General features: G+C 69.4%; 443 protein-coding genes, 1 tRNA gene, 5 pseudogenes and 1 riboswitch (1 of these 450 cut by a window edge). Of the genes and pseudogenes, 219 read left to right on the top strand and 230 right to left on the bottom strand.

The genetic code is table 11. The annotated features are described in order from the left end of the window. The 5 genes from ACFV9C_RS10345 to ACFV9C_RS10365 all read right to left on the bottom strand — a co-directional run. Positions 1-558, bottom strand: the 5' end (the start) of a protein-coding gene (locus ACFV9C_RS10345; RefSeq protein ID WP_380192397.1) for an urease subunit alpha. The gene continues 1140 nt to the left of window position 1, outside the view; the window shows 558 of its 1698 coding nt (coding positions 1-558); it begins with the start codon at positions 556-558; its stop codon lies off the left edge, out of view. Further along, positions 551-931, bottom strand: a complete 381-nt coding sequence (ureB, locus tag ACFV9C_RS10350) for an urease subunit beta (RefSeq protein WP_380192399.1) — start codon at positions 929-931, stop codon at positions 551-553. The genes ACFV9C_RS10345 and ureB overlap by 8 nt, the downstream gene beginning before the upstream one ends. Before the next feature lie 155 nt (positions 932-1086). After that, a complete protein-coding gene (locus tag ACFV9C_RS10355) occupies positions 1087-1389 on the bottom strand; it encodes an urease subunit gamma (RefSeq protein ID WP_380192401.1) in 303 nt (100 codons plus the stop codon). Further along, positions 1386-3023, bottom strand: coding sequence for a purine-cytosine permease family protein (locus ACFV9C_RS10360; protein WP_380192403.1), 1638 nt, complete (start codon positions 3021-3023; stop codon positions 1386-1388). Before ACFV9C_RS10360 ends, ACFV9C_RS10355 begins: the two co-directional genes overlap by 4 nt. Positions 3024-3125: 102 nt before the next feature. Beyond that, on the bottom strand, positions 3126-3509 hold the full coding sequence (locus tag ACFV9C_RS10365; RefSeq protein ID WP_380192404.1) for a MarR family winged helix-turn-helix transcriptional regulator: 384 nt from the start codon (positions 3507-3509) through the stop codon (positions 3126-3128). 100 nt (positions 3510-3609) lie between these two features. Here ACFV9C_RS10365 and ACFV9C_RS10370 point away from each other — a divergent pair, with 100 nt between their 5' ends. Next, a complete protein-coding gene (locus ACFV9C_RS10370) occupies positions 3610-4671 on the top strand; it encodes a substrate-binding domain-containing protein (protein WP_380192406.1) in 1062 nt (353 codons plus the stop codon). 57 nt (positions 4672-4728) lie between these two features. Here ACFV9C_RS10370 and ACFV9C_RS10375 read toward each other — a convergent pair whose 3' ends face one another. From ACFV9C_RS10375 to ACFV9C_RS10390, 4 genes are read right to left on the bottom strand one after another with little or no spacing between them, the layout of a single operon-like run. Then, on the bottom strand, positions 4729-6828 hold the full coding sequence (locus ACFV9C_RS10375; protein WP_380192408.1) for a glycoside hydrolase family 2 protein: 2100 nt from the start codon (positions 6826-6828) through the stop codon (positions 4729-4731). Between the two features lie 39 nt (positions 6829-6867). Then, positions 6868-7239 carry a hypothetical protein gene (locus tag ACFV9C_RS10380; protein WP_380192410.1) on the bottom strand — a complete coding sequence of 124 codons (372 nt, stop codon included), beginning with the start codon at positions 7237-7239 and terminating at the stop codon, positions 6868-6870. Then, entirely contained in the window at positions 7236-7772 is a 537-nt protein-coding gene (locus tag ACFV9C_RS10385; RefSeq protein WP_380192411.1) for an Asp23/Gls24 family envelope stress response protein, read from the bottom strand. Before ACFV9C_RS10385 ends, ACFV9C_RS10380 begins: the two co-directional genes overlap by 4 nt. Then, positions 7763-8317, bottom strand: a complete 555-nt coding sequence (locus ACFV9C_RS10390) for an RNA polymerase sigma factor (protein WP_380192413.1) — start codon at positions 8315-8317, stop codon at positions 7763-7765. Before ACFV9C_RS10390 ends, ACFV9C_RS10385 begins: the two co-directional genes overlap by 10 nt. A gap of 174 nt (positions 8318-8491) precedes the next feature. Between ACFV9C_RS10390 and ACFV9C_RS10395 the strand changes: the two genes are divergently transcribed. The 6 genes from ACFV9C_RS10395 to ACFV9C_RS10420 all read left to right on the top strand — a co-directional run bounded on the left by ACFV9C_RS10395 (position 8492) and on the right by ACFV9C_RS10420 (position 12589). Further along, positions 8492-8998, top strand: coding sequence for an Asp23/Gls24 family envelope stress response protein (locus ACFV9C_RS10395; RefSeq protein WP_380192414.1), 507 nt, complete (start codon positions 8492-8494; stop codon positions 8996-8998). A 53-nt stretch (positions 8999-9051) separates the two neighbouring features. Next, positions 9052-9234, top strand: coding sequence for a hypothetical protein (locus tag ACFV9C_RS10400; RefSeq protein ID WP_209695774.1), 183 nt, complete (start codon positions 9052-9054; stop codon positions 9232-9234). Beyond that, on the top strand, positions 9221-10132 hold the full coding sequence (locus ACFV9C_RS10405) for an Asp23/Gls24 family envelope stress response protein (protein ID WP_380192416.1): 912 nt from the start codon (positions 9221-9223) through the stop codon (positions 10130-10132). The genes ACFV9C_RS10400 and ACFV9C_RS10405 overlap by 14 nt, the downstream gene beginning before the upstream one ends. Position 10133: 1 nt before the next feature. Then, complete coding sequence (locus ACFV9C_RS10410) at positions 10134-10718, top strand: hypothetical protein (RefSeq protein WP_380192418.1); 585 nt, start codon at positions 10134-10136, stop codon at positions 10716-10718. Between the two features lie 87 nt (positions 10719-10805). Further along, complete coding sequence (locus ACFV9C_RS10415) at positions 10806-11306, top strand: CBS domain-containing protein (RefSeq protein ID WP_380192420.1); 501 nt, start codon at positions 10806-10808, stop codon at positions 11304-11306. Next, positions 11303-12589 (top strand): SLC13 family permease, encoded by a 1287-nt coding sequence (locus ACFV9C_RS10420; RefSeq protein ID WP_380192421.1) that lies wholly within the window; start codon positions 11303-11305, stop codon positions 12587-12589. Before ACFV9C_RS10415 ends, ACFV9C_RS10420 begins: the two co-directional genes overlap by 4 nt. Here the strand turns inward: ACFV9C_RS10420 and ACFV9C_RS10425 are convergent. Continuing rightward, the gene (locus ACFV9C_RS10425; protein ID WP_380192422.1) at positions 12577-13095 is read right to left on the bottom strand and encodes an SPFH domain-containing protein; all 519 of its coding nucleotides are present in this window, start codon (positions 13093-13095) and stop codon (positions 12577-12579) included. The genes ACFV9C_RS10420 and ACFV9C_RS10425 overlap by 13 nt on opposite strands. 190 nt (positions 13096-13285) lie before the next feature. On the opposite strand from ACFV9C_RS10425, the gene ACFV9C_RS10430 reads away from it, so the two are divergent. After that, complete coding sequence (locus ACFV9C_RS10430) at positions 13286-14227, top strand: histidine kinase (protein ID WP_380192424.1); 942 nt, start codon at positions 13286-13288, stop codon at positions 14225-14227. Further along, positions 14224-14868: a response regulator gene (locus ACFV9C_RS10435; protein WP_380192426.1), complete on the top strand. Its 645-nt coding sequence runs from the start codon at positions 14224-14226 to the stop codon at positions 14866-14868. Before ACFV9C_RS10430 ends, ACFV9C_RS10435 begins: the two co-directional genes overlap by 4 nt. On the opposite strand, the gene ACFV9C_RS10440 is transcribed toward ACFV9C_RS10435, so the two are convergent. Continuing rightward, the gene (locus ACFV9C_RS10440) at positions 14855-15850 is read right to left on the bottom strand and encodes a YbhN family protein (protein WP_380192429.1); all 996 of its coding nucleotides are present in this window, start codon (positions 15848-15850) and stop codon (positions 14855-14857) included. The two genes, ACFV9C_RS10435 and ACFV9C_RS10440, sit on opposite strands and share 14 nt — an antisense overlap. Before the next feature lie 95 nt (positions 15851-15945). Here ACFV9C_RS10440 and ACFV9C_RS10445 point away from each other — a divergent pair, with 95 nt between their 5' ends. Together ACFV9C_RS10445 and ACFV9C_RS10450 are read left to right on the top strand one after the other, a co-directional pair. Continuing rightward, on the top strand, positions 15946-16437 hold the full coding sequence (locus ACFV9C_RS10445; protein ID WP_380192431.1) for a DUF2231 domain-containing protein: 492 nt from the start codon (positions 15946-15948) through the stop codon (positions 16435-16437). Positions 16438-16487: 50 nt separating this feature from the next. After that, positions 16488-17225 carry a site-2 protease family protein gene (locus ACFV9C_RS10450; RefSeq protein ID WP_380192433.1) on the top strand — a complete coding sequence of 246 codons (738 nt, stop codon included), beginning with the start codon at positions 16488-16490 and terminating at the stop codon, positions 17223-17225. Here ACFV9C_RS10450 and ACFV9C_RS10455 read toward each other — a convergent pair. Both ACFV9C_RS10455 and pta read right to left on the bottom strand, forming a co-directional pair. Beyond that, positions 17195-18385, bottom strand: coding sequence for an acetate/propionate family kinase (locus ACFV9C_RS10455; RefSeq protein ID WP_380192435.1), 1191 nt, complete (start codon positions 18383-18385; stop codon positions 17195-17197). The genes ACFV9C_RS10450 and ACFV9C_RS10455 overlap by 31 nt on opposite strands. Continuing rightward, complete coding sequence (gene pta / locus ACFV9C_RS10460; protein WP_380192436.1) at positions 18382-20463, bottom strand: phosphate acetyltransferase; 2082 nt, start codon at positions 20461-20463, stop codon at positions 18382-18384. The genes ACFV9C_RS10455 and pta overlap by 4 nt, the downstream gene beginning before the upstream one ends. Before the next feature lie 136 nt (positions 20464-20599). On the opposite strand from pta, the gene ACFV9C_RS10465 reads away from it, so the two are divergent. The 3 genes from ACFV9C_RS10465 to ACFV9C_RS10475 are packed head-to-tail and all read left to right on the top strand — an operon-like array spanning position 20600 to position 23100. Continuing rightward, entirely contained in the window at positions 20600-20980 is a 381-nt protein-coding gene (locus ACFV9C_RS10465; protein ID WP_380192437.1) for a cupin domain-containing protein, read from the top strand. After that, the gene (locus ACFV9C_RS10470; RefSeq protein WP_380192438.1) at positions 20977-21396 is read left to right on the top strand and encodes a hypothetical protein; all 420 of its coding nucleotides are present in this window, start codon (positions 20977-20979) and stop codon (positions 21394-21396) included. The genes ACFV9C_RS10465 and ACFV9C_RS10470 overlap by 4 nt, the downstream gene beginning before the upstream one ends. Positions 21397-21417: 21 nt before the next feature. After that, on the top strand, positions 21418-23100 hold the full coding sequence (locus ACFV9C_RS10475; RefSeq protein WP_380192440.1) for a hypothetical protein: 1683 nt from the start codon (positions 21418-21420) through the stop codon (positions 23098-23100). Positions 23101-23106: 6 nt separating this feature from the next. Here the strand turns inward: ACFV9C_RS10475 and ACFV9C_RS10480 are convergent, their stop codons facing one another. From ACFV9C_RS10480 to ACFV9C_RS10500, 5 genes are all read right to left on the bottom strand, one after another. Further along, positions 23107-23466, bottom strand: coding sequence for a hypothetical protein (locus tag ACFV9C_RS10480; protein ID WP_380192441.1), 360 nt, complete (start codon positions 23464-23466; stop codon positions 23107-23109). Then, positions 23466-23855: a VOC family protein gene (locus tag ACFV9C_RS10485; protein ID WP_380192442.1), complete on the bottom strand. Its 390-nt coding sequence runs from the start codon at positions 23853-23855 to the stop codon at positions 23466-23468. The genes ACFV9C_RS10480 and ACFV9C_RS10485 overlap by 1 nt, the downstream gene beginning before the upstream one ends. 64 nt (positions 23856-23919) lie before the next feature. Then, a complete protein-coding gene (locus ACFV9C_RS10490; RefSeq protein WP_380192443.1) occupies positions 23920-24654 on the bottom strand; it encodes a helix-turn-helix transcriptional regulator in 735 nt (244 codons plus the stop codon). A gap of 116 nt (positions 24655-24770) precedes the next feature. Then, positions 24771-25202 (bottom strand): VOC family protein, encoded by a 432-nt coding sequence (locus tag ACFV9C_RS10495; RefSeq protein WP_380192444.1) that lies wholly within the window; start codon positions 25200-25202, stop codon positions 24771-24773. Between the two features lie 70 nt (positions 25203-25272). Beyond that, positions 25273-25893 carry a VOC family protein gene (locus tag ACFV9C_RS10500; protein WP_380192446.1) on the bottom strand — a complete coding sequence of 207 codons (621 nt, stop codon included), beginning with the start codon at positions 25891-25893 and terminating at the stop codon, positions 25273-25275. 116 nt (positions 25894-26009) lie between these two features. Between ACFV9C_RS10500 and ACFV9C_RS10505 the strand changes: the two genes are divergently transcribed. Then, positions 26010-27725: a cation:proton antiporter gene (locus tag ACFV9C_RS10505; protein ID WP_380192447.1), complete on the top strand. Its 1716-nt coding sequence runs from the start codon at positions 26010-26012 to the stop codon at positions 27723-27725. Here ACFV9C_RS10505 and ACFV9C_RS10510 read toward each other — a convergent pair whose 3' ends face one another. Beyond that, positions 27726-29105, bottom strand: a complete 1380-nt coding sequence (locus ACFV9C_RS10510) for a sulfatase (protein WP_380192450.1) — start codon at positions 29103-29105, stop codon at positions 27726-27728. A gap of 25 nt (positions 29106-29130) precedes the next feature. Between ACFV9C_RS10510 and ACFV9C_RS10515 the strand changes: the two genes are divergently transcribed. After that, positions 29131-30720, top strand: a complete 1590-nt coding sequence (locus ACFV9C_RS10515) for an alpha-L-arabinofuranosidase C-terminal domain-containing protein (protein ID WP_380192452.1) — start codon at positions 29131-29133, stop codon at positions 30718-30720. Positions 30721-30729: 9 nt separating this feature from the next. Further along, positions 30730-31116 (top strand): hypothetical protein, encoded by a 387-nt coding sequence (locus ACFV9C_RS10520; RefSeq protein WP_380192454.1) that lies wholly within the window; start codon positions 30730-30732, stop codon positions 31114-31116. Between the two features lie 3 nt (positions 31117-31119). On the opposite strand, the gene ACFV9C_RS10525 is transcribed toward ACFV9C_RS10520, so the two are convergent. Then, positions 31120-31692 (bottom strand): dihydrofolate reductase family protein, encoded by a 573-nt coding sequence (locus ACFV9C_RS10525; protein WP_380192456.1) that lies wholly within the window; start codon positions 31690-31692, stop codon positions 31120-31122. 84 nt (positions 31693-31776) lie between these two features. Continuing rightward, on the bottom strand, positions 31777-32496 hold the full coding sequence (locus tag ACFV9C_RS10530) for a class I SAM-dependent methyltransferase (RefSeq protein WP_380192458.1): 720 nt from the start codon (positions 32494-32496) through the stop codon (positions 31777-31779). 75 nt (positions 32497-32571) lie between these two features. Between ACFV9C_RS10530 and ACFV9C_RS10535 the strand changes: the two genes are divergently transcribed. Then, positions 32572-33123, top strand: a complete 552-nt coding sequence (locus tag ACFV9C_RS10535; protein WP_380192459.1) for an HD domain-containing protein — start codon at positions 32572-32574, stop codon at positions 33121-33123. A gap of 30 nt (positions 33124-33153) precedes the next feature. On the opposite strand, the gene ACFV9C_RS10540 is transcribed toward ACFV9C_RS10535, so the two are convergent. Then, positions 33154-33792, bottom strand: a complete 639-nt coding sequence (locus tag ACFV9C_RS10540; RefSeq protein WP_380192461.1) for a VOC family protein — start codon at positions 33790-33792, stop codon at positions 33154-33156. Between the two features lie 88 nt (positions 33793-33880). Here ACFV9C_RS10540 and ACFV9C_RS10545 point away from each other — a divergent pair, with 88 nt between their 5' ends. Genes ACFV9C_RS10545 through ACFV9C_RS10555 form a run of 3 tightly spaced genes read left to right on the top strand, consistent with a single transcriptional unit; the run spans position 33881 to position 36712 of the window. Beyond that, complete coding sequence (locus ACFV9C_RS10545) at positions 33881-35128, top strand: alkaline phosphatase (RefSeq protein ID WP_380192463.1); 1248 nt, start codon at positions 33881-33883, stop codon at positions 35126-35128. 55 nt (positions 35129-35183) lie between these two features. Continuing rightward, positions 35184-36014 (top strand): transglycosylase SLT domain-containing protein, encoded by an 831-nt coding sequence (locus ACFV9C_RS10550; protein ID WP_380192465.1) that lies wholly within the window; start codon positions 35184-35186, stop codon positions 36012-36014. Positions 36015-36025: 11 nt separating this feature from the next. Continuing rightward, entirely contained in the window at positions 36026-36712 is a 687-nt protein-coding gene (locus tag ACFV9C_RS10555; protein WP_380192467.1) for a DUF1684 domain-containing protein, read from the top strand. 93 nt (positions 36713-36805) lie between these two features. Here ACFV9C_RS10555 and ACFV9C_RS10560 read toward each other — a convergent pair whose 3' ends face one another. From ACFV9C_RS10560 to ACFV9C_RS10570, 3 genes are all read right to left on the bottom strand, one after another. Next, a complete protein-coding gene (locus tag ACFV9C_RS10560) occupies positions 36806-38959 on the bottom strand; it encodes a DEAD/DEAH box helicase (RefSeq protein ID WP_380192469.1) in 2154 nt (717 codons plus the stop codon). A 241-nt stretch (positions 38960-39200) separates the two neighbouring features. Next, a complete protein-coding gene (locus ACFV9C_RS10565; RefSeq protein WP_380192471.1) occupies positions 39201-39674 on the bottom strand; it encodes a vitamin K epoxide reductase family protein in 474 nt (157 codons plus the stop codon). A gap of 2 nt (positions 39675-39676) precedes the next feature. Then, positions 39677-40594: a DUF929 family protein gene (locus ACFV9C_RS10570; protein ID WP_380192473.1), complete on the bottom strand. Its 918-nt coding sequence runs from the start codon at positions 40592-40594 to the stop codon at positions 39677-39679. 123 nt (positions 40595-40717) lie between these two features. On the opposite strand from ACFV9C_RS10570, the gene ACFV9C_RS10575 reads away from it, so the two are divergent. Next, positions 40718-41338 (top strand): SAM-dependent methyltransferase, encoded by a 621-nt coding sequence (locus ACFV9C_RS10575; protein WP_380192475.1) that lies wholly within the window; start codon positions 40718-40720, stop codon positions 41336-41338. Here ACFV9C_RS10575 and ACFV9C_RS10580 read toward each other — a convergent pair. Both ACFV9C_RS10580 and ACFV9C_RS10585 read right to left on the bottom strand, forming a co-directional pair. Further along, positions 41313-42437, bottom strand: coding sequence for an MFS transporter (locus ACFV9C_RS10580; RefSeq protein ID WP_380193538.1), 1125 nt, complete (start codon positions 42435-42437; stop codon positions 41313-41315). The genes ACFV9C_RS10575 and ACFV9C_RS10580 overlap by 26 nt on opposite strands. Positions 42438-42442: 5 nt before the next feature. Further along, positions 42443-42994 (bottom strand): Chromate resistance protein ChrB, encoded by a 552-nt coding sequence (locus tag ACFV9C_RS10585; protein ID WP_380192477.1) that lies wholly within the window; start codon positions 42992-42994, stop codon positions 42443-42445. Between the two features lie 102 nt (positions 42995-43096). On the opposite strand from ACFV9C_RS10585, the gene ACFV9C_RS10590 reads away from it, so the two are divergent. Then, positions 43097-43963 (top strand): diiron oxygenase, encoded by an 867-nt coding sequence (locus ACFV9C_RS10590; RefSeq protein WP_380192480.1) that lies wholly within the window; start codon positions 43097-43099, stop codon positions 43961-43963. Further along, a complete protein-coding gene (locus ACFV9C_RS10595; protein ID WP_380192481.1) occupies positions 43960-45198 on the top strand; it encodes an FAD-dependent oxidoreductase in 1239 nt (412 codons plus the stop codon). The genes ACFV9C_RS10590 and ACFV9C_RS10595 overlap by 4 nt, the downstream gene beginning before the upstream one ends. Here ACFV9C_RS10595 and sigJ read toward each other — a convergent pair. Continuing rightward, positions 45161-46057 carry an RNA polymerase sigma factor SigJ gene (sigJ, locus tag ACFV9C_RS10600; protein ID WP_380192483.1) on the bottom strand — a complete coding sequence of 299 codons (897 nt, stop codon included), beginning with the start codon at positions 46055-46057 and terminating at the stop codon, positions 45161-45163. The two genes, ACFV9C_RS10595 and sigJ, sit on opposite strands and share 38 nt — an antisense overlap. 72 nt (positions 46058-46129) lie before the next feature. Here sigJ and ACFV9C_RS10605 point away from each other — a divergent pair, with 72 nt between their 5' ends. Then, positions 46130-46567, top strand: a complete 438-nt coding sequence (locus ACFV9C_RS10605; protein ID WP_380192485.1) for a YybH family protein — start codon at positions 46130-46132, stop codon at positions 46565-46567. Here ACFV9C_RS10605 and ACFV9C_RS10610 read toward each other — a convergent pair. After that, on the bottom strand, positions 46557-47183 hold the full coding sequence (locus ACFV9C_RS10610; protein WP_380192486.1) for a class I SAM-dependent methyltransferase: 627 nt from the start codon (positions 47181-47183) through the stop codon (positions 46557-46559). The two genes, ACFV9C_RS10605 and ACFV9C_RS10610, sit on opposite strands and share 11 nt — an antisense overlap. An 86-nt stretch (positions 47184-47269) precedes the next feature. Here ACFV9C_RS10610 and ACFV9C_RS10615 point away from each other — a divergent pair, with 86 nt between their 5' ends. The 4 genes from ACFV9C_RS10615 to ACFV9C_RS10630 are packed head-to-tail and all read left to right on the top strand — an operon-like array spanning position 47270 to position 49653. Further along, positions 47270-47671: a VOC family protein gene (locus ACFV9C_RS10615; protein WP_380192488.1), complete on the top strand. Its 402-nt coding sequence runs from the start codon at positions 47270-47272 to the stop codon at positions 47669-47671. 13 nt (positions 47672-47684) lie between these two features. After that, positions 47685-48029, top strand: coding sequence for a YciI family protein (locus tag ACFV9C_RS10620; protein WP_380192489.1), 345 nt, complete (start codon positions 47685-47687; stop codon positions 48027-48029). Then, positions 48026-49219, top strand: coding sequence for an RNA polymerase sigma factor (locus tag ACFV9C_RS10625; RefSeq protein ID WP_380192491.1), 1194 nt, complete (start codon positions 48026-48028; stop codon positions 49217-49219). Before ACFV9C_RS10620 ends, ACFV9C_RS10625 begins: the two co-directional genes overlap by 4 nt. After that, entirely contained in the window at positions 49216-49653 is a 438-nt protein-coding gene (locus ACFV9C_RS10630; RefSeq protein ID WP_380192493.1) for an SRPBCC family protein, read from the top strand. Before ACFV9C_RS10625 ends, ACFV9C_RS10630 begins: the two co-directional genes overlap by 4 nt. On the opposite strand, the gene lexA is transcribed toward ACFV9C_RS10630, so the two are convergent. Further along, positions 49650-50303 (bottom strand): transcriptional repressor LexA, encoded by a 654-nt coding sequence (gene lexA / locus ACFV9C_RS10635; RefSeq protein WP_380192495.1) that lies wholly within the window; start codon positions 50301-50303, stop codon positions 49650-49652. The two genes, ACFV9C_RS10630 and lexA, sit on opposite strands and share 4 nt — an antisense overlap. An 83-nt stretch (positions 50304-50386) precedes the next feature. On the opposite strand from lexA, the gene ACFV9C_RS10640 reads away from it, so the two are divergent. Further along, positions 50387-51184, top strand: a complete 798-nt coding sequence (locus ACFV9C_RS10640) for a TIGR02569 family protein (RefSeq protein WP_380192496.1) — start codon at positions 50387-50389, stop codon at positions 51182-51184. On the opposite strand, the gene ACFV9C_RS10645 is transcribed toward ACFV9C_RS10640, so the two are convergent. Next, the gene (locus ACFV9C_RS10645) at positions 51142-52317 is read right to left on the bottom strand and encodes a Cmx/CmrA family chloramphenicol efflux MFS transporter (RefSeq protein ID WP_380192498.1); all 1176 of its coding nucleotides are present in this window, start codon (positions 52315-52317) and stop codon (positions 51142-51144) included. The genes ACFV9C_RS10640 and ACFV9C_RS10645 overlap by 43 nt on opposite strands. A gap of 67 nt (positions 52318-52384) precedes the next feature. After that, positions 52385-52960 carry a TetR/AcrR family transcriptional regulator gene (locus tag ACFV9C_RS10650; protein WP_380192500.1) on the bottom strand — a complete coding sequence of 192 codons (576 nt, stop codon included), beginning with the start codon at positions 52958-52960 and terminating at the stop codon, positions 52385-52387. Positions 52961-53117: 157 nt separating this feature from the next. Between ACFV9C_RS10650 and ACFV9C_RS10655 the strand changes: the two genes are divergently transcribed. Continuing rightward, entirely contained in the window at positions 53118-55118 is a 2001-nt protein-coding gene (locus ACFV9C_RS10655; protein WP_380192502.1) for a glycoside hydrolase domain-containing protein, read from the top strand. Here ACFV9C_RS10655 and ACFV9C_RS10660 read toward each other — a convergent pair. Then, positions 55111-56013 carry a LysR family transcriptional regulator gene (locus ACFV9C_RS10660; protein ID WP_380192504.1) on the bottom strand — a complete coding sequence of 301 codons (903 nt, stop codon included), beginning with the start codon at positions 56011-56013 and terminating at the stop codon, positions 55111-55113. The two genes, ACFV9C_RS10655 and ACFV9C_RS10660, sit on opposite strands and share 8 nt — an antisense overlap. Positions 56014-56065: 52 nt before the next feature. On the opposite strand from ACFV9C_RS10660, the gene ACFV9C_RS10665 reads away from it, so the two are divergent. From ACFV9C_RS10665 to ctaD, 3 genes are read left to right on the top strand one after another with little or no spacing between them, the layout of a single operon-like run. Further along, the gene (locus ACFV9C_RS10665; protein WP_380192506.1) at positions 56066-56866 is read left to right on the top strand and encodes an alpha/beta fold hydrolase; all 801 of its coding nucleotides are present in this window, start codon (positions 56066-56068) and stop codon (positions 56864-56866) included. Continuing rightward, positions 56863-57669 carry an LLM class flavin-dependent oxidoreductase gene (locus ACFV9C_RS10670; RefSeq protein ID WP_380192507.1) on the top strand — a complete coding sequence of 269 codons (807 nt, stop codon included), beginning with the start codon at positions 56863-56865 and terminating at the stop codon, positions 57667-57669. The genes ACFV9C_RS10665 and ACFV9C_RS10670 overlap by 4 nt, the downstream gene beginning before the upstream one ends. Positions 57670-57699: 30 nt before the next feature. Next, positions 57700-59382: a cytochrome c oxidase subunit I gene (gene ctaD, locus ACFV9C_RS10675; protein ID WP_380192509.1), complete on the top strand. Its 1683-nt coding sequence runs from the start codon at positions 57700-57702 to the stop codon at positions 59380-59382. On the opposite strand, the gene ACFV9C_RS10680 is transcribed toward ctaD, so the two are convergent. Next, entirely contained in the window at positions 59379-60248 is an 870-nt protein-coding gene (locus ACFV9C_RS10680; RefSeq protein WP_380192511.1) for a helix-turn-helix domain-containing protein, read from the bottom strand. The genes ctaD and ACFV9C_RS10680 overlap by 4 nt on opposite strands. A gap of 209 nt (positions 60249-60457) precedes the next feature. On the opposite strand from ACFV9C_RS10680, the gene ACFV9C_RS10685 reads away from it, so the two are divergent. Together ACFV9C_RS10685 and ACFV9C_RS10690 are read left to right on the top strand one after the other, a co-directional pair. Continuing rightward, positions 60458-60679, top strand: coding sequence for a hypothetical protein (locus ACFV9C_RS10685; protein ID WP_380192512.1), 222 nt, complete (start codon positions 60458-60460; stop codon positions 60677-60679). Further along, on the top strand, positions 60676-60957 hold the full coding sequence (locus ACFV9C_RS10690; protein WP_380192514.1) for a hypothetical protein: 282 nt from the start codon (positions 60676-60678) through the stop codon (positions 60955-60957). The genes ACFV9C_RS10685 and ACFV9C_RS10690 overlap by 4 nt, the downstream gene beginning before the upstream one ends. A gap of 13 nt (positions 60958-60970) precedes the next feature. Here the strand turns inward: ACFV9C_RS10690 and ACFV9C_RS10695 are convergent, their stop codons facing one another. Then, on the bottom strand, positions 60971-61645 hold the full coding sequence (locus ACFV9C_RS10695; protein ID WP_380192516.1) for a class I SAM-dependent methyltransferase: 675 nt from the start codon (positions 61643-61645) through the stop codon (positions 60971-60973). Then, entirely contained in the window at positions 61638-63200 is a 1563-nt protein-coding gene (locus ACFV9C_RS10700) for an ATP-dependent DNA ligase (protein WP_380192518.1), read from the bottom strand. Before ACFV9C_RS10700 ends, ACFV9C_RS10695 begins: the two co-directional genes overlap by 8 nt. Positions 63201-63306: 106 nt before the next feature. Here ACFV9C_RS10700 and ACFV9C_RS10705 point away from each other — a divergent pair, with 106 nt between their 5' ends. Together ACFV9C_RS10705 and ACFV9C_RS10710 are read left to right on the top strand one after the other, a co-directional pair. Further along, a complete protein-coding gene (locus ACFV9C_RS10705; protein WP_380192520.1) occupies positions 63307-64215 on the top strand; it encodes a hypothetical protein in 909 nt (302 codons plus the stop codon). Between the two features lie 2 nt (positions 64216-64217). Beyond that, positions 64218-65132: a hypothetical protein gene (locus ACFV9C_RS10710; protein ID WP_380192522.1), complete on the top strand. Its 915-nt coding sequence runs from the start codon at positions 64218-64220 to the stop codon at positions 65130-65132. A 3-nt stretch (positions 65133-65135) separates the two neighbouring features. Here ACFV9C_RS10710 and ACFV9C_RS10715 read toward each other — a convergent pair whose 3' ends face one another. Beyond that, on the bottom strand, positions 65136-66092 hold the full coding sequence (locus tag ACFV9C_RS10715; RefSeq protein WP_380192524.1) for a Dyp-type peroxidase: 957 nt from the start codon (positions 66090-66092) through the stop codon (positions 65136-65138). 46 nt (positions 66093-66138) lie between these two features. Here ACFV9C_RS10715 and ACFV9C_RS10720 point away from each other — a divergent pair, with 46 nt between their 5' ends. Together ACFV9C_RS10720 and ACFV9C_RS10725 are read left to right on the top strand one after the other, a co-directional pair. Next, the gene (locus ACFV9C_RS10720; RefSeq protein ID WP_380192526.1) at positions 66139-67251 is read left to right on the top strand and encodes a CPBP family intramembrane glutamic endopeptidase; all 1113 of its coding nucleotides are present in this window, start codon (positions 66139-66141) and stop codon (positions 67249-67251) included. A 44-nt stretch (positions 67252-67295) separates the two neighbouring features. Beyond that, positions 67296-68012 carry an HAD family hydrolase gene (locus ACFV9C_RS10725; RefSeq protein WP_380192528.1) on the top strand — a complete coding sequence of 239 codons (717 nt, stop codon included), beginning with the start codon at positions 67296-67298 and terminating at the stop codon, positions 68010-68012. 64 nt (positions 68013-68076) lie between these two features. Here ACFV9C_RS10725 and ACFV9C_RS10730 read toward each other — a convergent pair whose 3' ends face one another. From ACFV9C_RS10730 to ACFV9C_RS10755, 6 genes are all read right to left on the bottom strand, one after another. Further along, entirely contained in the window at positions 68077-69036 is a 960-nt protein-coding gene (locus ACFV9C_RS10730) for an RNA polymerase sigma factor RpoD/SigA (RefSeq protein WP_380192529.1), read from the bottom strand. Between the two features lie 181 nt (positions 69037-69217). After that, the gene (locus ACFV9C_RS10735; RefSeq protein ID WP_380192530.1) at positions 69218-71299 is read right to left on the bottom strand and encodes a S9 family peptidase; all 2082 of its coding nucleotides are present in this window, start codon (positions 71297-71299) and stop codon (positions 69218-69220) included. A 56-nt stretch (positions 71300-71355) separates the two neighbouring features. After that, positions 71356-72495, bottom strand: coding sequence for an ABC transporter substrate-binding protein (locus ACFV9C_RS10740; protein ID WP_380192532.1), 1140 nt, complete (start codon positions 72493-72495; stop codon positions 71356-71358). Between the two features lie 62 nt (positions 72496-72557). After that, positions 72558-73361 (bottom strand): exodeoxyribonuclease III, encoded by an 804-nt coding sequence (gene xth / locus ACFV9C_RS10745; RefSeq protein WP_380192534.1) that lies wholly within the window; start codon positions 73359-73361, stop codon positions 72558-72560. Between the two features lie 10 nt (positions 73362-73371). Further along, positions 73372-73836 carry a hypothetical protein gene (locus tag ACFV9C_RS10750; RefSeq protein ID WP_380192535.1) on the bottom strand — a complete coding sequence of 155 codons (465 nt, stop codon included), beginning with the start codon at positions 73834-73836 and terminating at the stop codon, positions 73372-73374. Between the two features lies 1 nt (position 73837). Then, on the bottom strand, positions 73838-74425 hold the full coding sequence (locus ACFV9C_RS10755; protein ID WP_380192537.1) for a TetR/AcrR family transcriptional regulator: 588 nt from the start codon (positions 74423-74425) through the stop codon (positions 73838-73840). 75 nt (positions 74426-74500) lie between these two features. Between ACFV9C_RS10755 and ACFV9C_RS10760 the strand changes: the two genes are divergently transcribed. Genes ACFV9C_RS10760 through ddaH form a run of 6 tightly spaced genes read left to right on the top strand, consistent with a single transcriptional unit; the run spans position 74501 to position 79201 of the window. Then, positions 74501-75394, top strand: coding sequence for an SDR family oxidoreductase (locus ACFV9C_RS10760; protein WP_380192539.1), 894 nt, complete (start codon positions 74501-74503; stop codon positions 75392-75394). Next, on the top strand, positions 75391-76527 hold the full coding sequence (locus ACFV9C_RS10765; protein WP_380192540.1) for a saccharopine dehydrogenase family protein: 1137 nt from the start codon (positions 75391-75393) through the stop codon (positions 76525-76527). Before ACFV9C_RS10760 ends, ACFV9C_RS10765 begins: the two co-directional genes overlap by 4 nt. Continuing rightward, positions 76499-77341 (top strand): alpha/beta fold hydrolase, encoded by an 843-nt coding sequence (locus ACFV9C_RS10770; RefSeq protein ID WP_380192542.1) that lies wholly within the window; start codon positions 76499-76501, stop codon positions 77339-77341. The genes ACFV9C_RS10765 and ACFV9C_RS10770 overlap by 29 nt, the downstream gene beginning before the upstream one ends. Next, positions 77338-77724, top strand: coding sequence for a YccF domain-containing protein (locus ACFV9C_RS10775; protein WP_380192543.1), 387 nt, complete (start codon positions 77338-77340; stop codon positions 77722-77724). Before ACFV9C_RS10770 ends, ACFV9C_RS10775 begins: the two co-directional genes overlap by 4 nt. After that, positions 77721-78443 carry an MBL fold metallo-hydrolase gene (locus ACFV9C_RS10780; protein WP_380192545.1) on the top strand — a complete coding sequence of 241 codons (723 nt, stop codon included), beginning with the start codon at positions 77721-77723 and terminating at the stop codon, positions 78441-78443. Before ACFV9C_RS10775 ends, ACFV9C_RS10780 begins: the two co-directional genes overlap by 4 nt. Beyond that, the gene (ddaH, locus tag ACFV9C_RS10785) at positions 78440-79201 is read left to right on the top strand and encodes a dimethylargininase (RefSeq protein WP_380192547.1); all 762 of its coding nucleotides are present in this window, start codon (positions 78440-78442) and stop codon (positions 79199-79201) included. The genes ACFV9C_RS10780 and ddaH overlap by 4 nt, the downstream gene beginning before the upstream one ends. Here ddaH and ACFV9C_RS10790 read toward each other — a convergent pair. Beyond that, positions 79170-80102 carry a hypothetical protein gene (locus ACFV9C_RS10790; protein ID WP_380192548.1) on the bottom strand — a complete coding sequence of 311 codons (933 nt, stop codon included), beginning with the start codon at positions 80100-80102 and terminating at the stop codon, positions 79170-79172. The genes ddaH and ACFV9C_RS10790 overlap by 32 nt on opposite strands. After that, positions 80095-81450: a DNA polymerase IV gene (locus ACFV9C_RS10795; RefSeq protein WP_380192550.1), complete on the bottom strand. Its 1356-nt coding sequence runs from the start codon at positions 81448-81450 to the stop codon at positions 80095-80097. The genes ACFV9C_RS10790 and ACFV9C_RS10795 overlap by 8 nt, the downstream gene beginning before the upstream one ends. A gap of 37 nt (positions 81451-81487) precedes the next feature. Between ACFV9C_RS10795 and ACFV9C_RS10800 the strand changes: the two genes are divergently transcribed. The 8 genes from ACFV9C_RS10800 (at position 81488) to ACFV9C_RS10835 (ending at position 89348) form a co-directional block, all read left to right on the top strand. Continuing rightward, positions 81488-82249 (top strand): MBL fold metallo-hydrolase, encoded by a 762-nt coding sequence (locus ACFV9C_RS10800; RefSeq protein ID WP_380192551.1) that lies wholly within the window; start codon positions 81488-81490, stop codon positions 82247-82249. A gap of 76 nt (positions 82250-82325) precedes the next feature. Further along, positions 82326-83804: a glutamate--cysteine ligase gene (locus tag ACFV9C_RS10805; protein ID WP_380192553.1), complete on the top strand. Its 1479-nt coding sequence runs from the start codon at positions 82326-82328 to the stop codon at positions 83802-83804. Between the two features lie 361 nt (positions 83805-84165). Next, positions 84166-84579: a universal stress protein gene (locus ACFV9C_RS10810; protein WP_325041924.1), complete on the top strand. Its 414-nt coding sequence runs from the start codon at positions 84166-84168 to the stop codon at positions 84577-84579. Between the two features lies 1 nt (position 84580). Then, positions 84581-85201, top strand: a complete 621-nt coding sequence (locus ACFV9C_RS10815; RefSeq protein ID WP_380192555.1) for an HhH-GPD-type base excision DNA repair protein — start codon at positions 84581-84583, stop codon at positions 85199-85201. A gap of 194 nt (positions 85202-85395) precedes the next feature. Next, positions 85396-86712 carry an RNA polymerase sigma factor gene (locus ACFV9C_RS10820; RefSeq protein WP_380192556.1) on the top strand — a complete coding sequence of 439 codons (1317 nt, stop codon included), beginning with the start codon at positions 85396-85398 and terminating at the stop codon, positions 86710-86712. Positions 86713-86716: 4 nt separating this feature from the next. Beyond that, positions 86717-86983: a DUF6412 domain-containing protein gene (locus ACFV9C_RS10825; RefSeq protein ID WP_380192558.1), complete on the top strand. Its 267-nt coding sequence runs from the start codon at positions 86717-86719 to the stop codon at positions 86981-86983. A 45-nt stretch (positions 86984-87028) separates the two neighbouring features. Then, a complete protein-coding gene (locus ACFV9C_RS10830) occupies positions 87029-87706 on the top strand; it encodes a YidC/Oxa1 family membrane protein insertase (protein ID WP_380192559.1) in 678 nt (225 codons plus the stop codon). A gap of 85 nt (positions 87707-87791) precedes the next feature. Next, the gene (locus tag ACFV9C_RS10835) at positions 87792-89348 is read left to right on the top strand and encodes an ROK family transcriptional regulator (RefSeq protein WP_380192560.1); all 1557 of its coding nucleotides are present in this window, start codon (positions 87792-87794) and stop codon (positions 89346-89348) included. Here the strand turns inward: ACFV9C_RS10835 and ACFV9C_RS10840 are convergent. Next, complete coding sequence (locus ACFV9C_RS10840) at positions 89321-90616, bottom strand: RNA-guided endonuclease InsQ/TnpB family protein (protein WP_380192561.1); 1296 nt, start codon at positions 90614-90616, stop codon at positions 89321-89323. The genes ACFV9C_RS10835 and ACFV9C_RS10840 overlap by 28 nt on opposite strands. A gap of 152 nt (positions 90617-90768) precedes the next feature. Here ACFV9C_RS10840 and ACFV9C_RS10845 point away from each other — a divergent pair, with 152 nt between their 5' ends. Together ACFV9C_RS10845 and ACFV9C_RS10850 are read left to right on the top strand one after the other, a co-directional pair. Next, a complete protein-coding gene (locus ACFV9C_RS10845; RefSeq protein ID WP_380192563.1) occupies positions 90769-91560 on the top strand; it encodes a sugar phosphate isomerase/epimerase family protein in 792 nt (263 codons plus the stop codon). Position 91561: 1 nt separating this feature from the next. Beyond that, positions 91562-92617, top strand: coding sequence for a Gfo/Idh/MocA family protein (locus ACFV9C_RS10850; RefSeq protein ID WP_380192564.1), 1056 nt, complete (start codon positions 91562-91564; stop codon positions 92615-92617). 48 nt (positions 92618-92665) lie between these two features. On the opposite strand, the gene ACFV9C_RS10855 is transcribed toward ACFV9C_RS10850, so the two are convergent. Continuing rightward, positions 92666-93475, bottom strand: coding sequence for a phosphotransferase (locus ACFV9C_RS10855; protein WP_380192565.1), 810 nt, complete (start codon positions 93473-93475; stop codon positions 92666-92668). 111 nt (positions 93476-93586) lie between these two features. On the opposite strand from ACFV9C_RS10855, the gene ACFV9C_RS10860 reads away from it, so the two are divergent. After that, positions 93587-94213 (top strand): class I SAM-dependent methyltransferase, encoded by a 627-nt coding sequence (locus ACFV9C_RS10860; protein WP_380192566.1) that lies wholly within the window; start codon positions 93587-93589, stop codon positions 94211-94213. Positions 94214-94264: 51 nt separating this feature from the next. Beyond that, positions 94265-95176 (top strand): polyphosphate kinase 2, encoded by a 912-nt coding sequence (gene ppk2 / locus ACFV9C_RS10865; RefSeq protein ID WP_380192567.1) that lies wholly within the window; start codon positions 94265-94267, stop codon positions 95174-95176. On the opposite strand, the gene ACFV9C_RS10870 is transcribed toward ppk2, so the two are convergent. The 4 genes from ACFV9C_RS10870 to ACFV9C_RS10885 form a co-directional block, all read right to left on the bottom strand. After that, positions 95173-96672, bottom strand: coding sequence for a sensor histidine kinase (locus tag ACFV9C_RS10870; protein ID WP_380192569.1), 1500 nt, complete (start codon positions 96670-96672; stop codon positions 95173-95175). The genes ppk2 and ACFV9C_RS10870 overlap by 4 nt on opposite strands. Then, positions 96672-97373: a response regulator transcription factor gene (locus tag ACFV9C_RS10875; RefSeq protein WP_380192571.1), complete on the bottom strand. Its 702-nt coding sequence runs from the start codon at positions 97371-97373 to the stop codon at positions 96672-96674. The genes ACFV9C_RS10870 and ACFV9C_RS10875 overlap by 1 nt, the downstream gene beginning before the upstream one ends. An 89-nt stretch (positions 97374-97462) precedes the next feature. After that, positions 97463-97993, bottom strand: a complete 531-nt coding sequence (locus tag ACFV9C_RS10880; RefSeq protein ID WP_380192573.1) for a hypothetical protein — start codon at positions 97991-97993, stop codon at positions 97463-97465. A 61-nt stretch (positions 97994-98054) separates the two neighbouring features. Beyond that, positions 98055-98540 (bottom strand): DUF456 domain-containing protein, encoded by a 486-nt coding sequence (locus ACFV9C_RS10885; RefSeq protein ID WP_380192575.1) that lies wholly within the window; start codon positions 98538-98540, stop codon positions 98055-98057. A gap of 42 nt (positions 98541-98582) precedes the next feature. On the opposite strand from ACFV9C_RS10885, the gene ACFV9C_RS10890 reads away from it, so the two are divergent. Then, positions 98583-100556, top strand: a complete 1974-nt coding sequence (locus tag ACFV9C_RS10890; protein ID WP_380192577.1) for a glycogen debranching N-terminal domain-containing protein — start codon at positions 98583-98585, stop codon at positions 100554-100556. On the opposite strand, the gene ACFV9C_RS10895 is transcribed toward ACFV9C_RS10890, so the two are convergent. Next, a complete protein-coding gene (locus ACFV9C_RS10895; protein WP_380192579.1) occupies positions 100553-101371 on the bottom strand; it encodes an NAD-dependent epimerase/dehydratase family protein in 819 nt (272 codons plus the stop codon). The two genes, ACFV9C_RS10890 and ACFV9C_RS10895, sit on opposite strands and share 4 nt — an antisense overlap. 57 nt (positions 101372-101428) lie before the next feature. Here ACFV9C_RS10895 and ACFV9C_RS10900 point away from each other — a divergent pair, with 57 nt between their 5' ends. After that, on the top strand, positions 101429-101869 hold the full coding sequence (locus tag ACFV9C_RS10900) for a MerR family transcriptional regulator (RefSeq protein ID WP_380192580.1): 441 nt from the start codon (positions 101429-101431) through the stop codon (positions 101867-101869). Here ACFV9C_RS10900 and ACFV9C_RS10905 read toward each other — a convergent pair. Then, positions 101830-102453: a LysE family translocator gene (locus ACFV9C_RS10905; protein WP_380192582.1), complete on the bottom strand. Its 624-nt coding sequence runs from the start codon at positions 102451-102453 to the stop codon at positions 101830-101832. The genes ACFV9C_RS10900 and ACFV9C_RS10905 overlap by 40 nt on opposite strands. Before the next feature lie 78 nt (positions 102454-102531). Here ACFV9C_RS10905 and ACFV9C_RS10910 point away from each other — a divergent pair, with 78 nt between their 5' ends. Then, positions 102532-104007, top strand: coding sequence for a PLP-dependent aminotransferase family protein (locus tag ACFV9C_RS10910; RefSeq protein WP_380192584.1), 1476 nt, complete (start codon positions 102532-102534; stop codon positions 104005-104007). Between the two features lie 95 nt (positions 104008-104102). Here ACFV9C_RS10910 and ACFV9C_RS10915 read toward each other — a convergent pair whose 3' ends face one another. Continuing rightward, the gene (locus tag ACFV9C_RS10915; protein ID WP_141860924.1) at positions 104103-104333 is read right to left on the bottom strand and encodes a hypothetical protein; all 231 of its coding nucleotides are present in this window, start codon (positions 104331-104333) and stop codon (positions 104103-104105) included. Positions 104334-104715: 382 nt separating this feature from the next. Between ACFV9C_RS10915 and ACFV9C_RS10920 the strand changes: the two genes are divergently transcribed. Continuing rightward, positions 104716-106800 carry a type IIA DNA topoisomerase subunit B gene (locus ACFV9C_RS10920; RefSeq protein ID WP_380192586.1) on the top strand — a complete coding sequence of 695 codons (2085 nt, stop codon included), beginning with the start codon at positions 104716-104718 and terminating at the stop codon, positions 106798-106800. Here the strand turns inward: ACFV9C_RS10920 and ACFV9C_RS10925 are convergent. Continuing rightward, positions 106767-107516 (bottom strand): alpha/beta fold hydrolase, encoded by a 750-nt coding sequence (locus ACFV9C_RS10925; protein ID WP_380192588.1) that lies wholly within the window; start codon positions 107514-107516, stop codon positions 106767-106769. The genes ACFV9C_RS10920 and ACFV9C_RS10925 overlap by 34 nt on opposite strands. On the opposite strand from ACFV9C_RS10925, the gene ACFV9C_RS10930 reads away from it, so the two are divergent. After that, positions 107509-107979, top strand: coding sequence for a winged helix-turn-helix transcriptional regulator (locus tag ACFV9C_RS10930; protein ID WP_380192590.1), 471 nt, complete (start codon positions 107509-107511; stop codon positions 107977-107979). The two genes, ACFV9C_RS10925 and ACFV9C_RS10930, sit on opposite strands and share 8 nt — an antisense overlap. Before the next feature lie 10 nt (positions 107980-107989). Further along, positions 107990-108634, top strand: a complete 645-nt coding sequence (locus ACFV9C_RS10935; protein ID WP_380192592.1) for an HAD family hydrolase — start codon at positions 107990-107992, stop codon at positions 108632-108634. Between the two features lie 4 nt (positions 108635-108638). Here ACFV9C_RS10935 and ACFV9C_RS10940 read toward each other — a convergent pair whose 3' ends face one another. After that, positions 108639-110558, bottom strand: coding sequence for a hypothetical protein (locus tag ACFV9C_RS10940; protein ID WP_380192593.1), 1920 nt, complete (start codon positions 110556-110558; stop codon positions 108639-108641). Positions 110559-110783: 225 nt separating this feature from the next. On the opposite strand from ACFV9C_RS10940, the gene ACFV9C_RS10945 reads away from it, so the two are divergent. The 6 genes from ACFV9C_RS10945 (at position 110784) to ACFV9C_RS10970 (ending at position 119595) form a co-directional block, all read left to right on the top strand. After that, positions 110784-111926 carry a LacI family DNA-binding transcriptional regulator gene (locus ACFV9C_RS10945; RefSeq protein WP_380192595.1) on the top strand — a complete coding sequence of 381 codons (1143 nt, stop codon included), beginning with the start codon at positions 110784-110786 and terminating at the stop codon, positions 111924-111926. A gap of 119 nt (positions 111927-112045) precedes the next feature. Further along, positions 112046-115141, top strand: a complete 3096-nt coding sequence (locus tag ACFV9C_RS10950) for an endo-1,4-beta-xylanase (protein WP_380192597.1) — start codon at positions 112046-112048, stop codon at positions 115139-115141. An 18-nt stretch (positions 115142-115159) separates the two neighbouring features. Then, positions 115160-116635, top strand: coding sequence for an extracellular solute-binding protein (locus tag ACFV9C_RS10955; protein WP_380192599.1), 1476 nt, complete (start codon positions 115160-115162; stop codon positions 116633-116635). Continuing rightward, positions 116635-117546: a carbohydrate ABC transporter permease gene (locus tag ACFV9C_RS10960; protein WP_380192601.1), complete on the top strand. Its 912-nt coding sequence runs from the start codon at positions 116635-116637 to the stop codon at positions 117544-117546. The genes ACFV9C_RS10955 and ACFV9C_RS10960 overlap by 1 nt, the downstream gene beginning before the upstream one ends. Further along, a complete protein-coding gene (locus tag ACFV9C_RS10965; RefSeq protein ID WP_380192603.1) occupies positions 117543-118370 on the top strand; it encodes a carbohydrate ABC transporter permease in 828 nt (275 codons plus the stop codon). Before ACFV9C_RS10960 ends, ACFV9C_RS10965 begins: the two co-directional genes overlap by 4 nt. A gap of 10 nt (positions 118371-118380) precedes the next feature. Next, positions 118381-119595 (top strand): Gfo/Idh/MocA family protein, encoded by a 1215-nt coding sequence (locus tag ACFV9C_RS10970; protein WP_380192605.1) that lies wholly within the window; start codon positions 118381-118383, stop codon positions 119593-119595. On the opposite strand, the gene ACFV9C_RS10975 is transcribed toward ACFV9C_RS10970, so the two are convergent. From ACFV9C_RS10975 to ACFV9C_RS11005, 7 genes are all read right to left on the bottom strand, one after another. Continuing rightward, positions 119596-120993 carry an amidase gene (locus ACFV9C_RS10975; protein WP_380192607.1) on the bottom strand — a complete coding sequence of 466 codons (1398 nt, stop codon included), beginning with the start codon at positions 120991-120993 and terminating at the stop codon, positions 119596-119598. A 92-nt stretch (positions 120994-121085) separates the two neighbouring features. Then, positions 121086-122231, bottom strand: coding sequence for a hypothetical protein (locus ACFV9C_RS10980; RefSeq protein ID WP_380192609.1), 1146 nt, complete (start codon positions 122229-122231; stop codon positions 121086-121088). A gap of 173 nt (positions 122232-122404) precedes the next feature. Beyond that, the gene (locus ACFV9C_RS10985) at positions 122405-122902 is read right to left on the bottom strand and encodes a beta-class carbonic anhydrase (RefSeq protein ID WP_380192610.1); all 498 of its coding nucleotides are present in this window, start codon (positions 122900-122902) and stop codon (positions 122405-122407) included. Continuing rightward, positions 122899-123828 (bottom strand): sucrase ferredoxin, encoded by a 930-nt coding sequence (locus ACFV9C_RS10990; RefSeq protein ID WP_380192611.1) that lies wholly within the window; start codon positions 123826-123828, stop codon positions 122899-122901. Before ACFV9C_RS10990 ends, ACFV9C_RS10985 begins: the two co-directional genes overlap by 4 nt. A gap of 4 nt (positions 123829-123832) precedes the next feature. Next, on the bottom strand, positions 123833-125494 hold the full coding sequence (locus tag ACFV9C_RS10995) for an MFS transporter (protein ID WP_380192612.1): 1662 nt from the start codon (positions 125492-125494) through the stop codon (positions 123833-123835). Further along, on the bottom strand, positions 125491-126198 hold the full coding sequence (locus ACFV9C_RS11000; RefSeq protein ID WP_380192613.1) for an LppX_LprAFG lipoprotein: 708 nt from the start codon (positions 126196-126198) through the stop codon (positions 125491-125493). The genes ACFV9C_RS10995 and ACFV9C_RS11000 overlap by 4 nt, the downstream gene beginning before the upstream one ends. A gap of 5 nt (positions 126199-126203) precedes the next feature. Beyond that, positions 126204-128651 carry a DNA topoisomerase (ATP-hydrolyzing) subunit A gene (locus ACFV9C_RS11005; protein WP_380192614.1) on the bottom strand — a complete coding sequence of 816 codons (2448 nt, stop codon included), beginning with the start codon at positions 128649-128651 and terminating at the stop codon, positions 126204-126206. 185 nt (positions 128652-128836) lie between these two features. Here ACFV9C_RS11005 and ACFV9C_RS11010 point away from each other — a divergent pair, with 185 nt between their 5' ends. The 3 genes from ACFV9C_RS11010 to ACFV9C_RS11020 are packed head-to-tail and all read left to right on the top strand — an operon-like array spanning position 128837 to position 131015. After that, positions 128837-129283, top strand: coding sequence for a MarR family winged helix-turn-helix transcriptional regulator (locus tag ACFV9C_RS11010; RefSeq protein ID WP_380192615.1), 447 nt, complete (start codon positions 128837-128839; stop codon positions 129281-129283). Continuing rightward, on the top strand, positions 129280-130698 hold the full coding sequence (locus tag ACFV9C_RS11015) for an MFS transporter (RefSeq protein ID WP_380192616.1): 1419 nt from the start codon (positions 129280-129282) through the stop codon (positions 130696-130698). Before ACFV9C_RS11010 ends, ACFV9C_RS11015 begins: the two co-directional genes overlap by 4 nt. A gap of 23 nt (positions 130699-130721) precedes the next feature. Beyond that, entirely contained in the window at positions 130722-131015 is a 294-nt protein-coding gene (locus ACFV9C_RS11020; RefSeq protein ID WP_380192617.1) for a DUF1330 domain-containing protein, read from the top strand. 6 nt (positions 131016-131021) lie between these two features. Here the strand turns inward: ACFV9C_RS11020 and ACFV9C_RS11025 are convergent, their stop codons facing one another. Further along, on the bottom strand, positions 131022-132968 hold the full coding sequence (locus ACFV9C_RS11025) for an FtsX-like permease family protein (RefSeq protein ID WP_380192618.1): 1947 nt from the start codon (positions 132966-132968) through the stop codon (positions 131022-131024). Continuing rightward, the gene (locus tag ACFV9C_RS11030; protein ID WP_380192619.1) at positions 132965-133732 is read right to left on the bottom strand and encodes an ABC transporter ATP-binding protein; all 768 of its coding nucleotides are present in this window, start codon (positions 133730-133732) and stop codon (positions 132965-132967) included. Before ACFV9C_RS11030 ends, ACFV9C_RS11025 begins: the two co-directional genes overlap by 4 nt. 109 nt (positions 133733-133841) lie before the next feature. Between ACFV9C_RS11030 and ACFV9C_RS11035 the strand changes: the two genes are divergently transcribed. Genes ACFV9C_RS11035 through ACFV9C_RS11045 form a run of 3 tightly spaced genes read left to right on the top strand, consistent with a single transcriptional unit; the run spans position 133842 to position 136152 of the window. Continuing rightward, positions 133842-135113, top strand: a complete 1272-nt coding sequence (locus ACFV9C_RS11035; RefSeq protein WP_380192621.1) for a sensor histidine kinase — start codon at positions 133842-133844, stop codon at positions 135111-135113. Beyond that, entirely contained in the window at positions 135095-135748 is a 654-nt protein-coding gene (locus ACFV9C_RS11040) for a LuxR C-terminal-related transcriptional regulator (protein ID WP_380192622.1), read from the top strand. Before ACFV9C_RS11035 ends, ACFV9C_RS11040 begins: the two co-directional genes overlap by 19 nt. Positions 135749-135750: 2 nt before the next feature. Then, complete coding sequence (locus ACFV9C_RS11045) at positions 135751-136152, top strand: CoA-binding protein (RefSeq protein WP_380192624.1); 402 nt, start codon at positions 135751-135753, stop codon at positions 136150-136152. Positions 136153-136155: 3 nt separating this feature from the next. Here ACFV9C_RS11045 and ACFV9C_RS11050 read toward each other — a convergent pair whose 3' ends face one another. Genes ACFV9C_RS11050 through ACFV9C_RS11065 form a run of 4 tightly spaced genes read right to left on the bottom strand, consistent with a single transcriptional unit; the run spans position 136156 to position 139926 of the window. Next, positions 136156-136404, bottom strand: a complete 249-nt coding sequence (locus ACFV9C_RS11050; RefSeq protein ID WP_380192626.1) for a DUF2630 family protein — start codon at positions 136402-136404, stop codon at positions 136156-136158. Then, the gene (locus tag ACFV9C_RS11055; RefSeq protein ID WP_380192628.1) at positions 136401-137168 is read right to left on the bottom strand and encodes an ABC transporter permease; all 768 of its coding nucleotides are present in this window, start codon (positions 137166-137168) and stop codon (positions 136401-136403) included. Before ACFV9C_RS11055 ends, ACFV9C_RS11050 begins: the two co-directional genes overlap by 4 nt. Further along, entirely contained in the window at positions 137169-138869 is a 1701-nt protein-coding gene (locus tag ACFV9C_RS11060) for an AMP-binding protein (RefSeq protein ID WP_380192630.1), read from the bottom strand. 10 nt (positions 138870-138879) lie between these two features. Further along, complete coding sequence (locus ACFV9C_RS11065) at positions 138880-139926, bottom strand: SLC13 family permease (protein ID WP_380192632.1); 1047 nt, start codon at positions 139924-139926, stop codon at positions 138880-138882. A 40-nt stretch (positions 139927-139966) separates the two neighbouring features. On the opposite strand from ACFV9C_RS11065, the gene ACFV9C_RS11070 reads away from it, so the two are divergent. After that, complete coding sequence (locus tag ACFV9C_RS11070; protein WP_380192634.1) at positions 139967-142672, top strand: GNAT family N-acetyltransferase; 2706 nt, start codon at positions 139967-139969, stop codon at positions 142670-142672. On the opposite strand, the gene ACFV9C_RS11075 is transcribed toward ACFV9C_RS11070, so the two are convergent. After that, positions 142665-143177 carry a DUF2087 domain-containing protein gene (locus tag ACFV9C_RS11075; protein ID WP_380192636.1) on the bottom strand — a complete coding sequence of 171 codons (513 nt, stop codon included), beginning with the start codon at positions 143175-143177 and terminating at the stop codon, positions 142665-142667. The two genes, ACFV9C_RS11070 and ACFV9C_RS11075, sit on opposite strands and share 8 nt — an antisense overlap. A 46-nt stretch (positions 143178-143223) precedes the next feature. Here ACFV9C_RS11075 and ACFV9C_RS11080 point away from each other — a divergent pair, with 46 nt between their 5' ends. The 4 genes from ACFV9C_RS11080 (at position 143224) to ACFV9C_RS11095 (ending at position 147796) form a co-directional block, all read left to right on the top strand. After that, positions 143224-144270 (top strand): P1 family peptidase, encoded by a 1047-nt coding sequence (locus ACFV9C_RS11080; RefSeq protein ID WP_380192637.1) that lies wholly within the window; start codon positions 143224-143226, stop codon positions 144268-144270. 96 nt (positions 144271-144366) lie between these two features. Next, complete coding sequence (locus ACFV9C_RS11085) at positions 144367-146001, top strand: ATP-binding cassette domain-containing protein (RefSeq protein WP_380192638.1); 1635 nt, start codon at positions 144367-144369, stop codon at positions 145999-146001. 57 nt (positions 146002-146058) lie between these two features. Continuing rightward, positions 146059-146670: a DUF5998 family protein gene (locus tag ACFV9C_RS11090; RefSeq protein ID WP_380192640.1), complete on the top strand. Its 612-nt coding sequence runs from the start codon at positions 146059-146061 to the stop codon at positions 146668-146670. Positions 146671-146674: 4 nt separating this feature from the next. Continuing rightward, on the top strand, positions 146675-147796 hold the full coding sequence (locus ACFV9C_RS11095) for an alkaline phosphatase family protein (RefSeq protein ID WP_380192642.1): 1122 nt from the start codon (positions 146675-146677) through the stop codon (positions 147794-147796). On the opposite strand, the gene ACFV9C_RS11100 is transcribed toward ACFV9C_RS11095, so the two are convergent. Continuing rightward, positions 147793-149436: a S8 family serine peptidase gene (locus ACFV9C_RS11100; RefSeq protein ID WP_380192644.1), complete on the bottom strand. Its 1644-nt coding sequence runs from the start codon at positions 149434-149436 to the stop codon at positions 147793-147795. The two genes, ACFV9C_RS11095 and ACFV9C_RS11100, sit on opposite strands and share 4 nt — an antisense overlap. A 97-nt stretch (positions 149437-149533) precedes the next feature. Here ACFV9C_RS11100 and ACFV9C_RS11105 point away from each other — a divergent pair, with 97 nt between their 5' ends. From ACFV9C_RS11105 to ACFV9C_RS11120, 4 genes are all read left to right on the top strand, one after another. Continuing rightward, the gene (locus ACFV9C_RS11105; RefSeq protein WP_380192645.1) at positions 149534-150187 is read left to right on the top strand and encodes a thymidine kinase; all 654 of its coding nucleotides are present in this window, start codon (positions 149534-149536) and stop codon (positions 150185-150187) included. Next, positions 150184-151512, top strand: a complete 1329-nt coding sequence (locus ACFV9C_RS11110) for a rhodanese-like domain-containing protein (RefSeq protein ID WP_380192647.1) — start codon at positions 150184-150186, stop codon at positions 151510-151512. Before ACFV9C_RS11105 ends, ACFV9C_RS11110 begins: the two co-directional genes overlap by 4 nt. Positions 151513-151704: 192 nt before the next feature. Continuing rightward, positions 151705-152082, top strand: a complete 378-nt coding sequence (locus ACFV9C_RS11115) for a hypothetical protein (protein ID WP_380192649.1) — start codon at positions 151705-151707, stop codon at positions 152080-152082. Positions 152083-152528: 446 nt separating this feature from the next. Beyond that, a complete protein-coding gene (locus ACFV9C_RS11120) occupies positions 152529-153584 on the top strand; it encodes a DUF4185 domain-containing protein (protein ID WP_380192651.1) in 1056 nt (351 codons plus the stop codon). Here ACFV9C_RS11120 and ACFV9C_RS11125 read toward each other — a convergent pair. After that, positions 153581-154057 (bottom strand): GNAT family N-acetyltransferase, encoded by a 477-nt coding sequence (locus tag ACFV9C_RS11125; protein ID WP_380192653.1) that lies wholly within the window; start codon positions 154055-154057, stop codon positions 153581-153583. The genes ACFV9C_RS11120 and ACFV9C_RS11125 overlap by 4 nt on opposite strands. 41 nt (positions 154058-154098) lie before the next feature. Continuing rightward, positions 154099-154464 carry a VOC family protein gene (locus tag ACFV9C_RS11130; protein ID WP_380192655.1) on the bottom strand — a complete coding sequence of 122 codons (366 nt, stop codon included), beginning with the start codon at positions 154462-154464 and terminating at the stop codon, positions 154099-154101. A 185-nt stretch (positions 154465-154649) separates the two neighbouring features. Here ACFV9C_RS11130 and ACFV9C_RS11135 point away from each other — a divergent pair, with 185 nt between their 5' ends. The 7 genes from ACFV9C_RS11135 to ACFV9C_RS11165 are packed head-to-tail and all read left to right on the top strand — an operon-like array spanning position 154650 to position 161860. Continuing rightward, the gene (locus ACFV9C_RS11135) at positions 154650-156041 is read left to right on the top strand and encodes an ABC transporter substrate-binding protein (RefSeq protein ID WP_380192657.1); all 1392 of its coding nucleotides are present in this window, start codon (positions 154650-154652) and stop codon (positions 156039-156041) included. 4 nt (positions 156042-156045) lie between these two features. After that, positions 156046-156972: a carbohydrate ABC transporter permease gene (locus ACFV9C_RS11140; RefSeq protein WP_380192658.1), complete on the top strand. Its 927-nt coding sequence runs from the start codon at positions 156046-156048 to the stop codon at positions 156970-156972. Further along, on the top strand, positions 156969-157859 hold the full coding sequence (locus ACFV9C_RS11145; RefSeq protein WP_380192660.1) for a carbohydrate ABC transporter permease: 891 nt from the start codon (positions 156969-156971) through the stop codon (positions 157857-157859). The genes ACFV9C_RS11140 and ACFV9C_RS11145 overlap by 4 nt, the downstream gene beginning before the upstream one ends. After that, positions 157856-158731, top strand: coding sequence for an NAD-dependent epimerase/dehydratase family protein (locus ACFV9C_RS11150; protein WP_380192662.1), 876 nt, complete (start codon positions 157856-157858; stop codon positions 158729-158731). The genes ACFV9C_RS11145 and ACFV9C_RS11150 overlap by 4 nt, the downstream gene beginning before the upstream one ends. Beyond that, a complete protein-coding gene (locus ACFV9C_RS11155) occupies positions 158732-159997 on the top strand; it encodes an enolase C-terminal domain-like protein (RefSeq protein ID WP_380192664.1) in 1266 nt (421 codons plus the stop codon). Positions 159998-160046: 49 nt separating this feature from the next. Next, a complete protein-coding gene (locus ACFV9C_RS11160) occupies positions 160047-161306 on the top strand; it encodes an ROK family transcriptional regulator (RefSeq protein ID WP_380192665.1) in 1260 nt (419 codons plus the stop codon). Then, positions 161303-161860: a GNAT family N-acetyltransferase gene (locus tag ACFV9C_RS11165; RefSeq protein ID WP_380192667.1), complete on the top strand. Its 558-nt coding sequence runs from the start codon at positions 161303-161305 to the stop codon at positions 161858-161860. Before ACFV9C_RS11160 ends, ACFV9C_RS11165 begins: the two co-directional genes overlap by 4 nt. A 104-nt stretch (positions 161861-161964) precedes the next feature. Here ACFV9C_RS11165 and ACFV9C_RS11170 read toward each other — a convergent pair whose 3' ends face one another. The 4 genes and pseudogenes from ACFV9C_RS11170 to ACFV9C_RS11185 form a co-directional block, all read right to left on the bottom strand. Continuing rightward, the gene (locus ACFV9C_RS11170; protein WP_380192669.1) at positions 161965-163056 is read right to left on the bottom strand and encodes a Gfo/Idh/MocA family protein; all 1092 of its coding nucleotides are present in this window, start codon (positions 163054-163056) and stop codon (positions 161965-161967) included. Positions 163057-163063: 7 nt separating this feature from the next. Then, positions 163064-166861, bottom strand: coding sequence for a discoidin domain-containing protein (locus ACFV9C_RS11175; protein WP_380192670.1), 3798 nt, complete (start codon positions 166859-166861; stop codon positions 163064-163066). 65 nt (positions 166862-166926) lie between these two features. Further along, positions 166927-167577, bottom strand: a complete 651-nt coding sequence (locus ACFV9C_RS11180; RefSeq protein WP_380192672.1) for an MFS transporter — start codon at positions 167575-167577, stop codon at positions 166927-166929. Between the two features lie 172 nt (positions 167578-167749). Further along, positions 167750-168295, bottom strand: a pseudogene (locus ACFV9C_RS11185) (MFS transporter); the annotation flags it as partial. Positions 168296-168387: 92 nt separating this feature from the next. Here ACFV9C_RS11185 and ACFV9C_RS11190 point away from each other — a divergent pair. Next, positions 168388-168936 carry a TetR/AcrR family transcriptional regulator gene (locus tag ACFV9C_RS11190; RefSeq protein ID WP_380192673.1) on the top strand — a complete coding sequence of 183 codons (549 nt, stop codon included), beginning with the start codon at positions 168388-168390 and terminating at the stop codon, positions 168934-168936. Here the strand turns inward: ACFV9C_RS11190 and ACFV9C_RS11195 are convergent. Then, complete coding sequence (locus tag ACFV9C_RS11195; RefSeq protein WP_380192674.1) at positions 168926-169990, bottom strand: tyrosine-type recombinase/integrase; 1065 nt, start codon at positions 169988-169990, stop codon at positions 168926-168928. The two genes, ACFV9C_RS11190 and ACFV9C_RS11195, sit on opposite strands and share 11 nt — an antisense overlap. 126 nt (positions 169991-170116) lie before the next feature. Here ACFV9C_RS11195 and ACFV9C_RS11200 point away from each other — a divergent pair, with 126 nt between their 5' ends. Then, positions 170117-171241 (top strand): hypothetical protein, encoded by a 1125-nt coding sequence (locus ACFV9C_RS11200; RefSeq protein WP_380192676.1) that lies wholly within the window; start codon positions 170117-170119, stop codon positions 171239-171241. A 140-nt stretch (positions 171242-171381) separates the two neighbouring features. On the opposite strand, the gene ACFV9C_RS11205 is transcribed toward ACFV9C_RS11200, so the two are convergent. Then, a complete protein-coding gene (locus ACFV9C_RS11205) occupies positions 171382-172179 on the bottom strand; it encodes an NAD(P)H-binding protein (protein WP_380192678.1) in 798 nt (265 codons plus the stop codon). A gap of 56 nt (positions 172180-172235) precedes the next feature. Here ACFV9C_RS11205 and ACFV9C_RS11210 point away from each other — a divergent pair, with 56 nt between their 5' ends. Continuing rightward, entirely contained in the window at positions 172236-172706 is a 471-nt protein-coding gene (locus tag ACFV9C_RS11210; protein ID WP_380192679.1) for a winged helix-turn-helix transcriptional regulator, read from the top strand. 347 nt (positions 172707-173053) lie between these two features. Beyond that, entirely contained in the window at positions 173054-173176 is a 123-nt protein-coding gene (locus ACFV9C_RS11215) for a hypothetical protein (RefSeq protein WP_380192680.1), read from the top strand. A 33-nt stretch (positions 173177-173209) separates the two neighbouring features. Here ACFV9C_RS11215 and ACFV9C_RS11220 read toward each other — a convergent pair whose 3' ends face one another. The 3 genes from ACFV9C_RS11220 to pepN all read right to left on the bottom strand — a co-directional run bounded on the left by ACFV9C_RS11220 (position 173210) and on the right by pepN (position 178585). Further along, positions 173210-173617 carry a hypothetical protein gene (locus tag ACFV9C_RS11220; protein ID WP_380192682.1) on the bottom strand — a complete coding sequence of 136 codons (408 nt, stop codon included), beginning with the start codon at positions 173615-173617 and terminating at the stop codon, positions 173210-173212. A gap of 466 nt (positions 173618-174083) precedes the next feature. Continuing rightward, positions 174084-175940: a septation protein SepH gene (gene sepH, locus ACFV9C_RS11225; protein ID WP_380192683.1), complete on the bottom strand. Its 1857-nt coding sequence runs from the start codon at positions 175938-175940 to the stop codon at positions 174084-174086. A gap of 188 nt (positions 175941-176128) precedes the next feature. Continuing rightward, positions 176129-178585 (bottom strand): aminopeptidase N, encoded by a 2457-nt coding sequence (gene pepN, locus ACFV9C_RS11230; RefSeq protein WP_380192684.1) that lies wholly within the window; start codon positions 178583-178585, stop codon positions 176129-176131. Between the two features lie 35 nt (positions 178586-178620). Here pepN and ACFV9C_RS11235 point away from each other — a divergent pair, with 35 nt between their 5' ends. From ACFV9C_RS11235 to ACFV9C_RS11245, 3 genes are all read left to right on the top strand, one after another. Then, positions 178621-179565, top strand: a complete 945-nt coding sequence (locus ACFV9C_RS11235; protein ID WP_380192686.1) for an aldo/keto reductase — start codon at positions 178621-178623, stop codon at positions 179563-179565. After that, a complete protein-coding gene (locus ACFV9C_RS11240) occupies positions 179562-180323 on the top strand; it encodes a YaaA family protein (protein WP_380192688.1) in 762 nt (253 codons plus the stop codon). The genes ACFV9C_RS11235 and ACFV9C_RS11240 overlap by 4 nt, the downstream gene beginning before the upstream one ends. Positions 180324-180431: 108 nt before the next feature. Then, on the top strand, positions 180432-181061 hold the full coding sequence (locus tag ACFV9C_RS11245) for an HNH endonuclease family protein (RefSeq protein ID WP_380192689.1): 630 nt from the start codon (positions 180432-180434) through the stop codon (positions 181059-181061). Here the strand turns inward: ACFV9C_RS11245 and ACFV9C_RS11250 are convergent. Beyond that, entirely contained in the window at positions 181058-182005 is a 948-nt protein-coding gene (locus tag ACFV9C_RS11250; protein WP_380192691.1) for a transcriptional regulator TrmB, read from the bottom strand. The two genes, ACFV9C_RS11245 and ACFV9C_RS11250, sit on opposite strands and share 4 nt — an antisense overlap. A gap of 155 nt (positions 182006-182160) precedes the next feature. Then, a complete protein-coding gene (locus ACFV9C_RS11255; protein WP_380193540.1) occupies positions 182161-183114 on the bottom strand; it encodes a DUF389 domain-containing protein in 954 nt (317 codons plus the stop codon). Positions 183115-183211: 97 nt separating this feature from the next. Between ACFV9C_RS11255 and ACFV9C_RS11260 the strand changes: the two genes are divergently transcribed. Continuing rightward, positions 183212-184609 carry an APC family permease gene (locus tag ACFV9C_RS11260; protein ID WP_380192692.1) on the top strand — a complete coding sequence of 466 codons (1398 nt, stop codon included), beginning with the start codon at positions 183212-183214 and terminating at the stop codon, positions 184607-184609. Here the strand turns inward: ACFV9C_RS11260 and ACFV9C_RS11265 are convergent. Next, the gene (locus ACFV9C_RS11265; protein ID WP_380192693.1) at positions 184551-185744 is read right to left on the bottom strand and encodes a Cmx/CmrA family chloramphenicol efflux MFS transporter; all 1194 of its coding nucleotides are present in this window, start codon (positions 185742-185744) and stop codon (positions 184551-184553) included. The genes ACFV9C_RS11260 and ACFV9C_RS11265 overlap by 59 nt on opposite strands. Before the next feature lie 109 nt (positions 185745-185853). Between ACFV9C_RS11265 and ACFV9C_RS11270 the strand changes: the two genes are divergently transcribed. After that, complete coding sequence (locus ACFV9C_RS11270) at positions 185854-186462, top strand: rhomboid family intramembrane serine protease (RefSeq protein WP_380192694.1); 609 nt, start codon at positions 185854-185856, stop codon at positions 186460-186462. Here ACFV9C_RS11270 and ACFV9C_RS11275 read toward each other — a convergent pair. Then, a complete protein-coding gene (locus ACFV9C_RS11275) occupies positions 186455-187375 on the bottom strand; it encodes a threonine/serine dehydratase (protein ID WP_380192695.1) in 921 nt (306 codons plus the stop codon). The genes ACFV9C_RS11270 and ACFV9C_RS11275 overlap by 8 nt on opposite strands. A 51-nt stretch (positions 187376-187426) precedes the next feature. On the opposite strand from ACFV9C_RS11275, the gene ACFV9C_RS11280 reads away from it, so the two are divergent. Further along, positions 187427-189307, top strand: coding sequence for a propionyl-CoA synthetase (locus tag ACFV9C_RS11280; RefSeq protein WP_380192697.1), 1881 nt, complete (start codon positions 187427-187429; stop codon positions 189305-189307). On the opposite strand, the gene ACFV9C_RS11285 is transcribed toward ACFV9C_RS11280, so the two are convergent. Continuing rightward, complete coding sequence (locus ACFV9C_RS11285) at positions 189272-190057, bottom strand: alpha/beta fold hydrolase (RefSeq protein WP_380192698.1); 786 nt, start codon at positions 190055-190057, stop codon at positions 189272-189274. The genes ACFV9C_RS11280 and ACFV9C_RS11285 overlap by 36 nt on opposite strands. A 17-nt stretch (positions 190058-190074) precedes the next feature. Between ACFV9C_RS11285 and ACFV9C_RS11290 the strand changes: the two genes are divergently transcribed. Both ACFV9C_RS11290 and ACFV9C_RS11295 read left to right on the top strand, forming a co-directional pair. Then, on the top strand, positions 190075-190725 hold the full coding sequence (locus tag ACFV9C_RS11290) for an SDR family oxidoreductase (protein WP_380192699.1): 651 nt from the start codon (positions 190075-190077) through the stop codon (positions 190723-190725). Between the two features lie 32 nt (positions 190726-190757). Continuing rightward, positions 190758-191186, top strand: a complete 429-nt coding sequence (locus ACFV9C_RS11295) for an OsmC family protein (RefSeq protein ID WP_380192700.1) — start codon at positions 190758-190760, stop codon at positions 191184-191186. On the opposite strand, the gene ACFV9C_RS11300 is transcribed toward ACFV9C_RS11295, so the two are convergent. Further along, on the bottom strand, positions 191176-191949 hold the full coding sequence (locus tag ACFV9C_RS11300) for an alpha/beta fold hydrolase (RefSeq protein ID WP_380192702.1): 774 nt from the start codon (positions 191947-191949) through the stop codon (positions 191176-191178). The two genes, ACFV9C_RS11295 and ACFV9C_RS11300, sit on opposite strands and share 11 nt — an antisense overlap. A 51-nt stretch (positions 191950-192000) precedes the next feature. Here ACFV9C_RS11300 and ACFV9C_RS11305 point away from each other — a divergent pair, with 51 nt between their 5' ends. Then, complete coding sequence (locus tag ACFV9C_RS11305) at positions 192001-192441, top strand: MarR family transcriptional regulator (RefSeq protein ID WP_380192704.1); 441 nt, start codon at positions 192001-192003, stop codon at positions 192439-192441. Here ACFV9C_RS11305 and ACFV9C_RS11310 read toward each other — a convergent pair. The 3 genes from ACFV9C_RS11310 to ACFV9C_RS11320 are packed head-to-tail and all read right to left on the bottom strand — an operon-like array spanning position 192428 to position 194523. Beyond that, positions 192428-193207: an SDR family oxidoreductase gene (locus ACFV9C_RS11310; protein WP_380192706.1), complete on the bottom strand. Its 780-nt coding sequence runs from the start codon at positions 193205-193207 to the stop codon at positions 192428-192430. The two genes, ACFV9C_RS11305 and ACFV9C_RS11310, sit on opposite strands and share 14 nt — an antisense overlap. After that, positions 193204-194043: a hypothetical protein gene (locus tag ACFV9C_RS11315; RefSeq protein ID WP_380192708.1), complete on the bottom strand. Its 840-nt coding sequence runs from the start codon at positions 194041-194043 to the stop codon at positions 193204-193206. The genes ACFV9C_RS11310 and ACFV9C_RS11315 overlap by 4 nt, the downstream gene beginning before the upstream one ends. A gap of 18 nt (positions 194044-194061) precedes the next feature. After that, positions 194062-194523, bottom strand: a complete 462-nt coding sequence (locus ACFV9C_RS11320; protein WP_380192709.1) for an Lrp/AsnC family transcriptional regulator — start codon at positions 194521-194523, stop codon at positions 194062-194064. A gap of 94 nt (positions 194524-194617) precedes the next feature. Here ACFV9C_RS11320 and ACFV9C_RS11325 point away from each other — a divergent pair, with 94 nt between their 5' ends. The 3 genes from ACFV9C_RS11325 to ACFV9C_RS11335 are packed head-to-tail and all read left to right on the top strand — an operon-like array spanning position 194618 to position 196669. After that, complete coding sequence (locus ACFV9C_RS11325; RefSeq protein ID WP_380192710.1) at positions 194618-195433, top strand: LLM class flavin-dependent oxidoreductase; 816 nt, start codon at positions 194618-194620, stop codon at positions 195431-195433. Continuing rightward, on the top strand, positions 195423-195848 hold the full coding sequence (locus tag ACFV9C_RS11330) for a nucleoside deaminase (protein WP_380192712.1): 426 nt from the start codon (positions 195423-195425) through the stop codon (positions 195846-195848). The genes ACFV9C_RS11325 and ACFV9C_RS11330 overlap by 11 nt, the downstream gene beginning before the upstream one ends. Further along, positions 195848-196669: a hypothetical protein gene (locus ACFV9C_RS11335; RefSeq protein ID WP_380192713.1), complete on the top strand. Its 822-nt coding sequence runs from the start codon at positions 195848-195850 to the stop codon at positions 196667-196669. The genes ACFV9C_RS11330 and ACFV9C_RS11335 overlap by 1 nt, the downstream gene beginning before the upstream one ends. Before the next feature lie 31 nt (positions 196670-196700). Here ACFV9C_RS11335 and ACFV9C_RS11340 read toward each other — a convergent pair whose 3' ends face one another. Further along, entirely contained in the window at positions 196701-197216 is a 516-nt protein-coding gene (locus ACFV9C_RS11340; protein WP_380192714.1) for a hypothetical protein, read from the bottom strand. 18 nt (positions 197217-197234) lie between these two features. Here ACFV9C_RS11340 and ACFV9C_RS11345 point away from each other — a divergent pair, with 18 nt between their 5' ends. After that, positions 197235-197564, top strand: coding sequence for a hypothetical protein (locus ACFV9C_RS11345; protein ID WP_380192715.1), 330 nt, complete (start codon positions 197235-197237; stop codon positions 197562-197564). A gap of 84 nt (positions 197565-197648) precedes the next feature. Here the strand turns inward: ACFV9C_RS11345 and ACFV9C_RS11350 are convergent, their stop codons facing one another. Next, entirely contained in the window at positions 197649-198608 is a 960-nt protein-coding gene (locus ACFV9C_RS11350) for a helix-turn-helix transcriptional regulator (RefSeq protein ID WP_380192717.1), read from the bottom strand. Between the two features lie 64 nt (positions 198609-198672). Here ACFV9C_RS11350 and ACFV9C_RS11355 point away from each other — a divergent pair, with 64 nt between their 5' ends. The 3 genes from ACFV9C_RS11355 (at position 198673) to ACFV9C_RS11365 (ending at position 200696) form a co-directional block, all read left to right on the top strand. Next, positions 198673-199620, top strand: a complete 948-nt coding sequence (locus tag ACFV9C_RS11355; protein ID WP_380192719.1) for a helix-turn-helix transcriptional regulator — start codon at positions 198673-198675, stop codon at positions 199618-199620. A gap of 177 nt (positions 199621-199797) precedes the next feature. Further along, entirely contained in the window at positions 199798-200088 is a 291-nt protein-coding gene (locus tag ACFV9C_RS11360) for a DUF1905 domain-containing protein (RefSeq protein WP_380192720.1), read from the top strand. 59 nt (positions 200089-200147) lie between these two features. Then, entirely contained in the window at positions 200148-200696 is a 549-nt protein-coding gene (locus ACFV9C_RS11365; RefSeq protein ID WP_380192722.1) for an isochorismatase family protein, read from the top strand. Positions 200697-200723: 27 nt separating this feature from the next. Here the strand turns inward: ACFV9C_RS11365 and ACFV9C_RS11370 are convergent, their stop codons facing one another. Further along, entirely contained in the window at positions 200724-201620 is an 897-nt protein-coding gene (locus ACFV9C_RS11370; RefSeq protein WP_380192723.1) for an NmrA family NAD(P)-binding protein, read from the bottom strand. Between the two features lie 83 nt (positions 201621-201703). Here ACFV9C_RS11370 and ACFV9C_RS11375 point away from each other — a divergent pair, with 83 nt between their 5' ends. Continuing rightward, a complete protein-coding gene (locus ACFV9C_RS11375; RefSeq protein WP_380192726.1) occupies positions 201704-202408 on the top strand; it encodes a TetR/AcrR family transcriptional regulator in 705 nt (234 codons plus the stop codon). Here ACFV9C_RS11375 and ACFV9C_RS11380 read toward each other — a convergent pair. The 3 genes and pseudogenes from ACFV9C_RS11380 to ACFV9C_RS11390 all read right to left on the bottom strand — a co-directional run. Further along, complete coding sequence (locus tag ACFV9C_RS11380) at positions 202365-203066, bottom strand: HAD family hydrolase (protein WP_380192728.1); 702 nt, start codon at positions 203064-203066, stop codon at positions 202365-202367. The two genes, ACFV9C_RS11375 and ACFV9C_RS11380, sit on opposite strands and share 44 nt — an antisense overlap. A gap of 50 nt (positions 203067-203116) precedes the next feature. Then, positions 203117-203998, bottom strand: coding sequence for an aldo/keto reductase (locus ACFV9C_RS11385; RefSeq protein ID WP_380192730.1), 882 nt, complete (start codon positions 203996-203998; stop codon positions 203117-203119). A 128-nt stretch (positions 203999-204126) separates the two neighbouring features. Continuing rightward, positions 204127-204378, bottom strand: a pseudogene (locus ACFV9C_RS11390) (NUDIX domain-containing protein); the annotation flags it as partial. Between ACFV9C_RS11390 and ACFV9C_RS11395 the strand changes: the two are divergent. From ACFV9C_RS11395 to ACFV9C_RS11410, 4 genes are all read left to right on the top strand, one after another. Then, positions 204344-204508, top strand: a complete 165-nt coding sequence (locus ACFV9C_RS11395; RefSeq protein WP_380192732.1) for a hypothetical protein — start codon at positions 204344-204346, stop codon at positions 204506-204508. The pseudogene ACFV9C_RS11390 and the gene ACFV9C_RS11395 overlap by 35 nt on opposite strands. A 154-nt stretch (positions 204509-204662) precedes the next feature. Further along, positions 204663-205058: a tautomerase family protein gene (locus tag ACFV9C_RS11400; protein ID WP_380192733.1), complete on the top strand. Its 396-nt coding sequence runs from the start codon at positions 204663-204665 to the stop codon at positions 205056-205058. A gap of 2 nt (positions 205059-205060) precedes the next feature. After that, on the top strand, positions 205061-205537 hold the full coding sequence (locus ACFV9C_RS11405; RefSeq protein ID WP_380192735.1) for an NUDIX domain-containing protein: 477 nt from the start codon (positions 205061-205063) through the stop codon (positions 205535-205537). Continuing rightward, complete coding sequence (locus ACFV9C_RS11410; RefSeq protein ID WP_380192736.1) at positions 205537-206289, top strand: DUF3626 domain-containing protein; 753 nt, start codon at positions 205537-205539, stop codon at positions 206287-206289. Before ACFV9C_RS11405 ends, ACFV9C_RS11410 begins: the two co-directional genes overlap by 1 nt. A 164-nt stretch (positions 206290-206453) precedes the next feature. On the opposite strand, the gene ACFV9C_RS11415 is transcribed toward ACFV9C_RS11410, so the two are convergent. From ACFV9C_RS11415 to ACFV9C_RS11465, 11 genes and pseudogenes are all read right to left on the bottom strand, one after another. Further along, positions 206454-206777 (bottom strand): ArsR/SmtB family transcription factor, encoded by a 324-nt coding sequence (locus ACFV9C_RS11415; protein ID WP_380192738.1) that lies wholly within the window; start codon positions 206775-206777, stop codon positions 206454-206456. Then, entirely contained in the window at positions 206770-207198 is a 429-nt protein-coding gene (locus ACFV9C_RS11420; RefSeq protein ID WP_380192740.1) for an SRPBCC family protein, read from the bottom strand. The genes ACFV9C_RS11415 and ACFV9C_RS11420 overlap by 8 nt, the downstream gene beginning before the upstream one ends. 63 nt (positions 207199-207261) lie before the next feature. Continuing rightward, on the bottom strand, positions 207262-208485 hold the full coding sequence (locus ACFV9C_RS11425; RefSeq protein WP_380192742.1) for an RNA polymerase sigma factor: 1224 nt from the start codon (positions 208483-208485) through the stop codon (positions 207262-207264). Then, positions 208482-208808, bottom strand: coding sequence for a YciI family protein (locus tag ACFV9C_RS11430; RefSeq protein ID WP_380192743.1), 327 nt, complete (start codon positions 208806-208808; stop codon positions 208482-208484). Before ACFV9C_RS11430 ends, ACFV9C_RS11425 begins: the two co-directional genes overlap by 4 nt. A gap of 138 nt (positions 208809-208946) precedes the next feature. After that, entirely contained in the window at positions 208947-209522 is a 576-nt protein-coding gene (locus tag ACFV9C_RS11435; protein WP_380192745.1) for a hypothetical protein, read from the bottom strand. A gap of 113 nt (positions 209523-209635) precedes the next feature. Then, positions 209636-210796, bottom strand: a complete 1161-nt coding sequence (locus ACFV9C_RS11440) for a serine hydrolase domain-containing protein (protein ID WP_380192746.1) — start codon at positions 210794-210796, stop codon at positions 209636-209638. 101 nt (positions 210797-210897) lie between these two features. Next, on the bottom strand, positions 210898-211857 hold the full coding sequence (locus ACFV9C_RS11445; RefSeq protein ID WP_380192748.1) for a serine hydrolase domain-containing protein: 960 nt from the start codon (positions 211855-211857) through the stop codon (positions 210898-210900). An 8-nt stretch (positions 211858-211865) separates the two neighbouring features. After that, the gene (locus ACFV9C_RS11450) at positions 211866-213587 is read right to left on the bottom strand and encodes an ABC transporter ATP-binding protein (RefSeq protein ID WP_380192750.1); all 1722 of its coding nucleotides are present in this window, start codon (positions 213585-213587) and stop codon (positions 211866-211868) included. After that, positions 213580-215331: an ABC transporter ATP-binding protein gene (locus tag ACFV9C_RS11455; protein ID WP_380192752.1), complete on the bottom strand. Its 1752-nt coding sequence runs from the start codon at positions 215329-215331 to the stop codon at positions 213580-213582. Before ACFV9C_RS11455 ends, ACFV9C_RS11450 begins: the two co-directional genes overlap by 8 nt. A 43-nt stretch (positions 215332-215374) precedes the next feature. Further along, positions 215375-216008 (bottom strand): annotated as a pseudogene (locus tag ACFV9C_RS11460) (response regulator). Next, a complete protein-coding gene (locus ACFV9C_RS11465; RefSeq protein WP_380192754.1) occupies positions 216005-217102 on the bottom strand; it encodes a sensor histidine kinase in 1098 nt (365 codons plus the stop codon). The pseudogene ACFV9C_RS11460 and the gene ACFV9C_RS11465 overlap by 4 nt, the downstream one beginning before the upstream one ends. A gap of 109 nt (positions 217103-217211) precedes the next feature. Between ACFV9C_RS11465 and ACFV9C_RS11470 the strand changes: the two genes are divergently transcribed. Both ACFV9C_RS11470 and ACFV9C_RS11475 read left to right on the top strand, forming a co-directional pair. Next, the gene (locus tag ACFV9C_RS11470; protein WP_380192755.1) at positions 217212-218267 is read left to right on the top strand and encodes a DUF418 domain-containing protein; all 1056 of its coding nucleotides are present in this window, start codon (positions 217212-217214) and stop codon (positions 218265-218267) included. Next, the gene (locus tag ACFV9C_RS11475) at positions 218203-218619 is read left to right on the top strand and encodes a VOC family protein (RefSeq protein WP_380192756.1); all 417 of its coding nucleotides are present in this window, start codon (positions 218203-218205) and stop codon (positions 218617-218619) included. The genes ACFV9C_RS11470 and ACFV9C_RS11475 overlap by 65 nt, the downstream gene beginning before the upstream one ends. On the opposite strand, the gene ACFV9C_RS11480 is transcribed toward ACFV9C_RS11475, so the two are convergent. Both ACFV9C_RS11480 and ACFV9C_RS11485 read right to left on the bottom strand, forming a co-directional pair. Further along, on the bottom strand, positions 218616-219167 hold the full coding sequence (locus tag ACFV9C_RS11480) for a dihydrofolate reductase family protein (protein WP_380192758.1): 552 nt from the start codon (positions 219165-219167) through the stop codon (positions 218616-218618). The two genes, ACFV9C_RS11475 and ACFV9C_RS11480, sit on opposite strands and share 4 nt — an antisense overlap. Positions 219168-219170: 3 nt before the next feature. Then, positions 219171-219830: a hypothetical protein gene (locus ACFV9C_RS11485; RefSeq protein ID WP_380192760.1), complete on the bottom strand. Its 660-nt coding sequence runs from the start codon at positions 219828-219830 to the stop codon at positions 219171-219173. A 74-nt stretch (positions 219831-219904) separates the two neighbouring features. Here ACFV9C_RS11485 and ACFV9C_RS11490 point away from each other — a divergent pair, with 74 nt between their 5' ends. Next, positions 219905-220804 carry a LysR family transcriptional regulator gene (locus tag ACFV9C_RS11490; RefSeq protein WP_380192762.1) on the top strand — a complete coding sequence of 300 codons (900 nt, stop codon included), beginning with the start codon at positions 219905-219907 and terminating at the stop codon, positions 220802-220804. Here ACFV9C_RS11490 and ACFV9C_RS11495 read toward each other — a convergent pair. Continuing rightward, the gene (locus ACFV9C_RS11495) at positions 220801-221601 is read right to left on the bottom strand and encodes a hypothetical protein (RefSeq protein ID WP_380192764.1); all 801 of its coding nucleotides are present in this window, start codon (positions 221599-221601) and stop codon (positions 220801-220803) included. The genes ACFV9C_RS11490 and ACFV9C_RS11495 overlap by 4 nt on opposite strands. 65 nt (positions 221602-221666) lie before the next feature. Between ACFV9C_RS11495 and ACFV9C_RS11500 the strand changes: the two genes are divergently transcribed. After that, positions 221667-222332 (top strand): PadR family transcriptional regulator, encoded by a 666-nt coding sequence (locus ACFV9C_RS11500; RefSeq protein WP_380192765.1) that lies wholly within the window; start codon positions 221667-221669, stop codon positions 222330-222332. A 72-nt stretch (positions 222333-222404) separates the two neighbouring features. Here the strand turns inward: ACFV9C_RS11500 and ACFV9C_RS11505 are convergent, their stop codons facing one another. Continuing rightward, a complete protein-coding gene (locus ACFV9C_RS11505; RefSeq protein WP_380192767.1) occupies positions 222405-225845 on the bottom strand; it encodes an ATP-binding cassette domain-containing protein in 3441 nt (1146 codons plus the stop codon). A gap of 312 nt (positions 225846-226157) precedes the next feature. Between ACFV9C_RS11505 and ACFV9C_RS11510 the strand changes: the two genes are divergently transcribed. From ACFV9C_RS11510 to ACFV9C_RS11530, 5 genes are all read left to right on the top strand, one after another. Next, the gene (locus ACFV9C_RS11510; protein ID WP_380192769.1) at positions 226158-227114 is read left to right on the top strand and encodes a plastocyanin/azurin family copper-binding protein; all 957 of its coding nucleotides are present in this window, start codon (positions 226158-226160) and stop codon (positions 227112-227114) included. A gap of 93 nt (positions 227115-227207) precedes the next feature. After that, positions 227208-227984, top strand: coding sequence for a class I SAM-dependent methyltransferase (locus tag ACFV9C_RS11515; RefSeq protein ID WP_380192770.1), 777 nt, complete (start codon positions 227208-227210; stop codon positions 227982-227984). A gap of 79 nt (positions 227985-228063) precedes the next feature. After that, a complete protein-coding gene (locus ACFV9C_RS11520) occupies positions 228064-228492 on the top strand; it encodes a class I SAM-dependent methyltransferase (RefSeq protein WP_380192772.1) in 429 nt (142 codons plus the stop codon). 459 nt (positions 228493-228951) lie between these two features. Continuing rightward, entirely contained in the window at positions 228952-229743 is a 792-nt protein-coding gene (locus ACFV9C_RS11525; protein WP_380192774.1) for a phosphotransferase family protein, read from the top strand. A gap of 181 nt (positions 229744-229924) precedes the next feature. Beyond that, positions 229925-230374: a hypothetical protein gene (locus ACFV9C_RS11530; protein WP_380192776.1), complete on the top strand. Its 450-nt coding sequence runs from the start codon at positions 229925-229927 to the stop codon at positions 230372-230374. A 198-nt stretch (positions 230375-230572) separates the two neighbouring features. Here the strand turns inward: ACFV9C_RS11530 and ACFV9C_RS11535 are convergent, their stop codons facing one another. Continuing rightward, positions 230573-231367: a class I SAM-dependent methyltransferase gene (locus ACFV9C_RS11535; RefSeq protein ID WP_380192777.1), complete on the bottom strand. Its 795-nt coding sequence runs from the start codon at positions 231365-231367 to the stop codon at positions 230573-230575. Between the two features lie 141 nt (positions 231368-231508). Between ACFV9C_RS11535 and ACFV9C_RS11540 the strand changes: the two genes are divergently transcribed. The 4 genes and pseudogenes from ACFV9C_RS11540 to ACFV9C_RS11555 all read left to right on the top strand — a co-directional run bounded on the left by ACFV9C_RS11540 (position 231509) and on the right by ACFV9C_RS11555 (position 234314). Next, positions 231509-232486, top strand: a complete 978-nt coding sequence (locus ACFV9C_RS11540; RefSeq protein ID WP_380192778.1) for a DNA methyltransferase — start codon at positions 231509-231511, stop codon at positions 232484-232486. 76 nt (positions 232487-232562) lie between these two features. Next, positions 232563-233103, top strand: a pseudogene (locus ACFV9C_RS11545) (class I SAM-dependent methyltransferase). Between the two features lie 46 nt (positions 233104-233149). After that, the gene (locus ACFV9C_RS11550; protein ID WP_380192779.1) at positions 233150-233566 is read left to right on the top strand and encodes a GNAT family N-acetyltransferase; all 417 of its coding nucleotides are present in this window, start codon (positions 233150-233152) and stop codon (positions 233564-233566) included. Beyond that, positions 233559-234314: a class I SAM-dependent DNA methyltransferase gene (locus ACFV9C_RS11555; RefSeq protein ID WP_380192781.1), complete on the top strand. Its 756-nt coding sequence runs from the start codon at positions 233559-233561 to the stop codon at positions 234312-234314. The genes ACFV9C_RS11550 and ACFV9C_RS11555 overlap by 8 nt, the downstream gene beginning before the upstream one ends. A 437-nt stretch (positions 234315-234751) precedes the next feature. On the opposite strand, the gene ACFV9C_RS11560 is transcribed toward ACFV9C_RS11555, so the two are convergent. The 5 genes from ACFV9C_RS11560 to ACFV9C_RS11580 form a co-directional block, all read right to left on the bottom strand. Next, positions 234752-235675 carry an LD-carboxypeptidase gene (locus tag ACFV9C_RS11560; protein ID WP_380192782.1) on the bottom strand — a complete coding sequence of 308 codons (924 nt, stop codon included), beginning with the start codon at positions 235673-235675 and terminating at the stop codon, positions 234752-234754. 35 nt (positions 235676-235710) lie between these two features. Next, the gene (locus tag ACFV9C_RS11565) at positions 235711-236202 is read right to left on the bottom strand and encodes a GNAT family N-acetyltransferase (protein WP_380192783.1); all 492 of its coding nucleotides are present in this window, start codon (positions 236200-236202) and stop codon (positions 235711-235713) included. After that, on the bottom strand, positions 236199-236780 hold the full coding sequence (locus ACFV9C_RS11570) for a dihydrofolate reductase family protein (RefSeq protein ID WP_380192784.1): 582 nt from the start codon (positions 236778-236780) through the stop codon (positions 236199-236201). Before ACFV9C_RS11570 ends, ACFV9C_RS11565 begins: the two co-directional genes overlap by 4 nt. A gap of 67 nt (positions 236781-236847) precedes the next feature. Then, positions 236848-237687, bottom strand: a complete 840-nt coding sequence (locus tag ACFV9C_RS11575) for a helix-turn-helix domain-containing protein (RefSeq protein ID WP_380192786.1) — start codon at positions 237685-237687, stop codon at positions 236848-236850. A 21-nt stretch (positions 237688-237708) separates the two neighbouring features. After that, complete coding sequence (locus ACFV9C_RS11580; protein WP_380192788.1) at positions 237709-238203, bottom strand: DinB family protein; 495 nt, start codon at positions 238201-238203, stop codon at positions 237709-237711. A gap of 54 nt (positions 238204-238257) precedes the next feature. On the opposite strand from ACFV9C_RS11580, the gene ACFV9C_RS11585 reads away from it, so the two are divergent. Next, positions 238258-238662, top strand: coding sequence for an NUDIX domain-containing protein (locus tag ACFV9C_RS11585; RefSeq protein ID WP_380192790.1), 405 nt, complete (start codon positions 238258-238260; stop codon positions 238660-238662). 69 nt (positions 238663-238731) lie between these two features. Here the strand turns inward: ACFV9C_RS11585 and ACFV9C_RS11590 are convergent, their stop codons facing one another. Further along, positions 238732-238980 carry a hypothetical protein gene (locus ACFV9C_RS11590; RefSeq protein ID WP_380192792.1) on the bottom strand — a complete coding sequence of 83 codons (249 nt, stop codon included), beginning with the start codon at positions 238978-238980 and terminating at the stop codon, positions 238732-238734. A gap of 200 nt (positions 238981-239180) precedes the next feature. Between ACFV9C_RS11590 and ACFV9C_RS11595 the strand changes: the two genes are divergently transcribed. Next, entirely contained in the window at positions 239181-240641 is a 1461-nt protein-coding gene (locus tag ACFV9C_RS11595) for a methionine--tRNA ligase (protein ID WP_380192793.1), read from the top strand. 4 nt (positions 240642-240645) lie between these two features. Here the strand turns inward: ACFV9C_RS11595 and ACFV9C_RS11600 are convergent, their stop codons facing one another. Then, the gene (locus ACFV9C_RS11600) at positions 240646-241350 is read right to left on the bottom strand and encodes a class I SAM-dependent methyltransferase (RefSeq protein ID WP_380192795.1); all 705 of its coding nucleotides are present in this window, start codon (positions 241348-241350) and stop codon (positions 240646-240648) included. 79 nt (positions 241351-241429) lie between these two features. Between ACFV9C_RS11600 and ACFV9C_RS11605 the strand changes: the two genes are divergently transcribed. Genes ACFV9C_RS11605 through ACFV9C_RS11615 form a run of 3 tightly spaced genes read left to right on the top strand, consistent with a single transcriptional unit; the run spans position 241430 to position 244126 of the window. Continuing rightward, entirely contained in the window at positions 241430-242350 is a 921-nt protein-coding gene (locus ACFV9C_RS11605; RefSeq protein ID WP_380192797.1) for an aminoglycoside phosphotransferase family protein, read from the top strand. A gap of 1 nt (position 242351) precedes the next feature. Further along, positions 242352-243470 (top strand): phosphotransferase family protein, encoded by a 1119-nt coding sequence (locus ACFV9C_RS11610; protein WP_380192798.1) that lies wholly within the window; start codon positions 242352-242354, stop codon positions 243468-243470. A gap of 11 nt (positions 243471-243481) precedes the next feature. Beyond that, entirely contained in the window at positions 243482-244126 is a 645-nt protein-coding gene (locus ACFV9C_RS11615) for a GNAT family N-acetyltransferase (RefSeq protein ID WP_380192800.1), read from the top strand. A 4-nt stretch (positions 244127-244130) separates the two neighbouring features. Here the strand turns inward: ACFV9C_RS11615 and ACFV9C_RS11620 are convergent, their stop codons facing one another. The 7 genes from ACFV9C_RS11620 to ACFV9C_RS11650 all read right to left on the bottom strand — a co-directional run bounded on the left by ACFV9C_RS11620 (position 244131) and on the right by ACFV9C_RS11650 (position 249983). Next, positions 244131-245159 carry a Clp protease N-terminal domain-containing protein gene (locus tag ACFV9C_RS11620; protein WP_380192801.1) on the bottom strand — a complete coding sequence of 343 codons (1029 nt, stop codon included), beginning with the start codon at positions 245157-245159 and terminating at the stop codon, positions 244131-244133. 73 nt (positions 245160-245232) lie between these two features. Next, positions 245233-245793 carry a TetR/AcrR family transcriptional regulator gene (locus tag ACFV9C_RS11625; RefSeq protein WP_380192802.1) on the bottom strand — a complete coding sequence of 187 codons (561 nt, stop codon included), beginning with the start codon at positions 245791-245793 and terminating at the stop codon, positions 245233-245235. Between the two features lie 83 nt (positions 245794-245876). Then, positions 245877-247310 (bottom strand): hypothetical protein, encoded by a 1434-nt coding sequence (locus ACFV9C_RS11630; protein ID WP_380192804.1) that lies wholly within the window; start codon positions 247308-247310, stop codon positions 245877-245879. 45 nt (positions 247311-247355) lie between these two features. Beyond that, positions 247356-248426, bottom strand: a complete 1071-nt coding sequence (locus ACFV9C_RS11635) for an HAD family hydrolase (protein ID WP_380192806.1) — start codon at positions 248424-248426, stop codon at positions 247356-247358. Beyond that, complete coding sequence (locus ACFV9C_RS11640) at positions 248419-248550, bottom strand: hypothetical protein (RefSeq protein WP_380192809.1); 132 nt, start codon at positions 248548-248550, stop codon at positions 248419-248421. The genes ACFV9C_RS11635 and ACFV9C_RS11640 overlap by 8 nt, the downstream gene beginning before the upstream one ends. Before the next feature lie 2 nt (positions 248551-248552). After that, complete coding sequence (locus ACFV9C_RS11645) at positions 248553-248897, bottom strand: VOC family protein (RefSeq protein WP_380192811.1); 345 nt, start codon at positions 248895-248897, stop codon at positions 248553-248555. Positions 248898-248996: 99 nt separating this feature from the next. Then, a complete protein-coding gene (locus ACFV9C_RS11650; RefSeq protein WP_380192813.1) occupies positions 248997-249983 on the bottom strand; it encodes a GlxA family transcriptional regulator in 987 nt (328 codons plus the stop codon). A 70-nt stretch (positions 249984-250053) separates the two neighbouring features. Between ACFV9C_RS11650 and ACFV9C_RS11655 the strand changes: the two genes are divergently transcribed. Further along, positions 250054-250329 (top strand): hypothetical protein, encoded by a 276-nt coding sequence (locus ACFV9C_RS11655; protein ID WP_380192814.1) that lies wholly within the window; start codon positions 250054-250056, stop codon positions 250327-250329. On the opposite strand, the gene ACFV9C_RS11660 is transcribed toward ACFV9C_RS11655, so the two are convergent. The 4 genes from ACFV9C_RS11660 to ACFV9C_RS11675 are packed head-to-tail and all read right to left on the bottom strand — an operon-like array spanning position 250295 to position 255154. After that, positions 250295-252646, bottom strand: a complete 2352-nt coding sequence (locus tag ACFV9C_RS11660) for an ATP-binding cassette domain-containing protein (protein WP_380192815.1) — start codon at positions 252644-252646, stop codon at positions 250295-250297. The genes ACFV9C_RS11655 and ACFV9C_RS11660 overlap by 35 nt on opposite strands. Before the next feature lie 24 nt (positions 252647-252670). Next, positions 252671-253081, bottom strand: a complete 411-nt coding sequence (locus ACFV9C_RS11665) for a VOC family protein (RefSeq protein WP_380192816.1) — start codon at positions 253079-253081, stop codon at positions 252671-252673. A gap of 9 nt (positions 253082-253090) precedes the next feature. Beyond that, on the bottom strand, positions 253091-253534 hold the full coding sequence (locus ACFV9C_RS11670; protein WP_344195373.1) for a helix-turn-helix transcriptional regulator: 444 nt from the start codon (positions 253532-253534) through the stop codon (positions 253091-253093). A 45-nt stretch (positions 253535-253579) separates the two neighbouring features. Next, on the bottom strand, positions 253580-255154 hold the full coding sequence (locus ACFV9C_RS11675; RefSeq protein WP_380192819.1) for a hypothetical protein: 1575 nt from the start codon (positions 255152-255154) through the stop codon (positions 253580-253582). Positions 255155-255285: 131 nt separating this feature from the next. Between ACFV9C_RS11675 and ACFV9C_RS11680 the strand changes: the two genes are divergently transcribed. From ACFV9C_RS11680 to ACFV9C_RS11705, 6 genes are all read left to right on the top strand, one after another. Beyond that, complete coding sequence (locus ACFV9C_RS11680) at positions 255286-255981, top strand: VOC family protein (protein ID WP_380192820.1); 696 nt, start codon at positions 255286-255288, stop codon at positions 255979-255981. Next, positions 255978-256415, top strand: a complete 438-nt coding sequence (locus tag ACFV9C_RS11685; protein ID WP_380192822.1) for a GNAT family N-acetyltransferase — start codon at positions 255978-255980, stop codon at positions 256413-256415. The genes ACFV9C_RS11680 and ACFV9C_RS11685 overlap by 4 nt, the downstream gene beginning before the upstream one ends. A gap of 9 nt (positions 256416-256424) precedes the next feature. Beyond that, positions 256425-257294 carry an AraC family transcriptional regulator N-terminal domain-containing protein gene (locus ACFV9C_RS11690; protein ID WP_380192823.1) on the top strand — a complete coding sequence of 290 codons (870 nt, stop codon included), beginning with the start codon at positions 256425-256427 and terminating at the stop codon, positions 257292-257294. A 70-nt stretch (positions 257295-257364) separates the two neighbouring features. Beyond that, the gene (locus ACFV9C_RS11695) at positions 257365-258126 is read left to right on the top strand and encodes an SDR family NAD(P)-dependent oxidoreductase (RefSeq protein WP_380192825.1); all 762 of its coding nucleotides are present in this window, start codon (positions 257365-257367) and stop codon (positions 258124-258126) included. 39 nt (positions 258127-258165) lie between these two features. Continuing rightward, positions 258166-259164 (top strand): LacI family DNA-binding transcriptional regulator, encoded by a 999-nt coding sequence (locus tag ACFV9C_RS11700; RefSeq protein WP_380192827.1) that lies wholly within the window; start codon positions 258166-258168, stop codon positions 259162-259164. 9 nt (positions 259165-259173) lie between these two features. Further along, positions 259174-259734 carry a GNAT family N-acetyltransferase gene (locus ACFV9C_RS11705; protein WP_380192828.1) on the top strand — a complete coding sequence of 187 codons (561 nt, stop codon included), beginning with the start codon at positions 259174-259176 and terminating at the stop codon, positions 259732-259734. Here the strand turns inward: ACFV9C_RS11705 and ACFV9C_RS11710 are convergent. Both ACFV9C_RS11710 and ACFV9C_RS11715 read right to left on the bottom strand, forming a co-directional pair. Continuing rightward, a complete protein-coding gene (locus tag ACFV9C_RS11710; RefSeq protein ID WP_380192830.1) occupies positions 259692-260645 on the bottom strand; it encodes a small ribosomal subunit Rsm22 family protein in 954 nt (317 codons plus the stop codon). The two genes, ACFV9C_RS11705 and ACFV9C_RS11710, sit on opposite strands and share 43 nt — an antisense overlap. Before the next feature lie 130 nt (positions 260646-260775). After that, entirely contained in the window at positions 260776-261342 is a 567-nt protein-coding gene (locus tag ACFV9C_RS11715; RefSeq protein ID WP_380192832.1) for a VOC family protein, read from the bottom strand. Positions 261343-261391: 49 nt separating this feature from the next. On the opposite strand from ACFV9C_RS11715, the gene pyrH reads away from it, so the two are divergent. Both pyrH and ACFV9C_RS11725 read left to right on the top strand, forming a co-directional pair. Next, a complete protein-coding gene (gene pyrH, locus ACFV9C_RS11720; protein ID WP_380192833.1) occupies positions 261392-262099 on the top strand; it encodes a UMP kinase in 708 nt (235 codons plus the stop codon). A 158-nt stretch (positions 262100-262257) separates the two neighbouring features. Further along, positions 262258-264207 carry a GTP-binding protein gene (locus ACFV9C_RS11725; RefSeq protein ID WP_380192835.1) on the top strand — a complete coding sequence of 650 codons (1950 nt, stop codon included), beginning with the start codon at positions 262258-262260 and terminating at the stop codon, positions 264205-264207. Here ACFV9C_RS11725 and ACFV9C_RS11730 read toward each other — a convergent pair. The 3 genes from ACFV9C_RS11730 to ACFV9C_RS11740 are packed head-to-tail and all read right to left on the bottom strand — an operon-like array spanning position 264181 to position 266852. Then, positions 264181-264972 (bottom strand): putative protein N(5)-glutamine methyltransferase, encoded by a 792-nt coding sequence (locus ACFV9C_RS11730; protein ID WP_380192837.1) that lies wholly within the window; start codon positions 264970-264972, stop codon positions 264181-264183. The genes ACFV9C_RS11725 and ACFV9C_RS11730 overlap by 27 nt on opposite strands. A gap of 12 nt (positions 264973-264984) precedes the next feature. Continuing rightward, the gene (locus ACFV9C_RS11735; protein WP_380193542.1) at positions 264985-266043 is read right to left on the bottom strand and encodes an SDR family NAD(P)-dependent oxidoreductase; all 1059 of its coding nucleotides are present in this window, start codon (positions 266041-266043) and stop codon (positions 264985-264987) included. Then, entirely contained in the window at positions 265965-266852 is an 888-nt protein-coding gene (locus ACFV9C_RS11740; RefSeq protein ID WP_380192838.1) for a LysR family transcriptional regulator, read from the bottom strand. Before ACFV9C_RS11740 ends, ACFV9C_RS11735 begins: the two co-directional genes overlap by 79 nt. Positions 266853-266946: 94 nt before the next feature. Between ACFV9C_RS11740 and ACFV9C_RS11745 the strand changes: the two genes are divergently transcribed. The 8 genes from ACFV9C_RS11745 to ACFV9C_RS11780 all read left to right on the top strand — a co-directional run bounded on the left by ACFV9C_RS11745 (position 266947) and on the right by ACFV9C_RS11780 (position 274001). Continuing rightward, complete coding sequence (locus tag ACFV9C_RS11745; RefSeq protein ID WP_380192840.1) at positions 266947-268044, top strand: hydroxyacid dehydrogenase; 1098 nt, start codon at positions 266947-266949, stop codon at positions 268042-268044. Further along, the gene (locus ACFV9C_RS11750; protein WP_380192841.1) at positions 268041-269183 is read left to right on the top strand and encodes a mandelate racemase/muconate lactonizing enzyme family protein; all 1143 of its coding nucleotides are present in this window, start codon (positions 268041-268043) and stop codon (positions 269181-269183) included. The genes ACFV9C_RS11745 and ACFV9C_RS11750 overlap by 4 nt, the downstream gene beginning before the upstream one ends. A gap of 109 nt (positions 269184-269292) precedes the next feature. Further along, the gene (locus ACFV9C_RS11755) at positions 269293-270603 is read left to right on the top strand and encodes an ABC transporter substrate-binding protein (protein ID WP_380192843.1); all 1311 of its coding nucleotides are present in this window, start codon (positions 269293-269295) and stop codon (positions 270601-270603) included. 5 nt (positions 270604-270608) lie between these two features. After that, on the top strand, positions 270609-271547 hold the full coding sequence (locus ACFV9C_RS11760) for a carbohydrate ABC transporter permease (protein ID WP_380192845.1): 939 nt from the start codon (positions 270609-270611) through the stop codon (positions 271545-271547). Continuing rightward, positions 271537-272361, top strand: a complete 825-nt coding sequence (locus tag ACFV9C_RS11765) for a carbohydrate ABC transporter permease (protein ID WP_380192847.1) — start codon at positions 271537-271539, stop codon at positions 272359-272361. Before ACFV9C_RS11760 ends, ACFV9C_RS11765 begins: the two co-directional genes overlap by 11 nt. Beyond that, positions 272361-273143 (top strand): sugar phosphate isomerase/epimerase family protein, encoded by a 783-nt coding sequence (locus ACFV9C_RS11770; protein ID WP_380192848.1) that lies wholly within the window; start codon positions 272361-272363, stop codon positions 273141-273143. The genes ACFV9C_RS11765 and ACFV9C_RS11770 overlap by 1 nt, the downstream gene beginning before the upstream one ends. A 32-nt stretch (positions 273144-273175) precedes the next feature. Continuing rightward, positions 273176-273631, top strand: a complete 456-nt coding sequence (locus ACFV9C_RS11775; protein WP_380192849.1) for a carboxymuconolactone decarboxylase family protein — start codon at positions 273176-273178, stop codon at positions 273629-273631. Between the two features lie 16 nt (positions 273632-273647). Beyond that, a complete protein-coding gene (locus ACFV9C_RS11780) occupies positions 273648-274001 on the top strand; it encodes a YciI family protein (protein WP_380192851.1) in 354 nt (117 codons plus the stop codon). A gap of 515 nt (positions 274002-274516) precedes the next feature. On the opposite strand, the gene ACFV9C_RS11785 is transcribed toward ACFV9C_RS11780, so the two are convergent. The 5 genes from ACFV9C_RS11785 to ACFV9C_RS11805 form a co-directional block, all read right to left on the bottom strand. Beyond that, complete coding sequence (locus tag ACFV9C_RS11785; protein WP_380192853.1) at positions 274517-275371, bottom strand: carbohydrate ABC transporter permease; 855 nt, start codon at positions 275369-275371, stop codon at positions 274517-274519. Beyond that, the gene (locus ACFV9C_RS11790; protein WP_380192854.1) at positions 275368-276303 is read right to left on the bottom strand and encodes a carbohydrate ABC transporter permease; all 936 of its coding nucleotides are present in this window, start codon (positions 276301-276303) and stop codon (positions 275368-275370) included. The genes ACFV9C_RS11785 and ACFV9C_RS11790 overlap by 4 nt, the downstream gene beginning before the upstream one ends. 14 nt (positions 276304-276317) lie before the next feature. Then, positions 276318-277610, bottom strand: coding sequence for an extracellular solute-binding protein (locus ACFV9C_RS11795; RefSeq protein WP_380192855.1), 1293 nt, complete (start codon positions 277608-277610; stop codon positions 276318-276320). A 90-nt stretch (positions 277611-277700) separates the two neighbouring features. Further along, positions 277701-278750 carry a LacI family DNA-binding transcriptional regulator gene (locus ACFV9C_RS11800; RefSeq protein WP_380192856.1) on the bottom strand — a complete coding sequence of 350 codons (1050 nt, stop codon included), beginning with the start codon at positions 278748-278750 and terminating at the stop codon, positions 277701-277703. A gap of 147 nt (positions 278751-278897) precedes the next feature. Further along, positions 278898-279605 (bottom strand): SDR family NAD(P)-dependent oxidoreductase, encoded by a 708-nt coding sequence (locus tag ACFV9C_RS11805; protein WP_380192857.1) that lies wholly within the window; start codon positions 279603-279605, stop codon positions 278898-278900. Between the two features lie 54 nt (positions 279606-279659). Here ACFV9C_RS11805 and ACFV9C_RS11810 point away from each other — a divergent pair, with 54 nt between their 5' ends. Together ACFV9C_RS11810 and ACFV9C_RS11815 are read left to right on the top strand one after the other, a co-directional pair. Then, positions 279660-280205 carry a MarR family winged helix-turn-helix transcriptional regulator gene (locus ACFV9C_RS11810; RefSeq protein ID WP_380192859.1) on the top strand — a complete coding sequence of 182 codons (546 nt, stop codon included), beginning with the start codon at positions 279660-279662 and terminating at the stop codon, positions 280203-280205. 73 nt (positions 280206-280278) lie between these two features. Then, a complete protein-coding gene (locus ACFV9C_RS11815) occupies positions 280279-282564 on the top strand; it encodes an ATP-binding cassette domain-containing protein (RefSeq protein WP_380192861.1) in 2286 nt (761 codons plus the stop codon). Here the strand turns inward: ACFV9C_RS11815 and ACFV9C_RS11820 are convergent. The 7 genes from ACFV9C_RS11820 to ACFV9C_RS11850 all read right to left on the bottom strand — a co-directional run bounded on the left by ACFV9C_RS11820 (position 282529) and on the right by ACFV9C_RS11850 (position 289477). Then, complete coding sequence (locus ACFV9C_RS11820) at positions 282529-283524, bottom strand: winged helix DNA-binding domain-containing protein (RefSeq protein WP_380192863.1); 996 nt, start codon at positions 283522-283524, stop codon at positions 282529-282531. The genes ACFV9C_RS11815 and ACFV9C_RS11820 overlap by 36 nt on opposite strands. An 84-nt stretch (positions 283525-283608) precedes the next feature. Next, positions 283609-284394, bottom strand: a complete 786-nt coding sequence (locus ACFV9C_RS11825) for an SGNH/GDSL hydrolase family protein (RefSeq protein ID WP_380192865.1) — start codon at positions 284392-284394, stop codon at positions 283609-283611. 118 nt (positions 284395-284512) lie between these two features. Further along, positions 284513-285550: a mandelate racemase/muconate lactonizing enzyme family protein gene (locus ACFV9C_RS11830; protein ID WP_380192866.1), complete on the bottom strand. Its 1038-nt coding sequence runs from the start codon at positions 285548-285550 to the stop codon at positions 284513-284515. Then, a complete protein-coding gene (locus ACFV9C_RS11835) occupies positions 285547-286314 on the bottom strand; it encodes an energy-coupling factor ABC transporter ATP-binding protein (RefSeq protein ID WP_380192868.1) in 768 nt (255 codons plus the stop codon). The genes ACFV9C_RS11830 and ACFV9C_RS11835 overlap by 4 nt, the downstream gene beginning before the upstream one ends. Next, positions 286311-287069, bottom strand: coding sequence for a cobalt ECF transporter T component CbiQ (gene cbiQ / locus ACFV9C_RS11840; protein WP_380192870.1), 759 nt, complete (start codon positions 287067-287069; stop codon positions 286311-286313). The genes ACFV9C_RS11835 and cbiQ overlap by 4 nt, the downstream gene beginning before the upstream one ends. Then, entirely contained in the window at positions 287066-288085 is a 1020-nt protein-coding gene (locus tag ACFV9C_RS11845; RefSeq protein WP_380192871.1) for an energy-coupling factor ABC transporter permease, read from the bottom strand. Before ACFV9C_RS11845 ends, cbiQ begins: the two co-directional genes overlap by 4 nt. Before the next feature lie 36 nt (positions 288086-288121). Further along, complete coding sequence (locus tag ACFV9C_RS11850) at positions 288122-289477, bottom strand: dihydrolipoyl dehydrogenase family protein (protein WP_380192873.1); 1356 nt, start codon at positions 289475-289477, stop codon at positions 288122-288124. Between the two features lie 109 nt (positions 289478-289586). On the opposite strand from ACFV9C_RS11850, the gene ACFV9C_RS11855 reads away from it, so the two are divergent. From ACFV9C_RS11855 to tsaA, 3 genes are read left to right on the top strand one after another with little or no spacing between them, the layout of a single operon-like run. Beyond that, a complete protein-coding gene (locus tag ACFV9C_RS11855) occupies positions 289587-291095 on the top strand; it encodes a PstS family phosphate ABC transporter substrate-binding protein (protein ID WP_380192875.1) in 1509 nt (502 codons plus the stop codon). A 15-nt stretch (positions 291096-291110) separates the two neighbouring features. Next, positions 291111-291842 carry a metallophosphoesterase gene (locus ACFV9C_RS11860; protein ID WP_380192876.1) on the top strand — a complete coding sequence of 244 codons (732 nt, stop codon included), beginning with the start codon at positions 291111-291113 and terminating at the stop codon, positions 291840-291842. Then, on the top strand, positions 291842-292249 hold the full coding sequence (gene tsaA, locus ACFV9C_RS11865) for a tRNA (N6-threonylcarbamoyladenosine(37)-N6)-methyltransferase TrmO (protein WP_380192878.1): 408 nt from the start codon (positions 291842-291844) through the stop codon (positions 292247-292249). Before ACFV9C_RS11860 ends, tsaA begins: the two co-directional genes overlap by 1 nt. Here tsaA and ACFV9C_RS11870 read toward each other — a convergent pair. Both ACFV9C_RS11870 and lpdA read right to left on the bottom strand, forming a co-directional pair. After that, positions 292246-292791 (bottom strand): dihydrofolate reductase family protein, encoded by a 546-nt coding sequence (locus ACFV9C_RS11870; RefSeq protein ID WP_380192880.1) that lies wholly within the window; start codon positions 292789-292791, stop codon positions 292246-292248. The genes tsaA and ACFV9C_RS11870 overlap by 4 nt on opposite strands. 58 nt (positions 292792-292849) lie before the next feature. After that, complete coding sequence (gene lpdA, locus ACFV9C_RS11875) at positions 292850-294247, bottom strand: dihydrolipoyl dehydrogenase (protein WP_380192882.1); 1398 nt, start codon at positions 294245-294247, stop codon at positions 292850-292852. 84 nt (positions 294248-294331) lie between these two features. Between lpdA and ACFV9C_RS11880 the strand changes: the two genes are divergently transcribed. Both ACFV9C_RS11880 and ACFV9C_RS11885 read left to right on the top strand, forming a co-directional pair. Continuing rightward, positions 294332-296467: a peptidoglycan DD-metalloendopeptidase family protein gene (locus ACFV9C_RS11880; RefSeq protein ID WP_380192884.1), complete on the top strand. Its 2136-nt coding sequence runs from the start codon at positions 294332-294334 to the stop codon at positions 296465-296467. A gap of 9 nt (positions 296468-296476) precedes the next feature. Beyond that, positions 296477-296935 (top strand): PGPGW domain-containing protein, encoded by a 459-nt coding sequence (locus ACFV9C_RS11885; RefSeq protein ID WP_380192886.1) that lies wholly within the window; start codon positions 296477-296479, stop codon positions 296933-296935. On the opposite strand, the gene ACFV9C_RS11890 is transcribed toward ACFV9C_RS11885, so the two are convergent. Then, on the bottom strand, positions 296903-298084 hold the full coding sequence (locus ACFV9C_RS11890) for an FAD-dependent monooxygenase (protein WP_380192887.1): 1182 nt from the start codon (positions 298082-298084) through the stop codon (positions 296903-296905). The genes ACFV9C_RS11885 and ACFV9C_RS11890 overlap by 33 nt on opposite strands. An 88-nt stretch (positions 298085-298172) precedes the next feature. On the opposite strand from ACFV9C_RS11890, the gene ACFV9C_RS11895 reads away from it, so the two are divergent. Then, positions 298173-298904: a TetR/AcrR family transcriptional regulator gene (locus ACFV9C_RS11895; protein ID WP_380192889.1), complete on the top strand. Its 732-nt coding sequence runs from the start codon at positions 298173-298175 to the stop codon at positions 298902-298904. Here the strand turns inward: ACFV9C_RS11895 and ACFV9C_RS11900 are convergent. Next, positions 298809-299738, bottom strand: a complete 930-nt coding sequence (locus ACFV9C_RS11900) for an AraC family transcriptional regulator (protein WP_380192891.1) — start codon at positions 299736-299738, stop codon at positions 298809-298811. The two genes, ACFV9C_RS11895 and ACFV9C_RS11900, sit on opposite strands and share 96 nt — an antisense overlap. 123 nt (positions 299739-299861) lie before the next feature. On the opposite strand from ACFV9C_RS11900, the gene ACFV9C_RS11905 reads away from it, so the two are divergent. The 5 genes from ACFV9C_RS11905 (at position 299862) to ACFV9C_RS11925 (ending at position 308574) form a co-directional block, all read left to right on the top strand. After that, complete coding sequence (locus ACFV9C_RS11905; RefSeq protein WP_380192892.1) at positions 299862-302615, top strand: family 78 glycoside hydrolase catalytic domain; 2754 nt, start codon at positions 299862-299864, stop codon at positions 302613-302615. 54 nt (positions 302616-302669) lie between these two features. Next, positions 302670-303995: an ABC transporter substrate-binding protein gene (locus ACFV9C_RS11910; protein WP_380192893.1), complete on the top strand. Its 1326-nt coding sequence runs from the start codon at positions 302670-302672 to the stop codon at positions 303993-303995. 5 nt (positions 303996-304000) lie between these two features. Further along, a complete protein-coding gene (locus tag ACFV9C_RS11915; protein WP_380192894.1) occupies positions 304001-304927 on the top strand; it encodes a carbohydrate ABC transporter permease in 927 nt (308 codons plus the stop codon). Continuing rightward, entirely contained in the window at positions 304924-305775 is an 852-nt protein-coding gene (locus tag ACFV9C_RS11920) for a carbohydrate ABC transporter permease (RefSeq protein ID WP_380192896.1), read from the top strand. The genes ACFV9C_RS11915 and ACFV9C_RS11920 overlap by 4 nt, the downstream gene beginning before the upstream one ends. An 87-nt stretch (positions 305776-305862) precedes the next feature. Further along, positions 305863-308574, top strand: coding sequence for a hypothetical protein (locus tag ACFV9C_RS11925; RefSeq protein ID WP_380192898.1), 2712 nt, complete (start codon positions 305863-305865; stop codon positions 308572-308574). 22 nt (positions 308575-308596) lie between these two features. Here ACFV9C_RS11925 and ACFV9C_RS11930 read toward each other — a convergent pair whose 3' ends face one another. Beyond that, on the bottom strand, positions 308597-309220 hold the full coding sequence (locus tag ACFV9C_RS11930) for a methyltransferase domain-containing protein (RefSeq protein WP_380192900.1): 624 nt from the start codon (positions 309218-309220) through the stop codon (positions 308597-308599). Further along, entirely contained in the window at positions 309217-310350 is a 1134-nt protein-coding gene (locus ACFV9C_RS11935) for an aminotransferase class V-fold PLP-dependent enzyme (protein ID WP_380192901.1), read from the bottom strand. Before ACFV9C_RS11935 ends, ACFV9C_RS11930 begins: the two co-directional genes overlap by 4 nt. Positions 310351-310376: 26 nt before the next feature. On the opposite strand from ACFV9C_RS11935, the gene ACFV9C_RS11940 reads away from it, so the two are divergent. Both ACFV9C_RS11940 and ACFV9C_RS11945 read left to right on the top strand, forming a co-directional pair. Beyond that, a complete protein-coding gene (locus tag ACFV9C_RS11940) occupies positions 310377-311129 on the top strand; it encodes a glycerophosphodiester phosphodiesterase (protein ID WP_380192903.1) in 753 nt (250 codons plus the stop codon). Between the two features lie 54 nt (positions 311130-311183). Then, positions 311184-312557 (top strand): MFS transporter, encoded by a 1374-nt coding sequence (locus ACFV9C_RS11945; protein ID WP_380192904.1) that lies wholly within the window; start codon positions 311184-311186, stop codon positions 312555-312557. Between the two features lie 197 nt (positions 312558-312754). On the opposite strand, the gene ACFV9C_RS11950 is transcribed toward ACFV9C_RS11945, so the two are convergent. The 7 genes from ACFV9C_RS11950 to ACFV9C_RS11980 all read right to left on the bottom strand — a co-directional run bounded on the left by ACFV9C_RS11950 (position 312755) and on the right by ACFV9C_RS11980 (position 320252). Continuing rightward, complete coding sequence (locus ACFV9C_RS11950; protein ID WP_380192905.1) at positions 312755-314152, bottom strand: polysaccharide lyase 6 family protein; 1398 nt, start codon at positions 314150-314152, stop codon at positions 312755-312757. Between the two features lie 9 nt (positions 314153-314161). Further along, positions 314162-315010, bottom strand: coding sequence for an AraC family transcriptional regulator (locus tag ACFV9C_RS11955; protein ID WP_380192906.1), 849 nt, complete (start codon positions 315008-315010; stop codon positions 314162-314164). After that, complete coding sequence (locus ACFV9C_RS11960; protein WP_380192908.1) at positions 315007-316434, bottom strand: polysaccharide lyase 6 family protein; 1428 nt, start codon at positions 316432-316434, stop codon at positions 315007-315009. Before ACFV9C_RS11960 ends, ACFV9C_RS11955 begins: the two co-directional genes overlap by 4 nt. 3 nt (positions 316435-316437) lie before the next feature. Beyond that, the gene (locus ACFV9C_RS11965; RefSeq protein ID WP_380192910.1) at positions 316438-317304 is read right to left on the bottom strand and encodes a carbohydrate ABC transporter permease; all 867 of its coding nucleotides are present in this window, start codon (positions 317302-317304) and stop codon (positions 316438-316440) included. Then, the gene (locus ACFV9C_RS11970) at positions 317301-318236 is read right to left on the bottom strand and encodes a carbohydrate ABC transporter permease (RefSeq protein WP_380192911.1); all 936 of its coding nucleotides are present in this window, start codon (positions 318234-318236) and stop codon (positions 317301-317303) included. The genes ACFV9C_RS11965 and ACFV9C_RS11970 overlap by 4 nt, the downstream gene beginning before the upstream one ends. Then, positions 318233-319558 (bottom strand): sugar ABC transporter substrate-binding protein, encoded by a 1326-nt coding sequence (locus ACFV9C_RS11975; RefSeq protein ID WP_380192912.1) that lies wholly within the window; start codon positions 319556-319558, stop codon positions 318233-318235. Before ACFV9C_RS11975 ends, ACFV9C_RS11970 begins: the two co-directional genes overlap by 4 nt. A 115-nt stretch (positions 319559-319673) precedes the next feature. Then, positions 319674-320252: a TetR/AcrR family transcriptional regulator gene (locus ACFV9C_RS11980; protein ID WP_380192913.1), complete on the bottom strand. Its 579-nt coding sequence runs from the start codon at positions 320250-320252 to the stop codon at positions 319674-319676. 48 nt (positions 320253-320300) lie between these two features. Here ACFV9C_RS11980 and ACFV9C_RS11985 point away from each other — a divergent pair, with 48 nt between their 5' ends. Beyond that, the gene (locus ACFV9C_RS11985) at positions 320301-321092 is read left to right on the top strand and encodes a class I SAM-dependent methyltransferase (RefSeq protein WP_380192914.1); all 792 of its coding nucleotides are present in this window, start codon (positions 320301-320303) and stop codon (positions 321090-321092) included. Between the two features lie 112 nt (positions 321093-321204). Here the strand turns inward: ACFV9C_RS11985 and ACFV9C_RS11990 are convergent, their stop codons facing one another. From ACFV9C_RS11990 to ACFV9C_RS12005, 4 genes are read right to left on the bottom strand one after another with little or no spacing between them, the layout of a single operon-like run. After that, positions 321205-321768, bottom strand: coding sequence for a hypothetical protein (locus tag ACFV9C_RS11990; protein ID WP_380192915.1), 564 nt, complete (start codon positions 321766-321768; stop codon positions 321205-321207). Positions 321769-321781: 13 nt separating this feature from the next. After that, entirely contained in the window at positions 321782-323011 is a 1230-nt protein-coding gene (locus ACFV9C_RS11995; RefSeq protein WP_380192917.1) for an ABC transporter permease, read from the bottom strand. Then, a complete protein-coding gene (locus tag ACFV9C_RS12000; protein WP_380192919.1) occupies positions 323011-323715 on the bottom strand; it encodes an ABC transporter ATP-binding protein in 705 nt (234 codons plus the stop codon). Before ACFV9C_RS12000 ends, ACFV9C_RS11995 begins: the two co-directional genes overlap by 1 nt. Beyond that, positions 323693-325033, bottom strand: a complete 1341-nt coding sequence (locus ACFV9C_RS12005) for an efflux RND transporter periplasmic adaptor subunit (RefSeq protein WP_380192920.1) — start codon at positions 325031-325033, stop codon at positions 323693-323695. The genes ACFV9C_RS12000 and ACFV9C_RS12005 overlap by 23 nt, the downstream gene beginning before the upstream one ends. A gap of 265 nt (positions 325034-325298) precedes the next feature. Between ACFV9C_RS12005 and ACFV9C_RS12010 the strand changes: the two genes are divergently transcribed. From ACFV9C_RS12010 to ACFV9C_RS12020, 3 genes are all read left to right on the top strand, one after another. Then, positions 325299-325670: an RNA polymerase-binding protein RbpA gene (locus ACFV9C_RS12010; RefSeq protein ID WP_130448290.1), complete on the top strand. Its 372-nt coding sequence runs from the start codon at positions 325299-325301 to the stop codon at positions 325668-325670. 94 nt (positions 325671-325764) lie between these two features. Continuing rightward, complete coding sequence (locus ACFV9C_RS12015; RefSeq protein WP_380192922.1) at positions 325765-326334, top strand: WHG domain-containing protein; 570 nt, start codon at positions 325765-325767, stop codon at positions 326332-326334. Between the two features lies 1 nt (position 326335). Continuing rightward, positions 326336-327493: a GDSL-type esterase/lipase family protein gene (locus ACFV9C_RS12020; RefSeq protein ID WP_380192923.1), complete on the top strand. Its 1158-nt coding sequence runs from the start codon at positions 326336-326338 to the stop codon at positions 327491-327493. On the opposite strand, the gene ACFV9C_RS12025 is transcribed toward ACFV9C_RS12020, so the two are convergent. From ACFV9C_RS12025 to ACFV9C_RS12035, 3 genes are read right to left on the bottom strand one after another with little or no spacing between them, the layout of a single operon-like run. Then, complete coding sequence (locus ACFV9C_RS12025) at positions 327462-329678, bottom strand: FUSC family protein (protein WP_380192925.1); 2217 nt, start codon at positions 329676-329678, stop codon at positions 327462-327464. The two genes, ACFV9C_RS12020 and ACFV9C_RS12025, sit on opposite strands and share 32 nt — an antisense overlap. A gap of 25 nt (positions 329679-329703) precedes the next feature. Next, positions 329704-330798: an epoxide hydrolase family protein gene (locus ACFV9C_RS12030; protein WP_380192927.1), complete on the bottom strand. Its 1095-nt coding sequence runs from the start codon at positions 330796-330798 to the stop codon at positions 329704-329706. A 43-nt stretch (positions 330799-330841) separates the two neighbouring features. Next, positions 330842-331747 carry an MBL fold metallo-hydrolase gene (locus ACFV9C_RS12035; RefSeq protein WP_380192928.1) on the bottom strand — a complete coding sequence of 302 codons (906 nt, stop codon included), beginning with the start codon at positions 331745-331747 and terminating at the stop codon, positions 330842-330844. 82 nt (positions 331748-331829) lie between these two features. Here ACFV9C_RS12035 and ACFV9C_RS12040 point away from each other — a divergent pair, with 82 nt between their 5' ends. Then, positions 331830-332675 carry a LysR substrate-binding domain-containing protein gene (locus ACFV9C_RS12040; RefSeq protein ID WP_380192930.1) on the top strand — a complete coding sequence of 282 codons (846 nt, stop codon included), beginning with the start codon at positions 331830-331832 and terminating at the stop codon, positions 332673-332675. Here the strand turns inward: ACFV9C_RS12040 and ACFV9C_RS12045 are convergent. The 9 genes from ACFV9C_RS12045 to ACFV9C_RS12085 all read right to left on the bottom strand — a co-directional run bounded on the left by ACFV9C_RS12045 (position 332672) and on the right by ACFV9C_RS12085 (position 342599). Next, the gene (locus tag ACFV9C_RS12045; protein WP_380192932.1) at positions 332672-333154 is read right to left on the bottom strand and encodes an FxsA family protein; all 483 of its coding nucleotides are present in this window, start codon (positions 333152-333154) and stop codon (positions 332672-332674) included. The two genes, ACFV9C_RS12040 and ACFV9C_RS12045, sit on opposite strands and share 4 nt — an antisense overlap. A 48-nt stretch (positions 333155-333202) precedes the next feature. Further along, complete coding sequence (lnt, locus tag ACFV9C_RS12050; RefSeq protein ID WP_380192933.1) at positions 333203-334765, bottom strand: apolipoprotein N-acyltransferase; 1563 nt, start codon at positions 334763-334765, stop codon at positions 333203-333205. Between the two features lie 569 nt (positions 334766-335334). Further along, on the bottom strand, positions 335335-335724 hold the full coding sequence (locus tag ACFV9C_RS12055; protein WP_380192934.1) for a hotdog domain-containing protein: 390 nt from the start codon (positions 335722-335724) through the stop codon (positions 335335-335337). Next, positions 335725-336462, bottom strand: a complete 738-nt coding sequence (locus ACFV9C_RS12060) for an OAM dimerization domain-containing protein (protein ID WP_380192936.1) — start codon at positions 336460-336462, stop codon at positions 335725-335727. After that, the gene (locus tag ACFV9C_RS12065) at positions 336459-336962 is read right to left on the bottom strand and encodes an RloB family protein (RefSeq protein WP_380192938.1); all 504 of its coding nucleotides are present in this window, start codon (positions 336960-336962) and stop codon (positions 336459-336461) included. The genes ACFV9C_RS12060 and ACFV9C_RS12065 overlap by 4 nt, the downstream gene beginning before the upstream one ends. 55 nt (positions 336963-337017) lie before the next feature. Next, positions 337018-338259: an ATP/GTP-binding protein gene (locus tag ACFV9C_RS12070; RefSeq protein WP_380192940.1), complete on the bottom strand. Its 1242-nt coding sequence runs from the start codon at positions 338257-338259 to the stop codon at positions 337018-337020. A 162-nt stretch (positions 338260-338421) separates the two neighbouring features. Next, positions 338422-339990: a lysine 5,6-aminomutase subunit alpha gene (locus ACFV9C_RS12075; RefSeq protein WP_380192941.1), complete on the bottom strand. Its 1569-nt coding sequence runs from the start codon at positions 339988-339990 to the stop codon at positions 338422-338424. Then, entirely contained in the window at positions 339978-341561 is a 1584-nt protein-coding gene (locus ACFV9C_RS12080) for an amidohydrolase (protein WP_380192943.1), read from the bottom strand. Before ACFV9C_RS12080 ends, ACFV9C_RS12075 begins: the two co-directional genes overlap by 13 nt. 3 nt (positions 341562-341564) lie before the next feature. Continuing rightward, positions 341565-342599 (bottom strand): L-erythro-3,5-diaminohexanoate dehydrogenase, encoded by a 1035-nt coding sequence (locus tag ACFV9C_RS12085; protein ID WP_380192944.1) that lies wholly within the window; start codon positions 342597-342599, stop codon positions 341565-341567. A gap of 152 nt (positions 342600-342751) precedes the next feature. On the opposite strand from ACFV9C_RS12085, the gene ACFV9C_RS12090 reads away from it, so the two are divergent. From ACFV9C_RS12090 to ACFV9C_RS12110, 5 genes are all read left to right on the top strand, one after another. Next, a complete protein-coding gene (locus ACFV9C_RS12090; protein ID WP_380192945.1) occupies positions 342752-344218 on the top strand; it encodes a KamA family radical SAM protein in 1467 nt (488 codons plus the stop codon). 94 nt (positions 344219-344312) lie between these two features. Further along, complete coding sequence (locus ACFV9C_RS12095; protein WP_380192947.1) at positions 344313-345293, top strand: hypothetical protein; 981 nt, start codon at positions 344313-344315, stop codon at positions 345291-345293. Between the two features lie 7 nt (positions 345294-345300). Then, positions 345301-345915 carry a hypothetical protein gene (locus ACFV9C_RS12100; protein WP_380192949.1) on the top strand — a complete coding sequence of 205 codons (615 nt, stop codon included), beginning with the start codon at positions 345301-345303 and terminating at the stop codon, positions 345913-345915. 126 nt (positions 345916-346041) lie between these two features. Continuing rightward, complete coding sequence (locus ACFV9C_RS12105) at positions 346042-346227, top strand: alcohol dehydrogenase catalytic domain-containing protein (protein ID WP_380192951.1); 186 nt, start codon at positions 346042-346044, stop codon at positions 346225-346227. Between the two features lie 6 nt (positions 346228-346233). Further along, positions 346234-346878: a zinc-binding alcohol dehydrogenase family protein gene (locus ACFV9C_RS12110; protein ID WP_380192952.1), complete on the top strand. Its 645-nt coding sequence runs from the start codon at positions 346234-346236 to the stop codon at positions 346876-346878. Here ACFV9C_RS12110 and ACFV9C_RS12115 read toward each other — a convergent pair. Then, complete coding sequence (locus tag ACFV9C_RS12115; protein ID WP_380192954.1) at positions 346867-347529, bottom strand: HAD family hydrolase; 663 nt, start codon at positions 347527-347529, stop codon at positions 346867-346869. The two genes, ACFV9C_RS12110 and ACFV9C_RS12115, sit on opposite strands and share 12 nt — an antisense overlap. After that, positions 347526-347966: an Lrp/AsnC family transcriptional regulator gene (locus ACFV9C_RS12120; RefSeq protein ID WP_141860629.1), complete on the bottom strand. Its 441-nt coding sequence runs from the start codon at positions 347964-347966 to the stop codon at positions 347526-347528. Before ACFV9C_RS12120 ends, ACFV9C_RS12115 begins: the two co-directional genes overlap by 4 nt. Before the next feature lie 71 nt (positions 347967-348037). Between ACFV9C_RS12120 and ACFV9C_RS12125 the strand changes: the two genes are divergently transcribed. Beyond that, positions 348038-348958: a 5'-3' exonuclease H3TH domain-containing protein gene (locus ACFV9C_RS12125; RefSeq protein WP_380193543.1), complete on the top strand. Its 921-nt coding sequence runs from the start codon at positions 348038-348040 to the stop codon at positions 348956-348958. Further along, complete coding sequence (locus ACFV9C_RS12130; protein WP_380192957.1) at positions 348955-350166, top strand: M20 family metallopeptidase; 1212 nt, start codon at positions 348955-348957, stop codon at positions 350164-350166. Before ACFV9C_RS12125 ends, ACFV9C_RS12130 begins: the two co-directional genes overlap by 4 nt. Here the strand turns inward: ACFV9C_RS12130 and ACFV9C_RS12135 are convergent. The 4 genes from ACFV9C_RS12135 to ACFV9C_RS12150 form a co-directional block, all read right to left on the bottom strand. After that, a complete protein-coding gene (locus tag ACFV9C_RS12135; RefSeq protein ID WP_380192959.1) occupies positions 350148-350681 on the bottom strand; it encodes a dihydrofolate reductase family protein in 534 nt (177 codons plus the stop codon). The genes ACFV9C_RS12130 and ACFV9C_RS12135 overlap by 19 nt on opposite strands. A gap of 45 nt (positions 350682-350726) precedes the next feature. Next, positions 350727-351749: a sigma-70 family RNA polymerase sigma factor gene (locus ACFV9C_RS12140; protein ID WP_380192961.1), complete on the bottom strand. Its 1023-nt coding sequence runs from the start codon at positions 351747-351749 to the stop codon at positions 350727-350729. Between the two features lie 92 nt (positions 351750-351841). After that, on the bottom strand, positions 351842-352585 hold the full coding sequence (locus ACFV9C_RS12145; protein WP_380192963.1) for an alpha/beta hydrolase: 744 nt from the start codon (positions 352583-352585) through the stop codon (positions 351842-351844). Positions 352586-352670: 85 nt separating this feature from the next. Continuing rightward, complete coding sequence (locus ACFV9C_RS12150; protein ID WP_380192965.1) at positions 352671-353687, bottom strand: sigma-70 family RNA polymerase sigma factor; 1017 nt, start codon at positions 353685-353687, stop codon at positions 352671-352673. 146 nt (positions 353688-353833) lie between these two features. Between ACFV9C_RS12150 and ACFV9C_RS12155 the strand changes: the two genes are divergently transcribed. The 3 genes and pseudogenes from ACFV9C_RS12155 to ACFV9C_RS12165 all read left to right on the top strand — a co-directional run bounded on the left by ACFV9C_RS12155 (position 353834) and on the right by ACFV9C_RS12165 (position 355419). Continuing rightward, entirely contained in the window at positions 353834-354433 is a 600-nt protein-coding gene (locus tag ACFV9C_RS12155) for a dihydrofolate reductase family protein (protein WP_380192966.1), read from the top strand. Between the two features lie 215 nt (positions 354434-354648). Then, a pseudogene (locus tag ACFV9C_RS12160) lies at positions 354649-355029 on the top strand (nitroreductase/quinone reductase family protein); the annotation flags it as partial. 99 nt (positions 355030-355128) lie between these two features. Continuing rightward, positions 355129-355419, top strand: a complete 291-nt coding sequence (locus tag ACFV9C_RS12165) for an EthD family reductase (RefSeq protein ID WP_380193545.1) — start codon at positions 355129-355131, stop codon at positions 355417-355419. 73 nt (positions 355420-355492) lie between these two features. Here the strand turns inward: ACFV9C_RS12165 and ACFV9C_RS12170 are convergent, their stop codons facing one another. From ACFV9C_RS12170 to ACFV9C_RS12180, 3 genes are read right to left on the bottom strand one after another with little or no spacing between them, the layout of a single operon-like run. Continuing rightward, a complete protein-coding gene (locus tag ACFV9C_RS12170; protein ID WP_380192968.1) occupies positions 355493-357604 on the bottom strand; it encodes an ABC transporter ATP-binding protein in 2112 nt (703 codons plus the stop codon). Next, a complete protein-coding gene (locus ACFV9C_RS12175) occupies positions 357601-359334 on the bottom strand; it encodes an ABC transporter ATP-binding protein (RefSeq protein ID WP_380192970.1) in 1734 nt (577 codons plus the stop codon). The genes ACFV9C_RS12170 and ACFV9C_RS12175 overlap by 4 nt, the downstream gene beginning before the upstream one ends. Continuing rightward, positions 359334-360002 (bottom strand): TetR family transcriptional regulator, encoded by a 669-nt coding sequence (locus ACFV9C_RS12180; RefSeq protein ID WP_380192972.1) that lies wholly within the window; start codon positions 360000-360002, stop codon positions 359334-359336. Before ACFV9C_RS12180 ends, ACFV9C_RS12175 begins: the two co-directional genes overlap by 1 nt. Before the next feature lie 167 nt (positions 360003-360169). Here ACFV9C_RS12180 and ACFV9C_RS12185 point away from each other — a divergent pair, with 167 nt between their 5' ends. The 3 genes from ACFV9C_RS12185 (at position 360170) to ACFV9C_RS12195 (ending at position 366702) form a co-directional block, all read left to right on the top strand. Further along, a complete protein-coding gene (locus ACFV9C_RS12185; RefSeq protein ID WP_380193546.1) occupies positions 360170-362053 on the top strand; it encodes an ABC transporter ATP-binding protein in 1884 nt (627 codons plus the stop codon). 678 nt (positions 362054-362731) lie between these two features. Then, a complete protein-coding gene (locus tag ACFV9C_RS12190) occupies positions 362732-365563 on the top strand; it encodes an SNF2-related protein (protein WP_380192974.1) in 2832 nt (943 codons plus the stop codon). Beyond that, on the top strand, positions 365560-366702 hold the full coding sequence (locus tag ACFV9C_RS12195) for an SWIM zinc finger family protein (protein ID WP_380192976.1): 1143 nt from the start codon (positions 365560-365562) through the stop codon (positions 366700-366702). The genes ACFV9C_RS12190 and ACFV9C_RS12195 overlap by 4 nt, the downstream gene beginning before the upstream one ends. A gap of 1 nt (position 366703) precedes the next feature. On the opposite strand, the gene ACFV9C_RS12200 is transcribed toward ACFV9C_RS12195, so the two are convergent. After that, entirely contained in the window at positions 366704-367411 is a 708-nt protein-coding gene (locus tag ACFV9C_RS12200; RefSeq protein WP_380192978.1) for a DUF4232 domain-containing protein, read from the bottom strand. A 170-nt stretch (positions 367412-367581) separates the two neighbouring features. Between ACFV9C_RS12200 and ACFV9C_RS12205 the strand changes: the two genes are divergently transcribed. The 7 genes from ACFV9C_RS12205 (at position 367582) to ACFV9C_RS12235 (ending at position 375383) form a co-directional block, all read left to right on the top strand. Further along, a complete protein-coding gene (locus ACFV9C_RS12205) occupies positions 367582-368076 on the top strand; it encodes a GNAT family N-acetyltransferase (RefSeq protein WP_380192980.1) in 495 nt (164 codons plus the stop codon). Between the two features lie 111 nt (positions 368077-368187). Next, positions 368188-369861, top strand: a complete 1674-nt coding sequence (locus ACFV9C_RS12210; RefSeq protein WP_380192982.1) for an ABC transporter substrate-binding protein — start codon at positions 368188-368190, stop codon at positions 369859-369861. Then, complete coding sequence (locus ACFV9C_RS12215) at positions 369858-370811, top strand: ABC transporter permease (RefSeq protein ID WP_380192984.1); 954 nt, start codon at positions 369858-369860, stop codon at positions 370809-370811. Before ACFV9C_RS12210 ends, ACFV9C_RS12215 begins: the two co-directional genes overlap by 4 nt. Then, positions 370811-371689 carry an ABC transporter permease gene (locus tag ACFV9C_RS12220; protein ID WP_380192985.1) on the top strand — a complete coding sequence of 293 codons (879 nt, stop codon included), beginning with the start codon at positions 370811-370813 and terminating at the stop codon, positions 371687-371689. Before ACFV9C_RS12215 ends, ACFV9C_RS12220 begins: the two co-directional genes overlap by 1 nt. Continuing rightward, positions 371686-372657: an ABC transporter ATP-binding protein gene (locus tag ACFV9C_RS12225; protein WP_380192987.1), complete on the top strand. Its 972-nt coding sequence runs from the start codon at positions 371686-371688 to the stop codon at positions 372655-372657. The genes ACFV9C_RS12220 and ACFV9C_RS12225 overlap by 4 nt, the downstream gene beginning before the upstream one ends. Beyond that, on the top strand, positions 372658-373635 hold the full coding sequence (locus tag ACFV9C_RS12230) for an ABC transporter ATP-binding protein (protein ID WP_380192988.1): 978 nt from the start codon (positions 372658-372660) through the stop codon (positions 373633-373635). It begins immediately after the preceding gene. Next, positions 373632-375383, top strand: coding sequence for a gamma-glutamyltransferase family protein (locus tag ACFV9C_RS12235; protein ID WP_380192990.1), 1752 nt, complete (start codon positions 373632-373634; stop codon positions 375381-375383). The genes ACFV9C_RS12230 and ACFV9C_RS12235 overlap by 4 nt, the downstream gene beginning before the upstream one ends. Positions 375384-375503: 120 nt before the next feature. Here ACFV9C_RS12235 and ACFV9C_RS12240 read toward each other — a convergent pair whose 3' ends face one another. Then, the gene (locus tag ACFV9C_RS12240; protein WP_380192991.1) at positions 375504-376178 is read right to left on the bottom strand and encodes a GntR family transcriptional regulator; all 675 of its coding nucleotides are present in this window, start codon (positions 376176-376178) and stop codon (positions 375504-375506) included. A gap of 91 nt (positions 376179-376269) precedes the next feature. Here ACFV9C_RS12240 and ACFV9C_RS12245 point away from each other — a divergent pair, with 91 nt between their 5' ends. Beyond that, a complete protein-coding gene (locus ACFV9C_RS12245; RefSeq protein WP_380192993.1) occupies positions 376270-377130 on the top strand; it encodes a GNAT family N-acetyltransferase in 861 nt (286 codons plus the stop codon). Positions 377131-377267: 137 nt separating this feature from the next. Here ACFV9C_RS12245 and ACFV9C_RS12250 read toward each other — a convergent pair whose 3' ends face one another. Further along, positions 377268-379034: a M1 family metallopeptidase gene (locus tag ACFV9C_RS12250; RefSeq protein WP_380192995.1), complete on the bottom strand. Its 1767-nt coding sequence runs from the start codon at positions 379032-379034 to the stop codon at positions 377268-377270. 140 nt (positions 379035-379174) lie between these two features. Between ACFV9C_RS12250 and ACFV9C_RS12255 the strand changes: the two genes are divergently transcribed. Beyond that, the gene (locus ACFV9C_RS12255; protein ID WP_380192996.1) at positions 379175-380743 is read left to right on the top strand and encodes an adenylate/guanylate cyclase domain-containing protein; all 1569 of its coding nucleotides are present in this window, start codon (positions 379175-379177) and stop codon (positions 380741-380743) included. Here ACFV9C_RS12255 and ACFV9C_RS12260 read toward each other — a convergent pair. The 3 genes from ACFV9C_RS12260 to ACFV9C_RS12270 are packed head-to-tail and all read right to left on the bottom strand — an operon-like array spanning position 380694 to position 382960. Continuing rightward, a complete protein-coding gene (locus tag ACFV9C_RS12260; RefSeq protein ID WP_380192998.1) occupies positions 380694-381437 on the bottom strand; it encodes a MerR family transcriptional regulator in 744 nt (247 codons plus the stop codon). The two genes, ACFV9C_RS12255 and ACFV9C_RS12260, sit on opposite strands and share 50 nt — an antisense overlap. Continuing rightward, complete coding sequence (locus tag ACFV9C_RS12265) at positions 381427-382161, bottom strand: SDR family oxidoreductase (RefSeq protein WP_380193000.1); 735 nt, start codon at positions 382159-382161, stop codon at positions 381427-381429. Before ACFV9C_RS12265 ends, ACFV9C_RS12260 begins: the two co-directional genes overlap by 11 nt. A gap of 13 nt (positions 382162-382174) precedes the next feature. Then, positions 382175-382960, bottom strand: a complete 786-nt coding sequence (locus ACFV9C_RS12270; protein ID WP_380193001.1) for a GNAT family N-acetyltransferase — start codon at positions 382958-382960, stop codon at positions 382175-382177. A 90-nt stretch (positions 382961-383050) separates the two neighbouring features. Between ACFV9C_RS12270 and ACFV9C_RS12275 the strand changes: the two genes are divergently transcribed. Next, on the top strand, positions 383051-383824 hold the full coding sequence (locus tag ACFV9C_RS12275; protein WP_380193003.1) for an ArsR/SmtB family transcription factor: 774 nt from the start codon (positions 383051-383053) through the stop codon (positions 383822-383824). 26 nt (positions 383825-383850) lie between these two features. Here ACFV9C_RS12275 and ACFV9C_RS12280 read toward each other — a convergent pair whose 3' ends face one another. The 3 genes from ACFV9C_RS12280 to ACFV9C_RS12290 all read right to left on the bottom strand — a co-directional run bounded on the left by ACFV9C_RS12280 (position 383851) and on the right by ACFV9C_RS12290 (position 387874). Further along, entirely contained in the window at positions 383851-385977 is a 2127-nt protein-coding gene (locus ACFV9C_RS12280; RefSeq protein WP_380193005.1) for a RecQ family ATP-dependent DNA helicase, read from the bottom strand. A 96-nt stretch (positions 385978-386073) separates the two neighbouring features. Then, positions 386074-386553 carry a redox-sensitive transcriptional activator SoxR gene (gene soxR / locus ACFV9C_RS12285; RefSeq protein ID WP_380193006.1) on the bottom strand — a complete coding sequence of 160 codons (480 nt, stop codon included), beginning with the start codon at positions 386551-386553 and terminating at the stop codon, positions 386074-386076. A gap of 46 nt (positions 386554-386599) precedes the next feature. Continuing rightward, positions 386600-387874, bottom strand: a complete 1275-nt coding sequence (locus ACFV9C_RS12290) for an MFS transporter (RefSeq protein WP_380193008.1) — start codon at positions 387872-387874, stop codon at positions 386600-386602. Between the two features lie 70 nt (positions 387875-387944). On the opposite strand from ACFV9C_RS12290, the gene ACFV9C_RS12295 reads away from it, so the two are divergent. Then, positions 387945-388922: a GlxA family transcriptional regulator gene (locus ACFV9C_RS12295; protein WP_380193010.1), complete on the top strand. Its 978-nt coding sequence runs from the start codon at positions 387945-387947 to the stop codon at positions 388920-388922. On the opposite strand, the gene ACFV9C_RS12300 is transcribed toward ACFV9C_RS12295, so the two are convergent. After that, positions 388919-390046 carry a M24 family metallopeptidase gene (locus ACFV9C_RS12300; RefSeq protein WP_380193011.1) on the bottom strand — a complete coding sequence of 376 codons (1128 nt, stop codon included), beginning with the start codon at positions 390044-390046 and terminating at the stop codon, positions 388919-388921. The two genes, ACFV9C_RS12295 and ACFV9C_RS12300, sit on opposite strands and share 4 nt — an antisense overlap. Before the next feature lie 78 nt (positions 390047-390124). Between ACFV9C_RS12300 and ACFV9C_RS12305 the strand changes: the two genes are divergently transcribed. Genes ACFV9C_RS12305 through ACFV9C_RS12315 form a run of 3 tightly spaced genes read left to right on the top strand, consistent with a single transcriptional unit; the run spans position 390125 to position 393412 of the window. Then, complete coding sequence (locus ACFV9C_RS12305; protein WP_380193013.1) at positions 390125-390901, top strand: alpha/beta fold hydrolase; 777 nt, start codon at positions 390125-390127, stop codon at positions 390899-390901. Between the two features lie 40 nt (positions 390902-390941). Beyond that, a complete protein-coding gene (locus ACFV9C_RS12310) occupies positions 390942-391820 on the top strand; it encodes an SDR family NAD(P)-dependent oxidoreductase (protein WP_380193015.1) in 879 nt (292 codons plus the stop codon). Continuing rightward, positions 391817-393412 carry an AMP-binding protein gene (locus ACFV9C_RS12315; RefSeq protein ID WP_380193017.1) on the top strand — a complete coding sequence of 532 codons (1596 nt, stop codon included), beginning with the start codon at positions 391817-391819 and terminating at the stop codon, positions 393410-393412. Before ACFV9C_RS12310 ends, ACFV9C_RS12315 begins: the two co-directional genes overlap by 4 nt. On the opposite strand, the gene ACFV9C_RS12320 is transcribed toward ACFV9C_RS12315, so the two are convergent. Then, a complete protein-coding gene (locus tag ACFV9C_RS12320) occupies positions 393399-394181 on the bottom strand; it encodes an LLM class flavin-dependent oxidoreductase (protein WP_380193019.1) in 783 nt (260 codons plus the stop codon). The two genes, ACFV9C_RS12315 and ACFV9C_RS12320, sit on opposite strands and share 14 nt — an antisense overlap. A 61-nt stretch (positions 394182-394242) precedes the next feature. On the opposite strand from ACFV9C_RS12320, the gene ACFV9C_RS12325 reads away from it, so the two are divergent. Next, on the top strand, positions 394243-394647 hold the full coding sequence (locus ACFV9C_RS12325; RefSeq protein ID WP_380193021.1) for a universal stress protein: 405 nt from the start codon (positions 394243-394245) through the stop codon (positions 394645-394647). A 273-nt stretch (positions 394648-394920) separates the two neighbouring features. Continuing rightward, positions 394921-398826, top strand: a complete 3906-nt coding sequence (gene hrpA, locus ACFV9C_RS12330) for an ATP-dependent RNA helicase HrpA (protein ID WP_380193022.1) — start codon at positions 394921-394923, stop codon at positions 398824-398826. Here hrpA and ACFV9C_RS12335 read toward each other — a convergent pair. Beyond that, positions 398812-399753 carry a helix-turn-helix transcriptional regulator gene (locus ACFV9C_RS12335; RefSeq protein ID WP_380193024.1) on the bottom strand — a complete coding sequence of 314 codons (942 nt, stop codon included), beginning with the start codon at positions 399751-399753 and terminating at the stop codon, positions 398812-398814. The two genes, hrpA and ACFV9C_RS12335, sit on opposite strands and share 15 nt — an antisense overlap. 59 nt (positions 399754-399812) lie before the next feature. Between ACFV9C_RS12335 and ACFV9C_RS12340 the strand changes: the two genes are divergently transcribed. After that, the gene (locus ACFV9C_RS12340) at positions 399813-400673 is read left to right on the top strand and encodes a DinB family protein (protein ID WP_380193026.1); all 861 of its coding nucleotides are present in this window, start codon (positions 399813-399815) and stop codon (positions 400671-400673) included. Here the strand turns inward: ACFV9C_RS12340 and ACFV9C_RS12345 are convergent. Continuing rightward, positions 400639-401445 (bottom strand): helix-turn-helix domain-containing protein, encoded by an 807-nt coding sequence (locus ACFV9C_RS12345; RefSeq protein WP_380193028.1) that lies wholly within the window; start codon positions 401443-401445, stop codon positions 400639-400641. The genes ACFV9C_RS12340 and ACFV9C_RS12345 overlap by 35 nt on opposite strands. A 69-nt stretch (positions 401446-401514) precedes the next feature. On the opposite strand from ACFV9C_RS12345, the gene ACFV9C_RS12350 reads away from it, so the two are divergent. Continuing rightward, positions 401515-402240, top strand: a complete 726-nt coding sequence (locus ACFV9C_RS12350) for a phytanoyl-CoA dioxygenase family protein (protein WP_380193030.1) — start codon at positions 401515-401517, stop codon at positions 402238-402240. A gap of 47 nt (positions 402241-402287) precedes the next feature. Here ACFV9C_RS12350 and ACFV9C_RS12355 read toward each other — a convergent pair whose 3' ends face one another. Next, positions 402288-402704, bottom strand: a complete 417-nt coding sequence (locus ACFV9C_RS12355; protein ID WP_380193031.1) for a VOC family protein — start codon at positions 402702-402704, stop codon at positions 402288-402290. Positions 402705-402874: 170 nt separating this feature from the next. Further along, positions 402875-403549, bottom strand: coding sequence for a CGNR zinc finger domain-containing protein (locus ACFV9C_RS12360; RefSeq protein WP_380193033.1), 675 nt, complete (start codon positions 403547-403549; stop codon positions 402875-402877). A 48-nt stretch (positions 403550-403597) separates the two neighbouring features. Between ACFV9C_RS12360 and ACFV9C_RS12365 the strand changes: the two genes are divergently transcribed. Next, positions 403598-404824 (top strand): MFS transporter, encoded by a 1227-nt coding sequence (locus ACFV9C_RS12365; RefSeq protein WP_380193034.1) that lies wholly within the window; start codon positions 403598-403600, stop codon positions 404822-404824. Next, positions 404821-406266, top strand: coding sequence for a beta-N-acetylhexosaminidase (locus ACFV9C_RS12370; RefSeq protein ID WP_380193036.1), 1446 nt, complete (start codon positions 404821-404823; stop codon positions 406264-406266). The genes ACFV9C_RS12365 and ACFV9C_RS12370 overlap by 4 nt, the downstream gene beginning before the upstream one ends. Here the strand turns inward: ACFV9C_RS12370 and ACFV9C_RS12375 are convergent. Further along, entirely contained in the window at positions 406263-406538 is a 276-nt protein-coding gene (locus ACFV9C_RS12375; protein WP_380193037.1) for a protealysin inhibitor emfourin, read from the bottom strand. The two genes, ACFV9C_RS12370 and ACFV9C_RS12375, sit on opposite strands and share 4 nt — an antisense overlap. Before the next feature lie 422 nt (positions 406539-406960). Between ACFV9C_RS12375 and ACFV9C_RS12380 the strand changes: the two genes are divergently transcribed. Next, positions 406961-407170 carry a cold-shock protein gene (locus ACFV9C_RS12380; RefSeq protein WP_130385526.1) on the top strand — a complete coding sequence of 70 codons (210 nt, stop codon included), beginning with the start codon at positions 406961-406963 and terminating at the stop codon, positions 407168-407170. A gap of 57 nt (positions 407171-407227) precedes the next feature. Here ACFV9C_RS12380 and ACFV9C_RS12385 read toward each other — a convergent pair whose 3' ends face one another. After that, entirely contained in the window at positions 407228-408088 is an 861-nt protein-coding gene (locus tag ACFV9C_RS12385; RefSeq protein ID WP_380193039.1) for an LLM class flavin-dependent oxidoreductase, read from the bottom strand. 64 nt (positions 408089-408152) lie between these two features. Here ACFV9C_RS12385 and ACFV9C_RS12390 point away from each other — a divergent pair, with 64 nt between their 5' ends. Next, positions 408153-408749: a Uma2 family endonuclease gene (locus ACFV9C_RS12390; protein WP_380193041.1), complete on the top strand. Its 597-nt coding sequence runs from the start codon at positions 408153-408155 to the stop codon at positions 408747-408749. A 1-nt stretch (position 408750) separates the two neighbouring features. Here ACFV9C_RS12390 and ACFV9C_RS12395 read toward each other — a convergent pair whose 3' ends face one another. The 7 genes from ACFV9C_RS12395 to whiA form a co-directional block, all read right to left on the bottom strand. Further along, positions 408751-409728, bottom strand: coding sequence for an SMP-30/gluconolactonase/LRE family protein (locus ACFV9C_RS12395; RefSeq protein WP_380193043.1), 978 nt, complete (start codon positions 409726-409728; stop codon positions 408751-408753). Positions 409729-409811: 83 nt separating this feature from the next. Beyond that, the gene (locus ACFV9C_RS12400) at positions 409812-410171 is read right to left on the bottom strand and encodes an RNA polymerase-binding protein RbpA (protein WP_209695430.1); all 360 of its coding nucleotides are present in this window, start codon (positions 410169-410171) and stop codon (positions 409812-409814) included. A 15-nt stretch (positions 410172-410186) separates the two neighbouring features. Further along, a complete protein-coding gene (secG, locus tag ACFV9C_RS12405; protein ID WP_209695429.1) occupies positions 410187-410420 on the bottom strand; it encodes a preprotein translocase subunit SecG in 234 nt (77 codons plus the stop codon). Continuing rightward, complete coding sequence (gene tpiA / locus ACFV9C_RS12410) at positions 410417-411223, bottom strand: triose-phosphate isomerase (RefSeq protein WP_380193046.1); 807 nt, start codon at positions 411221-411223, stop codon at positions 410417-410419. Before tpiA ends, secG begins: the two co-directional genes overlap by 4 nt. A gap of 5 nt (positions 411224-411228) precedes the next feature. Further along, positions 411229-412422 carry a phosphoglycerate kinase gene (locus ACFV9C_RS12415; RefSeq protein WP_380193048.1) on the bottom strand — a complete coding sequence of 398 codons (1194 nt, stop codon included), beginning with the start codon at positions 412420-412422 and terminating at the stop codon, positions 411229-411231. An 89-nt stretch (positions 412423-412511) separates the two neighbouring features. Continuing rightward, positions 412512-413516 carry a type I glyceraldehyde-3-phosphate dehydrogenase gene (gene gap / locus ACFV9C_RS12420; RefSeq protein WP_380193050.1) on the bottom strand — a complete coding sequence of 335 codons (1005 nt, stop codon included), beginning with the start codon at positions 413514-413516 and terminating at the stop codon, positions 412512-412514. Between the two features lie 207 nt (positions 413517-413723). Next, positions 413724-414707: a DNA-binding protein WhiA gene (gene whiA / locus ACFV9C_RS12425; protein WP_167211148.1), complete on the bottom strand. Its 984-nt coding sequence runs from the start codon at positions 414705-414707 to the stop codon at positions 413724-413726. Positions 414708-414833: 126 nt separating this feature from the next. On the opposite strand from whiA, the gene ACFV9C_RS12430 reads away from it, so the two are divergent. Together ACFV9C_RS12430 and ACFV9C_RS12435 are read left to right on the top strand one after the other, a co-directional pair. Beyond that, the gene (locus ACFV9C_RS12430; protein ID WP_380193052.1) at positions 414834-415340 is read left to right on the top strand and encodes a SigE family RNA polymerase sigma factor; all 507 of its coding nucleotides are present in this window, start codon (positions 414834-414836) and stop codon (positions 415338-415340) included. Then, positions 415337-416089 carry a hypothetical protein gene (locus ACFV9C_RS12435; protein WP_380193054.1) on the top strand — a complete coding sequence of 251 codons (753 nt, stop codon included), beginning with the start codon at positions 415337-415339 and terminating at the stop codon, positions 416087-416089. The genes ACFV9C_RS12430 and ACFV9C_RS12435 overlap by 4 nt, the downstream gene beginning before the upstream one ends. On the opposite strand, the gene yvcK is transcribed toward ACFV9C_RS12435, so the two are convergent. The 3 genes from yvcK to uvrC are packed head-to-tail and all read right to left on the bottom strand — an operon-like array spanning position 416082 to position 419908. Further along, positions 416082-417014, bottom strand: a complete 933-nt coding sequence (gene yvcK, locus ACFV9C_RS12440) for a uridine diphosphate-N-acetylglucosamine-binding protein YvcK (protein ID WP_380193055.1) — start codon at positions 417012-417014, stop codon at positions 416082-416084. The genes ACFV9C_RS12435 and yvcK overlap by 8 nt on opposite strands. Next, positions 417011-417877: an RNase adapter RapZ gene (rapZ, locus tag ACFV9C_RS12445; protein ID WP_380193057.1), complete on the bottom strand. Its 867-nt coding sequence runs from the start codon at positions 417875-417877 to the stop codon at positions 417011-417013. Before rapZ ends, yvcK begins: the two co-directional genes overlap by 4 nt. 6 nt (positions 417878-417883) lie before the next feature. Then, positions 417884-419908 (bottom strand): excinuclease ABC subunit UvrC, encoded by a 2025-nt coding sequence (uvrC, locus tag ACFV9C_RS12450; protein WP_380193060.1) that lies wholly within the window; start codon positions 419906-419908, stop codon positions 417884-417886. Between the two features lie 82 nt (positions 419909-419990). Between uvrC and ACFV9C_RS12455 the strand changes: the two genes are divergently transcribed. Both ACFV9C_RS12455 and ACFV9C_RS12460 read left to right on the top strand, forming a co-directional pair. Continuing rightward, on the top strand, positions 419991-420446 hold the full coding sequence (locus tag ACFV9C_RS12455) for a DUF6194 family protein (RefSeq protein ID WP_380193062.1): 456 nt from the start codon (positions 419991-419993) through the stop codon (positions 420444-420446). Positions 420447-420595: 149 nt separating this feature from the next. Next, positions 420596-421810 (top strand): S8 family peptidase, encoded by a 1215-nt coding sequence (locus ACFV9C_RS12460; RefSeq protein ID WP_380193064.1) that lies wholly within the window; start codon positions 420596-420598, stop codon positions 421808-421810. 59 nt (positions 421811-421869) lie between these two features. Here the strand turns inward: ACFV9C_RS12460 and ACFV9C_RS12465 are convergent, their stop codons facing one another. Then, positions 421870-422418 carry a Rieske (2Fe-2S) protein gene (locus tag ACFV9C_RS12465; protein WP_380193065.1) on the bottom strand — a complete coding sequence of 183 codons (549 nt, stop codon included), beginning with the start codon at positions 422416-422418 and terminating at the stop codon, positions 421870-421872. 194 nt (positions 422419-422612) lie between these two features. Here ACFV9C_RS12465 and ACFV9C_RS12470 point away from each other — a divergent pair, with 194 nt between their 5' ends. Further along, entirely contained in the window at positions 422613-423509 is an 897-nt protein-coding gene (locus tag ACFV9C_RS12470; protein WP_380193067.1) for a hypothetical protein, read from the top strand. Between the two features lie 94 nt (positions 423510-423603). Here the strand turns inward: ACFV9C_RS12470 and uvrA are convergent, their stop codons facing one another. Continuing rightward, entirely contained in the window at positions 423604-426627 is a 3024-nt protein-coding gene (gene uvrA / locus ACFV9C_RS12475) for an excinuclease ABC subunit UvrA (RefSeq protein ID WP_380193069.1), read from the bottom strand. Between the two features lie 203 nt (positions 426628-426830). On the opposite strand from uvrA, the gene ACFV9C_RS12480 reads away from it, so the two are divergent. Next, positions 426831-427490 carry an MBL fold metallo-hydrolase gene (locus tag ACFV9C_RS12480; protein ID WP_380193070.1) on the top strand — a complete coding sequence of 220 codons (660 nt, stop codon included), beginning with the start codon at positions 426831-426833 and terminating at the stop codon, positions 427488-427490. Positions 427491-427639: 149 nt separating this feature from the next. Then, the gene (locus ACFV9C_RS12485; RefSeq protein WP_380193071.1) at positions 427640-428173 is read left to right on the top strand and encodes a GNAT family N-acetyltransferase; all 534 of its coding nucleotides are present in this window, start codon (positions 427640-427642) and stop codon (positions 428171-428173) included. On the opposite strand, the gene ACFV9C_RS12490 is transcribed toward ACFV9C_RS12485, so the two are convergent. After that, positions 428163-429092: a S1C family serine protease gene (locus tag ACFV9C_RS12490; RefSeq protein ID WP_380193074.1), complete on the bottom strand. Its 930-nt coding sequence runs from the start codon at positions 429090-429092 to the stop codon at positions 428163-428165. The two genes, ACFV9C_RS12485 and ACFV9C_RS12490, sit on opposite strands and share 11 nt — an antisense overlap. Positions 429093-429202: 110 nt before the next feature. Here ACFV9C_RS12490 and ACFV9C_RS12495 point away from each other — a divergent pair, with 110 nt between their 5' ends. After that, the gene (locus ACFV9C_RS12495) at positions 429203-429751 is read left to right on the top strand and encodes a TetR/AcrR family transcriptional regulator (protein WP_380193076.1); all 549 of its coding nucleotides are present in this window, start codon (positions 429203-429205) and stop codon (positions 429749-429751) included. A gap of 75 nt (positions 429752-429826) precedes the next feature. Beyond that, complete coding sequence (locus ACFV9C_RS12500; RefSeq protein ID WP_380193077.1) at positions 429827-432001, top strand: MMPL family transporter; 2175 nt, start codon at positions 429827-429829, stop codon at positions 431999-432001. On the opposite strand, the gene ACFV9C_RS12505 is transcribed toward ACFV9C_RS12500, so the two are convergent. The 13 genes from ACFV9C_RS12505 to dop form a co-directional block, all read right to left on the bottom strand. Beyond that, the gene (locus ACFV9C_RS12505) at positions 431909-432829 is read right to left on the bottom strand and encodes a group I intron-associated PD-(D/E)XK endonuclease (protein WP_380193078.1); all 921 of its coding nucleotides are present in this window, start codon (positions 432827-432829) and stop codon (positions 431909-431911) included. The genes ACFV9C_RS12500 and ACFV9C_RS12505 overlap by 93 nt on opposite strands. Positions 432830-432856: 27 nt before the next feature. Then, positions 432857-432931 (bottom strand) — tRNA-Pro (locus tag ACFV9C_RS12510). Between the two features lie 70 nt (positions 432932-433001). After that, on the bottom strand, positions 433002-434369 hold the full coding sequence (gene der / locus ACFV9C_RS12515) for a ribosome biogenesis GTPase Der (RefSeq protein WP_380193079.1): 1368 nt from the start codon (positions 434367-434369) through the stop codon (positions 433002-433004). Continuing rightward, a complete protein-coding gene (locus tag ACFV9C_RS12520; RefSeq protein WP_380193081.1) occupies positions 434362-435090 on the bottom strand; it encodes a lysophospholipid acyltransferase family protein in 729 nt (242 codons plus the stop codon). The genes der and ACFV9C_RS12520 overlap by 8 nt, the downstream gene beginning before the upstream one ends. A gap of 31 nt (positions 435091-435121) precedes the next feature. After that, positions 435122-435796 carry a (d)CMP kinase gene (gene cmk / locus ACFV9C_RS12525; RefSeq protein WP_380193083.1) on the bottom strand — a complete coding sequence of 225 codons (675 nt, stop codon included), beginning with the start codon at positions 435794-435796 and terminating at the stop codon, positions 435122-435124. A gap of 31 nt (positions 435797-435827) precedes the next feature. Continuing rightward, complete coding sequence (locus tag ACFV9C_RS12530) at positions 435828-436892, bottom strand: prephenate dehydrogenase (protein ID WP_380193085.1); 1065 nt, start codon at positions 436890-436892, stop codon at positions 435828-435830. Continuing rightward, positions 436889-437257 carry a chorismate mutase gene (gene aroH, locus ACFV9C_RS12535; protein WP_130385491.1) on the bottom strand — a complete coding sequence of 123 codons (369 nt, stop codon included), beginning with the start codon at positions 437255-437257 and terminating at the stop codon, positions 436889-436891. Before aroH ends, ACFV9C_RS12530 begins: the two co-directional genes overlap by 4 nt. 31 nt (positions 437258-437288) lie before the next feature. Further along, a complete protein-coding gene (locus ACFV9C_RS12540) occupies positions 437289-438149 on the bottom strand; it encodes a bifunctional 5,10-methylenetetrahydrofolate dehydrogenase/5,10-methenyltetrahydrofolate cyclohydrolase (RefSeq protein WP_380193087.1) in 861 nt (286 codons plus the stop codon). Between the two features lie 19 nt (positions 438150-438168). After that, a riboswitch (ZMP/ZTP riboswitch) is annotated at positions 438169-438254 on the bottom strand. Between the two features lie 4 nt (positions 438255-438258). Continuing rightward, entirely contained in the window at positions 438259-438870 is a 612-nt protein-coding gene (locus ACFV9C_RS12545; RefSeq protein ID WP_380193089.1) for an NUDIX hydrolase, read from the bottom strand. Beyond that, positions 438867-439763 (bottom strand): proteasome subunit alpha, encoded by an 897-nt coding sequence (gene prcA, locus ACFV9C_RS12550; RefSeq protein ID WP_380193091.1) that lies wholly within the window; start codon positions 439761-439763, stop codon positions 438867-438869. The genes ACFV9C_RS12545 and prcA overlap by 4 nt, the downstream gene beginning before the upstream one ends. A 25-nt stretch (positions 439764-439788) precedes the next feature. After that, a complete protein-coding gene (gene prcB / locus ACFV9C_RS12555) occupies positions 439789-440631 on the bottom strand; it encodes a proteasome subunit beta (protein ID WP_380193093.1) in 843 nt (280 codons plus the stop codon). An 8-nt stretch (positions 440632-440639) separates the two neighbouring features. Next, the gene (locus ACFV9C_RS12560) at positions 440640-440849 is read right to left on the bottom strand and encodes a ubiquitin-like protein Pup (protein WP_132145168.1); all 210 of its coding nucleotides are present in this window, start codon (positions 440847-440849) and stop codon (positions 440640-440642) included. Positions 440850-440906: 57 nt separating this feature from the next. Continuing rightward, positions 440907-442427: a depupylase/deamidase Dop gene (dop, locus tag ACFV9C_RS12565; RefSeq protein ID WP_380193095.1), complete on the bottom strand. Its 1521-nt coding sequence runs from the start codon at positions 442425-442427 to the stop codon at positions 440907-440909. A gap of 72 nt (positions 442428-442499) precedes the next feature. Here dop and ACFV9C_RS12570 point away from each other — a divergent pair, with 72 nt between their 5' ends. From ACFV9C_RS12570 to ACFV9C_RS12580, 3 genes are all read left to right on the top strand, one after another. Next, the gene (locus ACFV9C_RS12570; protein WP_380193097.1) at positions 442500-443738 is read left to right on the top strand and encodes a phosphotransferase; all 1239 of its coding nucleotides are present in this window, start codon (positions 442500-442502) and stop codon (positions 443736-443738) included. Between the two features lie 72 nt (positions 443739-443810). Then, a complete protein-coding gene (locus tag ACFV9C_RS12575; protein ID WP_380193099.1) occupies positions 443811-444395 on the top strand; it encodes an RNA polymerase sigma factor in 585 nt (194 codons plus the stop codon). Beyond that, entirely contained in the window at positions 444392-445267 is an 876-nt protein-coding gene (locus tag ACFV9C_RS12580; RefSeq protein WP_380193101.1) for a hypothetical protein, read from the top strand. The genes ACFV9C_RS12575 and ACFV9C_RS12580 overlap by 4 nt, the downstream gene beginning before the upstream one ends. Here the strand turns inward: ACFV9C_RS12580 and ACFV9C_RS12585 are convergent. Beyond that, the gene (locus ACFV9C_RS12585; RefSeq protein WP_380193102.1) at positions 445264-445611 is read right to left on the bottom strand and encodes a hypothetical protein; all 348 of its coding nucleotides are present in this window, start codon (positions 445609-445611) and stop codon (positions 445264-445266) included. The two genes, ACFV9C_RS12580 and ACFV9C_RS12585, sit on opposite strands and share 4 nt — an antisense overlap. Between the last annotated feature and the right edge of the window lie 81 nt (positions 445612-445692).

Raw genomic sequence — 445692 nt, forward strand, 5'->3', positions numbered from 1 at the left:
CGCGCGATGCATCTTCTCGAGGTGCCAGGCGCCGGGGGTGACCGTGGTGGCCTTCGACCCTTCGCTCGGGCCGGTACCGCCGCCGACGATCGTGGTGATCCCGGTGGCGAGCGCCTCGTGCAGCTGCGACGGGGAGAGCAGGTGGACGTGCGAGTCGATCGCGCCCGCGGTGAGGATCCGGCCCTCGCCGGCGATCACGTCCGTGGACGGGCCGATCCGGAGGTCCGGGTGTACGCCGTCCGCGATGTCCGGGTTCCCGGCCCGCCCGAGCGCGACGATCCGCCCGTCCCGGATGCCGACGTCGGCCCGGACGATGCCCCACCAGTCGACCACCAGCACGTTGGTGATCACGGTGTCCGGCGCCCCGTCCGCGCGGGTCGCCGTACCCTGCGCCATCGACTCCCGGATCGACTTCCCGCCGCCGAACACCACCTCTTCACCGCCGACGGTGAGGTCCCGCTCCACCTCGATCCACAGGTCGGTGTCCCCGAGCCGCACCTGGTCGCCGACGGTCGGCCCGTACAACGCGGCGTACGCCGCCCGCGAGATCTCAACCATGGCGCACCGGACCGAGCTCGGCGTCCGCCGCCGTCTTCACCTGGATCCCGGGCACCCGGCGGTTGCCGCGGAGTGCGACCAGTGCGACCTCTCGCGACGCGCCCGGCTCGAACCGCTGCGACGTACCCGACGGGATGTCCAGCCGAAACCCCCGCGCAGCCTCCCGATCGAACTCCAACGCCGAGTTCGCCTCCGGCAGGTGCAGATGAGACCCAACCTGAATCGGCCGATCACCCGCATTGACCACCACCAATCGCAACCGCTCGTCGTCCGACCGGTCCGCGTTCAGCACGATCGTCCCCGGCCGGGTACGTACGGCGCCTGGTGCAATCGGCTCCGGCCCGTCGAACGGCGCACGTGATACATCAGCCATGGAATGTGTCCTCCGGGCGGTGTTGTTGCGCCTCGTCGGCCAGGGGATGCGGCCGCGGATCGGACCTGACGAGTCGGGGGGCAGCGGGGACGCCGCCCCCGCTGTCGGCCCGGTGGTCCAGCCGCTTGGTGCTTCGAGCGCGCATGGATCTGTCCTCAGATGATCGGGTTGTGGATGGTTACGAGTTTGCGGCCGTCGGGGAAGGTTGCTTCTACCTGGACGTCGTGCAGAAGGTCGGCGACGCCTGGCATCACCTGGTCGCGGGTGAGGACCGTGCGGCCCGTCTCCATCAGGTCCGCGACCTGGGAGCCTTCGCGGGCGCGTTCGATGACCCAGGTGCTGAGGAGTGCGACAGCCTCGGGGTGGTTGAGCAGCACCCCCCGGGCCAGCCGGTCGCGGGCGACCATGCCGGCCACAGAGAGCAGCAGCTTCTCGACGTCGGCGGGGGTGAAGTTCATGACTGCAACGGTAGGACGTGGTCGGCGATCTTGTCGGTGCTGAGGCACAGTGAGCAGATCGCGGCGGCGTGGGTTTCGCAGGCGGTCATGTCGGGGCGTTCGTAGTCCTGCCGGCACACGTGACACGTCAGCACCTCGCCGGACGGGTTGCCGTGGTCGTCGTACATCGGGAGATCCAGGCCGTCGTCGGTACGGCGGAGGTAGTACTTCCCGCGCGTGACCACCGCCAGTACGGGCGGCAGGACGAGGGCCAGGCCGATCGCGACGAGCGGGGAGTACGGCTTGATCCCGGAGCCGAGGCCGCCGAAGAACACCACGATCGAGACGCCCGCGGCCAGCCCCATCGACACGAAGCCGACCGGGTTCACCGCGTACAGCATCCCGCGGCGGAACTCCGGTGCCTTGGGCGACAACCCCAGCAGGTACTTGTTGAACACGATGTCCGAGGCGACCACCACGATCCAGGCCATCCCGCAGTTCGCGTAGAACCCGAGGATCGTGTTCAGGAAGTCGAACATGTTCGCCTCCATCAGTACCAGCGCGATCACCAGGTTGAATCCGAGGAACACCAGCCGGCCGGGGTAGTGCCTGGTCAGCCGGGTGTACGAGTTCGTCCAGGCCAGCGAACCGGAGTACGCGTTGGTGACGTTGATCTTCACCTGGGAGATGACCACGAGTACGACGGCCAGCGTCATCGCGAGCCATCCCGGCAGGAACCCGCGGTAGATCTCCAGGAACTGGTGCACCGGCTGGTTCGCGATCGCCGTACCGCTGTCGACCTGAGCGATGATGTAGACCGCGAGGAACAGCCCGATCACCTGCTTCAGAGCGCCGAAGATGACCCATCCGGGACCGGCGAGCAGCACCGCGGTCCACCACCGTCGTGAGTTCGAAGGGGTCTTCGGCGGCATGAACCGCAGGTAGTCGATCTGCTCGGCGATCTGAGCGATCAGCGACAGGCACACCCCGGCCGCCAGCAGCATTGACCCGAAGTCGGCGTGCGGACCGTAGGCGAAGAACGTCGACACCGACGACGGGTGCGAGATCAGCAGGTAGCAGAACGGCAGCACCATCAGGATCAGCCACAGCGGCGTCGTCCACACCTGCAGCGTGGACAGCACCTTCATCCCGTAGATCACGAGCGGGAAGATCACCAGCGTGGACACGGCGTACCCGAGCCACAGTGGTACGTGCAGCCCGAGGTAGAGGCCCTGCGCCATGATCGAGCCTTCGAGCGCGAAGAAGATGAACGTGAACGACGCGAAGATCACGTTGGTGACGACGGACCCGTAGTACCCGAAGCCGCTGCCGCGGGTGATCAGGTCGAGGTCGATGTTGTACCGCGCGGCGTAGTACGCGAGCGGCAGGCCGGTCGCGAAGATCACCACCGCGAAGATCGCGATGCCCCAGAGCGCGTTCGTGGTCCCGTACGAGATCCCGATGTTCGCGCCGATCGCGAAGTCGGCGAGGTACGCGATCCCGCCGAGGGCGGAGACGGCGACGACGCCGGTCGACCATTTCCGGTAGCTGCGCGGCGCGAACCGGAGCGTGTAGTCCTCCAGCGTCTCGCGGGTCGCGGTGGTGGGTGTCGGTGAGGCGGTGGTGCGGTCGTCGAGCGAGGGTTCAACAGTCATGGCGGAACTCCTGCGGCACCTTCGGGCGAGCGGTGCTCCGGCGGGCCGGCGACGCTGCCGACGGGGGATGCACCCGAATGGAAGGAACCTAGGAACGCCGTGTTACCGCTGTGTTGCCGTGCTGCTACGTTCGCGTATTTCCATCTGGAAGTACTTCGCCAGCTCCGCCTCGAGCTCCTGCTGTACGCCGCTCAGCCGCTCGGCGACGGTACCGCCGACGGGGGAGAGCGCCGCGACGATCCGCCGCTTGTCGTCCGGGTGGATGCGGCGCAGCACCAGACCGCGCTCGACCAGCTTGTCCACGTGCCGCGTCAGACTCGCGGCCGGCAGTACGGCGGACTCGGCCAGCACCGACATCGGCTGGCCGGGCTCCTCGCGCAGCGCGGCCATGATCCGCCACTGCTCGATCGTCAGCCCGAACTCGTCGAGCAGCGGCTGCAGCCCGAGCTCGAGCTGTCGCTCGATCCGCTTCAGCACGAGCAGCATGCCGGCCTCCTCCCGGTTCAGGTGCTGGGAATATAGCCGGTTCACTCGAACTTCCGCCTCCGGTTCGGTCAGACTGAGCGGCGACCCGAAGGAGGTGGACGTGCGGAGTGCCGACGTACTGCCGATCGCCTTCGTCGTGCCGCGGCAGGGTCCGACCGGGATCTACGGCCCGTCCTGCCTGGCCTGCGGGGAGCTCGCCGTGGAGCAGTTGAACGCTGCGAACGGGATCGCCGGCCGGCGCGTCGAGCTCGTCCAGGTGGATGCGGGGCGGTCGCCCGAGGTCGTCGCGGAGGAGGTCGGGCGGCTGGTCGACGCGGGGCGGGTGGAGGCGGTGGCCGGATGGCACATCTCCGCCGTACGGGTCGCGCTGAACCGGCGGATCGGCGGGCGGGTCGTGTACGCGTTCGCCGCGATGCACGAGGGCGCCGATGACACGCCCGGAGTGTTCATGCTCGGCGAGCGGCCGGTGAACCAGTTGCTCCCGGCAACACATTGGTTGCGCGAGCAGCTCGGTGCGCGACGCTGGGTTGTCGTCGGCAACGACTATGTGTATCCGCGGGTGACCGGATCCGTGGCGCGGGAAGCCTTGCAGGGAACGGGTTCCGAGATCGTGCACTCGGCGTACGTCCCGCTCGGTACGTCGGACTTCCGGGACGTGATCGACGGTGTGCGCGCGACCGCGGCCGACGGCGTGATCATGTTGCTGATGGGCCAGGACGCGGTGCATTTCAACCGGCAGTTCGCGGCCGGCGGGTTGAGCGAGCGGATGATCCGGTTGAGTACCGCGATCGAAGAGAACACGCTGCTCGGTGGTGGACCGGGCGCGAACCACGGGGTGTACGCGGCAGCGGCGTACTTCGACGGGCTGCCGACGGTGGAGAGCAGTGAGTTCGCCCGGCGGTACTACGACCGCTTCGGGCCGTACGCTCCGGCGCTGAACGCGGTCGGCGAGTCCTGCTACGAGGCGATCCGGTTCCTCGCGCGGCTCGGGGAGATCAGCGGCACGGTCGCGGTGTCGGCGGGGTTGCCGACCGGGCACTTCTACGACAGCCCGCGCGGGCTGCTCCGGCTCGACGGGAACCTGGTCGACCAGGACGTGTACCTGGCGGTCGCGGACGGTCTCGAGTTCCGGATCCAGGAGCAGATCGCCCATCTCGCCTAACCCCTGTGGACCGCCCTTATGGCTAGGTAGCGCGGGCTTCCGCGCTCGGCGGGTGGCTCAGACCGCGGTCATCATGACGGATGCGGTACCGAGCTTCGGGTGCGTCGCGGTAAGGGTGATGCGGCCAGGGCCGCTCGGCCGCACCCAGATCGCGACCGCGCCGCCGTTGGACTCCAGTGGGAAGGTCTTGTCGCCGATGAGCCGCGCAGGTCCGTCGAGGTCGAAGGTGACGATGCCGGTGGTGGGGATCAGGTTGCCGTAGGCATCTGTTGCCTGGAGCACCACTCTGGTGCCGTCGGCGGTGAGTTCGGTGTCGTCGGCAACCAGTTCCAGATGGTCGGCGTCGGCTGAGAAGCTCCGGCTCATGACTGGACCGTCGTCGACGTAGCCGTCGATCCGCAGCTCGCGTCCGGCTGGTCGCGGCACGAACGACGGCGGGTAAGGCAGTCCGCCGAAGCGCTCGGTGTCGGGGCGGACCGTCGCGACCAGCTGCCCGTCGGCGAACACCTCGAGCTTGTCGCAGTTCGAGCAGATCATCAGCTCGTCCGGCGCGGAACCGTCCCAGTAGAACGCCGGCGCGATCACCGCCCGCCGCGCCGGCGACACCTGCGACTGGTAGATCGCGGCTCCCGGCTTCGGGATCCGGAACGTGTCGGCCACACCGTTGCACTTCAGTCGATGGTCGACCCAACCGTTCTCGGAGTGGTAGTCGAACGCCTGCCACGCGACGACGCCGAGGTACCGGTCGTCGACAGCCGCCTGCTGATGCACCTGGGCGTGCAGGAACGCCTGCCGGGCCTGCACCTCCTGCGGATCGGTCCGCCGATAGAAGTGCGGCCCGGCGAGCGAACCGATCGCCTCGGTGACCAGGTACGGGATGTCCGGCAGCGGTTCGAGCAGGGTCGCGCCGGTCTCGTCGTGGGCGTAGTCGTTGTACGCGAACACGTCCTGGTGGAAGTCGTCGGACGAGTACTCCGAGGCGACCATCGCGCCGCTCGTCGCGCGGTCCGGGTCGAGCGCCTTGGCGGCCTTCTGGGTACGCCGGTACAGGTCCGGGTAGTTCGCCGACTCGTTCACCCGGACGCCCCACACGACCACGGACGGGCGGTTGCGGTCGCGGCGGATCATCCGCTCGACGTCGGCGACCACCAGGTCCTGCCAGGCGGCGTCACCGACGTACTGCCAGCCGGGGATCTCCTCGAAGACGAGCAGCCCTAGCTCGTCGCAGGCGTCCAGGAACGCCGGCGACTGCGGGTAGTGCGCGCAGCGGACCATCGTGCAGTTCAGCTCGTTGCGGAGGATCTCGGCGTCGCGGCGCTGCCCGCGATCGGGCATCGCCATGCCGGTCCACGGGAAGATCTGGTGCCGGTTCAATCCGAACAGGTCGATGCGCTCGCCGTTGAGGTAGAACCCGTCGACCTCGAAGCGTGCCTCGCGGAACCCGATCCGGACGGTCCGTTCGCTGTCGTTGCCGAGCCGGGCGACCACGTCGTACAGGACGGGGGAGTCGGGCGACCAGAGCTGTACGTCGAGGTCGCGGAGCGTCAGGCGGGCGCCGGATCCGGCGGCGATCACGCGGCCGTCCGGTGCCCGGAGCTCGACGTCCACCTGCGCGGGTCCGCCGTCGATCGTGCACGTCACTTCGAGGCGCCGGGCGGCGAGGTCGAGTACGTCCAGCGGGCGCGCGTACAGGTCCGAGATGAACGTGTCGTGTTCGAAGCGGACGGCGACGGATCGCGAGAGGCCGCCCGGCTGGTAGTAGTCGACGGCGCCGTGCCCGTCGGGGTGCCCGTTCGGCGGGATGGGCAGCCAGCGGGTGTCGAGCACGACGGCGATCAGGTTGGGCCCCGGCCTCGGCGTCACCTCGTAGGTGTGCGCGAGGTACCCGCCCTTCTGCGATCCCACGAGCTCGCCGTTCATGTACACCGAGGCCGCGTGCAGTGCCCCGTCCACGTCGAGGAACACCCGCCGCGCATCGGCCGGTACGTCGATCCATCGCCGGTAGCACCACCGGCCCTCCCACCAGTCCGGGTCCCAGTCGCGCCACGACAGTGGTACGACGGTGTGCGGCAACGTCACCGTCTCGAACCCGCTGTCGTCGTACGCCGGCGTCACCGCGGCCTCGTCGGTCAGTCGCCCGAACCGCCACTCGTCCATACCCACGACCCTAAGCGGGCCCGGAGATCACCGCGCGGGTCAGCGGTTCGGCTCGAGATCGATTTCGACAATGCGGACCCGGACCTGTGGGGCCCGTCCGGTGACGGACTCGACTGCCGTGCTGATCGCCGCATGGACCGCGGCGCCCACCTCGGCGGCGCGATGGGTGGCGGCCGTCACGATCCGCGCGCCGATCTCGACCCGGCCGTCGGCGCGCAGCTCGACGTCGATCCCGGCGATGTCGGGAACCGGCCGCCCGGTCGCCCGTTCCCACGCCTGGGCCGCGAGCTGCTTCAACAACCCGACCAGCCCCGGCTGCAAGCGCACCACCCCCGCCACCGCGCGAGCCGCACCGGCCGCCACCTCGGCCAGCTCGACCCGCTCCACCTCGGCTGCGTCATCCGGCGTCACAGCGGATCCGTCCACACGTCGACCACCTCGAAGTCGAAGCTCTCGACGGCGTACCCGATCTGCGCGTGCAACGCGGTCGCAGCTCGCTCGCGAGCCTGTTCGAGCGCGGCAACCTGCCCACCGCCGAACTTCAGCGCGACCGTCATCGACGCCCGCACCGTGTCGTGGCCGACCAGCTCGATCCGGCACTGCCGGGCGCGGATCCCGGGCACCGCGTCGACGGCGTACCGCAGTACGGCGGCCAGCGCCGGCACGGACAGCTCCACCTCCGCGGACCCGAGCGGAATGGTCCGGCCGAGATTCACGTCCGCGCGGACCGCGGTCATGATCCGGTCCAGCAGCCCGGTCGGTAGGTCGACCGGGTCGTCGATCAGGGCCTCGGTCGCCGCGGCCAGCTGCTCCAGGCTCGCGCGCGCGGTCCGGCAGTGCGGGCACTCGGCCAGGTGCGCGCTCGGCGTACCGCTGTCGAGTTCCTCCCACACGTCCTCGACCGTTCGGCCGCAGGCCAGCGGGTGGAGATCGGTCACCTCCATGGCTTCATCACCTCCGCGAGCTCGGCGCGGGCTCTGGCTATCCGTCCGCGGACGGCGGTCGGCGTCGTACCGACCAGTTCGGCGATCTCCTGGTACGAACGGCCGTGCACCTCGCGCAGCAACCAGCACGCCCGTTGCTGCGGCGGCAGCTGCCGGAGTGCGTGTGAGAGCGCGTCCATCGCGGCGGTCGTGCCCGCCGTACGCGCGGGGTCGTCGTCGGTCGCCGGGTGCTGGTCGTCGAGATCCACCGTCGGGCGGCGGCGCTGGAGGACGGTCAGGCACTTGTTCGTCGCGGTCCGGTAGAGCCAGCCGCCGAAGGCCGCGTCGTGCTGGATCTCCGGGAGCCGCCGCCACGCGGTGACGAAGGTCTCCTGCGTGATGTCCTCCGCCTCGCCGCTGGCGCCGTCCAGCATCCGCAGGCAGAGCGTGTAGATCCGCCGCTGGTACCGCCGGACCAGCAGCTCGAACGATCTCGCGTCCCGATCGCGGGCGCGCGCGACCAGCGTCGCCTCGTCCAGCTCGATCAGGGCCGGACCGCCCGTCATCGCGGCTCCAGGTGGTTCATGTTGTGAGGACGACACCGGTGGCACACCTGTCACGGTAACCTCCCGGAGCGACGGCGTGAGACATGTCACGCTGGTGCGGCGCGTGACGATCCGGTGCGTGCCGGTGTCCAACCGTCGTACGGGCACCACACCTGACCAGAAAGGCACCGTCCGATGACCGAGACCGCGACTGCCGCCAAGACCACCGCCAGGACCTCCGCACGAGGGACCGCCGACCCGGCGGCCACGGACATCGTTGCCGGCGGCACCGGTACCGACGCCGCCGGGAAGACCGTGATCGCGGACATCGTGGTGTCGAAGATCGCCGGCATCGCGACCCGCGAGATCGAGGGCGTGCACGCGCTCGGCGGCGGCGCGGCCCGCGCGGTCGGGATGCTCCGCGAGCGGATCCCCGGCTCCCGGACCAACCTGTCCCAGGGCGTGTCGGTCGAGGTCGGCGAGAAGCAGGCCGCCGTGGACATCGAGCTGGTCGCGGAGTACGGCGTGAGCATCGCCGACCTGGCCGGCGCGATCCGGCAGAACGTGATCTCGGCGGTCGAGCGGATGACCGGGCTCGAGGTCACCGAGGTGAACATCGCGGTCAGCGACGTCCACCTCGAAGGCGACGACGAGGACGACGACGACACCGCCGAAGCCCCGGCCGAACGCCGGGTCCAGTAACCCGTCCCTGAACCGCCGGGTCCCAGGCACCGGCCCATTCCTGAGGAGAGCACGTGAGCACGTCGACCATCGGTCTGTTCGCCGGTCTGCTGATCGCCATCGCCGCCGCGGCCGGCGGGTTCCCCGGCTTCCTGCTCGCGCTCGTCCTGGGCGCGGTCGGGCTCGTCGTCGGCCGGTTCCTGTCCGACGGGACGAAGGGCATCGACGACCTGATCTCGCGCCGTGGTCGTGGCTGAGGCCACGGTCGCGCCCGGAGCTGAGCCGTCCTCGGTCGCGTACGGGGGTGATCGAGGGCGGCTCGTCATCGCCCAGCGGGCGGTCGAACGGATCGCGGAGATCACCGCGCGGAGGCACGGCGCGGTGGTCCGCCGGGACAGCGTCCTCGGCCGCGGCCTCCCGAAGGCACGGGCGATCGTCGCGGGCCGCCGTACCCGTATCGAGCTCCAGGTCGCGGCCGCCTGGGGCCGCCCGCTGGAGGAGGTCGCCGCCGAGCTCCGCCAGGCCGTCACCGAAGACGTCGAACGCTTCACCGGCCTCGGCGTGGACCGCGTAGACGTAGACATCACCACCGTCGAACCCCGCACGTCACACCAGGCGGAGGCGACCCATCGGCCGGTGGTGCCGGCGGCTAAGGCGCCAGCGGCGGGGCCTGCGGCTTGGGGGGTTGGGGTTGTGGGGGCGTTGGTTCTGGTGGGGGTGGGGGGTGTTGGGGTTGCGGAGATGTTGCGGGCTACGGGGTTGTTGCGGGGGCGGGTGATTCCGGACGGGTGGTTCGGGCGGGCGGTGGTTGTGGAGCCGGGTGGGTGGCTGCGGTCGGTGGGGATTGCGGTGATTGTGGTTGGTTTGGTCTTGCTGGTGGTGGCTTTGAAGCCGCGGCGGCGGACGCATTTGGCGGTGGGGGAGATCGTGTGGATCCGGCCGGCCGCTGCGGCGCGGTTGGCGGCGGACAGTGCGGGGAAAGTGGATTCGGTGACGGCCGCGTCGGTGGTCGCCAAACGGCGGCGGTTGCAGGCGACCGTGACGACGTTCGGCGATCCGTCGAGGGTGCACGACGAGGTGGGTACGGCGATCGCCGACCGCCTGAGCACCGTCACACCCAAGCCCCGCGTCCGCGTCGACCTCAGGGAGGACTGACGTGCGCCGCGGAGTAATCACCCTGGACCGGACCGTCGGCGTGCTGGTCGCCCTCGGCCTGATCGCAGCCGGCACCCTCGCGCTCCTCTGGTGGCACGCCGGTACGACGCACCAGCTCACCCTGCCGAACCGGACAGCGGCCGGTTGGTGGCCCTGGGCAACAGGTGTTGCGGGTGTGGTCGCCGCCGGCGTCGGCCTGTGGTGGCTGACCGCCCACCTGCCCCGCCGGGTCAACGGCCGCTTCCACCTGACCGCCGAACGGCGGGCCGACGGCGAAGCCGGTGGGACTCGCACCGGGCGCCTGTCCGCGGATGCGCACGCGGCGGTTGCGGCGGCCGCGGTGGATCTCTGCAGCCTCCCGGAGATTCGCGATGCCTCCGGGCGGGTGGTTGCTGACCGGGGCGAGTTGGTTGCCGAGTTGCAGTGCACGATCGAGCCGAGTGCGGACCTGGAGAAAGTACAGGCCGCGGTCACCAACGCCGCCGCGGAGCTGGACGCCGTACTCGGCCTTCCTCGGCTGCGACACCGGGTGCGGCTCCGCGTTGCTCGCAGCGACAAGACGGCTCCTCCACCCCGCGTGATCTGACCCCAGAAGTTGGGGTGTGGACCCCATGGTTCGGTCCACCGCCCGCAACAAGACTTGACTCCTGAGTACGTCGTCAGGGGAGGTCTGGTGAGTGTTGCGATTGGGCAAGGGGCGCCGATGCGGGCCGTGGACATAGTGGTGCGGCTGCCGACGGTCACGGTGGCTGATCCGGTGGTCAAAGCTGTGCAGTTGATGGCGGTAGGGCGCCTGCCCGGGCTCGTGGTGGTCGACCACGCCGGCCGGCCGGTCGCCGTACTGCCGGGATCACAGGTACTGCGGTTGTGCATCCCGGCGGCGTACCAGGACGACCCGATGCTGTCCCGCACCGTCGACGAGTCGTCGGCGGACGGCTTCTGGCGTGAGCTCGGCGGCCTGACTGTCGGCGACTGCCTGCCGCGCCCGGTCGCGCGGCCGTTGACGCTGACCGAGGACGCGACGCTGCTGGAGATCGCCGCGTTGATGGCTCGCGGCCGCAGCCCGCTGATCGCGGTGGTCGGCGCGGACCGGGTGCTGACCGGCGTGATCACGCTGGACCGCCTGCTGACGAGTCTGGCGGTCGCCGGGCTCGAGGACCAGCCGCCGGGGTGAGCGTGAGGCCACTCGTCGCGTTGGTGATCTTCGGCCTGGCGTTCTTCTTCATCGCGACCGAGAAGGCCGACAAGGTCAAGGTGGTGCTGATCGGCGCCGCCGCGATGCTGGTCCTCGGGCTCGCGCCGGGCACCGAGGTGTTCTTCTCCGAGCACGCCGGGATCGACTGGAACGTGATCTTCCTGCTGCTCGGCATGATGGTCGTGATCGGGATCGTCAAGCAGACCGGGGTGTTCGACTACCTCGGCATCTGGGCCGCGAAACGGTCCCGCGGCCGGCCGTACCGGCTGATGGTGCTGCTGATGCTGATCACCGCGGTCGCCTCGCCGTTCCTCGACAACGTGACCACGATCATGCTGGTCGCGCCGGTCACGATCGTGGTCTGCGAACGGCTCCGGATCCCGCCGCAGCCGTACCTGATCGCCGAGGTGCTGGCGTCGAACATCGGCGGCGCCGCGACCCTGATCGGGGATCCGCCGAACATCATCATCGGCAGCCGCGCCGGGCTGTCGTTCAACGACTTCCTGGTGCACATGACGCCGATCGTGGTGATCGTGTTCGTGCTGTTCGTGATCCTCTCGCGGTTCCTGTTCCGCAAGGACTTCCGGTTCAACCCGGAGCAGGTCGCGGCCGTGCTCGCGCTGCAGGAGCGGCGCGCGATCCGCGACCCGTGGCTGCTGGTGAAGTGCCTGATCGTGCTCGGCCTGATGGTGGCCGCGTTCTCGCTGCATTCGGTCCTGCACCTGGAGCCGTCGCTGGTCGCGCTGATCGGCGCCGGCGTGATGGTGCTGGTCTCGAAGGCGGACGTCGGCGAAGTACTGCGGGAGGTCGAGTGGGCGACGCTGGTGTTCTTCATGGGCCTGTTCGTGATGGTGTCCGGGCTCACCCACACCGGTGTGATCGAGGCGATCGGGGACTGGGCGGTGGCCGCGATCGGCGACCGGTACTTGCTGGCGGCAACCGCTCTGCTGTTCGGCTCCGGCATACTCGGCGCGTTCTTCGACAACATCCCGTACGTCGCGACGATGACGCCGGTGGTGGAGGGTGTCGTCGAGCAGGAGCCGCGGACCGGGAAGGCGCTGTGGTGGGCGTTCGCGCTCGGCGCCGACTTCGGCGGCAACGGTACGGCGGTGGCCGCGAGCGCCAATGTGGTTGCCCTCGGCATCGCGTCGCGCAGCGGGCACCACATCACGTTCTGGCGGTTCACCCGGTACGGCGTCGTGGTGACCGCGCTGAGCATCGGACTCGCCTGGGTGTACGTGTGGCTGCGCTACTTCGTCTGACCGCCGACCGAGCGGAGCGCGTACGGCGTGAGCGCGATCTCGACCGCGCCGACGTCCACCGCGGAGACCCGCATCCCCGGTACGTCGACGGCAAGCTCGAGGTACGACCGAAGCTCGGCGAGGGCTGCTACGTCGCAGCGGGCGATGGTCCGGGTCAGTGCCCGCTCGATCTCGTCGAGCGCGAGGTCGAGCGGGTGCAGCGTGTGCTCGACGGCTGCAGCGGGGTCGACGATCTCGATCCCGACCTCGGCGGCGATCCGGACCTCGACGCCTTCGCGGCTGCGGGCCAAGAGCGTGAGCGGATGCCGGGTGGATGCCTTCGGCAACCAGACGTAGCTTTCCAGCAACGGCAGCCGGAGCGCGATCCCGGCGGTGACAACCCGGTCGACGCGGCCGGAGCGCAGTACGACGAGAACGCGGTCGCGGGGGACCGCGTGTGGTTCGAGCGCGGCGACCACCGCGAGGACGAGGAGCGCGACGAGGATCGACGTCGGCGTGAACAGCATGCTGCCTCCCGGAGCCGTGTGGACGCGGCGAGACGCTCCGCCAACGACCCCCTCGGCACGTCGGGCGCGCCTCGCCGCGCTTCCAGTCTGCGGGGCGGATCGCTGCGGCGGTATGAGTGCTGGCACCCACTTTTGGCCGTCTTCATGGACGTGGCCGACGCGCGTAGTGGAAGGTGGAGAGGTGAACGGAATGCCTTTGTACTGGCGGGTCTGCCTGATCAACGGGCTGGTGTTCGTGGTCGGGACGGCCGCGCTCGCGCTGGCTCCGGTCACGGTGTCCGCGACCGTGCTGGTGTCGGAGGCGGTGGTTCTGGTGCTCGGCCTGATCGGCATCGTCGTCCTGAACTCGATCCTGCTCCGGACCAGTCTCGCGCCGCTCGACCGGCTGGCGCGGCTGATGGACTCGGTCGATCTGCAACGGCCCGGACGGCGGTTGCCGGAGTCGCGGAACAGCGCGGTCGAGCATCTCGTCCACGGGTTCAACGCGATGCTCGAACGGCTCGAGCTGGAGCGCGGCCGGAGCAACGCGATGGCGCTCGAGGCGCAGGAGGCGGAACGGCACCGGATCGCGCGCGAGTTGCACGACGAGATCGGGCAGGGGCTGACCGCCGTACTGCTCGGGCTGAAGCAGTTGTCGTCGGGCCTGCCGCCGGCCGTTCAGCAGGAACTGACGGAAGTGCAGGAGACCGCGCGGGCGACCCTCGACGAGGTACGCAGCGTGGCTCGGCGGCTGCGGCCCGGCGTACTGGAGGATCTCGGGCTGCAGAGTGCGCTGGCCGCGCTCGCGACCGAGTACTCCGCGCACGGGATGCGAGTACGGCGGGTCACGTCGCCCGGGCTGCCCGAGCTCGGGGCGGAGCGTGAGCTGGTGATCTATCGGGTCGCGCAGGAGGCGCTCACGAACGCGGCCCGGCACTCGCAGGCGGTGGGCGTACAGCTGTCGCTGCAGCGGCAGGGCGAGGTGGTGATCTTGCAGGTCGACGACGACGGGACGGGGATGCGTGGAGCCGAGGACGGGACCGGGATCCGGGGGATGCGGGAGCGGGCGATCCTGATCGGGGCCGAGCTGACGGTCGGCCCGGGGAAGTCGGGTACGTCGGTACGCCTGGCTGTCCCGTTGGAGCGGCGATGATCCGGATCCTGCTCGCGGACGACCACGCGCTGGTACGGCGCGGCGTACGGCTGATCCTGGACAGCGAGCCGGACCTGCAGGTGGTGGCCGAGGCGGGAGACGGGGCGGAGGCGTTGCGGGCGTTCCGGGACACGCCGGTCGATCTCGCCGTACTGGATGTCGCGATGCCGCGGATGACCGGGCTGCAGGCGGCGCGGGAGCTGTCCCGGCGGCGGGATCCACCGAAGATGCTGATGCTGTCGATGTACGACAACGAGCAGTACTTCTTCGCCGCGCTGAAGGCCGGGGCGAGCGGCTACGTGCTGAAGTCGGTCGCTGACCGCGATCTGGTCGACGCGTGCCGGGCGGCGGGCCGGGGCGAGTCGTTCCTGTACCCGGGCGTGATGAGCACGCTGGTCCGTGACTACGTGGACCGTGTCCGGCGCGGCGAGCGGGTGCCCGGGCAGGTGCTGACCGCGCGCGAGGACGAGGTGGTGAAGCTGATCGCCGAGGGGTACCCGTCCAAGGAGATTGCCAGATTGTTGACCATCAGTCAGAAGACGGTCGAACGGCACCGGGCCAACATCCTGCAGAAGCTCGGCATGCGCGACCGGACCGAGCTGACCCGCTATGCGATCCGCGCCGGGCTCATCGAGCCTTGACGCGCAGGCTCAGGTAGCACAGGCCGGCCAGCGGGACCGGCGCCCAGAACTGGAGCAACCGCCAGGACAGTACGGCGAGGACCGCGGTCTGGCCGGGTACGTCGAAGCCGAGCAGGCTGGAGATCGCGATGCCCTCGACGACCGCGATGCCGCCGGGCGTGAGCGGTACGACGGCCGCCAGGTTCGCGGCGCAGTACGCGAGCAGGACCGGCACCGGGCTGATCGGCGACCCGAACGCGGCGAGGAACGTCCACAGCACGGCGGCGTCCAGGAGCCAGTTCAGGGTGGCCCACAGCAGGAACGCCTTCCGGACCTCGGGGTCGGCGAGCAGGTCGCGGAGCCGGAGCGCGACGGACTCGATCCACGGGCCGATGCGCTGCGGCAGGCGGTGGACGGTGGCGCGGAGGAGACGGGCGGCGAGCCGTTCGACCCTGGACCGCTCGCGGACCGCGAGCAGCCCGCAGGCGAGGACGACGAGCCCGACCAGGAACAACGTCAGGTACGCCGGAGTCGCGTCGCGGAGGATGACCGCGGGAATTGTCGCCAGCCAGGCGATCAGGACGAGCGCGAGCGGCGAGCCGATGGCCTCCGCGGTCACCGTCGCCGTCACGTCAGCCGGTTTCGCGCCGCCGCTGACCAGCAGCCGGAACCGGACCGCGGTCGCGGTGGCTGCCCCGCCGGGGACGACGTGGCTCACGCCGTACCCGGTGAGGTCCGAGCGCAGGATCCACGAGAACCGGACGGCGCTGCCGTTCAGCAACGCACGGCTGAAGAGCGAGTAGCAGACGAGCGAGGCGGCTTCGAGGGCGATCGCGGTGATCAGCCAGCCCGGGTTCAGCCGGGAGACCCGGTCGAGCGACTCGCGGGCGACCGAGAGCTTCGGGAGTACGACGTACTCCACGATGGCGACGAGCACGACGAGCGAGACCGCGGACCAGACCCGGTGGTACCAGGCCGGTCGCGCCCTGGTCGCAGTGGCCATCGGTCGCTCCCTCCCGGTCTCCAGTGTGCACGGTCGCTGTGTACCGGCTGAGGGCTCCAAGAATTCACCAAGATCCGGCTGCCAGCGTGACCCGCATGAAGACTGTCAACGGTCTCCCCGCCCACGTCCTCCTCGTCCACGCGATCGTCGTACTGCTCCCGCTCGCGGCCCTACTGCTCGCGCTCACCGCACTCTGGCCGGCCGCCCGCCGGCGCCTCGCCGGTCCGAACCTGGTCCTTTCCCTGATCGTCGTCGTCCTGGTTCCCATCACGACGAACGCCGGTGAGTGGCTCGAACGCCACCTGACGCCGAGCCCGCTCATCCAGAAGCACACGGAGCTCGGCGACACCGCCATCTACGCGGCCATCGGCGTCGCAGTCCTCGCCCTGCTCGTTTGGTGGCGTCAGCGGGAGGACACCGGTCGGTCGCCGGTCAAGCGCGTGTTCCTGGCGCCCGCGTCGGGCGTCGTCACGGCGACCCTCACGGTGGTCGCCGTCCTTGTCGCCGGCGCTGCTGTCTACGACGTCGTCCGCATCGGCGACTCGGGCGCCAAGGCCAGCTGGAGCGACTGGGCCGCCCAGCCCTGACCCGCCGTTTCGGGGGCTACCTACACTGGCTGCGGGGGAGGGAGCCGCAGATGAAGGAAACGCTCCGCTTCGGCCGGATCGCCGGCATTCCGATCGGCGCGCACTGGTCGATCCTGGGGATGGTGCTGGTCCTCACCGGGAGCCTCGCCTGGACGACCCTGCCGTACCTCGTGCCCGACCAAAGTACGGCGGCGTACTGGATCACCGGTGTCCTGGTCGCCGTGGTCTTCGTGCTGTCGCTGCTCGTCCACGAGCTGGCGCACGCGCTGACCGCGCTGCGGTTCCGGGTGCCGGTGCAGCGGATCACGCTCTGGATGCTGGGCGGTGTGAGCGTTCTCGACGGCGACCCGGAGACGCCGCGCGGCGCGTTCCTGATCGCCGCCGCCGGCCCCGCGGCCAGCCTCGGCCTGGGGGGACTGGGCCTCGGCGGGGGATTGTTGCTCCGGGCAAGGGAGCACGGTCTGCTCGAGATGTCCGTGCTGTGGCTCGCGGTGATGAACCTCGCGTTGTGCGTCTTCAACCTGCTGCCCGGCGTACCACTGGACGGCGGCCGGGTGCTGCGTGCGGTCCTGTGGCACCGGTACGGCGACCCTCGCAAGGCGACGGCGATCGCATCGGTGGCGGGCCAGGCCGTCGGCGTACTGGTGGCGCTGGCCGGGGTCGCGGAGCTGATCACCAAGGACCCCGGCGGAGTGTGGTTGCTTGCCGTCGGCTACGTCATCGCGCTGGCCGCGACCACCGAAGGACGACAGGCGCGTCAGCGGCCGGTGAGCACACCCACGGACTGACGGGCGATCTCCCACTCCTCGTTCGTCGGGATGACCAGCACCTTGACCGGGCTGTCGTCGGCACTGACGAGGTTGTCCCTCGGCTCGGCGTTACGGACCGGATCCAGCTCGATGCCGAGCGGCTCCAGTCCCGCCAGCGCGGCTGCCCGCGCCTCGGCGGAGTGCTGGCCGACGCCGGCGGTGAACACGATCGCGTCGACGGTCCCGAGTACGGCGTAGTAGGCGCCGACGTACTTCTTCAGCCGGTAGCAGTAGACGTCGAACGCGAGCCGCGCCCGTTCGTCGCCGTCCGCGCGCCGCTTGAGCACCTCCCGGAAGTCGTTCACGCCGGCCAGGCCCTTGAGCCCGGACTCGGAGTTCAGCATCCGGTCGGTCTCCTCGGCGGACTGCCCGGCGACCCGCGCGAGGTGCCCGTGGACGGCCGGGTCGAGGTCGCCGGAGCGGGTGCCCATCACCAGCCCCTCCAACGGCGTCAGCCCCATCGACGTGTCGACGGACTCCCCGCCGCGGATCGCGGCCGCGGAGCAGCCGTTGCCGAGGTGCAGGACGATCACGTTCAGCTCGCCCGGTTCGCGGCCGAGCAGCCGCGCCGCCTGCTCCGACACAAACGCGTGCGACGTCCCGTGGAACCCGTAGCGCCGGATGCCGTACTCGGCCGGCCACGACGACGGTACGGCGTACGTGTAGGCGTACGGCGGCAACGTCTGGTGGAAGGCGGTGTCGAAGACCGCGACGTGCGGCAGGTCCGGGAACAGCCGCCGGGCGACCTCGATCCCTTCCAGGTTCGCCGGGTTGTGCAACGGCGCGAGCGGCACCAGGTCCGTGACCGCCGCGATCAGCTCGTCGTCCACCAGCGCGGGCGCCGCGAACCGGTCGCCGCCGTGCACCACGCGATGCCCGACCGCCACGATGTCGACCTCCGAGAGGGACGGCCCGTGCTTGTCGAACGCCCGTACGGCGGCCTCCAAGGCGGCCTCGTGGTCCGCGACCGGCTGGTCGTCGTCGACGTCGCCGGACGGGCCGTGGTGCACGTGGTGGCTCTGCTCCTCGCCGATCCGCTCCACGAGACCGGTCGCGGCCGCCGTACCCGACGTGGCGTCGACCAGGCTGTACTTCAGCGAGGACGAGCCGGCGTTGATCACCAGGACATAGTCGGTCATCGCGTGCCGCCCTGCTGTGCCTGGATCGCGGTGATCGCGACCGTGTTGACGATGTCCCGGACCGTGGCGCCGCGGGACAGGTCGTTGACCGGTTTGCGGAGCCCCTGCAGCACCGGGCCGACCGCGACCGCGTTGGCCGAGCGTTGCACGGCCTTGTAGGTGTTGTTGCCGGTGTTGAGATCCGGGAACACGAACACGGTGGCCTTCCCGGCGACGGGGGAGTCGGGGAGTTTGGTCCGGGCGACGGCGGCGTCGATCGCCGCGTCGTACTGGATCGGGCCCTCGACCGGCAGTTCGGGGGCGCGTTCGCGGACGATGGTCGTTGCCTTGGACACCTTTTCGACGTCGGTGCCGGCGCCGGACGTGCCGGTCGAGTACGACAGCATCGCGATCCGCGGCTCGACCCCGAACGCCGCGGCGGTCGCGGCCGAGGAGATCGCGATGTCGGCGAGCTGCTCCGCGGTCGGGTCCGGGTTCACCGCGCAGTCGCCGTACACCAGGACCTGGTTCTCCAGGCACATGAAGAACACCGACGAGACCACGGAGACGTCCGGCACGGTCTTCACCACCTCGAGCGCCGGGCGGATCGTGTGGGCGGTGGTGTGGACGGCGCCGGACACCATCCCGTCCGCGAGGCCGAGCTGGACCATCATCGTGCCGAAGTACGAGACGTCCCGGACCAGCTCCCGCGCCCGGTCGAGGTCGACGCCGCGGTGCTTGCGCAGCCGGTGGTACTCGGCGGCGAACCGTTCGGTCAGGTCGCTGTCCTCGGGATGGACGACGTTCGCCGCGCCGACGTCGACGCCGAGGGTCGCGGCCTGCTGGCTGATCACGGTCGGGTCGCCGAGCAGCGTCAGGTCCGCGACTCCACGCCGGAGCAGTATGTCGGCCGCGCGGAGGATCCGCTCCTCGCCGCCCTCCGGGAGGACGATGTGGCGGCGATCGGAGACGGCGCGGTCGACGAGGCGGTGCTCGAACATCAGCGGAGTGACCGCGCTGCTGCGGGCCAGGGCGAGCTGGTCGAGGAGCGCGGGGCCGTCGACGTACTGGTCGAACAGCGCGAGCGCGGTGTCGATCTTGCGCGGGGCGTCCTTGGTGAGGCGGCCGCGGACGGCGGTGAGTTTGCTGGAGGTGGCTTGGGTGCCGAGGCCGGTCTCGATGATCGGCAGCGTCACGCCGAGACCCTCGATCAGGCGCTGGACCTGGGCGGGGAGTTCGAAGCCGCCGTTCAGGACGATGGCGGCGATCTGCGGGAAGGTGCGGGACGCGTGCGCCATGACGACGCCGAGCACGACCTCGGGGCGGTCGCCGGCGGTGACCACGGCGGCGCCTTCGAAGAGGCGGTCGAGGACGTTCGGCATCGTCATACCGGCGATCATCAGGCCGGTGACCTCGCGGGTGAGCAGCTGCGGGTCGCCGCTCAGCAGCCGCCCGTCGATCGGCGGAAGCAGGTCCGCAACCGAGGGCTGATTGAGCAACGGCTCCTCAGGAACGGCGAACGCCGGCGCGCCCACTCCCTCCAGAGCCGCAACCAACTCGGTTCCTGCGCCACCGTCCACCCGGTTGACGATGACCGCGAACAACGAGCCGTGGTTGGCGGACAGTTCGGCGACGGCCATGTCGGCGATGGCGCGAACGTCGTGCGGCGTACGGTCGAAGCCGTTCAGCACGAGCAGCACCGGCGCGCCGAGGTTCGCCGCGATCTTCGCGTTGAACGAGAACTCGGTCGGCGTACCCACGTCCGTGTAGTCGCTCCCGACGATCACCACCGCGTCGGCCCGCTCCGCCACCGCGTGGTACCGCTGCACGATCGTGTCCAGCGCCGCATCCGGGTCCGCGTGGACGGCGTCGTACGTGACCCCGACCCCGTCGTCGTACGACTGCTCGACTGCATCCTGCGAGATCAGCAGATCGAGTACGTAGTCCCGCCCACCGTGCGTCGCGGTGTCCGCGCGCACGATCGGCCGGAACACGGCCACCCGCCCCACCCGCCGCGACAACTGATGCAGCACCCCCAGAGCCACCGTCGACTTCCCGGCAGTCCCCTCCACCGAAGCAACGTAGACACTGCTACCCATACCCCGAACCCTACGAAACGACCGGCCGCGCCACTGCGTGCAGGTGGTCGACGGGGCCGGCTCGCGGTCCGAGCGTCACGATTGTTCCTCCGGGAGTTACGCCGTACGGATGTCGGCACGAGCAGAGGAGGACATCATGCCCAGCGCGAATCTCGCCACCACCCCGGTGGCGGTCGACATCCCGGAGTTGTCCGGCAAGTACGCACCGGTGGGTGACTACACGGTGGCGTTCGAGACTTATCCGCGGGACGTGGACCCGGCGCCGTTCTTCGCCGGACTGCCCGACGACCGGTGCCAGTGCCCGCACTGGGGCTTCGTGACCGCGGGCGAGGTCACGTTCCGGTGGGCCGATCACAGCGAGACGTACCGGACCGGTGACGCGTACTACGCCGGTCCGGGGCATCTCCCGCTGGTGACGGCCGGGACGAGTGTCGTCGAGTTCAGCCCGACCGAGGAGCTGGAGAAGACGATGGCGGTGGTCGGGGCCAACCTCGAGCGGGCGGGAGCGGGCGCATGACCGGTGTCGCGGTCCGGGCCGAGGTGGACGCCGCCGTGGCGCGGCTGGTCGAGTGGCTCGAGACCGGGTCCGTGCCCGACGGGCTGCTCGCGGCGGACTGCTTCGCCGACCTGAGCCTGCCGCACTGGCGGCGGCAGTTCGGGTCCGGCGCGGCGACGATCGCGGCCCGGCGCGAGCTGCACCCGTACGCCGGAACCGTGCGGGTCGAGCGGGTGGACCGGACCGCCGCCGGGTTCGTGATCGCGTTCGAGGAACGCTGGCGCGATGGCGGGCAGGACTGGTACTGCCGTGAGCAGATCGCCGCGGACGTCGGCCCGGCAGGGGAGATCTCCGAGCTGCGGGTGTACTGCACCGGCGACTGGGACGAGGCGCTGCAGGCCTTGCACACGGCCGAGGTACGCCTGCTCCGACCGTGAGCGAGCAGTACCGTGATCGGTGTGACGAGCAGCCGGCGTGACACCGAGCTGGCGGAGCGGACCCGGGCGGTTCTCGACGCCGCGGGCGGCCACGTCTTCGGCACCGAGCCGGGGCGGCTCGCGGCCGAGCTGTACGACGTACTCGCCCGGACGACCGCTCCGGCCGACCGGGCTCGGGTGGCCGCGGCGCTGGCCCGGTGCTGGGCGTACGGCGGGCACGCGGACCGGGCGGCGTCGTTCGCGCAGGAGGCGCTGGCCAACGCCGAGCAAACCGCCGATCCGGAGCTCGTCGCGGACTGTCTCGACGCCGTACTCGCGGCCCATTGGGGCCCCGACGAACTCGCGCTCCGGGAAGCGACGGCGGCGCGGCTCGACGAGGTCTCGGCGCACGTACTCGATCCGGACGCCCGCCTCCGCGGCCACCTGTGGAGCCTGCAGGTCGGGTGGGAAACCCTGCGGATCCAGGCGATCCGGCGGCAGCTCCGGGCGCTCGAGCAGCTGGCGGCCGAGTCGCCGAGGGCCAGGTTCTTCGCCACGTCCAGGCAGTGGATGTACGACCACGTCCGCGGTCTGCCCGGCGACGAGCTGATCGCGGCCGCCGAGGACGCCGCGGCGCGGGCAGGGCTGGCCGACGCACGGATGGTGACGGGTGTGATGCGCGGCTACACCGGACTCCACACCGGCGACGAGTCGGCTGCCGTGGAGGTCGCCGAGCAGATGGAGGACTTCGCGCACCGCGAGGGTGTCACCGAGGTCGCCATCGAGGCGGCGTCGATCTGGGCGGTGCTGAACCGCCCCGATCGCGCCCGGCCGCTGCTCGGACAGCTCGACGCACTGGAGGCGCTGCCGCGCGACGTGAACTACCTCCTCAACCTGTACTGCGTGCTCGAGGCGGCTCTCGTGGTGGGCGACGACAAGCTCATCGGTACGGCGGCCGGCCTGCTGACGCCGTACGAGAACCGGGCTGTGGTCAACGCCGGCGCTGTCTACTTCCACGGCCTGACCGACGATGTACTCGCCCGGGCCGCAACTGTCAGCGGCGACACCGACCGGGCCGGGCAGCTGAGCGCCCGAGCCCTCGCGTCCTACAGCAGACTGGGCGCCACCTGGTGGCACGCCCGCCTCGACACGCTCGGCCTACGGGTTGTGAGCCCCCGGCCGTCCGCCGTGCACTTCCATCCCGCTCAGGACGGTGTGTGGCTGATCGGCGCTGACGCGCGTCCGGTGCGTGCTCTCCGCGGGTTCGACTACCTTCGCCGGCTGCTGTCCAACCCGGGTGAGTCGGTCGCCGCGATCGATCTCGTCACCGACGGCGCGACCGTCATCCAGCACGACACCGGGCCACAGCTCGATCGGCAGGCTGCGGCGGCGTACCGGCAACGGCTGGCCGACCTCGGTGCCGAACTGGACGAGGCAACCAGCTGGTCCGACCTGGCTCGCGTCGAGTCGCTCACGGCCGAACGCGAAGCCCTCATCGCCGAACTGCGCTCGGCCACCGGACTGGGCGGCCGGGAACGGGCCACCGGCTCCACCAGCGAACGCGCCCGGGTAGCGGCCACCAAAGCGATCACCACAGCGATCGCCCGCATCGAGGCAATCGACCCCGAACTGGCGTCGCACCTCCGTGACGCCGTCAGCACCGGCACCGGGTGCAGCTACCGGCCTCGCCCCGACGACCACCGCGCCTGGGTCCTCCACCGGTAGTTTCCGCTACTTGAGGGTGCTGCGGGCGAAGGTGACCGCCTCGCCGATGAGGGACTCCCACACCTCGCGGTCGGCGGTCGGGATGGTGACCCATTCGCGCATCGGGGTGCGGTTGGCGGTGAACGGGACGCCGGTGCCGGCGGCGATCAGGGCGGTGACGCGGGCGGCGGGGAGTTTGAGGATCAGGCCGGTGCCGTTGCGTTCCAGGCAGGTGACGAAGCGGCCGGCCAGGCGGATGCAGGGGTGGCCCATGATCGTGCCCTGCCCGATCGCGGGGTCGTAGAGCAGGTCGTCGGTGAGCTCGTCGTACAGGGCCTGCGCCCCGCCGGTGCCGGCCGGCGGGGACGCGGGGCTGGTGGGTGACATTACTCAGGCCGTGGTGTGAAGACGGCGAACTGGTTGCCGGCCGGGTCGCGCAGGTAGGCGAAGTCCGGCGTACCGCCGCCGATGCCGACCCGCTTGTTGACCACGGTGCCGCCGAGCTGCTCGGCGTCCGCGCAGGTCGCCTCGATGTCGGCGACCAGGATGTAGAACACGGCGTGGTTCGGCAGCTCGCCCTTGGTCGCGAACAGTCCGCCCATCGGCTGCTGTGCGCCGGAGGCGCTGATGTTGCGGTAGTCGAGGCCGCCGGACGTCAGGCTGCCGGACGACTCGAACGACCAGTCGAACAGGCTGCCGTAGAACTTCTCCGCCGCGTCCGGGTTGTCGGTCGCGACCTCGAACCAGGCGAGCGTGCCGGGTGCGGGAGTACTCATGGAACTTCTCCTTCAACTCGAGTGGACTGCGTGAGAACCACGTTTCCAGCGGTTCGCGACAGCCCTATGTCGGAGTTGGAAAAAGATCCTCCGGACGCAGCGCGGCGGCCGGCAGCTTGGTCTCGTACCCGGCCACGTGCAGCTCGTCCGGGGCCGGCCGGCGCTGCGGCAGCGTCGCGGTCCGCTCGGCCTTGGTGATCCGGTCCATGCGGAACACCCGGTCCTCCTGCCGCAGGTGGCACCAGGCGGTCAGGTACGACCCGTTCGGCCCGACGACCACGTGCTGCGGCTCGATCTCGCGGACCGTCTCGACACCCCCGACGTCGGTGTACTGGACCCGCAGCACCTGGTTGTCGCGGACCGCCCGCCAGATCTGCTCCGCGATCTCGCCGTCCGGGTCAGGCGTGGGCTGCACCAGCAACCGCACCTTCGCGGTCGCGGTGCGCGCCTCGTCCAGGTCCCGCTGCGGCATCGCGGCGACGATCTTCTGCAGCGCGGTCCGGGAGTCCCGCGCGAACAGGATGTGGTCGCTCCGGCTCAGCGCGACCGCGACCGCCATCGCCTCCCGCGGCGTGAAGTTCAGCGGCGGGAGGCTCATCGCGCGGTCCACGGAGTACCCGCCGGTGCGGCCCTGCTTGGTCGCCAGCGGCACGCCGGCCTGCCCGAGCGCGCTCAGGTCACGCTCGATGGTGCGCACGCTGACCTCGAAACGTGCCGCCAGCTGCCGCGCCGTACGCCCACGGGGTCCGGCGGCACGCAGCTCCTCCGCGAGGGCGTACAGCCGATCGATCCGGTTCATGCACCGCACGCTAGGCGGTGCCATGGACAATTAGGTGGTGTCTGGCAATTCCCCGCCTACTGCGGGGCACCCGGCACGGCATCTCCTCGCTACGGCGCGGAATTACCAGCCACCACCTAGTCCTCGGCGAGCGCGATGATGACGCCCTGCGGCCCGCGCAGGTAGCAGAAGTACTTCGACGGCAGGTACTCCTCGATCGTCCCGACCAGCTCGCCGCCGTGCGCCGTCAGCCGCTCGACGGTGTCGCGGACGTCGTCCACCGCGAACATCAGGTTCCGGATCCCGAGCGTGTTCGGCGGCGCCGACGGCTCCGCGGTGGTCGCCAGCGGCTTCTGGTACGTCGTGAGCTCGAGCTGACCGTGTCCGTCCGGCGTCCGCAGGAACGAGATGTCCGCGACCACCCCGGGCAGCCCGGACACGCCCTCCACCCACGGCCCGGAGACCGTCGTCTCGCCGACGAGCTCCATACCGAGCTCGAGGAAGAACGCCTTCGCCGCCGCGAGGTCCTCGACCACGACCCCGATGTGGTCCATCCGCTTGATTGCCATCTTCGTGATTCTCCTCCGGTAGGTGGTGCTTGCCCGGAGGACGGAGCCGCGACGGCGTCCTCTACATGCTCTACTGCGGAAGTTCGGAACCGGTGCGCTCGGCCAGCATGTAGGCGGCGTACCAGGCCGGCCAGTTCTCGTCGGCCTGGCCGGTGCGGGCCTCGTGCTCCCCGTGGGCGGCGGCCGCGTGCCGGAGCGCTTCCTCGAGGTCCGCGACGGAGCCGTACGTCGCCTCGCTGACCCGGCCGGGGAGCCGTGTCGTGACCTCCTGGAGCAGCCAGGTGTTGCCGTCGGGGTCGCTGAACGTCGCGAACGAGCCGTAGCTCGACCGGTCGCCCGCCGGACCGGCCACGCGGCCGTCGGCGGCGGGCTCGAACTGTGCGCCCGGCGCGCTCGGGTGGAACACGTCGCCGACCTTGGCGCCGGCCGCGAGCAGCTCGGACCGGGCGGCTTCGATGTCGTCGACGACCAGGTACAGGCCTTGCGCCGTACCTGGCTCCGCGGTGCTGATGTTGCTGCCGAACTGGACCGAGGCGGGGGAGCCCGGCGGGGTGAACTGGACGCCCCGGAACCCGTTGTCGAACGCGAAGTCCGCGTCGAGGCGCCAGCCGAGGCCGGTGTAGAACTCCTTCGAGCGGTCGGCGTCGGCGACCGGGATGACGACGGCTTCGAACTTCAGGTCGGTGCTCATGACTTCCTCCAGGGGAGCTGTGTGTTTCGCTGACTCCCAATCTGCCGCCGCGGGCCGCCCGTGACACCAGTGTGAATCCCTGGTTCCCACCCTGGCCCGCCGTAGACTCCGGTCGCGTGGACCACCAGATCGTTCTGATTGCCGGTGCGGGGCTCGCGATCATGATCGCGGCCTCGGTGTTCGCGCGGCGGACCGGCGTCGCGGCGCCGTTGCTGCTGGTCGCGCTCGGGATCGGCGCCAGCTACCTGCCGAGTACGCCGGCCATCCACATCGAGCCGGAGATCATCCTCGCGGGCGTCCTCCCGCCGCTGCTCTACACGTCGGCGGTCAAGCTCCCGGTGATCGACGTACGGCGGAACTTCGGGCTGATCTCCTGGCTGTCGGTCGTGATGGTGATCGTGTCGGCGCTGGTGATCGGGGCGCTCGTGCACGCGGCGTTCCCGAGCATCTCGTTCGCGCTGGCGGTCGCGCTCGGAGCCGTCGTCAGCCCGACGGACGCGGTCGCGGCGACCGCGATCGGGCACCGGGTCGGGCTGCCACCACGGCTGATGACCGTGCTCGAAGGCGAAAGCCTGGTGAACGACGCGTCCGCGCTGGTGGTGCTTCGTACGGCGGTCGCGGCGCTGGCCGTCACCACGCATTTCAGCCTCGGTCACACCGTGCTCGACTTTGTGTGGGCGGTGGTCGGCGCGATCCTGATCGGCGGAGCGGTCGGGTTGGTGACAGTCCTGCTGCGGCAGCGGCTGGACGATCCGGTGCTGAACACGACGATCTCGTTCGCGGTGCCGTTCCTCGCGTATTTCCCGGCCGAGGAGGCGCACGCGTCCGGCGTACTGGCCGTGGTCATCGCCGGGTTGCTGACCGGCGCGCTCGGGAACCGGCGGTTCAGCGCGCGCGACCGGCAGACCCAGTCGACGACCTGGACGACGATCAGCTTCATCCTGGAGAGCGGCGTCTTCCTGGCGATGGGGTACGAGCTGCCGGAACTGGTGAACGACGCTCGCGCGGAGACCACGCTGGGTGAGATCACGGTGCTGGTGCTGCTCGTGGTCGGGCTGCTGATCGCGCTGCGGTTCCTGGGGCTCGCGTGGCCGGCGGTGCAGAGCCGCTTCGGGCCGGGCGACCGGCACGAGCAGGCACATGCGCAGCTGGACCAGTTCGAGGAACGACTGGACTCGATGGAGCCGTCGAGCCAGCGTGAGGAGAACCGGGTCGCGTGGGCCCGCAAACGGCTGGCCCGCGGCCGCGCCGACGCCGACTTCGAGGAGCGGGAGCCGATCACGGGGCGCGGCCTTCTGGTGCTCGCCTGGGCCGGTATGCGCGGCGTCGTCACGGTCGCCGCCGCACAGACGATCCCCGCCGGTACGCCGCACCGCGCCACCGTCGTACTCGCGGCCTTCATCGTCGCGCTGATCACGCTGGTGCTGTTCGGGATCTCCCTCCCGGCGGTGATCGCGAAGCTGCGCTTCCGCCCGGAGAGCGCCGAGGACAAACGCGACTCGGTCCAGGAACTCATGCGCCAGATCGGCGAATCCGCCATCGACGCCGTCGGCCCGCTGGCGGAGCAGACCGTCGAGGGCGAACCACTCGACCCAGAGGTCGCCAGCGCCCTCAAGGACCGCATCCTGCCCCGCCTCGTCGCCGGCACCCGCCAACTCCGCGAGACCAAGCCCGACACCCGCGAACAAACGGAAGTCATCCAACGCCGCTACCTGGACGCCATGCGCGAGGCCCTGTCCACCGAACGCAGCGTCGGCGCCTACAGCTCAGAAACCTACCGCCAGGTCCAATCCTTCCTGGACACCCTCGAACAACGCTTCACAACGGCCTGACTACCAGTCCGCGAGGCGGGGTTGGGGGCGGTTTTCGGTGGAGACGAGGGTGTCCAGGAGGAACTCCTGTAGGGCGGTGCGGGTGGTGTGGTGGGTGGGGTCGTTCCAGAGGTTTTGTTGTTCGTTGGGGTCGGTGGTGAGGTTGTAGAGCTCGCCGGTTCGGGGGCGGGTTCGGCTGGGGTGTTGGACGATCAGCTTCCAGTGGTCGCGGCGGAGCATCGTCAGGTGTACGGGGTCGGCGTACGGGTGGCCGCTGTTGCGGTACTCGCACAGGGCCCAGTCTCGACCTGACGGCTGGAGGAGGTCCTCGCCTTCGCCGTGGGGGGTGAGGCCGGCGGCGGTGAGGATGGTGGCGGAGAGGTCGATCCACTGGACGAGGTCGGTACGGCGGGTGCCGGCGGGGAGGGTTGACGGCCAGCGGAGGATGAGTGGGACGCGGACGGCCTGTTCGTACAGCATCGGGCCCTTGAGCATCAGTTCGTGGTCGCCGAGCATCTCGCCGTGGTCGCTGGTGAACACCACCAGTGTGTCGTCGGACAGTCCCTCCGCGTCCAGCGCGTCGAGGATCCGCCCGACCTCGTCGTCGACCAGCGTCACCATCGCGTAGTACGCCGCCTTGACCTCCTGCAGCTCCTCCTGGCTGTACGTCGTGAACCCGCGCGCGTGGCCGGCGTACGACTCGTGCGACGCCTCCGTCTGGATCGGGGGCTTGCCGGACAGGTCGTCCGGGATCGGGCGACTGAGCTCGCGCGAGCGGTACCGGCGTACGTACTCCTCCGGCGCGCCGAAGCCGTGGTGCGGGTCGAAGAAGTTCGCCACGAAGAAGAACGGCTTGGACCGCTCGCGGGACCGGGTGAGGAAGTCGATGGTCTGCTCGCCGATCCAGCGGCTGTAGTGGATCTCCGCGGGCAGCGAGTCGTAGTCCAGCTCGGCCCCGACGAGGTCCGGTCGGACCGTGTACAGCCACCGGTGGTACTCGTTCTCGGACGACCCCGGGTACGGATCGTGCGCCCAGCGGAACACCCGGAACCCGTCGTCGTGCCGCACCTCGGTCCGCCCGCCGAAGCACGCGTTCAGATGGAACTTGCCGACCAGGCCGCAGTCGTACCCGGCGTCCGCGAGGTCCTTGCTGAACAGCCGCTCGTGATCCGGCAGCCCGACGCCGTTCGCCCAGAGCCCGTGCTGGTGCACGTACCGGCCGGTCATCAGGCTGGCCCGCGACGGCGCGCACACCGGGCTCTGCACGTAGCAGTTCTCGAACAACGCGCCCTGACCTGCCAGCCGGTCCAGGTTGGGCGTGTCGATCTCATCGTTGCCTGAGGCACCCAATGCGGAGAAACGCTGCTGGTCGGTGCAGATGAGCAGAACGTTCGGCGGCATGGGTGGCAGTCTATAGTTGGGTGCCGTGACTTTCGCCGCCACGATCGACATCCACAGCGACCGGCAGCATCCCATCGACCCGATGATCTACGGGCATTTCCTGGAGTCCGCGTTCTTCGGCAACATCGACGGCGGAGTGTTCGACGAGGGCTCCCCACTGTCGTACGGCGGTGACGACGTCCGCAGCGGTCTCCGCAAGGACGTGATCGAGCTCTGCCGGGAGCTGGGCCTCCCGATCGTGCGCTGGCCCGGCGGCAACTTCACGTCGGCGTACCACTGGGAGGACGGCATCGGCCCGCGCGCCGGCCGCCCGCGGCGGCTCGAGCTGGCGTGGGGCTCGGAGGAGGACAACCGCTTCGGCACCGACGAGTTCCTCGCCTGGTGCGCCGAGGTCGGGACCGTGCCGTACCTCGCGCACAGCTGCCGCGACGTCGACGAGGCGGTCCGCTGGGTCGAGTACACGAACTACGCCGGCGACACGGAGTACACCCGCCGCCGCGGCCGTCCGCCGTACGGCGTGCAGTATTGGGGCCTCGGGAACGAGGTGTACGGCGACTGGCAGCTGGGCCACCGCCCCGCCGCCGCGTACGCCGCCGACGCCGCGGAGCACGCTCGCTTCATGCGCGCGGTCGACCCGGCGCTGAAGTTCGTCGCGGTCGGTCAGCCCGACGCCGACTGGACCGAGACCGTACTGCGGGCCGTCGGCAACCAGATCGACTACCTGTCGTTCCATCTGTACGGCGCGACCACGCAGCTGATCGACGGCGCCGCCGAGTACGACGCGATCGTTGCCCAGTCGCTGTACTTCGAGCAGCAGATCGCCCAGTACTCCGACCTGGTCGGCGCCCTCGCCGCCCGCACCGGGGTGGACCGCCCGCTCGGGCTCGCCATGGACGAGTGGAACATCCGGCACGTCGAGCCCGCGAGCTGGCCGGAGCCGCAACCCTCCGACGACGGCGGTACGGTCGCCCGTGACGTGGACGGTCTGTCCACGCATCCCGCGCAGCGGGTGAACCGGTGGAGCCCGCGCACCCTCGCGGATGCGCTGTTCTACGCGGGCGTCTTCCACGCCCTGCACCGCGCGGGTGCCCGCGAGGTTCCGGTGACGATGGCGAACACGGTCAATCTGCTGAACGCGAACGGCGTGATCGTTGCCCGGCCCAACGGTTCGGTCCGAGCGGCGACGTACCACGTGTGGGACCTGTACCAGAACCACCTCGGCCCGATCGCGCTCGCCGCCGACGTACGGTCGCCCGGGCGGCTGACCGACGTACGGCAAGGGGACGAACGGGACCACCGGGGCGAGTTCCGGAGCATGCCGGCGACGGTGCCGGACCTGGACGTGTCGGCGACGACGGACGGCGAGACGATCCGGATCGCGGTGATCAACCGGCATCGCGAGGACACAATCCGCGCCGGTCTCAGCCTCGACGGTCGTCGGGAGGCGTTGCCGGCGAGATGTGCGGTCAAGCGGCTGAGCGCGGACGACGTACTCGCGGTCAACACCCTCGGCGCACCGGACACCGTGGCGCTGCGCGACCTTGGCACGGCGGACTTCGACGGAAGCTACGAGTTCCCGCCGCACAGCATCACCGTGCTCTCCTTCGAGCGTTAGTCTCGTCGGATGGACAGCAAGCCACGGGTGTTGGTACTCGGGCTGGATCCGTACCGGGTGCCCGGGCCGTGGGACCCGGAGCCGGTCGCGACCGGGATCCAGGCCGGAATGGCGGACTTCGCCGCGCACGGCGTCGCCGCGGAGACGTGCCTCGTCGGCCTGGACGGCAGCGACGACATCGAGGCGGTGGTGACGGCCGCACTGACCGCGCAGCCGTGGGAGTGCGTGGTCGTAGGCGGCGGCATCCGGAGAGCCGACGAAGAGTCCGGGTTGTTCGAGACGGTCATCAACCTGGTCCGCCGGCACGCCCCCGACGCCGCGATCGCGTTCAACAGCACGCCCGACGACACCTACCACGCAGCCGCCCGCTGGCTCACCCCACCGCGCGACGCCTGACGGTCAGTGCTGTACGTCGTACGTGAGGCGCTGGATGCCGTTCGAGTAGGACTGGCTGGAGGTCTGCGTGAGGTTGATCTTGTCGCGGTCGGCGTCGCTGAAGAGGCGCTTGCCGGCGCCGAGCAGGACGGGGAAGACGAGCAGGTTGTACTGGTCGATGAGGCCGGCGTCGGACAGGCCCCGGTTCAGGGTCGCGCTGCCGTTGACGATGATCGGGCCGCCCTCGGTCTCCTTGAGCGCGGCGACGTCGTCGAGCGAGCGGAGGATGTGGATCTCGTTCCAGTTCGTCACGAGGTCGCTGTCCTGGAGCGTGGTCGAGACGACGTATTTCGGCATCGCCAGGTAGCCGGGGAACTCGGCCACCGTCGGCCAGATCGGGGCGAACGACTCGTAGCTCACCCGGCCGAGCAGCAGCGCGGTGGCCTCCTCCTGCTCCTCGCCCTTCAGCTGGTACGCCGCCTCGTCGTACGGGATGTCCTTGAAGGTCCAGCCGGTGTTCCGGTACCCGGTCTCGCCGCCCGGGGCCTCCACGACGCCGTCGAGCGAGATGAACGCGGTGGTGATCAGCTTACGCATGTCGTGATGCTCCTTCGTAGGTTGCTTGTGCCTGTGCGTCGACCGGGCCGCCGCCGAATAGACAGACCGTAAATGTGACCTGGGTCACTCCGCCTCGATGATCCACACCGCCGAGCCGAACAGCACGCCGTCGCCGGTCGCCTGCGCGGCGAGCGTCTCCCGCAAGGTGGTCCGCCCGCGCTCGGCAGCAGCGGGGTCGAGCTCGTCCAGAAGGTTCTGCGGCTCACGGAGCTGAAGGACGTTGTCGTACGCCGCCTGTACCTGAGACCCGTAGAAGATCGGCTCCCGTACGTCCGTGAACGTCGGCTCGGCGAACCCCGCCGCCACGAGTAGATCCCGCGTCCGCTCGCGGTCGCCGAGCGAGAACGGCGAATCGTCCCGGAACGCCCCGCCGAGCGCCTCCGGAATCACCCGCGCCCACTCGTTGTCGACGCGCGGCTGCCACACCATCAGCACGATCCGCCGGCACGCCCGCCGCAGATTCGCGAACGCCCCAGCCGGCTCCGCGAAGAACATCACCCCGAACCGGCTGATCCCCACGTCATAGCTCTCGAATTCGTACGTCGACGCATCCGCGTGCAGATAGCTGACGTTCTCCTCGGACGTACGCCGCCGCGCCTCATCCAGCATCCGCTCGGACACGTCCACACCCAGCACCACCCCGGGCGCCGCATCCCTCGCGGCGTCCCGCGTGGTCTGTCCGCCACCACATCCCACGTCCAGCACCCGATCACCCGGCCGAATCCCACAGGCCGTCCGGAAGCGCGGCTGGTAGAACCGCATCTCCGCGTCGTAGTCGAACATCGCCCCAGCCTAGAGGGGCGTCGACAGCGACCGGCAGTCGCCGGGTGTTCATCCGGACTGCCTACGCTGCGGCGTATGGCGGTCGCGACGGTGGACGAGTTGATGGCGCTGCTCGGGAAGTGTGCGGGCGTGTGGGACACGCCGGACCGGAGTGGGGACCCGGTCGACATCCTCGACCACGATCGGCAGTGCGCCGAGCTGCTGCGGCAGGACTTCCCGGCGGACGAGGAGTTGCAGGTCGCGGGGCTGGTGCACGATGTGGGGCATCTGCTGCGGCCAGGTGACGACGCCGGGCACGGACGGAACGGCGCGGCGGCGGTGCGTGGGCTGCTGGGGGAGAGGGTGGCGCGGCTGGTCGAGCTGCACGTGGTCGCCAAGCGGTACCTGGTGGCGACGGATGCCGTGCACGCGGAGCGGTTGTCGGCGTCGAGTCGCCGTACGTTGGTGGCGCAGGGCGGGGCGATGACGGCGGACGAGGTACGGGCGTTCGAGCGCGATCCCGACTTCGCGGCCGCGGTCGCACTGCGGCGCGCGGACGACGCGGGAAAGGTCGTGGGCCTACAGGTCGCACCCCTCGAGTCGTGGCGCCAGCTCCTGACTCGCGTCGCCGCCCACGCAAACACCTAACCGCTCCCAGTGCGTGCCGGCCGGGTGTGGTCAGAGGAAGTGCAGGTGGTTGCCGTCGGGGTCTGTGGTTGTGGGGCGTGGTGCGGTGGTGGTCAGGCCGAGGTGAGCGATCGGGGTGGTTGCTGAGGGCAAGAGTTTGACGGCGTCCTGGCCCAGGCTGAACGTGTCGTCGGCGATCTGTTCCATCCCGAGGTGGGTGCCGTAGAACTCGGTGGCGGCGTCGACGTCCGGGGCCGCGAGACCGACGTACGACAGTGCCCGCACCGGACCTGACGTGATCGGTGCTACCCGGAACTCCTCGGACCGCTGCAGCAGCTCGACGCGTACGCCGTTCGGGTCGGACAGGAACGCCAGCCGCCCCTGCCCGCTGCCGGCGACCCGTGGTGACGAGAGTTCGTCGTACCCGAGTGCGATCAACCGTGCGTAGTCCCCGTCGAGGTCGTCGGTCATGAATCCGACATGGTTCAGCCCGTACGTCGCGTCCGGGTCCGCCTGCTCGTGGTGCAGCAGCTCGACCAGCCCGGTCGCGACCTGGAGGTGCACCCGGCTCACTCGCGACCCGCTCATGAACAACCGGTCCACGACCTCCGCGCCGAGCCCGCCGTAGAACGCCAGGCTCGCGTCGAGATCCTGCACCCGCCCACCGACATGGTTCAGCTCGTAGATCATCACGCAATCCTAGCAAGCGCTTTCCGCCAGCGGCGCGTTCGACTCGGCCCAGGCCGAGAAGCACAACCCGCAGCGCGGGCCGAAGAACGTGATCTTCTTCCTCGGCGACGGCATGGGGACCCAGGAGATCACGGCGGCGCGGTACTACCAGGGCGTCCAGAACAAGCTGAACGTCGACCGCGCGAAGTACACCGGTTTCGACACGACCTGGTCGGTGAAGCCGGGCGCCAAGGCGCCGTACCTGCCGGACTACGACCCGGACTCGGCCTCCACCGGCTCCAGTTGGGCGACCGGCAAGAAGACCATCGACGAGCGGATCTCGCAGGGTCCGAGCAGCGCCGACAACGTCCCCGGTACGAACTACCAGACCGTACTCGAGCTGGCCCAGCAGCGCGGCCTGAAGGTCGGCAACGTCTCCACCGCGGAGATCACCGACGCCACCCCGGCGGTGCTCGCCTCGCACATGTCGCTGCGCGGCTGCCAGGGTCCGGCCGACATGGCCAACTGCCCGAAGGAGACCAAGGCGGCCGGAGGTCTCGGCTCGATCGCGGAGCAGGAGGTCGACCACAAGGTCGACGTGCTGCTGGGCGGTGGCCGCGGACGGTTCGAGCAGCAGATCACCGGCGGCCCGTACGCGGGCAAGACCGTGGTCGACCAGGCCAAGCAGAACGGCATCCAGTACGTCACCGACGCCGCCGGGCTGAAGTCGGTCAAGGCCGGCAAGCCGGTGCTGGGCCTGTTCAACAAGAGCAACATGTCGCTGGAGTGGACCGGCCCGGCCGCGTCCCTCGGCAAGGGCAACACCCCGGCCGCCTGCCAGGAGAACCAGCGCCCGGCGAACGAGCCGAGCCTGGCCGACCTGACGTCGAAGGCGATCAGCCTGCTGGAGAACAAGAAGGGCTTCTTCCTGCAGGTCGAGGGCGCCTCGATCGACAAGCAGGACCACGCCACCAACGCCTGCGGCCAGCTCGGTGAGACGGTAAACTTCGACAAGGCGGTCGGTGTCGCGCTGGACTACCAGAAGACCCACCCGGACACGCTGATCGTCGTCACCGCGGACCACTCGCACACCAGCCAGATCGTCGGCGAGGACGCGAGCGGCACCGGCCTGCCGACCGGCTACTCGACCAACGTGACCACCAAGGACGGCCAGACCCTGACCCTGACCTACGGCACCGCCGGCTTCGGCGGCGACGGCAAGGCCCCGGTCGCGTCCGGCCCGAGCCAGCAGCACACCGGCGCGGGCATCCCGGTCTGGGCCAACGGCCCGGGTGCCGAAGCGGTCCTCGGCACCAACGACCACACCCACCTGTTCAGCGTCCTCCAGGGCAAGTAACAGTCGCTTGAAGCAACCGCGTGGCCTCCGGTTCCCAGCGAACCGGAGGCCACCGGTGTGTGCTGGACCGCCCCGCGTCGGGCAGCTTCGGGCGGTACAGCCCGAGCACACCGACCGTACGCCGGGACTCGCGAGCGGTACGTCGAGCACGCTGCGTACTCCGAGCGCGGTCGGCGTCCCGTCCCACTCCAACCCGCGGTCCCCGGCAGCGGACGGTAGGTTTGGCGGGGTGCAGGTGTCGAAGCGGTGGGGCTGGGCGGCGATCGGGGTGCTTCTCGTCGGCGTCTGGGCGGCGTGCTCGGACAGGACGACCGGGGACAAACCCGTCCCGACGGTGAAGACGACCACCACGGCGAAGCCCGCGAAACCGAGCGCGACGGCGGCGAAGGCCTGGTACGACGACTACGACCCGGCCCACTTCGCAACCGACGTACGGCGGTCCGCGAAGCAGGCGGGAGTGAATCCGCAGCTGCTGATGGCGATCCTGTATGCCGAGTCGTACAAGCCGCACGACCCGAAGTTCGAGCGGCAATGGGCGGAGGTCGACTCGAACCCGGCGTTCGGGATCGCGAACATGCACAAGGCCGCATTCGACGAGACGAAACGCGGCCGGGATTTCGCGAAGCGGAAGTGGGAAGAGCTGCCGGACAACCCGGCGCTGGCGATCGAGGCCGCGGCCTGGCACCTGCACGACCTGGCGAAACGGCTGCCGGCGAAGCGCGCCGACCTGTACACCAAGGACGAGTTGCTTGCCCTCGGCTACAACGCCGGCGGCGGCAACATGCGCATCTTCGCCCGCGGCCGGAAGGCCGGCCCGCAGGCGCAGTCGTACCTCGACAAGATCCACAAGTACTGGCCCCAGTCCGCCGAGGCCCTCAAGAGCTGACAGGAGATCCGATGGATCCGGAGAACGAGCTGACAGGTGATGCTGGTACCCGAGCCGATCGCGTCGTACCTGCTGGCGCGCGGTTCGGGGCGGCGGCGCTTGCGGTGGGGGACTGGCGCCGGCGGGTGTTCGAGCTGTACGCCGCCGTTCGCGCCGAACCCGACCCAGCCAAGGCCCACGCCCACTGGCAAACCACCCGCAACAACCTCCTGACCCACCACCCAGCATCCCCGGTCCCGGGCCAAGACCGCGCCATGTATCGCGGAGCGCCGGTCGCCTCGTACAACCCCCAGTTCCGCTACGAGACCACCATCGACACCGACGTGAAGCCCGACAGCTGGGAGTTCCAGTCGGCCACCGACGGCGTGATCCCGTTCTCCCTCGTGGGCACCTTGCATCTCCCGATCGGGAACCTCGACGTCTGGTGGCTCGAGTCCTACGGCGGCGGCCTCTTCATCCCCGTGAAGGACAGGAATCAGCAGACGTACGGCGGCGGCCGCTACCTGATCGACACCGTCAAGGGCGCCGACCTCGGCAGCGACCTGTCCACCGGCCGCTTTGTCGTCGACCTGAACTTCGCCTACAACCCGTCCTGCGCCTACAGCCCCGACTGGACCTGCCCCCTCGCCCCGCCCACCAACACCCTCGACACCGACCTACCGGTAGGCGAGCTGACCTCAACCCCCGCCGAGTCGTAGCGTTTGGCTGGCGTCCGCCACCGCGAGTCGTGGATCGAGGTCGCCGATACGCCGTGTCGCCCACCGAATCCCACGACTCGAGGAAGAGGTTCATCAGGTGGCGGTCGCGAGGGCTTGGGTTAGGAGGGCTGTCAGGGCTTCTAGCTGGAAGTCGGCGGAGGAGCTGACCTCTTCGTCGGAGCCGTCGAGGGCCATGGCGGCCAGGCCGGCCTTGGCGTCGATCAGGTCGGCGACCCGGGTGTCGATGGTCTGCGCGGCGATGATCCGCCACGCGGTGACCGGCTCGTCCTGGCCGATCCGGTGCACCCGGTCGATCGCCTGGGTCTGCTCGGCGTTCGTCCAGGAGAGCTCGGCGAGGACGACGTTCGAGGAGACCTGCAGGTTCAGGCCGACGCCCGCGGTGAGCAGTGAGCAGACCGCGATCGACACGTCGGGATCGTTGACGAAGGCATCGATGTTCTTCTGCCGCGTCCGGGACGTCTGGTCGCCGCGGATCGAGGAGTACTTGATGCCGCGCTCGGCGAACAGCTCCTCGGCGGTGTCCATCACCTCGATGTGCCGGGCGAAGAAGACCACCTTGCCGACGTTCTGCGCCAGCTGCGCGGCGTAGTCGGCGGCCAGGCCGGCCTTCGCCTGGCCGATCCGGCGGAACAGGCTGAACACGTTGTCGCCGGTCTTCTTCGCGGCCATCTCGGTCCGCTCCCAGCCGGCCACCTGGCGGACCAGGTCGTGGTCGATGCCGTCCACGACGGCACCCGAACGCCGGGTCTCCAGCGCGGTCCGGTACCGCTCGACCAGCCGGTCGGCGAGCTCCCGCTCGGCGGCCCGGATCGATCGCCCGAGGGCGCCGTCCAGCTCGACCGGCAGGTCCGCGATCCGGCGGGCCGGGATGTCCGCGGCGACGTCCACCTTGCGGCGCCGGACGATGCCCATGTCGATCACGCTGGCCCGGGCGGCCGCCGCGAACCCGGGGTCGGCCGGGGTCAGGTCGGTGGCGTCGAGCTTCTCCATCAGCTCGGCCCGTGGCGCCTTCTCGTCGACCCAGCCGAGGAACTCCCAGATCGCGGTGAAGTCCTCGATCGAGTTGATCAGCGGCGTACCGGTGAGCGCCATCAGCAGCGGCCGGGTGGTCCGGGAGCGGATCCGGTTGGACAGTTCGAGCACGTTCCGGGAGCGCTGCGACTTCTTGTTCTTGATGAAGTGCGCCTCGTCCACGACCATGCCGCGGAACCCGAGGTCGCCGAGCCAGCCGACGTGCCGGTCGAGGACCTCGTAGTTCACCACCACGATGTCCGCGAACCCGTCGATCGAGTCACCGTCGCCGTGGATCACCGTTGGGACCTTGCGCGGGGTCCAGAGGCCGGCCTCGCGGGCCCAGTTGGTCTTGACGACGTTCGGTACGACGGCCAGCAGCGGGTACGCGTTTGCGGCCTGTGCGGCGAGCAGCGCCTGGGCGGTCTTGCCGAGGCCGGGCTCGTCGGCGAGCAGGAACGTCCGGTGGCCCTCCGCGGCGGCGGCGATCAGCCGGGCCTGGTGCGGCATCAGCTCTAGGCCGCGGAGCCGGAGGGCGTCGATCCCGCCGGCCAGCCGCAGCGAGGTCGGGTCCGGCAGCGTCATGGTGGCCGAGGCGGCCGCGTGCTCGAACGAGCGCAGCAGCGGGCCGATCAGCTCCCAGCCGCCGAGCCGGCTCGGGCCGGCGGGGCGGTTCGGGGCCGCGGAGAAGTCCGGGGCGAGGAACGGGTTGGCGAGCTGCCGGGACACCACGGCCTGCGGCACCACCCGCCGGGCCTGGGTCTCCGGGACGGCCGCCGGCTCGGCCGGCTCGGGCTCCTCGGGAGCCTCCAGGCCGGCCTCCTCGATCATCTGCCGCTTGAGCGCGGCCGCCGCCTCCGAGATCACCGCGTCCTCGGCGAGCAGCACGAGCAGCGACGGCTCCAGCGCGGCGGTCTTGGCCAGGATCGTCGCGATCCCGTCGAGCCGCCGGAGCTGCTCGGTCCGGTACGCCTCGGTGGCCGCGGCGTCGCCGTTCACCCGGGCCCGCTCCTCGCGGACCAGCAGTGCGACGACCTGGAACTTCGTCCGGGTCGACGGCTTGATCGCGGCGCGGGTGACCGCGTTCTCGACCTCGCGGACAGCCTGCGCGAGAACCTGGATCAGACCGTCGGACTCACCGTCGCGGACGCGACGCCGGCGACGGGGTGCGGAACGGGTAGCGCCGGGCTGGCGCTGACCTCGTCGGGCCAACATTTCCTCCTGTGTCGTGCCACGACCGGGCCGTGGCGGAACGCCGGACCGCGCGGGGACCGACCCGCCGACGAGACGCCACCCGGTGTCGTCCAGAGGGTCGCCCAGAGAGTGCCCAGGAACACGGCTTTCAGAATTCACCGCTCCTGTGTGCGCGATCGAGACACCATGCTACCTGCCCCGCGTCGAATGTTGCAGACCGGCACCGGGTATTGGCCGACCGGAAGTCTGCCGTGGGCGCTGGTCAGGACGCGGGTGGCACCAGCGCGAGGCGGACGATGACCAGGCCGAACAACACCAAGGTGAGGGCGTGGACGACGGTGCACCACAGGCAGATCGCGTTGATCTGGAAGAGCTCGGCCCAGATCAGGTAGCAGACGAAGACCACGCCGGTGAGTACGCCGACCAGCCGCAGCCGGCCGGGCCACGGGGACGGCGTACGCCACATCGGGGGGACCGACAGTGCGGTCATGCCGACGAAGAACAGCAGGCCGAGGAGCGCGACCGGGATGCCGAAGACCTTGGAGTACTGGCTGCTGGTGACCTTCGCGCAGTTGACCACGCCGGTGTCCGGGCAGGCGAGCGTCGTACCGGCGGTGAAGTGCTCGTAGGTCAGGTACGCCGCCACTGCCAGCCCCGCGATCGAGACGGCCAGCGTGGCCCATGGGATCACGCCCAGCGAAGTGCGCGACGAGGACCGCGCTGTGGTGCCGGTCATGGTCAGCCCTTCGCCGCGCCGAGCTTGCCGGCGGCCGCGGTGACTGCCGCGCTCGTGCACACGTTCGACGGCTGGTTGTTCGTGATCTTGCAGATCGCCGCCGTGTAGACGTTGGCCGATCCGATGACGGCCTTGGTGATCGGGCTGGACGGGTCCTTCAGCGCGTCGACGATCTGCGCCTGGGTCTTGCCGGCCAGCACGTCGGGGGAGTACGTCGCGCCGGAGCCGATGAACTTGTTGCCGATGTCGATGAACGGGATCGACCCGGCGCTGTCCTTCGCGACGTACGGCACGTTGTCGTACTTCTGCAGCGTCGCCTGGTCCTCGGCCGTCGGGGTGTCGAGCGGCTTGTAGCTGTTGCCCTCGACCTCGTTGGTCGTCGTCTCGACGCCGGTGAAGGACAGGTACTGGCTCGTGTACGTCGAGCCGTGGAACGACAGCGACGGCGTGTTCGGGTGCACGTCCGCGGAGGCGGAGTGGGTCGTACCGAGGTCCTTGAAGGTGCCGAAGCGGGACAGCGCGACGACGACCGGCCAGCGCTCGGCGGCGCAGAACGGGCAGTACTCGGCGCCGATGTAGAGCACCTTCGGCTTGCCGTTCGCGGTCAGTGCCGGCTGGTTGTTGATCGCCGACGGCGCCGTCGTCACGCCGGAGCTGCCGACGGTGGAGAACGTGGAGTCCGGGATCGAGCCGAGCGCGGTGACCAGCGCCGGGTCGAGCGCGCCGCTAGGCGCCTGCGCGGTCTTCTTGCCGCCGCCGACCAGCCGGATCGTGATCAGCCCGCCCACGATCACCACGACCAGAACGACCGCACCCACCGCGAGCAGAAGCCGCCGGCGCTGCTCGGCCCGCCGTTGGGCGGCCTGCTGCGCGGCGATCCGCTCACGGGCCGCAGCCTTCTGTTCGACACGCCTTGCCATGACTCTCCTCTGATCGCGCACGGGCTCCGGAAGAACAACTATCCATCGGGCCCGGAAGTTCCTGCCTGTCGGTCACTGTGAGGTTACAGATCATCGGACCCGCGGGGGTCGTAGGGTGCGCACGTGGACTGGCGGGTATGGCATCAGCGGTACGACGACCCGGGATCCGAACTCGCGCAGCGGTTGCTGACCGTGCAGGCGCAGGTGCGGGCGGCGCTGGATCGGGCACCGGACGGGCCGATCCCGGTGATCAGCCTGTGTGCGGGACAGGGTCGCGACCTGCTCGGCGTGCTGCGGGATCACCCGCGGGCCGCCGACGTCCGTGGGCGGTTGGTCGAGCTGGATCCGGAGCTGGCCGCCACCGCGCGGGAGCAGGCGCCGGAGCGGGTCGAGGTGGTCACCGGTGACGCCTCGCTGACGGATCACTACGGCGGGTTCGTGCCGGCCGAACTGGTGCTGCTCACCGGCATCTTCGGCAACATCACGAACGGCGACATCCGGCGCACGATCGCGGGCAGCCGGATGTTCTGCCGGACCGGCGCGACGGTGATCTGGACCCGGCACCGCGGCGACCCGGACCTGGTGCCGTCGATCTGCGACTGGTTCGAGACCGGCGGCTTCGAGCGGGTGTGGGTGTCGGACAAGGAGGCCGGCTTCGGCGTCGGCGTGCACCGTTTCACCGGCATACCTGAACCTCTGGTGAAGGGTGAGAGCCTGTTCAGCTTCGTGCCGGGCGGAGTATGAGCAGCCCGAGCGCGAGCAGGACCGCGAGTACGACGTACCCGGCGTCCAGTACCGCGATCGACGCGACGGCGGCGACGAGCAGCGGGCCGCCGGCGTCGCCGAGCTCCCGGCCGAGCTCGGCCGTGCCCATCGTCTGACCCATCCGCTCCGGTGGCGTGCCGGCCGCGAGTGCCGCGAACCCGAGCGGCGTGATCACACCCGTCCCGGCGCCGATCAGCGCGGCCGCGATCAGCAGGAACACCACGCCCGGCAGTGCGGCGCAGACGAAGCCCGCGGCCGCCAGACCGAGGCCGATCGCGATGCCCGCGCGGGTGGTCAGCTTGCCCGCGTCGAGCGCCCGACCGGATCGCGGCTGGACCACGGCGGCCGTTGCCGCGAGCAAGGAAACGGCCGCTCCGGTGGCGATCGTCCCGAGCCCGTCCGACGCGCCCGTGACCGGCAGGAACCCGACGCCGACCGACAACGCCGCCGTCGCCGCGGCCAGCGCCGCGGTCGGCCGCAGGAACGCCGGGTCGGTGATCCGGCGCGCCAGGTCCAGCACGGTCTGCCGGGTCCGCGGCAACGGCGGGACGACCGGTACGACGACCAGCGCCCAGACGGCGACGGCCACCGCGAGGACCGTCATCACCCCGAACAGCAGGCGGAATCCGCCGAGCCACACGATTCCGCCGCCGAGCAACGGTCCGGCCGTGTACCCGAGGCTCTTGTAGAAGCCGTAGCTGCCGAACGCCCGCCCGTGTTTCGCCGACGGATTGAGCCGGGCGACGAGCGCGGACGCGGCGGGGGAGAAGGCCGACGCCGCAGCGCCCTGGCCGAGCCGGGCGACCCACAGCCAGCCGGGCCGGTCCGCGACCACATAGGTGCCGGAGGCAACCGCGAAGCCGATCAGGCCGAACAGCAGGACGGGCCGGGCGCCGATGCGGTCCGAGATTGTGCCGAAGACGGGTTTCAGCAGCACCTCAGCGCCGTCGTACAGCGCGAGCAGGATGCCGAGTGTCATCAGTGACTTGACCGCGTCGGACGACAGACCGCCGAGGTTCGCCGCGATCGCGTGGGCGCCGAACGCGGTGGTGAAGCCGGCGGCGTAGAGCGGCCACATCTTCTTCACCGGGCATCACCCGGGAGCTGGTGCAGGACGCGGAACACGAGCTCGGCGTACTCCTCGCAGCAGGCGACGCAGTCCTTGAGCCGGGCGGTGGCCTCGGCGGCTTCCGGCGTACCGAAGACGTCGCGGCTGGTGAGATCGCGGTGCCAGCGGCGCAGGCGATCGAGGCTCTGCTCCTCCTCCTCGAGCTCGGCCAGCGTGAACTTCTCGATCCGGATCTCCTTGGCGATCTCGTCCTCGAACTTCCGGCAGTCGGCCAGGAACTCGGTCCAATCCGCCCGCCGGGCCTCGTCGTAGAGCCCGCGCAGCCGGGCGCCGTCGGCCGCGTCCTTCCCGGCCGCCTCGAGTACCGTCACCTCGCCCTCGGCGCGGGCGACCAGTTCGGTGGTCCGCTGGATGGCGGCCTCGAAGACCGGCAGCTCCGGGACCGCCCAGACGCCCTGCCCGAGGGACAGCGCCCCGGCCTTCCGCAGCTCGCGCCACACCGCCACGCGGTGCCGCGAGGGCTCCGCCGGGATCCGTACCAGCAAGACCAGCCATCGATCCGTCACAGTCGACACTGTAGCGGGCGTTACATCGAAGCGCATCTCGACAGAAGCGTGAACCATCAGTTATGTTACATAGACGATGTCATATCGCCCCGGAGGTGTGCGATGGACCAGACCGCTGAACGGTTGCTGGGGTCGGCGAGCCGGCTGTCCCGCGATCCCGAGACGGAGATCGACTGGGACGCCCCGGTCGGCGATGGGTACGGGATGTCGCCGGAATGGAGCACGCTGTACGGCACGCCGTACTGGGACGAGCTGACCGAGGCGCAGCAGCGCGAGCTGACCCGGCACGAGTCCGCGTCGACGGCGACGACCGGGATCTGGTTCGAGATGATCCTGCAGCAGCTGATCCTGCGCGACATCTACGACAAGCCCGCGCGGAGTCCGGAGTTCCAGTGGGCGCTGACCGAGATCGCGGACGAGTGCCGGCACTCGATCATGTTCGCGAAGGCGTCCGGCCGGCTGGTGGACCCGGCGTACCGGCCGCGGTTGCTGGCGCGTGAGCTCGGGCGGATGTTCAAGACCGTCGCGACCGGCGAGTCGGCGTACGCCGCGATTCTGGTCGCCGAGGAGGTCCTGGACGTGATGCAGCGGGACTGGATGCGGGACAACCGGGTCGAGCCGCTGGTACGGACCGTGAACCACATCCACGTGGTCGAGGAGTCGCGGCACATGGTGTTCGCGCGCGAGGAGACCCGCGAGCGGCTGGCGAACGCGGGCCGTGGGCGGCGGTGGGTGAGTGCGCTGGTGATCGCGATCGCGGCCGACATGATCGTGTCGAGCATGGTCGGGCGCGAGGTGTACGTGAACGCCGGGCTGGACGCGGACCGGGCCGTCCGCGAGGCGCGGCAGAACGAGCATCACCGGTCACTGCTGCGGACCAGCTGCGCGAACCTGATGGACTTCCTCGGCTCGGTCGGCCTGCTGACGCCGGCCGCGTCCCGGGTGTATCGGCGGACCGGGCTGCTGTGAGCTACGCGATCTCGGGGGATTGCTGCTCGGATGCGAGCTGCGTCGCGGTCTGCCCGATGAACAGCATCCATCCGTCGCCGGGCGAGCCCGGGTTCGGGACCGGTGCGAGTTTGTTCGTCGATCCGCGGACGTGCATCGACTGTGGTGCGTGTGCGGACATCTGCCCGGTCGACGCCGCGAAGCCGGCCGACGAGTCGGCGGCGGCGGACGTCGAGCGGAACGCGGCGTACTTCGCCGATCGGGAGCCGCTGGAGGCGACGGATCTGGACACCTGGGAGCCGGTCTCGTACCAGGTGTGGGGCGGTGGTCCGCGCCGGGTGCTGGTCGTCGGCGCCGGGCCGGCGGGGATGTACGCGACGCGCGAGTTGTTGCTGCGGACAACGGCTGACATCACGGTGGTGGATCGCAGTGAGCACCTCGGTGGGCTGGTTCGGTTCGGGGTCGCGCCGGATCATCCGCAGACGAAGCAGATCATCGACAACTTCGAACGGCTGGTCCGGCATCCGCGTGTCCACTGGCGCCCAGGAACGGACGCGGCCGCGCTGCCGAGCGACGGTTTCGACGCGGTCGTGCATGCGGTTGGGTCTCGGAGTAGCCGGCGGCTCGGGATTGACGGTGAGGACGCGGCCTGTACGGCGGAGGACTTTGTTGCCTGGTACAACGGGCGGCCAGGCACGGCACCGCCGCCCGCTCTGGTAGGGCCGCGGGCGGTTGTCGTCGGCAACGGGAACGTCGCGATCGACATCGCCCGGGTGCTGCTGAGTGACCGCACGATGGACGTGCCGCCGGAGGTACGGCGTACGCTCGCGGCGAGTGGGATCAAGGAGGTCGTGCTGCTCGGCCGCCGCGGTCCGGACGAAGCGGCGTACACCGAACCGGCCCTGCGGGAGCTGCTCGCGGTTGCGGGGGACCGGGTCGAGCTGCGGTACCACGCCCGGCCGGCCGCCTGGACGTCCGCCGGGCTGACCCTGGACACCGGCGAGGTCATTGCTGCGGGCAACCTGTTCACCGCGATCGGGTTCGAGGGCCGGCCGGTCGACGGTCTGCCGTTCGACACCGGCCGGGGGATCGTGCCGAACGTCCGCGGCGCCGTCGTCGGCCGGCCGGGGCACTACGTGGCGGGCTGGATCAAACGCGGCGCGCGCGGCGGGATCGGCGTCAACAAGGCGTGTGCGCAGGAGACCGTGATGACGCTGGTCAGTGCATCCAGGGGCGCAGTTTCTCCGGGTTCCTGACCGTCCAGATGTTCGTGATGAGGTCGCCCGCGAAGTCGAACGCGAGCACGGTCTCGACCTTGCCCTCGAACTCGATGACGAGGCCCGGCTGACCGTTGACCATCCGCTCGAGGATCGTCCGGCCGTGCCGGAACACCGGCAGCTGGGTGAAGCGCTGCGCGACCTGCGGACCGCCGTGGATCGGATCGAGGAACGCGGTCACCAGCCCGCCGCCGTCCGCGACCGCGGTGGCGTCCGGATCGAGCAGCTTCACGATCGCCTGGATGTCGGTGGCCTCCCAGGCCGCCTTGAACGCCCGGACCAGCTCCGCCCTCCGCGCCGACGGCGGAGTCGGGGACTGGGACTCGCGGATCCGCCGGCGCGCCGACGAGGCGAGCTGCCGGCAGGCCGCGGGGGTCCGGCCGACGATCTCGGCGACCTCCGGGAACGGGTACCGGAACACGTCGTGCAGGATGAACGACACCCGCTCGGCGGGCGTCATCGCGTCCAGCACGACCAGGAACGCCATGTTCACCGACTCGTCCAGCGTGATCCGGTCCGCGGGATCGGCGGGGCCGTCGACGTCGTCAGGCAGCGGCTCCGGGATCCACTCGCCGACGTACCGCTCGCGACGGGCCCGCGCGGAGCGCAGCTGGTCCAGGCAGATCCGGCTCGCGACCCTGGTCAGCCAGGCGGCCGGGTTCTCGATCACGTGCCGCTCGTCCAGGGTCATCGCGTACCACCGGGCGTAGGTCTCCTGCACCACGTCCTCCGCGTCGGCCAGCGACCCGAGCAGGCGGTACGCCAGGTTGATCAGCTGCCGCCGCTCGCTCATGATCACGTCCAGGCCGGGCTCGGCCATGTCGGTCCTCTCGCTCATACCCGGTACGACGAAACGGCTCGCGCAAGTGTGAGGTCTGACATTACGCGGACCTGTCCCGTCGTACCGGGTATGACGAACAACGCGAAGTCAGAGCTGGAGATCCGGGAGCGGATCGAGACGTTGCTGGACGGGATCCGGACCGGGGACCTGGGCGCGCTGAAGACGATCTTCGCGCCGAACGTGGTCTCGTTCGACGTCGAGGCGCCGCTGCGGCACCTCGGCGCGGAGAAGAAGCTGCAGAACTGGGAGAAGGTGTTCACGGTCTACCGGACCCCGCTCGGGTACGAGGTCCGCGACCTGACCGTGCTGGTCGACGGCGACCTCGCGGTGACGTACGCCGTGAACCGGATCAGCGGCACGCTCGTGAACGGCGCCGAGGCCGGCATGTGGGTGCGCTGGACCGCGGCGTGGCGGCGGACCGACGGCGAGTGGCAGATCGTCCACGACCAGGCGTCGGTGCCGATGTACTTCCCGGAGGGGCGGGCCGCTACCGACCTCACCCCGTGAGCCGGGCGCGGCCCAGGATGTGCGGCCCGGCCGGGGTCACCCGGTCGGGCGGGAACTGGAAGCGGTCCAGTTCCTCGATGGCGAAACCGGCGGCCGTGATCGCGGCCGCCGTGTCGCGGTGGGTGTGGCAGCCGCCGACCAGCAGCGGCCACAGGGTGGCGTCCGCGATCCGCTGGACGGTGGCGAGGCGGCCGGGTTCGGCGGCGACGTGTTCGTAGAACCTGAGCTCGCCGCCGGGACGCAGTACCCGCCGGGCCTCGGCGAGGGCGGCCTGCTGGTCGGGGACCGAGCACAGGACGAGCGACACCACGACCACGTCGGCCGACGCGTCCGGAGCCGGCAGGTGGTCCGCCGTACCCTCGACGACCTCGACCGGGACCGGCGCAGTCGACGCCTGGTGCAGGGCATGGGCGCGGAGGAAGGGCTCGGGTTCCACGGCGAGGACGTGGGTGACCTCGGGCGGGTAGTGCGCGAAGTTGCCGCCGTCGCCGGCGCCGACCTCGATCACCCGGCCCGTCGTACCCGCGAGCAGCCGCCGGCGGTGATCGGCCGCGCCGGCCTGGTCGAGCGTGGGCCGGACCCGCGCGTACATCCGGGCGAAGAACGGTCGATTCATGGGCCCACCCTGTCAGAGTGTCGGATCCCGGCGTACGCCGATCGTCTGCTGGATGAGAGTTGTTCGTTCAGCAGAGGAGAAGTGCAGTGGCTACCCCGATCAGCACCGTGAAGATCATCGACGTCGTCGTGTCCGACCTCGGCGCCGCGATCGAGTTCTACGCCCGGCTCGGGCTCACGTTCGAGCGCGACCAGTACATGCCGGACGACCACGCCGGCTGCGACCTGCCGAACGGGTTGCACCTGATGCTCGACACCGACGAGGCGCGCGGCAAGATCACCGCGCACTGGACGCCGCCGGCGTCGAGCCGCGCGTTCCTCACCTTCGAGTACGGCACGCCGGCCGAGGTGGACTCGACGTACGCCGAACTCGTCGCCGCCGGGGTGACCAGCCTGCAGGCGCCGTACGACGCGCCGTGGGGGATGCGTTACGCGACCGTCGCCGATCCGTCCGGGAACGGTGTCGACCTCTACGCCACACTGGCCTGAAGGAGGTGTGCGGGTGAAGTACGTGCTGATGTTCATCGAGACCGAGCAGTTCGCGAAGGACTTCGAGGCGCTGGCGCCGGCCGAGAAGGAGGAGGCGTACCGGCGGGTGTACCAGTGGTTCGACGACCACGCGGACAAGATCACCAGCCGGGGCAGCAAGCTCCAGGGCCGGGAGACCGCGACGACGGTGCGGCTCGACGGCGCGACGCTGACCACCGATGGTCCGTTCATCGAGGGCAAAGAGGTGGTGTCCGGGTTCACCGAGATCGATGTCGAGGACCTGGACGAGGCCCTCCGGATGGTGAAGACATGGCCGGCCTGCCCGGTGATCGAAATCCGTCCGGTCGCGGAAATGTGACCAGTGAGGACGAGCTGGCCCGCGTGGTGCGTGATCATGCGGGTCGGCTGGCGGGTGGGCTGGTGTCGTTGCTGGGCGACTTCGCCGCGGCCGAGGACCTGGTCCAGGACGCGGTCGAGGTCGCGCTCCGGCGCTGGCCGGTCGAAGGGATCCCGGAGCGGCCGGACGCCTGGTTGTTCACGGTGGCGAAGCGCCGAGGTCTCGACGTACTGCGGCGGCAGGAGAACTACCGGGCCAAGCTCGCGCTGCTGCGGGAACCGGAGCAGCCGCCGCCGGACGACCGGCTCCGGCTGATCTTCATCTGCTGCCACCCGGCCCTCGCCCGCGAGGCGCAGGTCGCGCTCACGCTCCGGGTCGTGTGCGGGCTCACGACGGCGCAGATCGCGGCGGCGTTCCTCGCGTCGGAGTCGGCCGTGTCGCAGCGGATCACCCGGGCGAAGCGCAAGATCACCGACGCGGGCATCCCGTACCGGATCCCGCGCGACGACGAGCTGCCCGAGCGGCTGACCGAAGTACTGACGGTCATCTACCTGCTCTTCAACGAGGGCTACCTGTCCAGTACGGCGGAACGCGCGCACTCGCGCGACCTCGTCGACGACGCGGAATGGCTGACCGCACTGCTCCACGGCCTGCTCCCGAACGAGCCGGAGGTCGCCGGCCTGCTCGCCCTGATCCGCCTGCACCGTGCCCGTACGGCGGCCCGCTTCACCCCGAACCTGGTCCTGCTCGCGGACCAGGACCGCTCGCTCTGGGACCACACCGCGATCACCGAAGCGACGGCCCTGCTCACGCGCACCGCCCGCCGCCACCGCGCCCCCGGCCCGTACCAGCTGCAGGCCGCGATCGCCGCCTGCCACAGCGAGGCCGCGAGCTGGGACGACACGGACTGGCCGCAGATCCTCGTCCTCTACGACATGCTTCTGACCCTGCAACCGAGCCCGGTCACGTGCCTGCACCGGACGATCGCCCTCTCGTACGTGCAGGACTCGGCCACCGCCCTCAAAGAGCTCGACGCACTGGCCGCGGACCTCGACACCTACCCGCTCTTCCACGCCACGCGCGCCCAGTTCCTCCGCGACCTGGACCGCCCCGCCGAGGCGCACGCCGCCGACGAACGCGCCGCCCGACTCACCACGAACCCGGCCCAGCTGGACCTGCTCCATGAACGCCTGGAAGGAGAACCGAGATGACAACGATCGTGACGAAGGTCGAGGTCGAGCGGACCGCGGACGAGGTGTTCGCGTACGTCACCGACCCGAACCACTTCCCCGAATGGCAGGCCGGCGTCACCGGCGGCCACCTGGAGGGCGGCGAGCCGGTCGTCGGCGCGAAGTGCCTGACCACCCGCAAGATCGGCGGCCGTGAACGCGACGTGACGTCTCGGCTGACCGTCTTCGACCCGCCGCGCTCGTGGGCGGTCCGCGGCGAGGACGGCCCGATCCGCGCGACCGTCAACGTCACCGTCGAGCCGATCGCCGGCCGCGACGCCAGCACGCTGACGATCGACCTCGACTTCGAGGGTCACGGCATCGGCAAGGTCCTGGTCCCGCTGATCGTCGTACCGCAGTCCCGCAAGGAGATGCCGGCCAACCTCGCCCGGCTGAAGACCAATCTGGAGAGCTAAACGCTGCGCAGGACCGACACGACGACGCCGAGCACGGTGGCGTTGTCGCCGTCGATCACCTCGTACGCCGGGTTCCGTGGCTCGAGGTACACGTGGCCGTTGCGGCGGCGGTACACCTTGACGGTCGCCTCCTCGTCGATCATCGCGGCGACGATCTGGCCGGAGTGCGCCTCGGCCTGCTGGCGGACCACGACGATGTCGCCGTCGCAGATCGCCGCGTCGATCATCGACTCGCCGCGCACCCGCAGCCCGAACACGGTGCCGCGGCCGGTCAGCCCGCGGGGGAGTTGCAGTACGTCGTCCACGTGCTCGACGGCCGAGATCGGCGTACCGGCGGCGATGTCACCGACGACCGGGACCGGGACGTTCTGATCGCTCACCGACTGGGTAGCGGTCTCCTGCAGGAACATCCGCACGTCGATCGGCCGGGACACCGACGGGCTGCGGCGCAGGAAGCCCTTGTCCTCCAGTGCGGCCAGGTGCTTCGACACCGACGACGACGACTTCAGCCCGACCGCGTCGCCGAGCTGCCGGCTGCTCGGCGGGTACCCGTACCGCGTCACCCAGTCCCGGATCACCACCAGGATCCGCTGCTGCCGTTCCGGGAGCGCGCCGGTGTCGAGGTCGCCGAACAGGTCGAGATCAGTCACCGCGAAATCCTAGAGGCCATCCGCCCGCCGATCGGCCACCGACCCGCGCAGCCGCTCAGTAGTGGGGATGAAAGAGTGGCGGGATGGAGGGTCCTGAGGAGCGGGTGCTGGCGGCGTTCGGGGTGTCGGAACCGGCGGTGCGCCTGCAAGGTGGGCAGGGGGAGACCTGGCGGTCCGGCGACGTCGTGCTGAAGCGCGCGGACGGCGAGAGCGCCTGGCGGGGCGACGTACTGAGTGTCCTGCCGGAGTCGGACGCGTTCCGCGTTCCGCGGCCGGTGAAGGCCCAGGACGGGGAGTGGGTCGCATTCGGATGGGAGGCGAACGAGTTGCTGGTCGGGGCGACCGATGTGCGGCGGCAGGACGAGGTGCTTGTCGCGGCGGCCGCGTTTCACGAGGCGGTGGCTGAGGTTCCCCGGCCCGGCTTCATCGACACTCGGAGCGACCCGTGGTGCGACGGCGATCGGGTCGCCTGGCGGGAGCAGGAGGTGCAGGGGAGTTCGGCGTACGGCGAGCTGGTCGGGCCGCTGGTCGACGCCTGGCGGCCGGTGGAGCTGCCGTCGCAGGTGGTGCACGGCGACCTGCCCGGGAACGTGATGTTCGCCGACGGGTTGCCACCGGCGATCATCGACTGGCCGGTGTACTGGCGACCGACCGCGTGGGCGTCCGCCGTCGCGGTCGCGGACGCCCTCTGCTGGTACGGCGCGGAGCCGGCCCTCGCCGCGCGCTGGGCGCACCTGCCGCACTGGGGGCAGATGCTGATCCGGGCGCTGATCTACCGGATGACCACCGACGACCTGGCCGGCGGCGCCGCGACCTGGACCGCGGCCCGGCGCGACGGCTACACGCCGGTCATCGAGCTGGCCCTCGCGTACGCCGGTTGAGCCGTCCGGACGGCGAGCGGAATGGTGCCGACGGCAAGTACTCCGAGCCCGGCGCCGATCCAGCCGACCGACGGATAGCCGGCGCCCGCGTCGAGCGCGAGCCCGCCGAGCCACGGGCCGACCGTGATCCCGACGTTGAACGCCGAGATGTTGAACGCGGCCGCCAGCGTCGGCGCGGACCCGGCGACGCCGAACACCCGCGAGTTCACCGCCGGGTTGGTGGCGAACCCGAACGAGCCGACCGCGACGATCGCGAGGACGGCGATCCACGGCGTCCCGGCGGCCAGCGCCAGGACCACCGCCGCGAGGACGACTCCGGTCAGGCTGATCGCGAGCGTGCCGAACGGGCGCCGGTCCGCGGTGCGTCCGCTGATCGTGATTCCGGCCAGCGCGCCGACGCCGTACAGCGCGAGAATCACGGGCACCCAGGCGTCCGACAGCCGGGTCGTCTCGGTGAGCAGTGGCGCGAGGTAGCTGAAGATGACGAGGATCGCGCCGGTCGACAGCGCGGTCGTGCCGTACGCGAGCCAGAGTTGCGGATTCACCATGCTGCGCAACTCGTCGCGCAACTGCGGGACGTGCTCCGACCGCCCGCGCGGGATCGTCGCGAGAACGCCCGCGATCGCGAGCACCGACAGTACGGCGACCGCCCAGAACGCCGCGCGCCAGCCGAGGTGCTGGCCGAGCAGCGTGCCGGCGGGCAGCCCGACGATGGTCGCGACCGTGAGACCGCCGGCGAGAATGCTCATCGCCTTCGCGCGGGCCTGCGGACCGGCGAGCTCGATCGCGGTCACCGAGGCGACCGCCCAGAACCCGGCGTACACGAACGCACCCGCGACCCGGGTGGCCAGCAGCACGCCGTACGACGAGGTGAGCGCGCCGGCCACGTGGGTGAGGGCGAAGACCGCGAGGAACGCGAGCATCGCGACGCGGCGCGACCAGCGGAGCGTGGCGACGGCGAGGATCGGTGCGCCGACCAGCATGCCGACCGCGAACGCGGAGATCAGCAGGCCCGCGGCCGGGATGGACACGTGCAGATCGGTGGCGAGCTCGGGGAGCAGTCCGGCGAGCATCAGCTCGGAGGTTCCCTGGGCGAAGATCGCCAGACCGAGCAGGTAGACGGCTCGGGGCATGATGTCCTCTCATATTGGATCAATCGGTTCAAAACCTGGCCAGGCCGGACCGATGGAGCAGCGGGAATCAGAAGGTGCGCAGTGTCGCCTCGACGACCGTGCGTTGGCTCTCCGGGGACGCGCCGCGCCGGGCGGCGACCCGCAGGCCACCGAGGACCGTGAAGACGTACGCCGCCAGACCGGCCGGGTCCTGCTCCGCGTCGAGGTCGCCGGCCGCTTGTGCCGCCTGGATCGCGGTGGTCAGCGCGGCGAGCTTGGTCTCGTGGTCACGATCCAGGAGCTCGACGATCTCGGGCTCCTTCGGGCCGAGTTCGACGATCGTGTTGATCACGAAGCAGCCGGCCGGGTCGTCCGGCTGCGGCTCGACCGCCGTCCACAGGATCCTCCGGACGCGCTCGCGGATCGGCAGCGACTCGTCCTGGATGACCTCGAGTTGCGCGGCGCTGAAGTCCTCGACGTACCGCCGGAGGGCGCGGTCGAACAGGTCGCGCTTGCTGGTGAACGTGTTGTAGATGCTGCTCCGGCCGAGGCCGGTCGCCGCGCAGAGGTCCTGCGTGGAGGTCGCCTCGTAGCCGGAGGTCCAGAAGACGCGCATCGCGGCGTCGACGGCACGATCCTCGTCGAAGGTCCTCGGTCTGGCCATGACGCCGACTCTAACACATTCTGGACCAAACGATCCAAAACGCCACCCGATAGCATCCTCGCATCGAGGCGAGTGCCGGAAGCTCTTCGACAGGACAGCGGCGCTCGCCTTCACTTGGGGGCACCACCCGACGATGAGACTGGGGAACATTGTGAGGTTGTTCAGACCCGGGGGGCTCACACTCGCCCTCGCGCTGGTGGCGGGCGTCACCGTCGCCGGCCAGGCGGCGGCCGCCGACACGAAGACCGTGTCCTATCGCGGCTACCAGGTGACCGTCCCGTCCAGCTGGCCGGTGGTCGACCTGGCCGCCGACCCGACCGCATGTGTCCGGCTGGACAAACCGGCCGTGTACCTGGGCCGCAGTACGGCGCAGACCACGTGCCCGGCCCACCTGGTTGGTCGCAGCTCCGGCCTGATCCTGGAGCCACTCACCACGGTGCAGCCGTCGAGCGACGGGATGCTCCGCCGCGCGATCACCGACGCCGGCGTACTCGCGACGGCGTACTACGCGCCGGGCACCGAGCAGGCGGCGAACGGCGTCCTCGGGACCGGCAAGGTGGTGACGAAGACCCCGTCGGCGCGGGTGGCGCAGCCGGCCGCGGTCACCCCGTCAGTCGTTGCCACCGGCAACTTCGCCGGGTACGGGTTCGACACCTGCGCGGCGCCGGCGCAGTCCGCGATGGACGCGTGGCGCCCGACGTACCAAGGCGTCGGGATCTACATCAGCGGCGGGTTGCGGGCGTGCGCGCAGCCGAACCTGACCGCCGACTGGGTGGCGGCGAACGCGAGCAAGGGCTGGCAGTTCCTGCTGATCGACGTCGGCCTGCAGGCGCCGTGCACGACGTACAACAGCCGGATGTCCTCGGTCGCGTCGACCGCGCTGACCCAGGGCCGGAACGCCGCGATCAACGCGGTCGCGGCGGCCCAGGCGCTCGGATTCGCACAGCGGAGCGCGATCTACAGCGACATCGAGGCATACACGACGACCGCTGCCTGCAAGGCGGCCGTGCTCTCGTACCTGAGCGGCTGGACGCAGGAGCTGAACGCGCGTGGGTACCAGGGCGGCGCGTACGTCGGTGCCGCGTCGGGTGGCGCGGACCTGAACAGCGCGTACACGAGTACGGCGTACACGCGGCCGGACAACATATGGTTCGCGCACTGGGGTTCCGCGGTCGGGACGAGCCGTTTCATCAACTCGGCGTACTGGGCGAACCACCAGCGGGTGCATCAGTACGCCGGTGACGTCAGCGAGACCAACGGTGGCGTGCAGATGTCGATCGACAAGAACTACCTGAACCTGACTGCTCCGCCGGCGCCGGTGAGCAGCTTCAGTGTGGCCGGTGGCGTCGCGGCCGCGGCGCTGCGGTGGACGAAGCCGACGAACACGACGGTGATGCTGCGGAACGCGGTCGGCTCGACTCCGCCGCCGCTGACCACCTCGGGTACGGCGGTGTACAACGGCGCGGCGAGCAGCTACACGCAGAGCGGCCTGTCGAACTCAGCCAGCTACGCGTACCGGGTATGGACGAAGGACGCGACGGGCAAGGTCGGCCCGGGTGTCGATGTACGGCTCGTCGGGTCCAAGGCGACGTTCGGGATGAGTGCGGCGTCGATCATGTACACCGGCGCGGTCACGCTGACGGCGGGCGTGTCGCGGCTGGACGGCGGCAAGCTGCCCGGCGTACCGCTGGTGCTCTATTCCAAGGCGAAGACCGCCACCAAGTGGTCGACGGTCGGGTCGTACACGACCGACGCCAACGGGATCGTCAAGGTGTCGCAGAAGCCGTCGGTGTCGACGTACTACATGTGGGGCTACAACGGCGGCGCGGGAGTGCTGGGCACGCGCAGCACGACAGCGTTGCTCCAGGTCCACCCGGCGCTCTCGGCGTACCTGACGCCGCCCGCGATCCGGCTGGGTGCGTCGACGGTGATGTACGGGTACCTGAACCCGCCGCATGCCGGTACGACGGCGTACCTGCAGCGACGTTCCGGTACGACGTGGGTGGCGGTGACGACCGGGAAGCTGGCGACCAACGGCAAGTACGGGTTCAGCATCAAGCCGACGGCGCGTGGCACGTTCACGTACCGCGTGGTCTGGCTGGCGGACGCCGACCACCAGGGCACGCAGACCGCGTCGAAGGTCCTGACGGTCAGCTGACGTCGGCGGCAGCCTTGACGGCAAGGTCGATCGCGTGCGCGGCAAGCGGTGAGTGCGTGCGGCCGGCCTGCCACAGCAGGAAGATCTCCCGCGGCGGGAGACCTGGCGTGAGTTCGTGCAGCGCCAGGCTCTCGTCGTGCCGGAGTACGGCGAGGCGCGGCATCAGTGCCGCGCCCAGTCCGGCCCGGACCATCGCCAGCAGGGCCTCGTTCCCCTCGGTGCGGAACACGAACTGCGGGCGGATGCCGTGGGTGCGCAGGAAGTCCTCGACGACGGCCTGGTGACAGATCGCCGGGTGGGCGACCAGTGGCAGCTCGTCGAGCGATTCGAGTGGGACAGGCGCGGCCGGGAAGTCGTCCGGGCGGGTGACGAGCAGGTACGGGTCGTCAAGGAGCTTGATGCCGTCGATGCCGTCGCCTGGGCGGGCGTCGAAGAACATCAGGTCGAGCCCGGTGAGGTCCGGGCTGTCGGTCTCCTCCTCGAACAGCCTGAGGTCGCAGCCCGGGTGGGCGTCACGGAGCTCACCGATGATCCGGGGGAGCAGGGTGTTCGAGACGGTCTGGAACGTGCCGATGTCGATCCTGCTGTCACCGGCCCGGAACCGCTCGATCCCGTCGTGCATCGCGTCGGCCCGGCGCAGCAGGTCCCGGCCGTGCTGCAGGACGACCGTTCCCAGGGGCGTGATCCGGACCGGCTTCGGACCGCCCGGGCGGTCGAACAGCGCGCCGCCGGCCAGCTTCTCGAGGATCGCGATCTGCTGGCTCACGCTCGACTGGGTGTACCCGAGCCGGCGCGCCGCGCGGCCGAACGAACCCTCGTCGGCGACCGCGGCCAGCGTCGCCAGATGCCGCAACTCGTACATGCCGATGATTCTATCGCCGATGGCGATCGACATGATCAGAATCAATCGCTTTTCACGATCATCAGTCGCTTCTACGGTCGATGCCATGACTACTTACGACGTGAACGGCATCGAGTTGTGTGCCGAGACGTACGGCGACCCGGCGGATCCCGCGGTCCTGCTGATCCACGGTGCCGGGGCCTCGATGATCTGGTGGGACGCGGACCTGTGCGCGGCGCTCGCCGCGCGCGGACGATTCGTGATCCGCTACGACCAGCGCGACACCGGCCGGTCGACCACCTTCGGAGTCGGAGCGCCGGGCTACGCGATGAGCGACCTGGCCGCCGACGCCGTCGGCCTGCTCGATGCCCTCGGCATCGAACGGGCCCACGTGGTCGCGCAGTCGATGTCCGGCGGTACGGCGCTGATCCTGGGCGTCGACCACCCGTCGCGGGTCTCGTCCTTGACGCTGGTGTCGTCGAGCACCGGGGCCGAAGGCCTCCCGTCGTCGACGGTGCAGTACCCGGCCGAGCCGGACTTCGCGGATCCGGCGGCCGTCGAGGAATACGTCGTACGGGCGATGGAAGCGGAGGCGGCCGGGCACTTCGACGAGACTGCCGCCCGGGCGCTGGTGCGGGAGGACGTGGCGCGGGCACGGAACTACCGGGCCTCGATGACCAACCACTTCGCGATGCGGTTCGACGGACCGGTAGGCGGCGGGTTCGGTGACCTGACAATGCCCGTCCTCGTGCTGCACGGCGACGCGGATCCGCTCCTTCCGCTCCCGCACGGCGAGGCGATCCGCGACGCGGTACCCGGCGCGCGGCTCGTCGTCCTGCACGGGATGGGCCATGGGCTGTCGGCGCCGTACTGGAAGACCTTTGTGGACGAGGTGGTGACGCAATGAAGTACGCCGCCTGGCTACCGCTGTTCGACGAGATGTCGGATCCGCTCGAGGTCGCACGGCTCGCGGCGGCGGCCGAGGAGGCCGGGTGGGACGGGTTCTTCGTCTGGGACCAGCTCTGGTGGCGGCCGCCGGTTCGGGAGGTGTCGGATCCGTGGATCACGCTGAGCGCGGTCGCGACCGCCACCGAACGGCTGCGGATCGGGCCGATGGTGACGCCGGTCGCCCGCCGGCGCCCGGTGAAGCTGTTGCGTGAGACAACGACCTTGGACCGGCTGTCGGGCGGCCGGCTGATTCTCGGTGCCGGGCTGGGCAGTGACCGGTTCGCGCAGGAGTACTCGAAGACCGGTGAGGAGCTGGACGGCCGGGTCCGGGCCGAGCGGATGGACGAGACGCTGGCGATCCTGACCGCGGGCTGGACGGGGGAGCCGGTCAACCATCACGGCCAGCACTACCTGGTCGACGACGTACAGTTCCTGCCGCGTCCGGTGAGCGGCCGGGTGCCCGTGTGGCTAGCGGGGTTCCCGGGCAACAGCCGACCGATCCGGCGTGCGGCGCGGTACGACGGGTTCTTTCCGGTCAACCTCACCTCACCGGAGCAGCTCGCCGCGCCGGTCGCCGTACTGCGTGAACTCCGCGGAACGCTGGACGACTACGACATCGCGGTCGCGCTGGAGCCGTCCGTCGATCCGCGTCCGTACGCCGAGGCCGGGGCGACGTGGTGCCTGACCGATCTCGTGGACCTGCGACTGGCCGACGTACGGGCGGTGATCGCTGCTGGACCAGGTAGGTCGATAGGTGTCTAATCGAAGGGATGCGTTAGTTCGGGAGGTGGCATGGCCAGCGTCAGCGGGCATGCCGGGGTCACCGAGCGCGCCGGATCGACTGCGGCCGGGGTTGGGCGGCGGCCACTGGGGCTGGCGATCGGCCGGGTGCTCTCGACCACCGACCACAAGGTGATCGGCGAGCTGTACCTCGTCACGTCGTTCGCCTTCTTCCTGGTCGGCGGCGTGATGGCGCTGGTGATCCGCGCCGAGCTGGCCGAGCCGGGGCTGCAGTTCGTCAACGAGGAGACCTACAACCAGCTGTTCACGATGCACGGTACGATCATGCTGCTGCTGTTCGCGACGCCGCTGTTCGTTGGCTTCGCCAACGTGATCATGCCGGTGCAGATCGGGTCGCCGGACGTCGCGTTCCCGCGGCTGAACATGTTCAGCTACTGGTTGTTCCTGTTCGGCGGGCTGATCGCGGTCAGCGGTTTCGCCACGCCGGGTGGCGCGGCCGACTTCGGCTGGACGGCGTACTCGCCGCTCTCGAACGCGATCCGCTCGCCGGGTGTCGGTGGCGACCTGTGGATCATGGGGCTGTGGATGGCCGGCCTCGGGACGATCCTCGGCGGCGTCAACTTCGTCACGACGATCGTCACGATGCGCGCGCCCGGGATGACCATGTTCCGGATGCCGATCTTCTGCTGGAACGTCCTGGTGACGTCGATCCTGGTGCTGATCGCGTTCCCGATCTTCGCGGCGGCGCTGCTGGTGCTGGAGGCGGACCGGACGCTCGGCGCGCACGTGTTCGACGCGGCCAACGGCGGGCCGATCCTGTGGCAGCACCTGTTCTGGTTCTTCGGGCATCCCGAGGTGTACATCATCGCGCTGCCGTTCTTCGGCATCGTCACCGAAGTACTGCCGGTCTTCAGCCGGAAGCCGGTCTTCGGGTACTACGGACTCGTCGCGGCGACGCTGACGATCGGGGCGTTGTCGATCGCGGTGTGGGCGCATCACATGTTCACGACCGGGGCGGTGGCGCTGCCGTTCTTCTCGTTCATGACGTTCCTGATCGCCGTACCGACCGGGGTGAAGTTCTTCAACTGGATCGGCACCATGTGGGGCGGATCGATCTCCCTCGAGACGCCGATGCTGTGGGCGATCGGGTTCCTGGTCACGTTCCTGTTCGGCGGCCTGACCGGGATCATCCTGGCGTCGCCGGCGCTGGACTACCAGCTGCAGGACTCGTACTTCGTGGTCGCGCACTTCCACTACGTCGTGTTCGGCACGGTGGTGTTCGCGATGTTCTCCGGGTTCTACTTCTGGTGGCCGAAGATGACCGGGCGAATGCTGGACGAGAGGCTCGGGAAGCTGCACTTCTGGTTGCTGTTCATCGGCTTCCACACGACGTTCCTGGTGCAGCACTGGCTGGGCGTCGAGGGGATGCCACGTCGGTACGCCGACTACCGGCCGAGTGACGGGTTCACGACGTTGAACCAGGTGTCGAGTGTGGGGGCGTTCATCCTGGGCGCGTCGATGCTGCCGTTCTTCTACAACGTCTACAAGTCCCGTCGCAGCCCTCGGGTGGGCGTGGACGATCCATGGGGCTGGGGCCGGTCGCTCGAGTGGGCGACCAGTTGCCCACCGCCGCGGCACAACTTCCACGCGCTGCCGCGGATCCGTTCGGAGTCGCCCGCCTTCGACCTCCATCACCCCGAACTGGCACTCCACGTCCATCGGGAAGTGCTCTAGTCCAAGCGATCCAGCAGCCGGACGAGGGCCTGGTCGGTCTGCTGTGGTGGGGGACTGGTGGAGGCGAGCAGCTCCAGCGCCTGGGTGTAGGCCTCGACGTCGTCGCGCTTGTCCAGGTAGAGCGCGCTGGTCAGGTGCTCGACGTACACGATGTCGGGGAGATCACGCTGCGGGAAGCGGAGCAGGGTGAACGCGCCGGCGGTGGCGGGGTGGCCGGCGTTCTCCAACGGGACGATCTGGACGGTGACGTTCGGCCGGGTGACCGCCTCGCGGAGCGCGACGAGCTGGCTGCGCAGTACGTCGACGCCGCCCATCGGGCGGCGCAGGACGGACTCCTCGATCACCGCCCACAACCGCAGCGGCGGCTCGCGGTCGAGCACCCGCTGCCGGCGGGTCCGGAGCGCGACGATCCGCTCGATCTCGGCGTCGCTCCGGCTGCCGCTCGGGTCGAGCCGCGCGACGGCCCGCGCGTACTCCTCGGTCTGCAGCAGGCCCGGGACGTACTGGATCTCGTAGGTCCGGATCAGCTCGGCGGTCGCTTCCAGCCCCAGATACGCGTCGAACCAGTCCGGCGTGACGTCGCCGTACCGCTGCCACCACCCCGGATCGTTCGCCTCCCGCGCCAGCTCCAGCAGCCGGTCCCGCTCCCGTGCGTCGTTCACGCCGTACAACGTCAGCAGGTCCGAGACGTCCCGCTCCTTGAATCCGACCTTCCCCAGCTCCAGCCGGCTGATCTTCGACTCCGAGGCCCGGATCGCCCAGCCCGCATCGGTGCGCGTGACCCCGGCCCGCTCGCGCAACTCCCGCAGATGTGCGCCGAGCAACATCCGCAGCGCAGTTGGCCCCACCACACTCCGCCCCGCCATACCTCCACTCTACATCATTTTCGAACACCTGTTCCCATCGATTCGAGCCCTCCCGAGCGGTACGGTTCGCCAAGCTGGGCGGGTAAAGTGGAGTTCTTCGGAGCGATGGCATTCCAGTTGGCGTGTCGGGAACCCCCGCAGCCCGTTTGAGGCGATGCCAGATGCCCGTCCGACCCTTCGTCCCGAGCGGCCCGTCAGGGCGCTCCGTCGTGGATCACGACCTCGCGCAACTCTTCGCCGCGGTTGTCTCGGCCCGGGTGGCCGATCGTCAGGCCCGCGGCCGGCTGCGGTGGGACGGCCCGTTCCGGAGCGACGCCTATCGCCTCGCCTCGTCGCTGCGTGCCTATGCCAGCGCGCTCGAGTCCTATCGGCTGCCGGTGCCACCGGTGATTCGCGACGAGCTTCGGCTGCGCAGTGGGTTGCCGTTGTGAGCGGCGAACAGCAGGTCCGGAGCCTGGCCGCCCAGGCGGACTGGACCCTGCGCGGCTTCTCGCTGCCGGGGCACGTTCTCGTGCTGACGGCGGCAGGCTGGCGCCGGGGCTGGCTGATCGCTCGCGAGAACAGTTCCAGCGGCTGGATCGGCCTCGTTCAGTACGAGGTCGACGGCGCCGAGATCACCGAGTACCTGTCCGCGGACCACATCGCGTCGCCGGACCTCTGGCTCTCGGCCGATCCGGCATCGGAGCGCTCTGTCGGCACCGAAGGCTGACCGACCCTCGCCGTCAGTCGCGGAGGTACTCGGCGCGCCAGCGGAGGATGGTGGGGTCGCTGCGGCTGGGGGCCTGGTCCAGCTGGATGAGGTGAAGGTCAGGGGCGGTGAAGGATCGGATCGTGGCGCGGGTGAGGGGCCAGGGCGGACCTTGGAGGGTGGCGTCGGGCTGGTCGTCGGGGCGGGCGGCGGCGATGACGAGGAGGGTGCCGCCGGGGGCTACCAGGTCGGTGACGTGGGCGATGGCGTCGGACTGGAGCGGGATGGGGAGAGCCTGGACGGTGTAGATCTCCACCACCAGGTCGAACGCGTGGTGCCAGTCCGCGGGCGGGTTCAGGAGGTCGGCGACGACGTAGTGCGCCCTGGAGGCCGGGTGGTTGCGGTGCGCGGTCTCGATCGCGCTGGGGGAGATGTCGAACGCGGTCGTGTCGTACCCGCGGTCCACGATCAGCTCGGCGTCCCAGCCGGTGCCGGCGCCGACGACCACCGCGGTCTTGCCGGTGCCGTCGGGCCCGGACTCGGCGATCCAGTCCGCGAGCAGCTGATGCGCCGTACCGCGGTCCCACGGGACGACCGCCTCGCCGTCGGCCGCGGCGGCGTACAGGTTCTCGAACCAGCCGGTCGGGTCGTCCCGGTCGAGCGCCTCGCGGGCGATCCGCCGGGTCACGACGTCGGGGTCCTCAGTCATCCATGCGCTCCTCGATCTCGACTACAGGTTCAGGTCCGGTGTGGATCGACCGTACTGTCTGCACGGTGTCGACCTGGTCCGGCCGCTTGTCCTCGCGGTAACGGATCACCCGGGCGAACCGCAGCGCCATCCCGGCCGGGTACCGCGGTGACGTCTGCACCCCGTCGAACGCGATCTCGACCACCACTTCAGGCTTGATGTACACGACCCAGTCGTCCTGTCGTACGGCGAGCTCCTGGAACCGCTCCGTCTGCCACCGGAGCAGCTCGTCGGTCAGCCCCTTGAAGGTCTTCCCGAGCATCACGAACTCACCGGTCGTCTCGTCCCGCGCCGCGAGGTGCAGGTTCGACAGCCAGCCCTTCCGCCGCCCGTGGCCCCACTCCGCCGCGAGCACCAGCAGGTCGAGGGTGAACGTCTGCTTGACCTTCACCCATCCGGACCCGCGCCGACCGGCCTCGTACGGAACGGTCAACGACTTCACCACGACACCCTCGTGCCCCCGCCGTACGGCGTCCTCGAAGAACGCCTGGCCCGCCTCCGCGTCGGACGTCACGAGCCGCGGGATCCGGCGGTCCTCGGCCAGCAGCTTCGAGAGCCACTGGTGCCGGGTCGCTCCGTCGAGCCCGAGCAGGTCCTGGCCGTCGAGATGCAGGATGTCGAAGAAGTACGGCGTCAAGGGCACCGCCTCCGGCCCCGTCGCCGCGCGCGTGGCCGTCCGCGACCCGGTCACCTGGAACGGCTCCGGCCGCCCGTCCGCCCGCAGCGCGATCAGCTCACCGTCGAGCACGACCTGCTGCGCGTCCAACGCGAGCACGGCCGTCACCACCTCGGGCACCCGCCCGGTGATGTCGTCCAGGGTCCGCGTGTAGACCACGACGCGGTCGCCGTCCCGGTGCGCCTGGATCCGGATGCCGTCGAGCTTCCACTCCAGCGCCGCCGGCGTACCGGTCTTCTCCAACGCCTCCGCGACCGTGGTCGCCGACTGCGCGAGCATCGGCTGCACCCCGCGCCCGACCTCGAGCCCGAACCGCGCCAGCCCCGCCTCGCCCTCGGTCAGTACGGCGACCGCGACCGGAGCGGTCGCTCCGCGCAGCATCGCCGCGGCCCGGATCCTGTCCAGCGGAATCCCGGTCGCCCGCGCGACCGCGTCCGCCATCACGCCGTCCAGCGCGCCCTGCCGCAGCTCACCGCCGACCAGCAGCCGGAGGAACCGCTGCTCGTCCTCGGTCGCACGCTCGAACAAGGCGTCCACCGCGGCCCGGCGGCGCGCCTGCACGCCCGCGCCCGACATCTCGGCCAGCTCCGCGAACGCCGCGTCCACCTCGGTCACGGTCAACGACGGCTCCGCGGCCGGTGCCGGAGCCTCCGTCAACGTCCGCCAGCCCACCCCGGTACGCCGCTGCCGCAGCTCGCCGGACAGGTACGTCACGACGACCTCGATCTCGGCCGGTTCGGTGGCCTCGGACAACAATCCGGCGATGAACCCGGCCTTCTGCAGCCGCGACCGGGTCCCGGCCAGCGCCGCCGAGGTCTCGACCAGCTTGATCAGCAACATGTCCCAAGTGTCCCTCGACCCACCGACAGTCGGGGAGCCGCAACTTTCCGCCAGTGGCGTGCATCGAGCTGAGGAACGCGCTAGCCGCCCGAGGGGGATCATCACGATGCACCGACGTACCGCCGCAGCCGCGCTGCTGACAGCCGGCCTGCTGGCTCCGCTACCCGCCAACGCACAACCGACGAACACCACGCAGGCCACAGCCGCGTGCGAAATGAGTCTGGGCTCCGTGAACGCCGCCGGCGATCACACCGGCCAGGGCATCACGGCCGGCTCCCCACCGACCGCGTCGACGAAGCAGATCGAGGCCGCGAAACGCTTCGGGCCCGGCCTGACCCGGCTGCACAGCACCTGGGTGATCGAGCCCGAGGTCCCGGATGACTTGGCCCACTACGGAGAGGTCGTGCTCGGCTCGACCTTGTACTCGGCCATCTACCGCACCGGCGCGGTTCCGTCCGACAAGGTCACGTTCAGCCGGGTCGGTGGCGGCTGGGACAAGTTCACGTACTTCGAGGAGTCGACCTACGACGAAGGCGCGGCCGCGAACTTCGCGCACACGCACTTCTACGGCCTGCGCAACGACGGCACGCTGTTCCGCTGGCGCGACGGATGGAAGGCTGACGGCTCGTATCCGGGCTTCAGCGCTGTCAAGACGATGACGCTGATCAGCCAGACCCGGACGTACGACACCTTCCTCGCGAACACCCGAGGCGGCGCGCTCTACACGATCCGCATCCCGGTGTCGTCGCCGATGAAGCCGATCGTGAAGCAGGTGCGCACCCGTACGTGGCAGGGCTTCGAGAGCCTCGTCGCGGAACGCTGCGGGCAGTACGGCGTACTCCTGCTCGGCATCGACAAGGACACCAAGGCCGGCTACCTGTACGCCGTCGGCCACGCGAACGGCACGTCGACGGTGATCAACAGCCTCGGCAAGGTGCCCACCACGTTCGGCGACCAGACCTACTTCCGCTGGACCGCCGTGCCGTGGGCCAACCCACCGCTGAACGGGGAATGACCATGCGACGTGCAACCGCACTGGCCGCGGGCCTCGCGCTGACGCTGCCGCTGCTGACCGGCATGGGTACGGCGTCCGCGGCGCCGACCGCCAATGCCTGCTACATCCAGTCCGGCGGGATCACCTCCGACAACAACACCGTCGACCGGTACGTCAACGCGACGAAGCCGATCTCCGTGAAGCCGGTGGACGTGATGGCGCAGAACCCGTTCGGCGGCCGGGCCATCTCACTCAGCAGCCAGTGGACCTGGGACGACGACTTCGGCGACCAGACCTCGCTGGACGGGCACGTCGTCAGCGGCGGCGTGATGTACCAGGCACACCAGTGGGTGCAGAAGGGGACCGGCGGCAAGGTCGCCAGCAGCAGCCTGACCCGGATCGGGAGCGGCTGGGGCGTCTTCAAGACCCTGACGCACTCCTGGTCCCTGGACGACCCCAACTCGCGGATGTACGCGCTGCGCAACGACGGCGTGCTCTTCCGCTGGAACCTGAACCCGGTGAACGGCGGCCCCGAGCACTGGGAGGCCGCCGGTTCCTCCCCAGGCTTCTCGGCGGTCAAGGCGATCACCTTGCTCAGCCGTACGGCGACGTACGACACGCTGCTCGCCACAACCCGGGGCGGCGCGCTCTACACGATCCACATCCCGCTGAGCAATCCGCTGAAGCCGGTCGTGAAGCAGGTCCGGTCGCGAACCTGGCAGGGCTTCGAGACGCTGGAGACCGCCCGCTGCGGCAACTACGGCACCTTGCTGCTCGGCATCGACAAGGACGCGAAGGCGGGCTATCTGTACGCCGTTGGGCACGCCAACGGTACGGCCACCGTGATCAACGCGCTCGGCAAGGTGCCGGCGACGTTCGGGGACAAGCTCGACTTCAGCTGGGGCAGTGTGGTCGACGCGCCGCTGTTCGGCGAGTAGCACTCACGGCGCCGGCGGAAGTTCGTCCAGGAACTCCGCCGGCGGCGTGAAGTACAGGCTGCCGGTGACCGCGGTGGAGAAGTCCAGCAGCCGGTCGTGGTTGCCCTCCGGTACGCCGATGAACATCCGCCGGAGCATCAGCTCGGTGACCGCCGGGGTCTTCGCGTAGCCGATGAAGTACGTGCCGAACTCCTGCGCGCCGACAGCACCGAACGGCATGTTGTCGCGCAGGATCTGCAGCTCGTTGCCGTCCTCGTCCTCGACCACGTTCAGCACGATGTGCGCGTTGCCGGGCTTCTTGGCGTCGTCCATCTCGATGTCGTCGAGCTTGCTGCGGCCGACCGCGAGTTCCTGCTGCTCGACGGTGAGCGAGTTCCACGCCTTCAGGTCGTGCAGGTACTTCTGCACGATCACGTAGCTGCCGCCGCGGAAGTCCGGGTCCTCGTCGCCGACCAGGACGGCGTCCCGGGCCTCGGCGCCGGTCGGGTTCTCGGTGCCGTCGACGAACCCGAGCAGGTCGCGCATCTCGAAGTACTTGAAGCCGTGCACCTCGTCGACGACAGTCGCGGCGCCGTCGAGCGCGTTCATGATCTGCGCGGCGAGCTCGAAGCACTGGTCCTGGTGGGCGGCCCGGATGTGGAACAGCAGGTCGCCGGGTGTCGACGGCGCGTGGTGCGTCCGGCCCTTGAGCTCGACGAACGGGTGCAGCTCGGCCGGGCGGGGGCCGCTGAACAGCCGGTCCCAGGCGTCCGACCCGATGCCGGTCACGCAGGAAAGCTTGCCCGCCGGGACGCGGAAGCCGACGGAGCGCACCAGACCGCTGAGGCGCTCGAGCAGGTCCCGGGCGCGGTCCTCGCCGCCCGGCTGGATCTCCACCACGAGGAAGATGGCCGAGCCGCTCAGTGGCATCAGCACGGACTGCGGCAGCGCGTCCGTCTCCCGATCCGGTTCCGTACCCACCGTGCTCTCCCTCCGTCCAGTTGGCCCGATCTTCTAGAGTCCAGTCATGGACCCGCAACAGCCCGGGCCGTCTCCGCAACCGGGCCCATACTCCCAGCCGGGGCACCAGCCACCTCCGCCGGGGCCGTACCTGCAGCCCTACGCGCAGCCCTACTCCCAGCCGTACGGTCATACGGGCGCGCCGTACCCGTACCGTGAGCCGCGCGTGGTCCCGGCGCTTCCCGGTACGCCGTACCACCGGCTGGCGCGGACGCCGAAGCACACCTGGTGGCGCCCGATCCTCGGCACGGTGCTGCTCACCGCGACGGCGTTCATCGTCATGTTGTCCCTGGCGGTCGCCTGGCTGCTCGTGCACGAGTTCGTGGCCGGACCGTTCCCGGCGCCGAAGGGCGCCGACATCTTCCCGAGCGACACCGAGAACCTGGCGCTCTCGCTCGTACTGCTGGCCGTCCTGACGCCGCTCGTCGGCCTGGCCGCGTGGATGGTGCAGCGGCGGCCGTTCTGGAGCGTCGCCTCGGTGCTGAACCGGATCCGCTGGCGCTGGCTGCTCTGGTGCTGCGTGCCGGCGCTCGGGTACGTCGTGCTGTCGTACCTGATGGGCCTGCTCGTCGACGCGGTGTTCCCGCCGCAGGACGCGATCGGCGACGAGGGCGGGTCGTGGATCGGCTTCGGGGCGTTCGTCGTACCGGCGCTGCTGATCCTGGTGCTGGTGCCGTTCCAGTCGGCGGCGGAGGAGTTCGTGTTCCGCGGCTGGGTGATCCAGGCGATCGGGGCGTACGGGCCGGACAGCGTGGAGGGCCGGGCGTCGTGGCTGCGGCGGGTCTTCCGGTCGCCGTGGCCCGGGATCGTGGTCGGTGGGGCCGCGTTCGTGTCGGCGCACGGGTACACCGGGTGGGCGATGGCGGATGTGTTCCTGTTCGCGGTGACGGTCGGCTGGTTGACGGTCCGGACCGGGGGACTGGAGTCGGGGATCGCGCTGCACGCGACGAACAACCTGGTCGCGTTCTTGTTGCCGTTGGCAATGGGTCACGGCAGTGAGTGGAACCAGCAGGGCGGCGCGCCGTGGACGCTGCTCGTGTCCGACGCGATCTGCCTCGGGGCGTATGCCTTCGCGGTCACCTGGCTGGCGCGGCGGCGCGAGGTCAACAGGTTCAGCTGAAAAGGACGCGAGAACTGTCGGTGCGCTCTGGCAGGCTTTGCCAGGTGACGAACGTGAAGATCGAGGCCGTGCTGTTCGACTGGGGCGGCACGCTGGCAACCTGGCACGACATCTCCCTGCACGACACCTGGCGGGCGGTGGCCACCGTGCTCGACGAGGCGAACGCCGACGAGCTGGCGGCCAAGCTGGTCGCGGCCGAGGGCTCCGTGTGGCGGCGGTCCCGGGACGAGCATCGCAGCGCCACGTTCGACGAGGTGTGCGCGCTGGCCGAGATCGCGATGACCCCGGACGGCCTCGCGGAGTACGAGCGCCAGTGGGACCCGCACACTGTCCTCGAGCCGGACGCGGTCGAGACGCTGCACGCGCTCCGGGCCGGCGGGCTCAAGCTCGGCGTACTGTCGAACACGATCTGGCCGCGCCGGCGGCACGAGCAGATCTTCGCGCGGGACGGCGTACTCGAGCTGTTCGACGGGGCCGTCTACACCAGCGAGATCGCGCACACCAAGCCGCACCCGGAGGCGTTCCTGGCGGCGATGGCGGCGGTCGGGGTGTCCGATCCGTCCCGGTGCCTGTTCGTCGGCGACCGGCTGTTCGACGACGTCTGGGGCGCGCAGAACGCCGGCATGCGCGCCGCGCACCTGCCGCACAGCGCGATCCCGCGCGAGCAGATCGGCCACACGGAGGGGACGCCGGACGCCACCGTCCAGCGCCTGTCCGAGCTGCCGACGTTGATCGACTCCTGGAACTCGGCGGCCGCCTGACAACCGAAAGGACCCCCGGGCCAGATCGTGGCCCAGGGGTCCTGAGGGGTTTCGGGGTGAGGTACTACGCGGCGAGGGTCGGGTCTGCCATCAGGCGCAGGCGGCCCAGCGCCTCACGCTCGATCTGGCGCACCCGCTCCGCCGAGATGCCGTGCACCGCGCCGATGTCGGCCAGCTTCGCCTGGCGGCCGTCGTGCAGGCCGTACCGGCGCCGGATCACGTCCGCCGACCGCGGGTCGAGCTGGTCGACCAGGCTGAACAGGCCCGAACGGTCCGACGCGTCGGCGACCAACTGGTCCGGACCCGGCGCGGTCTCGGCCGCGATCAGGTCGCCCAGCGAGGTCTCACCCTCGTCGTCGACCGGGCTGTTCAGGCTGATGTGGTCCCGGCCGATGCGGATCAGTTCGGTGACCCGCTCCACCTCCAGACCCAGCTCCGCCGCGATCTCGTCGATCTCCGGCTCCCGCCCGAGCTTGCGCTCCAGCGTGCGCCGTGCCGACCCGATCTGGTTCAGCTGCTCCACCACGTGCACCGGCAGCCGGACCACCCGGGCCTGCTGCGCGATACCGCGGGTGATCGCCTGCCGCACCCACCAGGTCGCGTACGTCGAGAACTTGAAACCCTTCCGGTAGTCGAACTTCTCCACCGCCCGGATCAGCCCCGTGTTGCCCTCCTGGACCAGGTCCAGCAGCGGCATCTGGGACCGCCCGTAGCGGCGCGCGATCGACACCACGAGCCGGAGGTTCGCGGTCACGAACCGCTGCTGAGCGCGCCGGCCCTCGTCGGCCAGCCACTCCAGCTCTTCCTCCGTCGCATATTTGGGCGCTCCGCCCTTCTTCCGTCCAACCCGCCCCTCGGCCAGCAGTTGCTCCGCCAGGAGTCCTGCCTCGACCGTCTCAGCGAGCTCGACCTCTTCCTCAGCCGTCAGCAAAGGCGTGCGCGCGATCTCCTCAAGGTAGAGGCCAACGCTGTCCTTGCCGTCGATACCGTCGTCCGTGCTGCGGACACGAGCCATGCGAGCCACCGAAACTCCCTTCGTCGTTACATGGAGAGCAACGCTCGAGTAGGGTTCAAGATTCCGGTACCAGTGTGTAAACACCCTGAAGGTTCCCTGAGAGTTCCTGGCAGCAATTCCTCATTGCGCGCACCGCCGCCCCTTGATGTGTTGCACAACACACATCAAGGGGCGGTAAATTCCCGCTTTTTCAGCTCAGGCCGAGGGTGTCGAGTTCCCAGGCCAGCGAGAACGCGACCTCGCGCCAGGCGTCGTACCGCCCGCTGCGGCCGCCGTGCCCCGCCTCCATCTCGGTCTTCAGCAGGACCGCGGATTCACCGGTCGCGGTCGCCCGGAGTTTCGCCACCCACTTCGCCGGCTCGACGTACAACACCCGGGTGTCGTTCAGGCTGGTGATCGCCAGGATGGCCGGATAGTGCTGCGCGGTGACGTTTTCGTACGGCGAGTAGGACTTCATGTACGCGTACACCTCGGGGTCCGCGAGCGGATTGCCCCATTCCTCCCACTCGATCACGGTGAGCGGCAGCGACGGGTCCAGAATCGTGGTCAGCGCGTCCACGAACGGGACCTCGGCGACGATTCCGGCAAACGCTTCCGGGGCCAGGTTCGCGACCGCGCCCATCAGCAGGCCGCCGGCGCTGCCGCCCTGCGCGACGAGCCGTTCCGGCCTGGTCCAGCCGGCCCGCACCAGGTGCTCGGCGGCTGCGACGAAGTCGGTGAACGTGTTCCGCTTGGTGAGCATCTTGCCGTTGTCGTACCAGTGCCGGCCGAGCTCGCCGCCGCCGCGGACGTGCGCGATCGCGAACACCACGCCGCGGTCCAGCAGCGACAGCCGCGGGATCGAGAACCAGGGGTCCATCGAGCTCTCGTACGAGCCGTACCCGTACAGCACGACCGGCGCGTTCCCGTCCTTCGCGACGTCCTTGCGCGCGACCATCGAGATCGGCACCTCGGTCCCGTCCGGCGCGGTCGCCCACTCGCGGTACTGCGTGTACTCGCTCAGGTCGACGCCGCCGAGCACGGGCTGCTGCTTCAGCAGTCGCCGTTCGCCGGTCGCCACGTCCACGTCGTACGTCGAGCCGGGCGTCACGAGCGACGTGTAGCCGAACCGGTACCGGGTGTCCTGCCACTCGTCGTTCCGTCCGGGCGACACGGTGTAGATCGGCTCGTCGAACTCCAGCGCCTCCGGGGCGCCGAAGGTGCCGCCGGTACGACGCATGATCGCGAGCTCGGTGAGCGCGTTCCGGCGGCGGTACAGGATGACGTGGTCGGCGAACGCGTCGGCGCCGAGCAGCCGGCTGGTCTCGTCGCCCTCGATCAACGTCGTCCAGTCGGCGGGGGAGTCCAGCGGCGCGGAGGCCAGCGAGAAGTTCGCGGCCTCGGCGTTGTGCGTGATCAGCAGCTGGTCGCCAGCGTGCTCCACGTCGTACTCGACGCCCTCGCGGCGCGGCGCCACGACGACCGGTTGCCCGGCCGGGTTTTGCGCGTCGAGCAGCCAGACCTCGCTGGTCAGCTTGCTGCCGAGCGCGATCAGGATCGCCCGCTCGTTGCGGGTCAGGTCGACGCCGATCCAGAACCGCTCGTCCGGCTCCTCCATCACGAGGACGTCGTCCGTCGTACCGAGGGTGTGCCGCCAGACCTGGAACGGGCGCCAGGCGTCGTCGACCTTGGTGTAGAACAGCGTGGAGTTGTCCGCGGACCACGCGGAGCCGTAGTGCACGTCGGGCAGCTCGTCCGGGAGCAGCTCACCGGTGCTCAGGTCCTTGATCCGTAGCGTGAACCGCTCGTCGCCCTTGACGTCCACGGAGTACGCGAGCAGCCGGCCGTCGGGGGAGACGTCGACGGTGCCGAGCGAGAAGAACTCCGAGTCGCCCGCGACCTCGTTGCCGTCCAGCATCACCTCTTCGCCGGCGATCGCCCCGTCGGTCGCGGGCGGCTGGTCGCCGTCGGCCCGCACCCGGCAGTGCAGCGCGTACTGCTGTCCCTCGATCGTGCGCGAGTAGTACCAGTACCCGCCGCGGCGGGCGGGCACGCTCAGGTCGGTCTGCAGCGTGCGGTCCGAGATCTCCTTGAAGATTGCCTCACGCAACGATTCCTGGTGCGCCGTACGCGCCTCGGTGTAGGCGTTCTCGGCCCGCAGGTACGCCAGTACCTCGTCGTCTTCCTTGTCCCGCAACCACTCGTACTCGTCGACGAACGTGTCACCGTGGTGCGTCCGTTCCACCGGCTTCCGCGCCGCAGTCGGCGGCGTCACAGGAGAGTTCTCAGCCATGCGGCGAGACTACCCGCGCCACCAGACGACCGGTGAACCGCCGCGAACAACCCACTTCAGATGGTGGGCGGTCGGGCCGCCGTGCTCTCACCGCCGGCGTGCAGGATCCGGAAGGTATCGGGTTCCGCCGGATCTCGATCGGCGACCTGGATCGGCGTACCGGCCCATTGCCAAACACTGATGCCTGGCGTGCGGGAGAACTGGATCCGCCCACGAGTGCCCTCGACGGCAACGTGCGGCCAGAAGCCGGCAATGCGCGCCCGGCCCGCGCCCTGAGAACGCAGTACGTCGGCGAGTACGGCGACCGTGTCGTAGCCCTCGAAGGCGACGAAGGAGGGCGCTCCGCCGAGCCGTTCGCGGAGCGCGGTCCCGACTCGTGCACCGAGCGGCCCGAGGCGCTCGGGCAGGTAGCGCAGGAACGGGATCGCGGCGCCGTGATCGCCGAGCAACGCCGCCCATTCGGTGAACTCCGGTTGCCCTGCCGGAGCACCCAGCATGACCTCGGCGAGGCGCTGGTCGCGGCGAACCGCCTTGACGATCGGCACGGCCGGCTCCGGATGGCCGACCAGCAGAAGGAGGGCCGTCGCCCCCTGAGCGGCGAGCTCGTCGCACAGCTCTGCGGGGGTGAGCGCGCTCATGTCGAGTTCGATGACAGCGCCGCCACGTCGCGCGAGGCTGTCCCGCAGGACGCGGGTCCCGGACGCCCAGTAGACGGTCGGCTGGGTAGCTACCGCGATTCGGCGGTGGCCCGCGCGGAGGAGGAAGTCGGCGTAGAGCTGCCACCCGCGGGACTGCGGTGGGGCGAGGCGCGCGACCCAGTCCGTTGGTTGTTCGGTGAGCGCGTCGAGAACCGCCGACGAGCAGAGAAACGGCAGCCTGAGGGCGTCGGCCCTGGCGGCAGCGGTGCGCGCCACGACACTGTGATATTCCCCGGCCAAGGCCGCCACGCCCAGGCCGGCCAATTCGTCCACGGCCGCCGCGGCCTTCTGTGGATCAGCGGCGGTGTCGCGGACGACCAGCTCGAGTGGTCGTCCGGCGATCCCGCCGGCGTCATTGACTTCGCGGGCGGCCAGCTCGAGCCCAGCGAGCAGATGCCGCCCTGCCTCGACCCAGCCGGGCCGGGTGAGCGGAACCAGAGCGCCGATTCGCACTGATGATCCGTCGGTCCGCTCGCTCGCAGCCGGTGGCGTGTTCATGCGTTGGCGTCCTCTCCCTCGTCAGACCTCGAACGCTCACACTAGGTGGGCCAGGGGGTCGGTCACACGGCGTACGTCGCGACGACCGGGGCGTGGTCGCTCCAGCGTTCGGCGTACGTCGGGGCGCGGTGGACGACGCAGTTCTTCGCGGTGGCGGCGAATTCGGGGGAGGCGATCTGGTAGTCGATCCGCCAGCCGGCGTCGTTGTCGAAGGCCTTGCCGCGCCAGGACCACCACGAGTACGGGCCGGGGCCGTCGCCGCCGAACCTGCGGCCGAGGTCGACCCAGCCGGCGTCGAACAGGCGGTCCAGCCAGGCGCGTTCCTCGGGCAGGAAGCCACTCTTCTTCCGGTTCGCCTTCCAGGCCTTCAGGTCTTCCTCGCGGTGCGCGATGTTCAGGTCGCCGCACATCACCACGTGCCGGCCGTCGGCGCGCAGCTCGGCCAGCCGTGCGGTGATCGCGTCCAGGAACGCGTACTTCTCCTCCTGCCGCGGCGGCGTCTCGAACTCGCCGGTGAATACGTACGTACTGACCGCCGTCAGCATCGACCCGTCGTCGAGCACCACGTCCGCCTCGACCCACCGGCCGGTGCCGTCGAACCGTTCCGGCCCGATCTCGCCGCGCTCGCCCTTGACCGGCCGCCGGGTCGCCACCGCGACACCGGCGCGGCCCTTGTGCCTGTCGATCGCCGGCTCGGCGTGCGCGATGTTCCAGTCGCCGCCGAGCAGGTCGCGCAGTACGTCGTCCGGCGCGCGGACTTCCTGCATCAGCAACAGGTCCGGGTCGACGTCCTGCAACCACGGCCCCATCCCGCGCCGGAAGGCGGCCCTGATCCCGTTCACGTTCACCGTGGCAACCGTCAGCACGGCTGGCACCTTACCCTGCGTGATGACCGGGCTTGACCACCATCAGGACCAGCACGACCAGCCAGAGCAGCGCGAAGATACCGGACGTCATCGACAGCAGCTTCGCCTTGGGCAGTACGCCGGCTCGCTCCTCCCGCGTACCGCCGGCGACGGCCAGCACAGCCGACTGGGCCGGCACCACGAGGTATGCGAGCACCAGCGCGGCGGCCAGCGTCAGAACGATCGAGATGATCAGCCACGCCTCGCCCATCACGTGCATGCTGCCCGCGAGCGCGAATCCGAACAGCGGGACCGCGAGGCTCGCCCACGCGTACACCTGGGTGATCCGGTGCAGCACCTGCAGGCCGCCCGCGTCCGGCGTCTCGGCGGTCAGCATCTTCTTCACCAGCGGCGGGAACATGCTGGCCGCGATCGTGATCGGGCCGACGGTGAGGATCGCGGCGAGAATGTGGACGATCAGGAAGAACTTGTTCATCTCACTCTTCTGTCGTAGAGAGAATGGCGTCCAGCGATCGCTCGCACAGGTGCTCGAGAGCCTCCGGCGCGACGGTCGGGTCGTCGATCCAGACCAGCAGGGTCTGTTCGACGTAACCCTGCCAGCCGTGGCAGGCGAGCTCGACGACGGGGGTGACCTCGATGCCACGCTCGGCGACCGCGCCGATCACCCACTGGCTGAACACCCGCCGCAGCTCGGAGTGCAGTGCCCGGATCTCGGGGTCGCCGGCCGCGGACATCAGCAGCGTCGCGCGGTACAGCTGCGGCGCCTCGAGGACGGCGCGGACGAACGCGCGGATGCCGGCGCGGAGCTGCTCGTCCGGCGGCAGCGACGGGTCCGGGGCGGTCCGCAGCATGACCTCGGCGGCCGCCTCCTCGATGACGGCGTACTGGAACTTCTTCTTCGAGCCGAAGTAGTGGAACAGCAGCGCGGGGGAGACGCCGGCCTCGGCGGCGACCAGCTCGACGGTGAGTTCCCGGTGCGGGTCCGCCAGCAGCACCCGGCGGGCGGCCTCGAGGATCTGCGTACGCCGCTGGTCCGGGCGCAGGCGGGAAGTGGTCCGGCTCATAGCGGACAGTCTATTGAGTAAATGGTCAACAAGCACTTACTGTTGAGTATCCACTCAACAAGCTGGAGGTTCCCGATGCGTCCGTTGGCCGGTCAAGTCGTGCTCGTCACCGGAGCCTCCCGGGGGATCGGCGCCGCGGTCGCCCGGAAGCTGGCGCAGGACGGCGCCAAGCTCGCCCTCGTCGGCCTGGAGCCGGACGAGCTGAAGAAGGTCGCCGAGGACTGCGGCGCGGACGCCGGCTGGTGGGAGGCCGACGTCACCGACGTCGACTCGCTGCAGGCCGCCGTCGAGGGGATCGCGGAGCGGTACGGGCGGATCGACGTCGTGATGGCGAACGCCGGGATCGCCGCCCCGGGCTTCACCCGGAGCATGGACCCGAAGGCCTGGGAACGCGTCATCGACGTGGACCTGCTCGGCGTCTGGCGGACCGTGCACCTGACACTGCCGTACCTGCTGGAGAGCAAGGGCTACCTGCTGCTGGTGTCGTCGCTGGCGGCGATCGTGCACATCCCGGGGCTGGCGTCGTACAACGTGGCGAAGGCCGGCGTCGAGGCGATGGGCGACACGCTGCGGCCGGAGCTGAAGCACCTCGGGGTCCGCGTCGGGGTCGCGCACATGACGTTCGTCGACACCGACATGGTCCGCGGCGTCGACACGCACCCGGTGTTCGGCAAGGTGCGGACCGGGATCCCGATGGTGAGCAGGACGTACCCGCTGGACTTCGCGGTCGGCAAGTTCGTGGAGGGGATCACGAAGCGTTCGCGGACTGTGCATGTGCCGGGCTGGATCGGCGCGCTGAAGGTCGTCCGCTGGGCGCTGCCGCACCTCATCGAGGCGGGTTCGCGGTTCAGCGTGCCGAAGGCGGACGCCGCCGCGCTCGCCGACGTCCAGAACCGCGGCGCCGAGGCGTCGTCGAGGCCGACCGGCGCGGGCGGACTGGCCGACGCGGAGAAGGCTGCGGGACGATGAGCCGCGTCTACGACGCCGTACTGCTGGGCGCGTCGGGGTTCACCGGGGCGCTGACCGCGGAGTACCTGGCGAAGAACGCGCCCGAGGGTTTCCGCTGGGCCGTTGCCGGACGCAACAAGTCGAAGCTCGAGCGGTTCGGCCGCGACATCGTGTACGCCGACGTCACCGACCCGCGTTCGCTGCGGGAGCTGGCGGAGTCGACGAAGGTGGTCGCGACGACTGTCGGGCCATATGTGCAGTACGGCGAGGCGCTGGTCGCGGCGTGCGCCGAGGCGGGGACGGGGTACCTCGACCTGACCGGTGAGCCGGAGTTCCTGGACCGGATGTACGTGCGGTACCACGGCCGCGCGACCGAGACCGGTGCGCGGATCGTGCACGCGTGCGGGTTCGACTCGATCCCGTACGACCTCGGGGTGCAGTTCACCGTGGAGCAGTTGCCGGAGAACGTGCCGATCCAGGTCGACGGGCTGCTGCGGGCCGGCGGACGGCCGTCGGGCGGGACGTTCCACACCGCGATCACGGCGTTCTCGCGGCCGAAGCAGAACCTGGAGGCGCATCGGGCCCGGCGGGTCGCCGAGCCGCGGCCACAGGGGCGGAAGGCGCGGGCCGTGGCGGGGACGATCCACCGTGAGCAAGGGTTCTGGGCGGTTCCGTTGCCGACGATCGATCCGCAGATCGTGGGGTTCTCGGCGCGGCTGCTGGAGCGCTACGGGCCGGACTTCCGGTACTCGCACTACGCCGCTGTGAAACGGCTGCCGACTGTTGCCGCGGGCATCGGTGGTGTGGGACTGCTGGTCGCCGGCGCGCAGGTGCCGCCGGTGCGGAACGCGTTGCTGAAGCGGCTTCAGCCCGGCGACGGGCCGAGCGCGGAGACGCGGGCTCGCTCGTGGTTCAACGTCCGCTTCGTCGGACGCGGCGGCGGCAAGCAGGTCGTCACCGAGGTCGCCGGCCGCGACCCCGGGTACGACGAGACCGCGAAGATGCTCGGCGAAAGCACCCTGTGTCTCGCGCTCGACGACCTCCCGGAGACTGCCGGTCAAACCACCACAGCAGCGGCGATGGGACCGGCGCTGCGCAACCGTCTGGTGAAAGCGGGGCTGACCTTTGCCACCCTCGAAGTCGACAGCTACTAGCGCCGACGGCACCCGGATCGCCGTCAACACCTATCCCAATCCCGGCGCTCCGGTTCTCGTCTGTGTGCACGGCTATCCGGACAACGCCGCGCTGTGGGACCAGGTCGCGGAGGACCTCGCGGAGGACTTCGAGGTCGTCACGTACGACGTCCGCGGCGCCGGCGAATCCGACCACCCGACCACCACGTCCGCGTACACCCTGGACCGCCTCCAAGAGGACTTCGAGGCAGTGCTGAACGGCCGCACGGCACACGTCCTGGCCCACGACTGGGGCTCCATCCAAACCTGGCACTCCGTCACCGACCCGCGGCTCAAAGACCAGATCACTTCCTTCACCAGCATTTCAGGGCCATCACTCGATCACGCCGGGTACTTCATCCGCCGGGCCAACAGAGCAGCACTAAAACAACTGCTCCACTCCTGGTACGTCTTCTACTTCCACCTCCCCTACCTCCCCGAGCTCGCCTGGCGAAGGGGCTGGGCCCAACGCGCCTTCAACCGCCTCGAACCACAACCGCCCGACGACAACCGTGAACTCAGCGACTACGTCAACGGCATGAAGCTGTACCGCGCCAACGTCCTCCCACGCCTCCGACGACCGGCAGAACGGCGTACCGACGTACCCGTCCTCGCCGTCTCGCCCGACGCGGACCCGTTCGTCACGACCCCGCTGCAGACCGACATCGCGCGCTGGGCCCCGAACCTGACCGTGAAGGTGGTCAGGGGCGGCCACTGGATGCCCCGGAACGAACCCGGGCTTGTGGCCGAACTCGTCCGGGAACACACCCGTCAGGTGGCACGCTGGGAGGCATGAAGACGCTTCTCAACCTGATCTGGCTGGTGCTGGCCGGGTTCTGGCTGGCGGTCGGGTACGCGCTCGCCGGGATCATCTGCTGCGTGCTGATCGTCACGATCCCGTTCGGCATCGCCGCGTTCCGGATCGCCGGGTACACGCTGTGGCCGTTCGGCCGGACCGTCGTCGACAAGCCCACCGCCGGCGCGGGCGCGCTGCTCGGCAACCTGATCTGGATCGTCTTCGCCGGCTGGTGGCTGGCGCTCGGCCACCTCACCACCGGGATCGCGCTCTGCCTGACGATCATCGGCATCCCGCTCGGCGTCGCGAACTTCAAGCTGATCCCGGTCTCGCTGCTGCCGCTCGGCAAGGAGATCGTGCCGTCGAACCAGCCGTTCGCGTGAGGTCGCTGACCGTCCTCGGGTCGTGCGGGGCGTGGCCCGAGGCGGGTCGCGCGTGCGCCGGATTCCTGCTGGAGTACGACGGGTTCCGCGTCGTGCTCGATCTCGGGTACGCCGCTCTGCCACGTCTCCTGGAGCACTGCCCTCACGGCGCAGTGGATGCCGTCGTGGTCACCCACCAGCATCCGGACCACTGCGTCGACGTGAGCGCCCTCGCCCGCGTTCGGCATTACGAGGCGCCCGGCGCGGACCCGGTCGCGTTGCACTGCGCTCCGGGTGTGCTCGACCTACTGCGGGCGCTCGAGCCGAACCTGGATCCGGCCGACGTGTTCGACGTACACGACCTGGCGTCGACGACGCGGATCGGGCCGTTCGACGCATTGACGGTGGAACTCCCGCACTACACGACGAATCTCGGGGTGCGGCTGTCGGCGCCTGGAGTTTCGGTTGCCTATACAGGCGACAGCGGACCGTCGCCCGAACTGCGAAAGCTCGCCGAGGGGACCGACCTGTTCATCTCGGACGCCACGCTCCAGGGTGAGGCTTCGGACGAGTATCTGATGACGGCGGCGGAAGCGGCGTACGGCGCTCGGGGTGCGCGGCGGTTGCTGCTGACGCACTTCTGGCCCGGGTCGGATCGGGCGGTGTCGGTGCGCGAGGCTGCCGCCGTGTTCGTGGGGGAAGTGATCGCGGCGGACGAAGGCCTCAAACTGGTGCTGTGACCCTGCAGAGAGCGCTGATCCGCCGCCCCAGCCCACGCCTGGCCGAAGGTCTCGTCACGCACATCCAGCGACAGCCGGTCGACGTCGCGCTGGCGATGCGGCAGTGGGAGTTGTACGTCGACGCGCTCCACGCCGCGGGCTGGACCACAATCGAAGTACCACCGATCGACGACTGCCCCGACAGCGTCTTCATCGAGGACACGATGGTCGTGTACGGCGACGTAGCCGTTATCGCCCGAGCCGGCGCGGAAGAACGTCGCCCCGAAGCACCAGCCGCCGCCCAAACAGTCGCCACCCACGGCTACCGCACCATCCCGATCACCGCCCCCGGCACCCTCGACGGCGGCGACGTCCTGAAGATCGGAACAACCATCTACGTAGGCGAAGGCGGCCGCACCAACGCGGCTGCGATCGACCAGCTCCGCGCAGCCCTCCCAACCGCAGACGTACGTGCTGTTCCGGTGCGGAAGGTGCTGCATCTGAAGTCTGCGGTGACGGCTTTGCCTGATGGGACTGTGATCGGGTACGAGCCGCTCGTGGACGACCCGGGGGTGTTCGACAGCTTCCGGGCCGTGCCTGAGGAGGCGGGGGCGCACGTCGTACTGCTGGATGACGACCGCCTGTTGATGGCCGCGTCCGCGCCCAAGTCCGCCGAGCTGTTCGCAGCCCTTGGCTACTCGCCGATCGTTGTCGACATCAGCGAGTTCGAGAAGCTGGAGGGGTGCGTCACCTGCTTGTCGGTGCGTCTGCGCGGCTGAGCAACTGCCGCGCCGCCCCGGCCAACTGCACGTCCCGCTTCTTCCCACGCGCCTCCGCAACCTCGCACGCCTCCGTCAACGCCGCCCGATAGACAGCAGTGTCCGGATGCCCGGGTACGGCGTCGCGCACCACTTGGATCAGCGCCTCCACCGCGTCCGAGATGTCCCCGCACGCCAGCAACGCCTTCCCCAACGCGGCCCGATCGCGCAACAGCTGCGGATCCGCCGCGCTGAGCCGATGGATGTCGGCGGCAACGATGTCGGCCAGCAGCAACGCCTCCGACCGCGGCCCGCCCACCATCAGCCGCGCGCCCGTCACCGCTTCCGTCGCCGCCCGCGTCAGCTCGTGATGCGGTCCGAACGCCGCGACCAGCTGCGGCGTGATCAGCTCGAACCACGCGATCGCCCGCCCGTAGTTCGCCGTCGCCAGCAACCCCTGCGCGACCCGCAGCCGCACCCGTAGCGTCGCCGGGTCGTCCGCGGCCAGCACGTTCTCCCGCTCGACCAGCGCCGCCTGATAGTGCGGCAGCGCGTGCCCGGGCTCGCTCTCCGCCCAGCATGCCTCGGCCAGCCGGTACTCCGGGCTCGCGTCCAGCTCGGGATGCGCGGCCGACACCGCCTCCCGCCGTACGACGGCCTGCACCGGCTCGTCCACCACCCGGCGGGCGACGTACGACCGGCCGCCGGTCGGGATGATCCGGTACCGCCCGGCCTTCGACACCGGCACCCACAGCACCGTGTTGTAGAGGGTCCGCACCGAGGATCCGCAGTTCTCGCAGACGTCGTGGTGGCCGTAGAAGCGGCCGCCCTTCGGTCCTGTCAGTTCGGCGGCACGCCAGGCCTCCGACGCCGCCGTACACGGGGCGCAGAACGGGTACACACCCCGCCGCTCGTCAGTCACCTGACCCATTGTGGTCGGTTTCGGGTTCGCCGTCTGCATCCGCATCCGTGTGCTGCACTTTGGTGAGCGCCGGATCGTCCACCGAGAACGTCCGCACCGGCCCCGCCGGGGTCTCCGCGGTCTCGAACCGGACGGTCACCCGCCCGCGCCCCGAACCCCACACCCACCCCCGCCCGTGGCCGGGATGCTCGACGTCCTGCCCGGGGAAGAACCCGCGCTGGTCGCGCGCCCGGGACGGCAGCTCGACGACCTCGATCGGGTTCGCCGCGTGCTCGTCCTCGGTGAACAGGTCGTCCTGGATCCAGTCGGCGAGTGACGACACGCCTACACCGAGCAATCGGATTCCGCCGCCGATCTCGCTCTCCTCGAGCAGCCGCCGGGCCACTCGCGCGATCACCCGGGCGTCGTCGGTCGGCCCGGCCAGGGTCGAGGACCGGGTGTGGGTGGTGAAGTCGTGCATCCGCGTCTTGACCGTCACGGTCCGGCCGGACAGCTGCGCCTTCCCGAGCCGCTCGGCGACCCGGTGTGCCATCCGGTCGCTGATCGCGGTGAGCAGCGCGCGGTCGATGAGGTCGGTCTCGAACGTGTCCTCGACGCTGACCGACTTCGTCTCCCGGTCGCTCACCACCGGGCGGTCGTCGGCGGCGACCGCGAGCCGGTGCAGGCTGCTGCCGTGCGCCGAACCGACCTGGCGGATCAGCTCGTCCTCGTCGAGCTGCTGCAGGTCGGCGACGGTCCGGACGCCGGCCATGCTGAGCCGCTGCGCGGTGGCCGGCCCGACGCCCGGGATCACGGTCACCTGCATCGGCGCCAGGAACTCCGCCTCGGTCCCGGCCGGCACCACGACCACGCCGTCGGGCTTGTCGAGGTCGCTGGCGATCTTCGCGATCAGCTTCGACGTCCCCGCGCCGACCGACGCGGTCAGCCCGCCGCTCGCCTTCCGGATCGCGGCCTTGAGGTCGTCGGCGATCGCCCGTACGTCGTCCACGGTCAGCCCGGAGAGCCCGCTCGCGGACAGGTCGACGAACGCCTCGTCCACCGACAGCGGCTCGACCAGCGGCGACAGCGCCCGCATCTCCGCCATCACCGCCCGGCTGGTCTCCCGGTACACCTCGAACCGCGGACCCAGGTACGCCGCGTGCGGACAGCGCGAGCGTGCTTCGGCCGTCGACATCGCGGACCGTACGCCGTACCGCCGCGCCTCGTACGACGCGGTCGACACCACTCCGCGCAGGCCGATCCCGCCGACGACCACGGGCTTGCCCCGCAGCGACGGCTTGTCCCGCTGCTCGACGGCCGCGAAGAACGCGTCCAGGTCGACGTGCAGCACCGACGGATCATTACGCACTGGGCAATTGTCGCCGGTGTCACCGACAATTCCCGGCATGAGCTTCCCCGACCGCTGGGACGACGGCACCGACCCGTCGACTCCCGCGCACCAGGTGCACTGGTACGACGACCGTACGGCGATCGTCCGCCAGTCCCTCCGCACCAGCTTCGAAGGCCCGTTCCTCTACCTGCTGCTGGGTGACACGCGCGCCCTGCTCCTCGACACCGGCACCGGCGACGTGCCGCTGCGCCCGCTGGTCGAGTCGCTCGCGGGGGAGCGGGAGCTGGTCGTCGTCCACACGCACGGTCACGGCGACCACGTCGGCGGCGACCCGGAGTTCCCGGAGGCGGTCGGCCGGGCGGCCGAGGACGTCGCCCGGTACTTCGGATTCGCCGACTGGCCGCACGGCGTACGGCAGCTCGACCTCGGCGGGCGGGTGCTCGACGTACTCGCGATCCCCGGGCATCACGCGTCGCACCTCGCGCTGTACGACCGGGAGACGCGGCTGCTGTTCAGCGGCGACTCGCTGTACCCGGGCAGGCTGTACGTCTTCGACTGGCCGGCGTACCGCGACAGTGTCGCGCGGCTCGGCGAGTTCGTTGCCGCAGGCAATCCTGTGGAATGGGTAATGGGTGCGCACATCGAGCTGACGACGGAGCCCGGCAAGGACTACGAGATGGGCGCCGACAAGCACCCGGACGAGCACGTCCTGCAGCTGCGTCCCGCCGTACTCACCGAGCTGGTCGACGTACTCGCCGAGGCAGGCGAGGACCCGGTCCGGATCGAGCGCGACGACTTCATCGTGTTCCCGGTCTGACCACGACGCGATTGAACAGCGCGCTCCCGGGCACCTTCAGGCACACTGAGCGAAGGAGCCACCAGGGGAGGCGCTGATGGGTGAGGAAGTCGACCGGGTCGAGTTCAGCCGGGCGGACCGGACCGCGTTCCGGGAGCAGGTGCACCGCAACCTGGACGCCTTCGCGCGGATGCTGCGCGAGAACCGGTTCGCCCCGGAACGTCCGATGACCGGGATCGAGATCGAGCTGAACCTGGTCGACGAGCACTGCGACCCGGCGATGAAGAACGCCGAGGTGCTGAGCGCGATCGAGGACGACGCGTTCCAGACCGAGCTCGGCCAGTTCAACATCGAGATCAACGTGCCGCCCGGGCAGATCGACGGGCTCGGGCTGGACACGATGGAGTCGAACATCCGGGACAGCCTGAACGCCGCCGAGGACAAGGCCGCCCGGACCGGCTCGTCGATGGTGGTGGTCGGGATCCTGCCGACACTGCTCACCGAGCACATCCACCGCGAGGCGCTCAGCACCAACCCACGGTACGCGCTGCTCAACGACCAGATCTTCGCCGCCCGCGGCGAGGACGTGCAGATCTCCATCGACGGCGTCGAACGCCTGCAGGTGACCGCCGACAGCATCGTCCCGGAGGCCGCCTGTACGTCGACGCAGTTCCACCTGCAGGTCACGCCCGACGCGTTCCCGCGGTACTGGAACGCCGCCCAGGCGATCTCCGGCGTACAGCTCGCGGTCGGGGCGAACTCGCCGTTCCTGTTCGGCAAGGAACTGCTCCGGGAGACCCGGATCGCGTTGTTCGAGCAGGCCGCCGACACCCGCACGCACGAGCTGAAGACCCAGGGCGTGCGGCCGCGGGTGTGGTTCGGTGAACGGTGGATCACCTCGATCTTCGACCTCTTCGAGGAGAACTCGCGGTACTACCCGGCGCTGCTGCCGGTGACCTCCGACGAGGATCCGATCGCCGTGCTGGACCGCGGCGACACGCCAGCTCTTTCGGAGTTGCGGCTGCACAACGGGACGATCTATCGCTGGAACCGCCCGGTGTACGACGTTGTCCGGGAGAAGCCGCACCTGCGGGTCGAGAACCGGGTGCTGCCGGCCGGCCCGACGGTGGTCGACACGATTGCCAACGGCGCCTTCTACTTCGGGCTGGTCCGGGCGCTGGCCGACGACGAACGGCCGATCTGGTCGCAGATGTCGTTCAGCGCCGCCGAGGAGAACTTCCACAACGCGGCCCGCAACGGCATCGACGCCGAGGTCTTCTGGCCCGGTGTCGGTACGGCGCGGGCGACCGAGCTGGTGCTCAGACGCCTGCTGCCGTTGGCGGTTCGCGGTCTCGATGCCTGGGGCGTCGACGTGGCGGTGCGCGACCGGCTGCTCGGGATCATCGAGCAGCGTTGCCTCACGAACCGTAACGGTGCGTCCTGGCAGGCGGACGTCTTCCATCGCCTGTATACACAGGGCTCGCACGGTCGCCGGGACGCATTGCGCGGGATGCTACGCCGGTACCGCGACCACATGCACGACAACACGCCCGTCCATGAATGGCCGATCGACTGAACCGGTTAGGAACCTCCGACAACGTGGGACAAGGCCGGCGGAACCCCGGTCCTCCTGGCGGAACCGGGCCCGCTCTTGCCCTGGGCAACGGCGTACCGGGGTGTCTCCGGGGTGCCTCCTGAGGCAGAACTGCGACGAGTTCGATAACGACCCGGACTACAGGGGTGGCGCTTTTGGTGACAGCCCTGCAAAGGTGTGGCCACCGGAAGGTTAGGCAGGCCCGCGGCGGGTAGTAGTCGGGCACCGGCAGCCCTCCGTCACCGGTGCGACACAACAGGTGCAAATGCAGCGGATGCCGACCGGGGTCGGGAGCAGTATCGTTCGAGACGGGTCGACACACACCCGGAGGTGAGGCAGGGCGATGACGACCATCGTCGTGGGTTATGTGCCGAAGGCGGAAGGCCGTGCGGCCCTTCGGCGGGCAGCGGAGGAAGCGACGCTGCGAGACGCCAAGCTGGTGGTGGTGAACTCGCATCGGGGCGGGCGCAGCTACGACAGCGACGAAGCCGCGGCGAGCGACGCGGCGCTGACGGAGGTACGGGAGCAGTTGGACTCGACCGGTGTGCCGTACGAGGTGCGGCAACTGGTGCGTGGCCTGGACCCGGCGGAGGACCTGGTGGCCGTCGCCGAGCAGGTGCACGCGGAGTTCATCGTGATCGGGCTGCGGCGCCGGTCACCGGTCGGCAAGCTCATCCTCGGCAGCAACGCGCAGCGGGTGCTGCTGGACGCGCCGTGTCCGGTGCTGGCCGTGAAGGCCGACGAAGGGGAGGACTGAGGTGACTTCGACACGCAGCAGAAAGCTGTGCCTGGCCCAGCAACCCGACGCCGACGAGATGTTGAGCAGAGATCCGTTCGCCCTGCTGGTGGGCATGCTGCTCGACCAGCAGATTCCGATGGAACGGGCGTTCGCCGGCCCGGTCGCGATCGCGCACCGGATGCTCGGTCCGTTCGATCCGTCCACGGTCGCGCACTACGACCCGGACGCGTTCGTCGAGGTGGTGGCCGGCCCGCCCGCCGTGCACCGCTTCCCGACCGCGATGGCGGCCCGGATCCAGACTCTGGCCAAGCACCTCGACGACCACTACTCCGGGAACGCCTCCGGCCTGTGGTCCGACGTGAAGTCCGGTGACGACCTGCTCGCCAGGCTGTCCGCCCTGCCGGGCTTCGGCGCGCAGAAGGCGAAGATCTTCGTCGCGCTGCTCGGCAAGCAGCTCAAGGTCCGGCCGCGCGGCTGGCGCGAGGCGTCCGAGCCGTACGGCGAGGACGGCGCGTACAAGTCCGTCGCCGACGTCATCGACGTGGCGTCGCTGGTGAAGGTCCGGCAGTTCAAGCAGGAGCAGCAACTGGTCCGGCGGCCGATCGTCGCGCGACCGCTCCGGCAGACACGTAACGGGTGAGCAAAGATCGGCGCTCCCGACCCCCCGGAAAGCACGCTTCCGGGGGGTCGTGCGACGCGTGGGCTTGGTTCGCAGATTACAATGGACTGTTGCCGCCGCCTGACCAGCGAGCAGCCGCGAACCGCCGTACCCAAAGACTCCGCAACACAACGTCGTACCGTCGTACAAACCCTGCGTCAGACGAGAGGTAATTCGTGTCGTCCAGCTCGTCCGAGAACCTTCCCGCCGAGCCGGCCCGGGCCGTGGCCGCCACCGCCCGCAGCACGGCTCCGAGGACCAGCGCCCGAGTGACCGATCCCGCTGCCAAGAAGGTAGCCGCGAAGAAGGCGGCGGTGAAGACCGCCAGTACCAAGGAGGACGGTATCCCCGCGAAGAAGGTCGCCGCCAAGAAGGCTCCGGCGAAGAAGGCAGTGTCCGAGGCGGGTGTGGCGATCGACCCGAAGACCGGGAAGCCGCGCGCTCTCGACGAGGTGGACGAGTCCGACTTCCAGCCTGAAGCGGTCAAGGGGCTGGAGAAGGAACTCACCGAGGACCAGGGCTTCATCGTCTCCGAGGCCGACGAGACCGACGAGCCCGAGCAGCAGGTGATGGTCGCCGGTGCCACCGCGGACCCGGTCAAGGACTACCTGAAGCAGATCGGCAAGGTCCCGCTGCTGAACGCCGAGCAGGAGGTCGAGCTCGCGAAGCGGATCGAGGCCGGCCTGTTCGCCGAGGAGCAGATCGCGGACGAGGCCGCCAAGCTCAAGGAGAAGGTCCGCGACGAGTACGAGTGGATCTCCGAGGACGGCCGGCGCGCCAAGAACCACCTGCTCGAGGCCAACCTGCGCCTGGTGGTGTCGTTGGCCAAGCGCTACACCGGCCGCGGCATGCTGTTCCTGGACCTGATCCAGGAGGGCAACCTCGGTCTGATCCGCGCGGTCGAGAAGTTCGACTACACCAAGGGCTACAAGTTCTCGACGTATGCCACCTGGTGGATCCGGCAGGCGATCACCCGGGCGATGGCCGACCAGGCCCGCACCATCCGGATCCCGGTGCACATGGTCGAGGTCATCAACAAGCTGGCCCGCGTCCAGCGGCAGATGCTGCAGGACCTCGGCCGGGAGCCCACTCCGGAGGAGCTCGCCAAGGAGCTCGACATGACCCCGGAGAAGGTCATCGAGGTGCAGAAGTACGGCCGCGAGCCGATCTCGCTGCACACCCCGCTCGGTGAGGACGGCGACTCCGAGTTCGGCGACCTGATCGAGGACTCCGAGGCGATCGTGCCGGCCGAGGCCGTCTCGTTCACGCTGCTCCAGGAGCAGCTGCACGCGGTCCTCGACACGCTGTCCGAGCGGGAGGCCGGCGTCGTCTCGATGCGCTTCGGTCTCACCGACGGCCAGCCGAAGACCCTCGACGAGATCGGCAAGGTGTACGGCGTGACCCGCGAGCGGATCCGCCAGATCGAGTCCAAGACCATGTCGAAGCTCCGGCACCCGTCGCGGTCGCAGGTGCTCCGGGACTACCTGGACTGATGCCATGACGCAGTGGATCGCCGGCTTGCTCGCGCTGGTGATCCCTGCGCTCAGCACACCCTCGTTGGCCGTCGCCGTCTTTACGGCGGCGGCCGTGCTGTTTCTGGCGGTCCAGGTCACCATGGCCCGCACCGCGGCGCAGCGCCCGCTCGCCTCGCCGCTCCCGGCGCGGGTGAGCGCCACCCGGGCCAATGCCCGCCGTACCGCGTACCTCTCCCTCCGGGATCCCGACCTCGCCGGCCGGCCCCGACCACGAGCACCAGGGCAGTAGCGCTCCACCTCGCTACCTGTTCCTACACACTCGTGGAGTTCTGCTGTGCCTTCTTTCCTGGAGGCACCGGTCGCCGGTGCCTATCACTTGCTCACGTCCCTCGTCTCCGCCCTCCAGCCGCTGACCGGTGCGTACGCCGCCGTGATCGCGATCGTGCTGTGCACCGTCCTCGTCCGGCTCTGTCTGGTCCCGCTCAGCGTGCGGGCGCATCGCGGGATGCAGGCGCGGTCCGCGCTGATGCCGCAGTACAAACAGCTCACCGAGAAGCACCGGGGCGATCCCGAGCGGCTGCAGCGTGAGCTGACGAAGTTGCAGGCCGAGTCCGGTACGTCGGTGTTCGCCGGGTTCCTGCCCTTGCTCGCGCAGATGCCGTTCTTCTGGTTGATGTACACGCTGTTCTCTCGTGCGGTGGTGGCGGGGGAGTCGAATCAGTTGATCAGCGGGAGTCTGTTCGGTGCGCCGCTCGGGGCGCATTGGACGATCTTCACCGGGACTCCGGCGTATTTGGTGATCGCTGTGTTGCTCGCTGTAGTGGCGTTCTTCTCGGCGCGGTTGCAGTTGCGGCAGTTGGACGACTCCGCCTCGACGATGTCGCGGCGGGTGGCGCTGTTGCTGCCGTTCGGGACGTTGGTGACGGTCGCGTTCGTGCCGTTGGCGGCCGGGTTGTACGTGCTGACGACGACCACGTGGACGGTCGTGGAGCGGTTCGTGCTGAACCGGTAGTTGCTTGCGGCAACGACCATTGCCGTCGGTCCGGCCATTCTGCTACCGTCTTTATTAAAGCCGGTTCCTTAATGGGTTGGGGTCGATGGAGACTGCACGCGGAGCCGCGCAGGCGGAGCGAGCCGCGAACCAGGTCGCCTGCCTGCGCTTCCTCGCCGACGCCGACGAGGCGCGCACGGTCGGCGTCCTCAGCGAGGCCACCGGCCTGTCCCGCCCGACGGTTCACGCCGTCCTCGACGACCTTGTCGACGCCGGCCTGGTCGAGCCCACCACCCCCGCCACAGCCGGGCCTGGCCGCCCCGCCCGAGCCTTCCGCTTCGCCCGCGAAGCCGGCCTGGTAGCCGCCGTGGACCTGGGCCCCCGAGGCGCCCGAGCCATCATCTGCGACCTCTCCGGCCACCGAGTCGCCTACGCTGAACTCCCCACCACCACCCCCGCCGACCTCTCCCTCATCCCACGCGCACTACAGGCCGCAGCATCTTCCACCGAAGCAGCCGGGGCTGTGCGCCCCGGCTCGGGACCGGCGAACGCCGCTCCCGCCCGCGCAGATGGTGAACGGGGAGCGCCAAGCGTCGCACCGGACAGTGCAGGCGCGGAGCACAGCGCCCCGGACGGCACCGCGACCACCACCGCGCGCTCCGCGCTGGGTGGTGTGGGGGTTGGTGGTGCGGGTTCCGCGGTGGGTGGTGTGGGGGTTGGTGGTGCGGGTTCCGCGGTGGGTGGTGTGGGGGTTGGTGGTGCGGGTTCCGCGCTGGGTGGTGTGGGGGTTGGTGGTGCGGGTTCCGCGCTGGGTGGTGTGGGGGTTGGTGGTGCGGGCTCCGCGGTGGGTGGTGTGGGGGGCGGCGCTGAGCGTCTCGTGCGGGGGGATGCTTCGGCCTCGGCCGCGGTTGACCTTGGGCGGTTGCGGGCGGTGGGGGTTGGGTTGCCGGGGGTTGTGGAGGGAGATGGGCGGTTGCGGGCGAGCCTCGCGATGCCTGGGTTGGTGGGATTGCCGGTGGGGGAGTTGCTGGAGAAGGAGTTGGGGGTGCCGGTTGTTGTCGACAACGACATCAAGTTGGCAGCTCTGGCCGAGCAGCGAGGTGGGGCCGGCCTTGGATACTCCGACGTCGTCTACCTGCAGATCGGACACCGGCTCTCGGTGTCGATCGTGCTGAACGGCGTCATCCGCCAAGGACGGCACCGCCTCGCCGGTGAGCTCGGCGCCCAACGCGGCATGCGCTGGACCCGCAACGCCCAACGCGGACAACTCGTCTGGTCGGCCCGCCCGACCGGCGCCGAAGTACTCACAGCTGCGGCAGCGGGCGACCCCGGTGCCCAAGCCGAGCTGGAGGACTTCTGCACTCAGATCGCCTCGCGGATCGCGACCGTACTGCTGGTCGTCGACCCGGAGGTGGTCGTCGTCCGCGGTGGACCCGCGGCGGACAGCAGCGCGCTGCTCCGCCCGCTCGCCGCCGCGGTCGAGAACGAACTGGTCTTCCCCGAGCGCCCACCCTTCGTCGCCGCCGCCCTGGGGCGCGAGGCGGTCGTACTCGGGGCGGTCGGCAACGCGTTCGACCGGTTCAGCCCTGCCATCTACGGCATCCAGGACTTCCCAAGCCCCTGGAGCAACATCATTCATGAAGTGGAGAGGACTACCCATTGACTGCTCCCTCCTGACGGCGGGATTCCTGGCTCAGGCCGCCCCGGCAGGCGCGCTGCCAGAGGTCTTGCGCCGTCAGCACCAGCCGGGTACAGACCAGCCCGGATGAGCATCACCCGCGCGGAGTTCTTGTCTCTCGGAGACACCGTGCCGCACGACCTACACGTATAGATCCGTTCGGAAAGGGGAAGTGCGTGCTTGGCTCTCGCACCGCACGCCGCGCAGTCCATGGTGGTATGCGCGGGATTCACAAGACGCACATCGCGCCCGTGCTTTCGGCTCATTTCGAGCAGAGCTTGCTTCGTTGCGCCGATTGCTGCATCGGCGGCTTTCCGGGCCATGGACGATTTGGCGAGAAACTTCGGTCGAAAGTCCTCGACTGCGATCACGTCGTGCTCGCGGACAACCGCCTTGGCCCATTTCCTCGCGGCGTCCTGTCGCTGTCTCGCGACCTTCTTCTGCAGTTTCGCGGCCTGATGTCTTGCGGCGCGGTACCTTCGCGATGTGCCCTGTCCTTTGACAGGTTTCCTGCGAGCCATCGCCCGCTGGTGTGTGGCGAGCTGCTTCGCGGCGGCCTTGCCGTGCTGGGCATGCGGCAAGTCGAAGGTGTCGCAGGTAGTGGTCGCGGTTTCCTTGACGCCCCAGTCCACACCGATGACACGACCGGTCGCGGGCAGCGGTTCTCGTCGCGCGCTGACGACGAACGTCGCGTACCAATGCCCCAAGCTGTCGCGAAGGACGCGAACCGAGGACGGCGGCGATGGCAGGTCGCGAGACCACACGACGGTAAGGACGATTCCACCCGCGAGCTGCAGGCGCCCGTCTTTCAAGCGGAAGCCGCTCCTCGTGTAGTTGAGGGTCGGCAGCGCTACCCTCTTCTTCTTCGGGCGAGGCATGCCAGCACGTTGCCGCACCGGCAGCCCGTCCTTGATGTCTTTCAACGCCTTCGTTCTGGATTTGGCGAAGTCCCGGATCGTTTGCTGCTGCGGCACGCTGGCGCCCGCGCGCAGCCACGGTGCGCGAGCACGAGCCTCGGTAAGCATCCGGTCCAGCTGTGCTGGTCCGCAGGTCAGCTTGTGGCCCGGAGCAGCCCGGTTGTGCCTGTGGATCTGCCGGGATTTCGCGACGCATTCGTTCCAGACCCACCGGCAACGATCCCACTCGCGAAGCAGCGCACCGGCGGCCGTAGACGACACACGCAACCGGTACTTGTACCTCGCGCGCGCAATGTCCTCGGTCTCGCAGGTATGGCCTGGGGGCGATGCCGTCATGGCAGCAACCTAAACACGGAGAACCGACACTTTCTGAACCGTCATTGTTCGCGTGGTTTCTCCACCCTCAAGTTCCGCACCTACATCGGAGATGAAAAGTGAAGCTCGGAGTCAGTTCGTACTGTTTTCGCCAGCTCATGACGAGCGGCGAGATGGACCTGATCGGTGTCCTGGACTGGGTCGCGGCCTCGTCGGCCGGGCACATCGAGGTGGCCGCGATGGACGGCGAGTACTACCTGGAGCACCAGGACGTCGTCCGCGACACCGCGAAGCACGCCGAGGAGATCGGCGTACCGATCGTGAACTACCTGGTCAGCGGCGACCTGCGGACCGCGGACACGGCCGAGGTCGACCGGCTGCGCCGGCAGCTGGACGTGGCGCACGCGTTCGGCGCGCGGATCTTCCGGCACGACGTCGCGCCGTGGGCGTGGCGGGAGCAGGACCCGGGCGAGTTCGAGACGACGTTCGCGCAGGTCGTCGAGGGCTGCCGGGCGGTCGCCGACCACGCGGCCGGGCTCGGCATCGTGTCGACGATCGAGAACCACGGCTTCTTCATGAACGGCAGCGAGCGGCTGGCCCGCCTGGTGCACACCGTGGACCGCCCGAACTTCCGGGTCACGCTCGACCTCGGCAACGGCCTGTGCGTCGGCGAGGTCCCGGGCAAGACGGCCGCCGGGCTGATCGACGTCGCGGCGTCGATCGGCGTGAAGGACTTCCACATCCGCCGCTCGGCGGGTGACGGCTGGCTGAAGACGCTGGCCGGCGACTACCTGCTCGGCACGGTCACGGGCCACGGCGACGTGGATGTCGCTTCGCTGCTCGCACTGGCCGCGACCAAGCCCGACGTACCGGTGAGCCTGGAGTTCGAGGGCATGGAGGCGCCGCTGCCTGCCATCGAGCGTTCGCTCGCCAACATCCTCCGACTGACGGAAGGCAATGCCTGATATGACGACGCGGATTGCGGTGATCGGGCTCGGCTCGATCGCAGTCGAGCACTTGAGCGCGTACCAGAAGAACCCCCAGGCCGACCTCGTCGCGGTGTGCGACGTGGACCTCGAACGGGCGAAGGCGCGCGGCGAACAGTTCGGGGTCGAGCGGGTGACCGGCGACCCGGAGGAGATCTTCTCGGACCCGAACGTCGACGCGGTGAGCGTCTGCGTACCGAACACGCTGCACGCCCCGATCGCCGAGGCGGCGCTCCGGGCCGGCAAGAACGTTCTGGTCGAGAAGCCGATGACCGTGACGGTGCCCGAGGCTGAGGCGCTGGTGAAGGCGGTCGAGGAGACGGGTAAGGCGCTGCAGATCGGATACGTACGGCGGTACGCGCCGAACGCGCTGGTCACGAAGCGGTTCCTCGAGGCCGGCGAGTTCGGCACCATCTACGCGGCCCGTGCGACGCTGCTGCGGACGGCCGGCAACCCGGGCGGCTGGTTCGGCGACGTCGAACTGTCCGGCGGCGGCCCGCTGATCGACCTCGGCGTCCACATCATCGACCTGTGCTGGTACCTGATGGGGATGCCGAAGCCGGTGTCCGCGTCCGGTGCGACGTTCGCCCCGCTGGGTGCGCGCGACAACATCCAGAACCTAACCCGGTACAAGGCGGCGTCGGCGGCGCGGCCGAACACGGTCGAGGACTACGCGACCGCGCAGATCCGGTTCGAGGGCGGGGCGGTCCTGGACGTGGACACGTCGTACTCGCTGCACGCACGCAACGAGCTGAGTGTCCGGATCCACGGCGACAAGGGCGGCGCGGAGATCGAGCCGGAGCTGCTGATGGTCACCGAGCGGCACGACACGCTGCTGCACGTGCAGCCGCAGATCGACTCGCTCGGGTTCGACTTCAAGGTCGGGTTCGCGAACCAGATCGACCACTTCCTGCACATCTGCCGCGGCGAGATCCCGGCCGACGCGACCGCGGCACAGGGCCTGGAGATGGCCAAGATGCTGTCCGCGATCTACGAGTCGGCGAAGGCCGGCGCCGAGGTCAAGATCGCCCACTGACGCAGGGCTGCCCGAGGCTTGTTGCCTCGGGCAACCTCAGGGTGGCGGTCAGCTGAGCAGTGCGGACGTGAGGGAGTCGGCGTTCTCCTCGAGCCAGGTCTGGCGTCGCCGGATCGTGTCGCCGACTCCCTCGCTCCACATCCGCTGCCAGCCGCCGCCGAGCGTCTCGGCGCGGTACTTCATCGTGTGCCAGGCCCGCTCGTTCCGCGCGATCGACAACGGGAGCACCCGCTTGCGGTCGGCGTCCGGCAACCCGTACGCGTCGGCGAGCAGCCGGCCGCGTCGCGGCCGATCGAGACCGCGGAACTCCGGGTCCAGGTCGGCGTCGGCACCGAGCGGCGCCCACCACAGCATCAGGTTGACGAAGTCCGACACCCGGCTCACCGGCCGCGCCAGGTCGAAGTCGATCAGCGCGTACGCACGGCCCTCGCGGAACACGACGTTCTCCGGCGTCACGTCCTGATGCCCGACCAGCTCCGGCGGATCGTCGAGCGCGGGCAGTCCCGGCGGCTCGATCGGCGCCGGCAGATTCTCGGGTACGCCGTACCCCTCGACCGCGTCGTGGTACGCCCGGAGCAGCCGCGCGACCGACAGCATCCGCTCCTCGTCGGCAATCCACGCCGGCCGCGGACGACCGGCCACCTCGCCCTCGATGTACGACAGCGCGTGCCGGCCCTTCGAGTCGACACCGAGGAACCGAGGCGCGCCGTCGAACCCCGCCTTCTCCAGGTGGAGCAGGAGTTCGCGGACCATGTCGGGCCGCTCACCCGGCGGCCGCCGCACGGTGTCACCGACTCGCACCAGCCCCTCGGTCACGTCGCCGCCGACCAGCGGGATCTCCTCGCCGTCCTCGATCACCAAAACCTCATTCCGATGGGGGGATTCGATCTTAGGCGCGGGAGCAACCGGCTTTTGCCGGTGCGGCAAGATTGTTTGCCGGGATGCCGGGTGGTGGCGGACGATCGCGGTATGACGACCGAACAGTTGCCCGATGAGTTCTGGAACGCCTTCTACTCCGAGCACGAGCAGATCTGGAGCGGGAAGCCGAACGTCGCGTTCGCGGAGGAGGTGGCCGGGCTGGCGCCGGGGCGGGCGCTCGATCTCGGCTGTGGTGAAGGGGCCGACGCGATCTGGCTCGCGGAGCGGGGGTGGACGGTGACGGCCGTCGACGTCTCGACGGTCGCGCTGGGGCGGGCGGCCGAGCATGCGAAGGCGGCGCGGGTCGGCGAGCGGATCGACTGGCAGCAGCACGAGCTGGGCAGTTCGTTCCCGGACGGGGAGTTCGATCTGGTGTCGGTGCAGTTCCTGCACTCCAAGACCGACCTGCCACGCGACGGCATTCTGCGGCGCGCGGCGGCCGCTGTGGCGCCTGGCGGCGTACTGCTGATCGAAGGGCACCTCGGGTTCCCGCCCGGCGAGCACAACCCGCATCCGGAGATCCACTTCCCGGAACCTGCCGAGGTGATCGAGAGCCTCGCGCTGCCCGAGAGTGAGTGGGAGACGCTGGTCAGTCGCGCGCACGACCGCGCGCAGGTGATGCGGGACGGCGTACCGATCAATCGGCGCGACTGCACGGTAAAGCTGCGCCGTCGCTGAGACGTCCTCGCTGTTCATCTGGAGGTCACCATTGCAGCGGATTCTGGGGTCATGAACACGCCTGATCTGGTGCAAGAGCTCGGCTTCCGCGTGCTGGACGAGGAGGACGACGACCCGGTGCTGCTGCGCGCCGACGGTACCCCGGTGGACACGTGGCGGGAGGGATACCCGTACGCCGAGCGGCTGCCGCGGGAGATCTACGACCGCGACAAGCGGCTGCTGCAGATCGAGCTGCTCAAGCTGCAGTACTGGGTGAAGCGGTCGAAGCAGCGGCTGGTGATCGTGTTCGAGGGGCGCGACGCGGCCGGCAAGGGCGGGACGATCAAGCGGTTCATGGAACACCTGAACCCGCGCGGGGCGAGCATCGTCGCGCTCGAGAAGCCGACGGAGCGCGAGCAGACGCAGTGGTACTTCCAGCGGTACGTCGCACATCTGCCGGCGGCGGGGGAGATGACGCTGTTCGACCGGTCCTGGTACAACCGCGCGTGCGTCGAGCATGTGATGGGGTACTGCGACCAGGAGCAGTACGAGGAGTTCATGCGGCAGGCGCCGGAGTTCGAGCGGATGCTGGTGCGGTCGGGGATCAAGCTGGTGAAGCTGTGGTTCTCGGTGTCGCAGGCGGAACAGCAGACGCGCTTCACGATCCGGCAGATCGATCCGGTGCGGCAGTGGAAGCTGTCGCCGACGGACCTCGCGTCGCTGGACAAGTGGGAGGCGTACACGGAGGCGAAGGAGGCGATGTTCCATTACACGGACACGGAACACGCCCCGTGGACCGTTGTGAAGAGCAACGACAAGAAGCGCGCCCGCTTGGAGGCGATGCGCCACGTCCTGTCGCTGTACGACTACACAGACAAGGACGAGGAGCTGGTAGGCCACCCAGACCCGAAGATCCTGGGCCCGGCCGCCCAGGTGCTGGAACACGGCGAGTCGGCCACGCGCGCTTTCCCACAGTTGGCTTAGCGGGTGAGGGGGAGGTGGACGGTGAAGGTGGCGCCGTGGGGGGTGGTGTTGGTGGTGGTTACTCGGCCTTTGTGGGCGGCTACCAGGGCGGCGACTATGGAGAGGCCGAGGCCGGAGCCGCCGGTGGTGCGGGTTCGGGCGGTGTCGGCTCGGTAGAAGCGTTCGAAGACGCGGGCCTTCTGTTCGTCGGACAGGCCGGGGCCGGTGTCGCTGACTTCGAGGACGGCTTCGGTGCCGCGGGTGCCGACCGACACCGTGATGGGGGCGTCGACGGGGGTGTAGTTGAGGGCGTTGCTCACCAGGTTCCCGAGGACCTGGCGAAGGCGGGCCTCGTCGCCTTCGACGACAGGAGCCTCCGAGTCGGGGAGGATCGTCAGTGACAGCGGCCGGTCCGGCTGGATTGCCTGCGCGTTGTGCAGAGCGTCGGCAGCGATCGGCAGCAGATCGACCGACTCCAGCCGCAACGGACGCTGCTGATCGAGCCGCGCCAGCAGCAGCAGGTCGTCGACGAGCAGCCCCATCCGTTTCGCCTCGTCCTCGATCCGCCGCATGGTGTCCGAGTCCGTCGTATCGCCGCGCTGCCGCGAAAGCTCCGCAAACCCGCGGATCGACGTCAACGGCGTACGCAGCTCGTGCGACGCATCCGCCACGAACCGCCGCATCCGGTCCTCGGACTGCCGCGCCGCCTCCTCCGACTGCCGTGCGGCATCCTCGGAACGCCGCGCCGCCGCCTCCGACGAGGTCCGTTGCGCGAAGGCGGTCTCGATCTGCCCGAGCATCTGGTTCAGCGCCAGCGACAGCCGCCCGACCTCGGTCCGCGGATCCCGCTGCGGTACCCGCCGGCTCAGGTCCCCGCCGGCGATCGCGACGGCGGTGTTCTCCACGTCCTCCAGCCCGCGCAGACTCCGCCGTACGACGAACGTCCCGACGCCGGCGAGCAGTACGAGCAGGATGACCCCGGCCGCGGCCTGGATACCGATCAGGCGCTGGATGGTGTGGTCCATTTCCTTCAGGCTCTGCGCGACCATCACCGAACCGGAGCCCTGGTCGGTCTCCACGGCGAGCACTCGCCAGGTGACGCCGCCGGACTGCGCGTCGACGTCGAACGACTTGCCGTTGAGCGCGCGGACCTGGTTCAGGTTCAGGGTCGGCAGCTTCGGCAGCGGCTCGGTCTCGTCGGGCCGGTACCCGACCGGGCCGAGGTCGCTGATGCCTTCGGAGTTGCTGAACTGGACGACGAACTGGCTCGGCAGCTGCCGTCGCACCGGACCGCCGGCGCCGGGCGGCAGCGGGCGGCGGTCGGACGGGGCGTGCGCGAGCGAGGTCGCGGTCTGCTGCAGCTGCTCGTCGACGCGGTCGATCAGGTAGCCGCGCATGATGGTCGTCGACAGTACGCCGGACGCGGCCAGCGCGAGCACGACCAGCGCCAGCAGTACGACGACGATGGTGACGCGCAGCGGGTACCGGTCGGTGAACCGCCGGTGACTCTGTTGCATCAGTTGGGGCCTCGCGGGGTGCGCAGTACGTAGCCGACCCCGCGGACGGTGTGGAGCAGCTTCTGGTCGCCGGTGTCGACCTTACGGCGCAGGTACGACATGTACGACTCGACCACGCCCGCGTCGCCGGCGAAGTCATAGTTCCACACCGCGGACAGGATCTGCCCCTTCGACATCACCCGTTCGGCGTTCTCCAGCAGGCACCGCAGCAGCTTGAACTCGGTCAGCGACAGCTGCACGGCCTTGCCGGCCTTGAACACCTCGTAGCTGTCCTCGTTGAGCTCGAGGTCGGCGTACCGCAGGACGGCGGCCTCGGTCGCGGTCTCCTCGCGGTGACCGGAGCGCCGGAGCAGCGCCCGGACGCGGGCGACCAGCTCGTCGAGGCTGAACGGCTTGGTGACGTAGTCGTCGCCGCCGGTCTGCAGCCCCAGCACCTTGTCCTCGACCGCGTCCCGGGCGGTGAGGAACAGCACCGGCACGTGCCGGTCCTCACCGCGCAGGCGGCGTACCACCTCGAAGCCGTCCAGCCCGGGCATCATCACGTCGAGTACGACGAGGTCGGGCTCCACGTCCCGCGCCTTGCGCAGCGCCTCGGCGCCGTGGGTCGCCGTCGTCACGTCGTACCCGGCGAAACGCAGACTCGCGGACAGCAGCTCGACGATGTTCGGTTCGTCGTCGACCACCAACAGATGCGGACTCATAGTGACAGTGTGCCGTCGGCAACCGTGCGAACCCTGGAAGATTCCTGGCAATCGCCTGTGAGTCGCCGGGACGGCAACTGTCAGCTCGATCAGCGTGGGCCGTGCTTGAAGCCCCAGCTCTGTCCGGCGGCCTGGCGGACCGTACCGTCGTTGACCCGGACCGCGGTGGCGTTGCCGTTCGTGACGACGGCCTGCACGTTCACCGTGTTGCCGGTCTTCACGTCGCCGATGCCGTTGCGGGCCGCGTTCACCATGGTGTTGGAGGTGAGCGTATACGTCCGGCTGTATCCGTCGGCGCTCTTGACCGTGAGCGAGTCGTTGCTGACGGCCGTCACCTGACCGCGCTGTACGGCGACGGTCTCGTAGCTACCGCCGTCCTTCTGTACGACGAACTCGCCGTGCAACGCCCCGCCGAGCCCGAACTCACCGCGGAACCCGCCGCGCCCCGGACCGCCGCCCGGCTTCTGGTTCTGGTTCGGCTGCGAGGGAGAGACAGACGGTGAGGCGGACGGTGTCGGGTCCGCGTTGTTCGCCGCCCAGGCGACCCCGCCGGCGGCGGTGGTCACGACAACCGCGGCAGCCGTGCCGATCAGCCGCCACCGCTTCTGTGAGAGCTTCATCCCCCCAGCATGCCGCCGCCAACTAAGAACGAGCTGGCAATCGGCTAAGAACCGGACCGCGTCACACGACGAAGAGCACCGCGACCAGCCAGACGGCGGCGGCTAGTGACGTGCCGAGCAGTTCGATGAGGATCGACACGCCGGTCTCGCGGAGGGCGTGTTTGGTGGAGGTCCACGCCGCGCCGTGCGCGCGCAGCCGTTGCGCCTCGGACAGGTACACGCCGAGCGGGAACCCGATGAACATCCCGACCAGCGGGATCACGAAGAACCCGACGATGCCGAGCAGTACGCCGAAGATCATCGACCGCCGCGGTACGCCGGCCTCCCGGAGCCGGCGCTCCGGTACGACGTACTTCACCACCTGGCTGGCACCGATCAGGACCACGCAGATCGCGAACACCACCCACCCGGTGGCGCTCCGCTCGACGATCGCCCAGACCAGGATCGCCGCCAGGCTGAGCAGGGCGCCGGGCAGGACCGGCAGGACGATGCCCGCGATCCCGACGAAGATCGCGATCCCGGCGAGGACCGTCACGGCAGTCTGCATACCCCAACTCTCTCGCACTTCTGGACCTTTTAAGGTGGGGACATGTCCTCCCAGCTCCACGAACTCGTCACCGCTCTGGCTGCTCCGTGGGTGGTGTTGTCGCCGCGATCGGGTCAGCTCACCGGCTCCGGTGCGGAGGGGGTGTACGCCCGGGACCGCCGGATCCTGTCCCGGTTGAGCGTCACGGTCGACGGCCGGGAGCCGATCCCGGTGCACGTCGACGAGCGGGACGCCGCGACGCACCAGTACGTCGCGATGCTCGAAGGACTCGGCGACACCCGGCACGACCCGACCGTCATGCTGTACCGCACCCGCACGGTCGAATCCGCCGGCCTGACCGAACGGATCACGCTCGTGAACCGGTCCCGTGCGGCGATCGACTGCCGCCTGGATGTTGCCCTCGGCACCGACCTGGCCGGCACCGCCGCGGTCCGCAGCGGCGCCGCGGCGAACCTGCCCGAGCTCGCGCCGCTCCCCGACGGTCCGGGCCGGATCCGCTGGGAGAACGACGACACCCGCGTCGTCGTCACCGCCGACCCCGGCGTCTCGGCCACGCCGCACGTCGAGCCGGGGGAGGAGTTCACGCTGACCCTGCACGTCGCCGCGGACTTCCCGCCGTCGACGACCGGCTTCTCGATCGAGCCGCCGGCCGAGCGTACGCCGTACGACGTCACGCTGCTGTGCGACGACAAACGGGTCGAGCGCTGGCTGGACCGTTCCCTCCAGGATGTGACCGCACTGCAGCTCGCCGACGGCGACGACCGCTACCTCGGCGCCGGCCCGCCCTGGTACCTGACCCTGTTCGGCCGCGACTCGCTGATCTCGGCCGGCATGCTGATCCCCGTCGACCCGGCCCTCGCCGCCGGAACCCTGCGCGCGCTGGCCGCCCGGCAAGGCACGAAGGTCGACGCCGACACCGCCGAGCAGCCGGGCAAGATCCCGCACGAGCTCCGCGCCGAGGTGGCCGACCACGGCGGCGGCCTGGTCCTCCCGCCGGTGTACTACGGCACGCACGACGCGACCCAGCTGTGGATCACCACGCTCCACAAGGCCTGGCGCTGGGGCATGCCGGCCGCCGAGGTTCGCGACCTGCTGCCGAACCTGCAGCGCGCGCTGACCTGGATGAAGGAGTACGCCGACCCCGACGGCGACGGCTTCCTCGAGTACGTCGACGAGTCCGGCCACGGCCTCGCGAACCAGGGCTGGAAGGACTCCGCCGACGCCGTGCAGTGGCCTGACGGGACCCTCGCGACGGCGCCGATCGCGCTGTGCGAGGTGCAGGGGTACGCGTACGCGGCGGCGGTCCGCGGCGCGGAGCTGCTGGAGGCGTTCGGCGAGTCCGGCGACGAGTGGCGCAGCTGGGCGGCCGCGTTGCAGGAGCGGTTCCGGGCCGCGTTCTGGGTCGACGGCTACCCGGCGATCGCGCTCGACGGCGCGAAGAACCCGGTCGCCGGCCGCGCGTCGAACATGGGCCACCTGCTCGGCACCGGCCTGCTCGCCGCGGACGAGGAGCGGATCGTCGCCGCCGAACTCGCCGGTGCCGAGCTGAACAGCGGCTTCGGCCTCCGAACGTTGTCCACGGCAATGACCCGCTTCAACCCGCTCGGCTACCACACCGGCAGCGTCTGGCCGCACGACACCGCGATGACGATCCAGGGCCTTTTCGCGGCCGGCTTCCCCGAGGTCGCGTCGTCGTACGCCGACGGCCTGCTCCGCGCCGCGGAGGCCTTCGACTACCGCTTGCCGGAGCTGTACGGCGGCCGCGGAACCGACGAGGAGAGTACGCCGACGCCGTACCCGCTCTCGTGCCGCCCGCAGGCCTGGGCCGCCGCGTCCGCGGTCGCCGTCCTGGTCGCAGCACTCGGCATCGAACCCGACATACCGGGCGGCACCCTCGTCATAAACCCGGCGGCCATCGCGCCGTGGGAACGCCTTGAACTCAAGGGTTTGCGCGTCGGCGACGACATACTGACCGTACGCCTCGACGGCGACAACGCCGAGGTGATCGCGAGCTAGGCGTCGCGCCAGGAGTGCCGCGGCTGGTAGCCGAGGACGTCCCGCGCGCGGTCGATGGCGAGCAGCGTGCCGTACTCGGGGATGCTGCGTGTCAGCGGGACATCCGGGAACACTTCCGCGAGGAGGTCGGCGGTCGGGCGGTTCATGACGGTGTCGGCGGCCGCGATGATCAAGCTCGGGTGGCCGGCGACAGCGTCGTCGGATGCGGTCAGCGCGAGTCGGCAGGCGGTGGCGACGTCGCGCTCGTCGACGTACGCCCAGAGGTTGTCCTTGCGCAGCCACGGGTCAGCCCACACCGACGGGAATCGCTGGTAGTCGGTGGGTGCCATGATGTTCGAGAGCCGCAGCGCGACAGTCGGAACCCCCGACCATTGCGCGACGGTCTCGCTGACCACCTTGGACAGCGCGTACGTCGTGGTAGGCAACGGGTAGTGCGCCTCGTCGACCGGGACGTACCGCGGCGGCTCGTCGAACGGCAGCCCGAGCGTCGTCTCGCTCGACGCCCACACCACCCGCTGTACGCCGAGTCGCGCCGCGGCATGGAACACGGTGAAGTTCATCGTGACGTTCGCCGTGAACGTGGTCGCCGGCGGCGCGAGCCCGGGCGCCGGGATGTTCGCGAGGTGCACGACCGCGTCCGGATCCTGCAACGCCTCGAGCGCCTGCCCGTAGTCGGTGAGATCGGCCTGCACCGTGCCGTCCTCGCGATCACGGACCACCACGTCGGTCGTCACCACGTCGTACCCGTGCTCCCGCAACTCCCGGACCACCGCACGTCCCGCCTGCCCGCTCGCTCCCGTCACAGAGATCCTCACACCGCTCGACGCTACGACTTCTAGCGTGCTCAAGGTCAAGCTCTCTACCCTGGCGTCATGGCGGACACCATGAGCATCGGACAGGTCGCCCAGCTGACAGGCCTTAGCGTGCACACTTTGCGCTTCTACGAGCGCGAAGGCCTGCTGACCTCCGCAGTACGCCGAGGCGCCGGCGGGCACCGGCTGTACGACGAGTCAAACCTAGAGTGGCTCGAAGTTTGCAGCAAGCTCCGCGAGTCAGGCATGCCGCTGACCGTGATCCGCCAGTACGCCGACCTGGTCCGCCAGGGCGACGGGAATCTCCCCGAGCGCCTGAGCCTGCTGCGCGACCACCAGAAGGACGTGCGCGCGCAGATCGCGGCGCTGATCGACTGCCTGGAGCTGATCAGCTTCAAGGTCCGGCTGTACGAGGCGTACCTGACTGAAGGGCTGACCGGCGATCCGCTGGTCAGCTCGGGTCAGACCGTGAGTACGGCGGCCACGGCGAGCGCGAGGTAGACGCCGGCGACGAGGCGGTTGCGCCAGCGGGTCGAGGTACGGGCGGAGCGAAAACGGCGGCCGATGGCGTCGGCGCCGAGGGCGTAGCAGAGGTCCAGGGTGATGCCGATCAGCAGCGTGCCGGCGCCGAGCAGCAACATCTCGGTGCGGAGCTGGTCGGGGCCGGCGCCGCGGGTGGTGAACTGGGGGAGGAACGCGAGGAAGAACAGCGCGGCCTTCGGGTTCAGCAGGTTGACGACGACGCCGTCGCGGAAGATCCGCCCGAGCGGTGCCGCCTGGATGCCGGCCGTGTGCTCGGCGGCAGGCGCCAGCAGCAGCCGGATCCCGAGGTACGCCAGGTAGCACGCGCCGGCGACCGTGATGACCGTGAACAAGGTGGGAGAGGCCTGCACCAACGTCGCCAGCCCGAGCGCGGTGACGACGATGTAGACGAGCGTCCCGGTCTCGACCGCCAGTGCCGACACGATGCCCGCGCGGCGGCCCTGCGTGAGACTGCGGAGCGAGATGTACATGTTGTTCGGTCCCGGCATCCCCACCAGTACGACCGTCGCGCCGGCGAAACCAGCGACCTGTCCGATCCCCACTTGACCTCCTGTTGGACTGCTTCCACGTACTAGCCTGGCGGCGCAGGAAGCAGTCCACCCGAGCCAATAAGAGGAGAAGTGGACCGTTCTGGAGATGCGGGCGCGCTGGCCGACCTGATCGGCCACCGGCTGACCGGCCGCACCGGCGGCCTGTACCGGCGACTCGCCGACGAGCTCGCCGCGCTGATCGGCTCCGCGGAGCTCCCGGTCGGTGCCCGCCTCCCCGCCGAACGCCGGCTCGCCGAGGCGCTCGCGATCAGCCGCTCGACGGTCGTCGCGGCGTACGACGAACTCCGTGCCCGCGGCCTGGTGGAGAGCCGCCGCGGCAGCGGTACGACGGTCGCCCGAGCGGCCGGCCGCGGTCGTTCACGAGCGGACAAGCGGATGCCGTCCGGGTACGGCGAGTCGCTGTTCCACCGCATCACGGTCGGCCCCGGCGAGGTGATCTCGCTGACGTACGCCGTGGACCCCGGGCTGCCCGAGCTGTCCGCGGAGCTGGTCGACCTGGCGTCGGCCGATCTGCCGGAGCTGCTCGGCCACGTCGGGTACCACCCGCGCGGCCTGCCGGTACTGCGGGAGCGGATCGCCGAGCACTTCACCGGGTCGGGCCTGCCGACGTCCGCGGACGAGATCGTCGTGACGACGGGCGCGCACCAGGCGATCGCGCTGGTCACGCAGATGTACCTGCGCAACGGCGCGGCGGTCGTGATCGAGCAGCCGAGCTGGCCGGGGTGCTTCGACCTGTTCGGCGCGGCCGGCGGGCGGGTGGTCGGCGTACCGCTGGACGACGCGGGGATCCGGCCGGAGCTGCTCGACGCGGCGTTCGCGGAGCACCAGCCGGCGATGCTGTTCGTGATGCCGACGTTCCACAACCCGACCGGGCGGTTGATGTCCGCGGCGCGCCGGCGGCAGGTGGCGGAGCTGGCCGCGCGGCACGGGGTCGTCGTGGTCGAGGACAACGCGTACTCGGCGTGGGACCCGTCCGGTCCGGAGATCCCGCCACCGCTGGCGGCGTACGCGCCGGAGAACGCGGAGGTGCTCACGATCGGGTCGGTGTCGAAGGCCGTGTGGGGCGGTCTGCGGATCGGCTGGATCCGGGCGTCGCGTCCGCTGGCCGAGCGGCTGGCGCGGCACAAGGCGCTGGCCGATCTCGGCAGCCCGGTGATCGACCAGGCGCTGACGGCGCGGTTGCTGCCACGGCTCGGTGAGCTGACGGCTGCGCGGGCGCGGGTGGCCACGGTACGGAAGAAGCTGATGGGGGAGTTGCTCACCGAACGACTGCCCGAGTGGGAGTGGTCTGTACCGGTCGGTGGTTCCGCGTTGTGGATCCGGTTGCCGGACACGGATGCCCGCGTGTTCGCGCAGGTGGCGTTGCGGCACGGTGTCGAGGTGGTGGCCGGGCAGGCGATGGATCCGACCGGCGAGCACAACGACTACCTACGGGTGCCGTTCGCCTACTCGGAGCAAGTTCTCGACGACGCCGTCGCCCGGCTGGCGCGGGCGTGGCACGAGTTGCGCCGGCACGGCCCGGGACCCGGCGTACCGGTGGTGTGAACAGAAAGGATGGCGATCACCCTCGCGGGTGGACCGCCATCGAAGCCTTCATGACTTTGGCGCCGTCGTTGGCGCGTTTGGAAACTGCTTCGTGGTTACCGCTCGTCGTCCACCGTGATCGTCGGAGTTGCTTCGAGCCGACCGGTCTCGTCGTGGATCGTGATCGCGATGTCGCGCAGTTTCTCCGAGTGCTCCCGGCCGTGGTGGGCGCAGAAGAGCAGTTCCCCACCGCTGGTCAGGGTGACTCGGACGTAGGCCTGCGCACCGCAGCGGTCACAACGATCCGCGGCCGACAGGGCCGAACTCGGGGCGAGTGCTGTAGTCATTGAGGCCTCATCTCATCTAGTTCCGTACTCACCAGATAGCAACATCCTGACATGCGGATCGCTTCCCGGTGGGGACAACGTGTCCGTATGTGAGACGAACCACCTGTTCCCCTATGACGTTTGCTGACAAGGAATCGTTTCGTGGTACGGCGGAATTCTGGTGAGTTACGGAGGCGGGGTGCTTCTTCTCTCACTGTGCGCCATGGAACCGTCACCGTCTGCTCGGAATCGGAGTGTCGTACGCCACGTCGAATCGAGGCCGGATCGATATCTGCCGCGACATCTATCTCCGCTACCCGGTGGCATGTCCTGCCTGCACGGTTTTGGGGGTGCCGCCGCATAGTCTGTCTCCTGTAAGTGCGTGAACCAGTGAAGGAGCCCTGTGGCCGCCCCGACGCCTCGCAGTACCGAGATCGACCCGACGTACAACGCCCGCAACCTGCTCGTCCTCGAAGGACTCGAGGCGGTCCGGAAGCGGCCCGGGATGTACATCGGGTCGACTGACAGCCGCGGCCTGATGCACTGCCTGTGGGAGATCATCGACAACGCCGTCGACGAGGCCCTGGCCGGGCACGGCGAGCGGATCGACGTCGTGCTGTACCAGGACGGTTCGGTCGAGGTGATCGACCGGGCCAGGGGCATCCCGGTCGACATCGAGCCGAAGACCAAGATGACCGGCGTCGAGGTCGTGTTCACCAAGCTGCATGCCGGCGGCAAGTTCGGCGGCGGGTCGTACAACGCCTCCGGCGGCCTGCACGGCGTCGGCGCGTCGGTGGTGAACGCGCTCTCCGCGCGGCTGGACGTCGAGGTGGACCGCGGCGGCACGGTCTGGACGACGTCGTTCCGGCGTGGTGTAGCCGGCGAGTTCGACGGCGAGGGCGCCGCGGCCGGGTTCACGCCGTCGAAGGGCCTGCGCAAGGCGGGGCGGGCTCGGAAGGGCGTGACCGGTACGCGGATCCGGTACTGGGCGGACCGGCAGATCTTCACCAAGGACGCGACCTTCAACTACGACGAGCTGGTCACCCGGGCGCGGCAGACGTCGTTCCTGGTGCCCGGGCTCGAGCTGGTGATCCGCGACGAGCGCGGCGCCGACGTCACCGAGGAGACCTTCAAGCACGACGGCGGGATCAGCGAGTTCTGCGAGTTCCTGGCCACCGACCAGAAGGTCACCGAGGTGATCCGGCTGGCCGGGACCGGCCACTTCACCGAGACCGTGCCGATGCTGGACGAGGCCGGCCACATGACCCCGACCGACGTCGAGCGGGACCTCGAGGTCGACATCGCGGTGCGCTGGGGCGACGGCTACGAGACCGAGCTGCGGTCGTTCGTGAACATCGTCGCGACGCCGAAGGGCGGCACACACGTCGCCGGGTTCGAGCGCGCGCTGTCGAAGAGCTTCACGAACGCGCTCGACGGCACCCGGCTGTTGAAGAGCGGCGAGGAGATCATCAAGGACGACGTGCTCGAGGGCCTGACCTCGGTCGTCACGGTGCGGCTGGCCGAGCCGCAGTTCGACGGGCAGACCAAGGAGGTGCTCGGTACGCCGGCCGCGTCGCGGATCGTCGCGAAGGTCGTGCAGACCGAGCTCGAGTCGTTCCTGACCTCGACCAAGCGCGAGTTCAAGGCACAGGCGCGGGCCGTGCTGGAGAAGGTCGTCGCCGCGTCCCGGACCAGGGTCGCCGCCCGCCAGCACCGTGAGCTGCAGCGACGCAAGACCGCGCTGGAGTCGTCGGCGCTGCCGGCCAAGCTCGCGGACTGCCGCAGCAACGACGTCGACCGGTCCGAGCTGTTCATCGTCGAGGGTGATTCGGCGCTCGGTACGGCGAAGCTCGCGCGCAGCTCGGAGTTCCAGGCGCTGCTGCCGATCCGCGGCAAGATCCTGAACGTGCAGAAGGCGTCCGTCGGCGACATGCTGAAGAACGTCGAGTGCGCGTCGATCATCCAGGTCGTCGGCGCCGGCTCCGGGCGGACCTTCGACCTCGAGCAGGCGCGGTACGGCAAGATCATCTTCATGGCCGACGCCGACTCCGACGGCGCCCACATCCGCACGCTGCTCGCGACGCTGTTCTTCCGCTACATGCGCCCGATGGTGGAGGCCGGCCGCGTCTACACCGCCGTACCGCCACTGCACCGCTTCGAGCTGACGAACCCGAAGAAGGGGCAGGACAAGTACCTGTACACCTACAGCGACGCGGAGTACCAGCGAAAGTCCGCCGAGCTGATGAAGAAGGGCGTCCGCTGGAAGGAGCCCCCGCAGCGCTACAAGGGTCTCGGTGAGATGGACGCGGACCAGCTGGCGGAGACCACCATGGATCCCCGCCACCGCACCCTCCGCCGCATCACCGTGGACGACGTGGAGGCCGCCTCCCAGGTCTTCGATCTCCTGATGGGCAACGACGTGGCGCCCCGCAAGGAGTTCCTGGTCCAGGGCGCCTACGAGCTGGACGAGAACCGCATCGACGTCTGACCGGAGGACGGGGTCGACCCGGCCGCCTCGAGCAGCAGCCCGGTGAGCTCGGCGGGCATGGTGATCATGCAGTCGTGGCCGGTCGGCAGCTCCCGCACCCGCTCGCCTGCCGGGACGGGACGCCGGGTGATGCCCGCGGGCCTGGCCTCGACGCAGTGGATGTGTGTACGCGGGATCGTGCGCGCGGCCGGGTTGCCCAACGACACAGGCTCCTGAAGGCACCGCACCGGGTGGTCCGACAGCGTCGAGCGCAACCACGCGACGTCGTCGGGATCGGTCACCCCGAACAAGCCGAGCGGCGGCGGCTGCTCCGGCATCGGCGGAACCCGCCAGCCGTCCACGGCGACGTCGATGAGCTGCTTGGTGACCGGCAGGACATCGACCGCGGATTCGCCGTCTTCGGGGACCATCGCGTCGAGGAACACCAGCTGCGCGATCCGCTCCGGGACCCGGTCCGCAACCCCCGAGATCACCATCCCGGCATAGCTGTGCCCGACGAGGACGACGTCGTCCAGACGCTCGCCCTCGATCAGGCCGGCGACGTCGTCGAGGTGGGTTCCGAGCCCGACCTCGGGGCTGAGCAGGTGTGACTTGTCGCCGTACCCGGTCAGCGACGGCGCGAGCACCCGGTGCCCGGCCGACTCCAGCAGCGGGGCCACCCGGTTCCAGCTCTGCCCGTTGTGCCAGGCGCCGTGTACCAGCAGAAATGTGGTCATCGTCGTGCACTTCCTCCTCGTGCCTCGGTACCCTTTGGTAACCGAAGCCATCCTTGTTCAGACGACGCACACCGGGCAATACGGCACATTTTGGTGCCCCGGTTCTCAGGAGGTAACCATGCAGGACCCCTGCCAGGCCCGCGAAGTCCTGGGGATCGTCGGCGACAAGTGGGCGCTGCTGATCGTGCGCAACCTCAAGGACGGGCCACGCCGCTTCACCGAGCTCAAGCGGGCGATCGACGGCATCAGCCAACGCATGCTGACCGTGACGCTGCGCGATCTCGAACGCGACGGCATCCTCACGCGCACGGTCCGCAACGTCATGCCGCCGCATGTCAGTTACGAGCTGACCACCATGGGCCGGACCCTGCGTGAGGCCACCGCACCGCTGCTCGAGTGGAGCCTCACGCACCTGTCCCACATCGACGCCGCCCGCGCCGCGTACGACAACCGGCCTGTGTGAGGGTAGGGGCATGGGTTCCCGGCTGGCTTGTTTCGATCTGGACAACACGTTGATCGATCGGGACGGGGCGTTTCTCCAGTGGGCTCGGTGGTGGGTGGAGCGGGGTGGGCTGCCGGGCGAGGCGGTTGAGTGGTTGGTTGCTCATGACAACGGTGGGTTCCGGGGGCGGGCGGAGCTCTTCGGGCTGGCGCGGGAGCGGTTCGGGATTGCGGCGCCGGTGGACGAGTTGGTCGCGTCGTACAACGAGGAGCATCCACTGTTCACGTGGGTGGAGCCCGAGGTGCTGGACGGGATCGCCGCGCTGCGTTCGGCCGGGTGGCGGGTTGCGGTGGTGACGAACGGCGAGACGGTGCAGCAGGACCTGAAGCTCGAATACACGCGGCTCGGCGCCGCGGTGGACTACGCGTGCGTGTCCGGGACGGTCGGCGTACGCAAGCCCGACCGGCGTATCTTCGAACTCGCTGCGCAACGTACCGGGGCATCACTGGACGGCGGGTGGATGGTCGGCGACCATCCGGCGTACGACGTGGCCGGCGGAATCGCAGCAGGCCTCCGAACGATCCGTGTCGGCCACTACAACGCGGTCGACACCCCACTCCCGGACCACCACGTCGACACCGTCACCGACGCCTTCGACCTGATCCTGGCCAGTTGATTCATCACGTACTGGGGCGACCTGGTACGACGGTGCCGGGCGGGACTTCGTGGCCGTTGACGGTGATCGTCGTCCGTTCTGTCGTGAGCGTGATCTCGACCTGGTGGCCGCGGTGGGTGTAGTTCGTCAGCTCGACGGTGCCTGCTGAGATGGAGCTTGGTTGGATGATGAGGGAGCCGTCGGGCTGCGGGCGGATGCCCAGCAGGCCGTGCAGGATTGCTTCGGATCCGGTGAGGCCGGCGATGATGTTGATGCGGCGGCCGGAGGCGGGGGCGGCGGGTTTGTCGCAGTAGTGGTCCTGGGGGAAGTACGGGTAGTGCTCGCCCATCCAGAACAGACGCCGGAGTACGTCCCAGGCCCGGTCGTGCTCGCCGCGTTGCCACAGGGTGAGGGCGAGTTGGGGTGCCTCGCCGGTGTACGCGCCGGCGCCGGACCAGTCGATGTCGGCGGTCTCGTAGTGCAGGTGGTCCTCGGCGCTGACGCTGCTTACGCCGTACTCGCCTAAGAACGCTCCTGGTCTCAGGTGGGTGAGCAGGGCGGCTGCTACGTCGGGCGGGCACGCGTTGAGGGCGTCGAAGGCTTGGATGGAGTACGTGAGCTCGGTGTGGCCGTCCGGATAGCGGCTGCGGAACCAGCCGGCTTCTGGGTCCCAGAGTTGGGTGATGACCTCGTCGCGGATCTCTTGTGCGTCTGCCCTCAGGGTGGATGGGAGGGCGGCGCCGGTGAGGTCGGAGAGTTCGGCGAGGGTGTCGAGCGTCCAAGCTCGCTCTGCGTTCGGGCTTGCGACGACGTGCTCCCAGCCGGAGCTGCGCATTTCCAGGAGGTTGCTCTGGTCGCCGTAGTCGCGGAGTGCGCCGACTGGCTGGAAGTGCTTGTCTTGGGCGGCTATCGCGTCGTACAGGCGGCGGACGAGGGTCGGGTCGAGTTGCTGGTGCGCGGAGGCGGCGCGGGCGAGGGCCACCAGGGACCAGCCGCTGTACGCGTAGGCGACTCCTAGGCCGGTGCCGTCGGGGGCGATCGCGTAGCTGTCGGTCAGATCGGCGTCGAGGAACGACTCGATGATGTCGACGATGCTGTCGCCGAGCATGAGGCTGAGCAGGTTCGGCGCGTAGCCGCCGGTGTCCCAGGCGTACGCACACAAGGCACCTCCGTCGAGGCCGGAGGTTGCGATGAACGGTTGGGTGACGAAGCCGGGGTTGTCCCAGATGCACACGAGTCCGCTGGCGAGCGATCTTCTGTAGTACTGCGCGAGGCCGGGTATGTCGGAGGTCAGTACTGGAAGCCTTTCCAGTACGTCGTCTGCACGGCGCGACCCCGAATGCCCCACGGTGAGCACGAATGTTGCTTGACCGTGTGGCTGCAGCGTTTCCCTCGAACTGCTGTGTTGGAAGGGCAGGGTGCTGGCCTTGGCTGTGGTGGTTGGGGTTGGGGTTGGGGGGACCCAGCCCCAGGTGTTGAGGGGGACGTGGTGTGGCGCTGTCGGGGATGGGGTCGGGTGGATGGTGAGGGTGTGGGCGTTGGGGCTGCGGTTGGTGAAGTCGAGGGTGAGGGTGTAGCCGGGGGTGGGGTGGTTGGGGGTGAGGGTGGATCGGACGGTGAACGAGGTCAAATGGCCGTCGCTGTAGTGGTGGTAGCTGCCTCGGCGGACGACTCGGTCGGGGTACCACGTGCCGCCGGCGGGTAGAAGGCCTCGGTTGCCGGCGCCGGGGCGGGCGGCGTCGAGAATGGGGTGGCCGTCGACCTCGAAGGTGAAGGTCAGGTGGCTGTCGGGGGCTGCCAGCGGGGGAGCGAACCAGCCGCCGACCCCGCAGACGGTGTTCGGGAGCGGAGTGACGGTGGTGCTGCCGCTGTGCACCCAGATCTGGTCGGGTGGCGCGGCGCGGCGGAGGTCGAAGGCGAAGTCGTCGAGGGCATAAGGCGGCATGGGCGGCCTTCCTGAGGCGGCGGTCACCAGGATGGGCGTGATCCCGGTCTGCGTAGGACCGGTCCAACACGGTGAGCCGATCGTGGCACGGGATCGCCGTACCGCGCAATGGCCTGCTGGGAAACCGTTTGCGCGCCAGGTGTTGACGCCGTACCGGGCCGCTGTTACGTTCCGGTGCACACCCCGTTGGACCAGTCCAACGGATCGAGAGAGAAGGACCTCCGGATGGCGAAGCTGACGATTCGCGACATCGCCGCGCTGTCCGGTGTGTCCAAGTCGACCGTCTCGCTGGTGCTGAACAACAGCCCCAAGGTCGACCCGGCGACCCGGCGGCACGTGCTCGCGGTGATGCGCCGGAACCGGTACGTCCCGAGCTTCGCGGCGACCGCGCTGGCGAAGGGGAGTACCCGGCTGATCGGCATGGTCGTGCCGGGGCTGTCCTGGCACATGGTTGCCTCGATCAACATCGGGGTGGCCGCGGTGACCGAGCGCAGCGGGTTCGACATCATCCTCTACACGGCGACCAACGACCGCGACTACGGGTCGCTGATCGACCGGATCCTCACGTCGAGCATGGTGTCCGGTCTGCTCGTGGTCAGTCACGAGCAACCGCTGGAGCCGCTCGTCCAGCTGCACTCCGAAGGGCTGCCGGTCGTGCTGGTGAACACGATCGACGCCGACGTCGCGCTGCCGTCGGTGACCGCGGACAACTACGACGGCGCACTGACCGCGATGGACCACCTGCTCCAACTGGGGCACGAGCGCATCGCCTGTGTGCAGGGCCGGATGACCTACCGCTGCTGCCAGGACCGCTACCGCGCTTACCTGGACGCGCTCCGGTCGGCCGGCCTGCAGCCTGATCCCGAGCTCACGAAGCCCGGGGACTTCCTGCCCGAGCAGATCCGCGCGCGGTCGCGGGAGCTGTTCGCGCTGCCGGCCGGTCAGCGGCCGACGGCGGTGTTCGCGCACTCGGACGTGACGGCGTACGCGGTGATGACCGCGGCCGCCGAGGCCGGGCTGCGGGTGCCGGAGGACGTGTCCGTGATCGGCTTCGACGACATCGAGTCGGCGGCCCAGATCCGTCCGCCGCTGACCACCATCCAGCAACCGTTCGTCGACATGGGCAAGCGCGCGGCCGAGATGCTGCTCGCCGCGATCGGCCCGGCCGACCCTGACGCCATGCCCGATGCCATGCCCGACGTCACACCCGGTGAGGTGCCGGCTCACGAAGCACCGGCCGCGGAGCTGCCGCGGCTGGTGATGCCGACCAGCCTGATCGTCCGGGCGAGTTGCGGGCCGGCGCCCGTGACCCGGTCCCCGCGCGGAGGTACCTCCAGCAGCAAGGCGCAGACGACTTCCAAGGCCTGATCCCCGCAGGGATCGAGGTCCCGCCCGACCGCCCACGCACCGCAGTACCCCACTCAGGACCCCGGCGTCCGCGCCGGCGGGTCCGCGCTGCCGTGCGCCCTCTGGAAGGAATCCCTCCAGTGATCAGAAAACTGGCCACCGGGGTGACCGTGGCCCTCCTGGCAGCGATCGCGGTGCAGCCCACCGCGCGTGCCGACGTCACCCCGGCCGAGGTGCTCCCGCCCGATGCCGTCGCCAACTTCACCGAGTTCAAGAGCCTGCCGTCCGACGCGACTCAGCAGGTGTCGATTGTCAACAATCCGAACTTCGACAAAGCGCTGCAGATCGCCGTCCCGAACGCCCCGCAGAGCCAGGGCCTCGACGGCGAGTACGAGATCACGCTCGGCGTACCGGCGGCGGCGACCGTCACCGAAGGCGACGCGATGGTCGCCACCGTCTGGGCGCGCGCGATCTCCGCCGGCACCGGCAACGCGCATCTCGTGTTCGAGACCGACGGGTCGCCGTACAAGAAGTCGCTCAACGCCGCCTTGCGCTACGGGAGCGAGTGGCAGAAGTTCCAGTTCCCGTTCCGCGCGGCCACGACGTACACGGCCGGGACCTCGACCGGCGCGCACCTGAACCTCTGGCTCGGGTACGGCGTGCAGACGTTCCAGATCGCCGGCGTCTCCGTGCAGGACTGGGGCCCGGGTACGCCGGTCGGCTACCCGCAGGTCACGTACGACGGCCGCGACCCGAACGCGGCCTGGCGGACGGCGGCGAACGCGCGGATCGACCAGTACCGCAAGGGAAGCCTGAACGTCTCGGTCGTCGACCCGGCGGGCAATCCCGTCACCGGAGCGACCGTGTCCGCGGTGCAGCAGACGAGCGCGTTCAAGTTCGGCGCCGCGTCGGACGGCGCGCATCTGATCGGCGATCCGTCCGGCGGGATCAGCGGGAACGACCTCACGCAGTACCAGACGAAGTACGCGACGCTCTTCAACCAAGGGGCCCTGGGCAACAATCTGAAGTGGAACCACTGGGAGAACCCGGTGGAGCGGGACACGATCACGATGCCCGCGCTGCAGTGGCTGCGCGAGCACGGGGAACGGATCCGCGGGCACAACCTGGTGTGGCCGTCGTGGGGATACCTGCCGCCGGACGTGACCGCGCTGCAGAACGATCCGGCCGCGCTGCGGACGAGGGTCGACAATCACATTGTCGACGAAGCGTCCACGCTGGCCGGGATCGTCGACGAGTGGGACGTCGTCAACGAGCCGTACTCCGAGCACAACCTGCAGGACGTCCTGGGCCCGGACGAGCTGGCGTCCTGGTTCCGGCTCGCGCACCAGGCCGACCCGAACGCGCAACTCGCGCTGAACGACTACGGCCTGGTCGAGAACAACGGCTGGGAGAACCGGCATCGCGACAAGGTCTACGCGATGGTGCAGTCGCTGAAGGCGGCCGGCGCGCCGATCGACGTGGTGGGGTTCGAGAGCCACTTCAACGGTGTCCAGCTGACGTCGCCGGACGACCTGATGTCGATCGTCGACAGTTTCGCCGGGCTCGGCGTGAAGGTGGCGGTGACCGAGTTCGACGTCGACACCGACGATCAGCAGCTGCAGGCGGACTACACCCGCGACTTCATGACCGCGATGTTCTCGAACCCGAACGTCGACCAGATCAGCAACTTCGGCATCTGGACCAAGAACATCTACAACCCGCGGGTGGCGCTGTTCAACGACGACTGGTCGGCGAAGCCGAATGCGCAGATTGTCGACAATCTGATCAACCACCAGTGGCACACGAGCGTCAGCGGGCCGACGACCGCGGCCGGCACGTTCGGGACCCGCGGCTTCCTCGGCGACTACCTGGTGACCGTCACCGTCAACGGGATCTCAAAGCAGGTGAAGGTCGCGATGCCGACGACGGCCGGCGCGTCCGTCCAGGTGATCGCGGACGGGATCTCGACCACCGTCCGCACGACGCAGCCGAACCCGATCGGCGACGGCGACTTCGAGAGCGGCACCCGCGGCTGGACCCCGCTGGGCACCGGCCCGGCCACGGCCGCCAACGCACACAGCGGCCGCACGGCGCTCGCGCTGAGCCCAGGCTCCGGCGTCACCCAGAACCTCACCGGCCTCACGCCCGGCACCAGCTACCTGCTGTCCGGCTGGGGAAGACTCAACGGCGGCGGCACCCAGTGCTACGTCGGCGTCCGCGGTGGAGCGACAGCCGGTACGCCGACCTTCCAGTACGTGCTGTCGTACGCCGACGAACGCGCGTACACGCAGAAGCTGGCCGCCTTCACTCCACCACCTGGTACGACGTGGATGCAGGCGTTCGCGTGGGAGAACCCGAACCCGGTGTCGACGCAGTGCACGCTGGACGACCTGGCGATCACGCCGACCGACGGTACGCCGCCACCAGCACAGGGGCCGCCGGCAACCACGCCGTACCTGCCGACGCCGTCGGTCCTCGGGAACGGGTCGCTCGAGAACCTGTCGAACACGACCGGCTGGTACTGCCTCGGGACGTGCACCTTGAAGAACGCTTCCACGACGCCGCACGCAGGCATCGGCGATCTGTCGGTCACGGGCCGGGCGGAGACGTGGACAGGCCCGGCGCAGGGCGTGTCGGTGGTCAACGGCAGGCTCTACGACTCGTCCGCGTGGGTCAGGACGGCGAGTGGATCCGACACCGCGCTCGTGAGTCTGAAGCTGACCACGTCGACCGGTTCGACCACACTGAGGCTCGGAACGGCGCCAGTCGACAACACAGGTTGGACGCAGCTCTCCGCGTCCAACGTGCAGGTCGCGTGGACCGGGACGCTGACCAAGGCCGAGTGGTGGATCAGTACGTCGACGGGCACCGGCGACCTGCTCGTGGACGACGCGTCGTTCGCGCCGATGGCGAAGTCGGCGCCGTTGTCGACCGGGCCGGCGGAGACCGCGTTCAACCCGGTCCAGCCGACCGCGGCGTGCGTCGTACACAACTCCTTCAACAACACCTACACGGCGTACTTCGGCTACTCCAACGCGAACAACTACTACATCTCGGTCCCGGTCGGTGCTGACAACGCGTTCAGCCCGGGGCCGTCGGACCGCGGCCAGACCGTCTCGTTCCTGCCGTACCAGCGTCCGCGGCGCGTCGCCGTGACGTGGGACGGCAGCCCGCTCACCTGGCGGCTCGGCGCCCTGACCCAGACCGCGTCGTCGGCCACGCCGGCCTGCAGCTAAGTCACTGGAGGAACACTCATGTCATCACGCATCTCACGACGCACACTGCTCGGTGGGGCGTTCGGGCTGGCCGGTGCGGGCGCGCTTGCGGCCTGCTCGTCCGGCAACACTGTCAACGGGGCCAACGGCGCCAAGGCGGCAACCACCATCACCTACTGGGACTGGTACGCCAGCCAGGCCGGTTGGGTCGACAACGAGATCAAGCTGTTCCAGGAAGCACACCCTGGGATCGCGGTCAAGAAGACCACGCAGGTCAGCGACAAGTACGCCGACCTGGTGTCGCTGGCGTACCGCAGCAGCAACGCCCCGGACATCCTGATGATCCCGAAGAGCCCGCAGCTCAGCCAGCAGATCTCGCAGGACTGGCTGCTGCCGCTGGACAAGTGGGCAACAACATCCTGGCAGGGCCGGTTCCCGGAGAACAGCTTCGTCGAAGGCGTCGACGTCTACAGCGGCAAGGTCTACACGGCGCCGTTCGCGGCGCCTGCTCCGTCGCTGCAGCTGTACATCCACCATGGCGTGTTCAAGGACGCCGGGCTGACCAACGCCGACGGCAGTGTGAAGCTGCCGAAGACCTGGGACGACGTCAGCGCCGCGGCGGACGCGATCGCGTCGAAGAGCGGCGGCAAGGTTGCGCCGTTCGGCTTCGGCAACTCGACGAACACGACCCTGGCCTGGTGGCTGGATCTGTTTGTCCGCGGCGCCGGCTCACCGGGCGGCGCAGCCGTCGGCGGCATCGACGGGATGGACTACCGGGTCGGCAAGTGGACCTTCGGCAGCGACCGGAACTACCTGGACGTCATCAACCTGCTGCTGGAGTGGAAGAACAAGAACTGGTTCTACCCGAACTCGATGAGCATCTCGGACGAACAGGCGCGGGCGTTCTTTGAGCGCGGCAGGTTCGGCATGACGGTCGGCGGCGTGTGGAACCAGCCGGAATGGACGCAGCACAAGTTCACGGATTACAGCCTGGTGACACTGCCGACGCCGTCCGCGGGTGATCCGAAGGCGTTGTTCTACGGCCCACCCGGCGGCAAGTTCGTCGCGGTGAACGCGAAGACGCCGCACGCGGACGAGGCGTGGGCGTGGTTCGACTGGCTGTACAGCGTGGACGCCGGCGAACGTTGGGTCGAGCAGGGCCAGGGCCTGTCCGTGTACGCGAAGAACAACGACCCGAAGGCGGTGAAGTTCGCACCGTTCGCGCAGTACGTCGCCATGTCCGGTGCCGCCGTGGTGGGACCGCAGCCGGCGATCCGGAACCCGAAGGTCAGCGCCGTCCAGCTGCCCGCGGTGAAGCCGGACATCAACGACGTACTGGCGGGTGTCTACACCGGGCAGCTCAAGGACCCGCAGGGCGCGTTGAACGAGCTGACCGACAAGATGAACCAGGCGCTGGGCGACGCGATCTCCAAGGCGCCCGGGGTCAGCGCGAAGGACTTCACGTTCCCGGACTGGGATCTGAGCAAGCCTTACACCACCAAGCCGGGCGCCTGATGCGGCGCCGCACCTACCTGTGGTCGTACGTGTACCTGGCACCGATGATGGTGCTGCTGCTGGTCTTCATCGTGTACCCGATCGTCGCGTCGCTCGGGTACACCTTCTACAAGTGGGACGGCATCGGCGACCCGTCGAACTTCGTCGGCCTGGACAACTTCCGGCAGATCCTCCACGACAGCATCTTCTGGCGTTCGCTCGGACACACCTTCGTGTACGCCGCGTTCGTCGTACCGATCCAGCTCGTCCTGGCGCTGGCGTTGGCGCTCGTACTGAACAACAAGCGGCTGCGGTTGGCATCGTTCTACCGGACGCTGTTCTTCCTGCCGGTGGTGACGTCGGCGGCGGTGATCGGTGTGGTGATCCAGCTGCTGGTGTCGAACTTCGGCGACTCGATCAACACGCTGCTGCTGAAGCTGCACCTGATCCACCAGCACATCGACTGGCTGGGGGATCCGCACTTCGCGCTCGCGATCATCATCCTGGTGGGGATCTGGCACACGTTCGGCTACAACCTCGTGTACTTCCTGGCCGGCCTGCAGACGATCCCGGACGAGTTGTACGAGGCGGCCCGGCTGGACGGCGCCGGGCGGTTCGCGATGTTCCGGTACGTCACGATCCCGATGCTGCGCGCGGTCGGCGTGGTGATCGTGATCCTCGCGGTGATCGGCACGTTCCAGATCTTCGACCTGGTGCAGGTGCTCACCAGCGGCGGGCCGTTCTTCGCCACGGAGGTCGTGAACACGTACATCTACCACCTGGCGTTCGGCGGCAGCAACGCGAACGCCGTACAGCCGGATATCGGTCTCGCGTCGGCGGCGTCGTTCGTCTACGGCCTGCTGCTGATCGTGTTCTCGGTGGTCCAAGTCGTCGTACTGCGATCCCTCTCCAGAAGGCGAGGTACGGCATGAGGCGGCGGGGCGTGACCGTGATGACGCACGTGGCGCTGCTGGTCAGCGGGCTGGCGTGGCTGTATCCGCTGTTCTGGGCGCTCGGGAGTTCGCTGAAGAGCGACGACGACTTCTTCTCCGACGGGCTGAACCCGATGCCGTCGCACTTCCTGTGGTCGAACTACCTGACCGCCTGGCAGGAGGCGTCGTTCAGCCGATACTTCATGAACACAATACTGATCACTCTCGGGACCGTGGTGATCACTTTAGTAGTCACCGCGTGCGCGGGATACGTGCTTGCCCGCACCCGGTTCCCGGGGCGTGGGTTCTGCCTCGGGCTGGTGTCCGCCACGCTGTTCCTGCCGCACGGGTACACGATCATCCCGGTGTTCGACCTGATGCAACGGCTGCACCTGCTGAACAGCCTGTGGTCGGTGATCATCGTGCAGGCGTCCGGGGGAGTGGTCTTCGGGACGTTCCTGTTCATGGGCTACTTCATGGCCGTCGACAAGGAACTCGAGGACGCGGCGCAGGTGGACGGCGCGAACTTCCACCAGACGTTCGTCCGGATCATGCTGCCGCTGTCCGGGCCGATGCTCGCGACGGTCGGCCTGTTCACCGCGATCACCGCCTGGAACAGCTTCTTCGTCCCGCTGGTGTTCACGCTCGGCCGGCCCGAGCTGCGCACGCTGGCGATCGGGATGTACGCGTTCATCGGCGAGAACTCGACCGAGTGGACGCTGCTCTGCGCGGGCACCGTGATCACGCTCGCGCCGATCATCCTGCTCTTCGTGCTCTTGCAGCGGTTCTTCGTCAACGGCCTGGCCGGCGCGGTCAAGCAATAGGGGGATCTTCATGCGTACTGCGATCGTGGGCACCGGTCACCGGGCCCAGCTGTTCACCGAGGGCCTCGCCAAACGGGACGCGTACGACGTGGTCGCGCTGTGCGACCCGAACTCGGTCCGGATGGCGTTCCACAACCGCATGCTGCTCGCCGCGGGCCGTCGTACGGCGCACCAATGGCCGCCGGCCCGCTTCGAGGAGATGCTGAAGGTCGAGCGGATCGAGCTCGTCGTGGTGACGAGCGTCGATGCCACGCACGATCACTACATCAACGCAGGCTTGCGGGCCGGGGCGCGGGTGATCTGCGAGAAGCCGATGACGACCGATGCCGTGAAGGCACAGAGCATCCTGGACACGGTCGCGGAGACGGGCGGCTCGCTGTCGGTGGCGTACAACTACCGCTTCAATCCGGTGCATCGCAAGGTCCGTGAGTTGCTGGCGGACGGCGCGATCGGGCGGGTGCACTCGGTGCACTTCGAGTGGATGCTCGACGTGTCGCACGGGGCGGACTACTTCCGGCGCTGGCACCGGGACAAGGCGAACTCGGGCGGGTTGATGGTGCACAAGGCCAGTCATCACTTCGACCTGGTGAACTGGTGGCTCGGCGCGGAACCTGCCCTTGTCTACGCCCGCGGACAGCTGGCGTTCTACGGACCGGACCGCGAGCACGGGTACGCACGGGAATACCAGCGTGCGCACGGATCCGCGGCCGCAGCGGACGACCCGTTCGCGCTGGAGCTGGCCGCGAACGCGACGATGCGCGAGCTGTACCTCGACGCCGAGGCGGAGGACGGGTACTACCGGGACCGGAACGTGTTCGCGCCCGGGGTGTCGATCGAGGACGACATGGCTGTGCTGGTCACCTACGACACCGGCGCAACGATGACGTACCACCTGACGGCGTACGCGCCGTACGAGGGCTATCGGGTGATGTTCAACGGATCGGCCGGGCGACTGGAACTGTATGTCGAAGAGTCGACATTTACCGGCATCACCTTGCGGCCGTTCTGGGCGCCGCCGGTCGACCATACCGTCGACCACGAGCACGAGGGGCACGGCGGCGCGGATCCGCGGGTGCTCGCCGCGTTGCTGGACGACGAGCCGACCGACGGGGCGTCGATCGCGGACGCGCGGCAGGCGGCGCTGGCGCTGGTGACCGGACTGGCAGCCAATCGGTCGTTCGAGACCGGGCTGCCGGTCCGGACCGCCGACATCTTGCGCTGGTGATCAGAGCTTGAGCAGTTCGGCCAGCCTGAGCGGGGTGCGGTCCTCGTACATCGGGCCGATGAGCTGGACTCCGACCGGCAGGCCCTCGGGAGAGCGTCCGACCGGGATGGCCGTCGCGGGCAGGCCGGGCATGGTGGCCACGCCTGCCCAGACGAGCTGGTCAAAGTACGGGTACTCGACGCCGTCGATGTCGAGACGCCGTTCCAGCGGGTTGGGGGTGTGGTCGTGCGGGAACGCCGGCGTCAGCGTGATCGGGCACACCACCGCGTCGAACTCGGCGAAGAACTGCCGCCAGCCGTGGCGGTGGAGTTCGCGGCGGGCGTTCGCCTGCAGCCAGTCGCGGTGGCTGAACTCCATCGCCCGCAGGCGGGTCGCATGGAGACTCTGGTCGTCCGCGTCCAGTCCCGCTCGGAGCTGCTCGATCGATTCGGTGGGGAAGCGCGCCACCGCGCCCGAGATCAGCAACTGCGTGTAGAGCTTGCCGGATTCGGCAAGATCCGGAAGCAGCGGACTGTGCCGTTCGACGCGGGCACCGCCGGCGACGAGTGCGTCCGCGACCCGGTTCACGGCGGCCCGTACGGCGGCTCCGGTAGGGATCAGCGGATGGTCCTCGACGACCAGGACGCGGAACTCCTCGACGCGGTCGTGGCGCGCGGGTGGCAGCTGGTGCGTCAGGCCGAGCTTCAGCGGGTCGGGTCCTGCCATGACGTCGAGCAGGAGGGCCAGGTCGCGGGCGGCCCGGGCCATCGGGCCGACCACCGCGAGGTCGGAGTCGATCGGCAACGCCGGCCCGGGCGGCGGCGCCATGCCGCGGTTGGCCGCGAGCCCGAGCGTCGGCTTGTGCGCGTACACGCCGCAGAAGTGCGCGGGCGTACGCAGCGAGCCGGCGAGGTCGGAGCCGATCGACAGCGCACCGAACCCCGACGCCAGGGCGGCCGCCGATCCGCCGGACGACCCGCCCGACGTACGGCTGTGGTCCCACGGGTTGTTGGTGGTGCCGTAGATCTCGTTGAACGTCTGGATGTCCTGCAACCCCAAGGGGACGTTGGTCTTGCCAAGGATCACGGCGCCGGCAGCCTTCAGCCGTGACACCTGTACGGCGTCCTCGGCCGGCAGGTAATCCCGGTACTGCGGCACCCCCCAGGTCGTGGGCAGCCCGACGACGTCGTACGACTCCTTCACCGTCACCGGTACACCGAGCAGCGGCCGGTCCTCGCCGCGGGCGAGCGCCTGGTCGGCGCGGCGCGCGGCCTCCCGTGCGCGGTCGAAGTCCGGCACACAGATCGCGTTGATCGCCTGGTCGTCGCGCTCGATCCGGGCGATCGCCTGGTCGGTCAGTTCTCCGGAGGTGACTTCACCGGCGCGCAGTGCGGCAACGAGTTCTTCGGCGGTATCCACGGATCGGAAGCTATCCAGGTGCAGGGGAGGGCACCTAACCGATTAATCCTCAAGTCATGGTCAGAATACTGATCAGGTGATCAGAATTCTGATCACAGAGCGGCTTTGAGGATCGCGTGCGCACCCGCGACGATCGCGTCCCGGTTGGCCTCGTACGTCGGGTCCGTGATCTCGGTCTTGTTCGCCAGATCGAAGCTCAGCACCGGGACGTGCATGTGACCGGCCGGCATCGACGGGTCCAGCAGGTCGCGCTGCAGAGTGTTGCGGTAGGCAACTTCATTCGACAGGTACCCGCCGCCCGTGCCCTCGGACGCGATCGATCCGGCCGTGGGACCGTCGGGCCGCCGTACGGGCGTGGTCTGACCGGCCGGGATCTCCAGGACGGACGTGTTCACGCGGGTCCGGAACGGCCCGACGTCGGCCTGCGCCATCCGCGCCAGCGGCAGGCTGGAGGTGATCCACTCCGGACCGGCCGGCATGCTGGGGGAGACCACCGGGGCGCTGATCGTCCCGCCGCCCCACACGTTGTTGTTGTCGCCGATCGAGCTGACCGAACGCCGCCGCCCGTTGAACACCTCGAGATCGAAGATCCCGGCCCGCCCCTGGCTCGCGGTCATCACCAGGTCGGCATGCTGTGGACCTGGCCGGTAGTGCGGCGCGAGCGTGTTCTCGACCATGTTCTGGTCGAAGTCCGCGTAGCGCACCGGGAACACCACGGTCTGGATCTCGTACGTCGTGCCGTTGACCTTCCAGCGCTGTCCGTCGAGCGTGAGGGCGTTCGCCCCGGACGGGTTGCCGATCCGGATGTCGGCGTCCAGCGTGAACGGGTCGAACCCGGTGACCAGGATCTTCCGTACGCCAGGCGTGAAGCGGGTGCTGGTGATCCCGCGGGAGGCGTACTCGAAGGAGCGCAGCAGCTCGGCGCGTTCCGCCGTACCGATCCCGAAGTCGGGCCGCCACTGGCGAAGGGTGAGCGCCATCGAGATCCGCGCCCAGTACAGCCCGCGGTCGTCGGTCGCCGGGAGAGCGTCGGCTCCATCCGGCGCATGCTGCGCCCGGTACGTCGCCGCCCGCCACAACGCCTCGCCCTGCGTCCGCACCAACGCGGAGGCCGCCTGCCGGTTCGGCACCCGGCACAGCAACTGCCCGAACGCCGCCACCTGCCGATCGAACCCCGACCGCCGCAGAATCTCCGCGGGTACCGGACCGAGCCGCTGCTCCTCGACGCTCCCGACCACCGAGCGATCCAGACACCCGGTAACCGGCCCACCCCGGAACACCGCCGCCGCATCTGGCACCGCCTGCGCGACAGGCACACCGGACAACACGGCCGTCAACGCCAACGCACCGGCAACCAACGAACGATGAAATGAGCTGGGGCGGAGTCTCATAAGAGGCTGTCTATCAGAATTCAGTCGATCTGGGTGAGTTTGCCGGTGTCGACGTCGTACATGAAGCCGCCGACGAGGATGTCTTCGCCGATCAGGGGGTGTTCGCGGACGGCGGCGACGTCGCGGCGGAGGGCTTCCTGCTGGTCGGGGATGACGGAGATGGGGAGGTAGCCGGCGGGTTTGCCGGCGGCCTGTTCGACCTTGGCGCGGAGGGCGTCCTCGGACATCGCGGCCATCGCGCAGCGGGTGTGCGGGACGATCATGATCCGGCGGACGCCGAGGAGCTGGACGCCGAGGACCAGGCCGGTCATCGTCATCTCGGTGACGCGGCCGCCGGCGGAGCGGAGCACCTTGGCGTCGCCGGCCTTCAGGCCGAGCATCTCCAGCGGCGGGATCCGGGAGTCCATGCAGGTGACCAGGCCGATGCCGGCGTGGGCGATGCCGTCGAACCCGCCGTAGTGGAAGTCGGCGGCGTACTCCGCGTTGGCCGCGAGCAGGTCGTCGAAGCCGCCGCTCATCGGACTGCTCCGGGGACTGGGGTACCGGCTTGCAGGATCGACATGGCGAACGGTTCCTTTCCGCAGGAGTCCGGGCGAGGTGGATCGGCCGGTGCACTGCTGACCGGCACGATCCACGATCGGCCGTCGGCGTGCTGGACAGTCACAGTGCCGGCAGCCTCGCCGGCCACCTGCAACGCATCGAGCGCGAGCTCGCCGATGAGCTCACGGACGGCGACTTCGGCCACCTGACCGCGCTTGGTCCAGGTGGACCGGCCGCGCAGCCCGGTGAGCACTGTCTCACCGCGGTCGGCGGCGTCGAGGACCTCCACCGCCGCGTCCACGGTGAGGTGCCCGTGCATGGTCCCGGCCGGCAGGTACGTCGCGGTCGGCGCGAACCGGTGACCGCCGAGATGGTTGGCCTCCCACACGCGACCAGGCAACCGTTCGGCGAGTCCGGACACGAGCGGGCGCCCGAGCAGCGCGCAGCACTCGTCGCGCTTGCCGTTCGTACACACGAGCACGATCGGATCGTCGACCGTCGTCAGGCCGGGCAGCGACGCGGCCACCGCCGTACGGTCGCCGCGGGCCACCGCGTCGAGGTCGAGCGTGTTCAGGTCGGCGGGATCCGCGACCCGGCTGCCGAGCAGCCAGGTACGGCCGGGCCTGGTGGACGCGACGAAGACCTGGTGCGACCGCTCGACGGCGTCCGCGTGCCGGCCGGGGGAGCGGATCAACCCGAACCGTACGTCGGCCTTCTTGCACCGGTCGTCGAACGATCCGCCGAACGCCGGGTCCAGGTGACTCTGCGTCGGCGCCTTCGCACCCCACGGGCCCGGTTGCTCGACGACGACCCAGCCGGCCGCGACAACCGCCGTACCGGCCAATGGCTCCTGGAGCACCCGACAGAACGTCGAGCACAGGCCGGAGACTGGTGCGGGGCTCACAGCATCACACGGTACGCGACTCGCGCGCACCACGGCGCCCGAGGACCACTATGCCGACACCCGCGGCCAGGAACGCGCACACCGCGGCCCCGGCGAAGATCGCGTGAACTTGTGAAACGGCGGCGTCCAGGAGCGCGTCGACGTACGGACGGCAGTTGGCGGGTGACGACGGGCACAGCTCGTTCGGCGATTTGATGCCGTCGGCAATCGTGTAGTACCGGCGCAGGCCGATCGCGGTGAGCGCGGAGACGCCGACCAGCATCCCGACCATTCGCGCGACGACCACGAGCGCGCTGACCAGCCCGTGGCTGTCACCCGGCGTCGCGCCCAGCATCGCGGTGTTGACCGGCGACAACGCGAGTCCGAACCCGAACCCGCACACGAGCAGTACGACGGTCGCGGGCCAGTGGTCGAGCGCCGTACGGCTCCAGAACGCCATCACCGTGAACATCGCCCCGGACACGCCCAGCCCGGCGCCGGTGATGAGCCCGAGCCCGTACCGCCGGGTCAGCCACCCGCCGACGACCGCACCGACCGGCAGCGCGATCAGGAACCGCAGCAGCACCAGCGCCGCCGCCAACTGACCGCCGCCCTGCGTCGCGCGCGCAAACACCGGTACGTCGACCAGCGCCGCGATCAGCGCGCACCCGATCAGGAAACTGACCACCAACGAGCCCCACGCCGCCCGCGCACCGAGCAGACCACGCGGAACGATCGCCGCCGACGTCCGCCGCTGCCAGAACGCGAACGCCACCGCGAAGACCGCGGCCGCGACCAGCAACCACGGCCCGGCCGGCGACATCAACTGCTTCTCCGGATCGGCTGTCGCGAAGGCAAGCACGACTCCCGCCAACGCCAGCGCCAGCAGCAGGGCTCCGACGAGGTCGACCTGCGACAGCACATTCCAGCGGGCGCGCCGCAGCATCAACGCCAGCCAAACCAACGCCAGCAGCAACGTGACGGCACCGATCGGCGTCAGCAACCGCGACGTACCGGTGAAAGGCACGAACGGCAGCCCGAGCGTGACTCCCGTCGCAAGCGCCCGCGGTGCCGTCAACGTGAGCCCGAGCGCGACGCACGCGAGCACGCCGACGACGGCCGACGGGGGAGGCCACCGCCGCCCGCGGAGCAGCAGCGCGAGCACGACCGCGACGGCGAGGTTCAGCCAGAAGATGTACCGCCAGTCGGCCACCGCGAGTACGGCGGCACCCAGCAGCGGCCCGAGAACGGACCCCAGCTCCTGCACCGCGCCAACAACGCCCAACGGCAGCCCGCGCCGCTCAGTAGGCCACAGATCCGCGACCAACGCCAACGTGGCAGGCACCAACCCGCCACCGCCGACACCTTGGAGAAACCGACCGGTTACCACCAGCGGCAGGTCATACGCACCCGCCGTCACCAACGACCCGACCGCGAACAGCAGCAGGGCTCCGACGAGCACCGGAGTACGCCCGACAACGTCCGCGATCCGGCCGATCAACGGAAGCACGGCGATGTAGCCGAGCAGGAACCCCGAGATGATCGGCGCCGCCCGCTGCAGCTGATCAGCCGACAGCCCGACCCCGGTCATCATGTCCGGCAGTGCGAGGACGACGACGTACGTGTCCGCCGCGGCGAACGCGACCGCGACGGACGCCAGCGTCAGCTGGGTGCGGGGCCGCGTCACGGCTTGGTGATCTCGACCTTCTCGCCGTACTTGTCCAAGGTGACGTCGTAGCTGCTGGTCGCGCCGGCGTAGAACGGCCCGGTGATGGTCGCGGAGACCAGTTGCTGCGAGGACTTGTCGATCTTGAACGAGCTCGGGAAGTCCTGGTCCGCGGGCGCCTTCGGGAAGATGCCCTGCAGCGACTTGCCCTGGACGGATCCGGTGACCTCGGTCAGCACCTTCGCGCCGTCCCGCGTCTGGCCCTTCACCTTCGGGTCCTTCAGCGTCGGCAGCACCGAGGTGAGGCCCTTGGCCGGATCGAGCAGGACGGCCGGGTCGGGGGCGCCGAGACCGGCCAGCTGGCTCGGAGACAGCTCGACGAAAGTCGGCGCGAACGACACCTTCGCGTACACCTTGCTGCCGACCGCGACCACCTCGGCGTCGAGGCTCGTGCCGTTCGTCTTGACGGTCAGCTTGCCCTTGAACGCCGGCGCGTGCGTGGCGACGCCGTCGCCGCTGGCCAGCGCCTGCGCGTCGGCCGGCAGGTCACGCCCGGTCAGCACGATGTGCACGCTGGCCGCGTCGTCGATCTGCTTCTTCGCGCCGGTCAGCAGCGCGACCGCGTCGTCCCCGCCGCCGCTGCTTCCGCCGCCGGTGTCCTTCTTCCCGCTGCAGCCCGTCAGTGCGAGGGCGACGACGGCGCACAGCGCGAGCACTCTCTTCACGGACGTCAGCCTGCCAGATCGGAAGCGCACGCGGCGATCGGCTGCGCCACCGGGATGCCGGAGCCGTCGCGCCGCGGGTCGACGGGCGGGAGCTCGACCGGCGCGCCGCTGTTCGCGCTGGCCTTCACCGGCGCGACCCCGACGTACCCGAGCAGCAGGCCGTCCTCGCCCTTGAGCAGCCGCTGGCAGCGGACACCGCCGGTCCCGCGCCCCTTGCCCGGGTACTCGCTGAACGGCGTGACCTTCACCGCGCCGACCTCGGTACCGGGCAGCGCCGACGACGAGCCAGCGATCGTGACGACCTGCGCGTCCCGGGCGGTGTCCACGGCGCCGAAGAAGACCACCTTCGCCTTGGCGGCCAGCCGGACGCCGGCCATACCGCCCGCGGTCCGGCCCTGCGGGCGTACGGCGGACGCCGGGAAGTGCAGGAGCTGCGCGTCGGACGTGATGAAGCACAGCTCCTCGTCGCCGGTGGCCAGCTCGACCGCGCCGATCACCTCGTCGCCGTCCTTCAGGCTGACGATCTCCCACGCGTCCCGGTTGCTCAGGTGATCCGGTACGACGCGCTTCACCACGCCGCTCGACGTACCGAGCGCGACACCGACCGACTCGGGGTCCATCGTGGTCAGCGCGAGCGCCTTCTCACCCGGGTCCAGCGACACGAACTCGGCGACCGGCGCGCCACCCTGCAGGTTCGGCGCGTTCGCGGTGGTCGGTACGGCGGGCAGGTCGAGCGACTCGAGCCGGATCAGCCGGCCCAGGCTCGTGATCAGGCCGTACTGCCCGCGGGCGGTGCTCCTGATCACCGACACGATCGCGTCGTGCTTGGCCCGCGACTCGGTCGGGCCGAACGGCTCGACGCCGTCGATCCGCGCCAGCAGCCCGGTCGAGCTCATCAGGATCCAGCACGGGTCGTCGCTGACCTCGAGCGGCACGGCGGCCGTCTTGGTCGCGCCGGACGACTCCAGCAGCACCGTGCGGCGCGGCGTACCGTACGTCTTCGCGACCTCGGCGAGCTCGTCGGAGACCGTCCTGCGGAGCAGCGCCGGGTCGTCGATGATCGCGGTCAGCGCCTCGATCTCGCGCTCCAGCTCGCCCTTCTCGGACTCCAGCTCGAGCTTCGAGAACTTCGTCAGCCGGCGCAGCGGCATGTCCAGGATGTAGTTCGCCTGGACCTCGGACAGCTCGTAGATCTCGATCAGCCGGGACCGCGCCGCGGCCGAGTCGTCGCTGCTCCGGATCACCTGGATGACCTCGTCGATGTCCAGGATCGCGATCAGCAGGCCGTCGACGATGTGCAGCCGGTCCTGCGCCTTCTTCCGGCGGAACTCGCTGCGCCGGCGGACCACGGCGTACCGGTGGTCGAGGTAGACCTCGAGGAGGGGCTTCAGGCCGAGCGTCCGCGGCTGGCCCTCGACCAGGCAGACGTTGTTGACGTGGAACGCGTCCTCGAGCGGGGTCAGCTTGTAGAGCTGCTCGAGCAAGGCCTCCGGGACGAACCCGTTCTTCACCTCGATGACGAGTTGGGTGCCGTGCGTGCGGTCGGTCAGGTCCTTGACGTCCGCGATGCCCTGGAGCTTCTTGTTCTGCACCAGGGTCTTGATCTTCTCGATCACCTTCTCCGGGCCGACCGAGTACGGCAGTTCGGTGACCACGATGCCCTTGCGGCGCGGGGTGACGTTCTCGATCCGGGCGGTGGCGCGCATCTTGAAGCTGCCGCGGCCGGTCGCGTACGCGTCCTTGATGCCGTCCAGGCCGACGATCTTGCCGCCGGTCGGCAGGTCCGGGCCCGGGACGAACCGCATCAGGTCGTCGAGGTCGGCGTCCGGCTTCTTGACCAGGTGCCGCAGCGCCTGGATCACCTCGACCAGGTTGTGCGGGGCCATGTTGGTGGCCATCCCGACCGCGATGCCGGCGGCGCCGTTGACCAGCAGGTTCGGGAACGCGGCCGGCAGGACGGCGGGCTCCTCCTCCTGGCCGTCGTAGTTCGCCTTGAAGTCGACGACGTTCTCGTCCAGCCCGTTCGTCATCGCCATCGCCGACGGCGCCATCCGGCACTCGGTGTAACGCATCGCCGCCGGACCGTCGTCCAGAGATCCGAAGTTGCCGTGGCCGTCGATCAGGGGGACCCGCATGGACCAGGGCTGGGCGGTCCGGACCAGGGCGTCGTAGATCGCGCCGTCACCGTGCGGGTGGTACTTACCCATCACTTCACCGACGACGCGGGCCGACTTCACGTGGCCGCGGTCCGGGCGGATGTTGTTCTCCGCCATCGAGAACAGGATCCGCCGCTGGACCGGTTTCAGTCCGTCCCGGGCGTCCGGCAGCGCCCGGGAGTAGATCACCGAGTAGGCGTACTCCAGGTAGCTGGTGCGCATCTCGTCGGAGACGTCGACATCGAGGATGTGCTCCTCGAAGTCCTCGGGTTCGGCGGTGCTGGTACGGCGTGCCATACGGGTCTACGAACTCCTCGATCAAGTGGTACCGGCGCCGCGACGGGGTTGGCGCCGTACCTATTCTCGCTGCTGAACCATTGTTTCCCGGCCCACGACACAGCCGGGACCAGAGCGGACACTACCTCGCACCGCCGACAAGTCAGCTCCATAAACTGTGAATATAAATGTGTTATGTTTCTGGCATGACCACTCCTGGCGCGTCCGCCGCCATCGGGGCAGCCCTCTACGGCCTGGCCACCAGGGCCACGAGACGCCTGCCGCGGGACATGAGCCTGACCTCCGCCGCCACTCTGGCCACCCTGGACCGGACCGGCCCACGACGCATCACCGATCTGGCCGCGGTCGAGGGCGTCACCCAGCCCGCGATGACCGCGCTGGTCCGGGTGATGGAGGAGTCCGGCCTGGTCGAGCGGCGGGGCGACGCGTCCGACAGGCGGATCACGCTCGTGTGCCTGACCGAGTCCGGAGCCTCCTACGTCCGGACGCGGCGCGCGGCGGGCGTCCAGGCGTTCGAGCGTTTGATCGGCGAGCTCACCGGCGACGAGGTCAATGCGCTGGTAGCGGCGCTTCCGGCGCTGGATCACCTGGCAGAGCTCGAAAGCCAGGACCGCGAAGGACCGAAGCAGTGACGGCCGGCGAAGTGAAGGCGGTCCCGGTGGCGCGTTCCGAGGCGCGACTGCTGGTCCCCGCATTGATGTTCATCGCTCTGGTCGTGGCCGCGGTCGCCAGCCTCGGGACGCCGCTCATCACCAGCGTGGCGACGTCGTTCCACGTCTCGCTCGGCAGCGCGCAGTGGACGCTGACTGTCGCGCTGCTCAGCGGTGCCGTCGCCACGCCGGTCCTGGGCCGGCTCGGCGCCGGGCCGCACCGGCGGGCCACGATCCTCGCCACGCTGGCGGTGGTCGTCGCCGGGAGTGCGCTGACCGTGCTGCCGCTGCCGTTCGCGTGGCTGCTGGCCGGCAGGGCGGCCCAGGGCGTCGGGCTCGGGCTGACGGCGCTGATGATTGGCGTTGCCAGGGACCACCTCCCCGAGCAGCGCGGCGCGGCCGTGATCGCCCTGATCTCGGTGGTCTCGATCATCGGGGCCGGCGTCGGCTACCCGTTGGCCGCACTGCTCGCCGAGTTCGGTGGAGTGCGGGCCGCCTACGGCCTCGGTCTGGTCGTCACCGCCGCCGCCCTCCTGACCGCGTGGCGGTCGGTGCCCGCAGCCCCCGAAGGCCGCTCCGCCCACGTGGACGTGGCAGGCGCGATCGTTCTGGCCGCTGCGCTGGTCCTGGTGCTGTTCCTCGCCGGCGAGCGGACTCTGTGGAGCCGGCACTTCTCCGTGGCGGCGGGCCTCGCCGTCCTCGCGGTGGTGCTGCTCTGCGTCTGGGCCGTCATCGAGCTGCGCAGTACGACGCCCCTGGTCGATGTGCGGGCGGTGCGGCATCCGGCCGTCGCCGGGGCGAACGTCGCCATGTTCGTCGCCGGGATCGGCATGTACCTCCTGCTCACGCTCATCACCCGGTACGCGCAGACGCCGCACGGCGCGGGGTACGGCTTCGGGCTGACGACCTTCGTCGCCGGGCTGGTCCTCATCCCGTTCTCGGTGCTGGGGTTCGTCGCCGGCAAGCTCACGCCGCGGGTCCGGGCACGGATCGCGGACCCGCTGCTCCTGGCCGGCAGCGCCGTCGTGGTCGGCGGCGGGTTCGTCCTGTTCGCGGTGGCCCGGTCGAACCTTGCCGAACTGTTCGTGGCGATGGGCGTGCTCGGCTTCGGCGCCGGCGGCTTCTCGGCCGCGATGCCCGGCGTCATCCTGGCCGTCACACACAAGAGCGAGACGTCGAGCGCGATGAGCTTCAACTACGTCGTCCGCAGCGTCGGGTACTCCCTGGGCAGCGCCATCGGTGGCCTGATCCTCGCCGCTGGCACCCGCCCCGGCCGGCTCTTCCCCGACGGCAGCGCATACACCACCGCGGCGCTGGTCGGCATCGGCGCGATGGCGATCGCGACGCTGACCAGCCTTGCTCTGGCCCGCCGGCGCCCGTCAGAGACCAACCTTTAAGTCATTCCACCATTGGAGGTTCCATGCCCAAGGGCTACTGGGTCAGCGTCTACCGCACCATTTCGGACCCTGAGAAGCTGGATGCTTACAACCAGCTGGCCGGTCCGGCCGTTCAGGCCGCGGGCGGGCGGACCTTCGTCCGTGGCGGCCGGGTCGCCGCGTACGACGGCGGGATCGCCGAGCGCACCGTCCTGGTCGAGTTCGACAGCTTCGAGCAGGCCGTCGCGGCGCGCGAGAGTACGGCGTACCAGGAGGCGCTGGCCGCCCTCGCCGACGGCGTCGAGCGTGAGTTCCGCATCGTCGAGGGCATCGACTGACCGGGGTCAGTCGGCCTGGTGGACGACCAGGTCCCGGCCTACCGAGCGTAAGAGGTAGGCGGCCGGGGCCAACGCGGAACCTACGGCCAGGACCAGGCAGAGGGCGGCAATCGGAGCAAGGATGTTCCACGGGATGGTCATGGGTACGTCGGTGAGCCCGGACGTCATCGCGTGGCGGATCAGGATCCCGACCGTGAGGGTGGTCGCGCCGCCGAGGGTGAGCGCTACCGCGCCGACCAGGGAGGACTCCCAGAGGACCATGCGTTGGAGTTGCCGGTCGGTGGCACCTAGGAGGCGGGACGTGACGAACTCGTTCCGCCGTTGCAGGCTGCTCATCAGCAGCGTGTTGGCGATCGCGATCGCGCTGTAGAGCGCCGCCGGGCCGAGGAGCATGACCAGGCCGAGCTGGTTGCCCTTGCGGAGGCCCTCCGACTGGGACGCCTCCCAGTCGGACGCCAGCTGCGCGTTCGGGATGCGGCGTACCAGTTCATCGGGCGAGACGCCGTCCGCGGGGATGACGAAGGTGCGCTCGACCTTCGCAGCGGGCGCGTGTGCGCGGGCGACGTCCAGCGGGATCATGAACGACGGGTTGACGCCGAACGCGTCCTTCACGATCGCGACCACCCGCAGCTTGGCCGGCGTACGGTCGAGGAACACGACCGGGATCTCGTCGCCGACCCGGTAGTGCTCGAACCTGGCCATCTCCTTGCTGACGGCAACCGTCTGCCCGGTCAGGTCGCGGAGGTCCCCATCGAGTACGCCGAGATCCCGGGTCTGCGCGGCCACCGCCGGATCGATCCCCTCGATGCCTTCCAGCTGCGCGTACTCCTCCGCGATCCGTACCATCTCGGTCGGTAAGGCAGCATCCACCGCCTTGACTCCCGGATCCGCGACAGGTGCGGACCCGGTGACCACAACCGGCGCCCGGACGGTGTCACGGATCGCGGCCACGGAGCTGTCGGCCGCAAAGCTCAGGCTGAGCACCATCGAGCCGGCAATGGCGGAGATCGCGAGGATCGGCGCGGCGAGCGAAGCGCTGCGGCGTGGCGCCGCGACCACGTTGCTCCGGGCCAACCGGCCCGACACGTGGGTCCAGGCGACCAGCGGCGCCGCCCACAGCCGCCCGATCACGGGGACGACGAGCGGCGCGAGCAGGGTCAGCGCGAGCACCATCACCATCGGCGTGAACATCGCCAGCGGTACGGCGCCGTCGCCGGACGACGGCCGGATCAGCGACAGCATCACGATCGCCCCGGCCAGGAACAGCAGCCCGAACCCGATCCGCACCGGCCCGATCCGCGGTGGCTCCAGCGAGGCCTCCCGCAGTGCGTCGATCGGCGCCACCTTCCCCGCCCGGCGAGCGGCCGAGCGAGCGCCGAGCAGCGCCACCAGCATCCCCGCGCCGACCGCGATCGCCAGCGGTACCCACGGCGACGCCGGCTCGAGCTTCACCGGTGCGAGTTCGGTGTACGACGCCTTGCGCAGCAGCAAAGGTGTCGCCAGCTGGGCACCGATCGCCCCGGTCACCGAGGCGGCGAACGCGACCACCAGCGCCTCACCGATGATCATCCGCCGAAGCTGCCGCGGCGTCGCCCCGATCAGCCGCAGCAGCCCGAGTTCCCGGCGCCGCGACGCCACCGCGAACGCGAACGTGCTGGCGATCACGAACACCGTGATGAACCCGCAGATCGCCCCGACCATGCTCAGCACCGTCTGCAACCCGGACACGTCAGCGTTCGCGAGCGCGACCCGCACGTGCTGTGGCGGCGTGTCCCGCCCGCCCAGCGTCGTCACAGCGATCGTCGCGGACGCGGGCAGGTGGTACGCGATGGTGGCGGCCGTCGTCGTCGCGGCCAGCCCGAGCATGAACACCCCGACCGCGAGCGCGACGAACGATCCGGCGTACAAGGACCGATGCCGTCCGACGGTCTGCCGGCTGAGCTGGAACATCATCGCTCCAGCTCGCTCATCGCGGCCGCGATCCGGGCCGGCGTCGCGCGATCGAGATGGCCGGCAAGGAGACCGTCGTTCAGGAACAGCACCCGCTCGGCGTACGCCGCCGCGACCGGGTCGTGGGTGACCATCACCACGGTCTGCCCCGCACGGTCGGTTGCCTCCCGCAACAGCCCGAGGACCTGCCGGCTCGTGCCGCTGTCGAGCGCGCCGGTCGGCTCGTCGGCGAAGAACACCGACGGCTGGGTGATCAGTGCCCGCGCGATCGCCACCCGCTGCTGCTGCCCGCCGGACAGCTCGGCCGGTCTCCGCTTGGCCTTCCCGTCGAGGCCGACCTGGTCGAGCACCCGCAGTACGTCGTTGCGCGCCGGGCGGCGACCGGTGAGCCGTAGAGGGAGCGCGACGTTGTCGTACACGCTCAACGACGGCAGCAGGTTGTACGCCTGGAACACGAACCCCATCTCGGACCGCCGCAGCTTGGTCAGCTGTACTTCGTTGAGTCCCTGCAGCGGGACACCGTTCAGCACGACGTTCCCGGTGGTCGGCTGGTCGAGCCCGGCGGCGCACTGCAGCAGGGTCGACTTCCCGGAGCCGGACGGACCCATCACGGCGGTGAACGAGCCGCGCGCGAAGTGATACGTGACACCTCGCAGCGCGTCGACCGCGCCGGCCTTGGAACGGTACGTCTTGGTGATGCCGTCCAGCAGCAGGGCGGGCGGCGCGATCGGTGCGACGGAGGGGTACGTCGGCGCGGTAGCGGTCATGCTGCCAAGCCAACCGCCGTACGGCGCCGAGCACGCTGGCCTGCGGGCGAGACCTGGAGTAGCGCATGCGCTACCGCTGTACCGGCCGCCGTCCACCTAGGGTTGGTCTGTGCAGAAGACGGTGTGGGGAGCGCTCGCGTCGCCGCGCTACCTGATCTCGTCGTGGCCGTGGCGGTCGTACGCGTACCTGTTGAGCTCTGTGCCGATGGGCGTGCTGTCGATCGGCGTCCTGGTCGGCATCGCCGGCCTCAGTGCGCTCCTCAGCCCGATCCTGGTCGGGGTGCTGATGCTGGCGGCGTTCCCGCTGCTCGGAGCGGCGATCGGGTACGTCGAACGCCGCCGGGCCGGGCTGATGCTCGTCGACGGGATCCCGAGCCCGCACGCCGTACTGCCCTCGGGGGTGTCGCTGAAGGCGCGCCTGAGGTACCGGCGCCGGGAGCAGGCGTCGATGCGCGCGCTCGGGTACGGCTTCGTACTCGGCGTGTTCGTGTGGCCGCTGAGCGCGGTGATCGGCGGCCTCTCCGCGGTCGTCCTCGGGATCACCATCGCGACCCCGTTCCTCGCGGGCGACGGCGAGGACGTGCAGATGTGGTCGTGGAAGCTCGACACGTTCTGGGAAGGACTCCTGTTCACGGTCCTATTCGGGCCGGTGTTCTACGCCGTCAGCTCGTACCTGCTGGGCCTGCTCGCCGGCGCGGAGGCGTCGCTGGCGAAGGCGATGCTCGGGCCGCGGCAGGAGGAGCTGCAGCGGAACCTCGCCGAACTGCGGCGGTCCCGGCTGGACCTGGTGGACGCGTTCGAGACCGAGCGCGCGCGGATCGAGCGGCACCTGCACGACGGCGTACAGCAGCGGCTGGTCGGGCTGACGATGACGCTCGGGCTGGCCGAACTGGACCTGCCCGAGGGGGAGGGGCGGCGGCTGGTGGTGAAGGCGCACGCCGAGGCGGAGGCGGCGCTGGCGGATCTGCGGGCCGCGGTCCGGGGGATCCATCCGCGGGTGCTGGTCGATCACGGTCTGCAGGCGGCCGCCCGCGAGGTGGCCGACCGGATGCCGCTGCCGGTGACGCTGAACATCACGCTCCCGGACCGGCTGCCGGCGCCGATCGAGGCCGCGGCGTACTTCGTGATCAGCGAGGCACTCGCGAACGTCGCCAAGCACGCCCAGGCGACCACCTGCGAGGTGTCGGGCTGGGTGGACCGCGGGCGGCTCGTGATCACCGTGCAGGACGACGGGGTCGGCGGCGCGCAACTCGGCGCCGGGACCGGGCTGACGGGCCTGGTGACCAGACTCGACGCGCTGGGCGGCACACTCGACGTCGACAGCCCACCCGGTGGGCCGACCCGACTGAGGATGGAGTGCCCGTGCCGACTCGGCGACTGACGATCGTGCTGGCGGAGGATTCGCTGCTGTTGCGGGAGGGGCTGGCAAGCATTCTCGATCGCGCCGGGCACGACGTCCGGGACACCGTCGGCGACGCGGACACCCTGCTCGCGGTGGTCCGGAAGGATCCGCCGGACGTGGTCATCACCGACGTACGGATGCCGCCCGGGCACAGCGACGAGGGGCTGCGCGCGGCCGCGGCGATCCGGGCCGAGCTGCCCGCGATCGGGATCCTGGTGCTGTCGCAGTACGTCGCCGACGCGTACCTGTCGTCGTTGCTGGAGACAACGAGCGGCGGGATCGGGTACCTGCTGAAGGACCGGGTCGGGCACGTCGCGGAGTTCCTGGAGTCGCTGGACCGGGTCGCCGGCGGAGGTACCGTGGTGGACCCGGAGGTGGTGCGCCAACTGCTCGCCCGGCGGCGGAACGACGGGCCGCTGGCGGCGCTCACTCCGCGGGAGCTGGAGGTGCTCGCGTTGATGGCCGAGGGCCGGGTGAACGCGTCGATCGCGGAGCAGTTGGTGGTCAGCGAGGCCGCGGTCCGCAAGCACGTCGGCAACATCTTCGCGAAACTGCAGCTGGAGGACGGGCTGGACCGGCGCGTCTCCGCGGTACTGACTTATCTGAGGGGCTGACGATGGACGAGGCGATCCGCAAGATCCTGGCCGAGTGCGACACCTGGGCCGTGGTCGGCCTGTCGAACAACACGAGTCGCGCGGCGTACGGCGTGGCCCGCTTCCTGCAGGACCACGGGAAGCGGATCGTCCCGGTGCACCCGTCCGCGGAGACGGTCCACGGCGAGCAGGGGTACGCGACGCTGGCCGAGATCCCGTTCCCGGTCGACTGCGTGGACGTCTTCGTCCGCTCCGAACTGGCCGGCGACATCGCCGACCAGGCGGTGGAAGTCAACGCGAAGGCGGTCTGGTTCCAGCTCGACGTGGTGGACCACGCCGCGTACGCGCGGACGACGGCGGCAGGGCTCACGATGGTGATGGACCACTGCCCGGCGATCGAATGGCGCCGCCTCGGTCCTAGTTGAGCCCTAGTTGAGGTAGCCCTCGACGGTGTCGGTGGAGCGGGCCTGGGCGTCGTCGGGGTTGTCGCCGAACTCGCGCTTGGCGCGGCGCTGGCGGAGCAGGTCCCAGCACTGGTCGAGCTCGACCTCGAGGGCCTTGAGGCGGGACTGCTCGTCGGTGTTGTCGATCTGGCCGGCGGCGTGCTTGGTACGGAGCTCGTGCTCCTCGGCCACCAACTCGTCGATGCGGCTGAAGATGCCCTTGTCGTCACTCATGGGGTAACCGTACGCCCGTCCGGAAGCTGCGCGCGGGAGAGCAACTCGGTCAGCGCCAGGATCGCGATCGCCTCCGCCGTGACCAGTCCGATCAGTACGACGAGCTGCAGCGCGGCGGCCTCGACGGGCGACGCCCCGCCGAGCAGCATGCCGACGTACGCGCCGGGAAGTGCAACCAGCCCGACCGTCCGGGTCTGGTCGAGCGCCGGGAGGAGGGCGTCACCCGCGACTGGGCCGACGACGAGCTTGAACGCGTCCGGCTGCAGGAGCCCGATCGACAGCCCGGCCTCGAACTCGCCGTACCGGGTGCTGTACTCGCTCAGCACGCGCCGCCCGGCCAGCGTGGTCGCGGTCATGGTCCCGCCGACGATGATGCCGCCCATCGGCAGGATGCTCGCCGGATTGCGCGGCACCACGCCCGGCAGGATGAGCAGCAGCAGTACGGCGAACGCGCCCGAGCCGATCGCCGCCGCGCAGTACATCCACTGCCGCGGGATCACCGCGGTGCTGCGCAACCGCCGCGTACTCGTCACGGTCGCGACCCCGAACATCAGCAGCACGAACGCGATCGCCCCGAGCGTGTGCTGCAGCGCGACCCCGATCACCAGGCCGATCGCCGCCAGCTGCAGGACGGCGCGCAGCGCGGCCGTGACGATGCCCTTGTCGTGGCGCAGCCCGGCGTACCGGGACGCGACGACGCCGATCGCGATCAGTAACGGCAGGACGACGAGCGCCGACCAGCCCAGGCCGGTGTGGAAGGACACTTACTTGAAGTCGGCCTCGTCGTAGGTCTGCCCGGCGTTCCCGCTCTCGACCTTGGCGGCCTCGTCGGCGCGGAGCTCGACGCGGCGGATCTTGCCGGAGATCGTCTTGGGCAGGTCCGCGAACTCGAGCCGCCGGATCCGCTTGTACGGCGCCAGGTGCTCGCGGCAGAAGGCCAGGATCTCCCCGGCCAGCTCCCGCGACGGCTCGTGCCCGGCCGCGAGGACGACGTACGCCTTGGGTACGGCGAGCCGCACCGGGTCCGGCGACGGTACGACGGCGGCCTCCGCGACGGCCGGGTGCTCGATCAGCACCGACTCCAGCTCGAACGGCGAGATCCGGTAGTCGCTGGCCTTGAACACGTCGTCCGAGCGCCCGACGTACGTGATGTACCCGTCCGCGTCCCGGCTCGCGACGTCGCCGGTGTGGTAGTACCCGTTCCGCATCACCTCGGCGGTCAGCTCATCGGCGTCGCGGTACCCGCGCATCAGCGGGACCGGCGCGGGCGCCAGCTCGATGCAGATCTCGCCGTCCGCGCCGATCTCGTCGGTGGACGGGTCGATCAGCGCGATCGTGTACCCGGGCAGCGGGCGGCCCATCGAGCCGAGCTTCACCGGCTGGCCCGGCGGGTTCCCGATCTGCGCGGTCGTCTCGGTCTGCCCGTACCCGTCCCGGATCGTGATGTCCCAGGCGTTCCGGACCTGCTCGATCACCTCGGGGTTCAGCGGCTCGCCGGCCGAGATGCACTCGCGGATCTTCACGTCGACTGCTGACAGGTCGGCCTGGATCAGCATCCGCCAGACCGTTGGCGGCGCACAGAACGTGGTCACGCCGTACGTCGCCAGCACGTCGAGCATCCTGGACGCGTCGAAGCGCGTGTAGTTGTAGAGGAACACGGTCGCGCCCGCGTTCCACGGGGCGAACACGTTGCTCCACGAGTGCTTCGCCCAGCCGGGGGAGGAGACGTTCAGGTGGACGTCGCCGGGCTGCAGGCCGATCCAGTACATCGTCGACAGGTGCCCGAGCGGGTAGCTGACCTGCGTGTGCTCGACCAGCTTCGGCTGGCTCGTCGTACCGGAGGTGAAGTACAGCAGCAGCGAGTCGTCGGCGGCGGTGTCGACGTCGGGGACCGGGCCGTCGTAGTTCTCGGAGTCGGGGTAGTGCATCCAGCCGTCGGCCGGTTCGCCAACCGCGACGCGGATGCAGTGGTCCGCGATCCCGGCGTACCGGGACGCGTCGGCGCCGCTGGTGACGACGGCCCGCACATTGCCGCGGGAGATCCGGTCCGCCAGGTCGGCGTCGGTCAGCAGTGTGGTCGCGGGGATCATCACCGCGCCGGCCCGGATGCAGCCGAGCATGGTCTCCCACAGCTCGACCTGGTTGCCGAGGACGATCAGCACCCGGTCGCCCGGCGTCAGCCCCGCCGCGGTCAGCCAGCCGGCCACCTTGCGGGACCGCTCGGCCATCTCGGCGTACGTCCGCGAGGTGACCTCGCCGTCCTCCTCGACGATCGTCAGCGCGGCGACCTCCGGCTGCTCGACCGCGAGCGCGTCGAACCAGTCCCGCGCCCAGTTGAACCGCTCGAACCGCGGCCAGCCGAACTCCCGGTACGCCGTCTCGTAGTCGTCCCGATGCGCCACCAGGAAGTCCCGCGCCGCCCGGAACTCCCGGGTCACCTCCGAAGTGCTCTGCTCCGTCGCCATGCAGCGCACATTACCTATTCAGCGCGAGTACGGCGCCTGCCACAACGAGTGGCGTGAGAATCAGCCCGCGCCACAGGAACGACCACCACGAGATGGAGACGCCGGCCGCGTCGCACCGGGCCCTCCACAGCAGTGTGGCGAGCGAGCCCCAGAGGGTCAGCAGGCAGCCGCAGTTCACGCCGATCAGGAGCGCCATCATGCGGTACGGGCTGTCCGACGCGACCGGTTCCATCGCCAGGTACGCCGGGAGGTTGTCGAAGAGGTTCGCGCCGACCGCGGCCGTCGCACTCAGCCGCAGCTCGGACGTGGTCCCGGCTACGCGCCGTAGTACGTCCTCGAGGCCGTGCGAGCTGAGGAAACCGACGACGGTGAACAGCACCACGACCGTCACGACCAGCTTGACCGGGAGCAGGGACCACCTCAGCGCGCTCCGGCGACGTACGGCGAACAGGCCGGCCAGGATGAGCGCCCCGATGGTGGCCGGGTAAGCCACCTGCACCCCTGAGACGAAGGCCGGTCCGAGCAGCACGCACACCGCGGTGGCGCCCCAGAACAGCACCTTGTCCTCGACGTGTGGAGTCGCCGGTACGTCGTACTTCCGTGGCAGGTCGCGGTGGAACAGCGCCGCGAGTACCAGCACCGTGATCACGATCGAGGCGATCGCCGGGCGCCAGCTGACCGACAGGTAGCTCACGTTCAGCTCGCGGAACGGGTGCACCGCCAGCAGGTTCGTGAGGTTGGACACGGGCAGTAGCAGCGACGCCGTACCGGCCAGCCAGACCGTCGTGAACGCGAACAGCTTCGGCGGGATGTTCAGCTGGCGGGCCATCGAGAGCACCACGGGCGTCAGCAGGACCGCGCAGGTGTCCAGGGACAGCACGATCGTGAGGCCGGTGGCGAGCGCGACGACGAGCAGCCAGAGCCGCCACACCCGGCCGCGGGCCAGGTGTGCCGCCTCCCGCGCCGCGACGTCGAACACCTTCGCCTGGTCGGCGAGCTCGGCGATCACGGTCACGGCGATCAGGAACACCAGGACCGGCGCGATCCGCTCGACCAATTCCGCTCCTGGAGTGTGCCGGTTTGAGTACGCTGTCTGAGTGCCGGACCAGTATGACCACGAGCTCCCGGACGGCTATCCGGCGGAGTACGAGGCCGACGTCGTTCTGCGGGACGGCGCGACCGCGCACCTGCGGCCGATCACGCCGGCCGACGACGAGTTGCTGGTCGCGTTCTACGCCCGGGTGTCCGAGCAGTCGAAGTACTACCGCTTCTTCGCGCCGTACCCGGAACTGTCCGACCGGGACGTGGCGCGCTTCACACAGGTCGACTACCACCAGCGGCTCGCACTGATCGTCACGGTCGGTGACGAGATGATCGGCGTCGGGCGGTACGAGGGGACCGGTCGCAGTACGGCGGAGGTCGCGTTCCTGATCGAGGACGCGCACCAGGGCCGCGGGCTCGGGCAGCTGCTGCTCGAACACCTGGCGCAGGCCGCGCGGGAGAACGGCATCCACCGGTTCGTCGCCGAGGTGCTGCCGGACAACCGGAAGATGATCACGGTCTTCACCGAGGCCGGGTACAAGGTGGCCCGGGAGTTCGAGGACGGCGTGATCATGGTCGAGTTCGACATCGCGCCGACCGACACGTCGTTCGGCGTGATGCAGGCGCGGGAGCAGCGCTCCGAGGCGCTGTCGATCGCGCGGCTGCTGACGCCTTCGTCGGTCGCTGTGATCGGGGCGAGCCGGCGGGAGGGGACGATCGGCAACGCGCTGCTGCGGAACCTCCGCGACGGCGGGTTCCCCGGCCGGCTGTACGCCGTGAACACCGACACCAAGGCTGTTCCCGGTACCGAGATCGAGGGCGTCCCGGCGTACCCGACGATCCGGGAGGTCGAGGACACGGTCGATCTCGCGGTGGTCGCGGTGAAGGCCGAAATGGTCGCGGACGTGGTGCTGGACTGCGCCGCGAAGGGTGTCCGCGGGCTGGTCGTGGTGTCGAGCGGGTTCGCCGAGATCGGCGACGAAGGACGCCAGCGGCAGCGGTACCTGGTCGGGCTGGCCCGCTCGTACGGGATGCGGGTGATCGGGCCGAACGCGCTAGGGCTGATCAACACCGCCACCGGCGTCTCGCTGAACGCCACGCTGTCGCCGTTGATGCCGAGCAAGGGACGGGTCGCGTTCTTCTGCCAGTCGGGCGCGCTCGGCGTACCGATCCTGGCCGACATGGTCCGACGTGGCCTCGGCCTGTCGAGCTTCGTGTCCGCGGGCAACCGGGCCGATGTCTCGGGCAACGACCTGATGCAGTACTGGTACTCCGACGAGGCGACCGAGGTCGTGCTGCTGTACCTCGAGTCGCTCGGCAACCCGCGCAAATTCAGCCGGGTCTCCCGACGGCTGGCCGGCCGCAAGCCGGTGGTCGCGCTCAAATCCGGGCGTGCCACCCAGGGCGTGCCTGTCGGGCAGATGATCCGCCGCAGCCAGTTGCCGCCAGCAACCATCGAGGCGATGTTCCGGCAGAGCGGGCTGATCGGCGTGGACACCACCGGCGAACTGTTCGACGTCGCCCAGCTGCTCGCGCACCAGCCGCTGCCGAAGGGCCGCCGGGTCGCGATCGTGTCGAACTCGGACGCACTGACCTTGCTCGCGCTGGACACGATGGCGAGCTGTGGGCTGGAGGTGGCGGGGGAGCCGCGGAACCTCCGCGCCGACGCGACTCCGTCGGACTTCGGTTTGGCGTTGTCCGAAGTCTTCTCCGACGACAAGGTGCACTCGGTGGTGGTGATCTACACGCCGCCGGTGCAGTCCAGCGGCGGCGAGCTCGCCCAGGTACTCGCGGCCGCGGCCGCCGACTCGGACAAGCCCGTCGTGTCGACGTTCCTCGCGTCCCGGAGCGTGCCCGAGGAACTGCGGGTGCCGGACGAGGACGGCGGAGCGGCGCGCGGCTCGATCCCGTCGTTCCTGAACCCGCAGTACGCCGTGGGCGCGCTGGCGAAGGCGACGCAGTACGCCGAGTGGCGCCGCCGGTCGGACAGCCGGATCCCGGACCTGCCGGACGTCGACACCGCCGGCGGCGAGGACTTCGTCGCGGAGTACCTGCGGCGGTATCCGTCCGGCCGTGACCTCGACGAGGCGGACCGGCAGCGGCTGCTGAGCTTCTACGGGATCACAGTGCTGCCGGCGTTTCCGGTGCTGAGCGGCGACGAGGCGGTGGCGCGGGCCGCGGACCTCGGGTTCGAGGTGATCCTGAAGGCGACCGCGGAGCAGTGGCGGATGCGGCCGGACCTGGCCGACATCTGGCGGCACATCCACGACGAGGACGACATGCGCGCGGCCTGGGCCGAGATGACCCGCACGTTCGGGGTGGCGGCGGATCCCGGGCGGGCGCAGTTCGTCGTACAGAAGATGGCGCCGCCCGGGGTGCCGGTGGTGATCTCGACGATCGAGGACGTGTCGTTCGGGCCGGTGGTGACGTTCGGGCTGTCCGGGGTCGCGACGGACCTGCTCGGCGACCGCTCGTACCGGATGCCGCCGCTGACCACGCGCGACGCCGCGGAGATGGTCCGCGAGGTGAAGGCGGCGCCCCTGCTCTACGGCTACCGCGGTTCCGACCCAGTGGACATCTCCACGATCGAGGACCTGCTGCACCGTGTCTCCCGGCTGACCCTGGACCTCGAGGAGGTGGTCCGCCTGGACCTCCGCTCGGTCCTCGTCTCCGCCGAGGGCGCGACGGTGCTGGACACCCGAATCCGCATCGCCCCGAACGAGAAGCCGCGCCAGGACACCCCGGCCCGCAGGCTTACGTAGTACGGGTGTAGATGCTGTTCGTCCGGTCCAGCAGACGGGCGTCGACCAGCCCTCGGCGAAGGGCGGCGTGGTCCGGGTGCCACCGGTTCAGGAGCTCGTTGACCTCGGACTCGGGATACCGACCACCGACCTCGAAGGTCTGCACGAGGTACTCGAGGACCACCTGATACTTGTCCGGGTACGTCGGGAAATGCGTCAGCCGCCCGTCCCGGATGAACGAGTGCAGGATGGTGTCCCGCGCCGGATCAGGATCCAGCGGCACCCGCTCCGGCCGGTTCTCCCGTACGGCGTCCTTGAACACGCCGGCGTCCGCCGTGAACCCGTCGCGGGTCGCCGTGATCAGCCCGCCCTTCGTCAGCCGCTGCAGCGCCTTCACCACGACCGGAGCGTCCAGCCCGGTACTCCCGGCCACCTGCTCCGGGGTGGCGGCGCCGAGGACGATCGCGGAGTACGTCCGCAACCTCGACGGCTCGGCGAGCAGACCACACAACTGATCGGCGTTCATACCGTTCACGCTATGCAGCGCCGCAACCGGATTTAGGATCGTCCGTATGCAACCTGGCCCGCACAACGCGATCACCGACGTCCCCGGAATCCACGTAGGCCAGGTCGAACGCCTCGACCCGCCGTACCTGACCGGCACGACCGTCGTCCACGTCCCCGGCACGGCGGTCGCGGCGGTCGACGTCCGCGGCGGCGCACCCGGGACCCGCGAGACCGACCTGCTCTCGCCGGTGAACTCGAACGGTGGCGTGAACGCGATCGTGCTGACCGGCGGCAGCGCGTTCGGCCTCGACACGGCCGGCAGCGTGATGCGCTGGCTGGAGGAGCGCGGCGAGGGTGTCCGCGTCGGCCAGGGGGAGTACGACGTGGTGCCGATCGTGCCGACCGCGGTGATCTTCGACCTGGCCCGCGGCGGCGACTTCAAGGCCCGCCCGGAGCCGTCCTGGGGTGCCGACGCGATCGCCGCCGCGTCCGGCGGACCGGTTGCCCTCGGCAACCACGGCGCCGGTGCGGGCGCCCGGGCGCGTTCGCTCAAGGGCGGCGTCGGCTCGGCCAGCGTGCGGTTCGACGACGGTACGACGGTCGGCGCGCTGGTGATCGTGAACGCGGCCGGCTCCACGATCGGCGCCGACGGCACCCTGTACGGCGCCCGGCTCGGTCTCGGCGACGAGTTCGCGCACCTGCGGACCCCGACCGAGGAGCCGCCGGCCGCCGCACCCGGGCGGAACCTGATCCCCGGCCCGTCGATGAACACGGTGATCGCGGTCGTCGCCACCGACGTACCGCTGGACAAGGCCGCGACCAAGCGGATGGCGATGATCGCGCACGACGGGCTGGCGCGGGCGATCGACCCGATCCACACGCTCGTCGACGGCGACAGCATCTTCGCGCTCTCCACCGCGACGGACGGCCCCCGGCTGAGCGTCACCGACCCGACCGCGCTCGGCCAGCTGGAGACCGTGTACGCCGCGGGTGCCCGGACACTGACCCGGGCGATCGTGCACGCGATGCTGAACGCGGAGTCCGTGCCGACCCCGGACGGCGGCATCCCGAGCTACCGCGACGCCTTCCCTTCGGCGTTCAGTACGACCTGAGTCGTACGCCGGATGGCCGAAAGGCGTCCTCATGCGATCCGAAGACCGGTCTGTGGTCCGACGTTCGCGGGCGGAGATCGCGAAAGGCTCTGCGGTATGAACTTCCAGAGTCCCCAGGTTGTGCTCAGCGGTCACGGCCTCGTCAAGAACTACGGCACTGTCGTCGGCCTGGCCGGTGTGGACGTCGCGGTCCGCTCCGGCGAGGCGCTCGCGGTCATGGGTCCCAGCGGCAACGGCAAGACGACCCTGCTCCATGTCCTCGCGGGCATCCTCACGCCGGACCAGGGCGAGGTGTGGCTGGGCGGCGAACGGGTCGACCAGCTGAACGACAACGGCGCCTTCGCCGGCCACCGTACGACGGTGATCGACCTTGTGGTGCTGAAGCCGAGCGAGTCCGCACCGCCCGGTCTTGACCACGCACCGAAGCCCGGCGAGGTCTACGTGTCGCCGGAGGTCGCCAAGCACTTCAGCCAGAAACCGACCGGCATCATCAGTAGTAAGGGCCTGTCGTCGCCTGAGGAGTACGTGATCATCCGTGGCGTCAAGACGATCTCTGCGGACGAACACCCGCAGTACCTGAGCACTTGGAACGACAGCAACGTCTGGGACAGCCGCATGCTCGGCCTGCTGATCGCGGTCGCGTTCGGTATCACGCTGGTGCTGTTCCCGATCCTCAGCCTGGTCGGACAAGCAGCAGGTGTCGCGGCTAAGCGCCGTGAGCACCGGCTGGCCGCGTTGCGTCTTGCAGGAGCCACGCGTTCGCAGGTGCTCTGGCTGAGCTCAGTGGAGCAGGCCGTGCTCGGTTTTGCGGGCGCGGTGGTCGGGCTGGTCGGTTACACCGCGTTGAGCCCGTTGATCGCACAGATCCCGCTCGGCGGCGGTCGGTGGTACCTCAGCGACATCACCGTGCAGTGGTGGACAGTCCTGGTCGTACTGGTCGCAGTACCGATCCTGTCCGTGACCAGCGCGCTCATCGGCCTCGGCCGTGTCAGCATCACGCCCCTGGGCGTCGTACGCGGTCAGACGCGCAAGGGTGTCACCGCGCTCCGTGCTGGTCTGCTGGTGATCGGCCCGGCAATTCTTGGGTACTACGGGTTGCGTGGAGCGTTCCTGCCGGTGCTGATCGGTGTGGGCTTCGCAGCCCTTGCTGTACGGGTGATTGGGCCGTGGGCGGTGCAGCTGGTGGGCAAGGCGATGGCCAACAGCGCCAACAAGCCTGTGACGCTGCTGGCCGGCCGGCGGCTGGTGGATGACCCGAAGGGCGCCTTCCGGCCTGTCGCTGCGCTGGTGCTGTCAGGGTTCGTGACCGGTTTCATCTCGGTGTTCATGCCGTCCGGTAACGACAACGCGAGCTTCCAGGACATGCGGATCGGCGTCGCATTGCTGCTCTCACTGGTGTTCCTCACCGTGGCCGCGTCCACGGCCGCCGGTGCGGTCGGTACGGCGCTCGACCAGGCGGCACCGGCGCGGGCCTTGCGGCGGTCCGGCGTACCGCTGCAGGTAATCGAACGAGCCGCGCGACTCGCTGCCGTCGTACCTGTGCTGGGTGTAGGCCTTCCTGTGGTCGGTTTCGGTGCGTTCTGCGGGCTGGTACTCAGCGGCGGCAAGGTGATCACGCAGGGGAGTTCGGGGCTGTTCCTGCTGCTCGGGCAGGTGGTCGTGGGGCTCGTGCTGGTCGCGGTCGCGGGGGCCGCCGGTGCGCCGGTGTTACGGAAGGCGAGCGCGAACTGATCGCGGTTGTCCACAAGGGTCGAACGCTCGGCGCCCCGATCGTGCAAGGATGAGGGCATGCGTGACCTGAATACACCGGAGCTCGCGGACGCGTCGGCGGACCTCCGCGACGCGATCGATCGGTGCGGCTACTACCCCGACGTGGTGACCGATTCGCTCGAGGTGGCGATCGCCGACGAGCCGATCCGGGCCTATGTCCTGCAGCACGAGCCGACGTTCGACCGCGACGAGGTCCGGCGGCACATCACGATCCTGGCGCTGACCCCGACCAGGCTGATCGTCGGGCACACCGACGAGCACGCCGCCGACGAGCTGATCCGCGCGCCGTACGCGTCCACCTCGACCGAGGCGATCCCGCTGCACCGGGTGAACGCCGTCGTGGTGAACCGCGTCGTGCCGAACCCGGCCGGCTACGCCTCCGGCAAGGCCGACCCGGCGGTGGCCGGCAGCGGCGAGGTCGTGCTGACGATCGGCTGGGGCATGGTGAACCGGATCGACCTCGAGCCGGCCGTCTGCGCCGACCCGAACTGCGAGGCCGACCACGGCTACACCGGCTCGGTCGCGGCCGACGACATCTCGCTGCGGATCAGCGCCGCCGCGGACGGCCCGGCGGGGATCCGGCAGGTGCTCGAGTTCGCGAAGGCGCTCTCGTTCGCGACCAGCAGGTAGTGCCGTGATCGACCCGGTGTCCCCGCAGTACGGCGGTGGTGCCCTCGCCGACGTGCTGCCATCGGTCGCCGGCGCCCTGTCGGTGCCGGGGGAGACCAACGTCCTCGATCTGCCGCCCGCGTCCCGGTACGCCGTACTGCTGTTCGACGGGCTCGGGTGGAACCTGCTGCAGCGATACGCCGAGGCCGCGCCGTACCTGTCCTCGCTCGCGGGACGCAGCCTGACCGCGGGTGTGCCGTCGACGACCGCGGTGAGCCTGACCAGTCTCGGTACCGGCCTGCCGCCGGGCGCGCACGGCATCGTCGGCTACACGTCGATCGTCCCGGAGAGCGGCGCGCTGCTGAACGCGTTGCAGTGGGACGCCCCGGTGGATCCGCGGCGCTGGCAGCCGCACGGGACCGTGTTCGACCGGGCGATGGCGGCGGGCGTCGCCACCCGCAACGTCAGCAAGGTGCGGTTCGAGAAGTCGGGTCTGACGGCCGCCGCGTTCCGCGGCACCTTGCACCGCGGCGCCGACACGATCGACGACCGGCTGGACGCGACCCGGTTCGCGAGCCGCGAAGGCCAGTCGTCGCTGGTGTACGTGTACGACTCGCAGCTCGACTACATCGGCCACCAGCAGGGCTGCGACTCGGGGCAGTGGCAGAAGGAGCTGGCGGCGGCCGACGCGTTCGCGCAGCAGGTCCGCTCGGCGCTGCCGCGGGACGCCGTACTGATCGTGGTCGCCGACCACGGGATGATCGACGTCGCCCCGGAGAACCGCGTCGACCTGGACGCGGAGCCCGCGCTGACCGAGGGCGTCAGCCTGATCGGCGGCGAGTCCCGTTTCCGTCATCTGTACTGCGTTCCCGGCGCGGAGGCCGACGTACTGGCGACGTACCGGGCTCGGCTCGGGGACAAAGCGCTGGTGCTGACCCGTGAGGAGGCGATTGGTCGCGGGTGGTTCGGTCCTGTTGTCGAGGACCGGGTCTCGCCGCGGCTCGGTGACGTGATCGTCGCGGCGCTCGGCCCGCTCGCGCTCGTCGCCAGCCGGCGGCATCCGCAAGAGGCAGGGCTGATCGGCCTGCACGGATCGCTGACGCCGGACGAGATGGAGATCCCCCTGCTCGTCGACGCGGGGAACTAGAAGCTCCAGACGTCCCAGAAGAAGCTCGTCGTCGTGGTCTTCGCCTCGCCGTCACGTGCGGTCACGGTCACCTTGTAGCGGCCGGATCCGGGGGTGAGGACGCCGACGATCCAGCCCTTTGTCGTGTCGATGCTGAGACCGGGCGGCAGACCGGCGGCGGTGTAGGTGATCTCGCCGGTGCCGCCGGTGCCCTTCATCTCCAGCGGGACCGCCGGGATCCCGCCGAAACCGAGCTGCTCGGCCGGCTGCTCGACCGCGAGCGCGCCCCGCGGCTGCGCGGCCGCGGCACCGACCGCCTCGGCTGCGTCGACCAGACCCTCGCCGTAGAACGAGTTGTCCGCCGTCGACCCGGTGCACTGACTCGCGGAGCCGGGCGGGCAAGCGAGGTCGTTGGCCTGCTGCGCGAGCTCGGCCCGGACCTGGGCCGGCGTGAGCTTCGGGTTCACGCTGCGGAGCAGGGCCGCGACACCCGCGACGTGCGGCGACGCCATCGACGTACCCTCGAGGATCTTGTAGCCGCCGCCTGGGACCGTCGAGTAGACGGCCTGGCCGGGGGCGGCGAGGTTGATCTTGCCGTCGCCGTAGTTCGAGAACGGGGACTTCACGCTGTTCGGGTCGACCGACGCGACCACGACGACGTTCGGCAGCTCGGTCGGCAGGCTGATGCAGTCGTTGGTGATCGGCCGGTCGGCCGCGGTCGAGTCGTCCGGGCTGGTGTTGTCGTCGGTCTTGTTCGCCAGGTCGTAGTCCTCGTTGCCGGCGGCCGCGACGTTCACGACGCCCTTGGAGTCCGAGTAGGCGACGGCCCGCCGTACCGCCTCGGCGATCGCGTCCTGATCCTTGTCGCTCGGGCAGTTGAACAGCCACGGGTCGACGTAGTAGCTGTTGTTCGTCACCGAGACGCCCTTGTCGGCGGCGTACATGAACGCGCACACCGTGTTCTCCGGGAAGAACAGCTGGCTGCCCGGCTCCGCGATCCGGATCGACGACACCCGCACGCCCGGCGCGACCCCGATCATCCCGATGCCGTTCTTCGCGGCCGCGATCGTGCCCGCGACATGCGTACCGTGCTCGCCGACCGGCCGCCAGGCGCCGGGGCGTGCGTCCACCTTGCCGTACGCGCAGGACGCCGACTTGCTCGCGTCGAAGTTCGCCTTGAGGTCCGGGTGCTGGTCGTCCACGCCGGTGTCGAGGACCCCGACCGTGATGTTCCTCGACCCCGGGTTCTTCGTCCAGGCCCGGTCCGCGCCGATCTGCGCCATGTCCGGGCGGTCCGACTCCGTCTGGGTGGTCGGCACCTCCGGCACCTGCTGCGGGATCGCCGGGTTCCCGACCTCCGCCGGCAGGTCCGTGGTCCGGGTCGCCCCCACCTTCTGTACGCCGTCGACGCTGCGCACCTTGTCCGCGAAATCGGCCGCCGTCGAGTGCACGACGATCACCCCGATCGCGTCGTACGTCGCGTACACCGCGCCGCCGTTCTGCGTGATCGCTCCGGAGACCTTGGCGGTCTGGTTCGGCGCGGTGATCACGAAGTACGCCCGCAGCCCGGCCTCGGAACGAACCGGCGCCGCGGCGGCCGGCCGGACGACGGAGACGGCCAGCAGACAGGCCGCCAGGACCAGGAGCAGGGGTTTGCGCACGATTCATTCAAACGGACCCGGGGCCCAGAACCCAAGCCACCCCTCCGACACACCCCGGAGTGCGCGACGGCCCGTTGACTTGGCAGGATGTTCGCCCGTGGCTGAGCTCCTGTACTTCACCGGCACCATGGACTGCGGCAAGTCGACGTTGGCGCTGCAGATGGACCACAACCACAAGGCGCGCGGCCGCCTCGGCCGGATCTTCACCAGCCACGACCGGGCCGGCGAATCGGTGCTCTCGTCCCGGCTCGGGCTGTCCGCGGAGGCCGTCGAGGTCCGCGGCGAGTTCGACTTCTGGGACTACGTCGTCGGCGAGCTGACGCACGGCGGGCGGATCGACTACGTGGTGTGCGACGAGGCCCAGTTCTACAGCCCGCTGCAGATCGAGCAGCTCGCGCGGCTGGTCGACGAGCTGCAGATCGACGTGTTCTGCTTCGGGATCCTGACCGACTTCCGGGCCACCCTGTTTCCCGGGTCGGCGCGGCTCGTCGAGCTCGCCGACCGGATGGAACTGCTGCAGGTCGAGGCGCTCTGCTGGTGCGGTGAACGGGCCACGCACAACGCCCGTACGATCGGTGGGGAAATGGTGACCGAAGGCGAGCAGCTGGTGGTGGGCGACATGGTGACGCAGGACCACGAGATCTCGTACGAGGTGCTCTGCCGCCGGCACCACCGCCGCCGCCTCACCCAGGCGCGCGCCCGCGCCACACTGTCACCCGAGGTCCTGCCGTTCGGAGGAGCCGCATCGTGAGCCCGTTGATCACCGTCGAGGAACTGCTCGCCCTGGACACCGCCCCGGTGCTGGCCGACGTGACGTGGAACCTGGCCGGTCCACCCGGCCGCGAAGCGTACGACGCCGGCCACCTGCCCGGCGCGTACTTCGTCGACCTCGACACCGAACTCGCCGGCCCACCCGGCCCCGGCCGCCACCCGTTGCCTGCCGCAACCACCGTCACAGCAACCTTCCACCGCCTGGGCATCACCTCCGCCGACACCCCCGTGGTCGTGTACGACGCCGCCACCTCGATGTCAGCCGCCCGAGCCTGGTGGACCTTCCGCTACTTCGGCCTCACCAACGTCCGCGTCCTCGACGGCGGCCGAGCCGCCTGGTCAGCAGCCGGCCAAAACCTGACAACCGATTCCCCACCGTCGGCCGCTGGGGACGAGCTGACAGCTGGGGTTCTAAGGTCGGGTGTGGGTGCAGGGTCGGCTAGTGGGGACGAGCTGACTGGTGGGGTTCTGCCGTCGGGTGTGGGTGCGGAGTCGGCCGGTGGGGACGAGCTGACTGGTGGGGTTCTGCCGTCGGGTGTGGGTGCGGGGTCGGCCGGTGGGGAGGAACTGACTGGTGGGGTTCTGCCGTCGGGTGTCGGTGCAGGTTCGGCTGGTGGGGAAGAGGTGACAACTGAACCGGCACCAGCTGTGTCGGCTGATCCCACACCAGCTGCGTCGACTGAACCTGAAGCAGGGGCGTCGACTGATCCCGCACCTGCCGCCTCGGCTGATCCCACGCCAGCCGCGTCAACTGAACCCGCAGCAGTTGCTTCGGCTGAGCCCACACCTGCGGCCTCGGCTGAACCCGCGGCCGCGTCGACTGAACCCTCACCAACTGTGGCAACGGGCTTCAACGCCAACTCCGCCGCTGCGGACGGGGGCACAGACGCGGCTGTCGGCGGTTTTGTCGCGACTCCTGGACACTTGCCGGTGCTGGATGCGGATGGGGCTGCCGCGGCGGCCGCCAAGGGGATCCTGCTCGACGCGCGTGCCCCGGAGCGGTTTGCGGGGGAGGTGGAGCCGATGGATCCCGTCGCCGGGCACATCCCGGGTGCCGTGAACGCGCCGACCGGAGCGAACGTGGGGGAGAGCGGCCACTTCCTCCCGGCCGCCCAACTCCGTGCGCGGTTCTCCGCGTTGGGTGTCACCGACGACACCGAGGTCGCCGTCTACTGCGGTTCCGGAGTGACAGCCGCCCACGAAGCACTCGCGCTGGAGACCGCAGGGATTCCGGCGACGGTGTACGTCGGTAGCTGGTCCGAATGGGTGACCGACCCGACCCGACCTGTCGCCACCGGTAGGTAGGCTCCCCGGGTAACCATCCCGCTGGGGTGTCCTGCTCCGTGGCCGGCGAGCCGGTCACGGCACGCTGGTCTGGGCTCGAACGGACCTTCAAGCACCGGAGACCCTCACCAGCCCCGCCTTCGACCACGGCACCCCGATCACGGCCGCATACCGCGGTCACCTGTTCGGCGCGAACATCTCGCCCAAGCTCACGTGGACCGCGCCTCCGGCGGGCACGTCGAGCTGGCGTTGATCGTGCAGGATCCCGACGTACCGCAAGGCAAACCGGCCACGCACGGGCTCACGATCGGCATCGACCAGCTCGTCGAAGGTGAAGCCGGGTTGGAGGTCGGTGGTGTGGTCCAGGGCGTACAGCTGGAAGGCGTACGCGTGGGCCCGTGCGAACGGATCGGCATCGGGCCGATCCAGCCGCGGCGACCGAGCGGGCCGCGGCCATGGCTGAGGCCCGGGACCCGGCTGGGCTCGTTGCAGGCGTTCTCCGGGAGGCCGCCGACGGCGGGGGGCTCGCCGCGATCACCGGCCACCTCCTCGGTCGGGGCCTGCCTCGGCGGCACGTACGCGATCCCCTGAGCTGACCTCGCACGCACACCAGGCCGACCCCGGGCCACGCCGAGTCGTGGCGTTTGGCTGGTGCCCGCAATCGCGAGTCGTGGATCGAGGTCGCCGGGCGCGGCGTGTCGCCCACCGAATCCCACGACTCGACGAACGGGGGGCCTGGCGCTGTGGGGGTTGGCTAAGCGGACGAGCTATGGGAAGACCGACAGGTAGTGCACGGCGAAACGCTGTACACGTCGCAAAGATCACGCTCAGGTGCACTACCCAGGGGATCGACACCTCCTGTCCAAATTCACGCCACACATCCGTCACGAGTGCCGGTGGACCTGTGAGATGGCTGCTGAGGCTGGAGCGTCGACGGGCGAGGTGAAGGGTTGACTTGCGCCGTTGTGGTGCGGGATGGTGTGGCAGAAATCGATTTCCCAACAGTCCGCCCCCGTTGATGCTGGGAGTCACCACAGATGATGAAGCGATCCACGTTCCTCAAGGCCGCGGTCGGTGTCGGCGTGCTTGCCGCAGTACCGGGCAGAGCCTTCGGTAGTACGCAGGCAGTGCTCACCAACAAGGTGGCTGATCTGACCGGGCCGGGGCTGACCGACCGGTTCCGGATGGCCGCGACCGATCTCGGGATTCCGGCGCGGACGCCGGACGGGCGGTTGCTGTTCATGTTCGGCGACACGTTCGAGGAGGCCCGGGTCGGCGGCGGCTGGTGGCGGTCGCCGGTCGCGTTGTGGTCGACGACGTCCGACCTGAACGGCGGCGTGCAGTGGTCCGGCGCGGTCGGCGGTGACGCGGCGCAGCAGCTCTGGGACTACCCGCACGACAACCCGACGTTCTCGACCGTGCTGCCGTCCGACGTGATCACGATCGGCGGGTCGATGTACCTGCACGCGATGGTGAACAAGGGCCTCGGGAACGTCGTGTGGACGGAGATCTGGCGCTCCGACAACTCCGGCGCGAGCTGGTACCACACCGGCGCGAAGTTCGACCCGAACATCGACGGTGGGATGTTCCAGCTGCTCACCTGGGGCCTCGGGAACGACGGGTACGTGTACGTCTACTCGACCGGTTTCCAGCGGAACAAGCCGATCATCCTGAAGCGCGTCCGCCAGGAGCAGATCGCGAACCCGGGCGCCTACGAGCCGTGGGGCTACCGCGACGGCGCCTGGGCCTGGGGCAACCCCGCGACCCCGATCCTGAACGGCAGCTTCGGCGAGATGAGCCTCCGGCCGCTCGGCGGGAAGTGGGTGCTGACCTGGTTCGACGCCGGCGACTACCGGATCGACGGGATGATCATGGACACGCCGACGTCGAACCTCTATACGGCGTACCGGCAGACACTGATCTACGGCGGTGCGTGGGGTTCCGAGGACGGCAACCACGTGGCCCAGCTGTACGGCGGGTACGTGATCCCCGGGTCGACGCTGTCGGACCTGCACCTGTCGGTCAGCCAGTGGAACACCGACGCCGGCTGGCCGTACCGCGTCATGCAGTTCCGGGTCCGGGGCTTCGGCTAAAGATCCAGCACCATCGTGTCTGACGTCCCCACGACGCCGACCTTCCGGAAACCGAGTGATTCGTACAGGTTCCGTGCGGGGTTGTCCGGGTCGACGCTGAGTGACAAGCGCCCGTACGACGCGACGCGGGCCTGCGCGATCACCTCGGTCAGCACGGCCCGCGCCACCCCGCGGCGCCGGAACCCGGGCGCCACGCCGAGGGTCAACTCGGGTACGTCGTCCGCGACGTACCCGTACCCAGGCTCGTCCGCGGTGAGCAGCCGCGCCCAGGTCGCCCCGGCGGGGGAGCCGTCGATCTCCGCGACCACCCCGAAGTCACGCTCCAGCGGCCATCCGTCGAGGTAGTGCCACGCCCGCCGATCCGCCCGCACCTTCGCCTCGTCGTACCAGGGAGTGCCGTCCCAGTTGCACGCCTCGAGCAACATCTCCAGCAGGAACGGGAAGTCGGCAGCGGTCGCCGGTCGCAGATGCATACCCGCATCCTCCCGTCCCGGCGACCACCACCTCCACCGGTTTACCGCCCGCCGGCGACCCCGATCAGGTTGCCTTCCGGATCGGTGAACTGCCCGACCACGAGCCGCCCGGGTACGCCGTCCGGCCCGAACACGCGGGTCCCGCCCAGTTCCTCGGCCCGGGCGAGTGCCGCGCCGACGTCGTCCACGCCGACGTAGAACAACACCTTCGGCCGCAACGATGCCCCGCCGCCGACGCCGCCGTACAGCCCCGCGTCGCCGACGGACCCGTACCGCCCGGGCTCGGACACCTGCCTGGACACGGTGTCGCCGAGCTCGTACGTCCAGCCGAAGAGGTCGCGGTAGTAGTGCTGCAACCGCGCCGGATCGGTGCCGATGATCTCGAAGTGCACGACCTGGTTGGTCATGTGTGTCTCCTCTCGTCGTCCCGTACGTCGGAGCCCCGGCGTGGGGATCGACGTTGCGAAAGCGTTACCGCAGCAGACCGGACTGAGGGGTTGAGTTAGTAACACGCTTGGTTTAACTTACTCGGGACCTGGCCGGTGTGTGGCTCAGAGCACATCGGCGGCATCCGGAAACCTGAGGAGTTCCGATGACGTTTGCGAGCAGGTGGGGCCGGTTCGGTACTGCCCTCGGAGTGGCTGGGCTGTTGCTGGCGGCGGGCTGTGCGAAGGGCACCCCGGACGCGTCCGGCAGCGGCGGCAGTGGGGGCCTCGACGAGAAGGCGCCCGTCACGATCACGATCGGGGACCGCCCCACCCCGGACAAGCCGAACGACCTGAAGGCCTTCAACCAGAAGGTCAGCGACTTCATGGCGAAGTACCCGAACATCACGGTGAAGTCGACCGAGACCAGCTGGCAGGCGCAGACCTTCCAGGCGCAGGTCGCGGGCGGCACGCTGCCGACGGTGATGAACATCAGCTTCACCGAGCCGGCCAACATGATCCCGAACAAGCAGCTGCCGGACATCACCGACGAGCTGAAGCTGGTCGACCTGACCAAGGACCTGAACCCGAACGTCCTGAAGATCGTCCAGGACGCCAACGGCCGGATCTACGGCGTACCGATCGACGTGTTCTCGGTCGGTCTCGCCTACAACCGCAAGCTGTTCACGGAGGCCGGGCTGGACCCGGACAAGCCGCCGACGACCTGGGACGAGGTCCGCGCGGACGCCAAGCAGATCGCGGAGAAGACCGGCAAGGCCGGCTACGCGCAGCTCACCACCAACAACACCGGTGGCTGGATGCTGACCACGATGACGTACAGCATGGGCGGCACGGTCGAGAGCCAGGACGGCAAGAAGTCCACGTTCAACGACGCGCCGACCAAGAAGGCGCTGCAGTTGCTGAAGGACATGCGCTGGACCGACAACTCGATGGGCAGCCGGTTCCTGTACAACCAGGAAGAGGTCCGGCAGGACTTCGCGGCCGGCAAGATCGGCATGGTCCTGCAGGCGCCGGACGCGTACGACATGAGCGTCAAGCAGTTCGGCATGAAGCCGGCCGACTTCGGTGAGGCGGCGCTGCCGCAGGACGGCGGCCCGCACGGCACGCTGACCGGTGGCTCGCTCAAGATGATCAGCCCGAAGGCGACGAAGAACGAGGTCGTCGCGGCGCTGAAGTGGATCAAGTTCGACCAGTTCGACAAGTACACGAACGAGGCCGCGGCGGTTGCGGACGCGAAGAACGCGATCGCCGACAAGGGCTTCGTCGGCCGGCCCGGGATCACCCCGCTGAGCGAGGCGACGTACGACCAGTACAACAAGTGGCGTGAGCCGTACGTGAACGTCCCGGTGAAGCAGTTCCAGGGCTACATCGACTCGACCTCGACGCTGAAGCTGCTGCCGGAGCCGTCGAACAAGGGCCAGGAGGTCTACTCGCTGCTCGACCCGGTGGTCCAGCAGGTGCTGACGAAGAAGGATGTGGACATCGACAAGCTGGTCAGCGATGCCGCCTCGAAGATCGACGCGCGTCTGGCACGGTAGCCCGATGTTCCAGCTACGTACGCCCAAGCAGAGCCGGGGCAGTGCCAGGTCCGTGGTGACCTGGTACCGCTCCGGCGGGCTGAGCGCGATCTTCTTCGCCCTGCCCCTGGTGCTGATCTTCCTGTACTTCTCCTGGGGCCCGATCGTCCGCGGCCTGGTCCTCAGCTTCCAGAAGAACAACCTGGTCCAGGCCCCCGAGTGGGTCGGCTGGTCCAACTTCAGCTACGTACTGACCGACCCGCAGCTCCCGCAGGCGGCGCTCAACACGCTGTACTTCGCGGGGCTGGCACTCATCTTCGGTTTCCCGGTGCCCTTGTTCCTGGCCGTGTTCGTCAGCGAGCTGCGCAAGACGGGCTGGCTGTACAACGTGCTCTCGTACCTGCCGGCCGTCGTACCGCCGGTGGCCGCGATCCTGCTCTGGACGTTCTTCTACGACCCGAGCGGCGCGGGTGTCTTCAACGCGATCCTCGGCTGGTTCGGGATCGGGCCGTTCGCCTGGCTGAACTCGCCGACGCTGGCGATGCCGGCGATCGTCCTGGAGGCGACGTGGGCCGGCGCGGGTGCGACCTCGATCATCTACCTGGCGGCGCTGACCGGCGTACGGACGGAGCTGTACGAGGCCGCCGAGCTGGACGGCGCCGGGATCTGGAGCCGGGTCTGGCACGTCACGCTGCCGCAGATCCGCGGAATCATCCTGATCATGATGCTGCTGCAGCTGATCGGCACGTTCCAGGTCTTCACCGAGCCGTTCCTGTTCACCGGCGGCGGTCCGAACAACGCGACCACGACGGTGCTGCTGCTGATCTACCGGTACGCGTTCATCAACGGCGACTTCGGTGCCGCGACCGCGCTCAGCGTGCTGCTCGCGCTGGTGCTGTGCGTGCTGTCGGCCGTCTACCACTTCGTCACCCGCCGCTGGAGTACGACATGAGCAGTGAAGTCTCGGAACGCGGAATCATCTCGACCGCCGACCGGCAGCGCGGCGTGGTCCGCATCGGCCTGCCGGTAATCCAGGTGCTGATCTTCGTCGCGGTGGCGATCGCCGGCGTCGGTCCGCTGCTCTGGCTGCTGAAGTCCGGCGTCTCGACCAGCCAGGACATCCTCAGCGGCCCGATGCAGCTGTGGCCGTCGGGGATCCAGCTGAAGAACATCCCGGACGCCTGGAACCGGGTACAGATCGGCGCGTACCTCGGCAACACGGCGTTCATCGCGATCGGCTCGATGATCTCGACGCTGTTCGTGTGTACGACGGGTGCGTTCGTGCTGAGCGTGCTGCGTCCGAAGTGGGGCCCGGTCGTCACCGGCGCCGTCCTGGCGACGCTGTTCCTGCCCGGCGTGATCTCGCTGGTCCCGCTGTACATGACCGTGCTGGACATGCCGCTGCTACACATCAGCCTGCAGAACACGTTCTGGGCGGTCTGGCTGCCGCAGGCCGCGGGCGCGTTCAACATCCTGGTGATGAAGCGGTACTTCGACTCGATCCCGCGCGAGCTGATCGAGGCGGCCCGGATCGACGGGGCGAGCAACCTGCGGTTGTTCACGTCGCTGATCCTGCCGCTGTCGAAGCCGATCGTCGGGGTGGTGGCGCTGCTGACCGTGATCGGCTCGTGGAAGGATTACCTCTGGCCACTGCTGGTGCTGCCCGACCCGACGCTGCAACCGATCTCGGTCGCCCTGCCGAGGGTGCAGAAGACCACCGAGATCTCGCTGCAGATGAGCGCCCTGTTCCTCGCGGTTCTGATACCTGTGATCTTGTTCTTGTTGTTCCAGAAACAATTCCTGCGTGGTGTGGGGATGGCGGGAGGCATCAAAGAGTGAGTGAACTGAACGGTCGGCGGGTGCTGGTCACGGGGGCTGCCGGCCGGATCGGACTGGTCACGGTCGAGCACCTGAACGCCCTGGGCGCGAAGGTGACCGCGCTGTCGAACGTGCCGCATCCGGACCTGAAGGCAGACCGGGTGCTGATCGGCGACACCCGGTCCGAGGCGGACGTGGCGCGGGCCCTGGACGGCGTGGAGTACGTCGTCCACCTGGCGGCGCTCGCACATCCGTCCGCCGGTACGCCGTACGACGTCTACACGATCAACGTGGTGTCGACGTTCAACGTGCTCGCGCAGGCGGGGGCGCTGGGCATCGACCGGGCGGTGATCGCGAGCAGCATCAACGCGACCGGCGTACCGTTCAACCCGCACGAGATCCGGCCCGCGTACTTCCCGTGGGACGAGAAGGCGCCGAGCGACGTCGGCGACTGGTACTCGCTGTCCAAGCAGAACGACGAGAACACCGCGCGGATGGCGTGGCGCCGGTGGGGGATCGACGTGGTCGCCTTCCGGTTCCCGCACGTGAACTCGGCCGACGCGCTGGAGCGGATGGCCGCGCACGTCAAGCGGGACCCGGTCAGCGGGCTGCGTGAGGCGTGGACGTACCTCGACACCCGGGACGCGGCGCACGTCGTGGAGCTCGGGCTGACCGCGCCGCTGTCCGGGGCGCACACGTTCTTCGTTGCCGCCGGCACCAGTACGGCGCCGTACGCGACCGAGGACCTGCTGGACGCGTACGCACCCGAGGTGCCGCGGCTGCGGCGGTTCGTCGGGCGTGAGGTGCCGATGGACCTGACCGCGGTACGGACGATGCTGGGCTTCCAGGCCCGGCACGAACTGGACCTACCAACTCTTCCCCTGGAGCTTTGAATGGCTGTGCACAGCCCGAGTAACTTCGACCAGCCGTGGCCGGTCCGCGACGACCTCCGGATCCGCGAGGTGAAGGCGATCGTCACGGCGCCGCAAGGCATTCCGCTGGTGGTCGTGAAGATCGAAACCACCGAGCCGGGCCTGTACGGGCTCGGGTGCGCGACGTTCACGCAGCGCTGGAAGGCGGTGCAGACGTTCGTCGACGAGCACCTCGCCCGGCTGCTGGTCGGCCGCTACCCGGGCGACATCGGCGACCTGACCAGGCTCGCGTCGTACTCCGGGTACTGGCGCGGCGGACCCGTCACCAACAACGCGATCTCCGGGATCGACCAGGCGCTCTGGGACATCGCCGGCAAGCGCGCCGGGATGCCGGTGTACGAGCTGCTCGGCGGCAAGGTGCGGGCGGCCGCGGACACCTACATCCACGCCAGCGGCAAGACCATCGAGGACACGATCGAGCACGCGAAGTCGCTTGTCGACCAGGGCTGGCGGCACGTCCGGCTGCAGATGTCGACCCCGGGCGGCGGCGGGTACGGCGCTCCGCGGGTGCCGACGCTCTACCCGGACGCGCCGTACCACAACGGCTGGTCCGCGCGCGACTACCTGCGCTCGACGCCAGAGCTCTTCGCCGAGGCGCGGCAGGCGCTGCCGGACAACATCGAGCTGCTGCACGACGTGCACTCGCGGCTGACCCCGAAGGAGGCGATCGTCCTGGCGCGGTCGCTCGAGCCGTACGGGCTGTTCTTCCTGGAGGACGTGCTCGCGCCGGAGAACTGGGACCGGCTGCCCGAGGTCCGGGCCGCCTCGCCGGTGCCGCTCGCGGTCGGCGAGCTGACCACCTCGATGAACGACGCCGTACGACTGATCCGCGAGCACGGTGTCGACTTCATCCGGTCGCACGTGTCGGACATCGGCGGCCTGACGCCGGCCCGCAAACTGGCCGACCTCGCGGAGCTGTGCGGCGTGAAGACGGCCTGGCACGGTCCCGGCGACACGTCCCCGATCGGCGCCGCCGCGAACGTCGCGCTGGACGTCACATCGGTTGCCTTCGGCATCCAAGAGGGGCACATCTACAACGACGCGACGTACGAGGTGTTCCCCGGCACACTGCGGATCGAGAACGGCTGGCTGCGGCCGAACGACGCACCCGGCTGGGGCATCGACGTCGACCTGGAGGCGGCCGCGCAGTACCCGGCGGAGCTGTCCGGACACGACGAGTGGGCGGCCGGCGTACGGCGGATCGACGGAGCGCTCGAGGCGCCGTAGTTCGGCAGTACGATCACGGCCAGGCAGCGACGACGACGGGGAGGTGGAGATGAGTGAATCGGCCGAAGGGCTGGTGCGGCGCGCGGGCGCGAACCAGTACGACCTGGGCTCGTTCAACGAGGCCGTGATCATCGAGACGATCCGGCTGGCCGGCATCATCAGCCGGACCGAGATCTCCCGCCGGACCGGTCTCACCCAGCAGTCGGTGTCGCGGATCCTGCGCATCCTGCTCCAGCAGGGCCTGCTGGTGGAGGAGGCGCAGGAGCGCGCCGAACGGCTCGGCAAGCCGCGGACGCCGGTCCGGCTGCGGTCGAACGCGGCGCACGCGGTCGGGATCCACGTCGATCCCGAACTGCTGACCGTCGCGGTCGTCGACCTGGACGGCAAGATCGTCCGCCGGGAGACCGTCGACCTGGCGGAGGATCTCGAAGCCGGCAAGCTGGTGGATCTGACCGCGGCGACGGTGACCGCGGCGTTGAGCATCAGCCAGGTGGACATGGACTCGATGCTCGGCGTCGGTGTCGCCGTACCGGGGCCGATCGACGCGGACGGGTCGCTGCTGGCCTTGCCGCTGCAGCCGGCCTGGCGCGGGCTGAAGATCCGGCAGTTGTTGCAGGAGCGTTTGAACCACCCGGTGCTGGTGGAGAAGGACGGTACGGCGGCCGCGATCGGCGAGCGCTGGATCGGCCGATCCGCACGGGCGCGGGACTTCGCGTACCTGTACCTGGGGACAGGCGTCGGGAGCGGGCTGTTCCTGAACGGTGCGATCTATCGCGGCGGTACGTCGAACGCGGGCGAGTTCGGGCAGGTCGCGGCGCTGCGGGTGGGGGAGTGGGACGCGGAGAACGGGCCGCGGCTCGTCCCCGAGTGCAACCCGACGGCGTCGCTGCCGGTGATCGCGGCGGAGTACGGGTACGTCGAGAAGGATCCGGCCGCGACCGACGAAGCCACGCGGTACAAGGCGGTCTGTCATGCGGCGGCCGCCGGGGACGAGGCCGCGGTGAAGGCGGTGCGGCAGGTGGCGCGGGTGATCGGGCAGGGCGCTGTCGGGCTCGTGGACCTGTTGGACATCGATCTGCTGGTGCTCGGCGGGCCGGCGTTCGGGAAGGAGATCTCGGAGATCTTCCTGGCCGAGATCGGACGCGCGGTGAACGCGCATCCGCTGGCGCGGGAGACCCGCGAGGTCGGCGTCGAGGAGTCGATGCTGCAGAAGGACGCGGCCGCGGTCGGGGCGGCGTCGACGATCTTCCACGACGCGTTCACCCCTCGGGTGTCGGGATCGAGTCAGGCACGGAGGCTGCCGAAGTGATTCAGCCCCGCCCGCTGACTTCGGACGTCGAACTCCGGATCGCGACCCTCGACGATGCTCCCGCCCTGGCCGACGCACAGGTCCTGAGCCGCGAACACCTCCGCCGCTGGGAACCGGTGCGGACGGAGAAGTGGTTCACGACGGCCGGCCAGGTCGAGCGGATGACGTACCAGCTCGAGCGCTACAAGAACGGGCATGTGGTGCCGTGGGTGCTGGCGGCTGGGTCGCGGATCGTGGGTGCGATCACGTTGAGCGATCTGGTTCCTGGGCCGTTCCGGAGTGCGAGTCTTGGGTATTGGGTGTCGGTCGACTCGATCGGCCAGGGGCTGGCGACCCGGGCGGTAGAGGCTGTTGCGGAGATCGCGGACGGTGAGTTGAAGCTGCACCGGATCGAGGCCAGCACGCTGACGGGGAACGTCGCGTCGCAGCGGGTCCTCGAACGGACGGGCTTCCAGCAGATCGGCATGGCGCCCACCTACCTGCACATCGATGGGCACTGGCAGGACTGCAACCTCTACCAGCGCATCCTGAACGAGCGCGAGCCCGGCGCCTGACGGCACCAGGGGGCGGATCGCCAGGCCATCACAATCGCCGCCTCCAGGCGGCGCCACGCTCAGCCGTCGGCGGAGCGGTGCGTTGTGATGGCCTGGCGATCCGGTCAGTTCGGGGGAAGCCCGACCCCGCGGGAGACGTCCACGTCGTCGTAGCGGCCTTCGAGGACGTCCAGGAACTTGACCGGGCGTTGGAGGGTCGACGCGATGTAGACGGCCCGTACTGTCGCCAGCGCGTCGATCGCGTCCTGGACGGTGATGGCCGGCGTGGTGCCGTTCGCGATCGACCGGAAGATGTCGTCGTACTGCGCCGTGTGGCCGCCCGGGTCGCCGGCGTCGATCGGCTGGTCGGGCTCGGCGCCGTCGACGTTGAGGCGGCTGAGACGGTCGTCCTCGATCTCGGCGCCGCCTTCGGTGCCGTGGACGGACACGCGCGTACGTCCACCCGGGTACGCCGCTGTCGTCGCGTGCAGCGTGCCCACCGCACCGTTCTCGAACGTCAGTGTCGCGACGACCGTGTCCTCGACCTCGATCGCGTGGTGCGCCGCCCGCAGTGCCTGCGCCTGGATCGTGACCGGGCGGCCCATGAACCACAGCATCAGGTCGACGGTGTGCACGCCCTGGTTCATCAGCGCGCCACCCCCGTCCTGCGCCCACGTCCCACGCCAGCCCGCGGACGCGTAGTACTCGTCGCTGCGCCACCAGGCGACCGTGGCGACGGACGAGGTCAGCTGCCCGAACCGCCCGGCGTCGATTGCCTGCTTGACCACCGCGCTGCCGGCGTCGAACCGGTGCTGGCTGATCACCGACGCCACCACGCCGTGGTTGCCGGCCCGGTCCACCGCGGCGCCGAGCCGCCGGGCGCGGACCAGGTCCACGTCGAGCGGCTTCTCGATCACCACGTGCAACTTCGCGTCCAGCGCCTGCTCGGCCAGCGCCGCGTGCGTACCGCTCGGGGTGCAGATCGCGACGAGTGACACGTCCGACCCACTCAGCGCCGCGGGCAGGTCGTCGTACACCTTCGGTTCCGGCTGGCCGAGTTCGACCAGCTGCGCCCGGAGTGCCTCCCGGGCCGCGGCGTCACCGTCCACCAGGGCGGTGACGATCGCGTCCGGCCGGTCCGCGACGGCCTTGGCGTGGGTGCGGCCGATGATGCCGCACCCGACGATCGCGACCTGCTGCTGTTGTGTGTCAGCCATCTCGCTCCTACTTCGGTGTGAAGTTGGCGGTCAGTATCTGGTCCGTGCCGACGGTGAAGGTGTACGACGGCGTTGTCGCCACCACCGTCCCGTTCACGGTCCAATCCAGGAAAACGCTATCCGATCCGGCTGCCGCCGTCACTGTGACCTGCGCGCCGACCTCGTACGTTCCGGGCTCGGACTCGTTGCCGGTGATGGCGACGGTGCCGTTCCCGTTCGCCTGGACCGCGACGCTGCGTTGCACCACGTTGATCACCATCACGTTGTGCAAGGTCGCCGTACCACTGAGGGTGGCGCCGTTGTAGCGGGCGAGGTTCGTCGCCTCGACGTCGCCCTGCACCACCTGCACGGTGTGCCCGTCGGCGCCCAGGTTGTCGGTGCCGAGGTTGAACGCGTCGACCTGCCCGTCGTTCACCACCAGCCCGTCGTGGAAGCCGTACGCGAACACGTTCAGCAACGTCAGCCCGCGCGCCCCGTCGACGGTGACGATCTTCGCGGTCTTCCGCATGTACTTGTCGATGACGAGCTCGAAGATGTTGCCCTCGTTCATCCAGTACGGCTGCTGGTACCCGACCCGGGTGACCGCGTTCCCGTTCGACAGCACGCCCTCGACCCGGCCGTTGCGCCCGGCCCCGATCGTGATCGCGTGGTCGAAGAACGCACCCGCGACCTTCCGTACGACGACGTCGTCGCCGCTGAGGTCGATGCCGTTCCACGCGTTCGGGAAGCCCGCGTTGATCACGTAGTTCCCGCCGGCGTGCCCGCGGATCGCGTACGGATAGGCGACGACGCCGTTCGCCGGGTTGTTCTCCGGATAGAACACCCGCAGCCCGCGCACACCCGCCTTGAGGCCAAGCGTCACCAGCGCGGTATCGGTGTTCCGCTCGAACGCCTGCAGCACCGTCCCGCCGCTCAGCCCGCCCTCGTCCCGGTTCGGTACGGCGGACGCCCCGCGCAGCTCGACCTTCGCCGGCACGTCCAGGTGCGTGCCGATCCGGTACCACCCGGCCGGCAGGTACACGATCCCGCCGCCGTCCCGTCCGGCCCGGTCGAGCACCTTCTGTACGTCGCGCGCCGCGTCCCCGGCCGGCAGATATCCGACCCCATGCGGCGCGTCCACGACGTACAGCCTCTGCACCGGCTTCGGCAACGGCTTCTGCGTGTACGTCGGCGCCGTACCGGACATGTGGTGGATCGTCCCGGTCTGCGGGCCGACGACCTCGGTGCCGGTGAGCTTCACGTACCCGTGCGAGTTGTTTGTGATCCCGCCGTCGACGTGACCGCCCGCGAGCGTCATACCCCAGCGGTCGTCCATCACGTCGACGAGGATGCCGGTCCCGGTACGGCGGATGTCCGGCTCGAGGAAGCTGCCCGTGAACTGCGCGCGCTGCCCGGCGACGACGTGGATGCCGACCGCGTAGTCGGACACCGCGACCCGGTAGAACTGGTCCCATTCGAGGTCGCCCAAGACGAGCCCGGTGCCGTGCGCGCGGGTCCAGGCGTCCAGGGCCGCCCTGGCCGGCGGGCGGAACGCGGCCGGTGCGGACGACCAGTACGAATTGCTGAAGGCAACGTTCTCCCAGGTGCCGACGTCGGCGCCGTTGTACGCGCGGGCGCCTTCGAACAGCGCCGTACCGTTCACGTTGCGGATCGTCGTCGACTCGTGCACCTGGCCCGAGCTCGGGGCGTTGCCGTGGTCGTTCGGCATCGTGCTGACGCCGATCCCGCGGTACGAGTTCAGCATCGTGACGTCGGAGACCGTCGACATCATGTAGTTCTCGTTGCCGATCCAGGCACCGCCCGGGATCTCGAACGTGTAGTTGTACGGCACCGGGTTCGTCGCGCTCTGGTTCGGGTAGTACGTCGTGACGCCGAGGACGCCCGCGCTGCCGCCGATCCGGAACAGACTCGGTCCGTCGTCGCCGGGAGCCAGGTCCGCGATGATCACGGTGCCGAGCTTCGGACCATGGTCGCCGCGGAGCGTGCAGAACGCGTGCACCTCGATCGTGTCGGTGACCTTGTACTGACCGGCCGGCAGCCACACCGTCCCGCCGCCCGCGTCCTGGCAGGCGTAGATCGCCTGCTGGATCGCCTTGGTCGAGTCACGTTTGCCCGTGCGATCGGCGCCGTACTGCGTGGCGTCGAAGTCGGCGACCACGCCGTCCTCGGTCGGGTTGACGGTCTGCACCAGCTTCGGCTGCGGAACCACGACAGGGGTGACTCTGAGCTGGAGTTCCTTGACCGTGAACGAGTCGGCGCCGGTCATCGCGACCCGGACGTAGCGGGCGTTGGTGGTGGCGAACCGGGTCCGGCTGGTCTGGTTGCCGCCCGGCGAGCCGATCCGGCCGACGGCGGTGAACTTCGTGCCGTCGTTCGACACCTGCACGGTGTAGTCGGGGGAGTAGGCGCCACCCCATTCGACGCGGACGTCGTTCACCGGCCGCGGTTTGCCGAGATCGAGCTGGAGCCACGAGTCGGCACCGCCGGTCCACGAGGTGTCGTGGTTGTTGTCGTTCACGTTCGCCGCGCCGGTTCCGCCACTCGCGGACGCCGTACCGTCGGCCGCGAAGTTCGTGTCGACGACCGATGCGGTGAATGTGTCCAGCGCGGCCTGCAGCGTGGTCAACGCCTGCTTGACCTGGACGTCGGTGACGCCCGGGGTGGACGCGATCGCCTGAGCGTTGTCGATCGCGGCCTGCAAGGTAGCGCGGCTGCCGGCCGGGTACTGGCCGTCCCGGGTTCCTTCCCGGGCGGCCTTCTCGGTGCGGGTGGACTGGCCGATCAGGTCGACGAGACCTTCGGTGACGTCGAGCGTGCCCGCGACCTTGGCGACCCGGACCGCCGCGACCTTCAGGTCGGCGGAGCCGTCGCCGTTGTGGATCCGGAAGTCCCCGCCGTTCGAGCGGTTCGTCAGCACCGCGTCCGGGAGCGCGAACGTGTACGTCTTCCAGGTTTTCGTGTCGCCGTACCGGACGACCTCGGAGTTCTTGAACTTGTCCGGGATCGTGTCGCCGGGGGAGTCGTAGTGCAGCCCGAACTGCCCGTTGCCCTGGTCGAAGTAGTCGATGCTGACCAGGACCAGGCCATGGTTGTCGTACAGGTAGGTGTCGGCGACGTTCATGTAGAAGAAGTTCGTCCCCGGCGACGGCGCGGTGCGGTCGGTCTGCCAGTACGGGCGGCCGTCCTGGACGCCGGTGATCAGGTGCGACGCGTCGTCACCGGCGCGCGGGCTGATCCCGTTCTGCACCGGCGTCGCGCCGAGCTCGACCGAGGCGCCCGCCGTACTGATCCGGAGGCCGGCGATCGTGACGTCGTCGCTGCCGCCGAAGACCCGGAGGTCGGCATCGCCGAGCCGGTTCGTGAAGCTGATGCCGGTCAGCGCGAAGACGCCGGTCTTCCACAGGCCGGTGTTCGTGAGCGGTACGTCGGTGGCGTCCTGCTGCGGGTTGTCCTTCGCGTCGTACTGCAGGTCGAGGGTGCCGGAGCCGCTGTCGAGGTACGTCACCGTCACCAGGACGTTGTCGGTGCCGATCTCGTCGACGTAGTCGTGATCGACGTCGAACTCGAGGTAGCCGGTGCCGGCCGCCCGGTTCGTCTGCCAGTAGGTACGCCCTTGGGCGGTGCCGGTCCGGAGCCCGGCCGGGTCGTCGCCGGCGGCAGGCTTGACGCCGAGCGTGGTCGGGGTCGGACCGAGGTCGGCGCCGACGCCGCTGGGGTACATGGTGGCGGCGTGCGCCGTCGGTACGGCGAGCACGCCGGTGAGCAGGAGAGTGGGGAGAACCCGCGCGAGCAGGCGTCTGGACATGCTGGAACCTCCCAGGTGGCGGACCGGAAGTGCAGCTGCGCGGATAAGTTAAACCAAGCGTGTTACTAATTCAAGACTCTGCGCCCGGCCGGCAGGAACAGCGCCGGGACGGCGGCGACCACCGTGAATCCGATCGCCCAGGCGAAGCTGTGCGCGTACGCGCGTTGGGTGCTGTGGCCGGTCAGCTGGCTCTGCAGGACGACCGCCAGCGTCGCCGCGCCGAACGCTCCGCCGAGCTGCTGCATGATGCGGGTGGTGCTGCTCGCATGCGGGATCTCGGCCGGCTCCAGATCCCGGAACGCGCCGACCATCACCGCCAGATTCACCGCGCTCAGCCCGGCGCCGCGGATCACGAGAGCGATCGCGAGCAGCCAGTACGACGGGTTGCTGAGCGCGAACGGGAGCGTGCCGATGGTCGTGAGCACGATGCCGATCAGCACGATCGGGCGCGGGCCGTACCGATCCGTCAGGCCGCCCGCGGTCCGTGCGAGCAGACTGCCGACGCCTTGCGGAGCGAGGAGCAGACCGGCCGCGGTGACCGTCGCGCCACGAGCCTGCTGGTAGAAGAGCGGGAGCAGCAGCATCGCGCCGTACAGGGCGAAACCGGTTAGGAAGAACAGTGCGGACGAGGCGGCGAAGGATCTGATCCGGAACAGTGCCAGATCGATGAGCGGGTCGATGGTACGGCGCAGTACGAAAGCTGTCAGAAGGACCACGCCGACGGCCAGTGGCAGCAGGACGGGGGTGTGGCCGAAACCGTCGCCACCGGCCTGGCTGAGGCCGTAGATGATCGCGGCGAGCGCGGGGGGAGACCAGCAGGAGTCCGGTGAGGTCGAGTGCCGCGGTGGTCGGCGCAGGGTCGGGTTCGAGGGTGCGGACGGCCAGGACGATCGCGGCCAGACAGATCGGGACGTTGACGTAGAAGATCCAGCGCCAGTCGAGGTGACCCACGAGGACGCCGCCGATCACCGGACCGAGGATCGGGCCGATCAGGGCCGGCATCGTGACGATCCCCATCACCCGGCCGATCCGGTCCCGGCCGGCGGCGCGCAGCAGGATGGACTGCAGGATCGGCAGCATCAGCCCGCCGCCGATCCCCTGGAGCACCCGGAACCCGATCAGCTCGCCGATGTTCTGGGCGATGCCGCAGAGCATCGAGCCGGTCAGGAACAGTGCCAGCGCGATGATCCACATCCGCTTGGCGCCGAACCGGTTCGCCGCCCAGCCGGTGATCGGCACGGCCATCGCGAGCGCCAGCAGGTACGCCGTACTGACCCATTGGACCGTGGCAACCGAGGTGTGCAGCTGGACGCCGAGGGTGTGGACGGCGACCGTGACGATGGTGCTGTCGAGGAGTGGGGCGAGCGCGCCGAGCACGAGCACCGCGGCGAGTTTGAGGACCGACCGGTCGAGGCGGTCCGTTGAGGTGGTCATCCGAGCGAGCTCCTTTAGAGACGTGGCGTCTCTTACGGATTTCAGGGTAGGCTCGGATGGTTAAGAGACGCAAGGTCCCTTCTGGAGGTTCGATGGAACGCCGGCGAGGTGCCGAACTGGAGGCCGTGCTGCTGGACGCCGCCTGGGCCGAGTTGACCGAGTCGGGCTACGCACGGCTGACGATGGAGTCGGTCGCGGCGCGGGCGCAGACCGGGAAACAGGTGCTGTACCGGCGCTGGCGGAACCGGGCGGAGCTGGTGACCGCGGCGATGCGGCACCACGCCGGCTCGATCGTGGAGAACATCCCGGACACCGGCTCCCTGCGCGGCGACGCACTCGGAATCTTGCAGCAGATGGCCGACCGATTCACCCTGCTCGGGCCGGACACGGTCCACGGGCTGATGGCCGAGGCGCCGGACCTCGATCCGGAGGTGTACAGCCGGATGACCGGGGTGATGGCGACGATAGTGAAGCGGGCCGCGGACCGTGGCGAGATCCCGACGGCCGACATACCCGTCGCGGTGCTGACCGCACCGACGAACCTGATGCGGCACGAGATCTTCTTCAGCCACGCGCCGGTGCCGTCGTCGATCATCACGTCTCTGGTCGACGACGTGTTCCTGCCGTTGGTCAGTCGGTGAGATGCCGCGGTACGGCGGTCATCACGCGGCCTAGGTCGTCGGTGAGGGCCGCGACGCGTTCGGCGCGGCCGTCGTCGTCGATGTAGACCATGACCGTGCGGACGTCCGCGTGACCGGACAGCTCCTGCAGGTCCTCGGCGCTGTGGCCGCGACGTTTCTGGTCGGTGATCGCGGTCGCGCGCAACGAGTGTGGGCCCACCGTCTCCGGGCGGGGGATACCGGCCGCTTTGGCGAGCCGGCGGAGCAAGCGGGTGACGTCGTGGCGGTCGAGTCTGTTGCCTTCGGCATCCGCCAGGAGTGGGGCCGGTCCGTCGCCGGTCCAGGCCGGCCTTGTCGTGCGGTACGCGTCGAGCAGCTCGGCCACGGTGGTCTCGAGCGGGACCCGAACCGCCTTTCCGCCCTTGCGGGTGATGACGAGCCAGGTACGCCGACCCTCGTCGTGGCGGTCGGTGTCGTCGGCTCCGCAGAGTTCGGAGACGCGTAAGGCGCCGGTGTACAGCAGGCCGACGATCAGGGCGTCGCGTACGTCGGACGCAGCGGCGAGGAGATCACCGACCTGGTCGGCGTCGAGCACTCGTGCCGAGGTGGCGCGGCGACCGCGGTGGAACTTCGGGCGGTGGTCGTCGTCGGAGATCGGCGACACCACGGGCAGTCCCCACCCGGCGGCGTACCGGTAGAGGCTTGAGAGCGCTGACAGCCTTCGGGAGATGGAGGAAGCGGCGGCTCCCGCGTCCTGCTGGTAGGTGAGCCACATCGTCACGTCGCCGCGCTGCAGATCGAGGCCGAACCGTTCGCGGCCGAGTTCACGGCGGGCCCAGTCCGCCCAGAGCAGCAGATCGTCGGCGTACCCGATCCGGGTGTCCTGGCTCGCGCGGCGGGTTCCGCCCAGCCAGAGGACCGTGAGGGCGGTCAGCTCGGGGGTGAGTGCGTCCATGAGGAGGTCGAGGCGGTCGACCGGTTGTGCCGCGGGGTCGTGGAGCGGGCGGCGCTTGCCCAGGGAGCGTCGTACGGCGGCCTCTGTTGCCTGATCGGGTCTTGGCACCAGTTCGTTCACGCGAAACAAGCTAGCGCATAACGGGGATTATGCGCTACTTCAGTTCAGTTTTGTTCAGTCTAAAGTAGTTGATGGAAACCGAACTTAAAGGGGAACTTTATTGACGTAATGCAGTAGGGTGGCATCATGACGACTGAGCCGATCGCACGGACTCGGCAGGGGCTGTGCGAGTTCCCTGGGGTGACCTGTGCGAACCCGAAGCAGGTCGATCCGGGGACCCCGGGACGACCGCCGAAGTATTGCGGCCGGGAAGGCGCGGGCGTCGACGGGAAGCCCGTCGTACACAACAAGGCGAACGCGTGGGCCGCGAAGAACCGGCTGGCCAGGCAGCCTGTACGCCGTGATGGTGCTGCCGGCGCTGAAGCGGCACCGGTGGCTGGGCCGGTGACGGCTGCCCGGATGACACTCGAGCAGCTGATGAAGGGCAACCTGCCGCGGCTGGTGGAGGAGCTGGAGGGTTACCTCGCGCAGATCGCGGAGGCGATCCGCACGTACGGCGACGCGGAGGCGGTCGCTGCCGAGGTCGAGCAGTTGCAGGCGGCGTCGCGGGCGGAACTCGCGGACGCCGAGCGGCAGCGAGGTGAGGAAGAGCACCGCCGCCGGAAGGCGGAGCAACAAGCGGCCGAAGCCGAGGACGCTCGCGAGGAAGCCGACGAGGCCGCCGAAGCTGCCGTCGCCGCCCTCGACGAAGCCCGCGTCGACGTCGCAATCGCCCAAGAAGCCGCCGACCAGGCCCGCCGCGACGCCACGCTCGTCAGCGAAACCGCGGCCGCCGAATTGGAGCAGCTTCGTCAGGAGCTGGCCGCGACGCGCGAGTCGGCTTCGGTCGAAGTGGACAGGCTGCGCGCGGAGGCGGACCAGCGGATTCGCGAGATACAAGCCGCCGCTGAGGAGCAGCTCCGTCAGGCCCGGAGCGAGCTCGAGGCCGCGCGTACCGCCCAGTCCGTGGCAGAGAAAGACCGCCAGGCGGCCCACCAAACCGCAGAACAACTGCGCTCAGAACTACGCGACGAGCGCGACCGCCATCGCTCCGAGCTCGACACCCTGCGCGCTGAGCATCGAGCGGACCGCGAACAACTCCGCGCCGACCACCAAACACAGTTGACCGACGTGAAGAAGTCCGCGGAGGACCGCTTCGCCGCCCTCACGGCCGCCCACCGAGCCGCCGAACAGGTCACCGAGACCCTCCGTCACCAACTACAAACCCACCTCGCCTCACCCCCAGAACAAGAACCAGAGCCCTCCGCCTAGCACACCGAGTCCGGCCCGCCGCCCGCCTCCGGCACCGGCGCGGGGAGTTCCGGCCGCTCAAGCCCTCCAGCTCCGGCGCGGCTCCGGCCGTGCGTCCCCCGGCGCACGGCGTGCGGCGGGGGCGCTTCCATCCGCGTCTTTCAGCGGAATGCGGGGAGGTTCCGGGCGACCCAGTCGGCGAACGTGTGCGGCGTACGGCCGAGGATCTTTTCGACGTCGGGGCTCACCTCCTGCTCGATCGGGAGGGGGGAGCCGAGGACGTCGAGGGTGGCTTCGACGACCGGCTCCGGCATGAAGTCGAGCATGCCGGTGCGGGCTTCGGCGCGGGTCAGCTCTTGGAAGTGGATCGGCGTTGCGAGGGCCTCCTCGATCATCTTCGCCTGCTGGCGGGGGGAGATCGCGGCGGGGCCGGTGAGGGTGTAGACGGCGCCGGCGTGGCCCGGCTCCCTGAGGGTGGCCGCGGCGACCTCGGCGATGTCCTGTGGGTCGACGGCGGGGAGCGCGACGTCGGCGAACGGTGCGAACATCGCCCGCTGGGTGCGGACCGACTCGGCCCAGGCGTACGCGTTGCTGGCGAAGTTGCCGGGCCGGAGGATCGTCCAGTCGAGCCCGGATCCGGTGACGGCGTCCTCGTGGACCGACGGGTGCCGCTGGGTGGTGACGCCCTGGGACGACAGCAGGACGACGCGCGGTACGCCGGAATCCCGCAGTACGTCGACGACCGCCTGCATGTTGCCGCGGGCAAGGAAGTCGGGGGAGGTGAGGAGGAAGACGGCCTTCGCGCCGTCGAGTACGGGCCGCAGGGTCTCGGGTTCGGTGAGGTCGGCCTGGTGGCCGGCGCCGGTGCGCGAGACGGGGACCACGTCCTCGCCGAGCGCGGTCAGGGTCTGGACGAGGGGACGGCCTACGTTGCCGGTTGCTCCGGTGATCACGATCATGACCATGACGCTAGTGCTCTGGGGATAGTAGGTACCTAGAGGATAGTATTGGGTTTGTGACCGAGACCACTGCCGATCCCGTCCAGGCCGATCCCGTCCAGGCCGATCCAGTGCAGGCCGATCCCGTCCAGGCCGATCCCGTCCAGGCCGATCCCGTCCAGGCCGATCCAGTGCAGGCCTGCCCGATCGCGCCCGTCGTCGACCTGGTCTTCAGCCGCTGGACGACGCCGATCCTGTGGACGCTGAACGAGTACGGCGTGCAGCGGTTCGTCGAGCTGCACCGCCGGATCGGCGCCATCACGCCGAAGGTCCTCACCCAGCGCCTCCGGCAGCTCGAACGCGACGGCCTGATCACCCGGACGTACCACGCGGAGGTCCCGCCGCGCGTCGAGTACGACATCAGCCCCCTCGGCCGCAGCCTCGCCCCGCTCTTCCACTCCCTCGCCGAATGGTCCCCCAACCTGGCCGCGGTAGAAGCCGCCCGCACCCACTTCGACACCACCGAACCCGCCCACCGCCGCCCCTAACCCGACACCCACCACCCGCCGCTTCACCGCGCCCGCCCCGGCGCCCCCTCACCCTGCCTCGCACCGCACCGCCTCGCACCGCACCGCCTCACCCCGCACCGCCTCGCACCGCACCGCCTCGCACCGCACCGCCTCACCCCGCACCGCCTCACCCCGCACCGCCTCGCACCGCACCGCCTCGCACCGCACCGCCTCACCCCGCACCGCCTCACCCCGCACCGCCTCACCCCGCACCGCCTCACCCCGCACCGCCTCACCCCGCACCGCCTCACCCCGCACCGCCTCGCACCGCCTCACCGCGTGCTCCGTGGGAGGAGCCCACGCCTCGCCTTGGGTCGACAGGCGGGATGAACGACATCCCGCGGGCCGCCGAGTCGTGGCGTTTGGCTGATGTGCGCAAGTGCGAGTCGTGGATCGAGGTCGCCGGACGCGTGTTGCCCGCCGAATTCCACGACTCGGCGATCGTGTGAGCTCGCGGGCGGTTGGGGTGGGGGAGGGAGGGGTTAGGCGGCGCCGGCTAGGGCTGGGGTGGGGAGTTGGGCTAGGAGGGTGAAGAGGTGTTCTGTGGCATCGGCCAGGCGGAGCAGGCCGGCCTCGTGGTGGTGCCAGCCGTGCTCGAGTTCGCCGTCGATGATGCGCTCCTCTAGCGGTACGGCGTACCGGCTGAGCGTCACCCGGGCGGGACCGGTCTGCGGGTGGTGGTCGCCGCAGCCGCATTCGGCGGGGATGGTGATGGCGGTGAGGGCGTCGGGGGAGTACGTGCGCAGCCGCAGCGTCGTACCGCGGGCGGTGAACCGGGCGATCGTTGCGTCAGGCAACTGGACCAGCAGTTCGACCGGTACGGCGTACGAACCGGGAAGCAGCCGGAGGCCACGGGAGGCTAGCAGGTCGGCGAGAGCCGGGAGATTCATGCGATGTTCCTGTGAGTGCTGTGTCGGCGGGCGGGCCACGGAAAGGACAGGGCCTCGTGCGCCGGGAGCCGGCGCTCGTCAGCGACAACAGCAACAACACAGCATCTGCATGCCGACGACTATGACAGCACGCAGGGTCTACCGCAAAACACCGTCCGCGATGTGGGACATCTGTCCAGGAAGGGAAACGGTCGGCGTGGGCCGACCAGGCCGCGATCGGCCGGAGTCGGTAGGCGGCCGCGAGGACCGTGGCGATCTGATCCCGACCCGCGCTCAGGTCCAGGGCCTCGACCCCGGCCAGGGGTATCCCAGCAGCCCGCACCTGAGCAGGACCAACTGCACCAGGCCCAGCAGACGCCCGAGCACCAGCGGGCCCCGCAGCGACAGGCTTCCGAGCACCAGGTTCGCTAACGCTTGGCACGGGGTTCTGTCGCGGGCCGTTTCCGGCCCGTGGTCGTTCGGTGGGTCAGTCGGCTTTCTTGCCGAACATGATCTCGTCCCAGCTGGGGACGCTGGCGCGCTTGCCTCGGCGGGCCGGCTTCTTCTTCGGCTCGGCCGAGGTTTCCGCGGCGGCGTCGTCGGTGCCTTCCGGGAGCGCAGGCTGGTCGACGGTTGCCGCCGGCTGGTTGGCTGGGCGCCCGTTCTGCTCTGGCTTGGAGGCACGGCCGCGGTTGCTGGGCTCAGGGCGGGTGCGCTCGGCCTGGGTTGGCTCTGCCTGCTGGTTGTCGTCGGAGGTGCGGGCCGCTGCGGGGTCCTCGCTGGTGCGTGAGCGCGTGGTCCGGGGATCGGCCGGCCGGGGGGCGGTCGGACGAGGTCCGGCCGGACGGCTCGGCTCCGCAGTACGCGAGGGGGTAGCTCGCGCCACCGGCGCCTGGTCTCCACGCGAGGTGGCTCGCGTCGCCGGGGCCTGGTCCTCGTGCGAGGTGGTCCGCGCGGCTGGCGCCTGGTCGGCGTGCGACCCGCGAGTGGACGAGTCCTCCCGCAGTTCGCGTGCTGCCTGTTCACCACGAGAGCCGCGTGCGGCCGGTTCGTCACGGAAGTCGCGTCGCGGTTGGTCCTCGCCGTACCCGCCGTCTGGCTCAGCGTTTCGGTGGCTGCGGGAGGACTGCTCGTCGCGGTAGTCGCGTGGGGCTTCGGCGGGGGACGCGTATGTCGGGGGTGTGGTGGGGCGTTCGACGGCGCGGACCGAGGGGCGGGGGGCCGGGGGCTGGTCGACGGGTACGTCGATCAGGGTGGGCTCTTCGTCCGGGTTCGGGACCGAGTGGACCCGGCGGGGGCCGCGGTCGGTGTCGCGGGACGTACGGGCGTCACGCCGGTCGTCGTCGCGCTGGAACCCCTGGGAGTCGTCGCGGAAGCCGGAGGCGCCATCACGCACACCGGAGGCACCGTCGCGGAAGCCCGGGGCACCGTCGCGCGCACCGGAGCCGCCGTCGCGATAGCCCGAGGCGTCACGCACACCGGAGGACCCGTCGCGGTAGCCCGAGGCGTCGCGTGCGCCGGAGGAGCCGTCGCGGTAGCCCGACGTGCCGTCGGGGAAAGGTTGAGAGTCGCGGGAAACCGGGTGGTTTCGGCGGCGGAGGGCGACGGTGTCCTCGAAGCCGGCTTCGTAGCTGTCGGCGCCGTGGTCGGGGGCGATCAGCGGGTCGATGTCAGCGACCGCGGCCAGCCGTCGCTCACCGGGCTGCGGCTGGACGGGGGTCGGCAGCACCTGCGCCTGCTCGCCGACCAGCCAGCGGGCCTCGTCGTCGTCCGGTACGACGTACCGCCCGGGGGCGTCGTACGCGAACATGCCGATCTTCTCGTCCTTCTGTTCCTCGCCGTTGTCCTCGGTGTCCTCGGACTCGACGAAGTACGAGACGCGCACCGCCCAGCGCCCGTCCTCGCGCCGCCAGGCGTCCCACTCGGCCGACGTGGGATCGACGTGCCGGAGCCGCAGCCGATCGGTCACCCACGCGCCGAGGTTGCGGGTCGGGGCGTCGCCGCCACCGCGACGACGGACGGAGGCGCGCTGTGCGAGCGTGGCGATGTGGTCCCGCTCGGCGAGGACCGGGCCGGCGAACGCCATGACGCGCTCCATCGGCATCTGGGCGACCGCCGCGACCGCCTCGGGACTTTCGCCGGCGCGGATACGAGCCTGGATGTCTCGTGGGCGCAGCGCGCTCTCCATTTGAATCTCCAGCTGGCCGAGTCGGGCACGGTCGCCGCGGAGGGCCGCACGCAACCGGTCGTCGACCGGAACGGCGATCTCCTCACCCGTCTCTGCCAGCGCCAGGATGAGTTGCGTCCCATCCTGGCTCAGACCGACGAGCCTCGCCTCGCGCATTGACCTTGTTCTCCTGTGCGGTTCTAGACAGTCTCTCCCGGACGCCGGACCTGACCAAGACCGGCGCGCCGTGCCGCCCGGTCATTGTGGAGGTTACGTCACGAAAACACATCTTGCCTGGTCACCAGGGTCCTCCTGGTCACACCAGTCACATTAGTCACAACACGGCGTGACTGCTGACGACAGGGTCAGTCGCCGTACGCCGAACGGACCGAAAGCGCCCGCTTGAGGTCGTCCGTGCTGTCGGCCACCGAACGCCGGATGCCGGCCGCGACGGACTCGTCCGCGATCAGCCCGGCGGCCAGATCGACCACCCGCTGCTCGATCGCGTACCGCGGGAACGCGAGGCCGGCGCTGCTCGCGACGACCCACCCGGACCGGAGCTTCTGGGTGCCCGCGATCTCGGCGAAGTACCGGTCGACGTACGGCGCCGTGAGTTCGGCCTGCGTCGGGTGCCAGAACCCTTCGCACGCGGCGTACAGCTCGTAGTTCGGCAGGTCGGCATCGGTGGTGATCTGCGCCCACGCACGCTCCTTCGCGTCCGCAGTCGGCAGTGCGGCGCGGCAGCGGGTGGCGTGCACGACGCCCTCGGAGGACGAGTCGCGCCGTAGTTCGGCGTCGATGTCCGCCTCGCCGATCGCGCCGAGGCGGGCGAGCTGGAGCGTGACGATCCAGCGCAGGTCGGCGTCCATCGTGACGCCGTCCGGTACGCCGTCACCCGCGAGCCAGCCCTTCAACCGGTCGACGTCGTCGGTGAACCGCGCGAACCCGCGGGCCAGCGACAGCTGCACGCTGGTCCCGGCCTCGACGGTCTCCAGCCGCGCCCGCAGTACGTCGGCCAGCTGCTCGCGGTACGGCTCGTACGGCAGGTACACGCCGAGCAGACGGCTCATCGACCAGCCCAGCAGCGTCCCGACCGCGATGTCGCTGGTCTCGGTCGGCAACATCCCGAGCACCACGTCGAACCCGGCCTTCGGGTCCAGTTCGGCGTCGGCGACCGCGTCCCGGACGCTGTTCAGTACGACGGCCCGCGTGACGCCGTCGTCGATCTTCGGCAGCAGCGCCGCGAGGTTCGCGAGGCTGTCCGCGTCGAGCCGGATCTTCGCCCAGCTGTCGTCGCCGGCGTCCGGGATCACGACCGCGACGGACGGGTCCAGATCGACCGGGACCTCGTCGGCGTCGACCAGTACGGCGACATCGGTCCGGCGGCCGTCCGCGTCGAACCCGGAGACCGTGAGCTTGTGCGGCCGCGACGCCGGGTGGGCCTCGGGCGCCTTCCGGTGCAGCGTGATCCCGTCCGCCGTACGGACGACGGTCAGCGTGTCGAGCCCGGGCGTCCGCAGCCAGGCCTGCGCCCACTCGTCGAGCCCGGTCGCGCCGGCCTCGGTCCACTTGCCGACCAGGTCCGCGAACGTCGCGTTGCCGAACTCGTGCGCCGCGATGTGCGCGTTGACGCCGGCCAGGAACACGTCGTCACCGAGGTACGCCGCGAGCTGCTTCAGCGTCGCGGCGCCCTTCGCGTACGAGATGCCGTCGAAGTCGTCGAGCGAGGAGGCCGCGTCCTTGACGGCGTCGGCCGCGACCGGGTGCGTCGACGAGCGCTGGTCGGCCTGCAGGCCCCACCACTTGCGCATGTACGCGAAGTCGATCCAGTTGTCGGTGTACCGGGTGGCGGCGGTCGAGACCCGGTGCGCCATGTACTCGGCGAACGACTCGTTCAGCCAGAGGTCGTTCCACCACTTCATCGTCACGGTGTCGCCGAACCACTGGTGCGCCATCTCGTGCACGATGGTCCGGGCCCGCTGGCTGCGCTCGCCGTCGGTGACCGCGGAGCGGAACACCATCTGGTCGCGGAAGGTCACGCAGCCCGGGTTCTCCATCGCGCCGGCGTTGAACTCCGGCACGAACGCCTGGTGGTACTCGCCGAACGGGTAGCGGTAGCCGAACATCCGGTGGTACTCGTCGAAGGACTGCTTGGTCACCTCGAAGATGTCCGCCGCCTCGCGGTCCAGCGCGTCCTTGAGCGACTGCCGGGAGACGACGCTCAGGTTGATCCCGTCGTGCGCGTCGGTGACCTGGTGGTACGGCCCGGCGACCACGGTGACGAAGTACGTCGACAGCGGCTTGGTCTCGGCGAGCTCCCAGCGGCCGGGGGAGACCTGGGTCGCGGCGCCGTTGCCGAGCACGATCCACTCCTCCGGAGCGGTGACCTTCAGCCGGTACGGCGCCTTGAGATCGGGCTGGTCGAAGCACGCGAAGATCCGCGGGCCGGCGTCCAGGAACGACATCGCGTAGGTGTAGGCGAGCCCGTCCGCGGCGTCGACCGCGCGGTGCAGCCCCTCGCCGTCGTGCGAGTACGCCATCGTGGCGACGACGACGAGCTCGTTCTCGGCCTGGAGGCCGGTGAGCTCGAGCCGTCCGTCGTTCAGGCCGGCCACGTCGACGGCCGAACCGTTCAGCGTCACCGAGATCAGCGCGTCGGGTTTCACGTCCACCCAACTGGCCGGTTCGGTGGCGGTGAACCGGATCGTCGAGGTGGATCCGAACGTCTGCTCGCCCTGGGTGAGGTCGAGGTCGACGTCGTACGACTGGACGGAGAGCGCGGCGGCCCGAGTGCGGGCGCCGTCGACGGTGAGACTCGGCATGAGGGCCACTGTATGCGGTGACTAGGCTGAGCCCCATGGGCAATATGGAGTACCGCCAGCTGGGTGACTCGGGTCTGACCGTCAGCGTCGTCGGACTCGGCTGCAACAACTTCGGCCGGCGGCTGGACGCCGGCCGCACCGAGGCCGTCGTGAACGCCGCGGTCGACGCCGGCATCACGCTGTTCGACACCGCGGACATCTACCGCGGCGAGCACGGGTTCAGCGAGGAACTGCTCGGCAAGGCGCTCGGTTCGCGCCGCGACGAGGTCGTGATCGCGACCAAGTTCGGCGGCGACATGGGCGGCGTGAACGGCCCGGACTGGGGCGTCCGCGGCTCCCGGCGGTACCTCCGCAAGGCGGTCGAGTCCAGCCTGCAGCGGCTCGGCACCGACTGGATCGACCTCTACCAGCTGCACTTCCCGGACCCGGTGACGCCGATCGAGGAAACCCTGGCGGCTCTGTCCGAGTTGGTTGCCGAGGGCAAGGTGCGGTACATCGGCAGCTCGCAGTTCGCCGGCTGGCAGGTGGTGGACGCGGACTGGACCGCCCGGTCCAACGGCCTGGAGCACTTCGTCAGCGCCCAGAACCAGTACTCGCTGCTCGAGCGCGACGTCGAGGACGAGCTGGTGCCGGCCTGCGAGCACCTCGGGATCGGCATCCTGCCGTTCTTCCCGCTCGCCTCCGGCCTGCTGTCCGGCAAGTACAAGCGCGGTACCTCGGCCCCCGACGGCACCCGGCTCGCGACGCAGCCGGAGCGGCTGGCGCGGGCGGACTTCGACAAGCTCGAGGCGCTGGACACGTTCGCGGCCGAGCGCGGCCTGACGATGATCGACGTGGCGATCGGCGGCCTGGCCGCGCAGCCCGCGGTCGCGTCGGTGATCGCCGGTGCGACCAGGCCCGAGCAGATCGCCCAGAACGTCGCCGCCGGCACCTGGGACCCGACCCCCGCCGACCTCGCCACGCTGGACGAGCTCACGTGACACTCATTCTCCTCCCACCGTCCGAGGGCAAGACCGGGCGGTCGCGCGGCCGGGCGGTGGACCTGGAGACGTTGTCGTTCCCCGAGCTGAATCCGGTCCGCGAGCAGGTGCTCGAGACGCTGGCGAAGGTGTCCGCTTCCGCCGACGCGCACGACGTACTCGAGGTCGGCGCCTCGCTGCAGCACGAGGTCGAGCGCAACACCCGCTGGCGCACCGAGCCGTCGGTCCCGGTCTCCGAGCTGTACTCCGGAGTCCTGTACGACGCCCTCGGCTACGCCACGCTCTCCGCCGGCACGAAGCGCCGCGCCGCGAACCGGCTGCTCGTCGTCTCGGCCGCCTGGGGCGCACTCCGCCCGGCCGACCGCGTCCCGCCGTACCGGCTCTCGATGGGTACGACGCTGCCCGGCCACGGACCGCTGGCGTCGGTCTGGCGCGATCCGCTGAGCGCGGCGCTCAAGGACGTCGACGGCGTGATCGTCGACTGCCGCTCCTCGACGTACGTCGCCGCGTGGCGGCCGACCGGTGCGCAGGCGGACAAGTGGGTGTCGGTGAACGTGGTCCGCGAGCGGAACGGAGTACGGACCGTTGTCTCACACAACGCCAAGCACACCCGCGGCCTGGTCGCACGGCACTTGCTTGAATCGGGCAAGGATCCGGGAACCGCGAAATCCCTGCACAAGCTCGTGAACGAGCGCTGGAACGCCGAACTGGACCGCGCGACGGCCGGGTGGACGTTGACCGTCGTGGAACACGACTGACGTTCACTCGACTGTAACTGGTGAGTGGTTTCCCACGCAGGGTGATGCGGGAAGGCTGAAGGGCGCAACGTCAGGGGGGATCCGCCCCACCCATCGGAGGCCTGACCCATGCGACGCATCAGCACGTTCCTGATCACGACCGTGGCCGCGACCGCGGCCCTTGCCCTCAGCGCCGGACCGGCGCTCGCGTCCCCGCCGACCCCGCCGTCGGCGAGCACCGCCGCCACCGAGCTGGCGAGCCTGACCGTGAAAGCGGAGGGCTCGACGACCGGCTACAGCCGCGACCTGTTCCCGCACTGGATCAACCAGTCGGGGACCTGCGACACCCGGGAAGAGGTGCTGAAGCGCGACGGCACCGGCGTGAAGGTCGACAGCAGCTGCCACCCGACCGCGGGCAGCTGGTACAGCGTCTACGACAAGCAGACGTTCACGAACTCGTCGGACGTCGACATCGACCACATCGTGCCACTCGCCGAGGCGTGGAAATCGGGCGCCAACACCTGGACCACGGCCAAGCGCCAGGAGTTCGCCAACAACCTGACGATCTCCCAGCTGATCGCGGTGTCGGCGTCGAGCAACCGCTCGAAGGGCGACAAGGACCCGTCGGAGTGGAAGCCGACGAACACCGCCGTGCACTGCATGTACGCGCGCTACTGGATCTGGGTGAAGTACACCTACAAGCTGTCGCTGCAGTCGGCCGAGAAGACCGCGCTGCAGCAAATGCTCGGCACCTGCTAGTCCTCGAGGAGGTGGCGGCGCTGGGCGTGGATGCCGGCCTGGAAACGGGTCCGGGCGCCCAGCGTCTCCATCAGTTCGGCGACCCGGCGGCCGACCGTGCGGCTGCTCAGCGCGAGCTGCCGCGCGATCGCGTCGTCCTTGAAACCGGCGGCGAGCAGCGTCATCAACCGGGCGTCGGTCGGGTCAGCCTTGGCGGTCGGCACGACCGGCACCGCCTGGTCCCACAGCAGCCAGAACATCTCCATCAACGCATCCAGCAAGGCGCACGGATGGACGACGAGAGCGCTGTCGACCAGCTGGTCGACCGACAGCGGCAGCAGCGCGATCTTCCCGTCGAACACGGCCAGCTTCATCGGGACCTGCGGATGCACCCGTGAGGTCTCGCCCGCGTCGGCCGCGCTGAATGCCTCGTCCACCCCGCCCGGGAGGTCGAGCGAGTCGGGGGAGTAGATGCCGTGTACGACGACCCCCTCGCCGAGGAGCCCGCGGACCGTACTGTCGGACTCGGCGGCCTGGGCGGCGTAGGGCGGGCGGTCGAGGACGAGGAGCTGGTTCCGCGTCCCGTTCAGCAGCTGCGTGAAGCGGGCCGCGATCGCCTCCTGCCCGACGATCACCTCGACCAGGTTCTCCGGCCGGTACCGCTCCTGGGTGCTCAGCTCCGACAGCAGCACTCGGGCCTCGGCGCGGACACGGTCGAGCTCGGCTCGCCGTACGGCGACCAACGCGTCCACCGCGACGTCGGGACGAGTCGGCAGCAGTCGGACCGGGTCGTCGGAGGTACTGGTCAGCAGGCCGAGTTTCTCCAGCCGGCCGACGGTCGCGACCACGTCCTGGACGTCCCGCCCGAGGCGGTCGGCCAACTGCTGGACGTCGCAGCCCGGCGCCGACAGCAGCGCCCGGTAGGCCTCCTCGTCGGACGGCTCCACCCCCACGGACTCCAGCATCCGAACAGGCTATCTCGTTCCCCGGACGGGCTCGACCGGTTTGGCGACTTCACGTCATGGCCGACATACGTCAGTCCCCGAACAGGTGCACGACCCCCTCGGGTGGGGTAAATCTGACGTGCCGGGCGCGCGCGGACCGGACAGGGGACGCCTGGTCAAGCCTCGACGCGCGCGCCCGTCCTGCGCTTGACCCGCAGGTAGCTGCGCCACACGACCCGCTGCAGCAGCAGCGTGAGGACGCCGGCCACCGTCATACCGGCCAGGTTGATCCCGAGCTGCGCCGCGGACCCGCCGATCTGGTGCGGCGCCCAGAGCGCGAGCGACAACGCGAGGTCGCCGGCGGCCGGGACCGTGGTGACCGAGATGAACACGCCGACGAGCGCGTTCCCACGACCGGCCGTCTGCGACAGCACGCCGGCACATCCGGCGAGTACGGCGACCACCGCGGACCACTTGTCCGGCCGCCAGATGAACCCGGTCAACGGACGCGCCGCCGTCACGTCGTGCACGTCCACCCATCCGGCCGCACGAGCCAGCAGCGCGGCGATCGCGGTCAGCGCGATCGCGAGCACGAACCCCTTGACCAGCAGTACGAACGACGCCCGCGTGAGCCCCCGTTTCCGCAGGAACAGCCCGACGGCGAGCGCCGCGACCACCCCGAACTCCGGCCCGACCACCATCGCGCCGACCACCAGGATCGCGGAGTCGGTCACCACCGCGACCGAGGCGATCATCGTCGCCAGCGTCAGGAACGCGTAGTACACCCACGACCCGCCGGCCTCGTTGTACGCCTGGTCGACGACGGCGTCCCAGATCACCGCGTCGTCGGGAGCGCCGGGTGCCGCCTTTTCCGCGGCCTGGGCGTTCCGGGACGGGGCCGAGTCGACGGCGGACAGCGCGACCGCGCCGTCGTCGTACAGGCCCTCGGTCTTCAGGAAGCCGAGGATGTCGGAGGTCGCCTCGCGGGTCACGTCGCACTCGACCACGTCGCCGTCGGGCCGGCGGGCGGCGCCGGGCAGCCGCACGATGCTGGTGACCCGCGGGTCGTCGACCAAGGTCTCCAGGACGTGTTCGCTGCGCTCCGGCGGAACGATCAGTCGTAGGTGCATCACGCGCGCCATGATGCCGCAACCCGCGCGTTCGGGGTTCTCAGGTGGCTCTCAGCTGCGATCATGGACGTTACGGATCCGGTCTGAAGGAGGCACGATGAGTGACGCCGCCGTGGTCGAACGTCCCGAGCTCAAGCGGGTGATGGGTCCGGGGCTGCTGCTGCTCTTCGTCGTCGGGGACATCCTCGGCACCGGCGTGTACGCGCTGACCGGGAAGGTGGCCGGCGAGGTCGGCGGCGCGGTCTGGCTGCCGTTCCTGTGCGCGTTCGTGGTCGCGATGCTGACCGCGACCAGTTACCTCGAGCTGGTCACGAAGTACCCGAAGGCCGGCGGCGCGGCGGTCTACACGCACAAGGCGTTCGGAATCCACTTCCTGACGTTCCTGCTGACGTTCGCGGTGATGTGCTCCGGGCTCACGTCGGCGTCCAGCGCGTCCAAGGCGTTCGCGGCGAACTTCTTCTCGGCCGCGCACCTCGACCCGGACCGCGGCGCGCTGCTGATGATCACCGCGCTCGGCTTCATGACGCTGATCGCGCTGGTCAACCTGCGCGGCGTCGGCGAGAGCGTCAAGGCGAACGTCGTCCTCACCTGTGTCGAGCTCAGCGGCCTGCTGATCGTGATCGGGCTGGGCGCCTGGGCGCTGATCGGCGGCGACGGCGACACCTCGCGGCTGACCGACTTCAAGGTGCCGGCCGGGGAGTCGCCGTTCGGTGCGGTGACGGCGGCGACCGCGCTGGCGTTCTTCGCGATGGTCGGGTTCGAGGACTCGGTCAACATGGCCGAGGAGACCAAGGACCCGGTCCGGATCTTCCCGCGGATGATGTTGATCGGGCTGAGCATCACCGGCGTCATCTACGTCCTGGTCGCGATCTCCGCGGTCGCGCTGGTCTCGCCGGACGAGCTGAACAAGGGCGCCACGCCGCTGCTCAAGGTCGTCCAGGCCGGCGCTCCCGGGTTCCCGCTCGAGGTGTTCGCGTGGATCACGATGTTCGCGGTGGCGAACTCGGCGCTGATCAACATGCTGATGGCGAGCCGCCTGCTGTACGGGATGTCGCACGAGCGCGTGCTGCCCGGCCCGCTCGGACGCGTCCTGCACAAGCGGCGCACGCCGTACATCGCGATCCTCTTCACCACGCTGCTCGCGTTCTTCCTGATCGGGTACGCCGACCTCGCGGCCCTCGGCGGTACGACGGCGTTCCTGCTGCTGTGCGTCTTCGCGGTCGTGAACGTCGCGGTGCTGGTGCTGCGCCGGGACAAGGTCGAGCACAAGCACTTCCACGCGCCCACCGCGCTGCCGATCGTGGGCGTGGTCCTGTGCGTGTACCTGGCGAGCCCGTTCTCCGGGCGGGACGCGGCGGACTACAAGATCGCCGGCTGGCTGATGATCGTCGGGGTCGGGCTGTGGGCGTTGACGTGGCTGCTGAACAAGTACGTGTTCAAGCGGCACGCCGACTTCGATCCGACGCACCTCGATCCGCAGGGACCGGTGAACTGACGAGCGCGGCGAGGACGACCGTCGCCAGGGCTGCCAGTCCGGTGGCGACGGCGATCCAGCCGAGGGTCCGGTAGCCCGCGCCGGCGTCGAGCGCGAGGCCGCCGAGCCACGGGCCGACGGTGATGCCGACATTGAACGCGGAGAAGTTCGTGGCGGTCGCGAGCGTCGGCGCGTCCCCGGCCAGGCTGAAGACGCGGGCGTTCAGGGCCGGGTTCGCGGCGAAGCCGAAGGCGCCCAGGAAGACGATGACGCCGATCGCCAGTACTGCGAGGTGCGCGGTGAGGGCCAGTACGGCGGACAGCGTGACGAGTCCGGTGATGCTGATGAAGAGCGTGTGGAAAGGGAGCGCGTCGGCGAAGCGACCGCCGACGGTGATCCCGACGAACGACCCCAGACCGTACAGAGCAAGGACTCCCGGGACGGCGGCCGGCGGGAGCTGGGTGGTCTGGGTCAGCAGCGGTGCCAGGTAGCTGAAGACGACCAGGATCGTCGCGGTGACCAGCGCCGTGGTGGCGAACGCCAGCCAGAGGCGGGTGTTGCCCAGGGCGCGCAGTTCCTCGCGGAGGCGTGGTGTGGTGGCGGGGTCGGGTCGGCCGGCCGGGACGGTGGTGACGACGCCGGCCATCGCGAGTACGCACAGGCCGGCGACGGTCCAGAACGCCGACTGCCAGCCGAAGTGCTGACCGAGCACGGTGCCGAGCGGCACGCCGACGATCGTGGCGATGGTGAGTCCGCCGGTGACGACGCTCATCGCGCGGGCGCGGGCGTTCGATGGGACCAGTGCCACGACCGTGACCGCGGCGACCGACCAGAACCCGGCGTACACGAACGCGCCGACGATCCGGGTCGCGAACAGTACGGCGTAGCTGGTCGTCAGGGCGCCCACGACGTGCGTGCCGGCGAAGATCGCCAGGAAGACGAGCAGCGCCGTACGCCGGGACCAGGTGAGCGTGACGACCGCGAGCACCGGGGCGCCGACGAGCATTCCGGCCGCGAACGCGGAGATCAGCAGGCCGGCCTCCGGGATCGAGACGTGCAGGTCAGTGGCCAACTCCGGGAGCAGCCCGGCGAGCATCAGCTCCGACGTGCCCTGCGCGAAGATGCTCAGGCCAAGGACGTAGACCGCGATCGGCATCGTTCCCCCTCACTCGACGAGTGCCACTCGCAGTATCGCAGACGTCACGTTCCGCTGTCGCCGCGCCTGTCAAGGCCTGCGACTTGGCCGGATGCGGCAGAGTTGAGGTATGAGCTTCCAGACCCCGGCGAAGCGGACGGGGCGGACCGTGGACACCGCGAAGGTCGGTGGTGGGCTGAAGCTGCTCGCGGGGCTGGTCGGGCTGATGTGGCTGATCGAGGTCATCGACACCGCGATGAACGGCGACCTGAACCAGTACGGGATCATCTCCCGGCAGCCGCGCGGCCTGGTCGGGATCCTCACCTCGCCGTTCCTGCACCTGGGGTTCGGGCACCTGATCTCGAACACGCTGCCACTGGTCACGCTCGGTGCGCTGATCGCGGTCAGCGGCGCGGCCCGGCTGGCCTCGGTGACCGCGATCGTGACGGTGCTGGGCGGGTTCGGGACCTGGCTGATCTCACCGCCGAACGTGATCACGATCGGCGCGAGCGGCCTGGTCTTCGGGTACGCGTCGTACCTGATCGTCCGCGGGCTGTTCAACCGGCGGATCGGTCAGGTGCTGGTCGGGATCGTGGTGATCATGGTGTGGGGGAGCGCCCTGCTGACCAGCCTGCTGCCGCAGGACGGCATCTCCTGGCAGGGCCATCTGTGCGGCGGCATCGCCGGGCTGTTCGCGGCGTGGGTGCTCGCGGACGACAAGCAGGTCCGAACTAAGTGAGCGTGCTCGGGTCGGTGTTCGCGCCGCAGACGACCACCACGACGCGCTCGCCGTCGGCCGGTTTGTAGGCGCCTGAGGCGAGTGCCGCCCAGGCGACGGCTCCGCCGTGTTCGGTGGCCAGGTGGTACGCGGTCCACAGCTGCTTGCGGGCGGCAACGATCGAATCGTCGTCGACCAGGACGGACTGTACGTGATGGCCCTGGACTGCCTGGAAGGCGAGATCGCCCAATCTGCGGGCGCCTAGGGAGTCTGCGGCGACGCCGCCGACGGGTCCGTCGGTTGGATGTTGTGCGTGGAGGGCGCGGTTCATCGTGGGGGCGAGGGCGGGCTCTACGCCGATGATCTGCGCGTTGTCGCCGATCGCGGTCGCGATGCCGGCGATCAGTCCGCCGCCACCGACGGCGACCAGGACGGTGTCGAAGTCGTCGACCTGTTCGAGGATCTCGAGGCCGACCGTGCCCTGACCGGCGACGACCTCGGGCTGGTCGTAGGCGTGCACCAGCAGCGCCCCGGACTCGCTCTGCGCCTTCAGTGCGGCTTCGTACGCAATCGCGTACTCGGTGCCGACCTGCACGATGTCCGCGCCGAGCGTCTGCAGCTTGCCGAGCTTCGCGGCCGGAGTCGTCTCGGGCACGAAGATCCGGGCCGGTACGCCGAGTTCGCGCGCGGCGTACGCGGCCGCGAGCCCGTGGTTGCCGCCGGACGCGGCCACGATGCCCTGACCGCCCAGCTCGCCGTTCTCCTTCGCGGTCAGCAACCGGTTGAACGCGCCTCGCGGCTTGAACGACCCGGTGTGCTGCAGCAGTTCGAGCTTGAACGTGACGCCCGGCGCCACCTCGATCACCGGCGTACGCCGGACCCGCCCGGCGATCCGCTGCGCGGCCTGCTGTACCTCGTCGACACTTACCGTCATGCCACAACCCTGCCACGATGGGGAACAGCCGACGGTTGGGAGGCCCTGCCCATGGGCGTGTACGACGAGAGTTATCGCCGGAGCCTGGACGACCCGCACGGGTTCTGGCTGGCGGCGGCCGAGGCGATCACCTGGACGCGGCCGCCGGCCCGGGCCCTCGACGCGAGCGCCGCACCGATCTTCCGGTGGTTCCCGGACGGCGAGCTGAACACGTCCTACAACGCGCTCGACCGGCACGTCGAGGCCGGCGCCGGCGAGCGCACCGCACTGATCTACGACTCACCAGTGACCGGCGGCTCGGCGACCGTCACCTACGCTCAGCTGCGCGACGAGGTCGCTCGGTTTGCGGGCGCACTCAGCTCTCTCGGTGTTAGCAAAGGTGACAGGATCATCGTCTACATGCCGATGATCCCGGAAGCGGTCGTCGCCATGCTCGCCTGCGCCCGCCTCGGCGCGATCCACTCGGTCGTCTTCGGCGGCTTCGCGCCCCGCGAGCTCGCCGCCCGGATCGAGGACGCCGGCCCGAAGGTGATCGTCGCCGCGTCCTGCGGGATCGAGCCGTCCCGAGTGGTCGAGTACAAACCGATCATCGACGAAGCGCTGACGATCTCGTCGCACCAGCCCGCGCACACGATCGTCCTCCAGCGTCCGCAGGCCGAGGCACAACTGGGGGAGCGCGACCTCGACTGGGCCTCGCTGGTCGCCGAGCCGGCCGAACCGGTGCCGGTCGCCGCCACCGACCCGCTCTACATCCTCTACACGTCCGGTACGACGGGACGCCCGAAAGGCGTGGTCCGCGACAACGGCGGGCACGCCGTCGCGCTCGCCTGGACGATGCGGAACGTGTACGACATCGGCCCGGGCGACGTGTGGTGGACGGCCTCCGACGTCGGCTGGGTGGTCGGCCACTCGTACATCGTCTACGCGCCGCTCCTGGTCGGCGCGACGACGGTCCTGTACGAGGGCAAGCCGGTCGGTACGCCGGACGCGGGCGCGTTCTGGCGGGTGATCTCCGAGCACGGCGCGAAGGCGTTGTTCACCGCACCGACCGCGATCCGGGCGATCAAGAAGGTCGATCCCGAGGCGGCCGAGCTGGCGAAGTACCCGATGGACACGTTCCGGACGTTGTTCCTGGCGGGGGAGCGGCTCGACCCGGAGACGTACCACTGGGCGCACGAGCACCTCGGCGTACCGGTCGTCGACCACTGGTGGCAGACCGAGACCGGCTGGCCGATCGCCGCGAACCCGCGCGGGCTCGAACCGCTGCCGACCAAGCCGGGCTCGGCGACCGTGCCGATGCCGGGGTGGAACGTGCAGATCCTCGACCTGAACGGCAAGGAACTGCTGCCGCACGAGGAGGGCTCGATCGCGATCAAGCTGCCGCTGCCGCCCGGCGCGCTGCCGACGCTGTGGGGTGACGACCAGCGCTACATCGACAGCTATCTGAAGGAGTACGACGGGTACTACCTGACCGGGGACGGCGGCTACATCGACGACGACGGCTACATCTTCGTGATGGGCCGTACCGACGACGTGATCAACGTGGCCGGGCACCGGCTGTCGACCGGTTCGATCGAGGCGGTCGTCGCAAGCAATCCGGCCGTGGCGGAGTGCGCGGTCATCGGGGTGCATGACGCGTTGAAGGGGCAGCTGCCGCGGGCGTTCGTCGTACTGAAGGCCGGTGCGACGGTCACCGACGACGTACTGCGGGACGAGTTGGTGGCCGCCGTACGGCGGGAGATCGGGCCGGTGGCGGCGTTCCGGGACGTGTCGGTGGTGGACGCGCTGCCGAAGACCCGGTCCGGGAAGATCCTGCGCCGGACGATGCGTGGGATCGCCGACGGCCGCGACGAGCCGGTGCCGTCGACGATCGAGGACGCCGCCGTCCTCGACGCGCTACGCCCGGTCCTGCGCGGCGGCCAGGAAGGCTAGGACGGCGGGGCTCGCGACCTCGCGGAACTCGTGGAAGTACGCGTGCCGGGCGCCTTCGATCAGCTCGGCACGCGCGTTCGGGATCCGGCCGGCGAGGAGCTGGGCGTTGGCGACCGGACTGAAGACGTCGTCGGTGCCGTGCAGGATCAGCGTCGGCGCGGAGATGCTCGGCAGGCCGTTCCACGCGTCGTGCTTGTTGCTCGCGACGAGGTGACGGCCCTTGGCGTACGGCGGCATGCTCTTGTCGCCGAGGACGTAGTACGGACCGGGGTTGTTCGCGAGCCAGGCCGGTGTGTACATCAACTCCAGCAACACCTGGTCGGTTCGTGCGGGGTCGGCCAGCGCCTTGCGGATCTCCTGGCTGCGTTCGTACCCGTGGACCGCTCCGGGTGAGGTGCAGCCCAGGACGAGCTTGCCGACCCGCTCCGGTGCGTCAATCGCGAGCCATTGCGCGACCCGTCCGCCCATCGAGGTCCCATAGATGTGTGCGGTGCTCAGCCCGAGACCGTCCAGCACCGCGGTGACGTCCTGCGCGAACGCCCGCGTGCTGTACAACTCGTCGGGCTTGTCGCTGTCCCCTGTACCTCTCCAGTCCAGGGTGATCGTCCGGAATTCCCTGTCGAAGTCCGTTCGTACCGGATCCCACCATGTGTGGTTGTTCGACTGACCGGCCAGCAACACAAGTGGTTGCCCTTCGCCCCGAACCTGATAGGCGATCCTGGTCCCGTCGGCAGCTGCGGCGTGTGGCACAGAGATAGTGTGCAGGTATGCGAGTCGTCATTGCGGGTGGACACGGACAGATCGCGCTGCGCCTGACCCGGCTGCTGAGCGCCGACGGTCACCAGGTGGTCGGCATCGTGCGCAACCCGGACCATGAGGCGGACATCGCCGCGGCCGGCGGACAGGCCGCCGTACTCGACCTGGAGCAGGCCGGCGCCGCGGCCGTGGCCGACGTACTGCGTGGTGCCGACGTCGCGATCTTCGCGGCGGGCGCCGGCCCGGGCAGCGGGAACGCCCGGAAGGACACCGTCGACCGCGGGGCGGCCGCGCTGTTCGCGGACGCCGCGGAGCAGGCCGGCGTACGGCGGCATCTCCAGGTCGGCTCGATGGGCGCGGACCGGGCCGAGTCGCTGACCGACGACTCGACGTTCACGGTGTACCTGAAGGCGAAGTGGGCGGCCGAGGAGGACCTGCGCGCCCGCGACCTGGACTGGACGGTACTTCGCCCCGGCAGCCTGACCGACGATCCGGGCACCGGCCTGGTGCACCTCGCCGACAAGACCGGGAACGGCCGGATCACCCGGGACGACGTCGCGCTGGTGCTGGCCGGCCTCTGCGGCACCCCGGCCGCGATCGGCCGCACCCTCGAACTCGTGGCCGGCGACACCCCGGTCCGCGACGCCCTGCAGAACCTCTAACGTTGCCACAAGCAACAGAATGTGACGGGACGATGGCAGACACACTCCGCCAGGTCAGCTTCGAGCGCGTGGCGAACAGCAGCTACGAGGTGACGAACGCCCGCGGCGGCAGCATCCGGGTCGGCTCCGGCGGCGACGACACCGACTTCACCCCGGTCGAGCTGCTGCTGGCCGCGATCGGCACCTGCTCGGCGATCGACGTCGACATCGTGGTCAGCCGGCGCGCGGAGCCGACCGAGTTCAGCGCGGTGGTCAAGGGCGACAAGATCCGCGACGCCGACGAGGGCAACCGGATGCAGAACCTGGCGATCGAGTTCACCGTGCACTTCCCCGAGGGCGAGGACGGCGACAAGGCCCGCGAGGCACTTCCGCGCGCGGTGAAGATGTCCCACGACCGCCTCTGCACCGTCAGCCGCACCGTCGAACTCGGCACCCCGGTCACCACCACGGTCACCGACTGAGGACGTCGCGCAGCCGCTGCGCGTAGGCCTTCGGGTGGCTCAGGTTGCCGTTGTGGCCGCCCGGGAAGGTTTCGAGGTCCTGGCCGAGCAGTTCAGCCAGGACCTTCGCGCACCGGTAGTCGAAGACGGTGTGCGGCGTCGTCGTACCCGCCGCCGCGACGATCCGTGCGCCGGCGGTCCCGATGCTCGCCGGGTCGAGTTCGTCGGTGGCCGCGGCGGTGAAGTCGTGGCGGATGAAGTAGTCGAAGTTCGCGATCCGGTTCGCGTCCATCGGGAAGCCGGTACGGCCGGGTTCGCCGTTCGCCGGGTCGATGCCGAGTGCGCGCGCGATCCGCGGGACGGTGGCCTGCAGGCCGTGGGCCAGGTAGTGCGCTCGCAGTTCGGCGAGTTCCTCGCGGTGCGGGGCCGGGTCGGGGAGGAGCCACGGCGCGATCGGTTCGTGGGCGATCAGCGTGTGCAGCTGACCCGGATGCTTCACGGCGACATGCAGGCCGATGACGGCTCCGAGGCTGCAGCCGAGCATGGCGACCGGCTCGTCGGTGAGGTGCTCGAGCAGCTGATGGACGTCGTCCGCGTGGCCGGCGATCGTGGTGGCGTCCGACGTCCTGCTCCGGGAGAGGCCGCGCCGGTCGTAGGTCAGGACTGTGTAGTGGTCCACGAGGTGCCGGGCGAGATCCGTGGTGCGGTCGGCGTCGCCTTCACCGCTCTGCGAGATCAGCAGCAGCGGTCCGGTGCCTTCGAGTTGGTAGTGCAGGTCTGTCATGTCCTGAACTATATCTAATTCGATGTATCGAATGTGATGTAGATTTGGTACGTGAACGGAGTGGAGCTGTTCCTGCTCGGGCGGGTGCTGATGAAGATCGGCGAGGACGCGTTGCCGGAGCCGCCGGGCGGTGCGGGCAGGTACGCCGGGAGCGCGCGGATGGTGCTGATCGTCGCGAGCGACGTCGCCGGGCATCCGGAGACCGCGGTGGGGGAGATCGCCGCGCGAACGGGCCTCCCGCAGAGCCAGGTCTCGACCGCGGTCGCCCGGCTGAAGGAAGCTGGCGCCGTCGTCACCACCACCGATCCCACCGACCGCCGCCGCGCCTTGGTCAGCCCGGCGTCGACCGTGTCCGACCGGCTCGCCCAGGTCCGGGCCAGCAGCATCGAGCCGGCGTTGGCCGCCACTCTCGGCACGGACGACCCGTCCCGCCTCGCCGCCGTCACCACCGCGCTGGAGCAACTCTCCCGCGAGTTCCTCACCGAGCGCTGAGGAACTCCGACGGCGCTCGGAGGCGGGTGTGCAGGAGGCTCTGGGTACTGCGGCTGTCGAGGCGGATGTCCGACAGTGCGCCTGGTTCGGACGGGAGGGTGTCCGGGTCGAGGCCGTCGCGGGTGGCGATCAGGCGGCCCAGGTCGTGGCGGCTGAGCGGTTCGGGGCCGGCGACGTGCGTGACGCCTGCGACGTCGACGAGTAGAAGTTCGAGCAGCGCGGACGCCAGGTCGGTGACGTGGATCGGGCAGCGGATGTTCGCGGTGTAGAACGTACCGGGCTCGCCGGCCGCGAGACGTCGTACCCGGCGTTCTTCCACCGAGGCGCCGTCCGAGCCGATGATCAGCGACGTACGGGCGATGACCGCGTCCGGGCGGAGTGCGCAGACGGCGGTCTCGGCCGCTGCCTTGGCGGCGCCGTACGGCGTGGTCGGGCACGGCTGCTCGGACTCGCGGTACGGCGTACCGCGGGAGCCGAACACGGCGTCGGTCGATACGAACACGAGCCGCACCTCCTCGGCCGCGAGCGCGACGTTGACCGCGCCGGTCGCGGTGGTCGCCCAGTCGTCCTGCTTGTACGCGGTGTGGATGATCCCGTCCGGCGCGACCTCCCGGATCACGTCGCGGACCTGTTCGGGCCGCCGTACGTCCAGCTGAACGCCGCCCGGGACCGGCTGCGAGTGGTACGCCGGGACGACGTCGTGCGGCGCGACCCGCAGGAGTTCCCGTCCCAGGAGTCCCGCGGCGCCGGTGACGAGCAGCCTCACATGACAACCCTATGGCGTTCGAGCCGCCAGCCGGCGGTCCGCGTGGCGCGCTTCACCTCGGCCACCGTCCGTACCTTGCGCGGCGACTTCCACGCCTGCGACGGCTTGTGCAGCATCCACCCGTCGCCGATCGTCAGCCCCGCATGCTCCACCAGCCCCTCGGCGTTCCGCCACACGAAGACCGTGCCCGGTACGTCGTCCCTCCCGCCCCGCTCGGTGTGCGCCGCCAGCCACTCCTCGAACGGCTCGCGCACCATCCACACGTGCTCAGCGCCCTCCACCCCACACGCCGCCATCACCGTCCCGAAGCAGTTCGGCCCACTCCCATCCGCAAACGTCCCCGCCAACTCCCGCACCCGCGGCAACTGCAGCGGCCAATGGCGAACCTCCGCATGCCTACTCGGTCCTAGGTCCTTGCTGACGATGCCCGGCAGTACCGCCTTCGGATCCCGCAGCAAGGACTTCCACCACACGAACCGATGCCCGTCCGCCTGCTGCCGGACGCCGTCGCCGACAACGTCGACCCACCGCTTCACGGTCGGCACGGACCCACGCCCGTAGTTCACCTGCGCACGCACCAACGTCGCCCGGGTCGCCTTCGGCAGTTCGCCGTACGCCGCCTCGCTGAGCCAGGCCGTCCGCGCCGCCTTCCGGTCGATCGCGTAGATCCAGTAGGTGTCGCGGTCCTCGCGGTTCGGCTCGCGGTCGTCGGTGCCGAGCTGCCACGCCGTCGCCTGATTCTGCGTGAGGAAGAACGGCTGCTCGTCCGGCGCGAGCCAGTCGACCCAGCGGTCGAGCAGGTCGGGGGAGACGGCGATACCGAGGACGGTCAGCATCGGGACACGCTCTCATCCTCAGGGTTGTTCGGCCACCGGCTTTTGCGGGCCGCGGTACCGCTGCGTCTGCGAGTAGACGAGGTTGGTCGTCGTACTGCCGAAGTCGGTCAGCTCGTTGACCAGCTCCTCCAGGTGCGGCATCGACGCCGCGGCCACCTTCAGCGTGTAGCAGTCGTCGCCGGTGGTCCGCAGGCACTCGAGGATCTCGCCGCGCTCGGTCAGCAGCCGGAGCAGCGGCTCGTGCTTGTTGCCCGGGTACTTGAGCCGTACGACGGCCAGCACCGGGTAGCCGACCTTCGTCAGGTCGACCTCGGCGCGGTACCCGGTGATCACGCCGATCGACTCCAGCCGGCGGACCCGCTCGGTGGTCGCGGACGCGCTCAGGCTCACCCGCCGGCCGAGCTCGGTGAGGGACAGCCGGGCGTCGGCCTGCAGCTCGTCGAGGATCGCCCAGTCGGTCGGATCGAGACTCTCGGTCATCCGGCCAATCTACCGGTGATTCCACGGCTCTTCGCCTGATGCACCGTGAGGAATCTCTTCAGGCGGACGCCTTCACCTGGATAGCCTGATGGGCATGGAACTCGGGGTGAACGTGCCGAACTTCGGGCCGGGGACGAACCCGGCCCGACTGCGGGACTGGGCCCGGATCGTCGAAGGGCTCGGGTACGACCTGCTGATGGTGTCGGATCACGTGGTCGTCACGCCGGACGTCGCGGAGCAGTACCCGGAGCCGTTCTACGAGCCGTTCACCACGCTGAGCTGGCTGGCCGGGATCACCGACCGGGTCCGGCTCGGCACCACGGTGCTGATCGCGCCGTACCGGCATCCGTTGCTCACGGCAAGGATGACGGCGAACCTGAACGCGCTCAGCGGCGGCCGGCTCGTGCTCGGTGTCGGCGTCGGCTGGGCGCGGCAGGAGTTCGAGGCTCTCGGCGCCGACCACGCCGCCCGCGGCCGCCGTACCGACGAGGTGCTGGCGGAGCTGGAGGGTCTGGTCCCGTTGTGGGTGGGCGGCAGCAGTACGGCGGCACTCCGGCGGAGCGTGCGGTACGCCGACGCGTGGCACCCGCTGCGGCAGACTGTTCCCGAGTTGCGGTCGGGCCTGGCGCGGCTCCGGGCGTTGGCGGCGGAGGCAGACCGGCCGGTGCCGGGGTTCGCGCCGCGGATCCTGCTCCGGCTGACCGGCGACCCGCTGCCGGACGACGAGCGGATCGCGGGCGAGGGATCGGTCGACCAGGTACTGCGGGACCTCGCCGTACTGCGGGAGCTCGGCGCCGGGAGCGTCGTACTCGATCCGTTCGTCGGCGATCCGGCGGAGACCGAACGGCCGGAGACGGCGTGGCAGGCGTTGGCAACGATTGTGGAGAACTGGAGACGACGTGACACCTGAAGCAGAAGGATTCCTGCGCCGAGCGATCGCGCTGGCCGTGGCGTCGCGGGAGGCCGGCGACCCGCCGTTCGGCTCGCTGCTCGTCGGCCCGGACGGCGACGTGCTCGCGGAGGACCACAACACCACGACCAGCGAGAGCAACATCAGCTTCCACCCGGAGCTGAAGCTGGCGGTGTGGGCCGCGCAGCACCTGACGCCAGAGGCAGCAGCCGGCACGACGATGTACACGAGCTGCCAGCCATGCGAGATGTGCTCAGGCGCCCTGGCTCGCTCCGGCCTGGGCAAGGTCGTGTTCGCACTGTCGGGGGAGCAGCTGAACGGCCTGAAGACCACAGGCAACTTCACAGGCGTGCCGCTGGAAGGCCCTGCGCTGTACGACGAGGCCCGGGTCCCCGTGGACGGTTACTACAGCTGATGGAGGTAACGAAGCCGGCCCTGCCCGCACTGCGACTGGAGGTCACGTCTGGGCAGCGCATCCTGCTGCGCCAGCGGGAGCAGGTCGTACTACTGGCCAAGGGCGACCTGCACACCTACGGGCTCGACGTCTACCGGACGGGTCTCTACGAGTCGCCATTGCCGCCATTGCATGCTGACCTGGTGCGACGCGAGCCTAGCTGGACGCACAGGTACCAGGAGTGGCTGCGGGCGTCCGAGGCCGGGCCCTTGCACGCAGGGAGTTGGGCGTTGGAGGCGCGGCCGCTTCCGGCGTACAGCATGCGCAGCGACCTGGTCCGGGAGTACCCGGCGGCGTACCTCGACTGGTTCGGTGACGGCTGGAACGGGCTGTTGCCGCTGCGTGAGCTGCCGCCGGACGACGCCGGGCGGGTGAAGGCGTACCGCAAGCAGGCTGCGGACGGCACGCTGCCGCCGGTGCTGCTGTGGTGGGTGAGCGCGCTCGACGGCTGGCTGGTCCTTGACGGGCATTGCCGGCTCGTGGCTGCTCAAGCGGAAGGAATCGAGCCGCCGGTCGTGCAACTGTCGTTGGCGATGCCGCCCGGCGAGCACGCCGAGGTGATCCGTTCGGCGACCGAGCAGCACGAGCAGACGATGGCCTCCGTCGAGCGGGAGGTGGCGGCCGGGAGGCCCGGCGCCGAGCGGGTCGCGGATCAGCTGGTGCGTGCGTTCGCGAGTCTGGTGTCGGACGGTTTCGCGGTCCGTACCCGCGGGTGGCCGCTGCCCGGCGGCGTGCCGGAGTGGGATCGGCTCGCCGCGGCGTACGAGTGGCAACGGGACTGAGCGGGGTCCCGGTCGCGGGACCCCGCCGTACTCACTTGATCTTCGCGAGGCAGAGCGTGTAGTCGGCCTTCTCGTCGACGTACGTCGCGTCGGCGTTGTCACCGCACTGGCTCTCGTCGGTGGAGTTGAGCTTGTCGATGACCCGGTACTCCGCGTCGGACGAACTGCAGTCGACGACCTTCACGTCCGGGCTGCTCGACGTGCCCTTGTTGACGACGCAGGCGCCGACCTGGGCCTTGTTCTCGACCGAGTTCAGATTCGTGACGATCAGCAGCGCGATGACCGCGAACGGCACCAGCAGCATCACGATCGCCGGGCGCTGGAACAGCGGCTTGCCCGGATCCATCGGCCGGCCCGGACCCGGCGTCGGCTCCGGGAGCTTCTTGAACTTCTGCATCGGGCCGATGTTCATCAGCATCGTGATCGGGTTGATGATCGACGAGCCGATACCCCACCAGCCCTGCCAGAGGCTCTTCGAGGTCATGTCGCGGACCGATGCGACACCGCAGGTCCGGCAGAACGGGCCCTGCAGCTTGAGGAAGCGCATCAGGATGATCATGCCCTGGTGGCCGCGGACGGTCGCCTCGGCCGCGGGGTAGCCGCCGCAGAAACGGCAGACCATCTGGCCCTGCGGAGCGTACGCCTGCTGCGGGAACGACTGGCCCTGCTGGCCCGGGTACTGGCCCTGCTGACCGGGCTGCTGGTACTGGCCGTACTGCGGAGCCTGCTGGCCCGGCTGACCGGCGTACGGCTGCTGGTACGGCCCGGGCTGGCCCTGGTACTGCGGGGCTTGCTGGCCGCCGTACTGCTGGCCCTGCTGCTGGTCCTGCGGGCCGGGCTGGCCGTACTGCGGGAACTGCTGCGGTGGCGGGCCGTAACCGTCCGGCTGACCTGAGTACGGGCCTTGCGGCGGCTGGGGAGGGGATGTGGTCACGAATGGTTCCTGAGGCTTGATCGGGACACGCTGAACCATGGCACCTTACTCACCCGGGTGGTCCACCGAGGCATACCGGTTGGTCAATTCCCGGCCAAGACGTGCCAGCTCGGCCTGTACCGACGGTGGATCGACGACTTCGATCGACCCGCCCCAGCCGGCCAGGTGCTGCGCGATCATCAACGGCGTCGGCGCGGTGACCCTCACCCGGACGCGGTCGCCGACCGTGCCGTCCAGCTCGCAGTTGCGGCCGAGCCGGTCCTGCATCACCCAGACGAACCGCTGGTCCATCAGCACTGTTGCCGTCAGCCCCGATCGGCGTTCCTCCATCCGTTCGACGATCTCGGCCCAGGCCGATGACAGTTCGAAGTCGGCCGGTCGCTCGAAGGAGTCGCCAGTCGGTTCGGCGGTGTCGATCCGGTCGACGCGGAATGTCCGCCGACCGTTGGCCGTCCCCGCGATCAGGTACCAGACGTCGTCCTTGTCGACGAGCCCGAGCGGGTCGACGACACGTTCGGACGGGTCGCGGCCGCGGCCGGAGTAGACCAATCGGACGCGTTCGCGGCGTACGACGGCGTCCTGCAAGCGGCGTACCAGCTCCGGCCGTTCCTTCACGTGTTCACCCCAGCGCGCCGGGTCGATGACGACTGCCTCAGCGGCTGCCTGCGCGTGCTCCCGGAAGGTGTCCGGCAGCGCGCGGACCAGCTTGCGGAGCGCGGCCTTCGCGTCCGGGGCGATCGACGCCGCGGGGCCGACGAGCAGGAACAGCGCCTGTGCCTCGGTCGCGGACAGGCCGCTGAGATCGGTACGGGCGCCGCCGACCAGCTGCCAACCGCCGTTCCGACCGGGCTGTGGATAGACCGGGATGCCGGCTGTGGACAACGCCTCCAGATCACGGCGCGCGGTCGCCACCGAGATCTCCAGCTCCGCCGCGACCTCGGCCGCCGTCACCCGCCCGCGGGCCTGCATCAGCAACAGCACCGCCACCAACCGATCCGCCCGCACCCGTCGATCCTCCCAGACTGGGCTACCCTCGGAACCGGACGGACTTCTTCCGGAATGGTGGACGATGGCGTACGACGTGAGCCCGACCGCGCGCACCCTGATGGTGCTGGAGCTGATCCAGAACCGGCCCGGCATCACCGCGGAACAACTCGGCGACAAGCTCGGCGTCTCCGAACGCGCCGCCCGCCGGTACGTCGCGATCCTGCGCGAGGCCGACATCCCGATCGAGTCGATGCGCGGACCGAACGGCGGCTACCGGGTCGGCCGCGGGCTCCGGCTGCCGCCGCTGATGTTCAGCCCCACCGAGGCCCTCGGACTGGTGATGGCGATCCTCGAAGGCCCGCGCGGTACGGCGGACCCGGTCGAGACCGCGCTCGGCAAGATCATCCGCGTCCTGCCCGAACCCGTCGCCCGCGCCACCGACGCCGTCCGCCGGGTCAGCGCCCGCGGCCCCGATCCCGGCGCCCGGACGCCCGACCCGGAGATCACCGCCGCGCTGGTCTCGCACAGCACCGAGTGCCGCCGGATCACCATCCAGTACCGCCGCCACCAGAGCGAGTTCCCGATGGACGTCGACCCGTGGGCGGTCGTCGTACGCCGCGGCCGCTGGTACCTGCTGTGCTGGTCCCACACCAAGGACGCGCAGCGGGTCCTCCGTGTCGACCGGATCAGCCGCGTCGACCCTCAACCCACCGACTTCACCCCACCCGCCGACCTCGACCCGCTGGCGATGGTCGAGGAGCACCTGGCGATGGGCTGGAAGTACCCCATCGAGGTCGAGATCGACGCCTCCCGCGACGACACCGCCTGCTGGATCCCCCGCAGCATGGGCCGCCTGGAACCGATCGACGAAACCCACACCCGCCTCCTCGCCAGCACCGACGAGCCCACCTGGTACGCCGCCCAACTGACCGCCATCCAGGCCCCCTACCGAATCCTCGCCGGCCCCGAACTCCAATCCGCCTCCCGCACCCTCTCCCAACGCCTCCTAGCCGCCAGCACCCTCACCTGATGCTCACCTGGGCTCAGACAACCGCCTCGCCCTACTCACCCGCGGCATACTCGGCGCGGCACTCACCGGCCACGGGTATCGCGGTCGACAGACTGTCGGGTGGAGGCGTGGCACTGGAACGCTCGTACGTCGGGCGGCCGGTGTTTCGGGTGAGCGGACGACTTCGTAGGAGCGGCTGTGAACGAGATCGAGTTTGTGGGGGAGATTTGGTACTGGCGGGGGCCGGCGCCCTGGTATTTCGTGACGGTGCCGGAGGAGGAGTGTGGGTACTTCGAGGCGGAGGCGGGGCAGGTTTCGTACGGGTGGGGGATGATCCCGGTGATCGCGGAGATCGGGGGGAGTGTGTGGGCGACCTCGATGTTTCCGAAGGACGGGCGGTACCTCCTGCCGGTGAAGGCCTCGGTGCGGAGGGCGGAGGATCTGGACGACGGCGACATACCGACGGTGCGGCTGCGGTTGCGGCACTGAATTGTCGGCGGACCCGGCTAGCGTTCGCGTCGTACAGGTTCAGGTGAAAGGAGCGGCGCATGTCCACGCTGTCCGAGCGGCCGAACACGGCTCTCTTGGTGGTCGACGTACAGACCGGTGTCGTCGGTGAGGCGTACGACCGGGACGAGGTGGTCGCCAACATCGGCACCCTGATCGGCAAGGCGCGGGCCGGGGGAGTGCCGGTCGTCTGGGTCCAGCACTCCGGGGAAGGCCTCGCGAAGGACTCCGACGAGTGGCAGCTCGTCCCGGAGCTGTCCCGCGACGACTCGGAGGCCCTTGTCCACAAGACGTACGCCGACTCGTTCGAGGCGACCGACCTGGAGCAGGTGCTGGCCGACGCCGGCATCGGCCACCTGGTGGTCAGCGGTGCGCAGACCGACGAGTGCATCCGCTCGACGATCCACGGCGCGATGGTCCGCGGGTACGACGTGACGCTGGTCGGCGACGCGCACACCACCGAGGACCTGTCCGAGTGGGGCGCGCCGACGCCCGACAAGGTCATCGCCCACACCAACCTCTACTGGGCCAACCACCGCGCGCCCGACCGTACCGCAGCCGTGAAGCAAACCGACGAGGTCACCTTCTGACCGGGGGCGGCACCGGTTGACCCAGCGTCAGGGTGTGCGGAGTGGACCGGCGAGGAGGGCGGCGGTGCCGGACTCGGCGAGCCAGTCGGCCAAGGTACGGAGGCCGGGGTGGATCACCCGGAGCGCCTCGATGTCCGCGTGCCACCGCTGGCCGGCGCTCCAGCGTTGACGGGTTTCGGCGATCTCCGGGTTGAGCGCGGCGGCCTCGTCCTGGGTGAGCTGTTCGTACCGCAGCGGGACTCCGGTCGCCTCGGCGATCGCGGCGACGGCCTCGACCGGGGTGAGTTCGTCGCCGGCCAGCTCCAGCGTCCGCCCCGCGAACCGCTCCGGCTGTTCGAACGCAAGTGCGGCGAACACCGCGATGTCCTCGACGGCGATGATCTGCAGCGGCTCGTCCGGTGTGAAGAGGTGCCGGTGGACCCCGTCAACGAAGCCGTCGAGCCCGAGCCCGGGAGCCGCCAGGTAGTTCGTCATGAACCGCACCGGGCGGAGGACGGTGACGAGCGGGAGGTGCTCGCGTAGGTACTGCTCCGTACGCCGCTTCCCTGGTGCCGCGAACGCCTCACCGGACGTCGAGGCGACGCCGGTGAACACCACGTGCCGAACTCCCACGGCCGCCGCCGCATCAGCCAACGCCCGACCGCGGGCGAATTCCAGTTCGGGGTTGCTCCCGTCCGGCCCGTAGACAGCCGGCGGTACGGCGAACAACCCGCCCGCCCCCTCCAACGCCGGCACCAGCGTCGACGGCTCGTCGAAATCCGCAACGACCAATTCAGCACCCGCAGCCGCGAGCGCCTCGGCCGCCGGCGCCGCCTTGTCGCGCACCAACGCCCGTACCCGCCACCCATCCGCCAGCAAGCGGCGAGCGGTAGCCCCACCCTGGCGCCCAGTAGCCCCGCTGACCACGACTGTCGTTCCGGTCATGTCGTCCCTCTCGTTCCAGCATTCAGGAGATATCTGGAATACTTGAACCCGGTTGAGCCGCGGCACACAAGGGGTTTCGTGACATGACGACACTGATCAACGGTGGTGACCGGGCCGACGCCCGACGCAATCGGGCCAAGATGCTCACTGCAGCCGGCGAGGCGTTCGCGGCGGAGGGGCTGGAGGTCCCGCTCGGCGAGATCGCCCGCCGCGCCCGAGTCGGCGCCGGCACCGTCTACCGCCACTTCCCGACCAAGCAGGCCCTCTTGGAAGCGGTGTTCGTCCAGCACCTCGACGGACTCGTCGCCTCCGGCGAGCGGCTGATGGCTCAACTCCCACCAACGCAGGCGCTGTTCGAATTCCTGCAGGTGGTCGTGGAGAAGACCGACAAAGGCGGCCACATCTGCGATGTCGTCGCCGGGGACGCGAGCTGGCCGCATCCGATGCTCACCGCTTCCGTGCAACGCTTTCATCAGGTCCTGACCGCGCTGCTGTACGCCGCACAGCGATCCGGTGGCGTGCGCGCGGACCTCGACCGCGACGACGTCGTCGCACTCACCGTCGGATGTGCCGCGATCCTCCGTGGCCGCCACGACCGGTCAGCCGGCCTGAGCCTGGTTCGCCTCGTCCTCGACAGCCTGCGCCCGACTGTCACGGAACAGCCCTTTCGTGACGACCGCTGCGAGGAGTGCGGCGCCGTCCTCCCGCTCCGGTCCACCGGCCGGCCGGCGCGCTACTGCGGCGCTACCTGCCGGCAGCGAGCCCGTCGTCGCCGCCTCGCAGGCTGAAGCCCAGCACCTCGGTCAACACCCGGATCCGCGGTACGTCGACGTCCGCGTGCACGTCGTTCCGATCGATCAGCACCGCCCGGATCCCGGCTGCCTGCGCCCCGCGGATGTCGTTCTCGAGCGAGTCACCGACCATCACGACCCCGTCCGGACCGGCGCCGACCCGGTCGAGCGCGTACGCGAACGCCCGCGGGTCCGGCTTGGTCGCGGGCAGTTGCTCGCCGGTGATCAGCTCGTCGATCTCCGCGATCAGCCCCATCCGCTCGAGCTTGTACGTCTGGTGCGCGGTGTTGCCGTTCGTCAGGACGACCGCGCCGAGCCCGGCCGCGCGGACCGCCCGCAACGCCGGTAGGGCGTCGTCGTACACGGCCCAGCCCGCCTCGTACCGCCGTACATAGCTCTCGAACATCTCGTCCGCCTCGGCGTCGCTCGCCTCGACCCCGAGGAACTCCCGCACCCGCAACCGCCGCTGCTCCGGGAACGTCAGCTCCCGCCGCTGATACCGCCGGTAGTGCTTGTCCGACACCCCCGCCCACTCCGCGACGACCTGCGGACCGGCCACGCCGTACTCCGCGGCCCACACCACAACCGCCGCCGCGGCCGCCGACTCGTGATCGACGAGGGTCCCGTCAAGGTCGAACAGCACCGTCCTGAGCATCCGACGATGGTAGGTGCCCGGGGGAGCCGTCGCCCGGGCACCTATCGGGGTCAGTCGACCATCGAGTCCAGCGCCGTCAGTTCGTCGGGGGAGAGGGCGAGGTCCCCGGCGCGGAGGTTCTCCTCGAGATGACGTTCGCTGGACGTGCCCGGGATCGCCAGTACGTTCGGGCCGCGGCTGAGCGTCCACGCCAGCCGGACCTGCGCGTCGGTCGCCCCGTGCCGCGCGGCGATCTCGCGCACCGGATCGGACGCCGGTACGCCGCCCGCCTCGCGCGACTCGGCCGTGACCGCGAAGAACGGGACGAACGCGATGCCGAGTTCACCGCACAACTGCAGGATTTCGTCGTTCGCCCGCCCGAATCCGACGCTGTACCGGTTCTGCACCGCGACCACCGGCGCGATCTCGCGGGCCTCGTGCAAATGCGGCACCCGGACATTCGAGATGCCGAGTTGCCGAATCATGCCCTTGGCCTGGAGTTCGGCCAGCGCGCCGAAATGCTCGGCGATCGAATCCAGCCGCATCTGCCGCAGGTACACGAGATCGAGCGTGTCGACACCGAGCGCCCGCAGATCGGCCTCGACCAGCCCGCGCAGCTCGTCCGGCCGGGCCAGCCCGTGCTTCGTCGGGCCGACCTTGGTCGCGATCACCAGGTCGTCCGGGTACGGCGCGAGCGCCCGCCGGATCACGTCGTTCGCCCAGTCCAGGCTCTCGAACGCGGTCTCGCCGGCCGCACCGTGACTGGGGTAGAACGCTGCGGTGTCGATGTGGTTCACGCCTAGCTCGACGGCGCGCCGCAACAGCGCGATTGCCCGCTCCTGCACGTCCGCCCCGTCGGCCGGCCCCGGCCCCGCGAGCCGCTTCGCGCCGAAGCCGATCCGCCGGACCCGGTCGGCCCCGAGCTGCCAGAATTCCCCGGACTTGCTTTCCACAATTTCCGATGATAAGTTTAATGGTAGCGAGGCATTTCCCTGTGAATTCTGCATTCGGCCAGGATAAATCCTCCGGGGAAATTCGTCCACACTTTCCCGCCATATTTCTTGTGCTTCTCCGGCGAGAGTCACCGGATGATCGCGGCCAGTCTCGGCAGTAGGTCGGGTGGGTAGATGCCGAACGCTTCCAGTTCGGCGGGATCGGCCCAGCGCAGTTCGAAGTGGTTGGTCGGTGAGTGTTCGATCGCTTCGTCGCCGGAGAGTTCCGGTACGCCGGTGACGTCCTTGATCCGGAAGTAGTACGCCGGCCGGCCGTTGTGGCTTCCGGTCCACAGGAGTTTGTCGATGGTGCCGGTGAGCGTCGTCTCCTCGGTCAGCTCCCGGAGCGCGGCGGCGGCAGCGGACTCGCCCGGCTCGACGTGCCCGCCCGGGAGCGCGGCATACCGGTGGGCGCGGCACTCCGAGGCCCGGTACGTCGGCGTACTCGCACATCACACACTCCGCGGCTGACTCGAGCCGGAGGTATCGCTTCACGATCAGGACCTTGCCGGACCGCAGGACGACGGCGGCGCCGCGTGGGATCTTCATGGGGATCGAGTGCGCTGGGCCGCACCGACATATTTCGCTCGCCGCGAGCGGCTCGTTCGTGGTGGGATCTGGAGCCATGCCGAGTGCACAGATCGAGATCCGCCGGGAGTACTCCGAGGCCGACGAGGCAGGGTTGATCGACGCGGTCCACGACGCGCTGGTCACCGCGTTCCAGATCCCGCCGCAGGACAAGGACGTCCGGCTGGTGGTCCACGCACCCCACCGCTTCGCCTGCTCCCCGCGCCTGACCCAGCCCGAGTACTTCACCCTGGTCAGCATCGACTGCTTCGCCGGCCGCTCCATCGACGCCAAGCGGTCCCTCTACACCGAAATCGTCACCAACCTGAAGCCCTTCGGCATCCCCGCCGACCACATCACCATCCTGGTCCGCGACCTCCCCACCACCAACTGGGGCATCCAAGCCGGCCAAGCAGCCTCCGACCTCGACCTCGCCTTCAACATCAACGTCTGACAATGCACGCGGCACGCCACCTGACGTCGCTGTACCTCGTCCGCGACGGTCACGTCCTGCTCCTGTACCGCCGCGGCTCGCGCGCGATCGCCGACTCCTGGGTCGGCATCGGCGGCCGCCTCGAACCGGGCGAACTCACGGATCCGACAGCCGCCGCCCTCCGCGAGCTGCAGGAGGAGCTAGGCGTCACGCCTGACCAACTCACCGACCTGGCGCTCCGGTACGTCGCCGTCCGCGACACCGGCGCCGAGATCCGCACGACGTACTACTTCACCGCCGGCCTCGACGCGACCGCGACCGTACCGGCGGAGTGCGCCGAGGGCGACCTCGCGTGGTTCGGCCTGGAGGAGGATCCCCGCCTGGAGATGCCGGTGACGGCGCGGATCGCGTTCACGCACTGGCTGTCCGTCGGCCGGCACGATCGGACGCTGCGCTTCATCACGGTCGGCGCCGACGGACGTGAGACGGGTCCGGCCTGATGCTGAGTGTGCAGTTTCATCCGAACTGGCCGCATGGGGCGCGGACGGTGGTTGAGGCGATGGTGGGGGACGGGGTCTATCGGTCGCAGTTCGCCACTGGGATTTCCAATGGTGGGCTGACCGCGTTTCCGGGTGGGGAGCGGTGGCGGTGGGAGAGTCGGTTGTTCGGCGGGCGGTACGACGAGCAGCCGGGGGCGGCTCGGCCGGTCTACGGCGTGTGGAACCGGCGGGAGGATGCGTACGGCGGCGCGATCCGGTTCGGGTCGTCGTACTTGCGGCTGAAACCCGAGGTGGTCGAGCGGGCGACGTTCTGCTTTCCCGATTCGGCGTTCGCCCCCGAGGACTGCGGCGGACGGGAAACGCTGCCGGAGCTGTGCGCGTTGGCCGACGCCGCGCGCTCCGACGACCTGGACGATTACGTCGAGGCGCAGATCCACGGGCCGGTGGAGTTCGCGGCCGATGTCGACGCGGTGGTTCTCGACCCGTCGTTCGCCGGTACGCCGATCGAGGCGGCGGCGTCTGAGCTCGGTTGCCCGATCGAATACCACCCCGGTTTCCGCGGTACGCCGGCTACCTTCGACCCGGCGTACCGCGGTCCGGAGACTGTCGCGCTGGCGCAACAGCTCGGCCCCGAGTTGACGCCGTACCTGCTCGGCAACCCGGCGCGCGAGCACCCGCCCCAGGCGATCAAGTACGTCTGGCACTGCCTCGCCCGCTACGGGCGCGCCCAGTACCAGAGCCGTACTTCGTGATCGGCCGCCGGTAGCCGGCAATCCGCCGCGGGCCCACCGCCGGCGGCCTCGCTACGGAGCTGGCTCCGACTCATGTACTGCGGAACAAGGTTGCCGCTATCTGGCCAAAAGATTCCGGTGAGGCGACAGCAAGCCGTGCCGGCGGTCGAAGTGCGGCTGTGGTACTAGTCGTCGACGGACAGGTCGTGCAGCTTGGTCAGGGCGTTCGACCAGTACGAGTCGTACGTCGAGATCCACGCGCCGAACGCCGCGTCGAGGCCGCCGTCGTCGATCCGGTAGTGCTGGTGCCGCCCCGCCTTCACCGCGACCACCAGCCCGGCCGCGCGCAGCGTCATCAGATGCTTCGAGATCCCTGATGTCACGAGCTCGGGGAACTCCGCCGCCAGCTCGCCGACCGTCAACGACCGGCGCTCCATCAGCAGTTCGAGGATCCGCCGGCGCGTCGGGTCCGCGATCGCCCGGAACGGGTCCGCGGACTCGTCAGGCAACGCTGCTCACCGCGTCCGCGAGCTGTTCGAGGACCCGGTGCTCGGTCAGACCGCGCGTGTACGCGTCCCGGGTCCGCCGCCAGGTCGCCGTACCGATGCCGGCGAACCCGTCGTGCGTCAGCGACACCTCCGTCCCGTCGCCGGCCGCGTGCAGCTCGACCACCAGCCGCCCGGGATGCGTCCAGCCCGCGTCCTCCTCGAGCCACGACAGCACGAGCCGTCCCTCGGGGACGAGCTCGAGTACGACGCCGCTGATCCAGGTCTCGCCGTCGGCGCCGAGCATCCGGTACTCGCCGCCTTCCTGGAGGTCGATCGTCAGCGTCGGCGAGAGCCACCGCCGCAGCGCCTCCTCGGCCCCGAACTGCCGCCAGACGACGCTCGGCGGACGCGGGATCGTGATCCCACGGGTCACATCAGCCATCACCATCTCCTTACCATGCGGTAATGCATTACCTCATAGTAAGACGTTGAAGGCAACCCCAGCTCACGCCAACTGATCGCGCCGCCGCGTCAGGTAGGCCACCTCGGCGGTGTTCCCGGACAGCTCGATCGCCGCGTCGTACGCCGCCCGCGACTCGCCACTGCGACCCATCCGGCGCAGCAGGTCCGCACGGGTCGCGTGGTACGGGTGATACCCGGACAGCTTGTCGGCGAGCCCGTCGACGATCGCCAGCGCGACCTCGGGCCCGTCCAGCTCCGCGACCGCGATCGCGCGATTGAGCGTGACGATCGGGGACGGGTCGACCCGCGCGAGCTGGCTGTAGAGCGCGACCACCTGCGACCAGTCCGTGTCCCGTACGTCCCGGGCCGACGTGTGTACGGCGTTGATCGCCGCCAGGATCTGGTACCGCCCGGGCGCGATCCGGCTCGCGATCCGCTCCCGCACCAGTTGGTGGCCCTCGGCAATCATCGCGGGGTCCCACGCGCCCCGGTCCTGCTCGTCGAGCGAGACCAGCTCACCGGTCTGCGAGACGCGCGCGGTACGGCGCGCCTCGGTGAGCAGCATCAACGCGAGCAGCCCCGCGACCTCGCCGTCGGCCGGAAGCAGCAGCCGGATCAACCGGGTCAACCGGATCGCCTCACCGGTCAGCTCACCGCGCACCGGATCCGTGTCCGGACCGGTCGCCAGGTAGCCCTCGTTGAACACCAGGAACAGCACCGCGAGTACGCCGGACACCCGGCTCGGCAGGTCCTCGGCGGCCGGCACCCGGTAGGGGATCCGGGCCGCCTTGATCTTCGCCTTCGCGCGGGTGATCCGCTGACCCATCGCGGTTTCCTGGACGAAGAACGCCCGGGCGATCTCCGGCACGGTCAGCCCGCCGACCATCCGCAGCGTCAGCGCGACCCGGGTCTCCATCGCCAGCGCCGGGTGGCAGCACGTGAAGATCAGCCGGAGCCGCTCGTCGTCGATCACCCCGAGAGGCTCCGGCTGGTCGTCGTACGACATCTGGGCCTCCTTCTGTTTGTCGTCGCGCTTGTTCTCGCGGCGGATCCGGTCGATCGCCTTGCGGTTCGCGGTGGTGGTCAGCCAGGCGCCGGGGTTCGGCGGTACGCCGTCCAGCGGCCAGCGCTCGACCGCGGTCGCGAACGCCTCGGCGGCCGACTCCTCCGCGATGTCCAGGTCCCCGAACCGCTTCGCGAGCGAGGCGACCACCCGCGCCCACTCCTCACGGTGCGCCCGGGTGATCACTTCCTCGACAGCGCTCACAGGAACGGCCGCACCTCGAGCCGCCGGTTGCACGCCTTCGACGCGGCCGTCGCGAGCTTCAGCGCCACGTCGAGATCAGGCGCCTCGAACACCCAGAACCCGGCCAGGTACTCCTTCGACTCCAGGAACGGCCCGTCGGTGAAGATCGGCGGCCCGTCACCGCGCGCGTCGATCACCGTGGCGTCGCTCGGCGCGCTCAGCCCGCCCGCGAACACCCAGTGCCCGTCGGCCACCAGCTGCTCGTTGAACGCGGTGATCGCCGTCATCTCCTCCTCGGTCGCCGAGCCGGTCCGATGATCGACCACCGAAATCAGGTACTGCATCACCATCTCCCTTCACCAAGACTGCGTACACCCACCCAACGAACCGCACCACCGCAGTCCGACATACGCGCGCACAAAAGTCACGGCCTGTCCGGCGAAGGTATCCGCCGGACAGGCCGTCGAGGGGGAGGGGACCCCTCAGTTCTGGGAGGATTCGGTGATCTGGGCGCCGTTCTTGTCGCTGAGCGTCGTGACGCCCGCGATCGCTGTGTTGACGCCGTCCAGGCTCGACAGATCGCCGCCGGTGATCTTGCTCTTCAGGCCGTCCAGCTGGTTGCCCAGGGCGACCAGCGGCTTCTTCAGGACCTTGCAGAGCGCGGGGCTCGCGTTCACGTCGTCGCTGGCGACCTTGACCTCGTGGGCGATGAACGCCGCCGTCAGACCGGCCTTGATGGTCGCCTTGAGCCGGCCGTGCGCGCCCTTCGCGAACGTGCCGGCCTTGTACGGCTTCCAGATCCAGCGGTGGAAGCTGCCCGCGGCGAGTCCGACGTGCGCCACGAACTTCGTCTTCGCGAACGACTTCGTGTTGCTCGCGGGGCAGGTGTCAGCGGCCGCCGTGGTCGACGCCGACGGGGTGCTTCCCGCGGCCGGCTGGCTCGCGCCGCTCGACGGCGTGGTGGCGGAGGAGCTGTTGTTCTTCGTAGAGCCACCGCAGCCACCGAGCAACAGCGCGATGAGCAGCAGCGGGACAGTAGTCAGTACGGACCTGCGCATAAAACTGGTTCCCCGTTCGTGAATCTCCGGCTCGGTGTGAACCGGCACCTCTTTCGGACGATACGACCGAAGAGCGGGCAGACCCGGCAGGACAGGTCAGGTTTTGCCGTTCCTTAGGTGAGCGACTGGTACACCGTGGTCCAGAAGTCCCGCTGGAACGGGAGCAGCGGATCGCCGGCGTGAGCGCGCTGCTGGATCAGGATCGAGGTCAGCTCCTCGGCCGGATCGTTGTACCAGGCCGTGCCGTAGAACCCGTTCCACCCGTAGCTCCCGGCCGACGGCCCCAGCCCGGTGCGATCGGTGGCGACCCCGAGGCCGAGGCCCCAGCTCGTGGACGCGAAGTACCCCGGATAGAAGCCGGACACCGCCCGCTGCTCCGGCGAGAGCTGGTCGCTCGTCATCAGTGTGACCGCCGCGCGCGACAGGATCTGCGTGCCCTGGTACGTGCCGCCCGCCAGCATCGCCGACGCGAACGTCAGGTAGTCCTCGGCCGTCGACACCAGCCCGCCGCCACCGCTCTCGAACACCGGCGGCCTACTCCAGTACCCGGTCTCCGGGGCGTCCTCGACGACCGCTCCGTCCGGCCCGTCCTCGTGGTCGTACGCCGTCGCGAACCGGTCGAAGTTCGCCGGGTCCACGCTGAACCCGGTGTCCTTCATCCCGAGCGGCTCCAGGATCCGCTCGCGTAGCGCCGTACCGAACGTCTGCCCGGTGGCCCGCTGGATCAGTACGCCGAGCACGGCGGCAGCGGAGTCGTACATCCACCGCTCGCCGGGCTGATGCACCAGCGGCACCTTGCCGAGCAGCCCGACCCACTCGTCCAGGCTCGGCCGGCCGAGCGAGTTGAGCACGTCGCCGATCGGCGCCCCCTCGGGCGCCATGCCGGTCCCAATGGTGAACGTCAGTACGTCGCGCACCGTGATCGGCCGCGCCGCCGGAACGGTGTCCTCGACCGGCCCGGTCGGATCGGCCAGCACGCGCATGTCTGCCAGCTCGGGGAGATGGTCGTCGACCGGGTCGTCGAGGCGCAGCGTGCAGTCCTCGATCAGCGTCATCGCGCAGGCGGCCACGATCGGCTTCGACATCGACGCCAGCCGGACGATCGTGTCGGTCGCCATCACCGGGCTCGAGCTGTCGAACGAGAGCGTGCCCACTGACTCGACATGCACCTCACCGCGGCGCGCGAGCACCACCAGGGCGCCCGGCACGGCGCCGGACTCGACGCGTCGCTCCAGCAACGCGCGCAACCGTGTCAACCGCTTCGCCGAAAACATCATCGTCTCCATTCGCCGGGCCAGATCCAGTCAACGAACTCAAGCACGCCGTTCCGACAATTCGTGCAGCCGGACGTTCGCGTACGTCGGCGGCACCTGTGTCAGGTCGAGCATCTCCCCGTTGGAGGAGAGGTAGAAACCGGGCTGGTGCTCACGCAGCCGATAGGTCCCGCCGCCCCAGTGGTCGAACAGGTGGACGCCGTTCTCCTTCCGCAACCGCGCTGTCGCTGGCGACCTTCCACTGCAGTGGATGATCCGTGGAATTCGTCAGTACGACCACGCCGAATCCCGATTCCGGATCCCAATACATGTCCGACAGAAACCCGAAACCGCCGCCGCTGTGCCCGCGCACCGGAACGCCGGCACGCGTCGGCGACGGACGTGGACACGCCGCCCGCGGCAACCATCGGCACCCGGACCGGCCGTCGCGAGTACCCCTTCGAATGCCCGATCGCCCGGTCGGTCTCGCGCTCGATCACCCGCGAGTCGAACGACGTCCGCCGCAGCCCGAGCGGCTCGAACAACGACCGCCGTACGTACTCGTGGAACGGCAAACCGCTGCGCCGCTGCACGATGTACCCGGCGAGGTCGATACCGAGGTTCGAGTACTCGAAACGGTGCCCGACCGGAAAACGCAACCAGGTCTCGGAAATGCTCCGGCAATGCGCCTCGAACGATTCCCGCCCGACCAGATAGTTCGACCCGACCGGCGCCTCGTGGGTGAATCCCGCGGTATGACTGAGCAAATGCCGCATCGTGATCCGCCGCTCCGGGTGTTCCTCGAACGCACTCCGCACCCGGAACTCCGGCAGGTACCGCACGATCGGTACCTCCAGCTCGACGAGCCCTTCTCGTACGGCGTGCAGCACCGCCGTCGCTGTGTACATCTTGGAGCACGATTGGACACTGAACATGGTGTCCGTACCGATCGGCCTGCCCCCACCGGCCCGCGTGACGCCGAACCCGCCCGACCACAGCACGGAGTCCGCCGTACAGACCCCGAGCGCCAAACCCGGCAGCCCGTGTTGCGCTATCTGCTCAGCCAGGCCCGAGAAGTCCATGAACCCTTCTACCGCTCGGCGGGGTCTCCGTGCCAGGCTCGCCACAGCTGCCCGTAGACACCACCGGCGCTGACGAGCTCGTCGTGGGTCCCGAGCTCCACGAGTTCGCCGGCCTCCATCACCGCGATCCGGTCGGCGTCGTGCGCGGTCTGCAGCCGGTGCGCGATCGCGATCACCGTCCGGCCGCGCAGTACGCCGGCCAACGACTGCTCCGTACGGCGGGCCGTCGTCGGATCCAGAAGCGCGGTCGCCTCGTCGAGGATCAACGTGTGCGGATCGGCGAGCACGACCCGGGCCAGCGAGAGCTGCTGCGCGCCGGCGTCGTCGAGGTCCGAACCGACCTCCGCGTCGAGGTCGCCTCGCCAACCGACGGCCTCCAGCGCCGCGGCGAGCTCCTCGTCGGTGGCCTCGGGTTTCGCGATCAGCAGGTTGTCGCGGACCGTGTCGTGGAAGACGTGATGCTCCTGCGTGATCAGTACGACGTGTTCCCGCAGCTGCTCGGGCGGCAGGTCCGCGACCGGCGTACCGCCGATCGTCACCGACCCGGTGCGCGGGCGATCCAGCCCGGCGAGCAGGCGCGCGAGCGTCGACTTTCCGGCGCCCGACGTACCGACGATCGCCAGCCGCTCACCAGGCTGCACGAGCAGGTCGATGCCGCGGAGTACGTCGCGGACGCCCGTGTAGCTGAAGTGGGCGTCGCGGACCTGGATACGGTCGCCGAGGTCCTGCGCCGCAACGGCCGGCCGCGGCTCGGGGATGTCCGCGAGGCCTTCGACCCGCGCGTACGACGCGGCGGCGCCCTGCAGCTGTTCGATCCAGAGCATGAGGGTGTCGAGCGGGCCGACGAGTTGGCGCAGGTAGACGGTCGCTGTCACCACGGCGCCGAGGCTGACCAGGTCGTCGGCGTACAACGCGCCGCCGACCAGCAGTACGCCGGCCACGGGCAGCGCGAGCGAGACATCCACCCAGGGGAACAGGACCGTCCGCAGCCACAACGTGTCGAGGCGGGCGGTGACGGTGCGGGCGACGGCGGACTCGGTGACCTCGGAACGGCGAGCCTCCAGTCCGAGAAGTTCGACCGTACGGGCGCCCTTCGCCGTACTGACGACCGCGTCGGTGAGGTCCGCGTTGGTGGCTCCGACCGCGAGGTACGCCGGTCGCGCGCGGCGCAGGTACCAGCGGACGGCCGCGCCCGCGCCGAGTAGGCAGACCAGGCCGCACAGTCCGAGGCGGGGATCCAGGACGAGTACGGCGACGATGAGGAAGAGGGCGTGCATGAGGGCAACGAGCACTTCGGGTACGGCGGATCGGAGCGTGGACGCGACGAGTGAGGCGTCGGTGCTGCCGCGGGCGATCAGGTCGCCGGCGGGGAGGTGGTCCGCTTCGCGGGGTGGCAGGGCGAGGGTCCGGGCGAGGAAGCGTTCGCGGACACGGGCCGCCGTACGTTCGCCGAAGCGGTAGCCGATCTTCAGCGCCCACCAGGAGAGAACGGTCTGTACGACGGTGAACACCAGCGCGGCGAACGCGAGCCGATCGACCGTGCTGAGGCCGCCGCCGGCGCGGATCGTGTCGATGATGCGCCCGAGCAGCCAGGGCGCCACCAGCCCGGCCGCCGACGCGAGCCCGTTGACGACCACCACCCCGACGACCGCCCGCCGGTCCGCGCCCAGATCCCGCATCGCCGCGGCCCGTACCTCAGCCGCCCCAGCGACCGGCAACTGCTTACTCATCGGCGGTCCTCGAGACGAGGTCGCGGTAGTACTCGTCGGCGCGCAGCAGGTCCGCGTGCGTCCCAGCCGCGGACAGCTTCCCGTCGACGAGCAGGATCACCTCGTCGGCCCGGTCGAGTACCAGCGGCGACGTGGTGGTGATGACCGTGGTCCTGCCACGCCTGGCCTCGCGGACGCGCTCAACGACGGCCGCCTCCGTGTTCGCGTCGAGCGCCGACGTCGGCTCCACGGCAAGCAGTACGTCAGGCGCCGCATAGACCGCCCGCGCGAGCCGGACCCGCTGCCGTTGCCCCCCGGACAGATCGCTCCCACCCGCCGCGATCGCGGCGTCCAGCTCACCCGGCAACGCCTCGACCACGTCCTCGGCCACCGCCACCCGAAGCGCCGTACGGATCCGATCGTCCGCCGCCTCCAACCGCCCCGCGACCACCTCGCGCACCGTGCCCGCGAACACCTCAGCATCGTTGTCCGCGACAACCAATCGCCGCCGGAACTCCGCCCGGTCCACCTCGTCGACCGAGGTTCCCGCCCAGGTAACACCCGCCCGGCCGCGCACCCGCCCAAGCCGCTCGACCACCGCAACCGCCTCCGCCGGCCGAGCCGACACCAACGCGGTCAGCACCCCCGGACGAACGACGACCCCGGACTCAGGATCCACCAACGGCCCACACCCGCCCGGCACGGCACCACCCTCACCGCGGGCGACCGGCAGGTTGAGCAGATCGATGATCCGCTGCCCCGCCACCCGAGCGCGCGCGATGTCCCCGCCACCCTCGACAAACGCAGACACCGGGACGACCAGCATCGCGACGTACCCATAAACCGCGACCACATCCCCGATCGTGATCGCACCGGTCGCAGCCATCCGCGCCGACAACCACACGACCGCGGCAAGGAACAACGCCGGCAACCCCGTGGACAACGCGCCTACCCAACTCGCGGGCCCGGCGACCCGGTACCCGTGCCCGATGAGCGCCTGCGACTCCCGCCCGTACCGCTCCGCGACGAACGTCTTCCCGCCCAAGCCGTTGAGCACCCGCAGCCCGCCGAGGATGTCGACGAGGCGAGTCGTCAGCCGGCCTTGGTGCACCCGGTACGTCCCGCCCGTCCGCTCGATCCGCTGCAAGAACGGGCCGACCGCGACCGCGAGCAGCGGCACGCCGGCCAGTACGACGGCCGCGAGCAGCGGGGAGATCGTGAACAGCACGACCGCGACCACGGCGTACGCGATCACCGCACCGACGCCAGGCCCGGTCACGGTCAGCGCCTGGGCGACGGTCAGTACGTCGCTGATCCCGACCGTCACGACCTCGCCCGCGCTCATGCTCCGCGCCAGCGACGCACCGAGCCGGGACGTGTGCCGGACAGTCGCACGGACGGAGCGGATCGACGCGTCCGTGCGGATCTTCGTCATCGTGCGGTGCCGTGCGATCCCGAGAAGTGCGTTGAGTACGCCGACCCCGAGCAGCAGCAGAACCCACCCGACCAGTGCACTGGTGTCGCGGGCGGCGAGGCCTTCGTCAACGGCCTTCGACAGGACCCACGGCGGTACGGTCAGGCCGACCATCCAGCAGGTGCCCAGCGCGGCGCCCCAGCCGACGCGGCCGGCCTGTTGACGCGTGAGCCAGATGAGGTACCTGTACGGGTTCGCGAGGTCCTTCGTCCGCGGTGGGTCCCAGGTGTCGCGCATCCGGTCCAGCCGGCCGCGCAGCCGCCCCCGTCGTACCGCGCCGTCGCTGGTCATTGCGCAGATCCTCGCAGCTCGTGATCGCATTCACAAGGGCGGTCTACACCAGTCCTGACTGCCAGGCCCAGACCGCGACCTCGGTGCGGTTCCGGGCCTCCAGCTTGGTCTGGATGCCGGCGACATGTCTTCACGGTGCTCAGCGAGATGAACAGTTCGGCCGCGATCTCGTGGTTCGTCCGGCCGCGGGCGATCGCGCGGACCACGTCGAGCTCGCGATCGGACAGCGGAGTGCGGACCGTCGTACCAGCGGCGGGTGTCAGGCGGCGGAGCAGCCGGACCGTGATGGAGGGGGAGACGAGCGCGTCCCCGGCGTACGCGGCCCGGACCGCCTCGGTCAGCATCGTCGGGCCGGCGTCCTTCAGGATGAACCCGGCTGCACCGCCGCGGAGCGCGCCGTAGACGTATTCATCGAGGTCGAACGTCGTCACGACCACGACCTTCAGCGGTTCGGGTACGTCGGGACCGGCCAGGGCGCGGGTGACCTCGACGCCGTCGAGGCGCGGCATCCGGATGTCGACCAGGCAGACGTCCGGGCGCAGCTCGCGCGCGAGGGCGATCGCCTCGACGCCGTCCGCCGCCTCCGCGACGACGTGGATGTCGGGCTGGTTCTCGAGGATCAGCCGCAGGCCGCTGCGGACCAACGCCTGGTCGTCGGCGAGCAGCACGCCGATCATCGGGCCGGTTCCAACGGGACGGAGGCTGAGACGGCCCAGCCCGTCGGGCCGGGGCCTGCGTCGAGGGTTCCGCCCAGGGCCTCGACGCGCTCGCGGAGACCGATCAGCCCGTAGCCTGCGCGTTGATGCCGGGTCGTCGGCTCTGCGTCGTCGACCACCTCGACGGCGACCGTGTTCCGCACCTGCGCGACGCGAACCTTCACAGTCGGCGTCTGTGGTGCGTGGCGGGCGACGTTGGTCAGTGACTCCTGCACGACTCGGCAGACGGTGATCATCACCTCGGGCGGCCAGGACGGTTCGGTTGCCGGCAGGTGCAGTTCGACGGCGGGCCCGCGGTCCTGGAAGCGCTCGACCAGCTCGCGGAGCTCGTCGAGACGGACCGGTCCGGGGACGACGTCGTCGCTGCGGAGCAGACCGACCATCCGGCGCATCGCCGCCAATGCCTCGGCTCCGGCGGCCTCGATCCCGGCGAGCGATTCGTCGTACTGCGACGGCGTCCGTCGTCCGGCGATGCGCCCGCCTTGTGCCTGCAGGACGATGCCGGAGATGTGGTGGGCGACGACGTCGTGGAGCTCGCGCGCCAGCTCGAGCCGCTCGTCCTGGCGGATCCGCTCGGCGGCGGCGTGGCGCCGTACATCCCTGATCCGTACCGACGAACCGGCGGCGACCGCGACGAGCCAGCCGATTGCGTTCACGGTGCCGATGCCCGAGCTGTGGCCGATCAACACGCTGCCTGCGGCAACAATCAGCCCACCGCCGGCCACCGCGCACGCCTGCAGTGTCGGCAGTGCGGCGATACCCGAGCCGACCAGCACCGCCAGGGCCAGCGCCATCGCCGGCCCCGGCTCCGTGGGTAGCCCGGCCGTCCATGCGACGAGGCCCGTGACGACGGCAATCGCCAGACCCGCGACGGCGGCGCGCCACCGGTCGTGCCGCCGCAACAGTGCGATGACCCCGACAACCGCGCCCGCCACCGCGTCGAGGATCCAGTACTGCGGTCCCCAGACCGTCGCCAGCTGGTGCGCCGAGTATGCGAGCAGCGCCAGTACGACGCCGCCGAGCGCTACGTCCATACTCGTTCTCGCAAACCGCACGGGGTTCAGCGTACGGAACGGGTGCTACCGGTCAGAACCGGCCGAAAGTACTGTCCGAACGTACTTCCGGCCGCTGCCGCCCAGCGTTGGCGCCGGTCAGGGTGGAAGCATGCCTACCTCATCCGGACAGCCGCGGATCCTCGCGCTCGACGTGATCCGCGGCTTCGCGCTGTGCGGGATCCTGCTCGCGAACGTCCAGCCGATCTCCGGCGGCCGCACGATCACCGCCGCGGGGGAGCCCGACGGCGCGACCTGGCTCGGGCTGTTCGTCGAACAGCGGTTCATGCCGATCTTCGCGCTGCTCTTCGGGATCGGGTTCGCGCTGCTGCTCCGCTCGGCGGCGGGACGGGTGCCGCGTCCACGGGTGCTGCTGTTACGTCGGCTGCTGACACTGCTCGTGATCGGCGCCGCGCATTTCCTGCTGCTCTGGTGGGGCGACATTCTGTCGACGTACGCCGTGGTCGGTCTGTTGGTCCTCCTACCGTCGAGCTGGCTCCCACCGCGTGCCGTCGCCGTACTCGGCCCGGTCCTCATCCTGGTCTCGCTGATCACCGGCGACGGCCGCTTCTCGCTGACCGCCGGCCTGTTCCTCACCGGCTCGGCCCTCGTCCGCCTCGGCATCGTCGACCGCCTGGCCGCGGGGGAGAAGCCCGGCCGCGTGCTGCCAGCGGTGACGGTCACGCTGGCGCTGCTCGCCGTACCTCTGCTGATCTGGCAAACAAAGCTGCAGGCCGGCGACAGAGCCTTCTCGTTCGCACTCGCTGCTGGAGGACTCGTCGTCGCAACGTTCTACATCTGCCTATTCCTGATCCTGCTCCGAACGCCGCTCCGCCCTGTGTTGAGGGCAATCTTCAGCCCCCTGGGCCGAATGGCCCTGACGAACTACCTCTCGGCCACCATCCTCGTCCTCACCATCATCCGCGTCCTGAACCTCCACACCATCTCCACGTCGGACGTCGTCCTGATCGCCGCCGGCATCCTCACCACCCAATCCCTCTGGTCCACCCTCTGGCTCCGCCACCACCCCCAAGGCCCCCTCGAATACCTCTGGCGCTGGGCAACCTGGACCACGCGCCCACCCTTTCGTCTACTCTCACGAGATGCAGGCACATCCACCGCGGATCCGGCTCGGAGCATTGACGATCATGGCCGCCCGGCCGCGTGAGCTGGCGCGGTTCTACGCGCGCCTGCTCAACTGGCCGTACATCCGAGAAGAAGGCCCCCGTCCCGGTGAACCGCCCGAGGCCGGCTACGCGCTCGTCTGCCCGCCCGAAGGTGTCGCCGAGCCGGCCCTGAACTTCGACTACGAAGCCAACTACCGCCGACCGCAATGGCCCGCCATAGAAGGCGAACAGTCGTCCACGACGCACCTGGACCTCGGTGTGGACGACCTGGACGCCGCCGTATCCTGGGCGACCGAATGCGGCGCCACCCTCGCCCCCGTCCAACCACGCCCCGCGGACCACCGCGTCATGCTCGACCCCGACGGCCACCCGTTCTGCCTCTGCCTCGGCTAATCCACACGCCGGTAGGAATGCACGACGACACCACTGGGGAACGGCAAAGCCTCGACCAACTTCATATGCCGCGACCCCGCAAGCTGATCGAACAACGCCTCACCCGCGCCGAGCACCAGCGGCTGGATCAGCAACCGGTACTCGTCGATCAGATCCGCCGCCGCCAGCGCGCCGGCCAACCGCCGCCCGCCCCACACGATCACGTCCGCGCCAGGCTCGTCCTTGATCGCGGCAATCTCAGCGGCAAGATCGCCCCGCGCCACCCGGGTCGTCGGCCAGCTCGCCTCGGCATCGGTCAGCGTCGTCGAGAACACGACCTTCGGGACGTCGTTCATCGGCGCCGCGTACTCGTCGTCCGAATGCGGCCAGTACGACGCCATTTCCTGGTACGTCGTACGCCCCATCAGATGCGCCCCGGCCGTTCTGATTCGATCGAGCTTCCACTGCTTGAGCTCGTCACCTTCGGGAATCGCCATTCCCGGGTGTTCACGATCGCTGCCGACGAAACCGTCGAGCGACATCGACATGTACAGAATGACATCTCGCATGACCTATCTCTCCTTCTGAAGAATTGAGTGCAGCAGGACCTGATTCGCCTCCAGGACCAGGCATCCAGTTCGGCGTTCCAACGGTTGAACAGCCCGAGCAGCTCGGAATCCGTTGCCACCAAGGAATATTGCTTGAGTGCCGGGGGAGAGCCGCTGTGCAATCCACTCCACGACCATCGCCGGCTGGAATTCGTCCGGGAGATCCGCCAGCCGAGCGTCGACGACCTCGAATCCCTGACTGCGGAAGTACTCCGCGCCAAGCTCGTTGAGTTCGTCCCCGAACCACGGCGGGTGCACGACGCTGACCTGCTCGACAGCACGGGACCGCAGCACCGAAACGGCCGACAGGCAGGTGCTGTAGAACGGTCGGCCCCACCGTTCCCGAAGTTCCTCGACGAGCGCGGACTCCTCGTCGTACCCGAGCGCATACCCCGAGCCCGTCGACGCGAACACCAACACATCCGCTGTAGGCAGCAGCACCGACGCCGCCTCGTCGAGCACCGCGGGCCGTGCCCGCGCACGCAGGTCGTCGGCGGTGATCGCCGGGCTGTCGGACGTGCTCGACAGCTCCACCCGGATCCGGCCTCGCGCCAGCTCAACCTCGGGCCCAGCTGTTGCGTGGGGCGTGAGCACGCCCACCGTGATCGGGTTGCCGGAATCCATGACTCGACCCTCGCAGCGTGGGCGGTCGCCATCAACGCCGATCTGCGGCACGGAACGTGTAGCATCGCTCAACGATGCCGGACGTCGAGTTGCGAGAGCTGCGCGTGTTCCTGGTGCTCGCCGAGGAGTTGCACTTCGGCCGCACGGCAGTACGTCTCGGGCTCACGACCTCACGTGTCAGCCAGACCGTACGAGCCCTCGAACGGAAGTTGGGCGGCCGGCCACTGTTCCGTCGTACGAGCCGCGTCGTCGAACTGACCGAAGCCGGCTCCGCGCTCTACGACGACCTCAGCCCCGCGGTGAACGGTCTCGAACGGGTCCTGCGTACGGCGACGTTCCGGGGGAGCGGGCCTGGGGTCGTGCGGGTGGGGCTGCTGAACGCGGCCTCAGGGGTGGAGGTGTTGAGTCGCGCGATCGAGCAGTTCGAGACGACGTACGACGGCGCGACCGTGCAGCTGAGCACCACGCCGTTCAACGATCGACTCGGTCCGCTGCGCCGCCGCGAGGTCGACCTGGTCGTGACGCGCCTGCCGCTCGACCAGCCCGACGTCGTCGTCGGCCCGGTGCTGAGCGCGGACGACCAACGGGTCGTAATGGTCGGCCGTACGCATCCACTCGCCGGCCGCGCCGAGCTGTCCGTCGAGGATCTGGCAGATCACGCCGTCAGACGCCCGTACGGACTCACCGCCGAAGCGGCCGAGGCAACCTGCCCGTCCAGGACACCGTCCGGTCGCGAGATCCACTTCGTCGACGCGGCGGTCGACGACAACGCCGAACTCCTGTACCTGTTGGCCCGAGGTCGCCTCGTCCACCCGACGGTCGCACCGTTCGCGGAACACTTCCAGCATCCCGACGTGCTCACGATCCCGATCCGCGACCTGCCGCCGTCGGCCTGCGCATTGGCCGCGCTGAAGGACATCGCAGACCCGGCCCGCGACGCCTTCACCGACATCGTCGCCTCGCTTGCCGGTTAGACCGGGAGGAACAGCCGGGGGATCTGCGCGCCGATCCATGGCCGGCGGCCGCCGACGATCGCGAGCCCACGCCGTACGGCGCCCGCCAAGCCGATGCGTTTGACGAACAGCAGGTCGATCGGCACGGCCCGGCACCACAAGACGACGTCGACAGGGCCGTCGAAGGTGTCGGCGTCCGTGACAGTGCAGGCGCCGTCGTCGATGGTCATCAGCTGCGGCCGGCCACCAACGATGTGGAGGCGGACGCGGAGCTGGAGGCCTGCGGCGGCCGTCGTGTCGAGCCAGCCGGGCGCGACCTGCAGGCCGCCGTTGACGTGGAGTACGGCGTCGCGTGCCTCGATCGGCCAGGGCGCTTTCACCGCACGGGCGACGTCCCAGCCGTGGACGAGCAGTTCACCGAGCAGGTTCCCGCGCGCACCGGCCCCGTCGATGGTCTGCCCGGCGTGGAACGGGAAACGCGCGTCGAGTGGAATGTCGAGGGCGATGTAGGCCTCGAATTCGGACCTGAGCAGGGGGAGTAGGTCAGGCACCGAGGCGTCTGCGTGGCGGGCGAGGTCGTGCCCGTTCAGGTCCCGTACTTCGCGCGGCGACTCGGCGAGCCCCGCGGGCACGGTGAGATCTCGCCGGGTGTAGCGGCCGAGCACGTCGAGCAGGTGGGCAGCCACGTCGCGGCAGGTCCACGCCGAGTTCACCAGCGTGCGCTGCGGATCGCTTCGAGCCAGCAGCCCGCAGAACCGTTCGAAGGCAATGCGGGTGCGGGCCTCGAGTTCCGCATCGGAGGTCTTCGTCAGCGTCATCGCCGAACCTTCCTTCGTAGTGCAGAATGCACCATTGAGGTGCAGTTTGCACTACACTGCTCGCCATGGCAAGAGACAACCCGAAGCAGGAGGGCGGCGACCTGCCGTCGCTCAACGCGCTGGCAGTCCTCGGATTGCTGGCGACCGCGCCGATGACGGCGTACGCGCTGGCTGAGCAGACCCAACGTTCGTTGCGTTGGGTATGGACGGCGAGCCGTCGCGGCCTGCTCGGCGAGCCCAAACGCCTGGCCGAACGCGGGCTCGTCGAAGCTGTTCCTGTTGAGGCCGGCAGCAGAGCTGGTCAGCGATGGCGCGCCGCAGAGGCCGGCCGTCGAACAATCCGCCGCTGGCTGGCCACCCCGGTCACCCCAACCGGCACCAACAGCGAGATCGCCCTACGCCTGATCTTCGCCGACCAGTCCGACCTGCCAACCCTGAAGGCCCGAGTCGCCGAACGCCTGGAACAAATCCAGCAGGAAATGCAAGCCGGCCTGACAATGCTCGACAGCCTCCTCGCCAACGGCGGCCCGTTCCCAGACCGCCTGCACATCACCACGGCCACATCTGAACTCATCATCGAACAACGCCTAGCCGAACACACCGCCCTAACCTGGCTCGCCAACGAACTGACCCACTGGCCCGACACCAAAACCCCCCAACCCCAACGAAACCAAGCCACCCTAACCGCCCTACACAAACGCCTCACCACGGCCTTGAATTCACCGGCCTGAACACCCCCGGATAAACAGGACTGGATGAACAAGCACCTCGGCATCCTCATCTTCAAGCTCCGGGTATTAGGGTCAGCCGGCTAAGTGGGACCAACGCCTGGTGAGTTCGGACCATGGGCCGACTGCGGCGATCTCGCCGTCGACCAGTACGACCACGCGATCCGCCTGCGCCAGCGCAGCCCGTTTTGAGGTTGCGCCGATGACCGTTGCGTGGCGTTCTCGTAGCGACTTCCACAGTTCGATCTCGGTGGCGGCGTCCAGGGCGCTGGAGACGTCGTCGGCCAGCAGCAACTCCGCATCCGTCGCCAGGGCGCGGGCAAGGGCGAGCCGTTGGACCTGACCGCCGGAGAGTCGTACGCCGCGATGCCCGACCAGCGCGTCCTCGCCGCCCGCATCAGCGACGTCCGCGTCCAGGCGCGCACCCGCAACCGGACCCTCGAACGCGCGCGCGTGCCCGAGCCGTACGTTGTCCGCGAACGTGCCGGACAGCACCCGGGGGACCTGCGCAACATGAGCGACCTGGCCCGGCCGCAGGAACAGCTGTGGATCGTCGACGACTTCGCCGTTCCAACGCAGCTGGCCGCGATGATCGATCAGTCCGGCCAGGGCGGAGAGCAGGCTGGACTTACCGGAACCGACCTGCCCGACCAACAGCACCAACTGCCCGGCCTCGACGGTCAGGTCGACGCCGGCGACGCCGATCGTGCCGTCGTCGTGGATCGCGCTGAGGTCGATCAGGTCCAACCGACGCAGCCGGGTCCGGGGGACCGGCTCGGGTCCGGGCGCGATGCCGGCGACCAGGTCGACACCGGGCGGCAGGTCCATCAGGTCGGTTCCGCCGGCGAAACGGCTGGTCTCGGCCTGCCAGGCCCGGGTACCCGGCGCGTCCGTGACGACCGAGCTCGCGACCCGTCCGAAGTAGTCGAAGCCGTTGACCGCATTGGCGACCAGCAGCGCCGTGGCCAGGCTCCAGACGTGACCCGTGTACGCCGCCCACGCCGCCACCACGCCGACCTGCACCACCACGACAGGGATGCCGTCGAGGCAGGCTTGCACCCGGTGTTCCCGTACCGCGGCCTCCACCCGGCCGCCGTCGACGTACCGCAAATGAGCGTGCACCTGCGGCGTCGCGGCTGCCAACTTGATCGTCCGCGCCGCCTCCAGTGCGGACACGAGCGCGCGGCCGAACCGGGCTCGGGCGGCCGATGCCGCGGCCGCCGATCGACCGGCGACGGGTCGGCCGGCAGCCGACGCCAGCGCCGATGAGAGCATCACGGCCAGCAGTACGGCGCCTGCCAGCCAAGTGCCACCGAGCAGGGCGGTGACCACCGCGATCACCAGGGCGTTGATGAAGTCGATCCAGCGGTCGCCGTAGCTGATGATCCGCTGGGCATCCATGGAGCGGGCGACCACCTCGCCCGGCGGCGTACGCGGGAGTCGCTGCTGCCTGGTCTGACCGAAGAGCACGGACATCCGCGTCCGCAGCATCACCTCCGCCGCACGGCGCGGATACCGCCTGAGGCCTTCGGCCAACAGCAGAGGGGCAGCGAGCAGGGTCCCCGCCAGGGCTACCGCGAGCCACCACGGTGCGCGCCCGTGTTGCAGGGCTTCGACGACATGGCCCCACACCACGCCGGTCATCGCTCCTTGCGCGCCGGTCAGGCCCGCGAACAGGAACATCAGCGCGCCGATCACGCTCCATTCCGGACGGATCAGCAGCACATGAACGACGCCGCGGGCGAGACTCGGTCCGGTGCCGAGATCGACACGTGTTGGCGGTACGCCGGTACGGCGCCGACCTCCGACCGGGGCGTCGATCGTACGTTCCGGCTCGTGATACGCGGGTTCGGAAGCGCTGGCCAGCAGGAGTTCCCGGAACGGTCCGGGGGAGAGGGCCAGCTCGGCACGAACCCCCTGCTGGACGACCCGGCCATGATCGAGTACGGCGACCAGCGGTGCTCGGGCGATCGTCGAGAGCCGGTGGGCGATCAGAACGCCCGTACGGCCGGACAGCAGGCGGTCCGATGCGGCGATCACGAGCCGCTCGGTGAGCGGATCCATCCGCGCGGTGGCTTCGTCGAGGATCACCACCCTGACGTCGCGGACCAGTAGTCGGGCGAACGCGACCAGTTGTTCCTCCCCGGCCGACAACGACGTACCACCCGGGCCGAGCAGCGTGTCGAAGCCCTCCGGCAGGCCTGCCACCCAGTCGGTCAGCCCGAGTTCCACCACGGCCGCCTCGATGACCGACCTCGGCAGGTCGTCGTTGAACAGGGCGATGTTCTCCGCGAGGCTGCCGGCAAGGATCTCCGTCTTCTGCGTGACCACACCGACTGCCGCGCGCAGCTTCTGCAGATCAAGCTCGCCGATATCGTGACCGGCCAGGAACACGCTGCCCGGCGGCGGCTCGACGGCTCGTGAGATCAGTGACGCCAGGGTCGACTTGCCGGAGCCCGTACGTCCGACCAGGGCGATGGTCTGACCGTCCAGTACCCGCAGGTCGATGTCGCGGAGGGCGAAGGTGCCCTCGGCGTACGAGAAGTTCAGGTCGCGAATCTCGAGGTCCATCGGGCCATCCAATTCGAGCCCACCCTCCGGTTCGGGTTCGGCGGCCAGCAGCTGCCGCAGCCGGATAATCGCGCCGAGACCGGCCTGCAGAGCGGGCAGGTTGTTAGCCAGCGTCGCGATCTGTCCGACGAAGGTCGAGGTGACCAGGAACAGGGTCACCAACCGTGCCACGGAGAGGTGGCTGTCGACGGCCAGGGCGATCCCGGCAACGCTGATCGCTGCGAGCAGGCCATGCAACAGCACACCGGCCCGACGCGCGATCCGGCTGTCCACAGAGACCCTCGAGTTGAACTTCTCGTGCACCACGGCCGAGAGCCGGGCAACCCTGAGCAGGACGTGCGCCTGGCCCAGGCTCGTCCGCAGATCGTCCCGGCCGGCGATGCCTTCCTCGAGTACGGCGGTGTGATCGGTCCAGGCCATCTCCTCGACGACCTTCCGTCCGGCGAGCTCGGCCAGGAGCTTGCGAACGGCGTACCAGGTGACCACGGCCAGCACCGGGAAGAGCACCGCCGCCGGCCACCAGGTCGCCCCGGCAACGATCCACATCGGGATCGTGCCGAGGAGGATCCCCGCCAGCATCCACACCTGGGACCGCAGCAGAGCACCAACCTCGTGCGTGTCGTCGTCGACCCGGTCCAAGATCTCACCGACGGCTTGCTCACTCAGAACGGCCAGCGGCTGCCGGATCGCGGCCTGCAGCACGTCCTCACGAAGCCGGCCTTCGACCCTGTCGGCCATACCGACCCAAACGACCTTGCCGACGCTGTTGATCACGGCACCGCCGACAACACACACCATCAGCAATCCAACCAACCGCCAGTTGGGTCCCGCAGCCACGCGCCCGGCGACAACACTGCCCAGCGCAGAACCCACGGATGCAACCGCGGCCGCCACGAGCGCCACCACAGAGCCCGAGCCACGAAGCCGCGCCAAAAGTTCGGTCATCAACCCGAAACCCTAGGCCGCCACCCGAACAGAATCAGCTGCTTTTCGAGTCCCTACGGCGCAGCGGCTCCGCGGCAGTGCCAGCGTACGACCGAATACTCTGCGTATTGGCCCCACCGCAAGGCTCGACGCCTCGCGCCTCGGCGACAGCTACCTCTTGACGGCTGGGACTCGGGAGACGGACTCTCAAGACGTCGGTCCAGGGCTGGGGGCGGATGGCTTTGCCCGACATTGCAAGGGGGCATTGACGTACGCACCTGATCTCCGACGCGGCCGCGACCGTGACCGTGAGCCCAGCGTTAGGAGCGTCCCATGTTCGGTAAACCCGTACGGCGTCGGCTTGTCATGGCCGTCGTCTCCATCTGCGCCGTCATCCTTCCTGTCGCCGCAGGTTCGAGCGCGTCGGCAACCACTGCCGGCCCAGTCGCTTGGCATGTCCAGGTCGGCGCGGAGACGCCCGACATGGCGGTGACCGCGATGGCGTTCCTTCCCAAGAACGTCTGGATCAATGCAGGCGACACAGTCCAGTGGACGTCCAGCAGCGCCGAGCCGCACACCGTCACCTTCCTTGCGCCGGGGACGGCACTGCCGGAGTTCGACCCGTTCGACGCGCACGACACCAGCCTTCAGGGCTCCTCGGTCTACGACGGCACTGGGTACCACAACTCCGGCATCATGGCCACCCAGCCGATCTTCGTCTTCACCAACCCCGCGGCCACGTACCACCTGACCTTCACGAAGACGGGCGACTTCACCTACTACTGTCTCCTGCACGGCCTGATGATGACCGGCACGGTGCACGTCCGTCCCGCCGGCACTGCCTACCCGTACACCCAGCAGGACTACAACCGGGTGGGTACGCAGCAAGCCCACGCCAAACTGTTCGACGGCCGCACCGCGTGGCGCGAGGCCCGGCAGTCCCAATCCACCACGGGCTCCAGCGTGCAGGTCGCGGTGGAAGGAGATGGCTTCGGAGTGATGCGGTTCGTGCGTGACCATCTCGTGGTGCATGTGGGCACGACCGTCTCGTTCTTCGTGGCCGGGCCAGGCGCACCGCACACGGTGACCTTCGGCCATGAGCCGCCCGGGCTCGCCATCCTTGCCCCGTCCGGCGACCCGACCCAGTACGCCGGCGGGGACCTGAACAGCGGCGTCCTCACGCCGGGAGCACCGTTCAAGGTCACCTTCACCACAACGGGCAGTTTCCACTACATCTGCGCCATCCATGACGACATGGGCATGGTCGGCGACGTGGTGGTCGTGCCCTGACCAGCGCGGCCGAGTGCACGACGTCACCGCCCCAGCCGCGAACATCGTGCACTCGGCCGCACGCGGAGATCGCTCAGCGACGCGGTAGGTTACATGGCTGTCCCGGCCTATCTGTTGCCTGAGAGGTGTGGCCCCATGTCCACGATCAGTAACGCCGAGGCGATCGCAGCGTGGTCGGCGATGCCGACTGACGCGATTGAGGCGTACGACGATCAGGGCGACTTTCCCAAGCGCCACTTGATGAACGGGAACCTGCTCCGGATGCTGGGGCCCGTCGACGGTCGGAAAGTCCTCGACGCAGGCAGTGGCGAGGGGTATCTGAGCCGGCTGTTGGCCGCACGCGGAGCTGAAGTCGTTGGTGTGGAGCCAGCTGCCGCTCTGCTGGCGCGCGCTCAGAAGCTCGAGCAGGAGCGGCAGCAGGGGATCAGGTTCGTGCAGGCTGATCTCTCGTCGTTGCCGGAGGTTGGTCAGCCGTTCGATGCGGTCGTCTGCAGCATGGTGCTGCTCGCCATACCCGCCTGGCAGTCGGCGATGGCAGCGTGCGTCGGCGCACTCAAGCCGGGCGGCCGGTTCGTGTTCTCGATCACTCATCCGGCGTTCGAGAACCTCTACCCAACGTGGCGGGATCACGGCCATTACCAACTCGACCGGTACCTGGATGAGTACGAGATGCCAGCGGGCTACGCACCCGATTTCCACCGCCCGCTGTCGGCGTACATCAACGAGGTCGCCGGTCTCGGATGTCGCGTGATTGAACTGTGCGAACCCCGACTTGATCCACAGGTCGCACGGGACAGCGGAATCGACGCGATCGAGTCGTACGTCGCCCTGCCGAACTTCCTGATCGTCAGCACCGAACGCGACAGGTGACCGCCGTCCGCGGACGGCGTGGCCTCGCGCAAAACCATTGGTGCCCGGTTTCGCTCCACTGATGGACTGACCTCCCACCGTGAGTCTGCCGCGTGCGAACGCTCGCGTCCTCGACTGTTCGTGCGGAACCGGACAGCTGGCGGTTGGCCTAGCCGGCCGTGGCATGCAGGTTGTCGCAACTGACGCCAGCAGAGCGATGGTTCGTCGGACTGCAGAGTTGTCGGAGGAGTTCGGGGCATCCGTCCAGGCTCTGCGGGCGAACTGGGAAGAGTTGCCCGACCATTTCGAGGACGGCACGTTCGACATGGTGTTCTGTGTTGGCAACTCGCTTCACCATGCCGCGGGCGCGACAGGCAGGGGAGCTGCTCTGGAGTCGATGTCACGTCTCCTGCGCCCTGGCGGACGTTTGGTACTCACATCCGCACGTGGGAACTCGTGCGGGTCAGAGGTTCCCGGCTCGACATCAGCGACCGACTCGTTCGCCGGAACGGTCGCGATGCCGTCGTGATCTACCGCTGGGAGATCGCACCGAATTGGGACGAAGAGCACCACATCGAGATTGCGATCGCCCAGGTTGATGCGAGTGGGCCGGTCCTTGTCCGCTCCGAAGTGCTGTCCTGCTGGCCCTACCGGTACGAGGAACTCCAAGCCGAACTCCAGCGCGCCGGACTCCGAACGGAAGTAGGCACATCCGAACTGCCGCGCTTGAACTAAGGGGGGAGGTGTGAAAACGTATTGGTGGGCGGGAGAGTTCCATCTTCTCTCCGTTCCCCTTCACACACATTCACTGTTGAAGGGAACTTCGAAGATGACTCATTCGCCACGTGAAGCTGCGCTGGCTTGGGCGTGCGGTGTCCTGGGTGCCGGCAGGAGCCAGCTTTCCGTCGAAAGCCTAGGTCGCGGCGACCACCGCCCGCCTGGCACGTTCCGCCTGAGATTCGAAGGGCCGCCGGCTCAGGCCACGGACGTGATCTTGAAGGTACCCGTCCGGGGCTGGATCGCCGCCGCGTGGCTGATCACGAACGCCCGAGCCCTTCAGCTGGCCGAGACCCATGGCATGGCCGCGCCGCGGCTTGTCGCCGCCGATTTCGGCGGGCGGGGGAGCGGAACCGTCACCACCCTGGAGACCTTCCTGTCCGGCAGCGCCGATTTCCCGCCGACGGCTTCGGTCGCCCGGCTCCGGGAAGGAGGAGCCGCCCTTGCCAGGGTCCACGCCTTCACCATGGAGGCTCAGGCCCACCTGCCGTACCGCCCTCGGCCGTGCGCCGTTGACGACCTCGCCGACGAACGCCGGCGAGGCTCGATGCCGACCACTTCTCTTCTGCGACGGGCCGACGAGCGGGTCAGGTCGCACGGTGTGCCCGCGTCCGCGTCGGTGTTCGTGCATGGCGACGTCTGGGCCGGCAACATGCTCTGGGAGGGAGATCGTTGCGTCGCGCTGATCGACTGGAAGACGGCCGGCGTCGGCGATCCGGGGGTCGATCTCGGCAGCCTGCGGATGCAGATGGCCCTTCAGTACGGCCAGGACGCCCCGCCCCATGTGTTGGAGGGCTGGCAGCAACAGGCCGGTCGGGCGGCAACGTCTGTCCCGTACTGGGATGCGGTAGCCGCGCTCAACACGCCGACTGTGATGCACTGCTTCCCGGGGTTCGCTGACGACGGCAGCCCGCTGGACGCAGCGGCCATCACCGAACGCCGCGACGCATTCCTCTCCGCCGCACTCGATCAGTTACCCCTGCGAAGCAGTCGAGGTGACTGATTCATCTGGTGCGCTACAGAGGCACTAGTTGACATAATGTCCATTATCGGCGATTAAGTAGGACCTCCGATCGCTGCCTCTTCATGCCCTTCGGCTGCCGTAGTGTGGCGCTGTGTGCAGCCGAAGTCGTGCAACGCTAGCTGCAGCGATTGCGGCCGCCTTCGTCGCCACCGTGGGCTGCGTGCCCGAGCCTGACGTTGAGGTCACGAGCGGGACTGTCGAGAGTCGAGAGTTCAGCGACCACGTCAAGTACTACGACCTCGACCTGCCTCCGGACGTCAGAGCCCTCGAATGGGTACAGCTCCGCGACTGGGATAGCAACCAGATCTACCTGCGCTTCTCCACCGATCGCGCCGGATTGGCAAAGCTTCTCGTGGCCTATCGGCTCACCAGGGGCGCTCTGAAGCCCACACCTTCGTCTTCGTCGCCGGCTCTGCCAATGGAATCCGCCTGGGACCAGGAGTTGCCCTCCAGGTTCATCCAGTGGCAGCCGAGCACGTGGTCAGCGTCCCGAACGATCGATCAAGTCGGGGACACGAACTCGGACGGGCTGACCCTGTCCGTGGACCTCTTGGTCGACCGTCCCGCCGCTGAACGACCCGACGTCTTCATCCACATCGTTCAGTCCTAGCGTCCGGATTTGCCGCATTCCGCGCGGTCCTGCCCTTGAGCGCTGGCTAGGGTCCCATCGTGACGTTCGAGTTCGATCTTGTCGCGGAAGGCGGCGAGCTTCGGTTCGCAGAGCACGGATTCGAGAGGATTCGCTTCCTCTTGTCGGAGTTCCAGCCGGCAACACGTGTGACCTTCGAAGGCGAGCCACCGATCCGGATCAGAGTTCGGGCTCACGGCCAACCCATGAGCATCGCGCCAGGGTTGCTGGCCCAGGTCGAGGAACTGCCTCAAGGGTGAAGAAGATGAACCCGATGAAGTGGGTGGGGTCGGACTCACTCGGGGGTAGCAGCTCGGGCGGCGTGTCCGGTGACACCGGTGGCTCGCTGATCGCAGAAATCCTGAAGCCCGCGGCATTGAACGACTCCGACATTGCGCTCAGCGAGCGGTACCAGATCGTGAGTGTTGCGGAGACGCCGTCGAAGTCGTACTCCTCCGTGTTCGGCACGGTCGCGAAGTAGTCGGCGTCGGGGTTCAGCACCGGCGTGATAGCCGGGTGGTTGACCACCACGACCACCACGACCAGCCGACCACCGGGCCGCAGGATCCGGCGCAGTTCGGTCAGCGGGCCCGACCAGTCCTCGAAGTAGTGCAACACGAGCACGGCCAACGCATCGTCGAAGGCCGCGTTGTCGTACGGAAGCGGCAGGGTCAGGTCGGCGACCTTCAGATCGGCGTCGTCTCCGAGCCGCTCCCGGGCAAGCCGGATCATCGCAGGGCTCGCGTCGAACCCAGCCACGCTCGCTCCTCGCTGCCGTAGGTCGGCGACGAGCGGACCTGAACCGCAGCCGGCGTCCAAGATCCGGCGCCCGGCGACGTCACCCAACAGGTCGAGAACCGCCGGCCGGGCGTACCACCGGTTGAACAGGCCGTTCTCGTTGGCGCTCGCATACGCCTCGGCAAAGCTGTCGTAGTGGTCCGGCTGCTGCTCGGCGATGTGCGCCTCGGAGGTCATGCCGAGACAGTGTGCCAGGTCCGATGCAAGGAAGGAGCCACCGTCTTCGATCTTGTCGCCGACGACCAGCGAGCTCGGTTCGAGGAGCGCGGATTCGCTTCCTCCTTTCGGAGTTCCAGCCGGCGCTACAGGTGACCTTGGATGGCTCTCCCCGACCCGGATCAGAGTCCAGGCTCACGGCCAACCCGTGACTATCGCGCCTGGCTTGCTGGCAAGGATCGAGAAGCTTGCTGGAACGACACTGCGGTTCGAGATGCGGACCTGACTCGAATCGACCGCAGCGAGGCTCCCCCGGCGACCGAAACTCCCCCGGAGCTCTTGCCCAACGAGGTCGGGGCGCTCCATCGATCGACACGCCATCGACTCCGCGGCCACCCGAACGCCACGCCGTTGACTCAGCGAAGGCGTACAGCCGGTACGTCGCTGCTGGCCGGCGCAGCTGACCCGGGCGCATGCCATGCTCCGCAGATGGAGCGAGTCGTGAACATTTCGGCGGACGAACTGGTGGCGGAGCGTCCGGAGGCGGCGTCCGAAGATGTCCACTTCACCCAGGCGCTCGTCCGTGAAGTGCTGGAGCGGCATTCGTCTCTTGGGGACGTCGTCCTGGATCCCTTCGCCGGCTATGGCACAACACTGGTCGTCAGCGATCAGATGGGCCGGAAACCGATCGGCGTCGAACTGCTGCCAGAGCGAGCGAAGCTCATCAGGCAGCGGCTCGGTTCGAACGGCGTGGTCATCGAAGGGGATGCGCGACAGCTCGATCGGCTCGAGATCGGGCAGGTGGATCTTTGTCTGACGTCACCGCCGTACATGAGCGCTGTCGACCATCCTCAGAACCCGCTCACGGGCTTCTCGACCCTGGACGGTGACTACTCGACGTACCTGGACGAGTTGCTGAGTGTGTTCCTGGCCGTCAAGGACTGCCTGCGAGACGCCGGCTACCTGGTGATCAACGCCGCGAACATCCGAACGGGTGATGTCGTTACTCCGTTGGCGTGGGACATCGCGCACATCCTGCGACCCCACCTCGCCTTCCGTGGCGAGACGTACCTTCAATGGGACCGCCCGCTCGACTTCATCAGCGGTGACTACTGCCTCGTCTTTCAGAAGCTCAGTTAACGACAACAGCCTCTACAACGCCTATTACGCGCGGCCGGAACTGCTTCGGCTGGCGGGCGACGTGTCGGGCCTTCGGGTGCTCGACGTTGGATGCGGCGCCGGACCGTTGAGTAAGCAGTTGCAGGACAAGGGTGCCGATGTCTCGGGGTTCGACGGTAGTGCCGCGATGATCGAGTTGGTGCGGCAACGATTGGGCGATGACGTCGACCTGAAGGTTGCGGACCTGGCTACCCTACGGCGACGGCGAGTTCGACCTGGTGGTTGCGTCTCTGGTCCTGCACTACCTCACGGACTGGGCGCGGCCGCTTGCCGAGTTGCGGAGGGTCCTGAAACCAGGAGGGCGGCTGGTCACCGTGTACGCCGTGGGCCATTCGGACGCCGACTACTACGCGCTCACCCAGTACTCCGACGACTACGAGATAGACGGCCAGACGGTGTGGATGACCTACTGGCACCGTCCCCTGCGCGCCGTCTTGAACGCCTTCATCGACGCAGGCTTCCGCATCTCGAAGGTGAGCGAGCCACCGCCGGCGGCCGATACTCCCCCAGAGCTCGAGCCGAACGAGGACGGGCGGTCGTTCATCTGCTTCCTCTTTCTCGAACTTACGTTTGCGTGACGCTACTCCTGTGCTCACCAGTTCAGCTGGTGGCTACGGTGCTCCCATGGATGAGGTGACGATTCGGCCAGCCAGCCTGCCTGAGGATCTTGACCAGATCTGCGAGCTGTACGCCGAGACGGTCGACTGGCACGCGGAGAACTGGCCGGACGACTTCCGGAAGGTCGACGTACGCGAATCCGTACGCGAAGACCTGTCTCGTGCCGATGGAACCAGCGGGCTGTATCTCTTCGTCGCCGAGGCTGAGGGCGGCAGGATCGCTGGGCTCGTGGCCGCTCGGACGGCTGGAAGAGTTGGCGCGTCAGGACGAGGTCGTCGCGATCACGCTGCAGGTACACAGTCAGAACGAAAGAGCCGGAAGCTTCTACCAACAGCAAGGCTTTCGGCCGGTCCAGGTCGAGATGCGGAAAGACATCACGCCCTGACCCGGGCGAGTTTTAGGGAGCGTGTGTCTCATGAGTGAGCAGTTCTACTCGGACGCGAGGTTGTACGACCGGTTGTTTCCTGGCGGCGAGCAGGCTGTCGACTTCTACCGGGCGGAGGCCGAGCGGCGGGGTGGGCGGGTTCTGGAGCTTGGGTGTGGCACCGGGCAGAAGTTGATCCCGATTGCGTTGGACGGGCGTCCGTGCACGGGTCTGGAGCTTTCGCCGGAGATGCTGGCTGAGGCTCGGCGGAAGGCGAGCGAGCGCGGCGTGGAGATCGAGTGGGTGCAGGGCGACATGCGCGAGTTCGACCTGGGAAGGACCTTTGATCTCGTGTTCATCGCCGCCAATTCGCTGCTCCATCTGCAGGAAGTCGAGGACCTGGTGAGCTGCTTCCGGTCGGTGCGAAAGCATCTCGCGCCTGGGGCGCGGCTCGTCTTTGACGTGTTCAACCCGAGCGTGCGCATGCTCGCGGAGGCGGACGGCGTTCGGCGCAGACGCGAGGCGTTGTCGTACGTGGATCCCGATCGTGGCGTGGTGCATGTCGATGTCGCGGAGACCTACGACGCGGCCGCGCAGGTGACGCGCGGCAGGTGGTACTTCTCGACCGATTCTCGGGCCGACTTCGTGGTTGCGCCGCTCGAGATTCGGAGCATCTTTCCCCAGGAATTGCCGTTGCTGCTGTCGCTGGGCGGTCTCCGGGTGGTCGAACGCTTCGGCGACTTGGCCCGTACGCCGTTCGCCGCCGACTCCGCGCTTCAACTCTACGTCTGCGAACCGGACTGCTGAATCTTCTCGAGCATCAGCGTGGCGACCTGTCGTGGCTCTTCGCCGTCGACTGTGACGACGATGTCGCCGACGCCGCGCGCGGTCATCATCTGGTGCAGTTCGACGCTGCGGTGAAGGTGCCAGGTCAGGGATTCGCCGGACTCTCGGTGGCGTAGGCGTTCGTGGACACGCGCGAGTGGAACATCCAGGCGGAGGACGACTATGACGGCACCAGGGATCGCGGCTTCGTAGGTGCTGCGGTGCTCGGGGGTTCGACGATGTCGGTCAGGAGCAGCCAGTGGGCTCCGTGTTCGGCGAAGTTGGGCCAGATGGCGCTGAGGTTGGTCAGTCCGAGTCGGGTGTGGAACGGGTCGTCCGGATCGTTTGCCCGCACCGACGGGGCAGGTAATCACAACCACGACAGGCGACACCCTTCCACGTTGGTACTCCCCCGGCGGTTAGTGGACGCCTGGGGCGACGGTGAGGGTGCCTGCTGTTGGGTTGATTGTTGCCTGGGTGCCGAGGGGGACGGTGGCGGGTTGGGGGCCGTGGCCGATGGGGAGGCCGCCGAGGATTGGGACGTTGAGGTTTGACAGGCGGTCGCGGAGGACGTCGAGTACGGTCCAGCCGTTGATGAGGTCGTTCTCGAAGCCGGTGAGCTGGCCTATGGCGACGCCGCGGAGGCCGTCGAGTAGGCCTGATCTCATCAGTTGGGTCAGTTGGCGGTCGACCACGCCGAGACCTGTGCCGTGGTTCTCCTCCATGAGGAGGATGCCACCGTCCAGGCTGCACAGATCGACGCCGATGGAGCAGCGGAGGGTGTCGAGGTTGCCGCCCATCAGGAAGCCTGTCGCAGCGTCGCCTTCGGTCAGGACGGCGCTCAGCTCGTTGGGATCCTGCCGTACGACGATCTCGTCCGTGGCCATGAGCGCCCGGCGTAAGGCTTCGGCGCAGTCGGGACCACAGTTGGGTTCGTACCAGCTCATCGAAGGTCCGTGGATTCGGACCAGGCCGGCGTACTTCCACAGGGCGAGGTGCAGGGCGGTGATGTCGCTGAAGCCGATCAGTGGCTTCGGGTCGCGGCGTACGGCGTCGAAGTCGAGGCCGTCGGCGATGCGGTAGGAGCCTTTGCCGCCGCGGGTGGCGAAGACCGCGCGTACTCCCGGATCGCGGAACGCGTCGTTGAGGTCGGCCAGGCGGTCCTCGTCGGTGCCGGCCAGGTAGCCGTGGGTGTCGAAGGCGTGGTCGCCGAGCTCGACCTGGAGGCCCCAGTTCGTGACGAGGTCGATGCCTTTGGCCACCAGTTCGCGGTCGGGCGTGCTGGCTGGGGAGACGAAACGGACGCGGTCACCGGGATTCAGGCGCGGTGGGCGAAGTGTCATGGTCCGGAAGTCTGGCACTGACCTCCGACAGGCGATCACGGCCGATGGACGAAGCCGAGGTAGTCCGCCCCAGCCGGTCCTGGACGTGAGGTTCCGTCTCGGGTCCAGCCGTGTCGCTCGTAGAACCGGATGGCACGGGAGTTCCGCTCCCAGACGTCCACCTCGCCGACAGCGTCGGTCTGGCGTGCGATAGCGACGAAGCGTTCCATCAGGGCGCTGCCGACGCCGTTCGACCATTGGCCGGGCTCGACGAAGATCCCGACCAGCCGGACGCGTGTTTCGTCAGGCGCATTGGTCGGGTACGCCCCGTTGGCATCCAGCGTGATCACGCCGACGATGTCGTCGCCCGAGACCGCTACCAGGACGTCGAGTCGAGGATCCTCGACCATCTTTCGCCATGCCGAGCGGTACTGCGCATCGGGAACCGCTGCCACATCATGCCCGCCGGCGCCGTAGTACGCGGCCCGTGACCGGGCGTGCAGCTCCGCCAGCGCATCGCCTTCGCAAGCTGTTGCTTCCCGGATCAACGGCGTACCTGATAGCGCAGGTGAAGTACCCGGTTCCCTTGGATCACCGCGTCCGGATCCGACAGCAGGTGCTGGGCGTCGACCGAGCCGAAGTAGCGTTTGCCGGAGCCGAACACGACGGGTACGACGTCCATCCGCACCTCGTCGACCAGGCCCGCGGCAAGCGCCTGTCCCCCGACGTCGCCGGCGGCGATCTCGACCAGGCGGTTCCCCGCAAGCTCCTGAGCCTTCGCCACGGCCGCCTCGATGCCGTCGACGAAGTGGAACGGCGCCTCGTGGTCCCAGCCGTCGGGCGCCGGCCGGTGCGTCACGACGACCACGTGATCGACCCCGGCCGGAGGCGTACCGTCCCAGCCGTCGGTCAGGTCGAAGACGTGGCGCCCGGCGACTGTCACGCCGATCTGGTCCCAGTAGGGGCGGATGTAGTCGTACGACGTCTGCGACACCCTCAGTACGCCGCTGTCGTCCAACGGGACGTCACCGCTGGTCAGCCATTCGAACAGCGGTCCGGGCTGGTCGTTCTCGTCCGCGACGAAACCGTCGACCGACACCGAGCCGTACATGACGACCTTGCCCACGGAGTACTCCTCTGCTGTTCGGATGCCCTCAAAGTAGCGTGTCGTGGGTTGTCGTTCTTGTAAGAAATCAATCGGCCGGCAGCGGCCAGCTGTCCAGGACGTGGCCGGGATGTTCGCGCAGGAACCTCTGCCGGACTTCGACATACCGCGTCGGCGTGAGACCGGTGAACTCGCGGAACTCGTGACCGAAGTGGGCCTGGTCGAAGTAGCCCGCTCCCCCGGCGACCTCGCCCCAGTCGATCGGTACGGCGGGGTCGATCGCGAGCACTGTGGTGGCGAAGCGGTACGTACGGGCGAGCCGTTTCGGCGTCACGCCGACGAGTTCCTTGAACCGTTGCGCGAGGTGGGTGCTGCTGACGCCGGCAGCCGAGCTCAGGTCGCCGATCGCCACTGCCCCGCCCGCCGTCGCGATGAGGCTGCTCATATGGCGGACCAGTCCGAGGCCGGCGGTCTCGCACAGCCGTCGCATCAGCTCTTCCTCGAGCAACGTGAGCATCTCGTGCGGTTCGTACGCCGTGGACAGTCGGTCTCGTAGCTCAGCAACGGCGGGACGGCCCCAGATCTGCTCCAGCGTCACCGGCCGGTCGCAGAGTTCGGCCGCTGGCATCGGCAGGAACGGCGCCAGACCCCACGCCTTGAGGTGCACGCCGACAGACCGGGTCTCCGCGGGGTATCCGAATTCGAACGCGCGGGTCGGCGTGGTGATCACGCAGCCGTCGGCGTACTCGGAAGTCTCCAGGTCGGCGCCGGCGCGGATCCGAAACGGTGCACCGAGGTTGACGATGAGCAGCGCGCCCGGCATCGGCGGCAGTATCAGGCGGGCGTACGGCGGTGTTCCCTCCAGGTAGTAGAGGTCGTCGATCAGCCCGTCCAGCGGCGGCCGCGGGACTCGGGACACGTACTCCACGCGTACAGGATGCCAGCAGCGTCAGTATCCGCGGGCGCCGTCGAGTTGCTCACGCAAGATGTCCAGGTGACCGAGGTGGCGGGCCGTCTCCTCGATGAGGTGGGTGAGGATCCATCGCACCGATACCGGGGTGAACTGCGGTGGCGTGAACTCCTGCATCGCGTCGAGGGTCAGTCCTGCGACGATTCGCCGTGACTGCGCGCACTCGGTCTCGTAGTCGCTCACCAGGTCGGCGATCGCGCGACCGACGGGCTGCCAGCCGCCGTCGGGTTGTCGCGCGAAGGGTTCGTTGGCGAGGGAGGGGAAGCTGCCGGCGAACCAGTCGTGTTCGGTCTGTCGTAGATGCGAGACGACACCGGCGACCGTCATCAGTGGGGACGTGTCGAGCAAGGCGCGGTCAGCCAGGTCGGGCGGGAGGCCGTCCACCTTTCGGCGTACTGTCGCTCGTTGCCAGTCGAGGAAGCCGGTCAGCACGCCACGCTCGTCAGCGGCACCGTCGGGAAACGCACGCTTCACCTGGGGCAGTCTTGCATGCCGCGGGTGTCGGTGGGCGTGTTTAGAGTGCGGTGCATGATTCGGATTGCGGTGGCTGCGCTGGTGCGTGATGGGCTTGTGCTGTTGGTGCATCGGCACCCGGAGCGGCAGGTGTATCCGGACTGCTGGGATCTCGTCGGCGGGCATGTCGAGCCGGGCGAGTCGCCTGCGGAGGCCGTACGCCGAGAGTGCCTGGAGGAGCTCGGCGTCGGGATCCACGTGCCGCTGCCTGTCGCCTACAAGGTGGCCGATCCGAAGCTCGACATGCGGGCCTTCCTCGTCACCCGCTGGGACGGTGAACCTGTCAACGCGGCCCCTGACGAACACGACGACCTCTGCTGGTTCCGACCCGACCAGCTCACGACGCTGAACCTTGCCCACCCAGCCAGCCTCTCGAGCATCCGGAACGCCATCAGATCAGATCCTTCCGCAGCAGGGTGATCCGGGTTTCGTACCGGGTCACGGACCCGTCGGGCGCCTGCTGATTCCAGGAGGCGAGCTCGCTGCCGGTCACCGCGTAGCCGAGGCGCTCGTACAACCTCCGCGGCCGCGAGTTGTTGTCATCGACACCCAGTTCGACCCACCGAAGTCCTCGGTCCCGCGGACCGCGACCGGTACGTCGGACGGTGGGCATACGGCCAGGTAGTCGATCTCGCCGAGCTGGGCTCGGTGGATGGCTTCCGCCAGGTACGTGATGTCCGTCGTGGTGCCATACGACGTCAGGTCGCGGATGGTGAGTGCAGGTACAACCTGGTCCATGGGGGCAGCTTGGCAGGGAATTGGTTCGTCGGGGGGTGGGTGAGGCGGTAGCCTCGGAGGCATGGTTGCGGCGCGGCGAATGATGGGACCCCTGGTGGGTCTTTTCGTCGTGCGCTGAAGTCAGCCTGTCGAGTCCCACGGTGGTGGGGCTCGGCGTGATGTGGGCCTTCCTGCCGATGTGTCAGGAAGGACACCCATTCGTGTACATCACCACGGCACTCCCCTATGTGAACGCCGCTCCGCACCTCGGGCATGCGCTCGAGTTCGTGCAGGCTGACGTGCTCGCGCGACATCGGAGGCTGCGCGGGGAGCCGGTTCGCTTTCTGTCTGGTACCGACGATCATGCGTTGAAGAACGTGCTGGCCGCCCGCACCGCCGGCAAGCCAGTGGCTGAGTTCGTCCACAGCGCGGCCGACAGGTTCCAGGCGCTTCAGGAGGTACTGGATCTCAGCTGCGACGACTACATCCGTACGTCGTCCGACCCGCGACACCGTCCTGGCGTCGAATACCTCTGGGAGCGCTGCGCAGCCGCAGGCGACTTCTACCAGCACACCTACACAGGCCTGTACTGCGTCGGCTGCGAGCAGTTCTACGAGGCCGACGCGCTGGCCGACGGCGTCTGTCCGGAGCACGGCGTACGGCCTGAGAAGGTGACGGAGACCAACTGGTTCTTCTGCCTCTCCCGGTACGGCGACCGGATCAAGGAGGCGATCACCTCCGGCGCGCTCACGATCAACCCGCCCCAGAAGCGCAACGAAGTACTCGCGTTCATCGGCAACGGACTGCAGGACTTCAGCGTCTCCCGGCCGGCGGATCGCGCGGGTGGATGGGGCATACCTGTCCCCCACGACCCCACCCAGGTGATCTACGTCTGGTGGGACGCGCTCACGAACTACATCACCGCCCTCGGTGTCGACCGCGAGTCCGAGGACTACAAGACCTGGTGGGCCGGCGACGGTGAACGAGTGCACGTGATCGGCAAGGGCATCACCCGCTTTCACGCCGTGTACTGGATCGGCCTGCTGCTGTCCGCTCGCCTGCCGCTCCCGACGACGATTCACGTCCACGACTACGTCAACGTCGGCGGCGCCAAGCTCTCGAAGAGCACTGGGAACGTCGTCGATCCAGTCGAGCTGGTCAACGCGTACGGCGTGGACGCCCTGCGCTGGTGGATCACCCGCGAGGTCCCGCTCCTCGGCGACACCGAGTTCACCGTCGAACGTCTGGTCCAGGCCTACAACACCGACCTGGCCAACGGGATCGGGAACCTCTCCAGCCGTACGGCGACCTTGCTGCACAGGTACTACGACGGACTCCTCGACAACGACGACCAACCCGTCATCGAGCCGACGTGGAGCACCGTCGACCTCGACACCGCCCGCGCCGCTCTCCCGTCGAACATCGACAGCGCCCTGAGCACCGCCGACTTCCGGACGGCAACCGCCCACCTGGTTGCCACCGTCAACATCGCCAACCAACTCCTCAACGCGGCAGAACCGTGGAAGGCGCTGAAGGACCCGGACAGCGACAAGCACCAGATCCATCGTCTCCTCAGCCACGTCGCGCAGGCATGCCGCACGATCGCGAGGGAGCTCACCCCCTTCTGCCCGACCGGCGCCGTCCAGTCGGGCGACACGGTGGTCTTCCAACGCCTCCCCTGATGGATCAGGAAGCCTCGAGCACGAAGAAGATGAAGCTGATGAAGCGCGGGCGCTGCACGTGCTTCAACTCGTCGGGGATCAGGTCCCGCGGGGTGTCGGGGTCGATCGGCGGTTCGGTGATCGACGCGACCCGGAAGCCGGCGGCGTTGAACGAGTCGATCATCGTCTGGAGCGGGCGGTGCCAGTTCGTGTAGACGACGGTGCGGCCGTCGTGTTCGGCGTCGTACGTGAACTCGACGACGTCGAAGTACTCGCCGTCCGGGTTCAGCGCGGTGTACAGGATCGGGTGGTTGACCGACAGGATCAGGCGGCCGCCGGGCTTCAGGACGCGGCGCAGTTCGGCGAGCGGCTTGGTCCAGTCCTCGAGGTAGTGCAGGACCAGCGACGCGACGACGTCGTCGAACGCCGCGTCGTCGTACGGGAGCGGCTCGGCGAGGTCGCCGGCGGTGAGGTCGATGGCGTCGCCGAGACGGCGGCGGGCGAGGTCGAGCATGGCGGTGCTCTGGTCGAAGCCGGTCATGATCGCGCCCTTGTCGCGGAGCGCGGCCGACAGCGGGCCGGAGCCGCAGCCGACGTCGAGGATGCGGCGGCCGGTGACCTCGCCGGCGAGGTTGAGCATGGCCGGGCGTTCGTAGTGGCCGTTGAGCAGATTGGTCTCGTTGTCCGTGGAGTACGCCTCGGCGAACTCGTTGTAATCGGTCGTCGGCATCACTCGATCCAACAGCACCTGGTCGGTCCTGTCGAGAAAACCGGAGGCCCGGCCGCGGGTTGTCGGGCATGCTGTGCGGATGAGTGAGACACCGGATCTTGGTCCTGTGCCGGAGCGCATCGAGGTCGAGGCGGCGCAGGTACGCCGGCTCGTGGCCGAGCAGTTCCCCCGCTGGGCGGAGCTCGCCGTACGGCCGGTGGCCGACGGCGGCTGGGACAACCGGACGTTTCACCTGGGTACCGACCTGATCGTGCGGCTGCCGAGCGCGGCCGAGTACGCGCAGGCGGTCGAGAAGGAGCACCGGTGGCTCCCGGTGCTCGCTCCGCTGCTGCCGTTGCCGATCCCGGTGCCGCTGGCGCTGGGTGAGCCGACGGCGGAGTACCCGTATCCGTGGTCGATCTACCAGTGGATCGACGGTCTGACCGCGAGTGCGGACCGGATCGCCGATCCGGTGCGGTTCGCGCTCGATTTGGCCGGTTTCCTGGTCGCGCTGCAGAGCGTCGACGCCGGCGACGGACCTCAGCCGGGCATTCACAACTGGTACCGCGGCGGCACGCTGCGCACGTACGACAAGAACACCCAAGCCGCCCTCGCCGAAGACGAACTCGCCGGCCAGGTCGACGTCGAGCTGGCGCGGGAGATCTGGGCGAACTCGCTCGACGCACCCTGGGATCAGGTGGACCGCTGGTTCCACGGAGACATCGCCGAAGGGAACCTGCTGCTGAACGACGGGCAGTTGTCCGCGGTGATCGACTTCGGGACCTGCGGAGTCGGCGATCCGGCGTGCGACCTCGCGATCGCCTGGACCTTGCTGAGCGCCGACGGCCGGCAGGCGTTCCGGGATCGGCTGGCGGTGGACGATCCGACCTGGGCGCGCGGCCGCGGCTGGGCGCTCTGGAAGGCACTCGCCACGTATCGCTCCACGTACGACGATCCCAAGGAAGCGGCGCCGGCCAAGCAGGTCCTGGACGAGATCTTCACCGAGTACCAGGACCGCTGACGTGGAGTATCCGTTGACGGAGGCGCGACGTGACGCGGTACTCGACGGCCTGGCGGGCGTCTGGGGACATCGGCCGGTCGTCGTCGATGCGCAGCAGGTCGGTCACGAGTGGGCGCCGGTGACCCGGCTGGTGTTCGAGCACGACGAGCCCGTCATCGTGAAGACGCGGCGGGTGGACGGCGAGGGTCACGGCGGGCCGGCGTACCTGCGGCGTGAGGTCGCCGGGCTGCGCACCGCCGAGAGGAGCGGCGTCGCTGCGCAGGTGCTGCTGACCGACGACCGGGCCGGCGTTGTCGTCCAGTCGGATCTCGGCAGCTGGCCGACGCTGGAGACGGTGCTGCTCGGCGAGGACCCGGATCGCGCCGCCGGCGCGATGGTGGACTTCGCGCGGACGATCGGGCGGCTCCACGCCACGACGCGCGACCGTCGTACGGACCACGAACGGGCGCTCGCGGAGTTCGGACCCGCCGACGTCACGACCGGCGAGGAGGCCGGGACCGGAGGTATCCACCGGTGGGCCGACGTCGAGATCGCCTGCGCGGACCTGGGGCTCCCGGACGCGCGGGGCGCACGGGACGACGTCGCCTTCGTACGGGCGCAGTTCGACGAGCCCGGCCCGTACGCCGCCCTAGCGCACCACGACCTCAACCCGACGAACGCGCTGGTGACCGACCACGGCGTACGGCTCGTCGACTTCGAGGGGGCGCGCTTCGGCCATCTGGGGTTCGACGTGTCGTTTTTGCACTACCCGTTCCCGCACTACAGCGCGCACTGGAGCACGTTGCCGGAAGCAATCATTCGGGCAGCGGACGACGCCTATCGCAGCGTCGTCACGCTGGACGGGCTCGACCAGGCGATCGCGGTCGGCGCGGCGGCGGGCCTCGCCAGCCGGGTGCTCCGCCTGCCGCTCGTTGCCCGCGACGACCAGACGGCCCACGACAGCTGGCGCCGGCGCGGGCAGATCGTCCAGCAGATCGGCGTGTTCGACCAGCTCGCCGACCGTGCCGGGATCCTGCCCGGCCTGGCGCGCTGGTCCCGCGAACTCGCGGCCGCGATGACGGCCCGCTGGCCCGACGCCGTCACTCCCCCGCCGCGCCTGTTCTCCGCCTTCGACCACTAAGGTGCCTTGTGATGCTGAGCTATCCCCTCCTCGATGTGCGTGTCAGTACGCCGCTGCTCGAACTGCGCGCCGCCACCGACGAACTGCTGGAGCAACTGGTGCCCGTGGTGCACGCCGGCAAGATGAAGGCGGAGCCGTCGCCGTACGACGATCCGATCGCGTTCCACGAGGACGACCCGGATCTCCGGGTGGCCAAGTGGTTGCGCGCGATGTGGCGTGGTCGCGGGATCGTTGAAGCCGACCGGTGGCGAATGAACTTCGTGGTGGTCGTCGACGGCGAGCCGGTCGGCATGCAGGACGTCATCGGCGTGAGCTTCTCGACGTTCGGGACCGTCACGTCGTTCTCCTGGCTGTCCGCCGACCACCGCGGTCGCGGGATCGGCACGGAGATGCGGCAGGCGATCCTGCACCTCGCGTTCGAGGGGCTCGGCGCGAAGGAGGCGGGCAGCGACGCGTTCGTCGACAACGTGGGGTCGAACGCGGTCTCACGGTCTCTCGGGTACGAGCCCAACGGGTTCGACTGGGCGACGCGCCGCGGCGAACCCGTCCTGCTCAACCAGTGGCGACTGACGCGGCAGACCTGGGAACAACGTCGCCGTGACGACATCGAACTCCACGGTGTCGAGGCCTGCCACGCCCTGCTGCCGTTGTCCTGAGCAACTACTCCGCGAGCCGCGCGGCGATCTCGGACTTGATCGTCTCGTGCAGCGCGTCGGACGTGAAGCCGAGACCGCGCAGGACCTGCGCCGCGCCGCTGTCCTCGACGCGGATCAGGCCGAGCAGCGTGTGTTCGGTGCCGACCCAGTCGTGCCCGAGTTCGCTCGCCGCGCGGAGCGTCTCCTTGATCGCCTCCTTGCTGTCCGGCCCGAACGCGATGTGCCCCGGCAGTGCCTTCGCCCCGGGGGCCGGCAGCGCCGCCACGACCGCGTCGTGAACCTGCTGACCGTCGGCCGTGAGTACGTCGTACGCGAGTCCTCTGGGCTCCGACAGCAGGCCGAGCAGGAGGTGTTCGGTGCCGATGAGGTCGTGCTTGTGGGTACGGGCGGCCTCCTGGGCGAGGACGATGCAGTGCCGGTTGAGGTTGGTGTACCGCGCGAAGACGTCGGACGTGCGCGCCCGTTCGGCGCTCTGGCCGGACACGCCGAGCGCGTCGCCGATCGCGCTCCACGACGCGCCGCCGAGCTTGGCCTCGCTGACGTAGTGGTCGACGAGTTGCTCGCCGAGGTCGGTCAGCGCGCGGGCGCGGCGGCGGGCCTCGGCGATCCGGGTGAGGTCGTCGGCGTCCGGGTGGTCCTCGTACAGGCCGGCGATCAGTTCGCCGAGGGTGATGGTCAGTGCGTCGGGTGCTGCCATGGTGTTGTCCTGTCCTTTGAGAAGGGCAACGAGAGAAGTGATGACCTCGCGGGCCGCGGACCGGTCCGCCTCGACGTGGCGCCAGTACGACAGCACCTCGTCGGCGGCGTCCTGCGGAGTGGCCGCGCGGATGATCGCGGCGATGCGCGGCAGCGGTACGGCGGCCGACCGGAGCCAGGCCACCAGACGCGCCTGGTCGACCTGGTCGTCGGTGTAGTACCGGTAGCCGTTGAACTGGTCGACCGCGGCGGGCGTGAGCAGGTCGAGTTCGTCGTACAAGCGGAGCGCCTTGGGGGTCAGCCCGGTGGCCCGCGCGAACTCGCCGATACTCAGCACGTCGGTCCTATCCTCTCGCCAGCGGCGCCGGATGCGCCTGACGCCGACCCTCGGCATTCCCCTAGGGTCAAGGTCAACTACGGCTGCGGTACTTGAGCAGGCCGTCGACGCCGCGTTGGAAGGTCTCGCAGATGGGGTCGGGGTCGGTGAGGCAGCCGGCCGTCATGGCGCCGTCGCGCAGCATGACGAAGTGCCGGGCGGCGGGCTCCGGGTCGGGCTTTTCGGTGGCGGTGAAGAGCTCGGTCATCGTCGTGAGGAACCAGCCACGGTGCTTCAGGACGGCCTGGTGCACGGGGTGATTCGGGTCGGGGTACTCCGCGGCGGCGTTCAGGAACGCACAGCCGCGGAACCCCTTGCTCTTGATGTCGCCGGCGATGTCCTCGGCGACCGCCCGGATCACGTCGTCGGGAGTCGGCTTGGCGGCGCGGGCGGCCTCCAGCCGGGCGCGCATCGAGTCGTCGGCCGCGGTCAGGTACGCGACGGTCAGGTCGTCCTTGCTCGGGAAATGCCGGTAGAGCGTGGCACGCGTGACCTGCGCCTCGGCGATCACCCGGTCAACCCCGACCGCATGGATCCCTTCGGCGTAGAACAGCCCGGTCGCCGTACTCAACAGCCGCATCCGCGCTTCCGACATCCACGTCCCCTTGTCCTCGACCAACCACCTCCGAGAATAGCAGATAGAACGATCTGTCTCGCACCGGGGATCTCGGCGGCTACTCAGTCAAGGATCAGCAGGTCCGCGAAGCCGCCGTCGACGGTGATCACGGCGCGGCCGGACGAACGCAGCGGGACCGGCACCAGCCGTCCGGTACGCCGGTCCACGCGCAGCAACTGCTTGCCGTGGGCAAAGGTCAACGTGATCTCCTGACGACCCCCGGCCGCGAACCCGCCGGTCGCGTCGAAGTCACCCGACGGGTTCGGCGCGATCAGCCCGTTCAGCACCATGAACGCGCGCCGCCCCGGCCGCCATCCGACTCCCGGCAACGGGCGGAACGACCCGATCAGCACGTCCCCCGGGTGCCCGTCGTTCGCGCCGCCGATGTCCCGCGAGCTCACGTCGACGATCCCGTCAGGGTCCGGCGTGAACGAGTCGATCCACTCCGGTTTCCGGTTCGGTACGACGGCGCCGGCCGGGTCGCGGTGTACGCCGGTGACGAAGTGCACGTCCTGGGTCAGCAGCCGCACCAGGTACGGCGAGAGCGTGCGGCTCTGCCGGACCATGTTCGCGAGCTGCCCGAACTGCGGCGAGTGGCTCCCGTCCGGCCGGTTCAGCAGGAACACGGCCGGGTCCAGCTCCCAGCGGAAGTACATCACCCAGCGCGCGCCCATCGTCCACGGCATGAAGTACAGGAACGCCAGCTCCGACTCCGACGGCACGTAGTTGTACGCGTCGTTCGCGCCGCCTTTGAAGCCCTGTGAGTAGTGCCCGAACGCGATCGGCCGGCGGTAGTCCCCGTCCAGCCCGGCGAGTGAGACCCGGCGGTAGTGCGCGATGTCGTCGTACGGGTCGGTGAGGTTCCCGGTCTCGTACGGCGCCGACGACTGGAAGTGGTACCAGTCCGTGGTCAGCAGATCCGGCTTCGCGTACTCGATGTACGTGTGCATCTGCGGCTCCGGCCACAGCACGCCGGTCTGGTTGTTGTGCACGAGTACGTCGTCACCGAGCTGCGTGCGGATCACACCGAACCATTGCCGCAGCCACTCGATCATCTGCTCGCTGTACTGCTCCTCGTCGCCGACGTTCAGCGTGAGCAAGTTCTTGGCGTTCGCGCGCTGCTCCGGGGTCCAGAGGATCTGCTCGCCCGGCGCCGGGCCGCGGTTGAGCGAGGCCCAGTTGTTGTCGTCGCGCGGGTACCCAGCGATGCCCCACGGCGTGTTCCGCGGCAGCGCGCTCATCAGCGCCGGGTTGTAGAAGTCGCGCTCGTAGAACGTCGGCTGCGTGAAGGACGACTGCAGCCACTCCGCGGCGGTCGGGGTGTACCGGCCGGTCTGCGGGGTCGTCACCCAGGCGCCGGTACTCAGGCCGCGCTGCAGGAACACGCGGTACGGGCGGGTGAGCTCGAGGGAGGGTACGGCGGCGTGGGCGGGAAGCGCGGTGGTGCCGGCGGCCGCGGTTGCCAGGGTCAGGCCGAGGAAGTCTCGTCGTCTCATGGCCGAGAATCCTCACTTGTCCTGACATGGAAGGCAAGAGCCCGTTCAGGCCGTTCTGCGGGCGTCGACTCCGTGCCGGCCGAAAAGCGCGTGCAGGGTGTCGTGGCCCTGGGTGAAGTCCCATTGGCCGGCGCGGAGCCCGGCGGTGCGGGCGCCGGTGATGTTCTTCGCGGTGTCGTCGATGAACAGGATCGTGTCCGGGTCGGCGCCGATCCGGTCGGCGGCGCGGGTGAAGAACGCCGGGTCGGGCTTCGCGACGCCGAGGTCGTACGAGTAGCAGCTGACGTCGAACAACTCGTCGTACCCGAGCACCGTCCGCATGTGCGCGCCGCGGTACTTCTCCTGATTCGTCCCGAGGTGTACGCCGTACCCGTTGCGGCGGAGCACCCGGACGATGTCGAGCGACTCCTCGATCAGCACGATGTTCTTCCAGACCGCGTCGTACACCTCGGTCACCGGTGTCCGTACGCCGTACCGCGCGAGCGACTCCGCGAGCAGCGGCAGGTAGTCACCCCGGCCGGCGAGCATCGGCAGCTCGTCGGACCAGGTCTGGTGCAGGAACTCCTTCGCACGCTCACCGAGGTACGGCTCCATCGCGGTGTACCAGCCGCCTGGAAGATCCTGCAGTACGCCGTCCGCGTCGAACAGCACGTGCCGTACCGGCGAGGCGGCGACGGCGCGCTTCGAACCACCCGAGGTCGGCGTCAGCGTGGTCCCGGGCGGTAGTGGTGTCGGCTCGCCGCGGACGTACGGGACCACGCCGATCTGGAAGTCGTCCTCGTACACGACCGTCCCGGGATCGGCCGAGGTCACCCGTTCCCAGGCGACGTCGTGCGCGGTCAGGATCGCGCACAACACCTCGGCCCGCTCCCGCATCGGCGAAGGGACCGGCTCCTTGAACCAGGTCACCGCGCCGGCACTGTTGCCGTCGGCATAGAAGTCCGGGTTCGGCAGCTCGGCGAGGAACCAGTCGTCGATGTCGAGGTACTGCGCCTCCTCCGCCGCCGACAGCCGGCCCGCCCGGCGCAGATGGTCCACTGCCACGAACAGGCCGACCTCGATGCCCAGCCGGCCGCGGTAACCGGCCTGCAGGCGGACGTAGCTGCGCTCAGTCATGCACCAGATGATGCCCCACGGGCTCCTCGACGGGCATCGGCATTTCCACCGGATCACGCGGTACGTCGGCCTCGCGGCGGACGCCGTACAGCGCGGCACGAACCTCCGGAGGGAGCGTGCACATGGTCAGGACGGGTCCTGGAGGAGGCCGAGGACGTTCCCGTCGGGGTCGGTCACGAGCGCGACCAGGCGGCCGTTCGAGACGTCCTTCGGCGGCGACTTCAGGGTGCCGCCGGCCGCGACGATCGCGTTGATCCGGTCCTCGATGTCGGTCACGTGCCAGTGCGCGACCGGCGCGGTCATGTCGCTGTTCGGCACCAGCCCGATCTGCTGGCCGGCGGCCTCGAACCCGACGTAGTACGGCGAGTCCGCGATCGGCTCGACGCCGAGCAGCGCGGCGTACACCGGCTTCGCCTTCTCGAGGTCCGTCACCGGGTGCAGGATGGTCTGGACGCCTTGTGTGGTGGTCATTTCGTCTCCAGTGTGAAGTGGTCTTCCAACACCACCAACGCTATTTCGGTACCCCCACCGGCTGCTTCTCGATTCCTGATCAGTTATGTCCGGCATGAACTAGTCGGACCGGGACCGGAAGGCACGCCGGTACGCCAGCGGCGACGTCCTGATGTGTTTGGCGAAGTGCTGACGCATCGAGACCGAGGTGCCGAAGCCGCAATGCCGGGAGATCTCCTCGATGGACAGGTCGGTGGTCTCGAGCAGTTCCTGGGCGTGATGCACGCGCTGCCGGAGCAGCCATTGCAGCGGCGTAGTGCCGGTCTGCTCCCGGAATCGCCGGTTCAGCGTCCGCGGACTCGTGCCGGCGAACGACGCGATGTCGGCCAGCGTGACCGGCTCCCGCAGCCGCTGCCGCAGCCATCGCATCGCGGGTTCGAGCGACCCGTGGTCGTCGCCGGGGTCGGGATGGACGATGTACGGCGCCTGGCCGCCGTCACGCTGCGGCGGGACCACCATGTGCCGGGCGACGTCGGCCGCGACGGCGGATCCGAAGTCCTGGCGGATCATGTGCAGGCACAGATCGATACCGCTGGCCGCGCCGGCCGACGTGAGCACGTCGCCGTGGTCGATGAACAGTACGTCGGTGTCGACGATCAGCTGCGGGTACCGCTCGGCGAGGAGGCTCGCGCGCGACCAGTGGGTCGCGATCCGCCGCCCGTCGAGCAGACCCGACGCCGCCATCACCCGCGCTCCCCCGGAGCTGATGGACGCGATCCGGATGCCCCGGCGGTGCGCCCTGCTCAGCAGTTCGAGGACGTGGTCGGGTGGTTCGGGACTCGCGGCGACCCCGACGACGATCACGGTGTCCGCCTCGATCGCGTCCGCCAGCGGGTACGGCGGCGTGTACCGGTACATCTCGACGCCGCCGACACCGGTGACCGCCAGATCGCCGCCGTCGCCGTGCACCCGTACGTCGTACAGCGGCGGACCGAACAACTCGCCCGGCTCCTTCGGCAGCGAATGCGCCGTACTGAACACCTGCAGCGGCATCGCCAGGTCGAAGGCGTGGATCCCGTCGAACGCCACCACCGCTATCCGATGCATGGCCAGAATCTATCGGAGACAGGCATTCTTGCCACTGTCCCGGGCCGTCGAATCATCCGACGATCAGGACATGCTGCTAGCGGGACTCCTGACGGCCGGTGTGGTCGCCCTGATGATGGCGATGGGCTTCGTCGTCGACCAACTGCTCGGCGCCGACGCCGATCGCTGGGCCGGACGTGTGCTGCGCGACTGCTCGCCCGGCGGCGTCGAGGAACCCACCGACGTCCATTCGGTCACCATCCGCCCGGCGCCGACCGCGTCTGGCACCGGGTCGACGCCGCGTCGTACGGGCGTACCGGGGAGCAGCGGCGTCAGGCGACGTACTCGGCCAGGTGTTTGCCGGTGAGGGTCTTCGGCTTCTTGATCAGGGCCGCGGGGGTGCCTTCGAAGACGATCTTGCCGCCGTCGTGGCCGGCGCCGGGGCCGAGGTCGATGATCCAGTCGGCGTGGGCCATGACGGCCTGGTGGTGCTCGATCACGATCACGGACTTGCCGGCGTCGACCAGGCGGTCGAGGAGCCCGAGGAGCTGTTCGACGTCGGCGAGGTGCAGGCCGGTGGTGGGCTCGTCGAGGACGTAGATGCCGCCCTTCTCCCCCATGTGCGTGGCCAGCTTCAGTCGCTGGCGTTCGCCGCCGGACAGGGTCGTGAGCGGCTGGCCGAGGGACAGGTAGCCGAGCCCGACGTCCGCGAGCCGCTCCAGGATCTTTTCCGCGGCCGGCGTCCGCGCGTCGCCGTCGGCGAAGAACGGCAAGGCCTCCGACACGGGCATGGCCAGTACGTCGGCGATGTTCTTCCCGCCGAACGTGTACTCCAGCACCGCCGCCTGGAAGCGCCGCCCCTCGCACTCCTCGCACGGTGTCTCGACGGTCGCCATCACGCCGAGCTCGGTGTAGATGACGCCCGCGCCCTTGCACGCCGGGCAGGCGCCTTCGGAGTTCGCACTGAACAGCGCCGGCTTCACCCCGTTCGCCTTCGCGAACGCCTTCCGGATCGGCTCCAGCAGACCGGTGTACGTCGCCGGGTTCGACCGCCGCGACCCACGGATCGCGCCCTGGTCGATCGCCACCACGCCGTCCCGGTCCGCGATCGACCCGTGGATCAGCGAGCTCTTCCCGGACCCCGCGACCCCGGTGACCACGGTCAGCACACCGAGCGGTACGTCGACATCGACGTCCTGCAGGTTGTTCAGCGAGGCGCCGCGGATCTCCAGCACCGACGACGCCGACCTTACCGATTCCTTCAGTGACGCACGGTCGTCGAGGTGCCTCCCGGTCAGCGTCCCGCTGGTCCGCAGCTTGTCGACCGTCCCCTCGAACACCACCTCACCGCCGCCGGAGCCGGCGCCCGGTCCGAGGTCGATCACGTGGTCCGCGATCACGATCGTCTCCGGTTTGTGCTCCACGACCAGCACGGTGTTGCCCTTGTCGCGCAACTGCAGGAGCAGCTCGTTCATCCGCTGGATGTCGTGCGGGTGCAGCCCGATCGTCGGCTCGTCGAACACGTACGTGACGTCGGTCAGCGACGACCCGAGGTGCCGGATCATCTTCGTCCGCTGCGCCTCACCGCCGGACAGCGTCCCGGCGGGGCGATCCAGCGACAGGTACCCGAGGCCGATGTCGACGAACGCCTGCAGCGCCTCGCCGAGCGCCTTCAGCAGCGGTGCGACCGGCGGCGCCTTCAGCTTCCGCACCCAGGCGGCCAGGTCGGTGATCTGCATCGCGGTCAGGTCCGCGATGTTCAGCCCGTCGATCTTCGACGACCGGGCCTCCTCGCCGAGCCGGGTGCCGCCGCAGTCCGGGCAGGTCGTGAACGTCACCGCGCGCTCCACGAACGCGCGGATGTGCGGCTGCATCGCGTCCACGTCCTTGGACAGGAACGACCGCTGGATCGCCGGGATGATCCCGTTGTAGGTGAGGTTGATGCCCTCGACCTTGATCTTGGTCGGCTCCTTGTGGAGCAGGTCGTGCAGTTCCTTCTTGGTGTACTTCTTGATCGGCTTGTCCATGTTGAAGAAGCCGGAGCCGCGGAAGATCCGCCCGTACCAGCCGTCCATGCTGTAGCCGGGGATCGTCAGCGCGCCTTCGGCCAGCGTCTTCTCCGCGTCGTACAGCGCGGTCAGGTCGAAGTCGGTGACCGAGCCCATGCCCTCGCAGCGCGGGCACATGCCGCCGGCGTACACCTGCTCGCGGACGACCTTCTTCTCGCCGGCGCCCTTGTCGGCGGTCATCGAGCCGGTCGCGGTGCGCTTCGGGACGTTGAACGAGTACGCCGTCGGCGGGCCGATGTGCGGCTCGGCGATCCGGCTGAACAGGATCCGGAGCATCGCGTTCGCGTCGGTCGCCGTACCGACGGTGGACCGCGGGTTGGCGCCCATCCGCTCCTGGTCGACGATGATCGCGGTGGTCAGGCCGTCGAGTACGTCGACCTCTGGGCGGGCCAGCGTCGGCATGAAGCCCTGCACGAACGCGCTGTACGTCTCGTTGATCAGCCGCTGCGACTCGGCCGCGACCGTGCCGAAGACCAGGGAGCTCTTGCCGGACCCGGACACTCCGGTGAACGCGGTCAGCCGGCGCTTCGGGATCTCGACGCTGACGTCCTTCAGGTTGTTCACCCGGGCACCGGTCACCCGGATCATGTCGTGGCTGTCGGCAAGGTGGTCCATGCGCGGTCTACTCCAAGGGTGAGGTCAGCGGGCCTGGTTGATCCGGACGTGGTTACCGGCCGGGTCGCGGAACGCGCAGTCCCGGACGCCGTACGGCTGGTCGACGGGCTCCTGGATGACCTCGGCGTCGCTGGCCTGCAGGCGGTCGAACAGCGCGTCGACGTCGTCGGTCTGCAGGACGACGGTGGCGTACGTGCCCTTGGCCATCATCTCGAAGATGGTCTTCCGCTCGTCCTCGGTGATGCCCGGGTCGACGGCCGGCGGGGTGAGCACGATCGAGGTGTCCGGCTGGCCGGGCGGGCCGACCGTGATCCAGCGCATCCCTTCGTACCCGACGTCCATCCGGACCTCGAAGCCGAGCAGGTCGCGGTAGAACTTCAGGGACTCCTCGGGGTCGGTGTGCGGCAGGAAGCTGTTCAGGATCGTGAGGCTCATGGGGTCACGCTACGTGCCGGAGGCCGGGGTTGCTTCTCGATTCCTGATCGGTCGGGTCACCTGTTTCGCGACACACGACGGAATTCCGACGGTGGCGTCGGCCGCCGCGTCCTTGTACACGCTCGGCGGCATCCCGACCAGCTCGGTGAACCGGGTGCTGAAGGTACCGAGCGACTGGCACCCGACCTCGAAGCAGACGTCGGTGACGCTCATCCCGCCGCGCCGCAGCAGCATCATCGCGCGCTCGATCCGCCGGGTCATCAGATACCCGTACGGCGACTCTCCGTAAGCGCGCTTGAACTCGCGGCTCAGGTGTCCCGCGGACATGTGCGCGCCCCGGGCCAGCGCCTCGACGTCCAGCGGCTGCGCGTACTCGCGGTCGATCCGGTCCTTCACGCGCCGCAGCCGCGCCAGATCCTGGAGGCGCTGCTCGTCCGTCGTCCCGCTACTCACAGTGGAATCGTGCCATAGGAGTCACCGAACCTGAATGGAGCTCGTTCAGATACGTCGGGCTCCCCAGTTGAGGTAGGCGACGTTCGCGAGCAGCCAGCCGAAGCCGATCGCCTGCTGACCGTCGCGTTCCGGGGTCGGCTGGTTGCGGTTGTACAGGGCCAGGCAGTGAGCATGCACTTGCGGGTCCCACGGTGTCACCTGCATCCAGCGCGGCGCCTGGGCCGCGACGGACGGTCCGCCGAGCGTGCTGCCGCCGACGGTGGTGTGGATCGCGGGCAGCCCATCGGCGTCGGTCGCGGCGACGTTGCGGGTGAACGTCCGCGCGATCCGTGCCATGTCCTGGCCAGTGAACGCCAGCTTCGCGCGGAACGCCCGGACGGCGAACTCGACGTCGATCGCGCCGTGGCTGATGTCCTCGAACTGCCGCGCCGGGCCGCCGGACGGTGTGAAGATCGAGACGTCGGTCTCCGGGTCCCCGGTCTTCGCGAACCCGTCATAGATGCGCCCGCCGGCCGGCCAGTAGTGCCAGACGTACGCGTCCCCGCTGTCGACGGTGTACTGCGCCGCGAGCATCCGGCCCATCGCCGCCACCTTCGCCCGGTACTCCGGGTCGCCGGTGACCAGTGCGAGTTCGACCAGCGTCTGCCCGAGCCCGACGGACTGGTTGATCGGCTGCTCGCACCCGTCGTACGGCAGCGGCTGGGTCTTCGGCCAGATCAGGTAGCCGCCATCGCGATACTCCCAGTCGTGGACGGCGACCGCCTCGCGGCAGGCGGTCAGGTACTCGGATGCCTTCCGCCAGTAGCGGCGGCGCAGTACCGGTGAGCTCGCCACGATCCGGACGAAGGCGGCGATCGGATACGTGATCATGCCGGTGTGGACGGCGAAGATCACCGGCTTGCAGTGCATCTGGTAGCTGCCGTACGCCGGTACGGCGCCTGGGCCCGCCCCTCGATCGGAGGCGGTCAGCTGGAGCGGTCCGGGAGCGGCGGTGTAGATGCGGGTGACCGCGTAGTCGAGGCTGGCCGGGTCCAGCGAGAGGTCGGTGTGCGTGACCGATCGGTTCACCGATGTGTTGTCGAGCCGGACCGTGAAGGTGCCTGGGCGGCTTCCGGCGCTGACGGTGACGGTTGTGTCCTCGGCGTACGACAGCGCCTCGCGCAGGTCGAGCAGCGGCTGACCGTTGTTGTCGGCAAGTGTCGCGTAGCCGGTGGTGTACGGGTGGTCGGCGCGCCACGCGGGCAGCGAGAGCCCGCGGTAGTCGGTGACGCCGCGGGCACTGTCGCGGACGCCGAGCACCTGGTCGACGTTGTCGATCAGCCGGTCCAGGTAGTAGGTGTCGCGGTACGTCTCGTACATCCGGACCAGGCCGAGCAGCACGTACGACTGACTCCAGGCGAGCATGCCCGACCGGCCGTCGCGGTTCGTGTTGTCGTTCGGCTGGTCCGGCTGGCCGGGACCGCCCTTCTGGAACAGGCGGTCCCAGTCGTCGAACGTCTTGCGTGCGGTGTAGTCGACCCCGTCAGCGTACGCCGGGAGCGCATTCCCCACGGCTCCGGCGACGGCGCCGGCCGCGGTGAGGTGGAGGAGAGTACGGCGGGACGGGCGGATCTCAGGCATGGCGGTGCCTCCAGCTGTGCGGGCGGTCAGCAGGGGCACCACCATTGTCCCGCCAGGAGTCGATCGACCGCAGCTCGAACGCGCGAGAAAGTCGACCCGCAGTCGTTCCGCAGCACGTAGGCTCGGGCGCCATGAGCCTTCAGGAGCTGCGTTTCCGCGCGTCCCATCTGGACGCGGTGCGGGACGGGACGAAGCGGATCACGATGCGCTACAACGATCCCGTCGAGGTCGGGCCGGCGACGCTGGTGTTCGAGTTCGACGAGGAGGTGCGGCTGCCGGGGCGGATCGTGTCCACGGTCGCGAAGCGGATCGACGCGGTCACCGAGGCGGAGGCGCTCGAGGACGGCTTCGCCGGTGCGTACGACGTGATCGCCGGGTTGAGCAGCTACTACCCGGACCTGCGGCCGAGTGACGAGCTCGTGATCGTCCGCTTCGAGCTCGTGTACCCGCGGCGGATGCACACCGCGCTGGACGCGACGGACGCGCGCGGGCTGGCCGAGTTCTACCGGGACCTGCTCGGGTTGCGGTTCCGCCCGGGCGATGACGACACCTGGATCGTGCTGCTCGACGCGGACGGCAACCGTCAGCTCGCGATCCAGCAGGTCAGCGAGTTGAAGCGGTCCACCTGGCCGTCGCCGGAGGTACCGATGCAGGCGCACCTCGACTACGCCGTACCGTCCGTCGAGGAGCTGGAAAGGCACCGGCAGCGGGCGGAGGAGCTCGGGGCGCGGGTGCTCAACGATCGTTCGGCCGACGCGGGCGAGCCGCTGTACGTGCTCGCCGACCCGGCGGGGCACCCGTTCTGCCTGCTGGTGGCAGACCTGTGACAGCCTTCCGCCCGGCGCACGCGGACGACCTGGACGGCGTCCTCGCCCTGTACCGGCAGCTCCACCCGGCCGACCCGCCGGTGCCGGACGCGCGCGACACGTTCACCACGATCCTCGACCGTCCCGGTCTGCAGCTGTACGTACTCGTCGACGGCGCCGCGGTCGTCGCCACGACGTACCTCAACCTGATCCCGAACCTCACCCGCGGCGGCGCGCCGTACGCCGTGATCGAGAACGTCGTCGTCGACGAAGCCCGCCGCGGGACCGGGCTCGGCAAGCAGATCATGGCCGCGACCCTCCAGGCTGCGTGGGACGCCGGGTGCTACAAAGTGATGCTCCAGACCGGGTCCCGCCGCGAGTCGACCCACGCCTTCTACCGCAACTGCGGCCTCGACCCGAACCAGAAGACGGCGTACGTCGCGCATCCGGAATAGGCTGACGGCGTGCTGGCTGAGCTACGGCGGTTGATCCTCGGCGCCGTCGGGCGCGAGCAGCTGATCGACGGGCTGCTGCTGTCGATCGTGGACGCGCCCACGCCACCGGCGGCCGCGCTCGCGTCGCCGACCTTCGCGCTGGTCGCACAAGGGCGGAAACGGCTGGCGCTCGGCTCGCAGGTGTTCGAGTACGGCGCCGGCGACTACCTGGTCGTCTCCGTGGACCTGCCGGTCACCGGCCATTTCGTCGAGGCCTCACCGACCGCGCCCTGCCTCGGCGTCGGGCTCGAACTGCAACCGTCGACCATCGCCTCGCTGCTGCTCGACTCCGCCGAGAAGCCCGGCGCACCAGTCCGCGGGCTGGTCGTCAGTCGCGCCTCCGACGACCTGGTCGACGCGGTGGTCCGGCTGCTGCGCCTGCTCGACTCCCCCGACGACGCCCGGGTGCTCGCTCCGCTGGTGCAGCGCGAGATCCTCTGGCGGTTGCTGCGCAGTCCGCAAGGCGCCGCCGTCCGCGACATCGGGCTCGCGGACAGCAGCCTGTCGCACGTCGCGCGGGTGATCCGGTGGATCCGCGACCACTACACCGAGCCGTTCCGGGTCGAGGACCTGGCGGAGATGGCCGGCCTCAGCCCATCGGCGTTCCACCGGCACTTCCGGACGGTCACCGAGCTGACGCCGATCCAGTTCCAGAAGAAGATCCGGCTGCAGGAGGCGCGGCTGCGCGTGGTCGGGCTCGGCGAGGACGTGACCAGCGCCGGGTACGCCGTGGGGTACGACAGCTCGTCCCAGTTCAGCCGCGAGTACCGGCGCGAGTTCGGGACGCCGCCGAGCCGGGATCGAGCAGGATCAGGCAAGTCGCTGCCAGCATCGGTCTAACGGTTTGCCTTAGATCGACCGTGTACTGGTCAGGTACCTGTTCCTGACTCAGTAGGAGACGTGCACGATCATGCAGATTGCTGTCATTACCGGCGGAAGCTCCGGCATCGGGCAGAGCGCGGCGTTCGAGGTGGCGAAACGCGGCACCGCCGTGGTGCTCACCTACCGCGGCGGCCGCGAACGCGCGGCGGAGACGGTGCAGCGGATCGAGAAGGACGGCGGTACGGCGGTGGCGCTGCCGCTCGACGTCGCGCGGCCGGACACGTTCGACGCGTTCCGCCGTACGCTCACCGACGTCCTCGCGGGATGGGATCGGACGACGTTCGACTTCCTGGTCAGCAACGCCGGTGTCGGTCAGCCGCCGGTGCTGTTCGAGGACACGACCGCGGAACTGTTCGACCAGATGGTCGACGTCCACCTCAAAGGACCGTACTTCCTCACCCAGACGCTGCTGCCGCTGCTCGCCGACAACGGTGCGATCGTCTACACCACCAGTACGTCGGCACTCGTCTCGGCGCGGCCGACACCTGGGTACTCCGTCTACGCCAGCGTGAAGGGCGCGCAGATCGTGCTCACCCGGTACCTCGCGAAGGAACTCAGCGCCCGCGGGATCAGGGTGAACGCCGTCGCCCCGGGCGTCACCCGGACCCGGCTCGGCGACGACGCGTTCGCCCAGCACCCGGAGCTGATCCCGCCGATCGCGGAACGCACCGCGCTCGGCCGGATCGGGGAGGCCGACGACCTCGGGACCGTGATCGCGTTCCTCGGCTCCCCCGACGCGGGCTGGATCACGGCCCAGACGCTCGAGGCCTCCGGCGGGTACGAGCTCTGATCTGTGCAACCGGTTGCGTAGCCGGTTAGGCTGCGCAGCATGTCACCGTCGCCGACGATCAGCAGCGTCGCGGCGCTCGCGGGTGTGTCGCGCTCCACGGTTTCGCGGGCGTTCAGCAACCCGCGCGTGCTGCGGGCGGACACCGTGACGCGGGTCCGGGAGGCGGCGGCGCACCTCGGGTACGTCCCGAACCCGACGGCGCAGGCGCTGTCGACCGGACGGCACGGGCTGCTCGCGATGATCGTGCCGGACATCGCGAACCCGTTCTTTCCGCCGATGATCGGCGCCGCGCAGGGACGGGCCGAGACCTCCGGGCTCGCGCTGCTGCTCGGCAACACCGACGAGGACCCGGTCCGCGAACACACCCTGGTCGGCCGGCTCACCCTGCAGGCCGACGGCTTCGTCCTGGCCGCCAGCCGGATGAGCGAACGGCAGATCCGCGAACTGGCCGAACGGCGTCCCGTCGTGCTGGTGAACCGCGACCTTGCCGGCCTCCCGCGGGTGCTCGTCGACAGCGCGGACGGCGTCCGTACGGCCGTCGAGCATCTCGCGGAACTCGGCCACACCCGGATCGCCTACCTCGCGGGACCGTCGCGGTCGTGGGCGAACACGCAACGCAAGAAGGCGGTGAAGCGGTCCGCGGAGCGAGCCGGCATCGAGGCGATCATGCTGCCCGGCCAGGTCTCGAACTACGAGGCCGGGATGCAGGCGGTGCCCGCGCTGCTGAAGTCGCGGGCGACCGCAGCCGTCGCGTTCGACGACGTCCTCGCGCACGGGGTGCTGGCCGGGCTGGTGCAGCACGGCCTGTCGGTGCCGGACGACCTGAGCATCGTCGGCTGCGACGACGTACTCAAGGCCCAGGTCTATCCACCTCTCACCACCGTCTCGTCGCACGCCGCCGACGCCGGCGCCGCGGCCGTCGACCTTCTCCTCCAACGCCTGGACAACCCCGGCGCCCCCGACCGCCGGGTCCTGCTCAGCACGTCCCTCATCATCCGCGCGACCACTGCGCAACCGGTTGCAGTGCGCGGGCGTTAGCCTGCCTGCATGTCCGATCTGGGAGCTGTCGCCTGGCCGCCTGAGCCGATCAAGACCGAGCGGCTCGTGCTTCGTGCGTCCGAGGCGCGCGATCGTCCGGTGTTCGTCGAGTTGCTGGCGTCGCCGGACGTACACACGTACCTCGGCGGACCACGCGCACACGCCGACCTCGAGCAAGAGCTGCCCGCGGTGCCTGAGCAGTGGCCCGGGAGTTTCGTCGTGGAGCTGGACGGGGCGATGATCGGCCAGGTCCTGCTCCGGCGGGCAACGGAGCACCGGCGTCCGGCAGCCGCCGGCAAGGTGGATCTCGGGTATCTGTTCCTGCCGCGGGCATGGGGATCCGGGTACGCCGCCGAGGCGTGCTCGGCGGCGCTCGGATGGTTGGACAGCGTGCTTCCCGGTGAGGCCGTCGTACTCACCACGCAGAGCGCCAACGCCGGATCGATGCGCCTCGCGGCGAAGCTCGGGTTCGCCGAGGTGGAGCGGTTCCAGGCGTGGGACGCGGAGCAGTGGCTCGGGCGGCGTAGCTACCAGGCATCACCCCAGGCCGTGTCCCGCGCGGCGCGATAGTCGAGCGACGACCTTGGTACGACGAGCTGCTCGGCGGTGCCGGTCGACGTACAGAGGTCGAGGACGACGCGGTGCTTCGGGGTTGTCGGGCGGGCGATCACGCGGGACGTGGCCGGGTGGATCGGGTGGCGGGTTGCGACGACGTACGTGAACTTCTCGTCCTCGAAGTTCCGGGTGCCGTCCTTGAGGAGTCGGTGTCGTTCGGTGCGGGGCAGGCGGGTTGCGAAGTGGCACCAAGCGACCGGGCAGTCGTGTTGGTGCGGGCAGGGCGCCGCGATCCGGAAGCCGTGCTCGATCAGCTGTGCACGGGCTTCAAGGATGCGGACGTGACCGCCGGGTGTGCCGGGCTCGACGACGACGATCGTCTGGGCGTGGCGGGCCGCCCGCCGCAGGACTTCGCGGCGTACGTCGGGCGTGAGCTCGTTGAATACGTATCCAATAGTGATCAGGTCGACCGGCCGGCCGCTCCAGCGGCGTACGTCGGCGGTGGTCCACTGCCAGTTGCCTAGAGCAAGCTTCTGCCCGAGACGTACGGCGGCGGGCTGGCGTTCGACGATCTCGATCGCCAGGCCGGGCCAGCGCGCGGCGGCGGCCCAGGCGGCGGCGCCGGTTCCGCCGCCGAGATCGAGGTGAGTGGTGACAGGTCCGTCGACGTGGCGCTCGACGGCTGCGAGCGCGGTGTACAGGGCGCGGAAGGTGGCGGGCATCCGGACGACGGCATACGCGAGGGCGTCCAGGGCGTCGCTCATCCCCGGTGTCGCGTCATCGATCTGCTCGGTGCGGTAGCGGTACGAGAGCGCCTCGGCCCGGCGCCGCAGTTCGTGGTGCGGTACGCCGCTCGCCCGCGGGCGAGGGCAGCGTGAAGTTGCGTGTCCACTGAGGACATGAGTGATCTCCGGTTCGATCGGCACGGAAGGAAACGCGCCGAACGGTCCGAAGACGAGCTGTCAGCGGACAGCAGTCGAGGAGGGAACGGCGCGGAACCGGAGAGCCTTCCTAGCCATCACACACCTCCTCGAGTCATGAGAAACGCTAGCAGATCTAGCGCCCCTCCGACGTACACAAGCAGACCTTGTTGCCTTGCGGGTCCGCGAGCACGATGAACATCGGCGCCTCCTCGTCGTACACGACCTTGCCGCCGGCCGCGATCGCCGCCTCGATCCGCGCCGGCACGACCTCCGCCGGCAGCCACAGATCGAGGTGGAACCGCTGGCGGGGTGTCTCGTGCGGCGTCGTGCCCTGGAACCACAGGTTCGCGACCCGGCGGGTGGGATCCATGACGTCGTTGCCGGTGAACGAGTCCGTGGACCCGGTCAGCACCGCCGCCCAGAACGGCCCGATCGCCACCAGATCCGCCGTGTCCAGCCCGATCTCGAGCTGCGCGACGGCCGAGGGATCCGCCGTCAGCCCGTGCTCCCCCGCCAGCGCGCTGATCCGCTCCGCCGTGGCGGGGTCCCTGGTCGCGACGTCGACGTACGTCGGCCCGAGCCGCAGCTCCGGATCCGGACAGACCGCGCCCACGGCCTGCGCGAACGCCGCACCGTCGGCGAGTGACGACGTACCGAACCGGGTGTGCCACGCCTGGGCAAGCTTGCGCCAATCGCTCATCCCCTGAGGCTAGCCGCGGCCGCCGACAGTTCGTGATAGACCTGTCGGCATGTATCGCAGGCTCGTCCTCAAGCTTTCCGGGCAGGCGATCGCCGGCTCGAACGAGTTCGGTTTCAGCAGCGACCGGCTGACACATCTCGCCACCGAGGTGATCGCGTTGCGCGCCACCGGCGTCCAGGTCGCGGTGGTGATCGGCGGCGGCAACGTGTTCCGCGGCAACCGCGCCGACGACTGGGGCATCGACCGGGTCGAGGCCGACAACATCGGCATGCTCGGCACCGTGATCAACGCGGTCCTGCTCCGCGGTCGGCTCGCGGCGCTCGGCGCGGACGACGTCCGGCTGATGACCGCGATCCCGATCAACAACCTCGCCGAGCCGTACATCCGGCTGCGCGCGCTCCGGCACCTGGAGAAGGGCGCGATCGTGCTACTTGCCTGCGGCAACGGTCAGCCGTTCACCACCACCGACTACCCGTCCGTGCAACGCGCGATCGAGCTCCAGGCCGACGCCCTGCTGGTCGCCAAGAACGGCACCGACGGCGTGTACGACGCCGACCCGAACCAGCACCCCGACGCCCGCCGCTTCGACCACCTCAGCTACCAGGAGGTCATCGACCGCGGCCTCGGCGTGATGGACCAGTCCGCCTTCATCCTCGCCCGCGACCACCACCTCCCCCTGCACGTCTTCGACATCGACCGCCCCCACGCCGCCCCCACCATCGCCACCGGCACCCCCCTCGGCACACTCATCAACTGACATGTAGAGCCGAGCTAAATGGTTTGTCCGGTGCGGAGAGGAGTTGGTGTACTCGGGGGACGTACCGCGAACAGGTGATTGATAGGAGTGCGTCATGCGACCTCGCTTCATGGCCGGCATGGGAATGACTCCTACCTGTTCGAAGGACATGAAGCTGCGTGGAAGTACTGAATCTTGGGATCCTGGCGCATGTCGACGCCGGTAAGACCAGCCTGACCGAGCGGCTGCTGTACGCCGCCGGCGTGATCGACGCGGTCGGGAGCGTCGACGACGGAAGTACCCAGACCGACTCGCTCGCGCTCGAGCGGCAGCGCGGGATCACGATCAAGTCCGCGGTCGCCGCGTTCCGGATCGGCGAGCTGAACGTCAACCTGATCGACACCCCGGGGCACCCGGACTTCATCGCGGAGGTGGAGCGCGCGCTGAGCATGCTCGACGGCGCGGTGCTGGTGATCTCGGCGGTCGAGGGGGTGCAGGCGCAGACGCGGATCCTGATGCGGACCCTGCAGCGGCTGCGCATCCCGACGCTGATCTTCGTCAACAAGCTCGACCGGTCCGGCGCGCAGTACGACGGCGTACTGCGGCAGATCGCGGCGCGGCTGACCCCGGCGATCGTCCCGATGGGCGAGGCCGTCGACCTCGGCACCCCGGAGGCGGCGTTCAAGCCGATCGTCCAGGACGACACACTCCTCGACGTCCTCGCCGAGCACGACGACGACCTTCTCCAGCGGTACGTCGACGGCGCCCCGCTCGCGCTGCCCGACGTACTCGCGCGGCAGACCCGGCAGGCCGCCGTACACCCGGTGTACTTCGGGTCCGCGATCACCGGCGCCGGCACCGACGCGCTGACGGACGGGATCCGCGACCTGCTCCCCCGCGCCGGTACGGCGGACACCCCGCTCGACGGCACCGTCTTCAAGGTGGAGCGCGGACCCGCCGGCGAGAAGATCGCGTACGTGCGGCTGTTCTCCGGCACCGCCTCCGTCCGCGACCGCGTGCGGTACGGCGACACCGAGGGAAAGATCACCGCGCTCGAGACGTACGGCGCCACGCTGACCGCCGGGCAGATCGGCAAGCTGTGGGGTCTGCCCGACATCAGGATCGGCGACACCATCTCCGATCTCCGGAACAAAACCGTCACCCAGCGGCGCATTGTTTCCGCAAAGTTCGCGCCACCCACCTTGGAGACCGTCGTGACGCCGCGGCGGCTGTCAGACAGGGGCAACCTGCAGGTCGCGCTGACCCAGTTGGCCGAGCAGGACCCGCTGATCAACCTGCGCCAGGACGACCTCCGGCAGGAGACATCGGTGTCGTTGTACGGCGAAGTACAGAAGGAGGTGATCGAGACGACGCTGGCCACCGAGTACGGGATCGCGGTCGACTTCCGCGAGACGACGACGATCTGCATCGAGCGGATCGCCGGCGCCGGGGAGGCCGTCGAGTTCAACAAGAAGGACGCGAACCCGTTCCTCGCCACGGTCGGCCTCCGCGTCGAACCCGCACCGCTCGACGCGGGTGTCACGTTCGAACTGGAGGTCGAACTCGGGTCGATGCCGTACGCGTTCATCAAGGCCGTCGAGGAGACCGTCCGCGAGACGCTGCAGCAGGGCCTGCACGGCTGGCAGATCCCGGACGCGCACGTGGTGATGACGCATTCCGGGTACTCCGCCCGGCAGAGCCACGCGCACGCGGTCTTCGACAAGAGCATGTCGAGCACCGCCGGCGACTTCCGGTTCCTCACCCCGCTCGTCCTGATGACGGCCCTCCAACAGGCCGGTACGACGGTGCACGAGCCGCTGCACCGCTTCCGGCTGGAGATCCCGACCGACACGACCCGCGCCGTACTCGCGACCCTCGCTCGCCTCCGCGCGATCCCGCAGGTCCCGGCCCTGGCCGCGGAAACCTCAACCCTGGAAGGAGAAATCCCCGCAGCCGCCGTCTACCAACTCGAACAACAACTCCCCGCCCTCACCCGCGGCGAAGGCGTCCTGGAGTCGTCCTTCGAGCGCTACCAGACCGTGACCGGTCGGCCTCCGAACCGCCCACGCACCGACCACGATCCCCTCAACCGGCGCGACTACCTACTCCACGTGCAGCGCCGGGTCTAGCCATCCGTGGACGACGTTCGCGCCGAGGTCGTCGTCGGTGACGATCTCGGCGGTCAGGCCGGCCGCCCGCATCACGGACCGGGCGACCGGGGCCTGGCGGTCGCTCATTTCGACGTACAGGTGACCGCCCGGGGACAGCCACTCCCCTGCGCCGGCGACAACGCGGCGGAGGGTGGTGAGGCCGTCCGGGCCGCCGTCGAGGGTGACGCGAGGTTCGTACAGGCGCGCCTCGGGCGGGAGCAGACGGATCTCGTCGGTCGGTACGTACGGCACATTCGAGAGCAGTACGTCGATCCGCCCGCGCAGCTCGTCCGGGAGCGCCGTGAACAGGTCTCCCTCGGAGACGATCCCGCCGTACGGCGCCAGGTTCTTCCGGGCGCAGCGGACCGCGACCGGCTCGATGTCCGCGGCGTAGACCGACACCGACCGCTGCGCCGCGACCGCCGCACCGAGCGCGCCGGAGCCGCAGCCGAGATCGACGACCACGGCCCCGTCGCGCACCACCCGCAACGCCTCCGCGACCAGAACCTCGGTACGCCGACGCGGAATGAACACGCCTGGTTCGACGGCGATCCGCAGACCGCAGAACGACGCCCAGCCGACGACGTACTCCAGCGGCTCCCCGGCGACCCGCCGGTCGACCATGGCCGCGATCTCGGTCGCGTCCCGGGCGGTCTCGACGATCAGCGCGGCCTCGTCCTCGGCGAACACACAGCCGGACGCGCGCAGCCGGTCGACGATCGCGCCGACGTCAGAAGCATTCACAAACCGCTGACCCTATCCGAACGCGTTCACGCCCGTGAGCCCGGCCGACACCGTCCACAGCCGCGCCGCCGAGGCCGGGTCGATCGCGTACGGGCGGACGCCGTACGGGCTGTCGTCCGACACCTCCGCGATCTCGCAGTCCTCGCAGAACACGCCGCCCTCGCCGTCGAGCCGCGGAGAGGTCGCCGCCCACACCTGCGTCGCCGCGCCCTGCTCCGGCGACTTGAAGTGCGGGCTGAGCAGGTTGCCGTCCTCGTCGATCCAGCCGAACGCGACCATCTCCTCGCGCGGCAGGTGCCGCTGCAACGGCGTGAGGATGCCGCCCGGATGCAGCGCGAACGCCCGTACGCCGGAATCCTTGCCCAGGGCATCGAGCTGAACGGCGAACAGCACGTTCGCCGTTTTGGCCTGCCCGTACGCCGCCCACTTGTCGTACCCCTGCCGGAACTCCAGGTCGTCCCAGCGGATGTCCGACCGCCGGTGCGCCGACGACGACACCGACACGACTCGCCCGCCGCCCTTCGCGGCGATCGCCGGCCACAGCCGGTTCACCAGCGCGAAGTGCCCCAGATGGTTGGTCGCGAACTGCGCCTCCCAGCCCGGCCCGACCCGCGTCTCCGGGCTCGCCATGATCGCGGCGTTGTCGATCATGATGCCGATCGAGCGCCCCGACGCGAGGAACCGGTCGGCGAACGCGCGGACGCTGTCCAGGTCGCCGAGGTCCAGCTCGTCGACCTCGACGTTGTCCACCCCGGCGAGCGCCTCGCGCGCGACGTCCGGGCGGCGTGCCGGTACGACGACGTGCGCGCCGGCCTTCGCGAGCGCCTTCGTGGTCTCCAGGCCGAGGCCGGAGTACCCGCCGGTGACGATCGCGAGCTTGCCGGTCAGGTCGATCCCGGCCAGGACGTCGTCCGCGGTGCTGTCGTGCCCGAAGCCCGAGCCGATCTTGTGTTGTGCAGTCAGGCTTTGCAGCGTACGAATTGGAGTTCGCTCTAAGTCAAGTGCGGCTCGGCGCGGAGGGACTCGGCGAGGCGTTGCAGGGCCGGGTTCGGGTTGTCGGGGCTCCAGCAGGCGTGCAGCGTGACCGAGTGCGCGTCGGACGCGTCGAGCTCGCGGTACCGGACGCCTTCGACGCCCAGCGCCATGATCGAGCGCGGGATCAGCGCGCAGCCGAGGCCGGCGCGGACCAGCGCGAGCATCGTCGGTACCTGCGAGGCGAGCTGGCTGACGGCGTACCGGTCCATGCCGATCATCGCGGCGCAGATGTCGTGCAGGTACTGCGATCCCTCCGGGCTGTAGCCGATGTACTCGTCGGTGACGTCGGCGAGGGAGACCGGTCCGGCGCCGTCGGCGAGCGGGTGGGCGGCGGGTACGGCGAGGACGAGGTCCTCGGAGTGGACCAGCAGGGATTCGAACCGGTCAGGGATCGGCGGGCGAACCAGGCCGAGGTCGATCTCCAGGTTCGCGAGCGCCTCGAACTGGGCGGGGCTGACGAGCTCGGTCAGCTCGGCCGTCACCCCCGGGGTGCGTTTGCCGACCATGGTCAGGAAGTCGGCGAGTACGGCGTACGCGCCGATCGCGGTGAAGGCGAGCCGGAGTGTGCCGGTGGTGCCGTCGGCCGCGCGGCGGGTGGCCTCGGGGGCGACCTCGAGCAGGGCGAGGACGCGGCGGGCATGTTCGAGGAAGACGCCACCGGCCGCGGTCAGCCGGACGCCACGGCCGGTCCGGTCGAAGAGGCGGACGTCGAGCGTGCGCTCCAGGCCCTGGATCTGGCGGGTGAGCGGGGGCTGGGTCAGATTCAGCCGCTGCGCGGCGCGGCCGTAGTGCAGTTCCTCGGCGACGGCGACGAATCCACGGAGTTGCTGGAGCGACAGGTCCATGCGTGCACGGTATCGGTTCATACGGAAATGGGCTTGGACCTGCATAACGGAAAGCGCCTACCGTCATTCCGATCCCAACCGAAGGAGCTACCCGGTGACGAATGCCACGCCGAGACTTGCCGCCCTGATGTCCCCGGAACGCGCCGAAGACGTGGTCGACGCACAGACCCGGAAGTTGCTCGAGGAGCGGTTCGAGGTGGTGTGGGCGACCGCTGACCACACGCTCGCCGCACCTACGAAGCAGCACGCACCCGGGGCGGGCTCCGCCGGCGCGGGTGGACGGCGGGCGCCGCTGCCGGGCGCAGGTGTACCGGGGATCGATCCGGCGGCTGTCGGGGAGCTGGCTGCGGGGGCGGAGGTGTTGTTGACGAGTTGGGGGACGCCTCGGTTGGGGAAGGAGTTGTGGGCTGACGGGCGGGGGCCGAAGGTGGTGGCGCATGCGGCGGGGACGGTGAAGAACCTGATCGACCCGGTGGTGCTGGAGGCCGGTGTCGGCATGTTTTCGGCGGGGCCTCGGATTGCGTGGTCGGTGGGCGAGTACTGCTTGGGGGCGATGCTCACGCTGGCGCGGCGGTTGCCGCGGTTCGATGCGGCGCTTCGGGGCGGTGGGTGGAAGCAGTCGGCGTACCGCGGGCACGAGTTGCGCGGCGCGAAGGTCGGCATTGTCGGGGCGAGCAGTACGGCGCGGGCGCTGATCGCGATGCTGAAACCGTACGAGTGCGACCTCGCCGTCTACGACCCGTACCTGAACGACGAGCGGGCCGCGAAGCTCGGCGTACGGACGGCAACCCTCGAGGATGCGGCGAGCGCGCCGTTCCTGAGCATCCACGTGCCGAACGTGCCGGAAACGAAAGGCATGATCACCCGCGAGCTGATCGAGAACCTGCCGGACGGCGCGGTCGTGGTGAACTCGTCCCGTGGGCCGGCGATCGATCAACCGGCACTACTGCAGAACGCATTGAGCGGACGGATCTACGCAGCGCTCGACGTCTACGACCCCGAGCCGCCGACGTTCGACGAGCACGTACTCGAATCTCACAACCTGCTCCTGACACCGCACATCGCCGGTGACACCGCCGAGGGACACCTGGCGCTCGCCGGCTACGTGCTGCGCGACGCGATCAAGTGGCTCGAGGACGGGACCCGCGGAGAGAGCTTCGTCGACCCCGCGACCTGGTCGATCGCAGCATGAGCCGCATCGTGCAGGTCGAGGTCTTCCCGGTCGCCGTACCGTTCGCCCGGAAGTTCGTGCTCGGCAGCGGGACGGTCGGCTCCCCCGACGCCGCCCCCGACCAGGCCGGCGCGGTCATCTTCGTCAAGCTCACCACCGAGGACGGCGTCGTCGGTTGGGGTGAGCAGCGCGCGCTTCCCAGCTGGAGCTACGAGACCGCCGAGACGATGGCCGTCGTCATCCGCCGGCACCTCGCACCGATCCTCGAAGAACTCACGCCGTTCGACGTCGAGCTGTTCCACCAGCGCGCGGCCAAGCGGCTCAGCCCCGCGGTGTCGAACGGCTTCCCGTTCGCCCGGGCGGCCGTCGACGTCGCGATGCACGACGCGGCCGGCAAGCTCGCCGGTGTCCCGGTGCACGCGTTGCTCGGCGGCAAGGTGTACGACGAGATCCCGCTCTGCTCGGCGATCGGGGTCGGCGACCAGGACGCGGTCCGCGAGCACGCGCTCCAGTCGTCGGACTATGCGGCGTACAAGGTCAAGATCGGCGGCGATCTGGACGCCGACACGGCCGCGATCGAGACCGTCGCGGAAGTTGCCGACGGCAAGCCTCTGTGGCTGGACGCGAACCAGTCGTACCGCCCGGCCGCGCTCCGGCAGCTGCTCGACCGTACCCGTGACATCCGCACGATCCACTGCGTCGAGCAGCCCGTGCCGAGCACCGACACGCTCGGCATGCAGCGGCTCCGGGGGCTGATCGACCTGCCGATCGCGATCGACGAAGGCAGCTTCTCCGCGCCGGACCTGGCCCGCGCGATCCGGCTGGACGCCGCCGACCTGGTCGTGATCAAGGTCTGCAAGTCCGGCGGTCTCCGCAACGCGCTGAAGACCGCCCAGACCGCGCTCGCCGGTGGTCTGGAGATCCTGGCCAGCGGTCTCACCGACTGCGGCGTCGCGTTCGCCGCCGCCCTGCACGTGTTCAGTCAGCTCGAGCTCGCCCTGCCCGCCGAGCTCAACGGGCCGGAGCTGCTGACCGATCTGTACGTCGACGGGCTCAGCATCACCAAGGCCGTCGCAACGGTCCCCACCGCCCCTGGATTGGGCGTCGAGGTCGACGAGGAGCGCATCCGCGCCGAGTCGATCGACCTGCTCTACCGGTGAGGAGTCTTATGACTGTACACATGCCGCGACTCCGTCGCGGCGGGCCACGGGGCTCTTGCTCCCGGTCTTCCCTCGTCGCTCCGCTCCTCAGTCCAGACCGGGAGGCCCCGTGACCGCCCAGCTGTCCCGCCGCGGCTTCCTGACGATGACCGGCGCGGCCGGGCTCGGGATCGCGGCGGCCGGATGTTCGACAGGTCCGTCGGCAGGTACGGCGACCTGGTCCATGTGGTCGAGCAGCGCCGCCGAGAAGAAGGTCTGGAACGACTTCGGCAAGTACGTCGAGCAGCAGCTCAAGGTCAAGTCGATCGCCACGCTGACCCCGTCGCCCGGCTACCCGACCAAGCTCGACCTGCAACTCGTCAGCGGTACGGCGAGCCTGGTCACCGCGCTGAACGGCACGCTGATCCCGACGTACGCCGCCCGCGGCGCGCACCGCCCGCTCGACGACCTGATCGACGCCGATCCCGACTTCCACCTGGACGACTTCTACGAGACCAGCCGGAAGATCTCCAGCTTCAACGGCAAGACGTACGCGATCGGCTTCGACGTCGCGCCGACCGTCATGTACTACAACAAGGACCTCCTGAAGAAGCAGAACATCCCGCTCCCCTCGCGGACCGAGCCGATGTCCTGGGCGACGTTCCGCGACCTGGCGAAGCAGCTGACCAAGCCGGGCGAGCAGTACGGCTTCACCTGCGCGCCGGCGATCGACGACCTGGTCTCCTGGATCTACTGCGCCGGCGGCAACGTGATGAGCGCCGACGCGAGCCGCAGTACGCTCGGCGACCCGGAGGCGATGGAGGCGCTGCAGTTCGTCATCGACCTGTTCGTGAAGGATCAGGTCACGCCGCCGATCAAGAATCTGGTCACCGAGAACTCGCTGTCGAACTTCCTGCAGGGCAACGTCGCGTTCATGCAGAACGGGCCGTGGCAGGTCGTCAACGCCCGCAAGGCCAAGTTCGACTGGGACATCATCCCGTTCCCGGCCGGCGCGAAAGGCAGTACGCCGCGTGTCTCCGGATCCAGCTTCGCGATTCCATCGGGGGTACGCGAGGGGCCGCAGCTCGACCTCGCGTGGAAGCTGCTCAAGACACTCACGAGTACGGGCGCGCTCGACATCTACGCGAAGGCCGGCCGCAACAACCCCGCCCGGCTGAGCGCGGGCAGTGCGTTCCAGCCGCCGCCCGACAACCTCGGCATCGTCCAGGACATCCTGGCCGGCAAGGTCGCCGGCGGGCACGCGTTCGACGTCACGACGAACTGGAACCAGGTCAAGCAGCTGCTCGGCCAGGACCTGCCGCGGACGTTCCTCGGCCAGGTCACGGTTGCGGACGCGATCCTCGGCCTGACGCCGCGTCTCGACGTACTGATGCGGCAGCATCTCGACACCGTCCGGCAAGCCACGGCCAGGAAGGGGTGATCCGGATGGCTGTCGACACCGCGCCCATCACCACCACATCAGCACCACCGAAGCTCCGGCCGACGCCGCGCTGGCGCAGTCGCGAGGCGCTGACCGCCTGGCTCTTCATCCTGCCGAGCCTGATCGGATTCCTGATCTTCACCGCCGGACCGGTCGTCGCCGCGGGCGTGATCTCGCTGCTGAACTGGAACCTGTTCAGCGCACCGACCTGGGCCGGCCTGCACAACTTCGCCCGGCTCGGCCCCGACCCGACGTTCTGGGCCGCGCTCGGCAACACGGCGTACTTCACGCTGGTCAGCGTCCCGTTGACGATCCTGGTCAGCCTCGCCCTGGCGCTGCTGCTGAACCAGGGCCTGAAGCGGATCGCTGTCTTCCGCAGCCTGCTGCTGTTGCCGTACGCAACCATCACGGTCGCGGTGGCGTTCGTCTGGATCTGGCTCTACATCCCGCACGACGGACTGGTGAACGCCGTGCTGGGCTGGTTCGGGATCGACGGTCCGTCCTGGCTGATCTCGGACACCTGGGCGATGCCGGCGCTGATCCTGATGAGCGTGTGGAAGAGCTTCGGGTTCGGCATGGTGGTGTTCCTGGCCGGCCTGCAGGCGATCCCGCAGCAACTCTACGAGGCGGGCCGCGTGGACGGTACGTCGCCCTGGAACAGCTTCCGGCACATCACGCTGCCGATGCTCTCCCCCGCGCTGTTCTTCGTGATCGTGACGTCGGTGATCGGCTCGTTCCAGGTCTTCGACCAGGCGCTGATCATGACGAACGGCGGACCGGGCACCCGCACCACCACGCTGGTCATGTACATCTACCGGACCGGCTTCGAGAACTACGACCAGGGGTACGCCGCGGCGCAGTCGCTGGTCCTGTTCGCGTTCATCGTGATCATCACCGCAGGCCAGTTCCTGTTCCAGCGGAGGCTCGTCCACTATGACAACTGAAATCCGTCAGAAGCTCGTCGTCTTCACGTGCTTCCTGGTCACCGCGGTCACGCTGGTCCCGGTCGTGATGATGGCGCTGGTCGCGTTCCAGTCCGACGCCGAGTCGATGGCCGCGAAGCCGGCGTTCTGGCCGAGCAGCTGGCACCCGGAGAACCTGACCCGCGCGTTCGACCTGGTCCCGCTCGGCAAGTACCTGCTGAACACGATCTACTTCGCCGCCGGTACGACGATCCTCGAAACCGTGACCGCGGCGCTCGCGGCGTACGCGTTCGCCCGGCTGAACTTCCCCGGCCGGAGCTGGCTGTTCGGGATCTACCTGGCCACGCTGATGATCCCGTCGCAGGTGACGCTGATCCCGCAGTTCGTACTGGTCGCGAAGCTGCACGGGATCGACACCTGGCCGGGGATGATCCTGCCGCACGCGTTCACCGCGATCGGGGTGTTCCTGCTCCGGCAGTTCTTCCTCGGCATCCCGCGCGACTACGAGGAGGCCGCGCGGCTGGACGGCGCGAACCGCTGGCAGGCGTTCGTCCGGGTGATCGTGCCGCTGGCCGTACCGGCGATCGCGACGCTGGCCGTCTTCAAGTTCATCGGCCAGTGGAACAACCTGCTGTGGCCGTTGGTCATCTCGAACAGCGACGCGACCCGTACGGCGTCCGTCGGGCTGCAGGTGTTCCAGGACACCAACGGCACGCAGTGGAACCTGCTGCTGATGGCCGCGACCGTCACCACGCTTCCGTTGATCGTCCTGTTCTTCCTGACGCAACGCTGGTTCGTCCGAGGTATCACGATGAGTGGGCTGGGAGGCCGTTGATGTCCTATCTGTGGTCCGTCTTCACCAAACCGTGGGCGGGGCTGCCCGGTGCCGAGCTCGGGCGGCTGATCTCCGGCCTCGGGTTCGGCGGTGCCGAGGTGCCGGTGCGCGACACGGCGTACGTGACGCCGGCGAACGCGGAGGCCGAGCTGCCCAAGTTCGTGGCGCAGTTGCGGGCCGAGGGCATCGAACCGATCAGCGTGGCGAGCGACCTGTCCGAGCCGGTGTTCGCCGCCTGCGCGGAGGCCGGCGTACCGATGATCCGGATCATGGCCGAGCTCGGCGCGGACGGGTACGCCGCGTCCGTACGGCGGAACCGCGCGCTGCTCGAGCAGGCCGCCGTACTCACGGAACGGTACGACGTCCAGGTCGGGGTACAGCCGCATCACGGGCGGTACGTGTCGTCGACGCTCGGCGTACTGCAGCTGCTGGACGGGTTGCCCGAGCGGTTCAAGTTGGTGTGGGACGCGGCGCACGACGCGTTGGCCGGCGATCGTCCCGCGGTCACGCTGGAGCTCGGCGCGGACCGGCTCGGCATCGTGAACCTGAAGAACGTGCACTACGTCCGCGACGGTCGCGACTGGAAGACGCACTTCGTCGAGGCGGAGGACGGGTTGTCGGATTGGCCCGCAGTGTTCGCCGCGCTCCAGCAACTCGGCTACAACGGCCCGATCTGCCTGACCGGGCAGTACTCCGACCCCGGCGTTCCGGTCGCGAGCCACCTGGAAAATGATCTGCGATTCGCTGTCACATCCGCCGCGCAGCATCCGTCAAGGGGGTGAAAGCAACCAAGACCTGATGGAGAGAAGCCACGATGCAAGCACGGATGACCAACCCCGCGATGATCCTGCCGGACGCCACCAAGGGCATCCAGAACATCTACAAGGCGATCGGTGCGTCCGGCACCGACGGCAAGGTGCTGGAGCTCGTGCACCTGCGGGCCAGCCAGATCAACGGCTGCTCCCCCTGTGTGTTCGGCGGGATCAAGTCGGCGTTGAAGAACGGCGAGACCGACGAGCGGCTGCACCAGGTGGCCGCGTGGCGGGACTCCGACCTCTTCACCGACGGCGAGCGGGCCGCGCTCGAGATGGCCGAGGCGGCGACCCGGCTGGCGGACAACCCGACCGCCGTCACCGACGAGATCTGGAACGCGGCCGCGGACCACTACGACGAGAAGGAACTGTCCGCGATCGTGCTGATGATCGCGCTGACGAACATGTTCAACCGGCTCAACACGACAGTGCGCCAGCCTGCCGGTGCGACCTGGTAGTCGCTACCGTGAGGCAATGAAATACATGCTGCTGATCTACGGGAACGAAGAGACCTGGGATGCCCTGCACGCGCAGGGCATCGACGGGGTGATGGAACAGCACCACAAGCTCGGCGCCGAGCTGAAGGCGAGCGGTGAATTGGTCGACGATCGTGGCCTGACCACCGCCAACGCGCGGGTCGTCCGCGTCCGCGAGGGCGTGCCGGCCGTGACCGACGGGCCGTTCACCGAGGCCAAGGAAGTGCTGGCCGGGTACTACGTCGTGGACTGCGCGGACCTCGACCGCGCGACGGAGATCGCCGCGCGGCTGCCCGAGGCGCCGTACTCCCCCATCGAGATCCGGGAGTTCCCGGATCCGGGGGAATCCTGACCGACGTTCCGGCTGATCCAGGTACTTGCCGGCCTCAGCTGGGCGTTGGACACCTGAGACCGGCGAGTCACTGACTCAGTTCGCCGACGCGAGGATGACCCCACCTGAAGCGGGCTGATCACCCATGCCCCGGCCACCTTGGACGTAGACCGTGCTGCCAGGCGCCGGTGCCTGCGCACCGGACCTGAGTCGGAGCGTGGTCGTCATACCGTTGCTCAACCTGAGCACGGCCACGCGTCGCGGCTGTACCGACGGGATCGACGAGCTCACCTCGTGGATGCCGGTACACACCGCCGGTTGGATCGCAGCCCGTCCGAGACCTGCGTTGCCGTGACTCCTCACATCACGGCACTGCCCGGCGAGCCTACTCATCGCTGACACACTTCCCCCTTCTCATCGTTACTGCCCCCGAGTGGCGGTAAGCCGTCAACAATTGCTGAGAGTGACGATGTTTTCAAGGGATGGTGACCGGAATCCCGCTTTCCGGAATCCCGGTCTCAGGAAATCTCAGGTAACTACTGACCACCGAAGCCGGTGGTCGCGATCCCCTTGATGATCTGGCGCTGGAAGAACAGGAACACCACGACCAGCGGCAGCGCGGCCAGGATCGCCGACGCCATGTTCTGCGCGTACTGCAGGCCGTACGCGCTCTTCACCGTCTGCAGGCCGACCGGCAGCGTCATCAGGTGCGCGTCGGTGGTCACGATGAACGGCCAGAGGAAGTTGTTCCAGGCGCCGATGAACACGAAGATCGCCACTGCCGCCAGGATCGGCCGCGACAACGGCAGCACGATCGACCAGAACACCCGCAGCCGGCCGGCGCCGTCCACCCGCGCGGCCTCCTCCAGCTCGGTCGGGATCTGGTCGAAGAAGCGCTTGAGGATCAGCACCATCGCGGGCGCGAACGCCTGCGGCAGGATGATGCCCCAGTAGGTGTCGACCAGGTTGAACGCGAGCATCTGCCGGAACAGCGGGACGATCAGCAGCTGCGGCGGGATGATGATCGCCGCGATGATCGCGGCGTACAGCCAGCGTTTGCCCTTGAAGTTCACCCGCGAGAACGCGTACCCGGCCAGCGCCGAGGTGGCGACCGTGATCAGCGTGATCGCGACCGACGTGATCAGGCTGTTCCACGCCCAGGACGGGATGTCGCCCGCCGACAGGACCTTCCGGTACGCCGCGAAGCTGAAGCCGTCGGGCGGATTCAGGCTCAGCGTCGACGCGCCGGCGTCGGCCTCGCTCTTCAACGAGGTCAGCACCGACCACGCGAACGGGACGAGCCAGCTGACGGCGAGCACCGCGAGGATCAGCAGCGCGACGATTCTGGACACGCTCCACGGGTTCTCGCCCGGCTTGTGCGTTTGTTTCATGCGGCGCTCCTGCGGTTGATCAGCTTGTACTGCGCCAGCGACACCAGGACGATGAGCGCGAAGAACAGGTACGAGATGGCCGACGAGTAGCCGAACCGGTAGCCGGTGAAGCCGGACTCGTAGATGTACTCGACGATCGAGCGCGTCTTCCCGGCCGGACCGCCGTTGGTCAGCATGTAGATCTGGTCGAACACCTTGAGCGACGCGAGCAGCTGCAGCGTCACCAGCAGCGCGGTGGTCGGCGTCAGCTGCGGGATCACGATCGAGAACAGCTGCCGCCACTTCCCGGCGCCGTCCAGCGCGGCCGCCTCGAACTGCTGCTCGGGGATGTTCTGCAACGCCGCCAGGTACAGCAGGAAGTTGAAGCCGATCGTCCACCACAGCGTGGTGATCACGACCGAGATCATCGCGACCTTCGGATCCTGCAGCCACGCCACCGGCGCGACCCCGAACTTCGCCAGGACGCCGTTGATCAGCCCGAGCGTCGGGTTGTACATCCAGCTCCAGAACATCACCACGACCGTGGACGCGAGCAGGTACGGCATGAAGAACGACAGCCGCCACAACCAGCGGCCCGGCAGGCCGAGGTTCACGAGCAGCGCGAGCGCGAGTGACAGCACCACGAGCGGGATCGTGCTCAGCACCGTGAACCACACCGTGTTGCCGAGCGACGTCCACATGTCCGGGTCGGTCAGCGCCTCGCTGTAGTTCGCGAAGCCGACCAGTCCGCTGCCGGCACCGGTCAGCGTCTCGCCGGTGAAGCTCAGGTACAAGCCGTACACCGCCGGTACCACGAGAAACAGCACGAACAGTACGGCGAACGGCGCCGCGAACGCCCACCCGGTGAGCGTCTCGCCGCGCTTCGCCCGCGCCCGGCCCTTGGCCGAGCTCTCCTCCGCGACCGCGGCCGGAGTGTCGATGGCAGTCGACATCTTGGTCTCTCCTCTCACACCGGCTGCGGACGGTTGAGCAGCTTGTTCAGCCGGACGACGAAGGCGTCGAAGCCGGCCGCTGGATCACCACTGCCGAGGAACACGTTCTGCACGTTCTCGGCGAAGTAGTTCTGGAAGTCGCTGCCTGCGCCGCTGAACCAGACCTCCGGGTCGTAGTTCACGTACGCCGGGATGCCCGCGTAGTTCGACTGGGGCTTCAGCGCCTGGTACTCCGCACCCTTGGCCACCGGCTGGTACGCCGGGATGTGGCCGCCGCCGGCCCACTTCACCGACCGCTTCAGGATCTCCGCGACCATCGTGTACACGTGCTTGCGACGCTCCGGCGACACCTTCGACTGCCGCGGCAGCACGAACGTGTGCGAGTCGGCGTACGCCGCCTGCGTCCCGAACAGCGTCGGGATCGGCAGCGCGTCGACCGGCATCTTCGCGTCCTTCAGCACCGGGAGCTCCCAGACACCGCCGAGGAACATCCCGCTCTCGCCGTGCAGGAACTCACTGGTCGCCGTACCGCCGTCGCCGCTGCGGGACGCGATCTTGTCGTTCAGCAGCGAGCGGATGAACGTCAGCGTCTTGACCGCGGCGTCCTTGTCCACCTGCGCCTGCTGACCCGGGACGAGCTTCATGTCCGCGCCGGTCTGCCGGTACAGCGTGTAGAACAGCCGCCACATCTGCGAGCCGTCGCCCAGATACCCGTACGACAGGCCGTGCTTCTTGGTGACCTGCTGCAGCTTGGTCGCGACCTCGGTGAACTCCTCCGGGCTCTTCAGCGTGTGCAGCGCCTCGGTGACACCGGCCTTCTCGGCGTGCTCGGTGTTGTAGTAGAGCACGAACGGGTGCGTGTCGAGCGCGATCGCGTAGAGCTTGCCGTCGTAGTGGCACTTCTCCCAGACCCGGGCCGGGAAGTCGCTCTCGTGCAGCCCGGCCTCGGCGAGCAAATCGACGTCCCACGGCTCGAGCAGGCCGCCGGGGGCGTACCCGGCGAGGCGGGACGCGTGCATGATCGCGACATCCGGAGCGCGCCCGCCGGCCGAGGCCATCGCGAGCTTGGTGTAGTACGGCGGACCCCAGGCCAGCACGGTCTGGGTGGTGTGAAAGCCGAGGTTCGCGGCGTTGACGGCGTCCACCAGGCCGGCCATCACGGTCCCGTCACCACCGGTCATCAGGTGCCAGTAGCTGAGGTCGGTCGCCGAGCGCGACGCACCGGGTGCGCAGCCGACGAGCAACCCGCCACCGGCCAGCGCAGCGGCTGCTTTGAGCAGGCTGCGCCGGGAGAAATCTTCACTCATTCGGTCTCCTTTGGGGGCGGGACCGATGATTACATCGTTGGAATGCCGCACACAAGCATCTTCGTGTGTGATTTTGTGGAAACGTATCCGTTAGCGTGCGGTACTGGCGCGCTCGATCACCCGGTGCGGGATCATCACCCGCCGCGCCGGGGCGTTCCTGTCCGCCATCCGCTCCTCGAGCAGGTCCAGCGCTGCCCCGACGAACGCCCGCCGGTCGAAGTCGATCGTGGTCAGCGGCGGGATCATGAACTGGCTCTCGAGGATGTTGTCGAACCCGGCGACCAGCGTCTGCCCCGGGATGTCGATCCCCGCGCCCCACAGCGCCGACAGCGTGCCGGACGCCATCGAGTCGGTGAAGCAGAAGAACGCGTCCGGCAGCTCGTGCTCGGTCAGGTACTTCGCCACCACGGTCGCCGCACCCTCCGGCCGCCACCGGTCCAGCGGGATCTGCAGCGCCGGGTCGACCGGCACACCGGCCTCCTCGAGCGCCTCGCGGTACCCGGTGGTGCGCAGCCGCGAGGCCGCCGTACCCGGGGACTCGGCCGAGCCGACGAGCACGCCCTCGCCGCTCGAGCCGCGCGGGACCTCGGGCGTGCCGACGGCAACGATCCGGCGGCAGCCCTGCGCCAGCAGGTGCTTGGTCATGTCGCGGGCGGCGGCGACGTTGTCGATCGCGACCTGGCTGACCACATCCTGGTCGACGTCACCGATCAGCACGACCGGCGGCAGCGGGCCGGCCGACATCACCGCGCTGTCGTCGAGGTTCACCGGGTTCAGGATCAGACCGTCGACCAGGTATGCGCGGGCCTTGGACAGCAGCTCGAACTCACGGTTCGGCTCGGAGGCGGTCTGCTCGATCTGCACGCCCCAGCCGCGCTCGTGGGCGAGCTCGACAACCAGGTGGACGACCTCCGCGGAGTACGGGCGGAGCAGGTCGGGCAGGGCCAGCGCGATCATGCCGGAGCGGCCGTTGCGCAGGCCGCGGGCGCTCATGTTCGGCACGTAGTCGAGCTCGGTGAGCGCGCTCTCCACCCGGGCACGGGTCTCCGGGCGGACGAACACGACGCCGTTGATCACGTTCGACACCGTCTTCGGCGACACCCCGGCCAGCTTGGCGACATCTTTGACGGTGGGACGCATGCCGCCCATTGTCACACCTGGCCCACGTTGTCACGCAGCGTGGACGTGCAGACCGACAGGAGGTGTCGGGTCTGCCCGCGCGCTCCCACGCTCAGCAGGACGACCGATCGAGCTCAATGGGCGCACACGTCCTGTTCGTCTTCACAGCTAGCGGGTGACGAACGCACCGCCGTTCACGTGCAGCACCTGCCCGGTCAGGTGCCGCGCGGCGGGCGAGGCCAGGAAGTGGATCGTGCCGGCGATGTCCTCGACCTGTCCCTCCCGCTTCGTCAACGTTGCCTGGAGCAACTTCTCCCGGCGTTCGCCGGTCAGCCGGCCCTGGAAGAACTCGGTGTCCGCGGTGAACCCCGGCGCGACGACGTTCGACGTGACGCCCCGCGGGCCGAGGCCGGCCGCGACGTCGGCGTTCCAGAGCGCGAGCGCGGCCTTCGAGGCGCCGTACGAGCCCGGGCCGCGGCCGCCCGCGATGGAGCCCAGGTGGACGACGGCAGTGGTCAGCCGGGGTGCGAGTGCGGTAGTCACGAGGACCGCGCTGATCAGGTTCGCCTCCAGGTTGGCGAGCCAGTTCGCCTTCAGTTGGGCGAGATCGCCGTCCGGCCGGCCGAAGTCGGTGTTGCCGCCGGCATTGTTGACGAGTACGTCGATCCGCTCGGGCAACTCCTCCAGCAGGTGCTCGACCTGCGCCGGGTCGGTCGCGTCGCACACCACTCCCCTGGCGCCGAGCTCGTCCGCCGCCTTCGCGAGTACGTCGGCCCGGCGCCCGGTGATCACCACGTCGTCCCCGTCCGCGCGGAACCGGGCCGCGGTCGCCCGCCCGATCCCGGTCGCGCCGCCGGTCACCACGATCGTTCGCATCTCGTCCCCTACGTTTAGGCCTAAATGTTTAGCTCTAAACGTACCATGGTGACCGTGACCGACAACTACCCGCTCGACGCCCCGAGCCCCTACCCGGCCGCCGAGATCGCCCGGGCGTGGCAGCGCGAGCGGCCCGGGACACCGACCGACTCGATCGAGATCGTCACGCCCCTGTGGCGGCTGGCGAAGCTGTTCGCCGACGACCGGCGCCGGGTGCTCGCGGACGCCGGCGTCGACCCGGCCACGCTCGACCTGCTCAGCGTCCTGCGCCGCGCGGGCGCACCGTACGAGCTGAGCACGCGCGAGCTGACCCGCCGGACGCTCGTCACCGCGGGTGCGATCTCGCAGCGGGTCGCGCGCGCCGAGGACAGCGGGCTGGTCACGCGGCGGTCGGCCGACGACGGGAGTCGTGCGGTCTTCGTCGCGCTCACGGAGGCCGGTCACGACCTGATCGAGCGCACCGTCGACCAGGTGCTGACCCGCGAGTCCGAACTGGTCGCATCCCTGTCCCCCACCGGCCGCGCCCAACTGGCTTCGCAACTGCAGGAACTCCTCGACCAGGTCGCGGAGGTGGCCCGGCAACCTTCCTCACGGCGTTGAGGGTTTGCAGCAGGCCAGCAGCGGTGGGATCCGGGAGAAGTTCCTACGACCGCTTCAATGACACCATTGAAGGATGCTTCCTGCTGACAGCCATGACGTCATCCAGGTGCGCGGCGCCCGGGAGAACAATCTCGCCGGGGTCTCGCTCGACATTCCGAAACGCCGGCTCACCGTCTTCACCGGGGTCTCCGGTTCCGGCAAGTCCTCGCTCGTCTTCGACACGGTCGCCGCCGAGTCGCAGCGGCTGATCAACGAGACCTACACCGCGTTCGTCCAGAACTTCATGCCGAGCCTCGGCCGCCCGGACGTCGACGCCCTGCGGAACCTGTCCGCCGCGATCATCGTCGACCAGGAACGGATCGGCGCGAACGCCCGCTCCACCGTCGGTACGGCGACCGACGCGCACACCATGCTCCGCGTGCTCTTCAGCCGCGCGGGCACGCCGTACGCCGGACCGCCGTCGGTGTTCAGCTTCAACCGTGCCGAGGGAATGTGCCCGCTGTGCGAAGGCCTCGGCCGGACCACGGAGTTCGACCTCGACGAGCTGGTGGACCGCGACAAGAGCCTGAACCAGGGCCCGATCAAGGCACCCGGCTACGCGATCGACAGCTGGCCTTGGCAGCTGATGGCGCGGTCGGGGCTGTTCGACCCGGATCTCCCGCTGCGGGAGTACCCGGACGAGCTCTGGCAGCAGTTCCTGTACCAGGAGCCGATGAAGATCCGGGTCGGCAAGAGCAATCTCACCTTCGAAGGGCTGATCACCAAGCTCAAACGGCAGTACCTGAGCAAGGACCCGCAGTCGATGCAGAGCCACGCCCGGGCCTTCGCCGAGCGCGCGATCCGGCAGGACACCTGCCCCGAGTGCCACGGCGTACGGCTGAACGCCGCGGCCCGGGCGGTGACCGTGGACGGCCGGACGATCGGCGAGTGCTCGGCGATGCAGATCAGCGATCTCGCCGAGTTCGTTGCCGGGGTCAAACATTCCGGGGTCGGACCGATGCTGGACGGGTTGCGGCACCTGCTGGAGTCGTTCGTGACGATCGGGCTCGGGTACCTGTCGCTGGACCGGGAGTCGTCCACGCTGTCCGGCGGCGAGGCACAACGGGTGAAGCTGGTCCGGCATCTCGGGTCGAGCCTGAGCGACGTCACCTACGTGTTCGACGAGCCGACGGTCGGGCTGCATCCGCACGACATCCAGCAGATGAACGACCTGCTGCTGCAGCTGCGGGACAAGGGCAACACGGTCCTCGTCGTCGAGCACAAACCGGAGACGATCCGGATCGCGGACCACATCGTCGACCTCGGCCCGGGCGCGGGCCTCGCGGGCGGACGGCTCTGCTATGGGGGCGATGTCGCCGGGTTGAAGACGTCGGGGACATTGACCGGGCAGTACCTCGACCACCGGGTGAGCGTGCGTGACGACGTACGGCGTCCCACCGGACAGCTCGCGATCACGAACGCGTCGCTGCACAACCTCCGGGACGTGAGCGTGGACGTCCCACTCGGCGTACTGACAGTGGTGACGGGCGTCGCGGGCTCCGGGAAGAGCTCGCTCATCCACGGCTCGCTGGCCGGACGGGACGGCGTGATCATCGCGGGGCAGGAACCCATCCGCGGGTCCAAGCGGAGCAACCCGGCGACGTACACAGGTCTGCTGGATCCGATCCGGGCCGAGTTCGCCAAGGCGAACAAGGTGAAGGCGGGACTGTTCAGCGCGAACTCGGTCGGCGCCTGCCCGACGTGCAAGGGCATCGGGCTGGTCTACACGGATCTCGCGATGATGGCCGAGGTCGCGTCCGTGTGCGAGGACTGCAACGGTGCCCGGTTCACCGCGGAGGTCCTCGAGTACCGGCTGCGCGGCAAGAACATCAGCGAGGTACTGCGGATGACGGTCGCGGAGGCCCGTGAGTTCTTCCCGAAGGGGACCGCGCGGACGATTCTGGACCGGCTCGCGACGGTCGGGCTGGAGTACATCGGGCTCGGGCAACCGCTGACGACGCTGTCGGGCGGTGAACGCCAGCGCCTGAAGCTGGCGATCAACATGGGTCGCACCGGATCGATCTACATCCTCGACGAGCCGACCACCGGGCTGCATCTCGCGGATGTCGACAAGCTGCTCGGCATGCTCGACACGCTCGTCGACCAAGGCAATACGGTGATCGTGATCGAGCATCACCAAGCGGTGATGGCCCACGCGGACTGGCTGATCGACATCGGTCCGGGCGCTGGGCACGCGGGTGGTCAGGTCGTCTTCACCGGTACGCCGGCCGATCTGGTGGAGAGCAGCCCGACCGTAACCGCGGAGCACCTCCGCAAGTATGTGTCAGAACCGCGCGAGATCGGCGAGCTCGCCGGTTAGGTCCGCTGGTTCGTAGAGGTCGGTCGAGAGGTCGGCGTGCTTCCACGCGCCGATCGCCCGGCCGGCCCGGATCACCGCCGGGCTGAGCATCCCGCCGCCGGGGAAGATCGCCTTGGGCAACTCCTGGAAGCGGTTCTGGTACCCGAGCAGGTACGCGTCGAACTCGCCGAGCATCCGGACGTCCTGGCAGCCCGGCAGGTCCTCGACGGCGTACAGGTCGGTGCCTTCGACATCGAACGTCGCGGTCGCGACGGACGTGATCGCGCCGCGGGCCTGCGGTACGGGCAGGCCCGCCCAGGTCGCGAAGTCGCGGGCGGTGGCCGGGCCGTAGGCGGTCAGGTAGCGAAGGGCGACGGCCTCGAGGTCGCCTTCCAGGACGAGGGGTTTGCCCAGCCAGTCGCTCACCGCGACCCAGGTGTCGCCGGGCCCGTAGCACAGGCGTCCGAGGAGTCCGGCGTACCGGATGAGCGCGTAGACCGCCTGGCCCTTCGGTTGCGGGATCAGGCCGGCCCGCACGAGTACGTCGGCCAGTTCGGCGCGGGTGGACGGGCCGTGCCGCAGCAGGTGTTCTTCGAGTACGTCGGCGGCCGCGGCGCGGGTGCGGTCCGGCAGGCCGAGTTCGGCGTACCGGCGTTCGGTGTCCTTGAGCAGTTTCGGGCCGAGCAGCCCGAGCAGCGGGCCGGCGTCCTCGATCGCGACGAGTTGCAGCGTGCCGCGCATGAACCAGCCGCGGACAACGGAGCGGTCGGTGACCTGCGCGTACGTGACGTCGGCGAAGGTGGTGGCGGTGGACCGGGCGCGCACGGCGTACGCCGCACCTCGCCAGGTCTGGGCCTGTAGTCCCCCCGTCCGGCGTACGACGTCGGCCACCCCTCCGGGGCCGGCCTCGCTCACCGGACGCGCGAGGCAGTTGGCCTGCATCCTGGCCGCCAGCAACCAGTCGACGGACCTCCGCGCCACCTCTGCATGACACCACGAACTCGGCGGTTCCGCATCTCCGCACACAGGAATGCCGCCCCGGAGGGCGGCATTCGAGGGGGGTGCTCAGAGCGCGGGCTGGACCAGATCGGCGTACGCCGCCTGGCCGGTCACGTTCGGGTGGTACGACTCGCTGATCGGGTTCGACAGGCCGTTGATCCACTCCGGGTTGCCGCACACCGAGTGCCCGATGAACTTCGAGGTCGGGTTCACGAACGTGAACCCGGCGGCGCTCGCGGCCGCGGAGAGCTTCGAGTTCAGCAGGTCCGCGGTCGCGTTCAGCTTGGTCATCTCGTCCCCGCTGAAGAACGTCCCGGCGTTGCAGTCGGTGCCGTTGAACAGCCGCGGGTACCCGACCACGACGACCTTCGCGGCCGACGCCCGGCTCTTGATCGACGCGTACAGGCCGTTCAGCCGGCCGGGCAGCGTGTTGTTGATGATGGACTGGGCGTTCGCGACCGCGCTGTTGCAGTCGCCCAGCCAGGAGGGCTTCGCACACTCGGTGATCACCGAGGAGAACCCGGCGTCGTTGCCGCCGACCTGCACCGACACGATGTTCGCGGCGCTGGTCACCGACGGGAGCTGGTTGGCGGTGACGTCCGCGACCTTCGCGCCGGAGCAGGCCACGAACGTCAGGTTCGCGCCGAGCCGGCCGGCGTCGAGGTACGCGTACGCCTTGGTCGAGCGCTGGCACGAGCCGCTCGAGGAGATGTAGGTCCGGGTGCCGACGCCGGACGCGTAGGAGTCACCCAGGGCGACGTAGTTCGGGGCGGCGGCGTGTGCGACGCCCGGGATCAGCAGGGCGGCGGCGCCGAGGGCCGCGGCGGACACAAGACTGGCGATGGACTTCATGGGCGGACCACCTTTGGGGGCGAAGTGTGGCGACTGAAGTACTCAACGTCACCTTCGCTGACCCGCGAGTAACACACAAGGGCCTGGTAACAAATTCACCGTGCATTCCCGGTGACGGTCACCAACTAGCCGACAGCCCCGGTGCCGAGGGCAAGGGATAACAGCCGTCGACGAGCCGGGCACCTTCGGGCAGCAGCCCGCTCTCCACGTAGATGGTGTTCGGCAGCGCCGCGAGGACGTGGATGTGCGGACCGCCCCCGTGCGACGCGTACGGCACCCCGAACCCGGCCGCCATCAGCCCGATCTCGAAACAGTCCGTCACCCCGCCGGCCCGCCGCAGATCAGGCTGTACGACGCCGGCGCCGCCGCGCGCGAGCAGGTCCCGGAACGCGGCCTGCCCGTACCGGTTCTCGCCGGTCGCGATCGGGATGTCCAGCTTCTCCGCCAGCCGCACGTGACCGTCGGTGTCCCCCGCCGCCAGCGGTTCCTCGTACCAGCGGCAGTCCAGCTCCTCGTACGCCCGCCCGCGCCGCAGCGCCTCGGCGTACCCGAAGGCCTGGTTCGCGTCGACCATCAGCGGCGCGTCCGGCCCGATGACGGCACGGACCGCCTTGATGCGGCGTACGTCCTCGGTCAACGGCCCGCCGCCGACCTTCATCTTCACGCCCCGGAAGCCCTGCTCCATCGCCCGCGCCGACACCCGCTCGAGCCCCGCGACGTCCAGCTCGAGCCAGCCCACCATCGCGTACGCCGGGATCGCCGTCCGCCGCGCCCCGAGCAACTTCCACACCGGCACCCCGAGCGACTTCCCGAGCAGATCCCACAGCGCCTGATCGATCGCCGACATCCCGTACGCCGACAACCCCGCCGACCCCTGGTAGTCCGTCAGCTCCCGCAACCGCTCGCGGATCCCCCGGATCACGGTCGGGTCCTCCCCCACGATCACCGGCGCGAACTGCTCCCGCACGATCTTCGCCAGCACCGCCGGCGACGACTCGACCCGCCCGAAGTACGTCGTACTCTCCCCGCTCACCCCCTCGTCGGTCTCGATCCGCACCCGCGTGACCCCGTCCCGGTCGAGCAACTGGATCGCATCCCGCACCGGATGCGCCTTCGGCTCGGAGGTGACGTCTACGTGGACTGCGGTGATCTTCATGGGCGCTCCGGTCCTGCGACGGACAGTGGATCGAAACCGTACGGCAGTTCGAGCCGGTTCGCGGCCATCAGGGCCGGGTCGCCGAGGAGGTCTCGGGTTGAGCCGTCGGCGATGATGCGGCCGTTGTTCATCAGGAGGCTGCGTTCGCAGAGCTGGAGGGCGTACGGGAGGTCGTGGGTGATCATCAGGAGCGTGACGTCCAGGCCGGCGAGGATGTCGGCGAGTTCGCGGCGGGCGGCCGGGTCGAGGTTGCTGGACGGCTCGTCCAGGACCAGGACCTCGGGGCGCATGGCGAGGACCGTGGCGACGGCGACCCGGCGGCGTTGGCCGAACGAGAGGTGGTGCGGCGCGACGTCGGCGTGAGCCTGCATGCCCACCTGGACGAGAGCCTCGTGGACCCGGGCGTCCAGTTCGGCGCCGCGGCGGCCGAGGTTCGCGGGGCCGAAGGCGACGTCGTCGCGGACCGTCGGCATGAACAACTGGTCGTCCGGGTCCTGGAAGACCAGCCCGACCTTGCGGCGGATCGCGGTCAGGTGGTCGCGGTGTACGGCGGTGCCGCCGATCTGGATGCGGCCGCTCCCGGTGCCGCCGGCAACCGAGCCGAGGATGCCGTTCAGGTGCAGGACCAGCGTGGTCTTGCCGGCACCGTTCGGGCCGAGGAGTGCGACCCGTTCGCCGGGCTGCACGGTGAAGTCGACGCCGTACAGCGCCTGGCGCCCGTCGGGGTAGGCGAACACGAGACGTTCGACCTGAATTGCGCTCACCAGACCACCACCCTGGCCGCGACCGCGATCGCTACGGCGAGCAGGGAGATCGCCAGTCCCTCGACCCATTGCGCACTCGACGCACCTTGGACGCTGAGCAGCGGCATCCGGCCGGTGTACCCGCGCGACCGCATCGCCAGGTGCACGCGCTCGCCGCGCTCGAAGCTGCGGACGAACAACGCGCCCACTCCCCCGGCCACCGCCTTCAGATGGCCGATCCGGCCGCCCGTGTACCCGCGGGACTCGCGGGCGACCCGCATCCGGTGCAGGTCGTCCGACACCACGCTCAGGTACCGGACCATGAATGACAGAATCGCCACGAGCGTTGCCGGGAGCCGCAGCCGTTCGAGCCCGGCGAGCAGGTCCCTCGGCGCGGTCGTCGCCGACAGCAGGATCGCCGCGACGACACCGAGCGTGCCCTTCGCCAGCACGTTCCATGCGCCGAGTACGCCGGACGCCGACAGGTGCAGGCCGAGTATGTCGATCTGCGGGCCGGTGGCAACGAATGGGAGCAGCAGCGCGAACACGATGAACGGCGTCTCCACCGAGAGCCGTCGCAGTACCACGGCCGCGGGCAGTTTCGCCGTGACCAGCGCGCCGATCAGCAACGCGGCGTACCCCCCGAAGGCCCAGAAGATCGCGGCCGGGGTGGAGACCACGGCGAGCACGAACACGAACAGCGTGACCAGCTTCACCTGCGCCGGCACGCGGTGCACCGGACTGTCCACCGCGACGAGCAGCCCGTCCCCACTCACGACGCTTTGCCGGCTCTCAGCGAGGCGAGTTTCGCGATCGCGAGACCGGCCACGATCGTCACCAGTACGCCGATGATTCCGGCTAGCGCACCGGACACCTGGGCGTTGCCGATCCCGTGGACGCCGTAGTCGGCCAGCGGGCTGCTCGCCACCGCCGAGTCCTTCGCGGTGCTGTCGAACCCGAGTTTCGCCCCGACGAACTCCAGCCCGTCCGGATGCGCGCTCGCGAACAGGCTCAGCCCGCCCGCCACCAGGAGCGTGACAGCGATGCCGACCCCCAGCGAACGACCGGCCGGCTTGACGGCGACCGGGCGGTCCGGCGACACCGTCGAACTGTTGCCGTCGGCATCGACCAGGACCAGATCCTGCTGCAGGTGCCGGGCGGCGTACACCAGGTCCGGACGGGTCGCGACCACCGCGCTCAGGACGGCCGCCGTGATGACTGCCTCGCCGATGCCGACCAGGACGTGCCAGCCGACCATCGCGGTCGCGAGGCTGCCGAGCGGGATGTCGACCGCGCCGCCGATCGCGTACAGCCCGGTGAACGCCAGCGCCGCGACCGGGACCGACACCAGCGCGCCGACTGTGGTCGCCGGTACGACGCTGCCGACGCGCCGCGGCAGAACCTTCAGCAGCGCGCGAGTCACGACGTACCCGACCAGAACCGTGATCAGGCCCATCAGCGTGATGTTCGTCCCCAGCGCCGTCAGCCCGCCGTCGGCGAACAGCAGGCCCTGCACCAGCAGGACCGTGGACATCACCAGTACGGCGGTCCACGGCCCGACCAGCGCCGCCGCCAGCGCCCCGCCGAGCAGGTGACCGCCGGTGCCGGCGCCGACCGGGAAGTTCACCATCTGTACCGCGAACACGAACGCCGCGGTCAGCCCGGCCAGCGCCGGACCGGTCTCGCGGAGCTCGCGGCTCGCCCGTTGCAGGCTGACGCCGACCGCCCCGGCCGCGATCAGGCCGGTGGCGACGGACGTTGGGGCGTCGAAGAACCCGTCAGGAACATGCACGCCGACATTGTTGATCTATTTGCGACCGATTCGCAACTAGAACTTGAGAGCTTCGCCGATCGCGCGGTGGAACGTCGGGTACGCGTAAATCATCTGTCGCAGACTGTTCACCGGGACGGCGGCGTGTACGGCGACCGCGAGCGCGCTCAGCACCTCGCCGCCGGTCGGGCCCGCACTCGTCGCGCCGACCAGTACGCCGCGGTCGGCGTCCATCACGACCTTGATGAAGCCCTCGTTGCCGGCCTTGTGGATCCAGCCGCGGGTCGACGCCGGGATCGGCGTGGAGCCGGTACGGACGTTCAGGCCGGCGTCGCGGGCCTGCTTCTCGGTCAGCCCGACCGCACCGATCTCCGGATCGGTGAACGTCACGCGCGGCATCGCGTGGTAGCTCGCGGTCGGCGCGTCCGGCTCCCGCAGGATGTCGCGGACCGCGATGTCGGCCTGGTACATGGCGTTGTGGGTGAACGCCCCGACCCCGGTGACGTCGCCGACCGCCCACACCCGGTCGCCCGCGCGGACGTGTTCGTCGACCTCGATCCGGCGCGCGGCCGGGTCCAGGCCGAGCTTGCCGATCCCCAGGTCCGCGGTCGCCACCCGGCGGCCCGTTGCCACCAGCAACTTTTCGCCGGTCGCCGTACCGCCATCCTCGAGCGTCACGGTGAACGCGCCGTCGGCGTACCCGACCTGCTTCGCGTGCGCGCCCCGGCGGAACGTCACGCCGTCGCGCTCCAGCGCCTCACGGGCCAGTACGCCGGACTCCGGCTCCTCCATCGCCAGCACCTCGGGAGCGCCCTCGATCACGGTGACCTGGACGCCGAAGCGCGCGAACACCTGCGCCAGCTCCATCCCGATCGCGCCGCCGCCGAGGATCAGCATCGACGCCGGCAGCGTCTCGACCTCGATCGCCTCACGGTTGGTCCAGTACGGCGTACCCGCGAGGCCGTCGATCGGCGGGATCGACGGGACCGTGCCGGTGGCGATCACGATCCCGCGGGACGCCTCGTACTCGGTGTCGCCGGCGCGGACCGTGTTCGGCCCGGTGATCGTCGCGATGTCCTTGATCACGGTCGCGCCCTTGCCGGCCAGGCGGTCCACGGCGACCTGGTCGTTCCAGGTGTCGGTGGCCTCCTCGCGGATCCGCTTCGCGACCGGTGCCCAGTCCGGTTGCACGGTCGCCGTACCGGCGATGCCCTCGACGCGGCGGGTCTCGGCGATCAGGTTCGCGGCCCGGATCATCATCTTGCTCGGGATGCAGCCGTAGTACGGGCACTCGCCGCCGACCAGGCGCGACTCGATCCCGACCACCCGCAGCCCGGCCTGCGCCAGCCGCCCCGCGGTCTCCTCCCCGCCCACGCCGAGCCCGACAACGACCACGTCCACCTGTTCAGCCATGCCGCCAAATCTCTCAGACCGCCCGGTCCCGACCAAGTCCCCACCCGGCGCGTCATCGCACCGTAAGCGGGCGTTCACCACCGGCCACTAGCGTTGCGTTCCCGGAGAAGTGAGGACAGAGTTGTTCGATCTCGGCAACATCGACCTGGGCACCGTCATCGCCCTCGTCTCGCTGGTCGGCACGTCGATCGTCTGGCTGCTCGACCGCTATGTCTGGCGGCGCAAACGGCTCGTGTACCGCGTCCAGGTGGATGCGCAGATCGGTGTCCATCCGCGCCAGGGCCAGGCCCACGAACTGGTCGACGTCGAGGTACGGCACCAGAACGAGGTGGTCCAGGACCCGAGCATCGTGCTGCTGCGGGTGGACAACACCGGCACCGACATCGACGCCTCGGACATGAAGAAGGAGCTCGGATTCGGCTTCCCGGGCCGCAAGATCGTCCGGATGAAGGTCGTCGAGGCGCACACCGACTCGGGCACGCTGATCGAGGAGAGCCTCGATCCGCTCACCTACGTCGACGAGGACAAGCTCGTCGTGCCCAGGTTCTCCATCAACCACGGCGACCACTTCAAGTTCCTGCTCGTGCTGTCCGGGCGTGGCAAGGGAATCACGCACTCCGGGTACCTGACCGGCGGCGGGTCGAACGGCGGCGTCTACCACGAGCCGCGGCCGCGTGGTCCGGGTCGCCGTACCCTCATCTTCGGTGCGACCACGCTGCTGCTCGTCGGCGCGCTGGTCGCGTTCTTCCTGGTCGACGTACTGCGGCCGCCGGACAACTGCGCGGCCGGGCAGATTCGCGTGATCGGGTCGACCGCGGTGGAGCCGACGATGACCGAACTGCGCAGCGCGTACGCGAGCCAGTGCTCGGGCGCGGACATCATGATCGCGGCCAACGGCAGCCGCAGCGGGGTGCTCGACCTGAAGGCGCTCGGCGCGCAGGACGCGGGCGCGGCGGGCAAGGTGATCGCGATGTCCGACGGGCCGGCCGAGGATGCGCCGACGCTCAGCGGTGAGGCGATCGCGGTCGTGGTGTTCGCGGTCGTGGTGAACCGGTCGGCCGGCGTCACCAGCCTGACCTCGGACGAGTTGCGCAAGATCTACACCGGCAAGCTCACCAACTGGAACCAGGTCGGCGGGAAGAACCTGCCGATCCGGATGGTCAGCCGGGTCGGGCCGGCGTCCGGGTCGCGGCTGGTGTTCCGGGAGAAGGTGCTCGGCGGCGACCAGGAGCTCGGCATCACGTCCGACGACTGCCGGCGCGACGACGACGCCGCGGGTGCCAAGTACCACCGCTGCGAGGTCGGTACGACGGACGAGCTGCTCACCCGGGTGAACGAGATCGACGGCGCGATCGGGTACGCCGAACTCGGCAGCGCGCGGAAGTTCCCGGACCTCGCCGCGGTCACGATCGACAACGTCGTACCGGACACCACGAAGGTCGCGGACCGGTCGTACAAGTTCTGGGAGGTCGAGCACGCGTACACGTACAAGGCGCCCGAGGCGAAGTCGCTGACGGCCGCGTTCCTGGACTACGTACGGTCGTCGCAGGCGCGGCCCGTACTGGAACGCGGCGGACTCGTGCCGTGCGGGGCGCTGCGGGCGGGGTTCTGCGGCTAATGTTCTGATGTGTATGTGATCGCGCATCTCAGTGACCCGCACCTCGACGGCGGCGAGGAGGCACGGACCCGGCTCCGGCTGATCACGTCGTACGTGCGGTCGTCGACGGTGGACGTCGTACTCGTGACGGGTGATCTGGCGGATCACGGTTTGCCGGAGGAGTACGTCGAGGTCGCCCGGGAGCTGAGCTTCGACGTACCGACGCTGGTCCTGCCGGGGAACCACGACGTCAGTACGCCGTTCCGCGCGCTGGTCACCGCTCCGGGCCACGGCCACCCCGTCCACCAGGTCCGCGAGGTCGGCGTGGCCCGCTTCGTGCTTGTCGACTCCACGGTCGAGGGTCACGACCACGGGTACCTGTCGGACGAAACTCTCGCGTGGCTCGACACCACCCTGACGCAGCCGTTCGATGGGCCGACATTTGTTGCTATGCACCACCCGCCGTTCGCCCTCCAGCACCCCGTCATGGACCAGTGGAAGCTCGAGAACCCCGACGCGCTCGCGAAGGTCCTGACCGGCAAACCGGTGACCGCGCTGCTCACGGGTCACGTCCACAACGCGATCACCGCCACCTTCGCCGGCCATCCCGTACTAGGCGCGCCCGGCATCCGCTCGACGGTCCCCCTCCCGTTCGAGCCCACCACCGGCACCCTCACCGACCCGCACGCCCACCCCGGCCTCGCCTTCCACGCCTACACGCCGGGCGAGCCGCTCCAAACCGTCTACCGCTATCCCAGGACCGCTTGATGGACTTCGTACTCCGCCCCATCGGCCACGTCGAATCACCCCTCCAGAACCGAGCCGACGCCCCGCGACAAGGCGACGAAGGCGCCCCCGACGCCTGGCTCGTCTTCGAGGAGAGTGTGCGCGAGGCGCTGGCCGACGTCCGGGTGGGAGACGAGCTGATCCTCATCACCTGGTTCGACCGAGCCGACCGCGACGTCCTCACGGTCCACCCCCGAGGCGACACCACCCGCCCACCCACCGGCGTCTTCGCCACCCGCTCCCCCGACCGCCCCAACCCCCTGGGCCTGCACCGGGTCACCGTCCTCGAAACCACCAGTCTCCGCCTCCACGTCAACCACCTGGAGGCCCTCAACGGCACCCCCATCATCGACGTAAAGCCAGTCCTCGGCGACCCCTCCGAGCGTTAGCGGACCACGCGGTAGTCGGCCAGGATGTGGCCGGCTGAGGTTTTTGTGCCGTGGATTGTCTCTAGTTTGATGGGGCCGAGGGCGTCGAGGAGTTTTTGGCCGGGGCCGACGACGGTGGGGGCGATGACGAGGTGGAGTTCGTCGACCAGGCTCGCGGCGAGGAGGGTTCTGGTGACGGAGATGCTGCCGTGGATGCCGATGTCGGCGCCGGGCTGGGACTTGAGGGTGCGGACGAAGTCGGCGAGGTCGCCCGGGATCGCGTGCGAGTTGGGCCAGGCGTCATCGAGGGGGTGCGACGTGGCGACGTACTTGGGGGCCGCGTTCACGAACGACGCGAAGGGCTCGATGTCGCTGGTCGGCCAGTAGGGGGCCCATTCGTCGTACGTGCGGCGGCCGAGGAGGACTGTGTCCTGGGTGGCGATCAGCTGCTCGCCGGCGGCGTCGGTCTCGTCGTCCCAGCCGGTGAGGAACTCGTTCGCCTTCTCGGCGACGCCGTCGAGGGACAGGAAGTACGCCGCGACGACCTTGCGTTGGTTTGTCATACCCCAGCGTCGAACGGGCCGGTGTCAGATCGACACCGACCCGCCCGGAAATTCCGGATCAGAAGTTGATCATGTGCCCTTCGAGGCCGTGGAAGGCCTCCTGCAGGGCCTCGCTCAGCGTCGGGTGGGCGTGCACGTTGCGGGCCAGTTCCTTGGTGGTCAGGTCCCACTTCTGCGCCAGCGTCAGCTCCGGCAGCAGCTCGGTGACCTCCGGGCCGATCAGGTGCGCGCCCAGCAGCTCGCCGTACTGCGCGGAGCTGATCACCTTCACGAAGCCGGTCGGGTCGCCCAGGCCGTGCGCCTTGCCGTTCGCGGTGAACGGGAACTTCGCGACCTTGACGTCGTGGCCCAGCTTGCGGGCCTCCTCCTCGGTGTACCCGAAGCTGGCGATCTGCGGCTGGCAGAACGTCGCCCGCGGGATCATCGCGTAGTCGAGCTCCATCGTCTCGTGCCCGGCGATCGTCTCGGCGGCGATCACGCCCATCGCCTCGGCCGCGTGCGCGAGCATCAGCTTCGCGGTCACGTCGCCGATCGCGAAGATGTTCGGCACATTGGTCCGGCAGAGGCCGTCGACGTTGATCGCGCCACGCTCGGTCAGCGCGACGCCGATCTTGTCCAGCCCGTACCCGTCGACGCGCGGCTGGAAGCCGATCGCCTGCAGGACCTTGTCGGCCTCGATCGTCTTCTGTACGCCGTCCTTGCCGGTCACGGTGACCTTCACCGCGGCGCCGGAGTCGTCGATCGAGTCGACCCGGGTGGACGTGAGCACGTCGACGCCGAGCTTCTTGTACGCCTTCGCGAGCTCCTTGGAGACCTCCGGGTCCTCCAGCGGCACCATCCGGTCCAGGAACTCGACGATCGTCACCTTGACGCCGTAGTTCGCCAGCACGTACGCGAACTCGACGCCGATCGCACCGGCGCCGGCGATCACGATCGAGCCCGGCAGCTCCTCGGTGAGGATCTGCTCCTCGTACGTCACGACGCGCTCGCTCAGCTGGGTGCCCGGCAGCAGCTTGGTGGTCGCGCCGGTCGCCACGATGCAGGAGCCGAACGTGACGGTCTCCGAGGACCCGTCGTTCAGCGTCACGTCGAGCGTGTTCGCGTCGGTGAACGAGCCCCAGCCGTCGAACTCGGTGATGTTGTTCTTCTTCATCAGGAAGTGGACGCCCTTGACCCGGCCGTCGGCGACCTTCCGGCTGCGCTGCACCGCGGTCGGGAAGTCGAAGCTCACCTCACCGGAGATGCCGAAGGTCTTCGCCTCCGTCCGGAAGATGTGCGACAGCTCGGCGTTCCGCAGCAGCGCCTTGGAGGGGATGCAGCCCACGTTCAGGCAGACACCGCCCCAGTACTTCTTCTCGATGATGGCGGTCTTGAGTCCGAGCTGGGCGGCGCGGATCGCCGCGACGTACCCACCGGGACCGGCGCCGAGGACAACAACGTCAAAGTGCGAGGCCATGGGGTGAATGCTAGCCGGGGTTCCGTAAGGACCGTACGACGCCTACGCTTGTCGCGCGCGTGAGGCGAGCAACATGGGGGACAGATGGATCTGGGGAAGCGCCGAGGGCTGCGTTTCGTGGCGATCGGCACCTTACTGGCGGCCGTGGCACTACCGGCGTACGCCGATGACCCCACGCCCACCACCTCCGAGCCGCCGCCCGCGTCCGTCACCGACGTGAACCGCTCGCTCGAGCAGCTCCAGGCCGAGGCCGCCGCCGTCCAGGCGGACTTCGCCAAGGCCACGATCGCCTACACGAAGGCCCTCAAGGACGCCCAGGCCGCCGAGTCCGCCGCGAAGAAGGCCGAAGCCACGGCGAGTACGTCGAAGGGCCGCTCGGACGAGGAACGCCGCAAGCTCGGGCTGCTCACCGCGCAGGCGTACCAGATGGGTATCCCGACCGTGATGGGCACCGAGTCGATGCTCTGGTCGCTCGCCCCGGTCGCCGAGAACCTGCAGGAGATCGCCGACCGGCAGACCGCGATCGTCCAGCTCGGCAGCACCCAGGTCGCGCAGTACAACGCCGCGATGGCCGCCGAGTCGGAGTCGAACCGGCTGAAGGCGGACGCGACCACCAAGCGCACCGCCGCGAACGAGGCCGCCGCGAAGGCGCAGGAGCTGAGCAAGCAGGTCCAGCAGAAGGCCGCCGACGCCTCCGCCGCGATGGCCGACCAGACGGCCGACCTGGACGTGGCGTCCGGGATCTCGCAGCAGCTCCAGACGGTCCGCGACGCACAGGCGCTCGCCACCTGGAAGGCGTACCTCGCCGAGCTCACCGCGGCGAAGATCACTCTCCCGGCCGCCGCCCTGCTCAAGAACCCGGCCAAGCTCCCCGCCGGCCTCGCACCCCTCACCCGCCGCGGCGGCGCTGTCCCCGGCGTCGCGTCTGTCAGCACCACCGGCCGCACAGTGCGCGTCCTGTCCGCGGAAACGATCCGCGCGGTCGACCAGGCCTTCAGCCTCGTCGGCAAGCCGTACGGCGTCGCCGCGACCGGCCCGGACAAGTACGGCTGCCTCGGCGCCGCGCGTGTCGCGTGGGAGCCGTACACCACCCTCCCGAACCTGGTCGGCAAGGTGTACCCGGACTACCAGGCCGTCCCGGCCGCGCAGATCCAGCCCGGCGATCTGCTCGTGATGGGCAGCAGGTCCCTCGGCCTCGTGCACATCGGCGTCGCGCTCGACAACGGCGAGATGATCGCCGCCGACGAGTCCAAGGGCGCGGTCGTCGTCACCGGCGTCCCCGACAACCTGTACGCCGCCCTGCGCCCGACCCTGGGCGCGCCGGCCAAGCCTCAGGTCGCGCCCGCCGCCACGAGCGACGCGTACGCGTTCCGCTGCGGCAACACGGCCACGTCGTACGACGTCGGCTCCGGCTCGTGGACCTGGCCGCTGCCCGACGGGACGTACGAGATCGGCACCCCCTTCGGCCAGTCGGGCTCGGAGTGGTCGAGTGGATCTCACACCGGCCAGGACTTCCCGGCCGCCATCGGTACGCCGGTGCGCGCCGTCACGTCCGGCATCGTCCGGGTCGAGCACCCGGCCTGGGCCGGCAACCTGGTGCGGATCGACCACGGCAACGGCCTCGAGACCCTGTACGCGCACCTGAGCCGGGTCGACGTCACGGACGGCCAGCAGGTGACCGCCGGGCAGCAGATCGGGGCGGTCGGCGACAAGGGGAACACGACCGGCCCGCACCTGCACTTCGAGGTCCGGCTCGGCGGCGACCCGGTGAACCCGATGCCGTTCCTGGCGACCGGCTCCGCGAGTACCGGCTGGGGCGGTTACAGCAACGGCATGATCCCGGCGAGCAAGCTCTGCGCGATCGGGTCCGGCCATATGCTCCGCTGCGACGCGGCCACGGCGTACCAGAAACTTGCCGCGGCCTACCGCGCACAGTTCGGCAAGACCCTGTGCATCACCGACTCGTACCGCTCGTACGCGTCCCAGGTCAGCCTCTACCAGCGGAAGCCGTCGCTGGCCGCCCTCCCCGGTACGTCGAACCACGGCTGGGGCGTCGCGGTCGACCTGTGCGGCGGGATCGACAAGTACAACACCCCGCAGTACCTGTGGATGAAGGCGAACGCCCCGGCGTACGGCTGGCTGCACCCGGCCTGGGCCGAGCCGGGCCGCAACCGGGAAGAGCCCTGGCACTGGGAGTTTGGCCAACCATCCACGACGTAGGCTGACCGCGTGGCCGAGCAAGAAAGTCCCGACCGCACCGACGACAACATCACGCTGGACGCTGCGGACGACCGGTGGGAGTGGCGGCGCCGGATCCGGGAGAACCCGAAGAAGCTGCTGTTCTACCGCATCGGCGTCGGCGTGCTCGGCGGGCTGCTGCTCATCGCCGCCCCGCTGACCGGCTGGCTGCCGGGACCGGGCGGGATCCCCTTGTTCATCGCGGGTCTCGCCGTACTGGCCAGCGAGTTCGAGTGGGCGCAGCGGCTGCTGTACCGGGTCAAGGACTGGGTGAAGTCGCTCACGACCTGGACCGGCAAGCAGCCGGGCTGGCTGAAGGGCCTCGGAACGGTCGCCCTCTCCGGCTGCGTGGTCGTCGGCGTCTGGCTCTACCTGGCCGTGCTGGGTGTACCGGGCTGGCTGCCCGACTCGTGGGAGTCATTCCTGTACAAAGTTCCCCTCCTTGACTGAGTACGCCGGCACCTCGATCAGCTCGCTCATGTTCTGCGCCATCTTCAGCATCTGGTTCATGAAGAACGGCTTGTCCAGCATCCAGTTCCGGCTGGCGATCCCGAACCGGGTGGCCGGCGCCAGGAACGATCCGGCCCGGCTGCCGTCCTGGGTCGTCGACACCGCCTTCCGCAGCGCCGCCTCGTACCGGTCGAACGCGGTCCGGAAGTTGCCCCGGGCCAGCTCCCCCGCCAGTACGTAGGCGCCGACCACGGCCGTGCCGGTGCCGAGCGCACCGAACGTCGCGCCGTACCCGGCGTCGCCGAGCAGCACGATCCGCTCGGTCGACCAGCGGTCCACCCGGACCCGGCTGATCGAGTCGAAGTACAGCTCGGTTGCCGATGGCAACCCCTTGAGCAGTTCCGGCACGTGCCAGCCGAGCCCTTCGAACTGCTCGCGGATGATCGCCTTCTGCTGGTCGAGGTCGCGCCGGTTGTACTCCAGCACCGGCGACTTGAACAGGAACAGCGTCCCCGCCAGCCCCGGGTCGCGGCGGTCCACGCCGACGCTGGCGAGCTTGCCCGGCACGTTGTACATCAGCGAGTCGCCGGTGATCCCGAGCGTGTTCGGCACCTCCCAGCCGGCCACGTAGTAGTTCAGGTGCCGCTCGACCACCTGCTCCTTGCGCCACGCCAGCCGGCGGACGACCGAGTGCATCCCGTCCGCACCGATGACCAGGTCGTACGTCTCCTCGATCCCGCTCTCGAACCGTACGTCGACCCCGTCAGCGTGCTCGTCCAGCGCCGCGATCGAGTCCCCGAAGCGGTACGTCGCGTTCGCCCGGCTGTGCTCGCACAGCACCCGCGACAGGTCGGCGCGCAGTACCTCCAGCTCGCCGCCCGCGAACTCCGCCGGCAGTCGCATCAGCTTCCGCCCCGACTCGTCCACGAACCGCATCGCGTTGCCGCCGGTCTGCAGCGAGCGCAGCTCCTCCAGCACGCCCATCCGCTCCAGGACGGTGGTGAACACCTCGCCGCGGAAGTCCACGGCGTACCCGCCCTTGCGCAGCGCCGGCGCGATCTCGACCACCGTCACGTCGTGCCCCGCACGCCCCAGCCAGAGCGCCACCGACGGGCCCGCCACGCTCGCACCCGACACCAGAACCTTCATGATCGTCTCCCTCAGCAGTAACTGTGTCTGCCGGACACAGTAATGTGTATGGTAGACACAGTTCAAGTCCATTCGGGAGGGAAACCTGATGACCGAGCTGCTCTGGGGCCGGGAACCGGTCCGCACCCGCGGCCCGAAACCGGCGATCACGCTGGCGGAGATCGCCGCCGCCGGGGTCGCGATCGCGGACGCCGAGGGCCTCGACGCGGTCTCCATGCAGCGGGTCGCGGACGACCTGCCGGTGACCAAGATGGCGCTGTACCGGCACGTCCCCGGCAAGACCGAGCTGGTCGCGGTGATGAGCGACCTGGCGATGGGCAGCCCGCCGGAACGCCCGGACGGACCTTGGCGCTCGGTGCTGCATGGCTGGGCGAACGACCTGTACGACGGGTTCATGCGGCACCCGTGGTTGCTCCAGTCCACGATCGGACGCCGGCCGCTCGGCCCGAACGAGCTGTCCTGGATGGAGCGCGGCCTGGCCGGACTTGCCGGCACCGGGCTCACCGGCGGCGAGCAGCTGGACGCGATCCTGGTGATCACCAGCCACGTCCGGAACATCGCGCAGCAGTCCTCGACGTTCCCCGGTCACACCACCGGCCTCACCGAGGAGGACATGACCCGGTCGCTGGCCGAGATCCTCAGCACCGAGGCGGCCCGCTTCCCGCACCTCGTGGCCGCGATGAGTACGGCGGCCGGCAGCGAGAACCAGGGCCTGGAGTTCGGGCTACAGCGGATCCTGGACGGCCTGGACCTTCTGATCAGGAGCCGGGTAGCCGTGCCGGACCGCATTGAAACGTTGCCGGTAGACCGACGCGGGTAGCCCGTAGTGCGACTTGAACCGGCGGGCGAAGTAGTTCTGGTCGGGCCAGCCGACCGACTCGCCGATCCGGTGGATCGGCAGATCCGTCTGCAGCAGCCGATCGGCCGCCAGCTCGACCCGGTGCCGGGACAGGTACGCCATCGGCGGCACCCCGGTGACCGACTTGAACAGCCGGACCAGGTACCCCGGCGCGAGGTGCAGCTCGCCGGCCAGATCGGTCAGCGTCCAGTGCCGTGCCGGGTCCGCCTCCATCATCCGCATCGCGTCGACGACCGCGGGATGGGTGTACTCACGCCGTTCGTCACGGTCGGCGACCGTCCGCGCGATGCAGCTCAGGTAGAGCGCGAGCCAGCCGATCACCTCACCGCGATGCCGGCTGAGCGGTTGGTCGCGCAGGTCGCGGAGCCCGTCGAGGTGCCCGAGCGCCTCCAGCATCGCCGGTGGATCGAGGTGCGTCGACAGCATTCCGCGGCGCTCGGCGGAGAACGGTCCGGTCCACAACAGGTAGCCCAGCAGCGGGTCCTCGCGCGCCCACGCGAGCTCACGACGTACCAGGTCGGCCGAGAAGCAGCAGTTGTAGACCTCCAGCGACCGGCAGTCGACGTACTCGTGCCACACCCCCGGTCGCAGCAGGATCGCGTCACCGCGGCGTAGCCGGCGACGGCCGGCCAGGCTGTGGTGGACGCCCTCGCCGCCGACGACGAGCAGCAGTTCGAAGAAGCTGTGCGTGTGCAGCGGATGGCTGTCCTCGTGCACGTGCGTGCCGGCGTGCACGACCGTGCCCTCGACGAAGTGCAGCACGGTCCCTCGGGTTGTCACCGGCTCGTCGGACATGCCTCAAGATACGAGGCGAGGTGCACATCGTGCTAGGGCGAGTGCACATCGGGCTAGTGGCGGCCGGGCGCCGGTCGCAGGATCGGTACATCCAGTGAATCGTTTCATTCCGGATGGAGCCACATGTCGCATCTCGCCGCACCTACTGCTCTCCGCTTCGAGCACCTCGCCGCTCCCGTGGTCGGGACCGGTACTCCGAGCCCGCGGATCTCCTGGCAGGTCCCGGCCGCGGACGCCGGCTACGCACAGTCGGCGTACGAGGTCGAGATCACCCGCGACACCACTCAGGTCTTCACCGTCCAGTCCCCCGACCAGGTCCTGGTGCCCTGGCCGGCCGACCCGCTGCGGTCCCGCTCGTCGGCGCAGGTCCGGGTCCGGGTCCGCGGCGGGGACGACTGGAGCGAGTGGAGCGAGCCCGCGTACGTCGAGGCCGGCCTGCTCGCGCCGGACGACTGGACTGCGCGGTTCGTCAGCCCGCACGAGAACCCGCACGGCTCCCCCGCGCCGCTGGTCGCCGGTACGGCGGACCTCCCGGACGGCATCGTCAAGGCCCGGCTGTACGCGACGGCGTACGGCGTTTACCTCCCGTCGCTCAACGGGCAGCGCGTCGGCAGCGAGGAGCTCGCGCCCGGGTGGACGGCGTACCAGTATCGGCTGCGGTACCAGACGTACGACGTGACCGAGCTTGTCCGGCCTGGTGAGAACACGCTCGACTTCCTCCTCGGCAACGCCTGGTACCGCGGCCGGATCGGCTTCCAGGACCAGAAGCAGCTGTACGGCGAGCGTCTCGCCGTACTCGCGCAGCTCGAGGTCACCACCGCGGACGGCCGGCTGCAGACGTTCGGCAGCGACGGCACGTGGACGTCCCGGGAGAGCAACGTGCTCGCCGACGACCTGTACGACGGCCAGACCACCGACCTGCGCAAGCAGTTCGGCGAGCCCGCGCCGGTCGACGTACTCGACGCCGATCTCACGCTCCTCGTGGCCCCGGACGGCCCGCCCGTGCGGATCACCGACGTACTGCCCGCGGTCGAGATCAGCACCTCGCCGTCCGGCAAGACGCTCGTCGACTTCGGGCAGAACCTGGTCGGCCGGGTCCGGCTGAAGGTCCGCGGCGGAGCGGCCGGCGACGAGGTCGTCCTGCGGCACGCGGAGGTCCTGGAGAACGGCGAACTCGGCGTCCGCCCGCTCCGCACCGCGAAGGCCACCGACACCTACGTCCTGGCCGGACCCGACGAGGTCACGCTCGACTCGCCGCTCACCTTCCACGGCTTCCGGTACGCCGAGGTGACGGGCGTCGACGGCCTGCGGAAGGAAGACCTCGAGGGCATCGTGATCGGCAGCGACCTGCGCCGCACCGGCTGGTTCGACTCGTCGAACGAGCTGCTGAACCAGTTCCACCAGAACGTGGTCTGGGGGATGCGCGGCAACTTCGTCGACGTACCGACCGACTGCCCGCAGCGCGACGAGCGGCTCGGCTGGACCGGCGACATCCAGGTCTTCTCCCCCAGCGCGAGCTTCCTGTTCGACACCGGCGGCTTCCTCACGAACTGGCTCGCCGACCTCGCGGCCGAGCAGCAGAAGGACGGATCTGTCCCGTTCGTCGTCCCGGACGTGCTCCGGAACGAGGGACCGGCGACCGCGGCATGGGGTGACGCGGCAACGATCGTGCCGTGGGTGCTGTACGAGCGCACCGGTGACGCCGGACTGCTCGCGCGGCAACTGCCGAGCATGCGCGCGTGGGTGGACAAGGTGGCCGGCCTGGCCGGCAGCGACCTGCTCTGGTCCGGCGGCTTCCAGTTCGGCGACTGGCTCGATCCGACCGCGCCGCCGGAGGACGCCGCACGCGCGAAGGCCGACCCCGACGTACTGGCGACGGCACATCTGGCGCGCTCGGCCGAGGTGGTCGCCAAGGCGGCGGCTGTTGTCGGGCAGGACGATCTGTCGCGTGAGTACGCCGACCTGGCGGCGCGGGTGCGGCAGGCGTTCGCGGCCGAGTACGCCACCGAGGGCGGCCGGGTATTGAGCGACTCGGCAACGAACTACGCGCTCGCCCTGCAGTGGGCGTTGCTGCCGACCGAGAACCAGCGGCAGCGTGCCGGTGCGCGGCTGGCGGACTTGGTCCGGACCTCGGGCTTCCGGATCAGTACCGGATTCGTCGGAACGCCCTTGATTGCGGACGCTCTGGCCGATTCCGGTCATCCTGACCTGGCCTACCGCCTCCTGCTACAGACAAGCTGCCCTTCTTGGCTGTACGCAGTGACGATGGGCGCGACGACGGTCTGGGAGCGGTGGGACAGCATGCTGCCCGACGGCAGCATCAACCCCGGCGAGATGACGTCGTTCAACCACTACGCGCTCGGCGCCGTCGCCGACTGGATGCACCGGCGGGTCGCCGGCCTCGCGGCCGCGGAGCCGGGCTACCGGAGCATCGACGTACGGCCGTTGTTCACCGACCAGCTCACGAAGGCCTCCGCCAGGCACCTCACGCCGTACGGCGAGGCGTCGGTCGGCTGGTCTCGCGGCGACGGCCGCGTCACCGTCACCGTGACGGTCCCGGTCGGATCCCGCGCCACGGTCGACCTGCCCGGTCAGGAGGTCGTCGAGGTCGCGCACGGTACCCACGAGTGGACCGTGGACGACCCGTACGCCACGGCGCCCGCACTGCCGGCCGAGCCGACCGTCCGTCAGATTGTCGACAATCTACCGGCCTGGAACGCGATCACGGCCGCCGCGGTCGAGAGCGGGTACGCCGCCGACGACGCGGCACTCGCCGCCCGCCTGCTGCCCTACCTCGACCAGCCCGCCGGCGATCTCGCGACCGCCGCCGGCCCCGACGACGTGAAGACCGCGCTCGGTGCGGTCCTGCACCACTGATCCAGCACTCCCCGACCGCCCCGCTGCGACGTACATCCCCTTTTGGAGGTCACGATGAGGTTCCGCCCAGGAGCCAGCGGTCTCGCGCTGCTGGCAGTCTGTTCACTCACCCTCGCCGGCTGCAGCGCGGGCAGTCTCGGGTCCAGCTCCGGTTCCGGCAGCACCGGATCGACCGAGCTCACGTACCTGATCGGCAATCAGGACCAGGACCTGAAGAACGCCCAGCAACTGGTGAAGGACTTCACCGCGAAGAACGCCGGCATCACGATCAAGATCGAGACCCGGCCGGCCGGCACCGAGGGCGACAACATCGTCAAGACCCGGCTGTCGACCGGCGACATGCCGGAGATCTTCAACTACAACACCGGGTCGTTGTTCCAGGCGATCGCGCCGCAGAAGAACCTGGTGTCGCTGAGTGACCAGCCGTACGTCGGCACGCTGGACGACAACTTCAAGAACACCGTGACCGCCGACGGCCAGGTCTACGGCGTACCCGTCGGCGGGTTCATGGGCGGCGCGGTGCTCTACAACATCCCGATTTACAAGAAGCTGGGACTCACGCCGCCGAAGACCTGGGCCGAGTTCATGGCCAACAGCGCGAAGATCAAGGCGGCCGGGATCACGCCGGTGATCCAGACGTACGGCGAGACCTGGACGGCCCAGTTGTTCGTCCTCGGCGACTTCCACAACGTCGCGGCCGCGGAGCCGGACTTCGCGGACAAGTACACGAAGAACCAGGCGAAGTACGCCACGTCACCGGCGGCGCTGAAGGGGTTCGAGCACACCGAGGCCGTTCACGACGCGGGCTACGAGAACAAGGACTTCGCCTCGGCCAAGCTGCCGGACGGACTCAAGATGCTGGCCACCGGCCAGGGCGCGCAGTACCCGATCCTGTCCGGTGTGGTCTCCAACATGATCGCCACCTACCCTGACGCGGCGAAGAACGTCGGGCTGTTCGCGTTGCCTGGTGACGACGCGAGCAAGAACGGCCTGACGGTGTGGACGCCGGGCGCCGACTACATCCCGAAGACTACGACCGGTGCCAAGCTGGACGCGGCCAAGAAGTTCCTCGCCTTCATCGCCAGCCCGGACGGCTGCAAGTCGCAGGCCGCCGCCGGAGCGCCGACCGGTCCGTACGCGGTCAAGGGCTGCGCGCTGCCGGCCGACGTACCGCAGGCGATCAAGGACATGCAGCCGTACCTCGACAAGCCGGGCGCGTCCAGCCTGGCGCTGGAGTTCGTGTCCCCGGTCAAGGGCCCGTCGCTGTCGCAGATCACGGTCGAGGTCGGCTCCGGCATCCGGAAGGCCAAGGACGGCGCCGCCCGGTACGACGAGGACGTGAAGAAGCAGGCGCAGCAACTGGGACTGGCGGGCTGGTGAGGTCGGTGGCGATCACCTCGGTGAAACCACGAGCGAGCGCCAAGACCGACGCGACCACCTCGACGTCCGGGTCCAAGGTCTACCGGCCGTACTCGAACTGGTTCTATCTCCCGACCGCGATCATCTACGGCGTCCTGTTCCTGGTCCCGACCTTCGCCTCGCTCTACTTCAGCCTGACCCGGTGGAGTCTGTTCGATTCGAAGTTCGTCGGGCTGGACAACTTCAAGCTGTTCTTCCAGGAGCCCGCGCTGGTCAAGGGCTTCACCAACACACTGATCTACGCGGTCGTCACCTCCGGGTCCAAGGTCGTCCTCGGGCTGCTCCTCGCGGTCCTGCTCACCTCGCAGATCGTTGCCCGCGGCTACCTCCGCTCGGTGGTGTTCTTCCCAGTGCTGGTCTCCACCATCGGCGTCGGGCTCACCTTCACCGTGCTGATGAACCCTGAGCGTGGCCTGATCAACGGTGCGCTCAGCGTGGTCGGCATCAACGGCCCGGGCTGGCTGACCGACCCGAAGTGGGCGCTGCTGTCGGTCGCCGCGGTCGACGTCTGGAAGGGCGTCGGCCTGGCCACGCTGATCTACATCGCGGGCATCGTGTCGATCCCCCGGGAGTACATCGAGGCGGCCCGGGTCGACGGGGCCGGTTCCTGGGAGACGTTCCGGCGGATCGTCCTGCCGCTGTCCCGGCCGGCGACCGTCACGGTGATCATCCTGTCCCTGATCGGCGGGTTGCGGTCCTTCGACCTGATCTGGGCGATGACGCAGGGCGGGCCGGGGTTCACCTCGGACGTGATCGCGTCGGTGATCTACAAGCAGTACCAGGCCGGGTTCTACGGCCTGTCGACCGCGGGCAACGTGGTGCTGTTCGTGACCGTCACCGCGATCGTCCTCCCGCTCTCGCGATTCCTGAACCGCAAGGAGGTGGAGTTGTGAGCACCGCTGAGCTCGTCAACCACCGGCCGGCCCGCAAGTGGGCACTGAGCGCGGTCGCGATCCTGGTCTCGATCGTGGTGTTCATCATCCCGTTCGCGTTCATCGTGCTGACCGCGGTGAAGGACCGCACGCAGTCCGCCGACCTGAACTTCGCCTGGCCGCAGCAGTTCCGCTTCGTGCAGAACTTCGTCGAGGTCGTCCAGGCCCGCGACTACATGCTGGTCATCGCCTTCATCAACAGCACGATCCTCACCGTGGCCAGCGTCACCGGCATGGTGGTGCTGTCCGCGATGGCCGGGTTCGTCCTGCAACGCCGGAAGAGCCGCTGGAACGGTTACATCAACTTCCTCGTCCTGGCCGGGCTGATCATTCCACCGGCCGTCGTACCGACCATCTGGGTACTGCAGAAGCTGGGCCTGTTCAAGACGATGCCAGGCCTGATCCTGATCGAGATCGCCTTCGGCCTGTCGTTCTGCATCCTGCTGTTCCGGGCCTTCGTGTCCACCATTCCCCGCGAACTCGACGAAGCCGCCGTCATCGACGGCGCCGGCCCACTAGGCCTCTTCTTCCGGGTCATCTTCCCGCTCCTCAGATCGGTGATCGTAACGGTCGTCGTGGTGCAGTCCGTCGCAGTCTTCAACGACTTCACCAACCCCCTGTACTTCCTGCCCGGCGACCAGAACGCAACCGTCCAGCTAACCCTCTACAACTTCAACAGCCAGTTCTCCACCCAATACAACCTGCTGTTCATGAACATCCTCTTGATCACCATCCCCCCACTGATCATGTTCCTCTTCTTCAACCGCCAAATAGTCGCCGGCATGACCTCAGGCGCCATCAAGGGCTGAAGGACGCACAGAACAGTCAGTCGCAGGGCACCTACTCTCCGCTAGAGTCGCCGCAGGTGGCGGCGACCTGGTGGGGAGGCGGAGCTGATGCGTCGACAGCCATGGTTCGTCTGGGCAGTCCTGCCGCTGATCGTCGCTCTGGTCGGGAATCTCGCGACCAACACCGTTCAGGTGAACGCTGCTTGGTGGCCGGCCGCGATCTGGGGCGTGGTGATCATCCTCGGCGCCCTGTCCGTGGTCGCGGACCGCCGAGCGAGCAGGCCTCAGCGAGCCACCGAACACAACCTCACGAAGGTCGTCGACGCTCTTGCGTCGGACCTCAAGGAAGAATGGACGGCCGCCACTCCTGGCCTGCTCATCGACGTCAAGTGGACCCGCGCCGACAGCCCTGACCTCATCGACCACTGGACGAACGTCAACCGGAGCGACAACACGCTCCCGCCGCTGGCAGCGCACGGCTCGCTGAACAACCTGGCCGAGACGTACAGGCGAATCCCGTCGGGCCGCATGGTGGTCCTGGGCGGCCCCGGTGCAGGCAAGAGCATCGCTGTGTTCCGCTGTGCCCTCGGTCTGCTCGAAGGCCGGGAGTCCGGGGAGCCGATCCCGTACGTCGCGAGCATCAACTCCTGGAAGCCTGACGTCACGCTGGCCGACTGGCTGGTCGCCCGCCTCGAGGACGAGCACTCAGAGCTCGCGGCGATCGACCCGTCCGGACGGTCGCTCGCCGCCGGGCTGGTTTCGGGCGGATTCGTCGTACCGATCCTCGACGGCTTCGACGAGTTGCCGCCCGGGTATCAGGCCGCCGCCCTGCGGCACCTCACCGACGAGGCCCGCCGGCCGCTGGTCCTGACGAGCCGCGCCGACCAGTACGCCGCCGCGGTCGCAGCCACCCGGGTGCTCGCTGCCGCCGCGGTCGTCGAACTGGCGGACCTCTCGATCGGTCTCCTCGCGCCACATCTCCGCAGCGCGGTCGCCGGTGAACGCTCAGGCGTCTGGGAACCGGTCATTCAGGTGCTGCACCGGGAGCCCCTGAACGCGACGGGCCGGCACGTGTCCGAGTTGCTCGCCACGCCGCTGATGGTCTACCTGGCCTGCGAGCGCTACTCGGACAACACCGCCGCCGCTGATCCCACCGAGCTACTCGACGCGGTGCGGTTTCCGGACCGGGCCGCGCTCGAACGGCACCTGATCGCCGAATTCCTGCCCGCTGTCTATCGCCGACGCTCCGGGGAGCGGTACTCCTGCAGCGCCGCCGACGCCCATCGCTGGCTGGCCGGCATCACCCGCGAGATGCGCCTGATGGGGCTGGATCTGCTGGCCCGGCACAACATCGGCGCCCGGGTCGTGGACCCGACTCGTTCGTTCATGCTGAGCTTGCTGGTGGGCGTCACGTACGTGCTGCCGTTCGGGGCGCTGATGGCGCTGATGTTCGGTCGATGGGCCGGAAACGCGATCGTGCTGACGGTCGTCGCCAGCTACGCGTTGTCCTATGGGCTGCAAGCCGCGCGCGGCCCCGGATCACCGCCGGTCGCGAGTGCCGGTCGGCAGGAACCCGATCAGCGATCCCGCTTCGAACGCTGGGCCGACGATCATCTCTCAGTGCCGGTGCGGGTCTACCTGCTGTTGCCGCTGATGGCGCTGGTGCCGGCCGCCATCGGATGGTTCGTGATCGGTCCGTGGTTCGCACTCGGCTTCTGGTTCGCGACGTACGTCGTGGGAACGTACTGGGTGCCGTGGCTCGTCGTCGCACGAGTCTGGCTTCCGCTGCGCGGGCGTCTCCCGTGGCGGCAGCGGGCGTTTCTCGAGGACGCCTGTGCCCGCGGGGTGCTGCGGCGGGTCGGCACGAAGTACCAGGTCCGCCATGCGTTGCTGGCGAACTACCTGAGGCTGGCGTCCGACGTACCGCCCGCCTCCGCGCCCGACGGGCAGGACGACCGACCGCTGCCCGCTGTGCTGAACGCGGTCACACCACACCTTCGTTTCCGCGGTCTCAGGGCGATCGCGACTGTCGCGGGCACTGCGGCCACAGTCGTGGTCCTGGGCCGTCAGGTATGGCTCCATGCCGGCGAGAGCCTCTGGTGGTTGCTCACTGTGCCGGTGGCGGTCCTGCTCGCATCGGTGGTCTTTCTCCAGCTGTGCAGTCTGTTTCGGCCGTTCGAGCGGTTTCGGATCCGGCTCGACCCTATCGGCATCGCCGCCGAGGTTGCCCCCGTCGGCTGGGAGTTTTGGGCGAGTGACTCGGACCCGGTCCGCCGGCTGATCGAATGGGAGCAGATAGAGCGGGTCGAGCAAAGTACCTGCCGCGGCCGCGCGGTGCTGGTGATCCACACCCGCCCAGGTGTTCCGGGGGTTGCGGCTGCGCGACGACTGCCGCGGTTCGAGCCGTCCCTGGGCGACAACGTGGTCCTGGTCTGCCCGATCGACTACTTCGATCCGGCCGCCGACCTGGTGGCGACGGTCCGCGAAGCTCACCGCAGGTACGCGACCGCCCCACTACTCGAGTCAGGTGGATGCGTCGCCGATCTCGACGACGGAGTCAGCCCCGACGCGGTCGCGGCCTGGGCGGCGGATGCCTGGGCAGGCCACGACGACGCACGCCGACGGATCGACCAGGTCGTGAACGGCTTGTACGAGCGGCACGAGCACAACGGGCTGGAACTCCGCCACTGCCCACTCGCGACTTCCTTGGATGCTCTCGTCCATCGCACGTCGGACGCGGCCCTCTTCAACCTTCAGGACCGCCAGGAAGTCGCGCTGCTCGCAAGAGCCGTCGACCTGATCAAGAGCAGGCACCCCTGAACCGGTGGTCCGGCCGGCTTGGTTACTCCGGTTTGCGGAGGATCAGTGCGGCCTGGCCGGCGTCCTTTTCGGCGGGTAGTGGGGCGCGTGTGAGTGTTGCCACCTCGACGAAGCCGGTGTCTGCGAGGAGGGCCGCGATGTCTGGGACTGAGTACATGTAGACCTGCAGGTCGATGTCGTGGCCGTAGGCCTTGGTCAGTGGGCGGCTGCCCTCGCCGGTCTTGAAGCCGTGGACGAGGACGCCGCCTGGTCGGAGCACGCGGAACAGTTCGGCGAAGGCGGTCGGTAGTTGCTCGCGTGGGGTGTGGACGAGCGAGTACCACGCGAGCGCCGCCGCCAACTCGTCGTCCTTCAGGTCCAGGTCGAACAGCGACCCCACCTCGAAACGGAGGTCCGGGTACTCCCGCCGCGCGACCTCGATCATCCCCGGTGTCAGATCCATCCCGAACACGTCGAGACCCAGGCCGGCCAGGTACGTCGTGATCCGTCCGGTCCCACACCCGAGGTCGCCCACCGGGCCGTCGGGCACCAGTGCGGCGAAGTAGTCGAGCGCCCCGGCCTCGAACGGATCGGCGCGATGGTAGTCCTTCAGGATCGCGTGATAGTCGGCGGCAGCGGTGTTGTAAGACCCTTGGATGTCGTTCACCCGAGGAGCCTAGGCAGGCCCTCCGACAGTTTCTCGTAGTCGCTCAGCGAGTTGTACGCGTGCGCCGACAACCGGATGAACTTCCGCTCCTCGAACCCGGTGAACGTGATCTCCGCCTTCAGCTCCCGCGACACCCGCATCTTCAGCGCATCGCCGCCGGACAGGTCCACCGACGCGGGCAGCTCGACCAGCCGCATCGTCGCCGGCGGGTGCGCGACCTCCGCGACGCCGGTCCCGAGTGCCTTCGAGAGCACCCGGGCGCCTTCCTCGACCAGCGCGGTCAGCTGCGGGCGGCGGGCCGGCCAGTCCAGGTCGGCCAGCACCCGGAGCGACTCCGGCGCGGCGATCCACGGCACGTAGTCGTACGTCCCCTGCATGTCGAACCGCTCCGGCATCCGCTCGTCGTACTCCGACCACGACACGATCAGCGGCATCGACGCCCACCGCCAGCGCTCCGCGACGACCAGCCCGGCGGTCGCCCGCGGCGCGGCCGGCCACTTGTGGAAGTTCCCGGTCCAGAAGTCGGCACCCGCCGCGGCCGGCGCGTCGATCAAGGCCGGGGCATGCGCGCCGTCCACCACGATCGGTACGCCGCGCTCGTGAGCGGCCGCGACCAGCCCCTCGATCGGGAACACCTTCGCCGTACCGGAGGTGATCTGGTCCACGATCAGCACCGACGCGTTGCCGAGCTGCTCCGCGATCAGCGCAACCACGGTCCGGTCGTCGGCCTCCAGCGGGATCGCCACGGTCACGACCTCGGCGCCGTACTGCTTCGCGAACCGCTCGGCGGCGTACCGGACCGCGCCGTACGCGTGGTCGGTGAGCACGATCCGGCTGCCGGCCGCGATCGGCAGCGTCTGGAGCGCGACGGTCACGCCGGCGCTCGCGTTCGGGACCAGGGCGAACCCGGCCGGGTCGGTCTCCAGGAACGCGGCCAGCGCCAGCCGGCTCGCGGTCAGGCGGTCGGCGACGGTCCGGAACCAGACCATCGGGTTGGCGTCCATCTCGGTCCGCAGGCCGGCCATCACCTCCTGGGTCCGGCGCGGCACGGCGCCGTACGAACCATGGTTGAGATGCAGGACGTCCGGATCGAGGGTCCACAGATCGGGGCGGGGGCTGAGTACCGTCACCGACCCAACGGTACATACTGCAGGTTGTGTACTCGTACCTCGTCCACGACGGACCGATCGCGATGGCGCACCGCGGCGGCGCCGACCACCCGGACATCGTCGGCTACGAGAACTCGCTGCGCGCCTTCCAGCACGCCGTCGACCTCGGCTACCGGTACGTCGAGACCGACCTGCACGCGACCAGCGACGGCGTGGTGATCGCGTTCCACGACGACAAGCTGGACCGGGTCACCGACCGCACCGGCGTGATCGCCGAGCTGCCCTGGTCCGAGGTCGGCAAGGCGCGGATCAACGGCCAGGAGCCGATCCCCCGCCTGGACGAGCTGCTCGAGCACTTCCCGGAGGTCCGGTTCAACCTCGACGTCAAGGCGGAGGGCGGGCTGGAGCCGTCGGCCGCCGTACTGCGGGCCGCGAACGCGATCGACCGGGTCTGTGTCTCGTCATTCTCGCAGTCCCGGGTGAACCGGATGCGCAAGCTGCTCGGCCCGCGGCTGTGCACCGGGTACGGCCAGTGGGAGATCGCGCTGATCCGGTTCCTGCCGGTCGCACTCCCGTCGCGGGGCGCCTGCCTGCAGATTCCCGAGCAGTACGGGAAGCTGCACCTGCTCACCGGTGGGCTGATCGAGCGGGCGCACTCGCGCGGCAAGCAGGTGCACGTCTGGACCGTCGACGACGCGGACGACATCCGCCGGCTGCTCGACGCCGGGGTGGACGGGATCATCACCGACCGCACCGACGTCCTGCGCGACGTGCTGATCGAACGGGGTCAGTGGCACTGAAGTGTTATCCGTCGGTACGCCGCTACGTACCCCGGGAATGACACACTTCCGCGCATGGGACTTCTTTCCGCCCCGGACGGTGTGGACAAGCGTGAGTACTGGGGGTTCAGCCTCTTCGACTGGGCGAACTCCGGTTACGTCACCACGGTCGCGACCGTCCTGTTCGCGCCGTACCTGACCTCGGTCGCCGAGACCGACGCCTGCGGGTACGTCGGGACCACGGACCACCCGTGCAACACCGACCTGCACGTCCTCGGGCTCGCGATCTCCCCCGGCTCGCTCGCGTTCTACGTGGTCACGGTCGCGACGCTGGCCTCCGCGCTGTTCCTGCCGGTGGTCGGGGCGATCGCGGACCGGATGGCCCGCAAGAAGCTGCTGATGTGCGCGTTCGCCTGGGTCGGATCACTGTCCGCCTGCTGCATGATCTTCGTCGGCGGCGGCCGCTGGGAGCTCGGCGCGTTGCTGCTCTTCATCGGCAACGTCTGTCTGGGCTCCGCGCTGGTCGTCTACGACTCGATCCTGATCGACATCGCTCCCCCGGACCAACGGGATGCAGTCTCGTCGCGGGCGTGGGCGTTCGGGTATGCCGGTGGCTTCATCCTGCTCGCGATCAACCTGGCCGTGGTCACCGCCCACGACGCGCTCGGGATGAGTCAGGGCACCGCGGTCCGGCTCAGCCTGCTCAGCGCCGGCGTGTGGTGGGGGCTGTTCACGATCATCCCGTTCGTCCGGCTGCGGAACCGGCCGCCGGTGAGCGTCGAGCCGGTCCGCAGCCGCGGGCTGGTGCGGCAGAGCTTCGGGCAGCTCGCGGCGACGCTGCGGCACATCCGGACGTACAAGATGACGCTGCTGTTCCTGGTCGCGTACCTGTTCTTCAACGACGGGATCCAGACCGTCATCTCGGTGTCGTCGACGTACGGCGAGAAGCAGCTCGGGTTCCAGACGCAGGTGCTGATCGCGACCATTCTGATGGTGCAGTTCGTGGCGTTCTTCGGGGCGATCGTGTTCGGGCGGGTGGCGGCGCGGTACGGCGCGCACCGGACGATCACCGGCGGGCTGGTGATCTGGATGCTGATCGTGATCGCCGGGTTCCTGCTGCCGGCGCACCGGATCGTGCCGTTCCTGGCGATGGGGGTGGCGATCGGGATCGTGCTGGGCGGCACCCAGGCGCTGTCGCGGTCGGCGTTCAGCCAGCTGATCCCGAAGGGCCGCGAGGCAGAGTACTTCTCGCTCTACCAGGCCGGCGAACGCGGGACGTCGTGGCTCGGCACGCTGGTGTTCGGTCTCGTCCACCAGCTCACCGGCTCGTACCGCCCCGCGATCGTCGCCCTCGGCATCTTCTTCGTGATCGGCCTCGCCCTGCTCACCCGCGTCGACATGCGCCGCGGCATCCGCGAAGCCGGCAACACCCAGCCGACGGTCGTCTGACCCGCCCGGCGCCCAACCGACAGTCGCCTGAGCCGCTCGCCGCCCAACCGACAGTCGTCCGACCCGCTCGCCACCCAACCGACAGTCGTCCGACCCGCTCGCCGCCCGCCCGGCGTGCTCGCGCGAGCGGGCGCGCCGGGCGGCGCGGCAGACCGCCGTCCGAGGACGGGCCGCCGCCGGTCCCTCCCCCGCAGCGGCTACGCCGCGTTCGGCCCCACATCCGTAGCAGTCAGAGGTCGACGGAGCGGTTGGGTTGTCGAGTACTCATCCGCTCCGACGTCGTACGGGGCCGTCCGCACCTCTCCGTCCAGGTCGTCCGTCACCTGGCTCGCGTGGTTCAGGCTCGCCGCGTTGACCGCCGCGCTCCCCGCGCCCAGCCGGTACACCCCGTCCGAGCCCGCGACCAGCTTCGGATCGGCCCGCGTGAACCCCGACGGGATGTTCCCGTTCGACGCCCCGCCCCACAGGATGTTGCCCGACCAGGTCAGACCGTCGAGGTACGGCATCGACACCAACTGCCCGGTCTCGCCGACCAGCAGATTGTCGGCGATCACGCAGCCCAGCGGCGGCACGGTCCGCTGGCTCTCCCCCGCGACCGCCTGGTTGTTGTTCCGCAGCGTGTTCAGCACGATCGTCACCCGGTCCGGCGCGTCGTTCCCGGTCCGCGAGCTCGACGGCTCCCCCGGGTAGTGGTCCCGCTCGGTCCCGCTGCCGAGCACCACGCCCGCGCTGCCGACCCCGTCCACGTAGTTGTTGACGATCAGATGATCGTTGCCGTAAATCCGGATCCCGTTGCTGCCGGCCACCAGATAGTTGCTCTCCACCCGGCTCGCGTTCCCCTGCCGGAGCACGATCCCGCCGACCGACGACCGGATCGTGTTGTACCGGACCGTGTTGCCGGACGACTTCACCGAGATCGCCTCGGGGTCGCCGTTGCAGCGCTCGAACAGGTTGTACTCCACGATCGCGTCCGCCGTACTGAGCGCCCGCGCGCTCACCCCGAGCCGGATCGGCTCGCCGCCGTTCAGGCCGCCGTACGTGTGGTCGCGGAAGTAGTTGCGCAGGATGTACGTGCGCTGCGCCATCGCCTCGGTGCCCGGGCCGTCGATCACCAGGTAGACGCCGGCCGTGGACTTGTCGTGGAAGGTGTTCCGGTCGATCTTCGCGTCGTCGCCGCGGACCACGACCCAGTGCTGCCCGTCCGCGGTCCCGAGCTGGAAGTCGTTGCGGGTCAGCCGGATCCGCGGACAGTCCGCCGGAATCTCCAGCGTCGTACTCTGCCGGAACGCGAACCCGCTGAGCGTGACGTCCGACGACCCGCTGAACACGAAGCTCTGCTGACCGGTGAACGTCACCCCGCCACGGCTCTGCGCCACGATCGTGATCGGCCCCTGCCGGCCGCTGACCGTGATCGGCGACCCCGACGGTACGGCGTACGTACCGTTGGCCACCGTGATCGTGGTCCCGGCCGCCGCCGTGTCGATCGCCTGCTGCAACTGCGCCAACGACGTGACAGTCGCGGCGAACGCGGGCGTTGCGCGCCCCACCGCCAGTGCGACGGCCCCACTACTGATCAAGAAGGTACGACGATCCATCCGAGTCTCCTAGCTGCTTGGGCGGTACAACTTTCGGTACTCGCTCGGGGTCACCGAACTCACCTGTCGGAAGACCTTCGAGAAATAGGACTGGTCCATCCCAACCGCGGCCGCGATCTCCTCCATCGGCCGCGCGGTCGTGGACAGCTCACGCTGGGCCCACTCGATCTTGGCCCGTTTGATGTACTGCTTCGGCGACAGCCCGAACTCGGTCCGGAAGTGCCGCAGGAACGCCGGCAGGTCGTACCCGAACACCCCGGCCAGCTCCTCCACGCTCGGCAGCGTGGCGAGGTTGTCCTGGATGTACTTGACGATCCCGGACTCGGTCGTCTGCTGCGGCGACAGCCGCACCGAGCCCGGCGGCGCGCTGTCCAGGAAGTGCGCGAACAGCGCGGTCAGCGCCGACCGCATCCGCAGCGGCGTCGACAGACCGGGCGGATCCCGGTCGGCCGCGCCGACCTGCTCGAACAGCGCGGCCGCCTCGTCCGGCGCCTTGCTCGTGACGATGTACGGCAACGTGATCAGCTCGCCGATGTCCCGGTCGCCGATCAGCGCCGAGAAGTGCAGCCAGTGCTTGCGGAACACGTTGTCGCTGATCGTCTCGTACGACACCGGCACGTCGGCCGGGGTGTACACGAGCTCGCCGGGCCGCGGGTACAGCTCCTGGTCCCCGACGACGAGGCGTCCCTCGCCCTCGAGGATCAGGTACAGCCGGGAGAACGGATCGGGCATCAGTGCCCGCGACCACTCGCGATGCACCTTCGTGATCCGGGCCGCGACGACCAGGTCCAGTCGCAGCCGGTCCAGGTACGACCGGATGATCTCCTGCTCCCCGACCACACCGACCACACCGCTCATCGCGCGTGCGGCCCGACGTCGACGGGGGTCAAGGGGCGGTACGCCGGGCGCCGCGGCGAGTACTCGTCCGCGCCGACGTCCGCGGCCCGCCCGGTCCGGTGGTCACCGTCCAGGTCCCGCGGCACCTCCGGGTACGCGCGGGACGCCGCGTTGATCGCCGGGCTCCCGGACGTCAGCCGCCGTACGCCGTCCGTCCCGGGCGCGAGCCGCGGGTCGACACGGGTGAAGGCGACGCCGGGTGCGTTGCCGTCCGTGCCCTGTCCCCAGTGAATGTTGCCCGACCAGGTGATGCCGTCCTGGAACGGCATGTTCACCAACTCTCCGCTGTCTGCCACCAGCAGATTGTCCGTCACAGCGCAGTCCAACGGCGGCAGGGTCCGGTGACTCTCGCCGACGATGCCGGACTCGCAGTCCAGCACCGTGTTCAGCGCGATCCGTACCCGGTCCGGCGCGTCGTTGCCGGTGCGGGACTTCGACGGCTCGCCCGGGTAGTGGTCCCGGACGCTGCCGCTGCCGAGCACGACGCCGGCGTTGCTGATCTTCTCGACGTAGTTGTTGACGATCAGATGGTCGTTGCCGTAGATCCGGATCCCGTTCTGGCCGGACAGCAGGTAGTTGCCTTCGATCCGGGTCCCGTTGCCGTGCCGCAGCACGATGCCGCCCATGCTGTCGCGGAAGGTGTTGTGCCGCACGGTGTTGCCCGACGACTTCACCGAGATCGCCTCGGGGTCGCCGTTGCAGCGTTCGAACAGGTTCAGCTCGACGACCGCCGCGGCCGTCGACAGCGCCCGCGGGCTGACCCCGAGCCGGATCGGCTCGCCCCCGTTGTCGCCCGGGAAGCTGTGGTCGCGGAAGTAGTTGTGGTGGAGGTGGACGCCGACCGCCATCTGGTCGGTGCCGGCGCCCTCGATGCCCACGAAGATGCCGAGCTTCGACTTGTCGTGGATCTCGTTGTGGTCGAACTCGGTGTAGTCGCCGCGCAGCATCACCCAGTACAGACCCTCGACGTCGGCGAGCTGGAAGTCGTTGCGGGTCAGCCGGATCCGCTTGCAGTCCGGCGGTACGTCGAACGTCGACGTCTGCCCGCGGAACGCGAACCCGCTGATCGTGACGTCCGACGACGCGCTCAGCACGAAGCTCTGGTCTCCGGTCAGTACGACCCCACCGACGGATTCCGCCCGTACGACGATCGGCTCGTCACAGGTCCCGCGCTTGCCGGTGATCGCGATCGGCGCGGTCACCTGGTAGGTGCCGTCGGCAACCGTGATCACGGTCCCCGGCGTCGCGGCGGCAATCGCCGCCTGAAGCTCGTCCAGCGAGCGCACGACGCCCGCCTGTGTCTCCGCCATGGCAGGAAGCGTGGTCAGTGTGGCGGCCGCGACACCCGCGACGCCGGTTGCTGCCAGGAAGGTACGACGATCCATGTCTCACCCCTTGAGTGCGCCGGAGGTCAGGCCCCGGGCGAACGAACGTTGGAAGAAGAGGAACACCAGCACGGAGGGAAGCAGTGCGAGCAACGACGCCGCGAGTACGACGCCAGGCGTGACCGCCGGGTCGATCCGCAGCGTCCGCAGCGCGAGCGGAAGCGTGTAGGCCTTGGCGTTCTGCGCGACCAGCAGCGGCAGCAGGTACTGGTCCCAGATCATCGTGAACCCGAACACCCCGATCACCCCGAGCGCCGGCTTGCACAGCGGCAGGATGATCTGCCCGAAGATCCGGAACTCGCCGGCGCCGTCGATCCGGGCCGCCTCCTCGAGCTCGCGCGGTACGTCCTTCATGAACTCGGTCATCACCAGGATCGAGAACGCCCACGCGCCGAGCGGGACGATCATCCCGGCCAGCGTGCCCATCAGGTTCAGGTGCACCAGCGGCAGGTCCGCGAGGACCAGCGTGAGCGGCAGCGCGAGGATCTCCTCGGGCAGCATCATCGTGGCGAGGATGGCGACCATCACCAGCGTCATCAGCGGGAACTTCTTCCGCGCCAGCGCGTACCCCGCGAGCACGGACACCGCCACCTGGAGCAGCAGCCCGAACCCGACGACGAAGAACGAGTTCAGCAGGTACCGCAGTACGCCGTGGTCGAACGCGATCCGGAAGTTGTCCAGCGTCGGCGTCTTCGGGACGACGCTGAGCTGCGTCGGGTCCGACACGTGGTTGAACGAGCCCACCAGCAGCGCCAGCAGCGGTCCGGCGAAGACCGTGAACAGGCCGACGTAGATCACGAACTTGGCGATCCGGGCGCCGACGCCCTTGCTCTCGGTCAGGCCGAGCGCGGTCTCGGTGGCAGCACTCATGCGGCTCTCCTCCGTCGCAGCAACTGGACGCAGATGGTCAGTACGAGCGTCGCGGCGAACAACAGCACCGCACCGGCGGAGCCGACACCGAGCCGGCTCTGCTCCAGGCCCAGCTTGTAGATCAGCGTCATGACGACCTCGGTCGAGCCGTTCGGCCCGCCGTTGGTCAGCAGGAACACCTCGGTGAAGGTCCGGAACCCGCGGACCGCGGCCAGCACGAACAGGATCGCGAACACCGGCCGGAGTCCCGGCAGCGTGACGTGCAGGATCCGCTTCCAGGTCGACGCGCCGTCCACGGTCGCGGCCTCGTACAGCCCGCGGTCGATCCCGGCCAGGCCGGCGAGGAAGATCATCATGTCGTACGGCGCCCCGCGCCAGATGCCGGTCACCGCGATCGACGCCAGCGACGCGTGCGGGTCGTTGATGAACCCGGACGGCCCGAGTCCGACCAGCCCGATGACCTGGTTGATCAGCCCGTCGCCGGTCGGGTGGTACATGATCCGCCAGAGCTCGGCGGTGACGGCCAGCGGTACGACGACCGGCAGGAACGCCGCCGACCGGATGAAGCTCAGCTTCCGCGTCTGCCCCTCGACGAGCAGCGCCAGGCAGAACCCGAGGATCATCGACCCCGCCGTCTGGCCGATCGCGAGGACGACGGTGTTCCAGGCGGCCGAGCGGAACCCGTCGTCGCTCAGGATCTCGGCGTAGTTCGCGCCGCCGACCCACCGGTTGCCCAGGTACGGGCGGACCTCCTGCACCGACATCCCGATCGCCTGCGCCATCGGGATGAACTTGAAGTACACGAACAGCACCAGCGCCGGAGCGAGGAACAGCCACGGGATCCACCACTGACCGTTCCGTCGGCGCCGGCCGGCGGACACCGGCGCGCTGGGCGCCGGTGCCGTCGGCCGTACTGCTTCCCGAACACTCACGACGCGCCGATGCCCTGCTGGTTGAGCGTGTCACCGAGCTTCTGGTCGAGCTTCTTGAGCTCGAAGTCCAGGTCGAGACTGCAGTCCGCGATCAGTGCGTTCACCGTGTCCGCGGTGCTCTGCCGGATCGGCGTCCAGTTCGGTACGGACGGGGCGTACCGGCCGTTCTCCTTGTACACGTCGGCGTACAGCTTCCAGCGCGGGTCGGGGCGGACCGTGCTGATGTCGACGTTCTTGTTCACCGGCAGCTGCACGATGAACGCCTTGTCGCCCTCCATGCCGACCTTCTGACCGGCCTCGGAGATCGCGTACGACGCGAACGCGTTCTGCGCGGCCTCGTTCTTCGAGCCGGCCATCAGGTAGACGCTGCCGCCCTCGGCCAGCACCGTCGAGTCCTTCGGGCCCTTCGGCATCGCGACGACCTCGTACTTGTCCTTGCCGAGCGAGGAGTCGAAGCGCGGCATCAGGTACGGGCCGACGACGTACATGCCGGTCTTGCCGGCCTCGAACGTCTCGTTGGTCGGCGGCGTGTCCATCGTCGCGGCGCCCGGCTGGATCACCTTCGACGTACAGGCCAGGTCACGGAACCACTTGGTCGCGGCCTCGGACTCCGGCGTGGTCATCGCGGGCTTGTACTTGCCGTCGGCACCCTTCGCGACGAAGTCGCCGCCGCCGGCCCAGAGGAAGTTCGAGAAGTACCAGGAGGCGTAGCCGCGCTTGGTCGAGCCGGGGACGGCCAGCCCGTACGTGTCCGCCTTGCCGTTGCCGTCCGGGTCCTGGGTGGTGAAGGCCTTCGCCAGGGTGACCATCTGGTCCCAGGTCGTCGGAGCGGTCAGGTTGACCTTCTTCAGCCAGTCCTTGCGGATCAGCAGCGCGGAGGCCTGCGCGGAGTACGGGACGCCGTACGTCTTGCCGTCGGTGGCGCGGGCCGCGGCCAGGGCCGGCTCGAGCAGCTGGTCGCTGCCCTTGATCTGGGACATGTCGACCTCGCGGACGATGCCCTGGCTGACCATCGTGCCGAGCTGGGACGAGTCGTTCATCACGATGTCCGGCAGGTCCTTCTGCGCCGCGCGCTGGGCCAGCTTGGTCTCGAAGTCGTCGAAGATCGCGGTGACCTCGACCTTCTGCCCGGTCTGCTGCTCGAAGGCGGCCGCGAGCTTCTTCATACCCTTCTCGCCGTCGCCGCCCGGGGTGGTCCGGGCCCACAGCTCGAGCGGCGCCTTCGGGTCCTGCTCCGCCTTGGCGGCCCCGTTCGTACCGCAGGCGGCCAGCGTCAGGGCGACCCCGACCCCGGCGGCCAGCACTTTGAATGACCTGATCACAGTCGTGCCAACTTCCGTCTCGAGAGGCCCGATTTGTACTTTTTGGGCCTCATTTCGTCGGAAGATAGCGCTTTCCAAGCGCAAGAGTCAATGACTCATCAGATCTCTCCAGTCGTCAGGCCGGTACGACGGAGCGCACGAAGGCGCGAACCTGGTCCACGGCCGGACGAACGCCGGTGCGGTCGGCGAACAGCAGATGGGTCGAGCCGATCAGCGTCAGCCCGAGGACGTCGGTGCCGGTGCCGGCGGGGATCCGGCCGTACGTCTGCTCCGCCGCGAGGTAGTCCCGGATCACCTGACCGGCCTCGCTCAGGATCGGTACGCCGTTCGGCACGTCCTTCCGCAGCCGCGCCCGCAGTCCGTCGCGGGAGATCGTCAGGCTGACGATGGCGACCGCGACCGAGCCGAACAGGTCGGTCAGCAGGTCGGTCAGGTTCTCGACGACACTCCCCTGCCCGGCGGCCGCCAGCAGCACGTCGCCCTGCGCGTACAGCCGCCGGATCCGGTCGAGCACCAGCTCTGCCAGGAACCCGTCGAAGTCCGTGAAGTGCTTGTGCAGCAGGCCTTTCGCGCACCCCGCCTCGGTCGTCACCGCCCGGCTGGTGAGCCCTTCCGGCCCTTCCCGGAGCAGCACCCGCTCGGCCGCGTCGAACAGGAGTTCGCGGGCATCCCGCATCGCCACACCGGTGGGCATCCGTACCGTCCTTGACAAGAGTGGGCAACCGCCCACTACCGTGGGCACATGCCCACTCTACCGCCGCAACCCCATCATCGGCGTGACATGGCCGAGTCCTTCGGCACCGATCCCGGGTTGTACGACCGTGCCCGGCCCACCTACCCGGACGCGTTGATCGAGGCGATTGTTGCCAAGAGCCCCGGACCCGTAGTGCTCGATGTGGGTTGCGGGACCGGGATCGCGGCTCGGCAGCTGCAGGCGGCCGGGTGTCACGTGCTCGGCGTGGAGATCGACGAACGGATGGCGGCGTACGCGCGGACCACCGGCGTCGAGGTCGAGGTGTCGCCCTTCGAGTCCTGGGACCCGGAGGGCCGGACGTACGACGCGTTGGTCGCGGGCATGACCTGGCACTGGATCGACCCGGTCGCCGGCGCCGCGAAGGCCGCCGAGGTACTACGCCCGGGCGGCACGTTCGCGGTCTTCTGGTACGTCCTCCAGCCGCCGCCCGAGCTCGGCGCCGCGTTCGCAGCCGTGCACCGCGACGTACTCCCTGACCACCCGGCCGCCTCCCGCGCCGCTGCGTCACCGCTCGGCGCGTACGAGTACTTCCTCGACCGCACCGCCGAAGGCCTCGGCACCGCGTTCACCGACGTCGAACGCCCTACCTTTCCGTGGTCGCGCAAGTACACCCGCGACGAGTGGCTCGACCAGCTGCGCACCAGCGGGATGGCGAAACCGCTCGCCGACGCCGGCAAGCTCGACACGGTCCTCGAGCGGACCGGCGCCGCCATCGACGCGTACGGCGGCACCTTCACGCTCGACTCCACCGCCGTCGCCCTCGTCGCCACTCGCCGCTGAACGTGCGCCCGGATCGGGGGAGCGGATGGCCAGGCCATCACAATCCGCCCTCAATGCCGCGCCCCACGCTCAGCGGCGGGAGACGTGGCCGATTGTGATGGCCTGGGGATCCTCAGCGCGACGAAGGCGTCGCGTTCGGCCCGCGGAATCCGCCGAGCGAGCCCTGGCGGACGGTGTTCGCGGTGATCGTGCCGTTCGAGTTCTGGCCGCTGACGACCACCTGCTCGCCGGCCTTCAGGTCGGCCGCGGTGCCCTTCTTCGTGATCTCGTACGTCGTGTCGCCGGTGAGCTTCACCGTGACGTTGCCGGACTGCGTCTTCACGACGAGCTCGGAACTGGTCGCCGAGACAACCGTGCCGATCGTCCCGCCACCGCCGGGGAACTGCCCCTGGCCGGGCTGCCCGGTGCCGGTGCCGGTGCCGCCGTTCTGCCCGCGATACCCGCCGTACCCGCCGCCGAAGCCGCCGCGACCGGCCTGCGGCTGGGTGGACGTGCTGTTCGACGCGAACGCCGCGTGGATGCCGGCGCCGCCCGCGAGGCCGACGGCGAGGACGACGATGGCCGCCAGGACCGCCGTCGCGACCGGCAGGCTGAAGGTCTTCTTCGGCTTCAGCGCCGCCTCGACCTCCGCATCCGACCCGATCTGGGCGAAGTCGTCCGGGGACTCGTTGCTCATGGGGAACTGCCTCTCACTCATGACGTAGTGCATCGATGGGACGGAGACCGGCGGCTCGGTGCGCCGGCATGCTGCCGAAGAACAGGCCGACCGCCGCGGACACGCCGAGCGCGAGTCCGATCGACGACGGCACCAGTGCCGGCTGCACACCGGACAACTGGAAGCGGGTGACGATCAGCGCCACCCCGACGCCGACGCCGCCGCCCAGCAGGCTGAGCAGCGTCGCCTCGATCAGGAACTGGCCGAGGATCGTCTGCCGCCGCGCACCGAGCGCCTTGCGGATCCCGATCTCCCGGGTCCGCTCGGTGACGGTGACCAGCATGATGTTGGTAACACCAATGCCGCCGACGACCAGACTGATCGCCGCCACCGCCGCGAGCAGCGCGGTGAAGGTCGCCGCGGTGTCCTGGCTGGTCTGCAGGATCTGCGCCGAGTTCTGGATCCGAAACGGCGACGTCTCGGTCGCCGGCACCTGGTGGCGCGCGGTCAGCAGCTCGGTCACCTCTTCCTGTGCGGCGTTGACCTGGTCCTTGCCGGCCGCCTGGACGACGATCTGGCTGAGCGCGCCGTAGCCGGCCTGGGTCGCGCGCAGGGTGGTGATCGGGACGATCGCGGTCGCGTTCGGGTCGTTGAACCCGGTGCTGTCCTTGCTGGCCAGGACGCCGACGACGGTGAAGTCGACGGCCCCGAGCTTGACCGTCTGTCCGACGGCGGCGTTCGGCCTGGTGAACAGCTCGGTGGCGGCGGTCTGCCCGAGCAGAATCACCCGCTGCGAGGTGTCCACGTCGGACTGCGTGAACGACTGCCCCGTCCCGACCGGTGTGTTGGTGGCCGGCATGTACCCCGGGGTCGTGCCGATCACCTGGCTGATCGTGTAGCTGGTGTCACCGTTGGTCGCCGTCGCCGAACTCGTCATCACCGGCGCGACCAGGTCGACGTCGGGCGCCAGGTTCTTGTCGCCGAGCGCCGCGGCGTCGTCGAGCGTCAGGCTGTACTGCTGGTTGGACGGACCGGCCTGGCCGCGCGCGAACCCGCCGCCGCCACCGGTCGTGGAGACCGTGAGGAGGTTCGTCCCCATCGCCTCGAGCCGGTCCTGCACGGCCTTCGCCGAGCCGTTGCCGACCGCAACCAGCACGATGACCGCGCCGACACCGATCGACACACTGAGCACGGTCAGCAGGGATCTGAGCTTGTTCGCCGTCAGACCGCGCAGCGCCGCGGCGAGCAGATCACGTGGTGACATCAGCGGGTCACCTCGTCGGCCACGATCCGGCCGTCGGAGACCGTCACCAGCCGGCGGGCGCGGGCCGCGACCTCGTGCTCGTGGGTGATCACGATGATCGTCCGGCCCTGCGCGTGCAGGTCGTCGAACATTCCGAGCACCTCGTCGGTCGAGTGCGCGTCCAGGTTGCCGGTCGGCTCGTCGGCGAGCAGGATCCGCGGGCCGGTGGCGAGCGCGCGGGCGATCGCGACGCGCTGCTGCTGACCGCCGGACAGCTCGTTCGGCCGGTGGTCGGTGCGTTCGGCGAGTCCGACCAGGTCGAGCGCCCGGTGGGCCCGCCTGCGGCGTTCGGACCGGCGCACATGCGCGTAGGTGAGCGGCAGCTCGACGTTCGCGAGCGCGGTGGTCCGCGGGATCAGGTTGAACGACTGGAAGATGAACCCGATCTTGCGGCCGCGGACCAGCGCCTGCTGGTCCTCGCTCAGCCGGGCGACATCGCTGCCGTCCAGCCAGTACTCCCCGCGCGTCGGTACGTCGAGGCAGCCGAGGATGTTCATCAACGTCGACTTGCCGGACCCGGACGAGCCCATCACGGCGACGTACTCGCCGGCGTCGACCCGCAGCGACACGCCCCGGAGCGCGTGCACCGCGGTGTGGCCGTGACCGTACGTCTTGGTCACGTCCCGGATGTCGATCAGCCCGTCACCGGCCACGGAAGCCCCCACCCGTGCCGCCGCCGGCTCCGCCGCCCAGGCCGCCGCCCGGGAACTGGCCGCCACCGCCGGGCAGCTGTCCCGTCCCGGTCCGGTTCTGGCCGTTCTGGGTCCCGGTGCCGCCGATCGCGCCCGTGAGCAGTTCGATCTGGTCGCCCTCGTTCACCCCGGAGGTGATCTGGGTGTAGCTGTCGCCGCGCACGCCGACCTTCACGTCGCGCGTCCCGCCGCCGTTGGCCATCGTCACCGTGGACGTCGTACCGGTCGTGGTGATCGCCATGCTCGGTACGTAGAGCGCGTTCGTCGCCTTCGCGGTCTGGACGGTGACGTTGGCGGTCTGGCCGATCCGGGCGTTGGCCGGGAGCTTCGCGAGGCTGAAGGTCGCCGAGTACGACACGACGCCGTTCGTGGTCGTCGGTGTCGGCGACACGGACGCCAGCGATGCCGTGTACGTCGTACCGGGCTGGGCGTTCAGGGTGACGGTGGCGGACTGGCCGGCCTTGATCTTGATCGCGTCCGCCTCGGCGAACGCGGCCACCACCTGGAGCGACTTCAGGTCGGAGATGTCGACGAAGCCGGTGCCCGACGTGCTCGACGTACTGCCGGAGGTCGAGGATGAACCTTGACCTGAGGTCGAGCCCTGGCCGCCGGTGCCGCCACTGCCTGAACCTGAGCTGGAGCCACCGGTCACCGATCCGACCGCGCCGTTGATCGCTGTGATGGTGCCGGCGATCGGAGCCTTCAGCGTGGTCGCGTCGACCGCGGCCTGGGCGGCGTCGACGTTCTGGTCGGCCTGCTCCTTGTCCGCCTTGGCCTTGGCCAGGCTCGCCTGGGCGTTGCTGACGGCAACTTCCGGGCTCTGACTCTGCCCTTGACCTTGAGACTGGCTCTGGCTCTGGGTCTGTTGTTGCTGACCGTTGGACGGTGTGGGCGTCGGGGACGGGGACGCCGAGGCCTCCTCGGCTGCTTCGAGGGCGGACTGTGCGTCACTGAGGGTCTGCTCCGCCGCGGTCACCGAGTTCGCGGAGGCGATCTGGTTCTGCTGGGCGATCACCAGCTGCCGGTTGGCCGACGACGGGTCGACCTTCGCGATCGCCGCGCCCTTCGCGACCACCTGGCCGACCTTGACCAGGACCTGGGTGACCGTGCCGGACGTCTCGAACTGCGGCGAGGCGCTCGTCGAGCTCTGCAGGGTGCCACTGGAGCTCACGCTCGCGGTGACCGTGCCCCGCTGGACGGCCACCGACGGCCGGGTCGCGCTCGCGGCCGGCGGATCCTTCTTGAAGAACAGGAAGTAGGCGGTCACGCCGATGACCAGCACAATGGCCACCAGGGCCACGTTCACGAAACTGAGGCCACGGATCTTGTGGCGGGGTAGCACCATGGACGCTGAGGCTAGGGACGATTGCTGAGGAGGAGATCCTCACTTCCTGGCAACTGGCTGGGAACCGGATATCGATTTGGAATCTGTGAACAGTCGATGACAGCAGGTCACGACGGGCTGTCAGGTGCGTACATATGGCTGGGACATGCCAAAATGGGAATGATCCGGGCCGGCCGACCGTTGGCACGGATGACGATCTCGGAGGTTTGACATGTCTAATCGCGTACTGCGTGGTTCGGGGCTGGGTGGGGTCAGCTTCGAGGATGACCGTGGTGTCGAGTTCGCGCCGCGCCAGATGATCACGTACGACTGCCCCCGCGGCCACGTGGTCGAGGTGACCATGGCGCACGACGCCGAGGTGCCCGCGGTCTGGGAGTGCCCGCACTGCGGCAGCGAGGCCGCTCGCTCGACCGGCGAGAAGCCGGAGCCGAAGCAGGAGAAGCCGGCCCGTACGCACTGGGACATGCTGCGCGAGCGCCGGAGCATCTCGGAGCTGGAGGAGCTGCTGGCCGAGCGGGTCGAGCTGCTCCGCAAGGGTGAGATCGGCCCGGCGCACCTGCACCGGACCAAGCGCACCGCCTGAGCCACACCCCACGGAACCCTCACCGCAATGGCGCGGTGAGGGTTTCTTGTTGTCGTGATTTGCCTAAAGGCTTTAGGCAAATACATAATGAGGTATGGCACGAGTTGGGTTGAGCGGTCCGCGGCTGGCGCAGGCGGGTGCGGAGCTGGCGGACGAGGTCGGGTTCGAGCAGGTCACCGTGTCGGCGTTGGCCCGTCGTTTCGACGTACAGGTCGCCAGCCTGTATTCGCACGTCCGCAACTCCGACGACCTGAAGACCCGGATCGCCACCGTCGCCCTCACCGAACTCGCCGACCAGGCAGCGGCCGCCCTGGCCGGCCGAGCCGGAGCCGACGCCCTCACCGCGATGGCCAACGTCTACCGCACCTACGCCCACTCCCACCCCGGCCGCTACACCGCCGCCCGCCATCACCCGATTTCGGTGAACTCGGATGACTACGTGGAGGCCGGGCGGAGACATTCGGAGCTCTGGCGGGCGGTCCTGCGTGGATACGACCTGGGCGAACCCCAACAAACAGACGCCGTACGACTGATCGGCAGCCTCGTCCACGGCTACATCACCCTCGAACTCGCGGGCTCCTTCAGCTACAGCGAGCCGGACAGCGCCGACAGCTGGCCCCGCATCCTCGACGCCCTCGACACCCTCCTCCGGACCTGGAGCTGACATGCAGACCGTCCCGATCACCCTCGACCTCCTCCGCGGCGCCCTCGACCTCGAGCCGACCGCGCGCGGCTTCCTGCCGCACCGTCTCCCGGCCTGGGCGCGGGCGCAGTACGTCGACCCCCAGATGGACATGGTCGACTCCCAGCCGTCCGGCGTACGCCTCGTCTTCCGCACCGCCGCCACCGAGATCGAGCTCGACACCCTCCCGACCAAGCGCGACTACACCGGCGCTCCCCCGCGCCCGGACGGCGTGTACGACGTACTCGTCGACGGCCAACTGGTCACCCAGCTGACCGCTCCGGACGGCGACGTGATCACGATCGACCTGATGACCGGCTCCGCCGAGACCCGGCAGGGCGTGCCGCAGACGCTGCGCATCGACGGGCTGGCCGCCGTACCGAAGACCGTCGAGATCTGGCTGCCGCACGACGAGACCACCGAACTCGTTGCCCTCCGCACCGATCGGCCGGTCGAGCCGGTGCCGTCCGGCGGCCGCGTCTGGCTGCACCATGGCAGCTCGATCAGCCACGGCTCGAACGCGACCCACCCGACCGGCACCTGGCCGGCCCTGGTCGCGGCCCAGGCCGGCGTCGAGCTGGTCAACCTCGGCTTCGGCGGCAGCGCGTACCTGCAGCCGTTCCTGGCGCGCACCATCCGCGACACGCCCGCCGACCTGATCAGCCTGAAGCTCGGCATCAACATCGTGAACTCGGACAGCCTCCGGCTGCGCACGTTCACGCCCGGCGTGCACGGCTTCCTCGACACGATCCGCGACGGCCACCCGGACACGCCGCTGGTGGTCGTCTCGTCGATCCTCTGCCCGATCCACGAGGACACCCCCGGCCCGACCGGCTGGAACCTCGAGGCCCTCGCGGCCGGCGAGATCGCGTTCACCGCCACCGGCAACCCGGACGACGTACCGGCCGGCAAGCTCACGCTCTCGGTGATCCGCGCCGAGCTCGACCGGATCATCGCGCAGCGCGCGCTGACCGACCCGAACCTGCACTACCTCGACGGCCGCACGCTGTACGGCGAGGCGGACAACGCCGCGCACCCGCTGCGCGACGACCTGCACCCGGACGCGGAGACGCACCGGGTGATGGCCGACCGCTTCACCGAGTACGCGTTCAGCCCGAAGGGTCCGTTCGTGTCGAGCTAGCGGCCGCGGTGACCAGGCCCGGCTGCAGGCGGCGGACGACCTCCAGGTGGTCGTTCGTCCACAGGATCCGGATCGCGGTCGGCGTCGCCTGGTCGTCGGTGTCGTACAGATCGTTCCGTACGGCGTCCACCAGGCGGGTCTTCGTCGGGTAGTCGTGCGGCAACGGCTCCGGCACCGCCGACCGCCCGTCGAGTGCGCCGGCCAGGGTCGAGTACCACTGGAGCAGCCGGTCGGCCGACGCGAGCAGCGCCGCCTGCGCCGCGGCGCGATCGTCCGACGGCGGCCGACCGTCGGCGTACCGTTCCCAGAGTTCGAGTACGGCGTCCGCGGCCAGCCGGACCGCGACCACACCCGTGACGAGCGCGGTCATCTCGCTCAACGGCACGGTCTTCGCGCCGCGCTCGGCGAGGTACGTGCGGAACGTGTCGTCCAGCCTCCGTGCCGCGGCGGCTGCGCGCCGACCGTCCTGCGGCATCCGCGGACCGGGCGCGCAGCACGACACGGCGTACCCGACGACGCTGACGAGGTACTGCGCGCTGTCGACGTACGCCTCGGCCAGCGCCTTCCCGACCGCCTTCGACGCTCCGCGCGGCCAAAACAGCAGACCGACCGCGACACTGACCGCGCAGCCGAGAGCGATGTCACCGATCCGGAACAGGATCAGCGACCAGCCTTCCGGCTGCGCGATGTTGAACAGGATCACCAGCGTCACGGTGAACGCCGCCTGTCCGGTCGCGAACGAGATCGCCGCCGGGACGATCCCGGCCACGAGTACGGCGATCGGCAGCAGGATCCACAGCGCGGTCCGGTTGTCGCCGATCAGCTGCAGCAGGCCGGCGCCGACAATCGATCCAATGACCGTGCCGGCGATCGCCCGGTAGGCGTTCTGGCCGGTGCTGAGCGCGTTGGATCGCAGTACCGACAAGGTGCCGAGGATGACCCAGAAGCCGTGCTCTACGCCGGTCAGGTTCGCGAGCGCCACCGCCGCGGCGAGACCGACCGCGCCGCGGATGCTGTTGTGCAGCCAGACCGAATGCCGTTCGAGGTGTGCGGCGGCGCGTTCGGTGGCGCTGGCGAACGGACCGGCGAGGGCGCCCGGGTCCCGGCCGAGGAGGCGGTCGGTCCACGGGCGCTGGGCGGCCCGGCGCGCGGTCTCGACGTTCTGGGCGATCAGCAGCACGCCGAACGCGACCTCCTGGGCGCGGAACGAGACGTTGAGGCTGCTCAGCAGGTCGGTCTCGGAGCGGTACGTCGACGGCAGCCGCTCGACGGCACCGTCTTCCAGCTTCGCGACGGCATCACGGAGTACCTGGGTCGCGCTGGTCAGCTTGTCGACGTTCCCCGATCCGTTCTCGAGCAGCTCGGCGCTCAGCTCGAGGACGTCGGCGGCTGCCAGCTGCACGGCGGCCGATTCCCCGTCGCAGGTTGTTGCCTCCGGCCCCGGTTCGTCGAGGATGCCGCTCAGCCAGGTGAGCTCGTCGACCAGCCGGACGAGCGCACGCGACCCGGTGGACAGCCCGGTCGGCCGGTACGGCGTCGCGGTGAACGTCCGCCGCAGTTCGTCGATCAGCGTCGTGGTCTCCCGGCTGCGTACGGCGCACACGTCGACGGAGTCCAGCGCCTCGGACCGCAACTGTGCCGCGGCGGCCCGGCACACCCGCGCGGCCGGCGCGCCGAGTGGATCGACCGAGGTCCGCGGCCAGAGGAACGTGACGGCGAAGACCGCGGCGACGGCAGCGATCACCACGCCGGCGAGCCGATCAGGCAGCGTGGACAGCGAACCCGGCGTCGCGACGGAGAGGATGAAGGACAGCAGCAACGACGTACCGGCGCCGGCGAGCACCGAGCTGACCACGCCCGAGAACAGTACGGCGAACCCGACCACCGCGGTCACCACGACGGCCGCCCACACGGAGTACCCGGCCACGGTCCCGAGCGACACCAGCAACAGCCACGCGACCGCCAACTGCAGCTGCGCCCGGATCCGCTGCCCGGCACTCCCCGGGAAGTCGACCAGCAACAGCATCGCGAACGCCCCGAACGCCGCGAAGCTCGCCACCGTCGGCGCCTTCAGCACCCCCGCACAGAACGCGAACAACACCGGCATGACCACCGCCGTCCGCGCCGCCCGCCGCGTCGCCGCCAGCCCCGGATCCCGCCGCCGCAACCACTCGACCAACCGCATCTCTCACCTTTCGCACGTGCTCGTGTCAGCGCAGCGGAGTGAAGAACGACCTCAGGTCGTCGACGAGCAGTTCCGGTTCCTGGTGCGCGGCGAAGTGCCCGCCGGTGTCGTACACGTTCCAGGAGACGATGTTGGAGTGGTCGCGCTCGGCGAAGCGACGGACCGCGTGGAGGTCGTCGCGGAACTGGGCGAGCCCCAGCGGAACCGTTGTCGGCCCGGGCGGCCGGCTGCTCCTGTCGCTCTCGTAGTAGATCCGCATCGCGGACGCCACGGTCCCGGTCAGCCAGTGGATCATCACGTTGGTCAGTACGAAGTCATGATCCAGGTCGCCGCGGTAGATCAGGTTGTGCCAGCCGAGCAGACCGACCGGCGAGTCGGTCAGCGCGTGCGCGAGCGACTGCGGTTGCTGCGTCTGCAGGTAGCCGTAAGCGTCCATGTTCTGCTGGAACCACTCGAGTTCCTCGACGGCAGCCCGCTCCTCGTCGGAGGTCCGGTCGTACTCGGACGGCGCGACGTCGGAGAAGATCTGCGTGACGTGTACTCCGACGACCGCTGCCGGCGCCGCCCGGCCGAGTTCAGGGGCGATGTCCGAACCCCAGTCGTTGCCGACCGCCCCGTACCGCTGATATCCCAGTCGCCGCATCAGCTCCGCCCACGCCGCGGCGATCCGCTGTGGGCTCCAGCCGCGCGAGCTGGTCGGCCCCGAGAAGCCGAATCCTGGCAGCGACGGGATCACCAGATCGAACGCGACGCCGGCGTCGCCGGGGGTGGTCAACGGTTCGATCACGTCCAGGAACTCCGCGATCGACCCCGGCCAGCCGTGGGTCAGGATCAGCGGCAACGCGTCGGGACGCCGCGACCTGACGTGCAGGAAGTGGATCCGCTGGCCATCGATCGTCGTCGTGAACTGCGGGTACGCGTTGAGCCGGCTCTCCGTCGCCCGCCAGTCGTACCTGGTCCGCCAGTACTCGACCTGCTCCTTCAGCTCCGCGACCGGCGAACCGTAGTCCCAACCGGCGCCGTCGATCTCGTCGGACCATCGAACATGGTCGAGGCGGTACTGCAGATCGTCCAGCGCGGCTTGCGGTACAGCGATCCGATACGGCTCGATCTCGCTCACCGGCTCAGCGTAGACGACCTGCCGGCACGTGTGCGGTCGAAACCTACGCTTCGACCGGTCGTTCGCCGGCCGCAGCGTGTTCGGCGCAGAGGCAGCCGACGCCGCGGTCGATCCACTCCGGGAGCCGCCAGTCGGGGTGACGCTCGATCATCAACGCGCGGAGCTCGGCGGCGACGGTGTCCTCCGGCATCGCGGAGTCGCGGCGTACCCAGGTCTCGTCGCGGAGTTCGACGAGGTAGTCGCGGACCTGCGTGAGCAGGCCGGCGTCGCGGACGTCGCCGTGGCCGGGGACGACCACCCGCGGGCGGTCCGCGAGCAGCCGGTCGAGGACGTCGATCCAGCGCACGGCGGACACGTCGACGTCGTACGGCGGGAACCACGGGAAGATCGCGAACTGGTCCGCCTCGGCCAGATCGCCGGTCAGCAGGATGCCCTCATCCGGCACCGTGACGACCTGGTCGCCCTTGCTGTGCGCCCGTCCGGTCGCGCGGAGCACCACCGTCCGGCCGCCGAGGTCCAGCTCGTACGTCTCGTCGTACGTCAGGTCCGGCGTCGGGATCGTCGTACCTTCCAGGGCACGCGCCACCGGCTCACCGAGCTGGCGGAACATCGCGAGGTACCCCTCGCCCTTCGCCGCCAGGTCGTCGGCCTGCGCGCGATTGACCAGGTACGTCGCCGCGCCCGCGAACACGTCCGCGCCGAATGCGTGTTCCGGGTGGAAGTGCGTCGTCGTCAGGTAGAGCCGGCGCCCCGCGGCGTACTCCCCCGCGAACTCGAGCACGCGCTCCGCGTTCCGCGGCCCGAGGCCGGTGTCCACGACGAGCACCGCGTCGGCGCCGCCGATGAGCGTGATGTTGGGGACGAGGTCGACGTTCCGGTTCGGGATCACGACCACGTCGCGAACGAGTTCCTGGACGTCGGTCACCTGGACGATCGGGTCTTCGAGCATGCGTCCAGCGCACCACCCGGGCCCGGGTCGCGTCCAAGACCTCTCCCGCATCGCCGATACCCAACGGGTATCGTCGCAGGTGATGGAACTACGCACCTTGCGGTACTTCGTCGCCGTCGCCGAGGAGCTGCACTTCGGCCGCGCCGCCACCCGCCTGTACATGAGCCAGCCTCCACTGAGCCGCGCGATCCGGCAACTGGAGGCCGACCTCGGTACGACGCTGTTCCACCGCTCCGCGTCCGGCGTCAGCCTCACCCCCGCCGGCACCGCACTCCTCGCCGAGGCCCGCAAGCTCCTCGCGCAGTCCGACCGCCTCCGCACCCGGGTCGCCGCGGCCGCCGGCGCCACATCCCTCACCGTCGGCATCCTCGGCGACAGCACCGACCCGGACATCTCCCGCCTGGCCGCGGCGTACCGCGACCGGCATCCGAACGTCGAGGTCCACATCCGCGAAACCGACCTCGACGACCCCACCTGCGGCCTGCGCACCGGCCTCGTCGACGTCGCCCTCACCCGCGGCCCGTTCAACCGGACCGGCCTCCACGTGCACGAACTCCGCACCGATCCAGTAGGCGCCGTACTGCGCGCCGACGACCCGCTCGCCACCCGCGAAACCCTCACCCTCGCGGACCTGGCCGACCGCCGCTGGTTCCAGTTCCCACCCGGCACCGACCCCGAATGGCAGTCCTACTGGAACGCCGGCACCCACCGCGAAGGCCCGGTAGTCCGCGCCGTCCAGGAATGCCTGCAATCAGTCCTCTGGAACGCCACGATCGGCCTGACCCCGCTCACCAACCACAACCCAGGCCCCGAGTTCGCCGTCGTACCGGTCGTCGATCTCCCACCGAGTCCCGTCGTGGTCGCCTGGAGCGAGAACACTCCCCTGGCGCTGTCGTTCCTGCAGTCGGCGAAGGCGATCTACCGCTAGCGCTCCGGGTCGATGACCTCGCCCTGGATGACGTCGCCGGAGGCCGGGCGTTGGGTGGCGCCGGGCATGAACGGGGCGAAGTTCGGCGGGGTGAGAGTGGTGGCGCGGCGGGCCAGGAAGCGGCTGCCGAGGCGGCGGGCCAGTGGGCGAGTGAACGGCAGCAGGAAGGACAGACCAACGACGTCGGTGATGAAGCCGGGGATGATCAGCAAGGCGCCGCCGATCAGGCCCATGCCGCTGTCGGTCAGGTCACGGCCGGACGTGTTCTTTCCGTCCGGGACGTTGCCTGACTGCAGGGCCGACTGCAGAGTCGACCAGGCCCGGCGGCCGGCGCGCTTCACGAGCCAGGCTCCGACGACGGTCTCGAGGGCGAGCAGGCCGAGGGTGGGCCAGCCGCCGATGGCGTGGCCCACCTGGATGATCACGAAGATCTCCAGGACCGGTACGGCCAGCAGCGCCAGCGCGATCAACCACGGCATGTTCTGTCCCTTCCCAGGTTCCCTCCAGTGTTACAGACGGGAAAACCCTCAGGCAGGGACCTTCTCGCGTTCCTTCGCGGACGCCGGAGGCTCCGTCTTGTCCTCGCGCGTGCGGCGGCGTGCGGCCATCGCGAGGACCAGGCCGAGTAGGCCGAGTGCGGTCAGTACCCATTGCGGCCAGCCGCCGAGCGTTGTCGCCAGTGTGTGGCCGTCCTGCAGTGGCACGTTTGCGACGTATACGTCGCGGGTGAACTGCGCCGACTTGTGCTCGACCGAGCCGTCCGGGCGGATGACGCCGGAGATGCCGCTGGTGGAGGCGATCAGGATGGTCCGGCCGGTCTCGATCGCGCGCATCCGGGTGATCGCGAACTGCTGCTCCGGCTGCCCGGTGCCGCCGTACGTCGCGTTGTTGGTCTGCACGATCAGGACCTGGGCGCCGCCCTTCACCACGTCCTGGATCACGTTGTCGTACGCCAGCTCGAAGCAGATCACGTCGCCGTACGTGACGCCACGGATCGGCATCACGCCGGGGCCGACGCCGGGGACCGTCTGCGCGCCGATCATCTCCAGCCGATGGATGTACGGCAGCAACTGGTTGCGGAACGGGATGTACTCACCGAACGGCACCGGGTGCCGTTTCGCGTACCGCTGGCCCGGCCCGGTCGCGGGGTCCCACACGATCCCGGTCGTCTGCCGCTCGTTCGGACCGGGGCCTTCGGTCACAGCACCGACCAGGATCGGTACGTCGACCGCGTGCACAGCTTCCTCGATGTCGGCCCGGGTCTCGGCGTCGTTGTACGGGTCGATGTCGGTGGAGTTCTCCGGCCAGATCACCAGGTCCGGCTTCTTCACGGTGCCGGCCTGAACCTCCTTCTCCAGGTCGAGCGTCGCCTTCAGGTGGTTCTGGGTCACGGTCCGCGCCCGGCCGAGGAACTCGAGCCCCTTGCCCGGCACGTTGCCCTGCACCATCGCGGCGGTCACGCTCTTCCCGTCGCCGGCCAGCGACAGGTGGATCAGCGCGCTCCCGAACACGATCGCCAGCCCCGCCACCAGGCCCACCACCCGCATCCGCAGCGTGGTCCCCCGGCGCAGCACGGCGTACACCAGCACGCCGAGGAACGCGACGAGGAAGCTCAGCCCGGCGATCCCGACGTACGCCGCCAGTCGCCCGAGCGGTGCGTCCGCGAACGCCCAGGCGAGCTTGCCCCACGGGAACCCGCCGAACGGCACCGACGCGGTCGCGAACTCGGTCGCCACCCACAGGCACGGGATCCACAACGGCCACCAGCGCAGCTTCAGTACCTGCGTCGCGAACAATCCGAAGACCGCGTAGAACAGCCCTTCGAGGACCGCGAGCGCGAGCGCGGCGTCCCCGCCGATCACGCTCAGCCAGGGCACCAGGACGGCGTAGTACGTGATCCCGAAGCCCGCGCCGACCAGGAAGCCGGCCTTCATCGAGATCCCCTGCAGCGCGGCCAGGAAGAGCGGTACGGCGAGGATCGTGAGCCACGGCAGGTCGTGCGGCTGGAACGCGAAGCCGAGCATGCCCCCGGCCAGCACGGCCGCCGCCACCCGCGGCAGGAGCCGCCCCAGCGCCTTCAACCGGTCCACGCGGTACCCCTTGTCCTCACTCGCCGGCGCACGCCGCCGATCGCACGACCGTACAACGTTCAGGGCACGCCAATGTATCCGGCCAGTAGCCAAGAGGTGTCGGACGTCGTCAGCCTCGGGGTCAGTCACCGGAACGGCTGAATCACACCGATGGAATTCGGGTCCGGACAGAGGAAAGAGGCTCGGCGTGCCTTCGGACCAACCGCCGATGCGCTGGCTGCGCACCGCACGGCTGTTGTCTACTGGCCGCCGAGCCTCTTCCACCTCTGCCCCGCGGGGGGCTTACCACCGGCGATCTCAGCCCCCGTCGACTCAGGCCTGGCACTGGCCTGGTCAGCGTCGCGGGATCATCCGGTGGCCGAACTTCGTGTGACCGTTGAACAAACGGGATATGACGACTCCCAAAACGATGCTCGCTGGGGGCGACGGTGTCAACCTCTCCCCCGGCTCTTTGAGCCCGTTGTAACACTATCGCCCGTGCTGCAAGGGAAAACGAATTGCCCTCATTCAAGTCACGTTACAGAACGAGATCGGCACTCCACGTGATCGTTACCCAGGGCAACCAATCGTCACCCAACCGGGACGACAACGGTGCCCTTGGCCCGGGTGATCTCCAGCGGTTCGGCGAGTACTTCGGCCGCCGAGGCGGATTGGTCCGGACGACCGCGGCAGACGACGTACGCGCTGAAGTCGAGGTCCCGGCTCCGGTTGCCGACCCGGCTGATCGTGGCGGTCACCTCGACCACGTCCCCGGCCCGCAGCGGCTGCAGGAACTGGACGTCGGAGTACGACGCGAACAGGCCCTCGTCGCCGTCCGCCTGGATGCACACCTCGGTCGCGACGTCACCGAACAGGCCGAGCACGTACGCGCCGTCGACCAGGTTTCCGGCGTAGTGCGCGTGGCTGTAGGGGATGTAGCGGCGATGCGTGACGGTCAGACCGATCGTTGCCTTCGACACCTAAGCGCTCCTCTTCGTGACCAATGCGTCGACCAGGTAGCTGGCCACCTCACCCGGCGTCGTACCGCGGCCGAAGACCCGGTCGACGCCCAGCTCGCCGGCCATCTGCTCGGTGAAACGGGGGCCGCCGGCAACCAGCACCGGCCGGGTGTCCTCGGAGTACGCCTCCCGGAACGCGGCCGACATCTCCTTGGTGTTCAGTACGTGCGCCTCGCGCTGCGTCACCACCTGCGAGACGAGGATCGCGTCCGCCTTCTCCGCCCGCGCCCGCCGGACCAGTTCCGGTACGGCGACCTGCGCGCCGAGGTTCACCACCTTCACCTCGCGGTAGTACTCCAGGCCCTTCTCGCCCGCGAACCCCTTGATGTTGAGGATCGCGTCGATGCCGACCGTGTGCGCGTCGGTGCCGATGCAGGCGCCGACCACGGTGAGCCGGCGGCGCAGGCTCTTCCGGATCGCGAGGTTCACTTCCTTCGGCGACAGCAACGGGTAGTCGCGCTCGACGACCTCGACCTTCGACGTGTCGACCAGGTGGTTCACCGGGCCGTACACGACGAAGAACGTGAAGTCCGGGCCGATCGCCTTCGCGTGTACGACGAGCGCCGGGTCCATGCCCATCTTGTTGGCCAGCTGCACCGCGGCGCCCTCGGCCCGCTTGTCGTGCGGGACCGGCAGCGTGAACGACAGCTGCACCATCCCGTCCCCGGTGGTGTCGCCGTACGGCCGGATGATGCTCACAGCTCCTCCTCAGTGCGGATCCGGGTTGCCAGCCGCCACATGCCAGTCGAGGGGTTCCTGCTGTCCCCGAGCTTCTCCGCCCGACGGATGGCATCCACCACTCCGTCCTCATAATCGGCAAAGTCCAGATGGGTCTTGTCGTACTTGGGCAGATGCTTGCGAAGACGCCGCTCGACCTCTCGATAACCACTCAGGAAGGCGGCGCAGTCCTCGTGGTGCAGCAGGAGCCAGAGTTCGAAGCAGGGGTCAGAGACTGCCACGCGGAAGCGATGGCGAGCCGCCTCGCGCGCTGCCGGCGCCACGTCGAATTCGTCGACGTCATACACGCACCACACTTCGTCGAAGTCATCGGATGCCCGGGCGATGAAGCCTGCGGCGTACGCGACGACCGCCTCGGGCGACTTGGCTTTCCGCACGAGCTGGATGTCGACAGCACGCGTACCTGCCGAGTCTCTGAGCCCGATCAGGTAATCCTGCTCCGTCCTGAGACTTCCGATCACGACAAGCAGTCGAGGCCGAGCGGTCCGGAGCGGAGCAGGGCGACGCGAGCGATTCTCACGACGCGGCATGACCTGGCTCTCTCGCCTCAAGGAGTTCATGAACCAAGCTGCCCGAGAAGACAGCCGGCACGGCCCCGTAGCTACCACCCAGATATCGCCGCTCCGTGTTCTCTCCTTTACGTGGCTTGAAGTCCGATAGCGCGAACAGCGACGACGCTCCGTCGGCGGCCTTCTCCACGAACCAGATCTCATCGCGCTGCAGAGTGTCAACACCGAAGTTGGTACCGAGCAGGGTCGCATCGTGTGTGGTGAACAAGAGTTGGCCGCCCCCCGTGTTGGTGACCGGATTGCGAAAGAGCTCGATGACTCGTGCGACCAGGCGGGGATGCAGACTTGTATCGATCTCGTCGACCACCAGCGTGGTCCCGGACGTGAGCGACTCGAGAACCAGCGGTATCAATGCCATCCACGACTTCGTCCCGGCAGACTCATCACGAGGCTCGAACAGCGTCCCGGGACTGCCGTGCGCCAAACGCACGCGGCTGCGAGGCGTCATACTCCGTGCCATCTCAACTTCGAGTTGGGCATGCCCAAGCTCCTCGATCGCTCGCAGCGTTTCCTGCTCATCCATGGCGCGGTCGACAGCCTCATGCGCCTCGACCAAGGCGGTCTCAGCCTCCGCGATGCGGCCCCTGGAAGCGGCAACTTCCAGGCCGGTAACGCCGAAGTCCGCCGCCTGCAGCAGCCGCCGAACCTCAGCCATCCGTCCAGGCTCCGCCAGTAGATAGTTGGCCAATACCGAGGATGCCGAGACTCCGCCGCTCGCATAGATGTCGAGACCGCTGTCCAGCCATTCGAACATGGGCAGCACCTCAGCCAGTCCCGCCTGCGCACCAAGGCTAAGCAGCAACGCGTTGGGCCGGATCAGGTCCGACAAGACCCGCGCGCGATCCCGCCTGTTCGCGACAGCCGTGCCGAACCTTATGCCCTCTGCATCGCGCTCGAAGATCACTCGCCGCCGATGTTCCGGGTAGGTGTACAGCCACTCCTCGATGATCCGCTTGTCATCGAGCTCGACCCCGTAGGTCCAGCGGGCACCGTCGATCAGTACCTCGAGGACGTACCAGGAGGACTTGCTACGTGCCGCATCGTCGAGCAGGAACGGGGTTCGGGGGATCGGCCCAGTGGGCGACCAGCGCTGGTACGAGTCTCGGACGGCATCTCGGACGAAATTGAGCGCATCCAGGACAGTCGACTTGCCCGATGCGTTCGCACCGTAGACCGCCGCGACATGCAATGCCTCCTGCTTTCCTGACCGTCGAGGCATCAGCAGTAGTTCCTGCTCGTCACGGAGTGACCGATGGTTAGCCACCCTGAAACTACGAAGCATCGCCTGAACACCCCAACCTGATAACTAGGGACCTCTTTCCGCAAGTAAAGCGCAAAATTCCACCGCTAGCTATCCACTGGTGCCATCGAGCAGCTCGATCGCCGGGTTGTAGTACTCCGAGGACCGGCGTGCGACGCCGTCGAGACCGCGGCCGGCGTTCTGAGGGCGTTTCATCAATCCGAAGGTGCCGTCGCCGATCGCGTTCAGCAGGCCGTCGTCGACGATCCGGTCCAGCAGCTCCACCGACTCCCCCAGCACCTGCCGTGCGCGCTGGGCGATGAAGCCGTTCGGCTCGGGCCGGAAGTCCTCGTGAAGGTTGCCTGCGGCACCCAACACGTAGCGGACATTCTGCAGCGCCAGGTCCCGGTCCGAGATCCACGGCGTGACGACCGCCTCGGTCATCATCCCGACCAGCAGGATGCCCTGCCCGGTCATGGCGCCGACCAGGTTGAAGAACCCGTCCAGCAGGTACCCGCGGAACACGTCGCCGGTCATGTGCCGGGTCGGCGGCATCCACTTCAGCGGCGCGTTCGGGAACAGCTGCCGGGCCAGCATCGCGTGCGCCAGCTCCAGCCGGAACGAGTCCGGGAGGTCCGGGTTGATCTCGAACGCGTGCCCGAGCCCCAGCTGCCAGTCCTCGAGCCCGGCCTCCTTGGCGAAGTACTCGTTCAGCAGCTGTGACACCGTGACCGTGTGCGCGGCCTCGACCGCGTCGGCGGTGGTCAGGTAGTTGTCCTCGCCCGTGTTGATGATGATCCCGGCGCGGGCGTGGATCTGCCGGCTGAACCGCTGGTCGACGAAGGTCCGGATCGGGTTGATGTCGCGGAACAGGATCCCGTACATCGAGTCGTTCAGCATCATGTCGAGCCGCTCGAGCCCGGCCAGCGTCGCGATCTCCGGCATGCACAGGCCTGATGCGTAGTTCGTCAGCCGGACGTAGCGGCCGAGCTCCTTCGACGACTCGTCCAGGGCGGCGCGCATCAGGCGGAAGTTCTCCTGGGTCGCGTAGGTACCGGCGAAGCCTTCGCGGGTCGCGCCCTCCGGTACGTAGTCCAGCAGGGACTGCCCGGTCGACCGGATCACCGCGATGATGTCGGCGCCCTCGCGCGCGGCCGCCTGTGCCTGCGGGATGTCTTCGTAGATGTCGCCGGTGGCAACGATCAGGTAGATCCAGGGCCGCTGCTTCGGGTCGCCGTGTCGCTTGATCAGCCGGTCCCGCTCACGCCGCCTGCCGTCGATCCGCTTCATGCCGGCCGTCGCCGCCTTGCGCGCCGCCGACCGGGCCCGGACGGCGTCCCGTCCTTCCGGCAGCCGGAACGTCACGGAACCGGACGCGGCCTTCTGCGCGAGCACAGCCAGGTCCTCGGCCTCACCACGGACCAACGCGTCCCACACCGGCAGCGCGAGCCCGTGCTCGAGTCCGACGTCCGCACGGACGGTGTCAGCGAGCCGGTTGACCCACGGGATGCCCTCTGTGTCGGCACCGGTCAGGCCGGCGAGCCGCAGTACCGCTCGTTCGACCGACACCGTTGTGTGCTGGCGGGCCAGATTGACGATCGGCTTGCCGGCCTTGCGCGCGAGGCTGCGCGCCTTCCGGACGGTGACCGGATCAAGATCCAGCTTCTTCACTGCGACCATCCTTCGGCTTCGTAGATCACGCGGCCGCCGACAGCGGTCCGCAAGCAGGTCGGCGTACCTTCGCTCAGGTCGGGCAGCACCGGTACGCCGGCGCGCGGATCCGTCGACCAGGCGGCGACCCGCTGGTCCGGGGTCTGCACGACCAGCTCCGCGTCGGTCTCCCAGATCGCGTACGTTGCGGTGGTGCTGGGTGCGAGTACGCCCGCGTCATCGATGCCGACCGCCCGCCAACCGCCGCGGGTGTGGGCCTGGAACGCGGCGCGAACGGTGATCCGCTCGGACGGCTCGTGGTGGAACGCGGCCGCGCGGACGGCGTCCCAGCCGCCGAGTTCGGTCACGGGTGCGTCCGATCCGAAGGCCAGTACAACGCCCGCACGGGCGAGCGAACCGAACGGGTTCATGCCCTGCCAGCGGTCGCCGACGCGCTCGGCGTACATGCCGTCCGGACCGCCCCAGTGCGCGTCGAACATCGGCTGCACGCTGGCCACCACACCGCAGCGGGCGAGCGTCGCGATCGTTGCCTCGTCGACCATTTCGACGTGCTCGAGACGGTGGCGCGCGGCAACCAACGCCTGTACGCCGACCTTCTCCGCGGCGAGCTCGAACCCGCGGGCTATGTTCGCCAGCGCCTGGTCGCCGATGCAGTGGAACCCGGCCTGCACGTTCCGCTCGGTGCACGCGATCACGTGCTCGGCGATCTGCTCCGCCGTCAGGTACGCGTGACCGCGGTGGTCGGCGCGGTCGGCGTACGGCTCCCTCAATGCCGCCGTCCGCGAGCCGAGGGCACCGTCCGCGTTGAGGTCACCCGCGAGGCCGGCGAGACCGTACGTCCCGAGGTGCTCGAACGCGCCGGGCTCACCCCAGTACAGCGTCGCGGACAGCCCGAGCTCTTCCGCAACCTGGCGCACGATCGGCAGCTCCCACAACGGACCGATGTGCGGCGCGGCCATCTCGTGGAACGCCCCAATACCTTTCGAGGCCATCGCCTGCAGGGCCGCTTCGATGTGCATCCGCTGCTGATCCGGCCCGATCAACTCGCTCAACGCGTCCCGAACGGCGTGGTGAGCATCCCGCTCCAATCGCCCAGAACTGTCGAACCCTGGGCCTTTCGCGGCCGGGAACAGGGCGGAGGAGATCACGCCGGAGTGACCGTCCACCCGGGCCAGGTACACGCGCCGCCCACCGCCTGCGGCATCCAGTTCCTGGGCCATCGGTGCACGACCCTCGGGCCACTTGGTCTCGTCCCACCCGGCGCCGTCGATCACCGCGTCCGCGGGCAGCCTGGCCGCGAACGCCGCCAGCTTGTCCAGCGCCTCGGTCAACGACGCCGTACCGGCAAGGTCCAACCCGGTCAGCACCGCACCGGTTCCCGCGGTGTGCACGTGGGCGTCGACGAACGCCGGCGTCACCAGCTTGCCGTCGAGGTCGATCACCTCGTCCGCGCCGTCGGCGTACGCGCCCGCGCCGGTGTCGTCGCCCAGCCAGGTCACCACCCCGTCGTCGAAGGCGATCGCGGTCGCGTGGGGGTCGGCGGGCGAGTAGACGGAACCGTTCGTCAGAAGTGTGCGCACGGCCTAATCCTCCGCCAGCCTGCTCTCGAACAGACCACGGACACCCGGCTCGGACCGCAACAGCTCCATCGCGTACTCCGCGTGCCCGGGCACGTACCCGTTGCCCACCAGCATCGTCACGTCCGCCGCGAGCCCCTCCGCGCCGAGCGCCGCGGCCGAGAACGACGTCGCCATCGAGAAGAAGATCACCGTGCCACCCGCCGCGGTCGACAGTACGGCGCCGTGCTCGCATCCCGGTACGTCGACGCACACAACGGTGATGTCCGCCGGCTCCCCCACGGCCTCCGCCAGTGCGACCGGATCACGCGCGTCCGCCAGCGCGACCACGTCCGCGAGACCGGCCTGCGTCAGCCGCTCGCGCTCGGCCTCGAACGGTACGACGCCGATCGTGCGCGCGGCACCGGCCCGGCGCGCGGCGGCCAGCGAGAGCGAGCCGGACTTCCCTGCGCCGCCAATTACTGACACGACAGGCTTTATGCCTTTGTCGACATACGATCGCACCACTCGCGCCGTCAGCGCGGGCGCGCCGCAGACGTCCATCACGGCCAGCGAGAGCTCCGGCTTCAGGTCGTCCGGGAGCTTCGCGACGATCGACCGGGCGAACAGGATCGCGTGACCCTGCGCCGGGACCTGCTCGCTCCTGCCGTCCCAGTCCTTCAGCTCGTCGGTGATCCGCAGTGGCGTCAACGTCAGCGACACCAGGGTCGCGACCCGGTCGCCCTTGCGAACGTCGAGCGGCGAGTCCGGGCCTGCCTCGTCGACCACGCCGACGAGCATCCCGCCGGAGCCGGTCACCGGATTCTGCATCTTGCCGCGGGTCCCGATGATGTCCAGGACCGCGCGGCGGATCGCCGTACCGTCACCGCCGTGCGCCTCGGCCAGCTGGCGGTACGACGCGGCGTCCAGGTTCAGGCGTTCGACCGCGATCCGGACCTCGTCGGGCCAGATCTCGGGATGGGCGTCGAGTTTCTGCGCCGCCTGCGGCAGTACGCCGGACGGGGCGAGGACGCGGTGCAGTCCTACCGGGCTCGATGACACATGGCCTCCTTCGTACGCCGGTGCGGTCAGGCAAAATACTACTCAAAGTAGGCCGTGACGAGAATTCTTGCGGCGTACTGTTGGATCTGAGGGAAGTTCTATCGCTATCCTCACATCCGACAGCATCATCCACTGACGCCACGGAGGCCCCCGTGACCGACCTGATCATCCCGGAGCTGGCTCGTTCGGAAGAGCCTGGCGACGGCCAGCCGTACGTGTACCGGCGGGCCGAGCTGGTCGAACCCGACTGGACCCGGCTGCCCGGCTGGAAGGACGTCACCGCCGAGGAGTGGCGCTCGGTGCAGTGGCAGCGGTCGCACTGCGTGAAGAACGTGAAGCAGTTGCGTGACGTGATGGGCGGCCTGCTCGAGGAGCGGTTCTACGAGGACCTCACCCACGACCAGGCAGAGCGCGCCACGATGTCGATGCTGCTGCCGCCGCAGATGCTGAACACGATCGTCCCTTCCGGTGCCGACGACTACACGGAGGCGTTCTACGCCGACCCGGTCCGGCGGTACATGCTGCCGGTGTTCAGTGACCGCCGTACCGACTGGCCGTCGCATCCGCACGCGACCCGGGACTCGTTGCACGAGCACGAGATGTGGGCCACGGAGGGGTTGACCCACCGCTACCCGACGAAGGTCCTCGCGGAGATCCTGCCGACGTGCCCGCAGTACTGCGGTCACTGCACCCGGATGGACCTGGTCGGCAACTCGACCCCGGTCATCGACAAGCTCAAGTTCGTCGCGAAGCCGCAGACCCGGCTCGACAACATGCTCGACTACCTGCGCCGTACGCCGGGCGTCCGGGACGTCGTCGTCTCCGGCGGTGACGTCGCGAACATGCCGTGGCCGCGGCTCGAGGCGTTCCTGATGAGCCTGCTCGAGATCGAGAACATCCGCGACATCCGGATGGCCACCAAGGCACTGATGGGGATGCCGCAGCACTGGCTCTCGTCCGACGTCCTGTCCGGTGTCGAGCGGGTCGCGTCGATCGCGCGGGACCGCGGCGTGATGCTCGCGATGCACACGCACGTGAACGCCGCCCAGTCGGTGACACCCCTGGTCGCCGAGGCCTCCAAGGCGATGCTCGACGCAGGCCTCCGCGACGTCCGCAACCAGGGCGTCCTGATGCGCGGCGTCAACGACTCGATCCCGCAGCTCCTCGACCTCTGCTTCGCGTTGCTCGACGGCGCGAACGTCACGCCGTACTACTTCTACATGTGCGACATGATCCCGTTCTCCGAACACTGGCGGGTCTCGGTCCGCGACGCCCAGCACCTCCAGCACGGCATCCTCGGCTACCTCCCCGGCTTCGCCACCCCGCGCATCGTCTGCGACGTCCCGTACGTCGGCAAGCGCTGGGTCCACCAGCTGTCCGAGTACGACGAGGTCCGCGGCATCTCGTACTGGAAGAAGAACTACCGCACCGGCATCGAGCAACAGGACCCGGAAGCCCTGAACCGCACCTACGAGTACTACGACCCGATCGACACCCTCCCGACCGAGGGCCAGAACTGGTGGCGCGAACACGCCGGCAACCACCTCGCCGAAGCCGAACAACGCGCCGCCGCCTCCCGCGCCGCCGCCGAGTCCCAGAAACTCCTCGACCTCAGCTAAGTTCTGCAACAACCTGCAATCCGCACCCAGTAACCCAATAGATGCACAAGGCAACCGCTAGGCTGCAGGCTCGCCATCGACCTGGGGAGCACAGTTGCGGTTGGTCCGCTGGAGCCTGAGCGCTCTCGTCGTTGTCCTGGCCGGCTGCTCTGCGATCCCACAGCCCGACAAGGTGCGGTCGCTGACTCGGCCCGCGATCACCGATGAGAGCGCACATGCGCTCATCAAGCACTACAACGACGTCAACAACGCTGCCAACCGGACGCGGGACGACGCACTCATCGCCACCGTCGAGGGCGGCAACCTGCTCCGGGAGAGCCAGGCCGGCTTCACCGTCGACCGCGCCACCGACAAGACGAACAAGAAGCCGTACACACCGTTCTTCTTTACGATCGCGTCCACCGGCACACCCTCGTACGGCAGCTATCCCATGCGTTTCGTCACCAAGGCCTCCGTGTCGACGACCAAGGACTACGTGCAGCTCGGGGTCTGGCAACGTGACCGCGCCGGAGCGCCCTGGCTACACACGTTCACCACTTGGGTCCCGAAGGCCGCCAAGATTCCGGATCTGGCACAGATGCACGAGATCAGCTCGACCGATGCGACGAGGTGGGCCGCCGGTCCCGGCACCGTCGCGAACGAGCTGGCGAGCTACCTCACCGTCGGCGCGAAGTCGCCGTACGCCGGGAGGTTCGCGCCTTCGGAGCCGGTCAGCCGGCTTCTCACCGAGTTGGCCGAAGGCAAGTCGATGGCGGTCAAGCAGCCGAAGCAGTACCGCAGCGTGAGCAACACCTTGAGCGTCACCGATCCGCCGGTGAGCTTCGCGACGACTTCCGGTGACGCGCTCGTGTTCGCGACACTCAACGATGAGTACAAGGTCGAGATCGGCTCGGACTACAAGGTCGCGTGGACCGACCCCGAGCTCAACGCGTTCAGCCCCGCGACCGACTACTACGAGAACGCCCTGACGAACGTCACCCTGCACGACGTCGTTCTCGCCATCCCGCCGAAGGGCACTGGGAAGGTGCGAGTCCTTTCCCTCGACTCCCAGCTCATCGACGCAGGCGGGTACTGACGTGGTCATGCGCAGGATTGCCGGCGGGTTGTTGGCCTTGATCGGTCTTGTGGTCGCGGTGGTCGGCGGAGTAGTTGCGTTCTGGGTGGTCGGGCCGGACAACACGGTGTACTCGGGTGAGCAGCAGTTGAGCAGCAAGGGGCTCGCGGTCGCCAGTACGCCGGAACTCCTCAACCGGCACGGGCCGGTGCTGCACGTCGACGTACGGTCGTCGAAGAACCAGCCGGTATTCGTGGGAGTCGCGCGGGACTTCGACGTCAGCAGCTATCTCAAGGACGTCGGGCACACCAAGCTCGTCCAGGTGCAGTACCCGATCGCTCTGTCGACCGAGGACGAGAAGGGTACGGCGGGACCGCTCACCGCTCCGGCCACCCTCGACTGGTGGGTCGCCAAGGCGGACGGCGCCGGTACCCAGCAGATCGCCTGGCCGATCGAGGACGGCCCGTACGATGTCGTGGTCATGAACGCCGACGGCAAGTCCGCGCCGGACGTCCAGGTGAACCTCGGCATCGAGATCCCGCGGGCGTTCGTCAGCACCCTTGGTGTTCTCGGGGCAGGAATCGTCCTCCTTGCCCTAGGGATCATCTTGGTCCGGGGCCGGCTTCGCCCTGCGGCGCCCTAGCCTTGGCGAGGTGATGCGCAGGGTTTGGTACGGCGAGCATGGTGGCCCCGAGGTGTTGCAGGTCGAGCGGGGTCGAGGTGCCGGTGCCGGTGCCGGTGCCCGGGGGCGGGGGCGGGGGCGGGTGAGGTGCTTGTGCAGGTGGAGGCGGTCGGGGTTACCTTGCCCGGGCTGTATCACCTGCGGGACCTCGAGTTGCCGCAGCGGCCGGGTGGGGAGTCCGCGGGGCGGGTGGTTGCAGTAGGCACCGGTGTCGACGGGTTGGTGGTCGGGCAGCGGGTGGTCGGGTTGGCGATGAGCGGTGCGATTGCGTAGTACAGCGTGGCGCCCGCAGTGATGCTCGACGTCGTACCGGACGGGGTGTCTCCCGTGGTCGCGATGGCGCTGGTGAGGAGCGGGCGGGTCGCGCTCGCGGCACTGGAGCTCGCTCGGTTGCGGCCTGGCGAGTCCGTGCTTGTCACGGCCGCGGCCGGTGGGGTCGGGCGTCTCGCCGTACAGCTTGCGAAGGCGCTCGGTGCGGGACATGTGATCGGGACGGTGAGCGATCCGGCGAAGGCCGAGTTCGTCCACGGGCAAGGTGCCTATCAGGTTGTGCTCAGCAGCCAGCCCGACTGGCCGGTCGAGGTGGACGTGGTCGTCGAAGGAGTCGGCGGGGAGGTGCTCGAGCGGGCGGTGAAGTGCGTGAAGCCGTTCGGCAGGTTGGTCACCTTGAGCGCGGCGCCCGCGCAGCTGGCCTCGCACGACCTACTGACCGGCCCGCGTACGGTCACCGGCCTGTCGATGGGTCAGATCGTCCGCAACCGGCCCGACCTGATCCGTACCTGGACCGCCCGCCTCTGGGAACTTCTCGCCGCCGGACAGCTCCGCCCGGCGATAGCGGCCGAACTATCGCTCGAAGAAGCACCCAAGGCATACCAGCTCCTCGCGGATCGCGCGAACCTCGGAAAGGTCGCGCTAGTCCCCTAACCAGTCCCGAAGGGCGGCGAAGGAGGTCACCGACTGGCCGGGCCAGTCTGGGGCGTTGTCGGCGTGTTCGGTGGTTCGTATGGCGTGCATGCCGAGGGCGGCCGCGCCGGGGAGTTCGTTGTCGTTGCCGTCGCCGAGGTAGAGGCAGTCGTCCGGGGATGCGTCGAGGGCCGTGCAGGCGGCCAGGTAGATCGCTGGTGACGGTTTGGCGGCGCCGACCTCGGCGGAGAAGGCGGTGGTGTCGTAGTACTTCGCCAGTGGCGAGGCGGGCCATTGGAGCTGGGTCTCGGCGGTGATGTTGCTGACGAGGCCGATGCGCCAGCCGGCTGACTTGAAGGTGGCGAGCGTGGTCAAGGTCGCCGCGGGTGCGGCGGCGAGGAGGCGGCGGGCGAGGGATCGGCGGAGTGCAGTGGCCTCCGTCACCTGGGCCTCGGTCGGGGTGCCGCCGCAGCGGTCGGCGATCACGCGGAGGGTTGCGGGCAGGTCGCCGTACGCGCCGATGAAGCGGTCGTGGGACGAGGCGTCGAAAGCCTGCTGGAAGGCCGTCGGGTCGACGCCGAGGATCGTGCCCATCTGGGCGTTGACCTTGTCGCGGGACGCGTCGCCGCCGGGGATGAGCGTGCTGAACAGGTCCGTCAGCAGGACCTTCACAGGGCCGGTGGGCGGCGCTCGTACGGCGTGCTGAGGACGATCGTCGTGGTGGTGGAGACGTTCGCGCGGGCGCGGATCACCGCGAGCAGGTTCTCCAGCGCGGCCGGTGAGGCGACCCGGACGACCAGGACGTAGCTGGAGTCGCCGGCCACCGAGTAGCAGGACTCGATCTCGCGGACCTCGCGGAGCCGCTCCGGGGAGTCGTCCGGCTGGGACGGGTCGATCGGGCGGATCGAGATCAGCGCGGTCAGCGGCAGGTCCAGCGCGGTGTGGTCGACGGTGGCGGCGTACCCCTGGATGATGCCGCGCTGCTCGAGGCGCTTCACCCGCTGGTGTACGGCCGACGTGGACAGGCCGGTCGCCTTGCCCAGGTCGGTGAAGCTCATCCTGCCGTCGGTCGCGAGCAGCCCGACGATCTTGCGGTCCAGGTCCTCCATCCCGAAGACCCTACTGCCCCGGACGCCGCCTGTGAAAGCATCTCCCCATGGCTGAGACAGGACAGCGGCTGATGCTGCTCGACACGGCGTCCCTCTACTTCCGGGCGTTCTTCGGCGTACCGGACACGATGAAGGCCGCCGACGGTACGCCGACGAACGCGGTCCGCGGGCTGCTCGACTTCATCGCCCGGCTCGCCGAGAACCACCGGCCGACCCATCTGGTTGCCTGCTGGGACGACAACTGGCGCCCGTCCTGGCGGGTCGCGCTGATCCCGTCGTACAAGGCGCAGCGGGTCGAGTTCGTGTCGCCGAAGGGCGAGCAGGTCGAGGACGTACCGGACCGCCTGGAGGTGCAGGTGCCGTACATCCGGGCCTGCCTGGAGGCGATCGGGATCGCGGTCGTCGGCGCCCCGGACCACGAGGCCGACGACGTGATCGGCACGCTCTCGCACCAGGCGACGATGCCGGTCGACGTCGTCACCGGCGACCGCGACCTGTTCCAGCTGATCGACGACAGCCGCGGCATCCGGGTCGTCTACACGGCGGCCCGCGGCGTCGGGCGCGCCGACGTGTACGACGAGAAGGCGCTGCTCGCGAAGTACGAGGTCCCGGCCCAGCGGTACGCCGACTTCGCCACGCTGCGCGGTGACGCGTCCGACGGGCTGCCCGGCGTGAAGGGTGTCGGCGAGAAGACCGCCGCCGCGCTGGTCACGGCGTACGGCGACCTGGACGCGATCCGCGCCGCCGCGGCTGACCCGAGTACGCCGATGGCGCCCGGGGTGAAGAAGAAGATCGTGGCCGCGAGCGACTATCTCGACGTCGCCCCGAAGGTGGTCGCGGTCGCGAAGGACGCGCCGGTCGGGACGTACGACGCGACGCTGCCGCGCGAGATCAGGGACCCGGAACGCTGGCTGGACCTCGTCGAACTGCTCGAGCTCGGCGGCAGCGCGCAGCGCGTTATGTCGGCCCTGGACCTGGGACCCAAAGCATGAACACCCGTGAGCTGGCGGAGCAGTTCCGCGAGGAAATCGTGGCGCTGCGGCGCGAGCTGCATCAGGTGCCGGAGTTCGACCTCGACCTGCCGAAGTCGCAGCAGCTGATCCTCGACGCGCTCGACGGTCTGCCGCTGGAGATCACGCTCGGCAAGGCGCTGTCCTCGGTGACCGCGGTACTGCGGGGCGGTCGTGGACCGGGTCCCGTCGTACTGCTGCGCGGTGACATGGACGCGCTGCCGGTGACCGAGCGGGTCGACGTACCGTTCAAGTCGCGGCACGACGGGATGATGCATGCCTGCGGCCACGATCTGCACGTCGCGGGGCTCGTCGGCGCGGCGAAGGTGCTGTGCGCGCTCAAGGACGAGTTGCCCGGTGACGTGGTGTTCATGTTCCAGCCGGGCGAGGAGACGTCCGGCGGGGCACCGATCATGATCCGCGAGGGTGTACTCGACGCGGCCGGGCGGCGGGCGGACGCGGCGTACGGGCTGCATGTCGGCGCGTCGTCGCAGCCGCTCGGGATGTGGAGCAGCAAGCCGGGGTCGTTCATGGCCGCGGCGGACCAGCTGCACGTGCGGGTGATCGGCGAGGGTACGCACGGGTCGACGCCGTTCCGCGGCAAGGACCCGATCCCGGTGCTGTGCGAGATCGTGACCGCGCTGCAGACGATGATCACCCGGCAGTTCGACGTGTTCGACCCGGTGGTGCTGACGGTCGGGCGGATCGCGGGCGGGACCAAGGAGAACATCATCCCGGACGACGCGTTCATCGACGCGACCGTACGGACGTTCTCGGAGGTGTCCCGGGCGAAGGTGCAGAAGTCGTCGATCCAGCTGGTCGAGAGCCTCGCGGCGGCGCACGGTCTGCAGGTCGAGGCCGAGTACCAGGTCGGGTATCCGGTCACGGTGAACGACGAGGCCGAGTACGAGTTCGCCCGTGCGGTGATCGAGGACCTGTTCGGCGCCGGCCGCTTCCGCGAACGGCCGAACCCGCGGTGCGGCGCGGAGGACATGTCGTACGTGCTGAACGAGGTGCCCGGCGTGTACCTGAACCTCAGCGCCTGCGCCTCCGACGACCCGGACGCGGCCGCCGACAACCACTCCCCCTTGGCGAACTTCGACGACTCGGTCCTCCCCGACGGCGCGGCCCTGCTCGCCGAGCTCGCCGTACGCCGGCTGAATCGGGGGTCTCAGTTCGGTGTCTCGTAGGTCAGTTTGACGACTTGAGAGAAGGTTTTCACGGCTGTGAGCTTCAGCTTGGCGTCTTGACCTTCTTGGAAATACTGCTTGCCGCATCCCAGCAGCAGTGGGTAGATGGTCATGTCGATCACGTCTATCAGCCGCTCTCGTAGCAGCGTCTCCCCGAGCAGGCCATGGCCAAGGATCAGCAGGTTCCCTCCGATCTGCTGCTTCAGCCTGGTCACCTCGGCGACGACATCGCCTCGAACGATGGTCGGATTGCCCCAATCGGCCTTTTCCAGCGTGGAGCTGAAGACGTACTTCGGGATTGTGTTGAGCCGTTCGGCCCACATCGGCTTGTGGGTCCCGCTGCCGTAGAGCTTGGCGAACGCCTCATAGGTATGGCGGCCGAACAGAATCGCGTCGCAGGCAGTCAGTAAGCCCAAGCCGTCACGCAGGTATGCCTCGTCCTGGTATTCGCCGACCCCCATACCCACCGGGTCCTCATAGACGCCGTCCGCCGAAACCAGGACGTACTCGATCACTTTCCGCATCTCGCTGGTCGACTCCTTCGATCTCGTGTGAACGGTTCAATGCACTTCGGATGCTTGTCCAGGGAGTGTGCGGGGCAGGCCGAATCGGGCCAGAACGCTGTTGTCGAACCGCGTCAAGGCGGTGATGCGTTCGGCGGCGAGAGTGACGACCATCAGACCCGTGGCGTGCCAGCGGGACGTACGGGAGTCCAGAAGATAGACGCCGAACGCGGGTTGGCCATTTGCTCGCGTCGCGACCAGGCGGTAGCTGGGGGCGTGGGCGAAGACGGCGGCCTGGAAGCGGGTGACCGCCTCGCGGCCGAGGTATTCCAGTGGAAGTGGTGGCATTGTCAGGCGCACGTCGTCGGCGAGTAATGCGACGACACCGTCGACGTCGCACGATTCGAAGGCCCGGGTGAGCCGGTCGATGAGCTGCCGCTCGGCTGGTGAGTCGGGCGGCGGCGGTGGTTGCCGTACGCCGAGCCCGGGTGCCCGCTGCTGCATGCCGGCGCGGGCGCGTTTGAGTGCACTGGTCACTGACTCCGCGGTGGTGCCGAGGAATTCGGCGACCTCGGCGGCGCGGTATCCGAGCACGTCGCGCAGGATCAGTACGGCCCGTTGACGTGGCGGCAGGTACTGGACGGCGGTGACGAATGCGAGGGATATCGCTTGTTTGGACTCGTAGCGTGCTTCGGGGCCGGGAGCGGGGTCGCCGGGGCCTTCGAGCAGGACGTCGGGATACGGCTCGAGCCACACCACTTCGCCGTGGGCGGACGGCTCGGGCAGATCGAACCTGGCCGAGCCCTCACCGGGAATCGCCATTCGGGGCCTCCTGCCGGCAGACCTCAATGATTTGAGGCAACGGTTCGTCGCGACGCGGTAGAGCCAAGTCCGCACCGAGGACCGGGCCTCGAACGCCCCGAGCCCGTTCCACGCATCCAGCAAGGTCTCCTGCAGGGCGTCTTCGGCGTCGTGCAGCGACCCGAGAAACCGGTAGCAATGCACCAGCAGTTCCCGGCGGAAGGGCTCGACGAGCTCACGGAACGCCTCGGCGTCACCGGCCCGGCACTTGGCGATCAACTCTGATGGCACCGCATGGTCCTCGTTTCGAGTCGGCCGGCCGCCCGGTGCGGCGCAGCGGTCGGCGAAGGATTCGGTCCGGACGTCGGGCCTCAGTCGCGGCCGGCCGCGACGAGGGTATCGGCGAGCTCCGCGGGCCGGCTGAACATCACGTAGTGAGAACCCGGAATCTGCAGGATCCGGGCCAGTGGGCCCAATCGCTGGGCGAACCGCGGAAAGGAGGCGTATTCGCCCGGCGGCAGCGCGAAGTCGCTGATCGGATACACGTAACTGGCGTGCAGTCCTCCGGACGCAATCAGCTCGTGAAACGCTTCGAGTTCGAGTTTGTCGGTAAAATACCGGACCGGAATGGGCGACATCTGGGCGTAGATCGCGGTCGCGGCAGCGGAATCCATATCATTGCAGGCACGTTCCCGGATCACCGGGAACGGCAGGAGGAAACCCTGGGCCGGATCGGTCATGTCGAAGAAGGCCGCATCTTCCGGTGGGAACTCGTCAGCCAGCGTATGGCCCGGGGCGGGGACGAACGCGCTCAAGAAGACCAGTCGCTTGACCCGCGGCAGCGCCTGCACCGCCGCCGCAGCGATGTAGGCGCCTCCGATCGAATGGCCGACCAACACAACGTCGGACAGGTCGTGGTCGTCCAGGTGCGCGGTCAGGGAGGCGACGGCGTCGGCATATGCCAGCGTCATCGGGTCCCCTGGACGGTGCCCTGCCAGGGTCGGGGTGTGCACGGTGTGTCCGTGGCGGCGCAACTCGCCTGCGGTTTGCTCCCAGATCGCGCCGGTCTGGAATGCTCCATGGACCAGCACGAACGTCAGAGATGCGGGGGCCATACGTTGCTCCTGTCGGTTGGTGACGGCGACGCGGACTCGTCACCCAGACAGACCCCGCGCGACGCCGAAACTGGGCGGCCGGCGCCTACTGCGCGCTCGGGAGGGATTGCGGCAGGTCGAATGCGGGGAGGACGGTGGCTTCGAAGCGAGTCATGGCGCTGATTCGGTCGCCGCTGAGGGTGAGGACGAAGAGGCCGGCTCCGTGACTGCCGGTCGGGGTGTGTCGGTAGACCCCGAATGCCGGCTGACCGTTGGCTCGCGTCGGCAACAGTCCGAACGTTTGCCCGGTGCCGAAAACGAATGCGCAGAAGCGGGCCACGGCGTTCCGGCCGTGATATTCCAGAGGCGTCGGCGGCATCGACATGAAGGCGTCGTCGGTCAGCAGATCAACCAACGCGTCGATGTCGGCTGATTCGTAGGCGGAGACGAACTTCGCCACAATCGCATTCTCGCCAGGTGAGTCGGTCGCCGGCGGCCGCTCTCGGTCAGAAGCCGCGGTCAGGCGGCCCTGCATTCGGGCACGGGCACGTTTGAGAGCGCTTTTGACCGACTCTATGGTTGTGTTCAGCATGTCGGCTACTTCGTCCGCGTGGAATCCGAGGACGTCACGCAGGACGAGGACCGCGAGCTGGCGAGGTGGCAAAGTTTGCAGGGCGGTGACAAAGGCCAGCGAAATTGACTCGGTTTGCTCGTAGCGAGCCTCCGGACCGAGCGGCACACTGATCGCCCCGTCCAGTAGCGCGTCGGGATAGGGCTCGAGCCAGTGGACTTCGCCAAGGCCGGTAGGTTCCGGTGGTTCGATTCCCGGGTAGTCCCACTGCTTTGCCGGACGTCGGCGAGCAGCGCGCACCGCGTCCAGGCATCGGTTGGTGGCGATGCGATAGAGCCAGGTGCGTACCGAGGCACGCCCTTCGAATTGCCGCAGACCTCGCCACGCGGCGAACAGCGTGTCCTGGAGAGCGTCCTCGGCATCCTGAAACGATCCCAGCATCCGGTAGCAGTGCACCTGCAGCTCGCGACGGTGTGGCTCGGTCAGCGCCCGGAATGCTTCGGCGTCGCCCGCCTGCGCCCTCGACATCAGGTCCGCTCTCGTCAACTCCACTGGCGCCTCCTCGTTCCTCGTCTCCGGTTCCATGCTGTATGGACGCCGGCCGGGGCGCGAACGGGGCGGTCGGACAGCGCCCCCTTTCCGGCGCCGCGGCGTCCATACCCGTGACAACCGACAACAGTGTCAAAGGGAGCACGGAAATGGGAAAGATCATCCTCACCTCGAATGTGACACTCGACGGAGTCGTCCAAGACCCGGACGGCGCGGAGGGCTTCGAGCGGGGCGGCTGGTTCCACCAGTTCGTCGGCGCCGGAGACCTCCAGGCATGGACCGCCCGCGAGACGCAGGAAGCCCTCGATGCCGAGCTGCTGCTGCTGGGCGGGCGAACCAATGAATGGTTCGCGGACCGGATGACTGAGCGCAACTTGGCGGAGGGCCGCGTGAGCCCCGAGTGGGCGAACAGGGTGCGAAGCATGCCCAAGTACGTCGTGTCCTCGACCCTCGACGATCCGCGGTGGAGCAACGTCGCGGTCCTGAGCGGCGACGCGGTGAAGGAGGTTACCGAGCTGAAGCGGACAGTGGACGGGGAAATCCTGATCTACGCCAGCTATCAGCTCTCGCGCACGCTGATCGCACACAACCTGCTCGACGAACTTCGGCTGGTAGTTTTCCCGGTCGTGGTGGGAACCGGCCTACGTCTGTTCGACGAGACCAGCGACCACAAGCCCCTGCGCCTGATCGACACCCGAAAGCTGGGTGACGACTTGCTGTACTACGCCTACGAATTCGTCCAACGCTGACAACTGTCGACGGCGACCACGCCGCGTTGGTCGCCGTCGACCTAGCTCGCCGTGTGACACAAGTTCACGAACATCCGTGTCGCCAAGATGTCGATCGGCGCGGCCGCCGGACGTCAGGACAGTGTTGGATCCCGACGACGGCAGGAGCAACCACCATGTCCAGCGACGCACTTCCTGATATTTCACCGCACCTCGCGCGAACCGACCCCACAGCCATGGAGGAGTTCAACCGACTGCTGATCGCGCAGTACCTGGCCAACAACGGCCGGCTGACAGGACTGTTCGAGCACGTACCGGTGCTGCTGCTCACCACCGTCGGCGCGAGGACAGGCCGCGTCCGGACAACGCCGCTGACCTACCTACGCGACGGCGAGGACTACGTCGTGATGGCATCCAAGTCCGGTTCCTCAGTCAATCCGGCCTGATACCACAATCTGACGGCGGCAGGGACCACCACAGTCCGAATAGGACCGGAATCGCTCCAGGTCCGAGCAATCACGACCGAAGGACACGACCGGGACCGGCTGTTCGAGCTGATGGCCCAACTGAACCCGGCAGCATCGCAGTACCAGCAGGTCACCACCCGACAGATTCCGATGATCGTGCTGCGCCGCATCAAGACCAGAGGAGACGACCACGTGAGCACGACGGTAGAAGCCCACCAGGCAACCGAACAGATCGCGCGATTCCTGGTGATGTACGAGACGCCCTCCGACATCGAGGCATTCGAACGCCACTACCGCGAGGTCCATATCCCCCTGGCCAAACAACTTCCCGGGTTGCGGCGATACACCACCAGCCACAACCCGACACAGGTGATCGGCGAACCCTACTACCTCGTCGCCATGCTCGACTGGGACGACCTCGACGCCCTCGGCGCGGCATTCGGATCCGACGCCGGCAAGCAGACCGCCGAAGACGCCACCAACAACCTGGTCCGCTACGCCACCATCCGCAGCATGATCCTGCAACTCGACGACAAATAGCAGTCATGCCTGCGGACGTTGTCCACAGGGAGCAGGATGGGGACGCCGGGTCGGCGTCCCCGTCCTGCTGAGGTCAGCGGGCCATCCGGCGGCCTGCTGGGGCGGCAGCTGGGGCGGCCAGGGCGGCGGCTTCCTCGTCGATGTCTACTACCGCGCCGCTGAACTGGGCGTTGTAGAGGCGGGCGTAGGCGCCGTCCAGGGCGAGGAGTTCGGTGTGGTTGCCCTGTTCGACGATTGCGCCGTCCTCCATCACCAGGATCAGGTCCGCGTCCCGGATGGTGGAGAGGCGGTGGGCGATGACGAAGCTGGTGCGGTCGGAGCGCAGGGCGGCCATGGCCCGTTGGACCAGGACCTCCGTGCGGGTGTCGACCGAGCTGGTGGCCTCGTCGAGGATCAGCAACTGGGGGTCGGCGAGGAACGCGCGGGCGATGGTGAGGAGCTGCTTCTCACCGGCGCTGACGTTGCTGCCTTCCTCGTCGATGACCGTGTCGTAGCCGTCGGGCAGGCTGTGCACGAAGCGGTCGACGTACGTCGCCTTCGCCGCCGCGAGCATGTCCTCCTCGGTGGCGTCCAGGTTGCCGTACAGCAGGTTGTCCCGGATCGTGCCGCCGAACAGCCAGGTGTCCTGCAGCACCATCCCGATCCGCGACCGGAGGTCGTGCCGGGTGAGTTCGGTGATGTCGACACCGTCGAGCGTGATCCGGCCGCCGTTCAGCTCGTAGAACCGCATGATCAGGTTGACCAGCGTGGTCTTGCCGGCGCCGGTCGGGCCGACGATCGCGACCGTCTGGCCCGGTTCGGCAACCAGGCTCAGGTCGGTGATCAGCGGCTTCTCCGGGGTGTACGAGAACGACACGTGCTCGAACTCGACCCGCCCGCGGGCGTCGGTGACCTGCTCCGGGGTCGCGTCCTCCGGCACCTGCTCCTCGGCGTCCAGTACTTCGAAGACGCGCTCGGCCGACGCCACACCCGACTGCAGCAGGTTCGCCATCGAGGCCACCTGGGTGAGCGGCTGGGTGAACTGCCGGGAGTACTGGATGAACGCCTGGACGTCGCCCAGCGACATCGTCCCGGACGCCACCCGCAGACCGCCGATCACCGCGATCACCACGTAGTTCACGTTCCCGATGAACATCATCAGCGGCATGATCAGCCCGGAGATGAACTGCGCGCCGAACGCCGCCTTGAACAGCTCGTCGTTCTTCGCGTCGAAGTTCGCCTGGATCTCCTTCTGCCGGCCGAACACCTTCACCAGCTCGTGCCCGGTGAACGCCTCCTCGATCTGGCCGTTCAGCGCGCCGGTGTGCCGCCACTGGGCGACGAACCGGACCTGCGACCGCTTCGCGATCACCGCGGTCAGCACCATCGAGACCGGGATCGTGACCAGCGCGATCAGCGCCAGCACCGGGGAGATCACGAACATCATCGTGATCACGCCGATCACCGTCAGCAGCGAGGTGAGGAGCTGGCTGAGCGTCTGTTGCAGGCTGGTCGAGATGTTGTCGATGTCGTTGGTGACCCGGCTGAGCAGCTCACCGCGCGGCGCACCGTCGAAGTAGCTCAGCGGCAGCCTGTTCAGCTTGTCCTCGACCTCGGACCGCAGGCTGAGGATGGTTCGCTGGACGATGCCGTTCAGGATGTAGCCCTGCGCCCAGGACAGGAAGAATGCGCCGACGTACAGCGCGAGCACCAGCAGCAGGACGTTGCGCAGGGCACCGAAGTCGATGCCGACGCCGGGGATCAGGTCGATCCCCTGCAGCAGGTCCGCGAGCCGGCCGTTGCCGGCGGCGCGGTACTGCGCGATCAGTTCCGCCTTCGTCATGTCGTGCGGGAGCCGCTTGCCGATCGCACCGGCGAAGATGATGTCGGTCGCGCGACCGAGGATCTTCGGGCCGAGCACCGACAGGCCCACACTGCAGACGGCCAGCAGTACGACGCCCGCGACCTGCACCCGGTGCGGACGCAGCCGGCCGAGTAGCCGCTTGGCCGAGGGCAGGAAGTTCATGGACTTGTCGCCCGGGATACCTCCGGGCGGACCGAACGCGCGGCCCGTGGTCGGCCGCTCGGTCGCCTTCACCGTCGCCGGTCCACCACCCTCCGGCGCCTGCCCGTTCGGGGTCTGGTCGTCAGGCGTTCGGTCCGTCGGACGCTCGCCGTTCGGGGACGGCTTCTCGTTGTCGCTCATGCCGCCTCCTCCGCGGAACGCTGGGACTCGACGATCTCGACGTACGTCGGACAGGTGTCGAGCAATTCGTCATGGGTGCCCTTGCCGACGATCGCGCCGTCCTCGATCACCACGATCTGGTCGGCGTCGATGATCGTCGAGACGCGCTGCGCGACGATCACCATGCAGGCGTCCCGGGTGACCGGCCGGAGCGCCGCCCGCAGCCGGGCGTCGGTGGCCAGGTCGAGCGCCGAGAACGAGTCGTCGAACAGGTAGATCTCCGGCTTCCGGACCAGCGCCCGCGCGATCGCGAGCCGCTGCCGCTGACCGCCGGACACGTTCGTACCGCCCTGCGCGATCGGGGAGTCCAGCCCCTCCGGCATCGCCTCGACGAAGTCCTTGCCCTGGGCAATCGTCAGCGCCTCCCAGAGCTCCTCGTCGGTGGCCTCCGGGTTGCCGTACCGCAGGTTGCTGGCGACCGTCCCGGAGAACAGGTACGGCCGTTGCGGCACCAGCCCGATCCGCTCCCACAGCGCCTCGGGCTCGATCTCCCGTACGTCGATGCCGTCGACGAGCACCCGCCCCTCGGTCGCGTCGAACAACCGCGGCACCAGCGAGAGCAGCGTGGTCTTGCCGGCACCCGTACTGCCGATGATCGCGGTCGTCTGACCCGGTGACGCGACGAAGCTGATGTCGCGCAGCACCGGCTCCGCGGCGCCGGGGTACTTGAACGAGGCCCGCTCGAAGACCAACTGGCCGCGACCGGTGAAGCTCTTGATCGGCGTGACCGGCGGCCGCACCGACGACTCGGTGTCCAGCACCTCGGCGATCCGGTCCGCGCAGACCGCGGCGCGCGGCACCATGATCATCACGAACACGCCCATCATCACCGAGAACAGGATCTGGATCAGGTAGCTGAGGAACGCGGTCAGCGCGCCGACCTGCATCTTGCCGTCCTCGATCCGGGACGCGCCGAACCACAGCACCGCGACGCTGGACACGTTCAGGATCAGCATCACGGTCGGGAACACCAACGCCATCAGCCGGCCGGCCCGGATCGCGGTGTCGGTCAGGTTCGCGTTCGCCTCGCCGAACCGCTCGACCTCGTGCGGCTCACGGACGAACGCCCGGACCACCCGGATGCCGGTGATCTGCTCGCGCAGCACCCGGTTCACGCCGTCGATGTTCTTCTGCATCTTCCGGAACTGCGGCACCATCCGGCTCGCGATGAACCCGACGCAGCCGGCCAGCAGCGGCACCGCCACCACGACCAGCCAGGACAGTCCGGCGTCCTGACGGACCGCCATGATGATGCCGCCGATCATCGTGATCGGCGCCGCGACCAGCATCGTCGTGGTCATCACCACGAGCATCTGGATCTGCTGTACGTCGTTGGTACTGCGGGAGATCAGCGTCGGCGCGCCGAACTGGTTGACCTCACGGGCCGAGAACTCCCCGACCCGGTGGAACACCGCCGACCGGACGTCGCGGCCGAACAGTGCGGCAGTCTTCGCGCCGAAGTACACCGCGACGATCGTGCAAGCGATCTGCAGCAGGCTGACGCCGAGCATCCAGCCGCCGGTACCGACGATGTAGCCGGTGTCGCCCTTGGCCACACCGTTGTCGATGATGTCGGCGTTCAGTGTCGGCAGGTAGAGGGAGGCGATCGTCCCGACAAGCTGCAGGACCACCACCAGGAGCAGGTTTCCCGCGTACGGACGCAGGTGCGTACGCAAGACTCGAACTAACATCAATCATCCCCAGAGTCGTGACGGCGGGCGCCGCCGAGTGCGAACTCGACGAGGTCCTCGGTGGCCGGTGGCTGACCGGTGTGGTGCTTGCGGACACCGTCGAACGCGAAGTCGACGATCTCCTCGGCGGTCAGCACGTGGCCGCCGGAAATCATTGGGTGGGTGGCCGAGAACGTGATCAGGCCGATCAGCCGGACCACTTCCTCGGGCGGGCGCCGCAGTTGGTCGGCGTCGGGTCGCAGCAGGTCCGCGAACGCGGCGTTCGCCTGGTCGGACTGCCGCTTGCGGCGGGCCTCGTCGACCGGTGTCTGCTTGAAGTCCGGCGGCTGCCGCAGCCGCATCGACAGCATCAGCCGGAACACCTGGCTCAGCCGCCGCTGCCCGACCTCGACCGCGGCGATCGTCCGCTCGCGCAACGGCAGCGAGCGGTCGACCGCCTCCAGGCCCTTGATCAGGTCGGTGGGGTCCATCGCGGCCACCATCACCGCGCTGATCAGCGCGTCCTTGCTGCCGAATGCGCGGAAGATCGTGCCCTCCGCGACCCCGGCGGCCTCGGCGATCTGCTTGGTGCTGACCTCGGGGCCGAACTCCTCGAGCAACGGCAGCGTCGCCTCGATGATCGCGGCGCGGCGCTCTTCGGGAGGCAGCGGGGTCGCTCGTGGGCTCACACGATCAAAGGTAACTGAGTGAGTACTCACTCACAACTACATTTTGCCGCCGTGTGGATTGACCTCAAGTAATGTCGAGGTCCTACTGTCAGGTTTTGTCGGTGCCGTACGGAATCATCGACGTCCTCAGCCGACCGAACCTGCGGAGCACTGCCGTGAGCATGGAAATGACCGCGTGGAACTCGATGTACCACGCGATGCACGCCCAGGACGACAAGAGACCGTTCTCCCGCGCCACCCTGCGGCGGATCCTCGCGTTCGCCCGTCCGCACCGGAGGCAACTGGTCTGGTTCCTCGTGCTGAGCATCGGGGCGGCCGTGCTCGCGGTCGCCACGCCGGTGCTGGCCGGCAGGGTCGTGAACGCGATCGTCGGAGCGAAGCCGTTCGGCGTCGTGCTCGGTCTCGCGGTGCTGATCGCGGTGATCGCGATCGCCGAGGCCGGGCTGAGCCTGCTGACCCGGTGGTTGTCGGCGCAGATCGGTGAAGGGCTGATCCTGGATCTCCGGACGGCCGTGTTCGACCACATCCAGCGGATGCCGATCGCGTTCTTCACCCGGACCCGGACCGGCGCGCTGGTCTCCCGGCTGAACAACGACGTGATCGGGGCGCAACGCGCGTTCAGCGACACGCTGTCCGGCGTGGTGAGCAACCTGGTCATGCTCGGGCTCACACTCGCGGTGATGCTCACCGTGTCGTGGCAGATCACGCTGCTCGCGTTGGTCATCCTGCCCGTCTTCGTCGTGCCGGCGCGCCGGATCGGGCGCCGCCTGGCCGGCCTGCAGCGGGAGGCGGCGGACTACAACGCGACCATGAGCACGCAGATGACCGAGCGGTTCTCGGCGCCAGGTGCGACGTTGGTGAAGCTGTTCGGGCGGCCCGCGCGCGAGTCGGCGGAGTTTGCGGTGCGCGCGCGGCGAGTGCGCGACATCGGCGTACGGACCGCCATGGTGCAGTGGATCTTCGTGACCGCGCTGACGCTGGTGTCGGCGCTCGCGCTCGCGGTCGTGTACGGGCTGGGCGGGTTCCTGGCACTCAAGAACCAGCTCAACGCGGGTTCCGTGGTGTCGATGGCGTTGCTGCTGACCCGGTTGTACTCGCCGCTGACCGCGCTCGCGAGTGCCCGGCTCGAGGTGATGACGGCGCTGGTCAGCTTCGAGCGGGTCTTCGAGGTGCTGGACCTGGAGCCGCTGATCAAGGACAAGCCGGATGCCGGACAGGTGCCGGAGGGGCCGGTCGCGGTGGAGTTCGACGGGGTGAGCTTCGCGTACCCGTCCGCCGACAAGGTCTCGCTGGCGTCGCTCGAGGAGGTCGCGAAGCTGGACACCCGCGGCGGCGTCGAGGTACTGCACGACGTCTCGTTCCGCGCGGAGCCCGGGGAGATGGTCGCGCTGGTCGGATCGTCGGGCGCGGGCAAGTCGACGATCGCGCAGCTGATCCCCCGGCTGTACGACGTGGACTCCGGGGCGGTGCGGCTGGCCGGGACCGACGTACGGGATGTATCGGCGGAGTCGTTGCGGGCGACGCTCGGGATGGTGACGCAGGACGGGCACCTGTTCCACGACTCGATCCGGGAGAACCTGCTGCTCGCGCGTCCGGAGGCGTCCGAGGAAGACCTGTGGGATGCGCTGGAGCGGGCGCGGTTGCTCGAGCTGATCAGGTCGTTGCCGGATCAGCTGGACACGGTTGTCGGTGAGCGTGGGTACCGGCTGTCCGGTGGTGAGCGGCAGCGGTTGACGATCGCTCGGTTGCTGCTCGCGCAGCCTCGGGTCGTGATCCTCGACGAGGCGACGGCGGCGCTCGACTCGACGAACGAGGCCGCCGTCCAGGAGGCGCTGACCGAGGCGCTTGCCGGGCGTACGGCGGTGGTGATCGCGCACCGGTTGTCCACGATCCGTGCGGCCGACCAGATCCTGGTGATCGAGGGCGGGCGGATCGTCGAGCGCGGACGGCACGCCGAACTGCTCGCGACCGGCGGCCGGTACGAGGAGCTGTATCGGACGCAGTACGACACGTCCGGGCGCGGTGCTGACGCTTTGTCATCGGCGGGCTGACCGGAGAGACTGTGGCGTGGACGAGCCGGGGACGATCAACACCATTTGCCCGACCTGTGACGGCAGCGGAGGGATCCGGATAGCGCGGGGAATCGTTCATCTGCAGGGGAATCGCCCGACCGGGCCGGCGGCGACGGCGTGGGTGCTCGAGGAGTGCCGGACGTGTGAGGGTGACGGGAAGCTGCCGGGGGTCCAGGCGCCTGGCTGAAGCCGCCTTGTGTGGTGAGGGAGGATGCCTGGGGTCTGTTGTTCCGATTCGACGCGGAGGTTCACGGGGTGCTGGGCGCAGGACAGGAACTCGCCGGATACGCAGTCGTCTTCCGCCCCTCCGACCCACCACGCACCAGCCGCCTGGCCTTCTGGGACCCAACCGGCGCCCCCCTCCCCCTACACCTCGGCCCCCAGGTAAACCTCACCCTCGCCGTCACCCCAGCCGCACCCTCCCCGGCACCTAGTCCGACGGACCCCCCAGCCGCCGAAAGTCCAACCGAGCCATCCCCGAGCGCAACTCCCACCGAGCCCTCCACGGGTGCGACTCCAACCCAACCCTCCGCCGGCGCAACTCCCACCGAACCCTCCGCCGGTGCAACTCCCACCGAACCCTCCGCCGGTGCAACTCCCACCGAACCGTCCGCGGGTGGGGTGGAGTTGCGGACTGTTCGGGCGGTTGAGGTGCCGGTGGGTGAGGCGGTGGCGGTGCTTGGGCGGTTGCGGCGGGCGGCTGGTGCGCATCCGTCGGCCGCGTTCTGGGGGGCAGCGTCGCTGGTCGCACTCCAGCTGGTTGCCCGCGGCAAGCTCCTTCCCGGTGTCTCGCCCGCCGGCCACGATGCCTGGCGGGTCGGCCCGCTGGACCCGGAGGACGTCACCCGCGTCCTGGACCTCGCCGAGTCCATGCCCCTCACCGCCCGAGCCCTCCCCCTGAGCACCACCGACGGCGCACCAGCACCCGCCGACCCACCCGGCACGCCCACCGCCTCCGGCACGCCTGGCACGCCCACCCCCGCCGGCACGCCCGGCAGGCCCACCTCCTCCGGCACGCCCAGTGCGCCCGCACCTTCCAGCACAGCCGCGCCCTCCACCACAGCCGGTGCAGCCGGTGCAGCCGGTGCAGCGGCATCTTCCGGTGCGCTCACGTCCGCGGACGGAGGCGGGGTGCGGGCGGGTGGGTCGACTGCTGGGGTGCGGTTGCCGGTGGCGGAGGAGCTTGTGCGGGAGTTTTTGGATGCGGTGGCTGATGGGATGCCGCGGTCGCCTGCTGCCGGGAAGATGCATCGGACGAGTTTGTTTGCGGCCGTGGCGCCTCAGAAGGCTGAGCGGTTGCGAGGGTGGGCGGACGAGGTATCCGCCGGGCTGGACGCCGGCGTGCGGATCTCGTTGCGGGTGGAGATGGGCGCCGAGCAGTCGTTCGGGGCCGTCGTACAGCTCCACAGCCTCAAGGATCCGACCCTGGTCAGTGACGCGGACGACGTCTGGTCGACCGACGTACCGGGGTTCGGTCCGCGGGCGCGGATCGACGCGACGCTGGCGATCCGCCGTGCCGCACGCGTCTGGCGGCCCCTCGGGCAGTTGCTCGAGTCCGCAGTACCGGATCGGATGGAACTCGCGGACGAGGAGGTCGCCGACCTGCTCGCCGGATCCGCGCAGCGGCTCGCGGCCGCGGGTGTGGACGTGCACTGGCCGCGGAGCCTCGGGCGGTCGCTCGCCGCGCGCGCCGCGATCACCTCGGCCGACGGTCCGCCCAGCGACCTGCCCGGCATCTTCCAGGGCGACCGTACGCTCGACTTCAGTTGGCAAGTGGCGCTCGGCGACGACCCGTTGACGGCGGCCGAGCTCGACCAGCTCGCCGAGTCCACCCGCCCCGTGGTCCGGCTCCGTGACCAGTGGATGCTCATCGACCCGGAGCTGGCCCGCAAGGCGCGCGAGCGGATCCTCAAACCCGTCACGGCGATCGACGCGCTCGGTGTCGCACTCACCGGCACCACCGAGATCGACGGTCAGCAGATCGCGGTCACCCCGGCCAAGTGGCTCGACGACCTGCGCGCCCGGATCGCCGACCCGGACCGTGCCGACGACCCGATCGAGCCCCCACCGGGTCTCGACGCGACGCTGCGCGACTACCAGCTCCGCGGTCTCCGCTGGCTCTCCCGGATGACGTCGCTCGGCCTCGGCGGCTGCCTCGCCGACGACATGGGCCTCGGCAAGACGATCACGCTGATCTCCTTGCACCTGCACCGCCAGCAGTCCGAGGACACCGCCGGCCCGACGCTCGTCGTTTGCCCGGCGTCGCTGCTCGGCAACTGGGAGCGCGAGATCCACCGCTTCGCCCCCGGTACGCCGGTACGCCGCTTCCACGGCACGTCCCGCTCCCTCGACGAGGCGCAGCACGGCTTCGTGCTCACGACGTACGGCACGCTCCGCCGCGACGCCGTACGGCTGGCCGGGCATCCGTGGGCGCTGGTTGTCGCCGACGAGGCGCAGCACGTGAAGAACCCGTCGTCCGGTACGGCGAAGGCGCTGCGCACCGTCCCCGCGAAGGCGCGGGTCGCACTCACCGGTACTCCGGTCGAGAACAACCTGTCCGAGCTGTGGGCGATCCTCGACTGGACGACGCCCGGGCTGCTCGGCCGGCTCGGGTCGTTCCGCAACCAGTGGGCGACGCCGATCGAGGCGGACAAGGACGAGGAGGTCGCCGCACGGCTGGCGAAGCTCGTCCGGCCGTTCCTGCTGCGCCGGAAGAAGTCCGACCCCGGCATCGCGCCGGAGCTGCCGCCGAAGACCGAGACCGACCAGCCGGTGTCGCTGACCCGCGAGCAGGTCGTGTTGTACGAGGCAACGGTCCGCGAGCTGATGGACGAGGTCCGGGCGAGTGACCGGATGGCGCGCCGCGGGCTGATCGTGAAGCTCCTGACCGGGCTGAAGCAGATCTGCAACCACCCCGCGCAGTACCTCAAGGAGCCCGACGACGCCCGGCTCACCGGCCGCTCCGGCAAGCTCGAGCTGCTCGACGAGCTCCTGCAGACGATCCTCGCCGAGGACGGCGCGGTGCTCGTGTTCACGCAGTACGTCGCGATGGCCCGGCTGCTCGAGCGGCACCTGGCGGAGCGCGGGATCAGCTCCCAACTGCTGCACGGCGGTACGCCAGTCCCGCGGCGCGAGGAGATGGTCGACCGCTTCCAGGCCGGCGAGGTACCGGTGTTCCTGCTCTCGCTGAAGGCCGCCGGCACCGGGCTGAACCTGACGCGGGCCGAGCACGTCGTGCACTACGACCGCTGGTGGAACCCGGCGGTCGAGGACCAGGCCACCGACCGCGCGTACCGGATCGGCCAGACCCGGCCGGTGCAGGTGCACCGGTTGATTGCCGAAGGCACCATCGAGGACCGGATCGCCGGCATGCTCGCGACCAAGCGCGAGCTGGCGGCGGCGGTGCTGTCCGGCGGCGAGGCGGCGCTGACCGAACTGTCCGACACCGAGCTGGCCGATCTCGTCGAGCTGCGGGGAGGTGCGCGATGACCGCCGCGCAGGGATTCCCGGCGTTCTCCGCGCAGCGGCGCAGGACGCGCGGACGCTCCTGGTGGGCGAAGGCGTGGGTGCAGGCGCTGGAGGACACGTCGCTCGACAACGACCAGCTTCGCAGGGGCCGTCGGTACGCGAACTCCGGGCAGGTCGGCACGATCACGGTCAGCCCGGGCCGGATCGCTGCCACCGTGTACTCCCCCGAGGACACGTACGAGTCCGTCGTGCAGGTCGACGAGCTGAGTGAGGACGACTGGCTCCACCTCCAGGAGCAGATCGCCGCCCGCGTCGGGCACATCGCGGCGCTGCTCGACGGCGAGATGCCGCACAGCCTGGTCGAGGCGGCGTCCGACGCCGGTGTCACGCTGCTGCCCGGCATCGGCGACCTCGATCCGAGCTGTACTTGCGACGCGTGGGAGCTGCCCTGCCAGCACGCGGCGGCGCTCTGCTACCAGGTCGCGTGGTTGCTCGACGCGGATCCGTTCGTCCTGCTGCTGCTCCGCGGGCGGACCCGCGAGGCGCTCCTCGACGAGTTGCAGGCGTCGTCGACCCGTCCCGTCGAAGCCGGCGTTGCGATCGCCGACGTCGTCACGACACCGACCGCCGAACTGCCCGAGCCGCCGGAGCTGCCCGCGAAGGTGACGATCGATCAGCTCGCCGTCGCGGGCATCGAGCCGCCGGACGGGTTCGGCCCCGCGACGTTCCAGCTGCTCGTACTGGATGCAGCGCGGCGGGCTCGCTCGATCCTGAACGCGCTCCTCCACAACACCGCCGTACCGCAGCCGCTGGACGAGTGGCAGGACACCGTCCGCCTGGCGGCCGACTTCCCGCAGCTCGACGCCGGCGAGGACGTTGCCCTCGGCATCCAAGCATGGCGGTACGGCGGGGCGCCCGGGCTCGACGTACTCGAGCACACCTGGACGCCCGACGCGGCCGAACTGAACCGTGCGCGGACCGAGTTGCGGGCGGCCGACGACGACCTGGTCGTCTTGGTGTCGGGCAACCAACTGACGCTCGGACCGGACACGCAACTGCGGCTCGACCGCGAGGGCCGGTGGCATCCGTACCGGCTGATCGACGAGGTCTGGACGCCGAGCGGGCCGCCGTCCAGGGATCCTCTCGTCGTCGACTTGTAGGTCAGGACTCGGTGACCGGGCGCATCGCGAGGCCCTCGGTACCGGCCCAGTCGGTCACGCGCTGGCCGTCGTCGGCCTCGAACGAGGTGACCGGCATCGTCACCTTGACCGGCTTCTCCGGCTCGGTCTCGCCGCCGGGGCTGCCGAGGCCGACGGTCATCGACTTCACCGGGTAGGTGTCCATGTGGCCGCCGGTCGCGAGGATGCCGGCGTACGCCTTCTCGCCCGGAGCGAGGGTGACGACCTCGTCCGCGCCGCCGGTCATCACCGGGGCGGGGCGCTGGGCGTTGCCGAGCATGACGACGGGGTAGCTCTGGACGGCGCACTTCTTGGCGCCCTTGTTGGTGGCGACGAGCATCAGGTGGCGGACGTTCTCGCCTGGGCCGTCGTAGTTCGTGACCTTGAAGGACAGGTCGGCCATCTGGCAGAGGTCGGCGGAGTCGTCCACCGGCTCCGTCGCCGAAGACTTGGTGGCCGAAGGCTTGGTGGCCGAAGTAGTTGCGCTGGACGACGGAGTCGTGCTGGACGTCGGGGTGCTGCTCGCCGACGGCGTGGTGCTTCGTTGGTCCGACGGCTTGCCCCCGTCCGACGACGTGTCGTTCGCGCCGCGGGCGGCAGCCGTCAGCAACACCGCCGCGACACCGGCTCCCAGGACAGCTGCTCTGAGTCTGTGCGGGCCTTTGCGGTTCCCCCGGGCATCAACGTTCACTGCAACTCCCCTCGATCGGCAAACTCGCATGACTGACGCGCCGCACCCGGCTAAAGTTGGTCGGACTTCGGCGAAGGAGGTGAGTTGATGACCCGGCAGGACCGCGCTGCGGCACGTTCGGCAGCGCCTTCGGTCAGTCAACTCATCCGCTTCTCCGGAAGGAATTTCCGTTGTCCTGGAACACCCGTGTCGAGACTCCGTCCGACATCGAAGTACTTCGTTCACTGACGCACGACGCCTTCGGCCGCCAGTTCGAGGTGGACTTCCTCGACGCGCATCGCGCCGACCCGGCCGCCTGGATCCCCGGGTTGATGTTCGTTGCCACCACCACCGACGACCGGCCGGTCGCCTACGCGTTGCTCACCCGCTGTCACGTCGGCGACGTACCGGTCCTGTCGCTCGGACCGGTCGCGGTACAGCCGGCGTACCAGCGTCAGGGCGCCGGTGGGGCCGCCGTACGGGCCGCGCTCGCGACGGCGCGTGACCGGGTCGAGCCGGTCGTCGTCGTCCTCGGACACGCGGAGTACTACCCGCGGTTCGGCTTCCGGCCGGCGACCGAGTTCGGCATCCGTCATCCGCAGTACGACGGTCCGAGCATGATGGCGCTCGCGCTCGGCGACGGCGCCGTACCTCAAGGGGACCTGACCTATCCGGTCACGGTCTGACCGTCCCGGCGGCGGGTGGTAAAAGGTTCAGTCAAACTCGCCGAATCACTTGCGCACGCTCCTTGTATACATGAAACAGTCGACAGTACCCCGCCTACACAGGAGCATGCGATGACTCGTCGACTCGCACTGAACCGATTCATCTGCCGCCGGACACCGGTCGGAGCCGGCGCGGCCGTGGTCGCGCTGGTTCTGACCGGTACGGCATGCTCGCCCGTGCAGCCTGCCGGCGACAGCCCGTCGGGAGGTACGTCGTCGGCCGCGCAGGACGTCTTCGGGGAGGCGGCCGACACGGCGCAGGTCAAGCAGGGCGGGACGTTGACGGTGGCCTTGTCCGCCGATCCGGACAAGCTCGACCCGACGCTGTCCCGCAGCCTGTACTCGCGCTACGTCTTCCACACGATGTGCGAGAAGCTGTACGACCTGGATCCGGACGCGAAGGTCGTCCCGCAGCTCGCGACCGCGCTGCCGACCGTCTCGGCGGACGGGCGGAGCCTGACGATCCCGCTCAGGCAGGGCGTGAAGTTCGCCGACGGCGGCACGTTCGACTCGAACGCGGTGAAGATGTCGCTGAACCGCGATCTGACGCTGGCCGGTTCAGCGCGGAAGAGCGAGCTCGGCCCGATCACCTCGATCGAGACGCCGGATCCGCAGACCGTGGTGATCAAGCTGTCCAAGCCGTTCGCCCCGTTGACCGCGGCACTCGCGGACCGGGCCGGGATGGTGCTCAGCCCGGCCGCGGTCACGAAGCTCGGCGCGAACTTCTCGAACGCGCCGGTCTGCGTCGGCCCGTTCAAGTTCGCCGGCCGGGTCGCCCAGAACTCGATCAAGGTGGTGAAGGATCCGCTGTACTACGACGCGGCCAAGGTGCACCTCGACGCGATCGAGTACCGGATCATCACCGACTCCAGCATCCGGTCCGCGAACCTGAAGTCGGGTGACGCGCAGGTCGCGGACTCGCTGTCCACACAGGACGCGCCCGAACTCCAGAAGGACTCCGCGGTCAGCGTTCTGCAGTCGCAGTCGCTCGGGTACCAGGGCCTGACGATCAACATCGCCAACGCGAACGGCGTCGGCAACACACTGAAGCCGCTGGACAGTCCGCTCGCGAAGGACCCGAAGGTCCGGCAGGCACTCGCCCTGTCGATCGATCGCGAGGCTCTGGTGAAGTCGATCTTCAACGGGCTGAACACGGTCGCCTGTTCGCCGATCTCCCCGAAGAGCCAGTTCACCTCCGACCCGGCGCAGGTCTGCCCGGCGCACGATCCGGCGAAGGCGAAGCAGCTGCTGGCCGACGCCGGCGTGAGTACGCCGTACAAGGTCGAGATGATCACGTCCAACAACCCGGACAGCCTCCGGCTGGCGCAGGCCCTGCAGGGCATGGTGAAGGAGGGCGGGTTCGATCTGGTCATCAAGCCGGTCGAGTACGCCGCTCTGCTCGACCAGCAGGACCGCGGCGACTTCGAGCTGCTGCAGCTCGGCTGGTCCGGCCGGGTCGACCCGGACGCGAACATCTACAACTTCGTCGGCACCACCGGCAGCCAGAACGTCTCCGGGTACAGCAGTCCTGACGTCGACAAGCTTCTCACCCAGGCCCGCGAGTCCACCGATCAGGCCGAGCGCGTGAAGCTGTACGGCGAGGTCGTCGGCAAGCTGCAGCAGGACGATCCGATCGTCTACCTGTACCGGCAGCGCAACCTGACCGGCGTCTCGAAGAAGCTGCTCGGAATCCAGGTCTACCCCGACGGGGTGATCCGCACCGCGTTCGCGGGATTCGCCAAGTGAGGCGGTACCTGCTCGGGCGGCTCTGGCAGTCGGCGGTGACGCTCGTCCTCGCGACGATCGTGGTGTTCGTCGGGGTACGGGCGTTGCCCGGGGATCCCGCGCTGGCGTTGGCCGGCGAGGACCGGGATCCGGAGTCGCTGCGGGCGATCCGGCAGCAGTACGGGCTCGACCAGTCGTGGCTCGTCCAGTTCTGGCAGTTCGTCAGTCACGCCGCGCGCGGAGACCTCGGGCAGTCGATCCGGACCGGTGCGCCGGTCAGGTCGATGATCGTCAGCGCGTTGCCGGTGACGATCGAGCTGTCGGTGCTGGCGATCCTGATCGCGAGCGTGATCGGCGTCGGCGCGGGCGTGATTGCCGCCGTACGGCGTGGACGTCCGGCGGAGTGGGCCGCGAACGGGCTCGCGCTGCTCGGCCTGTCGGTACCGCACTTCTGGCTCGGGCTGATGGCGATCCTGTACCTGTCCGTTGCCCTCGGCCTCTTTCCGGCGTCCGGCTTCGTGCCGTTCTTCAGCGACCCGATCGCGAACCTGCACCATCTGATCCTGCCGTCGCTGATCCTCGGCACTGGCCTTGCCGCGGTGATCATGCGGCAGACCCGGTCGTCGATGCTCGACGCGTTGTCGGCCGACTACATCAGGACGGCGGAAGCGAAGGGCCTGCCGCCGAGGGCCGTCGTCGGAAAGCATGCCCTGCGCAACAGTCTGATCGTGGTGGTGACGGTCGTCGGGCTGCAGCTCGGCGCGCTGATCTCCGGGGCGGTCGTCACCGAGCGGATCTTCGCGCTGCCCGGTTTCGGCAAGCTGACCGTGGACGCGGTGTTCCAGCGCGACTACCCCGTCATCCAGGCGGTCGTCCTGGTCACCGCGACGGCGTACATCGTCATCAATCTGCTGGTCGACCTGCTGTATTCCGTGATCGATCCGCGCATCCGGGTCCGAGGTGAGGTGTGATGGCCGTCGCCGAAGCAGTGACCGCCGCGCCGCTGCGCAGCAACCGCCGGCGGGTGGTTCGTAGGATTGTCCACAATCCGCTCGCTCTGACGGGACTGGCGGTCCTGGCGATCGCGGTCGTGCTCGCGGTCTTCGCGAACTGGCTCGCGCCGCACGAGCCCACCCAGAACCACCTCGACCACGCGTTCGCGCCGCCGGGAACGGCCGGGTACGCACTCGGCACCGACGACCTCGGTCGCGACGTGCTGTCCCGGATCATGTTCGGGCTGCGCGCGTCGCTGCACGTCGGCGTACTCGCGGTCGCGTTCTCGCTCGTCGTCGGCGTACCGCTCGGGCTGATCGCCGGGTACTTCCGGACCGTCGACGCACTGATCTCGCGGCTGACCGATCTCGTCCTGGCGTTCCCGTTCCTGATCCTCGCCGTCGGGCTGGCCGCGATCCGCGGCGCGAGCCTCGGCAACGCGGCGATCGCGATCGGGATCGCGCAGATCCCGGGCATGATCCGGATCGTCCGGTCCGAGACGCTCCGGCTGAAGTCGCTCGACTTCGTCGCGGCGGCCGTCGTCGAAGGTGCCGGTGACGCCTGGGTGCTCGGCCGGCACATCCTGCCGAACGCCGGGTCCGCGATCATCGTGCAGGCGACCGTCGGTATCCCGGCGGCGATCCTCGGCGAAGCGGTGCTGTCGTTCCTCGGGCTCGGCATCCAGCCGCCGGCGCCCAGCCTCGGCACCATGCTCGCGGACGCGCAACAGTTCGCGTCCCGGGCGCCGTGGGCCGCGGTGATGCCGGGCGTCGCGATCATGCTGCTCACGCTGGCGTTCAACATCGTCGGCGACAGCCTCCGCGACGCCCTCGACCCGAAGGCGAGCCGCAGATGAAACCTGTCCTGGCGCTGCACGACCTGTCGGTCAGCTTCCGGACCGAGGACGGACCGCTGTCCGCCGTCGACCGGGTCAGCCTCGAGGTCGGCGACGGCGAGGTACTCGCGGTGGTCGGCGAGTCCGGCTGCGGGAAGAGCGTCACCGCGATGAGCATCGCCGGCCTGCTCCCCCGGACCGCGACCGTCACCGGCTCCGTCGTACTGGACGGCACCGAGCTGATCGGCGCCGGCAGGCGCACGCTGCGCTCGATCCGCGGGCGCGAGGTCGCGTACATCTTCCAGGAGCCGATGACCTCGCTGAACCCGGTCTTCACCGTCGGCCACCAGATCACCGAGGTACTGCGCACCCACATCGGCCTGAACCGCCAGGCCGCCCGCGCCCGCGCGGTCGAACTCCTCAAGCTGGTCGGCATCCCGTCCGCCGAACGCCGGATCGGCGACTACCCGCACCAGCTGTCCGGCGGGATGCGGCAGCGCGTGATGATCGCGATGGCCGTCGCCTGCGACCCGAAGGTGCTGATCGCCGACGAACCCACGACCGCGCTCGACGTGACGATCCAGGCCGGCATCCTCGACGTACTGCGCGGACTGCGGGAACGGCTCGGGACGAGCATCGTGCTGATCACGCACGATCTCGGCGTCGTCGCGGACCTCGCCGACCGGGTCGCCGTGATGTACGCCGGACGGGTGGTGGAGACCGCCGAGGTCCACGCGCTGTTCGCGCACCCGCAGCACCCGTACACGAGCGGGCTGCTCGGCGCGTCCCCCGCAGCCGCCCGGTCCGCAGAATCGCAACGGCTGAACGAGATTCCCGGCCTCGTGCCGGTGCTGAGCGAGCAGCCCGACGCGTGCACGTTCGCCGATCGTTGTCCGCGCGTACTCGACACCTGTACGACGTCCCAGCCCGCGTTGAGCGACGGACCGCATCGCGTGGCCTGCTGGAACGCCGCCCGAGTGGAGGTCTGAATGGATGCCCTGGAAGTCGAGGATCTGGTCATGCACTTCGGTCCGGTCCGGGCCGTCGACGGCATCACGCTCAGGATCCGGGAAGGGTCCGTGGTCGCGTTGGTCGGTGAGAGCGGCTCCGGCAAGTCGACCGTGGGCCGCTGCGTCGTCCGGCTGCTCGAACCGACCGGCGGTACGGTCCGGCTCGCGGGCGCGGACATCACGCATCTGAACCGCCGCCAGTTGAGGCCGCATCGGCGCAACGTGTCGATCGTGTTCCAGGACCCGGCCGGATCGCTCGATCCGCGGCTCTCGGTGGGCGACATCGTCGGGGAACCACTCCGGCTGATGCGGCGCGGCGACGTACGGAACCGGGTCGCGGAGGAGCTCCGGCGGGTCGGTCTGCGGCCCGAGGTCGCACAGCGGGCGCCGCACGAGCTGTCCGGCGGTCAGCGGCAGCGCGTCAGCATCGCCCGTGCGTTGATCTCCGAACCGCGCCTGCTGGTCGCCGACGAGCCGACGAGTGCGCTCGACGTGTCGGTGCAGGCCGCCGTACTGAATCTGCTCGCCGATCTGCAGCGGGACCTCGGGTTCGCGTGCCTGTTCATCACGCACGACCTGTCCGCGGTCGAGTACCTCGCGGACGACGTCGCGGTGATGTACCTCGGTCAGCTCGTCGAGCAAGGTCCGCGGCGGCGGATCTTCGGGCACCCGGCGCACCCGTACACGCAGTCGCTGCTGTCCGCGGCGCCGGTCCCGGATCCGGTCGAGCAGCGCGCCCGGCGGCCGGTGCTGCTCGGCGACGACCTCCCGTCGGCGATCGACCCGCCACCCGGCTGCCGGTTCCACACCCGATGCCCGGTCGCGGTGGACACATGCCGGACGGTCGTGCCGGAACCACGCACGATCGGCGAAGGTGGACACCAGGTGGCCTGTCACCTGGTCAACGACGACGGAACCGGACCAGACGTACGACTGAACGAAGGAGCTGCCCCATGACCTTCACCACCCGCCCGACGCTGCGCGGTACGTTCGGGATGGTCTCGTCCACGCACTGGCTCGCGTCGCAGTCCGCGATGCGGATCCTCGAGCTCGGCGGGAACGCGTTCGACGCGGGTGCCGCGGCCGGGTTCGTGCTGCACGTGGTCGAGCCGCACCTCAACGGGCCGGGCGGCGAAGTACCGGCGATCATCGCGACCGCGGCCGACCCGGCGCCGCGAGTGCTGTGCGGGCAGGGCGTCGCGCCGGCCGGTGCGACCATCGAGTACTACCGGTCGCTCGGGCTCACCCTCGTCCCCGGATCCGGTCCGCTCGCGGCGACCGTTCCGGGCGCGGTCGACGCCTGGCTGCTCCTGCTGCGTGATCACGGGACGCTGCCGCTGAACGTCGTACTCGAGCCGGCCATCGAGTACGCGCGGAACGGGCATCCGCTGGTGCCGCGGATCGCGGACACGATCGGGACGGTGCAGGAGCTGTTCGAGCAGCACTGGCCGACGTCGGCGGCGCTCTGGCTGAAGGACGGGCGGGCGGTGACCGGGCGGTTCAGGAATCCGGCGTACGCCGCGACGCTCGAGCGGCTGGTCGGCTCGGCGACCGGCGGCGATCGGGAGGAGCAGATCGAGCGGGCGCGGAAGGCGTGGCGGGAAGGGTTCGTTGCGGAGGCGGTGGACAAGTTCTCGCGGATCCCGCACCGGGATTCGAGCGGGGAGGATCACGGCGGGCTGATCACGGGCGCGGACATGGCGGCATTCGAGTCGAGCTGGGAGGAACCGGCGACGTACGACTGGAACGGGTACACGGTCGCGAAGACCGGTCCGTGGGGGCAGGGGCCGGGGCTGTTGCAGTCGCTCGCTGTGCTTGCGGCGCTGGGCGAGGTGGACCTCGACAGCGCCGAGGGTGTGCACGCGACGGTGGAGGTGATGAAGCTGTCGTACGCCGATCGGGAGGCCTGGTACGGCGACGGGTACGACGTACCGCTGGAGACGTTGCTCTCCCCCGGGTATGCGGCCGAGAGGGCGAAGTTGGTCGGGGCGGAGGCATCGCTGGAGTTGCGACCGGGGCGGCCGGACGGGCGTACGCCGGTGCTGCCGTCGATTGCTCTCGGCAACGAGACGGGCGATGCGACGACGGGTGAGCCGACGGTTTCCGCGGTGGGTGAGACGCGGGGCGATACGTGTCATGTGGACGTCGTGGATCGGTGGGGGAACATGATCTCCGCGACGCCGAGTGGTGGGTGGCTGCAGTCGTCGCCGACGATTCCGGAGCTTGGGTTCTGTCTGGGGAGCCGGGCGCAGATGTTCTGGTTGGAGGAGGGACTGCCGGCTTCGCTGGCGCCCGGTCGGCGGCCTCGGACGACGCTGACGCCTACGTTGGTGTTGCGGGACGGGGCGGCGGTGATGGCGTGTGGGTCGCCGGGTGGGGATCAGCAGGACCAGTGGCAGTTGCTGTTCTTGTTGCGGCATCTGGGTGCGGGGGTCGATCTGCAGGAGGCGATCGACGCGCCGGCTTGGCATACGACTGGCTTCCCGTCGTCGTTCTATCCGCGGGCGACGGAGCCTGGTGGGTTGGTGATCGAGAGCCGGGTCGGTCCGGGGATTCGCGACGAGCTGGTACGACGTGGGCACGTCGTCACCGAGTCCGACCCGTGGAGCCTCGGCCGGCTGTGCGCCGTACGCAAAGAACCCGACGGGGTGCTAGCAGCAGCCGCCAACCCCCGCGGCATGCAGGGCTACGCCGTAGGCCGCTGAATCAACACCCCTCGCCTGCCCGCCGCACAGCGGCGGGCAGGCGGGTGGTGAGCGCGGGGTGGTGAGCGCGGGGTGGTGAGCGCGGGGTGGTGAGCGCGGGGTGGGGTGAGGTGGCTGGGGTCAGTTGTGGGGTGGTAGGGCTGCTTGGGCTGCGGCTTGGACGTGGAGGCGGGCGGCGTTTGTTGCTTCGGTGGGGTTGGCGGCTTCGATGGCGTCGACCAGGCGGGTGTGTTCGTCGAGGGAGTGGGGGGCTCGGTGGGCGGCGCCGGTGCGGAAGACTCGGTGGACGTGGTCGTACAGGGCCGCGGACATCGACTGGAGCCAACGGTTGTCGCTGACCTCCAGGACCGTTCGGTGGAAGTCGCTGTTCAGTTCGGCGACCCGGTCGAGGTCACCCGCCGCGGTCGCCGCGGCGGCCTCGTCGATCAGTGCGCGCAAACCGGCGATCCCGGACGGCGTCGCGCGTTCCGCCGCCTGCCCGGCGGCCAGCGTCTCCAACTGCTCCCGGACCGCGAACAGGTCCCGCACGGCCGTCTCGTCGAGCGTCGTGACCACCGCACCGCGCCGCGGCAGGATCTCCACGAACCCCTCGGCCTCGACCACGCGCAGCGCTTCCCGGACCGGATTGCGCGACACGCCCAAGTCGTCCGCGACCCGCGTCTCGGTCAGCCGTTCGCCCTCCCGGTACTCGCCGTCGACGATCCGCCGGCGCAGTTCGGCGAGCACCTGCTCGCGGAGCGCGACGTGATCGGCACCGATCGTACGGATCGGTCGTACTGCGTCCAGTTCCGCCACCCCAGGCTCCTCTCGCCGCTCCGGCTTCGCGTCACGGTAGCCGATCCCCCGCGCCCCGGCACGTGATCCGGCGCCGCGTTATGTTGACGGCTTGACCATCAGACTGATTCCCCTCGCCGACCCCGATGTCCGGCCGCTGAGCCGGCGGATCGCGTGGCTGGCCGCGCACGCCGACGGTACGCCGGCCGGGTCGGCGTTCCTCCGGCTCGACACCCGCGGAACGCACTCGCATCTCGCCGAGTTCGAGCTGAACGTGCATCCGGCCGAGCGGCGGCACGGCATCGGCACACAGTTGCTCCGCGCGGTGGCCGGCGGCGCCCGCGATCACGACGTACGGACGCTGATCACGGACGTCGACGCGGGGTCCGCCGGCGACCTGTTCCTGCAGTACCACGGGTTCGAGATCGGGCTGACGCTGATCTACGCGCGGCTCGACCTCACGCAACGGATCCCCGACGTACCGGCGGTGCCCGGATACCGGCTGGTGTCGTGGGAGGGGGTCGCGCCGGACGAGCTCGTGCAGACGTTCACCGACGCGCGCGTCGGGATGGCCGACGCGCCGTCCGGGTCAATCTCGACCGGGGCGGACAGCTGGGACGCCGACCGGACACGGCACGCCGCGCGGCTGATCGAGGGGCGCGGCGACCACCTGTACGTCGTCGCCGCGCTCGACGGCACCGGGCGGATGGCCGGCTTCACCGAGGTCGTCGTACCGGGTGACGGGAAGGGCGACGGTCAGCTCTACGGCACAGCTGTGCTGCCGGAGCACCGTGGGCGCGGGCTGGCGCTGTGGATGAAGGCCGCCCAGATCCACGAGACCCGCCGGCGCTTCCCCGACCTCGACGGCCTCCTCACCGACACCGTCGACACCAACACCCCGATGCGCCGCACCAACGACCGACTCGGCTACCGCCCCCAGCTCCAGGTCCACCGGCGCAAGCTCGACCTCTAGCAAAACCGGCCAACCGACGAGCGGCCGGCGTGGTGAATTTCGACAGGACGTAGTGGTCCAGGGCCTGTCCCGTGCAGGCTCAGGGACGGACTTTCGAGGGCGTCGCGGGCGTATACGTCCTGTCGGTCTTTACGTGGTTACTGGCCGAGGATCTTCTGCACGGCGGCAGTGGTGATCGGGTGGTAGCCGGGGCGCGCCTTGGCGAAGACTTCGGCGGCGAAGGCCCGGTCGGTGCCGGCCAGCGCCTGGTAGACGGGGACGATGAGCTTCATCCGGCCCACCTTGGTCAGAAACTCCGCCATCTCCGCGTACGCCGCCTCGTAGCTGCTGGCGGCGACGATCTGGTACCAGCGGCGCGCGATCTCGCCGTTCGCCGTACCGGTCAGACCGAACGCGCGGTCCAGCTGCTGCAGCAGCACCGGGCTCAGTACGTCGGGAGCCGCGTCCAGGAACCGCAGCCACTCCTGCGTCGTCCACCGCTCCGCGCCGTGCGGCAGCTCACCCGTCGCGAGCCACGTACTGCGCGCCTCGTCCACGACCTGGAACCGGGCCGACACGGCCCGCGCCGCGAACGCCGGAATGCCCGGCTCGTACAGCCACGCGGCCAGCTCCTCGGACGTCACCACATCCGGATGCGACGCGAGCAGGGTCTCCCGCAGGTGCGCGACGAAATCGTCGGTGTTGATGCTGCGGAACGCGAACCGGTCGAAGTACCCGCGCAGGAACGGGTCGAACACCTCCCGCGTGAACCGTTCCTCCAGCCAGGACAGGAACCACGACCCCTTGAGCGGCCCGGTCGACGTCGTCCCGTGGTACTCGGACCGGTGGTGCAGCCCGGGCAGCTCCACTGCGAGCTCGGCCGGCGTCAGCGGGTCCAGCTTCACCACGGTCGCGTGCTGCTTGATCGCGGTCTCCATCACCGAGAACTCGGTCCCGTACACCGCCTCGACGATCCGGTTCTCGACGTACGACGTGAAGCCCTCGTTGAGCCAGATGTCGTCCCAGCTGTCCTGGGTGACCAGGTTGCCCGACCAGCTGTGCGCGAGCTCGTGCGCGATCACGCTGACCAGCGACTTGTCGCCGATCACCACGGTCGGCGTCGCGAACGTCATCCGCGGGTTCTCCATCCCGCCGTACGGGAAGGACGGCGGGAGTACGAGCAGGTCGTAGCGGCCCCAGCGGTACGGGCCGAAGAGCTCCTCGGTGACCCGCATCATCTCCTCGGTGTCGGCGAACTCGGTCGCCGCCTTCCGCACCGTCGCCGGCTCGGCCCACACCCCGGAGCGCTCGCCGAGCGCCTCGAACACCAGGTCGCCCGCCGCGATCGCCAGCAGGTACGACGGGATCGGCTCGGGCATCACCACGTCGTACGAGCCGGTACGCCGGGACGTCGTGCCGTTGTCGGCGCTCATCAGCACCATCAGCTCCGGCGGCGCCGTGACGTGCGCGGCGTAGCTGAACCGGACGCTCGGGGTGTCCTGCAGCGGCACCCAGCTGCGGGCATGGATCGCCTGCGACTGGCTGAACATGAACGGCAGCACGCCACCGGCCGTCATCGCCGGCTCCAGCCACTGCAGCCCGCTCGCGGTCGGCGCGGTCCGGTAGCTCACCTTGACCCGGGGATGGGCCGCCGTCGCGATGGTCAGAGCGGAACCGAGCTCCGGATCGGCGTCGGCGAGGCTGTACTCCAGCGGCTCCCAGCCGTCGTCGGTCTGCCCCTCGACACCGGTCACGGTGAGGTCGCGGGTGTCCAGAACCAGCCGGTCACCGGCATCGGTCCAGGCGAGGGTGTGCGTCGCGCTGCCGGACAGCACCTGCTGACCAAAGTCGAGCGCGAGGTCGAGCTCCAGGTGGGTCGTCCGGACCCGCTCCGGCTCGGCGTAGGAGTGGCGATCGTGCGTCAAGGGAAGCTCCCCGAGTGAGGCGTCCGAGGAACAGTACCCAGGTCAGGACCTGTTCGGGCGGCCAATCTGGGCCACCCGCACCACCGTGCCAAAACCTCGCTTCACTCCTGACGGTGCCGGCCCAGGGCAGACTAGGGCCCATGACCATCCAGCGGACTGCCCAGGGCAACCCGGAACTGGTGCTCAGGCGGCGCCCGTTCGGGTCCTGGCTGCTCGGACCGGCCGACCAGAGCACCCGGCGGCTGCGGATCCGGCTGCAGATCCTGATGACCACGTTCTCGATCGGCACCAACCTGATCGGTGCGCTGGTCGTGTTCGTGCTGGCCGTCTTCGTGCTGCCCGGTCCGTCGCTGGTCGACCAGCTCCAACTGGTCGACGCGATCGTGATCCCGGCCTACTTCCTGGTCGCGATGACGATCGGCTGTGTCTGGAGCCGGCGGCTGACGCGGCGCGTGACGCGCTGGATCGAGCTCGGCCGGCCGGCCACCCGGCAGGAACAGATCGCCACGCTGCAGTTGCCGCTGCGGCTGACGTTGATCGAGGTGCTGCTCTGGCTGGTCGCCGCCGTGTTCTTCACCGTGATGACGCTGATGCTGCAGCCCGCGAACGCGCTGCGCGTCGCACTGACCGTGATCGACGGCGCGATCATCACCTGCTCGGTGTCGTACCTGCTCACCGAGTTCGCGCTCCGTCCGGTCGCGGCGCGGGCGCTGGCCGATTCGTCGCCTCCGCGGCGGCTGCTCGCGGCCGGGTTGAAGGCGCGGACGCTGTTCTTCTGGGCGGTCGGGTCCGCCGTACCGGTGGCCGGCCTGATGCTGGCCGCCGTACTCGCGCTGATCGAGCGGGACGTGACCACGACCCGGATGGCCGTCGTGATCCTTGCCCTGGGCATCGTGGCGCTCGGCAACGGCTATCTGCTGACCTGGTTGTCGGCGAAGTCGGTGGTGGCTCCGGTCCGCTCGGTGCGGGACGCGCTCAGCCTGATCGGCGAGGGCCGGCTCGACGTCACGATCCCGGTCTTCGACGGCACGGAGCTCGGGTCGCTGCAGGCCGGGTTCAACCGGATGACCGACGGGCTGCGCGAACGCGAGCGGATCCGGGACGTCTTCGGGCGGTACGTCGGTCCCGGCGTCGTCCGGGAGGCCCTGACGAGTGAGCGGCTCGGCGGCGAGGAGCGGTTCGCCGCCGTCCTGTTCGTCGACCTGGTCGGCTCCACCGAGCTGGCCACGCACCTGCCACCGACCGAGGTGGTGCAGCTGCTCAATCGGTTCTTCGCGATCGTGGTCGCGGAGGTGGACCGGCAGGGCGGGTTCGTGAACAAGTTCGCGGGCGACGCCGCGCTGGCGATCTTCGGAGCGCCGGCCGAGCTGCCGGATCCGGCGGGCAGCGCGCTCGCCGCGGGGCGGGAGCTGGCCCGGCGGCTGGCCGATGAGTTGCCCGAGGCAACCGCCGGGCTCGGGATCACCGCAGGCGTCGTGGTGGCCGGCACAGTGGGCGACGTACGACGGCACGAGTACACGGTGATCGGCGACCCGGTGAACGAGGCGGCGCGGCTGAGCGAGCTGGCGAAGACCGCGCCCGGGCGGCTGATCGCCTCGATGGCCGCGGTCGAGGAGGCGGCGACGGACGAGTCGGATCAGTGGCGGCAGAGCGAACTGGTCACGGTGCGGGGACGGTCGGTTCCGACGCGGCTCGCGGTCCCGCATTGATAAGTTCATAAAGTAGCGCGGCGCCGTACAGCATCGCCTTGGTCTGGCGGTCGTGGGCGGCGCGGCGTTCGGCGATGGCGGTCCGGAGCGCCTCGGTGCTGCCGGTACGGCGTAGTCCGTCGAGGACGGGCTTGATCTGCTCGAAGTAGTACCGGCCTTGGCGCAGCATGTGGATGATGCGCGCGTCCCGGACCTCCTCGGGGCCGTAGCGGCGGTACTTCGTCCCCGGCTCGCGGGTCGGCGCGAGCAGGCCGGCGGCCTCCCACACGCGGAGCGCCGACGTACGGATGCCGAGCCGGTGCGCCAACTCCCCCACGAGCAACGACGGACCCGTCACCGGATGCTCGTCGACGTACTCCGCCGCCAGCGCCGCGAGCGCATCACTCGCGGCATCCGTCGCCTGCCGTTGCTCGTGGAGCGCGGCATGCGCAGCGTCGACGAGCCGGTACGCGAGCGCCTCGTCGCCGTCGTGTACGGCGCGCATGATCGCGGTCGCCGTCTCCGCACCGAAGCCCGGCGCGAGCGCCCGGTACGTCAGCAGGGCCCGCACGTGCTCCGGGCCGTACTGGCGGTACCCGCTGTCCGACCGCGGCGACGGCGGCAGGATGCCGTCCGCCTCGTAGTTGCGGACGAGCTGGGTCGAGACCCCGGCGCGACGGGCCAGATCGACCGGGCGGAGCGCTTTAGCGGCCACCGGCGACGTCTACGGTCGAGCCGGTCATGTACGACGAACGGTCCGACGCCAGGAACGCGATCACCTCGGCGACCTCCTCCGCCTTCCCCGGACGGGCCAGCGGCGGCGTCGTACCGATCCGGTCCAGTCGGCCCGGCTCGTGGATGCCGGTCTCGATCAGGCCGGGGCGGACGCCGAGCACACGGACGCCTTCCTTCGCGACTTCGTTGCCCAGACCGACCGTCAGCGCGTCCACGGCGGCCTTGCTCGCGGCGTAGTCGACGTACTCCCCCGCCGATCCCAGTACCGCGGCGCGGGACGAGACGTTGACGATGACACCGCCGTTCCCGCCGTACGCCGTGGACATCCGCCGTACCGCGGCGCCGGCGACCAGGAACGCGCTGATCGAGTTGATCCGGAACACCCGCTCGAGGCGGGCGGCGTCGTACTGAGCGACCCGGCCGGACGGCGAGACCACGCCCGCGTTGTTGATCACGGCACCGATCGGGCCGAGCTCGGCCGTCACGGTGTCGAACAGCCGCTCGACCTGGTCCGGCTCGACCACGTCGGCCTGTACGGCGATCGCCCGGCGGCCGCGTTCCTCGCAGGCCTTCACCACCCGCGCGGCCTCGTCGGCCTGCGTCCGGTAGTTCACCCCGACGTCCCAACCGTCCGCGGCCAGCGCGAGCGCTGCGGCCGCCCCGATCCCGCGACTTCCTCCGGTGACCAGCACAACCCGACTCATGCGGGCCAGTCTGTCACGCGGGCGGGCGGGCGATCTGGAGCTGGGTCTCGGTGTCGGTGAAGCCCACCGACCGGTAGATCCGGATCGCCAGGTACTCCGGGTCCGCCACCATCACCAGTCGCTTCGCGTGCTCCAGCCCGTACGTCGACGCGTGGTGGACCAGCGTGCCGGCCAGGCCGCGGCCGCGGTCCTCCGGCGAGGTCTGCACGTTCTGGAAACGCGCCAGCCCCCTGCCGTCGAACATCAGCCCGAGCGAACTCTGCAGCCGGTCGCCGTCGAACGCGCCGAACCACTGGCCGTGCCCGGACTCCACCAGGCCCCGCTTCGCCACGAGCTTGCGCCGAGTGAACTCCTTGTAGTCGTCGTCGACCGTCATCGCCGCGCACGCCAGGCTCTGCTCGTACACCTGCTCCCAGTCGCGGTCGCTGCTCAGGAACCGGTACGTCGCCTGCTCGTTCGGCCGCGGCGGCGGGACGACTCGGTCCGCGGTCATCACGACGTTGCGCTCGACCTCGAACCCGGCCGCGGTCAGCTCGTCCTCGGCACCCACCTCGCCGTCGGTGCTGTCGATGCCGAACGCACCATGTTTCGCGTCCGGGAACTCGCGGTGGAAGTCGTCCAGCCGGATCTTGGTGTCGTCCGGCGCGAACGGCGTCCGGTAGAGCAGGAAGTTGCCCCACCAGAAGCCCGGGTTGAGCGGCGTCCGGACGACGACGTACTCGCCGGTGTCGCGGAACTCGCTGCCGCCGAGCTCGAGCAGCAACAGGTCGGTACGGAAGCCGAGGCTGGTGATCTCCACGCTCCTATCCAATCAGGGTTGACATGCAGCTTATTGGCTGCCTATCTTGATTAGGCAGCCGGATGGCTGCCTTTCCGGATCGGGAGTGCGATGGACGACGAGGTGTTCCGGGCGCTGGCGGACCCCAGCCGGCGACGGCTGCTCGACCTGCTGAACGTGCGGAACGGGCAGACCCTGCGGGAGCTGTGCGCCGAGCTGGACATGGCCCGGCAGTCCGTGAGCAAGCACCTCGCGGTCCTGGAAAGCGCGAATCTGATCACCACCGTGTGGCGCGGGCGGGAGAAGTTGCACCACCTGAACGCCGAGCCGATCAACGCGATCGCGGACCGGTGGATCCACCAGTACGACCGGCGGCGGGCGCAGCTGCTCGCCGACCTCAAGACCTCCTTGGAGACTCCTGTGAGCGACTTCGTCTACACGACCTACATCCGGACGACACCCGAGCGGCTCTGGCAGGCGCTCACCGATCCGGCCTTCACCGAGCAGTACTGGCAGTTGCGCCACGAGACCGACTGGAAGGTCGGCTCCGAGATGATCTGGCACGCGGGCGGCGTCACGATCGCGGGGCCGGGACAGGTCGTCGTCGAGAACACGCCGTACACGCGGCTGTCCTACACCTGGCACCACATCACCCGGGAGTGGGCGGACTCGGTCGGGTTCTCCGACGAGGTGTACGAGGCGATCAGCCGGGAGCCGTTGTCGACGGCGGTGTTCGAGCTCGAGCCGGTCGACGACCAGGTGAAACTGACCGTCGTCCACACCGGGTTCGAGGCGGGCAGCACCGCGCGGACCATGGTGCAGGACGGGTGGCCGCGGCTGATCGCGGACCTGAAATCCTTGCTGGAGATCTCAGCCGCTGCATAGGAGCCGCACATGCCCCCCTCGGCGGGTTATGGGCGTTTGTGGATGATGAGGGGGAGGACTGCGGCGGCGCCGGCTTCGCGGAGTTTGGCGGTGGCTACGGTTACTGGCCATTGGGATGAGGTTGCGTCGACCAGCAGGAGGACTGTGCGGTCCGTGACGGACTGAGCTGTGGTGGGGTCGACGGCTATGCCGTCTCGCCAGACCTTGGCTTCTTCCGCGGAGGAGAGGTCGTCGGTGTAGCCGGTGCGGTTGACGGTCAGCTCGGCGCGGTCGAGGCGGCCTACTCCGGCGACGTGGTCGGCGACGACGGACGTCAGGTCGGGGTGACCACCGGCAGCCAGTGGTACGACGAGCTCCGGGCGGGACGACCACGAGCCGCGCCAGCGGGACAACGCGGCGACGGCACCCGCCTTCAGCGCCTCGACGGCGTCGTGGGTCGGCGTACCGTTGAACGCCCCCTGCAACACCTCCCGCCACTCGGGCGCGTCGGCGTACACGATGATCCGGCCGGGCTCGGCGGACAACGCCGGCGGGATCTTCCCGCGGGCTCCGAACGCCCCGCCCGGCCACATCTTCCGCGGCTCCAGCACGTGCACCTCGCCGCGCAGCAACCGGGTCACCGCCGCGACCGTCTCCGGATCCGGCCGCGACACCAGCGGCTCCGGTAACTCCCCCAGGCACACCGAACAGCGCCCGCACGGCTCGGCCGACGGATCGTCCAGCGACTCCTGCAGCAGTTGCATCAGGCAACGGTCTCCGCGGGTGTACGCGCGCATGATGTCCGCCTCGCGCCGCCGTACCGACACGATGCCGTCGTAGCGCGCCGCGTCGAACGTCCATTCCGCCCCGGTCCGCAACCACCCGCGCTCGACCCGCTCCACGACCCCATCCACGGCCAGCTGCTTCAGCATCAGCTCGACCCGGGTCCGCCGCAGCCCGGTCTCCGCCTCCAACGCCGGCACCGACGCAGGCTGATCCGGCCCGTAGCCCTCCAACGCGCGCAACAGCCGCTGCACGTTCTCCGGCACCGGGATCGTCGCGGTCGCGAAGTAGTCCCACACACCAGAGTCCGCGTCTGACGGCAGCAGCGCCACGACCGCGTGGTCGATCCCGCGTCCGGCACGCCCGACCTGCTGGTAGTACGACACCGGCGACGGCGGCGAACCCACGTGGACGACGAACCCGAGGTCCGGTTTGTCGTACCCCATCCCCAACGCCGACGTCGCGATCAACGCCTTCAACCGGTTGTCGCGCAGCGCGTCCTCGAGACTCTCCCGCTCCCCCGCCTCCAACTGCCCCGTGTATGCCGCGACCGGTACGTCCCGCCCATGCACCTCCTGGATCACCGCGGCCAGCCGCTGCGCATCCGCGACGGTCAGCGCGTACACGATCCCCGATCCCGGCAGCTGCGGCAGCACGTCGACTACCCACGCGAAGCGATCCAGCGGTGAGAGTGCATCCACGACGGCAAGCTGCAGACTCGACCGCGCCAGCGGACCACGCAGTACGAGCGTCGAGGCGCCCAGCTGCTTCGCGACGTCGTCCGTCACCCGCGAGTTCGCCGTCGCCGTCGTCGCCAGGACGGGCGTGTCGGGGTTGAGCTTTTGCAGCACGTCGGACACCCGCCGGTAATCGGGCCGGAAGTCGTGGCCCCAGTCGGACACGGCATGCGCCTCGTCGATCACGAGGAGCCCGATGTTGCCGGCGAGCCCGTCCAGCACCCGCCGACCGAAGCCTGGGTTCGCCAGGCGTTCCGGGGACACCAGCAGTACATCGATGGCGCCCGAGCGCAGGTCGTGCTCGATCTCGGACCAGGCGTCGATGTTGTTCGAGTTCAACGTCGCGGCGCGCAGGCCGGCGCGGCTCGCGGCGCCGACCTGGTCGCGCATCAGCGAGAGCAGCGGCGAGACCACCAGCGTCGGCCCGAGCCCCTCCGCCCGACGGATCGCGGTCGCCGCCCAGTACACCGCCGACTTGCCCCAGCCGGTCGCCTGCACCACGAGCACCCGCGCCGCCGCCTCGCACAGCGCCGCGACAGCGGTCTCCTGATCCGCCCGCAACCGCGCGTCGTCGCCCGCGATCGCCCGGATCACGTCCCCGGCAACCTTCGCCCGGTCCTCGGTCAGCGTCGCCATCGCGTCGGTCTCGCTCATGCCGGAAACCCTAGACGCCCCCACCCCCAACGCGCGCACCCCAACCACCCACCTGTGGACAACTCGCCCACCCTCCACGAGGGATGGGGTGGGGTGTCAGGCGCAGTGGGCGGGGTGGCAGGGGGTGTTGTCGGGGGTCAGCAGGCGGCGAGGGCCGGCGCCGGTGGTGGCCAGGGTGTCGTGGGGGTTGGCGAGGGCGCAGCGGTCGAGGGAGAGGCAGCCGCAGCCGACGCAGTCCTTGAAGTCGTCGCGGAGTTGTTCGAGGTGCAGGATCCGGCGGTCGAGCTCGGCCTGCCAGCACTCCGAGATGCGTTCCCAGTCGGCGCGCGTCGGCGTCCGGTTCTCCGGCAGCAACTTCAGGACCGCGGCCACCTCGGCGAGCGGGATCCCGACCCGCTGGGCGATCCGGACCAGCGCCACCCGCCGCAACGTGTCGCGCTTGTAGCGGCGCTGGTTCCCGGACGTACGGCGACTGAGAATCAGCCCCTGGCGCTCGTAGAAGTGCAGCGCCGAGATCGCCACGCCGCTGCGTTGCGACAGCTGCCCGACGGTCAGCTCACCCGGCTCGATGTCCATCGCCCTACCCTCCAACCTCAACCTATATCGAGGCTAGCGGACAGGTTCAGGCTGTCACGACCCGGCGCCCGATACTCGCCGACATCAACGCCGCCCCGGCGCACAACCCACCGGCCAGGTACCACGCCAGGTTGTAGCTCCCCTGCGCGTCCCGGATCGCGCCCGCACCGGTCGCGGCCAGCGCGGCGCCCACCTGATGCGACGCGAACACCCACCCGAACACGATCGGCCCGTCCTGCCCGAACCACTCCCGGCACAACGCCACCGTCGGCGGCACCGTCGCCACCCAGTCGAGCCCGTAGAAGATGATGAACACCCACGTACTCGGCGCAGCCGTCGGACCGAGCAGCGACGGCAGCACCAGCAGCGACAGCCCGCGCAGCGTGTAGTACGCGATCAACAGGTACCGCGGATCCCAACGGTCGGTCAGGTACCCGGAGAAGATCGTCCCGCCCACGTCGAACACACCCACCAGCGCCAGCAGCGACGCAGCGGTCGTCGCAGGCATCCCATGGTCGTGCGCAGCCGTCACGAAGTGCGTGCCCACCAACCCGTTGGTCGACGCCCCACAGATCGCAAACCCACCAGCCAGCAACCAGAACGCCGGCCGCCGGACAGCCATCCGCAGCGCGTTCAACGCCCGTACGGCGCTACTCCCGGTCGCCACGACCCGCTGCCCCGCAGCACTCCCCTCCGGAGCCCCGTACGCACGCAACCCAACGTCGCTCGGGTAGTCACGCAAGAACAGCACCACCAGTGGTACGACGGCCAACGCCGCACCGGCTGCCACCAGCGCAGGCACCCGCCACCCGTACCGCGCAGCAAGAGACGCAATGAGCGGCAAGAAGATCAACTGACCCGTAGCCCCCGCCGCAGTCAGGATCCCGGTCACCAGACCGCGCCGATGCACGAACCAACGGCCGGTAATAGTCGCCACGAACGTCATAGACATCGAGCCCGTGCCCACACCGACGAGCAGACCCCAGCAGAGCAGCAGCTGCCACGACGAGGTCATGAAGACAGTCAGCCCACTGCCCAACGCGATCAGCACCAGCGCCCCGCCGACCACCTTGCGCAGCCCGAGCCGGTCCATCAGCGCAGCCGCGAACGGCGAGATCCCGCCGTACAGCAGCAGGTTGATCGACACCGCGGTCGAGATCGTCGCGTGCGACCAGCCGAACTCCTCGTGCAGCGGGTCGAGCAGCACGCTCGGCACCGACCGGAACCCGGCCGCTCCGATCAGCGTCACGAACCCGACCACCGCGACCGCCCAGGCCAGGTGCACCCGGGGAGCCTTCTTCGTCTCCAGAATCTGCGTCACCGGACCAGAGTGCCGGTTCGACGCTCATCGAACTAGTGGCCACATAGTCAACATGTGTCAAGATATGGCCATGAGCCGCCAGTCAGCCTCGACACCGCACGTGATCGCGGTCCTCGCGCTCGAACCGGTGGTCGGGTTCGACCTGACCATCCCGCCGACCGTGTTCGGTGCCGCGACCACGGCCGACGGCACCAAGTTGTACGACATCCGCATCTGCGGCCTCGGCGGACCGGTCCGCGCCGGCGCCGGGTTCAACCTGATCCCGGACCACGGCCCCGAGGCCCTCGCGGCAGCGGACACCGTGATCGTCCCGGGCACCTACATCCATCAGCCGCGGTACGACGGCACCCTGCCCGACGACCTGGCCGCCGCGCTCGCCACCATCCGGCCCGGCACCCGGATCGCCTCGATCTGCACGGGCGCGTTCGTTCTCGGCGCGGCCGGATACCTCGACGACCGGCCGGCGACCACCCACTGGGAGCGCGCCGAGCTGTTCCGGAGCGTTTATCCACAGGTGAAGCTCGACGAGGACCGGCTGTTCATCGACGACGGCGACGTACTCACCTCGGCCGGTCTCGCCGCCGGGATCGACCTCTGCCTGCACCTGATCCGCCGCGACTTCGGCAGCGAGGTCGCGAACCGGGCCGCCCGGCATTGCGTGGTCGCACCCTGGCGCGACGGCGGCCAGTCCCAGTTCATCGAGCACGCCGTCCCCGAGGAAGGCAGCGAGGGTACGTCGCCGACCCGGGCGTGGGCGTTGCGGCACCTGAACACCGAGATCAGCCTGTCCGCGATGGCGGCGTACGCGCAGATGAGCGTGCGGACCTTCAGCCGGCGCTTCAAGGCCGAGACCGGTCAGTCGCCCGGGACGTGGCTGCTGCAGCAGCGGGTGCGGCACGCGTGCCAGCTGCTCGAGACGACCGACCTGTCCGTCGACCGGATCGCGGAGGAGGCCGGCCTCGGTACGGCGGCCTCCCTGCGACATCACCTGCGGTCTGAGCTCGGGGTGTCCCCGCTCGCCTACCGCAAGGCGTTCCGGGCGGGTTAGAGCTCGACCAGGTCGTGGGGCCGCTTGTTCATCGCCTCCACGCCGTCCGCGGTGACGACGACGATGTCCTCGATGCGCGCGCCCCAGCGACCGGCCTGGTAGATGCCCGGTTCGACGCTGAACGCCATACCAGGCTCCAGCGTCAGGTCGTTGCCCGCGACGATGTACGGGTCCTCGTGCACGTCCAGCCCGATCCCGTGCCCGGTCCGATGGATGAAGTAGTCGCCGAACCCGGCCGCCGCGATCACGTCCCGCGCTGCCGCGTCGATCGACTCAGCGGTCACACCCGGCCGTACTGCGTCCACGGCCGCCTGCTGCGCCTCCTGCAGTACGGCGTAGGTCGCGGCCACGTCGGCGTCCCGCGGCGTACCGACGGCGTACGTCCGGGTGGAGTCCGAGTTGTAGCCCTCGGCAACGGGTCCACCGATGTCCACGACCACCACGTCACCCGCCTCGATCACCCGGTCCGACAGCGCGTGGTGCGGGCTGGCGCCGTTCGGGCCGCTCCCGACGATCACGAAGTCCGCCTCGGTGTGGCCTTCCTCGACGATCGCGGCGGCGATGTCGGCACCGACCTCGGCCTCGGTCCGGCCGGGGCGCAACCACTCGCCGACCCTGGCGTGCACGCGGTCGATCGCGGCGCCTGCCTTCCGGAGCGCGTCGATCTCGGCGGCGTCCTTGCGCATCCGGAGCTCGCGGACGATCGGGCCGGCCAGCACCTGCTCGGCCTTCGGCAGCGCGTCCCGGATCGCCAGCACATGCAGGGCGGGCGTGAAGTCGCTGACGGCAACCTTGGCCGCGTCACCCAGCCGCTCGGCGGCCAGCTTGTACGGGTCGACGCCGTCCACCCAGGTCACGACCTCGACGCCGAGATCCTCGAGCGGCAGGCCGTCGTACCCGGGGGCCTCGAGCTTCGGGACGATCAACGCCGGAGCGCCGTCGGCCGGGATCAGCAGCGCGGTGAGCCGCTCGAACGAACCGCCCGGCCGACCGATCAGGTAGCGCAGGTCGGAGCCCGGCGCGATCACCAGACCGGCGCCGGCCGCGGCCTCGCGGGCGCGGTCCAGGCGGGCGCGGAGGACGGCGGCATCGGGAATCGGGGGAAGTGCTGAGCGACGGGCCATGGTCAGACTCTAAAACTGTCGGAAGGGATTGCTACAACTGGGTTTCGCTTCAATCCCTGCTCGGCGAAAGGCACTTCCATGACACTGCACTTCGTGTCCCACGGCGACGGCGTACCCGTTCTCGCGCTCCACGGCTGGACGCCGGACCATCGGCTGATGACCGGCTGTCTGGAGCCGATCTTCAGCGAGCTGACCGGCTACCGGCGGCTCTATCCGGACCTGCCCGCGATGGGGCAGAGCCCGGCCGCCGACATCGACAGCTCGGACGGGATCATGGCGGCGCTGCGCGCGTTCATCGACGAGCAGATCGGCGACGAGCCGTTCCTCTTGGTCGGCGAGTCGTACGGCGGGTACCTCGCGCGCGGGCTGGTCGCGGAGAGACCGGAGCAGGTCCGCGGCCTGGCGATGATCTGCCCGGCCGGCGAGCTCTGGCACCAGGACCGGAAGCTGCCCGAGCACGTCGTCCTGCGGACCGAGCCCGGCGTGCTCGAGTCGCTCGAGGAGGGCGAGGACTTCACCGACTTGGCGGTGGCGCAGACCGCGGCGGCGCTGGCGGCGTACCGCTCGGACGTGGCGCCGGGGCTGGCGGTCGCGGACAAGGCGGCGATGGAGCGCATCCAGAAGAACTGGGCGCTGACGATCGGGCCGGAGAGCGGCCCGGCGTACGTCGGTCCGTCGCTGATCCTCTGCGGACGTCAGGATGCGGTGACCGGGTTCGAGGACCTGTTCCCGCTGCTCCCCCACTACCCGCGGGCGACGTACGCGGTCCTCGACGTGGCCGGGCACAACCTGCAGATCGAGCAGCCGGAGTTGCTGCGGGCGTTCGTGAAGGAGTGGTTGCTCAGGGTGGGTTGAGGGCTCCCGCTGATGGCTACCAGCGGGTAATGTCAGCGGCATGGTGGCTTCGAAGCATCCGATCGGGTGGCCGTTGCTCGTCGCGCTGACCAACGGGCGGGCCCGGATCTCCGACGAACGACTCGCGGCTGCTGTGCGCGGGAAGGTCGTCCTGGTGACGGGCTCGTCGTACGGGATCGGCGAGGCGACCGCCCGGCGGCTGGCCGCGGCCGGGGCGACCGTGTTGCTGGTCGCGCGGACCGAGGAACAGTTGCAGGTCGTCGCCGGCGAGATCCGGTCGGGCGGCGGGTCGGCGTACGTCTATCCGGCGAACCTGGCGGATCCGGCGGCGGTCGAGGAGCTGGTCCGGACGGTGCTGGCCGAGCACGGGCGGGTCGACGTACTCGTGAACAACGCGGGCAAGTCGATCCGGCGGTCGGTCGCGGACACGTACCAGCGGTTCCACGACATCGAGCGGACCAATGCGGTCAACTACCTCGGGCCGGCGAAGCTCGTGCTGGAGCTCCTGCCGTCGATGCGGGAACGGCGGTCCGGGCACATCGTGAACGTGTCGACGGCCGGGGTCCGGACGCCACCGATGGCGCGGTGGTCGGCGTACCTGGCGTCGAAGAGTGCGTTCGACGTGTGGCTGCGGTGCGTCGCGCAGGAGGTGCGCGGGGACGGGGTGACGACGTCGACCGTCTACATGGGGCTGGTGCATACCCGGATGAGTGAGCCGACGCCGTTGCTGAACAAGATGCCCGGGTTGTCGCCGGAGCAGGCCGCGGACCAGGTGTGTACGGCGGTGGCGGGGCGGCCGCACAACATCACGCCGCCGTTCGTCCGCCCGGCCGATGCCGTGGGCAACCTTCTGCGGGTGCCGACGGATCGATTGCTGGAGCAGTACTTCCGGCGTACCGGAGGCGGGAAGAAGCGATGATCCACCCGATCGGACCGCTCCGCCCACCTGGGTGGCTGGTGCAGGGCGCGGCCGAAGTGGGCGGGTTGTCGGTGGCGTTGATCCGGTCCGGCGTGTGGCGCTCGGCCGGGCCGGCGCAGCTGGTGCGGATCGAGCGGGCGCTGCGGACGTGGGGTCAGTCGATGGCGACCCTTGGGGCAGTCGCGGCTATCCGGTTCCCGGACCGGGCAGCGGTGATCTGCGGGGACGATCGGCTGACGTACGCCGAGCTCGACGCACGGTGCGAGCGGATCGCGGCCGGCCTGTACGCCGATCACGGAATCGCTGCCGGCAGCAAGGTCGCCGTCCTCTGCCGCAACCACGCCGGCTTCCTGGAGGCAACCCTCTCAGCATCACGCCTCGGCGCCGACGTCCTCTTCCTCAACACAGAATTCGCCCCACCCCAACTCGAGGCCGTCCTTGACCAGCACCGCCCCGACCTCCTCATCCACGACGCAGAATTCACCCCACCCTCAGGTATCCCCTCTGTTACCGGTGTGGATGAGCTGGCTCGGAGTGCTGCGCCGGAGGCGCCGGTGGCGGGGCGGGTGGGGCGGATCACCTTGTTGACGTCCGGGACTACCGGGGCGCCTAAGGGCGCACCTCGGGTTACCGGGGCCTTGGGGTTGGCGGGGTTGACGGGGAGTGCGTTGCAGCGGTTCGGGGTTCGGGCGGGCGAGCCGATGGTGATCGGGCCGCCGTTGTTCCACGGGGTCGGGTTGCTGATGTCGATGCTGGCGTTGTTCCTCGGGTCGCCGCTGGTACTGCGGCCGCGGTTCGACGCGGCGACGCTGCTCGCGGACGTCGAGGCGACGCGGGCTGGATCCGTGGTCGCGGTGCCGGTGATGTTGCGACGGTTGCTGGACCTCGGGCCGACAGCGACCGCGCAGTACGACCTGCGTTCGCTCCGGGCGGTGATCTCCGGTGCCGCACAACTCGGCGCACCGTTGGCGGCGGAGTTCATCGAGCGGTTCGGGCCGGTGTTGTGCGACGCGTACGGGTCGAGCGAGGTCGGCATCGCGACCATCGCCACCGCCGCGGACCTGGTCGAAGCGCCGGGTACCGTCGGGCGTCCATGTCTCGGTAGCTCGATCCGCATCCTCGACGACCGCGACCGGCCGGTGCCGGCCGGCACGACCGGGCGGATCTTCGCCGGCGGCGGGCTGGTGTTCGGCGGGTACTCCGACGGCTCGAACAAGACGGTCGTCGACGGCCGGATGAGCACCGGCGACCTCGGCCACCTCGACACCACTGGCCGGCTGTACGTCGACGGCCGCGAGGACGACATGATCGTGTCCGGCGGCGAGAACGTGTACCCGGTCGAGGTCGAACAGTGCCTCGCCGCACACCCCGCGGTCGCGGAGGCGGTCGTCACCGGCGTACCCGACGACGAGTTCGGCCAGCGGCTGCTCGCGTACGTCGTACTCACCGCACCGGCCACCGAGGACGAACTGCTCGCCCACGTGAAGGCCAACCTGGCCCGCTACAAGACCCCGCGCCAGGTCGTCATCCTCGACGAACTCCCCCGCAACGCCACCGGCAAGATCCTCCGCAACCGCCTCACGCCGCCGTGAACAAGGTGGGGAACCGGGTCATCCGGTCCAGCGCGTCCTTCTCGTCCCCGAACGACACCGCCAGCGTCTCCGCACCCGCGGCCACCAACTCGTGCGCCATCGCAACAACCGGGTCCGGATCACCCGCGGACCAGTCGAGCCGCGTCCCCACCCGCACCGGGCGGTCGCCGTACGATCGCAACCTCGAAACCGCCGCCGCGAACCCCGCGCCGTCCAGCCCGAGCCCCTGCCACTCGTCGCCGTAGCGCGCGGCCCGCCGCAGCGCGGGTCCCGTTGTTCCGCCGATCATCACCGGCAACGGAGCCCGCAACGCCGGCTCGAACACGCCACCCCGGTCCCGCCCCTCGAACAGGTCGCGGATGATCCCCAGCGACTCATCCGTACGCCGACCACGCTCCTCGAACACCGCGCCCACCGCCGCGAACTCGGCCTCCGCCCAGCCCGCGCCGACCCCGAGCACGAGTCGTTCCCCGGAGAGCCGGTGCAGCGTCGCGGCCTGCTTCGCGACGACGTACGGGCTGCGCAGCGGCAGGACGAGCACCGACGTACCGAACCGAATGCGGGTCGTCCGGGCCGCCAGGTAGCCGATCGTCACGAGCGGTTCGTACACCCCGCCGTACGTCGAACCGAACTCGCCCGGCGGGAGCAGGTGGTCGGGCAACCAGGCCGTGCCGTAGCCGAGCTGTTCGGCCGCGATCGCCAGCTCGACGAGTCGTTCGGGCGGCATGGCGGCGGACTCGTCCGGGAGGACCACTTGGAGTTCGGGCACGGGACGAGCCTATGCGGGCGGGGTGTCCGACGGAGCGCGTGATTGATGGGAGAGTGGGCCCGTGAAGATTCTCGTCGGATACGTACCAACGCCCGAGGGTGAGGCGGCGCTGTCCGCGGCGGCGTCCGAGGCCGCGCTGCGCGGGGCCTCGATCCTGCTGCTGAACACGAGCCGCGGGGACTCCTACATCGACGCCCGCTACGCCAACGCCGACGAGTTGGCCGCCGCCGAGGCGAAGCTGCGCGAGCAGGGGGTAGAGGTGACGATCCAGCAGGCGCTGTCCGAGGGCGACGTGGCGGGCGCGCTGCTGAAGGCCGCGGCGGCGGACGATGTCGAGCTGATCGTCCTCGGGCTCCGGCGTCGCAGCCCTGTCGGGAAGCTGATCCTCGGGAGCACGGCCCAGCGAGTGCTGCTGGAGTCGCCGGTGCCGGTGCTCGCCGTGAAGGTGCCTTCGCCGCACGACTGACGGATCGCCAGGCCATCACAATCCGCGCCACCAGCGCGGCTCAGGCGTCGGGTCGCGGCGGAGCGGCGATTGTGATGGGCTGGGCATCCGGGTAATCGGGGTGAGGCGTTGGCACCGGCCGCCTAAACTGGTCGGGTTATGCCTGATGCCCGGACCGAGTCCACTCCCCCAGCCCCCACCCCGGCCCCGGCACCCCGTCGGCGCCGCCGCGGCGGAAGCGGCCGCGGAGCCCCGACCACCACCCCGTCCGGCACGCCTCACGACGACACCACCTTGAGTGAGGTTGCGGGGCGGCTTGACGGATTGACGGCCTACGACCGGGAGATGCTCGGGCGGCGGCTCGAGCGGGTGCGGCGTACCAAGGAAGAGCACAAGCGCGCCAACGAGCTGCGCGCCGTGGTCGCGGCGGTCGAGCAGGCCGAGCGGCGGGTCGAGGTACGGCGGGAGGCCGTGCCGGAGATCTCGTATCCGCAAGAGCTCCCGGTCAGCCAGCTCAAGGACGAGATCGCCGACGCGATCCGCGACCACCAGGTCGTCGTGGTCGCGGGCGAGACCGGCTCCGGGAAGACCACGCAGATTCCGAAGATCTGTCTCGAGCTCGGCCGCGGCATCCACGGCATGATCGGGCACACCCAGCCCCGGCGCCTGGCCGCGCGCACCGTGGCGGAGCGGATCGCCGAGGAGCTCGGCACCGAGCTGGGCGAGACGATCGGGTTCGCGGTCCGGTTCACCGACAAGGTCAGTGAACGTTCGCTGGTCAAGCTGATGACCGACGGCATCCTGCTGAACGAGCTGCAGCGCGACCGCGACCTCACCCGGTACGACACGCTGATCATCGACGAGGCGCACGAACGCAGCCTCAACATCGACTTCATCCTCGGGTACCTGAAACGGCTGCTCCCCCGCCGCCCGGACCTCAAGGTCATCATCACCTCCGCGACCATCGACCCGGAGCGGTTCGCCGCGCACTTCGCCGACGCCAACGGCGACCCGGCGCCGATCGTCGAGGTCTCCGGCCGGACGTACCCGGTAGAGGTGCGGTACCGCCCGGTCAACGACCCGGACGACCCGAGCACGATCGACCGCGACCAGACGCAGGCGATCCTGGACGCCGTCGACGAGCTCGAGTACGAGGCGGACGGCGACGTACTGGTGTTCCTGTCCGGCGAGCGCGAGATCCGCGACACCGCCGACGCGCTGAACGACAAGTACCGCGGCGAACGCCGTACCACCGAGATCCTGCCGCTCTACGCCAGGCTCTCGAACGCCGAGCAGCACCGCGTCTTCCAGCCGCACGCGAACCGGCGGATCGTCCTCGCCACGAACGTCGCCGAGACCTCGCTCACCGTGCCCGGCATCAAGTACGTCATCGACCCCGGTACGGCGCGCATCTCGCGCTACAGCCACCGCACCAAGGTCCAGCACCTCCCGATCGAGCCCGTCTCCCAGGCCAGCGCGAACCAGCGCAAGGGCCGCAGCGGCCGGACCAGCGACGGCATCTGCATCCGGCTGTACTCCGAGGAGGACTTCGAGAACCGCCCGGAGTTCACCGACCCCGAGATCCTGCGCACCAACCTCGCGAGCGTCATCCTGCAGATGACCGCGATCGGGCTCGGCAACATCGCCGCGTTCCCGTTCATCGACGAGCCGGACAAGCGCAGCATCACCGACGGCCTGCAACTGCTCACCGAGCTGGGCGCGATCGAGAACCCGAAGGGCGGCCGGCTGACCCCGATCGGCCGGCAGCTCGCGCAGATCCCGCTCGACCCGCGGCTGGCCCGGATGATCGTCGAGGCGGACAAGCACGCCTGCGTCCGCGAGGTGATGGTGATCGCGGCCGCGCTGTCGATCCAGGACCCGCGCGAACGGCCGACGGATGCCGAGGCACAGGCCACCCAGCAGCATGCCCGGTTCCGTGACCCGAACAGTGACTTCCTCGGGTACCTGAACCTGTGGGGCTACCTGAAGAAGCAGCAGAAGGAGCTGTCCGGCAACCAGTTCCGGCGGATGTGCCGCAGCGAGTACCTGAACTATCTCCGCGTCCGCGAGTGGCAGGACATCTACGCGCAGCTCCGCCAGGTCGCGTCACAGATCGGCGTGCGGCTGAACTCCGGTGAGCCGGCCGACCCGCAGACCGTGCACGTCTCGCTGATGTCCGGCTTGCTCAGCCACCTCGGCATGAAGGACCCGGCGAACCAGCATCAGTACCTCGGTGCTCGCGGGACGAAGTTCGCGATCTTCCCCGGCTCCGGGCTGTTCAAGAAGCCGCCGCAGTTCGTGATGGCCGCCGAGCTGGTCGAGACCTCGAAACTCTGGGCCCGGGTGAACGCGAAGATCGAGCCCGAGTGGGCCGAGGAGCTCGCCCCGCATCTGATCAAGCGCTCCTACTCCGAGCCGCACTGGGAACGCAAGGCGGGCGCCGTGATGGCGTACGAGAAGGTCACGCTGTACGGCGTGCCGATCGTTGCCCGGCGCAAGGTGAACTACGGCAAGGTCGACCCGGAGGTGTCCCGCGAGCTGTTCATCCGGCACGCGCTGGTCGAGGGCGACTGGGACACGCACCACAAGTTCTTCCACGAGAACCGCAAGCTGATCGAAGAGGTCGAGGAGCTCGAGGAGCGGACCCGGCGGCGCGACCTGCTGGTCGACGACGAGACGCTGTTCGCGTTCTACGACGAGCGGATCGGCGCCGAGGTGGTCACCGGTCGGCACTTCGACACCTGGTGGAAAACGGCCCGGCAGCGCGACCACGACCTGCTCGACTTCGAGCGGTCGCTGGTGGTCCGCGAGGGCGCCGAGGTGAAGGAGAACGAGTTCCCGCTGCACTGGTCGCAGAACGGGATGACGTTCGGCCTCACGTACGCGTTCGAGCCCGGCACCGACGCGGACGGCGTGACCGTACACATCCCGCTGCTCGTGCTGAACCAGGTGACCGTCGACGGCTTCGAGTGGACCGTGCCCGGGTTCCGCGAGGAGCTCGTCACGACGCTGATCAAGTCGTTGCCGAAGAACATCAGGCGGAACATCGTCCCGGCCCCCGATCACGCGCGGCAGATCCTGCCCGAGCTGGATCCGGCGTCCGGGCCGCTGACCGACGAGATGGCGCGTGCACTGCTGGAGCTGCGAGGCGTCGTGATCGAGCCGGGCGACTGGGACTGGAGCCGGGTGCCCGAGCACCTTCGAATGACGTTCCGGGTCGAGGACGACCAGCGCAAGACGGTGGCCGAAGGCAAGGATCTCGCCCGGCTCAAGGAGAAGCTGAAGCCGAAGACGACGGCCGCGATCTCACAGGTCGCGTCGAAGGCGGTCAGCGGCCTGGAGAAGTCCGGGCTGACCGACTGGACGTTCGGCGATCTCCCGCGCAGCTTCTCCGAGCACCGCAACGGTCTGACCGTGGCCGGGTATCCCGCGCTGTACGACGAGGGCAAGAGCGTCGCGATCCGCCTGCAGGAGACCGAGCGCGACCAGGCGGCGGCGATGTGGGCGGGTACGCGCCGGCTGTTGCTGCTGACGATGCCGTCGGTGATCGACGTGGTGCAGCGTCACCTCAGCAACCAGCAGAAAATGACGTTGATGGCGGGGCCGCACCGGAACGTCGGCGAACTGCTGGACGACGCGATCGCCGCCGCGGTCGATCAGTTGATGGCGGCCGCGGGCGGCCCGGCGTGGAATCTCACCGCGTTCTCGATCCTGCGCGACGCCGTACGGTCGGAGCTCGCGGACACTGTGCTGACGATCCTGCAGCAGGTGGAGCAGGTACTGGCGCATGCGCGGACCGTCGACAAGCAGATCTCGCGCGCCTCGTCGCCCGCGTTGCTCGCCGCGCTGTCCGACGTACGCGGGCAGTTGGAAGGGCTCGTGCACCCGGGCTTCATCACCGACACCGGCGCCAAGCGGCTGCCTGATCTGGTCCGGTACCTGCGCGGGATGGAGCAGCGCCTGGACAAGCTCGGCGCGAACGCCGCACGGGACCGTTCCGGGATGGCCGTCGTCGACATGCTCACCGACGAGTACCGGAAGAAGCTCCGCGCGGTCCCAACCGGCAAGTACCCGAGCCCGGAGCTCCTCGAGGTCCGCTGGATGCTCGAGGAACTGCGGGTCAGCCTGTTCGCGCAGACGCTCGGTACCCCGTACCCCGTGTCCGAGAAGCGGATCCGGAAGGCGCTAGCTGTCCAATAGCCGGCGGGCGTGTTCGTGGACCGCGTCGCGGAGTTCGGGTGGCTCGAGGATCTCGAAGGGCCAGTAGATCCGGGTGACCTGGGCGACCAGCGGGCCGAGGTCGTTCGCGGCGAAGCGGACCTCGCAGCTGGTGGCGTCCAGGGCTTCGACGACTCCTTGGGCGGGTGGGATGAACCGGGCGACGGTCTCGGCGGGTGCTTGGACGCGGAGCCGGGCGACGAGGTCCCAGGGGGCGACTCCGGTGCCTTCGGCAACCAGTGCGGCGGGATCCGGCGGGTCGTCGAAGCGGTAGGTGGACCCGGTCAGCTCGGGGTGCGTGATGCGGTCGACGCGGAACGTGCGCCACGCTTGCCGGTCGCGATCGCGGGCGACCAGGTACCAGCGCTTGCCGGTGTGGACGATCTGCAGCGGCTCGACGCTGCGCTCGGATTCGGTGCCGTCGTGGGTGCGGTAGCCGAACCGGATCCCCTCGGTACGCCGGCAACCCGCGGCGATCGTGACGAGTACGCCGCCGTCGACGGCGGGGAGCTCGCCCTGTGGGAGCTGCGTCGTGTGGGCGCCGATCGCGTCGACCTGTTCGCGTAGCCGCACCGGCAGCACCTGGTGGAGCTTGGCGAGCGCGGAGACCGCCGCTTCCTCGACCCCGGACACGGTCGTGGTCGTCGCGACCCGCAGGCCGACCGCGATCGCGACCGCCTCGGCGTCCTCGAGCAGCAGCGGTGGCAGCCGGCCGCCCGGGCCGAGCCGGTAGCCGCCGCCGATCCCGGCCTCCGCGTCGATCGGGTAGCCGAGCGACCGCAGCCGCGCGACGTCCCGCCGTACCGTCCGAGGCGTGATCTCGAGCCTTGCCGCCAGCTCCGCGCCGTCCCAGTGGGGACGCGAGTGCAGCAAGGACAGCAGGCGGAGGAGCCGGGTCGCGGTGTCCATTGCCGACATTCTGCAACCTGCGGACCGATCCTGTCCGCAGGTCGTCCTACGGTGAGGACATGACCACGCTTTCGCGGAACCTCCTCGACCTGTCGGACTTCGCCTGGCAACGGCTGCGGCAGCGCGTCGACGGGCTGACCGATGACGAGTACTTCTGGGAGCCGTTCGACGGCTGCTGGTCGGTGCGGAAAACCGCCGAGGGGTACGTCGCCGACGGGTCAAGGCTCCCGCCCGTGCCGGCGCCGTTCACGACCCTCGCGTGGCGGATCACGCACCTCGTCGACGTTCTGCAGGCCGAACGTACGGCGACCTGGTTCGGGCACACCGCGGCCGACGAGCCGCCGCGGGTGCCGGGGTCCGCCGCGGACGCGCTGGCCGCGCTGGACCGGGCGTACGAGATCTGGCGTGGACGTCTCGCCGCGCTCAGCCAGGACGATCTCGACCGGGCGATGGGCCCCATCGCCGGACCGTACGCCGACAACGACGGCACGTCGTTCGCGCTGCACATCATCGACGAACTCGTCCACCACGGCGCCGAGGTCGGCACGGTCCGCGACTTCTACCACGGGCTGCGCGCCGACGACCCGTTCCCGGCGGCCCTCGCCGGCCACCTCACCCCGGCCGACCGCCCCGCCCTGCTCGCGGAGGCGGCCGCGGCCCAACGCTGGGACGTCGTACGGCAGCTCGCCGACCGCGGCTTCGGCGTCGACGAACGGACCGCGGGCGGCATGACCGCGGCTCACCTCGCGGCCGGTACGGGCGAGCTCGACACCCTGCGCTTCCTCGTCGACCACGGCGCGGACCTCTCGCTGAAGGACACGCAGTACGACGTCGACGTCCCCGGCTGGGCAGAGTTCTTCGAGCAGCAGGAGGTCGCCGACTACCTCACGGCACGAACGCGCGCTGGGAGCGGTGCCTGAACTCGCTTGGTGTGAGGGCGTGGGCGGTGGTGAAGCAGCGGGTGAAGTAGGACTGGCTGCTGAAGCCGCAGCGGATCGCGATACCGGAGATCGACGTGTTGGTTGCCGCGAGCAAGGATGCGGCGTGCTCGAGGCGCAGATCGGTGACGAAGGCGGTCGGCGTCACGCCGTACGCGGCCCGCATGGTGCGCGAGAGGTGCGCAGCGCTGACGCCCGCCAGTTGGAGGAGTCGTGGGACTCCCCCACGGAGGTTCTCCTCGGCGCGCATCGCCGTACATGCCTTCGCCAGCCAGTCGGGCACGCCGGGACCGCCCGTGTCGTGCGGGACGAGCAGGTCGAGGAGATCGGTCCAGAAGCGCAGCAGGTCGTACGTCGTCGGGGCGTCCTGGAAGCGGGTCAGTGCCTGCTCGAAGACCGGGATCGCGGGCGGTTGGTGGACGCTGATCGGGCCGCGCGAGGTGCGGGTCAGGTCGAGGAAGCCCTGCCAGAGCGAGCTCGGGAACGCGACGTTGATGAACTCCAGTCCGTCCGGCGCGGACCCCCGCACGGCGTGCCGGTCACTCGGTCGGACCAGTACGACGTCCCCTGCTCGCAGCGGCGTGACGCCCGTGGTCAGCAGGTGTTCGCCGTGGCCGGACACCACGGCCATGAACTCGTGGAAGTCCGCGTGGGTGTGCAGTTCGGTGTCCCGGGCGCGAGCCGGGATCCGGACCCGGGCCGCGTGGTACGGCCGGCCGAACGCGTGCGCCTCGAAGCGCAGTACTTGCTCCACATCACCACAGTACAAATTCCGGTCGCACCTCTGCTAGTGGATTCGCCGCCGGTTGCGCACGCTTGAAGCATGTTCGAAACCGATGGATATGTGATCTTCCGTGACGTCATCGACCACGACCTGATCAAGGAAGTGAACGATCATGTCGAGTGGCTGCAGGCCCGGCATCCCGACGTACGGCCCGAGCAGCTCGGGCACGTCTATCTGCGCGACGACCCGTTCTGGGTCCGGCTGGTGAGTGACGACCGGCTGGTCGACATCGCCGAGAAGTTCATCGGGCCGGACATCGCGCTGTTCGCGTCGCACTACATCTCCAAGCCGCCGTACTCCGGTCAGCCGGTGCTGTGGCACCAGGACGCCGCGTTCTGGCCGCTCGACCCGATGGAGGTGGTGACGCTCTGGCTGGCCGTCGACCACTCGACGCCGGAGAACGGCTGCGTCCGGGTGATCCCGGGCAGCCACCGCTCCGACGTCCTGACGATGCGCGACAACACCGACGTGGAGAGCGTGCTCGGCAAGGAGATCGCGGTCGAGGTCGACGAGGCGCACGCCGTCGACATGGTGCTCGCGCCGGGCGACGTCGAGGTGCACCACCCGAACATCGTGCACGGCAGCAACGCCAACACTTCCCCGAACCGGCGCTGCGGGCTGACCATCCGGTACATCCCGACCTCGACGCGGATCACCGACCCGGAGACGCCGTACCCGAGCGCGTTCCACCTGCGCGGGAACCCCGGGGTGAACAGCTACCAGCCGGTGCCGCAGTACGACCCGGCCAGGCACTTCAGCGCCTGACATGACGAAGGGCCCGTCTGCGGCGACGGGCCCTTCGGGTCGGTGACTTACTCCAGACAGATCCGGAACGGATGCCCCGCGGGATCGGCGTAGATCCGCCAGCCGCGGTCGTTCCCGGCCGGCGGCGGGTCCAGCGGGTCGAGCGGTTCGGCGCCGAGGGCGACGACCGTGGCGTGACCGCTGGAGATGTCCTCGACGATCAGGTCGAGGTGAAGGTCCTGCGCTTCGGTGCCCGGCCAGGTGGCCGGCACGTACTCCTCCGAGCGCCGGAAGGCCAGCGTCGAGAACCCCAGCGAGGAACCCGGGCCGGTCAGGCTCCGCCAGTCCTCGTCACCGTTCTCGTCGATGTCCAGCCCCAGCAGCGCCGAGTAGAACTGGGCGAGCTCGAGTGGGTCCGGGCAGTCCAGCACCACCGAGCCGAGCCGCCCGGCAGTACTGCCCGGCTGCTCTGCCACCTGCGTCATCTGTCCTCCACGTCCTGTTTCGTACGCCCTGCTCCGCGGTGGGGCAGGACGGGCCAAGGCCCTCTTGGTCGGAAGGCCCGGCCGCCTACGATGACAGGTCGCGAGGACAATTCGCACCTTTCGACACGCGTTCTCGCGTAGTGAGCCCGTAGCTGACGGTATTACTACCACTAAAGAGCTAGTACGCCGGTAGCGCGCCGGCGCTCAGCGAGCTTGCGGATCTTGACCCGCGTACCGCAGTCCTCCATCGCGCACCAACGCCGCGAACCGTTCCGGCTCCGGTCCAGGAACAGCCACCCGCACCCGCCGTCGTCGACCGGGCACGCCTTTAGCTGCCGCGGGTCGACCGTCCGCACCAGCTCGACCGCAGCCACCACCAGCCGGTCCGGGATCAGCTGCGCCGGCGACGTACCGACGACCAGCTCGGCCACGCCACGCTCGCTGGTCCGGTCCGGGATCAGCATCGACCGTGCGGCCGCCGCCGACCACCGCAACATCAAGCGCTCGAACGCGGAACCCGTGCTCCGCTTGATCCCGTCGCCCGCCGTCACCGCGCCGTCGGCGCGCTTCGCGAGCACGTCGTACGTCGCCTCGCGGATCTCGAGCGTGGCCCGCAACGCCTTCGCCGCCAGCTCCGGCGTGGTCCGCCAGGTGCCCTCGACCGAGCTCAGATCGCGGGTCTCGACGAGCTCGACGCGGTGACTCCAGGCGAGCAGCTCGGCCGCCGACGTGAGGTAGTCGTGCTCCGGCTCGCCGCCGCGCAGCCGCGGGGTGACGGTGTTCACCAGGTCGAGCGCGGGGTGCCCGCCCACGATGCGGAATTCCCCGTGAAACCGGTCGGCCATAGGTGAGACGCTACCAGTAACCCTACTCATGCCGGGATCAGGTGACCCATGCCCCTCTCGTCCCGTCGAGCGAACGCCGCCCTGGCGTTCCTCGGCGTCTCGACCTTCTCGTTCGTGACCATCGAGGTGCTCCCGATCGGTCTGCTGACCGTGATCGCCGACGACCTGCACCGCTCGCGCTCGCAGGTCGGCCTCCTCGTCACCGGGTACGCCGCGGTCGTCGTACTCGCGTCCATCCCGCTCGCCCGCCTCACCCACCAGCTCCCCCGCCGGCTCGTCCTGTCCGGCACGCTCGGGGTCCTCACCGTCGCCACCGCGCTCTCCGCGGCCGCACCGTCGTACGAACTGCTGTTCGCCGGGCGGCTGGTGATCGCCCTCTCACAGGCGTTGTTCTGGTCGATCGCGCCGCCGATCGCGACCAGTCTCTTCCCGCCCGAGTTCCGCGGCCGGGTGGTCGCGCGGCTCGCGATCGGTACTGCGCTCGCGCCGATCCTCGGCATCCCGCTCGGTACCTGGCTCGGCGAACAGGCAGGTTGGCGGGTGCCGTTCGTGGTGATGACGGTGCTCGGCGCGGCCGCCTGCGTCGGCGTGGTCGTCCTGCTGCCGCGGACCGAGGTCGCGGACAGCCCGTCGCGCCGGGGCAGCGCACCCGACCGCAGGCGGTTCGTCGTACTGCTGATCACGTCGGCTGTCGGTGTGACCGGGTTCCTGACGTTCAACACGTACGTCACGCCGTTCCTGCTGGACATCACCGGGTTCACGCCTGGCGCGCTCGGGCCGATGCTGATGGCGAGTGGCGCGGGCGGGCTGGCCGGAACGTTGATCGTCGGGCGGGTGCTCGATCGGTACCCGTGGGGCGCGGTGGTGATCCCGTTGGGGTTGCTGACGGTCTGCTTGTTCCTCTTGTTCGCACTGGGCCGGGTGCAGGTCGTCACGGTGGCCCTGATCGCGGTGATCGGGCTGTCGTTCAGCGGGCTCGCTGTTGCTACACAGAGCCGGACGCTGCACGTGGCGCCCGGTAGTACGGACATCGCGTCGGCCGGGACCAGTTCGGCGTTCAACGTCGGGATCGCGGCGGGAGCGTTCGTAGGTGGCGCACTGATCGACCACACGTCCGTACGAGCCCTGGCGCTCGTAGGCGGGTTGCTGACCGCGGTCGCGGCTCTTGTGATGTTGAGCGAGCCCCTGCTGACTCGACGACGCGCGAACGACCCCTCGGCGATATTGAAGCCTCTTGACGTAACCGGCGTGGGCCGCGAACACTCACGATCATGATTCCGCAGCCCACGGCGCAGCAGGCGCTTCCCGACCAGACCTTCACGCTGCCGCCCGACGCCACCATCGGCAGCGACTCCACTGCCCGGCCGATCGCCGACCAGCTCGCCGCCAGGCTCCGGCGCTCGACCGGCTACGCACTCCCGGTCGAGGACGGCGCCGGCACGATCACCCTGTCCACGCAAGGCAAGCAGGAGGGTGAGGCGTATGAGCTTCGCGCCGACACCTCCGGTGTGACGATCACCGCGGGCACCGCCGAGGGCGTGTTCCGCGGCGTCACCACGCTCCGCCAGCTCCTGCCCGCGAAGGCCGAGGCCGCCACCCAGCAGGACGGACCGTGGGAGATCGCCGGTACGTCGATCTCGGACGCCCCGCGGTACGGGTACCGCGGAGTGATGCTCGACGTCACGCGGCACTTCTTCACGGTCGACCAGGTCAAGCACTTCATCGACCTGGTGTCCCTCTACAAGATCAACCGCCTGCACCTGCACCTGTCCGACGACCAGGGTTGGCGTATCCAGGTCGACTCCTGGCCGCGCCTCACCGAGTACGGCGGCAGCCTGCAGGTGGGAGGCGGTACGGGCGGCTCCTACACGAAGGACGAGTACGCCGAGCTCGTCCGGTACGCCGGGGAGCAGTACGTCACCGTCGTACCGGAGATCGACACGCCTGGGCACACCAACGCGGCGCTGGCGTCGTACCCGGAGCTGAACGCGGACGGGGTCGCGCCGAAGCTCTACACCGAGACCGAGGTCGGCTTCAGCACGCTGACGGTCGACCTGGACCGTACGTACGAGTTCCTGGACGACGTGTTCCGTGAGGTCGCGGAGCAGACTCCGGCCGAGGTCGTACACCTGGGCGGCGACGAGGCGCACTCGACGCCGCACGAGGACTACCTGACCTTTGTACCGAAGGCGGCCGAACTGGTCGTGAAGCAGGGCAAGCGGGTGATGGGCTGGCATGAGATCGCGGACGCGCCGCTGCCGGCCGGGACCGTGGTGCAGTACTGGGGCACCGAGGACGAGAAGGCGCAGGCGCTCGCGGTGAAGGCCGTCGAGCAGGGCGCGACGCTGGTGCTCTCCCCCGCGAACCGGGCGTACCTGGACATGAAGTACCACGCGGAGACGCCGCTCGGCCTCGACTGGGCGGGACTGGTCAGCGTCGAGCAGTCGTACAGCTGGAACCCGGCCACGCTGATCCCGAACGTACCCGCGAGCGCGATCGACGGCGTCGAGGCGCCGCTGTGGACGGAGACCCTCGACGACCTGCCCAAGGTCGAGTTTATGGTGTTCCCGCGGCTGCCCGGGATCGCAGAGCTCGGATGGTCCGCGGAGGACGCGCTCGACTGGACGGCGTACAAGAGCCGGCTGGCCGAGCAAGGGCCGCGCTGGGACGTCCTCGGCGTCAACTTCTACCGGGCGCCCGAGATCAACTGGGCCTAGTGGTCGAGGACCCGGCCGAGCAGCCAAGCGGTGGTCGGGTCCACGTCCTGCTCGGCGACGGTGTGCTGCGTGGCGGCCGCGCCCTGGCCGTCACGCACCTCCAGCCGGTACACGTAGCGGTCCGGCTGCGGCCGGCCCGAGCCGAGGTCCTTGCCGGCCAGCGCGCGCACGGCGGACTCGACGCGGTCGGCGTCCGGCTGCCCCTCGGTGTCCAGCTCCCCGTGCTTGGTCAGCCCGGCGAAACCACCACTCCGTGTCACTGTCACTATCATTTCCGTCTCCTTGGTGTTGCACTTCCTGCAACTGTCCACAGCCGCGCGACACGCCGGGAAATTCGATCAGAATCATGCGTCCATCACCCGGCGTACCGGTCAATTGTCCGACGTTGCCAATCTGCCGTACCGGCGCCGCCCGCGAAACAGCAGGTCGGCGCCCGATTTCCGGTTCGGGGCAGGCCCCGGGATGCCCCGGATCCGCCGACCACGGAGGGTAGCGATTCGCGACAATCAGCGACACGTGTTTGTGGTCACCCCTACCATCGCGCCGCAGAACGGCTACAGTTATGGCGTTGCAGTTTTGGACTCCCTGACTTTGCTGTGCTGCATGGCCGGTCTGTCGTCTGGGGCCTTTCGGCGACGCGTGGTCCATGAGGTGTGGGCCACGGATTGTTAATAGCCATCGAGGAGATAGACAAATGGCTGTCGGTACTGTCAAGTGGTTCAACGCTGACAAGGGCTTCGGCTTCATCACCCCGGATGACGGTGGCGCGGACGTGTTCGCGCACTACTCGGCCATCCAGATGTCGGGCTTCCGCTCGCTGGACGAGAACCAGCGCGTGGAGTTCGAGATCACGCAGGGCCAGAAGGGTCTGCAGGCGGAGAACATCCGCGCGATCGGTTCCTGATCGCCCTTCCAGCACACAACGAAGGGGCCGCACACCGACCGGCGTGCGGCCCCTTCGTCATGCTCGGCGCAGTCGCGGGATCACTTCGGTGGCGACGGTTTCCAGGACGTCCTCGGAGCCGCCGTACACGCCTTCGGCGCGGGGCCAGTGGGTGATGACGTCGGTGAAGCCGAGGGCCGCGGCACGGCCTACGGCGTCCTCGAAGGCGGCCGGGCTGGAGAGGGCGTAGACCGCCGTGTCGAGGGACAGGTAGCGGTCGAACGGGCGCCCTTCGACAAGGTCGTCGAGGCGGTGGCTGAGGTCGGCGACCGACTGGAACCAGGATTCCAGGTCGTCGCCTGCTCCCCCGGTCGTCATCCAGCCGTCGCCGTGGTCGGCGGCGAAGCGCAGTGAGCGCGGGCCGTTGCCGGCCAGGATGAACGGCACCCGGGGTTGCTGCACGCAGCCCGGCAGCGTGCGGCCGTTGCGGGTCTCGTAGTACTCGCCCTTGAAGTCCACGCCGTCCGTCGTGAGCAGGATGTCCAGCAGCTTCACGAACTCCTGGTAGCGGTCCTGGCGTTGCCGCGGGGTCAGGTCCGGGCCGCCCTGGATCGTCGCGTCCAGACTGCCGCCGGCGCCGATCCCGCACAGGAACCGGCCGTCGGACACGTCCTCGATCGCGAGGATGTCCCGGGTCAGCGCCAGCGGATGCCGGAAGTTCGGCGACGTGACGAACGTGCCGAGCTTGATCGTCGACGTCACCGTCGCGGCCGCCGTCAGCGTCGGCGTCGTCCCGTACCAGGGCGAGTCCTGCAACCCGGCCCAGGTCAGGTGGTCGTACGTCCACGCATGGTCGAACCCGTACTCCTCGGCCCGCCGCCACCGCCGCGCGGCGTCCCGCCACCGGTACTCCGGAAGAATCGCAATCCCGAAACGCATGCCCGCACCTTACGCGAAAGGCTTGCGCAGCGTGACTTAAGGTGATCCAGGACAAGGAGGTGGCATGTCAGCTCCGGCACCGCACCGTTCCTTCGACCCGTTGGTCGACCTCGATGGCTTGTGGACGATCGAGCTCGCACGGCGCTACCTGCCGATCGACGGAATGGCACCGGCCCGCTACGAGGCAACCGATGGAAGGCTAGCGATCAGCCGGCGCGAGGGAAGCGAACTCGGCTGGGCTGCTCCTGCGCTCTTGTGGCATCTGGCTCCGAAAGCCTCGGCGGCTGGGCACGCGTTGTACTTGGGCCTCAACGTCCGGACCGAGCCTACTGGCTGGATCGAGCCCGACCTCGTTCTCCTGCATCAGCCGGTGCGGCAGCAGACCTGGATCGAGGCGGAGCAGGTGCTGTGCCCGATCGAGATCATCTCGCCCTCGTCCTTCCATCGGGATCGCATCGACAAGCCGGCGGTCTGCGCCGCGCTGGGCATTCCGTACTACATGCACGTCGAGATCCGGCCCAACGACGTCCTGATCGAACTGCTCCGCCTGGCGGGCGGGGAGTATGTTCTGGAGGCGCAGGCGCGCTCCGGGCAACTGTTCACAGCTGACGAGCCGTTCGCTTTCTCCTTCGACCCTGCGGACCTTCTCGAACCTCGCTGACTCAGCTGGGAGTAGGAAAGCTCGCGAGGGAACTGGTGCCGATGCTGCCCAGCCAGACCTTGCCGTTGCGTTCGCGGACTCCGGTCGGCATGTGGAACGCCTGGTGCTGCGCGCGCAGGTCGTGCACCAGCGTCCCGGTCTCGTCGTACGCCTGGATCTCGATGATGTCGGCGGCCTTCGGTTTCAGGGCGTCCGGCAACGACCACACCAGCTTGCGGAACACCGGATGCTTCGGCAGCAGCAGATCGAGTACGGCGTTCCGCGGCGACCCGACGGCGACCCAGATCAGGCCGTCCGAGCCGCGCGCGATGTTGTCCGGCAGGCCTGGGATCGTGGCGACCTGCACCGGCTCGGCGCCGTCCGTGGTGAGGTCGAGCTTGTAGAGCCCGTACGTCGCGGTCTCGGCCCAGAACAGCGACCCGCGATCCGCGCTGAGCGCCACGCCGTTCGGGAAGCCGCGACCGGTCGCGAGCCGGGTGACCTCGCCGTCGGGCGTACGCCGGTACACGCTGCCGGTCGCCGAGTGCTCGAGCAGATCCGCCATCCACTCGTCGATGCCGAACCGGGTCGACGAGTCGGTGAAGTAGATCGTGCCGTCCTCGGTGACGTCGGCGTTGTTGCAGAACCGCATCGGGCGGCCGTCGATCTCGGACAGCAGGGTCGTGATGCGGTTGTCCTGGTCGAGGGTCAGCAGCCCCCGGTTCGCGTCGCAGATCAGCACGTTGCCGTCCGGCAACCACTCCAGCCCGAGGGGCCGTCCGCCGGTGTCGGCGAGAGTGCTGATCGTCCGGCCGTCGGCGGAGACGCGCAGGATGCGGCCGTCGTACAGGCCGGTGAGGACGCTGCCGTCGGCGTCGATCAACGTGTCCTCAGGACCGGCGCCCGGCAGCTCGACGACCTCGACGTCGATGTTCTTCGGGTGCCGCACCGGCGGCGCGGGCGGCGGGGTCCAGCGGACCGGCGAGATCGACGACTTCATGCCGCCGACCTTAGCGCGCTGCAAGCAGCTCGACACAAACGGTACAGCCCGGCCGGGATCCGGCCGGGCTGTTCACGGAGCTGCTAGTAGATGACCTCGCCGCGGGCGCGGCGGGCGCGGAGTTTCTCGAGCGCTTCGCCGAGGATCTCCTGGGCCTCCTGCTCGGAGCGGCGCTCCTTCACATAGGCCAGGTGCGTCTTGTAGGGCTCGATCTTCGGCGGCGGAGGCGGGTTGTTCACATCGGTGCTGGTCGGCAGACCGCACCGTGGACAGTCCCACTCCTCCGGGATGGCCGCCTCGACCGCGAACCAGGTCGCGGTCTCGTGCCCGTTCGCACAGAAGAACACGATGCGCTGCCGGGGCGCGGTGTCGCCGCGCTCCGCCTCGCCCATCGGCCCGGCACCGACCCGGCTGCCACGAATCGCACTGCCACCACCAGCCACGGGAACCTACTCCCCTCAGCCGAGCTTGTAGAGCAGGCCGAGCGCGACGATGGCAGCGAACCAGACCAGACCGATGCCGATGGTGATCCGGTCCAGGTTCCGCTCGGCGACCGAGGAGCCGCCCAGACTGGACGAGACACCGCCACCGAACAGGTCCGACAGACCGCCACCGCGGCCTTTGTGCAGCAGGACGAGCAACGTCAGCATGAGGCTGCAGACGATCACGACGATCGAGAAAGCGAGAATCACGAGGAGTAGCCTAACTGAAGGTCCAGGTAACGGCAGATGCCGGCGAACTCGTCGGCCTGCAGGCTCGCGCCTCCGACCAGGCAACCGTCGACATCCGGTTGGGCCATGATGCCACCTGCACTGGCCATCTTCACCGATCCGCCGTAAAGAATCCGTACCGAGTCGGCGACCGACGGTGAAAACGTCTCCTCGAGCCGGCCCCGGATCGCGGAGTTCACCTCCTGCGCGTCCTCCGGCGTCGCGACCTCGCCGGTGCCGATCGCCCAGACCGGCTCGTACGCGATCACCAGCTTGCGGACGTCGTCCGGCTTCAGCCCGGCCAGCGCACCGTCCACCTGGGCCAGCGTGTACGGCACCTGCTCACCGGCCTTGCGGATCTCCAGGCCCTCGCCGACGCAGACGATCGGGATCAGCCCGGCCGCCAGCGCCTTCGTGGTCTTGGCGTTCACCGTGGCGTCGTCCTCGCCGTGGTACTGCCGGCGCTCCGAGTGCCCGGTCAGCACGTACGTGCAGCCGAGCTTGGTGAGCATAGACGCCGAGATCTCGCCGGTGTACGCCCCGGAGTCCTTGGTGGACACGTCCTGGGCGCCGTACTTGATCTTCATCCGGTCGCCGTCGACCAGCGTCTGCACGCTGCGGATGTCGGTGAACGGCGGCAGCACCGCCACCTCGACCCGGTCGAAGTCGTGCTTCTTGTCCTGCAGCGTCCAGCTCAGCTTCTGCAGCAGGTGCACGGCCTCGACATGGTTGAGGTTCATCTTCCAGTTGCCCGCCATCAACGGCGTACGGGCAGCGTCTGCCATCTGCGTCAGTCCTCTTCCAGTACGGCGAGACCCGGGAGCTCCTTGCCCTCCAGGTATTCGAGCGACGCCCCGCCACCGGTGGAGATGTGGCCGAACGCGTCGTCGGCGAAGCCTAGCTGCCGGACGGCGGCCGCGGAGTCACCGCCGCCGACGACACTCAGCCCGTCCACCTCGGTCAACGCCTGTGCGACGGCCTTGGTTCCGCCGGCGAACGCCGCCATCTCGAAAACGCCCATCGGCCCGTTCCAGAACACGGTCTTCGCGGTCGCGACCTCGGCCGCGAACGCCTTGCCGGACTCCGGGCCGATGTCCAGCCCGAGCTGGTCGGCCGGGATCGCGTCGGCCGCGACCACGGTCGCCGGGGAGTCGGCCTTGAACTCGGGCGCGACCACGATGTCGGTCGGCAGCACGATCTTGTCGCCGGCCTCCTTCAGGTAGCCGCGGACCACGTCCAGCTGGTCCTCCTCGAGCAGGCTCTTGCCGACCTCGTGGCCCTGGGCCTTGAGGAACGTGAAGACCATGCCGCCGCCGATCAGCAGCTTGTCCGCCTTGGCGAGCAGGTTGTCGATCACCGCGAGCTTGTCCGACACCTTCGCGCCGCCGAGCACCACGACGTACGGCCGGGCCGGGTCCTCGGTGAGCTTCTGCAGTACGTCGACCTCGGCGAGCACCAGGCCGCCGGCCGCGTGCGGGAGCTTGCGGGCCACGTCGTACACGCTGGCCTGCTTGCGGTGCACGACACCGAAGCCGTCGCTGACGAACACGTCCGCGAGCGCCGCGAGCTCCTCGGCCAGCACACCGCGCTCGGCCTCGTCCTTACTCTCCTCGCGCGGGTCGTACCGCACGTTCTCGAGCAGCAGCACCTCGCCCTCGTCCAGCTCCTGGACGGCTTCCTGCGCGCTCTCGCCGGTGACGTCGGTCGCGAAGTGCACGGTGATGCCCTCGGGCCGCAGCAGCTCACCGAGCCGCTTGGCCACCGGGGCGAGCGTGAACTCCGGGTTCGGCGTGCCCTTCGGGCGGCCGAGGTGGGCGGTGACGATCACCTTCGCGCCGGCCTTCGCCAGCTTCACCAGGGTCGGCAGCGAGGCGCGGATCCGGCCGTCGTCGCCGATCACCTCGTTCTTGATCGGCACGTTCAGGTCGGACCGGACCAGCACCCGCCGGCCCGCCAGGTCGCCGAGATCCTCAATCGTCTTCACAGCTCAGTTCCTCCACCAGCCAAGGCTGACGTCCGAAGGAGTGGCGGGACGCCCCACCGGTCCTTCGGACGTCAGCGGGAAAGGGTGCGTCAGAGGGACGCGCCGATGTGGTTGACCAGGTCGACGAGGCGGTTCGAGTAGCCCCACTCGTTGTCGTACCAGCCGTACACCTTGACCTGGTTGCCGATGACCTTGGTGATCGGCGCGTCGTAGATGCAGGACGCCGGGTCGGTGACGATGTCGGACGACACGATCGGGTCCTCGCTGTACCGCAGGATGCCCTTGAACGGGCCCTCGGCCGCGGCCCGGTAGGCCTCGTTGATCTCGTCGGCGGTCACCTCGCGGGAGACGTCGACGGTCAGGTCGGTGATCGAGCCGGTCGGGACCGGCACCCGCAGCGAGTAGCCGTCGAGCTTGCCCTGCAGCTCCGGCAGCACCAGGCCGATCGCCTTCGCGGCACCGGTCGAGGTCGGTACGACGTTCAGCGCCGCGGCGCGGGCGCGCCGCAGGTCCTTGTGCGGACCGTCCTGCAGGTTCTGGTCCTGGGTGTACGCGTGGATCGTGGTCATCAGACCCTTCTCGATCGTGAACGCGTCGTGCAGGACCTTGGCCAGCGGAGCGAGACAGTTCGTGGTGCACGAGGCGTTCGAGATCACCGTGTGCTTGTCGGCGTCGTACAGCTCGTGGTTCACGCCCATCACCACGGTGAGGTCCTCGTTCTTCGCCGGGGCGGAGATGATGACCTTCTTGGCGCCGTTGTCGGCGTGCGTCTTGGCCTTGGTCGCGTCGGTGAAGAAGCCCGTGGACTCGATCACCACGTCGGCGCCGACGTCCGACCACTTCAGGTTGGCCGGGTCGCGCTCCGCGAAGGCCTTGATGGTCTGACCGGCGACGGTGATGTCGTCCTCGGTCGCGGAGACCTCACCCGGGAAGCGGCCCAGGATCGAGTCGTACTTCAGCAGGTGAGCGAGGGTCTGGTTGTCGGTCAAGTCGTTGACGGCGACGACCTCGATGTCGGCACCGGACGCCTGCACGGCGCGGAAGAAGTTACGGCCGATGCGGCCGAAGCCGTTGATACCTACGCGTACGGTCACGGGACTACGTCTCCTCTGAACTGGCTTTTCACTGCCGCTACATTCCGAACACTAGCCCAACAGCCCACCTGACCAACTGGTAGCATCCACATCAGACCACCGTGACCGGTCAGTAGCCGCCCGAGCAGACCACCCGGACGCGAAACAGCCCCGGAATGCTCCGGGGCTGCCAGGTGTATACCAGTTGACCAGCTGGTGGCCTGGAGGTCAGGCCGGGTCGAGCATTTCTGGGGTCAGGTTGGCTTCGGTGTTCGGGATGCCGAGGTCGGCGGCGCGTTTGTCGGCCATGGCGAGCAGGCGGCGGATGCGGCCCGCGACGGCGTCCTTGGTGAGGGCCGGTTCGTGCAGCTGGCCGAGCTCCTCGAGGCTTGCCTGCTTGTGCTCCAGGCGGAGCTTGCCGGCCACCTGCAGATGATCGGGTACGTCGTCGCCGAGGATCTCCAGCGCCCGCTCCACCCGCGCGCCGGCAGCCACCGCGGCGCGCGCCGAGCGGCGCAGGTTCGCGTCGTCGAAGTTCGCCAGCCGGTTCGCGGTCGCGCGTACCTCGCGACGCATCCGGCGCTCCTCCCACGCCAGCACCGACTCGTGCGCGCCGAGCCGGGTGAGCAGCGCGCCGATCGCGTCGCCGTCGCGGATCACCACGCGGTCGACGTTGCGGACCTCACGCGCCTTCGAACCGATGCCGAGCCGCCGGGCCGCACCGACCAGTGCGAGCGCCGCCTCCGGGCCGGGGCAGGTCACCTCGAGCGAGGACGACCGGCCGGGCTCGGTCAGCGAACCGTGCGCCAGGAACGCACCGCGCCACGCCGCCACCGCATCACAGGACGCACCGGACACCACGGCCGGCGGCAGCCCGCGGACCGGGCGGCCGCGGTTGTCGACCAGTCCGGTCTGCCGCGCGAGCGCGTCGCCGTCACGGACCACGCGGACGACGTACTTCGTCTGCTTCCGGATGCCGGACGGGGAGATCACCACGACGTCCGACGGGTGCCCGAAGATCTCGGCGATGTCCTTGCGCAACCGCCGGGCCGCGGCGCCGCTGTCCAGTTCCGCCTCCACGACGATCCGTCCGGACACCAGGTGCAGCCCGCCGGCGAACCGCAGGATCGACGAGACCTCTGCCTTGCGGCAACACGGTTTCGTGACCTGAATGCTGGTCAGCTCGGACTTCACCTGTGCTGTCATCGCCATAGAAAGCATCCTCCCACCCATGTCAAAGACCCTCGGAGGTCCCAACGGGCCGCGGACGCCGCGGTTACGTTGCAACCTTCCGCGCCCGTGGTCCCGTTACCTCGACGACAATCCGAGAGGAGGGGCATGAGGGCACCGGACGAAGCCGAGTTCACCGAGTTCGCGGCGTCGACGATCCGTCGGCTGCGCAGTACGGCGTACCTGATGTGCGGCGACTGGCACCGCGCCGAGGACGCCGCCCAGGACGCACTGGTGAAGGTGTACCGGCGCTGGCACCGGATCGACCGTACGCAAGGCCTCAACGGCTACGCGCACAAGTGCCTGGTGACCGCCGTACTCGACCAGTCCCGCCGGCCCTGGCGCCGCGAACACCTCGTCGACACGGACGACCACACCACTCCCCTGCACGATCCGGCCGGCACGATCGACGACCGGCTGCTCGTCGTCGAGGCCCTGGCCGCGCTACCACCGAGCCAACGAGCATGCGTCGTACTGCGGCACTACGCCGACCTCAGCCTCGAACAGACCGCGGACGTCCTCGGCATCGGCACCGGCGGTGTGAAGAGCCAGACTTCCCGGGCCCTCACCCGCCTCCGCGAACTCCTCGACCACCCAGAACGGAGCGCAACGTGAGCCACGACATCGAACACCTGCTGGCCGCGGCCGCCGACGACTCCGACCAGCCGCTGACGACCGACGTCGGCGAGCTGGTCGAACGCGGCCGGAGATCGGTACGCCGGCGCCGCGTCGCCGTCCTCGCTTCGACCGCGGTGGTCGTGGCGGCAGCCGTCGGGGCCGTGAGCGCTTGGCCGAGTCAGCGGGCCGACCCTGCCCCGGCGGCTCGTACACCCGGCTCCGTAGTGACCATCGATGTGGCCAGCGGCAGGATCATTCAGCCTGCGCCACCGGTCAGTCCGCTCACGGACGACGACATTCTGCTGCGCTGTGCACGCGTCGACATACTGGCTGCTGCGTGGGACAAGGCAGGACCGATCGACACCACCTGGAGGGTCGCGCTCAAGACAGGTCAGGACGAACGGTTCTACGCCGTGCTCCTGTCCCCGGATCGTACTGTCGGCGCCGGGTGCGAGCAGGAAGGCGGCGGCCATGTCTCCCTGATGCGCCACGACCTCGAGAACCGCGGCGGCACGGAACCACTGCCGCTGTGGACGAATCAGGGCCGCGGCCCGGCCGACCTCGCCCGGGTCGTCGCGGACACGCCCGACGGCAAGTACCTGCGGCTCGGCCTCGTCGGGCGGGACGGCTTCTTCACCTTCGGTCAGGGAGGTTTCGCCCCGGACGCACCGACCGCGTCGGTGCGCGGGTACGACGACGGCGGTCGACTCGTCCTGCAGCGGCGGCTCGTGCTGCCGGCTAGCTGAAGATCTCCCGGTAGACCTTGGCGAGTTTGTCCGGCGCGTGGTGGAGGTCGCGGTCGTCGTCGGCGATGTCGGCGATCACGAGCTCGGCTCCGAGGGACTGCGCCGTACGACGCAGGGACTCGGGGTCGGGCACGTGACCGACGTCCGCGAGGACGACGTCGATGCGGAGGTCCGGGGCGTGGCCGGCCAGGACCTCCAGGTGGGTCTCGGGTGAGAACCCGGCGGTCTCGCCCTTCTGCTCGCCGAGGTTCAGCGTGAGCAGGCGGCGGGCGCTGGTCTGCTCGAGGCCGCGGCACAGCTCGGGGACCAGCAGGTTCGGGATCACCGACGTGAACCACGACCCGGGACCGACCACGACCCAGTCGGCCTCGGCGATCGCGACCAGCGCCTCCGGGCAGGCCGGTGGGTCGGCCGGGTCGAGCGCGACGTCGACCACGTGGCCGTCGGTGGACGCCACCTCGGCCTGGCCGCGGATCTCGGCGATCGCCTCCGGGTGTTCGGGGTCGAGGCCGAGCACGCGCGCGGTGATGTCCAGCGGCACGGCGGACATCGGCAGCACCCGGCCCTGCGCGCCGAGCAGCCGGGCGACCCAGTCGAGCCCGTCGACCGCCTCGCCGAGCAGCTCCCACAGCGCGACGATCAGCAGGTTGCCGACCGCGTGGTCGTGCAGCTCACCGTTGCTGCGGAACCGATGCTGCAGTACGTCGGCCCAGGTCCGGCCCCACTCGTCGTCGCGGCACAACGCGGCCAGCGCCATCCGCAGGTCGCCCGGCGGCAGTACGCCGAGCTCGCGCCGCAGCCGCCCGGACGAGCCGCCGTTGTCGGCGACCGTGACGACCGCGGTCAGCTGATCGGTGACATGCCGGAGCGCGGACAGCGAGGCCGCCAGGCCGTGTCCGCCACCGAGCGCGACAACCCGCGTCACTCGCGGCCTAGATCCCGGTGTACTACCAACGTTGGTGAGCCCTTCTCGCGCAGCCTGCGGGCGATCTCCTCGGCCATCGCGACGCTGCGGTGCTTACCTCCGGTGCACCCGATCGCGACGGTGACGAAGCGCTTGCCCTCGTTCAGGTAGCCGGTCCGCAGGGTGTCCAGTACGTCCACGTAGTTCTCGAGGAACTGCTGGGCCAGCGGATGGCCGAGCACGAAGTCTGACACAGGCTTGTCCTGCCCGGTCATCGGGCGCAGGTCGGGCTGCCAGTACGGGTTCGGGATGAACCGCATGTCGGCGACCACGTCGGCGTCCACCGGGATGCCGTACTTGAACCCGAACGACACCACGGTGGCCCGGAGCTCGGCGTTCTCCTCGTCGCCGAACGCGTTCACGATCTTCGCGGCCAGCTGGTGGATGTTCAGGCTGGAGGTGTCGATCACCAGGTCGGCGCCGGCCCGGATGTCACCGAGCAGCTCCCGCTCGCGCTGGATGCCGTCGAGCAGTCGGCCCTCGCCCTGCAGCGGGTGCGGCCGCCGGACGCTCTCCTGCCGGCGGACGATCACATCGTCGGACGCCTCCAGGAACAGCGTCAGCGGCCGGTACCCCTTCAGCCGCAGGTCGTGGATCGCAGAACTCAGCTCGTCGAAGAACAGGCCGGTCCGGACGTCGACGACGACCGCGAGCCGCGGCGCCGCGCCGGTCCCGACGACCTGCTCCACCAGGGTGGTCAGGAACATCGGCGGCAGGTTGTCCACCACGAACCAGCCGAGGTCCTCCAGTACGTCGGCGACCGAACTCCGGCCCGCGCCCGACATCCCGGACACGATGATCAGGTTGCCGCCCGTGTCGTCCATCTGTTCTCAGTTCTCCCCTGCATCCCCGTCGGGCGCCTCGGCAGGCGCCGGGACGTCGTCGCCCAGTATCTCGCCTGTCGCCGTGTTGACCGCCGGAGCACGGCCGGTTTCCGCCTTCGTTGCCGCAGCGTTAACCGCCAGTACGACGGACTCCGCCAGCCGCGGCCCGAAACCGGGCAGCTCGGCCACCTCGCCAACGGTGGCGCCGCGCAACTTCTTGAGCGAGCCGAAATGGCGCAGCAACGTCTTACGCCGCACTTCACCCAGTCCTGGGACCTCGTCGAGGGTGCTCTCGACCATCGACTTCGACCGCCTGTTGCGGTGGTGGGTGATCGCGAACCGGTGCGCCTCGTCGCGGAGCCGCTGCAACAGGTACAGACCCTCGGACGTCCTGGAGAAGATCACCGGGTCTTCCTCGTCGGGGACCCACACCTCTTCGAGCCGCTTGGCCAGGCCGACGACCGGGATGTCACCGACGCCCAGCTCGTCCATCGCCTGCCGGGCCGCGGCCACCTGCGGCGGACCACCGTCGACCACGACCAGCCCCGGGGCATACGCGAACTTCTTCGCGCGACCGGTCTCGGGGTCGACCAGGGCGGCGTTCGGGTCGTCGTCCTCGGTGAGGGTGGCGCGTTCGTCGAGGAGGCGTTTGAAGCGGCGGGTCAGGACCTCGGCGATCGAGGCGACGTCGTTCTGCCCGTCGACGCCCTTGATCACGAACCGGCGGTACTCGCTCTTGCGCGGCAGGCCGTCCTCGAACACGACCATCGACGCCACCACCTCGGTGCCCTGCAGGTTCGAGATGTCGTAGCACTCCAGCCGCAGCGGCGCCTCCGGCAGGTCGAGCGCCGCCTGGATCTCCTCCAACGCCTGGTTCCGCGTGGTCAGGTCGCTGGCCCGCTTGGTCTTGTGCATGGTCAGCGTCTGCAGCGCGTTCCGCTCGACGGTCTCCATCAGCGCCTTCTTGTCGCCGCGCTGCGGGACCCGGATCGACACCCGCGCGCCGCGCAGTTCCTCGAGCCACTCGGTGAGCGCGTCCGCGTCGTCGGGCATCGTCGGCACCAGGATCTCGCGCGGGATCGCGTCGCCCGAGTCCCCGGCGTACGTCTGCTGGATGAACCGCGAGACGAGGTCGCCGGTGGTCGCCGTACCGTCGGCCTTGTCGGCGATGAAGCCGCGCTCACCGCGGATCCGGCCGCCGCGGACGTAGAAGATCTGCACGGCGACCTCGAGCGGGTCCTCGCTCAGCGCGATCACGTCGGTGTCGGTGCCGTCGCCGAGGACCACCGCGTTCTTGGCCAGCGCCTTGTCCAGCGCGGACAGGTCGTCGCGGATCTTCGCGGCCCGCTCGTACTCCAGCTCGGCGGCCGCGGCCTGCATCTCCTTCTGCAGCCGGCGTACGTACGTCGCGGTCTGCCCGGACAGGAACGCCGCGAAGTCGTCGACGATCTTGCGGTGCTCCTCCTGCGACACCTGACCGGTGCAGGGCGCCGCGCACTTCCCGATGTAGCCGAGCAGGCACGGCCGGCCGATCTGGCGGTGCCGGTTGAACACGCCCTTGCTGCACGAACGCATCGGGAACACCCGGAGCAGCAGGTCCACGGTCTCGCGGATCGCCCAGGCGTGGCTGTACGGGCCGAAGTACTTCACGCCCTTCTTCTTCTGGCCGCGGCCGACCATCACCCGCGGGTAGTCCTCGTTGAAGGTGATCGCGAGCCACGGGTACGACTTGTCGTCGCGGTACTTCACGTTGAAGCGCGGGTCGTACTCCTTGATCCAGGAGTACTCCAGCTGCAGTGACTCGACCTCGGTGGCGACCACCGTCCACTCGACCTTCGAGGCCGTCGTCACCATCGCCTGCGTCCGGGGGTGCAGGTTCACCAGATCCTGGAAGTACGACGACAACCGGGCGCGCAGGTTCTTCGCCTTGCCGACGTAGATCACCCGGCCGCCGGAGTCGCTGAAGCGGTAGACGCCGGGCGAGTCGGGAATCGAACCCGGAGCGGGACGGTAGGAGGACGGATCAGCCACCCAACCACCCTAGTTCGGCCCACCGACAAACCCGGAATCGGCGCAAAGTTTCTAGTCTGGGTTCAATGACAGACTTGAAGGTATGAGATTCGGAGATGTTGATCGGACGATCCGCGCGTACGACGGTGTCCGGGTGCTCGAGGCCCAGGACGACCTCTTCTACCTGTACGACCCGGCCAACGACCTGCCGCCCGAACGGCAGCAGCCCTTCGCCACCATTGTCACCGGCGACCACTACGAGAAGGTGTCGAACCTCGACCAGCCCGGCGCCTGGCGACTCAACCTCGGCCTCACCAAGGCGACGTACGCCGAACTCTTCGGCCCGGTGCCCACCGAACGCGACGCCGACTGGGTGCTCGACTCAGGCCACGACTACGCCGCCCGTGACGTACTCATGCCGCACCCGTTCTACGCCTCCCAGCACTGGGTCGCGATCGTGAACCCGACCGGTCTGGACCAGCTGCTGCCGTTGATCGAGGAGGCGTACGGCTTCGCGGTCAGGAAGTACTCCAACCAGCAGAACCGGCAAACGAGCTGAAGATTGCGGTCCTGTTTCGGGTTGGCTCATAAGTCGAGATTTATCCCCGGCTGGGATGGGCGAGCTGTCTTACTTGTGGACAAGGGTAGATGCGCAGGTCCTTTGCGTGAGGCAACAAGGCCTTGCGTTGACTCGAGGGAGTTCCGCCCATGTCCCCTTCCCTTAGCAGACCACGCGCTGTGCTCGGTGTCGTCGCAGCGTCCGCGCTCGCCGTCACCGGAATCGTCACCGCTGCCACTGGCAGCACCGCGGCACAGCCCGGACCGGTGAGCATCCGCGGCGCCGGCAACCCGAACGCGATCCCCGGCAGCTACATCGTCGTCCTGGCCGGCCAGTCCACGCGGGCCCAGACCCGGGTCGCGACCCAGAGCCTGGCGGCGAGCTACGACGTCAAGGTCAAGGACCAGTACGACGCGTCGATCAAGGGCTTCTCGGCGACCATGTCCGAGGACCAGGCGAAGAAGCTGGCCGGCGACTCCCGGGTCGCGTACGTCCAGCAGAACCAGAAGATCACCGTCGCCCAGGACGACCCGCCGTGGGGCCTGGACCGTGCGGACCAGCGGGATCTCCCGCTGGACAAGAAGTACACACCGTCGACGGACGCCAAGAACGTGAACGTCTACATCATCGACACCGGCATCTACGCCAAGCACAACGACTTCGGCGACCGCGCGTCGGTCGGCACCGACACGGTCGGCGACGGCCAGAACGGCGTCGACTGCATGGGTCACGGCAGCCACGTGGCCGGCACGATCGGCGGTACGACGTACGGGCTGGCGAAAGCCGCGAAGCTGATCGCGGTCCGGGTGCTGGACTGCAAGGGCTCCGGCTCGACGGAGTCCGTGGTGGCGGGGATCGACTGGGTGACGAAGAACGCGAAGAAGCCCGCGGTCGCGAACATGAGCCTCGGCGGCGGCGCGGACGACGCGCTGGACGCCGCGGTGAAGGCGTCCGTCGACGCCGGCGTCACCTACGCCGTTGCCGCCGGCAACGACAATGCGGATGCCTGCCAGAGCTCGCCCGCTAAGGAACCGTCGGCGATCACGGTCGGCGCCACCGACGACCAGGACCAGCGCGCGGAGTTCTCGAACTTCGGCAAGTGCGTGGACCTGTTCGCCCCGGGCGTGGACATCACGTCGGTCGGCATCACCGGCCCGGACGCGACCGCGAAGATGAGCGGTACGTCGATGGCGACCCCGCACGTCGCGGGCGGCATCGCGCTCTACCTGGCCGACCACCCGGACGCCACCCCCGCCGATGTCGCGAAGGCGCTGGTCGCCAACTCGACCGCGGACAAGGTGGGCGACCCCGGCACCGGCTCGCCGAACAAGTTGCTGTACGTCGGGGCCTCTGACCAGTCCTGACCCTGCTCCGAAGGCCCGGTCCCCCGGTGACCGGGCCTTCGCCATGCCTGCCGCGCCGGTCAGGCGGACTCGACGATGTTGCCGCCCTGGACCTTCACGTTCACGGCCGGCAGCGGCGACGGCGCCGGTCCGCTGACCACGCTGCCGTCGGTGATGCTGAAGTGGCTGTTGTGGAACGGGCAGACGATCTGGCCGCCCTCCACCGAACCGATCGGGTTGCCCTGGTGCGTGCAGACCGCGGAGAAGCCCTTGTAGGTGCCGGCGGTCGGCTGCGTCACCACGACCTTCGCGTCGGTGAACACCTTCCCGCCCCCGACCGGTACGTCGGACACCGGGCCGAGGACCGTACCGCCGCCGCCGCTCGACGAGGCACTCGCGCTCGGCGCGGAGCCGGTGGCCGACGGCGACGTACCGGTGCCACTGCTGGTGCCAGTGCTGGTGCCGCCGGTGCTGCCGCTTCCGGAGGTGTCGCTGCCACCGCAGGCCGCGAGGATCGGCGCGCCGGCACCCGCCAGGGCGACCATCGCCGCGCAGCGCAGCACCGTCCTGCGGTCCCGCAGACCGTCCGCTGCCGATGGGGTGGTCGATGCCGTCGTGTCATCGCTCATGAATCTGGACCTCCAGGAGCCTGCTGATCGAAGTAGTTGAACGCAGTACACCAGGTCAAACGACCAGCCCGGCCGAACGGTTCACCTTGCACCGCAGTTTGAGGGTTTGCTGTGAGTCGGCTGGGAGCGCCGATGGGCCATTGTGCGGTGCGGACCGGGCGACCGGCAGACTATGGGCGTGGGTGAGGCATGAGATGACCGGCGCAACGAACGACACGACCGTGCTCACGGCGATCGCCGAACTGGCGCCGTTGTGGATGCCGGGGTGTGTTGTGGACACCACCGACCGGACCGTCGAGGTCGGATGGGGCCGCGGCTCGCTGCAGATGTCGGCGGTTGTCGGGCTCGCTGAGATCGTCGATCGGTGCTCGCAGCTGCCGCAGCAGCTGTGGGCCGAGCAGATCGAAGCGTGGTTACGGGCCGTGGTCGCGGAGGGTGAGCTCGCCACCGAGGAACACCGGTTCGGCGACGTCGCGGGCAGGCAACGCGCGATGCTGCTGCAACGCGGTTGGTCCGCCCGGACGGCCGGCCCGGTCGCCGATGCGCTGATCCCCTTCGGCGACCACTTCGAGGTCGTGGTGTTCATCGGTACCGGCAACGACTACCGCCGCTTGACCGTCGTACGGCGGTCGATGCTCGGTCTGGGCGACCCCGACGTACCGTCGCCGGTGCAGTTGACGCTGGAGCAGATCGCGGACCTGCGTCCGATCGAACGTGACGGCTTCTCGATTCTCACCCGCGCCGATGATCCGTTGGTCTCGATGGCGGTGGTCGACCGGGAGAATCTGCTGCCGCAAGCGTCCATCGGGCTGGGAGCGCTGGTCGCCGTGCCCCGGCTCAGCACGGTGGCGTTCTGTCCCGCCGACGCGGGACAGCAGGTCGCGGACCGGTTGGCGCAGTGGGTCGCCGACACCTACGAGGGTGCGTCTGACCAATGCAGCCCTGACTTGTACTGGCTACAGGGCGACCGCATGGTGCAGATCCCTGTCACGCTCGCGACACCGCCGACGGTCGTACTGCCTCCGGCGCTCCTGCCGTCACCGCGCCGCACCTGGTTCCGGCATCTGTTCGAGCAATTGTTCCGTCGCTGACCAATCCCCGGCTCGGCGGACTGCCGCATCCGCAGCTCAGCAGCAGCAGGCCCCGGGCGCTCAGCGCTCCGGGGCCTGGTCCAGCCCACAAAGCTCAGCCGGCTGCGCGCTTCCTGGCCGCAGACACCTTCTTGGCCGGCGCGGTCTTCGTCACCGTGGTCTTCTTCGCAGCAGCCTTCTTCGCGACCGCCTTCTTCGCCGGGACCTTCTTCGCCGCGGTCTTCTTGGCCGGCAGCGCCTTGGCCGCCGCCTGCTTGGCGCTCGGCTTCGCTGCGCGACCCTCGAGGATCTCGGCGAGGAACTGACCGGTGTACGACGCCGGGTTGGCCGCGACCTCCTCCGGCGTGCCCTCGGCGACCAGGGTGCCGCCGCGGCGGCCGCCGTCCGGGCCGAGGTCGATCAGCCAGTCGGCGGTCTTGATCACGTCGAGGTTGTGCTCGATGACCAGCACCGAGTTGCCCTTGTCCACCAGGCCGCTCAGCACGCCGAGCAGCTTGCTGATGTCCTCGAAGTGCAGACCCGTCGTCGGCTCGTCCAGCACGTACACCGTGCGGCCGGTCGAGCGCCGCTGCAGCTCCGACGCCAGCTTCACCCGCTGCGCCTCACCGCCGGACAGCGTCGGCGCCGGCTGACCGAGCCGCACGTACCCGAGGCCCACCTCGACCAGCGTCGTCAGGTGCCGCGAGATCGCCGGGATCGCCTGGAAGAACTCCGACGCCTCCTCGATCGGCATGTCCAGCACGTCCGCGACGGTCTTGCCCTTGTAGTGCACCTCGAGCGTCTCGCGGTTGTACCGCGCGCCGTGGCACACCTCGCACGGGACATACACATCCGGCAGGAAGTTCATCTCGATCTTCAGCGTGCCGTCACCCGAGCACGCCTCGCAGCGGCCGCCCTTGACGTTGAACGAGAAGCGGCCCTGCTGGTACCCGCGGACCTTCGCCTCCGGCGTCTCCGCGAACAACTTCCGGACGTGGTCCCAGACCCCGGTGTACGTCGCCGGGTTCGACCGCGGCGTACGGCCGATCGGCGACTGGTCGACGTGGATGACCTTGTCGACCAGCTCCATGCCGGAGATCTTCGTGTGCCGCCCGGGCACCGCGCGGGCGCCGTAGATCTGCCGGGCCAGCGACGTGTAGAGGATGTCGTTGACCAGCGTCGACTTGCCGGAACCGGACACCCCGGTGACCGCGACGAACACCCCGAGCGGGATGGTCACGTCGAGGTCCTTGAGGTTGTTCTGCCGGGCGCCGTACACGGTCAGCTCGCGACCCTCGGTCAGCGGACGCCGCACGGCCGGGATCGGGATCTCCCGCCGGCCGGAGATGTACTGCCCGGTGATCGAGTCCGGGTGGTTGCGCAGGTCCTCGACCGTGCCCGACACGACCACCTGACCGCCGTGCTCGCCGGCGCCCGGGCCGATGTCGACGACCCAGTCCGCGTGGTCGATGGTGTCCTCGTCGTGCTCGACCACGATCAGCGTGTTGCCAAGCTCCTTGAGCCGGACCAGGGTGTCGATCAGCCGCCGGTTGTCCCGCTGGTGCAGGCCGATCGACGGCTCGTCCAGCACGTACAGCACGCCGACCAGGCCGGAGCCGATCTGGGTCGCGAGCCGGATCCGCTGCGCCTCACCACCGGACAGCGAACCGGCCGGCCGGCTCAGCGCCAGGTAGTCCAGGCCGACGTCGAGCAGGAACCGCAGCCGCTCGCCGATCTCCTTGACCACCCGCTCGGCGATCTGCTTCTCCCGCGGGCTGAGCTCCATCTGGACCAGGAAGTCGTGCACCTCGTCGATCGACATCGCGCTGATCTCGGCGATGTTCTTCCCGCCGAGCGTGACCGCGAGCGAGATCGGCTTCAGCCGCGCGCCGTTGCAGGCCAGGCACGGGACCTCGCGCATGTACTCCTCGAAGCGCTCCCGCCCGGTGTCGCTGGACGCCTCCGCGTGCCGGCGCTCGACGTACGGGATCACGCCCTCGAAGCTGGTGTAGTACGACCGCTCGCGGCCGTAGCGGTTCTGGTACGAGACGTGGACCTGCTTGTCGTGGCCGGTGAGCAGCGCCTTCTTTGCCTTCGCCGGCAGCTCGCCGAACGGCGTACTCGTCTTGACCTTCAGGTCCCGCGCCAGCGCCTCGAGCAGCCGCTCGAAGTACTGCGTGACGTTCTGCCCCGACCACGGCTGGATCGCGCCCTCGTCGAGCGACTTCGACGGGTCCGGGACGAGCAGCTCCGGGTCCACCTCCATCCGGGTGCCGAGTCCGGTGCAGACCGGGCAGGCGCCGTACGGCGAGTTGAACGAGAAGGACCGCGGCTCGAGCTCGTCGATCGCGAGCGGGTGGTCGTTCGGGCAAGCGAGCTTCTCGGAGAAGCGGCGCTCGCGGTGCGGGTCGTCCTCCGGGAGATCGACGAAGTCCAGCACGACCAGGCCGCTGGCCAGGCCGAGCGCGGTCTCCACCGAGTCGGTCAGCCGCTGCTTCGCGGAGCCCTTCACCGCGAGCCGGTCGACCACCACGTCGATGCTGTGCTTCTTCTGCTTGTCGAGCTTCGGCGGCTCGGTCAGCTGGATCGTCTCGCCGTCTACCCGGGCCCGCGAGAAGCCCTGGCCGGTCAGCTGCCGGAAGAGGTCGACGTACTCACCCTTGCGGCCGCGCACCACCGGGGCGAGCACCTGGAACCGGGTGCCCTCGTCGAGCTCCAGGACCCGGTCGACGATCTGCTGCGGGGTCTGCCGTGCGATCGGCTCGCCGCACTCGGGGCAGTGCGGGCGGCCGGCCCGGGCGAACAGCAGCCGGAGGTAGTCGTACACCTCGGTGATCGTGCCGACTGTGGAGCGCGGGTTCCGCGAGGTGGACTTCTGGTCGATCGAGACCGCCGGGGACAGGCCCTCGATGAAGTCGACGTCCGGCTTGTCCATCTGGCCGAGGAACTGGCGCGCGTACGCCGACAGCGACTCGACGTAGCGGCGCTGGCCCTCGGCGAAGATCGTGTCGAAGGCCAGGCTGGACTTCCCGGAGCCGCTCAGTCCGGTGAAGACGATCATGGCGTCCCGCGGCAGGTCGACCGAGACGTCCTTCAGGTTGTGTTCCCGTGCTCCACGCACGATCAGACGGTCAGACACAAGCTCACTCTCAGCCGTTCTCGAGGGTTTCCGGGTGGTTCTCCGGCCTGCCCGGTCATGCTAACGAGGCCCACCGACAAAAACTTCCGCCGCCGCGGCCGCGGTCCGGCTTCGAAAGTATATTCGATCGCGGACCGTGCTCGATCCAACCCGGCCGCAGGTGCAAGGATCTGCGTGTCACCGAGATTTCAGGGAGAGGCGAGATGCCCGAGTACCACGGGAACGTCAAGGTCGGCGGACCGGCACAGACCCACGAGCTGGCCAAGCTGATGATCACCAAGGTCGCCGTCGGACCGATGGACAACAACGCCTACCTGCTGCGCTGCCGGCAGACCGACGAGCAGGTGCTGATCGACGCCGCGAACGAGGCGGACACGCTGCTCCGCCTGATCGGCGAGGCCGGCCTCGCCCGGGTCGTCACCACGCACCGCCACCAGGATCACTGGGAGGCGCTGGCCGAGGTCGTCGCCCGCACCGGTGCCACCACGGTCGCCGGCCGCCACGACGCCGAGGGCATCCCGGTCCCGACCGACCAGCTCGTCGACGACGGCGACCACATCGCCGTCGGCCGCTGCAGCCTGCGCGTCATCCACCTGGTCGGCCACACTCCCGGCTCGATCGCCCTGGTGTACGACGACCCGGACGGCGCGCCGCACCTGTTCACCGGCGACTCGCTCTTCCCCGGCGGCGTCGGCAACACCCAGGGCGACAAGGCCCGCTTCACGTCCCTCATCGACGACGTCGACACCAAGCTCTTCGGCACCCTCCCCGACGAGACCTGGGTCTACCCCGGCCACGGCTCCGACACCACCCTCGGCACCGAACGCCCCCACGTCGCGGAATGGCGCGAACGCGGCTGGTAAGACACTCGGCCGGGACCAGTGACGACGTGTGCTGCCTGACCAGCGGCCGGTCGGCAGACCGTCGTACTCGCCGTTGGAGACCGCTCGTTCGTAGTGCTCGTCGACCTGCCGCGTCAGCTCGTCGACCCGGGTGATCCTAGGGTGGCGGTATGAGCGGATTCGCGGAGTATCAGCCCGGGGTCGCCCGGCAGACCGTCGACGTCGTCGTACGTCCCGCCGTGGACGCGGACCTGGCCAGGTGTGCGGAGCTGATCGTGTCGCGGACGGGCGGGGCGGTCGACGTACGGCGTGCCCGCCTGGTCGCGGACCTCCAGCACGCGGACCGGTACACCGTGGTCGCCGAGATCGACGGCGAGGTCGTCGGGTACGCGCTCGTACTCCGGCACCAGATCTCCCCCACCGACCCGCCCGGCACCGCCCCGGACGGGTACTACCTGATCGGCCTGATCGTCGACCCGCGGCACCGGCGGCACGGGATCGGCGAGCTGCTCACCCGGGAGCGGATCCGCTGGGTGGCCGAGCGCGCCGACGAGGTCTACTACTTCGCCAACGTCGCGAACGGCGCAACCCTCGACCTCCACCTGAGCTTCGGGTTCACCGAGGTGACCCGCGACTTCACCTTCCCGAACGCTCCACTCAAGCCCGGTACCTGCGTCCTGCTCCGCGCCCCGATCAGTCGGTGAGCTCCGCCGGATAGGCGATCACGTCCACCAGCGCGTTGTTCCGGATCGCCGTCAGTTCGGTACGCCGGGCGATCGCGTCCTCGAACAACTGCCGCTGCAACGACTGCGCATCCCGGAGCGGTACGCCGTTCACCGCCAGCACCAGGTCGCCGTTCCGAAGGCCCGCGGCGGCGGCCGGACTCGCCGGGATCACCTCGACGACGCGCAGCGCGGTCCGCTGGTCGAAGCGCTCCGCCAGCGCCGGGTGCAGTGGCGCGGGCGTGGTGACCAGACCGAGGTACCCACGGCGCACCCGGCCGTCGTGGAGCAGCGAGTAGATGATCCGCCGGGTCGTCGGGTTCATCGGCACCGCGAGGCCGAGCCCGATCCCGGCGACCGCGGTGTTGATGCCGATCACCCGGCCGTTGCCGTCGGCAAGCGCGCCGCCGGAGTTACCGGGGTTCAGTGCTGCGTCGGTCTGGATCACGTCCTCGATGATCCGGTTGGCCGAGCCGCTCCGGACCGGCAACGACCGGCCGAGCGCACTGACCACGCCCGCCGTGACGCTGCCCGCGAGGCCGAGCGGGTTGCCGACCGCAACCACCAGGTTCCCGACCTTCAGATGGTCCGCGTCGCCGTACTCGGGCGGGTCCGGGATCTCCCGGTCGGCCCGCAGTACGGCGAGATCCGACAGCCGATCGACGCCGATCACGCGGGCCTGCGCCGTCGTACCGTCCGCGAACTCCGCCGTCGCCTCGGTGCCGCCGCCGACCACGTGGGCGTTGGTGAGCAGGTGGCCGTCGCCGGTCAGGACCACCGCGGAGCCGGACGAGTCGCCATGCCGGCTGTGGATCCGCAGGCTCGCGACCCGCGGGATCAGTTGCTCGGCCACTCCCGAGACCACCCGGGAGTAGGCGTCCAGTACGTCGTCCTCAGGCATCGGCCTCACCTCCTGAATTACAAGATTACTCCGCAATCCCAACGTGAACCGGGCCACAATCCTGACCGATCGGTTGAAAACTGGCCGATCGGTCAGTCAAGCTGCATGACATGGCAGTCACCACCCCCGCCCGGGAGCGGACCAGGCACGAGATCGTGCGTCAGGCGATGGACCTGTTCCAGGCGGCCGGCTACAACGCGACGTCGCTGCAGGACATCGCCACCGCGGCCGGCTGCTCGAAGGCGACGGTGCTGTACCACTTCAGCGGCAAGCCGGCCGTGCTGGCCGCCGTCCTCGAACCCGCCGCCGCCGACCTGGCCGACCTGGTGAAGGCCGCGGCCGAGCTGCCTCGCGCCGCCGCGCAGGAGCTGGCGATCGAACGCTTCATCGACCTCGCCGTCGAGTACCGCGGCGTGGTCGACGTCCTGCAGGACGTCATCCCGGTGATCGAGCGGATGCCCGAGGTCGCGCCGCTGGTCGCGGACGGGATCCGGCTCACCGAGTTGATGGCCGGCTCGGACGACCCGATCGAGCGGGACCTGGCGAAGTTCGCCATCAACGGTCTGCTCGGCGAGTGCCGGCACGCACAGGAGCGGACCGGCGACGACCTCCGAAGACTCTGCGACCTCGCGCTCCGGAGACTCCTCCGCCGCGCCTGACCGCCCGACCCCGACTCCCCCGCCGCCGCGGGGCGGTCGCTTCTGCCCGCTGACCTGAAACGGACGCACTTCCCGATGGCCAATCTGCTCTACCGGCTCGGCCGGTTCTCGTACCAGCGCCGCCGCCTGGTCGCCGCGCTGTGGGCGCTGTTCCTCGTGCTGCTCGGCGTCGGCGCGCTGACCCTGGGCGGCAAGACCGCGAACACGTTCTCGATCCCCGGCACCGAGTCGCAGCGCGCGCTCGACGCCCTCAAGCACGAACTGCCGGCCGCCAGCGGTGCGTCCGCGACGGTCGTCGTGAAGGCGCCGGCGGGCAAGACGCTCGCCGACCCGACGGTGAAGGCCGCGGTCGGTGCCACCGTCGCCAAGGCCGCGAAGGTCCCCGAGGTGATCGCCGCGCTCGACCCGTTCGCCACCAAGGCGATCAGCCCGGACGGTACGACGGGACTCATCAGCGTCCAGTTCGACAAGCCCGCCGACGAACTCTCCCACGAGAGCAGCGACGGGTACGACGGACTCAGCGCGCTCAGCTCCGGCGACCTGCAGGTGGTGCCGGGCGGGCAGATCAAGGCCGGGGTCCCGGAGATCGGTGCGACCGAGGTGATCGGCGTCGCGGTCGCGGCCGTCGTACTGATCGTCACGTTCGGGTCGCTGGTCGCGGCCGGGATGACGCTCGTGACGGCGTTGCTCGGCGTACTCGCCGGGATGGCCGGGTTGTTCATCGTCACCGCGTTCACCGACGTGTCCTCGACGGCGCCGATCCTGGCGTTGATGCTCGGACTCGCGGTGGGCATCGACTACTCGCTCTTCATCAGCTCGCGGCACCGGTCCCAGCTGGCTGAAGGGATGGATCCGGAGGAGTCGGTCGCGCGGGCGACGGCGACGGCCGGCTCGGCGGTGCTGTTCGCCGGGGCGACCGTGGTGATCGCGTTGGCCGGGCTGTCGGTGGTCGGCGTACCGTTCCTGACCGCGATGGGGCTGGCCGCGGCGGCGACGGTGCTGACCGCCGTACTGGTCGCGTTGACGTTGCTGCCGGCGCTGCTCGGGTTCGTCGGGAACCGGGTGCTGCCGCGGAAGTTGCGCAAGTCGCCGGCCGCCGTCGTACCGGCCGAGGGTTTCGGGTTCCGGTGGGGCCGGCTGGTGACCCGGTTCCGCGTACCGATCGTTGCTGTCGGCATCATCGGGCTCGGGCTGCTGGCGATCCCGGCGAAGGACATGCAGCTCGCGTTGCCGGACGGCGCGTCCGCGGCCGCCGGTACGAACCAGCGGGTCGCGTACGACCTGACCGCGGCGGCGTTCGGGCCGGGCGCCAACGGTCCGCTCGTGGTCGTTGTGAAGGGCAACGATGCGGCGACGTCCGAGGCCGTCGTACAGCAGGTGCTCGCGAAGGCGCAGGAGCTTCCCGACGTGGTCGCGGCCCAGCCCGCGGGGGCGAGTGACGATCACACGACCCGGCTGCTGCAGGTGATCCCGAAGAGCGGGCCGGCCAGCGAGCAGACCGCCGAACTGGTGAAGAGCTTGCGTACGGCGGTGCACCCGCTGGCCACGGGCGGCGCCGAGATCTCGGTCACCGGTAACACCGCGGTCGGCGTCGACGTCTCGAACAAGCTGTCCGACGCGTTGCCGACGTACCTGTTCGTCGTGATCGGGCTGTCGTTCCTGCTGCTCCTGCTGGCGTTCCGGTCGGTGCTGGTGCCGTTGAAGGCGACGCTCGGGTTCGTGCTGACGATCGGGGCGACGTTCGGGATCACGGTCGCGGTGTTCCAGCAGGGTCATCTGGCGAAGCTCGTCGGCGTCGACTCCCCCGGTCCCCTGGTCAGCTTCCTGCCGATCATCATGATGGGCATCCTGTTCGGGCTCGCGATGGACTACGAGGTGTTCATCGTGTCCCGGGTCCGCGAGGAGTTCGTGCACGGCCGGCACGCGAACGACGCCACCGTCCAGGGCCTCGGCCACGGCGCCCGCGTCGTCACTGCCGCCGCCCTGATCATGGCGTCGGTCTTCGCCGGCTTCATCCTCGTCCACGACCCGATCATCAAGGCGATCGGCTTCGGCCTCACCATCGGCGTACTCATCGACGCCTTCGTGGTCCGGATGACCCTCGTCCCCGCCATCCTCAGCCTCCTCGGCGACCGCGCCTGGTGGTTCCCCCGGTGGCTAGACCGCCTGACCCCCCGAGTAGACATCGAAGGCGAAACGCTTCGGGTCCAGGCGGAACCGCGAACCGACGAACTCACCGGCGTACTTTGACGCACGCCGCGGGGCGTCAGCAGCGGCTGGCGCCCCACCCAACAGACTCGACGCATCACCCACGCGGTATTGGTTGTAGCTGTCGGCCGAGATGCTCGTCCGACCCGCCAGGACAGAGCTCGGAATGACGTAGATGCCGCCATCGCCGAGAACGATGAAGAACAGGTCGATCGAGTCGGGATCGTACGGCATCTTGCCGGCAGTTTTGTCGAGCGTGTACGGCCTGCGCCCGATGCCGACGTCCCAATAGCCCCGCCGGTTGCGGGACGCGCAGGACTTCACCTGCACACGCTGGATGCCCTTGGACGTCGTCACCAGCAGGTCGTACTCCTGTGGCTCGATCGGCAACGCGACCGGACATCCACGCAAGGTGAACCATGCCATCGCCAACGCCGCTGCCGAATAGCGGAGCATCTCCGGCCGGACCGGCTCGTCGAACACCTCATCCGGGGCCGACTTCGCGTGCGGCGACCTCAGATGGCTGCAGTCCAAGCGCAGCCTGACGGCATGACCCTTGACCCGAACTCGCTCTGCTCCGTTGTCGACGATGCCGAGCGCGACAATGACGTCCGCCCAGCAACTCGACACCGCGACAGCTTCACGCAACTGTTGATCGGACCAGCGGCGCTGCCCGGTGAAGTGTGACGTGTCCAACTCCAGCCGGGCTGCATGCCGCCGGGGCGTCGCCGCAGAGGTGTCCTTCAAGCCCAGAGCGCGGGCAACCGCACGCCAGGACACGCTGCTGTTCACCGCCTGCCGCAGCTCGTCGTCGTTCCAGCCTCGTCGATCTCCCATTGCACCCATGAGGACAAACGTCAAGAGGGGCACCGACAGAATCGGTGCCCCTCTTGACGGTCGGGCTGCCGAGATTTGAACTCGGGATCTCTAGTCCCCCAGACTAGCGCCTTATCCAAGCTAGGCCACAGCCCGCCAGCCCGCTGGGTGAAGCGGACTGGGTAAACCTTACCCCATCCGGAGAGTGGGTTTTACCAGGGTCCGGTCAGCGTTTCTTGTTCTTTTGGCGGGCTCGGATCTGGACGTGGATCGGGCTGCCGACGAAGCCGAAGTCCTCGCGGAGGCGGCGTTCGATGAAGCGCTGGTAGGACGCCTCGATCTGGCCGGAGGTGAAGATCGCGAAGGTCGGGGGCATCGTGGTGGCCTGGGTGCCGAACAGGATCTTCGGCTGCTTGCCGGAGCGCACGGGGTGCGGGTGGGCGGCCACCAGGCGGCCGAGGAACGCGTTCAGCTGGCCGGTCGGGACGCGGGTCTGCCAGCCCTCGAGGGCGGCCTCGATCGCCGGGACGAGTTTGTCCATGTGCCAGCCGGTGAGCGCGCTGATGTTGACCCGCGGCGCCCAGCGGAACTGCACCAGGTCGCGGTCGATCTCGCGCTCCAGGTAGTACCGGCGCTCGTCGTCCATCAGGTCCCACTTGTTGTACGCGATCACCAGCGCCTTGCCGGCCTCCTCGACCGCGTTCATGATCCGCAGGTCCTGCTCGGTGATCGACTGCGAGGCGTCGATGACGACCACGACGACCTCGGCCCGCTCGATCGCGGCGTTGGTCCGCAGCGAGGCGTAGTACTCGTGGCCCTGGGAGTTCTTCACCTTGCGCCGGATGCCGGCCGTGTCGATGAAGCGGTACTCCGTGCCGCTGAGCGTGATCAGCTCGTCGACCGGGTCCACCGTCGTACCGGCGACGTCGCTGACGACGACCCGGTCCTCCTTGGCGACCTTGTTCAGCAGCGAGGACTTGCCGACGTTCGGCTTGCCGACGATCGCCACCCGGCGCGGTCCGCCGAGCTCCTCGTCGCGCTCCGCCGGCGCCTCGGGCAGTGCGGCCAGGATCGCGTCCAGCATGTCGCCGGTGCCGCGGCCGTGCATCGCCGAAATCGGGAACGGTTCGCCGATGCCGAGCGCCCAGAGGTTCATCGCCTCGGACTCGATGCGCTGGTCGTCGACCTTGTTGGCGGCCAGTACGACGGGCTTCCCGGACTTCCGCAGCACCCGGACGACGGCCTCGTCGGCGTCGGTGATGCCGACCACCGCGTCGACCACGAACAGCACCGCGTCGGCGGCGTTGATCGCGACCTCGGCCTGCGCCGCGACCAGGGCGGCCATCCCGACCGCGTCCGGGTCCCAGCCGCCGGTGTCGACGACGGTGAACTCGCGGCCGGCCCAGTTGGCGTCGTACGACACCCGGTCGCGGGTGACGCCCGGAGTGTCCTCCACGACCGCCTCGCGGCGGCCGATGATGCGGTTGACCAGCGTGGACTTGCCCACGTTCGGCCGCCCGACGATCGCGAGGACCGGCAGCGGGCCGGCGTCGTCGCGCTCGTGCGTCGGTACTTCGGTGGGCAGGTCAGTCATGGGGGTCCCTCTGGTCTCGCCAGCCCGGAAGTGGGTGGCCGGTTTCTTCGACGGCCGCCTTCACATGGGCGCGCAGCACGTCACCGATGTGGTCGGCGACCGCCTGTACGTCGGAATGTCTCCTGGGAAAGGGTACGCGCTCGATCGAGAAGGGCTCGCCGTACACCACGTCGATCCGGCTTCCGGTCGGCGGACTACCCTCGACGCCGCCGTCCGGCAACCGGGTTCCCATCAGCGCCACCGGCAGGATCGGCGCGCCGGTGACCATCGCCAGGTACGCCGCCCCGCTCCGGATCCGGCCGAAGTCGCCCGGCCCGCGGGTGCCCTCCGGGTAGATGTTCAGCACCCGGCCGTCGCGCAGTGCCTGGATCGAGCGGCGGACGGCGAGGACGTCGTACGCCGAGCGGTCGACCGGGATCTGCCCGATCCGGCGCAGGAACACGCCCTGGAACCCGCCGAACACCTCGATCTTGCCGAGCTGGTGCAGCATCCGCGGCGCGATCGCGCCGAGCAGCGGGGCGTCCAGCAGGCTCAGGTGGTTCGGTGTCATCAGCAACGGACCGGTCAGCGGGAACCGGTCCTCGTGGTGCACGTGCAGGTCGTACTTGTGCCGGAAGTACGGCCTCGCCACCGTCCGCAGCGGCAACGCCAGCCGGTACGGAAGCGCCGGCAGATCGTCGGTCCGCGGCAGATCCCGGTGCCCGGTGAGCTCTGCCGTCACGGCGCCTCCCGAGGCGCGGCCGAAAGTACAGTCATAGCTCCCGGCCCTGAGGGACAGTCTCCTTCGCGAGTCGGCTGATCACGTCGATGACCTCCTCGAGGGTCAGGTCGGTGGAGTCGATGGTGACCGCGCCGTCGGAGGCGACCTGGAACTCCGACACGGTCGAGTCGTCGGCGTCCCGCCGGACGATCTGGTCCCGCAACTGCTCCGCGGTCAACGAACCGACCTGGGCGCCGCGGCGGGCCATCCGGGCCTCCTGGTCGGCGGTCAGCAGCACCTTGAGCTCCGCGTCGGTGGCGACCACGGTGGCGATGTCGCGGCCCTCGACGACGATCCCGCCGGTCTCCTGGGCGTCGTCGATGATCGCCCGCTGGCGCCGGATCAGCTCCGCCCGGACGTCCAGGTTGGTGGCGATCTTCGAGACCACCTCGCTGATCCGGGGCTCCCGGATCGCGGCCGTGATGTCGGTCCCGTCGGCGATCACGAACTGCCGGCCCGGGTCGGTGCTGACCTCCAGCTCCAGCTCCCGGGCGCGCTGCGCGACCGCCGCCGTGTCGTCCAGGTCCAGCCCGCGCTCGACCGCCGACCAGGTCACCGCCCGGTACGTCGCGCCGGTGTCCAGGAACCGCAGTCCGAGCCGGGTGGCCACTCCGCGGGCGGTGCTCGACTTACCGGAGCCGCTCGGCCCGTCCACAGCGATGATCATGCCCCGAAGATTACCTTCGCCGAGGGACAGTTCAGGTGTGGACTACCCACCCGCGGGTGGTCAGGGCCTCGACCAGTTGGTCCACCGTGCCGGGTTTGACCGCGAGTTCGACCTCGCCGACCGGGCGGCCGGGGCTGTGGTCGATCCGCAGGTCCTCGACGTTGGCGCCGGACTCGGCGGCGTCGGCGAACAGTTTCGCCAGCTGGCCGGGGCGGTCCGGGATCGTCACCAGGACCGTGACCAGGTCGATGTGCGGGGCGCCGTGCTTGCCCGGCACCCGGATCGCGCCGGACACCCCCTGGCCGAGGATCGCGGTCAGCTCCTCGCCGGCCTCTTCCTTGCCGAGGGCAACGAGCAGCCGGTCGAGCTCGCCGCGGATCTGCTCCAGCAGGCCGGTCAGCGCGGTCGAGTTCGCGGACACGATCTGGGTCCACAGCCGCGGGTCGCCGGCCGCGATCCGGGTGACGTCGCGGACGCCCTGGCCGGACAGTTCGAGGTGCGACGACGGCGCGTCGGCGAGTGTCCCGGCGGCGAGCGCGGACATCAGGTGCGGGAGGTGGGAGACGCGCGCGACGCCGAGGTCGTGGTCCGCCACGGACATCTCGACCGTCCGGGCGCCACACGCCTCCGCCAACCGCCGTACCAGGTCCACGGCATCCGGATCGCTGCTGTCGTGCGGGGTGATCGCCCAGGTGGCGCCGTCGAACAGGTCGGCGCGCGCGGCCAGTGGGCCGTTGCGTTCGGAGCCGGCCATCGGGTGACTCCCGACGTACCGGCTGACGTCCTGCGTCAGGCCGCGCGCGTCCGCGAGCGGCTTGCTCTTCACGCTCGCCGCGTCCGTCACGACCGCCGTGGTGTGCTCGAGCTGCTCGGCGACGACCGCCCCGACGTGGTCCGGCGGTACGGCGACCACGACCAGCTGCGGCTCGATCTCCACCAGCCGCGAGCCGGCACCGATCCGCTCGGCCATCAACGCGTTGTCCGGGTTCCCGTCGACGAGCTCGACGACGACCCCCAACCGGGCCAGCGCCAGCCCGATCGACGTCCCGATCAACCCGGTCCCCACAATCCGGACGGGGCCTCTCAGTTCGGTCACTGTGCGCCGGTCAGGTCTGGACGGAGGGCGACGGCGCCGTGCAGGTACACGTGCTGGATCTTGTCGCGCGAGCGCGGCGTCTCGGTGTGCACCATCAGCCGGACGACCCGCGGCAGCGCGTGCGGCACCGGGATCTCCTGCATGCACATCAGCGGTACGTCGGTCAGCCCGATCTGCCGGCCAGCGACCGCCGGGAACTCCGACCGGAGGTCCGACGTGACGGTGAACAGGATGCTGATCAGATCCTCGTTCTCCAGATCGTTCGCCTCCAGGACCGCCTTCACCAGCTCCGCGGACCGCTCGAGCAGATGCTCGCGCTCGTCCACGTCCAGCTGGGTGGCACCCCGGATCGCGCGTACCGCCACGTCTCTCCTCCTAGTTCGTCTGCCCCAAAGACTAGTTCAGGGTAGTCAAGGAGTGGACAGCCGTCTCAGCGGCGTCGAGGGTCTGCTCCAGGAGCAGCGCGATCGTCATCGGGCCGACGCCGCCCGGGACCGGGGTGATCAGCCGCGCGACCTCGGCCGCCTCGGCGAAGTGGACGTCGCCGACGTTGCCCTCGTTGTACCCGGCGTCGACGACCACCGCGCCGGGCTTCAGCCAGTCGCCGCGGACGAAGTTCGGCTTGCCGACCGCCGCGATCACCACGTCGGCGGTCCGCACCAGGTCCGCCAGGTCGCGCGTGCGGGAGTGCGCGTAGGTGACGGTCGCGTTCGATGCCAGCAGCAACATGCCGGCCGGCTTCCCGAGGATCGGGCTGCGGCCGATCACCACGGCGTGCGCGCCTTCCAGCGGTACGTCGTACGCCGACAGCAGCCGCATGATCCCGCCGGGCGTGGCCGAGCGGAACCCGGGGTCCCCGAACGCCATCGCCGCGAACGAACGCATCGTCACGCCGTCCACGTCCTTGCCCGGGTCGATCGCCTCGAACGCGGCCCGCTCGTCGATCTGCGCCGGCACCGGGTGCTGCAGTAGGATCCCGTGCACCACCGGGTCCTCGGACAGCTTGGTGATCTCCGCGACCAACTCTTCCGTGGTCGTGGTGGACGGCAGGACGACGCTGCGGGACGCGATGCCCGCCTTCTTCGACCGGTTCTGCTTCATCCGCACGTACGTCGCGGACGCCGGGTCGTCGCCGACCAGGACGGTCGCCAGGCACGGCTGCACGCCGTACTGCTCCTGCAGGGCGGTTGCCCGTTCCGTCGCCTTGGCCACCATCTCGGCGGCGAGGTCGGTCCCGATCATCAGCTCAGCACTCATGCGCGCACTCCTCTGAGTTCGAAGGTGCCCAGGCGCGCGGCGAAGCCGGATGGCAGACCGTTCCCCGGTGGTTCCTCCACCTCAACGCCAGTCGCGGTCCACGGCAATCCTAGAGCAGGCCGGCGTGGTCGAGCGCCAGGTAGGCGGCGTCGATGCCGGTCATCGCGCCGGGGTTGCGGAGCTCGGCGCGGAAGGCGTCGACGGTCAGCTCGACCGGTACGCAGTCCTCGGCCTCGTCCAGCTGCTGCTTCCCGTCGGGGCGGCAGCCGCGGGCGATCGCGACGTACTTGCGGAACGTCGACGACGCACCGGACCACTGCCAGCCGACCACGTCGAGGGTCTCGCAGGTGTACCCGGTCTCCTCCTCGAGCTCGCGGGCGCCGGCGACGGCGACCTCCTCGCCCGGCTCGACGAGACCGCCCGGGAGGTTCGTCACCACGGTGTCGGGTCCGGCGCGGAACATCCGGATCGTCACGATCCGCCCCTCCGGCGTCAACGGCAGCACCGTCACTCCGGCGTCGACACCCGCCTCACGCCCGGACACGTCCCACTCGACCTCACGCCCGTCCGGCATCCGGTACCGCCGCAACCGCACCGACAGAAACCGCTCGAACCCCAACTCCTCCCCCAACAACTCCCAAGGCGCCGGGTCGGCGGGTGCCTGAGACGGCTCAGCCGCCACGGTGTCGGTGGCGGCTGAGTTCTCGAGATGGTCCGTCACAGGGGACGGTTGTCGTCGGGGCTTTCCGGCGGGGCGACCGGTACGTCGCCATCGTCGGACGGCGGCGCGACCGGGGTCTCGGTGGACTCGGCGTCGTCGGACTTCGCCGAGGACTCACCGGCGTCGCCCGTAGCTGCTCCGTCGGAGCCGGCCGCGTCGCTCGCGCCCTCGGACGACTCGGACTCCGTATCCGGGCGCGACTCGGACAGGATGCGTGCGAGCGTCTCCTCGGAGATCCGCTTGAACTTGCGCACCTGGGTCCGGGTCCGGTCCAGTACGGCGACCTCCAGCTGGTCCGAGGTCAGCTCGCGGACCTCCGTACCGTCGTGCGCCAGCGCGTCCACGGCGAGCCGGAGCGCGCCGGCCAGCGAGATGCCTTCGCGGTAGTGCTCGCCGACGTAGTCCGCGACCTGCTCGGCCGGGCCGCCCATCACGGCATACCCCTGGACGTCGGCGATCGAGCCGTCGTACGTGAGCCGGTAGATCTGGTCGTCGCCGGCGGTCGCACCGACCTCCGCGACCAGGATCTCCACCTCGAGCGGCTTCTCGCCGCCGGAGGAGAAGATCGCACCGAGCGTCTGCGCGTACGCGTTCGCGAGCGCGCGACCGGTGACGTCACGCCGGTCGTAGGAGTACCCGCGCATGTCGGCCAGTCGGACGCCGGCGATCCGCAGGTTCTCGAACTCGTTGTACCGGCCGACGGCGGCGAACGCCATCCGGTCGTAGATCTCGGCCACCTTGTGCAGCGCGGGCGACCGGTTCTCCGCGACGAACAGGATGCCGTCGGCATATTGCAGCGCGATCGCGCTGCGGCCCTTGGCGATGCCTTTCCGGGCGAAGTCCGCCCGGTCCCGCATCAGCTGCTCGGGCGAGACGTAGAAGGGAACGCTCATCGAGTCCTCTGTCAGTTCGGGGTGATCAGGTCAGGGACGTGGCCGCGGGACCGTCGGGCCGCTGGTGCCGCTGGCTCCAGGCCGCGTCGACGAGCGCCGCCACCTCGTCCTCGGGCAGCCGCCGGTAACCGTCCGCGGTGACCACGCCGACCACCGGGAAGATCCGTCGCAGCATGTCCGGTCCACCGGTCGCCGAGTCGTCGTCGGCCGCGTCGATCAGGGACTGGATCGTCACCGTCACGCAGTCGGTCTCGGACAGGTCCGGGCGGTAGAGCTTCTTCAGCGCGCCGCGGGCGAACAGCGAGCCCGAGCCGACGCTGTGGAAGTGGGTCTCCTCGTACCGCCCGCCGGTGGCGTCGTAGGAGAAGATCCGCCCGCCCTTCAGGTCCTCGTCGTAGCCCGCGAACAGCGGCACCACGGCCAGGCCCTGCATCGCCATCGCCAGATTGCCCCGGATCAGCGCGCTCAGCCGGTTGGACTTGCCGTCCAGGCTGAGCGTGGCACCCTCGAGCTTCTCGTAGTGCTCCAGCTCCACCTGGAACAACCGGACCATCTCGATCCCGAAACCGGCCGAGCCCGCGAACGCGACCGCGGAGTACTCGTCGGCGGGAAACACCTTCTCGATGTCGCGCTGGGCGATGATGTTGCCCATCGTGGCCCGCCGGTCGCCGGCCATCACGACGCCACCGGGGAAGGTGGCCGCGACGATCGTCGTGCCGTGCGGGACGTCGGCGGAGAAATCGGCCTGCCCGAGCGACCGTCGTCCGGGCAACAGGTCGGGCGCGTGCCCGGCCAGGAAGTCCATGAACGACGAGCCGCCCGGGGTCAGGAAGGCTTCCGGCAGCCGGCCGGAGGCATCAGATGTCATCGAGCGGTTCACTCCCCACCCTTTTGCACGAATCCGCGGACGAACTCCTCGGCGTTCTCCTCGAGCACCTCGTCGATCTCGTCCAGGATCGAGTCGACGTCCTCGTCGAGCCGCTCTTTCCGCTCCTGGACGTCCTCGGACGTCTCGACCTGCTCGACCTCTTCCTCGGTCGACGAACGCTTCGGCTGCTTGTGCTGCTGACCGCCGTCCTTCGCCATATGGCCACCTCCTAGAACCGCTGGGAAGGCCGCCCAAATCGGCCTTCACTAGCGACCCTACCCGGCGGCACCCCCAGTAATGGTGCGAACCAGGTCACTGGCGGTGTCGCATTGGTCAAGAAGTGCCCCGACATGCGCCTTCGTGCCCCGCAACGGGTCCAGAGTCGGGATCCGTTGCAGCGACTCCTTGCCGGGCAGATCGAAGATGACCGAGTCCCAGGAGGCGGCCGCGACCTGCGGCGCGTACTGCTGCATGCAGCGGCCGCGGAAGTACGCCCGGGTGTCGGTCGGCGGGTGCGCGACCGCCATCCGGATCTCCTCGTCGGTGACGATCCGCTGCATCCGCCCGGACTTCACCAACTTGTAATAGAGCCCCTTGTCCGGGCGCAGGTCGGCGTACTGCAGGTCGACCAGATGCAGCTTCGGGTCGTCCCAGTCCAGGCCGTCGCGGTCGCGGTACGACTGGAGCAGCTTGTACTTCGCCACCCAGTCGAGCTGGTCCGACAGCTTCATCGGGTCCAGCGCCAACTGGTCGAGGATCTGCTCCCACCGGTGCAGCACGTCCTTGGTCTGCCGGTCCGCGTCGTCGCCGTACTTGTCCTCGACGTACTTCCGCGCCTGCTCCAGGTACTCCGTCTGCAGCTGGACGGCGGTGAGCTTGCGGCCGTCCTTCATTGTCAGCAGGTGCGTGCAGGTCGGATCGTGGCTCACCTCGTGCAGCGCGGTCACCGGCCGGTCGACGCCGAGGTCGTCGGTCAGCCAGCCGTCCTCGATCATCGCCAGCACCAGCGACGTGGTGCCGACCTTCAGGTACGACGAGATCTCGGACAGGTTCGCGTCGCCGATGATCACGTGCAGCCGGCGGTAGCGGTCCGGGTTCGCGTGCGGCTCGTCGCGGGTGTTGATGATCGGCCGCTTCAGCGTGGTCTCCAGGCCGACCTCGACCTCGAAGTAGTCCGCGCGCTGGCTGATCTGGAACCCGTGGGTGGCGCCGTCCTGGCCGATCCCGACCCGGCCGGCGCCGGTGACCACCTGACGACTCACGAAGAACGGCGTCAGGTGCCGGACGATCGACGCGAACGGCGTGGACCGGCGCATCAGGTAGTTCTCGTGGGCGCCGTACGACGCGCCCTTGTTGTCGACGTTGTTCTTGTAGAGGTTCAGCTGCGGCGCACCCGGGATCAGCCGGGCCTGCCGCGCGCCCTCCATGATCACCAGCTCGCCGGCCTTGTCCCACACCACGGCGTCCCGCGGGTTGGTGGTCTCGGGCGCCGAGTACTCCGGGTGGGCGTGGTCGACGTACAGCCGGGCGCCGTTGGTGAGGATCACGTTCGCCAGGCCGGTCTCCTCGTCGGTGAGCTGGCTGGAGTCCGCCACCTCCCGGCTGAGGTCGAACCCGCGCGCGTCCCGTAACGGGTGCTCCTCGTCGAAGTCCCACCGGGTCTTGCGCGCGAGCGGCTGCGTCTGGGCGTAGCCGTTCACCACCTGGCTCGAGGTCAGCATCGGGTTGGCCCCGGGCTGGCCCGGCACCGAGATCCCGAACTCGGTCTCGGTACCCATGATCCGCCGAACACTCATGCGTCGAGCCTACGCGGTACCGGCGACTTAAGTGGTTGCTGTGTCCACAGGGTTACATGTGAGACTGCGCGAATGAACGGCGTGGTGGACGAGCTGGTGGCATTGCTGGACGACGGCAACCGGGTGGTCGGGTCGGCGCCGCGGTCGGTGATGCGCCGCGACAACCTGCGGCACTCGGCAACCGGCGTACTCGTCCGGAATCCGGCCGGTGACATCTACGTGCACCGGCGGACGCCCACCAAGGACGTGTACCCGAGCCGGTACGACTTCGCCGCGGGCGGTGTGGTGGCGGCAGGCGAGGACCCGTTCGACGCCGTCGTGCGGGAGCTCGAGGAGGAGCTCGGGATCGCGGGCGTGGAGCTGACGCGGCTGCCGGAGGGCGACTACGCGGACGAGAACACGCAGTACCACGCATACCTGTACACGTGCGTCTGGGACGGGCCGGTGCGGCATCAGCCGGAGGAGGTCGCGTGGGGCACGTGGATGTCACCGGCGGAACTGGTCGCCAAGTTTGACGAGTGGGAGTTCATGCCGGACAGCGTCGGCCTGCTGGGTGCGTACGTCCGGAGCCTGCTGATCACCGAAGGCTGGGACAGCCGCGCATGGATCGACGGCCCGTGGCTGCATCGTGCTGCGCGACGCCCGGAGGTCGGCCCACGACTCGCCGCCGAGACCACGCTCCTCCCCTGGCTCGCGCCGCAGCTCCCGCTGTCCGTGCCGGTCCCTGAGCCGACAGCGGACGGCGTACGTCACCTGCTGATCCTCGGCGAACCGCTCGCCGAGGGTGACGAGGCGACCGGGCGGGCGCTGGGCGGCTTCCTGAAGGCCTTGCACAGCGTCGACCCGGAGGAAGCCGTGGCGTACGGCGCACTCGACGCAGCGACCGCTACAGCCGCGAAGACGGCCGAACTGGCGGACTTCCGGCAACAGATCCTGCCGCTCCTGCCGGCCGACGTCCACGAGCGGGCCGGACAGCTCTTGGATCGGGTCGCACAGGTCCGGACCTCCTTGATCCACTGCGACTTCGGACCGGAGCACATCCTCACGGCGGACGGCCGGATCACCGGCGTCATCGACTGGACCGACGCGGTCGTCGGCGACCCCGCGCTGGACCTCTGCTGGCCGCTCAACGGCGCCCCGCAAGCCGTCCGTGCCGGCGTCCTGGAGGCCTACCGACCCACCCCGGACCTGATCGAGCGCTCGAAGGACTGGGCGCGCCTCTCCCCCTGGTACGGCGTCGCCCGCGGCCTCCGGCTCCAACTGGCCGACGAGGTCGAGAAGGGGCTGCGCGAGATCCGGAATCGGCTCTGATGCAACCATCCGGCCCGCGTCCGGTCACTAGCTGATGTGAAGATCATCCTGACTGACGATACGGAGCCGTCGATGGCTACGGGATCTGCCGACCAGGAGCTGTGGGAACGGTTGCGCGTCGGCGACCACTTCGCCCTCGGGGAGCTGTTCGACCGGTACGCGGACGACGTACGGGCGTTCGCGTTCCGCCGGACGGCGTCCTGGAGTGCGGCGGACGACGTGGTGCAGGCGACGTTCCTGAGCACCTGGCGGCGCTTCCAGCGCAACCCACCGGGACCGCTCGCCGGGGCCACCGCTCGCGGCTGGCTGCTGATCGTGGCCGGCAACGAATGCCGCGCGCTGGCCCGGACCGCGAACCGCCTCCGCGGGCTGGTCGACCGGCTCCCGCATCCCGCTCCCCACGACGACCACGCCCCGGACGTCGCCCGTCGTCTCGACGACGAGCGGCAGATGTCGGCGATCCGGCGCGCCGTCGCGAAACTCCCCCGGCACGAACGCGAGACGCTCGAGCTCGTCGTCTGGTCCGGACTCACCGTCGCCGAGGCCGCGGACGCGCTCGGCGTACCGGTCGGGACCGTCAAGGCCCGCCTGCACCGCACCCGTCGCCGTTTCCCCGACCTGCTCACCCGGGTCGCCCTCACCGAGGAGCTCTCATGACACTCGATCTCGAACCACCGCGCGTCCCACCGCTGACCACCGCCGAGCGCTCCCGGATGCGCAATCAGCTGATGGACCGCGCCCGTCCCGCCACCCGGCACCCAGCCCGCCGCTGGATCGCTCCCGTGGTCAGCGTCGGCGCAGTCGCCGCCGTGGTGGCGGGCACGCTGGCCGTCACCCAGAAGTCACCCGATACGGGTGTGGCCGGTATGGCGACACCGGAAGCGAAGGTCGGCGTCGATCTCGGGCCGGTGCCGAACGCGGACCTGGCCAAGATCACCGCCGAATGCCTGTTCCCGGACGAGGCCGCTCCGGCTGACCTGGTCTGGAGCCGGCATGTCCGCGGCATCACCAACGACAGCACCACGCTGGTGGCGATCGCACGGAACACCAAGGGGCCAATCGCTCAGTCCCGCGCCTCGCAGCCGCCCGCCACCCGCAACGGTCGCGGGCCCGCGAAGGGCGGAGCCCCCTCCAGTGCGAAGCTCGGGTACCGGTTCTGCATGGCGCGCATTCCACCGAGCGCCAAGCTCGGCGCGATCGGGGCGGTCGGACGGATCGACGACAAGGCGTGGCGGGCGGAGCCGACCGCGCAGCGCGGTCTGGTGGCGCTCGCCAGTACGGACGGGGACTTCACGAACAACCTCACCACGCTGCAGGCGTGGCGGCTGTACCGGGCGTACCCGGACGTCGCGAAGGTCGAGGCGCGGTACGTCCTGGACGGCAAGACCGGCCCGTGGACGAGCGGCGTCGTCCACGACGGCTTCGCCTACACGGAGGTCCAGGCGGCCGGGAAGTTCATCGTCGGCCAGAAGCTCAAGACCGAGGTCCGCGCCTTCGACGCCCAGGGCAAGCAGATCCCCGTCAGCTAGCGGCGGCGGGCCATGGTGCGGGCGAGGTTGATGCCGACGAGGCCGATCCAGCAGATCAGCACGCCGGTCTTGCCCATCATGTTCGCCGCGATCGCGGTGATCGGGATCGCTGCGACGATCGAGATGATCGCCAGCGCCAGCCCGCCCGGGTCGGTCTCACGGCCCGCCGCCCTGACCGCCCGGGCCGGCACCGGCTCAGGCAGCAGCCCGGCGCGACGCTGCAGGTCGCGCTGGTCGAGTTTGTCGAGAAAGCCGTCGATGATCTCGGCCTCGTACTCCGGGCCGAGCTCCTGCCGCGCCGCCACCGCTGCCCGCAGGTCCTTGCGCAGATCGTCCGTCGCCATAGCAGCAAGGTACGACCGCCGCGGCACCGCTCCAATGGGGGAAACCCCCGGATCTGAACTGCTCCCCAGAAGTTGGACTGA

The organism is Kribbella sp. NPDC059898 (genome assembly GCF_042730855.1).
Lineage (GTDB): Bacteria > Actinomycetota > Actinomycetes > Propionibacteriales > Kribbellaceae > Kribbella.

Bases quoted from the DNA above. Each gene is read 5' to 3' on its own strand.
- ureB (WP_380192399.1), bottom strand. From the start codon at position 931: ATGGCTGATGTATCACGTGCGCCGTTCGACGGGCCGGAGCCGATTGCA.
- ACFV9C_RS10355 (WP_380192401.1), bottom strand. From the start codon at position 1,389: ATGAACTTCACCCCCGCCGACGTCGAGAAGCTGCTGCTCTCTGTGGCC.
- ACFV9C_RS10360 (WP_380192403.1), bottom strand. From the start codon at position 3,023: ATGACTGTTGAACCCTCGCTCGACGACCGCACCACCGCCTCACCGACA.
- ACFV9C_RS10365 (WP_380192404.1), bottom strand. From the start codon at position 3,509: ATGCTGCTCGTGCTGAAGCGGATCGAGCGACAGCTCGAGCTCGGGCTG.
- ACFV9C_RS10375 (WP_380192408.1), bottom strand. From the start codon at position 6,828: ATGGACGAGTGGCGGTTCGGGCGACTGACCGACGAGGCCGCGGTGACG.
- ACFV9C_RS10385 (WP_380192411.1), bottom strand. From the start codon at position 7,772: ATGGAGGTGACCGATCTCCACCCGCTGGCCTGCGGCCGAACGGTCGAG.
- ACFV9C_RS10390 (WP_380192413.1), bottom strand. From the start codon at position 8,317: ATGACGGGCGGTCCGGCCCTGATCGAGCTGGACGAGGCGACGCTGGTC.
- ACFV9C_RS10395 (WP_380192414.1), top strand. From the start codon at position 8,492: ATGACCGAGACCGCGACTGCCGCCAAGACCACCGCCAGGACCTCCGCA.
- ACFV9C_RS10425 (WP_380192422.1), bottom strand. From the start codon at position 13,095: ATGCTGTTCACGCCGACGTCGATCCTCGTCGCGCTCCTCGTCCTCGCG.
- ACFV9C_RS10430 (WP_380192424.1), top strand. From the start codon at position 13,286: ATGCCTTTGTACTGGCGGGTCTGCCTGATCAACGGGCTGGTGTTCGTG.
- ACFV9C_RS10435 (WP_380192426.1), top strand. From the start codon at position 14,224: ATGATCCGGATCCTGCTCGCGGACGACCACGCGCTGGTACGGCGCGGC.
- ACFV9C_RS10440 (WP_380192429.1), bottom strand. From the start codon at position 15,850: ATGGCCACTGCGACCAGGGCGCGACCGGCCTGGTACCACCGGGTCTGG.
- ACFV9C_RS10445 (WP_380192431.1), top strand. From the start codon at position 15,946: ATGAAGACTGTCAACGGTCTCCCCGCCCACGTCCTCCTCGTCCACGCG.
- ACFV9C_RS10450 (WP_380192433.1), top strand. From the start codon at position 16,488: ATGAAGGAAACGCTCCGCTTCGGCCGGATCGCCGGCATTCCGATCGGC.
- ACFV9C_RS10455 (WP_380192435.1), bottom strand. From the start codon at position 18,385: ATGACCGACTATGTCCTGGTGATCAACGCCGGCTCGTCCTCGCTGAAG.
- pta (WP_380192436.1), bottom strand. From the start codon at position 20,463: ATGGGTAGCAGTGTCTACGTTGCTTCGGTGGAGGGGACTGCCGGGAAG.
- ACFV9C_RS10465 (WP_380192437.1), top strand. From the start codon at position 20,600: ATGCCCAGCGCGAATCTCGCCACCACCCCGGTGGCGGTCGACATCCCG.
- ACFV9C_RS10470 (WP_380192438.1), top strand. From the start codon at position 20,977: ATGACCGGTGTCGCGGTCCGGGCCGAGGTGGACGCCGCCGTGGCGCGG.
- ACFV9C_RS10480 (WP_380192441.1), bottom strand. From the start codon at position 23,466: ATGTCACCCACCAGCCCCGCGTCCCCGCCGGCCGGCACCGGCGGGGCG.
- ACFV9C_RS10485 (WP_380192442.1), bottom strand. From the start codon at position 23,855: ATGAGTACTCCCGCACCCGGCACGCTCGCCTGGTTCGAGGTCGCGACC.
- ACFV9C_RS10490 (WP_380192443.1), bottom strand. From the start codon at position 24,654: ATGAACCGGATCGATCGGCTGTACGCCCTCGCGGAGGAGCTGCGTGCC.
- ACFV9C_RS10495 (WP_380192444.1), bottom strand. From the start codon at position 25,202: ATGGCAATCAAGCGGATGGACCACATCGGGGTCGTGGTCGAGGACCTC.
- ACFV9C_RS10500 (WP_380192446.1), bottom strand. From the start codon at position 25,893: ATGAGCACCGACCTGAAGTTCGAAGCCGTCGTCATCCCGGTCGCCGAC.
- ACFV9C_RS10510 (WP_380192450.1), bottom strand. From the start codon at position 29,105: ATGCCGCCGAACGTTCTGCTCATCTGCACCGACCAGCAGCGTTTCTCC.
- ACFV9C_RS10520 (WP_380192454.1), top strand. From the start codon at position 30,730: ATGGACAGCAAGCCACGGGTGTTGGTACTCGGGCTGGATCCGTACCGG.
- ACFV9C_RS10525 (WP_380192456.1), bottom strand. From the start codon at position 31,692: ATGCGTAAGCTGATCACCACCGCGTTCATCTCGCTCGACGGCGTCGTG.
- ACFV9C_RS10530 (WP_380192458.1), bottom strand. From the start codon at position 32,496: ATGTTCGACTACGACGCGGAGATGCGGTTCTACCAGCCGCGCTTCCGG.
- ACFV9C_RS10535 (WP_380192459.1), top strand. From the start codon at position 32,572: ATGGCGGTCGCGACGGTGGACGAGTTGATGGCGCTGCTCGGGAAGTGT.
- ACFV9C_RS10540 (WP_380192461.1), bottom strand. From the start codon at position 33,792: ATGATCTACGAGCTGAACCATGTCGGTGGGCGGGTGCAGGATCTCGAC.
- ACFV9C_RS10555 (WP_380192467.1), top strand. From the start codon at position 36,026: ATGGATCCGGAGAACGAGCTGACAGGTGATGCTGGTACCCGAGCCGAT.
- ACFV9C_RS10560 (WP_380192469.1), bottom strand. From the start codon at position 38,959: ATGTTGGCCCGACGAGGTCAGCGCCAGCCCGGCGCTACCCGTTCCGCA.
- ACFV9C_RS10565 (WP_380192471.1), bottom strand. From the start codon at position 39,674: ATGACCGGCACCACAGCGCGGTCCTCGTCGCGCACTTCGCTGGGCGTG.
- ACFV9C_RS10570 (WP_380192473.1), bottom strand. From the start codon at position 40,594: ATGGCAAGGCGTGTCGAACAGAAGGCTGCGGCCCGTGAGCGGATCGCC.
- ACFV9C_RS10580 (WP_380193538.1), bottom strand. From the start codon at position 42,437: ATGTGGCCGCTCTACGCCGCCGGCTTCACCACCGCGTTCGGCGCCCAC.
- ACFV9C_RS10590 (WP_380192480.1), top strand. From the start codon at position 43,097: ATGGACCAGACCGCTGAACGGTTGCTGGGGTCGGCGAGCCGGCTGTCC.
- sigJ (WP_380192483.1), bottom strand. From the start codon at position 46,057: ATGAGCGAGAGGACCGACATGGCCGAGCCCGGCCTGGACGTGATCATG.
- ACFV9C_RS10605 (WP_380192485.1), top strand. From the start codon at position 46,130: ATGACGAACAACGCGAAGTCAGAGCTGGAGATCCGGGAGCGGATCGAG.
- ACFV9C_RS10610 (WP_380192486.1), bottom strand. From the start codon at position 47,183: ATGAATCGACCGTTCTTCGCCCGGATGTACGCGCGGGTCCGGCCCACG.
- ACFV9C_RS10630 (WP_380192493.1), top strand. From the start codon at position 49,216: ATGACAACGATCGTGACGAAGGTCGAGGTCGAGCGGACCGCGGACGAG.
- ACFV9C_RS10640 (WP_380192496.1), top strand. From the start codon at position 50,387: ATGGAGGGTCCTGAGGAGCGGGTGCTGGCGGCGTTCGGGGTGTCGGAA.
- ACFV9C_RS10645 (WP_380192498.1), bottom strand. From the start codon at position 52,317: ATGCCCCGAGCCGTCTACCTGCTCGGTCTGGCGATCTTCGCCCAGGGA.
- ACFV9C_RS10650 (WP_380192500.1), bottom strand. From the start codon at position 52,960: ATGGCCAGACCGAGGACCTTCGACGAGGATCGTGCCGTCGACGCCGCG.
- ACFV9C_RS10660 (WP_380192504.1), bottom strand. From the start codon at position 56,013: ATGTCGATCGCCATCGGCGATAGAATCATCGGCATGTACGAGTTGCGG.
- ACFV9C_RS10665 (WP_380192506.1), top strand. From the start codon at position 56,066: ATGACTACTTACGACGTGAACGGCATCGAGTTGTGTGCCGAGACGTAC.
- ACFV9C_RS10670 (WP_380192507.1), top strand. From the start codon at position 56,863: ATGAAGTACGCCGCCTGGCTACCGCTGTTCGACGAGATGTCGGATCCG.
- ctaD (WP_380192509.1), top strand. From the start codon at position 57,700: ATGGCCAGCGTCAGCGGGCATGCCGGGGTCACCGAGCGCGCCGGATCG.
- ACFV9C_RS10680 (WP_380192511.1), bottom strand. From the start codon at position 60,248: ATGGCGGGGCGGAGTGTGGTGGGGCCAACTGCGCTGCGGATGTTGCTC.
- ACFV9C_RS10695 (WP_380192516.1), bottom strand. From the start codon at position 61,645: ATGACTGAGGACCCCGACGTCGTGACCCGGCGGATCGCCCGCGAGGCG.
- ACFV9C_RS10700 (WP_380192518.1), bottom strand. From the start codon at position 63,200: ATGTTGCTGATCAAGCTGGTCGAGACCTCGGCGGCGCTGGCCGGGACC.
- ACFV9C_RS10705 (WP_380192520.1), top strand. From the start codon at position 63,307: ATGCACCGACGTACCGCCGCAGCCGCGCTGCTGACAGCCGGCCTGCTG.
- ACFV9C_RS10710 (WP_380192522.1), top strand. From the start codon at position 64,218: ATGCGACGTGCAACCGCACTGGCCGCGGGCCTCGCGCTGACGCTGCCG.
- ACFV9C_RS10720 (WP_380192526.1), top strand. From the start codon at position 66,139: ATGGACCCGCAACAGCCCGGGCCGTCTCCGCAACCGGGCCCATACTCC.
- ACFV9C_RS10735 (WP_380192530.1), bottom strand. From the start codon at position 71,299: ATGGCTGAGAACTCTCCTGTGACGCCGCCGACTGCGGCGCGGAAGCCG.
- ACFV9C_RS10740 (WP_380192532.1), bottom strand. From the start codon at position 72,495: ATGAACACGCCACCGGCTGCGAGCGAGCGGACCGACGGATCATCAGTG.
- ACFV9C_RS10750 (WP_380192535.1), bottom strand. From the start codon at position 73,836: ATGAACAAGTTCTTCCTGATCGTCCACATTCTCGCCGCGATCCTCACC.
- ACFV9C_RS10755 (WP_380192537.1), bottom strand. From the start codon at position 74,425: ATGAGCCGGACCACTTCCCGCCTGCGCCCGGACCAGCGGCGTACGCAG.
- ACFV9C_RS10760 (WP_380192539.1), top strand. From the start codon at position 74,501: ATGCGTCCGTTGGCCGGTCAAGTCGTGCTCGTCACCGGAGCCTCCCGG.
- ACFV9C_RS10765 (WP_380192540.1), top strand. From the start codon at position 75,391: ATGAGCCGCGTCTACGACGCCGTACTGCTGGGCGCGTCGGGGTTCACC.
- ACFV9C_RS10775 (WP_380192543.1), top strand. From the start codon at position 77,338: ATGAAGACGCTTCTCAACCTGATCTGGCTGGTGCTGGCCGGGTTCTGG.
- ACFV9C_RS10800 (WP_380192551.1), top strand. From the start codon at position 81,488: ATGAGCTTCCCCGACCGCTGGGACGACGGCACCGACCCGTCGACTCCC.
- ACFV9C_RS10805 (WP_380192553.1), top strand. From the start codon at position 82,326: ATGGGTGAGGAAGTCGACCGGGTCGAGTTCAGCCGGGCGGACCGGACC.
- ACFV9C_RS10810 (WP_325041924.1), top strand. From the start codon at position 84,166: ATGACGACCATCGTCGTGGGTTATGTGCCGAAGGCGGAAGGCCGTGCG.
- ACFV9C_RS10825 (WP_380192558.1), top strand. From the start codon at position 86,717: ATGACGCAGTGGATCGCCGGCTTGCTCGCGCTGGTGATCCCTGCGCTC.
- ACFV9C_RS10835 (WP_380192560.1), top strand. From the start codon at position 87,792: ATGGAGACTGCACGCGGAGCCGCGCAGGCGGAGCGAGCCGCGAACCAG.
- ACFV9C_RS10840 (WP_380192561.1), bottom strand. From the start codon at position 90,616: ATGACGGCATCGCCCCCAGGCCATACCTGCGAGACCGAGGACATTGCG.
- ACFV9C_RS10845 (WP_380192563.1), top strand. From the start codon at position 90,769: ATGGACCTGATCGGTGTCCTGGACTGGGTCGCGGCCTCGTCGGCCGGG.
- ACFV9C_RS10850 (WP_380192564.1), top strand. From the start codon at position 91,562: ATGACGACGCGGATTGCGGTGATCGGGCTCGGCTCGATCGCAGTCGAG.
- ACFV9C_RS10860 (WP_380192566.1), top strand. From the start codon at position 93,587: ATGACGACCGAACAGTTGCCCGATGAGTTCTGGAACGCCTTCTACTCC.
- ppk2 (WP_380192567.1), top strand. From the start codon at position 94,265: ATGAACACGCCTGATCTGGTGCAAGAGCTCGGCTTCCGCGTGCTGGAC.
- ACFV9C_RS10870 (WP_380192569.1), bottom strand. From the start codon at position 96,672: ATGCAACAGAGTCACCGGCGGTTCACCGACCGGTACCCGCTGCGCGTC.
- ACFV9C_RS10875 (WP_380192571.1), bottom strand. From the start codon at position 97,373: ATGAGTCCGCATCTGTTGGTGGTCGACGACGAACCGAACATCGTCGAG.
- ACFV9C_RS10880 (WP_380192573.1), bottom strand. From the start codon at position 97,993: ATGAAGCTCTCACAGAAGCGGTGGCGGCTGATCGGCACGGCTGCCGCG.
- ACFV9C_RS10885 (WP_380192575.1), bottom strand. From the start codon at position 98,540: ATGCAGACTGCCGTGACGGTCCTCGCCGGGATCGCGATCTTCGTCGGG.
- ACFV9C_RS10890 (WP_380192577.1), top strand. From the start codon at position 98,583: ATGTCCTCCCAGCTCCACGAACTCGTCACCGCTCTGGCTGCTCCGTGG.
- ACFV9C_RS10900 (WP_380192580.1), top strand. From the start codon at position 101,429: ATGGCGGACACCATGAGCATCGGACAGGTCGCCCAGCTGACAGGCCTT.
- ACFV9C_RS10915 (WP_141860924.1), bottom strand. From the start codon at position 104,333: ATGACTACAGCACTCGCCCCGAGTTCGGCCCTGTCGGCCGCGGATCGT.
- ACFV9C_RS10925 (WP_380192588.1), bottom strand. From the start codon at position 107,516: ATGACCACATTTCTGCTGGTACACGGCGCCTGGCACAACGGGCAGAGC.
- ACFV9C_RS10935 (WP_380192592.1), top strand. From the start codon at position 107,990: ATGGGTTCCCGGCTGGCTTGTTTCGATCTGGACAACACGTTGATCGAT.
- ACFV9C_RS10940 (WP_380192593.1), bottom strand. From the start codon at position 110,558: ATGCCGCCTTATGCCCTCGACGACTTCGCCTTCGACCTCCGCCGCGCC.
- ACFV9C_RS10945 (WP_380192595.1), top strand. From the start codon at position 110,784: ATGGCGAAGCTGACGATTCGCGACATCGCCGCGCTGTCCGGTGTGTCC.
- ACFV9C_RS10955 (WP_380192599.1), top strand. From the start codon at position 115,160: ATGTCATCACGCATCTCACGACGCACACTGCTCGGTGGGGCGTTCGGG.
- ACFV9C_RS10960 (WP_380192601.1), top strand. From the start codon at position 116,635: ATGCGGCGCCGCACCTACCTGTGGTCGTACGTGTACCTGGCACCGATG.
- ACFV9C_RS10965 (WP_380192603.1), top strand. From the start codon at position 117,543: ATGAGGCGGCGGGGCGTGACCGTGATGACGCACGTGGCGCTGCTGGTC.
- ACFV9C_RS10970 (WP_380192605.1), top strand. From the start codon at position 118,381: ATGCGTACTGCGATCGTGGGCACCGGTCACCGGGCCCAGCTGTTCACC.
- ACFV9C_RS10985 (WP_380192610.1), bottom strand. From the start codon at position 122,902: ATGAGCGGCGGCTTCGACGACCTGCTCGCGGCCAACGCGGAGTACGCC.
- ACFV9C_RS11005 (WP_380192614.1), bottom strand. From the start codon at position 128,651: ATGGCACGCCGTACCAGCACCGCCGAACCCGAGGACTTCGAGGAGCAC.
- ACFV9C_RS11010 (WP_380192615.1), top strand. From the start codon at position 128,837: ATGACCACTCCTGGCGCGTCCGCCGCCATCGGGGCAGCCCTCTACGGC.
- ACFV9C_RS11020 (WP_380192617.1), top strand. From the start codon at position 130,722: ATGCCCAAGGGCTACTGGGTCAGCGTCTACCGCACCATTTCGGACCCT.
- ACFV9C_RS11025 (WP_380192618.1), bottom strand. From the start codon at position 132,968: ATGATGTTCCAGCTCAGCCGGCAGACCGTCGGACGGCATCGGTCCTTG.
- ACFV9C_RS11030 (WP_380192619.1), bottom strand. From the start codon at position 133,732: ATGACCGCTACCGCGCCGACGTACCCCTCCGTCGCACCGATCGCGCCG.
- ACFV9C_RS11045 (WP_380192624.1), top strand. From the start codon at position 135,751: ATGGACGAGGCGATCCGCAAGATCCTGGCCGAGTGCGACACCTGGGCC.
- ACFV9C_RS11050 (WP_380192626.1), bottom strand. From the start codon at position 136,404: ATGAGTGACGACAAGGGCATCTTCAGCCGCATCGACGAGTTGGTGGCC.
- ACFV9C_RS11060 (WP_380192630.1), bottom strand. From the start codon at position 138,869: ATGGCGACGGAGCAGAGCACTTCGGAGGTGACCCGGGAGTTCCGGGCG.
- ACFV9C_RS11075 (WP_380192636.1), bottom strand. From the start codon at position 143,177: ATGAACGCCGATCAGTTGTGTGGTCTGCTCGCCGAGCCGTCGAGGTTG.
- ACFV9C_RS11080 (WP_380192637.1), top strand. From the start codon at position 143,224: ATGCAACCTGGCCCGCACAACGCGATCACCGACGTCCCCGGAATCCAC.
- ACFV9C_RS11085 (WP_380192638.1), top strand. From the start codon at position 144,367: ATGAACTTCCAGAGTCCCCAGGTTGTGCTCAGCGGTCACGGCCTCGTC.
- ACFV9C_RS11090 (WP_380192640.1), top strand. From the start codon at position 146,059: ATGCGTGACCTGAATACACCGGAGCTCGCGGACGCGTCGGCGGACCTC.
- ACFV9C_RS11120 (WP_380192651.1), top strand. From the start codon at position 152,529: ATGATGAAGCGATCCACGTTCCTCAAGGCCGCGGTCGGTGTCGGCGTG.
- ACFV9C_RS11125 (WP_380192653.1), bottom strand. From the start codon at position 154,057: ATGCATCTGCGACCGGCGACCGCTGCCGACTTCCCGTTCCTGCTGGAG.
- ACFV9C_RS11130 (WP_380192655.1), bottom strand. From the start codon at position 154,464: ATGACCAACCAGGTCGTGCACTTCGAGATCATCGGCACCGATCCGGCG.
- ACFV9C_RS11135 (WP_380192657.1), top strand. From the start codon at position 154,650: ATGACGTTTGCGAGCAGGTGGGGCCGGTTCGGTACTGCCCTCGGAGTG.
- ACFV9C_RS11140 (WP_380192658.1), top strand. From the start codon at position 156,046: ATGTTCCAGCTACGTACGCCCAAGCAGAGCCGGGGCAGTGCCAGGTCC.
- ACFV9C_RS11145 (WP_380192660.1), top strand. From the start codon at position 156,969: ATGAGCAGTGAAGTCTCGGAACGCGGAATCATCTCGACCGCCGACCGG.
- ACFV9C_RS11155 (WP_380192664.1), top strand. From the start codon at position 158,732: ATGGCTGTGCACAGCCCGAGTAACTTCGACCAGCCGTGGCCGGTCCGC.
- ACFV9C_RS11160 (WP_380192665.1), top strand. From the start codon at position 160,047: ATGAGTGAATCGGCCGAAGGGCTGGTGCGGCGCGCGGGCGCGAACCAG.
- ACFV9C_RS11170 (WP_380192669.1), bottom strand. From the start codon at position 163,056: ATGGCTGACACACAACAGCAGCAGGTCGCGATCGTCGGGTGCGGCATC.
- ACFV9C_RS11175 (WP_380192670.1), bottom strand. From the start codon at position 166,861: ATGTCCAGACGCCTGCTCGCGCGGGTTCTCCCCACTCTCCTGCTCACC.
- ACFV9C_RS11190 (WP_380192673.1), top strand. From the start codon at position 168,388: ATGGAACGCCGGCGAGGTGCCGAACTGGAGGCCGTGCTGCTGGACGCC.
- ACFV9C_RS11200 (WP_380192676.1), top strand. From the start codon at position 170,117: ATGACGACTGAGCCGATCGCACGGACTCGGCAGGGGCTGTGCGAGTTC.
- ACFV9C_RS11205 (WP_380192678.1), bottom strand. From the start codon at position 172,179: ATGATCGTGATCACCGGAGCAACCGGCAACGTAGGCCGTCCCCTCGTC.
- ACFV9C_RS11215 (WP_380192680.1), top strand. From the start codon at position 173,054: ATGAACGACATCCCGCGGGCCGCCGAGTCGTGGCGTTTGGCTGATGTG.
- ACFV9C_RS11220 (WP_380192682.1), bottom strand. From the start codon at position 173,617: ATGAATCTCCCGGCTCTCGCCGACCTGCTAGCCTCCCGTGGCCTCCGG.
- sepH (WP_380192683.1), bottom strand. From the start codon at position 175,940: ATGCGCGAGGCGAGGCTCGTCGGTCTGAGCCAGGATGGGACGCAACTC.
- pepN (WP_380192684.1), bottom strand. From the start codon at position 178,585: ATGCCGAGTCTCACCGTCGACGGCGCCCGCACTCGGGCCGCCGCGCTC.
- ACFV9C_RS11235 (WP_380192686.1), top strand. From the start codon at position 178,621: ATGGGCAATATGGAGTACCGCCAGCTGGGTGACTCGGGTCTGACCGTC.
- ACFV9C_RS11245 (WP_380192689.1), top strand. From the start codon at position 180,432: ATGCGACGCATCAGCACGTTCCTGATCACGACCGTGGCCGCGACCGCG.
- ACFV9C_RS11250 (WP_380192691.1), bottom strand. From the start codon at position 182,005: ATGCTGGAGTCCGTGGGGGTGGAGCCGTCCGACGAGGAGGCCTACCGG.
- ACFV9C_RS11255 (WP_380193540.1), bottom strand. From the start codon at position 183,114: ATGCACCTACGACTGATCGTTCCGCCGGAGCGCAGCGAACACGTCCTG.
- ACFV9C_RS11260 (WP_380192692.1), top strand. From the start codon at position 183,212: ATGAGTGACGCCGCCGTGGTCGAACGTCCCGAGCTCAAGCGGGTGATG.
- ACFV9C_RS11265 (WP_380192693.1), bottom strand. From the start codon at position 185,744: ATGCCGATCGCGGTCTACGTCCTTGGCCTGAGCATCTTCGCGCAGGGC.
- ACFV9C_RS11270 (WP_380192694.1), top strand. From the start codon at position 185,854: ATGAGCTTCCAGACCCCGGCGAAGCGGACGGGGCGGACCGTGGACACC.
- ACFV9C_RS11275 (WP_380192695.1), bottom strand. From the start codon at position 187,375: ATGACGGTAAGTGTCGACGAGGTACAGCAGGCCGCGCAGCGGATCGCC.
- ACFV9C_RS11280 (WP_380192697.1), top strand. From the start codon at position 187,427: ATGGGCGTGTACGACGAGAGTTATCGCCGGAGCCTGGACGACCCGCAC.
- ACFV9C_RS11290 (WP_380192699.1), top strand. From the start codon at position 190,075: ATGCGAGTCGTCATTGCGGGTGGACACGGACAGATCGCGCTGCGCCTG.
- ACFV9C_RS11295 (WP_380192700.1), top strand. From the start codon at position 190,758: ATGGCAGACACACTCCGCCAGGTCAGCTTCGAGCGCGTGGCGAACAGC.
- ACFV9C_RS11300 (WP_380192702.1), bottom strand. From the start codon at position 191,949: ATGACAGACCTGCACTACCAACTCGAAGGCACCGGACCGCTGCTGCTG.
- ACFV9C_RS11315 (WP_380192708.1), bottom strand. From the start codon at position 194,043: ATGCTGACCGTCCTCGGTATCGCCGTCTCCCCCGACCTGCTCGACCGC.
- ACFV9C_RS11320 (WP_380192709.1), bottom strand. From the start codon at position 194,523: ATGACCGAGAGTCTCGATCCGACCGACTGGGCGATCCTCGACGAGCTG.
- ACFV9C_RS11325 (WP_380192710.1), top strand. From the start codon at position 194,618: ATGGAACTCGGGGTGAACGTGCCGAACTTCGGGCCGGGGACGAACCCG.
- ACFV9C_RS11335 (WP_380192713.1), top strand. From the start codon at position 195,848: ATGGAGGTAACGAAGCCGGCCCTGCCCGCACTGCGACTGGAGGTCACG.
- ACFV9C_RS11340 (WP_380192714.1), bottom strand. From the start codon at position 197,216: ATGCGCTTCCTCAAGCTGCAGGGCCCGTTCTGCCGGACCTGCGGTGTC.
- ACFV9C_RS11355 (WP_380192719.1), top strand. From the start codon at position 198,673: ATGGCGTACGACGTGAGCCCGACCGCGCGCACCCTGATGGTGCTGGAG.
- ACFV9C_RS11365 (WP_380192722.1), top strand. From the start codon at position 200,148: ATGTCCACGCTGTCCGAGCGGCCGAACACGGCTCTCTTGGTGGTCGAC.
- ACFV9C_RS11370 (WP_380192723.1), bottom strand. From the start codon at position 201,620: ATGACCGGAACGACAGTCGTGGTCAGCGGGGCTACTGGGCGCCAGGGT.
- ACFV9C_RS11375 (WP_380192726.1), top strand. From the start codon at position 201,704: ATGACGACACTGATCAACGGTGGTGACCGGGCCGACGCCCGACGCAAT.
- ACFV9C_RS11380 (WP_380192728.1), bottom strand. From the start codon at position 203,066: ATGCTCAGGACGGTGCTGTTCGACCTTGACGGGACCCTCGTCGATCAC.
- ACFV9C_RS11395 (WP_380192732.1), top strand. From the start codon at position 204,344: ATGGTGCCGGTGAGCGTCGTCTCCTCGGTCAGCTCCCGGAGCGCGGCG.
- ACFV9C_RS11400 (WP_380192733.1), top strand. From the start codon at position 204,663: ATGCCGAGTGCACAGATCGAGATCCGCCGGGAGTACTCCGAGGCCGAC.
- ACFV9C_RS11405 (WP_380192735.1), top strand. From the start codon at position 205,061: ATGCACGCGGCACGCCACCTGACGTCGCTGTACCTCGTCCGCGACGGT.
- ACFV9C_RS11410 (WP_380192736.1), top strand. From the start codon at position 205,537: ATGCTGAGTGTGCAGTTTCATCCGAACTGGCCGCATGGGGCGCGGACG.
- ACFV9C_RS11420 (WP_380192740.1), bottom strand. From the start codon at position 207,198: ATGGCTGATGTGACCCGTGGGATCACGATCCCGCGTCCGCCGAGCGTC.
- ACFV9C_RS11430 (WP_380192743.1), bottom strand. From the start codon at position 208,808: ATGCAGTACCTGATTTCGGTGGTCGATCATCGGACCGGCTCGGCGACC.
- ACFV9C_RS11435 (WP_380192745.1), bottom strand. From the start codon at position 209,522: ATGCGCAGGTCCGTACTGACTACTGTCCCGCTGCTGCTCATCGCGCTG.
- ACFV9C_RS11440 (WP_380192746.1), bottom strand. From the start codon at position 210,796: ATGTTTTCGGCGAAGCGGTTGACACGGTTGCGCGCGTTGCTGGAGCGA.
- ACFV9C_RS11445 (WP_380192748.1), bottom strand. From the start codon at position 211,857: ATGGACTTCTCGGGCCTGGCTGAGCAGATAGCGCAACACGGGCTGCCG.
- ACFV9C_RS11450 (WP_380192750.1), bottom strand. From the start codon at position 213,587: ATGAGTAAGCAGTTGCCGGTCGCTGGGGCGGCTGAGGTACGGGCCGCG.
- ACFV9C_RS11455 (WP_380192752.1), bottom strand. From the start codon at position 215,331: ATGACCAGCGACGGCGCGGTACGACGGGGGCGGCTGCGCGGCCGGCTG.
- ACFV9C_RS11470 (WP_380192755.1), top strand. From the start codon at position 217,212: ATGCCTACCTCATCCGGACAGCCGCGGATCCTCGCGCTCGACGTGATC.
- ACFV9C_RS11475 (WP_380192756.1), top strand. From the start codon at position 218,203: ATGCAGGCACATCCACCGCGGATCCGGCTCGGAGCATTGACGATCATG.
- ACFV9C_RS11480 (WP_380192758.1), bottom strand. From the start codon at position 219,167: ATGCGAGATGTCATTCTGTACATGTCGATGTCGCTCGACGGTTTCGTC.
- ACFV9C_RS11485 (WP_380192760.1), bottom strand. From the start codon at position 219,830: ATGGATTCCGGCAACCCGATCACGGTGGGCGTGCTCACGCCCCACGCA.
- ACFV9C_RS11490 (WP_380192762.1), top strand. From the start codon at position 219,905: ATGCCGGACGTCGAGTTGCGAGAGCTGCGCGTGTTCCTGGTGCTCGCC.
- ACFV9C_RS11495 (WP_380192764.1), bottom strand. From the start codon at position 221,601: ATGACGCTGACGAAGACCTCCGATGCGGAACTCGAGGCCCGCACCCGC.
- ACFV9C_RS11500 (WP_380192765.1), top strand. From the start codon at position 221,667: ATGGCAAGAGACAACCCGAAGCAGGAGGGCGGCGACCTGCCGTCGCTC.
- ACFV9C_RS11505 (WP_380192767.1), bottom strand. From the start codon at position 225,845: ATGACCGAACTTTTGGCGCGGCTTCGTGGCTCGGGCTCTGTGGTGGCG.
- ACFV9C_RS11510 (WP_380192769.1), top strand. From the start codon at position 226,158: ATGTTCGGTAAACCCGTACGGCGTCGGCTTGTCATGGCCGTCGTCTCC.
- ACFV9C_RS11515 (WP_380192770.1), top strand. From the start codon at position 227,208: ATGGCTGTCCCGGCCTATCTGTTGCCTGAGAGGTGTGGCCCCATGTCC.
- ACFV9C_RS11535 (WP_380192777.1), bottom strand. From the start codon at position 231,367: ATGACCTCCGAGGCGCACATCGCCGAGCAGCAGCCGGACCACTACGAC.
- ACFV9C_RS11540 (WP_380192778.1), top strand. From the start codon at position 231,509: ATGGCTCTCCCCGACCCGGATCAGAGTCCAGGCTCACGGCCAACCCGT.
- ACFV9C_RS11550 (WP_380192779.1), top strand. From the start codon at position 233,150: ATGGATGAGGTGACGATTCGGCCAGCCAGCCTGCCTGAGGATCTTGAC.
- ACFV9C_RS11555 (WP_380192781.1), top strand. From the start codon at position 233,559: ATGAGTGAGCAGTTCTACTCGGACGCGAGGTTGTACGACCGGTTGTTT.
- ACFV9C_RS11560 (WP_380192782.1), bottom strand. From the start codon at position 235,675: ATGACACTTCGCCCACCGCGCCTGAATCCCGGTGACCGCGTCCGTTTC.
- ACFV9C_RS11585 (WP_380192790.1), top strand. From the start codon at position 238,258: ATGATTCGGATTGCGGTGGCTGCGCTGGTGCGTGATGGGCTTGTGCTG.
- ACFV9C_RS11590 (WP_380192792.1), bottom strand. From the start codon at position 238,980: ATGGACCAGGTTGTACCTGCACTCACCATCCGCGACCTGACGTCGTAT.
- ACFV9C_RS11600 (WP_380192795.1), bottom strand. From the start codon at position 241,350: ATGCCGACGACCGATTACAACGAGTTCGCCGAGGCGTACTCCACGGAC.
- ACFV9C_RS11605 (WP_380192797.1), top strand. From the start codon at position 241,430: ATGAGTGAGACACCGGATCTTGGTCCTGTGCCGGAGCGCATCGAGGTC.
- ACFV9C_RS11615 (WP_380192800.1), top strand. From the start codon at position 243,482: ATGCTGAGCTATCCCCTCCTCGATGTGCGTGTCAGTACGCCGCTGCTC.
- ACFV9C_RS11625 (WP_380192802.1), bottom strand. From the start codon at position 245,793: ATGTCGGAAGCGCGGATGCGGCTGTTGAGTACGGCGACCGGGCTGTTC.
- ACFV9C_RS11630 (WP_380192804.1), bottom strand. From the start codon at position 247,310: ATGAGACGACGAGACTTCCTCGGCCTGACCCTGGCAACCGCGGCCGCC.
- ACFV9C_RS11635 (WP_380192806.1), bottom strand. From the start codon at position 248,426: ATGACTGAGCGCAGCTACGTCCGCCTGCAGGCCGGTTACCGCGGCCGG.
- ACFV9C_RS11640 (WP_380192809.1), bottom strand. From the start codon at position 248,550: ATGTGCACGCTCCCTCCGGAGGTTCGTGCCGCGCTGTACGGCGTCCGC.
- ACFV9C_RS11645 (WP_380192811.1), bottom strand. From the start codon at position 248,897: ATGACCACCACACAAGGCGTCCAGACCATCCTGCACCCGGTGACGGAC.
- ACFV9C_RS11650 (WP_380192813.1), bottom strand. From the start codon at position 249,983: ATGCATCGGATAGCGGTGGTGGCGTTCGACGGGATCCACGCCTTCGAC.
- ACFV9C_RS11655 (WP_380192814.1), top strand. From the start codon at position 250,054: ATGCTGCTAGCGGGACTCCTGACGGCCGGTGTGGTCGCCCTGATGATG.
- ACFV9C_RS11660 (WP_380192815.1), bottom strand. From the start codon at position 252,646: ATGGACCACCTTGCCGACAGCCACGACATGATCCGGGTGACCGGTGCC.
- ACFV9C_RS11665 (WP_380192816.1), bottom strand. From the start codon at position 253,081: ATGAGCCTCACGATCCTGAACAGCTTCCTGCCGCACACCGACCCCGAG.
- ACFV9C_RS11675 (WP_380192819.1), bottom strand. From the start codon at position 255,154: ATGCCTGAGATCCGCCCGTCCCGCCGTACTCTCCTCCACCTCACCGCG.
- ACFV9C_RS11680 (WP_380192820.1), top strand. From the start codon at position 255,286: ATGAGCCTTCAGGAGCTGCGTTTCCGCGCGTCCCATCTGGACGCGGTG.
- ACFV9C_RS11695 (WP_380192825.1), top strand. From the start codon at position 257,365: ATGCAGATTGCTGTCATTACCGGCGGAAGCTCCGGCATCGGGCAGAGC.
- ACFV9C_RS11700 (WP_380192827.1), top strand. From the start codon at position 258,166: ATGTCACCGTCGCCGACGATCAGCAGCGTCGCGGCGCTCGCGGGTGTG.
- ACFV9C_RS11705 (WP_380192828.1), top strand. From the start codon at position 259,174: ATGTCCGATCTGGGAGCTGTCGCCTGGCCGCCTGAGCCGATCAAGACC.
- ACFV9C_RS11715 (WP_380192832.1), bottom strand. From the start codon at position 261,342: ATGAGCGATTGGCGCAAGCTTGCCCAGGCGTGGCACACCCGGTTCGGT.
- pyrH (WP_380192833.1), top strand. From the start codon at position 261,392: ATGTATCGCAGGCTCGTCCTCAAGCTTTCCGGGCAGGCGATCGCCGGC.
- ACFV9C_RS11740 (WP_380192838.1), bottom strand. From the start codon at position 266,852: ATGGACCTGTCGCTCCAGCAACTCCGTGGATTCGTCGCCGTCGCCGAG.
- ACFV9C_RS11750 (WP_380192841.1), top strand. From the start codon at position 268,041: ATGAGCCGCATCGTGCAGGTCGAGGTCTTCCCGGTCGCCGTACCGTTC.
- ACFV9C_RS11760 (WP_380192845.1), top strand. From the start codon at position 270,609: ATGGCTGTCGACACCGCGCCCATCACCACCACATCAGCACCACCGAAG.
- ACFV9C_RS11765 (WP_380192847.1), top strand. From the start codon at position 271,537: ATGACAACTGAAATCCGTCAGAAGCTCGTCGTCTTCACGTGCTTCCTG.
- ACFV9C_RS11770 (WP_380192848.1), top strand. From the start codon at position 272,361: ATGTCCTATCTGTGGTCCGTCTTCACCAAACCGTGGGCGGGGCTGCCC.
- ACFV9C_RS11775 (WP_380192849.1), top strand. From the start codon at position 273,176: ATGCAAGCACGGATGACCAACCCCGCGATGATCCTGCCGGACGCCACC.
- ACFV9C_RS11780 (WP_380192851.1), top strand. From the start codon at position 273,648: ATGAAATACATGCTGCTGATCTACGGGAACGAAGAGACCTGGGATGCC.
- ACFV9C_RS11785 (WP_380192853.1), bottom strand. From the start codon at position 275,371: ATGAAACAAACGCACAAGCCGGGCGAGAACCCGTGGAGCGTGTCCAGA.
- ACFV9C_RS11790 (WP_380192854.1), bottom strand. From the start codon at position 276,303: ATGTCGACTGCCATCGACACTCCGGCCGCGGTCGCGGAGGAGAGCTCG.
- ACFV9C_RS11795 (WP_380192855.1), bottom strand. From the start codon at position 277,610: ATGAGTGAAGATTTCTCCCGGCGCAGCCTGCTCAAAGCAGCCGCTGCG.
- ACFV9C_RS11800 (WP_380192856.1), bottom strand. From the start codon at position 278,750: ATGCGTCCCACCGTCAAAGATGTCGCCAAGCTGGCCGGGGTGTCGCCG.
- ACFV9C_RS11805 (WP_380192857.1), bottom strand. From the start codon at position 279,605: ATGCGAACGATCGTGGTGACCGGCGGCGCGACCGGGATCGGGCGGGCG.
- ACFV9C_RS11815 (WP_380192861.1), top strand. From the start codon at position 280,279: ATGCTTCCTGCTGACAGCCATGACGTCATCCAGGTGCGCGGCGCCCGG.
- ACFV9C_RS11825 (WP_380192865.1), bottom strand. From the start codon at position 284,394: ATGAAGTCCATCGCCAGTCTTGTGTCCGCCGCGGCCCTCGGCGCCGCC.
- ACFV9C_RS11830 (WP_380192866.1), bottom strand. From the start codon at position 285,550: ATGAAGATCACCGCAGTCCACGTAGACGTCACCTCCGAGCCGAAGGCG.
- ACFV9C_RS11850 (WP_380192873.1), bottom strand. From the start codon at position 289,477: ATGGCTGAACAGGTGGACGTGGTCGTTGTCGGGCTCGGCGTGGGCGGG.
- tsaA (WP_380192878.1), top strand. From the start codon at position 291,842: ATGGACTTCGTACTCCGCCCCATCGGCCACGTCGAATCACCCCTCCAG.
- ACFV9C_RS11870 (WP_380192880.1), bottom strand. From the start codon at position 292,791: ATGACAAACCAACGCAAGGTCGTCGCGGCGTACTTCCTGTCCCTCGAC.
- lpdA (WP_380192882.1), bottom strand. From the start codon at position 294,247: ATGGCCTCGCACTTTGACGTTGTTGTCCTCGGCGCCGGTCCCGGTGGG.
- ACFV9C_RS11880 (WP_380192884.1), top strand. From the start codon at position 294,332: ATGGATCTGGGGAAGCGCCGAGGGCTGCGTTTCGTGGCGATCGGCACC.
- ACFV9C_RS11890 (WP_380192887.1), bottom strand. From the start codon at position 298,084: ATGAAGGTTCTGGTGTCGGGTGCGAGCGTGGCGGGCCCGTCGGTGGCG.
- ACFV9C_RS11895 (WP_380192889.1), top strand. From the start codon at position 298,173: ATGACCGAGCTGCTCTGGGGCCGGGAACCGGTCCGCACCCGCGGCCCG.
- ACFV9C_RS11900 (WP_380192891.1), bottom strand. From the start codon at position 299,738: ATGTCCGACGAGCCGGTGACAACCCGAGGGACCGTGCTGCACTTCGTC.
- ACFV9C_RS11905 (WP_380192892.1), top strand. From the start codon at position 299,862: ATGTCGCATCTCGCCGCACCTACTGCTCTCCGCTTCGAGCACCTCGCC.
- ACFV9C_RS11910 (WP_380192893.1), top strand. From the start codon at position 302,670: ATGAGGTTCCGCCCAGGAGCCAGCGGTCTCGCGCTGCTGGCAGTCTGT.
- ACFV9C_RS11925 (WP_380192898.1), top strand. From the start codon at position 305,863: ATGCGTCGACAGCCATGGTTCGTCTGGGCAGTCCTGCCGCTGATCGTC.
- ACFV9C_RS11945 (WP_380192904.1), top strand. From the start codon at position 311,184: ATGGGACTTCTTTCCGCCCCGGACGGTGTGGACAAGCGTGAGTACTGG.
- ACFV9C_RS11950 (WP_380192905.1), bottom strand. From the start codon at position 314,152: ATGGATCGTCGTACCTTCTTGATCAGTAGTGGGGCCGTCGCACTGGCG.
- ACFV9C_RS11955 (WP_380192906.1), bottom strand. From the start codon at position 315,010: ATGAGCGGTGTGGTCGGTGTGGTCGGGGAGCAGGAGATCATCCGGTCG.
- ACFV9C_RS11960 (WP_380192908.1), bottom strand. From the start codon at position 316,434: ATGGATCGTCGTACCTTCCTGGCAGCAACCGGCGTCGCGGGTGTCGCG.
- ACFV9C_RS11965 (WP_380192910.1), bottom strand. From the start codon at position 317,304: ATGAGTGCTGCCACCGAGACCGCGCTCGGCCTGACCGAGAGCAAGGGC.
- ACFV9C_RS11980 (WP_380192913.1), bottom strand. From the start codon at position 320,252: ATGCCCACCGGTGTGGCGATGCGGGATGCCCGCGAACTCCTGTTCGAC.
- ACFV9C_RS11985 (WP_380192914.1), top strand. From the start codon at position 320,301: ATGCCCACTCTACCGCCGCAACCCCATCATCGGCGTGACATGGCCGAG.
- ACFV9C_RS11990 (WP_380192915.1), bottom strand. From the start codon at position 321,768: ATGAGCAACGAGTCCCCGGACGACTTCGCCCAGATCGGGTCGGATGCG.
- ACFV9C_RS11995 (WP_380192917.1), bottom strand. From the start codon at position 323,011: ATGTCACCACGTGATCTGCTCGCCGCGGCGCTGCGCGGTCTGACGGCG.
- ACFV9C_RS12010 (WP_130448290.1), top strand. From the start codon at position 325,299: ATGTCTAATCGCGTACTGCGTGGTTCGGGGCTGGGTGGGGTCAGCTTC.
- ACFV9C_RS12015 (WP_380192922.1), top strand. From the start codon at position 325,765: ATGGCACGAGTTGGGTTGAGCGGTCCGCGGCTGGCGCAGGCGGGTGCG.
- ACFV9C_RS12020 (WP_380192923.1), top strand. From the start codon at position 326,336: ATGCAGACCGTCCCGATCACCCTCGACCTCCTCCGCGGCGCCCTCGAC.
- ACFV9C_RS12025 (WP_380192925.1), bottom strand. From the start codon at position 329,678: ATGCGGTTGGTCGAGTGGTTGCGGCGGCGGGATCCGGGGCTGGCGGCG.
- ACFV9C_RS12035 (WP_380192928.1), bottom strand. From the start codon at position 331,747: ATGCTCGAAGACCCGATCGTCCAGGTGACCGACGTCCAGGAACTCGTT.
- ACFV9C_RS12040 (WP_380192930.1), top strand. From the start codon at position 331,830: ATGGAACTACGCACCTTGCGGTACTTCGTCGCCGTCGCCGAGGAGCTG.
- ACFV9C_RS12045 (WP_380192932.1), bottom strand. From the start codon at position 333,154: ATGCCGTGGTTGATCGCGCTGGCGCTGCTGGCCGTACCGGTCCTGGAG.
- ACFV9C_RS12075 (WP_380192941.1), bottom strand. From the start codon at position 339,990: ATGGTCGCAGTGAAGAAGCTGGATCTTGATCCGGTCACCGTCCGGAAG.
- ACFV9C_RS12100 (WP_380192949.1), top strand. From the start codon at position 345,301: ATGCGCAGGATTGCCGGCGGGTTGTTGGCCTTGATCGGTCTTGTGGTC.
- ACFV9C_RS12120 (WP_141860629.1), bottom strand. From the start codon at position 347,966: ATGGAGGACCTGGACCGCAAGATCGTCGGGCTGCTCGCGACCGACGGC.
- ACFV9C_RS12125 (WP_380193543.1), top strand. From the start codon at position 348,038: ATGCTGCTCGACACGGCGTCCCTCTACTTCCGGGCGTTCTTCGGCGTA.
- ACFV9C_RS12130 (WP_380192957.1), top strand. From the start codon at position 348,955: ATGAACACCCGTGAGCTGGCGGAGCAGTTCCGCGAGGAAATCGTGGCG.
- ACFV9C_RS12145 (WP_380192963.1), bottom strand. From the start codon at position 352,585: ATGGCCCCCGCATCTCTGACGTTCGTGCTGGTCCATGGAGCATTCCAG.
- ACFV9C_RS12155 (WP_380192966.1), top strand. From the start codon at position 353,834: ATGGGAAAGATCATCCTCACCTCGAATGTGACACTCGACGGAGTCGTC.
- ACFV9C_RS12165 (WP_380193545.1), top strand. From the start codon at position 355,129: ATGTACGAGACGCCCTCCGACATCGAGGCATTCGAACGCCACTACCGC.
- ACFV9C_RS12170 (WP_380192968.1), bottom strand. From the start codon at position 357,604: ATGAGCGACAACGAGAAGCCGTCCCCGAACGGCGAGCGTCCGACGGAC.
- ACFV9C_RS12175 (WP_380192970.1), bottom strand. From the start codon at position 359,334: ATGTTAGTTCGAGTCTTGCGTACGCACCTGCGTCCGTACGCGGGAAAC.
- ACFV9C_RS12185 (WP_380193546.1), top strand. From the start codon at position 360,170: ATGACCGCGTGGAACTCGATGTACCACGCGATGCACGCCCAGGACGAC.
- ACFV9C_RS12195 (WP_380192976.1), top strand. From the start codon at position 365,560: ATGACCGCCGCGCAGGGATTCCCGGCGTTCTCCGCGCAGCGGCGCAGG.
- ACFV9C_RS12210 (WP_380192982.1), top strand. From the start codon at position 368,188: ATGACTCGTCGACTCGCACTGAACCGATTCATCTGCCGCCGGACACCG.
- ACFV9C_RS12220 (WP_380192985.1), top strand. From the start codon at position 370,811: ATGGCCGTCGCCGAAGCAGTGACCGCCGCGCCGCTGCGCAGCAACCGC.
- ACFV9C_RS12225 (WP_380192987.1), top strand. From the start codon at position 371,686: ATGAAACCTGTCCTGGCGCTGCACGACCTGTCGGTCAGCTTCCGGACC.
- ACFV9C_RS12230 (WP_380192988.1), top strand. From the start codon at position 372,658: ATGGATGCCCTGGAAGTCGAGGATCTGGTCATGCACTTCGGTCCGGTC.
- ACFV9C_RS12235 (WP_380192990.1), top strand. From the start codon at position 373,632: ATGACCTTCACCACCCGCCCGACGCTGCGCGGTACGTTCGGGATGGTC.
- ACFV9C_RS12255 (WP_380192996.1), top strand. From the start codon at position 379,175: ATGACCATCCAGCGGACTGCCCAGGGCAACCCGGAACTGGTGCTCAGG.
- ACFV9C_RS12265 (WP_380193000.1), bottom strand. From the start codon at position 382,161: ATGAGTCGGGTTGTGCTGGTCACCGGAGGAAGTCGCGGGATCGGGGCG.
- ACFV9C_RS12275 (WP_380193003.1), top strand. From the start codon at position 383,051: ATGGACGACGAGGTGTTCCGGGCGCTGGCGGACCCCAGCCGGCGACGG.
- ACFV9C_RS12280 (WP_380193005.1), bottom strand. From the start codon at position 385,977: ATGAGCGAGACCGACGCGATGGCGACGCTGACCGAGGACCGGGCGAAG.
- soxR (WP_380193006.1), bottom strand. From the start codon at position 386,553: ATGGACATCGAGCCGGGTGAGCTGACCGTCGGGCAGCTGTCGCAACGC.
- ACFV9C_RS12295 (WP_380193010.1), top strand. From the start codon at position 387,945: ATGAGCCGCCAGTCAGCCTCGACACCGCACGTGATCGCGGTCCTCGCG.
- ACFV9C_RS12300 (WP_380193011.1), bottom strand. From the start codon at position 390,046: ATGGCCCGTCGCTCAGCACTTCCCCCGATTCCCGATGCCGCCGTCCTC.
- ACFV9C_RS12305 (WP_380193013.1), top strand. From the start codon at position 390,125: ATGACACTGCACTTCGTGTCCCACGGCGACGGCGTACCCGTTCTCGCG.
- ACFV9C_RS12310 (WP_380193015.1), top strand. From the start codon at position 390,942: ATGGTGGCTTCGAAGCATCCGATCGGGTGGCCGTTGCTCGTCGCGCTG.
- ACFV9C_RS12315 (WP_380193017.1), top strand. From the start codon at position 391,817: ATGATCCACCCGATCGGACCGCTCCGCCCACCTGGGTGGCTGGTGCAG.
- ACFV9C_RS12335 (WP_380193024.1), bottom strand. From the start codon at position 399,753: ATGGACACCGCGACCCGGCTCCTCCGCCTGCTGTCCTTGCTGCACTCG.
- ACFV9C_RS12340 (WP_380193026.1), top strand. From the start codon at position 399,813: ATGACCACGCTTTCGCGGAACCTCCTCGACCTGTCGGACTTCGCCTGG.
- ACFV9C_RS12350 (WP_380193030.1), top strand. From the start codon at position 401,515: ATGTTCGAAACCGATGGATATGTGATCTTCCGTGACGTCATCGACCAC.
- ACFV9C_RS12355 (WP_380193031.1), bottom strand. From the start codon at position 402,704: ATGACGCAGGTGGCAGAGCAGCCGGGCAGTACTGCCGGGCGGCTCGGC.
- ACFV9C_RS12360 (WP_380193033.1), bottom strand. From the start codon at position 403,549: ATGGCCGACCGGTTTCACGGGGAATTCCGCATCGTGGGCGGGCACCCC.
- ACFV9C_RS12365 (WP_380193034.1), top strand. From the start codon at position 403,598: ATGCCCCTCTCGTCCCGTCGAGCGAACGCCGCCCTGGCGTTCCTCGGC.
- ACFV9C_RS12370 (WP_380193036.1), top strand. From the start codon at position 404,821: ATGATTCCGCAGCCCACGGCGCAGCAGGCGCTTCCCGACCAGACCTTC.
- ACFV9C_RS12375 (WP_380193037.1), bottom strand. From the start codon at position 406,538: ATGATAGTGACAGTGACACGGAGTGGTGGTTTCGCCGGGCTGACCAAG.
- ACFV9C_RS12380 (WP_130385526.1), top strand. From the start codon at position 406,961: ATGGCTGTCGGTACTGTCAAGTGGTTCAACGCTGACAAGGGCTTCGGC.
- ACFV9C_RS12385 (WP_380193039.1), bottom strand. From the start codon at position 408,088: ATGCGTTTCGGGATTGCGATTCTTCCGGAGTACCGGTGGCGGGACGCC.
- ACFV9C_RS12390 (WP_380193041.1), top strand. From the start codon at position 408,153: ATGTCAGCTCCGGCACCGCACCGTTCCTTCGACCCGTTGGTCGACCTC.
- ACFV9C_RS12395 (WP_380193043.1), bottom strand. From the start codon at position 409,728: ATGAAGTCGTCGATCTCGCCGGTCCGCTGGACCCCGCCGCCCGCGCCG.
- tpiA (WP_380193046.1), bottom strand. From the start codon at position 411,223: ATGGCAGACGCTGCCCGTACGCCGTTGATGGCGGGCAACTGGAAGATG.
- whiA (WP_167211148.1), bottom strand. From the start codon at position 414,707: ATGGCGATGACAGCACAGGTGAAGTCCGAGCTGACCAGCATTCAGGTC.
- ACFV9C_RS12430 (WP_380193052.1), top strand. From the start codon at position 414,834: ATGAGGGCACCGGACGAAGCCGAGTTCACCGAGTTCGCGGCGTCGACG.
- rapZ (WP_380193057.1), bottom strand. From the start codon at position 417,877: ATGGACGACACGGGCGGCAACCTGATCATCGTGTCCGGGATGTCGGGC.
- ACFV9C_RS12455 (WP_380193062.1), top strand. From the start codon at position 419,991: ATGAGATTCGGAGATGTTGATCGGACGATCCGCGCGTACGACGGTGTC.
- ACFV9C_RS12460 (WP_380193064.1), top strand. From the start codon at position 420,596: ATGTCCCCTTCCCTTAGCAGACCACGCGCTGTGCTCGGTGTCGTCGCA.
- ACFV9C_RS12465 (WP_380193065.1), bottom strand. From the start codon at position 422,418: ATGAGCGATGACACGACGGCATCGACCACCCCATCGGCAGCGGACGGT.
- ACFV9C_RS12470 (WP_380193067.1), top strand. From the start codon at position 422,613: ATGACCGGCGCAACGAACGACACGACCGTGCTCACGGCGATCGCCGAA.
- ACFV9C_RS12480 (WP_380193070.1), top strand. From the start codon at position 426,831: ATGCCCGAGTACCACGGGAACGTCAAGGTCGGCGGACCGGCACAGACC.
- ACFV9C_RS12485 (WP_380193071.1), top strand. From the start codon at position 427,640: ATGAGCGGATTCGCGGAGTATCAGCCCGGGGTCGCCCGGCAGACCGTC.
- ACFV9C_RS12490 (WP_380193074.1), bottom strand. From the start codon at position 429,092: ATGCCTGAGGACGACGTACTGGACGCCTACTCCCGGGTGGTCTCGGGA.
- ACFV9C_RS12495 (WP_380193076.1), top strand. From the start codon at position 429,203: ATGGCAGTCACCACCCCCGCCCGGGAGCGGACCAGGCACGAGATCGTG.
- ACFV9C_RS12500 (WP_380193077.1), top strand. From the start codon at position 429,827: ATGGCCAATCTGCTCTACCGGCTCGGCCGGTTCTCGTACCAGCGCCGC.
- der (WP_380193079.1), bottom strand. From the start codon at position 434,369: ATGACTGACCTGCCCACCGAAGTACCGACGCACGAGCGCGACGACGCC.
- cmk (WP_380193083.1), bottom strand. From the start codon at position 435,796: ATGATCATCGCTGTGGACGGGCCGAGCGGCTCCGGTAAGTCGAGCACC.
- ACFV9C_RS12540 (WP_380193087.1), bottom strand. From the start codon at position 438,149: ATGAGTGCTGAGCTGATGATCGGGACCGACCTCGCCGCCGAGATGGTG.
- prcA (WP_380193091.1), bottom strand. From the start codon at position 439,763: ATGAGCGTTCCCTTCTACGTCTCGCCCGAGCAGCTGATGCGGGACCGG.
- prcB (WP_380193093.1), bottom strand. From the start codon at position 440,631: ATGACATCTGATGCCTCCGGCCGGCTGCCGGAAGCCTTCCTGACCCCG.
- ACFV9C_RS12560 (WP_132145168.1), bottom strand. From the start codon at position 440,849: ATGGCGAAGGACGGCGGTCAGCAGCACAAGCAGCCGAAGCGTTCGTCG.
- dop (WP_380193095.1), bottom strand. From the start codon at position 442,427: ATGAGTGTTCGGCGGATCATGGGTACCGAGACCGAGTTCGGGATCTCG.
- ACFV9C_RS12570 (WP_380193097.1), top strand. From the start codon at position 442,500: ATGAACGGCGTGGTGGACGAGCTGGTGGCATTGCTGGACGACGGCAAC.
- ACFV9C_RS12575 (WP_380193099.1), top strand. From the start codon at position 443,811: ATGGCTACGGGATCTGCCGACCAGGAGCTGTGGGAACGGTTGCGCGTC.
- ACFV9C_RS12580 (WP_380193101.1), top strand. From the start codon at position 444,392: ATGACACTCGATCTCGAACCACCGCGCGTCCCACCGCTGACCACCGCC.
- ACFV9C_RS12585 (WP_380193102.1), bottom strand. From the start codon at position 445,611: ATGGCGACGGACGATCTGCGCAAGGACCTGCGGGCAGCGGTGGCGGCG.